A 461,373-nucleotide genomic window follows, 5' to 3' on the forward strand; every position below is an offset into this window, starting at 1 on the left:
AACGCCACACTTTAAAATAAGGATAAATATCAATGGGATTTTCAAGAAAATCCGATGATCTCGAAAAGTCTAATGGCCGACAGGAACAACCCTTCGCTCACCAGGAGGAGCCATCCCGTTGCGAGAACACCGAATACAAGGAACAGCATCCATTCTTGATGCTGTCCATCATTTTAGTCTTGGTATGTATTGCCGCCAACTTCATTCCCAGCGGAGTGTTTGAAAGAACAGTCGTAGATGGTAGAACGCTTATCGACCCAGAATCTTTCCAGATTGTCGACAAGGCTTATATCGGATTTACTGACTTTTTTCAGTCCTTCTTTGAGGGTTTCAAGCAAGCAAGCGGCTTGATGGCCATGGTGCTATTTGTAGGTGGGGCCTTCGGCGTTATCAAACATATCGGCTTGCTGGAAGCATCAATCAACTCACTCGCAGAAAAGCTGCAACATCTACACTTCCTGCCGATGACCCTGACCCTAATCCTTTCTTTCGGAACGCTAGTATCCTTGACCGGCATGTATGAGTTGAGCATTGTGCTAGTGCCTCTTATCGTTCCGCTGTACTTGCGTTTTGGTTATGATGTGATGGTAGGTACGGCTGTCGTATTGATTGGCGCATGTGCTGGGCTGGGCGCAGGGATGACCAACCCATTCTTTACAGCTATTGCTCAAAATATCGCTGAACTTCCGCTGTATTCCGGCATATTTTTTCGCATGTTCGTCTTTCTGACACTAGCCCTGTTTGGCCTTGTTTTTATTTACTTATATGCAAGAAAAATCAAATCCGATCCTACTAAATCTATTGTCCACGATTTACCCATCAAGTTCGGTAAAGTTGAAAACCTAAACTCCAACATGTCGCCAGCATTGAAGAGAGCGGCGGTAGTTTTTCTGGGCATGTTTGCTTTTCTAATCTATGGAAGCATCAATCTTGGGTTCTCCTTCTCGCAGATGTCAGCCACCTTCATTGCCATAGCCATCTTCGTCGGCTTAGCATACGGAGTTGGTCCCAACCGCATCTGCCATATGTTTGCTCGCGGCATGTCGGAGATGATGATTGCAGCAATGGTGATATTTTTCGCACGCTCCATCCTGTACGTAATGGAAGAGGCACAGGTGATTGATACCGTCATCAATTATCTTGCCGGACTCATTGGTGGCGTCAGCGGACAAGCTGGGGCGTCACTCATCCTACTTGTACAGACGACGATTAATTTTTTGATTCCATCTGGCAGTGGGCAAGCTGCAATCACCATGCCGATTATCATCCCACTGTCTGACATTATGGATGTCAATAGACAGGTAGCCATCCTAGCCTCACAACTCGGAGATGGGATGTCCAATTTTATATTTCCAACCAATGGCGCCTTGATCGCAATTCTTTCCGTCGCAGGAATTCCATACCTCAGGTGGCTGAGATTCTTCGGCCCTCTGTACCTCATCCTCTTAGCTGCATCCATTATGCTGGTGTCAATCGCCTCAATGATTGGCTATGGCCCATTCTAACCTTACAGGAAAAGGAGATTCTTCATGCGTACTGAACATGATGCGTTGGGCAGCAGACAAATTGAGGATAAGTACTACTATGGCATCCAGACTCAGCGTGCTCTCGAAAATTTTTCGATCTCGGGGACAACTATCGCTGACATCCCTAGCTATATAGATAGCTTACTGCAAATCAAGAAGGCAGCGGCCATAGCGAACCACCGTGTAGCGGCATTAGGTGATGAGCAACTCTCCGCTATTGTCCTGGCTGCTGATGAATTTATCCACTCGCACAAAGTAGTCCAGTTTCCATTAGACATCTACCAAGGTGGTGGTGGAACCTCCACAAATATGAATGTCAATGAGGTGCTTGCGAACCGTGCAAATGAGATTTTGACAGGAAAAAAAGGTTACGAATCGGTACATCCGAATACTCATATCAACATGTGCCAATCCACCAATGACGTCATTCCTTCAGCCATGAAGATAACGGCACATAGGATGCTAGGCGATCTTGAAAAAGCTCTTTTACGATTCGCCGCTGACCTTGGTCATAAGCAAGTAGAATTCGCTGATGTCGTAAAGCTGGGAAGAACCTGTCTGCAGGATGCATTGCCTCTGACCCTTGGCCAGCAGTTCAGCGGCTACCGCTCCGCCTTTGAAAGATCGGCACGCCACGTGGCTGAAGTACGTAGCCACTGTCTGGAGCTACCGATGGGCGGGACGGCCATCGGTACAGAATTTGGCACTTTCCCTGGATATAAAGAAGCGTTTTATCAAGCGCTATCGAAGAATACCGGAATCAACTTTCAGCCGGAGCCCAACTTCTTTGACGGCCTTCAGAACGCCGACTTCTGGATCTCTGTCTCGGCCGCTCTTAAGACAACAGCAAGTTTGCTAAATAAATTGGCCTCCGACTTGCGGTTAATGGGATCTGGCCCACGATCCGGCCTCGCTGAGGTCAAACTGCCAGCGGTCCAGCCGGGATCATCGATCATGCCCGGCAAAGTTAATCCCGTCATCCCGGAGATGGCTATTCAGGTCTATTTCCGTGTTCTAGGCAATGACCTTAGCATTACCCGTGCATGTGAGGGTGAGCTAGAACTCAACGTTTGGGAGTCACTGATTCTCAACTGCTTTTCTGAATCCAGCCGCCTCCTTATTGAGTGCTTACCGCTATTCAGTGAGAAGTGTCTTGGAAAACTCATCGCCAATCAGGAAAGCTGCGCTCAGAGTGCTGAGAGTTCACTCGCACTCTCCACCGTCATTGCGACACTCTTCGACTATAAGACCGCGTCCGACGTTGCAAAGAAAGCGGAACAAGATGGTAAGAGTATCCATCAGGTGGTCGTAGAGTCTGGCCTACTGTCACTTGAGCAGGCTTCTGAACTGCTAGATCCCAAAGTACTAACCAGTCCCGAGCTGTTTCATGGACTTTATCGAGGAAAACTTCATGTCTGATGTGTAATGTCATCGCCGGAGTTATACTGACCCACGAGCGCCAACTAAAAACTGACCCTCCTGAGGCAGAATGGCCGCCTATTACCATGATCAGGGCGGGGTCGATGTTGACTCAGGAGACTCTTGCGGAAATTCATGTATTACATCCTCAGAGTATTCGCGCCATCGCCCAGAAGTTTGGTATGTGAAGCAACACCGTGCGCCGCTATCTGCGAGATCTGGGCGCGGTGCCCTGCCATCCAGACCGTGCGCAGAAAGCGACTAAGCTAGATCCTGACAAAGGTTATCTGCTGCGGCAAAGCCGCACTGGATTCCCGCAACGGTTCTGTTAAGCGAGATTCAGGGCCGCAGGTATATCGGCGGGATTAGCTAAATCAAGGACTACATTGCCGACTTCAAAACCGTCGAATCTGATCCAGTGATCCGCTTTGAAACGCCGCCTAGCAAACAGATGCAGGTCGATTTTACGACCATGTCCCGTCACCGGTGCAAGATTAAAGCCTTCGTTGTCACGCTGGAGGGGCAGCCGCGTCACCTATGTCCGGTTCTCCGAGCAAAGAACGTCAGGATGACTGGCTACGTGGCATCGAAGAGGTGTGCAAGTACTTTGATAGCGTCCCTAGGGAGATCCTCTTCGACAACGCAAGACCATCATGGGCAAGCGCGACACCTACGATGAAGGCCGCCATCGCTGGAATGCGCAATTATTGGCCACATCTCAGGATTACGGCTTTATCGCTCGTGCCTGTCGACCTTACCGAGTCCGCACGAAGGACATATTTGAGCGCTTCAATGGCTACTTTAATAACGGCTTCATAACGTCTTTAGCCACTACTCTAAACCAGGCCGGACTGCGGCTGGACGTGAGACAGCCAACGCCCATATAGGCCCCAAGCTGGAGCGCGTGGCGCATCAGCGCATCCACGGCACCACCGGTATAAAGCCTCAGATACTGTTGGATCAAGAACACTTTGAATCCATGCCATTATCGTCACGGCCACAGCCAGTCGTTCAGCAAATGCCGGCCTCGACCCGTTCCGAGGGAGAGCTTCCAGCATCCTCTCAGCGCGTCAGACCGATTGCTGGGAGGATTACACGAGGTCGACAGCCTCGCGTTTTAATTCTGGAGAAAAGGTATGCCTTTGCTTGGTCATCTTACATCTCAATCTTATGGGGCATTCTCGCCTAAATGGGTATCCGGTTTCATTAGACCATTAGACTATGCGCTATGCATACGTCTCCTGACCACCTGACGGAAGCCGTCACATACGGGCCAAAATTTTAAGATGTAGACATTTTGTAGACACTGACGAAAAAGGTACAGCGAGGGAAGACGTTGAGGCGGGTAAGTCATTGAAAAATGGTGGGCCCAGTCCGACTTGAACGGACGACCAAGGGATTATGAGTCCCCTGCTCTAACCAACTGAGCTATAGGCCCGAAAAGCGTGCATATCATAGCGAATGTGACGGGTTGAGGCTAGCCCCATTGCGCTATCTTCATGCTGCTGTGGCACTTTATAAGGTTTGGAGGGTCTTTTGGGTAGTGTTTAATCATTTGAGCAGCTCTTCGTTTTGTGGGTAGCTCTTAGTATTTTGGACAATTTTTATGCGGAGGCGCGCTGTGAAAGCATTGATTGCTCTAGTTCCTTTATTGTTAGTCCTGCCGGTACACGCTGATTGGCAGCTTGACCCCGCTCAGTCTCAGGTGCAGGCGTCGATTACCCAGCTAAACGGCGCAGCGCCGCAAACGCATAACCATCAAGTACGCGACCTACAGGGCACTATATCCAGCGACGGCACGCTGCGCCTGCCATTAAAGCTGAGCCAAACCGATATACTTGAGCGCTTTAGCGAACTGCCGCCTTGGATTGGTTTGCTGGCGAACACCACGCTGGTCACGCTGGTGGCGCAAATGCCCCCTGAGCAGCTAGACAATTTGGACATTGGCGAATCGCTGGTTGAGACCCTGGAGTTTAGGGTTGAATCCGATATGGTTAATCAGCAGGAGTCGGTGCCGCTGCGCTTTACCCGCGAAGGCCTAAATGAAATACGCGTTACCCACGCTGAACCGATGGCCATCGATGGTAAGGTTCTAATGGAAAACAGCACGGTGCGTACCGTGCTGTCGATGCTGGGTTACCAAGAAATTGATGAGAACGTGCCGGTGACGCTTAATGCGATGTTAGTGAATCGATAACGATGACACTAAGCGTTTAAGACCTTAGGGTAATCCCCCCATTTTTAGAGGGCTTCAAAAGTAGAGTTCAGGCCGCCATGGCCAGTTTCTGTTGAGGGGTAATGCCTCCGAGGGCCATGTTGGGCCGTTCGTTATTGTAGGTCCATAGCCACTGCGTTGCATATTCCTGAACTTCCTCAATGGAGTGGAACAGGTAGTGGGCCAGCCAGTCGTAGCGCACAGTTCGGTTGTAGCGCTCGATATATGCATTCTGCTGCGGGTTGCCGGGCTGGATAAAGACCAAGGTGATGCTCTGCTTCTCAGCCCAGGCAGCTAGAGTGGCACTGATGTATTCCGGCCCGTTGTCACAGCGAATCTGGGTAGGTTTTCCACGCCACTCGATGATCTGATCCAGCGCTCGCATTACCCGCTCAGAGGGTAAAGACAGATCCACCTCAATGCCCAGGCCTTCCCGGTTGTAATCATCGATCACGTTGAATAGCCGGTAACGTCGTCCATCTTCTAGCTGGTCATGCATGAAATCCATGGACCAACTGGCGTTGATTACTGTGGGCACCACCAGAGGTTCGGGCTTTTCACGTACCAGCCGCTTGCGGGGCTTGATACGCATATTCATTCAGCTCCAGCTCCCGATAAATTCGGTAAACGCGTTTGCGGTTCCAGGGATAGCCTTTCACGTTGCGCAGATACAGAAAGCATAGGCCAAAGCCCCAGTTGCGCTGGTGCTGAGTCAACCGCACCAGCAGGTCGGCAATCTCGGTGTTTTCACTGCTGAGCTTGGCTTGGTAGCGATAGCAGGATTCGCTGACGCTGAAGGTAACGCAGGCCACGCGAATGCTACAACGAGCCTTCGCTACCGCTTTGTATGCCATCTCACGACGGAGAGATGGCTTTACCACTTTCCCTCCAGGGCTTCCTTACGCAGCTCGGACTTGAGACGCTCTTCGGCATACATTTTTTTAAGCCGCCGATTTTCATCTTCGAGCTCTTTCATGCGCTTGATCATGGAGGTATCCATGCCGCCGAATTTGGCTCGCCACTTGTAAAAGCTAGCACTGCTCATGCCGTGTTCACGGCAGAGCTCAGGAACGGGTAGGCCGCTCTCAGCTTGCTTCAGGATTGCCATGATTTGGCTGTCAGAAAAGCGTGATTTTTTCATGCAGAATCTCCTTACGTTTAGCTTACGGAAAATTCTACTTTTGAGCACCCTGGTTTTTCGGGGGGATTACCTTAGCACTTCTATATCTCCTGCCAGAGCCTCGCCGGTTTGTACGCGCCACTGGGCGGCATAGTGCCCGTTGGTGGCAAGCAAACTGGCGTGGCTGCCCCGCTCAGCGACGCGACCTTTCTCGATCACCACGATTTCATCAGCATGAACGATGGTAGAAAGCCGGTGGGCAATCATAATCACCGTACGCCCATGGGCAATGCGCTTTAGGGAACGCTGAATGGCCGCTTCGGTTTCGTTGTCCACCGCACTAGTGGCTTCGTCCAACACCAAGATCGGCGGGTCTTTAAGCAGTGCCCGCGCGAGTGAGAGCCGTTGGCGCTGGCCGCCAGAAAGCAGCACTCCGCGCTCTCCAACGGGGGTATCTAGTCCCTGAGGCAATGTTTCAATAAAACTCCAAGCCTCAGCGGTTTTGGCAGCGTCGATAATCTCGGCTTCATCGGCCTGCGGCTTGCCATAGGTGATGTTGTCTCGAATACTGCCTTCAAAGAGATACACGTCCTGGCTGACTAAGCCAATGGACTGGCGCAGCGAGTTCATACTCACGTCAATAATAGGCTGACCGTCGATCAGTACGCGCCCGGCTTCTGGATCGTAAAAGCGTAGCAGCAGCTTGATTAGCGTCGATTTACCCGACCCAGTGGCCCCCACCAGCGCCAGGGTATTGCCGGCAGGCACATGCAGATTAATTCCATCCACGCCCACTCGGCTAGTTGCGTAATGAAAACTCACGTTTTCAATCGTGACGTCGCCACGCACCGGCTGGGTGAGCGGAGTGGTGCTGGCATCTTTAACCGTGATCGGTACCTCGAGCAGGTCAAGAATCCGGCGTGTGCTGGCCATGGCGCGCTCAAACAGGTCGATCACCTGGGCCAAGCCGGTTAGCGGCCAGAGCAATCGCTGGGTCAGAAACACCAGCACGCCATAAGCACCGACGTTCAGCGAGCCGTTGAGCGCCATCATGCCACCCACGGTAAAGGTGGCCAGAAAGCCCGCCAAAATCGCCATGCGGATAACGGGAATAAACGCTGAGCTGACCTTAATCGCCCGGCGGTTGGCCTCGACATACGCTTCGCTGGCCTGGCGCAGGCGCTGCGCTTCGCGGTCTTCGCTGGTAAAGCTTTTGATCGTCGCAATACCGCTAAGATTGTTAGAAAGCCGGCTAGCTAGATCACCCACCTTCTCACGCACATCGCTATAAAGAGGCCCGGCTTTGCGCTGAAAGAAGAACGCGCCCCAGATAATTAGCGGAATAGGCGTAAAGGCTAGCAGCGCGATCAGCGGCGAAAGCACAAAGAACACCGCGCCCACCGCCACCACGGTGACGACTACCTGAATAAGCGCATTGGCACCGCCGTCTAGAAAACGCTCAAGCTGGTTAACGTCGTCGTTCATGGTGGCCACCAGCTGGCCTGAATTTTTCGATTCGAAGAAGGCCATATCGAGCCGCTGGGCATGCTCGTAGGTGTCTTGGCGCATATCCGCCTGCAGGCGCTGGGCTAAGTTGCGCCAGAGGATTTGAAACAGATACTCAAACAGCGACTCCCCTGCCCAAATAACAAAGGTCAGTATCGCCAGCATGGTGATCTGCTGGTGGGGCGTTTCAAAGCCCAGGCTCGCTACAAAGCTTTGCTCTTGGTTCACCACCACATCAATGGCGACACCAATCAAAATCTCTGGCGCAATATCAAACAGCTTGTTGATAACTGAACAGGTGGTCGCGGCAATAATGCGCCGCCGATAGCCTTTGGCATAGCGCAACAGCCGCATCAAAGCCTGAAAACTGTGTGCAGGAGAGGACACAAGTATTCCTTATTTGAGATTGTTAGCATCCGGCTAAGGCTAGCGAAACACTCGCCGGACTGACAGCAGATTAAGCCGTCGCGGGGGAGCGCCGCACATTGGCCAACAGAGGGCTTCCGGTCGCGGGGTCGGTTATTAGCGTGCACTCTACTTGATAAAGCGTGCGAACTAGCTCTGGCGTCACCACTGACGCGGGCGGCCCTTGCGCGATTATCTGCCCTTCCCGCATCGCCACTAGATGGTCAGCATAGCGGCACGCGCTGGCAAGATCATGCAGCACCATCACAACGGTGCGTCCGTGATGGGCGAGCTCTTTTACCAGTTCGAAGACTTCGATTTGATGGCCAAGATCCAATGCGGAAGTGGGCTCATCTAACAGCAATAGCGGCGTTTGCTGAGCGATGGTCATGGCAATCCAGGCACGCTGACGCTGGCCGCCGGAAAGCGCTTCAATCGGCCTGTCGGCAAGCTGCTCTAAGCCTGCCGCCGCTAAGGCGTGCTGCACAACACGCTGGTCTTCTGCCGACCACTGGCGCAGCCAACCTTGATGCGGCTGCCGGCCAAAGCGGATTAACTCCGTCACAGTTAAGCCTTCCGGAGCGATTGCCTCCTGCGGCAGCAGCGCCAGCTGAGTGGCCAACTGGCGAGAAGGCAATCGCTGAATATCCTCACCGTTCAACAATACGCAACCGCCATCGGGCTTATGCAAGCGAGCCAGCCCCGCCAGTAATGTTGACTTGCCACAGCCGTTCGGCCCAACAATGGCTGTTACCTTTGCGCTAGGCAGGTTGATATCCAGACCATCAATGACCCGCCGCGTGCCGTAGCCCATGCTCAACGCATCAGTAGCCAGCGTTGGCGGCGTTTGAAAATCGTTCATGCGTGACTCCGTTGCGGCCGCATCAAAATCCATAAAAGCCAGGGGCCACCAATAATGGCAGTGACAATACCCACCGGAAGCTCAATCGGCGTCAGCAGGGTGCGCCCCATTAAATCTGCCAGCACCATCACCAGGGCACCGGCAAGCGTTGCCGCGACCACCGGCACGTGGCGTGGAGTAGACAGCGCGCGCGCAATTTCAGGCCCGATCAACCCCACCATGCCCACCGGCCCGGCCACGGCAACGGCAAGCGCCGTCAATACCACCGATAGCAGCAGTATTTGGATACGTCTTACTTTGGCGTTCACCCCAAGCCCGTTAGCCGTCGCTTCGGAAAAACGCAGGATGGTCAGCGAGCGGGCTAACGCCAGTGACGCCACAAATCCCAGCGCGAGGCCGATGCCCAATAGTTGAACGGAGCCACCTGAGCGAGCATTAAGTGATCCTACCGTCCATGGATAAGCGGCGTTGGCGGTATCAATGGCTACTCGCGCCAGCATTAGCTGCGTGATCGCCCCAAATACGGCGCCAACACCGATACCGGCGACGATAAAGCGATAGCCTTGAGTGCCGCTCCCCGCCGCTAGCCCAAAGGTCAGCACTGCAGCGGTCACCGCGCCGGTCAAGGCCATTGCCGAAGGGGCTAGCGAGACGCTCACACCCACAACCGAGGCAACCGCAAACGCCGTAGCGCCGTTATCGATGCCAATAATGCCCGGCGTCGCCAAGCGATTACGGGCCAGTGTCTGCATAAGAATACCGGCCAGGGCGAATGCCCCGCCGGTCAAGCAGGCCGCGACTAAGCGTGGCAGGCGCAATTCCTGAACCATAAATCCAGTCATCATATCGCCCTGCCCCGCCAGCGCAATGATCACCTCGCCAGGCATAAGCGTCAGGCTGCCAAGGCACAGGTAGGCAATAGCGGCACATACTAGCGCGACCATCAGCGCACTGTTGACCCAAACGGCGCGGCGCTCAACCAGAACGCTCGCACCATTTATTTTACGCTCGCCCCACCGCCAGCAACCTGCAGGCGGCTGCACCGGCTCATCGTCAGCAGCGGTGCTGTTTTTTCTGTGTTCTCTGCGATTCCGGACGTCAGATTTCAACCCGCTTGGCCTCATAGAAATGCTCATAGCGTTGGTAGGCGACGGGCACGCACGGCGGCAATCAGCACCGGCGCGCCACAGAGTGCGGTAAGAACCCCCAGCGGCAGCTCAGAAGGCGCCACCACCACTCGCGAAATAATATCAGCCGCTAGAATAATCAAAGGGCCAATTGGCAAGCAAAACCACAGAGTGCGGCGAATATCAGGCCCGGCAAATGCGCGGGCAATAAAGGGCACCACCAGTCCAACGAAGATAATAGGCCCAGCAATCGCCGTTGCCGCCCCCACTAGCAGCGCCACGCAAAGTACCACTAAGGCGCGGATCAGCTGTGGATGATGCCCAAGCCCCGACGCCATACGCTCACCAAGCGCCAGCGCGGAAAGAGGTCGCGCAATTAAAGCAATTAATACGCTACACACCACTGCCGATGGCAACACGGCCAACAGGTCTTCCAAGCGGCGTCCTGCCAAGCTGCCAATCACCCAAAAGCGCACCTCATCGGACGAGCGCTGATCAAATAGCAGCATTAACGAGGTCATTGCCCCGAGCAATGCTGAAAAGGCCGCCCCTGCTAGTACTAGGCGAATGGGATCATTGCCGACCCCACGCCAGCGAGCGACGCCTAATACGCACAGGCAGCCGATCAGCGCCCCCAGCTGCGCCACTGAAATACGCAGCGTTGCCGCACTGGCTCCAAGCACTAACGCTAGCGCCACGGCAAAGGCTGCACCCGCGCTTACGCCCAATAAGCCAGGTTCAGCAAGCGGATTGCGGGCCACCGCTTGTAAAAGCGCCCCCGAAACGCCCAGCGCCATGCCTACCGCAATCCCCATTAAGGTACGCGGCGCACGCAGCTCCCAGACCACGAAATACGCCTCGCTGTCCTCACCGCCCAGCAGCATTGAGAGCGCCTGAGACGGCGAAACGTTACCCGCCCCTACCAGTAAACTAACGAGACTCACCGCCACAAGGGCGGTGAGTAGGCATAACAATAGCGTGCGCTGATTAAGACGTTGCGCACGCGCGAAGACTTTCATGGCCATTCCTTCACGAGCGTATCTATTTACCAAGGACGGTTATACCAAGGACGTTGATACCAAAGACGTTTATGCCACAGATTTTTATAACAAGAATCTTGGCACCTAAAAGCGCTTCAATAGCGAGAGCGCTGGTAGCAAGAGGGCCTACGGCAACAGCGCTTTTTCGATATCGTCCAAAATGGCTTGGGCGGCTAAGGGGCCAGAGGCGCTGCTCCAAACCTGACCATTAACAGGCACAACGTGACCTTGCTGGACAACGTTTAGACGCGTAAAGGCGCTGCTTTGCTCAGCGGCATCAAGTGCCTGCTGGCCTTCATCGTTAAGCGTGGCAAGAAACAACCAGTCGCCGTCGATCATAGACAGGTTTTCAAGGCTCAGAATATCGCTATGCGCGCTGCCTTCTTTAACCAGCCTTTCGTCTTCTACGCTGATACCGGTCGATGCCAGCACACCGGTTGCAAACAGCTCAGTCGACATCACCATGGGGCCTGCGGGCATCCAGCGAGCCAAGTAGGCAGTACCGCCCACCTGTGCTTCGCTTAGGCGCTGGTTAAGCTCAGCCGCGCGCTGTTCAACGCTTTCAAGCGCCTCATCTACCTCGGCCTCTTTACCCAGCGCCTGCCCATAAAGGCGTGACTCTGCCTTCCAACGTTCACGCGACATACCGTTTGATTCAGGTACAACGGTGGGCGCAATGCGCGAAAGCAGTCGGTATTGCTCTTCGGGAAGCTGTGGGGTGGCTAGAATGAGATCCGGCTGCAAGCGAAGCACTGCTTCAATATTGGTTTCGCGTGCAACGCCCACCATTTCCAGCTGGCGAGTATCGATATGCTCACTCATATAGGTCGCTACTTCATTGCCGCCCCGCGTGGCGACCGCACCAATCGGGGTGATTCCAGCCGCGACGGAGGCGTCCAAGGCACCTTCATAAAGCGTCACGACGCGCGCCGGTGAATCAGGCACCTCCACTTTACCAAAGGCGGTATCTAGCTCACGCGCTTGGGCATTGGCGATAAGGCTCGTTAAGAGCACACCTGTTAAACCATGACGCAGTACCGAACGCAGCATTGAGATCCCCTACTTTAAAATAAGTATCGATATAAGTTGATTGGCAAATAATAAACCAGATACCAAATAGTAACGATTATCAAAATCACTTGCACTACTATTTGCTTGAATGCCATGTTCCATATTTTGCAACAGCGCCAATCACGCCAAGGTTTCAATTTACGCAACGAATCGTTCCATAATTTTGCATCGCAAGTGGGAACTTTTCTTTTTAGAATCTCAACCCTATTTGATAATAAATATCATTAGCAAGCAAATCGTATTATCACGGGGTTCGTCATGCAACAATTTACTCGCCGTACATTAACCAGTGCCATCGCACTTGCCGCTATCTCCTCAGCTGCTTATGGCCAAGAAACCACTCCGTTAGACAATATAGTGGTATCTGCCAGTGGCTTTGAGCAAGCCATGGTGGACGCTCCGGCCAGCATCTCGGTGATCTCCCGTGAGGAGCTTGAGCGCACGCGCGTCACTAGCATTGCAGACGCACTGCGCGATATTGAAGGCGTCGATGTCGGTGGCCAAGTGGGTAAAACGGGCGGCAGTAATATCAGTATCCGCGGCATGCCTAGCGACTACACATTGATACTAATCGACGGTCGCCGTCAGAATACAGCGGGCAGCGTTACGCCTAACGGCTTTGGCGAAACCTCGACCAGCTTCTTCCCCCCCGTATCCAGCATTGAACGCATTGAGGTTATTCGTGGGCCGATGTCGACGCTTTATGGCTCCGATGCCATGGGCGGTGTCATCAACATTATTACCCGCCGCGTTGGCCGTGAATGGACAGGGTCGGTGGGCATTGAGAATACCTTTAACCAAGATCGTGACTTTGGCGACCGCAGGGAAATCAACCTCTATACCAGCGGCCCATTGATAGCAGACACACTGGGCATTCAGCTACGCGGACGCCTCTATGAGCGCGACGCATCCGGACTTGTCTACAGCGACGAGAACGGCGATCCGATTGAAGTAAGCCAGCGCGGCCCCAGCCCGGTCGAGGGCGATGTTTATAACCTGGGCGGCAAACTAACCTGGACACCGAACGACAACAATGACCTCTGGGTTGATGGTGAGGTCAATAGACAGCGCTATAACAACGATGAATGCCAGCTGGGCACGCTTGACGGACGCTCTCGTAGCTGCGACCCAGAACCAGGCGAAGCGTTTGGCTACTCTGACGAACTTCGCTTTGAGCGTGAACAAGTCGCAATTGGCCACACGGGCCGGTTTGCATCAGGCACGCTGGAAACCAGCCTAATGCGCAATACCACTGAAACCAAAGGGCGCACCATTCCAGGCGCAATAGGTGAGTCTTACGACGGTTTTCCAGGCATTGTCGGCGGTGAACCGCGCGAGCTTGAGACCACTAATACGGTGCTAGATAGCAAGTTCGTAATGCCGCTAGGCAATCATATGACCACGATAGGTATGCAGTGGTGGGATGCGGAACTTGATGACGGCCTTGCAGGGGAAACCTTCGAGCAAACCACTTGGTCGCTATTTGCTGAAGACGAGTGGCTGTTGCGAGAGGATTTAGCCCTAACCCTAGGCGGTCGCTATGACCATCATGATGCCTTTGGCAGCCAGTTTAGCCCACGCGGTTACTTGGTCTGGAATACCACCCCGGAGTGGACGCTAAAAGGCGGTGTTAGCCGCGGCTATAAGACCCCAACGCTTAATGCACTGCACGCTGGCATTAATGGCGTCACCGGACAGGGTACTGTGCTCACCATCGGTAACCCTAACTTGGAGCCGGAAACCAGCACCAGCAGCGAGATCGGCGCACACTACGATAACCAACAGGGCTTCACCGCCAGCGCGACGCTTTTCTATAACCAGTTTGACGATAAGATCGCCAGTGGCAACGATATCTTGATCGAAAACGATCCGCTGATTCCCGACGGTCTGTATGGCCAAGATATCAATATTGATGAAGCCGTCACCCAGGGCATAGAGCTAGCCGCCAGCTATCAGTTCAATTCCGATTGGCGTTTGAATGCCAATTACACCTATACCGATAGTGAACAGCAAAGCGGCGAAAATGAAGGCGATCCGCTTACCGATACTCCGGAGCACGCGGTCAATGCCACGCTGCGCTGGCAAACCACAGCGAAGCTAGATACATGGCTCTCAGCGGAGTACCGCAGCGAGCGCTACCGTAATCGTGAAGGCGTTCGGGGCGCTCCTTCCTATGATGATTTAGGTGACTTTAAAGCCTACTCGCTATTTCATCTGGGCGGTAATTACGCGGTGACCGACAGCCTTAACCTAAGTGCCACAATCTACAACCTGTTTGATAAGGACTTCGTGGACTACCGCGCCTATGGCGATGGCACTAGCTTTGGCAATGTGTACGCCAATAGTGAGGAAGGCCGCCGCCTGTGGCTGTCCGCCCGCTACGAGTTCTAATTCGTTCCTACTCGCTACTGCTTCAATACTGACTTGATGCCCCGGCCTTCGCTGGGGCTTTTTTATGCTGATAAACCCATCGCCAGAAGACGACGCACTCTACAAATTCATCACCACACCCAGTTGCCCAAAACACAACAGCATGTTCATTTTTTTTATCTCGAAAAGTGGAACTATTAGCAATAGAATAAATATCTCATATGATAAATAATCTCATATGCTAAAAAAAACCATGAGCATCTGTAAGCAATATCATCCCAAGGAACTTAAATGCCTCACTTCTCTCGTCGTGCATTAGCGAATGCCATCGGCCTATCCTCTATGGCCATAGCTGCTGCTGCTGTCGCACAAGAAAACGCCACTCTCGACCCGATGGTTGTTACCGCTTCTGGGTACGAGCAGTCCATTGCCGATGCTCCCGCCAGCATCTCGGTGATTAGCGGGGAGGAGCTGAATCGCCAGTCCTATAGTGATATTACGGATGCGGTCAGAAACATCCCAGGCGTTTATGTTACTGGTGGAGGGGGAGCTCAAGACATCAGTATCAGGGGTATGGATGATAGCTATACCTTGTATTTGATTGATGGCCGCCCCATTTCCGCCGGACGGTCCGTCAATACAAACGGCCAGGATAGCGGCAAACAAATCGGCCTGCCCCCCATTGCAATGATTGAGCGTGTTGAAGTCATCCGCGGCCCTATGTCCTCGCTATATGGTTCGCAAGCAATGGGCGGCGTTATCAACATTATTACCAAAAGCGTGCCAGAAGAATGGTCAGGCCAAGTTGTCACCGAGTACACCCATTCTCTCAATGATATCAACAACGACGCGCAGCAAGTTAGCTTCTATACAGGCGGCCCGCTAATAGAAGGACTGCTGGGTTTACGCGTGCATGGTAGCTGGCAAGGAACAGAAGAGAGTGATTACTTAGGCGGTAGCGATAACGCCGAAAGCACCCCAGACAGCGATACACGCCAGATCGGTGCTGAGTTAATACTCACACCAGACGAGCTGAACGAGTACAGTTTCGGATACACGTCATCGGTTAAAGAATTCACACATAATCCTGGCCGTAGCATTGCCATGATAGATAGCCGTGGCAACCCCGCCACTTCGATTACTTATCGCTACGATAAGGATGTATTCACCCTTGGTCATAAAGGCACTTATGGCGCCTTTATGACGGATACCTATCTGCAACATGATATTTCGGAGCGCGTCAGCCCATCACCTGATGAAAAGCGTGAAGAAGTCACAACCCTTAATAACCAATCAACTTACTTCTGGGGCGATCATATGCTGACCTTTGGTGGTCAGTACCGAGAAGAAGAGCTTGTTGATGATACCAATGGGCTTATTGGCAATAGCCCCAATGCTATGCGTAACGTAGAACGCTGGATTGCCGCGTTGTTCGTCGAAATGGAATGGAGCCTTACGGATGCCTTTAGCGTTACCACGGGTATGCGTTACGACGACGACGAACTATTCGGCGGCCATCTTTCGCCTCGCATTTATGCCAATTATCACCTAACGCCTGAATGGTCGTTAAAAGGCGGCGTATCTACCGGTTATTCCCAGCCTGGGCTTGCCGCCGCGACCGAAGGCTTCGGCCGCGGCACCGGCGGCGGCGGCTCTCCGGCTCCCCATGCGCGCGCACTCATTATTGGGAACGAAGATCTGGAGCCTGAAACCAGCACGAACTATGAAGCCGGCTTTATCTTTAATAGCTCAGACAGACGCCTCACTTCCAGCATAATGCTGTTCCATACGCAGTTTGACGATAAAATTGCAGAGGATCGCTACTGCAACACACCAAACGCAGATCGTAACGACCCTTCCACATGGGAATGCCCATACGCTGGCAATGATTATGTTTTTCTTAGCACTTATCGAAATATCGATGAAGCCGAGATGCAGGGCGTAGAGTTCACACTAGACTACGACTTTACCCAAGATGTGCGCCTAAGCTCTAGCTATACCTATACCGACTCAGAACAAAAATCCGGCGAATTTGCTGGCGAGCCACTGAATAAAATTCCTGAGCATATGTTCAACCTTGCCGTTAATTGGCAGGCAACTCCTGAGCTAAGCCTATGGACACAAGGCAATTATCGTGGATCCACGAGCGACTACCTAGCACGCACTAGCATGGGCGATGGCACACCAGGATATAGCTTCATTGATGCTGGTGTCGTATATGATTTGACTGACCGCGCACAGGTGAAAGCAGGCATCTATAATATCGCCAACAAAGAGGTGACAAATGATGATTATGGCGTCGTATTAGATGGCCGCCAGTACAATCTGGGCCTAACGTTCAACTTTTAGTACCTGCTTAATGAGCTATCCTGATTTGATCCTTTGCCCCGCCTCATGGTGGGGCTTTTTATGAGCGGCTATTGATTGCTTTATTTAAGAGTGATGATAAACAGCACCCTCATGCATTAACGAATGCTAATTATTTGCATTAAGATTTTTAAATGGCACAATAGACACCCTTTAATCGCTGCGGGCCTGACAATGTATGACTTTCACGAACTGTCTGCTTTTGCCGATGTGATGACGACAGGCAGCTTGACGCGCAGTGCTCAAAAACTTGGGTTAGCCAAATCGACCTTAAGTCGTAGAATCAGCCAGCTAGAAGCACGGCTCAATCAGCCGCTGTTGAGGCGCCAGGCAAACCGTCTGATTCCAACAGAGGCCGGGCTGCTGTTTCATACTTACTGCACCGAGCTCCTGGCCATGGCTGCCCATAGCCAGGAAGCGCTCTCGGAGCTGCGTGAGGAGATCAGTGGTGAAATCACGCTTGAAGTACATGGCGCGCTGGCGCGCAGCTGGTTAGCAAGCACAATTGATGCGTTTCTCAATCGTCACCCAAAGGTAGCGCTAACGCTGCACACGCGTGAAACGCCACCAACAAAAATGCACAGCAACAGCGTTCACGTATGGCTTGGCCCAACCCATGAGTGCGGCTTAAATCAGGAGCGTTTGGGGCACTTAAGCCGAGGCCTTTATGCCAGCCCTCAGTATTTAGCTAACGCTGGCATACCCCACCGCCCCGATGAACTTAACCAGCATGCATGGATAGATTTGCTAGGGTCGACCTCAGATGGGTTAATGCTTGCTCACCCTGAACATGGCGAATATACATTTCACCCGCCTCGCTCGCGACTAAAGGTAGACCTCACGAGTCTTCACATTGATGCCATCGCGCGCAGCCAGGGCATCGGTCTTTTATCTCACTGGCTAACCGAGAAGCGTGAACAGCATCACCCGGGCGAGTTGATTAACTGCCTGCCGGGCTGGGAGCCGATCGCGCTGCCGATCACGCTACTTTATGCCTACGGCCATCAAACGCGGCGTACTCATGCACTGCTAGAGTTTTTGCGTAGCCAGATACCGCTACAATGGAAAGCCTCCGCCGCCACGATTTAGTGTAATTGGCGTGTTTGCCTTGCCAGCTAGTCCACTGATTAACGACAATAGCTAGCTGACGACTGCCAAGGACCGTAAATGCTTGCCGAACTTTTTGCCGTTATGGCGCCCATACTAGCCGGTGCAGGACTTGGCTTTCTATGGATACGTTTAGGCCAGCCCTACCCGGTCGACTTTATCACCCGGCTAGTGTTTAACATCGGCACACCATCGCTAGTACTAGCCTCGCTGGCGGGTGCTGACATTGACGCTGCCACGTTTGGCCAAACAATGCTGGCCTCAGCGCTGGTGATCATCACCATGGGAGTGGCCACCTTTCTGGTGGCAAAACTGTTGCGCCGGAACTGGCGCGTATTGCTTTCTCCCATGATGTACCCCAATACCGGCAACATGGGTTTACCCGTAGTGCTTTACGCCTTCGGGAGCGCAGGGTTTGCTTACGGCATCACGGTCATGGTCACCGTATCACTATTTCAGTTCACCCTAGGCGCTGCGCTTAACAGCCAGGGCAATCCGCTCAAAACCCTTATCAAAACGCCCACGGTTTACGCCATTATCATTTCTATGGCGCTGCTACTGACCGGCACCTCACTGCCGCCGTGGCTGGCAAACACGGTGGACTTAATGTCAGGGTTCACGGTACCGCTTATGCTGATTACGCTGGGCGTGTCGCTGGCCAGCATTCAGGTTAAAAACCTAAGCTCAGGTTTGGGCTTTAGCCTTGTGCGCGTGCCGCTCGCCGCGACAGCCGCTTGGTTTATCGCCGACTGGGTCGGCCTACCACCGCTGGCACAAAGCATTTTAGTGGTGCAGATGTGCATGCCCGTGGCGGTGTTCAACTATCTGTTTGCTCAGCGTGCCCAGCGTGAACCCGCCTATGTGGCAAGCCTCGTGTTTTGCTCTACATTGCTTGCATTGATTTATCTGCCGGTGCTGCTTGCCTTGCTCATGTAAGCTGGTCCTTTAAGCGAGCTTAGCGGGAACCCCCGCACGGCAGAAGAGTCACTGCTAGACTACTGATTATGTTGATTTGCTTAGACACCATCACCAGAGGGCTACGCTATGCATGATGTGAACCAGACGAGTCTAACCTCCCGTTTACTAATTCCCGCCGTTGGTGGATTAGTGTTGGCGAGCATGATTAGCACAGCGCAGGCCGACATTGTTCAAGAAAGGCTTGAAACCGACCATATCAACCTTTCACTTGAACGTGTCGCCGATGGTTTTGAGCACCCATGGGCGGTGGCTTTTTTACCCGATGGCCGTTACCTGGTGAGTGAACGACGCGGGCAATTAAAGCTAGTCGACCCTGACAGTGGCGATATCAGAACGCTGGAAGGCATGCCCGAAGTGAGTAACCAAGGCCAGGGTGGTTTATTGGACGTGGTGCTACATCCCGGTTTTGCACAGAATAGTGGCGATGACAGCCACGACTGGATTTACTTTACCTGGAGCAAGGCCGATGGCAGCAACAGCCGAGCGGCACTTTCTCGCGTCAAATGGCAGGGCAATAAACTGGGTGAGGTTGAGCACTTATTTACACAAGATCGCGCCTCAGGGCCTGGGCGTCACTACGGCTCACGTCTCGCATGGCTGCCTGACGGCACGCTATTAATGAGCATCGGCGACCGCGGCAGTGATCCGTCTCGCGCTCAGGCAGGCGATGACCATGCAGGCTCCACCCTGCGCCTTACCGAAACAGGCGGCGTCCCTGATGACAATCCCTTTGTGGGTGATGATGCGACCCTAGATGAGATTTACTCTATGGGTAATCGTAATATTCAGGGCATGACGGTAATGCGTAACGGCGAGGCCTGGGTCTCAGAGCATGGCCCGAGCACTGGCGACGAGCTTAACCATATAAAAGCAGGCCTTAACTACGGCTGGCCAGAGGTCAGTCAAGGCAATGACTACGCCACGAATGAGCCTATTGGTGAAACCTCGCTGCCCGGCATGACCGACCCGGCCTACGTGTTTGAAGGTCGTTTTGCGCCAGCGGGGCTTGCTGAAGTGACCAGCGCTACGTTTGGCGAATGGGAAGGCAACTTACTTGCCGGCGGATTAGGCAGCGAAAAACTACTGCGCCTGCGCTTAGAGAACGGCAGCGTTGTCGAAGAGGAGTTGATCCTGGAAGGCCAGGTAGGGCGTATCCGAGATGTGCGCCAAGGCCCGGATGACGCTATCTATGTGCTAACGGATGACCCAAAGGGCGGCTTATATCGCCTGCGTCCAATCGATCAATAGCCGCCCCCCTTTACTCACGGGCAGAACCTCTAACGCTGCCCGTCACTACCATGCATTAAGGCCACCATGGATATCGCATGCGACTACGCAATTTAATTATTTTGACGGTGATTGTGCCGCTGTTTGTGATCCTGGTGGTATTTAGTTTAGTCGCCATTAAGTCGCTGGAAGACAACGTACGCTCCAAACTACAGACCGAAGTCGAAATTATTACCCGCGCGCTAAGCACCTCACTTAGCTACTCCATCACGCCGGGCAGCGATACATCGCTTGAAGAAGCCTTACAGTCGGCGTTCTCTTTTCACCGCATTTACGGTGCCTATGTGTTTGATACCGATGGGCGCGATATTTATGGACTGGGTCTAGGCAAAGACATTTTTAGCCGTGAAGAGATCCAGCAGGTGATTGAGCGCGACGATCTGTATAGCAACTACCGCGAACACGACGGCTGGAACTATTACTCCGCCTTAACGCCATTACGCGCCCAAAATGGTACCGTGTACGGCGTGCTACAGGTCAACCGGCTCAATACCGGTATTGAAACTTACACGGGCTTTATTAGCATAGTCGCGGTGCTAGTATTCGTGGTGGGTGCAGGGGGAATCGTGTTCAGTATTTGGTGGGGGTTCCGCCGCTATATAGAACGCCCTCTTAATCGATTGCTACACGTAATGCTACTGGTGGAAGACGGTGACCGAAGCCAGCGTGCGGCCGAAGATGGCCCCACCGAATATCGCCGCCTTGCATCGGGATTAAACGGCATGCTCGATGCGATGACGGAGAAGGATCACGATATCGAAGATCGTCAGCGGCGCGAAATTGAGCTTGAGAAACGTTTGCGAAAATCGAAAAAACTCGCTGAATTAGGCGTGCTGGCCGCGGGCGTTGCCCATGAGATAGGCGCTCCGCTGACGGTCATTAATGGCCAGGCACAGCGCCTAGCACGACGCGATGTGATTGGCGATGACGAACGCGCCCGGCTGGGCCGAATTCGCGGCGAGGTGGAGCGTATTGTTGAAATCGTGCGCCAGCTAATGGAATTAGGCCGCCAGCATAACGTCGAGAAAGGTAGCCAGGCGCTCGATAAACTGATCAAGAGTGCCAGCGATCTAGTGGAAGATGAACTGGAGCCACGCAATATTCGCCTGGTCATTGAATTACCGTCGCCGACACCCAACCTACTAGCGGACGGTCAACAAATTATTCAGGTACTTACCAATTTACTGCGCAATGCGGCACAAGCACCCGATGTCAGCTGCATTCGCCTACACGCCCAGCAGAACGCTCATGAGCTAATCATATGGGTAGAAGATGATGGCCCAGGCATCCCTACTCCCCATCATCTTCAAGTGTTCGATCCATTTTTTACCACCAAGCCCGTTGGCCAAGGCAGCGGCTTGGGGCTTTCCATGGTACACCGCATTATTAACGACCACGGCGGTACGATTGGCGTATTTGACAGTGCCCTTGGCGGCGCTGGATTTGAAATTACGCTCCCCCTTGGTGAAACCGCATCCGCGTGAGGACAACATTTGTGACCCATCAGGAACACCTTTTACCGTTGCTAGTGGTGGAAGACGACACCGCGATACGTGAGCTATTAGAAGAAGAGCTGCAGGATGCCGGCTACACAACGCTAGGTGTCCCTAGCGCAGAAGAGGCGGTTGCCTTACTGAGCCATACCACGGTTTCGCTAGTCATCACGGACGTGCGCCTGCCCGGCATGACCGGCATCCAGCTGCTGCAACAGCTACGCCAAGCAGGCAGTGAGCTGGGTATTATTGTTATTACGGCATTCGGTACCATTGACCAAGCCGTCGAAGCGTTAAAACTGGGCGCTGACGATTTTTTGACCAAGCCGCTGGACCTTGACGCCATTCGCGATGCGGTGTTCCGCGTATTGGAAAGGCAGCGTTTAGCCGTCTCCCACGATACCAACGTCAGTCACTTCCACGGCATTGTGGGCAAGAGCCCGGTGATGCAGGCGCTATTTCACGATGCGTCACGCCTCGCCAAAAGCGATGCTCCGATTCTAATTTTAGGCGAAAGCGGTACCGGTAAAGAGCTTTTGGCCCGCGCTATTCACCAGGAAAGCCCTCGCAATGACCAACCGTTTGTACCGGTCAACTGCGCAAGCATTCCAGCCGACTTGATGGAAAGTGAATTCTTTGGCCATGTTAAAGGCGCGTTTACCGGCGCTAACGAAGCACGCAGAGGCCTATTTCATAGCGCCCAAGGTGGCAGCTTATTTCTAGACGAAATTGGTGAAATGCCGATTAATCTTCAAGCCAAGCTACTGCGCGCACTGCAAGAAAAAACCGTGCGCCCGGTAGGCGGCGAGCGTGAAGAGCCGGTCGATGTGCGCATCATTGCCGCAACGCACCGCAACTTAAGCAAAGAAATAGAGCAAGAAAACTTCCGCAGTGACTTGTTCTACCGCCTAGAGACTTTCTCGCTAAGCATTCCGCCGCTGCGCGAACGCGGCACCGATATTGAGCATCTCGTCTTTGCACTGATCGACAAGCATGCTGAAGCTCAGGGTAAGCAGATAGAAAAATTTGAGCCGGAAGCACTCAACAGCCTGCTTAACTATCCCTATCCTGGCAACGTCCGCGAGCTAGAAAACGCCATTATGCGCGCGGTGACGTTGAGTGAAGACGGCTCACTCAGCCATAAAGATTTACCCGAGCGGCTGCGCGCGAAGTCAGCCTCAGACGCAGGGGCTCCGCTAGTAGCGACGCTAAGCGGCGAAGTGCTCGCCGCAAGCCAGGTATCAACGCCCACGTCTACCCGCTGGCCAAGCTTAGAAGAAGTCGAAAAGCGCTACATCAACAAAGTATTGGAAGCCACCGGCGGCAATAAACGTCGTACGGCCGAGGTGCTGGGCATTGCTCGCAGAACGCTCTATCGTCGCTTAGAAGACAACGAAGAATCGTAGGCATAGCGCCAGCCAACGCGTTAATCGCTATAAAAAGCCACAAACCACAAAATCAAAAAAGACACATAAAAAAAACCCCCGCGGGCGCGGGGGCGAAAAAGATGATAAATCGTGTGGAGCAGCCGCAGGGAACAGACAGCTGATTCGACTTATCATCGTAGGGACCGGTACTTTCTGTTCAAACGCTGGCCTTAGCCTTAAGGCTGCGCTAAAAACAGAACTTAGCTAAAAACAGAACTTACGAATTACTTGATGTTTCATCATCGTCATTGGCATTGCTGTCACCAGGCATTGGATCCGTGCCTTCACCGAAACCCGCCTCATCTTCATCTGGATTCATGGTGCCTTCAGCAGGCTCATCCATAGTACCTTCGGGCATTGTCTCGTCTGTGGACATAGGATCCTCAGAAGACATAGTATCTTCAGAAGACATAGAACCCTCAGCGCCAGCACCTATGCTTTGATTCATTGAGCCCTGAGAAGCAGGATCTTCATTTAGACCGGGATCCTGTTCCATGGCTGGCTCTTCGCTCATGCCGGCAGCGGGTTCAGCCGTAGTGTCTTGCTCTAATGGGGCAGACTCTTCAGCAGGCTGCGGTACCGCAGCGTCTTCACCGCTGTCTCCGCAACCCGCTAATACAATTACGCTGGCAGCGGTTGCCATCATACATAGGGTCAGCCAGTGAGGACGCTTGACTGACGGTTGATCTAAAGTGGTTTGATTATCGGTCATAGCCAGATCGTTATTAACGCGGTCACATTGCTTGTCCATAATTACCACCTCCAAACTTGAAACTATTTAGCTCGCTATCAGCCAGCCTTAACTTAAAACATTACTCATACGCCTTCCTTACACTTCGCGTGCCACTTATCTTTTTAAAATTAAATAATTATTAAAAAACAGCATCTTATAAAATAAAAATTATAATTTATCTTATTTATCGCTCACATTTAAGTGGGTAAAAAATGGCACATGTGGCGTTAGTTGCCGCGTTGAACGGGCCGTTGTGACACACAGCGCCCACCCATGTATAATAATTATTAATAAATTACTCAGCTGAATCTCTTATTTTTTTATGAATACCGTGTATCGCTGCCTCCATTGTCGTGATCCCTCTCATCCAGGTGGTCTAACCGGAGTGACGCTACACGGCTAATCTGCTCAACAAAAAGGCATCGTCGATGGATCAAACACGACCCGTCAAAATTCAAGTGCGCGGTTTAAGCAAAGTCTTTGGCAAGCATCCCCAAAAAGCCATTGAGCTTCGCAATCAAGGCATGAAGCGTCCAGAGATTCTGGAAAAAACAGGCCAGACACTCGGGCTTTCTAATATCTCCTTTGATGTCTATGAGGGAGAGCTGCTTGTCATCATGGGACTATCAGGCTCCGGCAAATCAACGCTGATCCGCTGCCTCAACCGTCTTATTGAAACCACTGAAGGTGAGATCATCATCGACGGTGAGAACATTCCAACCTTAAAAGAAAAGGCGCTGTTAGAATGCCGTCGCCGCCACTTTTCAATGGTATTTCAAAATTTTGCGCTTTTCCCTCACCGGACCGTTCAGCAGAATGCTGAATTTGGCCTAGAAATTCGCGGCGTTGAGAAGACAGAACGGCATAAAATTGCCCACCGTTCGCTCCAGCAGGTTGGTCTTGAAGGATGGGAGGATGCTTATCCCAACCAGCTTTCTGGCGGCATGCAGCAGCGCGTTGGCTTAGCGCGCGCGCTGGCCAACGATGCGACGGTGCTGTTAATGGACGAGGCCTTTTCGGCACTCGACCCGCTGATTCGCAAAGACATGCAGCAAGAGCTTTTGCAGCTACAGTCTAAAATGCAAAAGACCACGGTGTTCATCACTCACGATCTTGATGAGGCGCTCAACATTGGCGACCGGATCGTGCTGCTGAAAGATGGCGAAGTCGTGCAAATTGGCACGCCCGAAGAGATTCTCACCCAGCCGGCAGATGACTATGTGCGGCGCTTTATCCAAGGCGTTGACCGCGCGCGCATATTAACCGCTGAAAGTGCTATGCGCCCATTGCGCTCGACCGCTCGCGATAGCGATGGCCCGCGCACTGCGCTACACCGTATGCGTGACCATAGCATCGACTCTATTTATGTTATCGACCGTGACCGTCGCCTGCTCGGTTTATTAGAGGCCGATGCGGCTAGCCGCGCGATTGAGGAAGGCTCCAGCTCAATCATCCCCTACTTAACCCAAGATTTCCGCAAAGTCCCCATGGACGAACCGCTGCACAATCTGTTTGCCATGTTCAGTGAAAAAAGCTTCCCCATCGCCGTGACTGATCAGCAACAGCAGCTGCTTGGCGTGGTGGTAAAAGGCGCGGTACTTGATGAACTGGCACGAGCAGGAGAGCAATAATGGATATCCCTCGCATTCCGCTTGGCAGTTGGATCGAAACGGGCCTCACATGGCTAACCAGCGAATACTCATCGGTAACCCGGGGCATCTCGCGCTTCACTCAAACCGGCATTGATGTCTTAAACGACAGCTTAATGTGGCTACCTGAATGGGCGTTGCTGGCGCTGATCGCGCTCTTGTGCTGGAAACTGGCTGGCACTCGCTTAGCCATCGGCGCCATTGCGGGCCTAGCGCTGATTTGGAATCTGGGGCTTTGGAATCCCATGATTGAGACGCTCACGCTGGTCGTTTTTGCCACCTTCGTTGCCGTGATTATCGCGCTACCGGTAGGCATTACCGCGGCTTTATCGGACCGACTTTATCGGTTCATTATGCCGACGCTGGATTTCATGCAGACCATGCCGGCCTTCGTATATTTGATTCCCGCGATTCCCTTTTTCGGCATTGGCTCGGTATCGGCCATTTTCGCGACCGTTATTTTCTCCATGCCGCCAGCGATACGATTTACAACGCTAGGCATTCGCCAAGTACCGGTAGAGCTGATTGAAGCCGCCGACGCCTATGGCGCAACGCGGAGCCAGAAACTATTTAAAGTACAGCTGCCGCTCTCGTTACCGACGGTGATGGCTGGTATCAACCAAACCATTATGCTCGCCCTTTCCATGGTGGTGATTGCCGCAATGATTGGTGCAGATGGTTTAGGCAGCGAGGTGTGGCGCGCCATTCAACGCCTGCGCCCCGGTGATGGTTTTGAAGCAGGTATTGCGGTCGTCATTCTGGCGATGTTGCTTGATCGCTTAACGCAGTCGCTCAGAAAAACGCGTCAATAACGCAATTAGCAGTAGAACGACACATTAATAAATCTATACCCAAGGGAGAACGTGAATGAAACATCGCACATTGAACCTCCGTATCCGTATGGCCTCGCTGGCACTATTAGCCGGCACCGGTATCGCGGTTAGCAGCGCGGCGCAAGCCGAAGAAGACAAAGGCTCGATTAACCTGGCCTATGTGGAGTGGTCATCTGAAGTTGCTTCCACCAACGTTATTGCTGCCGTGCTTGAACAAGCGGGCTATGAGGTTGACCTTACTTCTCTCTCAGCAGCAGCCATGTTCCAAGCACTTTCTACGGGTGATGCAGACGCTATCGTTGCCGCTTGGCTGCCGACCACTCACGCCGAATACATGAACCGCTTAGGTGATAACATTGAAAATCTGGGCGCTAATTTAGACGGTACTAAACTTGGCCTCGTCGTACCCGAGTACGCCGATATCGACTCCATTGCTGATCTTAACGATAACGCCGACAGTTTTAATGGCGAGATCATCGGTATTGACCCCGGTGCAGGCTTAATGGCGCTGTCCGAAAAGGTTGTGGATACCTATGACCTCGATCTGGATCTGCGTAGTGGTAGTGGTGCCACCATGACAGCGGCACTCTCTAGCGCCATCAACAACGAAGAAAACATCGTTGTTACCGGTTGGACGCCTCACTGGATGTTCGCTCGTTTTGACCTTAAATACCTAGATGATCCGGAAAATGTCTACGGCGGTGCGGAGCAGATCCATACGGTCGTTCGTCAAGGTCTCGAAGATGACATGCCTGAAGCCTATGCAATTCTCGATGCCTTCGAGTGGACACCGGAGCAGATGGGCGAAGTCATGCTTCTCAACCAGGAAGATGGAAGCGATCCTTATGAAAATGCCAAACAGTGGGTTGAAGACAACCAAGACGTAGTTGAGCAGTGGCTGGACAGCTAAGGCTGGACAGCTAGAAAAGCTTGTCGATACGACGGCAGAGGGCTTTTGCCCTCTGCCGTCGTTGTAAATCTATTTATTATGCAAGGCGACGCATAATACGTTGAATGCTCTGCCAACAGATTTGCTATTGTGGCCGCCTAACCACGCATCATTCGATGTCGGTCGACGACCACATTTTGGTTTCTGTACGACCTATTTTTCTGCTCGCCATAGAGAGGCTCCTGTGGATAACCACGACGATAAACGCTCCCCTGAAGAGCCAAGCTCTGAGGGCATACGCGCCCCAGATGGCGCGGCTAACCTTATCGACACGGATTACGTGATCGGTCAGGACAACATTACCACCACTACCATGGGTTTCAATCTTGACCTACACGGTAAGGTGTTCAGCATTTCGGCGATAGTCGTCCTGCTGTTTGTGGTATTAACACTGGCGCTGCAAGACACTATCGCGCCTATTTATGACGCTATTTTCGGTTTTCTGACCGGTAATTTAGCGTGGTTTTTCATGTCAGCGGCGAATATATTCGTCATTCTCTGCATTGGCCTGATTTTCTCGCCATTAGGTAAAATTCGCATTGGTGGTGCCGATGCCAAGCCTGACTATACCTACATGGGCTGGTTTTCAATGCTGTTTGCCGCGGGCATGGGCATTGGCCTGATGTTCTTCGGCGTCAATGAGCCGCTAACGCATTTTGGCACGTCTCTAAATGGCGGAGACTGGGCGCCACTAGGCGGTGCCGAAGGTGATCCTGCCGGTGCTGCAACACTTGCCATGGCGGCGACTATCTATCACTGGGGTTTACACCCTTGGGCGATTTACGCGATTGTGGCGCTGTCGCTAGCGCTGTTCGCATTTAACAAAGGCCTGCCACTTTCCATGCGTTCCGTGTTTTACCCAATTTTGGGTGAGCGCGTTTGGGGCTGGCCAGGCCATGTGATTGATATTTTAGCGGTGTTTGCGTCGCTATTTGGCTTGGCGACGTCGTTGGGGTTGGGTGCCAGTCAAGCAGCCGCGGGTCTAACCTACCTGTTCGGCGCCCCTGAAAGCGATGTCACGATGATCCTGCTCATTGTCGGCATTACGGTTGTCGCCATTGGCTCAATTGTGGCGGGCGTCGACAAGGGCGTGCAGTTGCTCTCCAAGATCAACATCGCCATGGCGGCGCTGCTGCTTTTGTTTGTGATTGTAGTCGGCCCGACGATGCTGATTTTAACCGGCTTCTTTGAGAACCTCTGGAGCTATGCGGTTCACTTGCCGGCGCTATCAAACCCGTTTGGCCGTGAAGACGCGAGCTTCAGCCAAGGCTGGACGGCCTTCTACTGGGCGTGGTGGATTTCCTGGTCCCCTTACGTCGGCATGTTTATCGCGCGGGTATCACGCGGTCGTACGGTACGTGAGTTTTTGATTTCAGTGCTGCTAATACCTTCGGTGGTATCGGTACTGTGGATGACCACCTTTGGCGGCACTGCCATTGATCAATTTGTGAGCCAGGGTATTACGGCCGTTCGTGATGCAGGCGTCGATCTACAGCTCTTCATCATGCTGGAGCAGCTGCCGCTGTCGCAAATCACCTCTTTCATCGCTATTTTGCTGGTGATTATCTTCTTTGTGACGTCGTCTGACTCAGGCTCTCTTGTCATTGACTCAATCACGGCTGGCGGCAAAGTAGATGCGCCTACGCCACAGCGCGTGTTCTGGGCGATCATTGAGGGTGCCATTGCGATTGCTCTGCTACTAGGCGGTGGCCTAACCGCGCTGCAGACCATGGCGGTATCTACCGGCTTCCCGTTCACTATTATCCTGCTGGTGGCGTGTTATGCCATCGTCAAAGGATTAATGAGCGAGCCTAAAGCGGTTTAAGTACGGTCTTAAGTACAATCTTAAGGACTATCTTAAGGACTGTCTTAAGTACTATCGCTGCTATGCAAACGGGCAACCCTCTGGGTTGCCCGTTTTGCTTTCTAGCCTTTCAACCTTATGTTCAGCACCATAGATCTTTCAATGGCGTTTCCGGTCGATAGTGAGTGGCAATCTGTGCCTGCAGCAACTCCGCCGTCGCCAAGGCATCCACCAGCGCATGGTGCCCTTGATAAACAGGCAGCCCATAGCGCTCACGGCTAGCATTCAGGCGTATTGAAACCGGTGGGCGGCCCAGCCAACGACGAAAGCGGGCCCATAGCGTTTGACGATGTAGCCTAGCTTCCAGTGACATCGTATCAATCATTGGAAACAGCACCCCTTCCCCACGACGCGCATTAACGGCCGCATCTAAAAAGGGCCGCTCAATATTGCGAAAATGCACCACGACTAAGCGCCCGGCTAGCTGCATCAACAGCTCGTCTAGTATTGCTTCTAAGTCCGGTGCCTGCGCAATTTCGGAGTGCGTAATGTGATGATAGGCAATGGACGCTTCTGCCAACGGGCGCGAGGGGTTAACGACCCAATAGCGTCGTTCGGCAAGCTTTATACGGTCTAGCGTAAACGGCACAATGCCAACGCTTACGATCGCATGCCGCCTCTCATCGAGCCCGGTGGTTTCCATATCTAGCGCCACCATGGGCACCTGTGAAATGGGGGTATCAGGGTCTGGAAGTAACGTCCCAAAGAAATTTTGAATAGCCGGATTATGTGCTTTCTCTAACCGCTGAGCCATATAGCCTGCCCAGTCGGCCTGGGTTATTTTTTGCCGTGGGCGTATTCCATGCATCCTAACGCCCCTGCCGCTGAGCGGGCATTGGGTAGCGGAATTTTAAAAATTTCTGTGCGTTACTGAGCACTTGGAAAGCATCTTTCAGCGTGTGACGTTCGCTATCTTCAACATTTTCTGGCTCGATATTGTTATCCGGCAGTCGATCCTCCTGCAGATCAATCATCTGATGGCGCAGCCGCGACATACATAAAAACTCAAACGCGTAGCTCAACTTGTCGCTCATGCCGGTCGCCAATAGCTGCGTTTGGCTGATGTCGTTCAAACGCTGAAATGAGTTTTGGGCTTTAGAACCACATGCCAAGGCGTGTATTCGAACCAAATCTACCATCGGCGCGGTGCCTCTCCGCTTAAGATTGATAGAGTTATTGTGCTTACCGTCTTGCTCCATCACAAAGGTGCGAAAAAATCCCAACGGCGGCGTGCGGTTTAACGCATTACGCGCCATAGCGGCTAAAAATAGAGGCGACTGGGGCGCCGTCTGGGCAATCTGATCTTGCAGCGCTTCCACATAGTGATCCTCGCCATAGCAGCTATCCAAATCGAAGAAAATCGAGCTATGTAGCAGTCTTTCCGGCGTTGGATTGGCCATCCAATCTTGGAAGTAACGTTTCCAAACGCTCAGCGGCTGGCGCCATTGCGTATTGGTGGCCATCACGTCGCCTTTGCAATAGGTGTAGCCACAGGCATCTAGGCCATCGCTGACAATTTTTGCCATGGCGAGAAAATACTCATCGTGCTGCTCAGGGTTAAACTCATCAGAAAGGATCAACGCATTGTCCTGATCCGTGACAATGCTCTGTTCGTTGCGCGCCATAGAGCCATTAACCATAAAGCAATAAGGAACAGGCGGAGGCCCAAGCTCGGCTTCAGCCATTTCCAACAGTCTTCTTGTGAAACTACGCCCAATCGTTGAGAGTGCGCTGCCGACCATCTGAGAGTTAGCGCCCTCTTGCACCATACGCACAAACGCGGCTCTCACATCCGGCGCTAAGCGCGCAAGCCCCTGAGCGCTTGATTGGTTAAAGATATTGCTGACCAAATAGAGTCCGCTGTGTGTTTCATAGCGGATAATATCGGATAAATGTACGACGCCGACGGGGCGCTGGCGATACAGCACTGGCAAGTGGTGGACGTTATTACGCAGCATCGTCAGCATGGCTTCGTTGACGGAAGCATCGGATTGAACAGTGATGAGCCGTGAGGAAATCACCTCGCCTACCGGCGTTTGCGGCGATAGGCCATCAGCCACCACGCGGGTACGAAAATCGCTATCGGTAAGAATGCCGCACATTTGCCAGGTGCGGCCTTCGCTGTCTTGGAAGCTGAAGCGCGGGTTATCACTGCCTTCTTTGATGACCAGTAGCGCAGAGGCCTGTGCTTCACTCATCTGCTGTGCGGCAAGCTGAACGCTGGTCGAGGTTTCAACCATCACCGGATACCGGGTAAGCAGCTTGCGTATCCGCGTGACCATCATATCGTTAGACTTTTTTTGCTGCTCAGCGATCGTTTCTAATCTTGGCCGCTCAAGCTCGACAAAGTCGGCGAAATTATCGTCTTCTTCACATAGCCGCTGGAACACCGCATTAGGAATAAAGTAGATCAACGTATCTTCGATAGCCTCTGCGGGGAAGCGCACTTTATGATTACGCAGCAGGCTAAAGTGACCAAAAATATCGCCCTCACCCAAGCGGTTATATAGCTCTCCCTTGCTGCGATAGACCTCAACAGCGCCGCTACGGATATAGCACAAATCGTTGAGCGTCTCGTTAAGCACTAAAATCGTGCTGCCATTTTTGAAGTAGCTGACTTCTACCTGCTCGGCAATCGCATCAAGAAGATCATCCGACAGGCCGTCGAAAGGCGGGAACCGCCCCATATGCTGGCGTATTTCTAACAGCTCAACGTCCATGGAGTCTCCTAAAGCGTAACGTTCAAAAGTTAAGATGAATTGTGTAGTGGTGGCCCCTGGAGGTAAACCCTATGGGGATAATAAAAGCAGTCAACAGCAAAAAGCCCGGTGCTAATAGCACCGGGCTTTGAGTGGCGAAGGCCACACTGATATTAATTTTTGCGAATCAAATCAAAAATAATGCCAGCGGATATCGGTCATCGACCTTATGATTGACCGGCCATTTCTTGAACGCGCTGCATCATCTCTGGATCTTGCTGGATGGATTGACCAATAGCGTTGAAGGTATCAACATCTAGGCCGCTGTCTTCAACCACTTCGATCATTCGGTCGTTGGCTTCAGTGCGCACTTCCTGCTGCGCTGATTCATCTTCCGCTTCCTGCAGACGCTGAGTGTACTCTTGCGAAACTACCGCAATTTCTTGAGAAGCATCGGCAAACTGCTGGAGCTGATCGTCAGAAAAATCCTGAGCTGGCGCTGCTTGCTGTGTGGCCATCGGATCTTGTGCTGGGTCTTGCTCTTGCTGGGCTTGGGCAGTAGCCGTCATCAGACCAGTAGCAAGTAGGGCAGCAGAGAACAGAGCAGTTATACGTTGCATAATAAGAAACCTCATTCACACGTTATGGATGTGCCAACTGTGACGCGCCGTATCCAAGCAGGTTCAATTTATGATGTAAAAGTTAGTAACAAAAAGAACAATAAGTAACTTCAACGCGCTTATGCCCATCTTCCCAGGAAAATTAAAGCAATGAATTTCAATAGCTTGAAAAGAATAGACCGAACCTCGTTAGGACTGACGGCAATGCCCATTCTTTTTGTGCTGCTATGGAGTACCGGCTTCATTGGTGCGAAATTTGGCTTGCCCTATGCCGAACCTTTTACGTTTTTGTTTATTCGTTTTGTCCTAACGCTATTGCTGCTAGCTCCTCTCGTCGTGGCGATGCGTATTCCCTGGCCATCATCCCCGGCGCTGTGGGCGCATATCGCGATAGCGGGCTGCTTGGTTCACGGGGCCTACTTAGGCGGCGTTTTTTATGGCATCAGTTTAGGCATGCCCGCAGGCCTTGCGGCCCTTCTCGTCGGTCTTCAGCCGCTACTGACCGCGGCATTTGCGGGGCCGCTTTTAGGTGAACGGCTTACTCGCCGCCAGTGGCTGGGGTTAATGCTGGGATTAATCGGCATCGTCTTAGTGCTGGGCAGTAAGCTTGAGATTGGCGAATCGCTTTTCGATGGCTTCGGCATAAGCGCGCTGCTGTGTGTCACAGCTGCTTTAATAGGTATTTCAGTGGGCACGCTGTACCAAAAACGCTACTGCACCAGTATGCCGCTGCTTTCAGGGGCTGTTATTCAATATTTGGCAGCGGGCATTTTGCTGGGCGGTGGGGCACTGCTGTTTGAAACACGCGAGGTCGAATGGACCATTACCTTTGCGCTGACGCTTGGATGGCTGGTGCTGATTCTTTCAGTCGCCGCTATTTTGCTGCTCATGGCATTGATAAAAAAGGGCGAAGCCTCGCGGGTAGCAAGCCTTTTTTATCTGGTTCCACCGGTCACAGCGCTTCAAGCGTGGTGGCTATTTGACGAACGCCTCCCACTGTTAGGGCTGGGAGGCATGCTGATTGCCTTGCTCGGCGTGGTCATGGTAATTCGAAAACCCAGACACAAGGCAACATAGCGGCAAAACGTTTACAGGTTATTCAAATAGCCTGGGCCACCTAAATTGCGCATTTGCTGGCGTATCCACTGGCTGCGCCGTTCAACCTGGGCGTCTGGGCGGGCAGCGCTACGCGTACGTGGACTAGGCAAAATAGCGGCAAGCAGGCTTGCTTGCCGCTCAGTAAGACTGCTGCCAGAAACGCCAAAATAATGCTGAGAAGCCGCCTCTAAGCCAAACACACCGCTATCCCACTCGGCCACGTTAAGATACACCTCCAGAATACGCTGCTTGCTCCATAGCGCTTCAATCAGCAGCGTAAACCACGCCTCTAAGCCCTTTCGCGCCCAGCTTCGCCCAGTCCATAGAAAAACGTTCTTGGCCGTTTGTTGGCTAAGCGTACTAGCACCGCGCAGCCGCCCACCGTCTTGGCTAGCCTGCAATGCCCGCCGCAGCTCCACTAAATCAAATCCACCGTGATGAGGGAAACGCTGATCTTCTGCGGCAATAACCGCTAGCTTGGCATTCGCAGAAAGCGAATCCCAGCTGCGCCACTGCCGCTGTATGCGAATTGGCTCGCTGTTAATCCAACTCTGCACTTTGCGTTCGACCATGACCATTGATCCCGGCGGGGGAACCGCGCTAAAAAGCAGCACAATCGCCACTGAGAGGAGCGCAAACGCTAGAACGCCGCGCCATACAAAACGCCATAGCAGACGCATGAAACGACGCAGCGAGCGATTGAGCATCCCGTTATCCTATTTTTAATTAGATCTTAACGCTTCATGAGGTGGTCTGCATGATAGCGCAGATGGTCCTCAATAAACGAGGCAATGAAGAAGTAGCTGTGATCATAGCCAGGTTGACGGCGCAGCGTTAGAGGATGATCGTGCTCCTCGCAAACGGCCTCTAAACGCTCTGGCTGCAGCTGCTCTTCCAGGAATTGATCCGCTTCGCCTTGGTCGATAAACAGACGCTGGCGCGATGCGCCGTTAGCCACAAGTTCGCAAGCATCATACTGGCGCCAACGTGACTGATCCTCGCCCAGATAGGCAGTAAACGCTTGCTGGCCCCACGGGCAGTTCATCGGATTGACGATCGGAGAAAACGCCGAGACTGAACTGAAGCGCCCAGGATGACGCAACGCAAGAATTAGCGCCCCGTGCCCACCCATAGAGTGGCCGCTAATCGATTCGCGCCCGTTGACCGGAAAATGTTGGCGTACAACAGAAGGCAGCTCTTCCACTAAATAATCGTACATTCGATAGTGAGGCTTCCATGGCGCTTCGGTTGCATTCACATAAAAGCCCGCGCCTGAACCTAAATCGTAGCTTTCATGTTCGCCGGGCAAATCAGTGCCTCGTGGGCTGGTATCGGGGCAAACAATAGCAATACCTAGTTCGGCTGCCACGCGATGAGCGCCCGACTTCTGCATGAAATTTTCATCATTGCACGTCAGCCCAGAGAGCCACCAAAGCATAGGCACACGATCATTTTCGGCTTGAGGCGGTAGGTAAACCGAAAAAATCATGTCGCAGTCCAGCGCACGGGAGTAGTGGCGGTAGCGCTTATGCCAGCCACCGAAACTGCGATTGGCGGACATCAGTTCTAAAGTTTCACTCATGCTCATGGGCAGGTTCCTCTAAATGCAGCAAACGCGGTAGGTCTCCCCGCCGCGTTTTAAACATGCTAGCGATAGTCTCAGTAATGATACTCAGTAATGCAATACGGTACGAATGCTCTTACCCGCATGCAGTAACTCAAACGCTTCGTTGATTTTCTCGAACGGCATGTCGTGGGTAATAAAATCGTCGATATTAATTTCACCGTTCATATAGCGCTCAACGTAGCCGGGCAGCTCGCTGCGCCCTTTAACACCACCAAAGGCAGAACCCTTCCAGACACGCCCGGTCACCAGCTGGAACGGCCGTGTGGAGATCTCTTCACCGGCCCCAGCGACACCAATCACAATCGATTCGCCCCATCCCTTATGGCAGCATTCAAGCGCTGAGCGCATCACATTGACGTTGCCGATGCACTCAAAGGAGTAGTCGACCCCACCGTCGGTCAAATCGACAATCACCTGCTGAATAGAATCGGCGTAATCTTTAGGATTCACACAGTCGGTGGCGCCAAACTGCTTGGCCAGCTCAAACTTGTCAGCGTTAACGTCAATAGCAATGATACGCCCGGCTTTAGCCATCACCGCACCTTGAATAACGGCTAAACCGATAGCACCCAGGCCAAAGACCGCCACCGTAGCGCCCGGTTCTACCTTGGCGGTATTCAGTACCGCACCGATGCCAGTAGTCACACCACAGCCCAGCAGGCAGATTTTATCCATGGGGGCTTCTTTAGATACCACCGCCAGGGAGACTTCTGGCAAGACGGTATACTCGCTGAACGTAGATGTACCCATGTAGTGATGAAGCATCTTGCCACCTAGCGAAAAACGCGAGGTGCCGTCAGGCATTACGCCTTTACCTTGGGTGGCGCGTACGCTGCCGCACAGGTTAGTTTTACCCGACAAACAGAATTTACACTTGCCGCACTCGGCGGTGTAAAGCGGAATAACATGATCGCCCGGCTTAAGGCTCGTAACGCCCTCGCCAACTTCTTGAACAACGCCGGCACCTTCGTGACCAAGTACGGCGGGGAAATTACCTTCTGGATCAGCACCCGAAAGCGTGTAAGCATCGGTGTGGCAAACGCTTGTCGCAGCCATTTTCACCAGCACTTCGCCCGCTTTCGGGCCTTGTACATCAATTTCAACCAGCTCAAGCGGCTTGCCCGCTTCCAAGGCAACAGCTGCACGTGACTTCATTGACTAACTCCTAATGCATCGCCAACAGCAGGCAATGCCCGCCTGTTTGACGTAATTGGTGTGATTGCAGTGTAGATCAGCTGGGAGGCCTTGATAAACCGGGATATACTCACAAGATTATTGCCACACAGCAACAATCGTCGTTACGGCAAGGAAATAGCATGCAGCACTGGAATCGCATCGAAGCATTTGTGGAAGTAGTGCGATTGGGCACATTTTCTGCCGCTGCTCGGCATCTAAACGTATCGACTTCTCACATCAGCCGTTTAGTCAGCCAGCTAGAAAACCAGCTGGGCGTGCAGCTACTGTATCGCACCACGCGGCAAATTCGCTTGACCGATGCCGGGGCTATCTACGTTGAGCACTGTCGTCATCTGTTTGATGGGCTACGCGATGCCGAGCAAGCGATTAGCGAACTCCAGGCCACGCCCAACGGGCTACTTAAACTCACCTCAGCCACTACCTTTGGCGAGCGCTTTATCGCCCCGCTAGTTAACGACTTTCAGCGCCTACATCCACAGCTCGACATTCACATGCACTTTACTAATCGCCCGGTCGAGCTAATTGATGAGGGGTACGATATTGCGATTCGGATGGGGGTATTAAAGGACTCTAGCTTGATCGCTAGGCGCCTGTGCGACCGGCGCGAATATATCGTCGGCTCTAAAGAATATTTTCGCCAAGCACCCCGCCCTCACACGCTGGGAGAGCTAAGCCAGCACCGCTGCCTGATTGGCTCGCGGCCTAACTGGCTATTTGATATGAACGGCCAGCGCCGCGAAGTGCGTATCGAAGGCCGCTGGACAGGCAACTCCGGCCCCGCCCTACTTGATGCCGCCCGCAAGGGGCTGGGGCTTGCACAGTTACCCGACTATTATGTTGCACCTTACCTTGCCAGCGGCGAACTAATAGCGGTGCTTGAGCCTTTTCAACACCACGATACCGCGGTATGGGCGGTGTATCCCCGCCATCGTCACCTATCGCCGAAGATCCGCCAAATGGTTGATTATCTGGTGGCCAATATCGACACTACGCTGCAACGTCATGCTGCTATTTAGCACTCAATCGCGTTAACCGCGAGCCCGCCTTTCGACGTTTCTTTATATTTGTCCTGCATATCGCGGCCCGTATCGCGCATCGTACGGATCACTTTATCGAGCGATATAAAGTGCTCACCATCGCCGTGCATAGCCATACGCGCAGCGTTGATCGCCTTGACGGACGCTATCGCATTGCGCTCAATACAGGGTACTTGCACCAACCCACCCACCGGGTCGCAGGTTAAGCCAAGATTATGCTCCAAGCCGATCTCTGCGGCATTTTCCACCTGCCCAGGGGAGCCGCCCAGCACTTCAGCAAGCCCGGCAGCGGCCATTGCGCAGGCTGAGCCTACTTCGCCTTGACAGCCAACCTCAGCACCAGAAATAGAGGCGTTCTTTTTGCACAAAATACCTACGGCGCCGGCAGTGAGCAGGAAGTCCACTACGTCAGCCTCGCTGGCCTCAGGCTCAAATTTCAAATAGTACGCCAACACAGCGGGCACAATGCCTGCCGCACCGTTGGTGGGCGCGGTGACCATACGCCGCCCGGCGGCATTCTCTTCGTTCACCGCCAGCGCAAAGACGTTGACCCAATCCATCACCGTAAAGCTCGATACAATCAGGCGCTGGTTTTCAGGCGGATGAAGCAACTGCTGATGCAGTAGCTGCGCGCGCCGGCGCACATTTAGGCCACCCGGCAAATGTCCTGTCGCGCGTAAGCCATTCTCAATGCTGTCACTCATGGCGTGCCAAATACTGAGCAGCTCCTCACGAATAGCCGCTTCGCTACGCCAGGCTTTTTCGTTCGCTAGCATTAGCTGGCTAATGCGCAGCTGATGCTGCTGACACAGGCCAAGCAACTCGGCGGCCGTATTGAAAGGATAAGTCAACGCCGTACTGTCTTCACCGACATCCCCTTGATCGGCTTTCGCCTGGTCGACATAAAAACCGCCGCCTAGAGAATAAAACGTATTGGTCGCTACCAGCGCGTCATCGCAGTAAGCGCTTAAGACCATGGCGTTAGGATGAAATGGCAGGCAGGACTCATCCCATTCCATATCATCGGCGCGCGAAAAAGCGAGCTGCTGCCCGTTCGCAAGTACCAGAAGGGCGCCGTCATCGATAGCGTTTAGCCGCACGTCAATGCTGTCAGGATCAACGCTTTCAGGCACTTCGCCCATCAATCCCATAATGACGGCGCGATCGGTACCATGGCCTATTCCGGTAGCCGCAAGCGACCCCTGCAGCCTAATAACGAGCCGAGTCACGGCGGTTTGCTCATTCAGTGATAGGGCGAAATCTCGCGCTGCACGCATCGGGCCTACGGTATGTGAGCTTGAAGGACCAATACCAATTCGGAAAAGATCAAATACGCTGATAGCCATAGCCAATACGCCTCGCAAAGGTGTTATTGCTTACCTGTTAGACACTGTGCAGGGCAAACCACCAAACGTCGAGTGATTAACCGCAATACCGGCGTGCAAGCAAATTCGTGTGACGATATAATGAACATTCAACTATGCATGTTTGTTTTGCAAAGGCGCTTCTTCTAGATAAGGATGTCGTATGTCTTCCCTTCCCGCTTTGCCCATCGATTTTCGTGCGACCCTACTGCGTGCGACGCTTTATTTGCTGTTTATTGGCGCCATCGCTCAAGGCGCTTATCTAGAAGCGATCTACCTGCCCTCGGTGCGTTTTACCGAGCTTGGATTCACCGAGTTTACGCAAACGATCATTCTGGCGACCTGCTGCCTGATGTTGATTTACGTGCGCCAGGTGCTAAACGTATGGCCAACGGTGACGCTGCTTTTGTTCGCGTTTCTTGCGGCTTCGCTGGTGCGCGAGCAAGACTATTTCTTTGATGAATACGTGGGCAACGATACATGGAAGGTCGTGGTATCGCTCATCGTCATCCCTTCTATTGCGTGGGTAGTCATTCAACGCCGCCGCTTTATGGAAGAGTTCATTTACTACAGCAACACCTTTTCCTTCGGACTGTTTGCCGCCGGGTTACTCACTACTTATGTGTTTTCTCGCCTGTATGGGCGGCAAATTTTTTGGCGCGCCGTACTCGAAGACAACTACATTCGCGACTTCAAAGACATAGCAGAAGAAGTGGTGGAGCTGCTAGGTTACAGCTTAATTTTATTTGCCACGCTTGAGCTACTGCTACTTGCCCGCCGCATTTATAAAGCGCGCCAGATGCCAAACTAACGGTTTCCTTTCTCGATTTCTAAACGCCGCCTTGGGCTTTCCAAGGCGGCGTTTCATTTTTCAAATCTCGTCATGCAAAAAGCCATTTGCGGCCCGCGACGCTTCAACGTAATGTCGCTCGCTAGGCTATTTCGGCACGTCTTTACTAAAAAAATCCACATTGACGATATAAACCTTATGAATAAAACCGAAAATGATAGAAAAAACCTGCAGCGAAGCTTTTTTACGCGTTTTTTGGATAGCGTCGAGTGGCTAGGGAATCTGCTGCCCCACCCCGTTACGCTCTTTGCGATACTGTGTGTATTGGTCGTGGTAGCTAGCGGCATTGCCGCGGCGCTGGGCGTCTCTGTGGCCGACCCTAGGCCCGCCAATGAGGGTGAATGGATTGCCGTCAATTCATTGCTTAATGCCGAAGGTTTGCGGCGCCTAATCACCGAAATGGTCACTAACTTTACCGGATTTGCCCCACTGGGCACGGTACTCGTGGCCATGCTGGGCGTTGGGGTTGCCGAACACTCGGGGCTACTTTCCGCCAGCATGCGCGCCCTAGTGCTTAACCGCTCACCGCGCATCGTGACCTACGCCGTAGTCTTTGCAGGCATTATGTCCAACACCGCCGCAGAGCTTGGCTACGTGGTACTTATCCCACTAGCCGCCATGATCTTCCACTCGTTGGGACGCCACCCATTGGCTGGCTTAGCAGCGGCATTCTGCGGCGTGTCCGGAGGCTATAGTGCCAACCTGCTCATCGGCACGGTTGACCCGTTGCTATCTGGGATTACCCAAGAAGCCGCGCATCTGTTAGACCCAACTTATATGGTCGGCGCCGAGGCTAACTGGTTCTTTATGTTCGTCAGCACCTTCTTTGTCACCATCATTGGTGGGCTAGTGACCGAGTATATTGTGGAGCCCAAACTCGGCAAATTTGATCCTGCTTACGCTGAAGATGACATCGACCAGCAGCGCATGGAAGGACTATCCAGCATTGAAAAACGAGCCTTGAAAGGTACTGGCCTAGCAATGCTGGTGATTGTTGCGCTGCTTGTTGCCACTATAGCCCCTGAGAACGGGATTCTACGCGACCCGGAAACAGGTCTTGTCAGCGGCTCGCCTTTCTTACGCGGCATTGTGGTTATTGTGGCGGTTTTATTCACCGTCCTCGGCTTCGTTTACGGTCGACTTGCCGGCACTATGCATAATGATTGCGATATCGTAAACGCCATGGCTAAGAGCATGAGCAGCCTCGGGCTGTATATTGTCCTGGTATTTTTTGCCGCTCAGTTTGTGGCGCTATTCAACTGGAGTAATTTTGGCACCGTCACCGCCGTCGCGGGAGCAAGCCTATTAGAATCGCTTGGGTTAAGCGGACCAGGCTTATTTGCCTTGTTCATTGTGATGTGTGCGATTATCAACCTATCGCTTGGTAGCGCATCTGCTCAGTGGGCCGTAACGGCACCGATTTTTGTGCCCATGCTAATGCTGATGGGCTATGCGCCAGAAGTCATCCAAGCGGCCTACCGGATCGGCGATTCAGTGACCAACCTGATTACGCCCATGATGAGCTATTTCGGATTAATCATGGCGATTGCGGCGCGCTATCGTAAAGACTTAGGTATCGGAACACTGATCGCCATCATGCTGCCCTATACGCTCTTTATGCTGATTGGCTGGAGTCTGCTGTTCTTTGTCTGGGTCTTCTTATTAGGGCTGCCCGTTGGCCCCGGATCAGCCACCTATTACACGCTGTAAGCGCTTAGGCGATAGAACGCAAAAAGCCCGTCGTTCAATGAACGGCGGGCTTTTTTATCTTAACGGCTACTTAGCGCTTACTGACTACTTCACTCATCAAGGAATGAACGCAGCGGCTCAGAGCGGCTAGGATGACGCAGCTTACGCAGCGCTTTGGCCTCAATCTGACGAATTCGCTCACGCGTTACGTCAAACTGCTTGCCCACCTCTTCAAGCGTATGGTCGGTATTCATATCAATACCAAAACGCATGCGCAGCACTTTTGCTTCGCGGGCGGTCAAGCCGCCTAGCACGTTGCGGGTCGCTTCGATCAAGCCTTCACCGGTCGCCATATCAATAGGCAGCAGCATCGTGCCGTCTTCGATAAAGTCGCCCAAATGCGAGTCATCATCGTCACCAATCGGCGTCTCCATGGAGATCGGCTCTTTGGCGATTTTGAGTACCTTGCGCACCTTGTCTTCCGGCATTTCTAAGCGTTCGCCAAGCTCTTCCGGCGTCGGTTCGCGGCCCATTTCCTGCAGCATCTGACGCGACACGCGATTAAGCTTGTTAATCGTTTCAATCATATGCACCGGAATACGAATGGTGCGCGCCTGGTCGGCAATTGAACGAGTAATCGCCTGACGAATCCACCACGTGGCGTAGGTCGAGAACTTATAGCCGCGACGATATTCGAACTTATCGACCGCTTTCATCAAACCAATATTGCCTTCCTGGATCAAATCCAAGAACTGCAAACCACGGTTGGTGTACTTCTTAGCAATCGAGATCACCAAGCGCAGGTTAGCTTCAACCATCTCTTTCTTAGCGCGACGAGCTTTCGCTTCACCAATAGAGAGCTTGCGATTCACCTCTTTAAGGTCGGCAACGGAAAGTTGCACCATGTCCTCTTCAAAGGCGATCTTGCGCTGAGCACGTGCAATATCGGCGCGCAGCGGCTCAAGGCGATCAGCGTACTTGCTCTGCGCTGTCTGAAAGTCATCCAGCCACGTTTTACGCGACTCGTTACCAGGAAACGACTTGATAAACGTTTTACGCGGCACCTTGGCTTTTTTCACACACAGCTGCATCACCGCTTTTTCTTGGGCGCGCACTTGCTCAACGCTGATACGCACTTGGCCCACTAGGCGCTCAAAGTGTTTAGGTACCAGCTTGATCGGTGAAAACAGTACTGCCAGACGCGTCTGCTCTGACTTCAGCTCGGCGCTACCGCGGCCATGCTTAGCAAAAGCGGCTTCAACGAGGGCGTTCTGCTCACGGATCTGCTCAAAACGCGCACGCGCCTCTTCAGGATCCGGACCGCCTTCGCTGGCCGTAGAATCGTCGTCTTCGTCCCCATCCTCGCCTTCAGCGCCCTCTTCAACTTCGGGCTCCGGCTCAGGCTCGGGCACTTCGGCTTCGGCAACGCCTGGAATACCTTCATCAGGATCGATGAAACCAGAAAACAGATCCGACAGTCGCCCAGGCGCTTCTTCATCCTGAGTGGCATCGTAGGCATTCAAAATAGAGACGACGGCACCCGGCAAATACGCCAGGGACGACATCACTTCACGGGTACCCTCTTCGATCCGCTTAGCGATTGCAATTTCGCCTTCGCGGGTCAAAAGCTCGACCGTCCCCATTTCACGCATATACATGCGCACTGGGTCAGTGGTGCGGCCCACGTCGCTATCAACAGCGGCGAGCGCGGCTACGGCTTCTTCCGCAGCGGACTCGTCCGCGGAATGATCCGACATCATCAAAGTGTCTTCATCAGGCGCTTCTTCAGCGACACTTATACCCATGTCGTTGATCATGCCAATGATTTCTTCCACTTGATCCGGGTCGGCAATATCCTCGGGTAGATGGTCGTTGACCTCGGCATAGGTCAGGTAGCCCTGTTCCTTACCGCGTGCGATCAACTCCTTCAGACGTGTCTGCTGCTGCGCATTTCCAGCCATAGAAACCCTATCTCGACGAAGAAGAATGAAACACCTGGAGCGCTGAATCGATTAAACTCAACAAGCGACGTAGTATAGCGTAAATAGCCGGTTTTTTTCCAGCAAAACGTATTTGCGCAACCATTCAGGTGTGTTAGGTTGTTCGGTTAGGTCAGCGCTAAGTGGCTGACCTCATATCTGGTGCTGAAACGGTAAGAATTCAACCCCTATCGCTTAAAACACCGCCTTATTGGCGCTGCGCAAGCTCCATTATCAAGCTTGCCAAACGCTGGCGCTGCTCCTTATCTAACTTTTGCCCGGCGCGCTCCTGCGCCAGCAACGCCTCGTACTCCTCCTGCGGAGAACGCTGGCGATGAACGTACTGCAAGTGCTCGACCAAGCCATGCAGCTCGGCCTCCCGATCCGCTTTTGCGATCAACAAATCTCGCTTAGCGAAGGCCGCCAACGCCTGCCCCTGCTGGCTACCTTGAAAATGCGCCAATACCACTTGCGGGCTGCGATAACGCCCTGCTTTAAGCAGCGTAATCAGCTCTTGGCATAGAGGCGCATCATCATCGTCAGGCAGCCAATCCAAATGATCCGGCAACGCGCCGACCAAATTAGGCTCATGCAGCAACAGCTGCACCACACGCCCCACGGGCGAAAGCACCTGAGAGCGTGAGCGCGACGATCGATCAGGCGCCGCATGTGAAACGCTCGGCACCGCTGATGACACTGATTCGGATTCCAGCTGATCAACAGGCGGTGCTTTCTGCAACGCGTGCTGCTGGGCCGCTTGAACGCGCCTTTCGAGCAACACTTTCAGCTGCTCTTGGGCCAACCCGCTGCGTTGAGCCAACGACTCAAGCAATAGCGATTTGAGCATCCCTTCAGGCACTTTGTTCAATGCTTCCAGCACTTGACTGGCAAATCGCTCGCGCCCTTCGACCGTATTTAAGTCGCGCCCCTGAGCCGCCTGTTCGAACAAAAACTCCGACAGCGGCATGGCACAGGTCACGCGGTCTTGAAATGCCTGGGTGCCTTCACGGCGCACTAACGAGTCCGGATCATCACCTTCTGGCAAAAATAAAAAGCGCGCTTCACGGCCATCAAGCATTTGCGGCAGTGCCGTTTCCAGCGCTCGGCTAGCCGCCTGGCGACCGGCGCGATCACCATCGAAACAAAACACCACGCGGCTCACCAGCCGAAACAGGCGAGTCAAATGATCTTCGGTGGTAGCAGTGCCAAGCGTTGCCACGGCGTTATGGATGTCGTACTGCGCTAATGCCACCACGTCCATGTAGCCCTCGACAATCACCAACTGCTCAAGCTTGTTCGACGCCTGACGCGCCTCAAACAAGCCGTACAACTCGCGGCCTTTATGAAACACCGGTGTTTCAGGCGAGTTGAGGTACTTGGGCTGATCATCACCCATGACTCGGCCGCCGAAAGCAATGGTTCGCCCGCGCAGATCACGAATCGGGAACATCACCCGGTCGCGAAAGCGATCGTAGGTACGCCCAGACTCTTCACGATGAATCAGCAGGCCGTATTCCACCTGAACCGGCTCACCAATTCCACGCTCGCTGAGATGCTGCTTTAGCGCCTCCCATCCCGCCGGGGCATAGCCGATACCATAGGTCTTGATCACATCGTCCGAGAGCCCACGATCCAACAAGTAACCCTGGGCCGACTTACCTTCCTGCATTTTCAACCGCTCACGATAAAAGCTCGCGGCAAGCTCAAGCAGGTTAACGCCCTCTTTGCGTTTTTTTTCACGCTGCTGGGCACGCGGGTCATCAGCCCCCTCGCGGGGCACTTCAATACCCAAACGCCCGGCTAGCTGCTCTATGGCTTCGGGAAACGGTAGCTTGTCGTACTCCATCAAGAAGCGTAGTGCATTACCATTAGCTCCGCAGCCAAAGCAGTGATAGAACTGCTTATCAGCACTGACCGTGAACGATGGAGTTTTCTCTTGATGGAAGGGACAGAGCCCAGAATAGTTACGGCCGGCCTTTTTAAGCTGCACACGCTCACCAACCACCTCAACCACATCTACGCGGCCTAACAGGTCGTCAATGAAACGCTGTGGAATTTGGCCTGCCATTTACTACGGCACCCTTGCGCATAGCGCTGAATCGCTGAATTTCAAGACACTGCTTAGGGTCATCGGACCCACTGCCAGATCACCTTAAACAGCGTTGGACTTGAACGACATCAAATATGCCGAAAAACAAACGGCCACCTAGTGGCGGCCGCTTGGCATCCCTCTTGAGACGACCAGCTAACTGCGCAGGCCCCCTCGGGTACGGATCAATAGAGCCGTTCGAAACGCTTAGTTTCACGCTGGACTTTCTTAGCGTGACGCTTCACGGCAGCTGCCGCTTTACGTTTACGCTCAGCAGTCGGCTTCTCATATTGCTCGCGACGACGTACTTCAGAGAGGACGCCAGCTTTTTCGCAAGAACGCTTGAAGCGACGCAGGGCGACGTCAAACGGCTCGTTATCACGTACTTTTACAGAAGGCATTAAGCACTCACCTACCTTAAAATTTTGAGTTCGGATAGTACGTACACAGCGAAAATAGCGATTTACATCGCGATCAAGAACACAGTGCACGACCCAGTTTTATAGCGCACAGTAGTCTAGTCGCCGCTGGCTATCTTTGCAAATGCTTACGCCCGCCCGCAGCGACAATGCTAAACTACAGCTCTCATCATTTTTACCTTTATACCGACAAAGAGTCCCTTTTTATGCGCGTACTGGGCATTGAAACGTCCTGCGACGAAACTGGCGTCGCGTTATATGACACGTCGAAAACAGGTGGCCAGGGGCTCCTCGCGGATGCGCTGTATAGTCAAATAGCCATGCACGCCGAGTTTGGTGGCGTAGTGCCCGAACTCGCGTCGAGAGATCATACGCGCAAACTGCTGCCACTCATTGAGCAAGTGCTGAGCGATGCCCAACTGACGCGCCATGATTTGGACGGGATCACCTATACCGCAGGCCCCGGCCTTGTCGGCGCACTGATGGTTGGTGCCAGTACGGCTCATGGCATGGCGCGCGCCTTAAACATTCCAGTGCTTGGCGTGCACCATATGGAGGGCCACCTGCTGGCGCCGATGCTGGAAGAACATCCGCCCGAGTTTCCATTCGTCGCGCTATTGGTATCTGGCGGCCATACCCAGCTGGTCGAAGTGCAGGGGCTAGGTTGCTATCAACTGCTTGGCGAGTCGGTAGATGATGCAGCCGGCGAAGCCTTTGACAAAGCGGCCAAAATGCTCGGCCTGACCTACCCAGGCGGGCCCGAGGTAGCCAAGCTGGCGGAAAAGGGCAATCCTAAACGTTTTCGCTTTCCGCGCCCAATGACTGACCGCCCAGGGCTAGACTTCAGCTTTTCAGGCCTAAAAACGCATACTATGACGGCCATTCGCCAGTTAAACGACGCCGGAGAGCTCGACGATCAAGCGCGCGCCGACGTAGCCCGGGCCTTTGAAGAGGCCGTTGTTGATACGCTGGTCATTAAATGCCGCCGCGCGCTGGATCAAACGGGGCTTAAGCGCCTAGTGGTGGCAGGGGGAGTGAGTGCTAATCAACGGTTACGTGAACGGCTTCAGGCCGAGTGTGAAAAACGCCAGGCGCGCGCCTACTATCCACGTGGACGATTCTGTACTGACAATGGCGCCATGATTGCCTACGTCGGTGCTCAGCGGCTGGCGGCGGGCGAGCATGATACCCAAGGAATGATGCAGGCAACCCCCCGATGGCCGCTGGACCAGCTGACGCCACCGACGACTGTAAGCCAGCCATAGCGCTAGGAGCCGCGTAAAGGCGGCTCTTCGCCCCGCCGCAGGCGTCGAATATTAAGGCCATGACGGGCCAGCACCAGCAGGCTAAAACCGCTCACCACCATCACATAGTCAGGCGCCAGCCAGCCACAGGCGAGCGGCGCGATGAGCGCACTTATAAGCGATGCCAGCGCGGCTGCTCTTAGTCGCCATGCTAATATTGACCACAGCACGGCGCTCAATAACGCAACGCTGGGCACCAATACCAGCAGCACGCCAAACGTACTCGCCACGGCTTTGCCGCCGCGAAAACCATGCCATAGCGGAAAGCTGTGACCCAGTAGCACCGCCAGCCCAACTAACCCTTGCAGCCACACCGGGCAGCTCATCAGCTTAGCGCCCAGCACCGCAGGGATGCTTTTCAGGGCATCCAGCAACAATGTAGCGGTTGCTAAGCGGGGGCCGTACAGACGCAGTACGTTGGAGAATCCAGGGTTAAACGAGCCGTATCGGCGGGGATCGCCCACGCCCGCCAAGCGGCAAATGCTTAGCGCTGCCAGCCAACTGCCGCTTAAGTAGCCCACCAAAATCCACCCCATCGCTCTGTGCTCGCTTTATGGCCTGGCTCGCTGTCGTTAAACTCCATCCTAACGTACAATCGCTCGCTTGTTGCAGCAGGGGATCGTGAGATGGACCGCATTTTAATTGAAGCGTTAACGGTCGATACCGTCATTGGCGTCTACGACTGGGAGCGCTCTATTCAGCAGACGCTGAGCCTAGATCTAACGCTGGCGACCGATATTCGCGCGGCAGCCGCCACCGATGATCTGCACCTTACGCTAGATTACGCGGCTATCTGCCAGCGTATTCAGCAGTTTGCCGATGCGCATCAGTTTGCCCTGGTCGAAACGTTCGCCGAACGCTTGTCAGAGTGCCTGAGAACAGAGTTTCCGATCACCTGGCTGCGCTTAAGGGTACGTAAACCCGGCGCCGTTCCCAATGCTGCCAGCGTCGGCTTAGAAATTACTCGCGGCAGCCTGCCAGAGGTAACCCAGGAGCCACGCGCATGAATTTGGTGACCGTCAGTTTAGGCAGCAACATTAGCCCGACTCGGCATATTCGCTGCTGCCTTGATGCACTGACTGACACCTTCGGCTCGCTTCAAATTTCGCGTGTATTTGAAAGTGAGCCGGTCGGTTTTACCGACAGCCGCCATTTCTATAACGCGGTAGTGGCCTTTCACAGCGACTGGACACCTGGCAAGTTACAGGCGTGGGGCAAACAGCTTGAAACTAAGCATGGCCGCCTACCTAGCACCGCTAAGCTAAGCCCTCGCACGCTCGATATTGATCTGCTAACCGTTGGCGACACCTGCGGCATTATCGACAGCGTATCGCTTCCACGAAGCGAGATCACCAATAGCGCCTTTGTTTTGCAGCCGCTTGCTGAGCTACTGCCGAATGAACGCCACCCTCTCTGTGGCACCCCTTATGCAGCGCTATGGGAAGCCTTTGAGCTAGGTGAGCAGCGCCTGTGGCCGATCAAATTCACCTGGCGAGACCACGTAATCTCACGCAGTGATGGCTAGCTACACAACGCTTCAACATCGACACATAACACCACCGACTAATCCAACGCAGCCGCCACGGCCTGGCCGCGGTGCTCACGTAAGGCACTTCCAAGCGCCGCTCCCTGATACCCCTGAGCAATAAGCGACTGCGGGCTTACCTTGCCAGCGGCTTGCCATGCGCGCTCAAGCCGTGCCTGCTGCTCCGGCGCGAGCAATGCAACCAACGCCAACTGCTCTTCTACCTGTGCAGGCTTGCGCCAGCCGTCCAAGCGCTCCAGCCAGTGCAGCACGCCCGGGCCATCCAACTTATCGCCAAGCATCCCATGGGTAAGCGCCGCGTGGCGAGCAAGCTGGGCCACCGTGTTAGGCAGCTTTAGCCGTACGGCCAGCGCCTCACGCTCATTGACGCTAAGGGGCGACACCAGCTGGGCATAGCGCCAGTGGGCCACGGCTAACGCACTCCCTGCGGGAGTATGAGCCAGTGCCGCAAGGCCCTTCTCTAACGCTTGGCCGGACAGTTCTGACCACCAAATAGCGAGCGCCGCGCAGCGCTCAAGCGTCGTGAAATAAATCTCAGGACTTGGCTCACCCAGCGCTTTTTCGGTTTCCACCCATACACGCTCGGCTGCAAGGTGTCCAAGCTCACCACTTAGGCTCACTTGACGCATCAGCGCCAGCGTCTCGGGGGCAATAGTGAAGCCAAGCAAGGAATAGCGGGCCAAAAAGCGCGCCGTACGCAGCACTCGCAGCGGGTCTTCGCTAAACGCTGGCGAAACATGCCGCAGTAGCCGTTGCTCAATATCGCCCTGGCCATTAAACGGATCGGTCAATTCACCCTGTTGACTTTGCGCGATGGCATTAATCGTTAAATCGCGCCGCAATAGATCCTCTTCCAGCGTGACATCGGGGCTTGCATGCACCTCGAAGCCTGCATAGCCATGACCAGATTTACGCTCGGTGCGCGCCAGTGCATACTCTTCAGCGCTTTCCGGGTGCAAGAACACTGGAAAGTCTCGCCCCACCGGCTTAAAGCCGCGTTTGCGCATGGCATCGGGCGTCGCACCGACAACCACCCAGTCATTATCAACCACCGGCCAACCCAACAGCGCATCGCGCACTGCGCCACCGACTCGATATACATTTAGACCCGCCAAGCGCGGGTCAGCATGCTGCTCTTTCATCATCGCCTCGGCTTGCTCTGTGCACGGCCTGAGCATGCGGGGGCTTCGGCGTGCGCCACGCTAGTTCGCTCGCCGCTATCTAAATTGAGTGCGGTCAAACGACCTCCCCATACGCAGCCGGTATCAAGTGCCTCAACGGAAATCTTCGCCTGTGGTGTTTTACCTTCTAGCGCTGCCCAGTGGCCAAACAGCAGCTGCGTATCATCGTCTCGCGGGTACTGAAACCAGGGCAGAAATCCTGCTGGGGCGCTATCTAGCCCTTCTTTAGCGGCGAAGTCCAAGCGCCCCTGGGCATCGATAAAGCGCATTCTTGTTAACACATTAACAATTAAGCGAAGTCGATCGATGCCGTCGATGTCGTCTTGCCACGTATCCGGCTGATTGCCAAATAGCTCCGCCAAGAACTGTCCAGATGCCTCACTCGCCAGTGCGGCCTGCACTTCTCGCCCTCTCAACTCAGTTTGTGCCACGCTCCATTGGGGCAGCACGCCGGCGTGCGTCATCAGCGTATTGTTTTCGCAAACGCTAAGCGGCAGGCTTTGCAGCCAATCCAGCAGCGTCTCGCGATCAGGGGCGCCCAGCAATTGGCTAAAGGTGTCGTTTTTTTTAAGCTTGCCGCCACCGCGTGCTAACACTAGCAAATGAAAGTCGTGATTGCCCAATACGCTGCGCGCAGCATTGCCTAGCGCTCGCACTTCGCGCAGGCATTCTAATGATCCGGGGCCACGATTGATTAAATCGCCCACTAACCAGAGCGTATCGCGTGCGGGATTAAAACTGATGCGCTCTAGTAGCGTCACGAATTCAACGTGACAGCCGTGTAAATCGCCGATCGCATAGGTGCTCATGCGGGAGGCCTTTTATGAAATAAGTGGGCTAAATACTACCTTAAATACTACCATCTCACCTGCTGCTTGCACGCGCCGCTTACTCACTCTATTGGCTAAGCATTGATCAAATGAACTGGTGAAAACGCGGCACCTGCGCCACTATAGCCATAGTAAACTTATCGTCATTACACGCATCACGCTGACGTCTTTAGCGACGCCCAGCGCAGCAACTACCTTGCGACCGTTAAGGAAAACGATACCCACATGACAATGGACTATACCCGCCGCGGACTACTGCGCGCGGCGACCCTGGCTGGCATTGGCGCAGCGCTGCTACCTGGCACAACGCTACTGCCTGCCGCCAACGCCGCCGCTAAAGCGCCTGTGCACCCCAAGCCGGTGATAGTGAAAGGCTGGCTGCTTAATGACAGTGATCGCTAATGTATATTGATTTTGAGGACATTAGCGAGCACGGTGATGAAATCGACGTGTGCATCATTGGCGCTGGCGCGGCGGGCATTTCCATGGCGGTTACGCTGGCCGAACGCGGGCATCGAGTATTGCTCTGCGAGGGTGGCGATGCCGACTACAGCGAGCGCTCCCAGGACAGCTATCGAGGCGAAACGGTCGGCGATCCTTACATTCCCCTATATGGCGCACGCTTACGCTATTTAGGCGGGTCGACCAACCACTGGGGCGGCATTTGTCGCCCGCTTGATCGCTACGACTTTACCGCTAAGTCGGCATCCAGTGAGACTGACTGGCCAATTGCGCGCGACGCAATCTCGCCTTATTACAGCACCGCGGCCAGCATACTTGATTTAATGCCGACGCCTGCCGACCAGCCCATCGCTGGTTCAGGGTTTAAGCGCATCTATTTTTCACTCGGCAACCCAACGCGGCTAAAAGAAAAATATGCCGCCACGCTTAGCGAATCAGCCACGCTTCAGTGCTGCCTAACGGCCAACTTAGTAGCGCTGGAAACGCTTGACGGCGAAGTCACTAGCGCAACGTTTAAAAACTACGCCGGCGACTCTCGCCAGGTGCGGGCACGTTATTTTGTATTGGCCTGCGGCGGCATCGAAAATTCCCGCCTACTGCTGTGGTGCAATCAACAGGCAAATGGGCAGTTGATCCCCCAAGATGCCACGCTAGGCCGTTACTGGATGGAGCACCCGCATGCCACGGTGGGCAAGGCCCTCATGTTCGAGCCTGCGGCTCTGGGCTTGGAAGACGAGTACAATGTGTTTCTTTCCCCGGATGCACAGGCCATCGCCTCACGCCAGATACTTAACTGCGGGCTGCGCTTACACCGTATGAACGCTGAGGCCACCCAAGCATTAGTGGATGAGCTGGCTGAGCAAGCACCGACCCTAGCTGGGCGGCTGCACACTTGGCAAGCTCAAGGGCGCGTGATGCACGGCGCAGTGCTAAGAGCGGCCTGGGAACAAGAGCCTCGCTATGACAACCATATAGAGCTGAGCGATGACGTTGATAGCCTAGGCGTGCCGCGCAGCCGGTTGGTATGGCAGCAGTCGAATCTTGATCGCCATACGATTCGCGAAAGTATGCTGATGCTGGGGGAATATCTGCGAGAGAATGATCTCGGCCGGCTGCAATTGGCAGATTGGCTAGCAGAGACGCCGGTCCAGCTCCCTTCAGATGGAGAGCTTGCCGGGCGCCACCACATGGGCGGCACGCGCATGAGCCTAGATGCAGAGCAAGGCATCGTCAATCCCGACTGCCGTCTGTTTGCTCAGGATAACGTCTATGTCGCGGGGTCCAGCGTATTTGCCAGTGTCGGTCACGCCAACCCTACACTGACGCTAGTTCAACTGGCACTACGCCTTTGCGATCATCTAGACAGCCGATTGACGAGCGCCTAAAGCGCTCGCATCAGCGGGTCACGACTAATGAAGCTGGAGGGGAGCTGCCAGCCTAAAAGGCATAATAGGCACTTCAAAGACTCGCTGGGTGGAGGTGTCTAACAATGTGTAAGCACCTTCCATCACGCCTACCGGCGTTTGCAGAATAGCGCGACTGGTATAGCGAAAACTCTGCCCTGGGCCTATTAACGGCTGCTGACCAACAACCCCTTTGCCGCGCACTTCTTGGCAGTCTCCGCCGCCCTGGGTAATCTTCCAGTAACGCGCCATGAGCTGAACGCTGTGAGGGCTTTGGTTATGCACCGTTACGGTATAACTAAAGACGTAGCGCAGCTCCGCATCATTGGACTCATCGGCGCGATAGCTAGGGTCAACGCCCACCTCAATCGCTAGGCCACTCACCCTTCGCCGCCCTGATCGCCGCTCGCCTGCTCATCCGCAGCGACACGATTGGCAATGGCAACGTACTCGGCCACGGTTAAGGTCTGCGGCCGGCGCACTGGATCAATACCAAGATCTTCCAACGTCGTGGGGCTGACGCGCCCTTTGAAGTTATTGCGCAGCGTTTTGCGCCGCTGGCCGAAAGCAAGCTTAACCAGCTCAAACAATAGCGCCGGATCATCGGCGGTGTATGGAAGCGCCTCGTGAGGCGTTAAGCGCACAATCGCCGAATCAACTTTAGGCTGCGGAACGAATGCTTCGGGCGGAACAATAAACAGCTGCTCAACGTGGCAATAGTATTGCGCCATAACAGAAAGGCGCCCCCAGTCCGTGCCGCCTGGCTCTGCCGCTAAACGCTCAACTACTTCTTTTTGTAGCATAAAGTGCATATCGGCAATGGCATCGCCAGCCGCTAACAAGTGCACAATTAGCGGCGTGGAAATATTGTAAGGAAGATTACCCACTACCCGCAGCGCAGGCCCATCGCCTTTTAGCGCAGCAAAATCAAACTTGAGCGCATCGCCTTCATGGATAACAAAATCGGGATAGTTAAAAAACTGCACGCGCAAACCGGGAATTAGATCACGGTCAAGCTCAATGACCTCCAGGTGCCCGGCGGCTTCAAGCAGCGGCTCGGTCAGCGCGCCCTGCCCTGGGCCAATTTCAACTAAGCGGTCCGTTGAGCGAGGGCCAACGGCGCGTACAATCCGCGAAATAATGCCAAGATCACGTAAAAAATTTTGACCAAAGCGTTTACGAGCGCGGTGCTGGGGCACATGAGACATCAAGCGGTGTTCCTTGGAAAGCAGTTTCAATCAGGAGTATGGGTAGCTGTCGAGGCAAATATCTTAACTATCTGGCCCGCCGCGCTGCGCGGCTAAACGGCGCGCCAGCGTCATCGCTACCTTTAAGCTGCTGGGGTCTGCCAAGCCTTTGCCTGCCAACCCCAACGCAGTGCCATGATCCACAGAGGTACGCACTAGCGGCAAACCCAAAGTAATATTGGCAGCTTGGCCAAAGCCTGCATATTTGAGCACGGCCAGCCCTTGGTCATGATACATCGCCAGCACTGCGTCAACACCCGCCAAATGCCTGGGCGTAAATAGCGTATCAGCAGGCAGCGGGCCGTGAATATCCATTCCCTCTGCGCGCAGCGCATCAAGCGCCGGAATAATAATATCGAGCTCTTCGCGCCCTAAGTGCCCATCCTCACCGGCATGGGGATTTAAGCCACACACAGCGATACGCGGCTTAGCAATTTTAAACTGACGCTGCAAATCGGCCGCGAGCAAATGGCTGATGCGCGTAACTCGCTCATAGGTGATGGCATCGGCAACGTTGCGTAACGGCAAATGCGTGGTCACTAACGCAACACGTAGATCACCACTGCCCTGCCAGCTTGGCGAATTTGCATGCAGCGCTGCGTCCGTGGCCAGCATCATGACCACTTCATCAACGCCGCAGGCATCGCGCAGCCATTCGGTATGGCCGGTAAAACCAGCGTGGCCGCCTTCAATGATCACACCTTTGTGCAGCGGTGCCGTTACCATCGCCGCCGCCTGCCCTCGCTGGCAGGCATCGACCGCAAGCGCCAAGGTGGCTAACACGTAGTCAGCATTGGCCGGATTGAGCACGCCAGGTATTGCAGGCGCGCTAAGCGCCACCGGCCAAACGGGCAAGCGATGGTTGCCCGCCGGGCATTCGCCTGGCGCGCACTCAACAATCTGGATATCCAACCCCAGCAAGGCAGCGCGCTGGCGCAGCATTTCAGGATCGCCAATGGCCACGGTATTGGCGGGCAGCAGGCCCTGCGCCGCCAGCATGAGCGTCAGCTCAGGGCCAATGCCCGCCGGTTCGCCGGTAGTGATAATCACCGGCGCAGCGCTCGCGTCCATCAATGCGCTAGCAGGCATCAGAGGCGAATATCAACAAAGGCCTGCGAGCGAATTTCCTGCTGCCACGTTTCCAGCTCTTCATTAGCACGGCGTTGGAAAATCGCTTGGCGCACCTGCTCACGCTGGCTTTCTTGCGTAACGTCCTGACGGCGACGCTCCTCAACCTGGATCACGTGATAACCAAACTGCGAACGCACAGGCGCTGATACTTGATTAATATCAAGGCCGCGCATGGCTTCTTCAAACGCGGGTACAGTCTGACCGGGGCGTACCCAGCCAAGCTCGCCGCCATTGAGCGCGCTGCCGCTGTCGTCACTATATTCGCGCGCTAATGAAGCAAAATCAGCGCCGCGTGATAAACGCTCGCGAACGTCTTCAGCCCGTGCGCGCGCCTGATTTTCATCGCGGGTGGGGGTCAGCGCAACCAGCACGTGGCGCGCCCGGCTTTCCTCAATAAAATTCTGGCTGTCCGACTGGCCAGGCTGCTGGCTTAAGAAGCGGTCAACGTCGCGATCGCTTACCGTTACGCGATTGCTGATTTGACGCTGCTGCACTTGGCGCATCAGCATTTCGCGGCGCACCTCATCGCGCACGCTAGCCAGCGTAATGCCATCGGCCTCTACCGCATCGGCAAATTCATCTAGGGTCATGTTGTTAGATTCAGCAATAGAGCGTACCTGCGCATTCAGCTCGGTATCGTTAATGCTGAGATTGGCATCTTCCGCCATCTGCATCTGAATCTCTTCCATCACCATGCGCTCAAGCACCTGCCTCTCTAACTGAGAACGCGGGGGAAGATTGCCACCGCGTGTCTGGGCCTGCTGCTCAACTTGCGCCATCCGTCCGTTTAAATTGCTGCGCATAATGACGTCGTCATTTACCACCGCGACCACGCTATCTAACGCTTGGCGCTGAGTAGACTGGAAGTTTTGCGCATTCACTGTAAGCGGAGCGAGCGCAACGCCTGCACCCACACACAGCGCCAGCAGGCTGCCGGCAGAGAGCTGTTTCATACTGCCTAGCAGGGGCTTTTTCATTTTCATAACAAACGTCTCTTTCATTAGCCAATCGATGGATGTCGTTATAGTGCAGTCGGACGATAGCCAGGAATGGTCTGTTCAAAATAGCTATCTGCGTCCTGTCCAACGCCGCCTAAACCACGGAATACGAAGCGTAAAAACAAGCCGCGATCTTTAAAATCGTCGTCAATGCGGGCGGTGTCGTCGTCGTCTATCCATTCGCGCCAAACGACCTGAACGCCATAGCAGCAATTGTTCCACTGGACACCTGCCAGTTGCTCAAGCGGGCGATTATTGGTCTGATCGTGCAGGTAGCTGCCAATCAAATCAATGCTAGGACTAGCTTTCCAGGCAAACGACAAATCCCACTCTTCACGGCTGTAGTCGCGAAAGCCGTCATCATCAGGCAGAACGCCTGGGTCGAACCCTTCGATCTCCCAACGGTAGCCAAGGTTCACTACGTGCCCTTCAGGATGGCGATAACGCACGTCCACGCTTGAGCGTTCGGTACGTTCACGATGATCATCGTAGAGCCATTCATAGCCACTGCTCCAGCGATCACTGATTTGCCAATCTAACCGAGAGACCACCGGCGAGCGATCCCTTGTGGCCTGATAGCGGCTTTCAGGATTAATGTTGGGGTTATCTTCAGGCCGATCCGGCAGCGAATTGGGATCACCCTCGCTATCGATACGACGCTCATCAAAATAAGCGCTTTGCCCTATGCCAAACGATAGCCGGTCACGCCCGGAGGCATCTTCCAGCAGCCGCGACTGAACCCCGTACGACAGCCGATTCAGGTCGCCGACGCGGTCGGCGCCGGAAAAGCGCTTCGCTGACCATAGCTGATCCCAAGAGAATGCACGCTCACGGCTATCAAAGTCTGGCAGCTCGGTTTGGTCGGTACGCGGTACATAGGCATAGTTGAGCCGTGGCTCTAGCGTTTGCCGATACTCTCGCCCGCCGAGGGCAAGCTCACGTTCAAAAACCAGCCCGCTGTCGATAGACGTCAGCGCGATGCTGCGCGTAGGCGTTGTGCCACGATCCGTTTCGCGCTCGCCGTAGTCCAGCTCATAGGCAGTGTTCCAAAACTCTGTACGCGGCTCAACGTAGCCCCACGGCTGCTCAAACCGCCAGCCTACCGCCGGGGTCAGATGCAGTCGGCTACCAATGGCCGCTTCGCGCTCGGGCACGCGACGCTCGTCCACATCCCGCCAGAAATATGTCGCGTTCGAGCGCCATTCGGTATACAGCCCGCTGTTAAACTGCCAATCAGCGTTAGCGCTTAGGCTAGGTAACCGGTAGAACGGTTTATCGTTATCGCTAAGCGGGTCTTCCAAGCGCTGAAAGCCCTGTGCGCGAGCGTCTAACTGCCAGCGCTGGCCGCGATAATCCACCTGGGCTAATCGCTCCATGCTCACGCGGTCACTGTTGCCAAACTCACCGCCAAAGTCATCAAAATAGCGCCCGTCGCTGGCCGCACCGTAGCGTAACTGATAATTGCTACGTTCATTAACCCGCCCGGCATGACGCGCATCGATATACCAGCGGTCATCACCTTCAAAGCGGTTAGCGTCTCCGCCCGAGCCGCCGTCGTCACTGTTTAAATAGCCGCCTTCTACGGTGCCTGCGCTTTCAGAAAACAGGTAGCGATATTCACCGTTCATCAGCAGTCCGCGATCGGTCATCCAGCGCGGCGTGATGGTGGCATCATGGTTAGGTGCAATGTTCCAATAAAACGGCTGAGCGTAGTCAAATCCGTCCGCTGAAAAACCAATGGAGGGCGACAGCAGACCGGTATGACGGCGGTCATCGATAGGAAAGCGCAGCCAGGGCCAATAAAAGATAGGAATATCTTTAACTTCTAAACGCGCATTGCGCGCAGTGCCAAAGCCTTGAGCCTGATCAAGTACGATATTGCTACTTACCAGCTGCCAGCTATTTTCACCCGGGTCGCAGGTCGTAAAGCTTGCGTCTTGCAAGCGGTACAGCCCCTCGCCCGTCTGCTCCAGTTGCCTAGCTTCCCCACGCAGGTGCTGATCATAGAGCACATATTGACTGTTATTCAGCGTCGCTCGATCTTCATTTAGCCTTAGCATAGCCTTTTCGCCGCGTACCAGGGCTTGCCCGTCGCGCAGCGCAATATTGCCTTCGGCATCGACCTGTTGACGGTCGGCAGGCAAAAAGATTTGCTCGGCCTGTAGCTCTTCATTACCGCGCCGCAAAACCACGTCACCGCGCAGCAGCGATTCGCCGTTGGCGGCGTAATCGACATCACTGGCTTCAAGAGACAGTGCTTCGGGGTTATCGTCGGCTGGCAAGCGGTAATTTGGCATCACGTAACGCCCACGGCAAAGTTGGGTAGACGCTTCAGCTTCTCCCCAGGCTTGCCAATCCAGCGCTTCAGCGGGCATGGTTTGACCTTGAGCCACCGCCGTAAACGAGGCGCCAGCGAGCAAACTGCCCACTAACGTATGCGCAACCGGCAACGTGCGCGAAAATCGCTTGCCCATGTTCGTTATCCTTGGCATCCAGAATCGGTATTATACAGCCCGCATGATGCCCGACCAGCAAGGAGCTTGCATGTCCTCATATCGGATTAACGCCCTCACCACGTGGGCTGCCCAACAAAACGGCCTTTCTAAGGCCGATATTTCTCTTTCATCTGCCGTAGGGGATGCAAGTTTTAGGCGCTATTTTCGCCTAACGCTACCCAACGGTAGCACCCAAGTGCTTATGGATGCCCCTCCTGAGCAAGAAGACTCGCAGCCTTTTGTCAGCATTGCTAAGCGCTGGCATAGCGCTGGGCTGCCGGTGCCCCAAGTACACGCGGCTAATCTAGCCGAGGGTTTTCTGCTGCTCGACGACTTGGGCAACACGCCTCTACAAGACTTGTTTACCGACGATGCGACGACACAGGCTTATCATTCAAAGGCCCTGGCGCTCATCGCCGAGCTGCAAAATCGCGCTAACTCAGCGTCATTACCAGCCTATGATACGGCGCTACTCGCCCGCGAGCTCGATTTGTTTCCGCAATGGTGTCTCGGTGCCTGGCTAGCGATACCACCGCCAGAAAGCTGGCAGGCAGTTCGTGAGCAGCTTATACAGCATGCTCTGGCGCAGCCAGTGGTAAGCGTACACCGTGACTTTGACGCGATGAACCTGATGGTACACCAGCAGCGTCTTTATATGATCGATTTTCAGGACGCTGTGGCTGGCCCGCTCAGTTACGATCTTATTTCTCTTCTTAGAGGGCGCTACTGCCGCTTCACGGACGAGGAGTTTACAAGCTTCGTAGATGAATTTTATCACCAAGCGCGTCGCGACGGCAGGCTTTCAAGCAGCGTAGACCCGACCTTGTTTTTGACCCAATGCCACGCAATGGCAGCCCAGCGCTCCTTGAAGGTATTGGGTATTTTCTGCCGCTTAACGCTACGTGATCAAAAAAGTGGCTATCTTGAGCGCTTACCGCACTTTTTGGATCATCTTGAAGATAGCCTTTTAGCGCTGCCGGAGCAGGCGGTCTTTGCTCACTGGGTCAATGCCACCCTGCGCCCTGCGATTATTCAGCGGCTAGCAGAAGCTCATTAATAGCCATGGATACGAATACAGATGAAAATAGCCCCATGAAAGCGATGATTTTAGCCGCAGGACTCGGTAAGCGGATGCGCCCACTGACCGACCACTGCCCCAAGCCGCTGCTGCCGGTCGCAGGAAAACCGCTGATTGCCTATCATCTTGAGCGGCTTCGTGGTGCCGGCATTCAAGACGTTGTCATCAATGTGAGCTATCGTGCCGAGCAAATTATCGAAGCGCTGGGCGATGGCGAAGCCTATGGGCTGCGCATTCATTGGAGCCACGAAACGTCGCCGTTAGAAACCGGCGGCGGTATCCAGCAGGCACTGCCGCTGCTTGGCGAGGCGCCTTTTCTGCTGATCAATGGCGACGTTTGGTGCGAAGCACTGCCTGGCCCGCAAGCGCTGCAGGGCGAAGACCTGGCGCACTTAGTGCTAGTGGATAATCCCGCTCATCACGTTGATGGGGATTTTGGACTTTCGGCCGGGCGCGTCAATCAAACAAGCCACCAGCGCTTAACCTTCGCCGGCATTAGCGTGATTCATCCAGCGCTGCTGGCCGGCCACGTACCGGGCGCCTTTGCTTTGGCACCGCTGCTTAAAGCCGCTATCAATGACGGGCGCGTGAGCGGTGAACATTACACAGGCCACTGGGTCGATGTAGGCACACCGGAGCGACTTGCAGCGCTAGAAAATAAATTACACGCTGCTAGCCGCTAAATCCCAACGCCGTGACGCGACTGTCGTTAAACGATAGTCGCGAAGACAATGATTCAGAGAAACAGTGAAGAGAGGCGCGCGAGCCAAGAAATGTTATGCTGCGCGACTTACCTTTCGCGCCTAGATGAGGAGAGCCACGTGAAAGCACGGGTAAAATGGACCGACGGGCGACAATTTGTGGCGGAATCCGGCAGTGGCCATAGCGTTGTGATCGACGGCCCGCCGGATCACGGCGGCCGCGACACCGGCCCTCGCCCCATGGAAATGTTGCTGATGGGCATGGGCAGCTGCACTGCTTTTGATGTTCTTAATATTCTTGATAAGGCACGTGCTGATGTCACTGACTGCGTAGCGGAGCTTGACGCTGAGCGCGCGGATGACGTGCCCGCCGTATTTACCAAGATCCACGTACATTTTGTGGTGACCGGACGCGGCCTGAAAGAGAAACAAGTTGAGCGTGCTGTTGGGCTCTCCGCTGAAAAATACTGCAGCGCGTCGATCATGTTGGGCAATGGCGGCGTCGACATCACTCACTCTTTTGAGATTATTGAGGAGGTTCGGGCATGACAGACAGTCTCCGACTCCACGGGTTTAACAACCTGACCAGTTCGTTGAGCTTCAACATTTACGACATCTGCTATGCCAAAACTGAAGAGCAGCGAGAGGCATACATCGACTATATCGATGAGCTTTATAACGCTGAACGTTTGACGCAGATTCTCAAGGATGTCACCAATATTATCGGCGCTCACGTGCTGAATATTGCCCGTCAAGACTATGAGCCTCACGGCGCTAGCGTGACGATTCTGATTGCCGAGCATGAGCTAGACGACGCGGCTCCGGATCAGATCAAGCCCGGTCCTGGACCGCTGCCAGAAACAGTCGTTGGCCATCTGGATAAAAGCCACGTCACGGTTCACAGCTACCCGGAGTCGCATCCTGACAACGGCATCAGCACCTTTCGCTTAGATATCGATGTTTCCACCTGTGGCCACATCAGCCCGCTCAAGGCGCTTAACTACCTGATCCATAGCTTTGATTCAGACATTGTTACCATGGATTACCGTGTACGTGGCTTTACGCGCGACGTAGATGGCAAAAAATTGTTTATTGATCATGCGATTACCTCCATCCAAGACTACCTTGCTGAAGACACCAAGCATGCGTATCAGATGATGGACGTTAATGTTTATCAAGAAAATATGTTCCATACCAAAATGCTGCTCAAAGACTTTGAGCTGGACAACTACCTGTTCGGCACCTCGCGCCGAGATATCACGTTTGAGGAAGCGCGTGATATTGAGAGCCGCCTGCGTAAAGAAATGCTGGAAATCTTTTACTCCCGCAATCTGGATTAAACGCGGCGACCAAACACCAAAAGCCGGCTTTCGCCGGCTTTTTTTATCGCGCTACTTATTGATTAATAAAGGCTGGGCTCGCCCTCAGGGCGCGTCTTAAACCGCCGATGCAACCACAGGTACTGCTCCGGATGCTTGCGGATAGCAAGCTCGATAAACTGATTAACCCTTGCTGCGTCTGCTTGTTCATCGCCGCTTGGGAAACCATCAAAGGCGGGCAGGCACTCAATGGTGTAGGTCCGGTTATCCGGATTACGATGGAACATCAGCGGCACCACGGGCGCACCGGTCATGCGCGCAATTTTAGCCGTCAAACGAATCGTCGATGCCTGCTGCCCAAATAGTGGCGCAAACACGCTAACATCACGGCCAAAATCTTGGTCTGGCGAATACCATACAACGTGCCCTGCCCTAATACGCCTTACCACGCCTCGTAGATCATGACGATCAATCGCCTGACCAAAAATACGCGAGCGGGCACGCGTCATAAAGCGCTCAAAAAGCGGATTGTTATGCGGGCGATACACCACGTCGGCTGGGGAAAATAGCGAGTGCAGCGCACCGCCTAAATCCAGCGTCGAGAAATGAATACCGACAACCAGCACTCCTTTGCCTTGAGATTTAGCGCGCGCAAGATACTCTTGGCCGATATAAGCCACTCGGTGCCGCAAGCCTTCTGCATCGCGACACCAGCCGGTCGCGGTTTCAATCAGACCAACGCCATTCGCGATAAACGTGTCTTTAACCAACTGGCGCTGCTCATTAGCACTCTTTTCGGGAAAGCACAGCCTAATATTGGTGCGGGTAATATGCCTGCGCCGCTTAGCAACGCGCCACACGATAAGCCCAAGCGCTTTGCCAATCGCCATTTTCAGCCGCCATGGAAGCCAGGAGACAAAGTACATAGCGCCAATGGCCAGCCAGGTGGGCCAATAATAGGGGTGCGCGAAAGAGCGCGGATAACGTGTTTTGGACATAAAAATAACCGTTTAAACAGAACGCTCATTATAGCGTCGCGGTGCTCGGGGCAGCACGCCCGTTAGCAGCGTATAGCTAATCGTATCGCAGTAGCGGGCAATTTCATCAACCCGCAGCACTTCACCATTTTGGGCTCGGCCCCACAGCACCACGTCACTGCCAATCGCCGCATCCGATACGTCGGTGACATCAACGGTGAGCATATCCATAGATACTTTTCCGGCAATGGGGCAGCGCTGGCCGTTTACCAGCACCGGCGTACCGTCTACCGCGTGGCGGTCGTAGCCATCGCCATAGCCGCAGGCGACAACGGCAATTCGCGAGCGCCGCGGCGCTCGCCATCGCCCGCCATAGCCTACCGGCTCACCCTCTTCAAGCTCCCGCAGGGCAATGATTTTTGAACGCAGGGTCATGACCGGCTGCAGCTGTTGAGTGACCTCATTAGCGACTTCTAAGGGATCGCTGCCGTAAAGCATTACGCCGGGGCGGTTCCAATCACCATGCGCCACCGACCAGGCCAACGTGGCCGGTGAATTAGCTAAACACAGTGGCGCGTCCAGCGCACTGGCTAGCGCCTGTAGCTGCTCCATCTGCTGGTTGAAATAGCGATTGTCCTGGGCATCCGCGCTGGAGAAATGGCTCATCAAATGCAGGGTAGCAACACTAGGCGCGGCCTTAAGTTGACGCCAAATACCCTCAGCTTCATGCGGCGCAAAGCCCAAACGGTGCATGCCTGAGTCAACTTTCAACCACACAGGAATCGGCTGATCGGGGCTAGCCGCTAGCAGCGCATCAACCTGCCACTGACTGTGAACGGCAATCCAAAAGCCATGGGCGTCCACTAGCGGCAGCTCATCGGCCGTGAATATTCCTTCAAGCAGCACGATAGGCTGCGTAATGCCGCCTTCGCGCAGCGTTAGGGCTTCTTCAATGCAGGCGACCGCAAATGCAGGCGCAAGGCTCTCCAACGCACGGGCGCACGCTAATGCGCCGTGACCATAGGCATCGGCTTTAATAACCGCCACAGAGCGGCTCTGAGGCGCGCAGCGACATGCCAGCTGATAGTTATGGCGTAACGCATCCAGATCAATCTCAGCGACGAGTGGGCGCATGTGTTTTCTCACTGACGTGATTTCATTGTAAAAAATTAGCATTAAAAAGCCGAGCAAGCACCTAATGGCACTTGCCCGGCTTAGTGAAATAACGTGACTAGACTGTGGTTAGCCGGCTTAAGTCTCGAACAGCGCTTCCAGAGAAAGGCCCTGCTTTTCTAGCGAACGGCGCAGCTTCTTGAGCGCCTCCACTTGAATCTGACGAACGCGCTCGCGGGTTAGGCCAATTTCAGCACCCACTTCTTCAAGGGTTGCCGACTCATGACCACGCAGCCCAAAGCGACGCACCACCACTTCACGCTGTTTTTCGCTAAGCTCGTCCAGCCAAAGATCGACATGCTCTTTAACATCGCCGTCAACCAAGCAGGCTTCCGGGCCTTGCACCTCATCATCAGCCAACGTATCAATAAGAGGTTTATCGCTTTCCCCGCCCATTGGGTAGTCAACCGATGACACGCGCTCATTGAGGCCGAGCATTTTCTTCACTGCCTCAACCGGCTTATCCAGATGCTCGGCGATTTCTTCGGCGGTGGCCTCATGGTCAAATTTCTGCGTTAACTCACGCGCCGCCCGCAGGTAAATATTCAGTTCCTTGACGACATGAATCGGCAAGCGAATCGTGCGCGTCTGGTTCATCAGCGCACGCTCGATGGTTTGACGAATCCACCAGGTGGCATAGGTCGAAAACCGAAAGCCGCGTTCAGGGTCAAATTTCTCTACCGCGCGAATCAGGCCTAAGTTGCCCTCTTCAATCAGATCCAGCAGCGTTAGGCCGCGGTTGAGATAGCGACGCGCGATTTTGACCACCAGTCGAAGGTTGGACTCAATCATCCGCGAGCGCCCCATCGGGTCACCCTTACGCGCTAGGCGGCCATAATAAACTTCTTCTTCAGGCGTCAATAATGGCGAAAAACCGATTTCGTTGAGATAGATTTGCGTCGCATCCAAGCTTTGGGTCGATTGACGACCCTCACGCCCTAGCGCTTTTTCAAAAGCATCTTCTTCTACCGCAATTTCATCATCGGTATCGTCAAGCGCTTCCTCCGCAGCATCCAGGTCAACCTCCTGTAGATCTTTCTCCAACATACTCATGGCCCTACCCCCTGATGTCGCCTACCCGCCATTTAGAAGACCAAAGGTGAACGCACGAATGCGCTCACTATATTGTTATGTGACGATTGTTATATGACGCTCGAATACAGTCATTCGGGTAACTTTCAAGCAAAATACCTGTGTCTCACGTTGCCCACGAGAGGGTTAGCGGGAAGGTAAGAAGTCCATGGGATTTTGCGGCTGCCCGTCACGGCGCACTTCGAAATGCAGCCTGACATTTTCGGCGTCGCTATCTCCCATGGAGGCGATCACCTCACCGGCTTCCACGACGTCGTTTTCTTTGACGCGCAGGCTATCGTTATGTGCATAGGCGCTGAGGAACTGATCGTTATGCTTGAGAAGAATGAGGTTACCGTAGCCTCTGACGCCACTGCCCGCATAGACCACAATGCCGGGACCCGCTGCTTTGACAGGTTGCCCCTTTTCGCCACGGATATCAATCCCGGCGGTGATGCTATCACCCTGCCCAAATTCTCCTTCTACGTTGCCATTCGTAGGCCATTGCCATGCGATGTTTTCAGCAGGCGTATAGGTCCGTGAGGAACGATCGACACTCGCTGTTTGAGTGGCCGCCGCTGCTGCTGGCTTGGGCTCTGGCTTAGCCTCAGGTTGCGGTGCCGGCTGCTCAGCGGGCGCAGAGGTTGGCTCAGGCTCAGCAACAGCGGCGACGACTTCCGGCTCAGGAGTGGAGGCAACCGTTGGCGAGGTGCCTGTTGATCCCTCGGCCACTTGCTCTGCCGCATTGCGCTCAGCGGTCAGTCGCTGGTTGCGCTGAATCGCAGACTCATCGGGCAGCAGCCAATCTAGCTCCTGGTCATCGCGGGCGACAGAGGCAGTCTGAGGACTCAAGCCGGTCGCAACAGCACCGCCGCCACTTGAGGACGTCGCCGCGGGCTGATTGCTGGCCACGGATGCTGACTGAGCAGCCCCTTCACGCAGTGCAATCGTTTGCCCTGGACGGATTTGGTACGGAGCGGCGATATTATTCATCGCCGCCAGCTGGCGATAGTCTAAATTATGCTGCCATGCAATGCCGTACAGCGTATCGCCCGCTTTCACCGTGTATTGAGGCGAACTTTCTACTGCATCACTCGCGTCGCTCAAATCACGCACTTGAGGCGAACCGCCCTGCTGGCTAGCGCAACCGGCAATGGCCAGGGTCAGCGCCGATAGCATAAGCACTTTATGTATATAATCTTTACGCATGGAAATCTTACTCCTTTTCAGCGCCAGGCTTGTTATCGATTGGCTGGCGGTCTGCACGTCGATTGAGTAACACCACGATCAGTGCACCAAAAGCCATTAGCGCGACAACGCCAGCTACCTGTGCCGAGGCACCGGTCAATACGGCATAGTCAGCGGGTAATAAATAGCGGTGTTCAAGAGGTATCATTTGTCCTTCGGGACCTATTTGATAACGCAGCAGTTCGCGCCATGGCCAGAGCACCGGTAACGAGCCGACGATAAAACCCAATAGCAGCTGCATGGTTGAAGTGTGATGGCGCCGAAGAAGCCATGATAACAGCCGCGAAAAAAGCGCCAGCCCGACCACACACCCCATTCCAAACAGCACAATAATACCGAGATCCAGGCTACGTATCGCCCCCATGATGGTGCCGTAGAGCCCCATTGTCAGCAATAAAAAGCTACCTGACACGCCCGGCAACAGCATGGCGCTGATGGCGATACAGCCTGCGACCATCACCACCACTGCCTCATTGCCAATCAGCAAGACCAGCGGCATCATGCCTGGCAACGCCTGGGCCAACAATAGGCCAACCAATAGTGGCAATAAGTACCATAACTTCCAGCCACTGCTCGCCTGCCCCACCACTAGCGCCGAAGCCGCCACTAAGCCAAAAAAGAAGCCGTCTAATAGCAGCGGATGCGCTTCCATCAACCACAGCGCTAAATGTGCGACGCTAAACAGGCTGATCCCAACCCCGGCTAACAGTGGTACTAGAAAGGCCAGATTCAAATGCACACTTAGGGCTCGCCAGCCCCCTCGCCGCCATACGCCGATAGCGCTTGGGCTAAACCGCTTGATCGTTTCAATCAGCTCTTCATAAATTCCGCTAATAAAGGCAATCGTGCCTCCCGATACGCCGGGAACCGCATCGGCGGCGCCCATCCCAGCACCACGCAAAAATATCCCCCAGGGTCGCCGCTTCAATCCACTACTCCTTGCAGTAAAGGTACAAAACGAACGGGTTCAAGCCGACGTTTTTCAAAGGCACCACCAATTCGCTTTACCTGGGTAAGCCACTGGCTGCCATCGGGTTCTTCTAACGGCGCAATCAGTACGCCGTCGTGAGTCAACTGCTCTAATAATGAAGCGGGCAACGTTTGCGCGCAGGCGGTGAGCAAAATAACGTCAAAGGGAGCAACCTCGGGCCAGCCGTAACCCCCGTCGGCGACCGCCAATGTTGCCGGTGCTGCTAGCCGACGCAAACGCTCTACGGCACGTTCATGCAGTGCATTAATACGCTCAATGGAATACAGCTGCTCTACTAAGCGCGAGAGTATTAATGTTTGGTAGCCAGAGCCAGTGCCCAGTTCCAACACGCGACGCGGCGCTGCGCGCAGCACAAGCTCCGTCATGCGCGCCACAATCCATGGCTGCGACAACGTTTGCCCGTAGCCAATCGGCAGGGCAGTGTCTTCATAAGCGCGGTGAGCCAGCGCCTCATCAACAAACAGATGACGCGGCTCATTCGCCATCACATCCAGCACCCGGGCATCATCGATCCCTTGCTGCATAAGGCGCTCAACCATTCGGTCACGCGTACGCTGAGAGGTCATTCCACGACCGCGCAGCTCATCGGGTAATAAGTTAGGCAAAAACATTCAACCAATTTTGAACATCGTTTAGCGCGAGGTGACGCGTAAGATCGGTTTGCAGCGGCGTAATCGACACATAGCCCGCTTCTATCGCAGCAAAGTCGGTATCTTCACCGTCATCCGCATTCGCCGACACGGGGGCGATCCAGTAGCGCGTCCGCCCACGCGGATCCTTTACTTCTAACGGCTTATCTGCCGGTCCGCGATACCCTAAGCGCGTCACCTTCACACCCTTAATATCTTCCCAGGGTATGTCGGGCACATTAACGTTGAGCAGCGTACGGGGTGGCAGCGAAAGCTGCTCCGCCGCGCCTATCAGCGTGGCGGCGACTCTTGCGGCCGTAGCAAAATGGCGTTCGCCGCATAGCGATATCGCAACCGCCGTCATACCCAGGTTACGCCCTTCCATGGCGGCTGCGACCGTTCCTGAATAAAGCACGTCGTCGCCAAGATTACTACCGTGATTAATGCCTGCAATCACTAAATCAGGCTTTTGCTCCCATACGCCGTGCACACCTAAGTAAACACAGTCTGCGGGCGTACCATCGACGCTATAAAAGCCATTGTCCAACGCTGTCAAAGAGAGCGGCCGCGACAGCGTGAGCGAATTACTCGCGCCACTTCGGTCGCGATCAGGCGCCACGACGCGAATATTAGCGTGGGCCAGCAGCGCATCATGCAACGCACGCAGGCCGGGGGCATGGACACCGTCATCATTTGAAAGCAGCAGTCGCCGCATTGTAGCTCTCCTCGATATACCGGCAATGGCCGCCGTTCAATTCGCAACGCTTAATTTGTAATGCGTAAGTCACAACGTTCAGTTCATCGCCATCAGCTTGCCGCGATCAGTTCACTCAGCACCGCGGTAGCAAAACTTCCCCGCGGCAATGCAAAGGAAAGCCGAACGGCCTCGGCTTCCCACGTAAGCTGTGGCTCTAATAACCGCATCCGCAGCGCACGGCGGGCTTGCTTTACGCCACTTCGTTCCAACCCTTCACAAAGCGCCGGATATTGCTGCAACAGCCGTGACTCGTAGCCGGCGACCTCGCCCTGACTAGGCTCGCCAACGCCCCACAAAATTCCAGTGGGATGAACATCTAACGCGGCGGCACGCGCACTCAGCGTGTCATCGGTTTGGTCAATGCTAAACACGCTTTGCGTACCGTCCAGCATGAGGGTGTCGCCTGCAAGAGGCTGACGCCAAGTGCCATCCGCCAAGCGTTCGCTGAGCAGCTGGTTAAATAAGAAACTGCGTGCGGTAGAAAGCATCATACCCTGCCGATCGTCGCGCTTTCGCCAACCTCGGTTAAGTAACGCTTCGGCACGCTGAAGGTTGCGACCCTCAGGACCAAAGCGCTGGGGGCCGAAATAGTTAGGCACGCCATGCTGGCAAAGCGTTTCCCAGCGGCGGGTAAAATCTTCCTGATGAATCGCCTCACCGCTGATCCGCAGCACGAATCTATTGGTGCGATGAACTCCACGCTTGAGTTTACGCGGATGGCGCACCTGCTCGACGACCGTAACGCCCAGCGAATTAAGCGATTGTTCCAGATCCGCCGGCGCATCGCGACCCGGCAGGTGCACGCTTAGCCATTGGCGCGTCACGGCAATGCGGTCTTTCATACCGGAATAACCAATATCGCGGGGCGTAACGCCGCACAGCCGACTCAGCGTATTGACGACGTCTAACGTCGTTTGATTACGCTTTTCTACTCTCAGCCAAAGATGCTCGCCATGCGCTTCTGGAATAAAATCAAGCTGCTCATCTACCCAGAAATCTTCTGGCTGAGCGCGGTACTGACCTGGCTGCGGGGGGCCGAACTGAGCATCAAGATAGCGCTGCCATGTCGGCATATTAATCATTAAGCGTCTCTATTCGATTTAGCAGCACCACGGCTTCCGCAGCGATGCCTTCGCCGCGCCCGGTAAAACCCAGCCGTTCGGTGGTGGTGGCTTTAACGTTAACCTGGCCAAGCGCAATATTAAGGTCGCTTGCGATAACGGCGCGCATTGCCTCGATATGCGGCGCCATTTTGGGCGCCTGTGCCATCAGCGTGGCATCAAGGTTAACCACGCCATAGTCCTGCCCTCTCACAAGCCCGACCACATGGCGCAGCAGGTCACGACTATCAGCGCCTGCCCAGGCGGGGTCGGTATCCGGAAAGTGGCGACCAATATCACCCAGTGCGCACGCACCCAGGAGTGCATCGCTAATGGCGTGTAGCAACACATCGCCATCGGAGTGGGCAACAAAACCATGCTCAAACGGCAGTTTTACGCCGCCTATCATTAGGTGGTCGCCGGGGCCGAAGCGGTGTACATCAAATCCATGGCCAATACGCATTACAGGCACCTTTCTGACGTTTCATCGGTTTGGGAGGCAAGCGCCTGGGACGCAATGATCGCGGCAGCCAGCGCTAAATCATCCGGATGCGTGACTTTCAAATTATCGCGCCGGCCGCTGACCAATTGAGGGCTTGCACCCAGCGCTTCAACCGCCGAGGCTTCATCGGTCACGACCGTGTTGTGGCGGCGAGCCGTTTCCAAGGCACGCAGAAGCAAGGCATAGCGAAATCCTTGAGGCGTCAGCGCATGCCATAGGCCATCACGAGACTCGGTGCGAACGCTCAGGCCTTGCTGATTACCACGTTTCATGGTGTCGGCAACGGGCATCGCTAGCAGTGCACCGCCGGGATGATTGGCCGCGGCGCGATAAAGTGCCAGTAAGTCACCGTGCGTGATACAGGGGCGCGCCACGTCGTGCACCATCACGATATCGTCACCCTGAGCCTCGATGGCATGCAGCGCATTCAATACGCTGTCCATCCGCTCACTGCCGCCCGACACGCGCTGCCAATCGGCAAACGGCACCAAATCTGGGGCAAACCAGCGGTCGTCATCATCAAGGCACAGCACCAGCCGAGCGCTTGGAAATGCGCCATGCAGGCGCTTTAGCGTATGCGCCAGTATCGGTTGGCCGGACAGCGTTAAATACTGCTTGGGTTTACTGGCGCCCATCCGGCGACCCTGGCCCGCGGCAGGCACTATCAGCCACGTTTGACTCACGGAGGCGGCTCTTGCGGAGCGATTAAGCCGGCGTTAATGCCAATCAGCTCATTTTTGATCGCCACACCGGGCACCCAGAAAAACTGCTCGTCGGTACGCACCATCCCCATATCGCTGCGCGCCCGCTCTTCGATAGCATCCAGACCGGTTTTTAAATCCGTCACCTCAGCCGCAAGCCGCGCATTGCGCTCACGCATGGGCAGATTGGTCGCTTCCTGTACCGCTACTCGCTGCTCTACATTCTGCAAATCTCGCCAGCCGCCGTTGCCCAGCCATAGCTCATATTGAAGCAGTGCTACTACTGCGAGCAGCGCCATCACTAGCCATTTACGCATCGCTGCTCTCCTCTGTAAGTCCGCTAAATTTAAAACGCATTATGCCATTAAGGGGCAACACCAGCGAGCCGCCGTTTATTTAAATGGCAGCGCATCATGAGCCGCCTCGCGGTAGGCGCGCACCTGCTCACCCTCTTCGTGGCAAAACTGCCCAACGGCTGCGGCAAGCCCTGGGTGGCTGATGTAATGCAGTGAGCGCACTCGCTGCGGTGTAAAGCCGCGCACGAGCTTGTGCTCGCCCTGGGTACCAGGATCAAATAGCGTCAGGCCGTGCTGCAAGCAGTACTCGATGCCCTGGTAATAACAGGCTTCAAAATGCAGGCAGTCAGCAACGACCTCGCTTCCCCAGTAGCGCCCGTAGAGCGAATCGGTGCCACGAAAATAGAGCGCCGCCGCGACCGGGCGCCCTTCACTGTGCGCCTGAACTAATACCAGCGCGTCCGGCATGGTTTGGCGCAGGCGTTCAAAAAAATCATGATTGAGATACGGCGCGCGTCCACGCTCGTGGTAGGTCATCGTATAGCAGCGAAAGAAATGCGCCATCGCCGCTGGCGTAATGGCATCACCTTCTAGCCTTGTCACGCTTAAGCCCTGGTCTGCGACCAGGCGTCGCTCACGCTTGATCATCTTGCGCCGCTTGGAGGTGAGCGTCGCAAGAAAGCCATCAAAATCACCAAAGCCTCGATCGCGCCACTGAAACTGCACGCCTTCACGAGTGATGAGATCAGGACACTGCGCCTGCCAGGCAGTGACATCAGCCTCATTGGCAAATAATAAATGCCAGCTGGAAAGCGCCTCACTCACGCACTGCTCACGCCACGCCTGCGCCAAAAAAGCACGTATTGCACCGGCATCAACCTGCTTAGCGATCAGCGTACGAATCCCCGGCACTGGCGTGAACGGCACGGCACTGAGTGCTTTAGGATAGTAGCGGCCACCGGCGCGCTCTAAGGCTTCCGCCCAGCCCCAATCAAATACATACTCACCGTAAGAATGATGTTTACGGTACATCGGCATCGCTGCGACTAGCTGCTCATCCTGCCAGACGCTCAGGTGACAAGGCTCCCAACCCGTCGCCATGCTGACGGAGCCACTGGCCTCTAAAGCGTGTAAAAAAGCGTGGCGCAAAAATGGCTGATCGTTATCTACCAGTGAATCCCATTGGCTTGCCGTGACGGCCGCCATAGTGGGTAGAATGGTGAGCGAAAGCGGGCGTAACGACATAGCATCTCCGGTGAGTACAGGGCTTGCAGAGCGTGCAGGGCTAGCGCACTGTCCACTCTGCAAGCCCTGGCCTGCGCCACTTTACACTAACTGTTTAGATGGACGCTTTATATGAACAGTTTAATCACTCCACGCCGAAAGCGGCGCACAAGGATGGGCCATGACGCGCGATCTAACGGATTATTTTCAAACGCAGCGCCAAGCTGCGGACCAACTGCCCTACCCGACGCTAAAAATTCGGCGTGATCGGCTAGCACGCTTAGCCCGCATGACCAAGCACCATCAGCTAGACATTATACGTGCGATTCAAACGGATTTCGGCCAACGCAGTGACGTCGAAATACGCATGGCAGAAATTAGCGCGGTGCTGCATGCGATTCACTATGCCAGGCGACACCTATGGCGCTGGATGCGGCCAGGCATGGCAAGCATGTCGTGGCGGCTGCTACCCGCTCGCGCACGCATTGCGCCTCAACCGCTGGGCGTGATTGGCGTGATGTCGCCCTGGAACTACCCCTGGAGCTTGGCATTAATGCCCATTGTGGACGCCTTTGCCGCTGGCAACGTCGCCATGCTCAAGCCCAGCGAGCACACCGCCAACACCAGCGCTCTGCTTAAGCGCTTAGCCTCGCAATACTTCACGCCTGAAGAACTGTGCGTGGTAGAAGGCGGCGTAGAAATGGCGCGTCGCTTTAGCGAACTCCCGTTTGGCCATCTAGTGTTTACCGGCTCCACCGCCGTTGGGCGCCAGGTAGCCCAAGCCGCCGCGCGAAATCTAACCCCAACGACGCTGGAGCTAGGCGGTAAATCGCCGGCAATTGTGGCCGGCGATGCGGATCTTAATCAAGCCGCCGCTGCGATTATCTTCGGCAAAGGAATGAATGCCGGACAAACCTGTATCGCCCCTGATTACGTGCTGGTTGAAAGCCGTCATCTTAGCGCCTTAGTAACGGCGTTAAGCCATGCGATTGAGCAGCAGCGGCCTAATGATCACGCCGTCACGCATGCGATCAATACGGTTCACCAAGATCGCCACGAGCATATGCTGCAAGAAGCCCGCGACCACGGCTGCAGGATCATTGATCATGGTGCCCATGCACCGGCACTGATTATTGACCCTCACCAAGGGCTGCAGGTCATGCGTGAAGAAATTTTTGGCCGCTGCCTCCCCGTCATTGGCGTGAGCGATATGCCAGCGGCAGTCAGCTACGTCAATGCTCGACCACACCCGCTGGCGCTGTATGTGTTTACGCACGATAAGAGCTTGCAAGAGCAGCTATTGCGCACCACTCGCTCCGGTGCTCTGGTGTTTAACGCAACGCTCCTTCATCACGCGGTGCCTTCTCTGCCGTTTGGCGGCGTAGGCGAAAGCGGTATGGGTGCTTATCATGGCCGTCACGGTTTTGAGCGCTTCAGTCATTTACGCGGCGTGTTTTATCAAGCTAAACGCACACCTAGTCGCATGCTCTATCCGCCGTATCGGCGCTGGCTCATAAAGCTCATTGGGCTGGGCTAAAGCTTATGCGTTAATGACCGATAGTTAATATGGGTTAATGATCGATAGGTAATAGGCTATTGATATAGCGACCTTGTGGTATTTTTACTCATTCACTGCCGCGGAATCATCATGCAAGCCCCCAATACCCCTCATAATGAAACACAGCGTTTGGCGGCTTTGCATGCTCTTCAGGTACTCGACACACCTAAACAGCAAGCGTTTGAGCGTATGACGCAATTGGCCCGCGACCTGTTTGACGTTCCTATCGCGCTGGTCTCGTTAGTCGATAAAGAGCGCCAATGGTTTAAATCACATCAGGGGCTCGACGTCTGTGAAACCAGCCGCGAGCTGTCTTTCTGTGCGCACGCGATTGCCCATGATGCGCCGCTGGTGATTGAAGACACGCTTCAAGATGAGCGCTTTTTCGACAACCCCCTGGTCGGCGACCTCCCGCATATCCGCTTTTACGCAGGCTATCCGCTACGACCAACAAATGGTATGGCGATAGGCACGCTGTGCCTCATCGACAGCCAGCCTCGTCTCTTCAGCGAACGCGATGTAAAGCTACTAGGAAGCTTAGCAGGACAGGTGGAAGAACTGCTTCGCCAACACCAGCTTCAAGCAGAACTAACCCGTACAGCGAGCCACTTTGAAGCACTGTTTACTAAAAGCGCGACTGCCAAAATACGTATTGATCACACGGGTATTATTATTGGCATCAATCCTTTCGCGCTAGCGCTTCTCGGCTATGTAGAAGCCGAGCTAATTGGCCAAAATGTTGCCATGTTAACGCCACCCAACATCGCCGCTCAGCACGACAGTTTTATTTCTCGCTATATCCAAGGCGGCGAACCGACAGTGATTGGCCGCGGCCGGGAAGTCGAAGCGCTGCATAAAAGCGGCCACCATATTCCCGTGCATCTTGCTATCAACGCCATTCACGATGATCAGGGCGCAGTGGTAGAGTTTTTAGGCGTGCTGACCGATCTCACCGGGATTTATGACGCCAACCGCCGAATACGCAAAGAAGAAAATCTGCTTAAGGTGCTCCACCAAGGCATTACCGACTATCAAGCGCTAATGTCGGGTGAGCGCCTGTGGACGTTTCTCATGGAAGCGCTGCGCGAGCTTACCGATAGCGACTACGCATTGATTGGTGAAGTGATGCCCACTGACACCACCAATGCCCTCAAAATTCACGCGATTACCGACCTCTCATGGAGTGAAGAATCTAAACATTTAATGGAGCAGTTGCGCAGCGGCAATATGACGCTGACCAATCCTAACTCGCTGTTAGGTAGAGTATTCGCCTCGGGCGACGTGATTATGACCAATGACGTTTATCGTCATACAAAGCGAGGCGGCTTCCCTTCCGGACACCCGCGTATCGACAACTACTTGGGCGTGCCTATTTTTAACGGTGGCCAGTTAATTGGCATGTTCGCCATTGCCAATAGCAAGCAGCCACTCAATCAGGCGCTGCTCGACTGGCTTCAGCCGTTTACCGACACCTGCGCGCTACTGATCAATCTCTACCGGCAAATGGCCGAACGTGATCAGGTGATGAGCGATCTAGGCGCTGCCCGCGATCTCGCCGAAAAAGCCAACCAAGCCAAAAGCGAATTTCTTTCCTCGATGAGCCACGAGCTGCGCACCCCGCTCAATGCCATCATTGGCTTTTCCCAACTGCTGGGTAAGGCGCGGCGCGACCCGCTGAGTGACAAACAGCAGCGCCAAGTGGGTCAAATAGAAAAAAGCGGCCAGCATCTGCTAAGTTTAATCAATGAGGTGCTGGATTTAGCCCGAATTGAAGCCGGTCATGTGCCGCTCTCCATTGAGCCTATATTGATACAGAACGTGCTTGATGATGCGTGCAGTACGCTTGAAGCGACAATAGAAGCCGCGGGGATTACGCTCACCTGCCTGCCGTTCTCAGAACCATGGTACGTGGCTGCTGACTACACGCGCACGAAACAGGTGCTACTCAACCTGCTTTCTAATGCTATCAAGTACAACCGCCAGCATGGCACGATCAGCATTGCTGCCGAGGCGCTTGATACTGAGCTGCGTATCAGCATTATCGACTCGGGCACCGGCATTGCCATCGAGCGCCAACACGAGCTTTTTGAACCCTTCAATCGCTTGGATGCAGAACACGGCTCTATCGAGGGTACAGGCATCGGGCTCGCCATTACGCGAGAGCTGGTTGAGCGTATGCAAGGGCGCATTGGTGTGACCAGCCACCCAGACATCGGCTCAACGTTCTGGTTTACGCTACCGATTACCGAACGAGATACGTCAGAAGAGCCGGCCTCTGCGTTTAAGAGTGCGGGAGCCAACGCCAGCCTTCAGCATCAGTTTCAGCTGCTTTATATTGAAGACAACCCGGCCAACCAGCGGCTGATGGAAGACATCCTTGAAGAATTCAGCCATGTACGCCTTCAGACCGTTGCCAGCGCTGAGCTAGGGCTTGAGATAATGCGCCACTCTCCGCCCGATTTAGTGCTAATGGATATCCATTTGCCCGGCATGAACGGCTTTCAGGCGCTGGATATCATGCAGCAAGATCCGCAGCTTAAGCATATTAAGGTTATTGCCTTATCTGCTAACGCTATGGAGCGCGATCGTAGCTATGGCCTGGCCGCTGGCTTCAAAGACTACTTAACGAAACCGATTGATATCGACAAACTGACATTAACGCTTAACCATTTTCTTTATGCTGCTGCTATTACGTCTAGGAAGACACCATGACATTCGCTCATAAACATTTACTCATCGTAGATGACAACAGCGTTAACGTTGAGCTATTGCTTGACCTGCTGGATGAGCATGGTTTTGAAAATATTCACGGCGTCAGCGACCCTCGGCTAGTCCTTGCGCACTGCCAGCAACACCTTCCTGATCTCATTTTACTTGATATCCGCATGCCGCATCTGGATGGCTATGCAGTGATTAATCAACTGCACGAGCACTTTGCCCACCGCATGCCGCCCGTGATCGTGTTAACTGCTCAAGTCGACGATCAAACGCGTCATCGCGCCTTAAGCTTAGGGGTGCGGGATTTTATTACCAAGCCACTTAAGCACGACGAGGTACTGCAGCGGATCCGCAACACGCTCAGCCTTGAGCATCGCTACCAGGTACGCGACCATCAGGCGGAAACGCTTGAGCAGATGGTCGCCAAACGCACTAAAGAGCTTGATCGCCAATCGCTGACCGACCCCACGACTCAGCTTCCTAATCGACGTGCCCTGACTCAACGGCTTAAAGAAGCATCAATGGGCGGGGGCGATACGGGCCTATTATTTGTCGCCATTGACCAGTTAGACGACGTCGTGCGGCTGCATGGTTACAGTGTCGCTGACCAGCTGATGGTGCATATTAGCCGCCAGCTTGCCGAATGCCTCAATCAAGGCAGCGAGCTAGGTTTATGGGGTGGCAGCGAGCTTCTGGTGATCGTGAATAGCAGCGAACCGGCACTCCTTCAGCAGCTTGCAGAACAACTGCTGGGTTGCTTTGAACATGACCAGTCTTTTAGTCATTTATTAATACCGCTGAATGCGCGCATTGGCATTAGCTGTTCACAGGCTCGCTTTGAAACGGAACGACTTGTACACATGGCTGCGCTGGCGCTACCTCAGAAAGACTGCCCTCCTATCCAGCATTACTGCGAAGCGCTGGAAGCCCAGCAACGCCACCGCTTGTACCTACAGCAGGCGCTACGCGGCGCCCCCCAGCGCGGCGAGATGTCTCTAGTTTTTCAGCCAAAGCTTTCGTTAACCACCCAGCAAATTATTGGGGCTGAAGCCTTATTGCGCTGGCACCATCCTGAGCTAGGTCACATTTCACCGGCAGACTTTATTCCGCTCGCCGAAGCCAGCGGTGATATCCTCGCGATTGGCGAGTGGGTGCTTGAAGCAACCATGCAGTACATCGTGGCATGGCGCGCCAGCAACCTGTTAAGCGACGATTTTCATATTGCTGTCAATGTGGCGGCTAGACAGCTGGCGCGTAAAGATTTTACCGAGCGCCTGCTAGCGCAGCTGGCCAAACACAATATCCCCGAGCGCTTTATCGCACTGGAAGTGACCGAATCAGGCTTAATGAGTGATATACATAATGCCAAAGCACAGCTTTCGAAACTCTCGGAGGTTAATATTGCCGTTGCTATCGACGACTTTGGCACGGGCTATTCATCGCTGGCCTACATTAAGACCTTGCCCTTCTCTACGTTAAAAATTGATCGCGCCTTTGTGATGGATTTGGCCACCAGTGAGAAGGACCGCCAATTAGCGCGCACCATCACGCAGCTTGCCCACAGCGTGGGCTGCGACGTGGTAGCAGAAGGCATTGAAACAGCAGAGCAAGCGGCATATTTAAGTGCTATGGGCTGTGAAGCCGCACAAGGCTACTTTTACGCCCGCCCGCTGCCGGCTGAAGAATTTGTCACCTGGTGTTCCGCATGGAAGCCGATTTTTTCCACTACTAACACGGAGACCGTTAATGGCTCATGACTTGCTGGACCGCCTACGCGAACGACTGGAAGAGCTCAACCGTTCGGAGCGCAAAGTTGCGAATGTCATTCTTGAAGACCCTACGTTAGCGACCAGCCTTAGCATCGCAAGCTTAGCTCAGTCAGCCAGCGTCAGTGAGCCTACGGTTAATCGTTTTTGCCGCAACTTTGGTGCTAAAGGCTATCCCGATTTCAAAATCAAGCTCGCCCAAAGCCTTGCGGGCGGTACGCCTTATGTCACCCGTGCAGTAGAGCCCGGCGACTCTGCAACCCAATATACGCATAAGATTTTTGGCGCCACGATTGCAGCGCTCGATGAAGCTCAGCGCGAGATCGACATCACCGCCGTAGAGCGCATGGTTGACTATCTTACTCAGGCTAAGCAAATTCATTTTTTTGGTCTAGGTGCTTCTGGCGCAGTTGCCCAAGATGCACAGCACAAGTTCTTTCGCTTTAACCTGCCGGTGATGGCCTACATAGACGTGCTCATGCAGCGCATGGTGGCTGCTGCCTGCCACACCGGTGACGTGGTGGTGATTATTTCCTATACCGGACGCACTCGGGAGCTGGTCGATATTGCTCGTCTGGCACGCGAAGCAGGGGCGGTCGTTCTTGGCATTACTGCCCCCAAGTCGCCGCTGGCGCAAGAGTGTACGGCAACCCTGGACGTCGCTACCCCAGAGGACACCGACCACTACATGCCGATGACCTCACGCGTTATTCAATTAACGCTGATTGACGCGCTAGCCACCGGCGTAACCTTAAGGCGTGGGGAAGACTTTTTGCCGCATCTCAAGAAAATCAAAGACAGCCTGCGAGACACCCGCTTTCCAATCGAAAAAGCGGCAAAATAACTGTGAGCAGCGGTCGTTAGCCGCTAAACGTTATTAGCTCACAGCGGCGGTAACGGTAATTTCAACTTTGAGTTCATCGGCCGGCATCGGTGCGCACACGCAAGTGCGGGCCGGTGCGTAACTTTCTGGCACCCAGGCATCCCACACGTCGTTCATGGCGGCAAAGTCACTGCCCTCTTTTAGATAAATGGTGGCGCTCAGCAGCTGCTCACGACTGCTCCCAATCTCTTTCAACAGTGCATCTACCCGTGCCAGCATGCTTGCTGTTTGGGCCGTAATATCGCCATTACGAACGTCGGGGCCACATACTTGGCCACACAGATACGCAACTCCCTGATGAATAACGGCACGGCTCATGCGGGCTTTCGTATCGTGACGCTGAATAGTCATAGTTAGAACTCCTAACAAGTTGTAAAAAAGCAGTCGAATAAAGCAGTTTAAACTGACGAGCTTGTCATTGACTATGGCTTCTTACCCAAGGCAGTCCGTCGGCACCGGCCGATGCTCAAAGACACGCCTCAGCACAAAGCTGGTATGCGCGCCCATCACGCCCTCAATACGGTTAATCACGTGCAGCAGCAGGTGCTGATAATCGTCCATATCGCGCACTAATAACTTGAGCTGAAAGTCAGCGGCTTGACCGGTAATGATCAAGCACTCAATGACATTAGGAACCTCACGGATGTGGCGTTCGAAGTTATCAAAACGCTCAGGCGTGTGCTGGTCCATGGAAATATGCAAGAGCGCCATTAGCTGATAGCCAAGCTGACGCGCATCGACTTCTGCGCGATACTGGCGTATCAAACCGTTTTCTTCCAGCGCCCGCACCCGGCGTAAACAGGGCGAGGGCGAAAGTCCGATACGATCAGCTAATTCTTGATTACTGATACGCCCTTCCTGCTGAACAATATTTAAAATATGTCGGTCAAAACGATCCAGAGCAAGCGGCGTCACGGCCATAACCAGCATCTCCTGCCAAATATGTATTATTTAAAGATATAAGCTGCCAATTATCCTCTCTACACACACATCTTCGCAACAAACTATCGCCGCAAATCACTTACACTATGTATGCTGCCAAAAGCAGTCACGGCGTCAGCGCAGCGTTTCAGTACCCATGTAATGCCTAGCACCGATGAGCAACGGCTTACGCTACCAGCAGCCGAATATCCATTTAACCGTTACTTTCAGGAAGATCACTATGTCTGCTTTCGATCATCGCAAATATCGCCCTGCCCCCCGCGTTCCCGCCTTCAATCGCCAATGGCCGGATCGTGATCTTGATCATGCGCCGATTTGGGTGAGTGAGGATCTACGCGACGGCAATCAGGCGCTGCTTGAACCGATGACCGTTGAGCAGAAGCAGCGCTTCTGGCACCAGATTGTAAAAGTAGGCATCAAAGAAGTCATGGTAGGCTTTCCTTCGGCCAGCCAGCCCGACTACGACTTCGTGCGCTGGCTGATCGATGAAGATCAAATTCCTGAGGATGTCACCATTGCGGTGCTAGTTCAGTGCCGCGAACACTTAATTGAAAAAACGTTTGCTTCACTAGTGGGCGCAAAACGCGCCATTGTTCATCTGTACAACTCGACATCTACCATTCAACGCGAACGCGTATTTGAAATGGATCGCGCAGGCATTGTCGATATCGCCGTTCAGGGAGCGACGTGGGTTAAAACCTATGCCGATCGCTACCCTGATATTCAGTGGTGCTTTGAATACACCCCGGAAAGCTTTTCCAGCACTGAGATCGATTTCTCGCTGGAGATCTGCGAAGCGGTCATGGATGTATGGCAGCCCACGCCTGATAACAAGTGCATTCTCAATCTGCCCACTACGGTGGAAGTGGCGGGCCCTCATCACCATGCCGATCAGATTGAGTATTTCTGCCAGCACATCAGCCGTCGCGACAGCGTGATCATCTCGGTACATACCCACAATGACCGCGGCGGTGCAGCGGCCTCCGCCGAGCTTGCGCTGCTGGCCGGCGCTGAACGGGTGGAAGGCACGCTGCTGGGTAACGGCGAGCGCACGGGCAACATGGATATCGTCACGCTGGCGATGAACCTTTACAGCCAGGGCATTGATCCTGAACTTGACCTGTCTAATCCTGATGAAATTATTCAGGTGGTCAATGAGTGTACGGGCATTGCGATACATCCGCGCCACCCTTGGGTAGGCGAGATGGTTTACACCGCCTTCTCAGGCAGTCATCAAGATGCGATTCGCAAATCCCTAAAGCATCAAAAGCCCGACGAGCCGTGGCAAGTGGCCTATCTGCCCATCGACCCTCACGACATTGGCCGCGATTATCAGGCGGTCATTCGCGTCAACAGTCAGTCAGGCAAAGGCGGCATGGCGTTCCTGCTTGAGCGCGATTATGGCATTAACCTGCCACGCTGGATGATGCTGGCCCTGGCTCCTTACGTTCAGCAGGAAAGTGAGCAGCGCGCCAGCGAGCTATCAAGTGCCATGGTTCGCCAAGTGATGTTCGATCACTTCACTCAGGAAGCGCCGCTCTCGCTGGGCGATTACCGCCTTTCTAAGGGCCAGCAAGAAGGCATTGAAGTCACGCTGCGCGAGGGTGATAAGCCGCTACTCCTTTCTGGCAAAGGCAATGGCGCGATGTCTGCCTTCACCGATGCGTGGCAAACCCACTCGGGCAGCAGCGTGAGTATTCTCGATTACAGCGAGCACTCGCTGGGTGCCAGCAGCGAGGCTAACGCCATTGCCTTTGTACAGCTGAATATCGATGGTCAGCGACTCTGTGCCGTTGCCGAAGATAGCGATACGGTTAGCGCTTCGCTGAAAGCATTGATTTCAGGCATTAACCTTGCGGCTAACACGGCTGATACCGCGGCCTCTCATCAAACAAAGCGTGAATTGGCTTAGTGATTGTTTGCACTCAGGCGTTAACGTCACGCTCTGTATCAGCGTGTGCATATATCGTCGAACGCGCATGCTAAACTTAGCCGCCTAACCAACGTAGGTGGCTAAGGAGACGCTATGGGGCAGGCCATTGTAAACATGCTGCTAGTGGCACTGGGAGGTGCTGTTGGCGGCATGAGCCGTTTTGCTATTTCCAGCTTGCTCGCTAAGCATTTAGGCAGCGCTTTTCCATGGGGCACGCTGGCCGTCAATTTAAGTGGCTCCATCGCCGCCGGCTGGCTGCTCGGCACGCTTGGCTTGCCGAACGCTGCCGCCGACAACTCGCTCTGGCTGGTCTTAGTGGTAGGCGGGCTGGGCGGCTACACCACGGTATCCTCTTTTAGTCTGCAAACGCTTGAGCTTTGGCAACGCGGCGAGGCAGTGCAAGCCGCCGTTAATATTATGGCCACTGTGCTACTGGGGTTAGTCGGGGTGTACTTCGGCTGGCAGCTAACCGGGGGCAGCGCATGAATGCCATGCAAATGCGCTATCTGGCGGTTGGGTTAGGCTGTGGCATTGGCTGTGCGCTACGCTACGGTGTCTCGCTCAGCGCGTTAGCCACTCTGGGCAGCTACTTTCCGCTTGGTACGCTGGTGGTTAATGTGGCGGGCTCTTGGTTAATCGGCTGGCTGGCGGCGACCGCCACTCGGCGTTCGCATGGGCGTATTGCACGCTGGCAACCGTTTCTTATCGCGGGTTTTTGCGGCGGCTTCACGACTTTTTCGCTGTTCAGCTTGGAAACGCTTCATCTTATCCAAACACACCACGTCACGTTGGCACTACTCTATGTAGCGGTAAGCGTTCCTCTTTGGCTAGGGGCTGCGCTACTAGGCGAGCGAATGGCATCACAAGGGCGCCGCTCATAATGCGCGATCAGATGGAAAAGCATCAGTCCTGGCTATACCTGTTATTTATTGGGTTAGGACTAGCACTTGGCATCGCCGCGCCGAACATTGCCGGGCCCCTTGAGCCATTGCTGTGGCCCTTGCTAGGTGCACTACTTTACGCCACTTTCACGCAAATCCCGCTGCTACACATTGCCAGCAGTGTGAAAGATAAGCGCTTTATGGCAGCGCTGATGATCGGTAATTTTATTGCTATTCCGGCTTTTTTAGCCCTTGTCGTGATGTGGGTTCCGCTTTCTCCCGCCGTGATGGCCGGCGTGCTGCTAGTGCTACTGGTGCCCTGCACCGATTGGTTTATTACCTTCACGCATTTAGGCAGGGGCGATACCGTCCGAGCGGTTGCCGCTACGCCGCTGTTGCTGCTGATACAAATGATCGCGCTGCCTGCGTATCTGTGGCTCTTTTTAGGCCGTGAGTGGTTCCAGCTAGCACTTTCTAAACCGCTGCTCAGTGCCTTTTTCGGTCTTATCCTCCTACCGTTAGCGCTCGCCTGGTTAACCGAGCATATCGCCCAGCGTCAGCCCATCGCCAAACGTGCCGTTCAGCATCTGGGGTTGCTGCCGGTGCCGCTTCTGGCGCTGGTGGTGTTTATTATCGCGGCATCCCAGGTTAATACCGTGATTGGGCTAAGCTCAGTGCTATTACAGGTTGTGTTTATTTTTATAGGTTTTTTAGTCTTTGCGGCACTGCTGGGAAAAGGACTGGGCAGACTGTTTACACTACCGCTCACGAGCGCCAGAACGCTGGTCTTTAGCTTCGGTACGCGCAACTCTTTTGTCATGCTACCGATCGCGCTGTCGCTGCCCAACGCTTGGCAGGCCGCAGTCGTGGTAATCGTATTTCAATCGTTGGTAGAGCTGTTTGGCATGGTGGCCTATCTGCGCTGGGTACCTAGCAGACTGTTGCCAGATCCAAAATAGCGGGCATAAAAAAACCGACCCTCGTATACGCAGGCCGGCTTAAAAAGAACGTTTTAGCGCAGTATTAAAATGGGAATACGGCTGCCGCGTAGCATGGCCGTTGTGGTACTGCCTATTAACAAATGTCGAATACGCGAATGGCCGTAGGCGCCCATGACGAGCAGGTCAATATCGTGCTCTTTTTCATAGACCTGCAGGGTTTTATCCACTTCGCCTGCGCGGATCGCCCCTTGCGCGTCATGACCCGCTTCACGCAGCGTCGCCAGCGCCCAGGCTAACTGAGCGCGATTTTCTGCTGTGTCGGCGCCAACAATCAAAATGTGGCAGACAATGCCGTTAAATAACGGGCTTTTCGCCAGCATCTCGACGCCTTTACAGGCCGTTTTGCTGCCATCAAATGCCATCAGTATCTTTTCTGGCCGCTGATAGGTTTTCGGCACCATCAGAATCGGCCGATGCATTTCACGCACCACCTGCTCAAGATTAGCGCCTAAGTGCCCGCTCGCAGGATGGCTCGCCTCGCCGCGCTTACCTATTACTAGTAAGCGCATCTCTTGTTCCAGGCCGACGAGGGTTTCGACCAGCGTGCCGTTGAACTGCCGAGTAACGGGCGCCGCCACACCGCCGTCAACCGCACGCGCGTTGGCGCTCGCTAACATTTGTTGACCCCGCTCGCGATTCGCTTTAGCGCGCTGCTCATCAGCCGCCGAAAGCTCTTCCAGCAATCGCTCACGGTCGCCAAGATGTAAATTACCTGAGAAATCCTTGCTGTCTGTCACCGGTGAGTGATTGTCGACCACGTGCAGCAGGCTTAAAGGCGATGCCAGCGCTTGGCTTGCCCACACGGCATAGTCACAAACGCCTTCGGCAAACGGCGAGCCGTCAATGGCGGCCATTACTTGATCAGTCATTATGCTCTCCTTGTTGGCTTAGTGGCCGCCCATCAGCTTCTCAACGGCAACCGGATCGTTGTGAATAGCATAGCGGTCAACGACGGTTGCACTCGCTTCAGACAGCCCAACAAGCGCGACGTCTGTGCCCTCTCGGCGAAACTTAATGACAATTCGATCAAGCGCCTGTACAGCGGTCACGTCCCAAAAGTGCGCTCTAGAAAGATCAATTGTGACACTTTCAATGCTTTCCTTAAGATCAAACGCTTTCGTAAAGCGCTCTGAAGAGGCGAAGAACACCTGGCCCACGACCTGATATTCGCGCGACCTGCCTGCATCCGTTTGTTTGGAACCGATATACAGAATATTGCCGACTTTATTTGCAAAGAACAGCGCAGCGAGCAGTACACCCACAAACACGCCGATGGCTAAGTTATGCGTACTGACCGTCACGGCAACGGTCGCCAGCATAACGATATTGGTGCTTATCGGATTCTTTCTAAGATCGCGAATCGATTCCCAGCTAAAGGTCCCGATCGATACCATGATCATCACCGCGACTAGCGCCGCCATAGGAATCTGAGACACCCAGTCCGCCAGGAACACCACCATTAGCAGCAGCACAACGCCAGCAATCAGCGTAGACAGCCGTGTACGACCGCCGGACTTGATGTTGATGACTGACTGACCAATCATCGCGCAGCCCGCCATGCCGCCCATAAGGCCGGCACCAATATTGGCGAGCCCTTGGCCCTTACATTCGCGATTTTTGTTACTCGGCGTATCGGTCAAGTCATCGACAATCGTGGCGGTCATCATCGACTCCAATAGGCCCACCACGCTCAGCATTAGCGCGTAGGGTAAAATAATCCACAGCGTGTCTAGCGTAAGCGGCACGTCTGGCCACAGGAATATGGGCAAGGTATCCGGCAGTTCGCCCATATCACCGACGCTGCGGATGTCCATGCCACTTAGCATATACACAATGGTAAGCACGACGATGCACACTAGCGGAGACGGGATGGCTTTACCGATCATCGGCAAGTAAGGAAACAGGTAGATAATGCCCAAGCCTGCCGCAGTCATGACATAGACATGCCAGGTCACGTCCGTCAGTTCAGGCAGCTGCGCCATAAAAATGAGAATAGCCAGCGCATTGACGAACCCGGTCACCACCGAGCGCGACACAAAGCGCATTAGGTCCGCAAGCTTTAGATAGCCTGCCACAATTTGCAGCACGCCGGTGAGCAGCGTTGCCGCCAGCAGATATTCAAGCCCATGCTCTTTCACCAGCGTTACCATTAACAGCGCCATGGCGCCGGTAGCCGCTGAGATCATCCCCGGCCGGCCGCCGGCAAACGCAATCACCACCGCGATACAGAAAGAAGCGTAAAGGCCAACTTTAGGGTCAACGCCGGCAATAATGGAAAAAGCAATTGCCTCAGGAATAAGGGCAAGAGCAACCACTATGCCTGAGAGCGTGTCGCCCTTGATATTGGAAAACCACTCTTGCTTACGAAAAAGAGCCATGGGCGTCCACCGTTGAGATACTAGATAAGCCGATCCGCTGGCCGAATTGACGCCGCAACACGCGCACAACAAACGTCGCACGGGGGTATTACTAGCGTTATTAACTACGGAATCGAATGATAAAACCCGCCCATTAGGCGGAAAAAAGGCAATAGCGTGCCGCAACGCCTAACAGCAAGATGAGCCGGGGCGTATCGCATGGGGAGGGGAACCTAGGGCGGAGTCATCAGCCCTACAGTGAGTAGCGCCAATACTATCGTTAGGCGAGTCATGTTTGAGCGGGTCATTACCGTTATGCCTAGCTGTTAAGAAAACGCCTACCACTGTTATCTGTCGATAGGCGGCGAAATCTTATCAGTAATTCCCCCTCACTGCACCCGGCATTGCCTGACGCCAGGGTGTCTAAAGGCATAATTGGGCGTACCATGCGCGCTAACAATAACGTATAGAGCTTCAACGACCCATTGACCACTATTCTCGTTGACGCAGCACCGACGGTTATTTAATGGGTGCTGCTGATAAATCTGCCAATATAAAGAGGAACGTAACATGAGCCAATCTATTGCAGTCATCAAGGGCGACGGCATCGGCCCCGAAATTATGGACGCCACGCTGCGAGTACTCGACGCCTTAGATTGCGGCTTAACCTACCAACATATTGACGCTGGCCTAGGCGCGCTCGAAAAGCATGGCAGTTTGATTCCCCAGGCATCACTAGATGCTATCGAAACACACGGCATCGCGTTAAAAGGCCCGCTGACCACGCCGATTGGTAAGGGCTTTTCGTCGATCAACGTTCAACTGCGCCGCCACTTTGATCTGTATGCTAACGTGCGCCCGGCTATAAGCTTTCCAGGCACTCGCTCTCGCTACGACGGTATCGATATGATTACCGTGCGTGAAAACACCGAAGGTGCCTATCTCGCCGATGATCAAGAAATGATCGACGATGGCAATACCGGCATCGCAGTGATTAAAGTGACCCGCAAAGGCTCTGAGCGCATCGCACGCTATGCCTTTGAGCTGGCCAGGAAAAACGGCCGCAAAAAAGTCACCGCGGTTCATAAAGCCAATATCATCAAAACCAGCTCAGGGCTGTTTCTGGACGTAGCGCGCGCGGTTGCTAACGAGTACCCCGAGATCGAATTCCAGGAGATGATTGTCGATAACGCCTGCATGCAGCTGGTGATGAATCCGCATCAGTTTGATGTCATTGTCACCACGAATCTGTTTGGCGATATTCTTTCAGACCTGTGCGCCGGACTAGTGGGCGGTTTAGGCCTGGCACCCGGGGCCAACATTGGCGAGAAAGCGGCGATTTTTGAGGCTGTACACGGCTCAGCGCCGGACATTCAAGGTAAAAATATCGCCAATCCCTGTGCTCTACTGCTGGCTGCCGCTCAGATGCTTGATCATCTAGGTATGAATGAAAAAGGCGACGCGATCCGCCTGGGCATTCGTACCGTGCTGGAGACGCGTCGCGATATGGTCACTCCCGACCTGGGCGGAACCGGCACCACCGATTCGTTCGCCCAAGCGCTGGTGGAGTATGTTCAGCGCTAGCTGATGTCGTTAAAGCGATAGCGCAATAAGTACAGCGCATTGAGGGTAACCAGAACGGTTGCCCCGGTGTCAGCCATAACGGCAACCCACATGCCGGTAATACCCAGCGCGGTAGAAACTAGAAAAAATGCTTTAAAACCAAGTGCCAGCGCCACATTGGTTTTGACGTTGCGCATGGTCGCCCGTGAGAGTGAGATCATTTCAGCAATCCCAGTGACACGGTTTTTAAGCAGCGCGGCATCGGCGGTTTCAAGCGCTACGTCGGTGCCACTGCCCATGGCAATGCCCACCTCAGCCGCCGCGAGCGCCGGCGCATCGTTAATACCATCGCCTACTTTACCGACCGGCCCCAGCCCTTGGGCCTGCCACTGGCGCACTCGCTGAGCCTTATCTTCGGGCATCAGCTCGCCTTCAGCCTCAATTCCCAGCTGTTCACCGATGGCAGCCACCGTGCGGACATTGTCACCACTGAGCATAACGACATCCACGCCCAGGCGCTCTAGTGCTTGGAGGCCCTTACGCGCATCTTCGCGTGGCTCGTCGCGTAAGGCGATTAAACCTAAGGGCCGCTCATTCTGCACCAGCACGGCAAGACTTTTGCCCTGGGTTTCCAGCGCCTCGATACGCGCATCCCAACCGCTGGGGCGGGTAGCAAAGCGCTGCAGATAGCGGGGGCTCACCAGCATTAATTCTCGCCCTTCTACCTGTCCGGCTACGCCCTGCCCTGATAGGGCGTGTCCCGCCTGAACCGCGGGTATCAACACGCCCTGTTGCCGGGCATAGTCACCAATCGCGACGGCGAGCGGATGGCTCGACCCTTGCTCAAGCGCGGCGGCTAGGCGTAAAACATCGGCACCATTACTTTCAGCGTCAAGCCCTTCCACATCCGTGACGCTAGGCGTTCCCGCGGTAAGCGTGCCGGTTTTATCCAGCGCTACTCGCTTGAGCTTGCCTAGCTGTTCCAGCACCGCACCGCCTTTCATTAATAGGCCGTTTCTTGCGCCCACCGACAACCCCGCGGCAATCGCCGCAGGGGTTGAAATCACCAACGCGCACGGGCAGGCGATCAACAGCAGGGCTAGCGCACGATAAATAGACTCAGACCACAGCATAGACGAGACAAGCGGCGGCACAATCGCAACCAACAGCGCCACGGCGACGACGGCAGGCATATAGAAAAAGGCAAAGCGATCAATAAAGCGCGCAACCGGCGCTTTAGCCGCCTGAGCTTCTTCCACCAGCTTAATCACGCGGGCAATGGTGTTATTTTCAGCGCTGCGGGTTACCTCAACTTCTAGCACGCCATCAAGGTTCACAGTGCCGGCAAAAACTGACTCGCCCTCCTCCCGCTCCCGCGGCATCGACTCCCCGTTTACCGGCGACTCATCGATATGCGAACGGCCAGCGACAATGTTTCCATCGCAGGGTAGACGGTCGCCGGGGCGGACTTGCACCCGCTGGCCGGGCATAAGCGAGGCAGCGGAAACCTCACGCGCTTCACCTTGCTCTAATAGGCGCGCGGTAGAAGGGGTTAGCTTTGAGAGCGCTGAAATACTGCGCCGCGCTTGGGCCGCGGCAACGCCTTCCAGCATCTCGCCCACCGCAAACAGAAACACCACGACGGCGGCTTCGGCGGCGGCGTTGATCGCTAATGCCCCCAGCGCGGCAATGCTCATTAGCATTTCAATGGTGAAAGGATTGCCTAATCTGAGCGCTTGCCACGAACGCTGCACAATTGGCACAAGGCCGACAACGGTGGCCGCTATAAAGGGCCATGTGCCTAAATCAGGCCACATAAACTTCAGCACCCACGCCAGCGCCAGCAAGGCACCACTAACGATCACTAAACGCCCTTTGGGCGACTGCCACCAGGGAGTAGATTCACCAGCGTCATGAGCCGCACTCGTTTCGTCAATGATGCGGTAGCCCAAGGCCGTAATCGTTGACTCAATCTCGTGGTGTGAAAGAACGTCGCCGTCTTGAGCGGTCAACTGAACCGATCCCGCCACGGCGCTAGCCGAGACCGACTCAACGGAACCTAAGCGCTTTAACGCTGACTCCACCTTACGCTCACAGCCACCGCAGTCCATGCCTTGCACGCGCATGGTGATCGTTTGATTTTTAGCTAATGGGGTGTCACTCATCGCATGGTGCTCCAGATTCGTCTATCTTAGAAGCGTAATACCTATAGCGACTAGAGGGTCAAGCAATGCGAGAGCAAAACTCACCGCCAGCGAACACAGAGCAATATATTGGTATTGGTGAGCTGGCACGCCAGTCAGGCTGCAAGCCCGAAACGGTGCGCTATTACGAAGGTATCGGGCTACTGCCTTCAGCGCCGCGCAATGCAGGCAACCAGCGCCGCTATACAGCCGCTGCTATCCGCCGGCTGACGTTTATTCGTCATGCCCGCGACTTTGGTTTTTCAGTTGAGGCGGTACGCGAGCTGCTGCACATGGCAGATCACCCCACCATGCCCTGCGAAGAGGTGGATACACTGGCAAAGCGTCACCTAGCCGAGGTTGAAGCGCGGCTCGCACGGCTGACCGCCGTACGTGATGAGCTCACACGCATGATCCATCAGTGCGAAGGAGGCAATATTGGCCATTGCCATATTATTGATGTACTCAGCGATCACCAGCTTTGCCACCACGCGGGGCCGCATGGCGGCGCAGATGCATTACGCTAGCGCTTAACTAGCCCAGCCATACATCCAAAAACAGCATAATGACGAGGCCCATCGCCAAGCCAAAGGTCGCTTTTTTCTGATGGCCGCAGCGGTGCGTTTCAGGAATGATTTCATGGCTGATGACGTACAGCATGGCGCCAGCGGCAAACGCCAGGCCCCAGGGCAACAGAATTTGAGAAACGCTGATGATGCTCGCGCCGAAAAGCCCGCCAATGGGCTCGATCAGACCGGTCAGCGCGGCAATTGACCAAGAGCGCCACTTTGAGTAACCCTCGCCCATTAAGGCCACCGCAACGGCGAGGCCTTCCGGCATGTTTTGAAGCCCAATGCCGATGGCCAGCGGCATGCCACCTTCCAGCCCATTGGCACCAAAACCAACCCCCACCGCCATACCTTCTGGCAAGTTATGGATAGTAATAGCGAATACAAACAGCCATACCCGACGCAGCGATGCAGCTTCTGGCCCTTCGCGACCTTGGGCAAAATGCTCGTGAGGTAAATGCTCGTTAAGCAGCGCGATGGCGCCCATACCGAGCAAGATAGCGATACAGACAATTCCCGCTGGCACCGGGCCGCCGGAATAATAAATTTCCGCAGCATCTAGCGCTGGAATAATCAGCGAGAAGAATGACGCTGCCAGCATCACACCCGCTGCAAACCCTAGCGCCAGGTCACGAAAGCCTCGGCTAGGCGTTTTACCAAGCAGCACCGGCAGTGCCCCGACGGCGGTTAACAGGCCAGCGACTAAGCTACCTAAAAATCCTAATAACAGCGTATTTTCCATGTAGATAGTTAGCCTAATGCAAGCAAAAAAAGTGCTGAAGAACGAAACGATTAACTAGCGGAGCGCCAATTTAACATATTCCCAGCCAGCCAAAGGCGATATGGACACTTCTTTATAACGCTGAATATAGGCAATGCCCGGTAGCCGCTTCCGACAGCACGTTAATCCATTAAAGAGTTAGGCCTATACCGTAAAAGAGTCGCTAGCAGGAAGCTGGCAACGTCAGTCAACGCTCTAAGGGCCGACTGACGCTGTTTCAATACGCTTGCGGAGAATAAGAGGCGGGATTAACGCAGGGTAGTCTTACGCAGATACGGCAGCACGGCGTTAAATTCGCCAAATTTCTGCTTGGCATCTTCATCCGAAACGCTCGGCGGAATAATGACATCTTGGCCCACGGTCCAGTCGGCAGGCGTTGCAATGCCATGTTTGGCCGTCGTTTGCAGTGCATCTAGCGCGCGAAGAATTTCTGCAAAATTACGCCCTACGGACATTGGATAAGTCATTGACAGTTTTAACTGCTTATCCGGGCCGATGATAAAGACCGAGCGCACGGTAGCGCTATCTGCCGGCGTACGGCCATCTGGCAAATAGGCTTCTGCTGGCAGCATATCGAACAGTTTGGAAACGTTCAGGCTATCGTCGGCGATGATCGGAAAGCCGACTTTACTGCCGCTGTAGGTCTCAATATCTGTTGCCCAGCGTTTATGGTCTTCAACGCCATCCACCGAGACACCGATTACTTTCGTGCCACGCTTTTCCCACTCAGCGCTTAGCTGCGCGACGGCGCCAAATTCGGTGGTGCACACCGGCGTAAAATCTTTAGGGTGCGAAAACAAAATCGCCCAGCTGTCGCCAATCCACTCATGAAAGCTGATCGGGCCTTGGCTAGTGTCCGCTTTAAAATCGGGGACAACGGCATTGATACGTAATGACATGCGCTACTCCTTAGTAGATCTTAGCTTAGGGGGTATTTAGCACCTTAATTCTTTATAGATCTTTCAACACACCTAATATAGAACATTTAGCGCTAAGACAGTCAATATCTTTACAAGGTTCCTGATGTTGTCGACTAGCGCACATACCTAGGCTTTAAATCACCGTATCCAGCATAGAAAAACGGTGCTCTAAAGCACCGTCATTAAAAACACCACACACTTAAATATCTGTTTATTTAGCTATTTTTTACTTTTATCTTCAGTTTTAATGCGTTTTAGCCAGCGCTGCTTGGCGTACTGGCGCAGGTTATCGACGTGGTCGGTCTCATCCACAATGTCCCGGCCTAGGATCGTTTCAATAATATCCTCTAAGGTTATCAAGCCTACAAAAGTACCGTGCTCATCGTAGACCACGCGCATGTGCAGGTGATCTTTCAACATTGATGTAAATACTTGCTCTACGTTCTGCGATACATCCACGCTGCCAATCGGGTGCATCAGTTCACGCATGGTTTTAGCGTCATCGGCATGATACATGTCTGATTTATGCACATAGCCAAACGCCTGCTCGCCGTTATCCATCACCGGGAAACGTGTAAATGGCGCTTTACCATACTGCTCGTCAAACACTTCAACCGTCATGTTCGGCGGCACCGTTTGGCACACCGTGCGCGGGGTCATGGCCTTGTTTACAACAATATCGTGCAAGTTAAGCACATTAATAATGGTGCGCGACTCGTCCGCATCCAGTACCTTTTCTTCAAGACCCACCCGGGCCAGCACTTTAATTTCATCGCGCAAATCAACGTCGTGCTCAGACTTACCTAACCGTCGCGTGATCTGCTCTGACATCCAAATAAAAGGTAGCAGCCCCAAAATCATCGGCTTCAGTAAGCGTGGCAGAAACGGGGATAAACCGCGCCAGTACGTTGCACCGATAGTCTTGGGAATAATTTCCGAGAGAATCAAAATCAGCATCGTCATCACCGCCGAGACAATAGCGATAGACGATTCACCAAACACAATTGCCGCCTGAGCACCCACCGCCGTTGCACCCACGGTATGGGCAATCGTATTGAGCGTCAAAATAGCCGCCAGAGGCCGATCAATATTGGTTTTAAGCTTCGTCAGTGAGGCGTGTAACTTTGGCTTCTCTTCTTTTAGCTTTGCAATATAGCTTGGCGTAATAGAGAGCAGCGCTGCTTCGAGGATAGAACACAGAAAAGAGAGGGCAATCGAAAGCGTGGCAATCGAGATCAGGAGGAACATGGGGGCCTAAAGTGAGGGGTTGTCTGGCGTTTATAAGACCAACATATTAGGAAGTCAACGATTATTTAAACAGCAGGTACTCCGCCGTGCGTAAGCAAGAAAAACGCCTCCGCAAGGAAGGCGCTCGGTTTGCATGATCAGCCGCTGATCAAGCAAACACTTCGGTCCATTCGCTGCGCTTGGCCAGCAGGTTGCGCGCAAGCTCCTGGGCACCTTCTAAGCTATGGCTGGCGGCCCAGCCACACTGCATTTCGTTGCAGGCGGGGACGTCGGTAGCGACGAGCACATCGTTCAATGTTTGTTCGATGATGGCCAGCACGCCGTCGTAATCGTCATGATTAATCATCGCGATGTAAAAGCCGGTTTGGCAGCCCATGGGGCTGATATCGACCACTTTATCAGTGTGATTGCGTGATAACTCTGCCATTAAGTGCTCAAGAGAGTGCAGCGCGGGCATCTCCATATGCTCTTTATTAGGCTGGCAGATCCGTAAATCGTATTTGTGGATGCGGTCGCCGTTCTGGCCTTCTTTGATATCCGCTAGTCGCACATACGGGGCTTTCACCTTGGTGTGATCCAGGTTAAAGCTCTCGACGTTCATCTTTTTCTCAGTCATCTTGGCTCCTTTTCAGCGTTGCTGTTAGGCCTAATCTAAACGCTAGAATTACACTTTCGGTGCGTCAAAATTCAAGGGTTCATCGGTGTAGACACACACGTTAGCATCTTCAATATCGCCATCCGGCGATTCAACGTGCTTAGCAAAGAAATCTTGAACTTCTTTACGCTGGCAGTGGGCTTCAAACTCTTCACGGCTGGCCCAGATTTCATGAAAAACAATCGGGTAGCCAGTGCCTTGAGCGAAGGGATTATCGATCTGACGGGTCACCGTGTAGTGAATGCAGGCGTCTTCACGGTGCGCGTTCGGCTCTAGTGACTGAAGCGCTTTAAATACCGCTTCTTCTTTGCCCGGCTTAGGCCTGAAGCCAGCAACGCAGTAAATTTTCTCTGACATGTTCGTATCCTTAATAGTTAAGCGCGCATCATTATGCGCTGCCGTGTGCCTAGTTGACAGCCACATGGCAGCATACGGCGAGATTACTGTGCTGCGCTTTCCGCTATCTCCCGCAGCACATCGGCCACATTATCTAGCGGTAGATCGCACTCCTCTAAGCCATGCCGCTCAGCCAAATAGTGCGGATCGTTCCACTCTAAACGTATACCTTCTTCCGTTTCACGAACGACCATTTTTTGCGGCAGATCCAGCGCGACGCTGCCTTGGCACTGCATCATGGGAGTGCCCGCGTTTGGATTGCCAAATATAAACGTAGAGGTAGGTGCCAATTCTAAATCATTATTAGCCGCGTTTTTGGCATGATCCACCGTTGCCATTAGGCTCAAGCCTTTTTCATCCAGGGCGGCATTAAGCTGCTCAATCACCGTGTCGAAACTAGACTCACTCATCACGTGCTCTATACCATTTTCACTTGTAGCAAATACCGGCTGACTTAACAGACCACACACTGCTGCCATACCAAACATGATCGAAAAACGCATAACGTCTCCTTAACTATTTAATTAAACGATCAGCCAGTGCTTCTAAATCAGTGACCGTCATATCGGGCTCTATGCCCCATGGATCGAAAGGCGCATCAGAGCTGCGGCGGACCCAGGCACTGCGTAACCCCGCATGGGTGGCCCCAATCACGTCAAACGGATTGCTGGAAACCAGCCACGTTTGCTCGGGCCTCGTTTCTAAGCGGCTACGCAAATGCGAATACACGGCGGGGTCGGGCTTAAAGCGCTTCACCTCATCGGCACTAATGACATCATCCATATGGCTCTCAACGCCCGCGCGGGTCAGCAGTTTGGACACGGCGTCTGCGGTGCCGTTCGAAAACGCCACGCAGCGGATGCCCGCATCGCGAAGTTGATCCAGCGCTGGCACTACATCGTCGAAAGCGGGCAACTCTCCATAGACGGCCATGAGATGATCGTGGTCATTGTCAGAAAGGCCGGTATGCAGCGCACGATCAACGAACACTAGCGCTTCGCGCGTACATTCGGAGAACGGCACGTAGGCACCCATCAAGCCATGTCGAAAGCTGTATTCAAGCTGTTTATCGCGCCAGCGGCGAGCAAATTCCACTGCCTTCGTCGCATCCATCAGGCGCTCTTCTAGCTCAGCGACGACCCCTTGAGTATCGATCAGCGTTCCGTACACATCAAAAGCCAAAACTGGTTGCATGGTTCTATACTCCATTGACGGGGCATTGATCACTGTACATAAGCGTAGTGTGATGCGCAGAAACCTCAAATTAACGCGTCAATTATCCATTAGAAACGAGTGGGACACTTTCCAATGCAAAACAAAACGATTATTATTAACGTTTAAACACTGATCAATATCGCTTGATATGAACTCACCTATACCGCACATCTTGCTCATTGATGACGACCCCATCTTGGGCGAACAACTAAGCAGCCTTTTAAGACAGCAAGGTTACCGTACAACGCATCACTTAGACGGTGAAAGCGGCCTTGCTTTCATTCGCAGCGGCCACGCGGTGCATTTACTGTTACTGGATGTGCACTTACCGGGTATGGATGGCCTTTCAGTCCTCGCTGAACTGCGCCAACAAGCAGCATTACCGGTATTATATTAAGCGCGCGCGGTGCCGAGGAAGAGCGCATTAGTGGATTACAAAACGGCGCAGACGACTACTTAGCCAAACCCTTTAATTCGCTAGAATTATTGCTACGTATCGAAGCCTTACTTCGGCGCACAGCCTATCTGCTCTTTGCTCCTATTCACACCACGCAGCTAATACTTGATTCCCTTTCACTGAATAGTGTTACCGCGGAAATCACAGTGTCTGACCAACCCGTTGAACTAACGCCCTTACAATTTCGCCTGCTATGGATACTGGTTAGCCATCGCGGCCAAATATTAAGCAAATCATATCTTTACCATACGCTCTTTCAGCGTGAATACAGTCTGTATGACCGTAGCTTAGATATGCACGTCAGTCGCATTCGTCGCAAGCTAAGCGTCGTTGGTTTTGACGCCTTGCGCTTACGCACCCAGCACGGCAAGGGATACTGCTTGCAATGAAGCGCCAGCGATTAATGTGGCGACTTTGTGGTTTAGTCGTATTAGGAGGCATAGCCCTCGTGCTCAGCACGTCGCTGCTTGAGAAGTGGGCTGAGCGCCAGATGAGCGTCATAGCAGCCCAGCATCAGCGCACTCTTAGTGGATGGGGCACCCAGGCGGAAGCACTTTACTCTGCGGGCGATAGCCAAGCATTGGCCGATTGGCTGGAAGAATTACAGCAACAAGAAAATACGTGGGCAGCGGTAGTTACTTCCGATGTTACGCCGATTGCCGGCAGTACATTATCCACACAGTTTCAAGAAGGCTATCGCTTGGGGCGGATGATCGAGTGGCCTATACACCTGTATTTTCCCGCCAATCCGATTATGGATATCACCTTTGCTGGCGGTCACCGGCACTTTTTAATCACCCTTCCCCAGCGGATGCGACCCGGCAGTCATTTAAACAAGATAATCTGGCTGGTCAACGGCCTGATCCCCCTGCTCACGCTACTGGCTATCGGCTGGCTGCTTTATCGCCATATTATCGCCCCTCTGCATTACTTACGAGACGCCACCCAAGCATTGGCCGATGGCAGGCCGCACCTAACGCCGAGCGCAGCACGACGTGATGATGAGCTAGGTGATCTAGTGGCCAGTTTTGATGGCATGGCGCTGAAAACCAGGGATACGATTGCTAGCCAGAAACAGCTGCTTACTGACCTTTCCCATGAAATACGTGCCCCATTAACACGCTTGAGCCTCTCGATCAGTCAGATGAAAGCATCCCGCTCCCCACCTGATCAATTAGCGCGATTGGAACAAGAAAGCCTGCAGATGAGTCGTTTGGTCAACGACGCGCTTACCCTGGCTTGGCTAAGCCACACATCACCTACTCTCGACAGCGATGCCTTTGATCTCGTTGACCTAATTGATGCACTCATTGACGACGTTCGTTTTGAGTACCCCCACCATCAGTGGGAACTTGCTCTACCGGAGAATGCCAGCATTGCCCATTCCAGCCAGCGAGCACTCGGTCAAGCGCTGGAAAACCTACTGCGCAACGCATGTCATTACTCGGGCTCAGCAGGAACGCTTTATCTATCACTTAGCCAACAAGTAAAAACGTATACGCTCATACTGCGCGATAACGGCCCTGGCGTACCAGAAGAGCTGCTTGACCGCCTGTTTGTACCCTTTTATCGCTCGGCGGATGCTCGGCAGGTGCGCCCTGAAGGTACCGGATTAGGTCTAGCGCTTGCCCGCCGGCAAATTAGCGCAGTACGAGGCGAGATCATCACTGGCAACCATATGCACGGAGGGCTTCAGCACACTATTACGCTACCCACTGGCATAGGGGATCATCGCCATTTGTAACAATTGTAAAACTAGTAGTCAGAAACAAGTTTTCAAACGAGAATAATAATCAAATAGAAAAATATCTCATGGGAGCTTCCAATCTACTATGCAACATACCTTGCACCACGCCGCCCGTTTTTTACGCCAACCGCTGAGCATCAGCATTGCTACGCTAATGAGCACAACCGTCCTGGCCCAATCCAGTGCGCCGTTAGACACCCTTCAGGTAATAGCCGAGTCTCTCAATAACAGCGATAGCGTAGTCGAGGAGGAAACTCTTGAGCGTTACCAAGCCGATGATCTTGGTGATATTTTTGATCAAGATCCGCAGGTCAATGTCGGTGGGGCGCTAGGCATAGCCCAAAAACTTTATGTACGTGGCGTCGAAGACCCCTTACTGAATGTCACGATTGATGGTGCCTCGCAAAGCGGTAGCCTGTTTCACCACACTGGACGGCTAGGCGTTGATCCTGCCCTGCTAAAACGTGTAGAAGTAAGCTCAGGCGCGGGTCGCGCTACAGAAGGTCCCGGTGCATTAGGCGGCAGCGTACGCTTTGTTACGAAGGATCCAGATGACCTTCTTCGCGATGGAGAGCGTTTTGGTGGATTAATCTCAACGGGCACGGGCACCAACCCAGAAGGCTACCGAGTAAGCACCACGCTGTTCGGTCGTATCAATGATCAGTGGAGCGCCATGGGCACTCTGGTGAAACGCGATCAGCAACGTTTCGAAGACGGCAACGGCGTTGCCCAAGCAGGTACCGATGCCCAACAGCAGCTTGGCCAACTTAAGCTGCTGGGTGACTTTGATGCCCAGCGTTTTTCGCTAAGCCATGAAGTGCGCCAGGATGAAGGAACACGCGCCCAGCGCCCACAGTGGACGGTAAGCGATTTTAACCGCCTGTATACATTAGATGCCGAGCGCCAAACGACCACCTTGAACTACCGGCTACGCCCTCAGAATCAATCGTGGCTTGACCTTGAAGCCACGCTTTATCACACCACCGCAGAGGTGGAGCAAAACGTAGCCGACCGCTGGGGACGTTACTTTGGTGAGTCTGAAACCACTGGCGTTACGGTCGCTAATACTTCCCGTCTAGGCGCACATCAAATTACTTACGGCGTTGACTACCGCGACGACGAAGTGAACGCTGGCAACGAGGAAAACCCCGCGCAAGAACGCGAAAGTGGCGGTATTGCCGGTGTATTTGTGCAAGACAGCATTGACCTCACTGACGTCTTACGACTCAGCGCTGGCGCGCGCTATGATCGCTACAGGCTGACCGATAACAGCGGCCTTTCCTACCGAGAAGACGATGTAAGCCCTAACATTGACGTCGAGTGGGACGTCACCGATAGCATTATGCTAACGGCAGGTCACGCTAGAGCTTTCCGTGGTCCGAAAGCCCACGATGCCTTTAAGCTAGAAGGCGCAAGCAATGCACTCGATTTACGTGGCGAGCAGGCCCGCAATAGCGAAATTGGTGCACAGTTTGAGCAGGGCCCCTGGCTGCTGAGCGCGGAGCTCTACCATTCGACCATTGAAGACGTGATTGCCGACCCGTTGGGCCGCCCAACCGTATATCAAAACGTTGGCGATCTAAAATCTGAAGGCTTTTTGCTAAGCGCTCACTATCAATGGCAAGCACTGTCGGCAGGACTTAGCTTCCATCATAACGATATCGAGATAAACGGTCAGCCACTCACGGTTTACGAATACAACGGGCTAGGCAATACCATTGGCGATACCTGGACGGCGAACGTGGATTATCAAATTAACCCTGACTGGCAAGTAGGCTGGCGAGGCCAGTTCGTCGAAGGTATCGATGCACTAGAAACCTCCGTAGGCACTATCAGCAAACCAGGTTATGGGATCCATGACGCCTACGTCCGCTGGCTACCCACCAGCAATGAAGATCTTGCGATCACACTCACCGCCAACAACTTGTTTGATAAGCAGTATTTAGATCATGCCAGCAACGCTAGCTACGAACATATTGCCGGCTATGAAGGTATTGTGGGTCTATCCGACCCTGGTCGTGATGTACGTGTAGGCGTCAGCCTACGCTTCTAACGCTAGACGCTTAAGCAAGAGACAACAGTGCCCGCTTTATAAAGCGGGCACTGTTCGTATGTAAAACGCTATCAATCATTAAACTGTAAACGCAGCTTCTTGCTTGCCGGTTTTAAGATCACCCGAGCGCGTAAGCTCATCGGTAACGCGGTCGATGGCGCGCTTGGCACGACCAATCATCTCGTCTACTTCGCCACGGTTAATGGTGAGCGGCGGTGCAAAGCCGAGAATATCCCCTTGCGGCATCGCCCGCGCTATCAGGTTCTCTTCCATGGCTGCAGCGGCAACGCGAGGGCCAACTTTGAGCGCTGGCTCGAAATGCAGACGCTGGCCAGCATCCGGCGAGAACTCAAGCGCCGCCATTAGACCAACGCCACGCACGTCACCCAGCAAGGGGTGGCCTTCAAAGTTAGCTTTTAGCTGCTGCTGAAAATAAGCACCGGTTTCAGCGGCGTTACCCACCAAATTCTCACGCTCGATGATATCCAGGTTGGCAAGTGCCGCTGCACAGCCTAGCGCATGGCCCGAGTAGGTCCAGCCGTGGCCGATAGGGCCGTATTCGCCGGTGCCTTGCTCAAGCACTTGCCACACTTTTTCACCGACAATCACTCCGGAAAGCGGTTGATAGGCGCTGGTCAAGCCCTTAGCGATGGTGACGAGATCCGGCTTCATATTGTAGTGATGGCTGCCAAAGTCAGAGCCCGTGCGGCCAAAGCCACACACCACTTCATCGGCAATCAACAGCACGTCGTACTTATTCAGCACGGTTTGAATCGCATCCCAATAGCCTTCCGGCGGCGGCACAATGCCCCCAGTGCCCAGTACCGGCTCGCCGATAAAGGCGGCGACGGTATTCGGGCCTTCTTCCAGAATCATCGCTTCTAGCTTGTCAGCACAGTAGGCTGAAAACTCTAGCTCCGTCATGCCGTGCTGTTCGGCGGCGCGCAGGTAGTAATGCGGCGCTTCGGTGTGTCGAATTGTATCAATCGGCAGATCGAAGTGATCATGAAACGCCTTCAGGCCGGTCAACGAACCCGATGCGATACCCGAACCATGGTAGCCACGCATCCGCGAGATGACTTTTTTCTTCTGCGGGCGGCCCAATACGTTGTTGTAGTAACGGACAATTTTAAGCTGGGTTTCGTTGGCATCGCTTCCGGACATGCCGTAGTAAACCTTGGACATGTTCATGCCCGCGATTTTAATAATGCGCTCGGAAAGCTCGATCTGCGGCTCGTTAGAGTGGCCCACGTAGGTGTGATAGTAAGAGAGCTCTAAAGCCTGCTTATAGATCGCTTCGGCAACTTCGGTGCGCCCATAGCCAATGTTCACGCAGTAGAGGCCCGCAAAGCCGTCGATAAACTCGCGGCCATCTTTATCGACAATATTGATGCCTTTACCGCCGGTAATCACACGGCCCGGCAAATCACCGTGAGCGAAATCACGCAGGTGGGTAGAGGCGTGGAAGGTAACTTTACGATCGCGTTCGATTAAATCCTGATGCAAGCTCATAGCGTTCTCTCTATACGGTAGGCCTCCCCGCATGACGGGGAGGATGTTTTAAATTAGTTTCAACTTGGTGACTAGCTGCCAGACACTGAACCCAGCGCGCCCAGGCAGTAATATTTCGTTTCCAGATATTCATCGATACCCGTGGCGCCACCTTCGCGCCCTAGGCCTGACTGTTTTACGCCGCCAAAGGGCACCGGCGGGCCGGTCATTTTTACTGAATTAACGCTGACCATGCCGTACTCCAGCGCCCGCATCAGCTTCCATATACGGCGGATATCATGGGTGTAGACATAGGCGGCAAGCCCGTACTCAGTGTCGTTGGCCATCTCAATGACTTCATCGTCCGTGCTGTAGGCGGTAATGCCTGCCACGGGGGCAAAGTTTTCTTCCCGCCACACCTTCATCTTCGCCGTGACGCCGGTTAACAGTACCGGCATAAAGAAGTTTTCGCCGGGCGCTTTGCTTTGATCACCGCCGATCATGGTGGCGCCTTTAGACACAGCGTCGTCAACAATCGCAGCGGCTTTTTCCACCGCCTGGCGATGAATCAGCGGGCCAAGATCTATCTCGCCGTGCAGGCCATTGCCCACGGTGAGTGCCGCCATGCGCTGAGCGAACTGTTCGACGAACTCGTCATGGATCGACTCATGCACCAGAATGCGATTGGCCGCTAAACAGTCCTGGCCTGCCGTTTGGAACTTGGCATCAATCGCCGCGTAGGCAGCCTGCTTTGGGTCCATATCCGGACCCACGATAAACGGCGCGTTGCCACCCAGCTCCAAAGAAAGCCGCTTAACGGTGTGAGCACTCTGCTCGATCAACAGCCGCCCTACTCGAGTGGAACCGGTGAATGAGAGTGCCCGAATACGTGACTCGGCGCAGAGGATTTTCGAGACTTCCGCAGGATCACCCAGTACGACGTTAAAAATGCCGGCCGGAATCCCCGCGCGCTCAGCAAGCTCCGCCAACGCCAGGGCCGAGAACGGCGTTTCATTGGCAGGTTTGACGATCACAGGGCAGCCGGCCGCCAGCGCCGCCGCGGCTTTACGCGTAATCATCGCCAGCGGAAAATTCCAGGGAGTAATCATCGCCACGATGCCGACAGGCTCCTTAATAGTGCCCAACGATGCATTAGGAATATGGCTAGGAATGGTTTCACCGTAGGTGCGCTTGCCCTCTTCAGCGAACCAGCGCACAAAGCTTGCGCCGTACTCCACCTCACCGCGAGCATCGGGCAAAGGCTTGCCCTGCTCCAGCGTCATGATGGTGGCAAGGTCTTCACGATTGGCTTGAATCAGATCATACCAAGCTAGCAAACGCTCGCAGCGCTCATCGGCACGTAGCGCCCGCCACTGCACGAAAGCAGCGTCCGCAGCATCAACAGCGGCCGTAATCTGCTCGGCTTCAAGCAATGGGATATGGCCAATAATGTCATTGGTAGCAGGGTCATACACCGCTTCTTCCCGACCGCCTTCGCCGTGGGTCCATTTACCGTTCACATAGGCGTACTGCCGAAACAGCCGCGGATCTTCCAGACGCTTGGCAAGCGTGGTCGATAGTGTGGTCATGGAAACCTCTCCTCATGCAGCCTGGCTAACCGAGCGCTGCAATAGCTGTGTGGCATTTTTAGCAAGCGCTTATAAGCCTTGCCATCGAATGCATACAGATTAAAGGAGAGTAGCCGCGAAGTGTTTTTGAAAACCAGGGCTTATCACGTGACTTTTTTTGTCAGCGGGCGCTTAACAGTGGTTTTTTTTGGTGGCTCACAATACACATTAAGCGGTTTTATTAAATGACACCGTCAGTATCAATTCCAATAGGGGCGTGCTTAACGGTTTTGGTCACAATGTACGTAAAGTAGCGTTCGATACCGGCTTCGGAGACTAGCCACTTATCCATCAGCCGCTGGTAGCTATCGATGGTTCGGGCTTCAAACTTCACTAAGTAATCCACACCGCCCCCGACCGCCACGCATTCCGTGACGTCGGGCGTCTCCATTACCAGCGCTTCAAAGCGGGCAAAGCTCTCAGCGTTATGCTGTTTCAATTCGATCTGCACCCATACCGGGTTGCGAGGCCCCTGCACCTCGCTATTGATACGTGCGCTGTAGCCTTCAATAATGCCAGCCTTCTCAAGGCGCTTTACGCGTTCCCAGCAGGGGCTGATCGAGAGATTAATCGCCTCGGCCAGCTTCGACTTTGTGATTCGCCCGTCGCGGGAGAGAATATCGAGAATTTTTAGATCAAAACGGTCAAGTTTCATCATGCCGAGCGTTACGCCTCCAGGCGTTCAACAACATCGGCAATCACCGCCAGGGTGTCCCCCATATTGATTAACGAAGGCGCACGGCGTGCCATCAAGATACCGTCACGCTCCGCTTTGTAAGCAACCGGCTCAGTGCCGCTGCGAGTCATATCGTATACGTAAGCAATCGTTTGACCTTTCTTAACGTCATCCCCTAATGCGGCCAACAGCTCTAACACGCCGGAGTGCTGGCTCTGTACGTAGCAGCTAGCATCAGGCATATCCAGATAGATCTGCCCTTCTGCCGGCATCTCAACCTCGCCCTCTACCAAACCATAGTGGATTAAGAAATTACGCACGCCGCGCTCGGCAATCGCAATGCTTAGGGGCGTAGAGGTACCGCCGCCGCCTAGCTCCGTGGCCACAAACACTTTGCCTTGTCGCTCGCAGGCGGTGTCGAAAAGTTTTTCCGCATCCAGCTCAAACATCACCATGGCGTAGAGGGCGCCAAAGGCTTTTGCGCCTTCCAAAGCGGACTGCTGCTGCGCCTTATTATCCAGCACGTGAGAGGCGCCAAACGGCAGAATATCCAGTGTGCGGCCGCCGGAATGCAGGTCAAGCACGACGTCGGCCATCGGTACAAGCACGCGCGTGAAGTAGTCAGCAATTTGCGGCGTCACGCTGCCGTTAGGGTCGCCGGGAAAGCTGCGGTTAAGATTACCCTTATCCATCGGGGATGTGCGCTTACCCGCCATCACCGCGGGCGTGTTCATACACGGAACGATAATCACGCGCCCCGTTACGTCTTGCGCCTGTAACGATGAAGAGAGCTTCAGCAGCGAGGTAATGCCTTCGTACTCATCGCCGTGGTTGCCGCCGGTCAGCAGCGCCGTCGGACCTTCGCCATTTTTCACCACAGTGATGGGGATCATCACCGCACCCCAGGCCGACTCATCGGTAGAGATCGGCAGCTTTAAAAAACCGTGCTGCACGCCATCGGCATCAAAATCAACGGTGGCGGCAATAGGGCTGGGTCGCATCGTCATGAAACATTCCTTTATGTGGCGGGCTACGCTTTACTTAAACGCGACGCTCATTAATAACTACTTCACAAATAGCTGGCGCGGAAAATTGGCCAGCGTTTCACAACCATCGTCGGTAATTAAAATACTCTCGGTAATTTCTAGACCCCAGTCTTCTACCCAAAGCCCTGGCATAAAGTGAAACGTCATGCCGGGCTGCAGGATAGTGTCATCTGAAGGGCGCAGGCTCATGGTGCGCTCGCCCCAATCAGGCGGATACGAGATGCCGATGGGATAACCACAGCGGGCGCCGCCGCGGTCAAAGCCATATTTGTCCATCGCAGCCCCCAGCGCCATGGCGATATCCGCGGTGCGGTTACCCGGCTTGGCGACGGCAAGGCCTTTCTCAATGCCTTCCAGCAAAGCCGATTCAGCGCGGATAAAATCGGTGGGCGGCGTGCCCAGAAATACCGTCCGTGACATAGGCGCGTGGTAGCGTTTAAACACCCCAGCAATCTCGAAGAAGGTGCCTTCGCCTTTACGAAACGGCGTGTCATCCCAGGTTAAATGAGGAGCCGCGGCGTCTTTGCCGGTGGGCAGCATGGGAACAATGGCGGGATAATCACCGCCAAATACTTTGCCGTTTTCATCCACAAAGCCTTCAATGCCGACGCGATAAATCTCTGACACCAGCTTGCTCTTAGGCAGGCCGGGCTCGATGACTTCTAAAATACGTGAGTGCATGCCTTCCACAATCTTGGCGGCAATGCGCATGTAAGCCACTTCCTGGGGCGACTTTATCGCTCGGCACCAGTTCACCAGTGCGTTGGCATCCATAAAACGCGCGTGGGGCAGCTCCTTGAGCAGGCTTAAGTAGGCTTTGGCGGAGAAGTAGTAGTTATCCATCTCCATACCTACCACGCCCAGGTGCCATCCACGATCAGGCATGATCGACTGCGCCAAATACTCCATAGGATGCATATCCGGATTTTGTACATAGTAATCCGGGTAATAGGTAATATTGTCAGGATCGATCCAGCAGGTCCGCAGGGCGCCGTTGGCATCCATGCGACGCCCGAACCATACAGGCTCGCCCTCAAGGCCCACCAGTACACACTGATGCACATAAAACGACCAGCCGTCGTAGCCGGTCAGCCAAGCCATATTGGAAGGGTCACTGACGATTAATACGTCAATACCACGACTTGCCATTTCGGCGCGCACTTTCCACAGGCGACTAGCGTACTCTTCGCGCGTGAAAGGCAGGGAAACCTGAGTCATCGGGCAACTCGCCATTAAAGATCACCAAGAACCAGCGCTGAGCCTAAAAGGCATGCAACACTGAGCCACATGATCGACCTGACGACCGCCGCAGCAGCCCCGCCAATGTCGTCTTGACCCGATACTAGCACCGACCCTTGGTTGGCGGTCAAAGGCTTTATGACAAAAAGTGCATATGGCCGCACTATTCGCTCTATGCACACTCTTCGGACTAAGCGCACTCTTCAGACTCAGCAAGCTTGCAACGGTATTGATCGCTCACCATGATAGCCTGAGTCATCACAGTATTAGTTAACGGGAGACGAGATGAAAATTGTCGTACACATTGATGAGGCAGCGCAGTGGCAGGCAGCCCTTTCTGAAGCTTTACCCCACGCCACTGTGCTAACCAGCGCGGCACCAGAAAATGAACGCAAAAACGCTGACTATCTGGCCATTTGGAAAGCGCCCGCTCATTTACTGCAAGAGCAGACCCGACTCAAAGGCATCATTAATTTAGGCGCGGGAGTGGATCACCTGCTCAAAACGCCCGGGCTTCCCAGCAACGTACCGATTGTAAAACTTCGTGATGCCGGCATGGGCGATCTGATCGCGGACTATGCGCTGTATGGCGTGCTGCATTTCTATCGCAGCATGGACCGCTACGCAGTGCAGCAGCAAAGCGCCACGTGGCAACCTCAAGGTGTCGTAGAAAAATCCCAGTGGCCGGTGGGAGTATTAGGCCTCGGCGCGATTGGCAGCTTCGTGGCCAGCGCGCTGCAGCAGGCCGGATTCCCGGTATTAGGCTGGAGTCGCTCGCCCAAAAAAATCAGCGGCGTGCACTGTTTTCACGACGATGACGGGCTAACTGAACTGCTGGGTCAGGTGCAAACTCTGATCACTATTTTGCCTGACACCGCCGCCACGCAAAACATTCTCAACGCCGAACGACTGGCCCTGCTGCCCAAAGGGGCCAGCATTATTAACCCCGGCCGCGGCAGCTTGATTGATGAACAGGCGCTGCTCAAAGCGCTGGGGCACGCTGACCAGCCGGGCCATATTCGGGGTGCGCTCCTGGACGTTTTCCACGAAGAGCCGCTGCCCGCCAACAATCCGCTCTGGCAGCATCCTAAGGTTATCGTCACGCCCCATATGGCCGGCCCTACGCCGCTCAACGATGCCATCGACCAAGTGATCTCCTATTTAAATGCCTTTGAAGCGGGCGATCACCTTGCAACGGTTAATCCTGACGCGGGCTACTGACGCAAGCTCCCAGCCCCGATATACTGGTGCGCGATGAACCAAGTACTGGCGAAAGGCTCTTAAGGCGGTACGTTTTTTTGGAGGAAGGGTCTTTGGTCAATGTCTTAGCACGACCCGCTGCCAAACGATTGGCAGGCGCGGCACTCAGCCTTATTGGGCTTTTTTCAAGCACTGTGACACTAGCGGAAAGCGAGCCTACGTTTAAGGATCCGCAGCCCTTTGAAGCCCAGTACCGGCTTGAAGTTCGCGGTTGGCCTGGCGCCACCATTACGCATCGGCTATCTAACGAAGGTAGTCATTGGTTAAGCGATATGCGCTTTTCGATTACCGTTGTGCGCGGCCAAGAGCTCAGTCGCTTTTCACTTCGCGACGACACCGCTCACCCACTGCTTTACAGCAGCAGTTATTCCCTGCTGGGCGTGGGCGATAGCTACCAGCTAAGCGAAAGTGAGATACCCACTTTGGACCGTCAAACAGCGCTGTTTGATCTCTCACGACGGGCGGGTCACGAAAACTGCACCGAAAGCACGCTCTGCGAGATTGAGTTTGTTGATCACAAAGGGCGCGATGAGCATTTTCAGTACTATGTTGAGAAGCAGCTCATTACCGATCCTACTAGCATGGGATTGCCTGACGGTGAGTTTGAGGCACTTGAAGTTTCGCTGATTGATATTGAGAAGCCTGATCGCCTTCTAAAGCTGCGTTTTCATCCCGACTGGCCCGGGCTGATTCTCTCAGCCGTATATCAAAAAGAGGGTAGCCGCGAAACACAGCTAACGTTAACTAACTTCAATCCAAACGGGGGCACAGCACCCTAAATGCTTTCGGGTTTACTGATTGTTTTACTCCCGCTGGTGCTGGGCTACCTGGTGCCGGTGCGTTCTGCCCGCGTACAGAATCAGATAAACCGGGCCGTTAGCGGCTCGGTTTATCTGATTCTGCTGTTTATGGGCATTAGCCTGGCGGGCCTTGAAAACCTCACCAGCCAGCTTTCTCGCTTAGGTGGCAACGCGCTGCTGCTGTTTAGCATTACCACGCTATTTAACCTATCGGCGCTTTGGTGGCTATCGCAGCGCCTGCGTCTGCATACCGCTAATTCACCGGTGGTAAAAAATGCCCCCGCCAGCAAGCTGGCGGCTATGCAGGGCTCGCTATTGCTGGTCGCGGTGGTGGCAGGCGGCGTTATTGCTGGTCTATTAGCAGGCCCCTACGTTGGCGAAACGCTGTTCAACACCACCGATCTACTCGCCGAATGGGTGCTCTATTTACTGCTGGTATTGATTGGCTGCCAACTGCGCAATTCCGGCATGCCGCTAAAACAAATACTGCTTAACAAGATGGGGCTTGCGATTGCCGTCACGCTGGCACTCAGCTCATTGCTAGCCGGTTTAGTTGCCGCCCCGCTGCTGTCGCTGAGCTGGAATGAAGGCCTTGCCATGGCATCAGGTTTTGGCTGGTATTCGCTTTCCGCCATTCTTATCGGCGACCAGCTAGGCCCGCTGATGGGCGGCGTAGCGTTTTTCAACGACCTCACTCGCGAGCTTCTCGCCTTTATCTTGATTCCACTGGTGATTCATCGCCACACCGCACTTGCTATCGGCTACGGCGGCGCCACCTCGATGGATTTCACGCTGCCCGTGATCCAGCAGCACGGCGGCGTCGCCTGCGTGCCTATTGCCGTGGTCAGTGGCTTTATCCTCTCGCTGCTTTCACCACCGCTTATTCTGTTTTTTCTTTCGCTGTCGAGTTAGCTGTTCAAGCAGTAGAGCAGACGTGCGCGCTCCAGATGCTTACGCATTTCCTCAACGGCCGCATCCCCGTCTCTCTGCTCGATACAGTCAAGAATTCTGGCATGCTCTCGCAGGGTAATATCTTCATTACCCTCCCAGTGTAAAAAACTTGCGTGGAAACGCGCTAGCCAGCCCAACATGGCCTGACTGGTAGCCATGAAAATCGGGTTTTGGGTAATGCCTGCAATAGCGGTATGAAAGGCCATATCAGCCTCGATAAAGGCCTGCGCGTTTTGATTTAAATGGCCGCGTTGCTTCTCCAGCAGCTCACGTAAATGTGTAATGTCGGCGGCAGATGCTTGACGTGCGGCTTTCTCCACCATGCCAAGCTCAAAAAATGTACGCGCCTCTTTCAGTTGTTCAAGCGACTGTGACGAGCTAGCGAGCATGTGACGGGCGGTCAAATCGATCTGTGAAATCAATCCCATGGCGGTAGGCTGCAGCACTTTTGGCCGTTGGCCGTGATTAATTTCAACTAGCCCTATTCGCTCCAGCGTCTGCATCGCCTCACGAATTGCCGGCCTCCCCACGCCATAACTATCCATTAGTTCTCGCTCGGAAGGCAGCGTATCGCCAGCGGTATACTGCCCCGCTTCAATCATTTCATACAGTCGATCAAACACCTCATCTGACAGCTTGCGCCGAGTAATTTTAGGAGCTGGTTGCACGTTTATCTCTCCCTAGTAAGCCAAACGGTGGCTTGGTTATCCAATGAGCGCCTGCAGTCTAGCGCTGCCGTGCATTAAATATTGCCAAATAGACGCAAATACGACTAAAGCAGCGTTTGACATACTGCTATAGATATTATGTCATCATACCAGTTGACGAGCAATCAGCACCTTCCTTTTTAAACTCGTCCAACCACTTGGCTAACGCCATATCACCTCTTCATTGGAGTTTGCTATGACCAACATTGCCCTTATCGGCGCAGGCGGAAAAATGGGTTACCGCCTGTCGAGCAACTTAAAACAGTCAGATTACACCGTCAGCCATGTGGAATTGAGTGACGCTGGTCGCCAGCGCCTATCAGAAGGACTGGGGATCAGTTGCATCGATGCCAACCAAGCTGTGCCCGATGCTCAGGTAGTGATACTAGCAGTTCCAGACACCCTAGTGGGTCGCGTTGCTGAAGAGCTATCGCCACTGATGGCCAGCGGCACCATGGTCATTACACTAGATGCCGCCGCCCCTTTTGCTGGCCACCTGCCTAACCGTGACGATTTGGTCTATTTCGTGACGCACCCTTGCCACCCACCGATCTTCAATGATGAAACAGACCTAGATGCCAAGCGCGACTACTTTGGCGGAGCCAAGGCTAAGCAGCACATTGTCAATGCGCTAATGCAGGGACCTGAAGAGCTCTACCCACTGGGCGAAGCGATCGCTAAAACTATCTACGCACCGGTTGTTCGCTCACATCGTGTCACGGTCGAACAGATGGCACTGCTTGAGCCTGGCCTTTCGGAAACGGTATGCGCCACGTTGCTGGTGGTCATGCGGGAAGCAATGGACGAAGTCGTCGCCCGCGGCGTTGATCAGCAGTGCGCACGTGACTTTTTGCTGGGCCACATGAATATTCTCGCTGCCGTTATTTTCGATGAGCAGCCCGGCGTTTTCTCTGATGCCTGCAACAAGGCCATTGAAAATGGTAAACCGCAATTGATGCGCGATGATTGGAAACGCGTATTTGAACCTGAAGAAATTGCCGAAAGCATTCGCCGTATCACCTAATCCAGTTTGCCTAACGCCGCTCAAGCATCAGCACACCAACACTAATTACAAAAATTTGGAGTATAAGATGACGACCTTTCGCCTCCACAAAATATCCACGGCCATCACCGCGGCCCTTGCTCTAGCCGCTAGCGCGTCGGCGTATGCGGTACAAGAGATGAACCTTGCGTTCACTCCGCCGCTCAACTCACATTATGGCGAAGCCGGTCAAGCGTTTGCTGATGAGATCGACCGGCTTAGCGATGGAGAGTTTAAAATCAACCTGCGTCCCGCCAGCGCCCTGGGCGGTGAACGAGACGTTCTGGAAGGGCTGCAAATCGGCTCTGTCGAGCTGACACTGACCTCAACGGGCCCTATCGGCAATTTCGTACCTTCTGTTTACGCTCTCGATTTTCCGTTTCTGTTTCGCGATTACGATCACGCCCACAAAGTACTTGATGGCGAGATTGGCCAGTCGTTGTTGGAGGAGTTTGAAGACGAAGGCTTGATTGGTCTGGCGTGGGCCGAAAACGGCTTTCGGCACCTGACCAATAGCGTGCGACCGGTTGAAAAACCTGAAGATATGGAAGGCATGAAGATCCGCACTATGGAAAATCAGGTGCATCTTGAAACCTTCAAGGCGCTAGGCGCTGCACCAACGCCTATCTCCTGGACAGAAGTCATCACCGCTCTTCAGCAGGGCACCATCGACGGCCAGGAAAACCCGATTCCCATTCTAACGGTTAACAGCATGTGGGAGATTCAGGACTACCTGACGCTCACAGGTCATGTTTACTCCCCCACAGCATTGGTGATGTCGAAAATATATTGGGACGACCTCAATGAAGAGCAGCAGGGCTGGTTTCGTCAAGCCGCACAGGTAGCTGCCCAAACCTCTCGGGATGCCGTCCAGCGCATTGAAGCGGAAGGTGTGGAGCTACTGCGTAGTAATGGCATGGAAGTCGTCACCGAGATTGATTACGAGCAGTTCCGAGAAGCTGTTGAGCCTGCCTACGAGCGCTATGCCGAGCAGTATGGTAGTGAGCTTCTGGAGCGTATTCGCGCAACTGAATGAGTAGCCCTCTGCTGCGTGCCTTCTCACGGGGAGGCACTTTTTCTCCGACGATGAGGTTGTCGCTTATGTTGTCGTTTCTGAACACCCTAACTCAGGGCCTCATTAAGCTCGCCCATAATCTTGCCGCGCTCCTTCTCGCACTGGCAGTCGCACTAGTTGCGTACCAGGTGTTTACTCGCTTTATTCTCGGCGACCCGGCCGCCTGGTCAGAAATCCTGGCACGCGGTTTCATCATCTGGAGCGTTTTTCTGGTCAGCGCAGCTGCATTTTGGTACGGCGCCATGATCTCTATTGATCTTTTCCTGGATCGCCTCCCGCCGCGCTTACGTATTTTTGGCCAGCGTCTGGTATGTACTGCGGTACTAACACTGCTGACGATTCTGGTCTGGCAAGGCTATCTGATTACGCTGCGTGTTTCTGGTCAGCAAATAGCCATGCTTGCAATTCCCATGTCATGGTTTTATGCCGCGATACCCACTGGCTGTGCCGTCGCCATCGTCGCAGTGGTCGCACGCCAGCTCTGCGCCGAATATCAGCATCATCACCAACACCGCGCACAGCCTATCCGCACTGATGCAGGAGAAACGCTATGAATCTGGCGATCGGCTCAGCGTTGATCGCGCTGTTTGCCCTGTCGATACCTATTGCGGTTGCCATCGCCTTAACCGCAGTAATTGGTCTTTACTTCTTCAGCGGCGTGCCGCTTCTGGTCGTTCCCCAGCGTATGTTCGTGGGTCTGGATAGCTTTCCACTAATGGCGGTACCGTTCTTCATTTTAGCTGGCCACATTATGAGCAATGGCGGTATTGCCACCCGCATGGTTGAGTTTGCCCGCTCACTAGTGGGCGGAATTCAGGGTGGCTTAGCCTGTACCTGCGTGGTGACCTGCATGATGTTTGCAGCCATCTCAGGCTCCAGCGTGGCAACTACTTTTGCGATTGGTGCCATTTTGATTCCTGCGATGGTAGCGAGGGGCTATCCGGCGCCTATGGCCGCCTCTATACAGGCATCATCGGCTGAGCTGGGCATTATCATCCCTCCGTCCGTGCCATTGATTCTCTACGGTGTCAGCACAGAAACCTCTATTACTCAGTTATTTCTTGCTGGTTTCGGGCCAGGCCTGTTAATCGGTCTCGCGCTGATACTGATGGTCATCATTTGGTGTCGCATCAAAGGCTACGGCACTCAGGATGGCGATTTACGCTCGCCCGCCTGGCCCGCCTTCAAGAGAGCCTTTCTTGCTCTATTGATGCCGGTGATTATTATCGGCGGCATCTACGGTGGCATCTTTACTCCGACAGAGGCCTCGGCGATTGCCGTTTTGTACGGGCTATTTCTAGGAATGGTGGTGTACCGAACCATAAAGCCTGGCGACCTGCCGCGTATTTTTCGCGAGAGTGCTCTTTCTGCAGGATCGATCATGCTAATTATCGCCGCGGCCTCCATTCTCAGCTTTGTGATTGGACGTTCAGGAATAGCCAGTGATATTGGTGCCTGGGCACAGAGCACATTTGATAATCGCTACACCTTCCTTTTGGCGATCAACATGTTGCTATTACTGGTTGGCATGTTTATCGAGACTTCTGCGGCTATTTTAATTCTTGCTCCCATCTTGGCTCCGATCGCTATTGGTTTCGGCATCGACCCCGTGCACTTTGGGATCGTGATCGTGGTGAATTTGGCCTTGGGTATGTTCACTCCGCCATTGGGAGTCAATTTATTTGCAGCAGCCCAGGTCGCTAAACTGCCCGTTGAGCAACTGTTTCGCTTTTTGCTTCCTCCGGTATTTACCATGATCACCTGCCTGATGCTGATTACCTACGTACCGATGATTTCGCTCTTTTTACGCGACCTTCTGTTTTGATCTGCCGGAGCTTTACTAATGAGCACACGCATTTACGCCCACTACATGATTGAAACGCCTTACAACGTTGAACATGCCGCAAACGTGATGGCAGGAGAGCAGTCGTCAGGAACTTTCACCCGCCTTGCCAACGAAACCGATGCCTTACGTGAAGCTCATGGTGCAATCGTCGAGAGTATCGAGATGTTGGACGCGGTCGATACCCCCTCGCTACCCATGCGCAACGATCTAGCCCCTCAAGGTCATACCCTTTTTCAACGCGCTCGGGTAAAGCTCTCATGGCCGCTGAAAAATATGGGGCCTTCACTGCCGAACCTGGTTTCGACCGTGGCTGGCAACCTATTTGAGCTGAAAGAATTTTCTGCGTTGAAGTTACTCGATATCGAGTTGCCCGATTCCTTCGCGAATGCCTACTCCGGCCCCCAGTTCGGAATAACCGGTACACGGCAACTCTCCGGCATTTCCAGCGGCCCTATGATCGGGACTATTATTAAACCCAGCGTGGGCCTCTCCGCCGCTGAAACTGCCGATATGGTGGAGCAACTGGTGATGGGAGGCATTGATTTCATCAAGGACGATGAGCTACAGGCCAACGGGCCCCATAACCCGCTGCGGGCACGTGTCGATGCCGTCATGCCAATCATCAACGCCCATGCAGAACGTACCGGCAAAAAGGTTATGTACGCCTTCAATATCAGTGGCGATATCGACGAAATGCGCGCCCAGCACGACTATGTGGTGGCTGCAGGTGGCACCTGTGTCATGGTGGCAGTTAACAGCGTAGGTTTAGCAGGTGTGGCATACCTCCGCCGTCATTGCGAAGTGGCCCTGCATGGCCATCGTGCAGGCTGGGGCATGTTCAGCCGATCTCCACATGTAGGAATGGCGTTCACGGCCTACCATAAATTATGGCGGTTAGCGGGGATCGATCATATCCATGTGAATGGCTTGCGCAATAAGTTTAGTGAAGAGGACGATAGTGTCATTACGAGTGCTCGCGCCTGCCAAACGCCCATGTTCGAGAGCCCGACAGCTGGCTATCAGATCATGCCGGTGTTCTCTTCAGGACAAAGCGCTGCCCAAGTCGGGGATACTTATCAAGCGCTCGGAAATAGCGACCTTATTTACTGCTGCGGTGGCGGCATTATGGCGCATCCTGGTGGAATTGCAGGCGGAGTAGCCAGCCTGCGCCAAGCATGGCAAGCAGCCATTGCGGACATTCCCATGGCGGCCTATGCCCGTGAACATCGCGAACTTGCCCAAGCCATTGAGACTTTTGGCTTATGAGCACATCTCTACTTCTCTCCTACTATGGCGATGACCTCACAGGCTCTACAGATGTGATGGAAGCATTGAGCCTGCACGGCGTAAAAACAGTGCTTTTTCTGGCTCCCCCCACGGCGCTACAGCTGGCTCCTTTCGCCGACTATACTGCCGTAGGTTTGGCGGGCACTAGCCGCAGTGAATCTCCCGAATGGATGGAGACTCATCTGCATAGTGCGCTCACATGGTTGAAATCTCTAGGTGCCACGATTTGCCACTATAAGGTGTGTTCAACGTTCGACAGCGCCCCCACAATTGGCAGCATCGGCAAAGCGCTGGAAATAGGAAAATCGCTATTCGAGCAGCGCTCGGTGCCTCTGGCAGTTGGAGCACCACAGCTCAAACGCTACACCGTATTTGGACAACATTTCGCTGCCTTCGATGGCGAAGTACATCGAATCGATCGCCATCCTGTGATGTGCAGGCATCCGGTAACACCTATGGCAGAAGCAGACTTGAGGCATCATCTAGCGCAACAGACTCTGCTCTCCATCGGTTTAGTCGATGTTCTTTGTCTCGACTCAGCCGATACCGATATTCGCGTCGATCAGCTCATGCACGAAAATGACGTAATGTTATTTGATACGCTGACCCACGAGCAACAGGCTGAGGTTGGTACACAGCTTTGGCGAACGAGCTCCCCTAAAGGAAGCTTCGTGGTGGGCTCTTCTGCCGTGGAGTACTCTCTTGTAAGCACGTGGCGTCGACAGATGTTGATCCCCGAAAACCCGCCGCGTTTCTCTTCACCTGGGGCGGTTGAGCAGTTAGCAGTAGTATCCGGTAGTTGCTCAGAAGTGACGGCTCGGCAAATTCGCAGCGCAGAAGCCAATGGCTTTCACGTAATTGCCATCGATGTCGTCCAACTGATTGATGAACTTACACATGCGCAGACCATGTGCCTTGCCCAGGAATCCGCTAATGAGGCGCTCAGTCAAGGCAAAAGCGTCATTGTATATACCGCAATGGGCCCCAGCAGCGATGCAGAGGCCGTGCATCAGGCAGGCGAAAAGGCGCGCCACCTTATTGGCCGTTCGCTGGGCCAACTATTACGCCAGATGGTGGACGCGCACGGGCTTCAGCGCGTAGTGATCGCAGGTGGTGATACATCAAGTCATGCTCTCAACCAGCTTGCGGTACATGCTTTGACCACACGCCTGCCTCTACCGGAAACGCCGGGATCTCCACTCTGCACTGCCCATAGCGACCTCCCAGCGTTCGACGGATTGGAGGTTGCCTTGAAAGGCGGTCAGATAGGCAGCGAAAACTATTTCATGTCAATTCGTGATGGAGTCGCCTAGATCTTTGATCACAATAGTGTTGCCGCGCCCTGAATTCGGTAGGATTAGCATCATCTTTCTTACCATCATCCAGGAAGCCCACCCGTCATGCTCAATGGAATTTGGTTAAGCTTCTTTATCGCTGCGTTTGTGGCGTCAATGTGGCAGTGGTTAGTGGGTGGTGACGGCGAAGTGTTCGCCCGCATAGTGCAGTCGCTTTTCGATATGGCCCGGGTGAGTGTCGATATCATTCTGGTGCTGCTCGGCACTATGACGCTATGGTTAGGATTTCTTTCGATTGCCGAAAAAGCAGGCTTGATTCGTTTGCTGGGGCGAGTACTTGATCCGCTGTTCTGTCGCTTAATGCCTGAAGTGCCTCGCGGACATCCCGCCATGGGGCTGATCAGTATGAACTTTGCAGCTAACATTTTAGGCCTGGATAACGCGGCTACGCCTATCGGCATTAAAGCCATGCACTCGCTGCAAAGCCTAAACCCCAGCTCGGAAACCGCCAGCAACGCGCAAATTCTATTTTTAGTACTTAACACCTCATCGCTAACGCTGCTGCCGGTCACCATTTTCATGTACCGCGCCCAGCAAGGCGCTGCTGATCCCACGCTGGTGTTTCTTCCTATCCTGCTCGCGACGACGGCCTCTAGTCTGGCGGGGCTTTTAGCCGTGGCCATTGTTCAACGCATAAAGCTTTGGCAGCCGGTGTTGTTGGGCTATCTTGCCGTGGCAGCGCTCTGTTTAGGCTTATTACTCACAACACTTGCGGGGATGTCAGCTCAGGCGCTGGCGGCAGCTTCCACGTTAGTGGGCAACCTTACGCTCTTTAGTATTGTGATCATGTTCCTAGTGGTAGGGGCGCTACGCGGAGTAAAGGTTTACGACGCCTTTATTGAAGGGGCTAAAGAGGGCCTAAGCTTCACTGTTACGCTGCTGCCCTACCTGATTGCCATGCTGGTCGCCGTGGGCGTACTGCGTGCCAGCGGCGTCTTGGACGCCGGGCTAAGCGGCATACGCTGGATCGTCGAAGGGTTTGGCTGGGATACTCGCTTTGTCGACGCCCTGCCCACCGCCTTTGTGAAGCCGCTTTCAGGGGGCGGCGCACGCGCCATGATGATTGAAACCATGGACACCTTTGGCGTAGACAGTTTTGCAGGGCTGTTAGCGGCTACCCTGCAAGGCAGTACCGAAACAACTTTCTACGTGCTGGCAGTGTACTTCGGCGCGGTAGGCATTACCCGTATTCGCCACGGCTTAGGCTGTGCGTTAGCGGCCGATGCGGCAGGCATTATCACGGCGATTGCGGTGTGCTACTGGTTTTTTGGGTAGGGTTATCGGCAGCCATTGTATTGAGTAGATTAAACGCGCCATCACATCTTCTCAGCTATGCGGTGAGCGACTTTATGCAGAAAGGGCCCACAGATAAAGGCGATGATGCCAGCGGCCGGCCATGCTAATAACCACGCATGCATCCAAATACCCACAAAGTCAGTATGGGCACCGATATTCACGTAGGTGACCCAGGCTGACATGATCAGCGATAGCGTGAACGACATAAGAATAGCGAAGATAATTCGGTGTTTCATGGGCGGCCCTTATTACAAATGTTTGAGTGCCTATAGATTAACAAACATCTATAAATGTAATATATGGCAATATTTGAGAATCAATTTTACATAAACGCAAAATGAAAACGCCTTCGCTTGATGACCTTAAAATCTTTGTCGTTGCTGCCAACCAGCACAGCCTGACGGCGGCTGCGGCTCAGCTTAATATGACAATTGCCACCGCTTCACGGCGCATCAGCGCGTTAGAGGCAACGCTCGGCGTAGAGCTACTGTATCGCTCAACTAAAGGCTTAACATTAACACCGCATGGTGAGTCTTATTATCGCGAGTGCGAAGAGTTAGTGTTAGCGCTCGATCAACGCATTTTAAATCTGGATCAGGCACTGCATAGCCTGAGCGGTCCGTTAAAAATCATGGCCCCGGTCAACTTGGGCAGTGGGCCGCTGGATCCGTTTTGGCAGAATTTTACGGACCGCTATCCGGACATTTCGCTGACCATCGAATTAGACAACAACACCGTCGACATTCGCGATCAGCAAGCCGATATTGCGCTGCGCTCAGGCCCTCAGAAAGACACCACTCTGATCCAAAAACACCTGGGCTATATAGAGCCCATTTTGGTGGCATCGCCAGCGATGAAGCACTCTCTACCGCGCACGATTAGCGAGCTTTCGGCCTGCCCTAGCGTTGCGGCCAACATGTTTAGCGATTGGCAACTGGTTGACAGCGAAGGCAATCAATACGCTTGCCACAAGCATCATTTCCATATCAGTAATGATATGAATGTTGTCCTAAATCTCACTCAATCAGGCGCGGGCATCGCGTTGATGCCCGCCAGTATGGTGGCTAACAGCCTGCAAACGGGTGCGTTAATACGTGTGCTGCCTAGCTGGCAGGGCCAGCATAGAGAAATCTGCTTGGTATGGCCCCACCGCCGCAGCCTTTCTGCGCGCGCCATGCTTTTCCGAGCAGAGCTAATAGAATTCCTCAGCCATCAAAGCTGGTTTCATGCGGCACAATAAAATGGCTAGCGGTATAACGCTAGCCAAGCAATCGCGATACTCGAATCCCGGTAATGTTTACATAGCAACGCTTGCCGCCCGAGCAGCGTGAAGCTTTTTATAGCTTTCAATCAAGCGCAGGTGGCGATCTAAGCCGTCTAGCTGCATGTTGGTCGGCGTTAAACCGTAAAACCGCACATCGCCATTGACTGAACCCACCACGGCCGCCATCGTCTCTTCACCAAACATCCGCGTGAAATTCGCCAGGTAGTCGTCAAGCGCCAGCTCATCATCCAGCACAATTTCCAATACCGCGTTAATTGCACGATAGAAAAGCCCGCGCTCGACGGTGTTATCGTTGTACTGCAAAAACATTTCAACGCGCTCTAAGGCGTCGTCATATTGCTTAAGTGCCAGGTTCGTCAACAGTTTCAATTCCAGAATAGTGAGCTGCCCCCACACGGTGTTTTCATCAAACTCCACGCCAATCAGCGTAATGATATCCGTATGATCATCTATCTGACTTTCTTCTAGCCGTTCCACTAAACCATTGAGCTGGCTATCATCAAGACGGTGCAGATTAAGAATGTCTTTCCGATAATCCAGCGCTTTATTGGTGTTATCCCAAATCAAATCTTCGATGGGATACACCTCTGAGTAGCCCGGCACTAGAATGCGGCAAACAGGAGCGCCCAAGTCTTCGTGCACTGCCATGTAAACTTCAGCACCCAGCTCTTCGAAAATCCCAAATAGCGTTTCGGCTTCTTCCTCATTGCTGCCGGAGAAATCCCACTCGCAGAACTCGAAATCGGGTTTAGCGCTAAAGAAACGCCAGGAAACCACGCCCACAGAGTCGATAAAGTGCTCTACAAAGTTGTTGGGCTCGGACACGGTCTGGGAGTTGAAGGTGGGGAGAGGAAGGTCATTCAACCCCTCGAAGCTGCGGCCCTGCAGCAGCTCGGTTAGGCTGCGCTCAAGCGCCACTTCAAAACTTGGATGCGCTCCGAAAGAGGCAAACACACCACCGGTACGCGGGTTCATCAGCGTGACGCACATCACGGGGAACTGCCCACCCATAGAGGCATCTTTAACGAGCACAGGAAAGCCTTGAGCCTCCAGCGCGCTAATGCCTTCCACAATGCTCGGATATTTCGCCAGCACGACTTGCGGTACATCCGGCAGGCTTAATTCCTGTTCGAGGATCTCACGTTTTACCGCTCGCTCGAAAATTTCGGAAAGACACTGCACCTGCGCTTCTACCAGCGTATTACCGGCGCTCATGCCGTTGCTCAGGAACAGGTTTTCGATCAGGTTCGAGGGGAAGTAGATTGTCTCACCGTCCGAGCGGCGGACAAAGGGCAGCGAAACAACGCCCCGCGCCTCGTTACCGGAGTTGGTATCAATCAGATTGGAACCGCACAGCTCGCGTTCGGGGTTGTAGATAGCGAGGCAGTGATCATCGAGAATCTCGGCGGGCAGTTCGTCACCCGGCCCAGGCAGAAACCACTTTTCATTGGGGTAGTGAACAAAGTCACTGTTGGCAATCTCGTCGCCAAAAAACTGATCGTTGTAGAAGAAGTTACAGCTTAAGCGCTCGATAAACTCACCCAGCGCCGAGCACAGTGCGCTCTCTTTGGTCGCCCCTTTACCGTTGGTAAAGCACATGGGAGACGCGGCGTCGCGAATATGCAGCGACCAAACATGAGGCACGATATTGCGCCAAGAGGCGATTTCAATTTTCATGCCCAGTTCCGCCAGCATCGCGCTCATATTGGCGATGGTTTGCTCTAGCGGTAAGTCTTTTCCTTCAATGTAAGTACTGCCACCTTCCGGCGCGCCCATCAGCAGCGCCTGGGCATCTTCATCAATGTTTTCGACCGTTTCAATTTGAAACTCAGGGCCGGTTTGCACCACTTTTTTAACCGTGCAGCGGTCGATAGAGCGCAGAATGCCCTGGCGATCCTTTTCAGAAATATCTTCCGGAAGTTCGACTTGGATTTTAAAGATCTGCTTATAGCGATCTTCTGGATCAACGATATTGTTCTGCGAGAGGCGAATGTTCTCGGTAGGAATATCACGCGCGTTGCAGTACACCTTCACAAAATAGGCCGCGCACATGGCGGATGACGCCAGGAAATAGTCGAAAGGACCCGGCGCCGAGCCATCCCCTTTATAGCGGATAGGCTGGTCAGAAATGACCGTAAAGTCGTCGAACTTAGCCTCTAGCCGGAGGTTATCGAGATAGTTAACTTTGATTTCCATGTGCGGGCATCCGGGGGTAATGAGTGTGCCTGGGCGGTTGAAAACCGAGCCCTAAGCGAATTGCCGCCCATTATCCAGTTTTTACCCCGTTGCGTCTTGTATGCGTTAACCCCCGCTTAACTTGCCCACCAAAATATTAATAGGCTTGTAAAAAAATCATGTGCGAGGTGGGTGATTATCCATGCAGCATATTTTCTGCTTCGTTTTCACTAACGCCCATCATTAGTAAAATTTGACGCTGCGTTGCCGTCAGCACCTGTTTGCTCTCGGCTTCTCCAGGCAAACTTTTGGCAATGGCCACAGCACCTATCAACGATGCCAATATGACCCGAGCCTTATCGGCAATCACATTACGGTCATTGGCGAAGGGCAGTTTCTTTAACTTCCCTAGCGCCATAAGACGGGTTTCGAGCATCTTTTTCATACGTGAATAAGAGGCTTCAAACAGGGTACGGATTTCTTCTTTTTCACTGCCAATCTCGTTGAAAAGTACCGCTTCCGGGCCCGGTTCATGCTTACTGACCAGTTCTTGAAGATTGCAGTAATTGGCGACCAGATCAGTCAAGTGCTGCACCGACAGCGGTCCTTTTACCAACCTTGCCGCCCGGCTTTTATCCAGCGTAAGACGTACTGACTCGTTGTAGAGCGCTTCTTTTGAAGCAAAATGCGTATAAAAGGCGCCATGGGTCATCTTTGCGAGCGTCATAATCTGGCCAATCGAGACCTTCTGAAAGCCTTTACGGGTGAATAACTCCGCAGCAGAGGCCAAAATACGCGCTTTCGTTTTCGATTTATGGCTTTGGGGATAAGGCATAGTTACCTCGTCGTATACCAATGAAATATGATCTTGATCATATCTTGTCTGGTGCTAGGGTGGCGACATCAATAACTCTGGAATCGCTATGCAATCACCTATTGTTATTACCGGCATGGGCATGGTCAGCCCGCTAGGAAACAGCGTTAACACAAGCTGGGAACGATTGTTGAAAGGCAAGTCCGGCATCCGCACGATCAGCCGCTTCGATACCAGCGACATTCCCATTAAAATTGCTGGGATAGTGCCTGAACGCAGTCATGACGCCACCGGTGGCATTGATCTGGATAGTATTGCCGACCCGAAAGAACGCCGCAAAATGGATCTGTTTAGCCTTTACGCGCTAGCAGCCGCTCATGAAGCGTTGGAACAGGCTCAGTGGCAGCCAGTCGACCTAGCCCAAAAACGTAGAACGGCCACTATTATTGGCTCGGGCATTGGCGGCTTCCCTACCATCACCCAGGCACAAAAAGCGCTTACCGAACGCGGCTATCGTAAAATATCGCCGTTTACCGTACCGGCTTTTTTAGCCAATCTGGCAGCCGGCAATCTGTCGATTCGCTATGGCTTTCAAGGCCCGCTTGGCTGCCCGGTAACGGCTTGCGCCGCGGGCCTACAGGCGATTGGCGACGGTATGCGCATTATCCGCAGCGGCGAAGCGGATGTAGCACTGGTCGGCGGGGCCGAAGCGTGTATCGATCCGCTTTCGCTGGCTAGTTTCAACGCTTTAAAAGCGGTCTCAACAGAATCAGCCACGCCGGAGCGCGCCTCTAGGCCGTTCGATAAAGCCCGTAACGGTTTTGTGATGGGCGAAGGTTCAGGCGTGATGGTGATCGAAACGCTTAATCATGCCCTTGCTCGTGGCGCGACCCCGCTGGCGGTCATCAGCGGCTATGGCACCAGCGCGGATGCACACCACATTACCGCCGGGCCAGAAGATGGTGCAGGTGCAGCCCTAGCGATTCAAGCAGCTATTGGCATGGCAGGTCTTTCCAAAGATGCCATTAGTCATATCAATGCCCACGCGACGTCCACGCCGGTTGGCGACCGCGCTGAAATCGCCTCGTTACGCAACGTCTTTGGCCCCCTGCTGCCCAACATACCGATTTCAGCCACTAAGTCGTCTACAGGCCACCTGTTAGGGGCCGCCGGAGGTATAGAAAGCATTTTTTCTGTCATGGCCGCGATGACCGACCAGCTGCCGCCAACCATTAACCTTGAGCACTGCGACGATGAGATGCAGGACTTGAATTTTGTAACCGATAGCCCGCGTAATCACGCTACCCAGCATGTACTGTGCAATGGATTTGGCTTTGGCGGCGTTAACGCAGCGCTGATTATCAGCAAGATCAAGAGCTAAGACTTGAAGAACTAGGTTTTGCAGAGCTAGGCCTTAAGCAAAAACGGCAGAGCTTCTTCAAGCAGCATCTCAGGAATCTCTTCAGCAATATAATGGCCGCAGGGAAGCGGCTTGCCTTCAACGTGAGTGGCCACTTTGCGCCATTCGCCCAGGGCATCAAAACAGGCCTCGATAGCCCCTTCAGCTGCCCACATCACTTTCAGTGGGCAGCTCAGCTTAACGCCCAAATCAATGTCCGCCTGGTCGTGGACTAAATCGATCGTGGCACTAGCGCGGTAGTCGCCGCAAATGCCGGTGGCGGCACCGGGCAGTGATAAACAGCGTTCGTATTCAGCCAACGCTTCGGCTGAAAAAGGCGCCATACCGGCGCTGCGCGCGCCCATAACGCTTTTAAGGTATTGGGCGGGGTCGCTGCTAATCAGCATTTCTGGCAGCGGCTGAGGGCGAATAAGAAAGAACCAGTGCCAGTAAGAGCGCGCAAAGGCCTCTGACGTGCCGCGATACATAGCAAGCGTGGGCGCAATATCCAGCAGCACCATCCGCGTTACTCGCAAGGTATGGTCAACGCCTAGCCGATGAGCAACGCGGGCCCCACGGTCATGTGCCAGCACGCTAAAGCGCTCAAAGCCCAATGCCGTCATGAGCTCCGCCATGTCGTTCGCCATTGTCCGCTTGGCGTAATTGACGTGTTCAGCATCGTCATCCGGCTTACTGCTATCGCCGTAACCACGCAGATCGGCCGCTACCACCGTAAAATGCTGGGCAAGCGACGCCGCTATTTTATGCCAAATCATATGGGTTTGCGGATGACCGTGAAGCAACAGCAGCGCAGGGCCACTGCCGCCCATGCGAAAGGTAATGTCTACGCCGTTAACGTGGCGATGATGTTTTTCAAAACCTTGAAACATAGCGGGCTCCCCTGTTTGACGGCTAACGAGGCTTACAAAGACGATAACGCAGCGTTATGGTGCTGGGCGGATCAGCACCTGTTGAAATAAAATCTTTTCAAACAGATCCATAGGTTCGACGGACTTCAGCGTCTTGGCGCGTAAAATAGCGCCTTCCCAGCCGGTTAAGATAAAGCTTGCTAACGCTTCAGGCGCCGTATGGACTGCAATGTCTCCGCTCGCCTGGGCATCTTGTAAGCAACGTGCAAACCGCTGTTCCCAGCGCTGAAATACAAGGTTTAGCGCATCACGGAAGGTATCGCTTTGGCCTGAAAGCTCTTGACCAAGATTACCAATCAAACAGCCCGTGGCGTAATCGCACTCATGCATATAGTCGCGACCTGATGCAAAATAGCGCCTAAGCCGCTCTAAAGGCGGCGTGTTGCTATCTTCCAGGAGCGTCACTAGCGAGGCGTCATACGTCGAAGCAAAGCGCTCAATCACCGCCAGCCCAAACTCTTCTTTACTTGAGAAGTAGTGATAAAAAGAGCCCTTAGGCACGCCGCACGTTTTTAAAACGGCATTAATGCCCGTTGCGTTGTAGCCTTGCTGGCTGATCAGTTGGGCGCCACTATCAATCAACTTGTCGCGCGTTGCGGTATTTTTCATACGTTTAAAGTAGACCAGTGAGTCTATTGATACCAAATGAATGTGAATTAGCTATCAATTGCATGGTATTTGCACATTGCTTGACTAATCGCTGCTTAACAATGCGTGATGCTAGCATCATACGCTCATTTTTCTGGAATTTTCGCTCTTAGCACATGGATAACGCGCGGTAATGACCTCAACACGCTCCTTCTCGTCGTCTCATTCTTCTTATCAGCAAGGCCGTATTCGCCTGGGTGCCGTGGTTGCGTTACTGATTCTTGTCGGCACCTGCGTGCTCGCCTGGTGGATTATGACTCAGCCACCGCGCATTGAGCGTACCGTGCCACCGGAACCATTGCCCAGCATGGTAGATGTGATTAGCGTTTCTGCGAGTACCCAGGCGCCCCATCTATATGGGTTTGGTCGCGTCGAAGCAGAGCAAGAAACCATGCTGGCCAGCCGCGTGGCCGGCCAGCTTGAGCGCTTTGCACCCGACGTTGTGCCTGGCCAAGTCGTCGAGCAGCAGGCGCCGGTCGCCTATATTGATCAAGCCGATCTCGCGCTTACGCTGGAGGATGCGCAGGCGCAGCTAACCAATGCCCAGGCTCTGCTGTCACTAGAACAGGCAGAGCAACAGCGCGCTCGCAGCGAATACGAATCTTTTGGCCGCCAGCTTTCTGCCGAGCGCCGTGCGCTGGTTCTGCGAGAACCGCAGTTGCGCCAAGCCCAGGCGCAAGTGATCCAGGCGCGTGTGGTCCGAGACCAGGCAGCGTTAAACGTTGAGCGCGCCACGCTGGTGGCCCCTTGGCGCGCCATGGTACAAGCGCGCTTAGTGGGTGCCGGCAGCCTGCTTAGCCAGGGGACGGAGGTAGTGCACTTAGTGGGCGTTGAGCAATTTTGGGTACGCGCTTCCCTGCCCGGTGAGTGGACTGAGTGGTTGGAAACAGGCAGCCAGATTACCTTAACCAGCCGCGGCTGGTCTGAAGACGCGACGCGTGAAGGCACCTTAGTATCGGTGCTCCCCAGCCTGGAAGAAAACGGTTTACAGGCACAGCTATTAATCGCCGTTAACGACCCGCTCGCACTAGAAAGCGATGGCCCTGCCCTGCGCCTGGGTGATGTTCTGCGGGTTTCATTTCAGCCAACGATTCAACGCCAGCTCATTTCAGTGCCCTCTGCCGCGCTGCGCCCAGGCGATATCGTCTGGCAGGTAGATGAGGAGAATCGTCTTCGCCGCACACCGGTGACCCTGGCTTATCGCGGAGAAGATGATGCCTTGATCCGCAGCGGCCTGAGCGCCGGTCAGCGGGTAGTTACCGCAGGCTTAGCCCAGCCCCGCGAAGGCCAGCTAGTGCGCATCCGTCGCCCCAGCGACACGCCGGATCAAGAGGGAGACGGGTCATGAAAACACCGCGTGGCCCACTGGCATGGATGGTCGATCACGGGGTAGCGCCTAACCTGCTCATGGTGCTGTTCATTGTCGGCGGCTTAATGGCCTCGCTGGCGATTAAGAAAGAAGTCTTCCCTGAGTTTGATATTGAAGTCGTGCAAGTGTCTATCAGCTACCCAGGTGCGACGCCTGAAGACGTTGAGCAGAGCCTGCTGCTGCCGATGGAAGCCGCGATTGCCAATGTAGAAGGCATTGACGAGCTGACCGCGACAGCCAGCGAAGGCAGCGCCAACGTCAGCGCCTCGCTAATTGATGGTGTTGACGTGATGCGCGCCTATCAAGAGATTCAGCAGGCGGTGAATGCCATCACCACCTTGCCCAGTGCCGCCGATCCACCGCGATTTACCCTCGCGGGGGGCTCGCGTAGCGTATTGAGCCTGCAGGTCTATGGCCGAGTGGGCCTAGAGGCGCTGCACGACGCCGCTGAAGACATACGCGGCGAACTACAGGCGACCGAGGGTATCTCTCGCGCAGAGCTATCGGGTAATCGCGAGCGAGAGATTCAAGTTCATCTGGATGAAGAAGCTATCGAGCGCTATGGCCTGGATCATCAGCAGCTAGCCACTCGCATTGGTGAAGAGGCACTTGACCTTGCCAGCGGCCAGCTGACGACGGCCGAAGGCGAATGGCTTATTCGCTATCAGGGCCGGCGTAACAGCGCCGAGGCCTTCGCCGAGCTGCCCATTCTGACCAGCGCACAAGGATCGCCCATTACGCTGGGCGACATTGCGAACGTCAGTGACGGCTTCGCCGAGACCGACCGCGAAGAGTTTTATAACGGTCAACCCGGGCTATCCGTGGATGTTTACCAAATTGGCGATCAAACCCCGACCAGTATCTCAGAAGCGGTTAACGGTGAGCTTGAGCGTTTACGCTTAGACCTGCCGGAGGGCGTCAGCCTTGAGATTTCTCGCGACAACTCAGAGGTTTACGAAGCCCGCCTTAGCCTGCTGTTAAAAAACGCCTGGATGGGGCTTGCGCTGGTACTCGTGCTCATGGCGCTTTTTTTGGAAGCCCGCCTGGCATTCTGGGTCACGCTGGGTATTCCAACGGCGTTTCTAGGTGCCATGCTGTTTCTGCCCTGGATCGGCGTGTCGCTGAATATGATGTCGATGTTCGCCTTTATCATCGCCCTGGGCATTGTGGTGGATGACGCCATCATCGTCGGCGAGAATATCTATAGCTACCGTGAAGAAGGCTATTCACTGCGCGATGCGGCGGTTAAAGGGGCTAGCGAAATTGCCACGCCGCTGACGTTCGCCATTCTTTCTAATATCGTCGCGTTTCTGCCACTGCTGTTTTTACCCGGCTTTCTGGGGCTTATTTTTGCGACGGTACCGGTCGTTGTCGTCACGGTGTTTTTAATTTCCTGGCTGGAAGCGCTGGTGATTCTTCCCGCGCACCTCGCGCATAGCCGCAAGCCGCGCAATACGCCTGCGTGGCAGCGCCCATTAGAAGCACTTCGCCAACGCCTTCAAGGCGGTTTGCACCATTTCACCTATCATCAGTTTGAGCCATTTCTCCAGCGTGCCCTTAACCAGCGTTTGCTCAGCATTGCGCTGGGCATTGCGGTACTGTTGGTCGCCCTTTCCTGGGCAATGAGCGGGCGTTTAGGGTTTTCCCTCATGCCCCGCGTCGAGTCAGATCAGGTGCAGGCGACGGTCACACTGCCGATTGGTAGCAATATCAGCATCAGTCGTGAACTCAGCCAGCAGCTTCTCGACGCCGCAGAGCAGCTTAGCGAACGCGAAGAAACGCTCAGTTTTGGCAGCTCGCGCAGCCGCCTGGATGGTGAAAGCCTAGAGGTTCGTCTCGACATTGCCAGTGAAAGCCTTGAGGCATGGCCGCCATCGCGAATCGCCCGCGAGTGGCGCGACCTAACCGGCGATTTATTAGGCGCTCAATCGGTGCGCTTTGAAGCCGATGTAGGCGGCCCCGGCAGTGGGGCGGCACTCAGCCTGCGACTTTCACACCCCAATACACAGGTGCTTGAAGCCGCCGCAGAACGGTTAGCCGAAACGCTGAGCGGCTATGGGCTGACCGACATCGATAGCGGCCTGGGCGACGGTAAACCCCAGTTAGAAATACGCCTTTCATCAGAGGGGCGCTCGCTGGGCCTCACCGGCAACAACTTAGCCCAGGCGCTGCGCGGCCCCTTGCAGGGCGCGACCGCCCTAGAGCAATACGTAGGGCGTAGCGAAATTAGCGTTGAGGTACGCCTACCGAACACTAATCGCGACAGCTTGAACGCGCTCTACCGCATGCCGGTACGCACCCCTGACGGGTTGAGCGTGCCCCTGTCTCGCGTTGCAGATATCACCATTAGCCAAGCCTCCAGCAGTCTTGAGCGCATTAACGGGCGGCGTATTATTACCGTCACTGCGGACTCTGAAAACGACCTTGCCATTAACCAGGTGCTCGCCACGTTACAAGAAGAGGTGTTCCCCACGTTGGAAGCTACCTGGCCGGGACTAGAGGTCAGCATGGGCGGTCGCCAGCAGGACACCGCCGACAACTTAGCCACGCTAAAAACCTCCATGTGGTTAATGATTGCCGCGCTCTATGCGCTGCTGGCTATCCCGTTTAGAAGTTATTCGCAGCCGCTTCTAGTACTGGCAGCGATTCCCTTTGGCATCGTCGGGGCGGTGGCCGGCCATATGATCATGGGCTTTGGGCTTTCCATTATTAGCCTGCTGGGAATGCTCGCACTTTCCGGCGTTGTCATCAACGATGCGCTGGTGCTGATCGACTACGCCAACCGCAAGCGCCGCGAGGGAATGGCGGCCAGAGAAGCCATTGTGGCCGCGGCCACGCGGCGACTCCGCCCCATTATGATGACCACGTTGACGACATTTCTGGGGCTGGCACCGATGATTCTAGAAACGTCACGACAGGCGCGCTTCATGATCCCGATGGCGATCTCGCTAGGCTTTGGCATGCTGTTTGCCACCGCTATTTTGCTAATTCTGGTGCCCTGCCTCTACCTAGGCATGGAAAATGTCCGAGAACGGCTGAGTGCGCCACGTCAGCCTAGCCAAGCAGGAGGCACTCAGTGATGGCACTGCATGGGCCTCTTCGTCAATGGCGCCCTTCCCGGCTGGGGCTAAAACTATTTGCGATTATTCTGAGCGTCAATGTGGCCATCTCAGCAAGTATGTTTATGGCGGTTTCCTACAGCATTGACCGCGGCTTTTACGATTATCTCAACCAAGCGCAAGAGCGGAGGGCAACGCTCCTGGCAGACGGCCTCGTCACTCGCTGGGAGACCCAAGAGAGCTGGGAATGGTTGGAGCAATCCCCGGAACGCTGGGCATCTATTGTGCGTTTTGAGCTGGGCCAAGAGCATCAAGACCGCCCCTCTCCGCTTGGTGAAGCGCGGGATTTTGCGCTACGTAATGCTGATGGCCGTTTTTTAGTGCCTGCCAATGGCGGTCGCGCAGGCTCGGGCAACTGGCATTGGCTGAACCTGAGCAGCGGCGAGGAAGCGATTGGCGCGCTGGGCTTTCGCCCCCCTCGCGAGATGATGGAGCGTATGGAAAGCCGCTTCCTTGAGCGCCAACAGCGCAATCTTATCCTGATCGTAATATCGCTATGTATGGCTTCTCTACTGCTCGCGGGCGGCTTGTCCTGGTGGTTAGGGCGACGTACGCGGGCACTGGCGGGTGCCACGCTGCGTCTGACCGAAGGTGATTATACGACTCGGCTACCTGAGCGTGGCCGCGATGAGCTGTCACGCCTGGCGCGAGATTTCAACGTGCTTGCCGCGACGCTGGAAGCCAGCCGCGATGCCCGGGCGCGCTGGGTGTCCGACACGGCGCACGAACTGCGCACGCCGTTGGCCGTCCTGCGCGGGGAAATTGAGGCTATGCAGGACGGCATCCGCCCTCTCAACCAGGAGAACCTCAGCTCGCTGGCTCAAGAGGTTAGTCAGTTGGAACGCCTAGTCACGGACTTGCGCCTACTGTCGCAAAGCGATGCAGGCGCGCTGGATATCCAGCTTGCGCCGATGGACCTGAGTGACTGCCTTGCCAGCCGCCTCGCCGACGCCGACCGCTGGTTAATGGACAGTGGCTTAACGCTGACGGAGCAGATCGCGCCTGGCATAATGGTTCGTGGCGATGCCCAGCGCTTGCATCAGCTCTGGAACAACTTGTTGGATAACAGCTGCGCCTACACCCAACCACCGGGAGAGCTGCGCGTTACGCTCACCGCGCAGCAGGGGTTCGCAATCGTTACCTGGGAAGACAGTTCGCCCGGCGTACCCGAAGGCGAACTGGCGCGCTTAACCGAGCGGCTGTACCGTGTAGAGGGGTCGCGTAACCGGTCCAGCGGCGGCAGCGGTTTAGGCCTGTCAATTGCCAGTGCGCTAATCAACGCCCACGGGGCAACGCTGACGCCCTCCGCTTCTACGCTGGGCGGGCTGCGCTGGACACTGCGCTTTCCTCTGCTGACCTCTCATTAACAGGCTTTCACCCTCACTGCTAAGCGAGTTCCCTATGTCTCACGATGCGTCTCACGCGGCCTCTTTGCTGATTGTTGAGGATGAACCCAAAATTGCTCGCCTGATGGCGGACTACTTAACCACGCATGGCTTTTCGGTCACGACCTTAGCCCACGGCGATGAAGTTATGCCATGGCTAGCACAGCATTCCCCGGCGCTTGTGCTGCTCGACATTATGCTGCCAGGCAAAGACGGCCTGACGCTTAGCCGAGAGATTCGCCAGCACTGGCCGACCATTGCGATCATTATGGTGACCGCTAAGGTAGAAGAGGTCGACCGCTTGCTGGGCTTAGAGTTAGGCGCTGACGACTATATCTGCAAACCGTTCAGCCCCCGTGAAGTGGTCGCCCGTGTCAAAGCCGTGCTTCGCCGTAGCCAAGCAGCGGCAAACGCCCCTGCCGACGTTCAGCATGCACCGGTCGTGTTAAATGAAGATGGCTGGCAAGCGCTCGCTTACGGGCAAGATTTAGGGCTCACCGCGGTGGAGTTTCAATTACTGCGCGTGATGATGCAGGCGCCGGGACGTATTTTCAGCCGCGAGCAGCTAATGGATCACATGTACCGTGATAACCGCATCGTCTCAGAGCGCACCGTGGACAGCCACATCAAGAAACTGCGTAAGAAAATCCACGAAGCGCTGCCCGAACTGGAAATCATCCGCTCAGTCTATGGCGTCGGCTATAAGTATCAGCCAGAAGGTTAAGGATTTACCTGCCGATTAAGAAATTTGATGCCGGCATCAATAGCGCCGCCGCGTAGTAAGAAGCTTGCTATGTGGCCTCTAAAGCTTTGCAGATAAAGCTCGCTCTCGACGTTGTTGTCCTGCAGCGCTTGATAGAAGTCTGTGCCGTGGTCTACCGGCACGAGGCGATCCCACTTGCCGTGGAATATAAAAAACGGCGGAGCCTGCGGGGTAATATGGTAAATGGGCGACGCTAGGCGATATGCCTCGGGTTCTTCGGCTCGCGTGCCGCCGATAAAGTCCACCACTAAAGGCCCGTCATCGAATTTAAGCAGATCGCTTGGCAACCCTCCCGCCAACACCGCGGCTAACCGACTCTGCTCGCCGCCGTAAGGCTCGGCCAGCGGCCCTTCAACGCCAGCCAGCGCCAGCAGGCTCACCAAATGCGCTCCCGATGAGTATCCAACCCCTACGATGCGGTCAGTATCCACCTGCCATTCTTCGGCGTTGGCATGGATCCACGCCATTGCCTGCTGCAAATCGTACAGCTGGGTAGGAAAGCGATACTCCGGCACAAAGCGATACTCAATGTTAACCGCCACATAGCCTTGCCCTGCCAACTGTTCGGCAATGCCTTGCATATCTTCCGGCGTACGATTTCGCCAGCCACCACCGTGAACCAATAAGGCGGCTGGGCGTAGGTCGCTAGTCGATTCATCGGGCAAATAGACATCCGCCTTTAGCGCCTGCGGCCAATCAACCGGCGTGTAGGTCCGTGGCGTCAAACGCGTAAAGGGCTGGGGTTCATGCAGCGTACCACTCTCAACGGCGGACTCATTTTGACCCACATGCTGAGAAGTGCTGCAGCCACTCAGCAGCAAAGCAAGCGCACCCAGACCGGTTACTCGACATAGCGCGGTGAACGCGCAGCGCGGCTGCCACACGCGAGATAGCTTGATTCTCGACATTATGCTTCTCCTTAATGAATGTTGTCCCTGTCTACTCTTGACGATCGACTACTGGCTATGACCTGTCGCAAGCCAATAAGATCATGATTGTTGCACACTAACTGCAAACAGTTTGCACTACACCTAGTGATACTGACATCGTCAACTTACCAGGAGAGATGCTATGAACATTTCAGGTACTAAGAAAGTGTCAATTCGTCAACTATTTGCCCCCGCACTACTTGCCGCTGCGTTAGCATCGATCACATTAACGGCCCACGCAGATAGTCACGGTGATCATGAAGATCGCGGCGCTGATCGCCAGCGTATGGAAGAACGCATGGAAGAGCGTCGCCAAGAGGTGTATCAGCGCGCAGAGATCTCAGCTGATAAACAGGCTGAGCTCAATGCAGCGCACGCTGAACATCGTGAGGCAATCCATGCGCTGCGTGAAGAACATAAAGAGCGAGTCGCTGACATTCTCACGGAAGAAGAGCAAGAGGCGCTTCACAACGCCATGCGCGAAGCGCATGAAGAACATCGGGGCAAGCGCGGCCAACACGATAATAGCGACGAGCGTGTCGATAGCGAATAAATATTCGCCGCATCGGTATATCCTTGACAACGCCCGGTTTTCCGGGCGTTTTTAGCTCTAAACATCCGTCAATCCGCACTAAGTCAAACAATTTCAGGCGCTCGTAAACTTGAAGGGTAGCAGTTATTCACGTATTTTATTTGAACGTTCATTCAAAATAAAATTTTGTCTCCACCTTTCAACCACAGGAGTCCGCCTGCATGGCGAAAGACAATCCTATCCTTCCCTCCCGAGACCGCCTTAATCCCGTGGTTTTTCACGGCAGTGTAGCTGGCATTCTTATCTTTCTGGTGCTAACCATGCTGTTTACCGAGCAGGCTGGCGCCTTTTTTGATGCCGGACTCGCCTGGGTAAGCAAAACCTTTGGCTGGTACTACATGCTCGCTATTGTGGCGTACCTGGTATTTGTGATTGCCATTGGCATGTCACGCTTTGGCAGTATTCGCCTTGGGCCCGATCACTCACGACCTGAGTTTTCGCTACTCTCCTGGTCGGCGATGCTGTTTGCTGCGGGTATCGGTATCGACCTGCTGTTCTTCAGCGTTGCCGAGCCGGTTGCCCACTATTTGGCACCGCCGGATCTTACGCCAGAAAGCCAGGCCGCTATGCGTAACGCCGTCGTTCAAACCTATCTGCACTGGGGGCTCTCCGGTTGGGGGCTGTACGTGCTGATGGGTATGGCGCTGGCTTACTTTAGTTATCGCCATCGCCTGCCGCTGGCGATTCGTAGCGCGCTTTACCCCATTCTAGGCAAACGTATCCATGGCCCGATTGGCAACGCGGTGGACATTACCGCGGTGATATCCACCGTGTTCGGCATTGCCACGAGTCTCGGTATCGGGGTGATACAGCTTAACTACGGCCTCACCTATATGTTCGGTGTACCGGAAAACCTCACCGTGCAGGTGATTTTAATTGTCTTGGTAGTGATCTTAGCAACCATTTCCGTGGTGACCGGGGTTGAGAAAGGCATTCGCCGGTTGTCAGAGTTCAACATGCTACTGGCATTAGCACTGATGCTGTTTGTACTCTTCTCAGGCGACACGCTGGTGTTGCTGGATAAGGTGGTCAACAACGCCGGCGATTATCTATCGGGTTTTGTGGGCGCCAGCTTTGACACTTACGCCTTCGCCGACGAGGGGGCTCAAGAGTGGAAAATGTGGTGGACGATTTTCTTCTGGGGCTGGTGGATTGCCTGGACCCCGTTCGTAGGCCTATTCCTGGCACGTATTTCCCGTGGCCGTACTATTCGTGAATTCGTCGCCGGTGCGCTGTTTATCCCCCTCGCCTTTATGATGGTTTGGATGTCGATATTCGGGAATAGCGGTATTGAACTGGTCGCTAATCAAGGCGTTGTCGAGCTAGGTGAGCAGGCGCTCAACACCCCGCAAACCACGATCTACACGCTGCTTGAGTACTTCCCTTACGTGGGCATTACCGCGGCAGTCGTCACCGTTTTGGGTATTGTGTTCTTTATTACCTCAGCGGACTCTGGAGCGCTAGTGTTGGCCAACTTCACGTCTATTCTGAGCGACGTGAACCACGATGCGCCGGTGAAGCTGCGTATTTTCTGGTCAGCCATGATCGGTTTGATCACCATTGCACTGCTGATGGCCGGTGGTTTGGACGCGCTGCAGAGTGCTGTGGTGATTACCGCGCTGCCCTTCTCACTGGTTATTTTTGCGGTGATGGTGGGCATGTATAAAGCCTTGAAATTGGAAGGTAGCAAGGCAGATGCACGTCGCATGATTGCCGGTAGCGCGCCTGGCGGCGATTGGAAAGAACGCTTAGACCGCGCCCTTGACACCTCTAATCGCGCCGGTGCAGCCGCCACCATTGAACATGCGATTCGCCCGGCGATGACACAGTTTGCACAGGAGCTTGAACGCCGAGGCCAAGCCGCGAACGTGACAGAAGAAGCGGTTGAGGGTGAGTCACTCCCCAATCTAATGCTGCAGGTCGAATTTGGCGATGCTACCAGCTTTGTCTATCAAATTTGCCCGCACCGCATGCGCACGCCGAGCTTTATCCCAGCCGATGATGACTTCTATGTACGTCTAGACGTCTACTTGGCGGAGGGTGGTCAGGATAAGGATCTTAACGGCTATACGCGTGGTCAGGTGATTGGTGATTTAATGGCCGAGTATGAGCGCCACCTGCACTTTCTTACGCTTGCGGGCCAGCAGATGAGCCATGTGCAGGCAATGCCCGGCACGATCGGCGAGCCGCCTGAAGACTCTCAGATGTAAGTCAGCCAAAACAAAAATCCCGACCACACATGGTCGGGATTTTTTTGCACGCATACGTGCGTTGCTAGCGTCTAAGCGTTAGAAAAAGCCTAGCGGATTTATATCGTAGCTAATCAGCAGGTTTTTGGTTTGCTGATAGTGCTCAAGCGCCACCTTATGCGTTTCGCGGCCAACGCCGGATTTCTTGTAGCCACCGAAAGCCGCGTGAGCGGGATACTGGTGGTAACAGTTGGTCCATACGCGACCGGCTTGGATACCACGGCCCATGCGGAAGGCAACGTTAATATCACGGCTCCATACACCTGCACCCAGACCAAACTCGGTATCGTTGGCGATCGCTAACGCCTCTGCTTCATCTTTAAACGTGGTGACCGCCACCACCGGCCCAAAAATCTCTTCTTGGAAGACGCGCATCTGGTTATTGCCCTTCAACAGCGTGGGCTGAATGTAGTAACCGCTGTTGAGGCTGTCATCCAGGGTTTCTTTGTCGCCGCCGGTGAGGAACTCCGCGCCTTCATCGCGGGCAACATCCATGTAAGACATGATCTTGTCGAACTGCTCTTGAGAAGCCTGCGCGCCCACCTGGACATCGGTATCAAGCGGATTGCCTCGCTTAATAAGCTTGGTGCGTTCCAGCACCTTGGCCATGAACTCGTCGTACATGCTTTCTTGGATAAGCGCACGCGACGGACAGGTGCACACTTCACCCTGGTTGAAGAACGCCAGCACCAAACCTTCTACCGCCTTATCAATGAACGTCGGTTCGGCATTCATGATATCGGCAAAATAAATATTCGGTGACTTGCCGCCCAGCTCTACGGTAGAGGGAATAATATTTTCTGCCGCGCATTTAAGAATATGCGAGCCCACGGGCGTAGAGCCGGTAAAGGCAATTTTCGCGATGCGCTTGCTGCTCGCCAGCGCCTGCCCTGCCTCTGCACCAAAGCCGTTAACAATGTTCAGCACGCCTGCGGGCAGCAGATCGCCAATCAGCTCCGCCACTTTCAAAATCGACGCCGGCGTTTGCTCAGCGGGTTTCAATACCACGCAGTTGCCTGCGGCTAGTGCGGGCGCCAGTTTCCAGACAGCCATCAGAATCGGGAAATTCCAGGGGATAATTTGTCCTACAACCCCCAGTGGCTCGTGAAAATGATAGGAAACGGTATTGGCATCGATATCTGCCGCGGAGCCTTCCTGGGCGCGAATACAGCCGGCAAAGTAACGGAAGTGATCAACGGCCAGAGGAAGATCGGCATTGAGCGTTTCGCGCACGGCTTTACCGTTGTCCCAGGTTTCGGCCACCGCCAGCATTTCAAGATTTTGCTCAATGCGGTCGGCGATTTTCAGCAGAATATTGCTGCGCTCCTGGGCGGAGGTTTTCCCCCATGCCGGCGCCGCTTTATGGGCAGCATCCAGCGCTTTATCAATATCTTCCGCCGTGGAGCGGGGAATTTCGCAAAATACCTTGCCATTGACGGGACTAATATTATCGAAGTACTGGCCTTTCACCGGGGCGACAAACTCACCGCCGATATAGTTGCCGTAGCGTTTTTCAAATGACACCACTGAACCAGTGTCACTAGGGTTGGCGTAGATCATTGAAAGGCTCCTGAGCATTATGATTATTCAAAATACGCTTACAGTGTTGTTCAGTATGGCCCGCAGCGATATACAACAATGGCAGTATGCACAGTTAGCTTCCGAGCTCAGCCTGACAGATGCTCGCGGCACCATTTCTCCATCGCTGCATGAGTGTGCGACGCCGTTAAGCGTAACGCGCTAAATGCGTTGTTTCGTTTGCTTTGCGCGAACTGTTCCGTTGTGATTAATGTTTCCAGCTGCTGCGCCTGGTCGGCCAGCTTGTCGGCGCCCATACTGACTGACTCACCGCGCAGCTGGTGCGCCAAACGCACGACCTGCTGTTGCTGCTCAGCGCCCAGTGGTGACGGCGCGAGGCAAGCCCTTAGCTGCGTGCAGTAATCACTTACTTGCTGATGATAAAGCGTGATCAGCTGAGTCAAGCTCACATCGCCTAGAGTCGCTTTTAGCATGTTCAGCGTGTCGATATTGAGTAATGACTGCGCGCCGGGCTGCGTTTGCAAGACCGGCAGCGCTGGCAACGAAGCCGCGTTAGGCGTGGCAAAAAGCTGTGCTGTCAGCAGGCGACTGAGCGCAGATAGCGACAGCGGTTTGGTAAGATAATCGTTCATGCCTGCTGCAAGGCAGCGTTGACGATCATCCTCGGCGCCACCCGCCGTCATAGCGACGATAGGCACATTGGCAAGCCAGCCACCCTGCTCGCGCAAACGCTGGGCGACCGTAAGGCCATCCATATCGGGCAGCTGGATATCCATAAAAATCAAATGCACCTGCTGAGACTGAGCCATGGCAAGGGCATCCCGGCCATTTTCAGCCCACGTCACATCGCACCCTAAGCGTGACAATAAACCAATCGCCACTTTGCGATTCACCGCGTTATCTTCGACTAGCAGCAGCGTTGTGCCGGTAAAGTCCTGCTGAGGTACGCTGGGTAATGACGCTGATACCGGATTCGCCACCACCAACGGCAGCTCACATCGAAAGGTGCTGCCTTGACCAAGATGGCTCGATACAACTATTCGCCCTTGCATCGCCTCGCTTAGGCGTTTGCAAATCGCCAGGCCTAGTCCGGTTCCACCAAAACGCCGAGCCACGGACTCATCGGCCTGCTGAAAAGGCTCAAAAAGGCGGGCCTGCTGATGCTCACTCAGCCCACATCCCGTGTCGCTAATTTCAAATAATAGCTGTTCGGCATTAGTGGAGACTTGAACGCTGACACCACCGTGATCGGTGAATTTAATCGCATTGGCGATAAGATTAAGCAATATTTGCCTGAGCCGCCCGGCGTCGACCATTACCCAAGCGGGCACCCGCGAGTCCACGTCAACGGTGAAGGTTAATCCCTTCATTTTTATTCGCGGCGCAAATAGCTCTATCACGCTGTCGACCAGTGGCCGAATAGCCGTGGGCGATGTTTGAAGCACTAAATGCCCGGCTTCAATTTTCGAGAAGTCGAGAATTTCATTGATCATTGATAGCAGCTGGTTAGCGCTATCATGGATCGTATAAGCGTAGTCTTCTACCTGCGCGGGGCTGACCGCTTCGCGTAACAATTCGCTCATACCAATCACACCGTTCAGGGGCGTGCGAATTTCATGGCTAACGATAGCTAAAAAATCCGATTTTGCTTGGTTCGCCGCCTGCGCCTGTTTAGCCGTCTCTTCAAGCTCTAGAGCGAGCTGCACTTGTTTGCGCCTAATCGCTGCACTTTCGCGTGTTTCACGCACTAAAAAAGCGATCACCAGAAAGGCCGCTAAACTCATTCCTACGATCAGCGTCATAAGAAGTTTGTAGAGCAGGCTGAGCTGTATTCGCTCTGCCGTCGCCGACTCAGCCAAATAGCCGTTAATAGCAATAACGAGACGCTCCGTTACTCGCGTCAGCGCCTGCAGCTCATCTCCCAACGCCTCCAGCGGGAGTGGCGGTGTCACGCCACGGTGGTCAGGCACCCCAAACGCTTTGAACATCATATCCAGCACATCAATCTGCGCTTGGATCTGGCTAAACAGCTCGCGTCCGATCGTGATATTTTTCAATAATGCGCTGACATCGCCCTCTTCGAGCAGCGTTATCCGGCTATACAGCAGCTCAAAGCGCAGGGTCAGCGCATAGCGCGCCGCTGGCGTGAGCGGCTGATTCTGCTGCTCCAACGTCAGCACATGATTGACCAGCTGTACCGCATCACGGTCCAGTTTATAAACAATCCAAGCAGTATCTTCACGCAGACTTTGGGTAAGATTATCCTGTCGCCAGGCTGCCAGCGTGGCCACCACTAGCGCACCGGCGAATAACAGTAAGGCAATGATCGCTGCAAACTTAAGGCGCCGCGGGTAGCGCAGTAGGCTTGATGCCTGCATGGTTAAACGGCTAACGGACATTGATGTGTAAAACCTGCCATACCGATCTAAAGCGCATTTTTTCGCTTAGCAGCGTCTCATCCTGGTCGAAAGGATAAAGTATCCACAGCGGGCCGAGCTCGCGAACCGGAATGGCGGCGCCATCTTTTGTTAATGCCAAAATAACGTCATGTTCCTCAAAATCACTGACCGGGATATCGGCTTCATAGCCATCCATTGCAGCGATGTGCACCGATTCGGCATCCGCATTTAAATGAGATAGCAGGTCACGCATTAACGGCCCGCGATAATAATTAACCCCAGCAGTCCAGGGCGTATTCGTCGCAAACTCATACTGCGGTAATGCCTCTAAGGTGGCGAAATCAAGCTGCACTTCATGCCCCGCATTCTCAGGCGCAATATTGCCGCTGACTGTCAGTATCACGGGGGCACTACTTGGCAAACCCCGCGCCTCTGGCGCGTCCGCCCACCCGGCAAGAGGCATGCTAAGCATCAGTATTGCCCATCCCATTAACGATGCTTTCACCGCCATCACCTCCATCTGATTACTGTGTATATAAGCCTTCAGCACGTAAAACAAGCCAGCGCATAGGGCGACGCCCTTCGCCTACATTATCTAAGCAAAATCTCGCTACGAGATGAGCAGCAAAACGAATCCGTCAGTAGTTCATGGCATCGTAAAAACGTCTTAGTTTGCGACAAAAAAACTCCGGGCTATTCACCCGGAGTTTACAAGATGTACCACTTTATCTGTGTCTTCAAGATCTATGCTTTCAAGATCTATGCCTTCAAGATCTGTGCCTTCAAGATCTTGGCTTCAAGGCGCGCAGCTTATCTGCGTCTTTTTAGCGCACAATCATGACCGACACTTTGGAGTGATGGACAACATGTTCGGCGTTAGGGCCCAGCACATAGTCCACAAACTTTCGCTTGGTGTGAGACGCCATCACAATCAGATCAACGTTGAGTTTTTTACCCACCTTGATGATGGCCTCCCAGGGGGAGCCATCCACGATGATGCTCTGCGTTTTAATACCCTCAGGAACATTGGCCTGAATGAACGCATGCTGGGTTTCTTTCATGGCTTCGTGTGCTTTCTTCGAAAAGTCTTTGGGGAAATAAGCGCCGACCATCGGCAGCTTAAATTCCGGCAGCACCGTTATTACATGCAGCGATGCGCCAAAGGTTTCACACAACGTAATCGCCGTGGGCAAGGCTTTCTTCCATGAAGCCTCTTCGTTGAGATCCACAGGCAGTAGAATTTTCTGATACATAATGACCTCCCCTAGACCGTTGCTGCTGGTTTGCTGTCAGGCTCGTCGGTTTGTTTTACTCGCCGACGGCGCTGCATTAATACCACCAGGCCAAAGACGATGAGCGCCGGAATCCATAGCCACTCTTTGGTCCAACGATTCACGGGCGCCAGCACTTCAATAATCTCTTGATCAAAATCAAAGCCTAACTCAGCAGCCTGGCCGCCAAATTCAATGAAGTCGACCATGGCTTTGTCGCCATCCGCTACAAGCTCCATGCCCAGCGCTTCCATACGCTCTTCACCCGAATCACCGCTAGGAACAGGAACCAGAACATAGGTCGTCATTGGATCACCGTAATCATTGACGCCGGCGATTTGCACGCGCAGGTTACTGCCGTCCTCGACATTGCCTAGCGCTTCGGCAAACTGGGTCGGCGGAATTGACTCGTAAGGGTTGTGAATTCTGTCCATCCAAAAGCCTGGGCGGAACAGCGTAAAGGCCACTAACAGCAGCAACAGCGATTCATACCAGCGGCTACGAACAAGCATGTAGCCTTGCGTGCCCGCCGCAAATATCAGCATGGCACTGGTGGCGACAATAAACACTACAATGCCCTGTATCACCGTGACATCGATCAGCAGCAGATCGGTATTGAAGATGAACAGGAACGGCAGTGCCGCTGTGCGTAGGCTGTAGTAAAAAGCCTGGAAGCCGGTGCGTAAGGGGTCACCTCCTGACACCGCAGCTGCAGCGAATGAGGCTAACCCCACCGGGGGCGTTACGTCCGCCATGATGCCGAAGTAGAACACGAACAGATGCACGGCAATCAGCGGTACGATCAGCCCATTCTGCTGACCCAGCAGCACAATCACCGGCGCCATGAGCGCGGAAACCACAATGTAGTTGGCCGTGGTAGGTAAGCCCATGCCCAAAATCAGACTTAACAGCGCGGTAAGCAGCAAAATCATCATCAGATTGCCGCCGGAAAGAATCTCCACGACGTCTGCCAGTACTAGGCCAACGCCGGTCTGAGACACGGCGCCCACCACGATACCGGCGGTAGCGGTGGCAATACCAATACCGATCATGTTACGCGCACCGGCTACAAGACCGTCCCAAAGATCTTTAAAGCCCTCTTTGACGTCCGCCGCGAACTTGCTGTGGCCACGGAAAAAGGCGATAACGGGGCGCTGAGTGACCATAATAAAGATCATAAACATGGTTGCCCAAAATGCTGACAGCCCTGGCGACATGCGCTCAACCATCAAACACCACACCAGAACGACAACCGGTAGGATGTAATGCAGCCCAACCATTACCGTCGGCCGCGTTTGTGGAAGCGTTAACACCGCCGTATTCGGATCATCCATCTCGAGTTCTGGATAGTTCGAGCTAACTTTCAATAGCCCGACATAAATAACCGCCAAGCCCACAGACACGACCCAAGGGGTCGACTCACCTAATACCGGCTTGAGCCAGCCAAGGCCGTAATAAACGACAAACGATAGCCCCATCAACAAAATCAGGCCGGTCATAAAACCAAGAATCTTGTTCAGCAAGGGGCGTTTAGGATTACTTGAAGGCAACCCCTTCATATCCGCTTTCAAGGCTTCAAGGTGAACAATATAGATAAGGGCAATATAGGAAATGATCGCAGGCAAAAAGGCATGCTTAATAACTTCGACGTAAGAAATACCCACGTACTCCACCATCAAGAACGCAGCGGCGCCCATGACCGGCGGCATGATTTGGCCATTCACCGAGGAGGCAACTTCAACAGCCCCCGCTTTTTCTGCACTGAAGCCAACGCGCTTCATCATCGGGATCGTAAACGTACCCGTAGTTACCGTATTGGCAATCGACGATCCTGAGATCAAGCCAGTCAACCCTGACGCCACGACGGCGGCTTTGGCTGGCCCGCCTTTCAAGTGACCCAGCATAGAAAAAGCGACTTTAATGAAATAGTTACCCGCACCGGCTTTCTCAAGCAGTGCGCCAAACAGAACAAATAGGAAAACAAAACTGGTAGAAACGCCCAGCGCAATACCAAATACCCCTTGGGTACCCAGCCACTGGTGATTAATCAAACCGCCTAAACTCACACCGCGGTGGGCCAAAATGCCCGGCATGTAAGGGCCAAACACCGAGTAGACAATAAACAATCCCGCCACGATCATTAGCGGCGGCCCGAGCGCCCGCCGGGTGGCTTCTAGCAACATAATAATGCCAAGCACACCAATCACGATGTCTTGAGTGATAGGACGCCCTGGGCGCTGTGCTAGGTCGGCATAAAAGATAAATAAGTATGCACCGCAGAAAGCAGCAACCGCGGCCAACGCCCAGTCTTGAAGCGGAATACGGTCACGCGGTGAGCGCTTAAATGCGGGGTAGGCCATAAAGGCAAGAAACAGCGCGAAGGCCAAATGAATCGAGCGTGATTCAGTGGCACTAAATACACCGAACCCCACCATATACGGCAGCGGTGAAGCTATCCAAAGCTGAAACAGCGACCATATCGCTGCAATGCTTACCAACAGTTGCCCCGGCACGCCTGCGGGCTTTCTTGCTCCCGAGTCGCTGGAAGCAACCATATCATCTAGGTCACTTTCAGCGACCGCCGAAGGTTGTTTGTCATCACGCATACGCTTGCCCTGCCTATGGTCAGCGCTGACAATCAGCGCTTTCAACAAGAAGCGCGGACACCCAGGGTGCCCGCGCTTTACTACTCGTGGTGAAGACTACTCACCGACCTATCTTTACGCTGGTGCTTAGACTTACTCGATCCAGCCACGCTCACGGTAATAACGCGCGGCGCCGTCATGTAACGGAGCGGTTAAACCGTCAGAGATCATGTCTTCTTCATTAAGATTTTCAAACGCTGGGTGCAGACGCTTGAAGCGGTCAAAGTTTTCAAATACTGCTTTCACCGTTTCATAGACAATGTCTTCATCAACATCGGCAGAAGAAACGAAGGTAGCGGCGACGCCAAAGGTTTCAACGTCTTCGTCGTTACCACGGTACAGGCCACCCGGAATCACAGAGCGAGTGTAGTACGGGTACTCTTCAATCAGCGCGTCGATTTTATCGCCGGTCACCGGCACTAAGCGCGCATCGATGGTAGTCGTGGCTTCTTGGATAGAACCGTTCGGGTGACCAACAACATATACCATCGCATCGATGTTGTTATCGGACAGGGCTGCAGACTGCTCGGCGGCATCTAACTGAGATGCTAGTGCAAAGGTGTCTTCGTCCCAGCCAAACGCCTCCATGACCACATCCATGGTGTTACGCTGACCAGAACCTGGGTTACCAATGTTGACACGCTTACCAGGGAAATCGCTGATGGTCTCAATGCCAGAATCAGCACGAGCAACCACGGTTAGCGGCTCACCGTGCATGGTGAATACCGAGCGCATTTCTTCCCAAGGGCCTTCTTCTTCGAAGTTGGCTTCGCCATTGTAAGCGCGGTATTGAACATCAGACTGAACAACGCCCATGTCCAGTTCGCCGCTCTTCATGCCGTTCACGTTAGCAACCGAACCACCGGTAGACGGCGCGTTACAGCGGATGTTGTGCTCGTCGCTGCCGCGGTTAACCATACGGCAAACCGACTGGCCGACGACGTAATAAACACCGGTTTGGCCGCCGGTACCGATGGTGATGTAGCGTTCTTGTGCCACTGCAGGAGACGCGAAGGTCGCTGCAGCAATTAGCGCACCAGAGAAGGCGGCAGTGGAAAATACATGGCGTTTCATGAACACACCTCTTTATCTTGATGTTATGAGCGTAGTTTATGTTATGAACATCGTTGATGTTATGAGCATCGCGCGTTTTGGTTTCACCCTGTGAACCGCTCCCTAAAGGTGGTCGTGCCCCAAAACGATTTCAAGACAATCTGTTACAGGCACCAGCCTGGCTACCTGCTATTACTACTTTAGCGAAAAACAAAACGTTTGGCGAAAAACAAAGCGCTTTGATAAAAATAAACCGCTTAGCGAAAAAGCGCGCTTGGCGATGAGTCGCCTCATCGTCCATTTAAAGCGCATCTCACCGCGGAAGATAGTAGTTTAATGACCGATAACGTTTAGTAAGCGTTAAACCCCATACCGTTTTCGCATAGGGGATAATGATGTTCGCAGCTTGCTCGACGCCCACGGCTCTTATGTGCAGCTAGCGAAGCGCTTATCAAACGTTATAGCCCAGCACGCTGGGTAGCCACAGCGCGATCGCTGGGAACAGTGCCACCAGCGCCAGCGCACAGCCCATTGCGACCACAAACAGCAGCGCCCAGCCAATGGTTTGTTCCAATCGAATTTTTGCCACTTCGGTGGTCACCATTAAATTGACCGCCACCGGCGGGGTAAACTGCCCGATCGCAATATTCATCGCTAAGAGAATACCAAACCACACCGGATTCCACTCAAAGTGCTGCATCACAGGAATCAGAATGGGCATCATGATTAAATAAATCGAGATGGCATCCAATAACATGCCCGCCACCAGCACCGCCAGCATCACCAAAACAAGCAGCAATACGCCGTTGTCGGTCAGGCCAATCACCCATTCCGCTAAATGGCGGAAAGTGCCCAGCATTGTTCCCGCCCAGGCAAAAATACCCGCCAGGGCGATAATTAACATCACCACACCGGAAATAATCGCCGCCTCGCCGAGCAGCTCCCACAAATCGCGAAGCGATAGCTCGCGGGTGAAAAAAAGCCCAACTAGTGCCCCATACGCAACCGCGACAACGGCGGCTTCTGTCGGTGTAAATAGGCCCGAGCGCAAACCACCTAGAATCAGCACCGGCGCAAACAGCGCCGGTATCGCCTGCTTAAACGTGGTGCGCACGCTGAGTTGCTCGGCGCCTTCCACCGGTGTTCCGCCTTCCCAACCATAGCGTTTGGAAACAATCATCGCAGGGACTAACAGCGCGATGCCCGCCAAAATCCCCGGAAACAAACCCGCCGCAAAAAGAGCACGCAGATCAACGCCGGGTACTACAATCGAGTAAAGAATCAGCGCCACTGAGGGTGGAATAAGAATCGCGGTAGAAGCAGACGCCGCGATCAGCGTGGCTGAGAAAGGTTTGGGATAGCCGGCTTTGGTCATACTGGGTAGCATCACCATCGCGACAGCCGCCGCATCGGCGGGGCCTGAACCGCTCATGCCGCCCATAATCATGCACACCAGCACCGCGACTAACGCTAAACCGCCATGGCGAGGACCAATCAGCGCCTGAGCAAAGCGCACAAGCCGCAGTGCCACCCCTGAGCGTTCAAAAATAAGCCCAGTTAAAATGAACAGCGGAATCGCAATCAGCGGGTATTTAGCGATGCTGTTGTAGGTATTAGTGCCTAACGTGGCCAGCATATCTGGCGACAGCCCAACCACGATGCCCACCGCGCCGGAAAGCGCTAATGAAAATGCTACCGGCACGCCCGCAATCAATAACCCGGCAAAGGCCAGAATCATCCATACATCAGGGCTCATCAGAAAGTCTCCCCGTCAAACGATCATGCGTCTGCTGTATCAGCCGCCAGAACATGGCAGCTGTCAGTACAGGTAGCCACACCAAATACCACCACTGGGGCAAGCCAAGCCCAGGCGAAAGCGACTCCCACTGATGCTCTTGCCAGGCTAATTTACCGCCATACCAAGTAATCAAACCCAGCACAAGGGCAACACACAGCGCTTGAAATACGATCAGTGCACGGCGGTACTTCGGCGGTAATACGCGCTCTAAAAAGCTGATGCGAATGTGCCGGTTACGGCGCAGCGCAACCGAGGCGCCGGCAAAGGTCAGCACCACTAGCAAGAAAACGGAAAACTCTTCGGTAAACGAAAAAGAGCCGCCGGTTAAGTAGCGAGTAATGACATTTCCAAGACTAATCAAAGAGATAATACTTAATGCCAGCGCGCCCAACCAGCGTTCAAGGCGGGCATCAGGAAAGCCTTTCATGGCAGCCTCACAGCAACAAAGCTACCGGCCATTGAGGGCCGGTAGTCAACGGTCATAGGAATTACTTAGCGGGCATCAATGGCTGCTTGAGCGGCGTTGACGACGTCTTCACCAATACGCGGCGCCCATTTTTCATAGACTGACTGCGTGGCCTCAACAAAGGCCTGATACTGCTCATCGGTAAGCTCCGTTACCGTCACACCGCGCTCCTCGATGGCGGCCAAGCGCTCGCTCTCTTCTTCACGGGTCATGGCGATTTCCCACTCACCGGCTTCCAAGGCTGTTTCACGCAGCATAGTTTGTTGCTCTTCGCTCAGCGACGCCCATACCTGCTGATTCACCGCAAAAATCAGCGGATCATTCATATAGTTCCAAAGCGTCAAATGCGCCTGGCCTACTTGGTCGATACGCGCCACGTCAAACACGGAAAGCGGATTTTCCTGACCGTCGACAGCTCCCGTGGTTAGCGCAGGCTGCGCGTCGGTCCAGCTCATTTGCGTAGGGTCCGCGCCGAGTGCAGAGAACGTATCCTGGAACAAAGGCGAACCCACCACGCGAATCTTCAAGCCGTCCAGATCATCGGGCTGAGTGATCGCCCCGCGTGAGTTGGACACCTGGCGGAAGCCGTTCTCGCCCCATGCCAATGGAATAACGCCGCGCGATTCGATCGCTGCAAAGACCATGTCACCCGCTTCACCCCCGGTCACCGCATCTACCGCGGCTTCATCAGGAATAAAAAACGGCAAAGAAAAGAGGTTAAGTTCTGGCACCTGTGGCGACCAGTTAATCGTCGAGCCCACCGCAGCGTCGATTAACCCCGAGCGCATGGCAGAAAATTCGCGTGTCTGATCGCCCGAAACCAGCTGGGAGTTGGGATACACACGTAGCGTCAGCTCACCGTCGCTGCGCTCTTCTACTAATTCGGCCCACTTCTCGGCCGCCTGCCCCCAGGGAAACGCGTCAGACAATACGGTAGAAACCGAAAGTTCGCGGGCTTGAGCAGAAAGGGAGGCAGAAAGCAGTGCCGCACCGGCCAAGCCGGCAGTCAAACGAGCCATTGAGCGTGTCAGCGTCATGGTGATTCCTTTTTTATCTATTTTTTTGGGGTGTATATTTAGAATGCCTGAGCGTAGCCATGGCGAGGCTTTTCGTTTAAGCCACACTTATTGTATTCGCTTAGCGCGCGAAAGAAAGGCGCCTATGGTCGGCATGGCAAAGATAGTCTCCGTCGCTGTATTATTTTGGCACTCTCTCAAGCTGTTACAATGGCTATCTGTTTCCTTCCTGCCATGGACATCAACGTGCCCCTACGCGACCTGCTGCTCGGCCTCTTCGTTATCGCTATTTGGGCGTTAAACATCATTGTTATTAAAGTGGGCGTGGCAGAGCTGCCGCCGCTATTGATAACCACCATTCGCTTTATGCTGGTCGCAGCGCTTCTAGTCCCCTTTTATCCCGTCGCGCGTGCGCAGCTGCCGTTTTTACTGCTGCTATCAGTGACGTTCGGAAGCCTGCACTTTGCGCTGCTATTCATTGGTTTAGAGCACGCGGAAGCGGGCACCGGCGCGCTGCTCGTGCAGATGGGTACGCCGTTTGCCACGTTATTGGCAGTGGTGTTTCTTAAAGAGCGGCTGGGGCCTAAGCGTATCGTCGGACTGCTGCTCTCCTTTGCAGGCATCGCCGTGATTGCGGGTGGGCCAACGCTGCCGTCGCCTTTGCCATTAACTATCTTGCTGCTGAGCGCACTAGGCTGGGCAGTCTCGCAGCTGTTAATTAAGCGCGGCCCACCGATTGCCCCGTTGGCACTTGCTGGATGGGTGGCGCTGTTTGCAGTGCCTCAGGTAGCGCTGGGGTCGTGGCTATTTGAAAGTGGTCAATGGCAGGCAGTTAAGCAGGCAAGCTGGGTGGGCTGGGGCGCAATTATATACACCGCCGTCATGTCATCGATTGTCGCTTACGGGATTTGGTACGCACTGTTGCGTCGCCATCCTATCAATCGCGTCATTCCCATGACGCTGCTAACGCCGGTGTTTGCGGTGGGCCTAGGCGCGCTGCTGATGGGCGACAGCCTAGGCATGCACAAGCTGATAGGGGGAGGATTGGTGGTCTCAGGTATCGCGCTGATTGTGATTAAATTTCGCCGCGCACCCCGTCTCGCTTAGGGTGCGGGCTGGCAGAAACCGGCATCGTCAGGGATCGACACACAGTCACCCACTTTAATACCCCGCTCGGCAAAGTATCCGCCGTTAACCTCTAGCGCCGAGTAATAAGCAGCACCGGCCGGATAGGAAGGGCAACGGCTTGGCTCAGAGGACTCGCAGGGCGGCATGGTATTGATGGCGACAATCTGGCCATTGGCATCGATAAAGGCAATATCGAGGGGAATGAGCGTGCGATACATCCAGAAGGCATTGTTAGCCGACTGTTCGCTCTGAAACCGAAACAACATGCCATTGCTTTCGGGCATGCTCTCACGCTCCATCAAACCACGCTGACGCTGAGCAATCGTTTCCGCCACCTCAGCGTCGACACGATGCGGGCCACCCTCGCTGTGAATGGCCAGCGCCAGCGTTTGCAGGCCGGCTGGCTTCGCCTGCCCCCACGCCACTGCACTAAGTAACGACATCGGCAGCAGTGCCGCCAGCGGTAACAATAACGACGCCTTAAGCAGCGTGCGACGCGTAGAGTCCATGCGTACTTCCTTTTATGATGCGCGTAACTCCCCAGTTTATGGGGAACCTATCAGCAGCAGGCCAGCCTCCAGCCATGCTGTCTATTAGCCGTTATGCTCAGCGTGCTGGTCGGTAATCTCCATCACCTTCATCGTATTCGTGCCGCCATGAGCGTTCATGTGATCGCCGCGAGTAAGAATCACATGATCACCGGTTTTTGAGATACCGGTTTTCACCAGCAGTTCAAGCGCTCGGTCGTTTAGCTCGGTGGGTGACATTTCAGACGTATCAAAAGGGAGCGACACGACCCCGCGATACAGTGCCATACGGCGCTGTGCGATAGGGTTATGCGCTAAGCCCACAATCGGCAACCCGGAACGAATACGCGAGGCAATCAGTGGCGTATAGCCAGAAGACGTCATGCAGGCAATTGCGCTAACGCCGGTCATATGGTTCGCGGCATACATCGCTGAAAGCGCGATAGTTTCATCAGGGCGAGTAAACCCTTCATGAATGCGGTGGCCGGATTCTTGGGCGGATTTTTCACGCTCAGCGCCTAAACAAACCCGCGCCATGGCTTCTACAGTTTCAAGCGGATAGTCGCCTGCGGCGGTTTCCGCGGAAAGCATTACCGCATCGCTACCGTCCAGCACGGCGTTAGCCACATCGAACACTTCTGCCCGTGTGGGCAGCGGCGCCGAAATCATGCTTTCCATCATCTGTGTCGCGGTGATCACTGCGCGATTGAGCGAGCGAGCCCGCTTAATCATGCGTTTTTGCACGCCGACCAGCTTGGCATCGCCAATTTCTACGCCGAGATCACCCCGCGCCACCATCACCGCTTCGGAGGCTTCAATAATACCGTCGAGGGTGGCGTCATCCGCCACGGCCTCAGCGCGTTCAACCTTAGCTACTAAGCCAATATCTTTGCCCGCCTCGCCCAATAAGCGGCGTGCTTCGCGCATATCTTCAGCATGGCGGGGGAAAGAAATAGCCAAGTAATCGACGCCAATCTCGACGGCGGTCTTCAGGTCTTCTTTATCTTTTTCAGTCAACGCCGGCGCTGAGAGCCCGCCACCCTGTTTATTGATGCCTTTATGGTTGGAAAGCTTGCCGCCTACCACCACAACGGTATGCACCTGCTGGCCGCTTACGCGAGCAACGTCTAGAACGACGCGACCGTCGTCTAGCAGCAGGCGATCGCCCTCGGCGACGTCTTGCGACAGCGTTGTGTAGTCGCAGCCCACTTGGTGGATATCACCAGCGTCGCCGTCTAGCGCCATATCGAGAATAAACGGCTGGCCTTCTTTGAGCACCACCGCGCCATCCCGAAAACGGGCAATACGAATTTTGGGGCCTTGCAGGTCGCCCAACGCAGCAACGCTGCGGCCTAGCTTCGCGGCGATTTCACGCACCTGAGTTAAGCGTCGGCGGTGATCGTCGGCGGTACCATGAGAGAAATTCAAACGCACCACGTCCACGCCGGCAGCAAGCATGGCCTCCAATACGCCTTCACGATCACTGGCTGGGCCAAGTGTGGCGACAATTTTGGTACGACGGATCGAAGAAAAGTGCAGTGCGCTCATAATATTCCCACCATGCGAATTAGCCTGTAGTGACGCTATTGGATAACGAGACTCTATTGAATAACACTAGCTTATCAGTTTAACGCGCTCTATATGTCAGCGGTACTGCTCACAGGCACGGATTATTCCAAGGTTACGGTTATCGCCAGGGGAAACTCTTCGCAGTTATTGCCGTCACCGCCTCGGTCTACCACCAAAAATTGGCCTTCGCGTTCTAGCACCGATTGAACAGCATGCCAGGTGCCTGCGCGGTAGTTCACGCCTTGGTGGCCATCGGCCACAAAGGCGCGCACTTCATCCGGATTAATATGCTCGCCGGGAGCGGCCACTACTACGATAAAGCGCTCTTCATGCAGGGGCATAAATGCCTGACTGCCGAAGGAGTGGCGCTCTAAAAACGTTAATTCAAGCGGCAGTGTGATCGGCTGGCTGACAAAAATATTGATCAGCGTGCGGGCATTTTCACCCAAGGTTTCAACCTTGGCGAGATCATGATAGCGCTGGGTGCGCCCAGCGTTTATAGGGAACGACGCGGCGTTGCGCGCATCAATCACATCGCCAAAGGGAGCAAACGCCTCTGCCGTTAGCGGTGTAGCAGTGAGTTTAAGCATTGAATTGGTCCTTACACGTTATTTCAGACGAAGAGCGGGATGACGGTTAACGTCTTTGTATAGCAGGTAGCGAAACGGCCCTGGCCCACCGGCGTAACAGGCTTGAGGACAGAACGCGCGCAGCCACATAAAGTCGCCGGCCTCTACCTCAACCCACTGCTGATTGAGGTGATACACCGCCTTACCTTCCAGCACGTAAAGGCCATGTTCCATCACGTGGGTTTCATCGAAGGGAATAACGCCGCCCGGCTGGAACGTCACAATGGTCACATGCATATCGTGACGCACGTCATTAGGATCAACGAAGCGCGTCGTCGCCCAGCTTCCGTTGGTGCCCGGCATTTCAACAGGGGCAAGGTCTTGCTCATTGGTAACAAACGCTTTAGGCACGTCGAGCCCTTCGACAAACTCAAAGGACTTACGAATCCAGTGAAAGCGCACCACTGCTGATGATTCGTTACGTACCTGCCAATCACTGCCAGGCGGCATAAACGCGTAGCCACCGGGCACCATGGTATGGCGCTCGCCGGCTAATGTAAGCGTTAACTCACCTTCCACCACAAACAGCACGCCTTCAGCCTGAGGGTCAAGCTCAGGCTTATCACTACCGCCTTTGGGCTGCAACTCCATAATGTACTGTGAGAATGTTTCCGCAAAGCCTGACAGCGGCCGCGCGAGCACCCACAAGCGCGTGCCTTCCCAGAACGGTAGATTGCTTGTGACGATGTCGCGCATCACGCCTTTAGGAATCAGCGCATAGGCTTCGGTGAAAACAGCGCGGTCAGCGGTTAACTGCGTTTGCGGCGGATGACCGCCCGTGGGGGCGTAGTAAGTAGCTGGCATGATTGGCCCTATCTGATTCTATTAAAATTAAGAAGACATCTTGTATACAAGATCCGTCACACACATTAAAGCGATCTTTTGCAGTGCTCTTTAGCAAAGCCCTTGTGAAACACTCCTCCCAATAGCAACTTCTTTAGAAACTTTCGTTTCATAATTCTAAAACCATACGAACCATGCTTCAAATGGCAGCGTTTCAAATGGCAGCGTTTCAAATGGCAGCGTTTCAAACGGCAGTGTTTCAAACGGCTGTGTTTCATCGTTTGGAACCCGTGGGTCGTTAGCCGCTAGATGCTGTCATTGCTCGGCTCACGCTAGGCATTTATAACCAAGCATCTATAACTAAGCATTTATAACAACAGCTGCCCTCAAGGGCGGCTTTAATAACGCGAGGCAACGCATGTCCCAACAAATCCCCCCTTCGCCCTCCCCTGAGCGCCCTGCGCCTAAGAAAAGCTGGTGTAGAATCCCCGACATATACGCCGTTCTGTTCATATTTATTGCGCTAGCGGCGATCGCCACGCACTTTGTCCCTGCAGGGCAGTTCGAGCGCGTTCCAGGCCCGGCTGGTCGCATCACCATCGACCCGACCTCTTATGAGCAAATCGCTTCCTCCCCGGTGGGCATTGTCGATTTCATGCTGGCGATCCCCAACGGATTGATGAGCGCCGGCGAAGTGGTCTTTTTTACCTTTATGATTGGCGGCATGTTCATGGTGTTGCGGCATACCGGCATTATCGAAATTGGTGTCGATAAGCTAACTAGGCGCTTTGCCCGACAAAGCCTGCTGACCATTCCGGTGCTAATGACCGTATTTGCCCTCATCGCGACCGTTATTGGCACCCAGGAGTTGGCGCTGGTTTACGTCCCGGTGATCCTGCCGCTGATGATTGCTTTACGCTTTGACTCGGTGACGGCGGCGGCGGTGGCTTTATGTGCCACTACTGTCGGCTTCACTACCGGCGTACTCAACCCCATCAATACCGGCTTAGGCCAGCAGCTATCGGCGCTCCCGCTTTATTCTGGCTACGGGCTACGTATCTTCGCGTTTATTGTCATGCTGGCGGCGGCCATTTTCTTTGTCATGCGCTACGCCCGCAAAGTACATAGCGAACCGTCCTTTAGTCTGCTCAGCAGTGACCCTGGCGAGTCTGAAAAGCGTTCGCTCTATCAGCATGCCGATAATGGCCGCGCACTGTTGGCTAGCGGCCGTCAAAAGCTTGCGTCAGTCGCGGCCTTTGCCTTCTTTGGCATGCTAATTTACGGCGTGTTACAGCAAGGCTGGTTCATGATGGAGATGGCCGGGCTTTTCATCATTATGGGGATTGTGGTGGGGCTGATCGCGGGCCTTAACACCGACGAGATATGCGCAGGCTTCAACCAAGGCTTTCGCGACGTGCTCGTAGGCGCGATGATCGCCGGGGTTGCTCGGGGCGTCGCCGTGATGCTGGAAGATGGACAGATCATGGATACGCTGGTGTTTGGGCTGGGCAATCTGGTTGGCGGCCTGCCAACATTGCTGTCGGCCATTGGCATGTTCTTTGCCCAGCTAGGCTTCAATTTCATTGTGCCTTCCGGTAGCGGCCAGGCACTGGTCACTATGCCGCTGATGGCACCGCTTTCCGACATTATTGGCGTCACACGACAAACCGCGGTACTGGCCTTCCAGCTCGGCGACGGCATTGGCAATATTCTTTACCCAACGTCAGGCTACTTTATGGCCACGCTGGCACTGGCTGGGGTGACGTGGCAAAAATGGGTCAAGTTCTTCTTCCCGCTCTTTTGCATATGGGTGCTGATTGCGCTGGCGTTTCTTGTGTTCGCTCAGGCTACTCAGTGGAACGGTTAAATACTGAACAAAAACATTGGCCACAATAGTAAAAGCGGACAGAACTTAAAATATCTGCTTTCTGTCATTCAACTATCACCGTTGTTGAAGAAGATAGATGTAGCTGAGCCTGCTCTGCTACATCTTATCTCCTTTGCAAAGGTTAAATAGTGATGATGAAACCAATACTCGCCACGGCCTTATTGGTCTTTGTATTTACGGATTCAGCTTATTCTCAGCAGGCATTTCCCGCCGTCCTATCCAGTCATGCTCAGCTGCCCGGAAGCACCTTTGTGGCGGCCCCATCCGGTGCCGCTGAACACTACAACACCTCAGGCCGCTTTACTGGCAAAGAGCGACGCATTGAGCAGCTATATTCTAACGTGCAAGACACAGGTTTAGCGCTCCCTTTCCCCAGCCAGCCGCTGCAAGGATTTTCAGGTATCCGCTCGCTTGGCGACGACCGTTTTTTAGTCTTAACCGATAATGGCTTTGGCGCTAAGGCGAACTCTTCCGACATCATCTTGATGTTTAACATCATAAAGCCCGACTGGGACACCGGACGCGTCAGTATTGAGGAGACCGTTCAACTCTCGGACCCAAACCGTAAGGTACCCTTCCCTATTATGAATGAAGCCACCCCCGGACGATTTTTGACCGGTGCTGATTTCGACATTGAATCGATCCAGCCGGTGGGCGATACCTACTGGATTGGTGATGAATTCGGCCCATGGATTATCCAGGTCAATAATGAGGGTGAAGTGTTGCAGGTAATAGCCACAAACCCAGGCGGCACGATGATGCGCTCGCCCGATAATGCCTTTGCCCTACCCCCAAACCCGGGCGCACCGACTTCAGAGGATGTCGTCGTTTTTCGCTCCGGCGGCTATGAGGGTATGGCGCTCTCCGAAGACCACACAACTCTCTATCCATTGTTGGAAAAGCCTGTGTGGGACAGTAATGCTAATGCCCCGGAAACCATTGACGGCACCCCCGTATTAAGAATGTTTGAACTCAGCACTGACACGGGAAAATGGGGCGACACTACTCGCTATTACCCACTCGCGTCAGCGGATCATGCCATTGGCGACTTCAATCTTATTGGCGGCACTCGCGGCCTGATTATCGAGCGTGATAGCCGCCAAGGAGACCCTCGAGAAGAATGGGCAGACGAACCCGCCGAGTTTAAACGTATCTACCTTGTCGACCTCAATCGCACGAACGCTCAGGGTGTGCTTGAGAAAATCGCCTATATAGACCTCATGGACATTCAAGACCCCAATGGCATCGCACCGCGCGGCACGATCGACGGCACGTTTAATTTTCCCTTTGTGACCATTGAGAATGTGGATAGAGTCGATGAAAGAACTATTGTGGTCGCCAACGACAATAACTATCCGTTCTCAATTGGCCGCGAGCAAGGACAGGCTGATGATAATGAGATGATACTGCTTGATGTAGAAAACTTTCTGAACGCTGAATAACAAGAATAAGCGTGAGGTTAGGATGCTAGCTGACATCTTCGCCTCACGCTGAAACGTCAACGATCCCTAGCGTATGGGCTAATCGATACTCATGATCGGTGTTTCAAGTTCACTAAGCTCCGTATAAATATCGCTAATCGCGCCAATCCGGCCCCTGCCTTCCGGCAAACGTTGGTGTAAAACGCCGTTAACCAGCAAGCAAATCAGACTATTAGCCACAGCGTAGCTATCAAACGCCGAGAGGCTTTCCAGCGGCGTCTCAAAGAACCAAGTGACTTGAGAGGCAAAATTAACCGCGGTGGGGTCAGCGATTAACGCGATGTTGGCCGGCGAGCGCTCAAGCGCATCCACCAGCGCGGCAAACGCTGCGGGGCGGCGGCGAAATCCAAACAGCACCACAACATCCTGCGCGTTTAGATCAACAATTTCTTCAGCCAGCGACTGATTAGGATGGGGAACCACACGCACCTGGGTGCGCGCCTGAATCAACTGCTGGCGAAAATGTAGCGCTAATGGGTAGCTGTTACGAAAGCCGATCACGACCACATGCCGCGCGCTATCCAAGCGCTCTACCAGCGCGGCAAACTGATCCGGCGCTATCCCGTTTAAGCACCGCTGTAAGTTATCTTGCTCCCGCTGCAAATGACGCAGGAACGGCGCGCCGGCTTCGTCTTGCATGGCATTTTCGTCGATCACTAGCGGCACGCCTAGGTTACGCAGCTGGCGAGCATGGTCTTTAACGGTGCGATAGCTCTCAAATCCCAGCCGCTTGAATAGGCGGCTGACTGTCGATTTAGACACACCGGTTAAGCGCGCCAAATCAGCCGCGCTATACACCGCCAGATCGTCAAAGTGGTCGAGAATAAAGCTCGCAACACGCTGCTCCTGGGCACTTAGCTCGTCAAACTGAGCGGTAATACGTTGTCCGATATGCGGCGTCATAACATCCTAATAAACTAGTTTACTGTCACGTTGACGCGGGATGATGCTCGGCCCAATGGCGGGCGATATCAACTCGCCGTGCAACCCAAACGCGATCATGGCTTTCGATATAATCTAAAAAGCGCTGCAACGCCCGAAAACGCCCCGGCCGCCCAAGTAAACGACAATGCATTCCGATGGAAAGCATTTTTGGCGCCTCTTCACCCTCTGCGTAAAGCACATCGAAGGCATCGCGTAGATAAGTAAAGAAATGCTCAGCAGTATTAAAGCCTTGCGGAGCGGCAAAGCGCATGTCGTTAGTATCGAGCGTGTAAGGCACGATGAGATGATTATGCTCACTGCCCTGGCTATCGGTGACGCGAGTCCAAAAGGGTAAATCATCGCCGTAATAGTCGCTATCGTAAAGGAAGCCGCCCTCGTCCAGCACTAGTCGACGCGTATTCGGGCTATCGCGACCGGTGTACCAGCCTTGGGGCTTTTCACCATAAAGGCGCTGAAAAATCTCCATCGCCTGCTGAAGATGCGCCCGCTCAACGTGCTCCGAGACTTCTTGATAATGAATCCAGCGATAGCCATGACAGGCTATTTCGTGGCCTAAATCTTTAAACGCCTGAGCAACGTCAGGATTACGCTCCAGCGCCATCGCCACGCCAAATACCGTGAGCGGTAAATCGCGCTTTTCAAATTCACGCAAAATGCGCCAAACCCCGGCCCGCGAACCGTATTCGTAAATCGACTCCATACTCAGGTGACGATCAGGGTAGGCCGGCGCACCGATAATTTCAGATAAAAACTGCTCTGAGCCTGTATCACCATGCAGTACGGAATTTTCGCCGCCCTCTTCGTAGTTGAGCACAAACTGGACAGCAATCTTTGCCTTTCCAGGCCAGTTAGCGTGGGGCGGATTTCGCCCGTAACCGATTAAGTCACGAGCGTAGAGGTTAGACGACGATGACGGCATGCATAGCTCCTTGATTCCAATTCTTGGCCTATCGCTGGGTAAAGCATAGCCGAGATAGCGAACGCTTAAATAACCCACAAACTGTTTGTATACAAAATAGCGGCATTAACGATCAACCGCAACGCGCCCACAAATGAGTAAGCGGGGAGCCATGCGTTTTTTTCACGCAAATAATGACTCTAACAGCCGCATTCTTAGCCACTAGCCGCTGCCGATGATTGCCTTTTTTATGGCCAGCTCAATTTAGTTACTTGCGCTACGCTGAAAATCGCCCTATTTTTGTATACAAGAAAAGAAATATTGTTTACATGCGGATTACTTATCATGCATATACGAATTATCAATCCCAACACCACGGCCTCCATGACCGCTGCTATTTATCATGCAGCGCTGCACCAGGCAGGCGTCGGCACTCAGGTTAGCGCCTCGCAGCCGGACGCGGGGCCGGTTTCTATTGAAAGCCACTTTGACGAGGTTATTAGCGCGGTCGGCGTGGCGGAAGAGGTTCTCAAAGGCGAGCGCGAAGGCGGTATTGATGCCTACGTAGTGGCCTGTTTTGGCGACCCAGGTTTACTCGCTGCGCGCGAGCTTACCCGTGCCCCAGTCATTGGTATTGCCGAAGCGGCCTTTCATCTTGCCACGCTGATCAGCACTCGCTTTTCGATTGTCACCACGCTGGGGCGTACCGGCATTATCGCCGAGCACTTGCTTCAGCAGTATGGTTTCAGCCATCACTGCCGTCGCATTCGCGCCGCTGAAATTCCGGTGTTGGACCTTGAGCATCATCCTGAGGCTGCATTTGCCCGCATCGTCGAAGAGTGCTGCCGTGCGCGGGATGAAGATAATATCGGCGCCATCGTTTTAGGCTGCGGCGGTATGGCTAATTTGACCCAACAGATTAGTCTCGAAGTAGGTCTGCCGGTGATTGAAGGCGTCAGTGCAGCGCTGAAACTGGCAGAATCACTGGTTAGCTTAGGGCTGTACACCAGTAAGCATGGCGACCTTGCCTACCCACGACCCAAAGCATTCACGGGTAAGTTTGCGGCGCTTTCTGATCTTTCACTGCCGCTTAACTCATAATCTTCCGATAAGACGAACAGCGCCTTAACTGATAGACAACACTAACTAACAACGCTCGCAACACTGCTAATAATAATTAATATTATATAAAATAAGCAACACGTCCATTAGCACGCCACGCCGCAAGCGTTGCTTGGGTATGAAGATACTCGAGCTACCAATAAAACCGATAATCTTGCGAGGACGACATCATGAGCGCTTCAACTTCGGCTCTTGCGTCAAACAATCAATCTACTGCAAACGACGCAGTGGGAACAAAAAGCATAGGGGCTGAAAGCCTGGCCCCTCAAGACACCCGAATAATGGGGCGCGGCTCCTACTTTCTGGCGTGGTTCGGCGGCTGCGTTTCCATTGGCACCTTTGCCATGGGTTCAAGCGTGGTCGGCACCTTAAACCTGCTACAAGCTACGCTAGCCATTGCCATTGGCTGCTTTGTGATCGGCATTGCCCTGGCCATTAACGGGGCCGCAGGCTACAAGTACGGCATACCGTTCATGGTTCAAGCACGCAGTGCGTTTGGCTTTACCGGCACGCGGTTACCTGGGTTAGTGCGCGCGGTGCCTGCGGTAGTGTGGTACGGCTTTCAAAGCTGGATTGGCGCAGGGGCACTGAATATGGTGTCGGCTACGCTGTTCGGCTTCGACAACCTTATCTTCTACTTCATTACCTTTCAGTTTTTGCAAATCGGCCTATCGGTTATGGGGTTCCAGGGCATCAAATGGCTAGAAAACATCGGCAGCGTTTTTATCCTAGCCTCACTGATGTACATGTTCTACGCCACGGTGCAGCGCTATGGCGATGAGCTTTCAGCCAGCCTGCTAACCATGGAAGGTTCCTGGGGCATGCCCTTCTGGGGTGCAACGATGCTGTTTTTAGGCATCTACAGCACCATGATGCTCAACGTCAGCGACTACTCTCGTGAGCATAAAAAAGGCACGGCCCAGAGTCTGCTGACCACCATCTACGCCATGTCCATTTTGCCCTGCACGCTGTTCATGGGCTTGATCGGCTATATGGTTTCACAAGCCACCGGCACTGCCGACCCTATCCAGGTATTTGCTAACGCCGTCGACAACACGCCGCTGTTGATGACCACCCTACTCTTCATCGCCTTCGCGCAGGTCACGACTAACGTACTCAATAACGTAGTGCCGCCCACCTACGTATTGATGGATGTGTTTAAGATCAAGTTTCCCGTCGCCACGGTGATCGTTGGGCTGCTGGCGTTTGCCACGTTCCCCTGGAAACTGGTCCAGCCCGGCTCTGCTGCGGGCCTGCAGATGTTTGTGCAGACCTATTCGGCATTTCTCGGCCCCATCTTTGCCATCTTAGTGGTCGATTACTACATCATTCGCCGCCGTACTTTGGATATCAGCAAGCTGTACGACCCGGAAGGGCCTTACAAAGGCGTTAACGCGGCGGCACTGATTGCCACGGCGATTGGCATTGTGGCGGCACTCTCTTTCTCGGCGATTTCATGGTACGCCAGCCTTATCCCTGCAGGCGTTAGCTATTACCTGCTGATGAAGTACTGGGCACCTTGCCAGCGCTTTAGCCAGTAACCCCCTTCGCCAACCTTGGGCCAATACAATGAAAGAGAGCAATGACGTGAGTGATTTAGACATTAAGCACATCGACCCGACGCTGTATAACGAGGATCTTGCGCCACTTAAACCCCAAGATCGTAACTGGGGCGCGTTTGAGATCTTTAACGTGTGGTCGAACGACATCCAAAGCCTGTTTGGCTATACCCTGGCCGCTTCGTTATTTTTGAGTTACGGGCTGAACGGCTGGGCGGTGATGGCCGCCATTATACTCGCGGGCGTGATCGTGATGTTTTTGGTCAACCTTACCGGCAAGCCCAGCGTTAAATACGGCATTCCGTTTCCAGTGATGGTACGCGCCAGCATGGGCGTTCGCGGCGCTAATTTGCCCGCGATACTGCGCGCGATCGTAGGCATTTTCTGGTACGGCGTGCAGACCTACTTTGCATCAACCGCCGTCACTCTGCTTATTACCGCCTTTATTGGCGCGGGCAGCGGCAGCACTTTCCTCGGCCTTTCCGCCGTGGCGTGGGTGTCGTTTGTGATTGTTTGGCTGTTCCAAATCGCGATTTTCTGGCAAGGCATTGAGCGCATCAAACACTTTCTAAACTTGGCAGGCCCGCTGGTCTATGTGGTAATGCTCGTGCTAATGGCGGTTGTTTGGTATCAGGCGGGTAGCGAACTGATCCCGGCGATTGGGACTATTTTTAGCAGTGGTAGTGAAATTAGCGGTAGTTCGACCGCCGCCTTTATGGCGATTGTAGGTACCATGGTGGCGTATTTTGCAGCGGTGGTGATCAACTTCGGTGACTTCACCCGCTTTGTGAAAACTGAGCGCCAGATGAAGCTAGGCAATCTTCTGGGCTTGCCGCTCAACGTGGCGTTTTTCTCGTTTATCGCGCTGATTATTACTGCCGGTACGCTGGTGCTATTTGGCGAGGCGCTGACCAACCCGGCAGATATCGTTGAGCGGGTTGATTCGCTGCCGCTAACGATTGTCGCTGCCCTCACCTTCTTCGCCGCTACGGTGGGCATTAACCTAGTGGCCAACTTTATTCCGCCCGCCTACGACCTAGCTAACCTGTTTCCCAGCAAAATAAGCTTTAAAACGGGCGGTCTGATCACCGCCATTATTGCTTTCTTTGTCGGCGCGCTTTGGATCTCAGTAATCAGTCAGATAGGCATACCCGGATTCGTAAATGCCCTGGGCGCTATCGTCGCACCGTTCTACGGTATCATCGTGGTCGATTACTATCTGATTAAGCGCCAACACTTGAACATGCAGGAGCTGTTCTCATCAGCGCCGGGCGGCGCCTACTATTATGTAAGCGGCTGGAATACCCGCGCCCTTATCGCCTTTGGAGCCGCCGCGATGTTCTCACTTTCTACCGTTTTAGTTCCCGCGCTATCAAGCCTTGGCGGCTACGGCTGGCTAATCGGTGCAGGCTTGGGTGGACTTTTCTACTACGGCTTGATGCGCCAGTTTAAAGCAGCGCCTGCGTTTGCTGAGCAGTAGATAAGTTAAGGCGATTAGCCTTAGTTGACGCTTAGATACTTAAAAAAGCGCCATCGGCACACAGCCGGTGGTGCTGGTGTTGATTTTATGAACCCTTCTTTCCTGAATTCAGATTTGATTATTAGCCAGCGCATGTTGGTGAACTGGTTTTACGCCGCGCTCCAAAATAGCCACAATAAAATCATGTGGCATGCTAATGCCGCTTAATATCGCGATAAAAGTTTTCGTGTGACCCCAGGGTCAACAGCTCGAGAACGAGAGCGCCATCATCAAAGCTGTATCCAAGCAACGTTAGTTGCTTGTTCATTTTAAATTTATATACCCGTAATAATGATAGATCACCCTTCTTCTGCTCCCCCAAAGCAGGCTCGTCCATCAGCTTTTTGACGGCTACGTCGAGATCTTTCTTCTGATTGGCTTGAAGCTTCTTTACTGCTTTTTTAAAGCTCGGGGACTGTAGGACACTAGCCGCTTTAACCAAAATCGTAGGGCTCCAGCTTCCCGGCCTCACGCTCTGCTTTTGCAATAATAGCTTGCTTCACAAATTCATAAGGCAAATCAGGATTGTCCTCCATCATTTCGCCGATTTTTGCCCAATGCTCGATTTGTTTAGGCGTTGTTCGATCAAGCGCCTTGGCCATAATCGTAGCTTTTTCAATTAGTTGCTGATCCAGTCGTATGCTATTAGTGGCCATTTTAATGCCCTCATAAAAACTAGACTAATTGTAGCAAGGTGCCACAAATGAGGCAATTCGCATTCAAACTGGCTTTACGTTAACGCTACAAGCCAGCGCCCTTACCTTAACCCCCAAATATCTGCTGCAAATCCGGGGCGCTGTCTTGCTTTTCCACCATGGAAAGCGAGGCTTCAATGGCTTTGAGATGACGGCTCATAAAGGCTTTTGCACGCTCGCCGTTGCCTGATTCTAAATGGCCGATCAAGTCATCGTGGTCATGGGATTCGCAGCCTAGGTGGCCTCGATGGCCGTAGACGGCGAGAATCAGCGATGAGCGCGAGCACAGGCGCTCAACAAACTCCGCCAGAGTAGCATTGCCCGATAACTGCGCTAGACGAACATGGAAATCTGCCGAAAGCCGAATCGCCACGCTTTGCTGACCGCTGCGCAGCGCTTGGCGTTCCTGGCGGGCCATGTCGCGCAGCTCGGAGGCTTCTTTTTCGCCCATGCGCCTTGCCACATCGGGCATTAATCCGCACTCGATTAACTGGCGGGCATCGAAAACGTCTTTGGCTTCATCGGCGGTGGGCCGAGTAACGCTGGCACCACGGCGTGGGGTTAGCGTTACTAGTTGCTCCAACGCCAGTCGCTGCAGGATTTTACGAATACCGGTACGGCTAATGCCAAACACGTCCGACAGCGCATCTTCACGCAGCCGGGCACCGGGCTTTAAACGTTGCTCCACAATCGCATCGCTGATAGCCCGGTAAATCACTTCGTGGCGCTCATCGCCCTCTTTGCTATTGTTATTAACGGAAGCGCGCCGCTTTATCGGCGCCTGCGCATCACTCATAGCTAGCCTCTCTGATCATTCCTTCCAAGCCGCCATGATATCGTGCTCTTCATCGCTCATGTTGGTGATAGCACCGCAGTTAACCAAGGAGTTTTAGCTCCCGCGGTAAGTTGAATAACCATAGGGCGATAGCAGCAGCGGCACATGATAGTGCTGGCTGACATCAGCAACACCAAAGCGCAGTGGAATCACGTCTAAAAAACGGGGCTCATTAGCCTCTACGCCCTGAGCCCTCAGGTAGTCACCGGCATGAAAAACCAGCTCATACTCAGCTGCAGTCAACGCATCGCCCTCTAAAAGAGGTGCATCACAACGCCCGTCACTGTTAGTGATGACGGTGCTTAGATGCTGACGGTCACTGCGGATCAAGCGAAACACCTCAATAGTAATCCCCTGCCCGGGCTGCCCTTTGGCGGTATCCAGTACGTGGGTGGTTAAACGCCCCATAGCCGCTCCTATTTTATAAGGTTATTGGCGGTACTTGATCGATATCATTGCCGTTGTACCGTTGAGCATATCGATCAAGAAGTACCGCTACCGTTCTTTATTGTATACATTAAGTCTATCGCTTTACGCTTTGAAAAACTGCATGCCTAGGAGAATTTCAGTGTCGACACACCGCCCATTAGTACTTTCACCAGCGCCTAGCCGATGCAGCCTTGAAATGCTGACGCTTCACTATGGAGACGTGTATGAGCACTCACCTTGGGTAGCAGAGGCCGCTTGGCATCATGGGCTGAGTGAAGAGCATGACGCCCCCAGCGAATTGGCAAAGCTTATGGGCCTGATGTTGCAGCAGGCCAGTAGCGAGCAGCAAATCAATGTCATCCGGGCCCATCCTGATTTGGCTGGCAAAGCCGCTATGGCAGGTGAATTAACGCAGGACTCCACCAGTGAACAGGCCGGGGCAGGCCTAAACCAATGCAGTGCTGCTGAGTTCGCGCAATTTGAATTTCTAAATGACGCCTACAAAAAGAAATTTGGCTTTCCTTTTGTGATTGCCGTGAAGGGATTAGATCGTGGCGCAATTTTAGCCGCCTTTGCAGAACGCCTGAACAACGATGCGGCAGCCGAACGGCAAACGGCGATTGAGCAGATTATGCGTATTGCCTGCCTGCGCTTAATTGATCTTGCCAGCAAGGCGTAAGCTGTCTGATGAGGGTATAAAAAAAGCGCCGAACCCATAGGCACGGCGCTTTGAGCAGGACCGGCTAACTTACTGCTTAGCCGTTTCTACCGCTTTCTTGGTGGTTTCTTCAGCCTGCTTTTTGCTATCTTCAGCAAAGCTTTGGCTAATGGACGTCACTTTTTCAGTGTCACCCTTAACGCGCTCCATAAAATCGCTGGCTGTTTTCTGCTGGCTTTCGAGCGCTTTTTTGAAGCTGTCAGTGTCTTTAACATCGAGCCAGGTCCGCGCCTGTGAAATAGCCATGTCAGAGTAGGCACGGGCAGCGTCCGCCTGCGCACTGAATAGCTGTTCATAGTAATCAAGTGCGGTCAGCGTATACGAACGCATTGGCGATACAAACACAGACTCAAGCTGCTGCGCGGCTTGATCAGTACTCGATTTATTAGCGCTACTGTTCATCGTCATATCTCCATGAGTGAGCTAGCACATCGACACGCCTTGATTAGGCAGTTCTAAGCCAGGCGTTTGCCTCTGCTGTCTATAAAACTAGCAGTGCTTTTTGTGCAGCGCAACATGATTTTATCTCATGCTGCGACTGCTCACTTACAGAGTGTTAGTAATATCGCCGATAAGGCGCGACTAACGGTTATTGAACAAGTGCTTACGCGCCAGCTCATCCATTTCAACGCCCGCCTGCGGATTTACATCTTCTATCAACGCATACGCGCGGCGCACGGCTGGACGCGCTTTAACCATATCAAACCAGCGCTCCAAATCAGGAAACTCTTCTAGCGTTTGGCGCTGTTTTTCCCAAGGAACAATCCAAGGATAGATCGCCATATCCGCAATCGAGTAGTCATCGCCACCGACGAACGTGTGGTGCGCTAGGCGCTGATCCAACACGCTATAAAGCCGATTTGTTTCAAGCACGTAGCGCTCAATAGCGTACTCAATTTTTTGCGGTGCATAGTGGCAAAAGTGATGATTTTGACCGGCCATCGGGCCTAAACCGCCCATTTGCCAGTGCAGCCACTGCAAGACGATATAGCGCTCGCGACCAGCCGAGGGCAGAAATTGCCCACTTTTCTCGGCGAGGTATTCTAGGATAGCGCCAGACTCAAACATTGATAGCGGCTGGCCGCCGTCCTGCGGGGAGTGATCAACAATAGCAGGGATGCGATTATTGGGCGCGATCGCGAGAAATTCAGGATCAAACTGATCGCCCCGCCCAATGTTGATCGGCTTCACTCGATACGCAAGCTTTGCTTCTTCGAGCATGATGGAGATTTTGTGGCCGTTTGGTGTTGTCCAGTAATACAGATCAATCATTGCCATCTCCTTAGTGAAAGCGTTGGCTCACTCACTGAGCAAATCAAGGCTTTCTTAATGCATCAGGCGGCCTTGGCTGCACCGCCTCGTTGCGTTATATGTCGCGTACGGTCAAGGCTTTACCTGCCACCCCATCGTGAACGCTAAGCATACGCTGGAACCATTCGTCGACCGGATCGCCAGTCTCTACAATCGCCTGTGTTGATACCACGTAAGCCCACATCATGCTGCCAAACAGCAGATAGTCTGAGCCGCTTGGGGAGTCACCGTCGAGAAATGCGCTTTCACGCAGTAGATCTCGCACCGGTGCCAGCACTTGCTTAAGCTGCTGTTTGCCCTGCTCTGGCTGACTGAATTCTTCTAGCGTGCAGCCGAACCGTGCTTCACGCGTTTCGCGAAAGTAAGCGCGGTCATCCGGGTGTACCGCCGCAAGCAAATCCAGACCAACAATACGAAATAGCGCGGGTGTCACACTGCGCTCAACAAAGTATTTGAACATCAGCACGCGCTGGTAGCTGACGCCTTCACCCAACACGGGCGCTTCGGGATACGCTTGATCCAAATACCGCATGATTTCGAAGCTATCGGTGACGACTTTATCGCCGTCGCAAAGCACAGGAACTTTGTCGTAATCGGCAAATTCCAGCGCCTTTTTATCGAGGAAGCGCCACGCCACGGTGGCAAATTCCAGGCCTTTATGGGCGAGCGCCATGCGTACGCGCCAGCAGTAAGGTGAGAAACGCAGCCGTTCGTCTCGACCACATAAATCATAGAATTTTAGTGCCATCAGTACTGCTCCATGGTGATTTAAACGAGTGATTATCAATCGTGCAAATGCGCTTGGCGTGGTTCAACAATGAGCTTAAGAAACTATGCGTGCAATAGGCACCGCTAAACTGTGTCTATTAGTCTAACGAGAGCGCCTTAACCCCCACTCCTTCGGTTATTAAAAAACACATTAAAAACATTAAATTAGGCACAAAAAGCCAGTGCTTCACTGGCCCTTAAACAGGTCTTTTACTGGTAAGACCAATTTTCCAATGTAGTCATCTTGTTAACCTAACCGTATCTTTCACTTACACCCGGCTGGTGAAGCATTGTCCAGACGGTTATCACGGAGCGTACCAAATCAATAACAAGGGGCAGTTCCTCTCATGAATGAAACGACACTTGCACTTCTGGCCTTCTTGCCGCTGCTGCTGGCCGGCATTCTACTCGTAGGTTTTAAAATACCCGCTAAGATAGCAATGCCTCTCGTTTTCCTAACGGCTGCCATTATTGGCTTAACCGTTTGGGATATGTCCTTTACGCGCGTCGTGGCATCGACTATTCAAGGCTTGATTCAAACCGCAGGCCTGCTGTGGATCATCTTTGGCGCTATTCTGCTGCTTAATACCCTTAAGCATTCAGGGGGCATTACCGCGATTCGCAACGGATTTTCAGGCATTAGCCCTGACCGGCGCGTGCAGGCGTTGATTGTCGCTTGGCTGTTCGGCTGCTTCATCGAAGGCGCTTCTGGCTTCGGCACGCCAGCCGCCGTTGCGGCGCCGCTGATGGTCGCTCTCGGTTTCCCGGCGCTTGCAGCGGTTGTTGTGGGCATGATGATTCAGTCAACGCCCGTGTCCTTTGGTGCGGTAGGTACGCCTATCGTGGTCGGTGTGGGCAGCGGCGTGGATCGCGCGGGCATTACCGCTCAGCTCGATTCGGTCGGCTCTAGCTGGGACGTGTTTTTTCAGCAAATCACAAGTTCGGTCGCCATTACTCACGGCATCGTGGGCATCTTAATGCCGCTGATCCTGGTACTGGTAATGGTGCGTTTCTTCGGTGCCAACCGCTCCTGGAAAGAGGGGCTTTCGATTACCCCTTTCGCTATTTTCACCGGCATCTGTTTCGTCGTGCCTTATATGCTGGTCGGCGTGCTGCTAGGGCCTGAGTTCCCTTCTATGATCGGCGCTATGGTGGGCTTAGCAATTGTTGTGCCCGCCGCCAAACGTGGCTTCCTACTGCCTAAAGATACCTGGGACTTTCCTGAATCTTCTTCTTGGCCCGATGAGTGGATTGGTAATCTACAAATCAAGCTGGAAGACGTTGCGGGCAAAGCGCCTATGTCGACCTTTAAAGGCTGGGTGCCCTACGTACTACTGGCGCTATTCTTAGTAGCTTCTCGTACGATCGAGCCTCTACGCGTCGCGCTAACGTCAATCAGCCTAGACTGGAGCAACATTCTTGGCGAAGCGGGCGTTAGCGGCGGCGTGCAGCCGCTGTATCTGCCCGGTGGCATTATTGTGGCGGTGGTGATCATTACCTACTTCCTACACCGCATGAATCCACAAAAAATTAGCGCCGCCGTCTCGGAATCCACCAAAACGATTTTTGGCGCGGGCTTCGTGCTGATCTTCACCGTGCCGATGGTGCGTATACTGATCAACTCTGGCGTTAATGGCGCAGACCTTGTGTCTATGCCGGTGATGATGGCGCAAGCGGTGGCCGACGGCGTAGGCGGTATTTACCCCTTCTTTGCACCCGCGGTCGGGGCGATGGGCGCCTTCATTGCAGGCTCTAATACCGTATCGAACCTGATGCTGGCAGAGTTCCAGTTCAGCGTCGCGCAATCCCTTGGCCTTTCGACGGCGATGATGATTGCAATGCAAGCGGTTGGTGCGGCGGCGGGTAATATGATCGCTATCCACAACGTGGTCGCAGCGTCGGCAACGGTCGGGCTATTGGGCCGTGAAGGCACGACGATCCGCAAGACGATCCTACCCACCATTTACTACCTTATTTTTACCGGCATCATCGCACTGGTTGCGTTCTACGTGATTGGCGTGACCGACCCGTTAATGTAAAAGTGGCGTGTTCGTTGTAGTAGAAACGCAAAACCCCCAGGCCTTGGCCTGGGGGTTTTGCGTTTAACGAGACAAGTGCAGTCAATCTATTCGCTTGAGTTCTTGGCGATGGCGCTTGCTACGCTCTACATAGCCTTGAGCATTTTTCTTAAGACCCGCCACCACTTCTTCAGAAAGGGTTCGCACCACTCGGGCAGGTGAACCAACAATTAAGGAGTTCGCTGGAAACACCGCGCCTTCTTTAATAAAGGCGCCAGCACCTACTAAGCTATTTTCACCAATCACTGCGCCATTGAGCACCACTGCCTGGATACCGATTAGGCAGCCATCGCCAACCGTGCAGCCGTGCAGCATGGCCTGGTGCCCGACCGTCACGCCTTTACCTACTTTGAGCGGAAAGCCTGGGTCTGCATGAAGCACTGCGCCATCCTGAATATTGCTCTCTTCGCCGACCTCAAGGTGATCCGAATCGCCGCGCAATACTGCCTGATACCACACGCTTGAATGTGCTTTTAAGGTCACTTGGCCGATAACATCCGCTGTTTCGGCAACGTATACGTCGTCGTGAATATCCGGGCGGTGCTCGCCGTATTGATAAATGGCCACGTTGACCTCCTAGGTTGTTATTGATGTACAGCCTTCAGGCTAGCGCTTGTTCCAGCAACCGAGCAACGTGTATTGCTTCGCGACCGCTGCCGTCATGAATTTGATGGCGACAGCTTGTGCCGTCAGCAATGAGCACGGCATCTTTATCAGCGCTGCGAATAGCGGGCAACAGCGAGAGCTCGGCCATTTTTAGCGATGCCTCATAGTGCTCCGCTTCATAGCCAAAGCTGCCCGCCATGCCACAGCACGAGGACTCAATTGTTTTGACCTCAAGGCCGGGAATCCAGCCTAGTACTTGCTCGACGGGGCGCAGTGCGTCAAACGCCTTTTGATGGCAGTGGCCATGCAGCATAGCGTGCCCGTATGGCAGCGCTTTAAGGTCAAGCGGAAGCTGATCAGCCGCACGCGCGTTGACCAAAAACTCTTCAAACAAGTACGCCGATGACGACAGTGCCTTCGCTTCTTCACCAAAGCCGTACTGCAAAAATTCATCGCGCATGCTGAGTAAGCAAGAAGGCTCTAGCCCCACTACTGCCACACCACGTTCCACAAAAGGCATCAAGTGCTCAAGGGTACGTTTGGCTTCTGCTTTGGCTTTATCAAACTGCCCCGATGACAGATAGGTTCGCCCGCAGCACAGGGGCCGCTGCCCTTTCGTGACATTCAGATGAACGCGATAACCCGCCGCTTCCAGCACCCGCTTGGCCGCCTTGGCGTTATCGCCCTCCATGTAGTTATTGAAGGTATCAACGAACAGCAGCACTTCGCGCTCAGATTGCGAAGGGTGCCGGGACGCCTCGGCACTGGCAAGAAAATTGCCGTTAAAGATGGGCAGCGAACGCTGGGGCGCAAGCTTAAGCGCCTGTTTGATTTGCTTGGCCAAAAAAGGCACTCGCTCAACGCCGTTGACCAGTGCGGAAAACTTGCTGGCCCACGGGGCATAGCGCGGCATTTCGCCTACCATACGGTCACGTAAAGAGATCCCTTTAAGATGCGCGCGGGCGGTACGTGCCTCTATTTTGAATTTGGCCATATCCACGCCCGTGGGGCAGTCGCGTTTGCAACCCTTACACGAAACGCATAAGTCCAGCGCCTCTTTGACATCATCGCTGGCGAGCCCTTCATCACCCAGTTGGCCGGAAAGCACCAGGCGCAGCGTATTAGCGCGGCCCCGGGTCAAATGCTGTTCGTCCTTGGTAATGCGAAAACTTGGGCACATGGTTCCCGCGTCAAACTTACGGCAGTGGCCGTTGTTGTTGCACATTTCCACGGCCATAGCCAAGCCATGGGTGGCATCGCCGCCGCTGCCTGGCGACGTTTGCTCACCGGTCAAAGGGTCACGCTTTACATTCCAAGCGGACCAGTCAAACACCGGGGTTAGCGGAATGGTTTTATAGGTTTTAGGAAAACGAAAATAGCGTTCGTCGTCCATCTTCGGAGTATCGACAATCTTGCCCGGATTGAACAGATTGTTAGGATCAAACAGCTGCTTTATTTCACGAAAGGCGTCGTTGATTGTCTCGCCAAACTGCCACGCCACCCATTCACCACGGCAAATACCGTCGCCATGTTCCCCGGAGTAGGCGCCTTTATATTCGCGCACTAGCGCGGAGGCCTGCTCGGCTATTTCGCGCATTTTCTCTGCGCCATCCCGACGCATGTCGAGAATCGGTCGCACGTGCAGCGTACCAACGCCTGCGTGGGCATACCAGGTGCCCTCCGTGCCATAGCGGTTAAACACGTCGGTCAGCTTTTCGGTGTACTCCGCCAAATGCTCTAGCGGCACCGCGCAGTCTTCAATAAAAGAAACCGGCTTACCGTCGCCCTTCATACTCATCATGATGTTGAGCCCGGCTTTGCGCACGTTCCACAATGCTTTCTGCTCAGCGGCTCCGGGCATGTCGACCACGCTGCCAGGCAGGCCTAAATCTGCCATCAGCTCGCTAAGGCCGTGCAGAGCTTCCAACTGCGCCGCGTAGTCTTGGCCAGCGAACTCTACGAGCAAAATCGCTTCAGGCTTACCAATCAACGCCTTTTCAATCACGGGTCGAAACGCAGGGTTTTCCAGCGATAGCTCAATCATCGTGCGATCAACCAGCTCAACCGCCGTAGGGCCGAGCTTGACGATATGCTGCGTGAAGTCCATCGCCTGATAAAACGTCGGGAAGTTCACCACGCCGAGTACTTTTTGCTCGGGCAACGGTGACAGCCTAAGCTTAATACGCTGGCTAACACCTAGCGTTCCTTCAGAGCCCACCAATAAGTGGGCTAAGTTCACACGTCCGTCAAGGTCATAGGGAATAGGGTTTTGGCAATCGAACAGATCCAGATTATAGCCACCGACCCGCCGCAGTACCTTGGGAAAATGGTCACGTATTTCAGGCGCGACACGCTGCGCAATGGCCTTTATCTGCTCAGCAAAACGCTGCTCTTGAGAGCCTTGTGCGACACTGTCCACGAAACCAAAGTTGGCCGCGCTACCGTCGGCTAAAAGCGCCTCGACGCCTAGCACGTTATGCACCATATTGCCGTAGTAAATAGAGCGAGAACCACATGAGTTATTGCCCGTCATACCACCAATCGTGCACTGCGCGCTGGTAGAAACATCCACCGGATACCATAGCCCAAGCGGCTTAAGCCACGCGTTCAGGTGGTCAAGCACAATGCCTGGCTCGACCACCACGGTGCGCGCCTCGGCGTCGAAATCGACGATCTGGTTGAGCCAGCGCGTGGTATCAATCACCAGCGCCTCACCAACGGTTTGGCCACACTGACTAGTCCCCGCCCCCCGCGCCAATATCGGCACTTTGGCATCTCGGGCGATATCCAGCGCTATTTTCAGATCCTGCTGGTGGCGCGGTATGACCACGCCTACCGGCGTCACCTGATAAATAGAGGCATCGGTTGAATAGCGCCCCCGCGTTGCACGATCAAACAGTACTTCGCCTTCCATTTCGCGTGATAGCCGCTCGGCAAACTCACCGAGCGGTCGAATCTTGGCATCACCGGGCAGGCGATGATTGGTCAGAGACGTCATGTGGCTCTCCCCCGTCATTTAGCGCTCTGTAGCGCCTGCATTGAGCGGATTAGCTGCAAAGTAATCCAGCGCGGCAAGCACACCGCTTCCCTTCAGCTTCACGCCTGCAAGCTTCATGCCCGCCTCACAGCCGCCCAGGGTGGCAATCAGGGTTAGATCGTTGCAGTCGCCTAAATGGCCAATCCGGAACATCTTGCCCTTGGCCTTACCCAACCCCATGCCGAGTGAAAGATCAAACCGCTCATAGATGATCTTGCGCACGGCATCCGCATCAACGCCTTCGGGCATCACCACACCCGTCAGTACGGGCGAATACACCGCTGGGTCCTGACATTGGATTTCCAGCCCCCACGCTTCTATCGCCGCACGTACGCCGGCTCCCCAGCGCTGATGGCGAGCCAGCACATTGTCGATGCCTTCATCCAGCAGCATATCCAGCGCTTCATTTAGCCCGTAAAGCAAGTTAGTGCTTGGCGTGTAGGGCCAGTAGCCGTTCTTATTGGCCTCCAGAATTTCATCCCAGGCCCAGAAACTTTTTGGCAATGTCGACCGTTTACTCGCTTCGATTGCTTTGGGTGAGAGCGCGTTAAAACTGATGCCTGGCGGCAGCATCAGGCCCTTTTGAGAACCGGAAACGGTGACATCGACGCCCCACTCATCGTGGCGGAAGTCGGCGCTGGCCAAGCCTGAAATCGTATCGACAATCAGCAATGCAGGGTGGCCTGCCGCATCAATAGCCTTACGTACAGCCGCAATGTCGCTGGTCACGCCTGTGGAGGTTTCGTTATGTACAACGCACACCGCTTTCAGCTCGTGACCGGTATCTTCTTTTAAGCGCGCTTCGATCATGTCGGCCTGCACACCCTGGCGCCAGCCTTCATAGCCAGGCAGGCTCAGAAATTCAGGCTGGATGTCCAAACGCAGGGCCATTTTGTGCCATAGCGTGGCGAAATGGCCGGTTTCAAACATCAGCACACGGTCGCCAGATGACATGGTATTGGCTAAGGCGGCTTCCCAGGCACCGGTACCTGACGCCGGGTAGATAATCACCGGGTTCTCGGTTTTGAAGATCTTTTGAATTTTGCTCAGCAGTTCAAGACCTAGCGCGCCGAACTCCGGCCCACGGTGGTCAATGGTGGGCAGGCTCATCGCTCGTAAAATGCGGTCTGGCACCGGTGATGGGCCAGGAATTTGCAAAAAATGACGACCGGATGGGTGAAAATTAAGTTTTAACATGATGACGCTCCTATTTGTTGTTGTACGGCTCGCGGCTAGATCTGCCGGTTAGCGTTATTCAAAATGGATAATGAATGCAATTTACCGCATCAAAAAAGCGCTATTTGATACATCCTTCAGCGCGTAAACCATCAAGCTCTTCACCAGAGATACCCAGGCTATCAAGCACTTCATCAGTATGCTGAGCAAACAACGGCGCAGGGCTACGAATTTGCGAGGGCGTTTCCGAAAACTTACTGGGAAAGCCGATGGTTTTCATTTTGCCTATGACGGGGTGGTCCATCTCCTGCACCATGCCTCGGGCTAGATAGTGTTTATCCTGCATGGCTTGAGCGAAGTCGTTAATGGGCCCAGCCGGTACACCCGCGCTGTCACAAAGCGTTAGCCACTCATTGACACTTTGGCCGGCCATCAGCTCTTCAAGCAGCGCTTCCAGCTCTTCAACGTGCTGACCGCGCGCCTGGTTGGTGATAAAGCGCGGGTCTGCCATTAGCTCATCGCGTTTTAAGACATCCTGACAAAAGCGTTCCCAGGTGCGCTGATTGGCACAGCCAAGCATCAAATAGCCATCGCTGGCTTTAACTGCCTGATAAGGCGCAGACACCCGATGGCGCCACCCCGTTGGCTCAGGCACGGTACCTTCAGAAAAATACGCTGCCGCTTCCCAGGTAAACCAGGGCAATCCACACTCGGTAATGGCGATATCAATATACTGACCGGCACCCGTCTTCATCTTATGAATACAGGCCGCCAGGATTGAATAAATCGCGGTGAGTCCGGCACCAATGTCGTAAACCGCAATGCCGGTTTTCAGCGGGCGTTTGCCCTGCTCACCGGTCATCGACATTAATCCCGTCATGCCCTGAGCCACCAAATCGAACCCCCCTTTATGGCTATAAGGGCCGGTTTGCCCGTAGCCTGAAATGGAGCAGTACACGATGCCAGGGTTGATGGCCTTAATCGTGTCGTAATCAATGGCCAGCGACTTGGTGACGCCTGGCCGGTAGTTTTCGACAATCACGTCGGCATCAGCGGCTAAGCGATAGAAAATCTTGCGGGCGCGCTCGTCTTTTAGGTTGAGCGATATGCTCTTTTTATTACGGTTAATTTGCGAAAAGCAGGTCGACTCGCCATTCACGTAAGGTCCCATTTGACGGCTGTCATCACCGCCATTGAGCTTCTCGACCTTAATCACCTCAGCGCCCATGTCAGCCAACACCATGGTGCAGTAAGGACCGGCCATAATTTGCGATACATCCAGCACTTTTATGTCTTGTAGGGGAAGCACAGGCTTTCCTCCTAGTTAGTCGATGTAAGCTCCGGCCGACAACTAATGACCAGACCACTTAAACGGCGTTTTATTGACGAATTTATCCACCGCCGAGGAAAAATCTTGGCTCATATAGCAGGTGGTTACCCAGTCATCACTCGCGTCGGCGGGAAGACGGCGCTGCTCCAGCGCACGTCCAATCAGCGCTTTACTGGCTTTAAGCGTTAGCGGCGCGCGCTGAGCAAAGGCTTCTGCTAGCGTCGCCACGTCGGCATAAATGGTGCTGGCGTCAAACTGCTGATTGATCAATCCCGCCGTGAGGGCTTCATCGGCGCCAAACAGGCGTGCCATCATCAGCGCCTCTTTTGTCCGCGCAACGCCGAGCATATCGACCATGCGCGAGACGTTGTTAATCGACAAAGTGTTGCCCAGCGTTTTGGCAATCGGCACGCCAAACTTGAGTGTTGAGGTGGCGTAGCGAAAATCGCACACTAGCGCCAGTGCCGCCCCGCCACCCACGCAGGCGCCCTCTATCAGTGCCAGCGTGGGCTTGGGAAAGGCCTCAAGCTTACCCACGACACGGTCAATACGCCGCTCGTAGTCAATGGCGTCACTCGCCTCGGTAAAAGTTGAAAACTGACTGATATCGGTCCCGGCTACAAAGGCTTCACCGCCCACGCCGTGTAAGACAACCGCATGAATGTCGTCGTTGTCGACCAGCTGATCGCAGTGCTTTTCCAAGGCGTCGTACATCTCCCAGGTCATGGCATTGCGGCTCTGCGGGCGATTAAAACCAATCCAAGCCACCCCGTTACGCTGCTCAAAGCGAACGCTCTCGACGTGACTGGGTTCGTTTACATTGCTCATCTGCTACTCCTGTTAGGCGTGTCGTGTCCGAGTGCTACCTTTCAGCCATCGATCAACGGCCACGTTATCCGTAGACAAAATTCACTAATGCCAGCGCAAACGCAGGGATATAGGTATTTATCATCAGGATCGTAAACAGCACGGCAATGAACCACAGATTGGTTTTCGAGGTTGCCCATATATCCGATTTAGCAATGGAGCACGCCGCAATGAGCACGCTGGCCACCGGAGGCGTTTGCTGGCCAATCGCTAAGTTCAAGGTAACAATCAGACCGAAGTGCAGCGGATCGATACCCACTTCAAGTACTAGCGGCAACACAATGGGCACGACCAAAATGATCGCCGCAGCGGAGTGCAGGAAAATACCTAAAATCAAGAAGATGATATTGAGCAGCGCCAAAATCATGTACTTGTTGCTGGTAAGTTCACTGATTTGCATCGCAATCTGCTGGGGAATGCGCGTTTCAGTCAGATACCCACCGACGACCGCTGACGCTGCCACCAGCAGCATCACGACCGCGGTTTGCACGCCGGCACTCTTACAAGAGTCGATGAAGTTTCTGACGGTGAATTCGCGATAGATCACCGCACTGATAAAGATCGCGACACATACTGCCAGTGCCGCGCCTTCGGTCGCGGTGACAAAGCCACCAAAGATACCGCCTAGAATGATGATCGGAATCAACAGTGCCCAGATCGCTTCTTTGAAGGCGATCCATAGCTGCGAAACTCGAAAGCGCCCTTCAGAAGGAAAGTTATATTTGCGTGCCAGGTAGTAGCACATCGCCGCCAAGCCCATTGCCCCCAGAAGCCCAGGGAAGATACCGGCAACAAACATTTGTACTACCGACTCACCCGACATGACCGCATACAGAATCATTGGAATAGAAGGCGGCAGGATGATAGCAAGGCTGGCAGCCGAGGAGGAAATTGAAGCGGCAAATTCTTTGGTGTAGCCCCGCTTTCGCATCGCGGGAATCAAAATACTGCCGATGGCCGACACGCCGGCGACGGAAGATCCTGAAATTTCAGCGAAAAATACCGAAGCGCCGATGGTAACCATCGCTAAACCGCCTTTAATAAACCCTACCATCGCCATGGCTAGGTCAATCAAGCGCCGCGAGATACTCGAGGCGTTCATAATGGCACCGGCGAGAATAAACAGCGGAATAGCAATCAGCGGGAAATTGGTGGCACCCTCAAACATAGTCATGCCGACGGTAGGCATTGCCAAGCTGCCATACGACATAAACGTTGCAACGGTTCCCACCAATGCTAATGCCACCGCAACGGGCACATTGATCAGGATCAGCAGAATTAATGCGATAAAGATATACAGTATGACCATGGTGTCTGCTTACCCTCGCTGCTGTGTGCTAACGGCTTCGACGGCGTCTGCGTCAAGGCCAGCTTCTTCAAGTTCATGATCAATAAACCCTTTACCACGAGCACTTTTGATCACGTCGGGGAGCCGCAGCAGTTCAGCAATAATGAACAGTACGGAAGCAACGGGAATAGCCGACTGGGTTATCTGCATTGAGACAGCGGGGAGGCTGACCATGTTGACGCCATCGAGAATCAACATCACCTGATAGCTTGCTAAGCCAAGGAAGATAAAGAAACCGATGGTGATAGCTTCAGCCAGCAGCGCAACCGGCACACGAATGACCGGCGGGCACATATTCAGCACGCTGGGGCAGGTAATATGAGCACCTTTAGCGGCGGCCAACGCCGCGCCGTAATAGGTCACCCAGGCCAGCAACACAGCCGCCAGCTCGTCATACCAGCTTAAGGGAAAACCCAGATAGCGGGTTATGAAGCCAACGGTGACGACGCCCGCAAGCGCAATCACCAAAACGACAACGATACCTTCAAGAAACGAAAAATAGGCGTTCTTGAACTTTGTAAAAGCACTCATGGAGACCTCCGAGAGACGAGGTGCCGCGCACCGTGCGATGCACCTCTTATAGGTTGGCGCGGGACTTACTCGCGTAGCGCAGCCACTGAGTCAATCAAGTCCTGACCACCGTCTACTTCATCGGCAAACTTACTGTAGATAGTTTGTGAGGCCTCAACGAAAGCATCGAAATCGACGTCGTTGACTTCCATTCCCTCTTCTTCCATTTTCACCAGGGTTTCATCATCAAGACGTTGACCCTCTTCTAGCACGAAGTCTTCCATTTCAACGGCGACTTCTTCGAGCACTTGCTGTACTTCTTCCGGCAGGCGGTTCCAGCTAACGCCAGCGGTTAGGTAGGCGGGGGTATAGACGTGATTGGAGATAGAAAGATAATCCTGCACTTCCTGGAAGCGCGAGGAGTAGGTTTGAATCAACGGGTTTTCCTGGCCATCCATTGCCCCGGTTTGTAGCGCCACGAACACTTCAGAAAGCGACATCGGGGAAGGCGCCGCACCGTAGCTACGGAACATTTCAATACGCCATACGCCGCTGGGCGTACGCAGTTTTATGCCTTCAAGATCGCTAGGCACAACAATCGGTCGAACGTTGTTAGTGATTTGACGAAAACCGTTCTCCCATACCCCGATAATTTTAAAACCACGGGCCTCAGCAGCATCATATAGCGGCCCGCGTACGATCTCATCGCGCACGCGCTTCATGTGCTCACGGTCGGCAATTAAGTAGGGCATTTCAAACAGTGCAAACTGATCTGACTCAGAGCTCATTACCGTGGAGGGTAGCGAGAGATCCAGCGAGCCCAGGCGCAAACGACGCATCATTGATTCATCGCTGCCCAGTTGGCTGTTGCCATAAACATTTACTTCGGCAACGCCTTCCAGGCGTTCGTTGGCGAGTTCAGCAAAACGATTGGCGCTAATTTCAAATAATGAGCCAGGGCCACCCACATGGCCAAGGCGCACTTCAATAGCGGCGTTAGCGGCGGCGGCCTGTAAGCCAAGCGATACAATGGCCGTTGCCAGCGCTGTTTTGAGCAGTTTCATAGTGAACTCCAGGTGAAGCATTTGTTGTTGTTGGCTATGTCGCCACCGCGGCGTTAGCTCACGATGGAACCTGCATGGGAAGCTTTTTGAATAGGCCAACGCGTTGTTGATAGGCATCTACAGCAAAGGCTTTCCCCACCTCAATTTGAATTCAAAATTCAAAATTAGGTATTAAACTTTCGTCTTGTCGCAGAAATTAGGCTGCAACGCCTTGTTTTTTAAGCCACCACTAACGACCTTCATACATAAAAAAACGGGCGGTGGCTCGAATAAGCCACACAGCCCGCTCTTGAATCTCAATTATCCCGCTATATTGCTAGCTAGGCTCAAGCCCCCAACGTAAACCTGCTAGCTCAATGCCCGCTATAGCGGCCTGCTGATCTTCATCGGACGAGGCGCCGCTTACGCCCACCGCGCCAATCACACATTGCTGATCATTCAAAATGGGGACTCCGCCTGCCACGGCCACAAAATGCCCCTGGGAAGCCGCCGAAACGCTGGCAACAAACGCCGTGCGTTCAGCGTTGCGAACGCCTAACACGCCGCTGGCTACCCCAATGCCAAGTGACGCATAGGCTTTCCCCTGTGCCACTGGAAAACGCAGCGGTGCACAGCCATCTTCACGCTCTGCTGCCACTAGATTACCGCCGCCATCTAATACCACGATGGTTAGCGGCGGAAGATTGGCTTCGCGGGCCAGCGCTATAGCGCCTTCGATTACTTTTCTACTTTGTTCCCTAGGAAGCTGCACGCTGCAGTGAAATACTTGTCCGGCCATCGGTTTTACCTTTGTGATTGTTAAGATGACAAAATCATCAGCAGAATGCTGACACCGTGAATATTGAATTCATAATTACTTTTGCAGATCATGCAAATAATAGCCACTATGCAAAGACGGTTTTAAGCAAATGGTATCGTGCTCAAACGATCCAGGTGGTCTGGGTAGCTTGGCAGCAGGCCAAGTGCGCCACTGACAGGGAACTGAAGAATGACAAAGATATTGCAGCGCAATTTATATCGCGAAGTGGCCGATAGAATTGGCGAACTCATTGAGCACGGCGAACTATCCCCCGGTGAACGAATATCTGAAAAGCAGCTGTGTGATAGCTTCGGCGTATCGCGCACGCCATTGCGTGAAGCGCTGAAGGTACTCGCCACCGAAGGCCTTATCGAGCTGCTGCCCAACCGAGGCGCGCGGGTGGTACAGCTGACCTTCAAAAATGTGAAAGACACTTACGATTTAATGGCGGCCCTGGAAGGGCTCTCCGGCGAGCTTGCCTGCCAGCACATCAGTGACGCTGAGATTAGCGCCATTCGAAAGCTCCACGATACGATGCTAGAGCACTACCGTAATCGCGATCTATTGCCCTATTTCAAGGTCAATCGCCAGATTCACGAAAGCATTCTGGCCGCGGCAAATAATGACGTTTTACAAGAGACCTATAGCAACTTAAACCAACGTGTTAAGCGCGTGCGTTACTCCAAGAAAATGACCGAGCGTTACTGGAGCCAGGCGGTAAAGGATCATGAAAACATGATGGCGGCGCTCGAAAAGCGCGATGGGGCGCTGCTGGGCCAAATCTTGCGTGACCACTTATGCAATAAAATCGAGGTAGCCACGCTAGCAGGCGTTATTAACACTGATTATGACAAGAGTATCGCTAACGGCTGAGCGGACCTAGCGTCACTCAGCAGCTCAGGACGCGTTGTGTCGACTAATTAATGGTAAGACCAATGCACCACGGTCTAGACAGACGCGCAAAAAAAGCCCAAATTGAAACCATGTAGCGCAGCCGCGCTGTACGTGAGATATGCACGTGCGTGAAATGTGTGCGTGAAAATAGCCAGCGTTATCCTTTAATGACAATAAGCATGGGATGTCATCATGAATATCCTCTTTGATGAGCGCCTAGATGGCCCGCTCGTCGGCCGTGATAAAACAGAGGTTTTAAGCGACCTGCAGCAATCCATTCCTGAGATGACACTTCTGCATCGCGAGGAAGACCTGCGACCTTTTGAGTGCGACGGGCTAGCGGCCTATCGCGTATTGCCCATGCTGGTGGCGATGCCTGACTCGCTTGATCAGGTGGAAAAGCTGCTTAAACGCTGCCATGCATTAAGCGTCCCCGTTGTCACCCGCGGCGCAGGAACCGGGCTTTCTGGCGGCGCGCTGCCGCTAGAGAAAGGTGTACTGCTGGTAATGTCGCGCTTTAACAAAATTTTAAAAGTCGACCCTGACGCGCGTCTAGCGCGTGTTCAACCCGGCGTGCGCAACCTGGCTATTTCTGAAGCCGCCGCGCCCTACTCGCTCTACTATGCGCCCGACCCTTCATCGCAAATTGCCTGCTCTATTGGCGGCAATGTGGCTGAAAACGCCGGTGGCGTGCACTGTTTAAAATATGGCCTTACGGTCAATAACGTTATGCGCGTTGATGTGCTCACCATTGAGGGCGAGCACATGACGCTGGGAGCCGAGTCGCTAGATGCGCCCGGTTTTGATCTGCTAGCCCTTATGAACGGCTCTGAAGGCATGCTGGGGGTGATCACTGAAATCACCGTCAAGCTACTGCCCAAACCGGAAACGGCGAAAGTGCTGATGGCAAGCTTTGATGACGTCGAAAAAGCCGGCCGGGCCGTCGGCGACATCATTGCCGCAGGCATTATCCCCGGCGGCCTAGAAATGATGGACAAACTCGCCATTCAAGCCGCTGAGGATTTTGTCAGAGCCGGCTACCCTCTCGACGCTGAGGCGATTCTACTCTGCGAGCTAGACGGCGTTGAGGCTGATGTCGACGACGACTGCGCGACCGTACGCCGAGTGTTGGAAGACGCCGGGGCCACTAACATCCAGCAGGCTCGCGATGAGGCCGAGCGCGCCAAGTTCTGGGCCGGGCGTAAAAATGCCTTTCCCGCAGTGGGCCGTATGTCGCCAGATTACTACTGCATGGATGGCACCATTCCCCGCCGCGAACTTCCACGCGTGCTTAAAGGTATTGCCGCGCTTTCCGAAGAGAGCGGGCTACGGGTAGCCAACGTGTTTCACGCCGGTGACGGCAATATGCACCCACTGATTCTGTTTGATGCCAACAAAGAGGGCGAGCTAGCGCTTGCCGAAGAAGTGGGCGGCAAGATCCTCGAACTCTGCGTGGCAGCGGGCGGCTCAATTACCGGTGAGCATGGCGTTGGCCGCGAAAAGATCAATCAAATGTGCAGTCAGTTCCAGCCGGACGAAATTAGCGTTTTCCACGCGCTAAAGGCGGCTTTTGATCCGCAGCGGCTGCTGAATCCAGGCAAGAACATTCCAACGCTGGCGCGCTGCGCTGAATTTGGGGCGATGCACGTCCATAACAACGAGCTACCACACCCGGAGCTGCCGCGTTTTTAATAGTTAACCTAGCCACGATAATAACTAGGCAAGACCAAAACTAGGAAAGACCATGACCGAACGAGCGATGTACGCCGCCGACCGCGATATCGCTGACGCCCTGTGTGAACAGGTGCGCAGCGCGTATGCCGAACGCACCCCGCTACGTATTGTAGGCGGAGACACCCGCGCTTTTTATGGCCGCCCCGTGGAAGGCCAACCACTGCAAATGGCCGAACACAGCGGCATTGTGAGCTACGACCCGGTGGAGTTAGTGGTAACCGTGCGCGCTGGCACACGCATTCGTGACTTAGAGGCCGTGCTAGCAGAGCAGAATCAAATGCTGGCGTTCGAGCCACCGCTATTTACTGAAAGCAGCACCATTGGTGGCGCAGTCGCCACCGGGCTTTCCGGGCCGCGCCGCCCCTGGGCGGGTGCGGCGCGCGACTTCGTACTGGGCACGCGGGTGATTACTCAAGAAGGCAAACTGCTCCGCTTTGGCGGTGAAGTGATGAAGAATGTCGCCGGTTACGATCTTTCGCGCTTAATGGCTGGCGCACAGGGCACTCTGGGCGTACTGACCGACATTTCCTTTAAAGTGCTGCCGATTCCCACGGCCACTCACAGCCTGCGGCTAACGTACAGCCTTGACGATGCGCTCAAAAAACTCGCTGAACTGGGTCGTCAGCCGCTGCCAATCACGGCAGCGGCCTGGCATCAAGGTGAGCTGTTTCTACGCTTAGAAGGCGGCAAAAGCTCGGTTAACGCCACCCAGGAACGCTTGGGCGGTGAGCCGCTTGATGCCCGTTTCTGGCGTGAGCTGCGCGACCATACTCACAGGTTCTTTCAGCCCGACGATGATCAGGCGCTGTGGCGTTTATCGCTACCGCCGCATACGCCGCCTCTGGCCTTGGATATTCCCGAAACGAATATTTTCTACGACTGGGCGGGTAGCCAGCGCTGGGTAAAGACAACGCTGGATGCAGACACGCTGCGCGCTACGTGCAACGCCGCGGGCGGTCATGCGACCTGCTACACGCCTCATTCCCAGGGCGGCGCCGTAGATCCCTTCACACCGCTCAACGCGGTAGTGGAAAAATATCATCGTAACCTGAAGGCGGAACTGGATGCTCATGGCATATTTAACCCCGGTCGTCTTTATGCGGCGTTTTAATCAGGAGAGCTGACATATGCAGACGCACTTTACCGATGCCGATCGTCAAAAGCCGCATATTCAGGAAGCAGAGCGTATTTTACGCACCTGCGTTCACTGCGGTTTCTGCAACGCTACCTGCCCTACTTATCAGCTGCTAGGCGATGAGCGCGATGGTCCCCGCGGGCGCATCTATCTAATGAAAGAGCTGCTTGAGAGCCAAGACGATGACGACCAGGTCACCGATGAGACTCGCCTGCACCTTGACCGCTGTCTGACGTGCCTTAGCTGTGAAACCACCTGCCCTTCGGGCGTGGAGTACCATAAGCTGCTTAATATTGGGCGTGCTGAAATTGAGCGCCGCGTACCGCGCCCGGCCGCTGAGCGGGCCCAGCGCTATGCACTGCGCAAGATGATGGTTGATCCTAAGCGCTTTCAAGCGCTGCTGAAGCTTGGGCAAACCTTTAAGCCGCTGGTGCCTGCCAAGCTGCGCAGTAAAATGCCTACGGCCCCCGTGGATGCCGGCACTCGCCCCGATGCCCACCGCCATGCTCGGCAAGTATTAATGTTAGAAGGCTGCGTACAACCGGGGCTATCACCGAATACCAATGCCGCTACCGCGCGCATACTTGATCGTTTAGGGATTAGCGTAACGCCTGTTTCTGAAGCAGGCTGCTGTGGCGCCGTGGATTTTCACCTCAACGCCCAAGACGACGGGCGCGCTCGCATGCGCGCCAATATCGACGCCTGGTGGCCGTATATTGAGCAAGGCACCGAAGCGATTGTGCAAACCGCCAGTGGCTGCGGCGCCTTTATTAAAGAGTATGGACACATGCTCAAGGATGACCCCACCTACGCAGTGAAAGCGGAAAAGGTTAGCACCCTGGCTAAAGATATTGTCGAAATCTTGCGCGATGAGCCGCTAGAGGCGTTGAACGTTAACGACTCAAAGCGGCTGGCCTTTCACTGCCCCTGCACGCTACAGCACGCTCAGAAGCTCAATGGCGCGGTTGAAGGCGTGCTCACTAAGCTAGGCTTTTCTTTGACGCCGGTTCAGGATGGGCACCTTTGCTGTGGATCGGCGGGGACGTACTCTATTACCCAGCCTGAGCTTGCCACGCAGCTGCGTGACAATAAGCTCAATGCACTTGAGGCAGGCAAGCCGGATGTTATTGTCACGGCCAATATCGGCTGCCAGACGCACCTTGCCGGCGCCAACCGCACCCCGGTGCGCCACTGGGTGGAAATCGTCGATGCCGCTCTGCCTTAATTGATTCTTCCCTGTGCCGCGCTGCTTATTAATGGCGCGGCCACTTTTCTCTCTACCCTAAAAAGGATGTAAGCATGCAAACAAAAGCTATTCTCGCCCAAGCCGATGTCATTAACGTATTAGACGCAGCGCAGAAAGAAGCTGAGAGTAACGGCTGGTCGGTGACGATTGCAGTGACCGACGATGGCGGTCATTTATTAGGCCTACGCCGTTTAGACGGAGCTGCACCCTTCAGTGCTGACGTCGCTACGCACAAAGCGCGTAGCGCCGCGATGGGCCGCAAAGAAACACAAGTGTTTGAAGAAATGATCAACGGCGGGCGCACCGCGTTTATTTCTGCGCCGCTGCAAGGCCTTCTCTCAGGCGGCGTGCCGATTATTGTCGATGGCCATGTGATAGGCGCTGTCGGCATTTCAGGCGTCAAGCCTGATCAAGACGTGCTAGTGGCCAAAGCAGCCGTGAGCATTATTGCTTAAATAGTTGCGCGCAGCTTAGGCTGCGCGCAATAAAAAAAGCCCGGATCATTGATCCGGGCTTTTCAGAATTTGTTCGGCTAATGCCGATGAGTGCTTTAATGGCGGACCGGACGAGACTCGAACTCGCGACCTCCGGCGTGACAGGCCGGCATTCTAACCGACTGAACTACCGGTCCACTTTAAGGCACTTACTATAAAAACGCTTGATCTATAAAAATTAGATAAACGCTCCTATACAACCATCACAACACTAATATTTTAAAGCGGTTCAGAGGCGCTTTAAACTCTTAGGCGATGGTGGGTGGTACTGGGTTCGAACCAGTGACCCCCAGCTTGTAAGGCTGGTGCTCTCCCAACTGAGCTAACCACCCAATCTATTAGCAGTTATCGTGGCGGACCGGACGAGACTCGAACTCGCGACCTCCGGCGTGACAGGCCGGCATTCTAACCGACTGAACTACCGGTCCGAAGTGCGATAACATGCTTTTTACTGCAACATCTTTTCTAAAACATTTCTTAGAACTAATGCCTTACAACAGTATCAGTGAAACAGTATTCAAGCTAAATAGCGATGTGATGTTGGCGGACCGGACGAGACTCGAACTCGCGACCTCCGGCGTGACAGGCCGGCATTCTAACCGACTGAACTACCGGTCCGTTATGCACATCAGTACTTAATTATACTTGCCTTACTATTACGCTACCACTGCTTTTCTACAACGTATCTTTACCATCTAAGATGGTGGGTGGTACTGGGTTCGAACCAGTGACCCCCAGCTTGTAAGGCTGGTGCTCTCCCAACTGAGCTAACCACCCGCTGGACACGTGGCGCTGCATTCTACAGAAGACTTGTTGAATGTCAACATGCTACGTTTAAAACGGTTATTAAAACGATGTTTTAAACTAGCGTGCTGCTCTCTGCTAAGCCTTAGCCGTAAGCGCGGACGAAGGATGCCGCAATTTGGGTAGCTTCGTCAATCAAAACCTTGTGCGTTTGGCCAGAAGAGCGACGCGGCTTGAAATCATGGTCGCCATCTTCTAGCCATGCAAGATGGGCATTGGCTGGTAAATCGTAATTTGCGACCTCACTGCGGGTGCCGAAAGGATCTCTCTCGCCCTGTAAAACAAGCAAAGGGCACTCAATAGCTGGCCAGTGGTCCAGACGAAGCTTGTCAGGCGCTTTAGGTGGATGAAACGGGTAACCAGCCACTACGACCCCAGGACACGTCTGCTGGCTCGCTAGCAGCGTCGCTACACGCCCACCCATTGACTTGCCCCCGACCCACAGAGGAATCGCCGACAGCGGACTCAGTAACGCATACCACTCTGCCAACTGGGCAAGCGTTTGAGCAATTGGCGGAGGAGGCCTGCGCCTGCCGGCTTCTTGCATCTGCTGCATATAGGGAAAGTCGATGCACAGTACTTGCACGCCCTGCTGGGCTAAAGAGGTGACAAATTGCTGCATGAACGCTGACTGCTGGCCGGCTCCCGCCCCGTGGGCAAACAGTAGCCGCCCTACACTAGCCTCGCCATGCACTGAGAGCGGCCCCCTGCCTTGTACCAAAAAACGCCCCGCTGGCTGGCGGCGAAGCGTCTCTCCCAACGCCTCAGGGCGGACAGGGCTATATCCAGACAACGCATAGTGTGACACGCACGGCTCCTAACGATTAAGGGATCGCTATTCAGCGCTAACGATTGCGCTAGCCGACGTTAAACGCCTGGATACGCCCCGCCATTAGCTCCGCCTGTTTGGCCTCTAAGCCTTCGAAGTTGAAAAGACTGCGGTCTGCCAACTGTGAAGGCGCAATATTGGTAACGGCTTTGAACATGCTTTCCAGGCGGCCGGGGTAGTTCTTATCCCACTCGGCGAGCATTTCTTTGACTACTTGGCGCTGCATATTGGGCTGAGAGCCGCATAGGTTGCAGGGGATAATCGGGAATTCCATCAGCCGCGAGAATTCAGCGATATCGGCTTCTTTGCAGTAGGCCAGCGGCCGAATGACCATGTTTTTACCGTCATCGGACAGTAGTTTTGGGGGCATTGCCTTTAAGCTGCCGCCGAAAAACATATTCAGAAACAGCGTCTCAAGAATATCTTCGCGGTGATGCCCCAAGGCAATCTTGTTGGCCCCAATCTCTTCAGCAAAGCCGTACAGCGAGCCGCGACGAAGGCGTGAACACAGAGCACAGGTAGTTTTACCTTCAGGCGTTTTTTCCTTCACCACCGAATAGGTATCACGCTCAACAATGTGATATTCAACGCCCTGCTTATCCAGATAGGCAGGCAGCACGTGCTCAGGAAAGCCCGGCTGCTTTTGATCCAGATTGACCGCTATCAGCGAAAAATTGATCGGCGCGTTGCGCTGTAAATTGCGCAAAATCTCCAGCATCGTGTAACTGTCTTTACCGCCGGACAGGCACACCATTATGCGGTCACCCTCATTGATCATTTGATAATCAATAATCGCATTGCCCACTTCTCGGCGTAGACGCTTTTGCAGTTTGTTAAAATCGCGCTTTTGCTTGGCGCCAGCAAAATCCTCTGAGCCGCCCTGCGCAGGATTAACGTGGGCCGAGGAAGGATGGGGATCAAAATGATTAAGAGATTGCATGGTATAGGCACTACCGAGGGTGAAAGATGCTGGAAATGAAAAGCAGCCACCATTCTAGCAACACTCGCTGCTTTGACCCAACATTCAGCCTCGCCGTTCGGCGCCAGCCGCTTCCTAAACGGCCTCTGCCATCACGCGCTGCAGGCGCATGTACAGCAGCGCGCTCGCCGTGGCTTCGCCTAATACGCTGTGGGTAGCTCCCATAGCAGGCACCTGCCAGCAGGCCAACGCCTGGGCAAAGCTGCTAGGCGCGTCAACTTCTGGGTGCACGCGCCTTAACTGGCGCTGGTGTAATTTCGCCACATCGACCTGGGCGTTGGGCAGTTCAAAATTTAGGCGCGCGCTTAGCAGCGCATTGAGCGCTCCAATTCGCTGATCCAGCTGCCAGCCCACAACGGGGCGATTGCCGATGAACTCCACTAACGCACTTAGGTTACCGCTGCTTGGCGGCGTTATTTCACCTGCCTGGCACAGTAAGCGATGGCGGCGCAGCGACGCATTATCAGCCTGGCCCGCCGCGCCCAAGCTCAGCACAAAGGCCTGACTGGTCAGTATGCGCTGCTGATTAAACACAATAGCCGCCAGGCTAATGACCGGTGATGACACCGTTGGCGTTACGTGACAGGTGAGCGCCACCAGCTCTTCCCCCATGTAGGGCTGAAATAACCAGGCGTAGGGGGAATCAGCACAGCGCCGCCGATCGCTTTCACGACGCAGCAACGTGCGTAGCGAGCCGCTAAACAGCGCCACGTGTCGATCTAGCAGCCATATTCCACTCACGAATACTCCAAATGATAACGATGCGAAAGACGCTGTTTAAAGTCTTTAACGATGTGCAGCGCCTCACGCAACAGGTCACGTTCTAGTGACGAAAGCGTTTGCACCACGACTCGATTTGCCCGGCTAGCCGCTTGAGCTTGCTGATCCACACCTTGGCCACTCTCCACCTCCAATGCATCAAGCTGTTGCTTAAGACGCAGCTCGGCAAACAGCGATAGCGCCTCACCGAGATCATCAGCAAAACGGCGATCTAAGCGGCCGTCTGAAGCCAAGGCGTCAAGCCGGTCCAGCGTAGAAGTCGCTTTGATGCGCCGTTCAAGCGCCATGGTGCGAACACCGTGAACAATAGGAAAAATACCGCCCTTTTTAATATCGATACCGTGCTGAGGCTTTTTCAACGAGCCAAACAGGGTCAATGGCGTTGAGAAGCGCAGCGCCGTCCGGGCAAAATAGGAAAGTAACAGCTCGTCATCGGAACAGCGTGCAAACAGCTCTTCGCGCACGCTTTCAAGCAGGCTTGGATTGCCCGCGACGGCATGGGCATCAAGCATAATCGCCAGCTTCATCAGGCTATCGCCATCGCGCTCACGGGCCCACTTTGCAATACTGGCTTTCCACTGCGACACGGTGCCTACCCACTCAGCATTAGACACCATAATATTGCCGGGACATGGCGGATAACCGAGTTGCACCAAGGTGTTAGTTAGCTTTTTCATATCGGCGGAAAGATCAGGCCACTGGACGTCATCGGCAAGAATTAGCCCATTATCTTGATCCGTTTTCAGAATTTGCTCGCCGCGCCCTTCGCTTCCCATCACCATCATGCAGCTATGCTGACGGTACCCCTCGCCAACGGTAAACTCCCAGGCTTTACTCATGATGCGGCCGTTCAACGCAGCGAGCAGATCCATCGCGAAACGCAGCTTAACGCCCTGAGTCATGAGCGCTTTAACAAGCTCGGGCGTACGCTGGCTAGCTGCCGCCAGCGCCTCCAGGCTTGTCGCCTGCTCAACCTGTAGAGTCACAACAAAACTGCGGCTTGAAAAGTAGCTAAGCACGTCGGTAAGTTCGACAACGCCGCTTAAAACGCTGTTTTCCATCACGACGACCCGGGCCACTTTATGCCGCGTCATAAGCACCAATACTTCAAACAAGTACTGATCCGGCTCAACAGTCACTAAATTGAAGTGGGCAATTTCATCAAGCGGCGATGTCACATCACAACTGCCCAGTACCAAACCGTTAAGCAAGTCGGTTTTGGTCACCATTCCCAGCGTACCCTGGGTGTCCACCAGCAGGCTGTCGGCATGGCTATCGTTAAGCTGCTTCACGGCGCTAGCAATATCGGTAGATGCGGCTACTAGCAGCGGCTCGCGCATACACTCGCTGACCTTAGCCAGCATGAAACCCGCCATAGCGACACCCCCTTCGGCGCGCTTTTCAGTCAGCAGGCGCGCCTTATGGGTTAACGATTGGCGAAAGAAGTCACTAAAGGTTGGATAGCGACTGCAAAGCTGCTGAAACAGCGCCTTAGGCAATAAATAGCACAGGCACTCCTGCTCTGCCTTAAAGCGGTAGCGGCTTTTACCGTTCAAAATGCTGATCGCGCCAAATATATCGCCCGGCGTGTAGTGTCCGATGCGCGAGGTGGACGATGGCAAGCTGGCATCTATTTCAGCCACTTCTCCTTTATGAATTAAGAAAACAAACTCACCCACCTGGCCGGTCTCTAAAATAATTTCGTCGCGATCAAAATAAGCGAGATCAATGCCGCGGCGAATGTGGTCACGCCCTTCATCATCAAGAAGCGTAAACGGCAGCTGGGATAAATCCACATCAACCATTGTGCATGACCCTCATTTAACTAAAAGGCGGGCTAAAAAACGTGACATAACGTTCAAAGCTGACGTGGAGTAATCAATTATTGTGCCTGCGCGAAAAAACCCGCTGCTATTATTTGCAACTCACTCTACGGGTATAAAGGATTCACTTCCCAACAGGCAAGCAGAACATTGTTATACCTTTAGCTATCACGCTAAAGTCGAAGCGACTTTAGCGACACGACCAAAGTATTGATACATCTCTATCAGCATTAGACTAAAACAAAGTATTTATTTAAAGCAGCCAATAACGCAGCATTTATTCATCTACTAGACTATCGTCCCATAACGCTTGAAATACTGACAAACTTCGTTCAAATAGCGGTTAAAAATTCGTATTTTCAATCATATGCAAAGCACTAGCCGACATCTGCTCGTATATTGATACCAAAGTCTGGGATTTATTTTTTTGCATTTATTAGCCACTATTAGCACTGAGCCATGCAGGGTAATCGCACGTTACTAACTCACTCGAGATTGTTTTGTGGATAACAAGCTGACGCACTAAAAACGGCCAGCTTGTTAGCCCTAAAATGGAGTAGTTCTCGACGTACGATTACCTTGATGGGTTACACGCTATTCCTGGTGAACTTTCCCAACCTTAAAAATCACAAGTGGAGAGAAACACAATGGCAGACGACAAAAGCAATGCTGCTGAATACTGGAAAGCTAACGTCCGTTTAATTTATGGATGCCTAGCCGTTTGGGCCTTCGTTTCTTACGGATGCGCTATTCTATTTCGCCCTCTCCTAGCCGGCATTCCGGTTGGCGGAACTGACTTAGGCTTCTGGTTTGCACAACAGGGCTCAATTCTGACTTTTATCGTACTGATCTTCTTCTATGCCTGGAAGATGAATAAGCTCGATCAAAAATATGGCCTTGAGGAGTAAGCCGGTATGAGCCAGTTTGCAATTAACTTACTGTTCGTCGGCTCTTCCTTTGCCCTTTATATCGGCATCGCGATTTGGGCACGAGCAGGCTCGACGAAAGACTTCTATGTGGCAGGCGGCGGCGTTCATCCTATCACCAACGGGATGGCTACCGCGGCGGACTGGATGTCAGCGGCATCGTTTATCTCGATGGCGGGCTTGCTCGCCTCCGGTGGCTATGCGAACTCCACCTTTTTGATGGGCTGGACCGGTGGCTATGTGATCCTGGCGATGCTGCTAGCGCCTTACCTACGTAAATTTGGCAAGTTCACCGTACCAGACTTCATCGGTGACCGCTTCTACAGCAATACCGCGCGCCTTGTCGCGATTGTGTGCTTGATTATCGCCTCCGTTACTTACGTTATCGGTCAAATGACCGGTGCAGGCGTTGCCTTCTCTCGCTTTTTGGAAGTTAGCAACACTTGGGGTATTTGGCTTGCCGCGCTAATCGTTTTCCTCTACGCCGTATTTGGCGGCATGAAAGGCATCACCTACACCCAGGTTGCTCAATACGTGGTGTTGATTGTTGCCTACACCATCCCTGCGGTATTTATTGCCATGCAGCTAACCGGCAATCCCATTCCGATGTTCGGCATGTTCAGTACGCATACCGAATCCGGCGTGCCGCTGCTTGAGAAACTGGACAGCGTGGTAAGCGCACTTGGCTTCCAAGACTACACCGCTGACGTAGATAACAAGCTCAACATGGTGCTGTTCACCCTGTCGCTAATGGTCGGTACTGCCGGTCTTCCTCACGTTATTATTCGCTTTTTCACCGTGCCTAAAGTGGCCGACGCGCGCTGGTCTGCGGGCTGGGCATTAGTCTTCATTGCGCTGCTTTATCTCACCGCGCCAGCGGTAGGCTCCATGGCCCGCTTGAACCTGATGACCACGGTTTATCCAGAAATGGCGGGGCAGGTTGAGAACTACGAAGAAGCGGCACAAACGCCGATCCTGTACGAAGACCGCCCTGAGTGGTTCCGTACCTGGGAAGACACGGGGCTGATTATCTACAACGACGTCAACAGCGATGGCCGCATCCAGTTTTACAATGATGCCACTGACTACACCGATCGTGGTTGGGAAGGTAACGAGCTCAACGTCAATAACGATATCCTGGTACTCGCTAACCCTGAAATCGCCAACTTACCCGGCTGGGTCATTGGTTTGATTGCAGCAGGCGGCATCGCAGCGGCGCTCTCTACCGCGGCGGGCTTGCTACTGGCAATCTCTTCAGCCATTAGCCACGATTTGATCAAAACGATGATCAATCCAAAAATCAGCGAAAAAAGCGAGATGCTGGCGGCCAGGATTTCAATGGGTGGGGCGATATTATTAGCCACCTTCCTAGGGCTTAACCCGCCGGGGTTTGCGGCACAAACGGTCGCCCTGGCCTTTGGTATTGCCGGTGCATCGCTGTTCCCTGCGCTGATGATGGGTATTTTCTCTAAGCGGATGAACAACTCAGGCGCGATTGCTGGCATGCTGGCGGGCTTAATCAGCACCCTGCTGTATATCTTCACCTACCTGGGCTGGTTCTTTGTTGCAGGCACCAACATGTTGGCAAATACGCCTGACAACTGGTTCCTGGGCATCTCTCCGCTGTCCTTCGGTGCCGTGGGTGCAATGATTAACTTTGCGGTTGCCTTTGCGGTCTCTAGCGTGACAAAAGCTCCGCCGCAAGAAATTCAGGACCTGGTGGAAAGCGTTCGCTATCCGAAAGGTGCTGGCATGGCGATAGATCACTAAGTCATAATCATTCCTGGCGTGTTAGCGAAATGCAGTGATCACGCCTTGGAGTCGACCCACCATCGGGCTTCCTCAGGGAGGCCCGATGGCTTTTAATAAGGATAATTTATGATATGGCATTTGATCGCCGCCGTTTTTGCGGGCCTGGCGGCCGCAGGGATTGGGCTAATACTGCGCACGCTGAGCGGCAAACGACTGCCAAAGTGGATAGTGCCCGTCTTTGGTGGGCTCGGCATGTTGGGCTATCAGGTTCAGGTGGAATACAGCTGGTTTGAGCATAAGCAGACCCAGCTTCCCGATACGGCCACGGTAATTTCCAGCGACACCACCACGGCAGTATGGCGGCCATGGACGTTTGCGATCCCGATGACCACGAAGTTTAGCGTGATCGACAGCGAAAACATTCGTATCAGCGAGCAAGATGGCGCCCGCTTAGCAGAATTTATCCTTTATCAGTTTGAACGCCATTACACGGACATCCTCATCACTCAGCCTTATCTGCTTAACTGCGAAAATCGCGAACTCGTCCCGCTTGAGAAAGAGACACGCGATCCCATCCTTGAGCAGATACGTACGTTACGCGACACCTCCCCCTTGCTTCTCAACGTCTGTGCCTCATAGGCTTAAACTGTCGCCAGCAAACCTGCGTATCAATGATCGTACAACGCGCTATATTTCGCCTAGAATAAGGCCTTTTATCAGCAGCGCACGTTAAGCGGATCGCACACTCTGGCGGGAGAAAGGCATGTTTCACGGCGGGCTACTGGTCGCGGTATCGTTACTCTATATTGCCGTTTTGTTCTGCATAGCATGGTACGGTGACCGCCGAGCGCGCACGCATGGCGCCACCCGGCGGCGTCCGATCATCTATAGCTTAGCGCTGGCGATTTACTGCACCTCCTGGACGTTTTACGGCGCCGTAGGACAAGCCGCTACAGCCGGCTGGTCGTTCGCCAGCATCTTCGTCGGGCCCATATTAACGTTTTTACTTTTCTGGCCCGTGCTGGCCAAAATGATCCGTGTTGCGAAGCATCAAAACGTTACGTCTATTGCCGACTTTATTGCCTCCCGCTACGGCAAAACGCAATCGTTGGCCGCCTTTGCCAGTCTCGTCGCACTCGTCGGCACCCTTCCCTACATTGCTTTACAGCTTAAAGCGGTTTCCACCACGTTTAGCGTACTCACCGACGCCACGGACGTAACCCATACGCCGCTGTTTGGCGATACGGCGTTCTACGTCGCCATTGTCATGGCTATTTTTGCGATCTTATTCGGCACCCGGCACACCGATGCCACCGAACATCACGAAGGCTTAATTCATGCGGTCGCGTTTGAATCGCTGGTCAAGTTACTGGCCTTCGTGGTACTCGGCGCCTTTGTCACCTGGGGTATGTTCGGCGGTCTGGGGGAGTTAATGAGCCATGCCGAGAGCCAGCTTCAGCTCCAGCGCCAGCTCGCCAACCAGGATTTTGGCCAAAGCTTCTGGGCACAAACGCTGCTCGCCATGCTGGCGATTCTTTGCTTACCGCGCCAATTTCACGTGGCGGTGGTGGAAAACATCCACCCTGACGACGCTTCCAAAGCCCGCTGGCTGTTTCCGCTTTATTTGCTAGCCATTGCGTTTTTTGTAGTGCCCTTAGCCGCCGCCGGGCTGCTGTTATTTTCCGAAACTGGTATAGAACCTGACACCTACGTACTGGCACTGTCGGTGGCGTCAGGGCACCAGTGGCTGACGCTACTCACCTTTATTGGCGGGTTTTCTGCTGCAACGGGCATGGTGATTGTCGCCGCGGTGGCGGTATCTATCATGATCTCCAACGAGATTGTCATTCCAGCGCTGTTCCGCCTGCGCTGGTTTGATACCAAAGCACGCGATTACGGCCGCCTAGTGCTGCGTACTCGCCGCCTGACGATTGTCGCTGTACTGGCCATGGCCTACGGTTTTTACCAACTGCTGGCTGAATTCACCTCCCTGGCCTCTATTGGCATGCTGTCGTTTGCGGCCGCCGCGCAGTTTGCACCGGCAGTGATTGGCGGGCTTTACTGGAAGCGCGGCAATCGGTTCGGGGTTATCGTCGGTATGAACGCAGGCTTCGCGATCTGGGTATATAGCCTGCTAATGCCCGCCATGATCAATGCTGGCGTGCTGCCAACCCAGTGGCTTGAAGGTGGCCCGTTAGGGCTTAACTGGCTATCGCCAACGGCACTGTTTGGGCTTAATTTGGGCGATAGCTTTACCCACGGCGTGATGCTGTCACTCGGGATTAACCTGTTTTGCTACATTTTTGTCTCCCAGGTCACCTCTCAGCGAGTAGTTGAGCGTATTCAGGCGTCACTGTTTGTCGATAGCGTGGAAACACGCCAGACCTCGGTCAACCGCCCCTGGACCGGGGCAACCACCGTAGGCGATTTAAAAGTGCTCTGTGAGCGTTTTCTAGGCGCCAGCCAAGTGGGCCGCGCCTTTGAAGACTACGCCCGCCGCACGGGCAAACCGTTGGACGACGGCACCCGCGCATCGATTGATATTATTCAGTTTACTGAACGCTTTCTGGCCTCGGTTCTCGGCGCGTCATCGGCACGCATAGTGGTTAACTCGGCGCTTCAGGGGCGCGGCATCGGCATTTCGGACGTGATTTCAATTGTCGATGAAGCCTCGCAGGTGTTGGAGTTCAACCGAGCGCTGCTGCAGGCCACTATTGAAAATATTAATCAGGGCATCAGCGTAGTCGATCAAAACCTGCGTCTGGTGGTGTGGAACCAGCGCTATCTGGAGCTATTCCGCTTCCCTGACCACCTCATTCGCGTCGGTGCGCCGATTGATCGCATCTTCCGCTACAACGCCCATAACAGCGAATATGGCCCCGGAGATCCGGAAGAACACGTCCAGCTACTGCTCGACAACATTCGCGAAGGCCAGCCCCATCGCTATGTGCGCTATCGCCAGGATGGCAGCGTGCTAGAAGTTCAGGGCAACCCGATGCCGGGGGGCGGTTTTGTTTATACCTATCAGGACATTACCCAGCAAAAGCGTATAGAAGAGGCGCTGATCCGCTCGGAAAACAATATCCGAATTTATACCGACAACGTGCCCGCGCTGATCGCCTACTTCGACAAAGAGTGTCGCTACCTATTTACCAACCGCGCCTACGAGCAGGCCTTTAATATTGATCGCAACGCGGTCATTGGTCGTCGTTTTGAGGACGTGCTTCAGGTCAAACAGGCCGAGGAGCGCACGCCCTGGGTTACCCGTGCACTAAGCGGGGAGCGCGTGAGTTTTGAAGTCTCGCTGCGCGTTAACGAGGCTATGCGCTATATGCTCGTGACCTACACTCCTCACTTTGGCGACAGCCAAACTATTTTGGGTTTCTTTGCCCTTTACCAAGATATTACCGAGCGCCGCCAAGCTGAAATTGCCCTAGAGGAGACCAACGAAACGCTTGAAGAGCGCGTACGTGAGCGTACTCAGGCGCTTTCGGAGGCCAACGCAGCGCTACGCCAAGAGAACCGCGTACGCGCGGAGGCAGAGCTCGCCCTGCGCCAAGCTAAACAGCTGGCGGAAGATGCCAACGCTTCTAAAACACGTTTTCTCGCTGCCGCCAGCCATGATTTACTGCAGCCTTTGAACGCTGCTCGGCTGTTTACCTCGGCACTCATGCAAAATGTCACTAAGCCAGATACACAGCGTATCGTTGGCCATATTGATAACTCGCTTCAGGCGGCCGAGGAGCTGCTCAGCACCCTACTGGATATCTCTAAACTGGATGCCGGCGCCTTAACACCACGTCGCAACCACTTCCCGCTGGCGGATATCTTCCGCCCACTGCGCGCCGAATTTGAGGTAATGGCTGACGACAGAGGGCTGGATTTAGACGTGGTGCCGACTCAGCTATGGGTCGACTCAGATCCTCAGATGCTGCGGCGTATCGTGCAAAATTTCTTATCTAATGCTATTCGCTACACCCAAGAGGGCCGGGTACTGCTGGGCTGTCGCCGCCAAAACGGCTGGCTCTCTATTGAAGTGTGGGACAGCGGTCCTGGCATTCCTGAATCTAAACTGACCGAGATTTTTCAAGAGTTCCGTCGTTTAGATCAAGTTTCGCGGCACAAAGAAAGCGAAAAGGGATTGGGGCTGGGTCTCTCGATTGCCGACCGCATGAGCCGGGTGCTTGATCACCCTATCAAAGTACGCTCAACGGTAGGCAAAGGCGCGGTTTTCTCGGTCAGCGTGCCGACAGTCGCCGCCCGGGAAGCCAACGCATCCGATCTAGAGCCTCAAATGCGCCGTGGTGGTCATAAATTGAACGGTACGCGTATCGTGTGTATCGACAATGAAACGCTGATTCTAGAAGGCATGACGGCCATGCTAAGCGGGTGGGGCTGCGAAGTGTTTACGGCCACTAGCATTGGGGGAGCAAAATCCATTCTGCGTAATATGGACGGTGAGCCCGATGCTATTCTGGCTGACTATCACCTGGATAATGAAGTCACTGGTTTGATGGCGCTGGAGGCGCTCAGCGAGCGCTTTGAAGGGGCAGTGCCAGGCATTGTGATCACCGCAGATCGTACAGAAGTCGTTGCTGAAGAAATCAAACGGGCGGGTTACCAGCTGCTGCTAAAGCCGGTTAAACCGGCGGCGCTGCGGGCTCTATTGACGCGTACGTTACAGGCCAATCGCGCGGCGCGCTAAGCGCCGCGTAACGTGCTAGTAAGCGTTTACGATGCAACCTTCGGTGGTTCAACTTCTAACTTCTGGGCAGCAATCACGGCCTGGGTACGCGAGTGCACGCCCAGCTTACGCAAAATCGCGGTCACGTGTGCTTTGATCGTCGCTTCCGAAACGCTCAGCTCGTAGGCGATCTGTTTGTTCAGCAGCCCTTCCGTCAGCATATTCAGTACGCGAAATTGCTGCGGGGTTAGCGAAGCAATCGCTTCAGCAAAGCGCGACTCCTCTTCACTGGTTTCTTCCAGCACGTTGGCCAATGCTTCGGGCAACCATACTTCACCCTTAAGAATTTCACCGACGGCCTCAGCAATTAGTTGTAGAGACGAAGATTTAGGGATAAAACCCGACGCGCCGTAGTCAATAGCACGACGAACGACATAAGGCTCGTCGCTTCCAGAGACGACGGCAACGGGAATATCGGGCATTTGACCACGCAATTGAATCAAGCCAGAGAAGCCATGAGCGCCCGGCATATGCAGATCCAAGAGAATCAAATCAGCATCAGGGTGGCGATTCACCACTTCATTAGTGGCTTCCATGGTATCCGCTTCGACAATTTCCGCCTGGGGGGCAAGCTGGCGTAACGCTTGTGTCAGCGCTGCGCGAAAAAGCGGGTGATCGTCAGCGACGATAAACTTATGGGCTACTGCCATGGATATTCCTCCGGTTCCTTGAGCAGCGGGGCTGTCTGCCACCCCGACGCTAGGCTCTTGCGGTTGTGAAGCATGGTACCCCATGGGCCTCATCATGCCCAAGCATCACATGCACAATTTGTAATGGGTCGATCGTACCATTGAAAACTCATACAAAGAAAAATTCATATCAACAAACACAGCAGTGCCGACCTAATCAGGTCGGCACTGTTCACTTCAACAACGTGCTATAGCGAGCGTTATTGATTCGCGCGATGTTCAATCAGCTCGTCGACCACTGACGGATCAGCCAGGGTGCTGGTATCACCTAGCCCATCGCACTCGTTGGCGGCAATCTTGCGCAGTATGCGCCGCATGATTTTCCCTGAGCGCGTTTTTGGTAGCCCTGGCGCCCACTGAATGACATCCGGCGATGCAATCGGCCCGATATCTTTACGAACCCACTGGGTCAGCTCTTTTTTGAGCTCGTCAGTCTCCTCGATACCGTCATTCAAGGTGACATAGATATAGATCCCCTGCCCCTTAATATCATGCGGAAAGCCTACCACGGCCGCTTCAGCAACGGCGCTATGCGCTACCAATGATGACTCAATCTCGGCGGTGCCCATACGGTGACCCGACACGTTGAGCACGTCATCAACGCGCCCGGTGATCCAATAGTAGTCATCCTCATCACGTCGGCAGCCGTCACCCGTGAAATACATGCCGTCATAGGTCGAAAAGTAGGTCTGAATAAAACGCTCGTGATCATTCCAGATAGAGCGCGCCTGCCCCGGCCAAGAATCGAGAATCACCAAATTACCTTCGGTGGCACCCTCAAGAATCTTGCCTTCATTGTCGACTAGTGCTGGCTTCACGCCAAAAAACGCCGTCGTGGCCGAGCCAGGCTTCAGCGGCGTGGCGCCCGGCAGCGGGGCAATCATGATGCCGCCAGTTTCGGTTTGCCACCAGGTATCGACAACCGGGCATTGCTCATTGCCAATTATCCGATAGAACCATTCCCAGGCTTCCGGATTGATCGGCTCACCCACAGAGCCAAGCAGGCGCAGGCTGTCACGCTTGCTCGAATCCATAACGCTGTCGCCGTGCGCCATTAATGCACGCACCGCCGTGGGCGCAGTATAAAGAATATTAACGTTGTGCTTATCAACGATCTCGCCCATCCGACCGTGGGTCGGATAGCTCGGCACGCCTTCAAACATAAGGGTCGTCGCGCCGTTCGCTAACGGGCCATATACGATATAGCTGTGCCCGGTTACCCAGCCCACATCCGCCGTGCACCAGTAAACTTCACCGTCCTGGTAGTCAAACACATACTGGTGGGTCATCGCGGCGTAGGTCAGGTAGCCACCGGTGGTGTGCTTGAGTCCTTTCGGCGCGCCGGTGGAGCCTGAGGTATACAGAATAAACAGCGGGTCTTCCGCGCCCATGGCTTCGGGTTCGCACTCGCTTGACTGTTTGTCGACAAGCACATCAAACCAAATATCACGATCATCGTTCCAATCAATGTCACCGCCGGTACGCTTCACTACCAGCACGTTTTTGCATACGTCAGTGCCTTCGCGAGTCAGTGCAGAATCCACGTTTTCTTTAAGCGGCACGTGCTTGCCGCCACGCACCGACTCATCGGCGGTGATCACAAGTTTGGAATCCGAGCCGATAACGCGCTGGGCAACCGCATCTGGAGAGAAGCCGCCAAATACCACCGAGTGCACCGCACCGATGCGCGCACAGGCAAGCATCGCCATCGCGGCCTCAGGAATCATCGGCATATACAGCGTGACGGTATCGCCCTTGCCAATCCCCAGCTCTTTTAGCGCGTTGGCTAGCTGGTTCGTACGCGCGTACAGCTCACGATAGCTAATGTGCTTGGATTCATTGGGGTTATCGCCCTCCCAAATAATCGCGGCTTGATCACCACGCGTCTCTAAGTGGCGGTCCAAACAGTTGGCGCTGACGTTAAGCAACCCATCTTCAAACCAACGGATATCAACGTTGTCACGCGCAAAGGAAGTGTTTTTGATCTTAGTAGGCGCCTTAATCCAGTCAAGGCGCTGGGCCTGCTCAGCCCAGAAGGCTTCCGGATCGTCCAGCGACTGCTGATACATGGCCTCATACTTGGCTTTGTCGGCCCATGCTTTGGCGGCGAATTCGTCGCGCACCGGATAGACTTTCTGTTGATTGCTCATGACATTGCCTCTGTCCGTGAAAATGCACTTTCTAAATAAATGATCTTGCTAAAGAAACTGTCGTCGACGCGCGTCTTTATGAACTGCTTTATGACGTGGACTGATGATTATCAGGCCTATCGACTACTAATAAGGTTCCCCTAGCATAAACCTCCGCGAGCAAGCTTCCCTTTAGACATTGGTATTAACAAATTTTTCTTAAAAAACGGATACTTACATTCCAATCACAGCGTATCTTCTGGCGTGTAGACCAAGGTCTTAACACAGTGTCGGCAGCGATACCCACGTCCACTTGCCGCTAGCGCGTGGCGCCTGGGTGTAAAACGATGAATTCGACAGCCGCACTGATAGCGATACGGCGCAGACTGCGCCTGCTGAATATCGAACTGATGCGTCACGCTGGGCGCCAAACCGAACAGATCCCGCATCACCGTTTTCCACTCACGCCCGTGAGGCTTCAAGCGTGGACCATTATCTAAATGAAATACCAGCCAGTGGGCCATTTCATGGGGAATAACGTCATCAAAAAAAGCCGTGCGGTTTTCACTCAGCAGCACCGGGTTTAAGCGTAAGCCGCCCCGGCTGAGATGCGCCTGCCCAGCACAGGCACCACGCAAGTCAAACCAAACCTTTGGGGCGGGTAGCGGCGGGCACACCTCGCAGCAGCGTTGCCACGCCTGCTCTACGCGCACGCGCGCGGCATGGTGCAAATCGGTTGTCGTCATGGCGGCCAGTTCGGCAGCAGGCCATGGAGGCAGAGGTATAGTACTCATTAGTGATAAACTAGCCGTAATAGGTACACGTTGATAGGGATACAGAGTATCCGATGATGACCGATTCGCATTAATGAGGCTTTACTCATGGCAGAGCGTAGCGACACCCAAGAACCAAACACGCCACCGCAGCCACTGCTCGACGATGAGCAGCTGGATAGATTGGACGACTTCCTTGCTTCAGATCAAGTGGATGAAGACGCCCTGGATCTCATCTCCGCCCATGGTTTCTTAGTCGCGCTTGCCGTCGCGCCTAGTGAACTGCCGCCCGACCAGTGGCTGGCCGAGCTGTTTCAAGGTGAGCCGCGTTACGCCGACGACGCCGAGCGCGATGAGATTATTACGCTGCTTACCCTGCTGCGTGACAATGCGGTGGCGGTACTGGAACAAGGCGGATTACCGGAACTGCCTTTCGAGCTGACGCTCGGCGGCGAACCCGCAGAAGAGACTCCAATTGGCGACTGGTGTGCGGGCTTCATGGAAGGCGTCTTCAGCGATGAGAGCGCCTGGTTCCAGGACGATGAAGAGGCTGCGGCCACCCTACTACTGCCGTTCATGCTGCTATCGGGCCTGTTCGACGACGAGCCAGACATGGTCGAGCTGGCCAAGGACCAGCAGCGCCAAGAGTCGCTAGTGGTACAGTTGCCGGAGCTGGTGCTGGATCTTTATCTGCACTACCGCGTACCGCCGGAAACGCCCAAGCCTAAACCGCGCAAGAAAACTCCCGCTAAAGGTAAAAAACGCTAGGCGCTCTTGAACATCTCCAACCGCTGATCTTAAGAGCTGGTTTTAAGAGCTGGCTTCAAGAGCTACTCTCAAGCGCTATTTGATACGCGTCACCGCCGCATCTAGAATTCCATAGATCCACTCTTTGGCGCGCTGCCCCCAGGGCCGCGCTGCCCACGTGGCCGCATCCACTTCTTGGCTGGTGGCAAAGTTGCGCTCAAACAGCTGGCGTACTTCCGTTGCCAGCCGTGGGTCCATTACCTCTTGATTGGCCTCTAGGTTCCAGTGCAAGTTCCAGTGATCAAAATTACACGAACCGATACTTATCCACTCGTCGGCGAGTACAAACTTGGCATGAATAAACGTCGGCTGGAATTCAAAAATACGCACTCCGGCCTTAAGCATCGTCTGATAAAAACGCTGGCCGGCAAAACGAACGCCAGGGTGATCATGCTTGGCACCGGGCAGCAGCAAGCGCACATCAACACCGCGCCGCGCCGCTCGAACTAAGCGGCGGCGCAGGGCAAACGTTGGCACAAAATACGGTGTGCATAGCCACAGCTGCGTTTTGGCGTTATTCACACGCCCGTGCAATGAATGACGAATGGCTTGATAACGATAGCCCCGTGCCGACATCGCACGCCCTGGCATGCCGTTAGGCTGTTCCTGCGGCTCGCGCCTTTCAGGCAGGCCGACCGCACGTTCATCACCCTTTTCGGCGCGCGTTAGCCGCGAATGCCACAGCCGCCGAAACAGCAGCTCCCAGTCAGCCACTACCGGCCCCTCAATACGCAGCGCAATCTCGTACCAGGCATTGAGAAACTCATCGACCGCGCCAAAACCACCGGTAAACGCTATCTCACCGTCTATCACGACAATTTTACGGTGGTCGCGGCTTAAGTTCAGCGCTAAAGAGTGAAAGCCCAGCGGATTAAAAAAGCGCAGCTGCACGCCGCCCTGCTTCAACCGCTGCCGGTCATCGTTGGACAGCCCCATCGAACCGTAGCCATCAAGCAGTAGGCAGACGCAGACCCCGCGCCCTGCTGCGTCAATGAGCGTATCAATAGCCTGACTAGCCAGCTCACCCGACTCCATCAGATAAAGCTCTACCAGCACATAGTGCTGCGCGGCATTAACCGCTTCAAGCATGGCTGGCAGAAAGCGCGTGGCTTCTGGCAGTAGCGTAAATTGATTCCCTTCTCGCCACGCATTCTGCATGGGTACTCCTTACTTTACCGATGAGCTAGCGTACTAACGAACGATGGACGTATAAATCATAGCGACTGGTTTTGCCTTCTAGCGTGTGCTGAGGCGCAGGCCCAGCAATAGGCGGCGCCTTGCGTGGACGCTTCACAACCACGCGATGAGTCGCCACATCAAGCGCGGCTTCAAGCAGCCGCGGGGCATCGTTATCATCACCGGCGAGCTCGCGAAACAGGCGCATCTCTTTTTTCACCAGCGCAGACTTCTCACGGTGGGGAAACATAGGGTCAAGATGTATCACCTGCGGCGTAAAACAGGCGCTGGTAACCAGCGCCGCCAGCGATTGAGCAGCATCGCCGTGTGCGAGCCTCATGCGTGCGGCAATATCTGCCGTTTCGCTATGCTTCAACGCCCGCTCCAGACCATCTTTCAACAGCGCGGCAATCGCCGCTACCCGCTCAATTAACAGCACCTGCGCACCGAGACTTGCGAGCACAAAAGCATCGCGGCCCAGCCCTGCAGTCGCATCAACAATGCTGGGTGATACGCCCTTACTCAGCCCGCAGGCTTTGGCGACTAGCTGACCACGCCCACCGCCAAAGCGGCGTCGATGGGCAGCCTTGCCCGCCGTAAAATCAACGCTTAGCGGCTTCCCGTAACGCGCTTCATCACCCACCAGCGCCAGCCCTGCATCGCCGTGTATCAAGCGCAGTCCCGCTGGCAAAGCGATATGTTTAACATCCAGCTCTACATTGCCCTCAACATCACTCTCAACGTCATCCTCAACACCGTTCATGCGGGCTTTTTCCAAGCGACGTCGTTACGCAGATAAACCGGCTGAACCAGATGCGCCGCTTGGCCAAGCCCGGCAGCAAAATCACGCGCCGCTAGCCATGCCATTTCTTCAGCGCGAGGCTCAAGGTCGCACAGGTGCTGAGGCATACTAAGCTGAACATCGGTCGTGAAGCGCTTCCATAACGTAAAGCCGCTGCCAACGCCGACCCAGTCGGTTTCTCCGCTCGGCAGGCGCATCGCCTCCGGAGCTAACACGGCCTCTGCGCTCATCGCCGTCACGGTGTCTTTCAAGCAATGCCACGTCGCGGCGTATACCTCGCCCATACGGGCATCGATAGCCGTCACAACATGGCGCAAGTGATAGCGTCGGTGTGCCTGAAGGGCGAGCGCTTCCAGCGTAGAAATACCCAGAAGCGGACGATCCAGACCAAAGGCAAGCCCCTGGGCAGCCCCCGCCGCAATGCGTAAGCCAGTAAATGATCCTGGGCCGCGGCCAAACGCGACGGCATCAAGCTGAGCAGGAGTTACCTGCGCCTCGGCAAGCACTTCATCCACCATCGGCAATAGTCGACGCGTATGGGCGCGAGGCGTCATCTCAAAACGTGCCAGGCATTCGGTCTTCGGATTCTCTGGCGTTAGGTGTTCTGGCGCTAGATGCTCAGCGGCAGAGGCGTCTTCTTGGCGCAGCAGAGCGACGGAGCAAGCGCTCGATGAGGCGTCAAGGGCAAGCAGATATAACGGCATAGCAAAGGGCCACTCGAAAGAAACGTTGCGACATTATACCCCCACCACGCTAACACGACGATGGCCCGCTTAAAGCGAGCCATCGTCAAGGTGCTGTGTATAGCCGATGCGTTGCGTTTTGCTACTTAGCCCAGCGCGTCTTTCACTTGGCGGGTAATATCGGTCACGCTACCTACGCCTTCAATGCGGTGGTATTTCGGCGCGCTTTCAGCGTCTTCCGCTGCCCACTGCTGATAGTAGTCGACCAGCGGGGCCGTTTGATCGTGATAAACCGACAGACGATTACGCACCGTGGACTCTTGATCATCCTCACGCTGAATAAGCGCTTCGCCGGTGACATTATCTTTGCCCAGCTCTTTGGGCGGATTATGCTCAACGTGGTAGACACGACCAGAGGCTGGATGAACACGACGCCCGGCCAAACGGCTGACGATTTCTTCATCGGGCACGGCAATCTCGACCACGTGGTCTAGCTTAACGCCGCCTTCTTTCATTGCGTCAGCCTGGGGGATCGTGCGTGGAAAGCCATCAAATAGAAAGCCGTTTTCACAGTCCGGCTGGCTGATGCGCTCTTTGACCAGGTCGATGATGATGTCGTCTGACACCAAGCCGCCGCTGTTCATGATCTCTTTTACTTTCAGGCCCAGTTCAGTGCCATCTTTAATGGCAGTGCGCAGCATATCCCCGGTGGAAATCTGAGGAATCTTAAATTGCTCGCAAATAAACTGAGCTTGAGTCCCCTTCCCGGCGCCGGGGGCACCCAACAGGATTAAACGCATGACACTGCTCCTTAAAGTTTAAAAAATATGAAAAAAACTATTACCCGACAATAACCGTGCCCACCAGACGACACAACTCCCCAAAAGCCTGAGAGACGCGTTTTTATTTCATTTTTTTAAATTAAAACAGCTAGGTGAGCACAAATAGCTGTTTGAAACTCTACTTTGGTCGCCTTTAGAACTAAAAATGCCATTATCCTGCGCGCCGCATTCACACTAAACACAAGCGGCGCCCCGAGGGGCGCCGCTTGTGAAACTTTAATTCTATCGATTACAGAAGTAAACGACGAATATCAGTTAGTACGTCTGCCAAGAAGGCGGTGAAGCGTGCTGCATCGGCTCCGTTGATCGCCCGGTGGTCATAAGAGAGCGAAAGCGGCATCATCAAACGCGGCTGGAAGGCATTGCCATCCCATACCGGCTTCATCTGCGCTTTCGACACACCCAAAATAGCGACTTCCGGCGCGTTGACGATCGGTGTAAATGCCGTACCACCAATCGAACCGAGGCTTGAAATAGTGAAGCAGCCACCGGTCATTTCTTCACGCTTGAGCTTTTTGCTTTGTGCTTTTTTGCCCAGATCAGCCATGTCCTTCGCAATCTCAATCAAGGACTTTTTATCGGCATCACGCAGGACAGGCACCATCAGACCATCGGGGGTATCAACCGCGATACCAATATGGACATAGTTCTTCCATACCAGCGTTTCGCCATCGCCCTTCAGGCTGACATTGAACTGCGGGAATTTACGCAGTGCAAAAGCACAGGCTTTGACCATAAACGGTAACGGCGTGAGCTTAGCCCCCTGCGCTTCGGCTTCAGCCTTCATGGCTTTGCGGAAGGCTTCAAGCTCGGTAATGTCCGCTTCGTCAAACTGCGTGACGTGAGGCACATTAAGCCAGCTGCGATGCAGGTTGGTAGCGCCCATTTTGAGCAGGCGTCCCATCGGCTTCTCTTCCACTTCACCGAACTGGCTGAAGTCGACGGCGGGGATTGGCGGAATACCCGCGCCGCCAGTGGCCGCTGCTGCGCCTTGCGGAGCAGCCCCCTGATTGGCGATTGCCTGCTTGACGTAAGACTGCACGTCTTCTTTCAGCACGCGATCTTTCGGGCCGCTAGGCTTCACTAGACCGATATCGACACCCAGCTCACGGGCCAGCATACGTACCGCAGGTCCGGCATGAACGAGCTTGCCATCACGGGGCTTGTGTGCCGCCATCTGTGCTTCAGGGCTTGGCGTACCCGCCGGTGAGGCTGAGGCCTTAGCGCTGGCTTGACTAGCACTGCCTTTATCCTTTTCAGGCGCAGCTTTCTTAGGCTCAGCTTTCTCAGATGCAAGCTTTTTCGGCGCGGCTTTTTTACCGCTAGCAGCCACTTCCATATAGCCAATCACATCGCCTTCAGAAACGGTGTCACCCTCTTTAACGGTTAGCTCAATGAGCTTACCTTTATAGGGGCTGGGCACGTCCATAGAGGCTTTGTCAGATTCCAGCGTGATCAGCGCATCTTCCACGTTGATCTCATCGCCTGCGGCCACGCCAATTTCAATAATCGGCACGTCAGAGGCACCTGACATCTCCGGCACGCGAATTTCTTTACGCTCCGGCTCGCCGCTTGTAGCCTCTTCTTGATCATCATCTTCTTCAGACGACTCTTCCGGCTCGCTGCTGGCTTGGCTAGCAGCTTCCTCGTCAGATGCTTCCTCAGTCTCTTCTTCGCCGCCTTCACCCGCGACTTCCATCTGGCCGATAACATCGCCTTCGGAAACGGTATCGCCCTCTTTCACAGTGAAGGTAACGATTTTGCCGCTATAGGGACTGGGCACATCCATGGAGGCCTTATCAGACTCCAAAGTAATCAGCGTGTCTTCAGCCTCTACTTCATCGCCTTCGCTCACGGCGACTTCAATAATTTCGACGCTATCAGAGCCGCCCAAGTCAGGCACTATGATATCAACCGTTTGCTTACCACCGGCCGACTTTTTAGCAGCAGGCTTCTGCTCTTGAGAGGGCTCTTTAGCGTTGTCTTCTTGTTTGTCTTCTTCTTTATCTTCTTTCGCCGGTGCGGCATCTGGCTGCGCATCGTCGCTCTCGTCACTACTTTCGTCGCCGCCTTCAACTTCTAGCTCAACGATATCGTCCCCTTCAGAAACGGTATCGCCTTCTTTGACCAGCACCTTAATGACCTTGCCGCCTTTTGGGGCAGGTACATCCATGCTGGCTTTGTCAGATTCCAGAGTGATCAGGGTGTCTTCCGCTTCAATGACGTCGCCTTCTGACACCGCAATCTCGATGATTTCGACATCGGCATCACCACCGATATCGGGAACTTTGATGATTTCGCTACTCAAGGTCGCGCTCCTTCCAAATCGGATCGAGCCGGTGGGCACTTGCCCACCGGGCAGCGGTTTAGCTAGTCAGCGGATTAGGCTTACTGGCATCAATGCCATACTTCTTCAGCGCTTCCCCGACAAGCTTGCGATCAATCTCGCCACGATCTGCCAACGCGCGCAGCGCGGCAACGGTGACGAAGTAACGGTCAACTTCGAAGAAGTAACGCAGCTTCTCACGGGTATCCGAACGGCCGTAGCCATCGGTACCTAGTACAGTGTAGTCGCCCGGTACCCAAGCACGCACTTGATCAGCGTAGAGCTTCATGTAATCGGTAGAGGCAATTACCGGCCCTTCACGACCTTCCAAGCATTTCGTGACGTGCGGCTTGAGCGCTTCAGCATCTGGGCTTAGGAAGGCTTCACGATCTAGCAGCAGCGCTTCACGACGCAGCTCGTTAAAGCTGGTCACGCTCCAGATGTCGGCGCCAATGCCCCACTCGTTTTCAAGCAGCTCGGCAGCCGCTTCCACTTCACGCAGAATGGTGCCAGAACCAAGCAGCTGAACGCGGCCTTTATCACCCTTGGTTTCGCGCAGCAGGTACATACCTTTGACGATATCGTCGGCCGGTACGTCTTCTAGCACAGGGTGCTCGTAGTTCTCGTTCATCACGGTCAAGTAGTAGAAGCAGTTCTCCTTATCGGTGAACATGCGCTTCAAACCGTCCTGAACAATCACCGCCACTTCATGCGCATAGGTCGGGTCGTAGCTACGGCAGTTAGGGATGAGCGACGCCTGAAGCAGACTATGGCCATCTTGGTGCTGTAACCCTTCGCCGTTAAGCGTAGTACGCCCCGCCGTGCCGCCAACCATAAAGCCACGCGCCTGCAGATCACCCGCCGCCCACGCCAGGTCACCGATACGCTGGAAACCAAACATTGAGTAATAGATGTAGAACGGCAATAGCGTCACATGGTTATTACTGTAGGACGTTGCCGCGGCGATCCAGGCAGACATGGCGCCCGGCTCGGTAATACCTTCCTCAAGGATCTGACCTTTCTGATCCTCGCGGTAGAACATGATCTGGCCTTTATCGACCGGCTCATACTTCTGACCTTCAGCGGTATAGATACCTAGCTGACGGAACATGCCTTCCATACCAAAGGTACGCGCTTCATCAGGGATAATCGGCACAACATACTTGCCCAGCTTTTTATCCTTGACCAAACCATTGAGTATCCGCACAAAAGACATTGTGGTGGAGACTTCACGGCCTTTCGAACCAACCATTTGCGAGGCAAAGGTCTTATCTTCCAGCGAAGGGATTTCTAAGGCTTCGAAATCACTGCGACGGCTGGGCAGATAGCCATTCAAGCGTTCACGCTGAAGATGCATGTACTTAAGCTCAGGAGATTCATCATCCGGCTTGTAATAAGGCACGTCTTTCAGCTGCTCGTCGGTCAACGGAATGCCAAAGCGGTCACGGAAGGTCTTGAGCGCTTCGTATTCCATGCTCTTGACCTGGTGCGCGCCGTTCTCAGCTTCACCATCGCCGCTACCCATGCCGTAGCCTTTTACGGTATGCGCTAAAATGACCGTCGGCTTGCCGTTAGAGGTATTGACCGCTTCGTTATACGCCGCATAGACCTTGAACGGGTCATGGCCGCCACGGTTAAGCTTCCAGATATCGTCGTCAGAGAGATCTTTAACCATCTCTTCGGTTTCTGGATACTTACCAAAGAAGTGCTCACGGGTGTAGGCACCGCCGTTGGCTTTGTAGTTCTGGTACTCGCCATCGACCGCTTCGTCCATGCGATTTTGAAGGATGCCTTTTTTATCCTTCTCGAACAGCGGATCCCAGTGGCGGCCCCAAACGACTTTAATAACGTTCCAGCCAGCGCCACGGAATACGCCTTCGAACTCATCCATGACGCGCGAGTTACCGCGAACAGGACCGTCAAGACGCTGCAGGTTGCAGTTGATCACGAAGATTAGGTTGTCGAGGTTTTCACGACCCGCCAGCGAAATAGCGCCCAGAGATTCCGGCTCGTCACACTCGCCGTCACCCATGAAGCACCAGATCTTACGGTCGTGCATATCTTTCAGCTCGCGATGATGCAGATACTTCATCACGTGAGCCTGGTAAATCGCCTGGATCGGCCCTAGCCCCATCGATACCGTGGGGAACTGCCAGTAGTCCGGCATCAGCCACGGGTGCGGGTAAGAGGACAGGCCATCGCCATCAACTTCCTGGCGGAACTTGTCCATCTGCGCTTCGCTCAGGCGCCCTTCTAAGAAAGAGCGGGCGTAGATACCTGGCGCCACATGACCCTGGATATAAATCAAGTCACCGGCGAAGTCGTCTTTAGGAGCGCGGAAAAAGTGGTTAAAGCCTACGTCATACAGGGTTGCCGATGACATAAAGCTGGCAATATGGCCGCCCAGGCCCGGGTTAGCGCGGTTATTGCGAATGACCTGCGCAATAGCGTTGTAACGAATCAAGGAGCGGATACGGCGCTCCATGAACAAATCGCCAGGCATCGGCGCTTCGCGATGAACCGGGATCGTATTACGGTGCGGGGTTGTCACCGAGAAGGGTACCTTCATCCCGTCCCGGCGCAGACGATCCGCCAGGCGGGTCATTAGGTAGCGGGCACGATCTTCGCCCTCACGATCCAACACCGATTCTAAGGAGTCTATCCATTCCGTAGTTTCGATCGGATCGAGATCTTCTCTTGTCTTCAGACTCATAGAGGTCTCTCCGAATGACGATAAATGACAATAATCCCCGCTACCCGGTAGGGCCTGGGGCGGTGGTGTGGCATACCACTACGCACCAATATTTAGCCGGCAAATGACTGCCGGATAGGGTTTTCGCTCTACATTCAATAAGCTACGTACGCCTTGATGTAGTAAAGCTACACAAATGTCGTAAAAGTTAGCCTTTTGTATAGGTGAAGATACCGCAAAGTCGCCACGCTGCCAATTCTAGATCAACGTAAAAGCCTATCGAAAACAAACTATTGCACTGCAACATAAGCGATTTATAGAACATCAGTCAGTATGACTAAATGCCTTCACCCTGTAATTAAACTACCGTTTTATTATTTAGCTATTGAAGCACTTATAGGAGTACGTTGATGAGCATTAGCATTCACCGCTATTCTTTTAGCAGCCTATAAAAATACGCCCAGTCAAAGGCGGGCCCAGGGTCTGTTTTGCGCAGTGGCGCGACATGCGCATGACCGGTGATACGCCCACTATCGAGCTGTGGGTAGCGGCTGAACAACCACCTGGTCGCCAGTGCCAGCGCCAGATACTGCGCTTTAGTAAACGGTGTTACATCATCCCCTTCAAGCTCAATACCCACTGAGAAATCGTTAAGCGTCCTACGCCACATAGCTTGCCGCGCATCCCACCAGCAAGAACGTCCTGCATGCCAGGCACGCTGGTCGGTATCAACAAACTGAACGCACTCGCCATCGCGGCGTATCAGCAGGTGAGCAGACACTCTTAAATGGGCAATGCTCGCAAAAAAAGGATGCTCATCGATCGCCAGCTGATTGGTAAACAGCGCTTCAATCGCCGTACCGCTAAACTCACCCGGCGGAAGGCTTATCGCATGAATCACTAGCAGTGACACTTCGCCGTCAGGCCGACTATCAACGTTAGGCGAGACGACTTTTCGTGCACTTTGCCACCAGCCGCTAGGGGATTGTTGATTTTCCACGCGCAAGGCCTCCTCTTCGTTAGCGCTCTCATTCACCGCTTTCTTTCATTATACTGGCCGAACACACTTGAAGACGCTCAGAGAATCCAACGCTATGCATTATCAATCTGCTCTTGCCGAAGAAATCCGCGCCAGCGCTGCTCGCCTGATAGCAGAAGACGTTGGCCCGGGCGACATTACCGCGCAATTGATTCCAGAGCATCAGTGGGCCACGGCAGATATTATTACTCGCGAAGCCGCCGTACTATGCGGCGCAGCCTGGGTGGACGAGATATTTCGCCGCTTAGATAGCCGCGTAAGCTTAAGCTGGCACGCCGTCGACGGTGATAGGCTTGAGGCCGGCCAGTGCTTCTTGACCCTGGAAGGCCCCGCCCGGACGCTGCTCACCGGTGAACGCGCGGCCCTCAATGTGCTGCAAACGCTGTCTGCCACGGCCACCACCACACGCACCTATGTAGACCTGATTGAAGGCACCAGCGCACGCCTGCTCGATACTCGCAAAACGCTGCCAGGCATGCGCCTAGCGCAGAAATATGCGGTTACCTGCGGTGGCGGCCACAATCATCGGCTCGGCCTTTGGGATGCCTTTTTGATCAAGGAAAACCACATCACCGCCTGCGGCGGCATTCAAGCGGCTGTCGCCCAGGCACGTAAGCTTGCCGGCGACCTGTCGGTAGAAGTTGAGGTCGAAACCTTTGAGGAATTGGACCAGGTGCTGGCCGCCGGTGCCGATATCGTGATGCTCGACAACTTCGCCATTGAAGATCTTTACGTTGCGGTCGAAATTAACGGTGGCCGCGCCACTCTGGAAGCCTCAGGCAACGTGGATACCAGTACCCTGCGCGCAATCGCTGACACCGGCGTCGACTGCATCTCTAGCGGCGCGCTCACCAAGGATGTTGCCTCGATTGATCTTTCGATGCGCATTACACGCAGCTACAGCGTCTAAGGGCTCTTACGGATCGACCTACGTTTCAACGGCGCTAAGAGACTTTGACAGCCGGTAACGCTGGAGTCGTTCTCCGCTGCGCTCTACCCACTGTTCACCGTGGCTCTCCCAGCCGCGGCGCAGCAGGCGTTCATACAGCACCAGGCTGGCCTCTATCTCCACCCGCCCCTTGCCTTCTTCAAGCAACATGCGCTCTGCGTGGACAAGCAGCGTCGTACCAATGCCGCGGCCTGCCAATGAAGGCCATACATAAAGCGTCTCAACTCGCCCTGTGGATAAGTCCAATTCCAGAAACCCGATACACCGGCCATCGCAAGTAGCTACTAGCGTGGTATACAGCGCTTGGCGAACGGCCCACGCGCTGCCCTCACGCGGCAAGGCCTGAGCCCACGCACGTCTCTCGGAGAGCGTGTAGTGGGTCGCCGCGCCCTGCATTACAGCGTGATAAAACACTTCCGCCTGATCAGCCGCGTCGCGGGCCAGCGCCGCGCGATAAATCACTCGCGCACTGGTGGGCACTGCTGTTTGGTGCTCCTCGGTATTGGTCATATGTCACCTCTGAGCTATTCGGCGTTCATTTGATAAAGGTTCATTCAATAAAGAATCATTCGATCACACTTAACCTTCCGGCCTGCTTTATACTACGCGGCCCGTTTCCAGTAAAAGGCAGTGTGATGGACGACGCCCTGCACAGCGAGCATTTTACGCTCTCTCCCATTGGCCATGTGGTGAGCGATTACCCGGACAAGTTCGGGATTCCGCGCCAGCCTGGGCTCGCACCGGCCGCACGGGCCACGCTGGTACTCACGCCCCCTTATAACGACCCGTTAGCAGTGCGCGGCCTGGAAGATTTCAGCCATCTGTGGCTAACCTTTGTTTTTCATCAAAGCCCTGAGCGCTGGTCGCCGCTAATACGGCCACCGCGCCTGGGAGGCAACAAAAAGGTAGGCGTTTTTGCCAGCCGCAGCACGCATCGCCCGAATCGCTTAGGGCTTTCACTGGTCGCTTTAACGGACATTAATACTCAAGACGGCGTGACGCTGACGCTGTCGGGCTGCGACTTGGTCAGCGGTACACCGGTGCTGGATATAAAACCCTACCTGCCCTGGGTGGAGGCGCTGCCTGATGCGCGCGCTGGGTTTGCGCCAGAGACGCCGTCACTGATTGCAGTCACTTTTCATCCATCGGCGCTGGCTACGCTTGCGCAACGGCAGGATGGCGGCATATTGTACGCGCTAATAGAACAAGTGTTGAGACAAGACCCGAGACCGGCTTACCAGCAAAAAGACACGGCCTCTGGCCGCCTATACGGAGTACGCCTTCGTGATGTGGACGTTAAGTTTCAGCAATGCCAAAAAAGCGAAGCCACCACGCTAGAGGTGGTGGCTATCGAATCTTACGAGCAGCAATAAAACACGCCGACGCTTTAGGCGGGGAACGTAATACCCAGGCGACGGCCAACTTCTTCGTAGGCCTCAATCACACCGCCTAGCCCCTGACGGAAGCGATCTTTATCGAGCTTTTCACGGGTGTTAGCGTCCCATAGACGGCAGCCATCCGGGGAGAACTCATCGCCCAGCACTATCTCGCCTTTGAATACGCCAAATTCCAGCTTGTAATCCACTAGCAGCATATCGCCCTCAGCGAACAGCGCTTTGAGGACATGATTAACCTTAAAGGTTAACACCTTCATTTGCGCTAACTGCTCGGGCGTTGCCCAGCCAAACGTCTCCGCTAACGACTCGTTTATCATCGGGTCGCCCTTCTCGTCATTCTTCAAGAACAGCTCGAAGGTTGGCGGGGTAAGCGCTATCCCCTCTTCAATGCCTAACCGTTTAACGAGGCCCCCAGCGGCGATATTGCGCACCACGCACTCGACGGGAATCATCTGCATCTTTTTAACTAAGCTCTCCGTGTCAGAAAGCTGCTTTTCAAAATGGGTCGGGATACCGGCTTCCTGTAACCGCTCCATAATGAAAGCGTTAAAGATGTTATTGACCATTCCCTTACGGGCCAGCGACTCCACTTTTTTGCCATCAAAGGCGCTGGTGTCATCCCGAAAATTGAGCACCAACAAATCCGGATCGTCGGTGGTATACACAGATTTCGCCTTACCGGCGTAGAGTTCTTGGCGCTTTTCCATGGGGGCTCCGAAAGGGATCAAGGGTAGTCAAATTAACGTAAATAGCCGGAAACACGCTCTAGCAGCTCGCGCTGATCATCGGCGCTGAATGCACGCTCGCCAGCATTAATGGCTCGCAGAACGGTCTGGTCGCCATTGGACTGCAGAGCCAGGCGAATTTCTTGAGACATCTTGCGAACATCGCGGCTGAAGATAATTTGTAACGGGTTGCGCTCACTCTCGGCTTTGGTCATATATTCGACCAGGAATGAGTGCCCGTCGGGGTCAGCGGCGAGCAAATCACGCTGACCTTCCTGGGCAAAATCCAATTCAAGATAGTGGTTCAGCTCAGCCCAAACGCGGTCTATCGACTGTGGAATAACGACTTCCCACTCATCGCCCTGCTGGCGGATTTGTAACGTTTGCTCATCGGTAAGGCGCTGAGCAGTCCACGAAGAAGACAAGCTTGCGGATGCGCTGCGCGAGCTCAAATGGCTTTCCAATGCATCCAAGCAGCTCGCCATGGTTTGCCCGCCACGCTCACAGCGCACTTCACTGCTACCGGAGCGCAGTGCGCTTTGTAGCCGTATATCCGCCTGTGATGTAACGATAATGCCCTGCGAGGCGCTGCTGTCCTGCACGGACAGTTGACGGCTACGCACAAACTCTTCGAGCTGCGGCCACACGGTACCGGTATCAGCCGCGACCACTAGCCAGACTTGATCACCCACTTCGCGGCGCTCAACATACTCAGGCTCTAGCCCACTGCCAATCGTCAGTGACTGCGGAGGGCGAATATCGGCTGCCTCGTCAAGCCGTGTACCTTGAGATGCCGCTTGAGGGACCGGCAGCGCATCGCGGTAGCGCTCGGTATTACGGGTCTCTGGCAATATCAACGGCGGTGCCGAAGTGGCTTCGGTATAGTCCAGGTTGCGGTCATCGTAAAAACCATCCCGCGCGCAGCCTGTTAGTGTGACGGCCGTTGCAAGAGCCAGCGGTATCCATTTAAGCGCACGTTTTTCAAGCACAGAGCTCATCAAGCCACCTTAAGTCAACAAATCAGGTATCCAGCGCAGCATGAGCGCGCTGGATAAAAAGGTATCGCGTCAGATTACTCCTCCACCACACCCGCGAGCTGAAGCGCTTCACTAACCGTGGCGTGATATTTTTCTGACAACCAAGTCATCGGCAAACGAATGCCCGCATCGGCATAGCCCATGCGATTCAATGCCCATTTCACCGGAATAGGGTTGGACTCTATCCCGAGATTGGTATGCAGCGGCATCAGCAGCGTATTAATTTGATGCGCTTTATCGGCATCACCCGCCACCGCCGCGGCACATAGATCATGCATCGCTTGCGGGGCTACGTTAGCCGTCACTGAAATATCGCCGTGACCACCCATCAACATAAAGTCACAGGCGGTCGCATCGTCACCAGAGTAGAGCATAAAGCCAGTGCCCTTGAGGCGAGTGATTAGATCTTCCGCACGCTCGAGGTTCCCCGTCGCGTCCTTTAAACCAATAATATTATCTACTTCGGCCAGGCGTAAGACCGTTTCATTGTACAGATCGGAGCAGGTACGGCTCGGCACGTTATAGAGGATCACCGGCAGCTTGCTGCCCTCGGCGACCGCTTTAAAATGCTGATAAAGGCCTTCTTGGGTAGGCTTGTTGTAGTAAGGGCAGACGGACAGACAGTAGTCAGCGCCTACTTCACCGGCGTAGCGCGCAAGCTCAACGGCTTCAGACGTTGCGTTGGCCCCCGTTCCTGCAATCACAGGAATACGGCCATTCACTTCTTCCACGACGCTGCGAATCACATCAAAGTGCTCCGCAAACGACATGGTGGTCGGCTCGCCTGTAGTGCCAGCAGCAACAATGGCATCGGTGCCATTCTCGAGATGGAAATTCACTAGACGACGAAGCGCCTCCCAGTCGATGTCGCCATTGACTTTCATTGGCGTCGCCAGGGCGACGATGCTGCCTGTGATCATCCGTTTATTCCTCACCAGCCAAATTGTAATATCAACTATCGGCGTATTTACCGAACTATTTTACCGAAAACAAGCGCTACTGGGACACCCTCAACTAAGCGACCGCACCGTACCGAGATGCAAATGGTACTCAGGCGACTCAAGCCTGTACAGCGCAAAACTGCGTGATTTTTTCCGCGCGCCTGGTTTAGCTTTGACAACGGCTCTCGGCTTACGTGTAATCACACTCAATAATCGATCTTAACACCCACACTAAAAAAGGACGCATTATGCCTATTGAAGTCGGCCAGCCCGTTGCAGATTTCTCCGCCACCGCTACTGGCGACATCACCGTGACGCTGTCGGCACTGCGCGGCAAAAACGTCGTCGTTTACTTCTACCCGAAAGCCAGCACGCCCGGCTGCACCACCGAGGGCGGTGACTTCCGTGACCGCAAGCCGGCATTCGATGCCGCCAACACGGTTATTCTAGGAGTTTCTCGCGATAGCCTGCGTGCTCAGGAAAACTTTAAGGCCAAGCAGGATTTCAATTTTGAGCTTATCTCTGACCAGGATGAAAGCGTTTGTACGCTTTTTGACGTTATCAAGCTAAAGAAAATGTACGGCAAAGAGCATCTGGGGATTGAACGCAGCACCTTCTTAATCGACAAAGACGGCAAGCTAGCCAACGAGTGGCGCGGCGTTAAAGTAGCGGGTCACGCCGACGAGGTGCTTGCTGCAACCGAAGCGCTCAACGCGGCCAGCTAATTCGTGAAGTCTGCTTGCGCCCGCGCGTTGGTTACTTGAGCCACCAGCGCGGACGCAACAGGCAGTGCTACTTACCCTTTTGGACCAGGGGCTTGCAGAACATCGCCCTGTGGCCCGTGGCCTTGTAAAACAATAGACTGATCACGCCCCTGTATGCTGCGCGGCCAGGCGTAAACCAGCGCTTTAAGCAGTGTCGCCAATGGGATCGCAAAGAACACGCCCCAGAAGCCCCAAATGCCGCCAAAAAACAGCACCGCTACGATGATCGAAACGGGGTGAATATTATTCGTTTCAGAGAACAGGATCGGAGCCAGCACGTTGCCATCCAGCGCTTGAATAACGCCATAAGCCACCATCACATACATGAACTCTTCACTAAAACCGAAGTTAAAGCCTGCGACTGCCGCAACGGGCAGCGTAGCCACTGCCGCGCCGATGTAGGGCACCAACACTGAAAACCCTACCAGCACAGCGAGCAGCGCCGTATACGGCACGCCCAGGAGGGTGAAGACAAAGAACGTCACCGTGCCCACAATAATTATTTCGATGAACTTGCCGCGAATGTAGTTGGCAATTTGATTATCCATCTCACGCCATATCCGCGACAGCAGCGTGCGCTTCTGCGGCAGTAGCGAAAGCATAAAGCCGACTAGTACGTTGCTGTCCTTCAGCATAAAGAAAACCAAAATCGGCACCAGTACCAGGTAAATAATCAGCGACATGATATTACCCAGCGAGGCCAGCGACAGCGTTAAGGCACGCTGGCCCAGCTGGCTAATCTCGCGACTGGCCACGCCAATCCAGTTCTGCATAAGATCCGGGGTAATAATATTCGGGTAGCGCGCCTGCAGCTCATCCAGCCAGCCCTGGCCACTAGCAAACATTCGCGGCGTCTCTTGCACCAGCCCCACCAACTGATTCCAAATCAGCGGCATCAAAATAAACGCCAGCGTCAGTAATACGCTGATAAAAGCTAAAAAAATCATGATGACCGCGAGCAGGTGCGGGACGCCTCTGCGAGTAAGCGCGCTCACCACACCTTGCAGTAAAAACGCGACGACCAGGGCGGTAAAAAACGGCGCCAGCATGCGTCCGAACCAGATAATCGCAGCAAAACCTGCCACTAATACCACCAGCAGGATAAGCGCCTCCTCATCAGAGAAGTAGCGCTCAACCCAGCTTTTTAGAATCGTGCGCAGAGTCATCGGTGCGCGTCTCCCGCTTTACGTATCCAGTAAACATAAACATCGTCGCGCTGCTCGCGCCCTTCCAGCGTGTGCGCGCTTTGCTCGGCGAATGACGCCATATCGCGCCACGAGCCGGCGTCGGTTGAACGCACCTCAAGCAGCTCCCCTGCTGACAGGCCGGCCAAGGCCTGCTTGGCCTTTAGCAAAGGCAGCGGGCAGTGTAGACCGCTAGCGTCTAGCACCGTGTCGGGCTGAAAGCCACCCGTTGGCTCAGGCCGTTCTTGCTTAGACATAGCCCCTCCTTCAAAAGACCCTGCATATTCACAGCATTGTTGCATAGACTGTTGTGTAGACTGATGCATAAACTGTTTATTTAACGGCTGTTCTCATTAGACTAGCGATTTAACGGCACTTCCCCGCCTTTATCAATGTCACAGCCCTATTCACTGTCGCCACTGCGTCTAACCACTACCGATGAGGATGCCATGCTGCCCCTTCGTACTGCTTACCCAGGTTGGATATGTGCGTTCGCTTGCGCCTGCGGCAGCTTACTGTTTAGCCCGCCAAGCGCGGCTATCAACGACTACGGCTTGCCGAGCCTAGGCGCAGCGTCTACATCGGTGAGTAATGAAGAGTATCGTTTGGGACGCGCCTGGCTGCGTCAGTTTCGTGCCCAAGCCCCCCAGTGGCAAGACCCTATTACCAATGATTATTTACAAAGCCTCATTGCCCGCCTAGCGCCGCATAGCCAAATTAGCGGGCTGCGCACGATCACCGTCATGGTGGATAACGGCTCACTTAACGCCTTTGCCGTCCCCGGCGGCGTGGTGGGCATTAATTCGGGGCTCTTCGCATTCGCGGAGGATGAAGGCGCCTTTGCCTCGGTGTTAGCCCATGAGCTAGGCCACCTTTCGCAACGCCACTATGCCCGAGGCAGCGCCCGCGCGTCGCAGACTCAACTGCCCGCCATGGCCGCCATGCTGGCCGGCATGCTCATCGCCGCGAGTGGCGCCGGCGATGTCGGCATGGCGGCCGCCATGGGCTCTCAAGCAGCGCTCATTCAAGACCAGCTCAGCTACTCGCGACTGTTTGAACAAGAGGCCGACAACATAGGCTTACAGGCGATGGCTAGCGCTGGCTACGACCCAGAAGCCATGGTGCGCATGTTTAGAGCAATGCAGCGCATGTCTCGCCTGCAGGGTGACACGCCGCCCGAGTTTTTACTGACTCACCCCATCTCAGACAGCCGGTTAAGCGCCGCGCAAGCCCGTGCCGCGCAGCTTAATATTGCCGATGCCTATACCAGCGACACGCTCTACGACATGATACGCGCCCGTGCGCTGCTGAGCCTTTATGCCAACACGCCCCAGCGTGCAGCCACACGCCTTGCCCAGGAAGGCGGTGAACAAGCCGCTCAGGACTATTTAGCCGCGCTAATCGCCGCCCGCAACGGTCAGAACGATAGCGCCTTAGAACAGCTGGATAAGCTTGCCAACGAGCACCCCGACTTTGCCATGCTGCCCGCCTCCGCCGCGAGCGTCGCGCTAGAAGCAGGCCGCTACGATGATGCCATTCAGCGCAGTCAGCGACTGCTACGTTTTATGCCCAGCTACTTGCCGGCTCAACTGATATTGGCTGAAGCGCAGCTGCAGCGTGACCCTCAGGCGGCTTATCAACTGCTCAACGACATTACGGCTCAGAACCCCGAAGACCCACAGGGCTTTAATCTGCTCGCCGAAGCTGCCGGCCGCAGCGGGCATAACGGCTGGGGGCATTTAGCCCGCGCAGAGTATCTCCAACTAACCGGCAGCGTGGACCGTGGCATTCGACAGCTTTCCATCGCCAAAGATGCCGCTGAACGTGAGTACGATGATCGAGCACTGGCGCGCATTGAACAGCGCCGTGAAGACTTCATTGAATATCGTGAAGCACTGGAGGATTTTAATTAAGGCTTCTCGACATGAACGAAAAACGCCCGTGCTGCTATCAGCATGGGCGTTTTTCGTTAGTGCGCGCAACGCGCACTAAAACTAAATATTAAAGTTCAGCATTCGCTCAAGCGGCTTTAGCGCTTTTAACCGCAGCGGCTCATCCACCCGAATCTCGCCGCTTCCTTCTCGCAATGCCCCTGCCAGATTGTCTAAAGCGTTCATTGCCATCCAGGGGCAGTGCGCGCAGCTGCGACAGGTTGCGCCACTACCGGCCGTCGGTGCTTCAAACAGCGTTTTATGCGGCACCGCCTGCTGCATCTTGAAAAAGATGCCTCTATCAGTTGCCACAATCAGCCTATCGTTAGGCAGCTCTTTTGCCGCTTTGATTAGCTGAGACGTGGAGCCTGCCACGTCAGCAAGCCTCACCACTGGCTCTGGCGACTCGGGATGCACCAGCACCGCTGCATCTGGATAGATGCGCTTAAGATCCTCAATGCCCTTGGCCTTAAACTCCTCATGAACGATACAGGCACCGCCCCACATCAGCATATCCGCGCCGGTCTTGTTTTGAATGTAGCCACCCAGATGCTTATCGGGCGCCCAGAGGGTTTTCTCGCCCCGAGCCTGCAGATGCTCAATGACCTCAACCGCAATCGAAGACGTCACCACCCAATCGGCGCGCGCTTTAACCGCCGCCGACGTGTTGGCATAGACCACTATCGTACGATCAGGGTGCGCATCACAGAAAGCGCTGAACTCATCAGCCGGGCAGCCAATATCCAGTGAACAGGTCGCCTCTAAGGTGGGCATTAAAACGCGCTTTTCAGGCGAAAGTATCTTGGCGGTTTCACCCATAAAGCGAACACCGGCCACAACCAGCGTTGTAGCCGCATGGCGGGCACCAAAGCGAGCCATCTCCAACGAATCAGCGACACAGCCGCCGGTCTCTTCTGCAAGCTGCTGTATCGCATCATCGGTGTAATAGTGAGCAACCAACACGGCATTATGGATTTTCAGTAGCCGCTTAATATCCTCAACCCGAGCCTGATCTTTTGCAGCAATACGGGTCGGGCAATAGGCAATGGGCAACGGAACGTCACGCTCTGCCTGCAAAGTCATTATAGTCATTGTGTCTACCGCTGTGACGAATAGAGCTTTGGAAAAATTAATCCGTGTTTAAAAAACTATCTTAGGTCATTTTGGGAGAAAAATATTGCAAGCTGAAAACAGAAGCCCTTCATCAATGTTTTCTGCTGACATAGCAAAACGCCCCTGGCAATAGCTGCCAGGGGCGTTGAATTTGGTGGGTCGTGTAGGATTCGAACCTACGACCAATTGATTAAAAGTCAACTGCTCTACCAACTGAGCTAACGACCCAAATTTGCTTTCTACCGTTACCGCCTGTTCAGCCACTAATTCAAACGATCTGTTGCTTGAATGGTGGGTCGTGTAGGATTCGAACCTACGACCAATTGATTAAAAGTCAACTGCTCTACCAACTGAGCTAACGACCCGCCTGAACGGATGCATATACTACGCAAACAGCCTTCTCATAGCAAGCGCTTTTTACCTTTGCACTACATAAATGAAGGCCTTGCACGCATCGCATACGCACTATTTCTTACTCAGCGGCTCTTAGGCTTACGCATTGTCTGTACTGGCTTGCGCTTATGTTTATCGCGATTCCAGCGGTTCTTCTCGTCCGGCGTTAACACGGGTACTTTACGGGTTTCCAAGCCGGCCAAGGTAGACAAGTCATCTACCTCACCCTGCGTAAGCTCAATCCATTCACCGGCTTTGGCGCGCTTATCGATAAAGATGTTGCCATAGCGCACGCGTTTCAGACGGCTAACCGTCAGCGCCTGAGACTCCCACAGGCGACGCACTTCGCGGTTACGCCCCTCTAGAATGACGACGTGGAACCAGGTGTTGATCCCCTCACCGCCAAACTCTTGTATATCGGTAAAGCGAGCCGGACCATCATCCAACATGACGCCATCAGCCATCGCTAGGATGTGCTCGCGTTTCACTTCCCCCATCACGCGGACCGCGTATTCGCGCTCTACTTGGGTCGAGGGATGCATCAGCCGGTTGGCTAATTCGCCATCCGTCGTGAATAGCAGTAAACCACTGGTGTTGATATCCAGGCGTCCAACCGCTATCCAACGCTCGCCTTTTAAGCGCGGCAAGCGGTCAAATACGGTACGTCGACCTTCAGGGTCTTTACGAGTGCACAGCTCGCCTTCCGGCTTGTTGTACATGATCACACGACGCGGCACTTCCTCTTCCGAGCGCAGCGTTACCGGTCGATCATCAAAGCTGACGTTATTCCGCGCTTCAACGCGATCACCCAGCTTAGCCACCTTGCCATTCACTTTAACGCGGCCATCGGAAATCGCCGTTTCCATTTCACGCCGCGAGCCAAGGCCTGCGCGGGCTAAAACTTTTTGCAGCTTTTCGCCAGCTGGGGGCGTCGTCGTATCATTCTGACTCATGGTCATCTGACCTCACATCGTTAGTCTGCGTGCGCGCGCTATCATCGTCGTCAACGCGCTGCGCACGTGCCGCTAGCCGGGCTTCAAGATCGGCAAAGCTCAGCGGCTGGGTTAACGCCGTCTCGGCGTGCGTATCGGCTATCTCAGCCGTGGTAATCTCAGCAGTGGCTATCTCATCCACTTTGGGTGGCGCATCCTGCACCGTTTTTAGCGTTTCGTCTAGCCCTTCAGAAGCGACGTCAGGCGACTTTTCAGGCAGCTCGCCATCATCCCAATTCGCCAGGGTGTGCATCGGCGGCAGCGCATCGAGTGTTTTCAAACCAAAATCATCTAAAAAGCTGCGTGTGGTGGCGTAGACAGCCGGTCGCCCGGGCACGTCTCTATGGCCAACAACTCGAATCCAACCGCGCTCCATCAAGGTCCGCATGATAGAGCTGCTTACGCTGACGCCGCGAACCTCTTCAATATCGCCTCGGGTGACCGGCTGGCGATAGGCAATCAACGCTAGCGTTTCCAGCAGGGCCCGCGAATAGCGCTGAGGACGCTCATCCCACAGCCGCGACACCCACTGCGATAGACGCGGACGAATACGCAGCTGATAGCCAGAGACCGTTTCTAACAACTCCAGTGCACCTTCAGAATGGCGCTGCTGAAGCCGCTCAAGCACTTGACGAAACTCGCGCGGGGATGGGCATTCGCCGCTAACAAAAAGTGTTTGTAAACGCTCTAGCGGTAACGGCTCGCCAGCGGCTAACAGCGCCGCTTCTACAATTTCGTCTAGCCCGGTGGGCGCGCTAGTCATGGTGCCTCCTCGTCCGATTCAAAGGCAGACTCTGAATAGGCGCTGTCTTCTATGCCCATATCGCCCTCGTCAAAAGCACTTTCCTCGGCATCAGTAAGAGCGGCGAGCCGGGCACGCACATGTATCGGCGAAAGCGGCGCATTCTGAACAATTTCAATCATGGCTTCTTTTGCTAGCTCCAAAATCGCCATAAAGGTCACCACCACGCCAGGGCGCCCTTCTTCCAGGGTAAATAGCGCGTCAAAGGGGGTATAGCGCTGGCTGGCAGCATCTTGGCTTAGCTGCGCCATAATCTTCAGCATTCGCTCGCGCGTAGACAATACCTCACGGCTAATCTGATGCGCCTGAACCAGCTCGGCACGCTTGAGAATATCGGACAGTGCGCTGAGCAGCTCGTCCAACTCGACCTCAGGATGAATCACGCGGGCTTCAAGCGGCGGGAGGCCAGCCTGCACGCTGAACCAGTCGCGGCCCATACGCGGCAGCGTATCCAGCGTTTCTGCTGCCTCTTTGAGGCGCTCATACTCCTGCAGGCGACGGATGAGCTCCGCGCGCGGATCTTCTTCGTCGTCACCTTCTGCCTTGGGCGGGCGCGGCAGCAGCGTGCGCGATTTAATCTCGGCCAGCATGGCGGCCATCAGCAGATATTCACCGGCCAGTTCGATCTCCATGGCCTTCATCAGCTCCACGTACTCAATGTACTGATGGGTGATCGTCGCCACATTGATGGTCAGAATATCGAGATTTTGACGTCGAATGAGATAGAGCAGTAAATCTAACGGGCCTTCAAAGGTCTCTAAAAAGACCCGCAGCGCCTCAGGGGGAATATACAGATCTTCCGGCAGCTGGGTAATCTGTTCATCAAACAGGCGCCCAAGCGAAGGCTCCGCTGGCGTAATAGGCGGTGTATCAAGATTGTCTACGTCGTCAGGTGCACTTGGCGTCTCGCTCACGCGGGTCGGGTCTCTTGAAAAAGGGGGATTGGTATCAACACACAGTTTAGCAAAGTTGGCAGCATCCGCGTCGCTCTAATAGCAGTAAAGGCAGGCGTATTACCCCGCGTCGCTCGCCTTTCGATAGCGGCCGGCGTAATCAAACAGCTTGTCACGAATCTGAAAATGGCGCCCCATCTTGCGGCCGACAACAAAATCGGGGTGGCGCAAACGGCGCTGTTCGGCGACGACCTCTTCGGCGCTTAGCGGCTGCCATTTTCCCCCTGGTGCGCGCAGATGATAGCGCAGAAAGGCGGCGTAGAAAGCGCGCCGCTGGGCGGGGGTTTCCAGCGCAAACCACTCGGACAGATGGCTGCCATCTTCATCGTGATAGGTAGCTTTTAAGCGCGGCAGGCCGCGACCGTTGGTGGTCGCTTCCAACTGCATACCGCTTACTCGCAGCACCTTGGCATCTTTTAATTTCAGGGCATCTTTGAGCTTATCATCGGCATCCACAAGCAGCTTCGCACACCCGTGGCAGCGCCGGGCGGCAATGTCGTTCTCAGCGCCACATTCCTCGCAAACCTTAAAGCGGAAACGAAACTCGCATTGATGGCGCTTTCCCTCTTCATCGTCAATAAGCCCCTGGCAGCGACGGCCAAAGTGCTCAATGACTATCTCGCCATCGCGCTTACCCCAATACAGATTGGCATGGCCACAGGCGGGGCACTCTACCTGAACAGGCTCGCTATCGCTGTCTGGTTTCGCCTCCCCCACCTCAGGTGCGAAAACATCCCAGGGATTGCCGGCATAATCCAGAATCAGACAGTCATCTTTGCCCGGCGACAAGCGCAAGCCTCTGCCCACCATCTGCTGATAAAGGCTAACTGATTCGGTCGGCCGCAAAATGGCGATCAGATCGACATGCGGCGCATCGAAACCCGTGGTGAGTACGGCCACGTTAACCAGATATTTCAGCTCACGCGCTTTGAACGCATTGATCCGCGCAGTCCGCTCTTGAGAAAGCGTGGCGCCAGTGATCAGCGCAGCCTCTGAGCGAGGCAGATAGCCCATAATTTCTTCAGCGTGTGCCACTGTCGCCGCGAATATCATTACGCCTTGGCGATCATGGGCGCGCTGAATCACTTCGTTAATAATACCGGGCGTGGCACGGCTACCGGCAACGACTCTATTAAGGGCTTCTTCCGGAAAAAGCCCGCTGGCTGACGGGCTAAGCGCTGCAAAATCGTACCCTTCCACCGCCATATCCAGGCGTTTAGGCGCAGCAAGGTAGCCCTGTTTTACCATCAGGCGCAGCGGCTGCTCAAAGACGCAGTCGCGAAAAAAGCTGTCCTCACTGCCGCGCACCATGCCGTGATGATGGCGATAGTAGATAAATCCCTGCCCCAACCGATACGGCGTGGCGGTTAGCCCAAGAATTTTAAGCTCGGCGTTATGCTGACGTAGATGCTCAATGACCTGGCGGTAGCTTGCGTCCTCGTTGAGCGATACGCGATGGCTTTCGTCAATGACCAGCAGCGTAAAATTAGCGTCGCTAAAACGCTCCAGGTTGCGCACCACCGACTGCACCGACCCAAACACCACCTGCCGATCAGCCTCTTTGCGCTTTAGGCCGGCGCTAAAAATAGCCGCGTTTAGGCCATAGGCCTGATACTTGGCGTGATTCTGCTCGACCAGTTCGCGAACGTGGGCTAATACCAGCACACGCCCTCGCGCCAGGCGAGCAAGCTCCGCAATCACCAGCGATTTGCCGCTGCCGGTAGGCAGCACTATTAAGGCAGGATCGCTAGAACTGCGAAAGTGCACGACCACACGCTTGACGGCCTCTTGTTGGTAAGGACGCAGCTGGGGGATTGTTGAAGAATAAGAGTTCGACAAATTAATTAGTCCGCTAGTGAACTATTCCCGCTTTTTTCTCATCTTATCATTGACGATGTTTAATTCATGCTGGGCTTTGCCCTTCACTAAACGAGCCCCTGAAAAGAAGAGATTTCCCCATGACAGCCAACCATTTCAGCCCGGAATGCCCAGAATGTAATAGCCGACTAAAGCGCCTGCCCGCGACACGACGTGACCAAACCCACGTCTATTGCATGGATTGTGGGCATGATTTTGGCCGCTATGAATACATGGTAGAGCGCTATCGTAACGAGCTTGAAACGCTTGAGGCCAAGCTTGGCCTGCCACCGACGACAGCTGATGAAGCGCCGATTGCCGCTAACGAGCAGCTCTCTTAGCACGTGGTTACGAACAGCTATTTCTTTAAAACAGTCTGTTGATTAACGTGGCGCTTAACGCATAACGGCGGCTTAAGGCCGCCGTTATGTTTGATGCCAGAGGCCAATTAAGCGCTAGCCAAGCCATACCCGGGCATTGCGGAACAAGCGCAGCCACGCGCCGTCTTCTACCCATTCAGCCGGGCGCCAAGAGTTGGTGACCGCACGCGCAACGCGCTCAGGGTGCGGCATCATAATAGTCACCCGTCCATCAGGCGTCGTCAGGCCGGTAATCCCCGAGGGCGAGCCGTTAGGGTTAGCCGGATAACGCGTCGTCGACTGGCCGTAGTTATCGATATAGCGCAGCGCGATTTGGCTGCTCGACTGCATGCTGCGAAGGTGGGCGCTGTCACGGAACTCCGCACGCCCTTCCCCATGGGCGACGGCGATCGGAAGCTGTGAGCCTTCCATACCGGCCAGCAGAATCGAAGGGCTTTTCTCAATCCGTACCATTGAGACACGCGCTTCAAACTGCTCAGACTCATTGCGCACAAAGGTTGGCCAATTTTCGGCACCAGGGATTAACGCTTTCAACTGCGAGAGCATCTGGCAGCCGTTACACACGCCGAGCGAGAAGCTGTCGTCACGCGCAAAGAACGCCGCAAACTGCTCACGGGCACGCTCATTAAACAGCACTGATTTGGCCCAGCCGCCCCCAGCACCAAGAACATCGCCGTAAGAGAAGCCGCCACAGGCGACAAGTCCTTTGAACTCATCCAACGAGACGCGTCCTTCAAGGATGTCGCTCATATGCACATCCACCGCATCAAACCCGGCTTTATCAAAGGCCCAGGCCATCTCGACCTGACCATTAACACCCTGCTCACGCAGCACGGCCATGGCCGGTTTGGCGGTATTCACATACGGCGCGCTAATGTCATCATTAATATCAAAGGTGGGCGTAGCGGAAAGCCCTGGATCGCGGCTATCGAGCAGGTTATCGAATTCGTTTTTGGCGCATTCAGGATTATCGCGCAATGCCTGCATGCGGTAGCTGGTTTCCGCCCACGTACGCTGGGTAAGCAAGCGGGTAGTTTCCAGCAATGGCTCTTCAAACAGCGTCACACGCACCTGATCATCGTAACGAGGCCGCGCAATAACGCCGCAGGTTTCGATACCGGCGACGGCAAACTGCGCCAGCACTTCTTCTGTGTGCTTGCGATTGACCTGAATCACCGCGCCCAGCTCTTCCGAGAACAGCGCGTTCAGCGCTTCCACCGGCTCATCGATCATCCAGTCGAGCTTTATCTCCAGACCGGCACGGGCGGCAAAAGCCATTTCCAGCAGCGTGACCAGCAGGCCGCCGTCGCTGCGGTCGTGATAAGCCAGCAGCTTGCCGTCGCGATTTAACCCCTGAATAACTTCAAAAAACGCCTTAATATCCTCCGGATCGTCGACATCGGGGCAGTCGTTGCCTACCTGGCCGTAAACCTGCGCCAAGGCAGAGCCACCTAAGCGGTTCTGGCCACCTCCCAAATCGATCAAGATTAGATCTGACTCATCCTGATCCAGATTGATCTGCGGCGTGAGCGTCGCCAGCGCGTCCGTTACCGGCGCAAAGCCCGTCACGACCAGCGCAAGCGGCGAGGTTACGCTTCGATCTTCGGCTTCACCCTGCTCGTTCTCATGCTGCCAGGAAGTGCGCATGGACATAGAGTCCTTGCCCACCGGAATGGCAATGCCCAGCGCCGGGCACATTTCCATGCCGACCGCGTAAACGGCATCATAAAGCGCCTGATTTTCACCAGGATGGTCCGCAGCGCTCATCCAATTAGCAGACAGCTTGATATCGCTGAGCTTGGCAATCGGCGCGGCCGCAAGATTCGTGATTGCTTCAGCGACGGCCAAGCGGGCGCTAGCAGCGGGATTGATCAGCGCCACCGGCGGGCGTTCGCCCATCGCCATGGCCTCACCCACGTGGCTATCAAAACTTGCCGTGGTGACAGCCACATCGGCCACCGGCACCTGCCATGGGCCAACCATTTGATCACGCGCCACTTGGCCGGTAATTGAGCGATCGCCAATGGTAATCAGGAAGTTTTTCGAGGCCACCGTGGGCAGGCGAAGCACCCGGTCTAACGCCTCACGCAGATCAAGATTATCGAGCATCATGCCCGAGAGCGCGGGATTATGGCGCTCAAATTCGCGCTGCATTTTAGGCGCTTTACCGAACAGCACGCTCATCGGCAAATCAACCGGTTTGCTGTCGAAGTGGCCATCGCGCACTTCAAGGTGGTGCGCTTCCAATGCCTCACCGACCACCGCGTAGGGGCAGCGTTCGCGCTGGCAAAGAGCATCAAAGGTCTCGATGTCCTCAGGTGCAACCGCAAGCACGTAGCGCTCCTGCGCTTCGTTACACCAGATTTCCAGCGGGCTCATACCCGGCTCGGCATTGGGCACCGCACGTAAATCAAAGCGGCCACCGCGATTGCCGTCTTTTACCAGTTCAGGCAGCGCATTAGAAAGCCCGCCGGCGCCAACGTCATGAATAAAGCGAATCGGGTTGTGGTCGCCTAGCGCCCAGCAGCGGTCGATAACTTCCTGTGCACGGCGTTCAATCTCAGGGTTTTCGCGCTGCACGGAGGCAAAGTCCAGGTCGGCGCTGGAAACGCCCGAGGCCATGCTAGACGCAGCGCCCCCGCCCAAGCCAATCAGCATCGCAGGGCCGCCCATGACAATCAGCTTACCGCCAACGGGAATATCGCCTTTCTGCACGTGATGCGCGCGAATGTTGCCGTAGCCACCGGCCAGCATAATCGGCTTATGGAAGCCGCGCCGCTCAATGCCGCCGTCGTTCAGCGACTCTTGCTCGTAGGTACGGAAATAACCGGTCAAGTTTGGCCGGCCAAACTCATTGTTAAACGCCGCCCCGCCAATGGGGCCTTCTAGCATGATATTCAGCGCCGACTGCATCCGTTCGGGCTTGCCGTAATCAAACGCCTCCCAGGGCTGCACGAACTCTGGAATCCGCAGATTGGAAACGGTAAAGCCCGACAGACCGGCTTTAGGTTTCCCGCCGATACCGGTGGCGCCTTCGTCACGAATCTCACCGCCAGAACCTGTCGCCGCACCGGGAAAAGGCGCAATTGCCGTTGGGTGATTGTGCGTTTCCACTTTCATCAGGATATGAATCGGTTCCTGATGCGTGGCGTACAGCGCACGCTCTTGATCAGCCCCCGTCAGCGGCGTTGCAAAGAAGCGCCCCGCCTGGCTGCCTTTAATAACGGCGGCGTTGTCGCTATATGCTGAAAGGACGTTGTCTGGCGATGACGCAAAGGTGTTCTTAATCATTTTGAACAGCGAGTGACTCTGCGGCTCGCCGTCGATGACCCAGTCTGCGTTAAAAATTTTGTGACGGCAGTGCTCTGAGTTGGCTTGCGCAAACATCATCAGCTCAACGTCGCTGGGATTACGCCCCAGCTCATTGAAAGCATCCACCAGGTAATCGATTTCATCGTCAGCCAGCGCCAGCCCTAACGCTTGGTTAGCCGTCGCCAGCGCTTCGCGGCCGCCGTCTAAAATATCCACACTGCCTAGCGGCGCCGGGTCGTGCTGGGCAAAAAGCTGGGTCGCCGCCGACGCATCGGCCAGCACGGTTTCCGTCATGCGGTCATGCAAAAGTGCCGCAATGGCCGCTATGCTGTCGTGGTCGGGCGAAGCGGTGAAATTTACGCGATAATCAATGCCGCGCTCGATGCGGTTGATTTGGCGCAGCCCACAGTTGTGAGCAATATCGGTCGCTTTCGACGACCAGGGCGACTGAGTGCCTAGCCGCGGCACCACTAAAAAGCGCTGAGCGGATTCGGGAACTTCTACGCTCGAGTGAGTGCCATAGTCCAGCAGCTGCGTTAAGCGCTCAAGGGTAGCGTCATCCAGTTCGTCATGGCGATCATTTGAATGAACATTGATAAAATGAACATAGTGGGCAGACAGCGCTTCCACCTCGGGAACACGTTCACGCAGCACCGTTAACAGCCGAGCATGACGGAAGGCAGAAAGGGCGGGCGCGCCTCGCAGTTCGAGCATATCCTGAAGCCTCTAGAGCAGGGAAATTCGAGCAGGGAAATCACCGGGCCGCCATGGCGACCGTACTAATATGGTGCCGGACAGTCACAGCAGGAGCATTGGAAAACCTAGATAGTGGTATCAAAACCCTCTATCGCGGCATCGAAAAACCCACGTTGTGTCACCGGAAAACGCCTATGATACTGGAAACCAGCCGCCACACGAAATCAACAAGGTGACAGCATGAGCCTGGCTGGGTATCGTGACCGCTTGTTCCATGCCGACAAGACGCCATGCTGACGTTGATTTGCCGACATTTCGTAGCCCGTGCCAGCGCTTATTTTGCGTTAATCGCCATTATATTCTTGGTCATGGTTCCCACCCTGCCCCGGGTTCCTCCTGGCGAGCATTTGACGCAAATCACTGCCAAAGAGTTTATTACCGCTCATACCCGCAACACCCCTACGACGTACTACGAAGGCCGCCAAGGGCCGACCGGCTTTGAGTATGAGCTGATGCACCGCTTCGCCGACTACTTAGGGGTAAGCCTTAATCTGAATGCAAGCCACCATCCGGAAAGCGTGCTTCCTGCCGTGCGTAAAAACGGCGATTTAGGCGCAGCGGCACTGCCGCTACTCCCCAACACACCGGGCATTTATTACACCCGCCCGATTATTCAAATGCAGCCGCTGGTGGTTTATCGACGTGGCCTTAATGGCATTAGAGAACCCGGCGACCTGGTTGGCTTGGAACTAGGCACGCTCAGTGAGGCGGGCACTAGCGACGCGCTGCGCGACCTGCAGCGCCGCTACCCAACCCTGAGTTGGAAAGAGTCCCATGAGCTGGAGGTCGCGGAACTGCTGGCACGCGTAGAGAACGGCACCTTAGATGCCGCGGTGATTTTTGAGCACCAGTTTCGTTTAAACCGGCTGTTTTTCCCCAACGTTGAGCGCGGCTTTACGCTGGGTGACCCGCTTTCTATGGCCTGGGCCGTGCCGAGCGGGCGCGGGCTAGGTTTACTTGAAGCCGCTAATAGCTTCCTACAGGGCCTGCAAGAAGACGGCACGCTAGACCGGCTGATTAGCCGCTACTTTGGCCATGACGACTATTTAGAGTATGTCGGTACGCGCACGTTTCTTGACCATTTAGATTCTCGCTTACCGCAGTACACCGCACTCTTTCAACAGGCTGCCCAGGAGACGGAGTTTGACTGGAAGCTGCTGGCCGCCGTTGGCTATCAGGAATCTCACTGGGACCGAGAAGCCGTCTCGCCGACGGGCGTCAAAGGCTTAATGATGCTCACCAACCCTACCGCCAGCGAGATGGGCGTTAGTGACCGTACTGACCCTGCACAAAGCATTGATGGCGGCGCCCGCTATCTGCGCAGCATTAAAGACCGCCTGCCGGAAAGCATTACCGGTGATGACCGCCTATTTATGGCCATGGCCGCCTATAACGTGGGCCTGGGCCATCTGTATGACGCCCGAAAAATTGTCGAAATACGCGGTGGCGACCCTGATCACTGGGACGATGTACGCGCCGCACTGCCGCTTTTACAGCAGCGCGAATGGCATAGCCAAACGCGGCACGGCTACGCCCGCGGCGGCGAACCGGTTATCTACGTGCGCAACATTCGGCGTTACTACGAAATGATCCAATATGTAGAGCGCAGCCGACAGCAGTTTTTTCAACTAGATCAAACGGCGGCAAACGATGATCCGCTGCTGCTGTTTGAGCTCGTTCCACCGCTTGATTAACCGCCGCTCACTCGCTGGGCTCTTCTCTTCGCGCGGCAAAAAAATGCTTCAACAGCTTTTGCGAGGCTGGCGCTAACACGCCGCCTGATACCGCAATAGAGTGGTTGAACCAAGGCTGCGCCAATAGGTTGGCCTTAGACTCCACCATGCCTGCTCGGGGCTCAGCGGCGCCATAAACCAGGCGGCTCAGGCGCGCATGAATCATGGCACCCGCGCACATCATGCAGGGCTCTAAAGTAACAAACAGCGTGCACCCTTCAAGGCGATAGTTACCCAGCTGCTTGGCGGCCTCGCGCAGCGCGCGAACCTCAGCATGGCCGCTAGGGTCGCAGCTAGCGATAGGCGCATTGCAGCCGACACCGATAATCTCGCCCTGCGTATCAACTACCACTGCCCCTACCGGCACTTCCCCCGCTGCGGCGGCGAGGTGTGCCTGGTCAAGCGCTCGGTGCATGTAAAATTCATCGCTGCGCATAAAGCTAAACTCCGCTAAGGTAGCAAAATATTCGTATGGAAGGCTTACCCACCGCAGCGGTAGCTCGCCACTATCGACAGCATCATAGTCAGTTAGCACCACATTGAAATAGCATCAAGGATACCGAGAATGACAGACGCGCTAAACAAACTGGTGGAGTTACTACAGCTTGAACCTCTTGAAGAAACGCTATTTCGCGGCCAGAGCCAAGACTTAGGCTTTCCCCAGCTATATGGCGGCCAAGTGCTAGGGCAAGCGCTAGCTGCAGCGGCGCGCACGGTGCCAGACGAGCGCCGCCCGCACTCTCAACACGGCTATTTTTTGCGCCCCGGCGACCCTCATCGGCCGGTTGTTTACCAGGTCGACACTATTCGCGACGGCGGCAGCTTTACGACGCGGCGAGTCACCGCCATACAGAAAGGGCGGCCGATTTTTTTCTGTAGCGCATCATTTCAAAGCGAAGAAGCTAGCTTCAGCCATCAGCGCAACATGCCAAATGTGCCGTCGCCCGAAACGCTGATTGCCAACGGCGATGCCAAGCACGACCGCTTTCCTGGTCACCCGATTGAATTTTTGCACCTACCCGGCAATCCCGACAACGCCACGCCAACAGGACAATGCCTTTGGTTTCGCCTAGCCGGCACGCTGCCAGACGACCCAGCGCTGCATCGCCATCTGCTGTCTTATGCCTCGGACTTTAACCTGCTGACCACGAGCCTGACGCCTCATGACATCGAATACAAAGACCCCAAGCTGCGTATCGCCAGCCTCGACCACGCCCTGTGGCTCCACCAGGACACCCGCTTAGACGACTGGCTGCTTTACGTCATCGACTCGCCCTGGGCGGACGGAGCTCGCGCGCTGGCCCGGGGGCATATTTATAGCCGCGATGGCCGCCTGATCGCCTCCACGGCTCAAGAAGGCTTAACGCGCTACTCGCAAGGCTAAATTGATACTGTTCAGAAACATTTACGCCCGCTGTGAAGCGGGCGTAAATGAGCAAACCAGAGCTTAGTCGCCGGGCTTAATCACCGGGCTTAGTCACCGGGAATAGAGCCGCTGGACTTAGACACAGACCTTAGCCGCCATAGACATCATTGATTGACGTTAGCGGATAATGCGCAGGAAACGGCTTACGCGCCACGCCAGAATCAACCGCGGCTTGAGCGACCGCCGATGTCACGCGCGCCAGCAGGCGAATATCTACAGGCGTGGGGATAATGTACTCACGACCAAAACTCATCTCAGTGAGTTCATAAGCACTCAGCACTTCTGCTGGCACAGGCTCGCGAGCCAAGTCCTTCAATGCATGCACTGCAGCCAGCTTCATTTCTTCATTAATTCGGGTGGCACGTACATCCAGCGCCCCGCGGAAGATAAACGGAAAGCCGAGTACGTTATTGACCTGATTGGGGAAATCCGAGCGGCCGGTGGCCATAATCACATCTGGGCGCGCCGCACGGGCAACGTCAGGATGAATCTCGGGGTCTGGGTTGGTGCAGGCAAACACCACCGGATCAGGCGCCATTTTCTTGACCTGCTCGGCAGAGAGCAGGCCTGGGCCGGAAAGACCGATAAATACGTCAGCATTGTCGATCGCATCATCCAGAGTGCGCATCTCAGTATCGCGGGCGAACTCGGCTTTATATTCGTTAATGCCTTCGCGATCGGTGTGGATAACGCCACGACGGTCCAGCATCACCAAGTTTTCTTTCTTAGCGCCACAGGAGATAAGCAAACGCATGCAGGCAATAGCGGCAGCGCCGGCGCCCATGCACACAATTTTCACGTCCTCGATGCGCTTGCCAGCGATATCCAGCGCGTTCAGCATGCCCGCCGCGGTCACAATAGCCGTACCGTGCTGGTCATCGTGAAAAACCGGAATGCTGCAGCGCTCAATGAGCGCTTTTTCAATTTCAAAACACTCCGGCGCTTTTATATCTTCAAGGTTAATGCCACCCCAGGTATCGGCAATGCGCGCAACGGTATCAATAAACGCCTGCGGGCTTTCCGCATCAACTTCGATGTCGACCGAGTTGATCCCAGCGAAGCACTTGAACAGCACGCCCTTGCCTTCCATCACCGGCTTACTCGCCAGCGGTCCAAGATTACCCAGACCAAGAATAGCGCTGCCGTCGGTAATGACGGCGACCAGATTCCCCTTGCCGGTATAGCGGTAAGCATTTTCCGCATCCCTAGCAATTTCAAGTACTGGCTCAGCCACGCCGGGGCTATACGCCAGCGCCAAATCTCGCGCAGTCGCGGTGGGTTTGGTCAACTCCACTGACAGCTTACCGGGAATCGGTTTCGCGTGATAATCCAAAGCAGCCTGCTTAAGTGAATCCGTCATGGTCAGCGTCCAGTTAACATAAAGTAGATAAGTCATTTGAGAATATAGAAAAAACCTATGCGTCTCAAGCGCGTCGTCAACTCAAATAAAAACGCTCGTTTAACTGAATTTTACCTTCACTTTCGTCGCTTTTCGTCGACATTTAATGACACTTATCAAAAAATGATGCGCATACAGTACGTTGCTTCAATGCTGTGGCGCAGCATTTTTGAAAATACTTTCCATAAAAACAAAACAAAAAACCCACGCCGAGGCGTGGGTTTTTGCGAGCAAACGCTGATGTTCAAAATGTACCTAATAACGGTACTTGACAGCGAGTGCCTGCCATATGGCTATCCAATATGGATTAGCCGCGCTTAACAGCAGCGCCGAAACGCTTGTTGAAGCGCTCTACGCGGCCACCAGTGGTCGCTTGCTTCTGCTTACCAGTGTAGAACGGGTGGCAGTTGGAGCACACGTCCAGAGAAAAGTCCTGACCAGAGGTAGAACCAACCTGGAAGGTAGCGCCGCAAGAACAGCTGGCGGTGACCGTGTTGTAATTCGGGTGAATACCTTGTCTCATCTCGAGCCTCACTAAGCTATATGCCGCCACCTGATCTTTTGCCAGGCACCGCATACGGGTTTGGAAAAATGACTAACCGGTTATTCGCTCTATCGGTACGATATACCTTCAAAGCAAGCTTCAAGATAACTCGTTAAGATTGAGAGCGGTCGCATATTCTAGCAAAACTAATGCCGGAGGCCAATTGCCTGATCCTGTTTCTTTACAGGCACCGTCTCGCGTGCTTGCCCAAGAGCCTTCTCAAGTGCCCGCTCACATGCCGATTCAAGTGCTCAAAGTGGCGCTGCCCTCGCCGCTGCGCCGCCTGTTTGACTACTTGCCTGCTCGCACTGCTCCCGCCTGCGGCTGGCAGCCAGGGCTCCGAGTGCAGGTGCCTTTTGGGCGACGCGACGTCGTCGGCGTCATCGTAGAGCTGGCTGACCATAGCGATCTGCCGCTCAGTCAACTTCGCACCGTTAGCGAAACGTTAGACGAAAGCCCGCTGCCAAAAGACTGGCTGTGGCTATGTCGGTTTGCCGCCCGCTACTATCAGCACAGCCTGGGCGACACGCTGCACCATGCCATGCCCGCTCGGCTGCGCCAGGGCCACACCATGGCTGGGCGCACGCAAACGCTTTGGTCAGCTAAAGGCGAAGGCACAGAAGACACGCTCAGCCGTGCGCCCAAGCAAGCAGAACTCTACGCACTACTGCGTCAACACCCCCATGGCCTGCCCAGCCGAGCGATCAGCGCCCACGGCTTCGGCCGCGACCAGCTGTTAGCGTTAGAAAAAAAAGCGCTGGCTATTAGCCGGGAAGTCATTCTCACCGCCCCAAGCACGCCAACGGGCAGCCTACTGGCAACGCCCAGCCTGCCGCTTAATCGTGAACAAGCCACTGCGCTGGCGGCGCTACATGAAAAACTCGACGGCTATCATCCTTGCCTACTGGAAGGCGTCACGGGCAGCGGTAAAACGGAAGTCTATCTACAGCTTATTGAAGCCGTTGCCGGTAAAGGCAAACAGTCGCTCGTGCTGGTACCGGAAATTGGCTTAACGCCTCAGACGCTTGCCCGCTTTAGAAGCCGCTTTCGTGTTCCTGTGGTGGCGCTGCATTCAGGGCTTACCGACCCCGAGCGCCTGGACGTGTGGGAAGCCGCTGCCAGCGGGCGGGCGCTAATTATCATTGGCACCCGCTCAGCCATTTTCACCCCGCTGGCTAACCCCGGCGCAATCATCGTTGATGAAGAACACGACGGCTCCTACAAACAGCACGACGGCTTGCGCTACCACGCCCGTGATCTTGCGGTGGCGCGCGCCCACTATCATAAAATCCCGCTGCTAATGGGCAGCGCGACGCCGTCGCTAGAGAGCCTGCATCAAGCGCTTTCCGGCAACTACCGCCATCTGCGCCTAACCCAGCGCCCGAGCCGCCACCCGCCGGCCAAGTTAGAGCTGATCGACCTACGCCACCAGCGTCGCCAGGGCGGCCTGCTGCCCGATGCCATCAAGGCAATTAAAAGCACCTTAAGTGCGGGCAAACAGGTACTGATTTTTATCAACCGGCGCGGCTTCGCACCCACGCTAGCCTGTCATGCCTGCGGCTGGATGGCCGAGTGCGGTCAGTGTGACGCCCGTATGACGCTACATCGCCAGCCCGCCCTGCTCGCCTGCCATCATTGCGACAGCCGCCGAGCGCTGCCGGACGCCTGCCCGGAATGCAGTAGCGGCGACCTGCGCGCCCTCGGCAGTGGTACGGAGCGCACCGAAGAGACGCTGCAAACGCTGCTCCCCAAAGCAACGATTCATCGCATAGATCGAGACAGCACCCGGCGCAAAGATAGCTTTGAGCAGGTGCTGAAAGAAATTCAGCGCGGCGAGCCCTGTGTGTTAGTCGGCACCCAAATGCTCGCTAAAGGGCATCATCTGCCCCACGTCACGCTAGTGGTGGTGGTGAATGCTGACGGCGGCCTTTACGCCGCTGATTTTCGCGCCCTCGAACACAGCGCTCAGCTGCTTGAACAGGTCGCGGGGCGTGCGGGGCGGGCCGCTCATCCAGGCCGTGTATTGGTGCAGACGCTGCATCCTGACGATCCTCACTTAGGCCAGCTTTCTGAGCACGGCTATGGGGCACTGGCTCGCAACATGCTGGAAGAACGGCGCATCGCGAAGCTTCCGCCGTTTTGTTTTATGGCACTGCTGCGCATCGAAAGCCCCAATGAACAAGCCGCCTTAGCCATGGCGCAGCAGGCGGCCCAGGCACTGCGTCAGTGGTTAAAAGAGTCTCAGGTGGCAACACGCTGCTTAGGGCCCGTGCCCGCCCCCATGGAGCGACGCCAAAATCGCTATCATTTACATGTCATGCTGGCAGCCGATAAACGCAGCCAGCTGCATCCTGCCGTCAGTTGGCTGGTGCAATGGCTGGAAGCTAATCGAGACGCGCGCAAGGTCCGCTGGTCGATTGATATCGACCCCCAAACACTCGCTTAATGAGCACTCTCAGCGTTAACAATGAGACCTTCACCGTGACACGGCTTTGAAACTGAGGCGCAATTGCTGATAATGGCCGTTTTAACGACGCACCTATCGATCTCAAGTAGCTATCGATCTCAAGTACCTATTGATCTCAAGTACCTATCGATTTCAAATGATCTCAAGTACCTAGCGATCTCAAGTAACTAGCGATTTCAAAAATCTAATCAGGTGCGCATTAGCACACGCCGCCATCGACGTAACTGGATACCGAAATGAAAGACACTATAGTTTCTTTGCTCGAAGGCGCCGTTACCGCGCTCAAGCACCAAGGCGTGCTGCCGAACGATCTTCAGCCCAGCATCAAAGTGGACCCCACGAAAGATAAGGCGCACGGCGATTACGCCACTAATCTAGCGCTGATGCTGGCCAAACCCGCTGGCAAAAACCCGCGTGAACTGGCCAACATGCTGGTGTCGGCGCTGCCTGAAAGCGACGCTGTTCAAAAAACTGAGATTGCTGGCCCCGGTTTTATCAACTTTTTTGCAGCGGCCGATGCGGCGGCACAAATTGTTGCTCAGGTCCTCGACTGCGGCGATACCTTTGGCCGCAGCTTGATCGGTAAAGGCGAAAAAGTGCAGGTGGAGTTCGTTTCCGCTAACCCCACCGGGCCGCTGCACGTCGGGCACGGCCGTGGTGCTGCGATTGGCGACTGCCTAAGCCGCCTGCTCGAAGCAACCGGCTATGACGTCACCCGCGAGTTCTACTATAACGACGCAGGCGCGCAAATCGCCAACCTTGCACGCTCTGTTCAGGCACGCGTTAAAGGCTTAGGCCCAGACGATCCCAGCTGGCCGGAAGACGGCTATCGCGGTGAATATATTGCCGATGTTGCCAAGGACTACTTGGCAGGCGAAACGGTTAGCGCGGATGATCGCGAAGTGACCGCGAAAGCTGACCCAGAAGATCTGGATGCGATTAAAGAGTTCGCCATTGCCTGGCTGCGCCGCGAACAGGATTTAGATTTAAAAGCCTTCGGCGTTGAGTTTGACGTTTATTTTCTTGAGTCTTCGCTCTATGAAGACGGCAAGGTAGCCGCCACGGTTGAAAAGCTGGTAGCGGCGGGCCACACCTATGAAGATGATGGCGCGATGTGGCTGCGCACCACAGATTTTGGTGATGACAAAGACCGCGTGATGCGTAAGCGTGACGGCGGCTACACCTACTTCCTGCCCGATGTGGCCTACCACTTAGACAAGTGGCAGCGCGGCTTTAAAACCGTGATTAATGAGCAGGGTGCCGACCACCACTCCACCGTGACGCGCGTGCGCGCTGGCTTACAGGCGTTAGAAGTCGGTATTCCCAAAGGCTGGCCCGACTACGTGCTTCACCAAATGGTGATGGTGACCCGCTCTGGCGTCGAGGTAAAACTCTCCAAGCGCGCCGGCAGCTACGTCACCGTGCGCGACTTGATCGACGAAGTTGGCCGTGACGCCACGCGCTTTTTCCTCGCGGCTCGCCGCGCTGATTCGCAGCTCACGTTTGATATCGACCTGGCCCGTTCACAGTCTAACGACAACCCGGTGTATTACATTCAGTACGCTCACGCCCGGGTATGCAGCATGTTGCGCAAAGCGCAGGACGCCGATCAGCCGTTCGATCATCCGCTAGCGATTGCCAATTTAGCGCTACTGGATAGCGATCAGGAGAAAGCCGTTCTGAACCGTTTGGCACGCTTCCCTGAAGTCGTTGAAACCGCGGCTAAGAACCGCGAGCCGCAGCAGGTTGCGCAGTATCTGCTCGACCTATCCGGCGATTTCCACACCTGTTATAACGCTGTCAAAGTAATGGTAGACGACGACACCTTACGCAACACGCGCCTGGCGCTGGGTCTTGCGACCCGCCAAGTGCTGCGTAACGGTCTCGATTTAATGGGGGTTAGCGCCCCAGAGGAGATGTAACGCATGGCCACCCCGCGTAAAAAGCCCACTAGCCGAGGCGCCACGTCACAGCGCAAATCCGGCGGCAAATCCGGCGGCGGCTTCCGACTACCCGGCTGGCTGTGGGGACTTGCTGGCATGGCGGCAGGTTTCTTCCTCGCCCAGCACCAGCACGGCACTGCTCCCTGGCAAGAGCAAAGTGATGCCCCTCAGGCAACAGTGCTGTCCAAGCCCGCCGGTAGCGAGGAGCGCGACGCCGCACGGGCAACTGAAGGCCCAGCCGAGCCCTCAATGCCCACCTTTGAATTTTATACGCTGCTGCCTGAAACCGAAGTTATTGCGCCTGGCGTTACCCTACCGTCAAGCGTTGTCCGTCCTGAAGTCACGGAGCCGACAGCCGAGAGCAGCACCGCATCCGATGCAGCTTCGGGCGATGACCCCATTGCGCAGGTAATTGCCGCTAATACACGCCCTGATGATCAGGTATCGGCTGCTCAGGAGAGCGCTGCCACCAGCAGCACGCCCAGCCGCTACATGCTTCAAGCAGCCTCTTTTCGCCAGCTAAGCGATGCCGAACAGCTGCGCGGTCGACTGCGCAACCTCAGCCTGCTGGCACAAATTAGTGAAGTACAGGCCGATGGCAACACCTGGCATCGCGTCCAGGTTGGCCCCTATGAAGACACCCGGGAGCTAAACCGCGCGCAGGATTTGATGGCCACGCAAGGCATTGAGCCGCTGCTTATTCAGCTACAAAACTGACAAACCCACCTTCCGATGTCGTGCGGGTGGTTGATTTTTTATCAGCCGCCCGCATTTTGTTGTGAACGCCTACACAACGGTCGCTTGCTGAGCGACCTGCCAGTCATCGGGAGCGTGTCTCCCTCAAGGAGTTATCTCCATGACCACAATTGTCTCCGTTCGTCGTGGTAATCAGGTCGCCCTCGCTGGCGATGGTCAAGTATCGCTGGGCAATACCGTAATGAAGGGTAACGCCAGTAAAGTGCGTCGCCTCTACCGTGGCAAAGTACTGGCCGGGTTCGCGGGCGGCACTGCAGACGCGTTTACGCTGTTTGAGCGCTTTGAAGCGCAGCTAGAAAAATATCAAGGCAATCTCACCAAAGCAGCGGTTGAACTCGCTAAAGATTGGCGCACCGATCGAGCGCTGCGCCGTTTAGAAGCATTGCTGGCCGTCGCCGACCACAGCGCCTCGCTAATCATTACCGGCAACGGTGACGTGGTTGAGCCTGAGCGCGGCATTATCGCCATTGGTTCTGGCGGCAACTTTGCCCAGGCAAGCGCCCGCGCGCTATTAGAAAATACCGAGCTTTCGGCACGTGAAATCACCGAGAAATCGCTGGCGATCGCTGGTGATATCTGTGTGTTCACCAACCACCACGTGACGCTCGAAGAGCTGTCGATCGATGGGCGCTCATAGCCCCATACGCCCTCTTCACGCTGCTCAATGAACATAAAGGTTACCGTTATGACTCAGATGACACCCCGCGAAATCGTTCACGCCCTCGATCAGTACATTATTGGCCAGCAGGACGCTAAGCGTGCTGTTGCCATTGCCCTGCGCAACCGCTGGCGCCGCATGCAGCTGGATGACGATTTGCGCCCGGAAGTCACGCCCAAGAACATTTTGATGATCGGCCCCACGGGCGTGGGTAAAACCGAGATTGCACGCCGCCTTGCTAAGCTGGCCAAAGCGCCGTTTATTAAAGTCGAAGCCACTAAATTTACCGAAGTTGGCTACGTTGGCCGCGACGTCGAGTCAATCATTCGCGACTTGATGGAAAACGCCATCAAAATGGTGCGCGAGCAGGCCAAAGAAGACGTAGGCCACCGTGCCGCCGATGCTGCCGAAGACCGGGTGCTCGATGCCCTGCTACCGCCGCCGCGTGGTCAGGAAGACAAGCCCCGTGAAGATAACGGCACTCGCCAAACCTTCCGCAAAAAACTTCGCGAAGGGCAGTTAGACGAAAAAGAGATCGATATCGAAGTGTCGGCGCAAAGCCAAGGTGTCGACATCATGACCCCGCCGGGCATGGAAGAGATGACCAACCAGCTGCAAAGCATGTTCTCCAACATGGGCCAGCAAAAGCGCGAAAACCGTCGCGTGACGGTAAAGGAAGCACTCGTACTGCTGCGCGACGAAGAAGCCGGCAAGCTGGTCAATGAAGAAGAGATCAAGGCGCGTGCGGTGTATTCCGTTGAGCAGCACGGCATCGTATTTTTAGATGAGATCGACAAAGTTGCCAAAGGCAGCGGCCAGTCGAGCGGTGGCGAAGTGTCTCGCGAAGGCGTGCAGCGTGATCTGCTGCCGCTCATTGAGGGCTCAACCGTTTCAACTAAATACGGCATGGTTAAAACCGACCACATTCTGTTTATCGCCTCAGGGGCTTTCCATCTGGCGCGTCCGTCGGACCTGATTCCAGAGCTTCAAGGTCGTCTGCCGATCCGCGTTGAGCTCGATGCACTGACGCCCAACGATTTCAAACGCATTCTGACCGAGCCTTCCGCCTCGCTGACTAAGCAATATAAAGCGCTGCTGGCGACTGAGGGTCTCGACATTGAGTTTACGCCAGACGGTATCGAGCGCATCGCGCAGATCTCCTGGCAGGTCAACGAAGGCACCGAAAACATCGGCGCTCGCCGTTTGCACACTGTGATGGAGCGGCTTCTGGAAGAGGCCTCCTTCAAAGGGGGCGACATGGAAGGCCCGCTGGTGATTGACGGCGACTACGTCAATGCACAGCTTGGCGAATTGGCAGTTGACGAAGATTTATCGCGCTATATCTTATAAGCGTCCGCATCTTTACATAACCGACGCGGGGCGTAGGTGGCGATGAGCTGCCTGCGCCCCGCCTGCTTAGAGGTTTGTTATGACTGCTCCTACGCCGACCCGCGTTCACTACCATAAGCAGACCCGCGAGCTAGAGCTTGGCTACGCCACTGGCGAAACCTTCCGCCTGCCGGTGGAACTGCTGCGCGTCTACTCTCCCTCGGCAGAAGTACGCGGCCATGGCGGCGACAGCGCCGTACTTCAGGTAGGTAAAAAAGACGTCGGCCTGCAAAATATTAGCCAAGCCGGCAACTACGCGCTAAAGCTGCATTTTGACGATGGCCACGACAGCGGTTTGTTTAGCTGGAACTATCTGCATGATCTCGCCATCCATCAAGAGGCCTACTGGAACAACTACTTGCAGCGCCTGCAGGACGCCGGTGCCTCTCGTGAGCCTGCGGGTATTCAATTCAAGCAGCTGTGACCATGACGCAACCCAAGGCGGCGATAAGCCTGGGCAGACAAGTCAGGGTGGACAAGGCTACAATGGCGCTAACTTTTTAATCGCACCGGCCTCTCAGTCAAAAGACTCAGGGTCGATTTGCCACCGCCTCGAATTCGGGAGCTACCTACGCCATGAGCCCCACAGAAAAACGCACGACTCACTTTGGTTTCCAGGAAGTCTCGGTTGACGAGAAAGCCTCGCGAGTGGCCGATGTATTCCACTCCGTTGCGGCCCGCTACGACGTGATGAATGACCTCATGTCGATGGGCATCCACAGAGTATGGAAGCGCATGACGATTGAGCGCGCGGGCGTGCGCCCAGGCCATCATGTGCTAGATATTGCCGGCGGCACGGGTGATTTAACGCTGAAGTTTTCCCGTCTGGTGGGGCCACGTGGCAAAGTAGTGCTGGCCGACATCAATGCCTCGATGCTGAAAGTAGGCCGCGATAAGCTGATGGATAACGGCGTGGGCGGCAACGTTGAATATGTTCAGGCCAACGCCGAATGTCTGCCGTTTCCCGACAACAGTTTTGACTGCATTACGATTGCCTTTGGCCTGCGCAACGTTACCGACAAAGACGCCGCGCTGCGCTCCATGGCACGCGTACTCAAGCCCGGCGGCCGTCTCTTAGTGCTGGAGTTTTCCAAGCCGAATAATCCACTGCTTTCCAAAGCTTACGACGAATACTCTTTCCGCCTACTGCCCAAAATGGGCGAACTGGTAGCCGGCGATGGCGAAAGCTACCGCTATTTGGCAGAGTCCATTCGTATGCACCCGGATCAGGAAACGCTCAAAGCCATGATGGAGTCCGCAGGCCTTGAGCGCGTTGAGTACACCAATTTGACCGGCGGCATTGTTGCACTGCACCGCGGCATTAAATTATGACGCTCTCTCCCGTAGCGCGTTCCATCAAGAGGTCAGCATGCTGGTAACCCCAACCTTGCTGCTGGCCGGTTGTGAACGCACGCTCAATGCTCTTCTTGCCCGTGACCCGGCAGCCCCTGGCCGCTTGGCGAAGCTTGCGGGCAGCCGCCTGCTGGTACGCTTCGAGCAGCCGCATCTGGCCGTGGTTATCCACTATCATCATGCCGGGGTAGATCTACTGCGGGGCGATGACACTGAAGAAGCCGACGTTAATGCGGTGGTCGAACTCACCCCCGAAACGTTGTCCGAGTGGATTGGCGGCGCCTCAATCGAGCGGCTAATGTTTGACGGCAAGCTCGCCGTGCGGGGTCATATTCATCTGCTAGAAGCTACCCGCGAGCTGCTTTTCGATCTGGATATTGATTGGGAAAATGAGCTTGCTAATTGGCTGGGCGATATGCCCGCACACTCCCTAGCGGAGGGCTTGCGGCGCATGGCTCGCTGGGGGCTGCGCGCCAAAGATGAGCTGATCCAGGACGTGTCAGAGTACGTCTTTGAAGAGGCGCGCCTGCTGCCAGGGCGACAGCAGCGTAACGTTTTACGCGAGCATCTCACCGAGCTAGAAGTAGCGACCGATCGCCTGGAGGCACGCTTTAAGCGCTTAGAACGGCTACTGATACAGCGCCAAATGCTGACGCAGGAGCCACGCCCATGAGCCTGCGTTTGCTGCGCATTAGCTGGGTGATTAGCCGTCACCGGCTGGATACATTACTCCCGTTAGAGCGTCTTCCCTGGTGGCTGCGGGCGCTGCTTTGGTTTTCACCGCTGCGCTTAATACCCATCGGTAAGCGCTCACGCGGCGAACGTTTACGCCTCGCCCTAGAGGCCCTAGGGCCAATTTTCATCAAATTTGGGCAGATGCTCTCGACACGCCGCGATTTGCTGCCGGCGGATATCGCAGATGAGCTGAAGCGCCTTCAAGATCAGGTGCCACCCTTCCCAGGCGAGCAGGCCATTGCTCGGGTCGAGAAAGAGCTGGAGATGTCGCTGGCGGAAGCGTTTGCTGAATTTGACCATGTGCCGCTGGCCTCAGCGTCGATTGCTCAAGTGCATGCCGCCCGGCTTCACAGCGGCGAAGACGTGGTGGTTAAAATCATTCGGCCGAGTATAGACCGCGTGATGCGCCAGGACATGGCGCTTATGTACCAAGTCGCCAAACTGCTGTCCAAGGTGCCTGATGCACGCCGTTTGCGCCCGGTAGAAGTCATTCGTGACTATGAAGCTACGCTGTTTGATGAGCTGGATCTTTATAAAGAAGCAGCCAACACCTCACAGCTAAAGCGTAACTTTAAAGACTCACCGCTACTGTTTGTACCGACCATTTATTGGTCCTTCACGCGCCGGCACGTCATGGTGCAAGAACGTATTCGCGGCATTCCGGTTGCCGACCTGGATAGCCTGATCGCCCACGGCACCAACTTGAAAAAGCTGGCCGAGCGCGGCGTTGAGCTCTTCTTTACCCAGGTATTTCGCGATAACTTCTTTCATGCCGACATGCATCCGGGCAATATTTTTGTTAACTGCGACAATCCCGAAGACCCTCAGTACATCGCCATCGACTGCGGCATCGTCGGCAGCCTAACGCGCGAAGATCAGGACTATTTGGCGCGCAACCTGCTGGCGTTTTTTCATCAGGATTATTACGAAGTCGCCGCCCTGCACATTGAGTCTGGCTGGGTGGGCGAAAACACGCGTGCGAATGAGTTTGCCGCCGCGATTCGTACGGTGTGTGAGCCTATTTTAGAGAAACCGCTAAAAGACATTTCTTTCGGCCAGGTGCTGTTAGGGCTGTTTCAAACCGCGCGGCGCTTTAATATGGAAGTGCAGCCGCAGCTCGTCCTACTGCAGAAAACGTTGCTGAACATTGAAGGACTAGGTCGCCAGCTTTATCCCGACTTAGATCTATGGAGCACCGCTAAGCCTTATTTAGAGCAGTGGATGAAAGAGCGTGCGGGCGTCGGCGGCCTGTGGGAGTCATTAAAGCGTCAGGCGCCGGAGCTTTCGCGCCAGCTACCTGAATTACCCGTACTCGCCCATCAGGCGCTCAGCCGCATGGAGCATGAGCATCGCCAGCGCCACCAGCAGGTCGATGCCATCAGCGCCATGCGCCAGCAGATGGCCCGCCAAGGTAAGCGCCTGTATCGTCTACGATTAGGGTTAATAGTGCTGGCCCTGGCGCTCGCCTGGCAGCCGTTAAGCGGTTGGATTGAGCTCCAGGAGTGGCCGGTCTTGGCCGCCGCCGGTATCGGCCTATTGCTGTTAGTCTGGCAATAAAGCGGCGTGACTTAACGATTATAAGGATTCTCATGGACACCGACCCATCATCGACTAGCAATGCGTATGTGCTGGATACTCTCAATGAGGTACTCAAGCAGCGGCGTCATGCAGTGGCAGAAGAATCTTATGTTGCATCCTTGCATCACAAGGGTTTGAACAAGATACTCGAAAAAGTGGGTGAAGAAGCCACTGAAACATTGCTTGCAGCCAAAGATGCGGAGCACGGCGGTGAGGCTGAGCGCCAAGCGCTGATTTCTGAAACGGCCGACCTGTGGTTTCATAGCCTGGTGATGCTGTCTCATTTGGAGCTTGATCATCAAGCCGTTTTAGACGAGCTGGCACGACGCTTTGGCATTTCCGGCCATGATGAAAAAGCCTCCCGTTAGCAGTACGCTTGGCGTAGGATTAGCTTACCGGCATCAGTATCCACTAAGCGTGTAGTTATTAAGAAAGTTAACCTGTACCCATGAGGAAACGCATATGTTAGGTGGTATCAGTATTTGGCAGTTGCTGATTGTTCTGGGCATCATCATCCTAGTTTTCGGCACCAAAAAACTGCGCAACGTAGGCACCGACCTCGGCGGGGCGGTCAAAGGCTTCAAGAAAGCCATGCACGACGAAGAGAAAAACAAAGAGGCTGATAGCGAAGACCCCCATCAGCCGAATGCCAAAGTCAGCCATGAAGAGCCCGGCAATACGTACGATGTTCAGGCCGAAGAGAAGCGTGCCGCTGAACGCAACGAAGAGCGCAAGTAACTCATGCTGGATATCGGCTTTCTTGAGCTCATGCTTATTGGCATTGTTGCGCTGCTGGTGCTTGGACCAGAGCGCCTGCCCCGCGCTGCCCGCACGACGGGCCTATGGATCGGCAGAATCAAGCGCACGGTATCTGGTATGCAGCGCGAAATCAGCGCCCAGCTGGAAGCCGAAGAGCTGCGTCAAAAGCTTAACGACCAGCAGAAGAAGCTCAACGATAGCCTGCAGCAAGCGAAGCTGGACGTAGAAAGCATTGTCGATACACCCGCGACAACGCGGGCTAAATCAACTAGCGCAGCAGCGCCAAGCGAAACACCGCATGCAGCACAGCAGAGCGAGATGCAACAGCGCGCTGCTCAGGCCAGCTCTCACCTAGATGACGCGCTGGAAACGGTGCGTGAAGAAACGCCTACACCCTCCCCAGCGCCTCCCGCGGCAGCATCCTCTGGCAAAACAGACGCGACTGAATCTGAGCAGGCTGCATTTAATAAGGATAGCAATCACCAATGAGTATGTTTGGCGATTCAAAGGAGCCTCAGCAAGATCAACCCCAAACCCCGCTTATTGAGCACCTAATCGAACTGCGTTCACGCCTAATGCGCGCCGTAGTTCTTATTTTGGTGATCTTTTTGGGCCTCTATGCCTTTGCCAACGACATTTATAGCTTTGTCGCTGAGCCATTGATGGCGCTGTTGCCTGAAGGCTCACAGATGATCGCCACGGAAGTAACATCGCCCTTCTTAGCACCGTTTAAGCTGACCCTAGTAGTGGCCGTGTTTATCGCCATTCCTTTTGTATTGCATCAGGCGTGGGCGTTTATTGCGCCGGGCCTTTACGATAACGAAAAAGCCTTAGCCATTCCTATTCTGGTTTCAAGCATTGCGCTGTTTTACGGCGGTGCAGCGTTTGCTTATTACGTGGTGTTTCCGCTGCTGTTTGAGTTTTTTACCCAGACCGGGCCAGAAAACGTCGCCGTAATGACCGATATCAATCAGTATTTGAACTTCGTTCTTAAGCTGTTTTTTGCCTTCGGCGTGGCGTTTGAAATTCCTATTGCCACGTTCTTGCTCATTCTTTCGGGGGCTACCTCAGTTGAAAGCCTGTCCAAGAAGCGCCCCTATATTCTGCTGGGCTGCTTCGTGGTGGGCATGCTGCTCACGCCACCGGATGTCATTTCACAAAGCCTGCTGGCGATTCCGATGTACCTACTTTACGAGGTTGGCCTGCTGTTTGGTCGCCTAGTACGCAAGCGTAAAGCGGAAAAAGAAGCGGCGGAAGAGCAGGAAGACATGCTATAGCAGGCACTAAAGACGTAGATAGTGAAAAGCCGCCGCCATTAATCATGGCGGCGGCTTTTTATCTCAACCGTTAACGATCTCGCAATAGCCCTTAATCTATCATTTCTGCGTTAGTCCATCATTTCCGCGAGACGATCAACGAGCTTAAAGATACCGGTAGCTGCTTCGCTGATACGCGTTGCCAGCATGTAAGCGGGTGTCGTCACTACGCTGTGCTCAAAATCAACCACGATATCCTCTACGCTACAGGTGCGGTGCAGCCCACCCATTGCACTAATGGCACCGGATACCGCCGGGTCATTGCCCACCGTGACAGCAATGCCATCTCCCAGCAGACGTGGCACCAGTGCCGGAGCAATACACATCAGGCCGATAGGCTTGGCTTCTTGACGAAAGCCCACCAGCGCCTCTTTCAGCGCCTCTAGCACCTGCATATTATCGCTGGCACTGGCAAAGTCTGAAAGATTTTTGGCGACCCCAAAACCACCGGGCACAATCACCGCATCAAAGTTATCCGCGTTTAACGCCTCTAGCGCGCTTATGTCCCCTCGCGCTAGGCGGGCAGACTCCAACAACACGTTGCGCTGCTCGCCTTCAACAACCTCTTGCGTAAGATGGTTCACAACATGCTGCTGTTCTATATCGGGTGCAAAGCAGCGATACTCAATACCCAGCTGATCCAAGCGCAGCAGCGTCAGCGTGGTCTCATAAATTTCAGAACCATCGTAAACGCCGCATCCGGCTAAAATGACTGCCACCTGTTTGGCCATGCCTATCTCCTTATTTTAGGGTCTGCCGAACGCATTACCGCAAAGCTGTCGCCCACTTTAGTCAGTGTGGTGGTTTGTCACAAGGCGTCTTTCGCCGCAGGTTATGGCTGATATACTGGCTACAGGCCTTCGGGCATCCTCATTTAAGAACCTCATTTGCGATCCTTGATGGAGACAACCTTTGAGTGCATCTATGATTCCCCGTCACTTCCCCGCCACGCGCATGCGCCGCATGCGCCGCGATGATTTTTCACGTCGCTTAATGCAAGAAAAAACGCTGACGCCCGCGGATCTCATCCTGCCAGTCTTTGTTCTTGAAGGTGAAAATCAGCGTGAACCCATAGCCTCAATGCCGGGCGTGGAACGGCTTTCGATCGACCTGCTGATTGAGCAGGCTCGCGAAGCGTTTGCATTAGGCATTCCCGCTCTGGCGCTATTTCCGGTCGTCGGCCCTGAGCAAAAAAGTGAGCTCGCCGAAGAAGCCTATAGCGCCAGCGGACTGGTTCAGCGTAGCGTGCGCGCGCTAAAAGAAGCGCTGCCTGAACTCGGCATCATTACTGACGTGGCGCTTGACCCGTATACCATTCATGGCCAAGACGGCATTTTAGATGGGCAGGGCTACGTGCAAAACGACCGCACCGTAGAAACGTTGCTGAAGCAGGCGCTTTCCCATGCCGAAGCGGGTGCCGACGTGGTGGCACCCTCTGACATGATGGACGGGCGCATTGGTTCGATTCGCCAAGTGCTGGAGCAAGAAAACTTACACAACGTGCGGATAATGGCCTACAGCGCGAAGTACGCATCGCACTACTACGGGCCATTTCGGGATGCGGTCGGGTCGGCCACTAACCTGGGCAAAGCGGACAAACGCACCTATCAAATGAACCCCGCCAACAGCGATGAAGCACTGCATGAAGTGGCCATGGACATCAGCGAAGGCGCCGACATGGTCATGGTCAAACCTGGCATGCCCTATTTAGACGTGGTGCGCCGGGTAAAGGATGAACTCAAGGTTCCCACCTTTGCTTATCAAGTCAGCGGCGAGTACGCCATGCATCGCGCAGCCTTCGATAACGGCTGGCTGGAAGCAGAACCCGTCATACTAGAGTCACTGATGTGCTTTAAGCGCGCCGGGGCAGACGGCATTTTGACCTATTTCGCACTTGATGCGGCCCGGCTATTGCAGCAAGGCTAATGAAGTACAGCGTCGCTAAGCCGCTTATTGGCATGATGTTGCCCAAGATGACAATCCAGTGACACGTATTTGTCATCTTCTCCCCGCATACTGCGCTGATCTATCAGTATCAGGCTATGATACGTTCGAGCCATCGACGCGGGGAGATCCACCATGGACGAGCACGTTTCCAGTCCACCATTATCGCCTACCGATCAAACCAGCAGCGACGGCGATATGCCGCTACGTATAAATCGTACGCCCACCGGGGTTCAGGCGCGTGAAGCGTTGCCCGAAACCGATCTTGACGATACCCAGCTCTACTTCAACCGCGAGCTGTCGCATTTACAGTTTAATATCCGCGTATTGGAACAGGCGCTAGATGATGCACATCCGTTACTCAATCGGCTGATGTTCCTGCTTATTTTTTCTTCTAATATGGATGAGTTCTTCGAGATTCGCGTCGCAGGTCTCAAGCATCAAATTGCCTTGGGTGATACCACCACGGCCGCCGACGGCCGATTGCCCAAAGCGGTACTGGCGGAAATATCCCAGCTCGCCCATGCGCAAATTTTCCGCCAATATCAAATTCTCAACGAAACGCTGCTGCCCGCACTGGAAGCGCAGGGGCTGCGTTTTCGACGACGCGATCAGTGGACCAGCGCGCAAAAAGCCTGGGGCAGAGCCTTTTTTGATAACGAGATTATGCCGGTCATCAGCCCGATTGGCCTTGACCCGTCGCACCCTTTTCCACGGCTGGTGAATAAAAGCCTCAACTTCATTGTTGAACTGGAAGGCAAGGATGCTTTTGGCCGTGTAGGCGGCATGGCGATTTTGCCGGCTCCGCGCTCGCTGCCACGGCTGATGGCACTGCCTAAGGAGCTATGCGAAGAAGGCTTTTCAGAGTATGTGTTTTTATCATCGATGATTCATGCCCATGCCGACGAGCTATTTCCCGGTATGCGCGTGCGCGGCTGCTATCAATTCCGCCTGACCCGCAATGCTGACATGAGCGTCGATCCCGAAGAAGTGTCTGACTTAGCCTCAGCGCTGCGCGGCGAGCTGCTGGCGCGGCGCTATGGCAGCGGCGTACGGCTGGAAGTGGCCGACAACTGCCCGGATGGCTTAAGCAATTTTCTGCTGCGCCAGTTTGAGCTTGAAAACGGTGATTTGTACCGCGTCAAAGGCCCGGTTAATTTAACGCGCATGATGTCAGCGCTGGGTGACGTTGACCGCCCTGAGCTGCTTTATCGCCCGTTCATTCCCAGCATTCCCAAAGTACTTAAGGCAGGCAGCCTGTTTGATGCCATCGCTAAGAACGACATTCTGCTGCACCATCCCTTTCAGTCATTCTCACCGATTGAAGACCTGCTGCGCGAAGCTGCTCGCGACCCCCATGTATTGGCGGTAAAGCAGACTCTTTATCGCACCGGGGCAGACTCGCCTATTGTGAGTGCGCTGGTGGAGGCTGCCAGCCAAGGCAAAGAGGTGACCGTGGTGATTGAGCTGCGCGCACGCTTTGATGAAGCCGACAACCTACAGCTTGCTTCACGCCTTCAAGAAGCCGGTGCCATCGTTGTTTACGGCATTATGGCCTATAAAACCCATGCCAAAATGCTGCATATTGTGCGTCGTGAGAAAGGCGAACTGTGCTACTACGCTCACCTTGGCACCGGCAACTATCACTCCAAAACCGCTAAACTGTACACCGACTACAGCCTGCTGACCGCAAACAAACTGCTTTGCGCTGACGTACATAAAGTGTTCCAGCAGCTTTCCGGAATGGGCCGAGCGCGAAAAATTGATACGCTGCTTCACGCCCCCTTCACGCTGCACGAGCGGTTAGTCGAAATGATTGACCGTGAGGCGCACATTGCGCGTAAAGGAAAGCGCGGGCACATCATTATTAAATGCAATTCGTTAACCGAGCCTAAATTAATTAAAGCGCTCTATCGCGCGTCTCAAGCGGGCGTAGAGTGCGACCTTATTATTCGCGGCATGTGTTGCCTGAAACCCGGCGTACCCGGCGTTTCAGACAATATTCGCGTGCGTTCAATCATTGGCCGCCTGCTGGAACATACCCGCGTATTTCATTTTCACAATGACGGCAAATCAGAGACATGGTGTTCAAGCGCCGACTTTATGTCGCGCAACATGTTTCACCGAGTGGAAACCTGCTTCCCGCTGCTTGATAAAAAACTCGCTACCCGCGTACGCAAAGACCTTGAAACCTACTTGGTCGACAACTGCCAGAGCTGGCTACTGCAAACCGATGGCAGCTACCAGCTCCAAGACCCTGGCGAGAGTGATCCTATCAGCGCTCAGGAAACCCTGCTTTACGCCTATGCATCAAAGAGCTAGATAATCCAAAACGAATAAGGCCCCTACGCTAAACTGAGCGTTAGGGACCTTTATTGCTATGTAAATAGCTATGTAAATAGCCCGGTTAAGGCCCAGGCTAAGCGCTAGGCAGAGTGAATGCCAAGGGCTAAGAGTAGCGCTGGCGCAGCACTTTAGCGGCTTCTACCATGTTAGCTAGCGCTGGCTCTACTTCTGCCCACCCGCGGGTTTTTAGTCCGCAGTCCGGGTTGACCCACAGGCGCTCAGCGGGAATTTTTTCCAAGGCTTTTTCCATCAGCTCAACCATCCAACTCACCTCGGGAATGTTCGGGGTGTGGATATCATAAACCCCAGGCCCAATTTCGTTGGGGTACGCGAAGTTCTGAAAAGCGTCTAGCAAGTGCATATCCGAACGCGACGTTTCGATGGTAATAACATCCGCATCCAGCGCGGCAATCGCTCCAATAATGTCATTGAACTCCGAATAACACATATGCGTGTGCACCTGGGTGGTGTTGGCCACGCCCGCAGCACTGAGTTGGAAGCTCTCCACCGCCCAGTCAAGATACGACTGCCATTCCTGCTGACGTAGCGGCAGGCCTTCACGCAGCGCCGGCTCATCAATTTGAATAACGTTGATGCCCGCTTGTTCCAGGCCCAGCACTTCATCACGCAGCGCTAACGCAATCTGGCGGCAGGTGGTTTGCCGTGGCTGGTCATCGCGCACAAACGACCATTGGAGAATAGTCACCGGCCCGGTCAGCATGCCCTTCATCGGCTTGCTCGTCAGGGTTTGGGCATATTCGCTCCAGCGTACTGTCATCGGCGCCGGACGTGACACATCGCCAAAGATAATCGGCGGTTTTACGCACCGTGACCCATAGCTTTGAACCCAGCCAAAGCGGGTAAACGCAAACCCTTCCAGCTGCTCACCAAAGTATTCGACCATGTCGTTACGTTCGGCTTCGCCGTGCACCGGCACGTCGATATCTAGCGCTTCCTGGCGCTCAACCGCATAGGCAATTTCCGCCTGCATACGCGCTTCATAATCAGCTAACTCAAGCTCGCCTGCTTTAAACGCGCGCCGAGCGGCACGAATCTCATCCGTTTGCGGAAAAGAGCCAATGGTCGTGGTCGGAAATAGCGGTAGCTTGAGCGCTCTGCGCTGGGCCTCTGCGCGCTGAACATAAGGCGCTTGACGCTGGCTATCGGCAGGCGTGATGCTCGCTAAGCGGTCACTGACCGCGGGCTGGTGGATACGCGAGGATTCACGCCGAGCGTCCAGGGCACGCGTTGCCTCATCTAAGCGCTGCTCATCCGCGGGGGTCGCGCGGTTATCAATCAATCGCGTAAGCGTCACCACTTCGGCGAGCTTCTGGCGGGCGAAGGCTAACCAGCTGATGAGCTCCTCGCCTAGCGCCGTTTCCTGCGCCAGATCTACCGGCACGTGCAGCAGCGAACAGCTCGGTGCTAACCATAGCCGCTGACCCAGGCGGACTTTTAAAGGCAGTAAGCGTTCGCGCAGAGCCGCTAAGTCGGCCCGCCAGATATTACGGCCATCAACAAAGCCGACAGACAGCACCTTATGGGGCCCCAGACGATCGATCACGCCGTCTAACTGCTGCGGTGCCCGCACAGCGTCAACGTGCAGGCCCGCCACGGGTAGCCGAGTAGCCAGCGAAAGGTTATCACCCAGGCCACCAAAGTAAGTGGCAATCAGCAGCTTTAGCGGCGCGGATTGTAAGTGGTGATAAGCACGCTCATAGGCCTGCTGCCATGCTAACGGTAGATCCTGCACCAGCGCGGGCTCGTCCAGCTGAACCCATTCAACGCCTTGGGCCGCAAGCCGCGTTAAGATCTCGCTGTATACGTTTAGGACACCGTCTAATAACGTTAAGCGATCAAACTCACTGCCTTTAGTTTTCCCTAACCACAGCCAGGTTAGCGGCCCGGTGAGCGTCACTTTAGGCGTAAAGCCTGCGCTCAGCGCCTCGTCTACCTCAGCAAAGAGCCGAGTTGATGCCAAGGTAAAGGCTTGTCCTTCGTGCAGCTCAGGGACAAGGTAGTGATAGTTGGTATCGAAGTATTTCGTCATTTCGCAAGCCGCAGCGGGTTCGCCGCTAGGCGCTCGACCGCGGGCCATGCGAAAAGCAGTGTCGAGGTCAATATCGCCGCTGGCGACGTCTGTCTGTGCATTGAAGCGTGCAGGCACGGCGCCTAGGGCCACTGAAACGTTGAGCACTTGATCGTAAAAAGCGAAATCCCCGACGCTGATAAAATCCAAGCCAGCGTCCTGCTGCTCTTGCCAGTGACGCAAGCGCAGTTCGCGGCCGGCGCTTTCAAGTTCGCTACGCGTGCATTCACCTTTCCAATACGCTTCAGTGGCTTTCTTCAACTCGCGCTGAGCGCCAATGCGGGGATAGCCGAGAACATGAGAAACTGTCATGATGATACCTACCAACGTGAATAATTTCACACAGTCTGGTCATCAGGCACAAATGAATCAAACTAAAGTTTTTAATGACAAGGATGAAAAATATTCACACCAACAGGCTACGCCATGATTGAACTGCGCCACCTCCGCACGCTGCTCGCCCTGCGCGAAACTGGCTCGCTGGTCGATGCCGCCGAACGCGTCCATCTGACCCAATCAGCGCTGTCTCATCAGCTCAAAGATCTAGAAGGCCGCGTCGACAGCGCGTTATTTGTACGTAAAACGCGCCCAGTGGAATTTACGCGCGCGGGGCTGCGCCTGCTTGCCCTGGCTGATCAGATATTGCCCGAGGTACGTAAAGCAGAGCGGGACTTGGCGCGCTTAGCAGGCACCGAGCAGGGCCGGCTGCATATGGCGATCGAGTGCCACAGCTGCTTTCAATGGCTAATGCCGACGGTGGATTACTTTCGTGACCATTGGCCAGAAGTTGAAATCGACATTCCCAGCGGCCACCATTTCGACCCGCTGCCGGCGCTCGCCCGTGAGCAGCTAGATCTTGTCATCACCGCCGATCCTCAGCCGCTTGAAGGCATTCACTATGCTCCGCTGTTCCGCTATGAAGGATTACTGGCTGTCGCTCGGCAGCATTCATTTGCAGGCCAAGGGTTTATTGAACCCCAGGCGCTCGCGGATGAAACCCTGATCACGTATCCCGTTGAGCAGTCGCGCCTGGATGTTTTCAGCCAATTTTTAAATCCAGCCAACGTCCGCCCTCGTGAGATCCGTACGGCAGAATTAACCATTATGATGATGCAGCTGGTAGCGAGCGGGCGCGGCGTATGCGCACTGCCTAGCTGGGCGCTAACCGAGTACCTGGAGCGTGATTATGTAAGCGCGGTGAAGCTGGGCGAACACGGGGTATGGAGCACGCTGTATGCGGCGATTCGCGAAGAAACGCGGGAAGCGCCCTGGATGCAGGATTTCTTACGCACTGCTCGCGAGACGTCTTTTGCAGTGCTCTCAGGGATTAAGCCGGCGGATCTCGACGCGGAATCAGCAGCGTAAAGCGCGCGCCGCCCAGGTGGGGGCTAGTATCAACGGTAACGCTACCGCCGTGGCTAGCCATAATTTTCTGCACAATCGAAAGCCCCAACCCGTAGCCGCCGGAGCTGCGGGCCCTGCTGTCATCCAAGCGAGCAAACGGCTTGAAAATATCGGCACGCGCTTCAGGTGGAATACCCAGACCATCATCCTCTACATCAATGCGGACGAGTCGGGGCTCATCCCATAGCCGGATGACCACGCGAGCCTTCGCATGACGGCAGGCATTACCCACTAAGTTTTGCAGCGCACGCTGTAGATAGCGCGGCTCCGCCAGAAGCTCGACCTCATCACCCTGTGTCAGTGCGAGCGTTAGGCCTTCGTGCAATGGCGAGAGTGTATCAATAACGCGCTCTGCCATAGCCCGGCAGTCGACCAGCCCGGTTTCAAGCTCGGCGCCGTTAATAGTTTCGCCGCCTAATCGTGCATAGGTCAGGATTTCATCGACCAGCTCATCAAGCTCTGCAATATCAGCATCAATACCCTGTAGCTGGCGTCGGATGGCGGGCTGGTCAGTCATATCTTCGACCATTTGAACGGCAAAACGGATGCGCGCCACCGGGGTGCGCAGCTCGTGAGAAACCGCGCGAATCATTTCTTGCTGCCCCCGCAGCAGGCTCTGTACCTGATTAGCCATCCCGTTAAAAGCCATTCCCAACCGACCTAGGAAATCACCGCTTTCAACTTTTACTCGGGTTTCTAAACGTCCGCTAGCGATCCGTGTAGCGGCCAGTTCAAGCCTTGCCATACGCTCTTCAATGCTGCGCATAATTAAATAGATAATCAGGCTAAGTACGATCATCAGCCCAACTAATAGGGGAAGGTGTAAATTCAGCGGTAAGGTATCGCCACGGGAAATGGGGCCCGCCTGTAGCCACGCCGATTCACCGGGCAGTTGATAAAGCAGCGTAATCGATAGCTTGTCGGACACTAATTGGGTCACGACACCACCGCTAACCAACAGCGTTTGCTGCTCTGCGGTTAGCCGGTCTGGCACGGTGGCCAGTAACTGCAGCGGCCAGCTTCCTGAACGCAGCTCGTCGATGAGGCTTTCACGCTCATCCAAAGGGGTTCTCGCAAGCCAGTCGCCGAGCAATGAAATGCTGCCGTGCCACTGGTGCTCACTCCAGTCATCCGCCAGCAAAGCCTGTAACAGCTGGGTACTTTCCGGCAAACGCTGTTGCAACAGCCAGGGATCCTCAGCAACCAGTATTTTGCCCTGCTCTAAGCGCGAGCGTTCAAAGTAGCCGAGATCAGCGTCAGCGATGGGCAACAGCGTAAGCTTTAAATCCAGCCGCTCTGAAAAGCGATCTAACAGATCACTGCGTTGCTCTACAGGCGTATCGGCTAGCCGGCGGGTCATCAGTGACATCGGCAGCGCGGCGAGCTGCTCGCGATAGTCTTCACGGCGCACCTGTTCGATAAACGAGCGCCCGGCCAAGGCCATTGCAAACATCACCAGCAGCGCTAGGCCCAGCAGCACATAGAAGCGCAAAAACGAACCGCTGCTGAACACCCGCTGCATGGCACCGCCTCGCAAATTAACTGTCTTTAACGAACAGATAGCCTTTACTACGAACCGTTTTGATACGATGTGGGTGATTAGGATCATCACCAATTTTGGGTCGAATTCGTGATACACGCACATCGATCGACCGATCTTGACCGTCGTACTTAATGCCCCGTAAGTCGCTGAAGATTTCTTCGCGGGTAAGAACACGCCCGGCGTTGCGACCGAGCAGCCAAAGTAGATCAAACTCGGCGCTGGTTAAATCAATGCGCTCACCGGAGAGCCAGGCTTCACGCGTCGCATTGTCTATTTCCAGGTTTTCGAAACGTAGCCGCATTTCGCCATTGGGCGCAGGGCCATCAGCGCGGCGCAGTAATGCGCGCATGCGGGCAAGCAGCACCCTTGGCTGAACGGGCTTGGGTACATAATCGTCGGCCCCCATCTCAAGCCCCAAGACTTGATCCATGTCATCAGTGCGTGCCGTCAGCATCATGATAGGGCCAGCAAAATTGGGTCTAACGCGGCGACAAATCGCTAAGCCATCTTCGCCTGGCAGCATTAAATCTAAAATAACTAAGTCTGGCTGCAAGGTTAAAATACGATCAACCGCTTTCGCACCGTCGGCTTCCCACGAGACTTGGAAGCCGTTCGCTTCCAGATATTCTCGGGTTAACTCGGCAAGGCGCTTATCATCTTCAATGATCAGAACATGATCTTGATCGGGATAATCAGGCATGACAGGCGCTTGGGACTCAAGCGCCTGGAACTGCTGTTCCAAGTGATCCACCATCCTCTTTACTCACTCTACTTAGGCTGTTTGTTTTCACCGGGTCACCCAGCATCAACGCAGATGATCTATTGTTAGCTCTAGGATAACTCAAAACCATGAAAATACCCCCTAATGTCATAATCATTACGCTTATTGGCGATTGTGTGTGGCCGGGCACTTGATTCCCCTAACCACGGGGGCTACTGTATAGGCGCTAACTGTCGACAATCTGACAGGAGAAACCTGCCATGAAAAGTAATAATACGAAAAGTGTCATTAAGCGTGTGTACGTGCCTACCCAGGTACGCGATCTACCCAACGGGGAAAAATTAAAAATTCCCGGGCATTACAGATCACCACCCGGCGAAGCAAGCGACGCCACTGAGTAACGAATACTCATAATATTAAAAAGGCAGGCCATCACTGGCCTGCCTTTTTACTTATTCACGCGATTAAGCTGACCAGCAGGAAAAAGGGTAACACTATAATGCATATTAACGTCACCTAATTAAGTGAAATTCACTGCTCGGGAAGTCTCAAAATCATCTCACCCGCATGCATTTCAATCGAGAAAAGGTTCAAAAAACTCATCCCAAGCAATACGGTACCTCGCTCCAGCCCCGGGCTAATAGAGCCTTGAACATTTTGTACGCTGAGCCCTCCCAGCGACACCTCGCCCAGCTCCGTTAACGCTCCTTCAACTCTGCCATTGGCGGTATTAAACCAGGCGCTGCGCCCTGGTTCCAAGCCTAACTCTGCCGCTAAGTCGGCGGGTACCGCTACATAGGTGGCGCCAGTATCAAGTAAAAAAGTGACGGGCGAGCCGTTAATGCGCCCTGGAGACTCGAAGTGCCCTGCACGGTTTCGCTTTAACGTGACAGGCTCGCCCGCTGGCAGCGTGTGCACAATGTTGGCATTGGGGCGCATCATGGCATCCAGGCCACCCTGTATCCACCAGGTGCCAACCGCCATTAGCAGTATCCAAAAGAACAGCATCATACCAATGCCGCCGCGCTGTAATGACTGCGTGGCCATAGGTCACCTCACTGCAGTAACGGTGTCTTATATAGACTTTCTCGTTATAGCCATTAGCGCTGGCTCTCCCAAGCAAGCGCAGCTTCACGGCCGCGTCGCTCGTTGACTCTGGCACAAATCAGCATCGCGATAACGAACAGGCCAACGCATAATAAAATAGATGCCTGTAGGCCAATCAGCGTTTGCAGCACGCCCAGCATTACGATGCCCAGCACGCCCGCTAATTTATTGGCCAGCCCCCAAAAGCCAAAGAATTCCGCTGACTTTTCCAGCGGTGAAAATAAGCCAACCAGCGCCCGACTTGCCGATTGGCTAGAGCCCAAACTCATGCCCGCTAAGCAGCCGACCACCAGAAAGACGTATTGAGCCTGCCACTGTACCTCAAAGCGCCCGTTCACCCATTGCGTCACCTCTGGCGTTGCCCATATAGCAATAATGGCTAATACCCACAGCGCCAGCGTGATTTGATAGGTGCGCTTGGCGCCGAGTCGATCCTGCAGCCAGCCAAACCCCAATGCCCCCGCGGCGGCGGTAATCTGGACAATAATGAACATGATGTTGCGCACACTTTCGTCCCAGCCAATCACTTGAGCGCCATAGATGAAAGCAAACGCAATGATGATGTACACACCGGCCATTGAGAAAAGCAGTGAAATCAAAAAGGTGGTCAGGTCTTTAAAATGGCGTAGTTCGTGAAACGTCACCATCACGCGATTCAGGGCAATGTGGCGATAAGAGACACCGCGTGGCTGGGGCGTGCCGCGCTCTTTCAGCCAGAGGAAGGTAGGAATCGCGGTAATCAGAAAAAACCCGGCGGCAAAGGGGCCCACCCAACGAATGCGCTCGAAGTTCTCCGCACTGGCCTCACCTAGCACCACCAGCGTGAATCCCGCGGCAAATAGCCCGCCAATGTACCCTAACGACCAGCCAAATCCGGAAATTTTACCCAGCGCCTCCGGTGGCCCCAGCTCGGGCAAAAACGCGGCAATAAATGATTCACCCATCGAATAGGCGTAGTTAGACAGCACAATTAATAGCAGCCCCATGATGACGTAGCTCGGCTCAACGAAGTAAAGCATCGCCGTGGTCACCACGGTGGCTAGATAGCTCACCAGCAGAAAACGCTTTTTCTCAGCCCGATAGTCCATAATCGCGCCGCACAGTGGCGCCGTCACCACGACCATCAAATAGCTGATCGCCAGGCCAAGGCTCCATAAAAAATTAGCGAGCCGGAAGTTGTCGCCCCGATCCCCGACAATCACGGTGGTAAAAAGCTCGCCAAATACCACCGTAATAATCAGCAGCGTGTAGGCTTGGTTCGCAAAATCAAACATCGCCCAGCCGAAGATTTCTCGGCGCGACGCGTAGGCACCGGTCACCTTAGCAGTGTTAGCTGGCAGCATTGGGTCTCTCTCGCAGGGGGAATCGTAAGCCTAGCAGGTGTTTGGCCAACATTCTTCAGCGCTACGCAAACGCCCAGCATCGCTGGGCGTCACGAAAAGCATGGCAAATCAAAACAAGCACTATCACTATCACTAACGGTAGAGCAACCAGTGCGCAATAACCGCGGCAAAACCAATGACCATCGCCGTCACCACCGCAACAGTCACTATCCGGTCAAGCCAGCGATCAAAGGCTATTCCTCTAGACAAGGCAGGCCGTTTAGCCTGCCTTCTCGTCGCCCCGTGGCGTCCTTGCCGAGCCATTAGCATATTTGCTGCATGTGGGTTTGCTCCTGAATAGCTCGCGCTTTAAACGCTAGCTCCCGCAATAGAAAGCTTTCTTATCTCTATTGATGCTGACTATTTAATGCGTCGATTAATCACGTTGGGCGCGCGACGCAGTCGCTCTTCTTCACCCAGTAGCTCCGCTTCAAAGGCATCGGCACCTACTGGCGTATCACCATGGCGACGGTATAGCTGCGTTAGCATGGCTTTACGATCTGCGCGCAGCTCTTTCACCAATACGAAGATCATCATATACAAAATAAAGGTGAACGGCAGCGCTGACAGCACCGCGGCCGATTGAAGCCCGGCTAACCCTCCCGACGCTATCAAGGTGAAACAGATAGCGGCAATCAGCACACCCCAAACAACGCGTTTGTACAACGGCGGATTAATGGAACCATTATCCGTCATTTGCGCCACAATATACGAGGCCGAATCAGCCGACGTGACCAAGAAAATAAAGATTAGCATCATCGCAACAACGGAAAGCACACCGGAAAATGGCATTAAATCAAACATTTCGAACAGTGCGGCGGTGATATTGTTCTGCGTCGCTGCGGCTAGGCCGATATTGGTACCATTAAGCTCCATATGCAGCGCCGCACCGCCAAATACGCCAATCCATAAACAGGCCAGCAGCGGCGGCACTAGCAGCACCCCAAACACATACTCTTTGATAGTACGACCACGGGATACACGAGCAACAAAGGTTCCCACAAAGGGCGACCAGGCAATAACCCATGCCCAGTAGAAAATTGTCCAAGTGCTGGCCCACTCATTATCGCTATAGGGGGAAATTCGCAGGCTCATGCCGATAAAATTCTGCAGGTAATCACCGATACCCACGGTAATCGTTTCCAATATCGCAAGCGTAGGGCCAGTAATGAGCACATACAGCATCAACCCGATGCACAAGATCATATTGAGGTTAGAGAGGCGCTTAATGCCCTTATCCAAACCCGACCAAGTGGATGCCATATAGGCGCAGAACATAACGAAGAGAATAATAAACTGCCATAAGCCGTTTTCAGGCAGGCCAAAGACGGCGTTTAAGCCACCGTTCATCTGCAGCACGCCTAGCCCCAGCGAAGTAGCAACGCCCATTACCGTAGCAACCACCGCAAACACGTCTAGCCATGAGGCATAGGGGCGTATCTTAGGATTTTTAGCGGTGACCGACGAAAGCACAGAAGAGACAAGGCCGGCCTGCCCTTTACGAAACTGAAAGTAGGCGATGATCAAACCCACGATCGAGAACGCCGCCCACTGATGGATCCCCCAGTTAAAATAGCTGTACTGGATGGCGTAACGCGCCGCGGCTTCGGTCTCAGCGGGGACATCGCCATAGGGCGGTTCAATATAGTGAGACATTGGCTCGGCCATACCATAAAAAACCAGACCTACGCCAAACCCCGCAGCCAGCAGCATGCTAATCCATGAGAAAAAGCTATAGCTGGGTCGACTGTCCTGCGGCCCTAAGCGAACCTTGCCATATTTACTCAGCGCCAAGCCGAATAAAAAAATCACAAAACCGAAGACAGAAAATAAGTAAAACCAGCCAAAAACCTCGGTAACCGTAGATAACGCCCCTTCTGCGAGGCTTGCAAAACCTTCAGGAAACGACGCTCCCACAATTACCAAGCCTAAGATAATCACCACCGATGCGATGAAAACCGACTTGCCTCCATGATTGGCCATATAACCTTCCTGTTAGATGAGCATTGTGCACCAAGTGAGTGCGTGTACAGCTTAATGCTAACATTTTAGGATTGCAGGCGCATTTCAAGGCAAGGCAAGCGAAAATCATCCCCATAACAAGATAATCAGCAATTTTCTTAGAAAAACGATACGCCTCGTGTCAAAGAGCGTTCGCACGCCGTGCATTCATACGGCGGATCTTTTGACTCACAATGCCGTAACGCGGGCCGCCGATAAACGCCAGCACAAAGAAAGCACCGGTCATTACCGCCATCATGCCGCCAATCGAGACGTTCCAGCGCACTGCGAGATAGTAGCCGGTAACGCTTGAGGCAACCGAGATAAAGGCACCGATTAGAAACATTAGCCACAGGCGATCAGTTAACAGATACGCGGCAGAAGGTGGAACGATGGCAAAGGCAATGAAAAGCACGGCACCTACCGCATCAAAAGCAGCGACGGCGGTGGTACTGGTCAGCATCAGAAGCGCATAAAAAAGGATACTCGGGGCAAAGCCCAGCGTTTTAGCCAGCGCAGGATCAAACGTCGCCAGCTTTAGCTCTTTATAAAACAATATAATAAACAGGTAATTAACCGCAGTCACGATACCCATCGACACCAGGGCTTGCGGCACGTTGTATCCAGCTATGGTGGTGATATCCAGCCATATAAAGCCAATCTCACCGAGTAACACCGTGTGGGTATCGATATGAACATCGTTGGCATACAGATTTAATAGCAGCACGCCGATCGAAAATAGCGCAGGAAAGACAAGGCCAATGGCCGCATCTTGTTTAACGCGTTTAGTATTGGCCAAAAGCTCCGTTAAAAACACCGTGAGCAGGCCTGTCAGCGCTGCTCCCACCAGCTGAAACCAACCACTTTGCTGATGCGTTAGCAGCCACACAATGACAATCCCAAAGACAATGGAATGGCTGATCGCATCGGTTAGCATGCTATTCCCGCGGAGCACTAGAAAAGTCCCAACGGCGGATGACGCAATGCCCACTAGCGCGCCAACGGCCATTATCTGTAGCTCGATGCTACTGAAAAACACGTCCAGCATCAGGTGATCTTCCCATTCAATTCAGCCATCACGCTTTGTGCTTCGCGAACGCCCAATGACGTTAACGACCAGCGACGCCCCGCTAACATTGGCAGGCGATTCGTCTTCTGGCTGACTAACAACCCTCGTTGGCGCAGCTGCCAAAGCGCTACCGCGGCGGAAAAATTCAGCCTAAACGGCAGGCCGTGAGACTCTTGGTCCCGCGTTGACTGGGTTTTATAGAGGGTATAAAGAATTTGCCGACGGCGCAGCTGAGACTGCTGGCTAAGATGCTGAAGCAGCCCCCACAAAAGTCCTCGCTGGGGCGCTATCGCTAGTGAAAGCAGCACAATAATAGACGCCGATAGAATAATCAGAGGCCCCGTTGCTAACCCGCGTGACAGCGCGCTAATCGATGCTCCAGAGACACCGCTTACCACGCCGACACCGGCGGCAATAAACACCATGGCGCCTAAATGACGGCTCCATTGGCGGGCAGCAACGGCGGGCGCCACAATCATGGCGGCCATTAACACCACACCTACCATTTGTAGGCCAACCACCACTGCCAGCGTCACCATGGTGGTCAGCAGCACTTCTATCAACGACACCGGCAGCCCCAGGGTATGCGCAAACTCCGGGTCAAACGTCACCAGCTTAGCTTGTTTCCACAAAACGCTAAGTAGCGTCAATGAAAACAACGTAATGCCCCCCATCAGCCATAAATCTGAGCGCAGCGTCGCGGCGGCTTGGCCAAAAAGAAAGGACTCTAATCCAGCTTGCGATGCGTTATTGCTGCCTTGAATATAGGTGAGCAGCACTACGCCTATGGCAAAAAAGATGCTCAAACAGATACCGATACTGGCATCCGTTTTAAGCCTACTCATGCGCGTTAACGCAAGCATCAAGAGCGCGGCTAAGGCGCCCGTCACCATAGCACCGACAATAATGCTGCCCATCTGGCGGCTGCCCGCGATAATAAACCCCAGGCAAACGCCCGGCAGCGCCGCATGAGAAATAGCATCGCCTAGCAGGCTTTGGCGTCGCAGCACTGCAAAACTGCCCAGCGGACCGCTAATCAGGCCTAACAACGCGGCCCCAATCACTACGTTTTGAAACGTATAGTCGTGAAAAATGCTTAGCCACTGCACCGTCAGTTATTCCTTTTCGAGGCAGCAAACATCAGTGCATTGCTGTCATCTAACAGAGCAATCTGGCCACCATAGGCTTTGCGTAGGTTATCGGCGGTAAAGACGTCATCAACATTACCCATCGCCACAACGCTAACATTCAACAGCAGCAGCCAGTCAAAATAACGGCGCACTGTTTGCAGGTCGTGATGAACCACAATCAAGGTCTTACCTTCATCACGTAAACGCCGCAAGATATCGATAATGGCACGCTCGGTGGTCGCATCAACGCCGGCCATTGGCTCATCAAGAAAATAGACATCCGCCTTCTGAACCAGGGCGCGCGCGAGAAAAACCCGCTGCTGTTGGCCACCCGACAGCTGACTGATTTGGCGATCCGCCAGCGCGCGCATCCCCACCATATCGAGCGCCTCAAGTGACTCTTGGCGCTCCTTGCGTCCAGGCCGCTTAAACCACCCCAGCCGGCCATATAGGCCCATTGTCACCACATCGAGAGCGGTAGTCGGAAAATCCCAGTCGACGCTTGAACGCTGGGGCACATAGCCCACGCGCTTGCGTTGCGACTTATACGATTTCCCGTCTATAAAGGCTTCACCGGAAAGTGAAGGTACCAGGCCCAGTAGGCTCTTAATCAGCGTGCTTTTGCCAGCGCCGTTGGGCCCGACAATACCGGCCATAACACCTGAGGGAATATCGATATTGATATCCCACAGCACGGGCTGGCTGTGATAGCTGACCGTCAAATCGTTAACACTTAACGCGATACGCTCATCACGCACCATAAACGCTCTCCGCGGCTAAACTGTTGCGTGCATTCACTCGGCTATCTCCCAGCGCCCCGCCCATTCAGAAAGCGCGTCTGGCATAGGCGCTAAGCTGCCTCCCAACGCCTCTACGATATGCCGAGTATTGGCGTAGATCATGCCGATATAAGTACCGTCTGCGCTATTGGCATCGCCCATTGCATCGGAATACAGCTCGCCGCCGATAGCAACCTCATGCCCACGCTGGCGGGCTGCCTCAATGACCGCCTGAATGGTGCGGGGATTAATCGTGCTTTCTACAAAAATCGCGGGAACTTCACGCTCAACCACCACATCGGTCATGCTACGAATATCAGCGATGCCGGTTTCAGTTTGAGTGCTAATCCCTTGAATGCCTTCGACCTCAATACCGTAGGCGCGTCCATAATAGCCAAAGGCATCATGGGCGGTTACTAAGATACGCCGACGCTCTGGAATACTTTCAATGCTTTCAGCCACCCACGCATGCAGCGCGTTCAGCTGCTCTTCGTATTTCGCGGCATTGGTTTCAATGGATGCCTGGCACTCAGGTCTTGCTGCCGTGAAAGCGTCGCTGATTGCAGGTATCGTTTGCGCCCAAAGCGAAACGTCCATCCATAAATGAGGGTCAATGCCATACACATCTTGAGACGTCATCAGCTCAGCAGGATCAATACCTGAAGGCCCTACCGCTAACGTCGGTTTATTGTGCGAAAAATTTTCCAGCACAGCGCCTAGCTGGCCTTCCAAAGAATAACCGGCATAGAGAATTTGCTCTGCCTGTCTCAGCATGGCGACATCGCTGGCATTTGCTTGATACAGGTGCGGATCAACGCCAGGGCCCATCATCGCCTCTACTTCAACGCATTGGCCACCGATTTCCTGGGCGACGTCGGCAATCATGCCAATCGTCGTCGCCACGTTTAATGGTGATTCATTGGCTGAAATTAAGGGTGCAAAGGACATCATCCCCAGTAAAGCCACTGCTCGCTTCATCGCTCTCTTCCCCCAAGAATGTCAAAACCTGTTTTCAAAGCATGTCGCTTAAAACTTAGCTCTCTAAACCCATCTATAGGGGTATCGATGCTGAAACCAGAACGTCGAGGCTAGTCGACAGCCTGCAACAAGATAAGCTTATGCAATTTATATTCACACATGGAAACAAACATAGCAATGGCTAACTTTACGATAAAACGATGCCCTTAAGAAAGCGAAACGTCTCTCTGTAAACGACCGACATATCGAGGTGAACTTATTAGCCAAGCTGGCCTCCAAAGCGTACTGTGCACTCAATGGTGCAAGTCAATGATGGAGGCTCTAATGCCACAGATGAATCGCGACCAACGTAACGCTGCATGGCAAGCGGCTAATCAATGGCGCGCCCGTGCAGCGCAAACTCAGCCCACCGGTTTAGCAGGCAGTTTAAAGCTGCTTTTCACATGGCTGGCGTTTGGCGCGCTGATGATAGTCGGCGTGGTGCTTGGTCTGTTTTTCTTATTGATTGGCTGGGCAATGATGCCGTTTATGCGCCATAAGATGAAAAAGCGCATGGAGCAAATGCGCGCTGAACAAGCGCAAGACATCGGTGGCGGCTACGCTAATCCACATACGTCATCACAGCGCCCAGGCCATCAGGACGCGTTAGACGGTAGTTATGAAGTCAAAGATGATCGCTAGTTATTTTGTCACTTTAAGCGCCAGGCATTTCAGCGCAAGACATCGCTATTAGCCACCGTGCGTGGCGCTTTTTTATGACACGGGTGCATATATCCAGGTAAATGCCGCGGCTAACGTTAGCGGCATTACGACCAAACTCCCCAAATTACCAATCAGTACCAGCGAGGCTACCTTGTGCGGTGCCAGCTGGTATTGTTCTGCAACCAAGTAATTCAACACCGCAGGCGGCATTGCTGCGAACACTAGTAGCACGGCCATCTGCAGTGCATTCAGTGGCAGCAGCCACATTAACGGTAACGCAATCACTAATCCGGAAAGTGGACACAGCACGGCCCCTAGCATACCCGTGCGCCAATCGCTAAAGTCGATTTCCAGCAGCCGAACCCCTAATGCAAACAGCATAAGCGGAATACATACTCCGCCCAGCATATGCATGGCCTCTAGCAGCCAGCTCGGCAGCGGGAAGTTACCAAGATTCACGGCTAAACCCGCCAAACTCGCCAATACAATCGGCATGCGCAGTATTCGCCACAGCGACGTACGTGGATTGAGCATATAAATCCCTACCGAAAAATGCAGCAGCATTTCGACAATAAACACCACGACCGCCGCAGGCAGCGCCTCAGGGCCAAAGGCCAGCACTAGTAGCGGCACGCCCATATTGCCTGCATTGTTAAACATCATCGGGGGTAGGAAGATTTTGATGTCTAGCGATAGCCATTTAGCCAGTGGCCACAGCACCAGCCCTGACCCCAGCACCACCGCAACCGCCGCCGTGGCGAGCCAAGCGTAATCGGCTAGCGGCGCTTGGCGGTCGGCCAGCACGGCAAACACTAGCAGGGGAACGAACAGCTCCATGTTCAGCGTATTGAGGCTACGAATATCCGGCGTGCGATAGCGCCCGTAAACAACGCCACAGCCGGCGATCAAAAATACCGGAAGCAGAGTGCCCAAAATATGCCCAATCATGTGGCTCGCCCTGCCTTACGCCTTGGCATCATTTATTCTTCCAAATTATGTTGATAGCGACGGTTGATTAGAGATTGTCAGCCATGGACGGCTCAAGAAAACGCTGCCAAAGGGCCGTCACTATTTCACGCTGATGGCGAAATTCCTCACCATCGCTGAGCGCTTTTTCACCGGTCAGCGCCGCACGATGAGTAGCGCTACGGTAAGCAAGATAGGCTTCTCGAAGACGCTCCGCCTCATCGGAAGGTAAGTACCCACTCTCGGTCAGGCTCTCTAAAATCCGAATATTATCACTGTAGGTCAGCAGCGCAGGGGTTTGGTTAGCAAGCGCTAACACCGCGTACTGGCACAGAAACTCGATGTCGACCATCCCGCCCGCATCGTGCTTAACATTGAACGTATCGCTGGTGGCTTTACTGCCCAGATGATCGCGCATTTTTTGACGCATTTTGACAACTTCGTCTCGCAGCGCGGCGTTATCACGCTGACGAGATAAGATATCGCCCCGAAGCTTGCCAAATTTTTCGGCGAGTAAATCGCTTCCAGCCACGACCCGTGCGCGCACTAATGCCTGATGCTCCCAGGTCCAGGCATTTTGATGCTGGTAATCAGCAAAGGCTTTCAATGATGTGACCAATAGCCCTGAGTTGCCCGAGGGTCGCAGGCGCATATCAACCTCATAAAGACTGCCCGCTGGCGTTACGGCCGTCAGCAGGTGAATAATGCGCTGACCCAGGCGGGTAAAAAACATCGCCGTATCAATGGGCCTTGGGCCGTCAGTCGCGCCTTTGCCGTCGCTATCATGCAAAAACACCAGGTCTAAATCGGAGCTGTAGCCCAGCTCAATGCCGCCCAGCTTGCCGTAGCCAATAATTAGAAACTCGGCTTCACTGGCATTGAGCCCCTCAGGCACGCCGTGCTTACGCGTAATGTGCTTCCACGCCATCGCTAGCACCGCATCAAGAATCACCTCGGCAATAAAGGTTAAGTAATCACTCACTTTCATCAAATGCCGAGTACCGGCAATATCGGAGGCGGCAACGTGCAGCTTTTTGGCATGCTTAAAGACACGCAGCGCCTCTAGCTGCGCCTCTTCATCATCTTCGGGCAAGCGGTTCAGCGTTTGGCGCAGCTCGTCCGCCAGGCGCGCCTTATCGGCGGGCGTATATAGCGTCTCCGGGGTTAACAGCTCGTCGAGCAAAATGGGATAGCGCGACAGCTGTTCGGCGATCCAGGGGCTGGCGGCACACAGGTGCATAAGGTGCTCAAGCGCATGCGGGTTTTCGCGCAAGAGTGCAAGGTAAGCGGTACGCCGCAAGACGGCTTCAATCAGCGGCTGCACGCGTACCAGGGCCGTATCCGGCGCATCGTTACTCGCCACGGCATCTAATAACAGCGGCATTAATGCGTCCAGCCGCTCAAAGCCAATTCGCTGCATGCTTTGTACTTGGCGCGAGTGATAAAGGCTCTGCAGCCGTCTCAGGGCTTTTTCTGGCTCATGAAAACCTGCCTCGGTCAGATGCGTAATGGCTTCGTCTGCCTCTAACTCACCGCGCCACATTAGCCGCCACTGAGCCAAACCCAGCTGGCTGGCGTCATTGGCATCGTCAACATCGTCTTCAGGATCCGCGATCACCGCATCAAAGTGTTGGCGCACCCGTTCACGCACTTCATCAAGCTGCGCCATCAAGCCAGACCAATCTTCGTGGCCCATGGCAAAGGCCACTCGCTCACGATCGCTATCATCGCTAGGCAAGGTTTGTGTCTGGCGATCTTCCAGCGCTTGAAGTGCGTGCTCAATATCGCGTAAAAAAGCGTAATCGGGCAGTAGCTCATCAACCACCGTTTGAGGCAGCAGGCCTAGCTCAGGCAGCCGGTTGAGCGCGGTTTTCAGCGACGTCACCTGCAGCTCCGTATCGCGGCCGCCGCGAATCAGCTGAAAGGCCTGCACCACGAACTCAACCTCGCGAATACCGCCGGGGCCAAGCTTAATGTTGCTCTGCATACCTTTGCGCTTTACTTCGCGGTTAATCATCGCCTTTAGCTCGCGCAGTGACTCAATCGCGCCGAAATCAAGGTAGCGGCGATACACAAAGGGGCGCAGGCCCGCTAGCAGTTCACGCCCTGCCTCTACATCGCCTGCCACCGGGCGCGCCTTCAGCATCGCGTAGCGTTCCCACTCGCGGCCCTGATCTTGGTAGTAGCTGGAAAGCATCGCAAAGCTGCCTACTAGCGGGCCGCCATCGCCGAGTGGCCGCAGGCGCATATCAACGCGGAAGGCAAAACCATCCGCGGTCATAGCATCCAGCGCGGCAATCAGCTTTTGGCCCAGCTTAGTAAAATATTCCTGATGCTCCAGCGGCTTGCGCCCGCCCTGGGTTTCGCCTTTTTCAGGGAAAGCAAAGATAAGGTCGATATCAGAGGAAAGGTTAAGCTCCCCGGCCCCCAGCTTGCCCATCCCCAAAATGACCAGCCGCTGGGGCGTTCCGTCTTTGCGTGGAGCGGGCGTGCCCCAGCGCGTGGCGTAAAACTGCTCAAGCCAGGTTAACGCAGCTTCAAGGCATAGTTCGGCAAGCTCAGACACCGCCGTGGCGGTATCCCACATGGTGTGGTTGGGCACTCGGTTAAGATCACGCCAGATAATGCCCAGCATGCGTTGACGGCGAAAACGGCGTATTACTCGCTGCATACCTTCTTCGTCATCGATCCGCTCAAGCGACTCGTTCAGCCAGTTTTCCAGCGCTTCGCGCCCTGGGTTTGCGTCTAGCTCGCCGGCGATATCAAGCTCAGTCAGCCAGTGCGGGTATCGGGCGAGGCTATCCACAAGGAACGTTGAGATCGACAGCACTCTGGACAAGGCCTCGCGGCGGGCCTCAGAAAGCCCCTGCCAGCTACTTGAGGGCAGCTCCTGCTGGGTCATCTCGGCGACATTATCAGCCTGGGCGAGCGCCTCAACCAAGCGCTGCCAAGCAGATTTGGCCACTGTTTGTAACGACGCTGGCAGCGTCGACAACGGTAAGAAATCGTTGTTCACTTGCATAATCACCTCGCTGCCAAGCACGTTTATCGGCGTTGAAAAAGTTCGTCTAGTTAGCTAGTTATTAAACTTGGCCTTCCAACCCCGACTTAGCTATAGAATTTTTCCCAACCTAACAGCCCCCAGGTAAGTCCGGCCATAATCAGCGACAGCATAACCGCCGCAGAGCCAATGTCCTTAGCCCGCCCAGAAAGCTCGTGGTGCTCGGTGCCAATGCGATCGACCACGTTTTCAATCGCACTGTTGAGCAGCTCTACTATCAGCACCAAAAACAGGCTTCCCACTAGCAGCAACCAGCTAACGGGGCCTTCACCAATCCACCAGGCAAACGGCAGCATAACCGCCGTGATGCCCACTTCCTGACGAAAAGCCGATTCGTTTCTAAACGCGGCTTTAAGGCCTTTCCATGAATAACGCGTGGAGTGAACCAAATGTGTTAAGCCGGTATGCCCTGGTTTCATACACGTTGCCTCACCTTGTGAGCGTAAAGTTGAATCAGTTCGCTAAAATCATTGCATCTAGGTCAAGAGACAGCGGATCCAGCACCTCGGACCAGCTTAGATAAGGCGTACTGCCGTTACCGTTGACCAGAACACTAAACACTCCCCAGCGCCCTTGTGCCGTACGAAAGTAACCCGCAGCAGCGCGAACCGCGAACGGCTGGTTTAGCGTACCTGTTTTTAACATGACATTGTTTTGAAACGTCGCTGAACCACGCCGAATAAAACGCATCACCCCATTAGCCGGCGATTGAAACGCCGCGACAAAGCTTGGAAACAGAGCGCTCTGACGAAACATGTCCTCTAGCATCACGTTCACACCCTGCGCAGACGTCCGATTTTCCGTCGTTAGCCCACTGCCGCTGTATAGCGTTAACGGCCCGTGCCCAGGCAGACCCTGAGCGTATGCTGCGACCGCTTGGCCCGCTTGGCGCAGCTGCGCTTGTGGCGTCTCGACTAGATCCAGCGCCAGCACATCAGCCATATAATTATTGGAGTAATTCATGATGCGCAGCAGTATTTCTTGCAGCGGCTGACCGTCAATCGCCGCCAATCGCTGGGCCGTGCTGGGCGGCTGGGTGGAGCTAACCCGCCACGGTTCACGCACTTGAATACCCGCCTGATTAAGCATACTCAGCAATACTTGTGCGGTTTTTTCAGCCGCATCGCCCGCACCACGATAGATATCCTGGGCGCTGGCATTGGTTGAAATCTGCCCGGTGAGACGCATGACATCGCCGCGTTCATCCGTCACCCTTTCAGCACTTATCTCTGTGCCGCTGTTCGCCGGGCGAGTCGTCACCTGATTATCAATGGTGATCAGCGGTGCCTGGCTGTCGCATAGGCCAACGCGTGCAGGTTCACCGGCAACGGCGGCAGGGGCAACATTAACGCACCAGGTGCCGAAATCAACGCCTGCCGAAGAAAGCGGTGCGCTATAGGCGTTAGTGACCTGGGTCAGGGCATTGCAGCGGTCAGTGGTAATGCAATCGACAGGCCCAAAGCGCCACTGGCTAACCACCAATGCACCGTCAACGTCGCGAACCCCCGCTAAGTGCAAACGTTGCACCAAGCGCCATAAATTTTCAGTGGTCAGGCCCGGATCTCCCCCACCCTCAAATACTAAATCACCGCGCAGCACACCATTATCCACCCGGCCAGAACTCACTAATTGACTAGTAAAGCGATGCTGGGGGCCAAAACGATTCAGCGCCGCCGCGGCCAGATACGTCTTGGTCACCGACGCCGGCGACATCTGACGTTCAGGGTTCAAGCTGCCTAGCAGCGCATTGACGTTTGAATCAGCGTCTAGCAGGCGCGCTTCAGCGCTGATCGAAAAGCCTTTATCTGCTAATTGCCCTAAGCGATTAAAGTCGGCAAGCAGCGGGGAACTGGCCAGCAGTGCCGCGGTGGTGATGCTAACAACAGAAATACCACGCTGCAGACGCGCAGCTAGGTTAAAAAAATGCGTCATGTTCGCTCCAAATCAACGCGTAAACGCCACAGCGCCTGGCCGCTTTGCGCATACTTAGCTTCAAACGGGGTTAAATAATCAACGGTGGGGGAAATTTCGGCAACGCTCGACTGCCTACCGGTCACCTGAGCAACCGCTAAAGCAAACTCTTCAACGTATATTGGCCAGTTAGAGCGCAACTCAAGGCATCCCCCAAGGGCCAACAGTGTGGGTAAAATAGGATGACCATGCCAGCGCATTTTAAGGTGGCCAGACTTAGGGTAAGGATTAGGGTAAAGCAGATAGTGCCGCTCGGGTGCCCAGCCAGCCTGGTGGGCAAGGCGCCAGAAATCGACAAGGTCTGCTCGCACCAGCAGAGCGTTCGCAGGCAGATCGCCGTGATCACGCCCTAACCGACTTTCACTACGATCAACGCCTATCACCGCTCGGGTTGGGAACTGGAGTGCCAGTTGACGTGTCGATAGTCCTACACCGCAGCCCGAATCAAGTATCAGCGGCGCTTGGCGGGCCTGAAACCACTCGGCCGCCTGCGCAAAACTGTGCTTGGTATGCTCGGCAATCGGCTTGCGCAGCGGGTACGCTAACGCTCGGCTGACTTGGCGCGCCAGGTCGTGATGAGGGCCAGGTTGATTAGAGGTCACTGATCGAGAATTATGCTGCATGCCATCTCTCGGCTGAAAAGCCGTGATTCTATCAGTCTAGAACGCTTGCGGCATGACGCCATTGCGCGCCCGGTGCTATCATCACGCCTTAATTGCATATGAAGCGCATGACTCTGGTCATTATACGGTCCGAGTATTGCCAAAAACCGTTATTACCACCATCGCACCACGAGGAACCCGGCTTGTCACACTTACCGGTGATTGTCGGCATGGGTGGCATCAATCCCGCAGGCAGAACATCAGGCCATCAGGCCTTCCGCCGCACCGTGCTTGATGCTCTTCCTGCTGACCAGCAACGCCAGACACTGGAAGGCTTGGCGGCGCTTATGCGTCTTGTTCAGCACTCCGACCAAGGTTGGCTTGATCAGTCTGGCCAGCCTGTAGATGCCCCTGCTGAGTCGCTGCGTGAACAGGTGCTTAACCATACCCTGATCCGCCGCAATGAAGACCCGCGTTTTCTCGACCCGGGGATGCCGTCTAATCGGCAGGCCAGCATGCATCTTGCTGAGCCGATGCGCTTTACGCTGCGTCGACGCCAGCTGCCCGACCACCTGCCGGCAGACTGGCAGGTGCGCGATATTGATGCCCGCGAGGTAGAGGTTAGCGTGCCCGCCGGCGTGCTAGAAGTGCTACTGCCCGATGCACAGGTTCCTAAAGTGCGTGCAGCGGCTCAGCTACCCAGCGGCTTTGACCCTGCCAGCCTCTACCGCAGCGTGCACCACCCTCGCGGATTATCGCTGGCGGTGTTTGGTGCCAGCGACTGCCTAGGTGCCAGCGGCCTTTCCTGGGAAACGCTGCGACAGCAGCTTAGCCCGGATCATATTGCCGTGTACGCCGGGAACTCTATCGGCCAATTAGACGATCAGGGCTGGGGTGGCTTGCTGAAGAGCCTGGTGAGCGGCCAGCGTGCTACGTCTAAGCAGATGCCGCTGGGCTATGGCCAAATGCCTGCCGACTTTTTAAATGCCTACGTGCTTGGCAGCGTAGGCGGCACCGGCGCCGCATTAGGCGCCTGCGCAAGCTTCCTTTATAACCTGCGCCTCGGCATTGACGACATTCGCTCCGGGCGACGGCGGATAGTGATGGTGGGCACCGCCGACGCCCCTATTACGCCAGAAATTATTGAAGGCTTTAGGGCCATGGGTGCGTTGGCTGACGATGCAGGCTTGAAAGCGCTAGATGCTCTGGAGCTGCTCACTGATGCTGACTATCAGCGCGCCTGTCGGCCGTTTGCACGCAACTGCGGCTTTACAATGGCAGAAGCCAGCCAGTTCGTAATGCTAATGGATGATACCTTAGCAATGGACGTTGGCGCCGACATTCTGGGCGCCGTGCCCGATGTGTTCGTCAATGCCGATGGCTATAAGCGCTCAATCTCCGCACCGGGCATTGGCAACTACATCACCCTGGGTAAAGCGGCGGCGCTAGTGCGCGATATGCTCGGTGAAAAAGCGCTGAAAGAACGCAGTTTTGTGCACGCCCATGGCACCAGCACGCCTAAGAATCGCACCACTGAATCTCATGTCCTGGATGAAATTGCTCGCGCCAACGGGATCACCGATTGGCCCGTGGTCGCCATTAAAGCGTTTATCGGCCACTCGCAAGGTTCAGCTGCGGGCGACCAGCTAGCGAGCGCCTTAGGCAGCTTTGCCCACGGCCTGCTGCCGGGCATCCCCACGCTTGACGCGGTGGCAGACGATGTCCATGCCGAGCGGCTGCGCTTTTCGCAAACGACACAGGCATTTCATGCCGATGCCGCTTTTATCAATGCCAAAGGCTTCGGGGGCAACAATGCCACCGGGGTGGTGCTTTCCCCAGCGGTGACCGAGCGCCTGCTAACTCAGCGCCATGGCGCAGCGGCGGTGAGCGCCTGGAAAGAGCGTCGCGAGACGACTCGCCTAACGGCGGCGGCCTATCTTGCCCAGGCAGATTCTGGCCACTACGCACCCCGCTATCAATTTGGCGAGGCGGTGCTTGAAGGGCCAGAGCTGGATATACATGCTGACCGAATTCACATTCCCGGCTACGATCACGCTATCTCGTTAACCAGTGACAATCCGTTTGGCCGGCTAGACGAGGAAACGTCGTCATGAGCACCGGCAATGCCAATATCGCCGTTTATCCAGGCACCTTCGACCCGATCACCAACGGTCATTTCGACCTGATTGAGCGCGGTGCGCGACTGTTCGACAAGGTGGTGATTGCGGTCGCCGAAAGCCCAGGCAAACGCCCCAATCTCACCTTGGAAACACGCATAGCCCTAGCAAAAACGGTTTGTGCGGCGTTGCCCAATGTTGAGGTGATTGGCTTTTCAAACCTGCTCACCGCCATGATGCACGAACAGGGCGCATCGATCATACTGCGCGGCCTGCGCGCGATATCCGATTTTGAGTACGAGCTGCAGCTTGCCAATATGAACCGCGCACGAAATCCGGAGCTCGAAAGCGTGTTCCTCACGCCTGCGGTAGAAAATTCGTATATTTCTTCGACCATTGTGCGTGAAATTGCCAAGCTCGGCGGCGACATTTCCCCATTAGTTCATCCGCAGGTCGCCGAGGCGCTGCGTAAGCATTACACTAACTAGCCAACGCCATTGTTGAGTAAAACACTCAGGTATTGATCCCCTGAGTGCGCCAGCCATCCGCGAGGTATGCCCATGGCCCTGATGATTACCGACGAGTGCATTAACTGCGACGTCTGCGAGCCCGAATGTCCCAATGACGCTATTTCCCCAGGCGAGGAGATTTACGTCATCAATCCTAGCCTGTGCACTGAGTGCGTTGGTCATTTTGATGAGCCACAGTGTCAGCAAGTGTGCCCGGTAGACTGTATTCCACTCGATCCTGAGCGTCACGAGAGCCAAGAACAGCTGATGACGAAGTACCGCATCATCACTGCCGCTTAAGCGGCTCAGCCCTTAACGTGCGTATTTGGGCCCTCGCCTGGCCAATCATTTTATCTAATATTACTGTCCCACTGCTGGGTCTGGTGGATACCGCCGTGGTTGGGCACCTGCCCGACTCTCGCTATTTAGCGGGCGTCACCCTAGGCGCGATGCTCTTTAGCTTCCTCTACTGGGGATTTGGCTTTTTACGCATGGGCACCACAGGGCTGGTCGCTCAAGCTATGGGGCGCGAGAACGACACTGACGTGCGCAACCTGCTGGGCCAGTCGTTGATCATGGCACTGGTGATCGGCGTTCTGCTTATTCTATTTGCGTCACCGCTAATCTCACTAGGGCTATGGCTATTAGACGGTAGCGAAGTGGCCACCCACCTAGCCCGTGAATATGCCCACATACGCCTCTGGTCGGCGCCAGCCGTTCTCGCTAACTATGCGATTTTAGGATGGTTTCTCGGCCAGCAAAATTCGCGCGTTACCCTAATGATTTTGCTACTCACCAACAGTGTCAATATCGCACTGGATATCTGGTTTGTGGTGGGGCTAGGCATGACCAGCAACGGCGTCGCTTGGGCCAGCGTAATTGCTGACTACACGGCTTTTGCGTTCGGCGGCTATTTAGTGCTGCGCCAGCTAGCCACGTTGAAAGGTACTTTTTTGCGCGAACGTTTGCTCGCGCTAGCGGCCTACACGGCGCTTTTTCACGTCAATGCCAATTTGTTCGTGCGCACGCTGGGGCTATTATTTGTCATGGCCTTTTTTACCGCTCAGGGGGCGCGCCAAGGCGACACCATACTGGCGGCCAATGCGGTGCTCCTGCAATTTATTATGCTGACCAGCTACGCCCTGGATGGCTTTGCCCACGCGGCAGAATCGCTTGTGGGGCGCGCTTACGGGCGCAAAGACTGGCGCGAGTTTGCGCTTACCGTGCGCGCCGCCGCACGTTTTTCCTTTTGGACCGCGGGCGCCGCTGCCTGCCTATTCGCCGTCGGGGGTAACGGGCTGGTGGCCCTGCTTACCGGCCTTGAAGAAGTGCGCATAGTCGCGGCGCAGTATCTGCCGTGGATGGTCGTTATGCCGCTGATTGCAGTATGGAGCTATTTACTCGACGGCATTTTTATCGGCACCACCGGCGTGCGCGAAATGCGCAACAGTATTTTTATCGGCCTCGCCGCTTACCTGCCCGCCTGGTGGCTAACCCAAGGGCTCGGCAATCATGGGCTCTGGCTATCGTTTATGCTGTTCACCCTGGTTCGCTCGGCGGTATTGATCCATTACTATCGCCGTCACTACCATCGCCGCTACCAGCTAAACCGCTGGCGCTAAAACGGGGCAATTAGCGTCAACTAAGCTAACGTGAGATGAAGCGTGCAGCTTCAAGGTGAAAAATACCGCCCTCCCCAGTATATTAGCCACGGATCAGCACGCACTTCCTAATAATGAGAAAAGAGAGCATCCCATGCTTAAAATGATATCAAAACCGGCGGTCAAGCTGGTGGAGCGCTATCTGCCTGACCCGTACATTTTCGTTCTGCTGCTGACGCTCATCGCGTCAGTCGCCGCGATTGCTATTGAGCGCCAGTCACCGCTGGCCGTCTTAAGGTTTTGGGGTGACGGTTTCTGGGGGCTGCTGACCTTCTCCATGCAGATGCTACTGGTGCTGGTGACAGGCTTTATGCTGGCAAGCTCTCCACCGGTAAAGCGCATTCTGCAAAAAATTGCCGGCACCGCAAAAACGCCCGGTGGTGCTATCATTTTAGTCACGCTGGTCTCATTGGCAGCGAGCTGGATCAACTGGGGATTTGGCCTGGTTGTCGGCGCGCTATTTGCTAAAGAGCTGGCCCGCCTGATTCGCGTTGACTACCGGCTATTGGTTGCCAGCGCCTATTCAGGCTTCGTCGTTTGGCACGCCGGCTTAGCGGGCTCGATACCGCTGACGATTGCGACCGAGGGCCACTTCGCCGCCGATCAAATTGGCGTGATTAGCACCGGCTCAACGATTTTTGCCTTCTTCAATATCGCGATTGTGATCTGTCTGTTTATTGCTATTCCTCTCGTCAACCGCATGATGCTGCCAGATGAAAAGGATAGCGTTTACGTAGACCCTAAAGTGCTCGAAGATGAGCCAGAGCAGATGGGGCGTATTACACGGCCGGCTGAAAAGCTCGAAAATAGTATGGCTCTCGCGCTACTGGTCGGGGTGCCTGGGCTGCTGTTTTTGCTTGATCACTTTTTACTGCGCGGAGGCAGCCTGAACCTAAACGTGGTTAACTTCCTGTTTTTATTCCTGGCTATTGTGCTGCACCGCACGCCACGTAATTTATTGAACAGCCTAAACGAGGCGATTAAAGGCGGCGCGGGTATCGTTATTCAGTTCCCGTTTTACGCGGGCATTATGGCGATCATGGTGCAATCCGGGTTAGCAGAGAGCATGTCCGAATGGCTTGTGTCCTTTGCCACGGCGACAACGCTACCGTTCTGGTCATTTATTAGTGCGGGTATCGTTAACCTGTTTGTACCTTCCGGTGGCGGCCAGTGGGCAGTGCAAGCGCCGGTCATGCTACCTGCGGCTCAAGCCCTAGGTGCCGATATTTCACGCGTTGCCATGGCCGTTGCCTGGGGCGACGCCTGGACTAACCTGCTGCAGCCCTTCTGGGCATTGCCCGTGCTCGCCATTGCCGGACTGAAGGCGAAAGATATTATGGGCTTCTGCCTGATTCAGCTATTTATCACCGGTATTATTATCTCCATCGGACTGGTGTGGTTCTAACCCGACACCTCGTTTGCACTTCTCCGTTGCTCGCCGCGAACTCACCATTGAGATGCGGCGGGCAATAATTAACGCTTTAAAATAAACGCAGGAACACCGCATGACCGACGCCGAAATAAGTGCGAACAGCGCCCTGCCTGGGCAGCACGAACTATCGATGACCGTACTGATGACGCCGGATATGGCGAATTTCAGTGGTAAAGTTCACGGCGGCGCCATTCTTAAAAAGCTCGATGAAGTCGCGTTTGCCTGCGCCAGCCGCTATTCGGGCCACTATGTTGTAACGCTGTCAGTGGATCAGGTGCTGTTTAAACAGCCGATTCACGTTGGCGAGCTAGTGACTTTTTTAGCCAGCGTCAATCACGTTGGGCGCTCATCAATGGAAATTGGCATCAAGGTCGTGGCTGAGGATATTCGCAATAAGCTGATTCGCCACACCAACAGCTGCTACCTGACGATGGTCGCTGTCGACGCTGATGGCAAGCCCGCCAGCGTACCGCCGCTTAATTTGGCAACTCCGCTGCAAAAGCTGCGATTTGAAAAGGCAGCGCTGCGTAAGAAGTTACGCAAACAGGCGGAGCGTGAAGAACTGTTGACACAACAGCAGTACCAATCACGGGCTCAGTAAAAAACGGCATCATCCCACCACAAGGAGTTCGAATGCCTGCCAGGGAACGCTACCTGCACCGGCCTAAAGCGGTCGAATATGCCCATATTGGTTGGGATTTTTTCATTTTGACGCTCGTGATCATTAACCTCGCCCTGCTGCTGTTTGATTCGCTGTTTCTGCTCGGCCCTATCAACCAAGGTATCGCCAGCCTCGCACCAGGGTTTCATACCTTTTACGATGACACGATCCACAGCCGCTTTATCACTATCGACTTAGTGTTTGTCAGCTTCTTTGTAGCCGATGTTTTACTAGGCTGGTCAATCGCTATTGCCGAACGGCGCTATCATCGTTGGTTCTTTTACCCCTTTGTGCACTGGTATGACGTGCTGGGCTGTATTCCGCTAGAAGGCTTCCGCCTGCTGCGTATTCTACGCGTCGTATCTTTAATCAACCGCCTGCATCGCCTGCGTATTATTGATGTAACCCGTTGGGATATTTACCTATTTTTTGCCAAATATTACAACATATTGCTTGAGGAGCTTTCCGACCGTATCGCTTTGCGTTTGTTAGGCAACGTGCAGCAGCAAATTCGCTCTACTGATTCATTGACCGAGCGTGTGATTGAACGTGTGATCATGCCGCGCAAAGCTCAGTTGATTCAGGAGATTGCTCAGAGGCTAGAGAGTACTATCGGCAAAGCCTACCAGCATAACCGCCAGTCGATCATGGCGGCGATTAGCGATTTAGTCAGCCGTACGCTACGGGAAAGCCCTGAGATTCAGCGCTTTAATCGCTTGCCAATGGGGCAGCAGGCAACCAGCGCAATGGAAGCCTCGTTAAGCGGCGTTGCCCAGCGTTTAGTCGATGAGCTGTTGCTCGGCATTCATTCTGACGAATTCAGGCAGCTAGTAGAGCGCACCGCCGACAGCGGTTTTGACACTTGGTTAACGGTCGATGAAGGCAGCAGCCGCGTGACAGAGCAGGTGCTATACGATGTTCTCGAAATGCTAAAAGACCAAGTGCGCCATCAAGAGTGGAAAGACCGCTATGAATAATTTACAACGTAGCGGGCGCCAGCGGGCGTTCAGTTAAACAGGCAGCAACAACGCTCAATGCATGGATGAGCTTGCTGCGGTCTGACGCGGCGCCAATACATAAACGAATCGCTTGTGGCGCTGGCGTGCTCCCGACACAAAATGGCTCTGCGCTGCTGACCTTCACGCCCCGCTGCAGTAATCGTTCACATAACTCCACCGCGCGACGACCCTCCGGCAGCGTGAGCCAGACGTTGCTGCTATGTGAACGCCCACTCAGGGTAAAACCTTGTAACCATTCGGCCGTTAACCGCTGACGTTCAGCTAACTCTTGGGTTTGCCAAGTAAGCAGCTCCTTAGCTGCCTCCTGACTGACCCAGTGACAGGCCACATCAACCATCAATGGGGGGACCATCCAACTCTGCGAGCGGAGCCCCGTAGCAAGTCGCTCATGCAAACATGTCGGCGCTCGTAGCACACCAATACGCAGTCCGCCCGCGAGTACTTTAGCGGTGCTGAAAACGAACAGCGTGCGCTCCGGTGCAAGCTGATAAAGCGGCGTGCCGCGCTGCTCCACCGGCAAATATTGCACGCCATCTTCAATCAGCCAAATATCATAACGCCTTGCTAACGCCACCAGCTGTTCGCGACGCGGCTCGCTTAAACAGGCGCCGGTGGGATTGTTCTGATCCGGTGTCAGGTAGATAGCTCGGGGAGGCTGTCGGGCACACTGAGCCTCAAGAAGATCCATCCGCATTCCTTCATGGTCTTGACCGATTCCAACCAGTTTAAGGTGCGCCTGTTGCGCGGCGCTAATAGCGCCAGGGTAAGTTAACGCATCAGCAGCCAGCAGCTCGCCCGGCCGCAGTAACGTACTGAGCGCTAGGCTAATACCGTGCTGGCCACCTTGAGTAATAAATAGCTCATCGGCACTAAACGGCATTCCCAAGCTATTCAACCAGCTCGCTAGCGCATCACGCTGCTCACGGCGGCCTTGGGCCTCTTGATAGGTAACCCCCCGAGCTAATGCGGCCCCTGACTGGCTTAAGGCAACCAGTGCTTCACTCAGCAGCAACTGACGCAAAGGATGTGGTGGCGGTACGCTAAGGCTTAAATCGATCACGCCAGGCGCTTCGTCATTGTGAAATGTCGGACTAAAAGCGCTGGCTTGGGATTCGCGTTTCACATAGGTGCCACTGCCTACCCTGGCCGACACCCACCCATTGCGCTCAGCCTCAGCATAACCGCGCGTCACCGTACCAACGGTCACCCCTAGCGCATCTGCCAACCGTCGCTGAGGCGGCAAACGCTCCCCAGGTAGCAGTGTCCCGGCCTGAATAGAGGATTCGATGGCGCTGGCAATAGCACGATAACGTGGTCCAGAAAACTCACTTAATGAAGGCACCCAAATTGTCATGGTAACAATAAAACCTTTGACGTCATATTAATCCCCATTATGCTAGCAAAAGCAGCCTTAACACAATCTTAAAACGCAAATTGTATGGATACAAAAAATGAATAGTGAATGGTTAATTCTGGGCCCTGCCGCACTTTATATGATGTCGATGACGCTAACGCCTGGCCCAAACAACATCATGCTCACGGCGTCTGGGGCTAACTTCGGTTTTCGGCGTACGCTGCCACACATGTGGGGAATTTTGGGCGGCTGCTTTGTACTGTTCGCGGGCATTGCGATGGGCTTAGGTGTGATTTTTGAGCGCTATCCATCGCTCCAGCTCGCCTTGCGCTGGCTCGGCAGCCTGTATTTGCTCTATTTGGCGTGGAAGATTGCCACCGCACCGCCACCCAATCTTAAGGCCCAGGAGCATAGCGTGCCGTTTACATTTTGGCAGGCAGCGACGTTTCAGTTTGCTAACCCTAAAGCGTGGGTGATGGGACTTGCACTGATGGCGGGCTTTCTACCGGAAAGCGGCCCTCCGATTCTCAATGCGCTGATACTCGCCGGCTTTGCGGAATTAGTGGGGTTGCCGTGTATAGCGCTATGGGCCGCTTTTGGCAGTGCGATTGGGCAATGGATCAAAAGCGACCGCGCATGGCGTGCGTTCAATATAACCATGGGTGCGCTGACCGCCGCCTGCGTTGTATTGATTTTACGCTAACGCTGCATGGGTCAAAGCGCCGTGCGTCTTAGCCGCAGCGCACATCGGCAATAACATCTTGATCATCAAGATGAATGTTCAAGCGATCAGGACGATGGTCCATGGTCGCCATGTCATTTGGACGTAAGACACGTACTTGGCTGGCGCCACTTTCGCTTTGCAGCTGGGACACCCCGGCTTCATCGAACGGCTCACCTATCGCATAGTTGATAGCCTCTAAATCACAGGTTGAGGCCTGCTCTTGAGCGGCATTGCTGGAAGTGACCGTTGGCGGGGGCGGCGCGGCATCTACATCATCGTTAGCCGGTGAAATCGGCATTTGAGAACTAACGCACGCCGTTAGCAGCATAGTGAAGGCGCCGATGGCCACCACTTTAGACAGGGTAAAGCGAGGCTTCATCCTTGAATCTCCAAAACGTAATCAAAAAATGAGACGATGAACCCAAACGGGCTAGGCGTTAGCCTAGCCCGTGGGAATACTAGCGTTATCTCTGATCCAGCCTTAACTAATTATTCAGCTGCATCTTGGACGGCTTTGCCGCCTTCTTGCACATCCTGGCCAGCGCCAGAAATAGTGTTACAACCGGACAGAACACCTGCCGTCATCAGCAGCATAAAGCTCATGGCCAATAATTTTTTCATTTACGTTCTCCTTAACGAGTCATTCAACATCGGGGGAAACTCCACTGGCAATGCGACTTGCCGCCGGGGAGTTTTTTTAGGGTAACAGCGTTTTCGCAATTGCGCTTGTTTTCCCTACGTCATGCCGCGACTGCTATGCTAATAAACACCTATTAAGTAGACGGGAGCCTATTACTTGAACGACTTCACGCTTGATGAACGCCTTGCCAACGACACATTCCCCGTGGCAGATCTGCCTCTTTGTCGCGTACTGCTGATGAATGACGCGCGCTACCCATGGGTCATTCTAGTGCCGCGACATGCAGCGGTCAGCGAAATATTTGAACTGTCCGCCACGGATCAACAGCAGCTATGGCGCGAGGCAACGCAGCTAGGCGAAGCAATGAAGGTAGCGTTTGGTGGCGACAAGCTCAATATTGCCTCGCTGGGCAACGTCGTGAGCCAGCTGCATGTGCATGTCGTCATACGTCAGCATGGCGATGCTACCTGGCCGGCGCCCGTATGGGGCAACGGCACGCCTGAACCTTATGACTTGGAAGGCCAGGCTCACATACGTGACCAGCTGATCGCACACACTCAAACGCTAGATGTTTAGTCAGCGCTTATCCCCTTAGCGCTTATCCGCTTAAAGGGTGCCCCACTCGGGCGGGCGGTTCGTTAAGCAGCGGCCCGCCGGCAGGCTCGGTGATTCCCGCAACGCTGAGTGAAACTCCTAGCGAGATGATGAATGCTCCACCGGTTAACGCCAGCCAGCCGACGGCCTTCTGCACACGACGCTCGCTATGCTGCTGTGTAGCCAAGCGCCGCTGCGCCCATCCACGTGCCAAAATGCTGGCGACAGCAAGCGCTGAAACGGTGAGGCCTGTGCCAATCGACATCGCCACTACTGACGCAACGCCCACGTAAAATTGGCCTAGCAAACTAGCTGCTCCAACCATCAGCACTGCGCCGCTACAGGGACGCATACCAATGGCGCCCACCGTCATCAGCGCCGTACGCCAGTCCAACACTTGCTGGGGCTCAATGTGATGAGCTCCGCCGCAGCAGTGGCTGTCATGGCTAAAATCGTGCTCGTGGCTGTTAACGTGCTCATGACCGTGCTCATGGCTGTGGCTGTGCGCTGCGACGTCAGGCTGGTAGGCACGCCGAAGCTGCTTGATGGCTCGCCAACATAGCCATATACCCAGGGCGGCTACGAGTAGAAAGCTTGCCTGTTCAACCCACACCACGCTGCCCATCGCTTGGCGCGTTACCCAGCCCAAGCCGTACACCAGTACCACCACCAGCATAATGGCGGTGAGCCCCTGGAGTAAGGAGGCTGCAAAAGAGAGCCCTAGCGCACGCTTCACCGCGCCGCCATGAGTCGCTAAATAGGTCGCCAGTACGGCTTTACCATGCCCTGGCCCAGCGGCATGGAACACCCCATAAACAAAGCTAATGCTCAGCAGGCTCACCCATGTGGTCAGCGTGGGAGCGCCTGACAGTTCGGTAATCGCCATCGTGAGCGACCGATGCAAACTTCGCTGCCAGGCCAGCAATTGATAGCTCACGCCCTGTAGCGCACCAGTCCAAACGATAACGGCCAGCGCTGCGCCCACCAGAAGCAAGCAAAGTATTAAGCCAGAATGGCGTGTGAAGGATCGTGTTAAAGGCCGTGCTAAGGGCATCGTTACGTCTCGCCGCTAAAAGTTATAAAATAACATATAAAGACCAATTATCAGCCGATATTTTGTGAAAAATAACACTCTTAGCGACCCGTACAATCAACGCTGCCCGTTTCCGCGAAATAGCGTCCCAACCCTGACTCACCGCTTTCACCTTTATCCAGCAATGCGGCTTGCATCACCAGTTCAGGATCAGGATTAGCGGGCAGAATGCTCAGCTCACAGGAAAGTTCTCCCTCTAGTATTAGTGCCTCATCGGTGGGCTGATTATCGTCCGCCTCATGCACTACTTCGATGTAGTAGGTGGGGTCAAACACTTGGTACGTAAGGGTTGAGTCGGTCAGGGATTGAGGCGTTTCCAGCGGCAGAATAAACATGAAAACTAGCCGGCCATCGCGTTCCATAGCGGTATATTCGCTCACCTCGCCCAGCGCCTGTTGCTCACCGTTAATGCTTACCTCGGTGAGATAGTGCTCGCTGGAGAGATTGTCGCGAATTTCTTTTCCCAACTGATCAAGCCCCTGTTCAAGGCTTGCGCCTTCTACCTGCTGCAGTTCTTCAAAGACAACCAGGCTGTAAAACGGGTCCATTCGCCACGTTTGATATAAACCGCTAGCGACGCCCTGATCATCTGTCATGACTCGGGCGCTAAGATCAATCCAGCCATGCGGGTGCGCGAGGACATCCGCGCTGACGGCCAAGCCGCTCACTCCCATCCCCAATGCCATAGCAGCGTGCGCTAGCCTCATGGCGCAACGCCTAGTTTGCTCTGTAAGGACACAAGCCATGGATCTAATACGTAGGGAGGCAGTGGCTGATTACCCCGCAGCGCGGAAACACTCACCCGACTACCGCTGCGCTCCTCGCTGACCTGCAGCTGTAAACGATATTCTGGCCACCGAGCAAGCGATGCCTCTGCTCGTCCTAGTGAAATGTCCGCATGACGAACCACGTAGCCCTGCTCCACCATGAGCTCTACCGCTTCGCGAAAGGTCTCTTCAGGCGCAGTGGTATAATAAAGCTCGCGAGTCTCAAGCGGTGCCGTCGTTGCGCAGCCTGCCAGCCCGCCCAGCAGGCTTATCAGCAGCCACTGGCGAATCATCATAGCGGTGTCCTCGTTGCCGGCACGCGTTGTTCAAAACTGGTTTGAAAGCGTCGGCAGAAATCGTCGTTACTGGCGCTATAGGATTCACGTAAATCACCTACGTGATCAAAGCGGCGAATATCTCGGGAGATGCGTATATGGGCATCGCTCACCAGCAACGAGACACGCTCCACTTCAACTGGCTGCTGGCCTATCCCGCCGCCAAAACCGATTCCGCCGAGCCCGATACCCACCCCTGATCCGCCCCGCCCAAACCCCAATCCGCCAAATACCCGCATTCCTCGCCCATAGCCGTAGGCGTTGTCGTAAGGATCATAATACCCCTGCAGCGCACGCTCACGACTGGCGCTAATCAGACCTAATGTGGTATCGGTAGAGCTTAGGGTAAACCCTTCTTCGATGAGCACATCCACGCTGGTTTTAAGCGCACCCTCTGCTGAGGTGGGAAAATAACAAGCCGCGGCGGGGGCAGGCTCGGCTTGTGGCAAACGATCAGGTACCGCCTGGCAGCCAGCCAGTGTCAGCAGACAAGTTAAGCTTATCGGTATCGACTTCATGTTAGATCCTCTAACGGACGAGGCCGCTGGTTTACCGCTGATTAGCGCGCTGAGCTCGCCAACAATGGCCGTATTATGATGACAATATTTTGATAAGAACGTTTTGCGGAGTCCGTACCAATGAATATATTGCTTTGCCCTGACAGTTTCAAAGATGCGCTGAGCGCCCAGGCGGCCGCAGAAGCCATGGCGCGGGGTGTAAAACGCGCGGTGCCTGATGCACACGTTCAGACCTGCCCCTTGGCTGACGGCGGCGAAGGCAGCTTAGATGCACTGATCGATGCCACCGGCGCAGAACGGCGCCAGCTGAGCGTTCAAGATGCTCTGGGGCGTCCGCGCCAAGCAACGTGGGGCTGGCTAAGCGACCAGCGTACCGCGTTTATCGAACTGGCAGAAGCCAGCGGCTTACAACACCTCACCGCAGAGGAGCGTAACGCCTTAACGACCTCGACGTTTGGCGTCGGTGAGCTGCTACTCGCAGCGCTTGACCAAGGCGCTGAAAAGGCACTCTTGCTGCTCGGCGGCAGCGCCACTAACGACGGCGGTGCCGGCATGCTGCAGGCGCTGGGCGCGCAGTTTCTCGATCAACAGGGTAAACCGCTGCCCTCCGGCGGGGCGGCACTTAGCCAGTTAAATAGTTTAGAACTTGAGGGGCTGGATCATCGCCTAGCCAGCCTCACACTAGAAGCCGCGGTTGATGTGGATAACCCGCTGCTAGGCAAACGCGGGGCTAGTGCGGTGTTCGGCCCGCAAAAAGGCGCTTCACCACAGCAAGTCGAGCAGCTCGATCAAGCCCTTAGCCACTTTGCGGATATCAGTGCGCAAACGCTGGGCTGCGACCATCGAGCGCTGCCCGGTGCGGGGGCAGCTGGCGGCATGGGGTTTGCCGCAAAGGCGTTTTTGAACGCCACCCTAAAACCCGGTATTGAAATGATTATGCAGCAGGCCGGCATGGCCAAGCTGCTAGCCCATGCAGACTTGGTGATTACCGGTGAAGGCCGCCTGGATGGCCAAAGCCTAGCGGGCAAAACACCTATCGGCGTTTCCCGCGCGGCCCAGCGTGCCAATAAACCGGTGATTGTGCTCGCAGGCAGCCTCGGCGATGGCTGGGAAGCCTGCTTGGATGAAGGCGTGACCGCGGCATTTGCATTAGCCGATGGCCCGATGACATTAAAAGATGCTCTGCCACGCACCGCCGAGCTGCTTGAGGCACGCTGCGAAAGCCTGCTACGGCTATGGGCAGCCTCCCAGCGATAGTGAATGTTTCTCCTCAGGCCTTGAAAAAACCAATGGCTGCCAGCATTTAGTAATCAGTCACAGGCAGCCGACACAGACCTAATGTCGTGGCGCTATGGTAGCGATACATAAAACCTGTTTTGCATCGCGTCCAATACGCCCTATGCTGCATATCACGCATTAACCGCCGCGCCAGCGGCACCGATAGGGAGCAGGATATGACAGACACCAATAGCATTGGCCTACACGAAGGCAGCGCTAGCCAGCTCGCCGAAAAGCTTAATCATCTGCTGGCCAACTATCAGATTTTTTACATGAACGTACGTGGCTATCACTGGAACGTCAGGGGCAGTGACTTCTTCGAACTCCACGTCAAATTTGAAGAGTATTACACCGATCTACTGACCAAGGTCGATGAAGTCGCCGAGCGGATTTTGACGCTAGGCCACAAGCCAGTGCACGCCTACAGCGACTACATAAAGCTTTCGAACATTCAGGAAGAAAAGGATGTTCACGACGGCAAAACCTGCGTCAAAGGCGTTCTGAAAGGCTACCAAACGCTCATTGAACTGCAGCGTGAGCTACTGGCCCTAGCGTCGGACGCCGACGATGAAGGCACGGCCTCTCAAGCCGGTGATTACATCCGTGAGCAGGAAAAAACCATTTGGATGCTGAACGCTTACTTGAGTAAATAAGTGGTTAAATAACCGCCTAGCAATAGGTACGTCAAACGGCACCCACTAAGGGTGCCGTTTTTATGTTTCTAAGGAACCTCTGATTAACTATTGCGCTTGCCTATTCGGCGTTAAAAATCGCCTCAAAATGCTCATTTACAGCTCGTAAACTCCGCTTTTTCGTTGATTTTTGCCTTGTATAGCCTGCGCTCATTACGTTAATCAGAAGCTCCCTAAGCAAGCAATATTGAGTCAGCTTTTTAGCTACTCACTTTTAATGCCCGTGACACAGCAGGAAATTTTCATGCCCCTCGTTGTTTATATTCTTGGACTAACTATCTTCTCACTGACCACATCGGAATTCATGGTCGCGGGTATGATGCCATCGCTGGCAGCAGCGTTTGATATTTCGCTAGAGCAGGTCGGCTCTCTCATCTCAATGTATGCCTTTGGCATGGTGGTTGGCGGCCCACTGCTAACCGCTGGCCTGCTCAAACTTCGCGTACCCAACAAATCGGCGCTACTTTGGCTGCTAGCGCTTTACGCCGCCGCGCAGTCTATTGCCGCATCGACCGACAGCTATACGATTATGACATTAGCGCGCATCGTGACAGGCGTGGCGGCGTCAGCCTGTATCGGCACGTCGTTATCCATCTGTGCAGAGGTCGTCGCTGTCGAGGCACGCGGACGCGCTGCTTCAATCGTGTTGGGCGGGTTAATGCTAGCGGCAGCGCTCGGCGTTCCGATCGCCACGCTGATCGACCAGAATGTAGGCTGGCGCGCCAGTTTCTGGCTCGTGGTGGCGCTTACGGCGCTATGCGCCGTTGCCATTAGCATTCGAGTGCCGCTATCGAAATCGTCAGCTCCCATTGGCCTGCGCAGGGAATTGGCCGAGTTTAAGAATGGCCACTTGTGGGCTGCCTATGCCACCAGCGCCTTCATTATCGGCGCGACATTCGCAGCCTTCAGCTACTTCACACCGATCCTGACAGAAGTAACCGGGTTTTCCATAACGGCAATTCCTTGGCTGCTTGGCATGTATGGCGTCGCTAATATCGTCGGCAATGCGGTGGTGGGACGCTACGCGGATAAGCACACGTATTCGGTAATGGTTTGCGGGCTATTGCTGCTAATCGCGGCACTGGTGGCGTTTTCGCTGCTAGCGCAAAGCGCCACGGCCAGTATTATGATGGTCATTTTGATCGGGCTGGTGGGTGTCACAATGAACCCCGCGATGGTGGCACGGGTGATGAGAACGGCCCGGCCGGGCACGCTGGTCAACACGGTGCATGCATCGGTGATCAATATTGGCTTGGGAATGGGCGTTTGGCTAGGTGGTCTCGGTATCAGCGCAGGCTATGGCCTGCTTTCACCGCTTTGGGTCGGCACGCTGCTGGCCGTTCTTGGGCTACTTAGCCTGCTGCCCTATTTGGCACGGCGCGGTAGCGACAGCCAGACATCTCAATCAGCGCTTGGTAAGCAGGCATAGCGTCCTTTAACGATAGCGACATTGGCCCCTAACGTTTCAAGCCCTTGGGATAAACAACACCAAGGGCTTGAAATAGGCCATCTTTATACACGTATCTTTATACGCTTAAGCGCGTTATTTAGCTTCGGCAAGATCCTCAATTAACGCTCGCAGCATCAGCCAGAACTCCTCTACCGACGCAAGCTCTACCCGCTCATCCGGTGAGTGAGCACCGCGAATCAGCGGCCCAAACGAGATCATATCTAGATGCGGGTACTTGCTGCCTAGAATGCCGCATTCGAGCCCTGCGTGAACTACCTTTACCTCTGGCTCACGGCCTAGCAGCGCCAAATGGCGGGCGTTGAACGTCGCCAACAGCTTGCCATCTGGATTGGGCGCCCAGCCGGGATAGCCGTTTTCCACTTTCACCCGCGCGCCAATGAGGCCAAACAGCGCGTGAAAACGGTCGCTCATAGCAATTACCGCACTATCGTGCAGTGAGCGCACCAATGCACAAAGGTGTAGGCGGCCGTTTTCCAGGCTTAACACGCCCAGGTTATTGGAGGTTTCTACCACGCCAGGCACGTCGGCGCTCATCCGCTCAACGCCACAGGGAGCGGCATGCAGCGCGGCCAACAGCATTAAGCTAGCATCCAAGGTTAACGGCTCAGCAGCGGGTGTTTCCGTTACGCGCTGGGCGCTGATTTTAAGCCCACTGTCACCACTGCCCAGCTCTCTCAGCAAAATAGTCTCTAGCCCGGCGATGGCGACCATGGCCGCATCAACCTCATCGGCTGGCAGCGCCACTTGGGCAAACGCTTCGCGGGGGATCGCATTACGCAAGGTGCCGCCGTGATAGCTTATTAGCCGTGCATCAAACGATTCCAGAGAACGTAACACTCTGATTAGCAGGCGATTAGCGTTGCCCAGCGGTTTATGGATATCAATGCCGGAATGGCCACCTTTTAGACCGGTGAGCGCAATACTAATCACTTGCTCATGATCATTCACGGCAGCGCTGGGTAGCTGAGCATCCACTTCAACGTCAGCCCCGCCGGCGCAGCCAATATAGACCTGGCCGCGATCTTCGCTGTCCAGATTGAGCAGCAGCGAACCCTCTAACCAATTCTCGGCTAGATTCAACGCCCCACCCATGGAGGTTTCTTCTTCCAAGGTGAACAGGGCTTCCAGCGGCCCGTGGCGTAAATCGGGGTCTTCTAGCACGGCAAGAATAGCCGCTACGCCCATACCGTTATCAGCACCTAAGGTAGTGCCATCGGCGTGCAGCCAGCCGTCGGCGACATAGGTGCTGATTGGATCGCGGGTAAAGTCATGCGCATGATCGCTATTCGCTTGCGCCACCATATCCAGGTGGCCCTGAAGCACTACGCCGGGCGCCTGCTCGCAGCCTGGGGAAGCGGATTTACGTAGGCGTAAATTCCCAAAGGTGTCACGGTCATGGGCAAAGCCTTGCGCATCGGCCCAGGCCTCAAGAATGGCGACAAGCGCCGCTTCATGGCCAGACGGGCGTGGCGTATTACAGAGCGTTCGAAAGTGGCGCCAAACGATTGTGGGCGCTAGCGCTTCAAGATGTGCGTTCATGGTGACTCTTCATTATAGGCAACCGGCCTACTTTACCGGTTCAATGAGTGTATGCACAGCGAAGCGTAAGGCTTGAACTGCCTCGCCATGAGCCTTCGCTAGCGGTCGGTTTTGAAATGCCCACGCGGCCAATTGTTGGTGTGCGAGCTGTTGCGACTCCGTTAAAACGCAGCGGCTGGCTTCACGGGCCAGAGCCTGCAGCGCCGCTCTCGCCAGCGCCGGATCGCGATTCGCCAAAGCCACATCGTCAATATCTTGACGTTCACGCCCACTCAACGCCGCGCCAGGCAATGTAGCGAGCAGCAGCGCAACCATTGACGCGGGCAGCGTGTTAAGTTCAAACGCCAACAGGCCTAAAAGCGCTGCCTGGAAGCGCTCGCTAAGATCAGCCAGCACATCCGTTCCCTGTCCATTCAGCGCTTTTGCGACCATCACGGCAAACTCACCGGTCGAGGTCTCGCGGCTAATGCCTAAGCGTATCGGGATGAAACCTTGCGCCAGCCAAAATTGCAGCAGCGATGCCTCAGCGCCAAAGGTGGCCCCATACAGCGCCACGCCCTGCTGCGTCGCGGCGTTCATGTCCGCCTGTAGCAGCGCATGCCCCAATCCTTGGCGGCGCCGCTCAGGATGAGTGGCGATACGCACTACCCGGCGCCAGCGAGCGGTCAGCGCGGCGCGGCTACCCGTGTGAGTGGCGAGCGACTGAGCCAATAAATGCCCCTGCGGACGACGCTGACCGCGGGCAACCTGGTCAGCAAGGCCCGCCTCAAAACCACCCTCCTCGCGAGTGACCAATACGGCCTGAGGCTCATTGGCCTGTTCGATAGTGCGCAGCTCAACACCCGGGCCGTCAATCAGCTGGCGCAGGTCGTTGGGCGAGGTGCGATAGTGCGACTGCACCAGCAGCCCAAACAGTTTCTCCAGCCTAGTGTCTTGCTGAGCGAGCGCGGCGCGATCAACGACAGTGGTTATTTCAGCGCTTTCTTGCGCCTGCGCGTTAGGCAGCGGCGCTTTTAACAGCAGCAGTCGATTGACTAAATCTTCCAGCGGGTCATTGATACGCCAGCGAATCGGAGTTTTAAGCGTGAGCGCTTTCCACTGCGGCGCCAGCCGGTCTAACGTGGCCCGAAAGCGCAGCGCGAAGCCGCGTCCAGAACCCTCGTAGCCATGCACCGTGGTCGCAAACGCAACGCGTGGAAAAGCGCCAAGCCACTGGCCCAGCAAAGCAGCAGGAATGGCCGCCGCCTCATCCACCAGCAAATAGCTGCCATCGCCGCCCTGCTGCTGCGCGTTGATCTGCTCGGTTAAAACATCCGGCGCTAGATAAAGCAGCTCGCTGCCCTGAGGCAAGACAAAGTGACCCGGGGCAACGCGGCTGCCGCTTGGGCAAAGAGCCACTACGCGTTCAAACACGCTCTCGACCGAGCTAAGGCGCGGCGCGGTGAGCACGATCGTACGGGACTGATCAGCAAGCAGCCTAGCGCAGGCAATCCCCAGCGACGCGCTTTTTCCACGCCCGCGGTCAGCGGTTATCACCAGCGGCCGGCGGCGCTTCAGGCCCACTAACGCTCTAACAGCCTGCGCCTGATCGGCCGTCAAGCAGTCGCTATCGCCACTCAGGCAGCCATTATTAGCGTCATTGTGGCTATGCTCATTGCCATGAACGCTACGTGGAAGTAAACGGGGCAAATGCAGCGCGCCGCCCGCACGCCAGCACACGATCTGATCAGAGGCCTGCAGCTGGCGTGCTAATCGCGCAAGATAATGACAGCTGAGCTCTTCCCAGCGCAGCGGATGGTCCGCAAAGCGGGCGTAGTCTGGGTCGGGTGCCTGCCCCCATGGCTGTGGCGTGATAAGTACCAGCAAACCACCGCCGGTTAGGGTTCCTGACAGCGCGCCCAGCGCCTCAGGATCAAAGCCGGTGTCATGAGTATCGAGCACTACCAACTGATGCTCAGCCCCCAGTCGCGTGCGCGCTTTACGGGGCGTGAGTACCGGCGAACACGCAGACGACTCACATTGGTTCGTCTCTTTGTCGCTGCCTATCCACACCGGCGCCTGCCAAGGATGTGCTTGCCACAGCGCCTGGGCGAGGCGCCGAGACTGCTGGGCACCGCCGCTTAGCCATACCAACTGACGCCAATGGCGGCGTGCCAAACGCTGGGCGTGATGAACTAACGCCGCCACTCTGCGTAGCTGCTGGCTATCTAGCGCATGACTCTCTGCCTGTGTTTCTGCATCCACCGTGATTCCCTTTTCTATTTGCCGCCACCGCTTACCATAGCGTCACCCCATCAAATCAGTCGCCGAGCCTCTCATAGCGGGGCTTTGACTTACAACTTTGGTTGCATAATTCGGCTCATTTCAACGCTGACTCACTACTTAACCCTTGTCAGGACAACTTCAAAAAAAAGTTAATTCATTATTTAACAGATGCTTAGCTATTCTTTCAGCACAAGACTCAACCGAAACCTCTTCATTAGCTGATATTGCGTCGCAGCGGGGTGAGTGTGCTAGTTTAGCGTTGCAGCGCTAAAATCTCCTTGTTTACGTAAACGTAACCTTTGCTACGCTGCACTTTCCTGCATCCCGGTAACAAACACTAATAACGCCATACGCCAAACCAGGAAATACATCATGAAAAAAACCACAAAATTTGCCCTCAGCGGTCTTGCCGCTGGTATCGCTTTTGCTGCTTTCACCACTACCGCCCAAGCACAAGAAGAGTGGACGATGACCTCTACCTGGCCGGAAAACCTTGATTTGATCAAGATTGACCAGCACTGGGCTGAGCTGGTCAATCAGCTGGCGGGTGACGAACTGCAAATCAACTTCCGCGCGGGCGGTACCTTAATGCCCGGCACCGAAGTATTTGATGCCACAGAAACGGGCAGTATTGAAGCGGCTGGCGATTGGCCGGGCTACTGGGCGGGACTAAACCCCGCCTTCTCACCGCTGGCGACGACCACCAGCCTATTTAATGGCGTTGATTACCTTAACTGGATTCAGCAGTGGGGCGGCCGCGAGTTGTACGAAGAGATCTACGGCCAGTTCAATATGATCTATCTGCCCTACGGCATTACTAACAACGAATCCGGCTTTATGGGCCGCACGCCAATCGAAAGCATCGCTGACCTTGAAGGCAAGCGCCTGCGCCTATCGGGTCGTGATCAGGGCCGCGTACTAGAAGAGCTGGGGGGTTCACAAGTCACTCTTGCCGGTGGCGAAGTGTATCAAGCCATCGAGCGTGGCGTTATTGATGCTGGCGAGTTCTCAACCCCGGGCGTTGATTTTAAGGCTGGCTTCGCAGAAGTCGCTGACTACTGGGCAACGCCAGGCTGGCACCAGTCCGCTAGCGTGTTTGGCGTAATGATCAATAAAGATGCCTGGGATGCACTCTCAGAAGACACGCAAGAAAAACTGCGCATTGCTGCAGATGCCACCATGGCATGGTCACTTGCTTGGTCTGAGCGACAGTCAACTGAAGCCACGCAAAAGTTTATTGATGCCGGCATCACGATTAACCAGTTCTCTGAAGAAGATTTGGCACGCATTCAAGAAATCACCAACGACGTTATTCTACGCGGCGCTTGTGAGAATGCTGACCATGCCAAAGTGTATCAATCAATGATTGCTTATCTTGAGCACTATGCTACTTGGCGCGACGTATCGGCGCCCTTCAACATGAGCCGAGTGATGGATAACCTCCCCTCATTGGAAGAAATCGAAGCCTGCCTATAAGGCGCTTATGCACCGCCTCGGTTTTGCTGAGGCGGTTTTTTTGTGCTGACTGCGGAGATCTTCCATGAATGCGATTGCCAAGGCGATCGATGCCATCAACGAGGCGTTTGGGCGCATCATCGCACCGCTGATTGCCATCATTACCCTGATCGTTCTTTACGATATTGCCTCACGCTTTTTCTTTGGCCGGCCCAGCGACTGGGCGTTTGACGTTACCAAGATGCTGTTTGGCGCCCACTTTATGCTGATGGCAGCCTATGGGTTACGCCATCATGCGCATGTTGAAGTTGATGTTTTAAAGCGCCTGCTGTCGCGTAAGAAGCAGGCGGCACTTGAAGTACTGGGCTATCTGATTTTCTTTGTGCCTTTTATCTGGATGCTGATCACCCTGGGCTGGAGCTTCTTTGAGCGTGCCTGGAGCCGCGGTGAAACCACCTATGGCATGGTCTCAATTCCGGTTTACCCGATTAAAGGGGTGATTGTAGTGGCCGCCGTGTTAATTCTGCTGCAGGCGATTGCTATTGTGCTGCGTGCCATCATGCAGCTTCGCGAGGAGACATCAGCATGAACTTAAGCCCTGAATTACTCACGCTGGTGATGTTCGGCGGCCTGCTGATCGGGCTATTCATGGGTCATCCACTCGCTTTTGTGCTCGGTGGCGTGGCCGTTATTGGCGCGTTTTTGGGTCCTGGTGAGCGCATACTCGGCACCTTAGTCAATAATATCTTCGGTAACGCCATGGACAACTACGTGCTGGTGGCGATACCGCTGTTCATTTTGATGGCGAGGTTCTTAAACGATTCGGGCGTCACCGAGAAAATGTTTGATGCCATGCGCCTGCTGCTCGCAAACCTACGCGGCGGCTTAGCGCTAACCGTGGTCATTGTGTCGGTTCTGCTCGCGGCAACCACCGGGATTGTTGGCGCCTCCATTGCGGTAATGGGCATGATCGCCTTGGTACCCATGCTTAAGTATGGCTACAACAAAGAACTTAGCGCGGGCGTCATTATGGCCAGCGGCTGCTTAGGCATATTGATTCCGCCGAGCATCATGCTGATTTTAATGGCGAGCTACTCACCGGTCTCTGTGGGCGCACTGTTTGCAGGCGCGCTAATTCCCGGCCTATTGCTGGGCGTGATGTATGCACTTTACGTGCTGATCATCTGCTATCTCAAGCCCAGCTATGGCCCTAAAGTACCGGCAGAAGAACGCGCAGAAGTCAGTACAAAGCAGCTGCTTATCATGCTGGCAAAGTACGTGGTGCCGCCGATGTCATTAATTCTCGGGGTGCTAGGCGCTCTATTTACCGGTATTGCCACGGCCACTGAGGCGTCGGCAATCGGTGTGCTTATCGCCTTCATTCTGTTTTTGATCTTCGGTGATCGCAAAATATCCACCTGCTTTTGGACCATGGTGGAAGCCGGCAAAACCACTACCATGGTGATGCTGGTGCTAGTGGGCGCCACGGCCTTTACGGGCGTGTTCTCCCGCGGTGGCGGCATGACAGTAATCAGCGATTTAGTCATGGCGATGCCTGGCGGTACCGTTGGCGCGCTCATTCTTATGCTGTTCCTGGTATTTATTTTGGGCATGTTCTTGGACTGGACCGGCATTGTGCTGCTGAGCTTCCCGATCATGCTACCCATTGTCGACGCTATGGGCGTAGATATGCTGTGGTTCGTGGTAATGGTGGCGGTCGTACTTCAGACATCGTTTCTCACCCCACCGTTTGGCTATGCGCTGTTCTATTTAAAAGGCGTCGCACCGCCGGGGGTCGAAATCGTTGATCTATACAAAGCCGTTGTACCCTTTGTAGCGCTGATCCTATTCGCCTGCTTACTCATGTCATTCTTCCCTTGGCTGATTACCGGGCTGCCTAGCATGATGTTGGGATACTAATCTTTCTATTCACAAACGCGTATTTAAGGGCCCGCTTCGGCGGGCTTTTTGCGTCAAGGGCCGCTGGTAACGCTGCAGCCGCGAACGGCTAATGCTACTATTCACAGCCGTCAGTGATTCGCATTAGGCGTTTGCTGCACTAATACTGCTGATGTAAGGAGTGTGCGCTTGTTCAGATCCGGCTATCGCGGGCTATTCGCTTTTTCCTCTTCGCTTAGCCATCGCGCCACCCCCTGGTCGATAGCGCTAATCGCAGTGGCGTTCATCGTTGCGCTGCCGGTACTGGTAGTGTTTGCTCATATCGTGATGCCCACCGATGGCGTTTGGCAGCACTTAGCCAGTACCGTACTAGGCCGCTATCTAAACAACACTTTTTGGCTGGTATTGTCGGTAGGCTTGGGCACATTAATCATCGGCACAGGCACTGCATGGCTGGTGGTTATGTGCCGCTTTCCCGGTAAACGATGGTTTGAGTGGGCGCTGCTCTTGCCCCTTGCCGTTCCCACCTACGTAATTGCCTACGCCTACACCGATTTTTTGCAGTTTGCGGGCCCCTTGCAAAGCATGCTGCGCGATATGTTTGGCTGGGAATATGGCGACTATTACTTTCCCAACGTGCGTTCGCTAGGCGGTGCTGCGACGGTGATTACGCTGGTGCTTTATCCTTACGTCTACCTGTTGGCCCGCGCCTCTTTCTTAGAGCAATCGGTATGCGTACTGGATGTGGGCCGCACGCTAGGACGCGGCCCGTGGAAGCTGTTTGCGACCGTTGCGGTACCGTTAGCACGCCCGGCGCTAGTGGGCGGAGTATCACTGGTGCTAATGGAAACGCTGAATGAATTCGGGGCGGTCCAATTCTTTGGTGTCGATACCTTTACCACCGGCATTTACCGCACATGGTTTGGCATGGGCGAGCAGGTCGCCGCGGCTCAATTAGCGGCCTGTTTGCTGACGTTTGTGATTGTTCTGGTGCTGCTGGAGCGCTGGTCGCGGGGCAAGCGGCGCTATTTTCATACCACGAATCGCTACCAGCAGCTGCCCGAATACGCGCTGCGCGGCTGGGGAGCCCTGGGAGCGACGCTGGCATGCCTGCTGCCCGTACTGGTTGGCTTTTTACTGCCCAGCGGTATTTTGCTGAATTTAGCGTTAAACGGAGGTGATTCTCAGTGGGGCTCACGTTTTATCGGCTACGCCTGGAATAGCCTAGGTCTGGCAACAGTGGCCGCGCTGATCGCCGTAGGCTTAGCCGTTGTGTTGAGCTATGGCGTGCGCATGCACGACACGGCGTTTGCACGCGTGGCATCCAGAGTGGCCTCCATGGGCTACGCGATTCCTGGCTCCGTCATTGCCGTGGGTATTTTGATTCCCTTTACCTGGTTAGATAACGCGCTTAATACTTGGCTCCACAGTCACTACGGCTACATCATCGGCCTAGTGTTTAGCGGGTCGGCGTTTATTTTGATTTATGCCTACGTGGTGCGCTTTTTAGCCGTTTCCTTCAATGCGGTTGAGGCAAGCCTGGGCAAGGTGACGCCGAGCATGGATGCGGCCTCACGCACTCTGGGCCAAACGGCAGGCGGCACGCTGCGGCATATTCATACGCCGATGATGCGCAGCAGCCTGCTGGCGGCAGGTATTTTAGTTTTCGTGGATGTAATGAAGGAGCTGCCCGCGACGATTATTCTGCGCCCATTCAACTTTGATACGCTGGCAGTCAGGGCACATAATCTAGCGTCAGACGAGCGACTTGCCGAAGCCTCGACGTCGTCGCTGGCGATTGTAGTGGTGGGTATTCTGCCGGTTATCCTGCTCAGTATGGCCATGCGCCGCTCACGCCCTGGCGCTAAGCACTGATTGATATACTTTAAGCCCTGAGCGGGAAAACAAATACTTGAGAAAGATCGAGTTGAATGTCCACCGGCTGCCCCTCTGTGGGTAGAAAAACCCCAGGCACTCTGGCGTGCAGGTGAGCTTCAAGGCCGCTGTCATCATGCGCGCAAAGGTGTAGGAGGCTCGAACGCCCCAGCAGTTTCGACATCACAACATGGCTATGGCGGTGGGCTTCAATAGGCAGATTCCGCTCAATAATGTGCAGCGCTTCGGGGCGTATCATGACCTGCACATCGGTGCCCTCTGCTAACTCATTGGCAGGTATCCGCCCTACTGGCGTGCTCACGAAGCCATTGTGTACGCTGCCCTGAAGCTCATTCACATCACCAAAAAAGGTCACTACAAACGGATCTTGTGGTGCGCAGTAAAGCTCTTGCGGTGTTCCCGTCTGCACAATCTGACCATCGCGCATTAAGGCGATGCGGTCGGCCATAAACATGGCCTCTTCGGGATCATGGGTCACCAGCAACGTGGCCGCCCCCACTTTTTTCAACACATGCAGCGTATCGTCGCGAATACGGTCTCTTAGCCGCGCATCTAAACTTGAAAATGGCTCATCCAATAGCATTAGGCGAGGCGATGGTGCCAGCGCCCTTGCCAGCGCTACCCGCTGCTGCTGCCCGCCGGAAAGCATGTGCGGATAGACATCAACATACTTCGCCATACCCAGCTGTTCGAGTAGCTGCGTGGCGCGCTCACGGCGCTGTCGAGACGCCAAATGTTTCAGCCCAAAGGTCACGTTTTCCAGCACGCTGAGGTGTGGAAACAGCGCCGAGTCCTGAAACGCCAAGCCTACATTGCGCTTTTCCGGGGGCAGATGACGCTGGCCAGGCATAGCAGTATAGGTATCGTCTAAAGTGACGCTGCCCTCTTGCAATACTTCAAGCCCCGCAGCAATACGTAACAGCGTGGTTTTTCCGCACCCGGAAGGACCTAAAAGGCATACCACTTCACCCGGCGCTACGCTCAGATTCACGCCTTTCACGACCGCGTTTCCATCATAAGCATGGCGGACATTGTGAAGAGCCAACGCTGTTGCGCTAGGCGCTGCCTGGGTTACCTTCAGTGTTGCGGTCATAAATCATCACTTTACAGGTGAGCACGTCGCGCCGATAAATACCTAAACGCGGATTCAATACATTTGAAAGTTATTTGCATTCTATTTTTAATTACGACCAGATGCACGCTCACGTCTCAATGTAAGGTATTGCTAGCATTTCTCTTGACGGCGTTCGTAAGAAGCGCTTCAATGCAGATCGACGCTAATGAAACGTATTATCATAAACATTTGGGATTCTTGGTGATGAAAAAAGTACGCCTAACTGCTTCCGTAGCCGCCATCATGGCTGGCTCTGCCTTTGCGAGCAGCGCTCTTGCTGACGCGGTCAACATTTACTCTGCTCGCCATTATGATTCTGATGAAATTCTTTACAAAGCGTTCACTGATGAGACCGGCATTGATGTAAACGTGCTGGAAGGCGACTCAGATCAACTGATGGAGCGTATGCAGCGCGAAGGTATCGCCAGCCCTGCTGACGTAATGCTGACGGTAGATGCCGGCCGCCTATGGCGCGCAGAGGAAGACGGACTTTTCCAAAGCGTTGATTCTGAAGTGCTTAATGATCGTATCCCAGCGTCAATGCGTGATCCTGAAGGCTTATGGTTTGGTTTTAGCCAGCGTGCACGGGTAATTTTATACAACCGTGAAAACTTCGACCCCAGCCAGCTGGAAAGCTACGAAGACCTTGCTGACCCGCAGTTTGAAGGCCAAGTGTGCATCCGCTCTTCAAACAATATTTACAATCAGTCGCTGCTTGCCTCGATGATTGAGCACCACGGCGAAGAAGGCGCGCAAGAGTGGGCACAGGGCGTTGTGAATAATATGGCGCGCACGCCTGAAGGCGGCGACAGCGACCAAATTCTGGGCGTGGCCAGCGGCGAATGTAACCTAGCCGTGGCTAACCACTATTACTATGTGCGTATGCTTCACTCCGATGACCAAGCAGAGCGCGATGCAGCACGTAAAGTAGGGATTATTTTCCCTAATCAAAACGATCGTGGAACGCACATTAACGTGGGCGGTGCGGGTCTAGTCGCCAATGCTCAGAACCCTGAAAATGGTATTCGGTTCTTAGAATTCCTCGCCTCTGATGCTGCTCAGGAAGTGCTTGCCGAGCGTAACTACGAGTTCCCGGTAGTGGCAGGCGTTAAAAAAGACCCGGTACTTGAATCATGGGGCGACTTCAAAAAAGACGACCTGAACATGAGCGTGCTGGGTGAAAACAACCCTGAAGCCATCCGCATCTTTGATCGCGTCGGCTGGCGTTAAACGCTAAACATTACGTTTATACCTAACACCCCCGCAGCCTAGGCTGCGGGGGTGTTGCGTTTAAGATCACATGCGCATCAACTTAATGAGCCTCATCCCAGTTAGCGCCGCTTGCTGCTTCCACAATCAGCGCCACTTTTAGCTTGGCGGCGCCCTGCATACACGCTTGAACCTGCTCGATAAACGTATCGACCTGCTTCTCGGCCACTTCAAACACCAGCTCATCGTGTACCTGCATCACCATCAGCGCATCAAACTCGCCTTGGGCTAACCACGCATCCACATCAATCATAGCCTGCTTGATAATATCGGCGGCCGTGCCCTGCATCGGCGCATTAATCGCGGTACGCTCAGCACCTTGGCGACGATTACGGTTCTGCGAATGAATCTCCGGCAGATACAGCCGTCGACCCAGCACGGTTTCAACAAAGCCATCTTCAGCCGCCTGAACGCGAATACGCTCCATGTAACGGGCAACGCCCGGGTAGCGGTCGAAGTAGCGATCAATATAGGTCTGAGCCTGGTTGCGATCAATGTGCAGTTGGCGCGAAAGCCCCCAGGCGCTCATCCCATAGATCAGCCCGAAGTTGATTGCCTTGGCGCTGCGGCGCTGGTCACCGGACACTTTCTCAAGCGAGGTACCGAACACTTCCGCCGCCGTGGCGGTGTGGATATCGCGCCCTTCAGCAAACGCTTCCAGCAGTCCTTTATCTTCTGAAAGGTGCGCCATAATACGCAGCTCAATTTGCGAATAGTCGGCGGCCACAATGCGATAGCCGGGCCGGGCAATGAACGCCTGACGGATTTTGCGGCCTTCTTCGGTACGAATAGGGATATTCTGTAAGTTGGGGTCCGACGATGACAGCCTTCCTGTGGCGGTCACCGCTTGGTGATAGCTAGTATGCACTCGCCCAGTGGCTTTATTGAGCAGTCGTGGCAGTTTATCCGTGTAGGTGGATTTCAGCTTAGCAAGGCCACGATGCTGCATGATGACTTTGGGCAGCGGAAAATCCAGCGCCAGCTCTTCTAGCACGCCTTCCGCCGTTGAAGGTGCACCTTTAGGCGTTTTCTTGAGCACCGGGATTTTCTGCTCTTCAAATAAAATCTGGCCCAGCTGCTTGGGCGAGCCCAGATTAAATTCACGCCCGGCAAGCTCAAATGCCTCGCGCTCTAGCTCGCGAATACGCTGATCAAGCTGCTGGCTCTGCTCGTGAAGGCGCTCGGCATCTACCGCCACGCCGTTGCGTTCGATGCGTGAGAGCACTTTAATCAGCGGTAGCTCGATATGATCAAGTACGTCTGCCAGGCGCCCTTCGCTCTCAACCTGAGGCCGCAATGCTTCCTGCAGCCGCAGAGTGATATCCACATCTTCGCAGGCGTAAGGAGCCGCCTGTTCCAAGGCAATCTGGTTAAAGGTCAGCTGCTTGGCACCTTTACCGGCAATCTCCTCAAAAGAAATGGTCTTTTCGCCTAAATACTTCAGCGCCAGCGAATCCATATCATGCCGCGTGGCGGTGGAGTTAAGCACATAGGACGCCAGCATGGTGTCGGCAAACGGACCCGCGACGGAAATAGCATAGTTGGCCAGTACGGAAATATCGTACTTAAGATTTTGGCCAATCTTGGTCTTACTCGAGTCTTCTAACAGCGGTTTTAACGCGGCCAGCACCGCTTTGCGGTCAAGCTGTGCTGGAGCATCTAGATAGTCATGCGCAAGCGGAATATAGGCCGCCTCACCCGCCTCAAGAGCCAGGCCAACGCCGACAATTTCTGCATCCATGTAGTTGAGGCTGGTAGTTTCCAGATCAAAACAGAAGCGCTCAGCTTTGTTTAGCCGCTCAAGCCAGCGTTCGAAATCCGCCTGTTCGAGAATGACCTGATCGTCACGCGGGGCACTGGCACTTTGTACCTCGCTCACGGCCTCCTCAACGCTTGAGGGCGCTGGCTCACCGCCCTTAACGTCATCGACGCCTGCGTCTTTGCCTTCCAGCAATTCGCTCAGCCACTGGCGAAACTCCATCTCTTTATACAGCGTCACCAGCGCTTCGCGGTCGGGGTGCGCTATATCCAAATCATCCAAACCCACCGGTAGCTCGCAGTCGACTTTAATGGTCGCCAGCTGATAGGAGAGAAACGCCTGCTCGCGGTGCTCTTCAAGCTTTTTAGGCAGCGTCTTCGCGCCCCTGAAAGTAAGCGTGGCTACGCGCTCTAAATCAGCGTAAATAGTGTCCAAACCGCCGCCCATGCCTTGCAGTAAGCCAATAGCGGTTTTTTCACCCACGCCAGGCACACCGGGAATGTTATCGACTTTGTCTCCCATCAGGGCGAGAAAATCGATAATCAGCGCCGGCGGTAGGCCGAACTTTCCTTCCACGCCGGCCTCGTCTAGCGTTTCATCCTTCATGGTATTGACCAGCGTGATATGGGCATTGACCAGCTGCGCCATATCTTTATCGCCGGTCGAAATCACCGCATCGCGACCGGCCTGAGTGGCGTGATGGGCCAGCGTACCAATCACGTCATCGGCTTCGACGCCCTCAATGCAGAGCAACGGCAGGCCCAATGCTTGCACGCAGGCGTGCAGCGGCGCGATTTGGCTGCGTAAATCGTCGGGCATGGGCGGACGATGGGCTTTATAGTCGCTGTACATATCATCGCGGAAGGTTTTTCCCGGCGCGTCGAACACCACCGCCATAGGGCTTTGCGGGTAATCTTTGATCAGCCGTTTGAGCATATTCAGCACGCCTTTTACCGCGCCGGTGGGCTGGCCCGTAGCGGTTGTGAGCGGCGGTAGCGCATGAAACGCACGGTAAAGGTAAGAAGAGCCATCAACGAGAACGATTGGAGCGCGAGCCATAACCAAGTTCCATGTTTAAAAATGAAGTGTAAAAAAGCCGTGCTAAAAAGAGTTACCACATGATACGCGTTGCGCCAGCTACCGGTAGAGGCAATCCGACTATCTAATAACAACAAGGCTGCCAACTAAGCTTTCAAGCCGCTACAATAACGGGCTTAGCAATCTGGGCGAGATTCTGATGGCTGTATTCACCCCGCTGAGCGACGCACAGGTCGCCGCGTTTTTAGACAAGTTTGATGTGGGCAGCTTCGTTTCCCTTCAGGGAGTCGCAGGCGGCACCGAAAACTCGACTTTTTTTGTGACCACCGACCGGCGCGAGCTCGTGTTAACTCTGTTCGAGCAGGGTGAGCACGAAGAGCTGCCGTTCTTTGTAGAACTGCTGGACTATTTAGATGAACACCGTTTACCGGTCCCGGGTACGATTCATGACCGCGACGGCATTGCGCTGCATAGCCTGGAAGGCAAACCGGCTCTGTTATTTCCACGGCTGCCTGGCCGCCATCCCGAAGCGCCTAACCTAGCCCAATGCCACGCCTTGGGCGATACATTGGGTCGCCTGCACGTGGTGTCAAAGCACTTTCACGGTCACCGTCCTAATCCGCGTGACCTGACCTGGCTACAGGTGATGCACCACAAGGTGCTGAGCTATTTAAGCCCTGCGGATCAAACGTTGATGAAAAATGAAGTCGACGATTTTGAGAGCGCTTTTATCCAGTACGGTGAGCTGCCTCAAGGTGCCCTGCACGGTGATCTATTTCGCGACAATACGCTCTTTGAGGGTGACCAACTTGGCGGTATTATCGACTTTTACAACGGCTGCACCGGCGACCTGCTGTTTGACCTAGCGATAGTCGTCAACGACTGGGCATCGAACGATGATGGCTCGCTGAATGCCGAGCGCTACGACGCACTGTTGAATGCCTACCAGGCACGTCGCCCGTTAACGTTTGACGAGCGTGCTCTGTGGCCAACGATGCTGCGTGTGACGGCGCTGCGCTACTGGCTATCTCGGCTGCTGGTGGTTTACGTTGACCCGCCAGCCCACGATTTGACGCCTCATGATCCCGAGCGTTTCCGAACCATTTTAAATGCGCGCATTGCCCACGGTGCGCTGCCGCTGCCTGAGGTTTCTGCATGAGTGTAATGGCCACTACTAGCCCTGCGCTGCGCGCTCGACGCACCTGGAATATCGATCAATGGGGCAGCGGCTATTTTGATGTCGACGACGCAGGCCAAGCCCTAGTACGCCCGCTGGGTAGCGATGCCGAAGGCCCCGCCCTGCCATTGAGCGGACTGGTTCGCCAACTGCAAAGTGCCGGGCTGCGTCTGCCGGTGCTGGTGCGCTTTAGCGATATTCTTCACGACCGCGTTGAGCAGCTTTGCGGCGCGTTTGATTCTGCCATGAGCGATTGCGAGTACCAGGGCGGCTATACCGCGGTTTACCCTATTAAAGTGAACCAGCAGCGCCGTGTGGTCGAAGAGATTTTAGCCACCGCCGAGCGCGGCAACGGCCGCGTGGGGCTGGAAGCAGGCAGTAAGCCAGAGCTTTTGGCGGTACTGGCGCTTTCCGACGGCGGTTCCTCGTTGATTGTTTGCAACGGCTATAAAGACCGCGAATACGTACGCTTAGCGCTGCTGGGAGAAAAGCTTGGCCATAAGGTTTATCTCGTGGTCGAAAAGCTTTCTGAGCTGCAGATGATCTTAGAAGAGGCCCGCGAGCTTGACGTTATTCCCCGCATTGGCCTGCGCGCCCGCCTGGCCTCCGTTGGTAAAGGCAAATGGCAGAACACCGGCGGCGAAAAGTCTAAGTTCGGGCTGACCGCTAGCCAAATTCTCGAGGTCGTAGACACCCTTCGTCATCAGGATGCGCTGGAAAGCCTGCAGTTAGTGCACTTTCATCTGGGTTCTCAGATCGCCAACATTCGTGATATTCAACGCGGATTACGCGAGTGCGCGCGCTTCTACCAAAACTTGATGGAACTAGGTGCGCCCATCGACACCGTGGACGTCGGTGGCGGCCTAGGCATCGACTACGAAGGCACGCGCTCGCGCAGCTTTTGCTCGGCCAACTACTCGATGCGTGAATACGCACGCAACGTGGTGAGCGCCTTTGCTCAGCTTTGCCAAGAGTCGGGGCTGCCACAGCCTCATCTGATCAGTGAGTCCGGCCGTGCGCTAACCGCCCACCACGCGGTGCTTATCACCAATGTCATTGGTGAAGAGCGCATCGACGACACGCCGCCCGAGCGACCTGTATCAGCAGAAAACCAAGAAGATCCTCAAGTGGAGCTACTGTGGCGGGTGTTTGAGCAGTTAGCGACCACCCAAGAGCCGCGCATGCTGGTAGAAGCATGGCATGACCTGCTGCAAGCCGTAAGTGAGCTGCAGGATCGTTTTGTGATGGGGTTAAGCGATATAACCGCTCGCGCTGAAGGCGAACGGGTTTACATGGCGGCCTGCGCGCGACTGCGTACCCAGCTTGATACCCGCAACCGCGCCCATCGCGAAATCATGGATGAGCTGGCGGAAAAGCTCGCCGACAAGCTGTTCGTTAACTTTTCACTTTTTCAGTCGGTACCTGATGTTTGGGGCATTGAGCAGATTTTCCCAGTGCTTCCCCTCAGCGGGCTTGATCAAGCGCCCACTCGCCGAGCCGTCATTCAAGATATCACCTGCGATTCCGACGGCCGCATCGACAGCTACGTTGATGGCCAAGGGGTAGAAAGCACGCTGCCTCTGCCAGAATGGACGTCGGATGACGAGCGCTGGCTGGGGTTCTTCTTGGTGGGTGCCTACCAGGAAATTCTCGGCGACCTGCACAACCTGTTTGGCGACACCGACTCTGTTGATGCCGCGCTCAATGCAGACGGCGAATGGACGCTTTCGAACCCGCAGGCAGGTGACTCGGTCGCAGACGTGCTGGCGTACGTTAACTTCAATGCCAACGTGCTCAAGCAAAAGCTGACCGACCAACTGGCGGCCAGCGGTTTTTCTGCCGATGAGCAGGCGGGCTTTGCGGCAAGTTTGAGCGAAGGCCTTGAGGGATACACCTATCTTGAATAGCGTGGTGTAAATACGCGGGTTACAACGTTCCAAACTAGAAACGCCACTCTGATGCAGAGTGGCGTTTCTATTGGGCTTGGCGGTAGGTTGAGCTTAGCGACAAATGGGTTTAGCAATAGCGCTTATTCAACCACTGATTACTCAACGACGCTGGTTTCGATTTCTAAACCACCGGTCAACGTAAAGCGCAGCGATGAGCCACGCACCAGCTCACCAACGCCTGACGGCGTGCCGGTCAAAATGACATCGCCTGGCTCTAGGGTAAAGTGGCGGCTCATTTCTGCTACCAGCGTGGGAACGGCGAAAATCATATCGGCGCCTTCACCGTGCTGACGTTCTTCCCCGTCAATTTCAAGCGTAAATTGCAGCGCGTTCCAGTTGGGAACACGGCTTAGCGGTAAAAAAGGCGAAAGAGGGCAAGCGCCATCGAAGGCCTTGGCAATTTCCCAAGGGTGCCCTTTCTCTTTAAGCTTTGCCTGAACATCACGCAGCGTCAGGTCCATCGCTAAACCAATCCCAACGATGGCGCGCTCGGCTTCATCTTGAGTAGCATGGGTTAACGTCTCGCCTACCAGCAGCGCAAGCTCTGCTTCATAATGGACGTCGCCACGAGAAAAAGGCGGATCTAGCGGCTTGGTTAAATCCACCACGCTGGTCGACGGCTTAATAAACAGCAGCGGCTCAGTGGGAATAGGATTATCTAATTCTTTCGCGTGTTCGGCATAATTGCGGCCAATGCAGATGACTTTGCCCAGCGCGTGGGGAAATTCCTGACCATCTGTAAACTGTAGAACAAAACTCATGGCGGGTATTCTCCTTCTCATTATGCGTGTCGCTTTCGCAACGACAGGCGCAACAGTCTACCCCACCTATGCACAGGTTCCACCGATTTTAGCCCTGAATCTTCACATGATAAGGAATAACACGTTGAAACGACTGCTCGCTTTTTCTATTTGTATCAGCGCTTTATTGATCACCGCTGGCTGCACCGCTGCCTCAACGGATAATGCAAAGTCCAACGAGCGCCCTGATAAATCGCTCATCAACACCTACTGGAAACTCGTGACGCTTGATGACAAACAGATCATCACTCAAGAGAATTCTCGTGAAGCCCACTTTGTTCTTCATCAAGAAGCCTCGCGCCTAGCCGGCGCTACCGGCTGCAACTCACTGATGGGAAGCTACCTTGCGCAGAATGAGCGCATCGAATTCAACCAAGTGGCCACCACTAGAATGGCCTGCCCACCGCCCCAGATGGAAACCGAGCAAGGCTTTTTAGCGACGCTTGAACAAACCGCACAATGGCGTGTAGACGGCGATACGCTGGTGCTTTCTGATGACCAAGGCGAGCCGCTGGCTCACTTTCAGGCGGTGCATCTTTATTAGCGTTTGAGCCAAAGCGCATAATTAAGCCAAACCCCTGCCCAATGCTTTGCATGAGGCAGTGGCATTTGTGCGCGAACTTAAGGAATGATTTTTTCTTCCTTAAGCCGGGTAAACAGATCAAAGAACGCGGCACGCGTTTCACGGAAATGATCAAATCCATAGTCGCGTGATTTCGTCGTATCGTTGACGCATTCTTGGTCGCGACCAAGATCCGCATCTGTATGCCACCAGGATGCCAATTTGCTGACATCCGGCTCCACGAGCGCGTTTTTCTGAGCAATATCGCGCCAGATAGAGTCAGCATCTTTCATTTGCTCGTCAAGTGGCTGCGGTGTTTCAGGGCAGTCAGCCACTTCAAGGCCGAAGTACTCACCAATCTCACGCCACATCCGGCGCCAGCGGAAGACATCGCCATTGACCGTATTGAAGGCCTGGTTGGCAGCCCCTGGCGTCGTGGCAGCCCATTCCATTTGGCGTGCTAACACAAGCGCATCGGTCATATCGGTCAGTGCATTCCACTGAATTTGAGAGCCGGGAAACACGAACGGCTTGCCTGTCGCCTTGCAGATAGAAGCGTACACAGCAATGGTGGTGCCCATGTTCATAGCGTTGCCGCGCGCATTGCCAATCACGGTATGCGGACGGTGCACGTTCCAGGAAAAACCATGGCGCTCAGCCGTTTCAAACATCACATCTTCTAGCGCGTAGTAGAAGTTGTCGCCTGGCACACGGGGCTCAGATTCTCTGAAGGGGGTTTCAATACGCCCACTTCCGTAGGCCTCGAACGAACCCAAATACTGCTTCGTCCCAGTCACCAGTGAAGCGTGTTGCAGCTGATCGCTGTCGAGCGCCTCAAACAAATGACGCATCATGGTGCTGTTAGCCTCGACGTTGGCTTTTTCGTTGTCACGCCGAATCCAGGTGCAGTAAAAAACATGAGTGATGGGCAGGCCGTTGAGCGCCTTGTCGGTCGCCTGCTTATCCATTAGGTCAGCGGCGACGGGGATGATACCGCTCTGCTCAGGGGCACTGCGCGAGAGGCCGTAGACGGCCCAACCGCTGGCCACTAAATAAGCGGCAAGATTACCGCCGGTAATGCCGGTGGCGCCGACAACAAGTGCTGTGCCTTTACGCATAATGGGTACTCTCTTTGAATGTCTATGCAGACCAGGCATGTCCTGCCAAGCCGTTAGCACTATTCTGGTAGCGAACAACTATTGCTACAATCGAAAGTATCGCAAATCTTTATTGCATAGAGCGCAACTAGATGAACATCAATACAATGGATCTTAATGCTTTGCGTGTCTTTGAACGCGTTGCCGCGACGGGCAGCTTCACCGCGGCTGCTCACCATTTTCATCGCGCGGTATCATCGGTTTCGCGTCAGATCCGCGGTCTGGAAGAGTCGGTGGGGCAGGTATTACTTTACCGGCATACTCGTGCCGTCACGCTGACGGAAGCAGGAGCACGTTACTATGAGGAGATTCGAGAGATTTTAGAGCGCCTCGACCAAGCCACAGAGGCGCTGGCTTTTCCTAATACTGAACCCAGTGGCACGCTAAGGCTGAATGCGCCCGTGGCGTTTGGTCAACGCCAAATCGTGCCGCTACTGCATCAGTTTCAATGCCAGCACCCAGGCATTACCGCTGAGCTACAGTTGAGCGATCAGGTGGTTGACCCCGTCCGCGAAGGGCACGACATCACCTTTCGCGTCGGCGATCTTGCCGACTCAACGCTGATTGCCCGCCGCCTGGCACCGATGAATTACGTGGTAGCCGCAGCACCAAGCTATCTCGCCACCTGCGGTGAACCCGCCACGCCCGACGAGCTGCTCAACCACAACTGCCTGCTCTATCACGGCGAACTAGGGCGTCAGCGCTGGTATTTCCAGGCGCCGGGACAGAGCCGATCAACCGCCTACGAAGTTAACGGCAATCTCTACAGCAACGATGCCATTACCCTGTTGCAGGCGGCCTTGTTGGGTCAAGGACTCGTGATGTTCCCTACTTGGCTCGTCGCCGATGAGCTGCGAAACAAGTCCCTGATAGCCGTCTTGAAGCTTTGGGAGGGAGAAGTCATGCCGGGGCGGCGCGATATTCACGTGCTGACAACCGAACGCCGCCTGAAAACACCTAAGGTGAGCGCCTTTCTTGACTATCTTTTTGCGTCGATCAGCCCTAAACCGCCTTGGGATTAAAGCGCTGGGCATCATCACACAGTCTTTGAAAAGCAGTCCTTTTCTGTAAGCGCTCGACCCAACCCGACAATGCCGGCCAACGAGCAGCATCAAGCTCGAGACTTGATAGTAAAAAGCTGCTCATATGTGCCCCAAGAGCAATGTCGGCATAGCTAAACGTCGGGCCCATCAGCCACTCACCACCCAGCGTTTGCAAACGCTCTTCCAAATGATCAAACACCGGGGGAATCTGTTCGCGCATCGCCTTTTGCACGACCGCCTCATCCGCCGGCGTACCAAAACGCACGGGCTTGACCAAGCGCTCAATCAGCGGAGCAAGCAGCACCGGCGCGACGTCCTCATCGGCGTATTTATCCCACTGCACGGCGCGCGCCACGCTCTCAGGGTTAGCGGTATCCAACAGCTCAGAAGGATAGCGACTCAAGAGATAGTGACAAATGGCTGATGAGTCTGAGATACCAAACTCACCATCTTGAAACGCCGGAATACGACCCAGCGGGCTCAGCGCTCTAAAATCAGCAGAAGTGTCACCAGGCACTAGGAATCGCTGTTCAAATTCAAGTTCCAGCTCATATAGGGTAAACAGCACCTTGCGGACAAACGGCGAGAGCGGCACTCCGTAGAGGATCATGGTGTTTCTCCAGCGTGATGAAAAAGCCTGTAGCGTAACCAAATATTTAATCGACGCATACGAAAAAGCCGCCCTTTCGGACGGCTTAATCTAATTCTCTGACGCTTTACTTTTAACCATCTTTAGATGGTGCCGACACCAGGAGTCGAACCCGGGACCTACTGATTACAAGTCAGTTGCTCTACCAACTGAGCTATGTCGGCGCTTCACGTTTTCTTGAGAATATGATTGCTTCGCTGCTAAGCTCTGCAATCAACAAGAAATTTTGTTGGCAATGGCTGGGGTACCAGGATTCGAACCTGGGAATGCCGCTACCAAAAAGCGGTGCCTTACCACTTGGCGATACCCCAACTGCGTGGTGGCCAGAGACGGAATCGAACCGCCGACACGGGGATTTTCAATCCCCTGCTCTACCGACTGAGCTATCTGGCCGCTGCCAACGGTGCGTATTAAACTAAAAACGCCGCTTTTCGTCAACACCTTTGTGAAACTTTCTTTCGATACCGATGCTTATGGGTATTTTGCGCCACTGCCTTTACTAGAATGGCGGCAAAGCCTATGCCTGCGTCGGCGGCACATACCCTTCAGCTTTATCTGTTTCCTGATTATCCAGGAAGCGCTGCATCTGATCCATAAGATAGGCCCGCGACTCCGGATCGAGCATATTTAGATGCTTCTCGTTGATCAAGCGAGTTTGCAGCGCCTGCCAAGCTTCCCAGGCGGGCTTGGAGACCGTTGCCTGAATCTCCTGGCCTTGCTTGCCCGGCAAGGGCGGGAATGGCAACGCTTCTAACTCTGTTTGGTACTTACGGCAAAAAACGGTATTGCTCATAGCATGCTCCTGGTTGTGCGATTTCATTCAATGGCCCCTCCCACACGGCTAAGACGCCTATGCGTGACCTATAACGGGGTGAGGGTAAAAGGCGTTAGCTGACTCAGCAGCGCTTTGACCGGCGCCGCCAGCCCCAGCGCCGGCGGATCGTTGATGTCGTACCATACGCCGCTTTCACGAATACCGCCCAGCCTATCGCAGGTCACCGGCTGCGGGGTAATCTCTAAGCGAAAATGGCTAAACGTATGATAAAAGCTCGGCGCTGTACTGCCGCGCTCAGGATTGACGACGTGATCCTCTAGCCAGTCGTTGAGTTCGCCATGCTTATCAAACTGCGGCAAGCTCCATAGCCCGCCCCATAGGCCACTCGGAGGACGTTTTTCTAACCATACGCGCCCTTTTGCATCGCTCAGCATTAGCATAATGGTCTGCCGTGTGGGCAACGCTTTTTTCGGTTTAGATTCAGGATAGCGCTGTGGCTCGCCCTGAGCATAGGCCAAACATACGTCATCAAACGGGCAGCTTAAACAGTTAGGCTTGCTGCGCTTACATAGCGTCGCACCAAAATCCATGATCGCCTGGGTGTAATCGGCTAAGCGCGCGCTGGGCGTGTAATACTCGGCCAGGGCCCATAGCTTTTGCTCCACCGCCGGCTTGCCCGGCCAGCCGGAAAGCGCATGCAGGCGAGTAAGCGAGCGTTTGACATTACCATCTAAGATGGCGGCCCGCCGCCCCGTGCTTTGCGCAACGATGGCACCTGCGGTGGAGCGGCCAATGCCGGGCAGCGCTCTGAGGGCATCGACACTTTCGCTGGGTAGTTCAGCGCCGTGCTGCGCTACCGTGATTTGAGCGGCCTTGTGCAAATTCCGCGCACGGGCGTAATAACCTAGCCCTGTCCATAGATGCAGCACCTCATCTTGCGGCGCGCTCGCAAGCGTCTCCAAGGTCGGAAAGCGCGTCATGAAGCGTTCAAAATATGGAATGACAGTCGCAACCTGTGTTTGCTGCAGCATAATTTCAGACACCCATACGCGGTAGGCGCTGCGCGGTGACTGCCAGGGCAAGTCGTGGCGCCCATACTGGTCGAACCAGGCTAATAGTCGACGTTGGAATTCAGCGGCCGTCAGCCGCGGTGCGGGCATATCTGCCATGCACGTTCCTCATACAGAAGCATGTAAACGATCCACGATGCTCATAAAAAAGCGCCGGCACTGAGGCCGGCGCAGAATAGGCATGCATCGTTACTTAGTTAAATAAGTTACGCAGACCCTCGCGAAGTTTCTGGCCCGCTCCTTCGCCGAGACTCTCGTCGAGCTGATCCAAAGAATCACCCAGGCGCTCTTCCAGCTCTTCGTCAACACGATCACCGGCTTCGTTACGCAGCAGGTCGACAACGGCCGTCTGGAATGCCGCCCGGTCAAAGCGGCACCACTCGCTGCGCTCATCGCTCAGGCTGCCTTCACAGCGTACGGGGAGCGGCAATTGCGCCAGTCGCGGGTTAACGTTGCAGGCCGCGTCAGCCGTATCGACTAAGCGTGCGTTGGCGTGGGTGTCGAAAGCCATGCTGCTGAGATTAAGCTCGCCGTCGCCCTGAACATTGATACCCGGCAGAGTGATGAGTAGATCATCGCTTTCCACCAGCCCGTTGCTAATTTGGAAGGTGCCATCGAACTGCTCGAAGCGAGTATCATCATGCCATTCGCGAACGGTGCCCTCACCTTCTAGCTGAGCGACCAGCTCACACATTTGCTGTGAAATATTGGTCTCTAAGATCGCCCCGTCCTTTAGGTGAGCCGTGAGCTCGCCATTCAGGTTGCTCGTCAGCGCTTCCCGAGTATTGCCAAGGCTGGTGAGGTCGCCAGACAAATCAAAACGACCGCGCAGCGGTGACGTTTCTTCACTCATCGCTTCAATTAACGGGGCTACTTGCACGTTGCTAATCGTTGGCGAGAATGCCCATTCAAGCACGGAATCAGAGGCGTCCACCTGGCCAGTAGCGTTGAGCTTACCTTCATAGAAACCGGACTCAAACGCCGTTAAGCGATGGACGCCATCATCCCCGCGCAGCTGCAAACTAGGCTTATTGAACGTCAGTCCAGCAAAAACGAGGGTATCAATACTCAGATCACCTTCTAGCGCTAACCCTGCAAGCACGGATTGTGGGAGTAGCGAATCACTGCTTTGGGCAAAAGCGCTGCGTAGCAAGCCGCGGTTTGCTTGCTCCGCCGTGGCCTCACCGGGCAAGTAACGGTCAAGTGACAGCTGATCACCGGCCAAATCAAACGCTAACCGTGAGCCGTCTAGCGCCGCCGATAGCTCTCCGGTAAAGGTGCTGTCGTCGATGACTAACGACAGCCTGGGCAGTGAGAACTGTTCGGCGTCGCCTTCAATAGGGCTGGTCATTGCCACATCACTGAGCGCGGCTTCGCCCGCGGTGGTGAGGGTAATACCCGCGCGTGCTAGCCAGGGGCGCAGCGTGAAAGGCGCTGCGGTTAGCTGCCCACGATAGTTCGGCGCATCAAGCATCTGCTCAATATTAAGGTGGCCGCTCACTCGTAGCCCATCAGGGCCCGTGAGCTGGAGATCTTTAAGCTGGGCGGTCTGTGCTTGCCAGTCGCCTTCTAAGCCAAAGGCAAGCGCCAGTGCTAGGCTGCCCTGCCAGCTGTCTGCATTGCGCAGGCCCGCTTCCAGCAACCCTTCTTTAATCGATAGCTGCTGCTCGCCCATTCGCGCGACTATTTCGGCGGCTTTCAAACTAAGCTGCTGCGGCTCGCTGTCAGCTTTGGTGCTGGTACGCGTCGTTAATGACATGTTTTCGAGTACAAAAAGCTCTTCTTCTAAACCAAGCCGCATGCGCGTTTCAAGATTGATGTCACTGGTAATATCCGGAGCGCGCTCCAATACCTCGGCATCCAGGCGGTTATGCTTGGTTAAAGTGAACATGGCTTTAAGTGGGAAAGCACGCACCGGATTAACGTTACTACCCGATATGTTCAACTGCTGCAGCCGCCACAGCGCTTGGGTTTGCTCATCACGAAAGCGTATATCGGCATTTTTTACTTCCACGCTCGCGATATTCAGCACTACCGCCAAACTCCCGGCGTCGGCATTAGGGCCTGCGCTGGCAGGCGCCAACACCGTTTCAGCGGCGCCGTTTGTCTGTTCAGACAAGCGCTCGACCAACGGCTCCCAGTTGCCTTCGCCTTCAGCATCGCGCTCTAAGTTGAGGCGCATGCCATCCAATGTCAGCCCATCAACGGCAATCTCGCCGCGCAGCAGCGGTGCAAAGGCAACGCTCACTTCAGCGCGGTTAATCGCCGCAAAAGCGGCACTGTCTTGATCTTGCTCAGGCAGCCACGCGCGTGCCTGCTCCACGCTGACCCCAATACGCGGATAGAACGACCAGTTAATCGGGCCATCCAACACCAAATTCAGCCCCGTTTGCTCTTCTACTACGGCGGTTAAGCGCGGCTTGAAGTCTTCTGGATCTAAAAAGGTAGTCACGTAGACCACCGCAGCGACCGCCACGATGGCAAGAATGCCGACGGCCGCTAGCAAAATACGTAATAACTGTTTCATTACCCTTTCCCTTGTGGGTCTAACTCAACAAAATCGCTGGTGGCAGGCATCCCCGCCGGTGTCATTGGATTGGCCATGGGCCGATAGCCTAACTTGGAAAGCAACACACGGTCAGCCAGTGGCAGTGAAGAGGTTTCAATACGCAATACGCGACCTTCTTGTTTGGCCTGCTCACCCAGCAGGGCCATTAAGCGCGAACCAACGCCACGGCGGCGTGTGGTTATGCGTACGCAGAGCTCAGAAAGCCACCATGCGCGATCTGCACCTTCTTGTACCGCGACGGCTCCCAGCAGTCGATCATTGAAAAGCGCGCAGGCAAAAAAGTGCCGGCCGTTAAAATGTGCATCGATAAACGGCTCAACCGTGGGAGTGGGCATACGCTCTTGAGGCGCGTCCTTATAAATGCGCACTAGATCAAGGCGCACCTGTTCATCGGCTTCCCAACGGGCCTGGTCGACGTGGTGCAGTGTCACCGGCATGGTGAAATCCTCTTCGCCAAAGCAGCCTTGCTGCTATTTTGCCATCATTGATAACGGCTACATTTCGCGCATTGTAGCGGATGAGGGCGTCGATTCACTATAATGGTCGCTTCGCCAGAGGTCATGCCCTGATCAAACGGTGGTAAGTTGATGCAAAACCACCGACCATTCCTTAGGATCATCCCTTAGGATCGTTCCTCAGGGCTCCCCTCAGAGTGCGCTTCAGCCTAGGAGATGCAACATGTCAGCGCGTATTGCCACGGTTAGCCGTGACACCAACGAAACGCAGATCAAGGTCAGCGTAAACCTCGACGGTGAAGGCCGTCTTAGCTGCCAAACCGGCGTTCCGTTTCTGGATCATATGCTTGATCAAGTTGCCCGCCACGGGATGATCGATCTCGACATCAATGCCACCGGCGACCTATATATTGACGACCACCATACCGTAGAAGACCTGGGTATTACGCTAGGCCAAGCTTTTTTTGAAGCCATTGGCGATAAGCGCGGCATCTACCGGTACGGACATGCCTATGTGCCTCTGGACGAAGCGCTTTCGCGCGTGGTGATCGATTTTTCCGGACGCCCCGGTCTCTTTATGAACGTTGATTTTACGCGCGACACGATCGGCAGCATGGACACCCAGCTTTTCTGGGAGTTTTTTCAAGGCTTCGCCAACCATGCCCGCGTGACGCTGCATATCGACAACATTAAAGGCTTTAATGCTCACCATCAGGCTGAAACGATTTTCAAAGCCTTTGGACGTGCACTACGCATGGCGGTAGCAGAAGACCCTCGCATGGCCGGACAAATGCCCTCAACCAAAGGGAGCCTGTAATGCTTTGCAGTACCACTAGCGACTATCCCTTTACTTTCACAAGGAGCGCTTCATGACCATTGCGGTGATCGACTATGGAATGGGCAACCTGCATTCCGTGGCCAAAGCGCTGGAACACGTGACGCATGAAAATGTGGTTATTACCCGCGACCCGCGGCGTATTCTTGGTGCGACTCGCCTAGTACTACCGGGCCAAGGGGCCATCCGCGACTGCGTTGGCGAACTTGAGCGCACCGATTTACGCGGGCTGGTGGATGAGATTTTAACGCGCCAAGATAAACCGCTGCTAGGTATTTGCGTGGGTCAGCAAATGCTGCTGGAGCGTAGCGAAGAAAACGGCGGCGTGGCGTGCCTAGGGTTCTTCAAAGGTAGCGTAGATCGTTTTCCTAACGATATGCGCGATGCTCACGAGCAGCGTTTAAAAGTCCCTCACATGGGCTGGAATGTCGTTGAGCAGCATCACGACCATCCGCTGTGGGCGGGCATTGATAACCGCGAACACTTCTACTTCGTGCATAGCTATTATGTCAATGCCGCAGACGATGCTCAGGTGTTTGGCACGACTCAATATGGCAAGGTAAACGCCCATGTCGCCATTGGCCGCGATGCGACCTTCGCGGTGCAGTTTCACCCCGAAAAAAGCTCCCGCGCCGGTCTTCGCCTACTCGAAAACTTCGTCACCTGGACGCCCTGAGAGGATTGTTTATGTTAGTCATTCCCGCTATTGATCTCAAAGACGGCCAGTGTGTGCGGCTAAAACAAGGCCGCATGGAAGACGCCACCTCTTACGGCGATGACCCGGTAGCCATGGCGGCACGCTGGGTGGAAGCCGGTGCACGCAGGCTGCATCTTGTAGATTTAAACGGCGCCTTTGAAGGCAAGCCGGTGAATGGCGATGCCGTGACCGCTATCGCCCGCGCCTATCCCAACCTGCCGATTCAGATTGGCGGCGGCATCCGTAGTGCAGAAACGATTGAGCACTACCTAAGCGCTGGCGTCGCCTACGTCATTATCGGCACCAAAGCGGTAAAAGAGCCTGCCTTTGTAGGCGAAATGTGCCGCGCATTCCCAGGTCATGTGATTGTTGGGCTCGACGCTAAAGACGGCTATGTCGCCACCGACGGCTGGGCAGAAGTGTCGACGATTAAAGCCACAGAACTGGCCAAGCGCTTCGCCAACGATGGCGTATCCAGCATCGTTTACACCGATATTGCCCGCGATGGCATGATGCAGGGTGTCAACGTAGAAGCCACCGCGGCGCTTGCTCGCGAAGGCGGCTTACCGGTGATTGCCTCCGGCGGCGTGACCAATCTAGACGACATCAGAGCGCTGTGCGATGTCGCTGACAGCGGTATTTTAGGCGCTATCACCGGCCGCGCTATTTACGAAGGCAGCCTGGATGTCGATGAAGCACAGCGCCTGAGCGACCAGCTAACAGGAGACCGCTCATGAGCCTTACTAAACGTATTATCCCCTGCCTGGATGTAGACGCCGGGCGGGTGGTTAAAGGCGTTAATTTTGTCGGCATTCGTGATGCCGGCGACCCGGTGGAGATCGCTCAGCGCTACAATCAGCAAGGTGCTGACGAAATCACCTTTCTGGATATTACCGCCAGTCACGAAGATCGCGACACTACAGTTGAAATGGTCGAGCGCATTGCGGGTGAAGTGTTTATTCCATTAACCGTGGGCGGCGGCATTCGCACCTGTGATGACATTCGCACCATGCTTAACGCCGGGGCGGACAAAGTCTCGATCAATACCGCAGCGGTCACCAACCCCGACTTCGTGCGCGAAGCCGCGGAACGTTTTGGCAGCCAGTGCATTGTCGTCGCAATCGATGCCAAGCGAGTGTCTGCCGAGGGCGAAACGCCGCGTTGGGAAATTTTCACCCACGGTGGCCGTCGCGCAACGGGGCTCGACGCCGTTGAATGGGCAAAGAAAATGGTGGAATTCGGCGCAGGCGAACTGCTGCTTACCAGCATGGATCGCGATGGCACCAAGATTGGCTTTGACTTAGGCGTCACCCACGCGATTTCCGAAGCGGTGAGCGTTCCTGTGATTGCCTCGGGCGGTGTGGGCAACCTGGATCACTTCGTGGACGGCGTGTTAAAAGGCGGTGCCGATGCGGTGCTGGCCGCCAGCATTTTCCACTTCGGCGAGTACACGATTCCTGAAGCAAAACGCTACATGGCAGAGCGTGGCATTGAAATGCGCCTTTAAGATGCCTTTCTTCAATCAGGAGCGGCGAATGCGCCGAGCATACCCATGGCTGGGGTGGCTAGCGGGCATGGCGCTGAGCACGCCCGCCGCGGCGTTTTCGATGCCCGACTGGCCGCCTGCGCTGGAGTGGGATCACACGCTGGTACAAACCAGCCTTTATACCCGGCACTTCAACCCAGACCCCGATCATAACAATCATCAGGATCTGATTAGCATTGAACTACACAACCCAGACCGCTGGTTGGCGGGTGCGGCGTGGTTTAAGAACTCTTATGAGCAGCCGACGTGGTATTTCTATGCAGGCCGCGAGTTTCCTGTTTGGCAGTTTAGCCAGGGCTTGAACGTGCGCGCCAAAATAACGGGCGGGCTTTTGCGCGGCTACAAAGACGAGTATCGCGACAAAATCCCGCTCAACCATCTGGAAGTGGCACCGGCCATCTTGCCCAGTATCGGCGTGCAGTGGGGTCGATTTGAGTCCGATCTCATCATATTCGGAACCGCCGGCATGATGGTAACCGCAGGCGTGCGCTTTTAGCCGCTATTCATCACCCTCATCAAGCGTTAAACCCAAGTTACTGATGCCGCCATTGCGGCCCAGCTGACGCACCTCTTTCAGCGCCGCTTTATCTAGCGGCTCGCAGACCGCTTCCAGCACGGCATCCTGGAAGTCATTTTCATCGTCCATCAGCGGATGGTCTCGAATAATCAGCGCCAACGCCTGGGCATCGTCTTCACCTTCAGTGAGCTCAATAAAGGCGCGCACGCCCGCACGCGAGGTGCGACTCACATCTAGCACGGCCTCTGGAGCGTCGCCCTGCAGCGTATCAAGCAGTGCCGAAAGGGACACTACCGCGTCCAGCGCGCGGCGGGCGCCAAAGCTGTCGTCGCCTTCAGGCGGCTCACATTCGGCTAGCTTTTCCGCCTGACGGGCAAAATCGATACTGGCGCTAGGCACGCTCAGCCGCTCCCAAACCAGACTCAGCACCGCACTAAGCGTGTGACCGTCGCCCTGTCCGGTGGTTTGCTCATAGAGCGCGTAGTTGGGCAACAAGCGTTCGCAAAGCGCCGCCATAAAGGCCTGCTGGGCGGGTAACGAAAGCTCTTGTAGTCGTTGATAAAATCCTATGGGTTTAGGCGCCATGCGGAGTTCCTGAAGCTTCTTATACGAAGTATTGGTGAAAAGTAGCGGGTGCGTTATGGTCATCAGATGATGGAACGGCCGGCGAGGAGATTACCATGCATATTCATCTGCTACAGCACGGCCCTGACCATGGCCCCGCCCGTTTGACGGATTGGTTAGCCAGTATGGGCCATAGTTACAGCATTTATCATCTCTATGCGGATGAATTAACCCCGCGCCCCAATGAAGCTGACGCGCTCATAGTGCTTGATGGACCGGAGGAGCTGCTCAGCGAACCTCCCCGCTGGTTCAAAGCCGAAGAAAAACTGATTAATCGCTACCTAGATGGCCAAAAACCGCTGCTGGGCATTGGCTTGGGCGCCCATTGGATAGCGCGTGCGCTGGGTGCAGTGGTCGCGCCTGGGACCTATGCCGAAGCCGGCTGGCACACCGTGACACTGGCGCCAGAAAGCACGTTCGATTTACCAGAAACGTTTAGCGCTTTCATGTGGCATCGCTTGATTTTCAGCCTGCCTGATGAGGCCATTGCGCTCGGCGGTAGCGAAGCAGCACCGCTGCAGGGGTTTGCTTGGGACAGAGGTCGCGTCATGGGTCTGCTGTGCCATTTAGAAGCCACTCCCGCCAGCGTCAACTGGCTACTGAGCAATACTCAGCCATACGCAACGTCTAAAGCCGGCACGCGCTATGTGCAGGATAATGCAAAAATCACTGAAAACGCTGACCGTTTTATTCAGCTAGCGCCGCTACTAGACCGGTTAATGACGCAGTGGCTGAAAGCAACATAGCCGCACAAGCACGTCGCTAGCAGTTCCACTGCCTGGCAGCGGTCAAGCAGCTGTCCCAATCGCCAACATGAATTTCTGGCGGTGCCACGGCTCGCTGCTTCTCTAAATGGTAGCGATAGAGCGGGTCATAGTATTCGGTAAGCAGCGGAGCAAGCCATGCCTCATGGGCCTGTGGATTGCCATGGGCATGCTCCTTAAATGCCAGCGCCTGCAGGCGTTGTAACCGCTGCAGCCGAGCATTGCCTAAGCGTTTTCCTAAGCGCAACAGCGCGTTGCTTAACTGCTGCTGCATCAGTGGCCAGCCTTTATAAACCCCGTGGCGGACCGCATAGGCCTGCTCAAGATCGATAATATAGTCCTGCTGAATCTGCGAGAGCCGCCAGTCTAGCGGCATTTCGATACGCACTCGCGGGGCTTGCTGTAATGCTTTCCAGAAGCTTAGCGGAATATTGGCGTTACCAATGTGACGAGACTCATCTTCAATGACGAGCCCTGCGGGCAGTGCTAATAGCCGTTTAGCTAACGCATGTTCAAAATTTATTTGGGTAGCAGGCTCCTCTGGCCTACGCCCAAAGGCAGAGCCCTTATGATGCGCAAAGGCTTCCAAATCGACGCCGTTGTCGAGCTGATTAATCAGCGTAGTTTTCGCACACCCGGTTAGCCCTGCAATAACGAGCATCGGCTGCAGCGCCGCGGTGTCAATGTGCTCACACAGCGCTTGGCGCATGGCTTTCCAGCCACCGTCTAGGCGCGGTCTTGAAACACCGATCTCTGCTAGCCATTGCTGAGCAATTTGCGAACGCAGCCCGCCACGAAAGCAATATATTAACGCGTCAGGATGCTCGGCTAGGTACGCCTGCCATGCCTGAACGCGAGCTTGCTTGACCTCACCGCTCACCAATCGCTCGCCTAGCGCAATCGCCGCGGCCTGCCCTTGCTGCTTATAGGCGATACCGACCTGATGACGCTCATCGTCTATCATCAGAGGTAGATTAACCGCGCCTGGCAGCGCCCCCTGAGCAAACTCTACCGGGGCGCGCACATCGATGAGCGGCCGCCCCTGTTCAATTAAGCGCAATGCCGCAGGCGTCGTGGCCAATGTCACCCAATCACCTCGATGCTCGCCTTAGCGCTGCGCGCGGCCATCACGCCAAATGACTGTAAGTCCAAGCCGTGCTCTCGGCCAATGCGCTTCACATCATCTTCCCAGGCGGGGTCAACGCTAATCAGCAGCCCACCAGAGGTCTGTGGGTCGCATAGCCACTGCCAGTGTGCTTCATCCATGGCGGGCAAACTCTCTCCCAGCGCTTCGCGATTGCGCAGCGTACCGCCCGGCACGGCGCCTTTACGCCGGTATGCCTCAGCTTCGGCTAGGCGCGGCAGGCGACGAAAATCAATGCGAGCCATCACGCTGCTTGCTTGACACATTTCAGTGAGATGGCCCGCTAAGCCAAAGCCGGTGACGTCCGTCATGGCGTTCACCCCTTGAACCTCGGCAAGCTTCACGCCAATACTGTTCGCTTTCAGCATGGTTTCACGGGCTAGGCCGTGATGACCGACTTCCAACCAGCCGCGCTTTTCAGCCGTGGTTAACATACCCACGCCAAGCGGCTTGGTTAAAAACAGTAAGTCGCCGGGCTTGGCGGTGCTGTTCAACTTGAGCTTGTTGAGATCAACCAGGCCGTTTACAGCGAGCCCGAAAATGGGCTCAGGTGCGTCAATCGAGTGACCGCCAGCCAGCGCAACGCCAAGCTCGCGGCAAACTGCCTGCGCCCCTGCCATAACGTCGCCAGCGACCTCTGCACTCAGTTTATCCAGCGGCCAGCCCAAGATGCCCAATGCCATCACCGGCGTGCCGCCCATCGCATAAACGTCGCTGATCGCATTGGTGGCAGCGATGCGGCCAAAGTCAAAGGGGTCATCAACAATCGGCATAAAGAAGTCCGTGGTCGCAATCATTCCGCGTCCATCGCCTAGGTCATACACGGCGGCATCTTCGCGCCCTTGATTACCGACGATAAGCTGCTTATGCCCCGCCGCTGGCCCGGCCTTGGCTAAAATGCTGTCCAGGACGTCGGGAGCAATTTTGCAGCCGCACCCGGCGCCATGGCTATACTGGGTTAAACGAATGGAACTCATCGTGTCTCTCCCTGGCACATTTGTGTTGTCAGACGCTTTAAGGATAGCTCATGCTACAGCGCGTCTAGGGCGTCGCTTAATTTATCCACGGCAATAACCTCCATGCCTTTTGGCGCCTGCTTGGGGGCATTTGCGCGGGGTACAATGGCGCGCAAGAATCCGTGCTTGGCAGCCTCGGCAATGCGCTCTTGGCCGCTGGGCACCGGGCGTATCTCGCCTGACAGCCCCACTTCGCCAAACACCACTAGCTCTTTGGGCAGCGCCCGATTTTGCAAGCTCGACACCACCGCTAAAAGAACGGCTAAATCGGCACTGGTTTCCAGCACCTTCACTCCGCCGACAACGTTTAAGAAGACGTCTTGATCGCCGGTAAACAAGCCGCCGTGTCGATTGAGCACCGCCAGCAGCATAGCCAGACGGTTTTGATCTACGCCCACCGCCACACGCCGTGGATTGCCCAGCGCGGATTCGTCAACGAGCGCCTGCACCTCGACTAAAATGGGCCGCGTTCCTTCCCATACCACCATGACCAAACTACCCGGCGCCTGCTCTTCCTGGCGGGAAAGAAAAATTGCGCTGGGGTTTTTAACCTCTTTAAGACCCTGCTCCAGCATCGCGAAGACGCCTAACTCATTGACGGCGCCAAAGCGGTTTTTCTGGCCACGCAGGGTACGAAAGCGTGAGTCTGCGCCGCCCTCTAACAGTAGCGAGGCATCAATCATATGCTCGAGTACTTTAGGCCCCGCCAGGGTGCCATCTTTTGTGACATGCCCAACCAGCAGCAGGACGGTATTGGTTTTTTTGGCAAAGCGCGTCAGCGCGGCAGCAGATTCGCGCACCTGCGCAACGCCGCCAGGCGCCGAGCTGATATCTTCCAGGTGCATCGTTTGAATGGAATCAATCACTAGGATTTCGGGCTTTTCGCGCTCAGATACCGCCAGAATGGTTTCTACGCTGGTCTCGGCCAGCATTTTCAGTCCGTTGGTAGGCAGCTGCAGGCGATGCGCACGCATCGCTACCTGAGAAAGCGACTCTTCCCCGGTAACATACAAAATGCGTCGTTGCTGCGCTAATTTACAGGCCGTTTGAAGCAGCAGCGTCGACTTTCCTGCCCCAGGATTACCGCCCAACAGCACCGCCGACCCAGGCACAAGCCCGCCGCCCAATACGCGATCAAACTCTGCGAAAGTAGAGCTCATACGAGGCACTTCACTGAGATCAACATTGCCAAGGTCGATCACTTCACGCGAAAGATCTCCCGCGTAGCCTGACCGGCCGGATGCGGCTCCGCCGCCCGGACGAGCACTCGCCAAGTGCACTTCGCTTAGCGTGTTCCACTCTTGGCAACTGCTGCACTGCCCCTGCCATTTGCGATATTCAGCACCGCATTCGGTACATACAAAGGCGCTTTTGGCTTTGGCCACTGAGATTACGCTCCCATGGTTGCTATGTCTGAGACGCTGCTGGGCCATCACATCCGGCCCATTCTCTTCAAACTAGTGTTTATTTAACAGAGTTTGATTGAGCCAACAGATATATATACAAAAGGCGGCCATCGGCCGCCTTTTGCATTACTGATTAACGCGCTACTGACGCGTTAGCTGTAGCATCTCACCATTTTCAAAACGGCGACGCTCAGGGTCGATCAACTCCAACGTGCGCTCATCAATGCGCATGAAGTAGTAAATCTGGCCTTCGCCATTTGGCGTTAGCTCGTAAACCGTAGCATCTGGATCAGACGGCGTGCCTGTCAGCACTTCCCAGTTGCCGGCGTAGTTTTCATCCGGCGGTGTTTGGGGATGGTTACGGTAAGTCGCGTTCAGTGTGAACGTGCGCTCTTCAGCTGCGCTCATTTCTTCACCGATCATCGTGACATCCAGGTCAATACCGTCGCAGTTACGGCAAGGCAGTGAGCCCTTGTAGTTAGCCTGCGCGGCAGCAGCCTCTTCCTGCTGCTGTTCCATTTGGCCGCCCGCACAGCCAGCCAGCAGTGCCAACATAGCCGAACCGGCTAGCAAACTCCTGAGTTGCATAGAGTGTCTCCTTAATCTCGTGTTGGATATCACATTTATTTACGCGCACTTGTGACAGCATAACTGCTACAAGGTGCGACGCACACCCCTAGCGATGCGAATGCTTGCGCTTGGTTAGCCTTCAAGCGACCATGGCATACCTTCGCTAGGATAATCAGGTTACCGTCATGAGCCAATACTGGAGTCCGGCCGTTCGCGAACTTACGCCTTACGTGCCCGGCGAGCAGCCACGCGAGCAGCTGGTGAAGCTCAATACCAATGAAAACCCTTACCCGCCGGCACCCGGCGTCGGTGAAGCACTGCGTCATTACGCTACCGATCATCTCCGGCTCTACCCTGACCCAACCTCTGCCGATCTGCGCGAAGCGCTGGCGGAGAATTTTCAGGTGGCTAGTAGCCAAGTGTTTGTTGGCAATGGCTCCGATGAGGTGCTCGCGTTTGCTTTTCAGGCTTTCTTTTGCCATCCGGCGCCACTTGACGTGCCGGACATTACATACAGCTTCTATCCTGTGTATGCCAACCTTTACCGCATAGAGCTGCGCAAGCATCCACTTACGGCGAACTGGGAAGTCGATACGGACGCGCTTGCGGCAGATACAGAGCGCAGCGGCGTTATTTTCGCCAACCCGAATGCACCTACTGGCCATGCCCACTCTCTTGAGACGATTGAGGCACTGCTTAAGCGCGTGACAGACCGGGTGGTACTCATTGATGAAGCATACGTCGATTTCGGCGCTGAGAGCGCCGTGACGCTGGTTAACCGCTATCCTAATCTGCTAGTCACAGGGACATTTTCAAAATCCCGCAGCTTGGCGGGCTTACGTTTAGGCTATGCGGTGGGCTCAGAGGCGTTGATCGACGGCCTTCAACGAGTCAAAGACTCCTTCAATTCGTACCCGGTGGACAGCTTAGCTAGCGTTGTCGGCATCGCAGCACTTAAAGATGCTGAGCACTTTGAGGCATGCCGCGAATATGTCATCACCACGCGAGAACGTACTCGCCAGCGCCTTGAGGCATTAGGGTTTGAAGTGTTGCCATCTAAAGCTAACTTTGTGCTTGCCCAGCATGCTAGTTTTGCAGGTGCTCAACTATATGCTGGACTACGCGAGCGCGGCATTTTGGTGCGTCACTTTAATACCCCAGAGCTCAATAACTTCTTACGGATTACCATCGGCACCGATGATGAAATGGATAATCTGATTGAAACGCTAGAGGCAATCTGCGCTTAACGCTCTAATTTTTAAGTCTTTATCTGGGCGGCGCAAGCCGCCTTTTTTATCGGCCGCTTTTCTTGCGCAAAAAAAATCCCCCGGGGCATGTGCCCTGGGGGATTTTTCATATAAGTGCCTGACGATGACCTACTCTCGCATGGGGAGACCCCACACTACCATCGGCGCTAAGCGGTTTCACTTCTGAGTTCGGCAAGGGATCAGGTGGTTCACGCGTGCTATGGTCGTCAGGCGTAACTGGTGGTATATCATGCTGATGTGACTGTTTTATCTTTTTACGTGCCACCTGCCTGTCTCACTTTTGTGAGTTAGCTTAGCCACACGCTGCGTATCCGGCTTTTTTGATGCGTTAACATCATCACGTTATCATTTTGAGCCAGACCCCTTGGGTGTTATAGGGTCAAGCCTCACGGGCCATTAGTACACGTTAGCTCAACGCCTTGCAGCGCTTCCACACCGTGCCTATCAACCAGCTGGTCTCGCTGGGCCCTTCAGGAGGCTCTAGGCCTCAGGGATGTCTCATCTTGAAGGGGGCTTCCCGCTTAGATGCTTTCAGCGGTTATCCCGTCCGACCATAGCTACCCGGCAATGCCACTGGCGTGACAACCGGAACACCAGAGGGTCGTCCACTCCGGTCCTCTCGTACTAGGAGCAGCCCTTCTCAAACATCCAACGCCCACGGCAGATAGGGACCGAACTGTCTCACGACGTTCTAAACCCAGCTCGCGTACCACTTTAAATGGCGAACAGCCATACCCTTGGGACCGACTTCAGCCCCAGGATGTGATGAGCCGACATCGAGGTGCCAAACACCGCCGTCGATGTGAACTCTTGGGCGGTATCAGCCTGTTATCCCCGGAGTACCTTTTATCCGTTGAGCGATGGCCCTTCCATACAGAACCACCGGATCACTAGAACCTGCTTTCGCACCTGCTCGACGTGTCTGTCTCGCAGTCAAGCACCCTTATGCTCTTGCACTCAATGCACGATGTCCGACCGTGCTGAGGGTACCTTCGTGCTCCTCCGTTACTCTTTAGGAGGAGACCGCCCCAGTCAAACTACCCACCACACACTGTCCTCGATCCGGATAACGGATCTGAGTGAGAACGCCAATGATGCCAGGCTGGTATTTCAAGGTTGGCTCCCTTCGAACTGGCGTCCGAAGTTCAAAGCCTCCCAGCTATCCTACACAGGCAACATCAGCGTCCAGTGTGAAGCTATAGTAAAGGTTCACGGGGTCTTTCCGTCTAGCCGCGGGTACACCGCATCTTCACGGCGATTTCAATTTCACTGAGTCTCGGGTGGAGACAGCGTGGCCATCATTACGCCATTCGTGCAGGTCGGAACTTACCCGACAAGGAATTTCGCTACCTTAGGACCGTTATAGTTACGGCCGCCGTTTACCGGGGCTTCAATCAAGAGCTTCGCCTTGCGGCTAACACCATCATTTAACCTTCCGGCACCGGGCAGGCGTCACACCCTATACGTCCTCTTACGAGTTAGCAGAGTGCTGTGTTTTTAATAAACAGTTGCAGCCACCTGGTATCTTCGACCGGTTCGGGCTAGGAGAGCAAGTCTCTTCACCCTACGCCGGCGTGCCTTCTCCCGAAGTTACGGCACCATTTTGCCTAGTTCCTTCACCCGAGTTCTCTCAAGCGCCTTGGGATTCTCACCCTGACCACCTGTGTCGGTTTGGGGTACGGTCGCACATGATCTGAAGCTTAGAGGCTTTTCCTGGAAGCGTGGCATCAGTGACTTCCTGACCGTGGTCAGTTCATCTCGTGTCTCGGCTTTAAGATCCCGGATTTTCCTAAGATCTCGGCCTACTCACTTTCACCAGGACTACCAACGCCTGGCTCACCTAGCCTTCTTCGTCCCCCCATCGCAACCATGTCCGGTACGGGAATATTAGCCCGTTTTCCATCGACTACGCCTTTCGGCCTCGCCTTAGGGGCCGACTCACTCTGCTCTGATTAGCATCGAACAGAAAACCTTGGTCTTCCGGCGAGGGAGTTTTTCACTCCCTTTATCGTTACTCATGTCAGCATTCGCACTCGTGATACCTCCAGCAGACTTCTCAATCCACCTTCATTGGCTTACACGACGCTCCTCTACCGCTCATTCCGAAGAATGAACCCGTAGCTTCGGTACCTGGTTTAGCCCCGTTACATCTTCCGCGCAGGCCGACTCGACTAGTGAGCTATTACGCTTTCTTTAAAGGATGGCTGCTTCTAAGCCAACCTCCTAGCTGTCTAAGCCTTCCCACATCGTTTCCCACTTAACCAGGATTTCGGGACCTTAGCTGACGGTCTGGGTTGTTTCCCTTTTCACGACGGACGTTAGCACCCGCCGTGTGTCTCCCACGCTGTACTCACCGGTATTCGGAGTTTGCCTCGGGTTGGTAAGTCGGGATGACCCCCTAGCCGAAACAGTGCTCTACCCCCGGCGGTAATACGTGAGGCGCTACCTAAATAGCTTTCGAGGAGAACCAGCTATCTCCGAGCTTGATTAGCCTTTCACTCCGATCCACAAGTCATCCAAATCTTTTTCAACAGATCCTGGTTCGGGCCTCCAGTTGATGTTACTCAACCTTCACCCTGCTCATGGATAGATCGCTCGGTTTCGGGTCTATATCCAGCGACTGTGTCGCCCAGTTAAGACTCGGTTTCCCTACGGCTCCCCTATACGGTTAACCTCGCCACTGAATATAAGTCGCTGACCCATTATACAAAAGGTACGCAGTCACAGAACAAGTCTGCTCCTACTGCTTGTACGCACACGGTTTCAGGATCTATTTCACTCCCCTATCCGGGGTTCTTTTCGCCTTTCCCTCACGGTACTGGTTCACTATCGGTCAGTCAGGAGTATTTAGCCTTGGAGGATGGTCCCCCCGTCTTCAGTCAAGGTTTCTCGTGCCCCGACCTACTCGATTTCACATGATCAGATTTTCGACTACAGGGCTATCACCTGCTACGGCCAGACTTCCCAATCTGTTCGTCTAATCAGTCACATGCTTAAGGGCTGGTCCCCGTTCGCTCGCCGCTACTAGGGGAATCTCGGTTGATTTCTTTTCCTCAGGGTACTTAGATGTTTCAGTTCCCCTGGTTCGCCTCTTACACCTATGTATTCAGTGTAAGATACTGACCTTATGGTCAGTGGGTTTCCCCATTCAGAAATGTCCGGGTCACAGGTTGTTGCCACCTCACCGAACCTTATCGCAGGCTACCACGTCTTTCATCGCCTCTGACTGCCTAGGCATCCACCGTGTGCGCTTCATTGCTTGACCCTATAACCCGAAGGAGTCTGGTATCTCGCAATGATAACGTTCATTTGCCGGATACGTATAAAACGTATCACAATTTAAGAACTCACCTTGCGGTGTGTTCTTGTCAGCATGATATACATTGTTAAAGAGCGACTGCTATAAGCAGTGATAAGTGTTCTTTCACATTAAAAGAAGAAGAAAAGAAGAGACCTTTAAAACGTCAAAGGCTATTTTTTCTTTTTAATGTAAAAAAGACAGAGACACTTATCACTGCGTATCAACAGCATTTTGATCAGGTAATTCATTGTGGACGCTTACTGACTGTGACGCATCGTTTAAGGAGGTGATCCAGCCGCAGGTTCCCCTACGGCTACCTTGTTACGACTTCACCCCAGTCATGAACCACACCGTGGTGATCGCCCTCTTGCGTTAGGCTAACCACTTCTGGTGCAGTCCACTCCCATGGTGTGACGGGCGGTGTGTACAAGGCCCGGGAACGTATTCACCGTGACATTCTGATTCACGATTACTAGCGATTCCGACTTCACGGAGTCGAGTTGCAGACTCCGATCCGGACTGAGACCGGCTTTAAGGGATTCGCTGACTCTCGCGAGCTCGCAGCCCTTTGTACCGGCCATTGTAGCACGTGTGTAGCCCTACCCGTAAGGGCCATGATGACTTGACGTCGTCCCCACCTTCCTCCGGTTTGTCACCGGCAGTCTCCTTAGAGTTCCCGACATTACTCGCTGGCAAATAAGGACAAGGGTTGCGCTCGTTACGGGACTTAACCCAACATTTCACAACACGAGCTGACGACAGCCATGCAGCACCTGTCTTATAGTTCCCGAAGGCACAATCGCATCTCTGCAATCTTCTATAGATGTCAAGGGTAGGTAAGGTTCTTCGCGTTGCATCGAATTAAACCACATGCTCCACCGCTTGTGCGGGCCCCCGTCAATTCATTTGAGTTTTAACCTTGCGGCCGTACTCCCCAGGCGGTCGACTTATCGCGTTAACTTCGCCACAAAGTGCTCTAGGCACCCAACGGCTGGTCGACATCGTTTACGGCGTGGACTACCAGGGTATCTAATCCTGTTTGCTACCCACGCTTTCGCACCTCAGTGTCAGTATCAGTCCAGAAGGCCGCCTTCGCCACTGGTATTCCTCCCGATCTCTACGCATTTCACCGCTACACCGGGAATTCTACCTTCCTCTCCTGTACTCTAGCCTCACAGTTCCGGATGCCGTTCCCAGGTTGAGCCCGGGGCTTTCACAACCGGCTTATAAAGCCACCTACGCGCGCTTTACGCCCAGTAATTCCGATTAACGCTTGCACCCTCCGTATTACCGCGGCTGCTGGCACGGAGTTAGCCGGTGCTTCTTCTGCGAGTGATGTCTTTCCTAATGGGTATTAACCACTAGGCGTTCTTCCTCGCTGAAAGTGCTTTACAACCCTAAGGCCTTCTTCACACACGCGGCATGGCTGGATCAGGGTTGCCCCCATTGTCCAATATTCCCCACTGCTGCCTCCCGTAGGAGTTCGGGCCGTGTCTCAGTCCCGATGTGGCTGATCATCCTCTCAGACCAGCTACGGATCGTTGCCTTGGTAGGCCTTTACCCTACCAACTAGCTAATCCGACATAGGCTCATCCAATAGCGGGAGCCAAAGCCCCCTTTCTCCCGTAGGACGTATGCGGTATTAGCCTGGGTTTCCCCAGGTTATCCCCCACTATCGGGCAGATTCCTATGCATTACTCACCCGTCCGCCGCTCGTCACCCAAGAAGCAAGCTTCTCTGTGCTACCGCTCGACTTGCATGTGTTAGGCCTGCCGCCAGCGTTCAATCTGAGCCATGATCAAACTCTTCAGTTTACAATCATTGTGATCCTTACTTGTCATCCGAGGACAACAAAAGCGGAATCAAACTTGGCTCAAGGTTCAAACGAATTCATTCAAAACGGATTAAAAAGGCAATGCCTTTAAAATCTTATTGCTTGAGTCGCTTGCCTTGATATTGGGTGATTTGTCACCAACATCAGCAAGCGCCCACATGAATTACCTGATCAAATTGTTAAAGAGCGTTTCGCTGTGGCTATCGTGTTGTGATAGCGGGCCAACCGTTGAACTGTTTGGCCTCAGCGAGAAAGGCGTATTCTACGCACTTCCGAGCGTTTGTCAATCTGCAATTTTCGCGGCCAATTTGACGACCCAACAAAAACGCTAACCTACTGACAAACCGAAGTTTTTCAACTTCATTCACCGCTGGTAACGCTTGGCGTCCCCGGCAGCGGATGCGGACTTTACGGACTCGCTGACGAGTTGGCAAGGGCTCTGATGAAAATAAGTATAAAAATAGACTGAAAGGTTTAGTTCTTGGATTTTGCTTTGCGCATAACGGCTAAAACAGGGCCTGAAGCCACGTAGGTACCAAATAGCAATAGCAACATCACTGACGGCTCGACCGAGATCAGCACAAAGGCTAGTACGATGGCTAACAGCACTACAAAAGGCACCGGCTTACGTACATCAAACTCTTTAAAGCTGTAATAGCGAATATTACTCACCATTAATACGCCTGCGGCGGCTACAACGACCAGCATCAGCAGCTTGAAGCCAAACGCATCGGCATCAAAACTGTGGAAGGTCCAAACGCTAGCGGCGACTAACGCTGCGGCAGACGGGCTTGGCAAACCGATAAACCATTTTTTATCGACACTGCCAATTTGGACATTAAAGCGCGCAAGGCGCAGCGCAGCGCAGGCAACGTAAAGGAAAGCGACTACCCAGCCGGTTTTGCCAATGTCTTGCAGAATCCAGGTAAACGCGACCAATGCCGGCGCCATACCGAACGAAATCATATCGGCCAGACTGTCGTACTCAGCCCCGAACTCGCTCTGCGTGTTGGTCATACGTGCGACACGGCCATCCAAGCCATCTAGCACCATCGCAATAAAAATCGCCACGGCTGCCGAGGTAAATTCACCATTAATGCCCGCAACCACGGCAAAGAAGCCAGCAAACAGTGCCGACGTGGTAAATAGGTTGGGCAGTAAATAGATACCTTTGCGGCGAATCTTCTTGCCGTCTTCTACCGCATCTTCGACCACTTCGGTTTCACGCAGAAAAGCGGCCGCCAGATCTTCATTGCCGCCGACATCTGAGTGCTCGGCTGGGTCATGATCTGGTTCAATCGAGCCTGGGTGCTGTTGATCGCGAGCGTCCTGTGTCATAGGTTTCATCCATTAAAAGTGAAGTCACGGGAACAGTATTGGCTTTCATTCTACACGGTGAATGACACTCAGCCAGCCAATTGCAGCTAGCCATCGGCAAACAGAGGCGCAAAGCCATCCATAAAAAACGCCGCCCCATGTAAATTGTGGAAGCGGCGTTCTTGGCTTGCTTATCGTGTTACTGACGCTTAGAGCGACAAAACCTTATCACCCCGAGCAATACCCGAAACGCCGGTACGCGCAACTTCGAGAATACCCACGGGCGCCATTGCCTGCAGAAACGCATCCAGCTTGCCCGCATCGCCTGTAATCTGCACGGTATACAGGCTGGGCGTAACGTCGACGATCTGCGCGCGGAAGATGTCCACCGTGCGCTTCACCTCATCGCGGGCTGCACCCAATGCCTTCACTTTCACCAGCATCAGCTCGCGCTCAATGTGGTTCCCTTCGGTGAGATCCACCAGCTTGACCACATCAATCAGCTTATTAAGATGCTTTGTGATCTGCTCAATCACCCGATCATCACCTACGGTCGTGACCGTTAGGCGCGAAAGTGAGGGATCCTCTGTTGGCGCGACGTTAAGCGTTTCAATGTTGAAATTACGCTGAGAGAAAAGCCCGACTACACGTGATAGCGCCCCCGGCTCGTTCTCCATCAGAATCGAGATGATATGACGCATCAGGTACGCTCCGTTTTAGACAGCAGCATGTCACGCATCGCGCCTAACGGCACATGCATCGGATAGACGTGCTCAAAAGGGTCAACCTTCACGTCAAGGAACACCAGCTCGTGCTTATCAGCAAACGCACGCTCTAGCGCGGGCTCGAGCTCTTCAATGGTGGTCACCGTAATCGCCGTAAACCCATACGCTTCAATCAGCATATGAAAGTCGGGGAGCGATTCCATATAGGAATGTGCGTGGCGAGATTTATAGTTCAAATCCTGCCATTGGCGCACCATGCCAAGCGACGCATTGTTCAGATTGACGATCTTAACGCCCACGCCATACTGCTTACAGGTTGAGAGCTCCTGCATCATCATCTGAAAACTGCCCTCACCCGTCACGCAGACGACGTCGCTTTCCGGATAATTCTGCTTGATCCCCATGGCGGCAGGGAAACCAAAGCCCATAGTGCCTAGTCCGCCCGAAGTAATGAGCCGGTTAGGTTTATCAAACTTGTAGTACTGGGCTGCAAACATCTGATGCTGACCAACGTCGGTCGTCACATACGCCTCGCCCCGCGTAACGCGGCAGAGTGCCTCGACGACTTCCTGAGGCTTAAGCGCCTCGCCGGGCTTTGAAGGCTCATAAAGCTTGCCGACACGATCGGCACGCCAGCCATCAATTTTCTGCCACCACTCGGTGAGCGCCTCCGGATGAGCAATTTTCTGCCCTTGCACCAGGCTAATCATCTCATTGATGACACTTAGCGCAGGCCCAACGATGGGCACATCGGCACGCACCGTTTTAGAGATAGAGCTTGGATCAACGTCAACGTGAATAATTTTGGCTGTCGGGCAGAACTTTGATGTGCTGTTAGTCACGCGGTCATCAAAACGCGCCCCGATGGCAATGATCAGATCGGCATGGTGCATGGCCATGTTGGACTCATACGAGCCGTGCATGCCCAACCACCCCAAACACTGCTGATCACTCTGGGGGTACGAACCAATGCCCATCAGCGTCGTAGTAATCGGATAACCCAGCTGCTTAACCAGATCGGTTAGGCCTTCGCTAGCTTTGCCGGTTACCACACCACCGCCGGTATAAAACACCGGCCGCTTGGCCTTGAGCATTAGCTCCACGGCTTTTTTGATCTGCCCGGTATGGCCACGCGTGACGGGGTTATACGAGCGCATCTTGACCTTCTTAGGGTAGATGTACTCGTAGCGCTCGGTCGGCGCGGTCATATCTTTGGGGATATCGACCACGACAGGACCAGGACGGCCCGTGGCAGCTAAATAAAACGCTTTTTTGAGCACTTCCGGGATTTGAGAAGGATGACGAATCGAGAAACTATGCTTCACGATAGGGCGAGTGACCCCGACGATATCCGTTTCCTGAAAAGCATCTTCACCAATCAGGTGGCTGGCGACTTGACCGCACAGCACCACCATGGGAATTGAATCCATATAGGCGGTGGCAATGCCGGTCACGGCGTTGGTCGCCCCTGGGCCTGACGTGACCAGCACGCAGCCGGGCTTACCCGAGGCACGAGCATAGCCATCGGCGGCGTGAGTGGCCGCTTGTTCGTGACGCACTAAAATGTGCTTCACCTTGTCCTGACGGAAGAGCGCATCATAAATATGCAGCGCTGCACCGCCGGGGTAACCATAAATGTGTTCGATGCCCTCATCTTGCAAGAAGCGGGCGATCATATCTGCGCCGGAAAGCAGTTCCACTGTATTTCTCCCCTGAAGGTCTCGAGTGCGATCCGTATCCAAATGGGCACGGTGTCGAGTGCGGCGGTATGCCGCTGCCGGCCAATGCCGGCACCTGATGCCAAACCCTGGCATATGGCCCGGTTAGGGCCTGCACTCTCATCGGAAACGCTGCTTTATGGCAACATAAATCAGCTGTTCCCTTGCACGGCGGTTTGCCGCGTCGGGGCGTTGGCCAGGCTGGGCGGTTAGCCCAAGCCCGGAATTCCTTCGGCGGGTAAAGGCCTTAGCCTACCCTTCGCACGGGGATGAGGGGTTGCCCGTTAAGTCCGTGCCCGCAAATCAGGAACCGATAAGATTCCATTAGCACCCTCAGCGTGTCAACCTCCGATCAGGTCAAACGCAACAAACGTCGCCGTAAGCCATTAAAAAAGCTCCGTCAGCAACGCTGAAGGAGCTTTTTGCTTATTCAATTGCGCAAAAATAGCGACATTTATCGTTAAACAAACACCAGCTTGCCGTCTTCCGCCGTGATATGAATGGTATCGCCCGGCGCAAACTTACCGGCCAGCAGATCCTGCGCCAGCGGATTTTCAATACGCCGCTGAATTGCCCGCTTAAGCGGTCGCGCGCCATACACAGGGTCAAAACCCACCACCGCTAGCTGAGCCATGGCATCGTCACTGACCTCAAGCTTCAACTCATGTTCGGCAAGGCGCAGCTTCAAGCGCTCCAGCTGAATACCGGCAATGGCCTGAATCTGCTCTTGCCCCAGCGCATGAAACACAACCACTTCGTCGATACGGTTGATAAGCTCTGGCCGGAAGTGATTACCCACCATCTCCATCACCATGTTTTTCATCAACTCATAGCGACTATCTTTATCAGAACTTTCTTTATCGGCGCCAGTATCACCACCCATGCGCTGAATAATGTCCGAACCCATATTGGACGTCATGACGATCACGGTATTGCGAAAGTCCACGGTGCGGCCCTGGCCATCGGTTAAACGGCCATCTTCTAATACCTGCAGCAAAATATTGAAGACATCGGGATGCGCTTTTTCCACCTCATCCAGCAGCAGCACGGAATAAGGCTTACGCCGCACGGCTTCGGTTAAGTAGCCGCCCTCTTCGTAGCCCACATAGCCCGGAGGCGCACCGATTAGACGAGCCACGGAGTGCTTCTCCATAAACTCCGACATATCGATACGCACCATGGCGTCTTCAGTATCGAACAAAAAATTCGCCAGCGACTTACACAGCTCGGTTTTACCCACCCCGGTTGGGCCGAGGAATAAAAACGATCCGTTGGGCCGATTGGGGTCCGAAAGCCCGGCCCTAGAGCGGCGCACGGCGTTAGCCACGGCCTCTACGGCCTCGTCCTGGCCAATGACGCGCTCGTGCAAGGCGTCTTCCATACGCAGCAGCTTGTCGCGCTCACCTTCCAGCATTTTCGAGACTGGAATACCCGTCCAACGCGACACGACTTCCGCAATTTCTTCTTCGGTCACATTAGAGCGCAGCAGCTGGTGGCTTGAGGTATCGGCCTCGCCTTCACTGCTTTCAGCAATTTTTTTCTCAAGCTCAGGAATTTTGCCGTACTGAATTTCCGACATGCGGCCAAGGTCGCCCTGGCGGCGCGCCTGTTCAAGGTCCAGGCGCACTTGCTCAAGCTCAGCCTTGAACTGAGCGGCACCTTGAATACTAGCCTTTTCCGCTTTCCAGATTTCATCCAGGTCAGCGTACTCACGCTCTAGCTCATGAATCTGATTATTGAGGGCCTCGAGGCGCTTTTTAGAGGCGTCATCGGTTTCCTTCTTCAGCGCCTCACGCTCCATTTTGAACTGAATCAGGCGGCGATCCAGGCGATCCATCGCTTCTGGCTTGGAATCCAGCTCCATGCGGATACGCGAGGCGGCCTCGTCGATCAAGTCGATTGCTTTATCGGGCAGCTGACGATCGGTGATATAGCGCGTCGAGAGCTTGGCCGCCGCAATGATGGCGGAGTCGGTAATATCCACACCGTGGTGCACTTCGTAGCGCTCTTTTAGGCCACGCAAAATCGCCACGGTATCTTCTTCAGAAGGCTCATCGACCACGACTTTTTGGAAGCGACGTTCCAGCGCAGCATCTTTTTCAATGTACTTACGGTATTCATCAAGCGTGGTAGCGCCGACGCAGTGCAGCTCGCCACGCGCCAGTGCAGGCTTAAGCATGTTGCCCGCATCCATCGCGCCCTCTGCTTTGCCAGCGCCGACCATGGTGTGCAGCTCATCGATAAACAGAATGACGCGCCCCTCTTCCTGAGAGAGCTCTTTTAGTACGGACTTCAGGCGCTCTTCGAATTCACCGCGGAACTTGGCTCCGGCTAACAGTGAGCCCATATCCAACGACAGCACGCGCTTATCTTTTAAGCCCTCAGGCACCTCACCGTTGACGATACGCTGCGCCAACCCTTCGACAATGGCGGTTTTACCCACGCCCGGCTCGCCGATTAAAACAGGGTTGTTTTTAGTCCGCCGCTGCAATACTTGAATAGTGCGGCGAATCTCATCGTCACGACCAATCACAGGGTCGAGCTTGCCATCCAGCGCCCGCTGGGTGAGATCCATCGTGTACTTATTGAGCGCTTCACGCTGATCTTCAGCGTTCGGGTCATCAACAGTAGCACCGCCACGCAGGCTGTTAATCGCCGCTTCCAGGGTTTTACGATTAATCCCGATTTCTTTAAGTAGCTTAGTGAGGGGCGAATTCATTTCTAGCGCCGCAAGCAGCACAAGCTCGCTGGCAATAAACTGGTCGCCGCGCTTTTGCGCTTCGCGATCCGTTAAGTTGAAAAGCTTGATGAAATCGCGCGATGGCTGCACTTCGCCGTCGAACTGACCCACCTTCGGCAAATTATCCAGCTGCTGGACTAAACCATCGCGCAGACGCGCGCTATTGCCTTCGGCTTTGTCAATCAGCGCTTTAATACCGGTGTCTTTAGTGTCGAGCAGGGCAAGCAGCAAATGCGCAGGGTCTAGCTGATTATGTCCGCGGCCAACGGCAAGCGACTGCGCTTGGGCAATAGCGCTTTGGAGCTTGGCGGTAAATTTATCAAAACGCATGGAATTCCTCCTGGGGTAGCCATGCGTTTGGACGCATCGCGTAACCCGTTAACGTGTCGTTAGACGTGCTAATAATTTTTAGCTTGACAAGTTAAATGGCGTCATTTCTGCGCTTTTCAAGAGGTAGAGCAACAAACCGCTGACTTATTGAGTCTTTAACGATCGCTAGTCGAGCCAAATCACACTGGCCATGCGCCCAGTTTTGCCGCCATCGCGACGATAAGAGTAAAAACGTGATTCGCAGGCGGTACAGAAATGACCACCGCTGATGTGGGTAATGCCCAATGCTTCTAACCGAAAACGCGCCAGCCGATACAGGTCAGCCATGTAATGACCCAGCCGATAAGGGCTGTGATCAAAGGCTTCAGCCGTATCCGGATGAACCGCTACAAAGGCGCCGTAAACCTCAGGCCCCACTTCAAACTGGGCATTTGAAATAGCGGGACCCAGCCACACCAAAATATCATCGGGGTCGGTATTCATCGCCGCGATGGTTGCTTCTAAAACGCCCCCGGCTAAACCACGCCATCCTGCGTGAGCGACCGCCACCTGAGTGCCGGCACGATTACAAAACATCACAGGCAAGCAGTCGGCCGTCAACACGACACAGGCGTACTCATTGGTGATCGCGAGCGCCGCGTCCGCATCGGGCGCTTCCACGCCCGGCACTTCCGCTTGATAACCCTGCTGAACCCGCGCGCCATGGGTTTGATTGAGCCATAGCAGCGGCCGCTCATCGCCTATCTCTTTTTGCAACAGCCGGCGGCACAGCGCCACGTGGTCGGGGTTGTCGCCAACGTGAGCGGCAGGGTTAAAAGCGGCAAAGTCACCTTGACTAGGCCCGGCCTCACGCGTGGTGACAAAAGCACGTACGTTGGCCGGTGCGGGCCAGTCTGGGATTAGCAGCGTGGGCCGTAAATCAATGGCATCGCTCATCTCATGGTCTCGTTATCTTCACGCAGGTAGTCCAGCAGCATCAGCAAATCATCGGGAAGATCCACCTGAAACGTTAAGCTTTCGCCACTTGCCGGGTGCTTGAAAATTAATTTGCGCGCATGCAAAGCCTGGCGGGGAAACTCGCGCAGGATTTCCTTCAAAGGCTCAGCGGCCCCAGGCGGCAGCTTGGCGCGGCCGCCGTACATTGGGTCTCCCACCAACGGATAGCGGGCATGCGCCATATGAACACGGATTTGGTGAGTACGCCCCGTTTCTAACTTGCAGCGAACGTGCGTGTGGGCGCGAAAACGCTCAACCACCCGAAAATGCGTGATGGCCTGCTTGCCCGCCGTCGTCACCGCCTGGCGCTTGCGATCTTTCGGATGACGGCCAATCGGCGCATCGATGGTACTGCCTGAGACCGGCTTACCAATCACCACCGCATCGTACTGGCGTGACACGCTGCGCGCCTGCATCTGATCAACCAGTGCAGTTTGCGCAGGCAGCGTCTTGGCCACCATCATCAACCCCGTGGTGTCTTTGTCTAGGCGGTGTACGATGCCTGCACGGGGCACTTGAGCAATGGCCGGGTGATGATAAAGCAGCGCATTGAGCAGCGTGCCATCAGGATTACCCGCGGCCGGATGCACCACCATGCCGGCGGCTTTATTAATCACCATCATGATGTCGTCTTCATAGACGATATCCAGAGGGATATTCTGCGCTTCAAAGCGCGTATCTTCTTCAATGGTCGCCTGCAGCGCCAGCACTTCATAGCCATGCAGCTTGGCTTTCGGCTTGAACTGAGCGCCATCTACCGTTAATTCTCCGCTATTAATCCACGCTTTTAAGCGCTCGCGGGAATAATCGCTGAACAACTCAGCCGCCGCTTGGTCTAAACGCGCACCGGCTAAAGAGGCGGGCACACGCTGCGTGTCTTCAACTATTCGAGACATGAAAAACCTCTTTAAAACGCAAAAAACCTAGCCAGACGCAAAAAACTTAGCTAAAGCATGGCACTATTTCCAACAACGACACTCGGCGAAACGTCGCTAAGCCTGCGTTTTAGGCCGAGGTGTTTTATAGTGGGTGGACTGCGACCTATACTATCACGGCCATCGCCGCTTTTTTGGTGATTGAGGCTTGTTTGCAACGAGGATGATGATGCGCGTTTTTTCAGCTGCCAACCGCTTTGGTGCTCTAGCCCTAAGCCTTGCCCTGCTAGCGGGCTGTGCAAATAATGACACCAGCGATGAAGAGCCAGATGAATTTGCTGGGGTACAAGAACGCGAGCTGTATGAGCTTGCTCGTACGGCCCTAGACAGTAATCGCTACCCGATTGCGATAGAGCGTTTAGAAGCACTGGATACTCGCTATCCGTTTGGTGCGCATGCCGAGCAGGCACAGCTTGAGTTGATCTATGCCTACTACGAAAACAGCAACTGGGAAGAAGCGCGTGCAGCGGCTAGCCGCTTTATTCGCCTCCACCCCGACCACCCACAGGTAGATTACGCCTACTATCTGCGCGGTCTTTCCGCGTGGCAAGCAGGGCGCTTCAGCTTAGAGCGTCTGCGTTTAATTGATATCTCAAAGCGTGACCTGGGCGCTTCACGGGATGCCTATAATGATTTCCGTGAACTGATTCAGCGCCACCCGCAAAGTGAATACGCGCCCGATGCTCAGCAGCGTATTGTTTACCTGCGTGAACTGATGGCACGGCACGAGCTACACGTCGCAGATTACTATCTACGCCGCGGGGCTTATTTAGCCGCCGTTGAGCGTGGCCGCTGGGTAATCGAAAACTACCCCGAATCCAGCGCCACTCGCGATGCCCTAGCCACCATGGTAGAAGGCTATCAAGGGCTGGATATGGATGATCGCGCCAGTGAAGTGCTCGCGGTGCTGCGTGAGAACGCGCCCGATCACGAACAGCTGCAGGGCAATCGTTTCGTGCCCAAGCACGTCAAAAAGAATGACTAACGAACCGTAACGGCTTCGTGAACGACGTTCCTTAAGAACTAAAAAACCACGCCGAGGCGTGGTTTTTGGGGTTTTCCTACTCGCCGGGCTGCCATCCATTCACAATCGGATAGCGACGGTCGCGGCCAAAGCCTCGCGGAGTGACGCGAACGCCAATAGGTGCCTGACGGCGCTTATACTCACAGCGATCGACGAGCTTAACGACTTTATACACATCTTCATGATCGAACCCGGCGGCGATGATCGCTTCCGCGCTCATATCGCCTTCGATGTAGTTGACCAAAATAGCGTCAAGGACGTCGTAGTCCGGCAACGAGTCGCTGTCCTGCTGATCGGGCGCCAGCTCTGCGCTGGGTGGGCGCTCAATCACACGCTCAGGAATCGCCGGCGACTGGGTATTGCGCCAGCGAGCCAGACGATACACCCAGGTTTTATACACGTCTTTAATCGCGTTATAGCCACCCACCATATCACCGTAGAGCGTCGCGTAGCCCACCGCCATTTCGCTCTTGTTTCCGGTGGTCAGCACCATCAGGCCTTTCTTATTCGAAAGTGCCATTAGCAGCACGCCACGACAGCGCGACTGAAGATTTTCTTCCGTCGTATCCCGTTCGGTGCCTGCAAAGCTCTCCGCCAGCGTCCCCATAAACGCCTCGACCATGGGTTCAATCGGCAGAACTTCGTAGTGCACACCTAGTAAATTGGCCTGCTCGGCAGCGTCCTGCTTGGAGATGTCTGCCGTGTAGTGATAAGGCATCATCACCGCCTGTACCCGCTGAGGCCCTAGGGCATCGACCGCAATGGCCAGCGAGAGCGCGGAATCAATGCCACCAGAAAGCCCCAGCACGACCCCGTCAAAACCACTCTTGTTGACATAATCGCGCAGTCCGGTGACCAGCGCGCAGTAAAGGCTCTCTTCGGGTGCAGCTTCAGGGTCAATCTCACCCGGCTGAGGCTCCCATACCGTGGCACTGGTTTGTAAAAACTGAATCGGCATCAAGCCAGCCTGCCAATACGGCGCTAACACCTGCAGTTCGCCGCTGGCGTTAACGCAGCAGGAGCCGCCATCAAAGACGAGCTCGTCCTGGCCGCCAATGGTATTCACATACACAATCGGGCGTTTAACGTCTTGGGCGTGCTGCTCCAATAAGCGCAGCCGTTCGGCGGGCTTGTCCTGGTGGTAAGGCGAGGCATTCAGCGTAATCAGCACTTCAGCACCCGCCTGGGTCGTGGCCTTGACCGGCGCACCATCCCACAAGTCTTCGCAGATCAAGATGCCTAATCGGGCGCCCTTATGCTGATATACCAGCGGCTGTGTGCCGGGCGTGAAATAGCGCTGCTCGTCAAACACCTGATAGTTAGGCAACGCCTGTTTGGCGTACTCGGCTTCCCACTGCCCGTTGTAAAGCAACCCAGCCAGGTTATAACACTGCCCTTCGCGTACGCCTGGGTAGCCGATAATCACCAGCACATCGCGGGAGATTTTCGACGCCATCAAAGCGCGGGCTTCGCGCAGGCGTGTTTCCATTGAGGGGCGCAGCAGCAAATCTTCCGGCGGATAGCCCGACAAAAAAAGCTCCGGAAAGACCACAATATCCGCCCCATGTTCAATTCGCGCTTCGCGCACGGCTTCAATTGCACGCGCGGCGTTGCCGGGAATATCCCCGACCAGAGGATCGAGTTGGGCCATTACCAGCGTTAAGTCTTGCATGGGCATCAAAATCTCTTGAGAATCTTAAGAATAGGGTTGCACCGTCATACGGCATTGTCCCGCAAGGGCCGCCAGCTAGCAAAGGCCGCGCGACACACTCACCACTTCTATCCCTGCTTCGGGAGACACAAAAGGATGAACCTCTTGATCATTCGGCTGATTATCTTCGCCGTACTATTCTATGTCGGTTTAAAGCTTTACGGCCTCTACCGCCAACGCAAACTCGACCATCAGACGCAGAACAACAAAATCAACCGCCATGAAGGTGGCGAAATGGTGCGCTGCCGCTGGTGCGAAGTCCACGTTCCCGAACAAGAAGCGCTACGAGACCAAGAGCAGTGGTTCTGTTCCAGCGCCCATCGCGACCGTTTTTTGCAAGAGCAGCAAAATAAAGACGGCACGCCTTAAATCGCGGCCAGCCGTGCGGGCGTAAGCTGATAAGGCGCCGGGTCTACCAGCGGCGTGCGGCCTAGCAGCTGGTCAACGAGTAAATGGGTCGAGGCCGGCGCTAACACTAACCCATTGCGATAGTGCCCGGCATTGACGAACACGTTAGGCCGCTCAGGCAGTGCGCCAATAAAAGGGACGCCATCAGGGGAGCCCGGACGTAACCCGGCCCACTGATTCGCCACTGGGCAATTTGCCAAGGCGGGCACGATGGCCTCTGCGCTCTGCTTTAATGAGGCGAGCGCCGCCTCGTCGGTGGTCTTATCAAAACCTGCCTCTTCCAGGGTCGAGCCCACTAGCAGCAGGCCGTCTGCGCGCGGAATGATGTAGCGGCCGTCTTTTAATACCACGCGCTGCACCAAGCCTTTCGGGGCTTGATAAGCGATCATCTGCCCTTTCACCGGCCTTACCGGTAGCCGAACCTCTAGCTGCGCTAACAGCTGAGCGGCCCAGGCACCGCCGCACACCACAATGCGCTCAGCCTTCAGCGGCCCCTGAGAAGAGACAATGCCATCTACCTTGCCATTGCTATCACTAAACCCACTGACATCACACTGCTCGCGCAGCGTGACATTAGGTATCGCTGCCAGCCGGGCTTTCAGCGCTTTAGCTAGGCGTGGGTTGCGCACGCTGCCCAGCGTCGGCATCCATAGGGCGCTGTCAGCTGCCATCGCCACGTCTGGTTCTTTATCGCGGACAAAGTCTTTTTCCACTCGCTCAAGAGGCTTGCCCAGCTGGCGCGACCAGCGCAGCGCGTCCTCAGCATCGTCCACGTTCAGATACAGCAGCCCTTTTTGGCGATACTCAGGATCAATACCGGTTTCTTCCAACAGCCGCAGCGCTAAAGAGGGATAAACGCCTTCAGACCAGCGTGACAGCTGCGACACCGCCGCGGCGTAGCGCCATGGATAAAGCGGCGACACAATGCCACCACCGGCCCATGAAGCCTCTTTCCCGCACTCGCCGCGTTCAACCAGCGTTACTTGCTGGCCAGCGTCGGCTAATTGCAACGCCGTCATCATACCGATGACGCCGCCACCAATAATTAAGAAATCGCTCACAAAAATGTCCGTTTTAGCTTACATAAAAAATGCTCAGCGACGTCTAGTGTGACCTATGAGCTTAAGAGATTCGCTGCTGGCAACGGACAATGAGCATAGCGCGGGCATTAACAGGGTCAAGTGGGGAGGTGGCGATGAGCGACAGCAAGATCAAAAAAAACACCTCGTTTGAAGGTGGATTTACGCTGCTAGAGCTTCTCGTCACACTACTGTTGGTGGGTATTATTAGCGTCTGGGGAGTGCCGCGCTTTCAAGCACTGGGCGAACGGTCCGCACAAGCAAGCGAGGTTAATCGTCTGCAGAGTGCGTTTTCGTTAGCGCGTAATACCGCGATTAACCAACGCAGCCATATCACCGTTTGCCCGACGGCTGGCGACCGCAGCGCCTGTAATAACGATTGGGCCGGTGAGCTAATAATCGTGCGTGGGAGTGACACCGATGGCATACAAGCTCAAGATATCCTGCGCATTATTCCTCTTCAGCAGAACACACAGGTTGCTTACAGCCGCGGCTGGTCGCGTATACGCTACGACCCGATGGGCTCTACCAGCGGCTTCAACGGCAGCTTTACCGTATGTGCCGGCCATCGCGCCGAAGGTACTCAGGGTCAAAAGCTGGTGCTCAGCCAACTGGGGCGGCTGAGAGTTGATGAAGCGCCTATCGATTGCTAGACGCTTCATCATGTAGGCAAAGATTAACCGGCAATACCGTCTAGATAACGCTCGGCATCCAGTGCGGCCATGCAGCCACTGCCCGCAGAGGTAATCGCTTGGCGGTAAATGTGGTCCATCACGTCGCCGCAGGCAAATACGCCCGGTATATTGGTGGCGGTCGCATTACCTTCCAATCCAGAATTCACTTTAATATAGCCGCCATTCATCGTTAGCTGGCCCGCAAAAATGCCGGTATTAGGGCTATGGCCAATCGCAATGAACAAACCCGGCGCATGAATTTCTTTGCTTGAACCATCTTTGGTGGATTTAACGCGAATACCGGTGACGCCCGAGTTATCGCCCAGCACTTCCTCGATCTCCTGGAACCACTCAAGCGCGATTTTGCCCGCTGCGGCTTTCTCGAACAGCTTGTCTTGCAAGATTTTTTCCGCGCGCAGAGTGTCGCGACGATGCACCAGCGTCACCTTGGAAGCGATATTGGAAAGATACAGCGCCTCTTCCACGGCAGTGTTACCGCCGCCCACCACAATGACTTCTTGGTTACGATAGAAAAAACCATCACAGGTAGCGCAGGCAGAAACGCCCTGACCCATAAACTGCTGCTCAGTGGGCAGCCCCAGATAACGCGCGCTGGCACCGGTGGCCACAATCAGCGCATCACAGGTATAAAGGCCGCTATCGCCTTTCAACGTAAACGGTTTTTCGCCTAAACTGACCTCATTGATATGGTCGAACAGTACTTCCGTATTGAAGCGTTCAGCATGCTGCTGCATGCGCTCCATCAATTCTGGGCCTTGAACACCCTGAGCGTCACCCGGCCAATTATCCACGTCGGTCGTCGTCGTTAGCTGCCCGCCGGCCTGAATACCGGTGATCAATAACGGTTTCAAGTTTGCCCGCGCGGCGTAAACGGCGGCCGTGTAGCCAGCCGGGCCGGACCCAAGAATAATCAAACGCTCATGACGAGTTTCCATGACACCACCTTCTAGAGACTTAACTGATAGCGTTATCGATAGCTGTGTAAACAATAGCTACCCAAACAATTTGGCAGAGAGTCTGCCTGAAATGGCGTCAAGTACAAGCTATTGCAAGGTTTGTCCTAGGCTATTGGCGAATAAACCTTGAAAGCCACTGTGCAAACACCCATGTATTATTACTACGGTAAGCCATACTATAAAGAAAGACCGTGACCGTCACGTTGAGCTAAACGCTCAGCAACAAGAGGAGAATGGCATGAGCAAGATACCTGATACGCTAAGTACCTTAGAGGTTGGCAACACCACGTATCACTACTACAGCCTCCCCCAAGCGGCCGGAGCGCTCGGCAATATTGACCGGCTGCCCAAAACGCTCAAAATTCTACTCGAAAACCAGCTGCGCTTCGCCGACGACGAGAGCGTAGCCGAAGAAGACATGCAGGCCTTGGTCGACTGGCAGACCGAAGGCAGATCTAGCCGCGAAATAGGTTACCGCCCCGCGCGCGTATTAATGCAGGACTTTACCGGCGTGCCCGGCGTGGTGGATTTAGCCTCCATGCGCGCCGCCGTAGAAAGCCTTAACGAAGACCCTTCGAAGATCAATCCGCTGACCCCTGTCGACCTGGTCATTGATCACTCAGTGATGGTCGATAATTTCGGCAACGCTGCCGCATTTCAAGAAAACGTCGATATTGAAATGCAGCGTAACCGCGAACGCTATGAGTTTTTGCGCTGGGGCCAGCAGGCCTTTGACAACTTCCGCGTTGTGCCACCCGGCACTGGCATTTGCCATCAGGTGAACCTGGAGTACTTGGGCAAAACCGTATGGACCAAAGAAGAGGACGGTAAGTCCTTTGCTTACCCTGACACGCTGGTGGGCACTGACTCACACACCACGATGATTAACGGCCTGGGCGTGCTTGGCTGGGGCGTGGGCGGCATTGAAGCCGAAGCAGCCATGCTCGGCCAGCCGGTGTCGATGCTGATACCCGAAGTGATTGGCTTCAAGCTGACCGGCAAGATGCGCGAAGGCATTACCGCCACCGATTTGGTGCTGACGGTCACTGAAATGCTGCGTAAAAAAGGCGTAGTGGGTAAATTTGTTGAGTTCTACGGCGACGGCTTGAAAGACCTGCCGCTGGCCGATCGTGCCACTATCGCCAATATGGCACCTGAGTACGGCGCTACCTGCGGGTTCTTCCCGGTCGATGATGAAACGCTGAACTATTTGCGCCTAACCGGACGCGAAGATGACCAGGTTGCGCTCGTCGAGGCTTACAGCAAAGCCCAGGGCCTATGGCGCGAGCCTAACGATGAGCCGATCTTCACCGATGCCCTGCAGTTAGATATGACAGAGGTAGTCGCTAGCCTTGCCGGCCCCAAACGCCCTCAGGATCGCGTGGCGCTACAAGACATGGCGTCGGCCTTTGGTAAGTTCATGCAGGAAGATACGAAGGCAAACGCTACAGAGAAGGGCAAGTTCTCTTCTGAAGGTGGCCAAACCGCCGTGGGCGTAGAGCGCAGCTTCAAAGATGACACCAGCCAAGCCGTTAAGCTGAATGATCGCGACTTCAGCCTTGACCCTGGCGCGGTGGTCATTGCAGCCATTACGTCGTGCACGAACACTTCAAACCCCAGCGTTATGATGGCGGCGGGGCTGCTGGCACGTAAGGCTCGCGAAAAAGGATTAACCACCCAGCCATGGGTGAAAACCTCACTGGCACCGGGCTCTAAAGTAGTCACCGACTACCTAGCAGCCGCGGGCTTAAATGAGGACTTGGACGCTCTGGGCTTTAACCTGGTTGGCTACGGATGCACGACCTGTATCGGCAACTCTGGCCCTCTTGCCGATGAGATTGAGCAGGCGATTAACACCGGCGACCTTGCTGTCGCGTCGGTGCTTTCCGGCAACCGTAACTTCGAAGGCCGCGTTCACCCGCTGGTCAAAACTAACTGGCTCGCATCGCCCCCCCTGGTGGTGGCCTATGCGCTGGCCGGTAACGTACAGCGCGACCTGACCAAGGAACCGCTAGGCCAAGATAGCAATGGTGAGCCCGTCTATCTCAAAGACATTTGGCCGACGCAGGCTGAGATTGCCACTGCCGTCGAGAAGGTCAACACCGATATGTTCCGTAAAGAATACGGTGCGGTGTTTGAGGGCGATGATGTCTGGAAAGCGATCAGCGTTTCGAAAAGCAAGGTCTATCAGTGGCCTGAATCCACCTACATTCAGCACCCGCCGTTCTTTGAAGGCATGGGTCGCGAACCCGATGCCATTGACGATGTGCACAGTGCCCGCGTGCTGGCGATGCTGGGTGACTCGGTGACCACCGACCATATTTCCCCCGCAGGCGCCATCAAGCCCGACAGCCCTGCAGGCCGCTACTTGCAAGAAAACGGCGTTAAGCCGGTCGACTTCAACTCTTACGGCTCACGCCGTGGTAACCATGAAGTCATGATGCGCGGCACTTTCGCTAACGTGCGTATCAAAAACGAGATGCTTGATGGCGTCGTTGGTGGTGAAACCCGCCACGTGCCTAGCGGCGAGCAGATGGCTATTTACGATGCGGCCATGAAGTACAAAGAGGAAGGTAAACCGCTGGTCGTGATTGCCGGTAAAGAGTACGGCACCGGCTCCTCGCGAGACTGGGCAGCCAAGGGTACGCGTCTGCTGGGCGTGCGCGCCGTGATTGCTGAATCCTTCGAGCGTATTCACCGCTCCAACCTAATCGGCATGGGCGTTGTGCCGCTGCAGTTTGCGGAAGGCGAAAGCCGTCAAACGCTAAAATTGACCGGCGACGAAGAGATTTCGATTGCGGGTTTAAGCGATCTAACGCCGGGCGGCACGGTGAAGGTAGTCATCAAAACTGCCGATGGGGAACGCACCGTTGATGCCAAGTGCCGAATTGATACGGTCAACGAGCTGGCTTACTACCGCCACGGTGGTATCCTTCACTACGTGCTGCGCAAGATGATCGGCGCAGCCTAAAGGTAAAACCTACCAATGCTTGCATGCCCCCACCTCGGTGGGGGCTTTTTTTTGCCTTAAACCTGCGTTTAGAAAGCCCGGCGGCGGTAAGTGCGATAATCCGGCGACCAGGATGCCTTATCAATCAGTTCCCGCAGGGTTGTGCCGCTAGTTTTTAACGCCACACCATCATGCTGCGCCTGAGCAGCCACCTCAAAGGCAATCGACTTACTGATCTCACGAATGCGCGACAGCGGCGGTAACAGCGCACCCTTGCCATCTTTCACCAGCGGCGCTTCGCGAGCCAGTGCCCGCGAAGCGCTCATCAGCATTTCATCCGTGATGCGAGTGGCACTCGCCGCAATAACGCCCAGCCCAATGCCAGGGAAGATATAGGCATTGTTGCACTGGGCAATCGCATAGGTACGGCCGTTATAAACAACCGGTGCAAAAGGGCTGCCGGTAGCGACTAGCGCCTGCCCATCAGTCCAGCGGATGACATCTTCCGGTACGGCTTCAGCCTGCGAGGTGGGGTTCGAAAGTGGCATGATCACCGGGTGCTCGCAGCCCGCGTGCATCGTGCGTACAACCTGCTCGGTGAAAATACCGCGCTGACCGCATACGCCAATCAATACGGTTGGTTTGATTTGCGCAATGGTCTCTTCCAGACCTTGGCCATTCCAATGCGCCACTAGCGTGGCGTCATGGGCTAAGCGGCGCTGAAAATCCCGCTGCCAAGCTTGGTCGTTGGTCATCAGGCCATCGCGATCAACAATATAAATACGCGCCCGCGCTTCGCTTTCGGTCAAGCCTTCGGCTTCCATCGCGACAACGACCTGTTCAGCAATACCGCAACCCGCTGAACCACCGCCAACAAATACCACTCGCTGCTGAGCAATGGTTTCTTCACGGGCCTGGCAGGCGGCCATTAAGGTGCCGACCACAACCGAAGCCGTGCCTTGAACGTCATCATTGAAGCAGCACAGCTCATCGCGATAGCGCTCTAAAAGCGGCACTGCATTGGCCTGAGCAAAATCTTCAAACTGTAACAAGACGTTAGGCCAACGGCGCTTCACGGCGGCAATAAACTCTGCCATAAAGGCGTCATATTCTTCTTGCCCTACCCGCTCGTGGCGCCACCCCATGTACATAGGGTCATCCAACAGTGCTTTGTTGTTGGTGCCCACATCAATCATGATCGGCAGCGTATAGGCGGGGCTGATGCCGCCACAGGCGGTATACAGCGCCAGTTTACCAATCGGGATGCCCATCCCACCGATTCCCTGATCGCCCAGGCCTAGAATCCGCTCGCCGTCCGTGACCACGATGACTTTAACGTTATCTTTGGTCGCGCTGCGTAGGATGTCATCCATATGCTCGCGGTCAGGGTAGCTAATAAACAGGCCCCGGTGATTACGATAAATATTAGAGAATTCCTGACACGCCTGCCCCACCGTCGGGGTATAGATAATCGGCAGCATCTCTTCAAGGTGCTGGGAAACCATACGGAAATAGAGCGTCTCGTTATCGTCTTGAATAGCGCGCAGATGAATGTGCTTCTCAAGATCGCTATGGCACTGCTGGTACTGGCGATAGACGCGCGCTAGCTGATCCTCAATGGTTTCTACTTTCTGAGGCAGCAAACCAATCAGGTTAAACGCCAAGCGCTCCTGCTGAGTAAACGCACTGCCTTTGTTCAATAGCGGCATTTCGAGCAAAGAAGGACCGGCGTAAGGAAGGTATAAGGGGCGTTTACTCTGGGTAGTCATAAGCACTCTCTTTTAATGTCTATCACTGCTGCAATGCAGCAACATCGGGCGTTTGCGGCGTTTGGGCTTAATGTAACATGCTCCTGAGACAAAGGTAGAAGAGACCCGTATTAAGCGTAAAAAAATGCCCCGACCAACGGCCGAGGCATCGAACACAATGACACGTTAAAGCAGACCGTGATTAGCAGCTTTTGGCCGCGGCTTGGCGCCCTTCTATACCTGCAAAAAAGAACGGACGCAGCTTAACGCCCACCATATTTCCCGCAAATGCCGCCACCAGCCACACCCAGCCGTGTAGGCTGCCCGAGGCAATACCGCTGAAGTACGCGCCAATATTGCAGCCATACGCCAAGCGCGCGCCATAGCCCAGCATAAGACCGCCGATAATCGCTGCCAAAACGGATCTCAACGGAATGTTGAAATTAGGCGCAAAGCGGCCAGCCAAGCTCGAGGCTGCCAGCGCGCCAAGCATAATACCGACGTTCATTACCGTGGTAATGTCGTTCCACACACTGGTTTCCAAGGCCGCTGCATTACCCGGTGCCTGCCAATATCCCCACTGGCTGACATCACCGCCTACCAGCCCATAGGCCTTGGCACCCCACAGCGCGAACGCAGAGGTAATGCCCCAAGGCCTGCCAGCCAGTGCCAAAGTGGCAAAATTTAACAGCGCCAGCGCCACCGCGCCCGCTACCAGCGGCCACGGGCCAGTTAACCAGCGCGAATAGCCATGTTTATTGACGACAGGCGCTTGCTCAAGCTGGCCATGGCGACGCTTCTCCATTACCCAGGTAAAGGCAGCGATAGCAGCAAATAGTGTCAGGCTAACCGCTATTCCGCCGCTTACTCCGGCAACGTTAACCAGCGACACTGGCTGAAAGGCGGGTAAGCTCTGCCACCAGGCAAAATGCGCCGTGCCAATCACCGAACCAACAATGAAGAAAACCAGGGTGATCAGCATGCGCGCATTACCGCCGCCCGCTGTAAACAGTGTGCCAGAGGCACAGCCGCCGCCCAACTGCATGCCAACGCCGAAAATAAATGCTCCAACCAGTACCGAAATACCAATCGGCGAGACAAACCCAGTCACCGGTGTACCAAACAACGTGCCCGCGCCAAGAGCCGGGAAAAACAGCACCACGGCAATCGCCAGCATCACCATCTGCGCGCGCAGGCCACGCCCTCGTCGCTCGGTAATAAACACACGCCATGCGGACGTAAAGCCAAACGCCGCATGGTAAAGCACCATCCCCAGCAGGCCGCCGACAATCATCAGCAGCCCCGTATTGGCTTCAAACACCATCCCCACCAGCAACGCGCCTAAAACAATCGCCGCCGTGGCGATCAGCGGCACACGATAACTTGCGGGCTCAACAATAGAGGTTGTAGACATAGGTCACCTTTAGCAACACCAAAAGCGCCTGTTAGAAAACAGGCGCTTTTGATAGACATAGACAATAGTTATAAGCCTAACGATAGCTGTAGAGCGCGGGAAATTCTTTATTTAGCAGTTCTTATAGCTTTATAGAATATGCAGTTGTAACCTGCATAAAAAAGCATTCATTCAGGTTTTGAAACTCATATTTCACGAAACCAATGATCGCGTTTCGCCAAACCGCTTTTTTAATGTCCGTTCTTCTTACTAGTAGGTTTGGTCTATAAAGTGCAGCACTACTCAATCAGGGGGGCGTCTCCCCATACCGACACTTATGCGCTTAACATCTTTATGCTCAATCATATCAACAACTTGAGAGACTGACTCATATTCACCAATCTCTGATAGCTTAAGCGCTAAAGTAAAAATCATTGAGTCTCTCTGGAACGATGAAACCTCTTTATTAAATACACTCAACAAATATTCCAATAAAGTATCTGCATACTCTTCAAAACCAGACTCATAAAGTCTAACAACTAAATCAGTAAGCAGTATTTTACGGCGAACATCATTTTTAACATTTTTTACTAAAAATATCGCGCCATCAACATTACCATTTAGCAAAAAAATATTTATTTCTTTTTGAACTTCATCCGTCCTTCCACGAAAACGACTAGCAAAAAACATACTAAAGGCTATAAAAAAAGTAATACCACCACCTAACAAACCGCCTGTAAATAAAAATCCAATATCGTTTTCTTCGCCTACTAACCTAGCACGCACAGAATCTCCAGGCAGATACTCTACTAAAACACTGTTAGGCAATATATATAATCCAGCTGCATAACTCGCCCTTCCAGCAGCACTAAAGTCAATTTCCTTTCCATCATCTGTGGCAAAACGAATACGATAGCAATATTTATGCCCAAAACGAGAACCATCACGACATGTGCTTTGCCCTACAATCTCTCCAGAGACCTGGACCGCTTCCTTTTCGAATCTTTTATCTTCAGCAACTTCCGCTATATACAAAGAAACGAAAATCGCGGTAATAACCCCCGGAACAAAAACCACAGTAGTCAGCATTAAATTTTCAAAACTCAACCATTTTTTCATCTTTATTAATTTTTCCCATAAAATATAACAAATACAATTTTATCAATAAGCTCCAAATATTTAAAACACCTCTATCTTCCCTTCTTCATACTTTGCATTCGGCAAATGTTCTTTAAAAAACTGAATGCGCTCATCCAATTCCTCTGGAAGACAGTAAATAAGATGTGTACGCGGCCTATAGCTTGAATTCCGCTTGAAGGGTTTCCATTGATAGGTCAACGAAATAATGCTTCTTTTCCGCCACACCTTTATTTGCTCTGTCTTTGTCCAGTCAATCTCTTCATATTGGCTTCCTCGCGCCATTTCCTGGTAGCCTTTTGATGATCCCATCATCCAGGCCGCGAAACCCATTGTTAAAGGACCCAGGCTGGTAATGAGCAGCGACGGATCCATGAGAATCAGCACCAGAACAATCGGCATCAAAATAATGGCGGACCATTTTAAAAATGGTTTTACCGAATCCATCTGAGGTTTCCAGGAGCACACTTCAGCGTTTTGCTCTGTAAATCTGTAAACAAGGATGGAGGTCTGATGAGTCATACTCATGGCGATTAACATAAAGAGGGTGAACATTCCCCCCCCGATCAAAAAAGAAACTAACGGCGACTCATCAACGAGCGCCATAAAATACCCACCTCCCAAACTGATAAGAAAAAATACAGAAAACAAAGCATTCGCCGCAGACGTATTATAGTTACGTGCCCGGATTTGCCAGTTCACGACTGCAGACTCATCCACATGCTTCCACGGCATCTGAGAGACATAGTCCTGTTTGGGTTGTACAAACCACATATAAATATCCTTACTCTTCTAAATTCATGGGTACCGTGATGTCAAAGCGAGCTGGCAGGCTGATGCCTTGGCCTTCTTCGCTATTAGGCTCGATCTCTTTTTTGCCACGGGCAGCATTCGGCTTGTAAAAGGTAAAGCCCAAACTGTTTTCTGATGATGCGAGCAGCGTCTCTGCATAATTCGCTGCCAGTACAAACGGCTCGCGCTCGGCTTGTTCACTGGCGGGAATCCAGGCTTGCCATACTCGTACATCGTCAGTGTCATAGCCAGCGTCAGCGGGTAGCACAGCCCCCCGTTCACCTTGTTGAGTGGGACTCTGCTCATAACTGTTAGCAGGTGCCCAGAACCCGCCTCGCGCATTATCGGACAGTTTGATGGTTTCACCCGCAAGCAAAGCGGGAAAAGCAACTTGTACCCAACAACCTTGGTACACGCGGCTCATTTTACCCGTCCCATAATAGCTCATGCTGGATGAGTCAAATTCCAGTTCAGTGACACTGGTGAGCTTCACAGAGGGCTGAAGCAGAATTTCCATTAGTGCCTGCCACTCGCGCTGATGCCCCTCATCACTGGCTTCCCATGCTATTTCGCCTTGTCCCCACGTGCTGGTATATAGCCACCCCCGCACCCCCTCACGGTTATATCGTGCGGCAAAGTGGGAGGCGATTAGATGGATAACACCGGCAGCAAATAGTATTCCTGAGACCCACGGCCCTAATATCCAAGCGAAGGCAAAAGTTCGGCCCAGAAGTGCGACACGTCCTCCAGTAGCTCCAGCTAACTGAAACCCTGTAGCCACAGTTATCGCCGCGCCAGCAGCTCGTTTTGTATGCAGAGCGGCACGCTCGCCACCAGAGGTTGCCTTTTCCAACTCTGTGCCCGTTTGCCACATATCAAGCCCAGCTGCAATTGCCCCAATAGCCGACAAACCTGCCATACGAGTCGCTAACTTGGCGGCGATACGTGATGCCGCATTTCTACTATTGCTTTTCCATTCACCTATAGAGGCATCCGTAAGTCGGATCATATTACCATTAAGCCGGAAGGACTTTTTCGCTGCGCGGTTCCAAAACGGCATGACCCATAAGCTCATGACCGCTACTGTAGTAGCCCCCGTGGTCGCCGCCAGTTTGCGCATATCCTCGTCATCAGCGCCTTCTTTTTGGGCGATATGTGCAGCATCTATAAAGTTGTAAAGATTTAACCCTGCGATTAACAGTGCCAGGCCACCGCCCAGTTGCTCTACTCGATTTGACACGTGTCGGCGAACGGCACTGGCCCCGTCCATCAATTTTAGCTGGTGCTGATAACGAAGCTCGTGATAACCCGCGCTGGTAAGATTATTGGACCGCGTTTGATTACCTGATGCGCTCTGATCCAGCGAGCCGTCGGAGGCGGTAACACGCTTGGGTTCATTGAAGGCATGCTCGTAGCGTTGCTCTTCAAGTCGTTCCAATTTCCTGGTGCTTGCCGCGCGTTCCTGAGCGCTATTGCCGGCGTTTTGGCCACGCAATTCTTCGGTCTGAATTTCTCCCGAGATTCGCCATGCTTGTTCCCGCCATTCACGATGTTTGGCCTCATATTCGAGGTCGATGACAATTTCCGTTGAGGCAACATCGGGATGTACGAGCGCCACCATTGAAGGATGCATCAGCGCCCTGGTGGCTTTCGCCATCGACGCCTGGCTCTTGGCGCTTAACGAAGGGAGAAATTGATAGCCAATGGTTTCCCATAGCTTTGTGGATGAGCCGCCCACCTCTTTGCGAAGCGTCTCGAAAGCCTCTCTGACATGCGGCGCCAGAGCCTGATAAATGGGATGACTCTGCACTTCCTCAAGCTTTAGAACGCCGATAGCAGCGTTGACTTGCGTCACCGCGCTTGTCGCCGTTACACCACTGTCTGCGGGCTCTCCATCTTCGGTACCTTGTTCAATGAAATGTTGCGCAATGGTCTCGAGGGCATCGGATAAGGCGGGGTCAAAGTTACTCATCGCAAAACCAATCAGCGAGTCGCGTGCTTGGTAGGTGCTATCCAGCCATGCTCGACCTGTCTGCGTAGCGCCAAGTGCTTCCATGGCCATACAGCCACATTCATGAATGGCCTTGTTTTGCTCGGCATCACAGGTATCAAAACAGAGATCCTGGGCGGATGTTGGCAGCCGCTCTAACCAGATAATCAAGTCCGCGATACTGTTTTCCACATGAGCTTGCAGACGCTCAAGCTGTGGGCCTTTTTCAGTCAAGAAGGCAATCGCGTCATCCAGTCGGACATCAAGGCGAGGCAGCTCTTTTCCGCGCCACTCTTCGTATTGCGGGCTATTGCGGCCAGGAGGGTTCGACATGCCGAGCTCAATCAGCTCTTCGCGACGCTGGCTGATACGCTGTTGCCTCTGAAGCAGGGTATGATCTGAACCATTAGTTACATTTTTTAAGGCATCGAACAGCTCACCGGTTTTGACGGTCAACTCGCGATAACGCTCCGGGTCTTGGCGGACGTCATTACTGATCAGGTCATCAATATCGATCAGACACAGCGCTTTAACGACTTGTGCCGTCTCGAGCTTGTGTCCATATTCGTCCAGGAAAACTTCTAGTTCCATTTCGCGCCCAACCAAGGCCATGGTCAGGTCGTTAACGATTCCTAAATCATCATCAAGGGCTACAAAGATCGCTTCATCGTGTTTTTCAACGTCGGCGAGTACGCTGTCTTGCGTAATTTCAGGTTTTACGGCGAGTAGATGATAAATGCTCTCCTCTTCGTCTCCGCCTTCACTACCCTCCGTCTCTTCTCTTTCGACCGTCGCTACCGTCGTGCTGGTAAAGTTGTCAACGGCGCCATTGGGTGCAATATCCGCTACGTACTCGGCGAGCTGTGTTAAAGGGCCTGCGTGGGCAGACAATGACGCTTCATCTCCAGTGCCATTCATCACTGCCATTAGATCCACCGAGCGCATAATGCGTTGGCGTGCTTCGGTGTTTTCAAGAATATGCGCGCGAATACGGTCGGTCCATTTTACCGAAGAGTAGGCAAGTGCGATGGGTGTGCACGTCGAGTAGGTAAGGTGCGGTTCACCATTGAACGTCGCACCTTCCACGCGATACTCGTCGATTCGCTGTTCGCCCTCTTCGTCTACCCACACATAGAGCCAGCCATCACGCAGCTGTCTCAGCGTATAGCCGCGGGTTTCAATGGAAGGGTAACCAGGCCCTTGCCACTGCTCTGCAATAGGATGAGGCGCGGGCGCACCCGCCTGATCAGGCGCTTCATCAATGGCATAGCGCACAGGAAAAAGGGTGACATCAAGCATTAAAGGACAAACACCACCGCCAATGTGGGTTTCATCAAAGGCGGCATCACGTGCCTGGGACTGAGCATCCGGATTATCCATAAGAGTTCTCGTCTTTTAATAGTGATGCTTGGGCGATGTCATCTGGCGTAGTCATTAGGCATAGTCTCTTGAGTTCGACTCCAAGCATCTAATGCATAAAGTTGCTCTTGCCTTGAAAGCGGTTTTTTCTCGGCCGTTTGCACCACCCAACGGGCATATAAACCGTCGCTAGCGGTCATAAAGTGCTCGCCCCAGCGCAGGCTCAGGCTAGCCCAAATAGCAAGCTGGCGTTCCGTATTGGCACCCCACGCGATGGCATCATCTAAGCGCTCTTCAAGCCATATACCGCGCCCCTCAACAGGAAGCCGCTGCCATGCTTCGGCCATGTGCTCGCTAAAGTAATCCGTTAGGCGCTCCTTGAGCTGCCAGCGGTCTACTGCATCAAGAGCCGCTAACTGAACGCTACCCATCGGCGGAAAAGAATTTGCCGGTTCCGCCGTTGTTGATGCTTGACTGAGATGAGAGCGGAATATTTGCCACGCCAACGGTCGAGGTTCTGCCCAGTTAGGCGCCCAATCGGCCACCCACCACGTGTCGATGGGCCCCATCATCTCTGCCGGTAGAGCACTTCCGTAGCTGGTCAGCCAATGCCTGGTGACAAGGGGGTCAGCAAAACGCAATAGCTGCTCTTGCTCCCCTTCCCCCTTAAAAGTCACAAACTGCCCAAGGCACCTACTCAATTCGCTTGTGCTTACAGGACTACTCATTAGGGAAATCGAGCGATGCAATTGACTGTCGGCGTTAGCGCAAGCTTCATCCGCTAAACGGCTGCTTTTCAGGCGCACCAGTATCGGCCCCTGTTCCGCTAATGATGCCCAGCGGGTCATTAGATAGAGTGGCTCGATATCCTCAATATCATCGCGGCTATACAAGCGTTTGAGGGCATTGGGATAACGCACACCATCCAACAATGCATGCGTTATTCCTTGCGGTTGTTTCATCTAGCGTTTTCCCTGGCTCAAATCTTCACAAATCTCACAACGTGCAGGCGCTTTGAGCAGTGTTTTAAGCTGAGCTGGGCGATGAACAGGTGCAACCGCTTGATGACTTTCAGCCTCAACATCCACCGGCAACTGCGGCCCCTGCGCCGCCTGCCCGCTACCTGAACCCGGGCTTCCCCCCGAGTTGATCTTGACCTGCGGACCAACAATGGTGACGCCGCTAGGGTCGATTTTCAGGAAGCTGCCGCCGGCTTTTAGGGTAATTTCAGCACCGGCTTCAATCACTACCTTCATGCCCGCTTTGTGATGAATCTCCTGCCCGGCTTCCAGCAGCTGGGCCTGGCCGATTTTTTCATGGTGCGTGCCGTCGATCATCAGGTGGTCGTCGCCGTCGACCTGGATGTGGCGGTTGTTATGCACCGTGTGGTGGTCATCATTGTCGACTTCGCTGATGCGGTTGTTGTGTACCTTGAGTTGGCTGTCGTTTTGAATTTCTTCAGTGCGGTCGTTAAGCGTTAGCAGTTCCAGGTCTTTCTGGGCATGCAGCCAAATCTGCTCTTCACCCGCCTCGTCTTCAAAGCGCAGCTCGTTGAAGCCTTCAGCTTTGTGGCTCTGGGTACGGATGACCGTGCGGGTTTTGTGCTCTGGCAGCGGGTACGGCGCGGTATTCACCGCGTGATAGGTACGCCCGGTGACCAGCGGCTGATCGGGGTCGCCCTCTAAGAACGAGATAATCACTTCGTGGCCAATACGCGGAATGGCGATACTGCCGTAGCCGCCGCCCGCCCAGCCTTGGGCAACGCGCACCCAGCAGCTCGCAGTATCATTGGGTTCCGCGTAGCGGTCCCAGGGGAACTGCACTTTGACTCGGCCGTGTTCGTCGCAGTGAATCTCTTCGCCTTCGGGGCCGACCACAAAGGCTACTTGAGGGCCATCCACGCGGGGCTTGGGCTTGGGATTGGGAGTGGCCCGCCAGGGAGAGTCGCCTGGTGTCAACGTGACGTAGTTAAAGTAGCGGGTCATACCTCCTGATTCGCTACTGCTGATGCTATCTTCTTCCAGCGCCTGAGGCTGCTCGCCGTGGTGAATAACGCTGATTGCCTGCCAATCGCGGTTGAGGCTGTCAGTATCGTGGTCGATAAGCGTAAAGCGCAGGCCGGGGGCGAGTTCGGGCAGGTCGCTTTCGGCATTGGCGGTGATGGCCTCGCGGCGCAACTGCTCCAGGCGAATACGGGTAAACGGTTCGCCGGAGGCGTCCTGCTTATAGCGGCCGGGGTAATCAAAATGTTCGTAGTCAGACTGCTGACCGTGAGCCTCGACATCGCGGCCCATATGTTCGTGCAACTGGGCGTAGGCCGGGTTCTTGAAGCTGTAGTCTTTCAGCGTGGCGGAGGCTGCAGCGACGCGGGCCTTTTGACTCAGCTTACGTACATGGCGGCTGGGAGCCGTGCCCCCCGCCCGGCTGTGATAAGTGCACTCGCCGAGGCTCGTTAGCACCTGCGGATCGTCGGCGAAGATCAGCCGGTGGGCGCCGCCATCGGTGTCTTCAAATTCATGAAAGTAGAATAGGCCTTCTTCAGCGGCGAGGCGCTCGATAAAGGCGAGGTCCGTTTCGCGGTATTGAACGCAGTACTCGCGCTCAGGAAGATCGCGGTTAACCGCAAAGGCCACATCGGTGATACCGCGCTCATCGCACAGAGTATTGATGATAGTGAGCGGGTCGGTCTTCTGGAAAATCCGCGAGTTCTGGCGTAGCGAAAGCCGCCAAAGGGCGGGGCGCAGTACTAGCGAATAAAAGGTGCGGCGGTGGCCGCGGTCGCCTCGACCAAATTCAGCGATAATGCCGTGCACGCGGCGCAGCGGTTCGCCATCCTGCCAAATAGTCAGGGTAGCTTCGCTATCAAGGAGATCGGCGGCATCTAGGCTGCCATCGCGGCTAGCCAGATTCAGCGCCAGTTCAAAGGGTTGGGAAAGCGTTTCGCGGTGGGTGAAGTCGATCACCGCCACCTCGTCAACGCCAGGAAGTGTTAACGTAAATTGCAGTCCTGTGCTTGTCATCTCAACTTCCCTCTCCTGAACCAGACCCGATGACCACACCACCGCAGTCCACGCCGTGGCCCGTTAACGCAGCGGGTTTGCCGTCGATTAAAATAGTGCCCGAGCCCTGTGCAATGGCGCGCGGATGCGTGGAGTGGCTGGGCTTGTCGTGTGGCGCGAGCGGGTCGCCTACGCGAGCGACGGGCTTACCGTCCATTAGCACCGTGCCGCTACCGGCGGTGACCGGCGTAGCAGGAAAACCGTCGTGGTCGGTTCCCATATCGCCCACTAGTACAAATTGCTGGCCCATTGCGGGTACTCCTTATTACATGACTGCATTACATGACTGCTTATTCGTGCGGCTTATTCATCGAGCTTATTCGTCCCACTTTGCGGGCGCTTCGTAGCTGGCGACCTCAAAGGCATCAACGTATTGGCGAGTAAAGCCGGCGGCTTCCAGGCTATCGATGGCCGAGTGGCACACCAGCGGCAGGCGTGTCTGCAGCGGTACACCACTGAGGCTGCGGCGCACGGCCATGAGTAAGCGGGTGCCATGGCCGCTGCCTTTCCACTCTTGGCTGATGTAGAAAAAGCGCAGCTGCCAGGCAGCCTCATCGTCAGGGCGACAGGCCAGCACCATGCCCAGCGGCGGCCCGTCACCATGGCGTAGTGCCAGCAGTCGGCCCTGCCAATGCGCGACCTTACCTTCGTCGCGCTGTAACCAAAGGCCGCGGTGAACGGTAAATTCCAGCGCCCGACGCAGCGTTTCCAGCACGCTTTTATCTTTTAGCACCCATGGTGAGTGCCCCTTGGCATCCGCGTGATAGACCGCTTCGATAAAACTGTCGATGTCCTCGCTGCGCGCCTCCTCTAGCGGGCGGGCGCGCTTCACGCTGCTCTGACGCTTATGGCGCGTCGTAGGCTGAGACGTGCCGGCGCTAAACAGTTGCTTAAGTTTGGTCAGCATTGCTGCCTCGCTCGGCGTAGAGCGCCGCTGGCAACTGGAAGCCCGCCGCTAGCGGGCGCGTAAAGGGGTTGGCTGAGCCGTTAGCAAACAGGCGATAACGCATCGAGCCGCCATCGACGTTGAAGCGCAGTTCCAGCTCCCGCTCGCTGACACTGGTGATATCGGCTTGTTCTAACAGCCGGAACCAGGCCCAGGCGCCGTCTTGAGTCACGCTGCGCGGAGAGCGGTTGATTTCACTAGGCACCATAGTGACGCGACTTTCATTGCCACCGCGTAAAGTATTGGGCCAAATCATCGAAACACGCTGGCTGGCGCTGTGGGCGTATTCGATCAGCTGGCCGTCCACGCTGATCACACTGCGACGCTTGTCAGGGCTTAAGCTCACCGGCTCTAGGGCGAACTCCACATCCAGCGCGCCGTCGCGGCTAAAGTAGGCGCGACGAATTTGCTCGGCCTGTTGAACGGCGGTGTGCAGGCTATCGCGCAGTAGCGAGTTACCGTCAGCATCAACTAAGTACTCGGGCGCGCCCTCAATAAAGGGCTTTAAGCTTTCTTCATAGAAGGCATCTAGGGTGCCGCTGGGGGCAAAGAAGTCTTCAAAGTCGCTAAGCGCTACTTCACTGGTGGCGCCGGGGGCAAGCGGGTAGCGGCCGGCTAGGCGCTCTTGATAAGGCGCGACCACTTCATCCAGCCAAAGGTGTTCTAAATGACGCGTGGCACTCACCATCATTAGCTGCCAGCTCTGATCAGCCAAATCATGCAGCATGCGGCCTACCGGCTGCGGCGTGTTTTCGGCAATGCGCTGTAGATTGTAAATGGGGTCGTTACCACGCAGCGAAAGCCGATCACGCACATTCATAAAGGCGGCACGCTCTGCATCGCTCGACTCTTCAATTTCCTGCAAGTAGTTGCGCAGCTCAGTGACCGCTACCTTAATTTCCTCAAGCGACGAGGGGTTGTCATTACGCGCCTGGCTGAGCTGGTTAATCGGCGTAAAGGGCTGCTCAATGGCCAGCGCTAGCTGGTATCGCTGAGATTCGCGCAGCGCTGCGCGGGCCTGTTCGTCATCCTCGGGCAGCTCAGGATAGAGGCTGGTATTACGTTCAACGGCGTTCAACAATCGGTCTAATGGCCGCTGTGAACCCACCAGCGCATCCGCCACCACGATGGCCTGATGAATGTCCGGCAAAGGCACCAGCTGCGTATTGCGCAAGGCATCGCGCCAGCTAACGTGATAGTCACTCACGTAGTAGTCGCGCAGCGCCGTTTGCAGCTGCTGTTTATCGGCTTCGCTAAAGTTGATGTTATCGCGTTGCCCCAACACCCACACGTCGATCAGCGCAAGCTCTGTGGCCCGATCAAGCTCTTGTAGAAAGTAATTCTCGAAGCCGTCGCGGGTCACCAAGTGAGGCAGTTGCACGTACTCGGCCTGATCATTGCGCGCCATAAATACCGTATTGAACAGCGTGCCGACGCTACGGCGCAGGTCAAGCGGTTCACCTTGGCGGCTACCGGCGACTTTCAAGGACGTATACACCCGCTCATCAATCGGCTGACGAGAAAGCTCTTGCTGTGCCGCGTCGATGCTGCCTTGAAGCGGCGCCATGGCTTGTTCGGCACGCTGCTGGCCATCAGCAATATGCCCTTGTAAATCGCTATGTATCAACGCGTAGTCAAGGTGTGTCAACAGGCGTTCTTGAACATCGCCCCGCTGAGGAAAGTAGCCCTGCCAGCGCTGCGCCATAAAGCGCTCTACCCGCTCAGGCTGGCGGCCACTGGCGTCTGACATCATGCGCAGCACGCGCAGTAACGCTAATTTCGCGTTACTGCCTTCCTCGGAGCGATTCATGTCATCCACGATGCCGATCATTAATGCCGGCAGGAACTGATTTTCCAGCATCGCCAGGTAGGCACGCTCAACCTGGGCGCCAATGATATGCCCTTGATAAAGCCCCATATCGGCGAGATAAGGCGTGTGCGTGCGGTATTCGGAGAAGGTTTCCAGCGCATAGCGCAGCCTGTCCAGCGGTTCTAGAAACTCATAGCCGCTGGGATCGTCGCTTTGGAAAGCCTCAGGCTGAGTGGCTAAGAACGTTGCCGCCCGCTCTTCTACTGCAGCGAGAGAGACACTGTTCTTTTGATAGAAATGCGCCCAGCCACCGACTAAACCAACTCCCATGATCAAGCAGGCAACCAGACTAATATTGCGCGCCCGACGGCGGCGCTGAGTCACACGGGCGTTATCGCCTGCTAAGCCTGCCTCGGGATAAATAACTTTATCAAACAACTCTTCGGTGAAATAAAGCGCGCTGCGGGTGGCCCTGTGCGCAGGCTGCACGGTATCGCCCATGCCGTAGCGGCGTGCGGCGGCATCAACAAACGGATCTTCCGGCACGCCCTGCTGATAAACCGAGGTAAAATACGTGCCGCGCACCATCGCCGCCGTTGAGAAGCGATCGCTCGACAGCGCCTCGGCCAGAAAGCCGAACAGCACATCGCGCAGCCCCGCTAACTGACGCACAAACCGGAATACCGACTCACGCTCATCGCGGTCGCGACACTCGGACAGCATGGTCGGCATATGCTGGTTCAAGCGTGCCAGCAAGGCGTCATAATCAGCTTCGAACTCAGACTCCCATTTCCCGGGCGTGTCCATCGAAGCGGCTGAAAAGGTAAAGCCAAGCGGCGCACGGCGGGCTGCGCGGGAATAGTGGCGGAAAAAGTCGTCAAAGCCGTGCAGCAAGTCCATTTTGCTAAACGTGACGTAAACCGGTAGCCGGGTGCCGTGACGTTCCATTAATTCACGTAAGCGGCTTCGCAACAGCGCGGCATAGGCTTTGCGCACCGCCACTTGGGCGTGGCTTAATCGGGCTAGATCCAGCACCAGTACAACGCCATCTAACGGCCGCTGGGCACGATTGCGCTCAAGCCAATCGACAAAATGGTCCCACAGCCTGCGCTGTAGCTCTTGAGGCTCACCGCCCTCCATAGCGCCCTGCGTTAGCAGCTCACCATCAGGGTCAATCAGCACTGCTTTATCGCCAATCCACCAGTCAAAGCCTAGCTGGCCCTGCTTGCTGCTCTGCCCAGATGCTTTCATCACGTGGGTCAGCGCAAAGGTTTGGCCGGAGCGATTGATCAGGCTGGTTTTGCCCGCATTTTCGACCCCCATCACCAGGTACCAAGGCAGGCGATAACGGCTGTTATGGCCACCGCCTAGGCTCGACGTAATCTCAGTCAACACGCTGTCGAGCGAGGCTTCTTGTCTCTCCACCTGGGACATAATCGGGTCTTGCTGGCGAGCGTCTTCGTGCTCACGCTCTTCATCCAAGGTTCGCAGCCGGCGCGCTAAGCGGACTCCCCAGATCACAGCAATAAGCGTGACGACGGCCAGCGTTGCCAACAAGCGGTTCGTCAACGGGGCAAGCGGCATGACGTCGCGTATTTCCCAACCCGGCCCCAGCCACCAAATAGCGACCAGTAATACGATGAGCAACACCGCCCATAGCAGTGTTGAGATCCGCAATAGCCCTTTCGCTTTATTACCATGCGCATTGGCACGGTTTTTCGCTGTTTGTGCCCGCGACAAGCCAGGCACCCAGCGGCTCAGCTTTGATGTTAATGTTGACCACATTAGCCTTTATCCCTCGTCCCTGTTACTGATGAATATTGTTTAGTGCGTTTCTTTAACCGCCGCTTTAAGGCGCGATACGAGCGATGGTTCCCACTGTTCCATCGCAAGTTCGGTGATAGTTTGGTGCAATGTGCGGTAGTGCTGCTGCGCAAGGCTCTCCAGCCCGGCTTCATGCAAAAGGTCTGCACTCGCTAAACGCCAATAGGCATTTTCACGAGGCGATCGGGCGGCGCTAAGGCCTTGATCAAGCACTTTTAATGCCGCGCCCACATCGCCACCTTCCATTTCCTCGCGAGCCTCTTCTAAGCCCGCCTGCCAAGCATCATTACCGCCACTGCTGGCCCCACCGCTACCCGGCATTCCGCTGCTATGCAGCCAGCGCTGAGTCTCATCATCGACAAACGCCGCACCGTTATTAAAGGTCAGCGCTTCAATGCCGGGCAGACGTTGCACAAAGCGCTGCGCTTCATCACGGATCGCCTCAGCGCAGCGCGGATGCCCCAGCTGTTTGGCAATACCAGCGCTCAGCCGGTGGCCTTCTAGCCAATAGGGGCTGACCGCTAGGCTATTTTCAATGCGCTGCCATAAGTCGCTGTCGCCGCCGCGCGCAAAGGCTTCTCGGTAGCCGGCAATGCGGTCGGCGGAAACGGGCGCAAGCTCTGTCCGCCCGCCTTCTTTAGAAGAAGGCAGCGCTTGTATGGCACTCCAAACGGCGTAGCGGCGAAGGCGGTAAGCAAGCGGTTCCCCCGAGGCCTGCTCGGTCAAAAAATCCGCCATCTTGAGCAGCGCCTGACGATTCGAGCGCTCGTTACCTGCCTCTAAGCGCAGCTCCGGCACTTTCGCGGGCGCCTCAACGGTTGGCGCCGCTTGCTGCCCTGTTTGGCTGCTCGCGGTCTCGCTTCGCTCACTCGTTGGCGTAGCGCTATCGCTATTGGCTGAAGACGGTGTTTGAGTAGGACGCTGCGCGGTGAGCTGGCGGCTCAACTCATTCAGCGCCTGCCCGGGGAGTGAGTATTGCTCTACGCATGCCTGCAGCTCCATTAGCGCGGTATCGCAAGCATCGAACTCATCGTCTGCATTATGAAAGTCCAGCCCGGCGGCGAGCTTTACGCTGCGCTGGGTAAACTGCTGAAACAATCGCGGCCGCAGCTTTGCGCCCCGCGGACCATTAAAGGGATAGGCATGCGCCCACCAGGGCTGCTCCAGAGCACGCGTTAACAGGCGTAGTGACAGCGCAAAGCGCACGCCATTGCCATCGTGCTGTAGGCAGTGCAGCAAATGGCCTAGCACTTTTAAGTCTTTGCCGCGCTCGCTCAGCATGCGAATCGCCAGCGCTTCAGCGCTTTCCCACGCGACACTTGCATGTTGCAGCGAGCCGACTTTCATCATTTCAGCGTCAAGGGCTAGATAATCGCTGGTTTCCTCAAGCGACTCCCCCACAGGCTGCCCGTCTGCATTGTTAGCCAGCGGGGCCAGCAGAGGATCAAGATGAGCGGCGGCGGTAATACGCATAGTTGGCTCCCTTACCAGCGGCACGCTTCGCGCATGGGCTGAATGGCTTGACGCAAGCCCGTGATGTCAAAACGCAAACCATTCAACACGGCGACATCACTCGTCAGCGTGACCTCATTGGCGTTAAGCAGCTGTCGCAATGTCTCAATCGCGGGCAACCCTCGGCCGCCGTTAAGTACATGGCCATCGTCGCGTGCACGCCACTGCTGCTGGATACTGCCCGTATTAGTCGAAAGCTGAAGATCAACGCGAGCCGCGTTGACCGGTTCAGGCATGTGCAGTTGGAAGCGAGTGATCGCTTTCTCACAGGCCATCACCATCACCGGGCGCGGCGGCGTGGTTCCCAACGCAGGCACGCTCATCAACACATCGTCGCCGACTTGTTCCACCATCAGCCCTAGCGCCTGTGTATCTCGCTCGGCCTCTTGGCGCTCAATGGCGTACCACAGGTCGGATAGCTCTGAATCGTTTGTCGTGGCCAGCGTTGGTTTAAACACGTCGTCGTAGCAGCTGAGCCGATCTAAACGCGAGGGCTCTTCCGCACAGGCCTGCGCGTTATCCAATACACTCTCTAGCCCTGCTTGATGCGAGTCGGCATACAGCCCGGGGCTACTGCCAGCGCCTATAATGAGCAGCGCCCTGCATGACCATTGGCGCGTCAGTAAGGTCATTTTCATTTGGTATCCAGTTCTAGCAGTTGGCACTTGTGCGCCAGCGTTCGCTTAGGTAAGCCAAGGCTTTCAGCGGTTTGTGCTCGGTTGCCGCCAAAGTGCAGCAACCGCTGACGAATAATGTCGGACTCAACGTCCCGCAGCGCCTGGCGCAAGTCGTCAATACTGTCCGGCAACGCGTACGCGCCACCGCTGGTCGGCAGAGTCGTATTTATGGGCGCGTCATTATCAAGCTCTCCTGGCAGCACGTAGGCATCAATATCAGTGCCTTGCGCGGTCATAGCGCAGGCGTAGTCGATAAGGTTTTTTAACTCGCGCACGTTGCCAGGGTAATCGCGACCGTGCAGTAAGCGCAGCGCCGCGGGCGTAATACCCATTTCGACGCGCCCTTCACGCTGGCAGAAATCGGTGATGAACGATTGCGCCAGTTGAGCGATGTCATCGCGCCGTTCGGCAAGCGGGGGCAGGGTCAACGGGAACTGACCGAGCCGGTAGTAAAGATCGGCGCGAAACTGCTGCTCGCGGATATGCTCGCGAAGCGGCTGATGGGTCGCAGACACTATGCGTAAATCGGCGCAGCGTTCTTCGCTCGCCCCCAAAGGGCGATAACGGCCGCTTTCCAGCACGCGCAGCAGCTTGGCCTGCAGCGCTAGCGGCATATCACCCACCTCATCCAGAAAAAGCGTGCCGCCGTCGGCTTGGCTAATCAGTCCTTCCTGGGCCTGGTCCGCGCCTGAAAATGCACCTTTGGAATGACCGAACAGCTCAGACTCCAGCAGCGCCTCGGGAATGGCAGCGCAGTTAATCGCCATAAACGGGCCTTTTGAGCGCGCCGAAAGCTGGTGCAGGGCACGCGCTACACGATCTTTACCCGTCCCGGTTTCGCCTTGCAGCAACACGGCCAGATTAGTTTCTGCTGCTCTCACCACTTGGCGGCGCAGCGTGTGCATAGCCATCGACTGCCCCAGCAGGTCTTCTGCTAACTGGTCTGCCAGCGTCTGGCGCCGGGCGCCGTCGTTGAGTTTGGCGAGGGAATCACGCAGCGCGCGCGTACGATGCCGCTCGCCCTGCTCTCTCGAAAGCCGTGCCCACAGCCTGCATAGCAAGGCTTCAAAAGCTGCCATGCCGGGGTCGTCATTAAGCGCGTTGAGAGCGTCTCGCTCGCCCACCATTAACAGCACACCCAGCCACTCTTGATCACCGTCCATTGCCCGCAGTGGCCGTACTTGGAGGCATTTATTCGCCGCTAAGCGCGCCACTTGTGTTTGAAACGCGCGGTGGTCCAAACGCGTGCGTGCATCACCCACACTTAACGTTAGCGCTTTACCGCTACGAATAACGTGGGCGTAGGGATGGCTAAAATCACTGCAATCGAACTGCGCGGCATCGCCGTCACGCCCCAGCCAGCGGCCGCTGCCTTCCACATAGAGGCACTCTGCGCCATCCAGGCCCAGGCCATCACGCACCAGCGTTGCTGCTCGCGCGCGCAACGCCTCTGCGTTAGCACTCTCTACTAGGGTTAATGCAATCGGCATTGCGGCTAGCAGCGTCATGAAGTTACGCAACCTCCGCGGTAAAGGTGCCCAGTTCAGCATCGACACCCAGCGCAACGCGGGTCACCTGTTCACGACGCGCCATGCGTTCGAGCAAGGCACGCGACAGCGGCGGGAGCAGCTCACCGTCAATCACCGATTCCAGCATGCGCGCGCCGTTTTCACTGCGGGTGGCACGCTGGCAAATCGCATCCACCAGGGTGTCATCCAGCGCTACATCCGCATGCCTGTGGCGTTCGCGAATACGCGTTGCCAGCGTGTGCAGCTTGGCTTTGGCGATATCGCGCAGCGTATCGCCGTCTAGCGGCAGATAAGGCACCACTTCCATACGGGCGAGCAGTGCGGGCTTGAAGAACTCAGCCAGTACGGGATAAAGCGCTGCATCAAGCTGGGCAGCGTTATCGCCGTGGCGGACAATGGCCTCATAGCCAAGGTTAGAGGTCATGAAAAAGAGCACGTTTTTACAGTCGATTAATCGCCCTTCCCCATCGGCCAGCTCACCTTTATCGAACGCTTGATAGAAGAGGTTCAACACGTCGGGGTGCGCTTTTTCAACTTCATCCAGCAGCACCACCGAGTAAGGCCGCTGACGAATCGCTTCGGTCAATAGGCCGCCCTCGCCAAAGCCCACATAGCCAGGCGGTGAGCCAATTAGCCGAGAAACGGTATGCTTCTCTTGGTATTCGGACATATTGATAGTGGTCAGAAACTGGCGACCGCCATACAGCTGGTCAGCAATCTGCACCACGGTTTCAGTCTTACCGACCCCGCTGGGGCCCACCAAAAGGAAGGCGCCCAAGGGCCGCCCTGGCCGGCGTAGATCCGCACGGGCAGTCAGCAGATGGCGGTGAATGCGCTCTACCGCGCTGCTTTGGCCCTGGATTAATTCCCCTAGATAAGTAGGCAGCTCGGTAAGCCGCGTTAGCTCATCACTGGTCATGCGCTCTACCGGGACGCCTGTCCAGTCGCCGATCACCTGGGCAATCTGTGCTTCTTCAACACTAGGATTAACCAATGCAAAGGTTTCTTGCAGCTGCGTCAGCTGCTGTTCACGCTCGGCCAGCGCCTGATGAATATCTTCAGGCAGTTGATCCAGCGCATCGCTATTGGTGGCGTCTAGCAACTGGCGATGCATCGCGACAATCGCATCAACACACCCACGCTGCGCCTGCCAGGCGGCTTCTAAGCTTGCTAGCTCCTGCTCAAGCTTGGCTAGGCGCTCCGTTAAGATGTGGTGATTTTCGCTATCGGGCTCACGCCCTAGCAGTCGCTCACGCTCGAGCTGGTCGCGCTCACGCAATGCGGCGATGTGCTCGCTTTGCAGATGGCTGAGCCTGCGCGGCGGCGTGTCTAACGCCTGTGCTAATCGCGTGCAGGCGGTATCCAGCACGTCGATCGCTTTGTCCGGCAGCTGCCGCCCGGCCAAGTAGCGTGCCGACAGTGCCGCGGCGGCGCGCAAACCGCTGTCGCCAATCAGCACCCCATGGGCACGCTCGTAAACATCGCGCAGGCCGCGCAGAATCACCAGCGCCTGCTCCACGCTCGGTTCAGAGAGCGCTATAGGCTGGAAGCGCCTTGAAAGCGCGGGGTCTTTTTCGAAGTACTTTTTGTATTCGCGCCACGTGGTCGCGGCAATGGTGCGCAGCTCGCCGCGCGCCAGCGCAGGCTTGAGTAAGTTGGCCGCATCACCGCCCCCTTCTTGATTACCGGCGCCAATCAGCGTGTGCGCTTCATCAATAAACAACAGCGTAGGGCGCGGTGCGTTTTTCACCTCATCAATCACTGCTTTCAGGCGTTTTTCAAACTCGCCTTTAACGGCAGCGCCTGCCTGCAGGGCGCCTAAATCAAGAGTCAGTAGCTCAACATCTTTTAGCGCTGCAGGAACTTGCCCTGCCACAATGCGTGCTGCCAACCCCTCCACAACGGCGCTTTTACCCACCCCGGCATCCCCGATCACAATCGGATTGTTCTTGCGTCGACGCCCCAGAATATCGAGCATCTGGTCGATTTCCGGATCGCGCCCCAGCACGGGGTCGAGCTCGCCTTGGCGTGCCTGTTCGGTTAAAGAGGTGGCAAACCGCGCCAGCGCACTATCGTTTTCAGGCTTCTCGCTTCCAGGCCCCATGCTTCCAGACCCCATGCCAGACTGGCGCCCTGCGTTTGAGGATGGATCACTGGGAGCCTCAGCCGATTCAGCGGCAAGGTGCTCTAAATGGCGGCGCAGCGTTTCGCGATTGATATCCGCCAGCAGGCGCACCGAACCCGCGCCAAGATAGCGCTCAGCGTTATGCAATAAAGCCGTTAGCACGGCGCCACTGCGTAATGCACGGTGCTGATATTCGGTAGCGGCGAGCAGCCAGGCGTCTTGTAATAGCTCCACCAGCAGCGGTGAAAAGCTGGGCGTGATGATCTCAAGATCGCGCGGCGGGCGCGTTTCTTCGGCAAGTTTTGCTCGCAGCGCCGCAGTATCGATCTCAAAATGCTCGCACAAACAGCGTACATCGCACAGCGGCTGGTCCAGCAGCGCTTGCAGCAAATGCGCGGCCGCGACTTCTGGCGCCTGTTGCTGTGCGCACAGCACCGCGGCTTGTTCGAGGCCTTGGCGGGTGATCGGGTTCAGGCGATCAATAAGCGCCGGTAGCTCTACCCTGAGCATGGTATCTCCTAACGATAGATTTGGTTAAGAAGCGAGGTGATCTGCTCAGCCTGCTGGTCAAGTGACCATGACAAGCCCATATACACCGCCACCATGGCAACCCCAAATAGCCCAAAGATGCCCCAAATAGGAAAGCCCGTTCGCCGCCCTTGGCGAGCGTTAACAACGTTACGCAATGGATGCGTAAGCGTTTCTTCAGAGGGCTGATCCAGAGTAGAAAGCTGGTCGCCGAGCGCGCGAACGATTTGTTCGTACTCATCACGGCCGTGGGTCATCACTCGATAGCGACCTTCAAAACCCAGGCATAGGCATAGGTAAATAAACGCCAGCATGTCGCGGTAGCGCTTGGGCTCTTGCTGCAGTCGCGCCAGGATAGAAAAGACTTTTTCGCCACCCCAGGTTTCATTATGAAAGCGCGTTAATAAGGAGTGTTCCGCCCACTTACTTTGCCGCCCCCAGGACATTCCCATCACCGCTTCATCGATGAAGGAGCACAGCACGTAGCGGTAAGCGAGCAGCGTTGCCCGGTCGTAGCCTTGTTCGGTCAGCTCGATTTCAATCGCGGCGATTTCGTCGACGACTTGACGATAAAGCCGCTCGACATCGCCTGCGCTGTCGAGCTGGCGCACACGTACCACCATTCCAAGCAGGCTGCTGGCGGCGTCCACTAAAGGATTTAAATTGTGACCGCGCAGGCGAAACCAGTAGTCCTCATCGGCATCCAACTGCTCGGCGTGGCTGTGGATTAAATGCTCTAGGCCACGCTCATTGATCAGGTCTTCATGACGCGCTTTGCTGCGCTCAGCGCGTGGGCGCACCAAATTGCGCTCATCGGTTGTGAGATGTTGCATGGCTTAACTCCTGATGGCCCAGAACTGCATTTCCAGGCCGGGGAACTCCCCTGCGACGTGGAAGGCAAACCCGCTGGCACCGTTGAGCATTCCCCAGGCTTCGCTCTGACGGTCCAATTGGAAGTAGGTATAACCGGCGTGATAAGGCAGCTCGCGAGGAGCAACCGGCAACGGTTCAAGCGGCACACCGGGTAACTGAAGACTGATAAGGTCGCGAATACGCTCGACGCTGGCCACTTTGGTTTGCTGTAAGAAAAGCTTGCGCAGCCGCTCGTTGGGCATATCCGCACGTACCGCCAGAATAAACTCCGCCGACTCGATCAGGCTGACATCGGAAAGTGGCGCCACCAGCAAGCCAAAACGGCGCGTTTGTAGCTGAATCGCCACCGCACGAGGCTCAAGCACGGTTGAAAGCGCCTGGCGCATCATCTTCATCAGCGGCCGGAACGAGCGATCAGGGTGATCGTGGTCATAGGCAGGGCACTCTGGCGGCAGCCGCGACTCATCGGTAAAGGTCACTAGCTCACAGGCCACTTCGTGCATGGTGTCGTAAAGCCGCTCGGGATGGAGCTGGCCTAGCCGTGCTAAATGCTGAAAACGCGGCTGAGCACGGTTAAGCAGCTGAAGCAGCATGAAGTCAGTCACATCGGCTACGCCGGCCTGGTGGGGCGTTGAGAGGCGCTGGGCAATATTGCGCGCTCGTTCGCGCATTAGCCCGGCCATTTCACCCACGAAGCGCTGAAGCCCAGAGGCCGCCTGCACGTTAAGCAACGTGGGCAGGAACTGCTCATCCAACACTAAGCTGCCATCCGGGCGACGCTCAACAATACGCGCAACCGCCAAACAGGCGTAGCCGCTGCGATCATCACGTTCTAAAAGCAGCCGGGGTGAGACGCGTGCAACGTCTAAATCTGCCGAGTCACCATCGCGGGAATGTAGGTCACGCACGCTGCGTGACAACAGACGATAGCGGGCCGGCAAATCATCGCCCGGCCAGCGCACTTCGCCGACGCCATCGGTTGCCAGCGGCAGGCCTAAATAGACCACTTGATTGGTAATGCTCGCATCGCTGATTTCTAGTGGGCTAGGCTCCATATCATCAGCGGGCAGATGGAAAGCCACGCCATCCGGCATAACGCCACTAGCGCGACTGATCGCTATGCGCCCAAAGCTTAAAAACTCGCTGTTCAGTTCCAGCGATAGGAAGCCATATAAATAGTGGCTAACCCCTTTTAGACGCGTATCGATTAAGCCTTCTAGGCTGCGCTGCTGCTGCTGGAAATGCTGGGGCTTGATGAATAAGCCTTCGCTCCACACCACACGATTTCGGCTGGCCATTATTCCTCCTTCCTTAGCTCTACTTCGTTGTCACGGAGGTGAACCAGCAGGTGGTAATGCTCGCCACTCGCCTTTACCTTGACGACCTTTTTCCACTCGGCTTCGTTGGGCGTTGCATAGAACGCAATCAGCCCGATGTAACGCGTGTCTTCATCGACTTCGAACGGTTCGTAAAACTTCCACTGCCCGGGCAATAAAGTGAAGTCGTCATGGGTCAGGTAATTCGTGCCTAGCGCTTCTTCTAAATCACGGCTTAACTGACCCAAGTCGGCAGCCATTAGCATGGAATCGTCTTTTAGCTGAAGCACCTGAAAGCGCAGCGGCGTTCCTTCACCTTCCACATTGGGATTAACGTTCGGCTCGGCAATCATGCTCATGTCGACCGTGGTGGGCCGATCTTCGGGATAGCCAACGGGGATCGAGGGATCACGTAGGACCTGCCACGTTTTCCCGGTGGCTTCACGGGTTGAGGCACAGCCTGCTAACAGCAGAATGACGCCCATCAGCCAAGCAAGCCGTACCATTGTTGACACGCTCATGCTTGATCGGATCATGCCTCCTCCCGCTGCTGGCGACGCACCGATTGGTCATACGCCTGCTCGAAAACTTCCCAAAACAGCTTTTGAAAACCTTGCTGGCGCCCTGAGTTGAGCTCGCGGTAATAGTGGTGATACATCTCCCACGCCCAGCCGCCTTCGTCTTCAATACGATTGCCCGCACCGCGGTAGGCGTGAAAACGCTTTAACAGCGCTTCGGGTGAAAACGCATCAAGAATAGTGCCGAGCGCATGGCCAATGGCCTCCTCCACAGCGGCTTGATGTTGACCTTGATGGCGCAAGCACTCGGCGACGGCCTCAGGGGCGGACAGATGCACCGGGCTACGCTGGGCCGAAAACAGGGTTTCAGCGGTCTCTTCGTAGGACTGCCCCAGCCGTAGAGGATTATCTTCAATCGGCTGTAAACGACGGTCGCGCAGCGGATATTTACTATTATCCTGGGCCTGCTGCAGTATCCGCAGGCCATCGATAGTGGCACGCAGCGTTTGGCCTGCTTCTTCTAGAAACGCCTGCTGTTCTTCGCTGTCGCGAAAGCTTAGATCCAAACCTAGGCCTTTAAGCAACGGGTCTGCACCAACATGGCCAAGCGCCTGTGTTGTGGGTGCTTGCCAGCGATCTTCCAATTGCTCACCAACCGAGCGCTCTAAGTCGTTTAGCTGCCGCTCATCCATGCCACTGCTCCTCTGCGTCGTTGTGCTAGTTGTGCTAGTTGTGCTAAAAGACGGTTTGTTAAATTTCTGTTCTTGATAGGCCGACTGTTGATAGCCTGATCCTTGATAGGTTTGACGCTGTGAAAACGCCACGCTCTCCAACGGCTCAATGACGTCTGAAACGGCGTCATCACGGTCTAAGGCCACCATCGGGTCATGCTGAATAGAGCCTGGCAGGGCACCGCCCAACGCCTCGATGGGGTCGCCCTTTTCAGCCTCATGGCTAAACGTTTCGCCGGCACCCGCTGGCCATAGCGTGGCATCAGCCGTCACGTCGTCATGCTCTTCGTCGATGAGCCGAGAAAGCGAATGAACGCCGGGCTGCCAGGCGTGCCGATCGCCTAGGTGCACCTTTAAGCAGTACTCACCGACGAGCAGCTCATCACCATCGCGCAACGCCACTTTTCGGTTGCGCCCCACCGGCAGCGTGGTGCGGTTGATATAGGTGTGGCCGCTTAGATCTACTAAGCAATACTTGCCGTCAATCTTGATGATTTCGGCATGGCTGGGCCTAATTTGCCCACCATGATCCTGGAGCAGCCAGTCGTCATGAGGGCTGCTCCCCAGCGTGCCGCCGTCCTGTTTAAAAACAAAGCTGCTGACTGAGCGGCCTTCAAGCTGCTCGCTGTTAGTTACCACTAACGTTATGGCTTCAAGCTGATTAGCGTGCATGGCTTAACTCGTCATCTGAATGCGTACACAGCGGCGCGCTGTGCTGTCGTCGCTTTCTGGGTCGACAAACGTGGTCCACCCAAGCTGGCATGAGCCGGCGTCGCCTAAGCGCATCGGCTTGACCTCGCTCTCCAATAATTCAAGTTCAAGGTCGTAGGCCAGCGGCTCGCGCAGTACAAAGCTCACTAGCGTTCGTAGCGGTTTGTGTTCTTCACCGTCGGGCAGAAAATCTCTGAAACGCGCCAAGCTCAGCCCGCGCAAACAAAGTGCAAATTTGCCTTTAACATCGGCGACACGATCCCCGGCGACCATATCTTCTCCTAGGGTCATTCCCGCCATGCCCGTGCGGCTTCGCTGATCCGCTGGAATTTCTACCCAGCGCATCACCCACTCGTCTATCTCGACACTGGCTAAATCAAAGCAGTGGCCCACAATGCCGCACACCACATCAGGCGAGCGCGACCGCCCCGCTAACAGGCCCGCGTAGGCGAGCATTTTGCTCCAGTTGATCGGCGTTTCGCCGCGCAGATCGCTGTCTGCTAGCCCAACCAACGCAAAGATGGCGGCGGAAAAACCATCGGTAGCGTCATCTTGATAGCGCACGTAATGGCGATATTTACGCCAATTACGATGGGCGAGCGTCAGCAGCCGATGGTTGAAAAAGTCTAGAAAATCACCCGCGGCACCTTCCTGATGGGCGGCGCTATGCGCCAATGCTTCCAAGTAGTAACCGGGTAGCGGGGACTGCGAGCCCTGCAAACCAAGAAAACTGACTTCCATCTCATACTGACCTTCCTGGCTTTCTCGCAGGGCGAGCACATCACTGCTGGGAAAACCTAGCGACGCCGATGCGTTGTAGCGCACTCGCTGAAAGGAGGGCACGCTACCGCCATGCCGCTGCTCTAAGTCATCGCCATGATGCCGGTGCAGAAGCTCGACGAGTTGATAAAACTCATAGCGTCGCGCCCCCTGAATCACGGGGGCAAGCGCTACATTAGGGGCTGCTGCCCCGCCTGTAAGGTCCATGTGTAGCGCTCTTGGTTATGGCGATTAATGACATGCAACTCGTGAAAAGAGTTGATGCTTGCGTAAAGCGAAAAGAAACGCGCCAGCACGCTACCAAACAAATAGAGGCTGCCTTCATCGCCAAAGGCTTCCTGATCAAGCGTCATCACCGAACGTAAGCCGCGCACGGGCAGCCCTTTACGCAGCCGATCCACCGACTGGGTGTCGATATCAATAATCCCGGCTAAGCGTTTTTGCGCCACCCGTTCAGCCTGGCGGTCCACCAGCGCACGAAAGTCATACGCTCGTAGTACCGAACACAGCGCATCACGCTCAAGCAGCGAGAGATAGTTAAGCGACAGATTAGAAATCAGTATCCACAGCAGCCCATCGTCAAGCGCAGGCCGCAGCACCGGCGTTGGCCGGGTGATATTGCGAAAAGCAGCGTAAGCGGGACTCTCTTCGGTTGGCACGCACAGGTCGCCAATGGTCAATTGCTCGGGCAGCTCACGGTTGCTGCAGGTCAACTGTAAAGAGATCGTTTCACGACGCCCCACGCGGGCCCGCTCATCACCGCGAACAAACGCAATGTCATGATCAAAGCCATCGCTGCGCAGGCTGTCGCGCACGCGAACGCGGTAATACAGCGCTTCACGCCCCCGGTCTTGCTCTATTTGGTGTTGAAAGCTTTCAAACGGGACGTAGTTTCTTGGATTACCTTGGGCATCCGCATGCTCACCCGCCAACCCGCCCTGCACCTGATCAACGCTGAATACCTCGTAGTGAGAAGGCGATCGGCTGCTAGGTCGAATACGGTATTCGCTGCGCTCACCGCTTAAATCGATGGGTTCAGCATCATGCTCAAAGAGATTAATCGCCGGCGTGCAGTACAGCGCCAAGTGCTCATCTTGCACCCGCGCATCGGTCGGCAATATGCGTGAAAACACACAGCGCAACGTCACGCTGCGCGCCGTTTCCGCAGGCAAATACTGGTTTAGATTCAGCACATCGAAAAAATGGAACGCCTCAGGAAAGCAAAGGTACTCCTGCAGGATGCGGTAACCTTGATGAACGTTCTGCGGGTACGGCAGCAGTGCCTGATCGCGCTCAAACCCAACGGCTTTTAAAGCTCTAGCGGGTAATGTCTGTACCTTACCGTCGATCTCTAACTCAAGGCGGGCCAGGTAATGGCTCATCCATAGGTACAGCGTACGAGCGGTATAGCCATCGCCGCCCAAATGCAGGCGCAGAGCGTTAATTCCCATGGCATTCATCGGCTGATCGCTGCGTACGTCCATGGTCAGCTCAACGATAGACGATTCGCGCGTATGGCGGGCATCTACACCGGCATGCGCTAACGGATAAAGCACCACGTCATGGCAGGTACGAAACTGGCACGCTGTACCGTCTACCGGCTCGCTGGCAAGTTCAGTGCCACGCGGCACTTGCTGCTGCTGGCTTAGCGCGTGCCACGTCGGCGTGAACTGCACCACGGTCATGCTGGGCACGGGGCGAAGGTAGTTCGGCCACAGCATGCTGATTAAGGAGTGAGTGAGTTCCGGGAACTCATCATCCACCTTCTCGCGCATTCGGCCAGTGAGGAAAGCGAACCCCTCTAACAAACGCTCTACGTCAGGGTCCGTGCTACGCTCAGAAAGAAAGCGGCTCAGGCCGGGGTTTGCATCCGCAAACTCCCGCCCCTGACGCTTCAAGAAGTTGAGTTCATCTCGATAGTAGCGATTAAGCATGCGTGCCTCTTGGGCCTATCAGTTAAGGCACTGATAACGCTTGTTGTTAAGCAACAAATCGATCGTGGCGTGGGTGTTATCTTTGCCCAGCGCAACCGTTGCATGCACCTGAAAACGTAGCTGCAGCGGGTCACCGTGATTGGGCAACGACTCAACGTCCACGCGCTTGACTCGCGGCTCAAAGCGTTCAATACACTGGCGGATGGCTTGCTGAATATTGAGCTCTAGATCCAACACGCCGATCGTGGCGTCGTTGAAATCAAGCAGCCCCAGCTCAGGAGCGCACGCACTATTGCCTGGGTGGCTATTGAGCAAATCAACCAAGTGGCGCTTGACCGACGCCACCACCGCCATTAGCTCGTCGCCTTCGTCCCGCAGCACGGGCTGGTGAGGCGCCGCAAGGCGTTCGAATAAGCGGCTCCCCAACGACTCTCTTCCCTGCGATTCATTTATCAACGACTTGCTTCTCAACGACCCACTTCTCAGCAATCCACCGCTGTCAGTTGCCATGACGGCGTCCCTTTATTCTTTGTCGAGGCGTCCAACAAGTGAGAGTTCAAAGTTAGCACCCATGTATTTAAAGTGCGGACGCACGGACATGGAAACTTGGTACCAGCCTGGCTCACCCTCAACATCAGAAACCTGAATAGAGGCGGCACGCAGCGGGCGGCGGCTACGCACATCTGCAGGGGGATTTTCCTGATCAGCCACGTACTGGCGGATCCAAGCATTCAACTCACGCTCAAGATCCTGACGCTCCTTCCAGGAACCGATCTGCTCACGCTGAAGCACTTTTACGTAGTGCGCCAAGCGGTTGATGATGAACATGTAGGGAAGCTGTGTGCCCAGCTTAAAATTAGTCTCTGCCGCTTTACCCTCAGGGGTGTTGGGGAAGACCTTGGGCTTTTGAACGGAGTTGGCTGAAAAGAACGCAGCGTTATCGCTACCCTTACGCATGGTTAGTGAAATGAAGCCCTCTTCGGCCATTTCAAACTCGCGTCGGTCGGTGATTAACACCTCGGTAGGAATTTTTGCCTGAAGCTGGCCCAGCGCTTCGTAGGTGTGCACGGGTAAATTCTCAACCGACCCGCCGCTTTGTGGCCCAATGATATTGGGGCACCAGCGATACTTGGCAAAGCTATCGGTTAGCCGCTCGGCTAAAAGGTAAGCGGTATTGCCCCACAGATAGTCTTCGTGGCCGTCACTCACATTTTCACGGTAGTTAAAGGTCTTGATGGGGTTTTCTACCGGATCATAGGGCGTTCGCAGCAAAAAGCGTGGTGCGGTTAAGCCCAGGTAGCGGGCGTCTTCTGACTCACGCAGGCTGCGCCAGCGAGCATATTTTGGCCCTTCAAAAATCGCCTTGAAGTCTTTGATATTCGGCAGCTCCTCAAAGCTATCGATACCAAAAAACGAAGGGGCAACAGATGACATAAACGGCGCGTGCGCCATGGCGCCTACGGCTGACGCATACTGCAGTAGCTTCATATCCGGCGTGGAAGGTGAAAAGTCATAATGGCCAATGATACCGGCAACGGGCTCACCGCCGAACTGGCCGTAGCCAGCATTATAAACGTGCTGATATAAGCCGCTCTGACTGATTTCAGAGGCGAATTCAAAGTCTTCTAGCAGCTCTTCTTTGGTCGCATGCAGCACATCAAGCTTAATATTTTCACGAAAATCGGTGCGATCAACCAACAGTTTCAAGCCGCGCCACGCTGACTCTAGCTGCTGAAAGTTGGTTTCGTGTAAGACTTCATCAACTTGATGACTAATTTTGCGATCAAGCTCAACAATCATGTTATCAACAAGTGATTTATTGACCTTAGGGGCCGCCTCGCCGCCATTCAGCAGCTCAGCAATAAACGCTGCCACGCCCTGCTTAGCAACGTCGTACCCTTCATCGGCAGGCGCCATGCGCGTTTGCGCCATAACCTGATCAAGTAGCGATACCTCTGCTTCTGTCTCTACCGATGCCGCTGTGCCCTGCTGCTTTGCTGACTTACTCATCACTGTGCCTCGAATACGCTATATCGCATTGAAAAAACGCTGCTAATACCTAGGATTTATTTATCCTTATCGGCATCCAGCAAATGCAGCTCGTTTAACAGCTGCTGGCGTGCTTCGTCGTTTTCCAGCAGCTTCTGCAGCCGGTCACGAAAAGCAGGCACGTTCCCCAGCGGCCCTTTCAAGGCCACCAGCGCTTCGCGCAATTCAACGAGCTTGCGTAATTCAGGCACCTGCTTTGCGACTGCGTCAGGCGAAAAATCTTCGAGTGATTTGAAATCTAGATTGACAGCGATATCGCCCGCTTCATCACCTTCATCCAGCCGGTTAGGCACCGCGGTCTGCAAGTTCAGCCCCGCTTCACGCATGACCGACTGGAAGTTGTTTTTATCAACAGAGACGGCCTGGCGCTCTTCAATAGGGGTTTCTTCTTCCCCCCCCTTAAAGTCACCCACCACCATTAGCTTGAGCGGCAGTTCCGTTTCGGACTGCTGATCACCGGTAGCTGGCACATACTTGATATTGATGCGCTCTTTCGGCGCAACGGTTCCTTGCTTAGCCATGGAATTTAGCCCTGGAGAGAAATGTATCAATGTAACTGTTAATAGTTCTCAATCTAGGGACGGTAACGAATTGCTTGGACGGGCACCAATCACGGCTTCTCTACCTACAACGCTTCAGCTGCCTAAGCATCATTAATCATTCAGCCAGCAAAATAGAATTTACGCCATGTTAGCGTCACGTTTTAAGAAGTTGGGCTGAAAACGATCAAAATAATAATTAAAACTAATTATCTAATCATAATTTGTAAGATATCTCTTACAAACTCTGTCGGCAATCTCTTAAGGTTATTGACTGAAATCACGCACAAATGAGACAGCTGAAATGGATAGCGCCTTAACGATTCAGCTGATTAGAGGTTGAATAAAAGAAAATATACACCGTGCTTTTAATACTTACGTTACTTAATGAAACCAAAAGCAGTCACAAATTACTATAAAAAATAGTCTAAATTTATAATCAAAAATGAATGAGCAATTCGTTGCCATGCAAGCAAAGAGTTGCTTAAAGTAGGCAATATTTTGCCTAATAATAATTAACAATCAACATTATTATAAATAAATTATTGAAATTATTGATTAAATTATAAGTGGCATAGCCCTTGCCTTATATATTGAGTCCGCATGACATTTCTTTCAATATTTAAGTCAAGGAGCAGACCATGCCAACACCATGTTATATCAGCATCGAAGGCCAAACTCAGGGTAACATTACCGCTGGCGCCTTTACGCCGGACTCTGTCGGCAACATTTATGTTGAAGGCCACGAAGACGAGATGCTAGTTCAAGAGTTCAAGCATGTGGTTACCGTACCGACTGACCCGCAGTCTGGTCAGCCTTCCGGCCAGCGCGCTCATAAACCTTTTATCTTTACCGTTGCTCTCAACAAATCAGTACCGTTGATGTACAACGCTCTTGCGTCTGGGGAAATGCTGCCTAACGTAGCACTCAACTGGTACCGCACGTCTGTTGAAGGTAAGCAGGAACACTTCTTTACCACCACATTGACTGATGCCACGATCGTTGATATCAACCTGCGCATGCCACATGCCCAGGACATCAACAAATCTGAGTTTACTCAGTTGATGGATGTGTCACTGGCTTACCGCAAAATCGATTGGGAACACACCGTTGCCGGCACTTCCGGTTCTGACGACTGGCGCGCTCCGATTGAAGGCTAAGCAGAACCGTTAAAACGAGCCTGCAAAGCCGCGCGTCAAAGCGCAGAGTATGTTGCAAAAAAAAGCCCCTTTGGAAGGGGCTTTTTCGTCAGATGCTAAGACAGCTAAAAGGTCATAAGACCAGGCGCCTAAACAAACCGCCCAAGGCCTACGGCGGCACGCAAACGGTCCATGGTCTGCGTGGCTTCTTCGCGGGCGCGCTCGGCGCCTTTTTGCAGCACTGTCTCAATGTGAGCAGGGTCTGCCATTAGCTCGTTATAGCGCTCACGCGGGGCGCTTAGCTGAGCGTTCAAGTAATCAAACAACTGATTTTTTGCATCGCCCCAGCCAATACCTTCCGCGTACTGATCACGCAGGCTAGCGGACTCTGCTGACGTGGCGAACGCCGAGTAGATTTGGAATAGCGTGCAGCTATCGGGGTCTTTTGGCTCACCCGGCTCTAGCGAATTGGTCTTAATCTTACGCACCAGCTTTTGCAGCTTTTTCTCAGCGACAAACAGCGGAATCGTATTATCGTAGCTTTTGGACATTTTACGACCATCTAAGCCATTCAGCAGCGGCACCTTATCGTCGACGACAGCGTCAGGCAGGGCAAAATGCTGACCTTTATAGAGGTGGTTAAAGCGCCCAGCGATATCACGCGCCATTTCGATATGCTGAATTTGGTCACGCCCGACCGGCACCTTGTTGGCATTGAACATTAAAATATCCGCGGCCATCAGCACAGGGTAGCCAAACAGCCCCATAGTGATGCCTTTATCAGCGTCTTGATTTTCCGCTTCTTCATTTTCTGCTACCGCTGCTTTATAAGCATGGGCACGGTTCATCAGCCCCTTGGCGCATACGCAGGAAAGCATCCACATCAGCTCGGGGATTTCGTGAATGTCCGACTGACGATAGAAAATGGCATTGTCAGTATCTAACCCCAGCGCCAGCCAGGTCGCGGCAATCTCCAGCCGTGATTCTTGAACACGCTTCGGGTCTGGGCACTTGATCAACGCATGGTAATCAGCCAGAAAGTAAAACGATTGAACGTTAGGATCCTGGCTTGCCTCAATGGCAGGCTTGATCGCTCCAACATAGTTGCCTAAATGGGGCGTGCCGGTGGTAGTAATACCGGTAAGAACGCGGGTTTTAGCAGACTGACTCATGGTTTTTGGCTCATCGTTGAACGTACATGGCAATATGATACGTGCATCGACATTGCGATGCGACAACTGCGGTTAGTCTCTAAATTCAGGCATTTACTCAAGAAATAAAAAGTAAGGATGACCCACCACCACAGGCCCTTCTTGATTTGCATATAGCGCGCCAAACGCAACGAGGCTCTTTTTATCATCAATGATTAACGGCAAATAGAAACACACGGCCGTTTCGGCTGCGCATTGGTCATTAACCTGCCCGAGATGAGCAATATCATCCCACGTCATTTCTTCAATCGCACTGCGTGAGTACGTTTCCGCCCCCCAATCTAGTGCATCCATATCTTGTTTGAACGCTACCTCTAGCGCTTTCGAATAGGCAGACTCAGCGTTCATCGTGGCCTGCACTACTGCGCGGTAGTTACCCGCTAAGCGCTCGTCAATCAATGCGCTCTGCATACCCGACATACCTAACATCAACGCGGCAGAAAGCAGTGCCATGACAACCACTAACGCCGCGCCCCGCTGCTGCCTCATGAGCGAGCCTCCAGAAGGGCTGCCACCTTGTCACGCTCACTCACCATCAGCGTAAACTGGTCGCACGTTTCATTAGCGCTTTCCCTGCAGTCACCGACAAGTAGCGTTACGCTAGTCGACACACCATCAGCATTGGCTTCGTAAAGCGCCGGGCAGTCGACCGCGCTATCGACCTGGGCGAGATCAACCAAGGGCTGACTTTGACGCTCATCTTGAAGCACACAGTAGTGGCGCGTACCGCCATCGGTTTGCCGCTCATCAGGCGTTATGGCGTAATTCGCTATATTGCCTTGGCGCGCCGCTTGGGTAAGTGTATTCACCGCAAAGACTAACGCCTCTTGCTTGCGGCTAACGGCATCCACGGCCCTAAACGTTTGGAAGGTGGTTAGAAACAGTTGGCCAGCTCCCAAAATAATGACCGTGCCAATCGCCATGGCCACCATCACTTCAACCAGCGTAAAGCCCCTTTGACCGCTCGTCATCGCCCGCTTCCCGCTAAATCAGGCAGGATAAGCGTATAGCTCATCGTATCGTTTAGCGTATTTGATGCAGCGTCATCTTCACGACTCGCCAGCGCAATCACAATGGTAAATTCACACCCAGAGCGCCGTATGCTAGTTGCTGACTCATCCGTGCCGCGCAGCGGGTTCGATGCAGTGTCGCCAAAACCCCGCTCTCCAAAACCATTATCACCAAACCAATGAGCCTTCCAGTCTGCTTCGACATCAATACTGGCGCAGCTATCAACATCGGTGCTTGCCAGCTCAGCCCAGAGGCGCTCCTGTGCATCCACGGCGGCTAGATTGGCTATCGAATGCTGATAGCCGTTCGTGGCGCTGTGTAACGCCTTTAGCTGCATGGCCGCCACGCCGAGCAAACCAACGGACAGAATCACCAGCGCAATCAATGCCTCGATTAAACTAAAGCCCCGCTGCGGGCTCGGCTCACCAACACGCATTAGGCAACCTTTCACCACGTGCTGTTAAGCGCAAGTCTTCAGCGCAGCCGTCTTCTTTAGGCGAGCTGGCGGTTAACATATAGCCGCTATCGTGGGATGTTAACGCGATGGCATAGTGCTGATCGGGAGACAGCTCACCAATGGCACAGTCATGATAGGAATAGGTACGCGAGTAGCAGCGCTCAAGCTCAGAGGCTGCCTGCATTAGGCCTGCATGAGCATCCGTGCGCATGGATTGCTGCACGTAGCGGGTATAACTGGGGTAGGCAATGGACGCAATCACGCCAATGATAGCGACCACGATCATTAGTTCAATCAAGGTAAAACCCAGCTGGCCGCTCAACGGAAAACGGCCAGTGGAGGAATGAGGAGCATAGGACATGCGACTTTTCTCCTGGGTCAATCCGCTCATACGGCTTAGCGAGCAGATATAGCACTTAGAGATTAGGCTTTGCACGAAAAATGCTTCCGCTCGACCATGCGGCGTTAAAAATCAGCTCAAAATACTCATTTACACACGTAAACTCCGTTTTTTCGCTGCTTTTTGCCTTGCCTGACCTTCGCTCAGCGACTTTTCGTACAAACCCAAGTACCTAACAATAGCTCTTAAAAACAGTGCTTAAAAAGCATACTAAAGTTAGCATGTCACAGATGAATACACGATGCCTAGCCGCTCACGATGACCTTTTCACGTAGCTCTTTAGGCATAGAGAAAGTAATGGTCTCTTCGCGCCCCTGCAGCTCTTCCGGCACGGCAGCACCGAGGCTTTGCAGCTTAGCAATAACGCCTTTGACCAATACTTCAGGAGCACTAGCACCGGCGGTAACGCCAACATGGGCTACATTTTCAAGCCACTGAGGGTCAATCTGCTCGGCATTGTCGATCAGATAGGCCGGGGTACCCATGCGCTCTGAGAGCTCACGCAAGCGGTTTGAGTTAGAGCTATTCGGGCTACCCACCACTAGCAACAAATCACTCTGATCGGCTAGCTCGCGCACGGCGTCCTGACGGTTTTGCGTGGCGTAGCAGATATCGTCATTACGCGGCCCCTGGATCGCAGGGAACTTGCCGCGCAGCGCAGCAATGACCTTGGCAGTGTCGTCCATCGAAAGCGTGGTTTGTGTCACGAAAGCCAGCTGCGAAGGATCGCGCACGTCAAGCTTCGCCACGTCTTCTTCATCTTCTACCAAGTAGATATGTCCACCGAGCGAGGTGTCGTAACGCCCCATGGTGCCTTCCACTTCAGGATGGCCCTCGTGGCCGATAAGCACACACTCTTGACCGCGCTTGGCATAGCGCAACACTTCCAGGTGTACTTTGGTCACCAGCGGGCAGGTGGCATCAAAGACCTTCAAGCCACGCCTTTCGGCGTCTGCTTGAACCGCGCGAGACACGCCGTGGGCAGAGAAAATCACGATGACATCGTCCGGCACTTCATCCAGCTCTTCTACAAACACAGCCCCACGGGCGCGCAGCGTTTCAACCACAAACCGGTTATGCACGACTTCGTGACGCACATAAATAGGCGGGCCAAAGACATCCAGGGCACGGTTAACGATATCGATAGCGCGATCCACGCCGGCGCAAAAGCCACGTGGATTGGCCAATTTGATCTGTATGGGCTGTGCTTGCGTCGGTTGCATAGGTTGCATCGATTGCATAGTAGCGCCTTGATGCGTAAGCGCATCGCTTAGTGAATAAGAACGTCGCTAGTGCTTGTCCTAGTAATAGTAAGCCTAGTGCGTGGTGGCGGGCTTAACGTCCAGCACTTCCACTTCAAACGTGAGCGTACGGCCCGCTAGCGGATGATTAAAATCGACCTCAATGCGATCGCCGTCGATCGTTTTGACCACACCAGGCAATTCCGTTCCCGCTTTATCGGCAAACGACATGACCATGCCTATTTCCGGCGCTTCATCACCAAAGTCGGCCCGCTTCAGCGTTTGGATATTCTGCGGATTGTGCTGGCCAAACGCATGTTCGGGGGTAATTTGAAAACTCCCGTTCTGCCCGGCGCCTAAGCCTTTAATCGGGTGCTCAAAGCCTGGTGGCAGGTTGCCATCGCCAAACTCAAAGGTTGCCGGCGCTTTGTCTTTGGTTGAATCCACCAGCGTGCCATCTTCTAGCTTCAAGGTGAAGTGTAGCGTCACTTCCATGCCATCATCGATACGGTAGTCGCTCATTACAGCTCTCAATAGTCGATTAATGAGAAGCCGCGTGCGCTTTCTTGCGCCGCCGCTCCCCCATGATAGATTCCCAGATCAGCGCGACAGCGCCCAGGGTGATGCCAATATCCGCCACGTTAAAGGCCGGGTAGTACCATCCCGCCACATGGAAAGAAAGAAAATCAACCACATAGCCATGTACGAGGCGATCATACAGATTGCCTAAAGCGCCACCAATAATCAGGGGTAACGCAATCGCCAGCAGCTTTTCATCGTTTTTGACACGCGACAGCCATATCGTCAAGGCGATGCTGGCGCCCACCGCAATAATGGCAAAAAACCAGCGCTGCCAGCCCGGATGCGTGGCTAAGAAGCTAAACGCCGCGCCTGGGTTATGCAGTAAAGTGAGATTGAAAAAGGGCAGCACTTCCACCGGCTGTGCGTAGCCAAGCTGGCTGCTGGCCACGTACTTGGTGAGCAAATCGAGCACGATCACCGCCGCGGCGATCCATAGCCAGCTCAAGGGCCGCTTCATAGGCGGCCGCTCACTAACGTTGCTAGCGTTTGGTGTATTGGAATCACCGGGCGTATTGGCAGCATTAGGCATAGTAACGAATCTCGCCGTTGCCTTCGGGAAGGTTGCTAATGCAGCGACCGCACAAATCAGGGTGATCAGCATGAGTGCCGACATCCGGACGGTGGTGCCAGCAGCGCTCGCACTTGGTGTTTTCGCTAGTGCTAACCGCGACTTTCAAGCTATCAAGCTCGGTTGTTTCCGCTGAATCACTCGCGTCTGCTAAAGGCTTGAGCGTGACATCGCTGGTCAGCATCACAAAACGCAGCTCATCGCCTAGCTTGGCCAGCGTCGCCTGCAGCTCATCGCTGACATACAGCGTGACCTCGGCGGCAAGGCTACCCTTAATCACTTTGGCATTACGCGCGTCTTCCAGGCACTTATTCACCGAGTGCTTAACTTCCAATACCTGCTCCCAGAAGGCGCGCCCCAGGTCAGCGCTTTCATCTAGCGTGGCAAGGCCGGTGTAGTATGTTTCAAGCAGCACGCTATCGCCGCGTTTACCGGGGATATTCTCGTGGATCTCTTCAGCAGTGAACGAGAGAATCGGTGCAATCCAACGGCTCAGTGCTTCAACCACATGATACAGCGCGGTTTGCGCACTGCGGCGCGCCAGTGAATCCGTTTGCGTGGTGTACTGGCGATCTTTAATAACGTCGAGATAGAAGCCGCCTAGCTCACGCGCACAGAAGCCATGCACCTGCTGGTAAACATCTAAAAAGCGATATTCTTCATAGGCTTTTTCAATGCGCACCTGCAGCTGGGCGGCGCGATCGACTACCCACTGGTCTAGCGCCAGCATGTCGCCAAAGGCCACTTGGTTATGCTCAGGATCAAACCCGTTAAGGTTTGAAAGCAGGAAGCGGGCAGTGTTACGAATGCGACGGTAGACGTCAGACGTGCGCTTCAAGATTTCGTCCGATACGGCCATTTCACCGGAATAATCGGTAGAGGCGACCCACAGACGCAGAATATCGCCGCCCAGCTTATCCATCACTTCCTGAGGGGCGACCACGTTGCCCAGTGACTTGGACTGCTTACGGCCCTGGGAATCCACGGTAAAACCATGGGTCAGCAGTTGGCGATACGGCGGATGGCCGTCAATCGCCGAGCCGGTGAGCAGCGAAGAATGGAACCAACCGCGGTGCTGATCAGAGCCTTCCAGATACAGGTCGGCACGCGGGCCGCTTTCATGGCCGTGCGGGTGCGAGCCGCGCAATACGTGGCGGTGGGTGGTACCGGAGTCGAACCACACATCGAGAGTGTCGGTGACTTTATCGTACTCAGCGGCCTCAGCACCCAGCAATTCAGCGGGATCAAGGCGGAACCAGGCGTTGATTCCTTCTTGCTCAACGCGCTTGGCAGCCTCTTCCATCAGCTCAACGGTACGCGGATGCAGCTCGCCCGTTTGCTTGTGAAGGAAAAACGGAATGGGCACGCCCCAGTTGCGCTGGCGGGAGATACACCAGTCTGGGCGGTTCGCAATCATGCTGTGCAAGCGCGCTTGACCCCAGGCGGGCGTAAACGACGTGGCGGCAATGCCCTCCAACGCGCTCTCGCGCAGGGTTTTGCCGCCTTTGCCTTGAATATCCATGCCCACAAACCACTGCGCCGTAGCGCGGTAGATCACCGGCGTTTTATGGCGCCAGCAGTGCATATAGCTATGTTTGATTGGGGTATGCGCCATCAGCGCATTAACGTCGCGCAGCTTCTCGATGATATGCGGGTTGGCTTTCCAAATCATCTGGCCGCCGAAGAACGGCAGGTCGTCAGCGTACACACCGTTACCCTGCACCGGGTTCAACATGTCGTCGAACTCCATGCCATGCTCGCGGCAGGTGACAAAGTCATCCATACCGTAAGACGGCGCAGAGTGGACAATACCGGTACTGCCGACCTCTGACTCCACGTAGTCGGCTAGATAAATCGGCGACAGGCGATCATAGAACGGGTGACGGAAATTGATCAGATCGAGCTTGGCACCTTGCGTGGTGGCAATCACCTCACCCTCCAGGCCAAAGCGCTCTAGGCAGCTTGCCACCAGCTCTTCTGCTAGCAGCAGCAAACGCTCGCCGGTATCAACCAATGCATAGGTGAACTCAGGGTGAACGTTCAGCGCCTGGTTAGCGGGAATAGTCCACGGCGTGGTGGTCCAGATGACCACGGCAGCAGGCTTGGGCAACTCGCTTAGGCCAAAGGCCGCGGCAAGCTTGTCGGCATCTTCCACCGGAAAAGCCACGTCGATGGCGTCTGATTTCTTATCCGCATACTCCACTTCGGCTTCCGCCAGCGCCGAGCCACAGTCAAAGCACCAGTTAACCGGCTTCAGGCCTTTAAACACGTAGCCCGCTTCCACCATATCGGCTAGCGCACGGATCTCGCCGGCTTCATTGGCGTAATCCATGGTGCGGTAGGGATGATCCCAATCGCCGATAATGCCCAAGCGCACAAAGTCGGCCAGCTGCGTTTCAACTTGGGCACCCGCGTATTCACGGCAAAGCTCACGAGCTCTGCTCGGCTCAAGGTGCTTGCCGTGGGTCGTTTCTACCTTGTGCTCAATGGGCAGGCCGTGGCAGTCCCAACCCGGCACATAGGGGGCGTCGAAACCGGCTAAGTTTTTCGACTTAACGATAATGTCTTTAAGAATCTTATTAACGGCGTGACCAATATGGATACTGCCATTGGCGTAGGGAGGGCCATCGTGAAGCACAAACAGCGGCGCGCCTGCACGTGCTTCCCGCAGGCGCTGGTAAATATTCATATCCTGCCACTGGGAAACTCGCCCCGGCTCCTGCTTAGGCAGCATGCCGCGCATAGGGAAGTCAGTTTCAGGCAAATTCAGCGTGTGCTTATAATCCATGGTCTGGTCAGCCGTTGTTAGCATCGGCGTCATCCGCCGAAGAAGAATCAGAAGAAATTGTCTTGGAAACAGTCGTCTTAGCAACAGTCGTCATCGAAACGGCAGCCTCACGCTCAAGCGGAGCCGAGGCCAGCGGAAGAGAGCTGTCTTGTTCAGAACGATCTGGGGCAGAGCTGTCTTGATCACCCGGAGTCGCCGCAAAGTACTGGCGAGCGCGGGCCTGGTCGCGTTCAATTTGCGCTTTTAACGCATCAAGGCCGTCAAACTTCACCTCGCCGCGCAGGCGCGTACAGGGAAAAACCGTCATGTGCTGGCCGTAAAGGTCGCTGCTAAAATCCAGCAGGTGCACCTCTAGCGTCGGCCGTTTTGACCCCACCGTGGGCCGAAACCCTACGTTGGCGACTGCCGGGTAGCGCCGGCCATTTTCAAGCTCAACGATGACTGCAAACACACCGCGTAGCGTTAGCGGCTGGGGTAGAAGCGGCAGGTTTGCAGTCGGTACGCCAATCGTGCGACCTAACTGCTGGTCGCGTACCACGCGCCCATCTAACGAATAGGGCCGACCAAGCAGGCGCGCAGCGGCGGAAAAATTGCCACTGGCCAGCAAGGTACGTACTCGCGTACTGGAAACGCGCTCGTCGTCCACGGTAAAGGTGCGCGTGTGCTCTACGCCAAAGCCCTGGGTGCTCCCGACGTCTGCCAGCAGCGCGAAGTCACCAAGACGGTCACAGCCAAAGCGGAAGTCATCGCCCACCACAAGATGCTTAACGCCCAAGCCATCAATCAGCACCTGATCGATAAACTCACGCCCGGTCAGGCTGCGCAGTGCCTCGTTAAATGGCAGGACCAGCACCTGCTCGGCGCCAAAATCACGCAGCAAGCGGACCTTTTCACGCAACCGCGTTAAACGTGGCGGCGCTTGATCACCGGCAAAAAACTCGCGTGGCTGGGGTTCAAACACCACCACGGTAAGCGGCACATTCCAGCGCGCCGCATGCTCGCGGCACTGCTGAAGAATGGCTTGATGGCCACGATGCACCCCATCGAAGTTTCCGATCGTTGCAACGCAGCCACGATGAGCCGCTTTTAAGTTGTGCAGACCTCGAATGACGCGCATGGCACCTCAGCCGTTAGAGGACATAAAGCCTCTGATTATAACGAACCCGCCGTGTAACAAATACACCCGCTAGCGCGCAGTCTTACGATTGCATTTTAAAATGCCGAAAGCGCAGGCCAAATGCCGCCAGCCACGCAGCGTAAAGCGAGCCACCCAACATTACTAAACCGCTCACCCAGGCTATCCGCTGCCAAAGGCTAAAGGTCAGCCACGCCTGCCAGTCAGGGGCAACAAAATAAAGCGCCCCGCACATCAGCGTACTGCCGCCCACCAGCTGTACAGCGTAGCGTTTCCAACCAGGCTGAAAGACCAACACACCCTGTTTATGCAGCAAATAGCCCAGCAAGCCCGCGTTTAGAAACGCAGAAAGCGCCGTCGCTAGTGCCAGCCCGGCATGGGCCAAAGGCCATATCAGCACCAGGTTCAGGGCCATATTAGCAACCATGGCAATAATACCCACCTTCACCGGGGTACGCGTATCCTGACGGGCGAAAAACCCTGGCGCCAGCACTTTAATTAGCATAAACGCAACTAGGCCGAAGGCGTACGCCCTTAGGCTCATGGCCGCCATTTGAATGTCGTTGTCGGTCATTGCGCCGTAATGAAATAGCGTAATCAACAGCGGCTCCGCCAACACCGCCAGCGCCAACGCCGCCGGCAAGCCTAACAACAATACAATGCGAATAGCCCAATCGAGCATCGCTGCAAAGTGCTCTTTGGACTGGTCGGCATGGCGTTTCGACAGCGCGGGCAAGATCACCGTACCAATCGCCACCCCGAAAACGCCCAGCGGCAGCTCGACGAGACGGTCTGAATAGTAAAGCCACGACACGCTGCCCGCGGCCAGCAATGAGGCCAGCACGGTATCCAGCAATAAATTAATTTGCGATACCGATACCCCAAACAGCGCCGGGCCCATCAGCTTTAGAATTCGCCGCACGCCTTCATGGGCAAAATTGGGCCACGGCGTCGGCATCAGCCCTAAGCGCAGTAAAAACGGTACTTGAAAAGCCAACTGCGCAACCCCGGCGATCAGCACGCCCCAGGCCAGCGCCATGGCCGGCTCTTCCATCATCGGCATTAAGAACAGCGCTGCGCCGATTAGCGAAAGGTTAAGCAGCACCGGCGTAAACGCGGGGACCGCAAAGCGATTCCAGGTATTCATGACGCTGCCGGAAAACGCAGTGAGCGAAATCAGCAGCAAATAGGGGAACGTTAGCCGCAGCATGTCCGCAGTGAGCGCGAGCTTCTCAGGATCACGCCCAAAGCCAGGGGCAAACACCCAAATGAGCCACGGCGCGCAGAGCATTGCCACGGCGGTAATCAGCGCCAATATCGCGGTTAAGCTGCCGGCGGTGGCGTTCAGTAGTTCACGAATTTCTTCGCGATTACGCTGGGTGGAATACTCTGAAAGCACGGGCACAAAGGCTTGGTTGAAGGCCCCTTCCGCAAACAGCCTGCGCAGGAAATTAGGGATTTTAAACGCGACGAAAAACGCATCGGCGCCGCCGCCTGCCCCTAAAAGCGTAGCGACCACCACATCACGCGCAAGCCCCATGACCCTCGACAGCATGGTCATCGCACTCACCACGAGGCCAGAGCGCATTAGCCCACGGCGGGCTGACGAGACATCGGGGGAAGTATTGGGTGTTTTTGTCGCCGTCATAAGCTATCCAGAAAACCCGCCCAAAAAACGTATCTAGAGATCGTATTTAGAAACTGCATCTAGAGAAACCATTCAGACACAAAAAAACCGGCCGCAGCCGGTTTTTTATGGCGCCTGTCGGCTTACGCCGCCAGTGCTTTAATACGCTTGTTCAAACGGCTCTTCAGGCGAGCTGCTTTCTTCTTAGACAGCACGTCTTTGTCAGCAATACGGTCAACGACCGGCTGCATGGCCTTGAACTCTTCCATTGCCTTAGCGTGGTCGCCGGTGCTGATCGCTTTCACTACACGCTTAATGTAGGTGCGGACCATGCTGCGCTGGCTGGATTTCAGGACGCGACGTGTCTCGGCCTGGCGGGCGCGCTTGCGTGCTTGCTTGCTGTTCGCCACAGGGTATCTCCTTGGAGAATAAAGGTTGCCGATAAGCGGCAACGAAATTAAATATGTATTCGTCGACTGCGCTACCACCACAGCACAACGTTTCACCCTACAAAAAAGCATAAAAGACAGTTGCTTAGCACTGCCTTTTCAAAATTCTTGCTTAACAGGATGGCGTAGTCTATCACGCGCTAGGCGTGCTTGCTAGCAGTTGTCAATATGCGGGCGAGGGTAAAACGGAGCCTCCCCACACTACAAAATCCGGGTTAAGCAATTGCGCCGGAGTGGAATAGTCTAGGGGTTTTCCTTCACATGTCACTATTCGCCCGCCCGCTTGCTCAACAATCGCCTGGGCGGCGGCCGTATCCCACAGGCTGGTTGGCCCAAAGCGTGGGTAAACATCGGCGCGGCCTTCCGCAATCAAACATGATTTCAACGAGCTGCCCATTGGCTGAACGCTGTGCTTCCCAAGCGCCGCTAACCAATCCGCCATCCGCGGATCAGGGTGCGAGCGGCTTCCCAGCACGCGCCAAGGCTGCCCTTCTAGCGGCGCTGGGTCGGTATGAATCGCCACATATTTCCCGTCTACGGCAATTTTAAATGCGCCTAGGCCGCTGGCAGCCACATAGGTAAGCGATAAAGCCGGCGCCACCACAACGCCCAGCACCGGCTGTCCGCGCTCAATTAGCGCGATATTGACGGTGAACTCATCGTTGCGCTTAATGAATTCTTTGGTGCCATCCAGCGGGTCCACCAGCCAATAAAACCCATCGGCGTTAGCGCCTTCAAAACGCTGAGTATCTTCTTCAGAGAGCACCGGCACGTCAGGCGTCAGCGCTTGCAAGCCCCGCACAATAATCACATGCGCGGCTTTATCCGCCTCGGTTAGCGGGCTATGGTCGGCCTTAAGCTCAACGGCAAACTCACGGCAATATACCTGCATAATCGCCTCGCCAGCTTCAACAGCCAGCTGCTCCACTTTTTCCAGCAATATGCTCTTCAACAATTTCGTGGTGATATTTAGCACGCCGGGAGCGTCTCCACATCAAATCCAACGATTTGGCGCTGCTCACGGGAAAACTCTACGCCGACTAAGTGAATAGGCTTTCCCTGGGCACGATATTTATCGGCGTAGCCTTTGGCTTTAATCTGCGCCAATGCGCTGCCTTCTGGCAGTTGCTCGACCACCTTAAATTCAAAGACGTAAAGGTGCCCGGCAAAGTCCACCGTCATATCAACTTTGCCAAAGTGGCTAGCGTCTTCCACCGTCACGTTGATGCCCAAGGCAGCGAAGTGGCTATAAAAGACACTCGCATAATGGCCTTCGTATTGAGCAATCGGATTATTGCGGTACCAGTCATGCGGCAGCCCTGCATAAAGCGCCTTGAGATGCACCTCAAGACCCGCCAGATCATGGTCACGCAGGCGAGTAAACAACGTTTTACGCTCGCGAGCAGCGTTCTCGACGCCCAGCATCGGCAGCAGCGCTTGGTTTAGGCTGGTCTCAACTTCCTGATTCGGAAAGCCCAGGGTATACAGCCGATACCCCAGCATGGGCTCTTCCACCTGCTTAATGGTCAGGTAACCCGTTTGGAACAGCAGCGCCTCAGTGGCAATATAATCGACATCGAAACGGCCGAGCAGCTCTGCCTCGGTCTCAAGCTGATCCAATGACGGCGTAAACACGCCACGCTGCCTTAAAATCTCTACCAAAAACGTGGGCGTCGCGCTCTCAAACCAATAAGGGCCAAACTGGCGTTTTTGAAAAAGCAGCAGCACGTCAAAGGGATTATAAACGGCGGTGACGTCCTGCCCTCCCCAACGATATCCGTTATACCAACGCTTGATTTGAGCACGGTCTAACCCCGGCAATTCAGGGGCGAACACGCTGTCAACATCCTCATCGGTATAGCCACAAATAGAGACGTAAGGCGCATCCAGCGTAATATCGTTTAGATTATTCAGCCCAGAGAACAGGCTGACCTTACTGAACTTCGAGACCCCGGTGAGCAGCACAAAGCGCAAATGTGGATCAGCATCCTTCAGCACGCTATAGAGATTTTTGAGCCCTTCGCGAAGCTCACGCGCCCGCTCATGGGCCAAAATATTATCTAAAATGGGCTTATCGTATTCGTCGATCAGCACCACCGTGCGCTGGCCAAATTTTTGATGGGCACGCCGAATCAAATCAGAAAAATCGTTGGCAATTAATTCTGGGCGCTCGCTCTCAATACCCAGGCGCTCGCGATGCTGAGTAAGCTGATAGCGGATATGGATATCCAGCTCTTCACGGCTAGCCATCACCCCATCCGCAAAGCTTAAGCGAATCACCGGGTGCTGCGTTTTCCAATCCCATTTATCATGGATATACAGGCCTTCAAAAAGCGCTTTACGCCCCTCAAACAGGCAGCGCAAGGTATCTAACAGCAGGCTTTTACCAAAACGACGCGGTCGAGAAAGGAAAAAGTATTTTCCTTCTTCATTTAAACGATGGAGATGCGCCGTTTTATCAACATAATAGTAATCGCCCTCACGAATATCTGCGAAGGTCTGCACGCCAATGGGTAGTTTGAGCTGATGGTCAGTGGGCATTGTCACCTCGAAAAGCTAATGGGCACTTTCGTACGACGACGGTCATTTTGAGAGCGTCTCCACATCAAACCCAACAATCTGGCGCTGCTCCCGGGAAAACTCTACGCCCACTAAGTGAATAGGCTTTCCTTGGGCACGGTATTTATCGGCGTAGCCTTTGGCTTTAATCTGCGCCAATGCGCTGTCTTCTGGCAGCTGCTCGACCACCTTAAATTCAAATACGTAAAGGTGCCCGGCAAAGTCCACCGTCATATCAACTTTGCCGAAATGGCTAGCGTCTTCCACCGTCACGTTGATGCCCAAGGCAGCGAAGTGGCTATAAAAGACACTCGCATAATGGCCTTCGTATTGAGCAATCGGATTATTGCGGTACCAGTCATGCGGCAGCCCCGCGTAAAGCGCCTTGAGATGCACCTCAAGACCCGCCAGATCATGGTCACGCAGGCGAGTAAACAACGTTTTACGCTCGCGAGCAGCGTGCTCGACGCCCAGCATCGGCAGCAGCGCTTGGTTTAGGCTGGTTTCAACTTCCTGATTGGGAAAGCCCAGGGTATACAGCCGATACCCCAGCATGGGCTCTTCCACCTGCTTAATGGTCAGGTAACCTGTTTGGAACAGCAGCGCCTCAGTGGCAATATAATCGACATCGAAACGGCCGAGCAGCTCTGCTTCGGTCTCAAGTTGATCCAATGACGGCGTAAACACGCCACGCTGCCTTAAAATCTCTACCAAAAACGTGGGCGTCGCGCTCTCAAACCAATAAGGGCCAAACTGGCGTTTTTGAAAAAGCAGCAGCACGTCAGAGGGATTATAAACGGCGGTGACGTCCTGCCCTCCCCAACGATACCCGTTATACCAACGCTTGATTTGAGCACGGTCTAACCCAGGTAACTCTGGGGCGAACACGCTATCAACGTCCTCATCGGTATAGCCACAAATAGAGGCGTACGGTGCATCCAGCGTAATATCGTTTAGGTTATTCAGCCCAGAGAACAGGCTGACCTTACTGAACTTCGAGACCCCGGTGAGCAGCACAAAGCGCAAATGCGGGTCGGCATCTTTGAGCACGCTGTAAAGGTTCTTGAGCCCTTCGCGCAACTCACGCGCCCGCTCATGGGCCAAAATATTATCCAAAATGGGTTTATCGTATTCGTCGATCAGCACCACCACGCGTTCACCACGCTGTTCACGTACAGCATGAATCAGCTCACGAAAACACCCAGAGATGGACGTGTTCTTAAAAACAACCCCAAAGCGATCCGCCTCAGCGCGTAGCAGTTCATGGATATGAATATCCAGCTCTTCACGGCTAGCCATCACTCCATCCGCAAAGCTTAAGCGAATCACCGGGTACTGCGTTTGCCAATCCCACTTATCATAAATATAAAGCCCTTCAAAAAGCGCTTTACGACCTTCAAACAGGCAGCGCAGGGTATCTATCAGCAGGCTTTTACCAAAACGGCGCGGGCGAGAAAGGAAAAAGTAACCACCCTCTTCGACAAGCCTGTGAAGAAAGGCCGTTTTATCGACGTAGTAATAATCTCCCGAACGGAGCTTATCGAAGTTCTGTACGCCAATGGGGAGTTTGAGCTGATTGATAGTCGACATAGCCATCTCAAGAAGCAGGTGAGCTTAAAAGCAGCATAGCATGCACAGGGCCTTTCTCAGCCATAGCGACGCTTAAGGCACGGCCTGCCCTGAGGGGCCTAAAATTTTGCGTAAAAAGTGCCGCGTGCGCTCATCTTTGGGCGCGGTGAATAGCGTTTCAGGCGGGCCTTGCTCAACGATACCGCCGTCATCCATAAACACCACGCGATCAGCGACTTCTCTAGCGAACTGCATTTCGTGGGTCACGACGATCATCGTTTGGCGCTCAACCGCCAGCTGCTTCATCAGGCTCAACACTTCCTCTACCCACTGCGGGTCAAGGGACGAAGTAGGCTCATCAAATAAAATCACATCGGCGTTGGCCGCCATGGCACGGCCAATGCCTACCCGCTGTTGCTGGCCGCCGGAAAGCGAGGCTGGGTAGGCATCCGCTTTATCAGCCAGCCCGATTCGCTCTAAAATTTCCCTGGCCCGCGCATACGCCTTCGCTTTGGGCAGCTTATCCACCACGATCATGCCTTCGCTGATGTTCTCAAGCGCGGTTTTATTAGCGAACAGGCCGTAGCTCTGAAACACGAACGCCGTACGACGGCGCAGAGCAAGAATATCTGCCCGGCTGGCGCGCTGGGTATCGATACTCAAGTCGCCCACCTGCAGGCGGCCTGAATCCGGTCGTTCAAGGAAGTTAATACAGCGCAGCAGCGTTGACTTACCGGTGCCTGAAGGACCGATGATCACAATGATCTCGCCTTGCGACAGGTTTAAATCGACATCGTGAAACACCGTATGGGCGCCAAAGCGCTTGGTAATGCCTTGCAGCGAAATCATCGTTGGTAGGCCTTATTCAGATACGTTTCTAACCGGCGCTGCCCCCAGGAAAGCACTTCCACCACCGCCCAATAGATAAGCGCCACTAGCAAGAACGCCTCTAAATACAAAAAGCTGCCCGCCGCCTCTTTTTGAGTCGCGCCCATCAGCTCAGTGACCCCCAGCGTGAACGCCAGTGAGGTCGCTTTAATCATATCGATGAAGTAGTTCATCAGCGTGGGGGTCGCTACACGGGTGGCCTGCGGCAAAATAATCCGTCGCATCAGCTGCGACTGGGTCATACCAATGGAAAGCGCAGCTTCGGTCTGGCTGCGGTCTATTCCCACAATCGCGGCACGAATGGACTCGGCCATGTACGCTGAAAAGTGCAGCGTGATTCCCAATACCGCCGCCGTAACGCCATTAATCGAGACCAACGCCTCCACCAGCTGCGGCAAACCGTAGTAGAACAAAAACAGCTGAACAAGCAGCGGCGTACCACGGAAAAACGAGATAAACAGCATTGAAAACCCGTTTAACACCGGCACTTTTGATACGCGCACGACCGCCAGCAAACATGCCAGGATCAGCGCAAAGAACATGGCAGTAGTCGCCATTTGAAGGGTAAGCGGCAAATAGCGCAGCAGAACCGGCAGCAGCCCCCACATATATTCAAGGTTAAGCATGATAGTTAAACGTATCAGTCAACATATAAGTAAACCTATAAGTAAAAATAGCTACTTCGCTTATAAGCAAACGGCCGTGGCAATGCCACGGCCGCGTTCAACAGGTTAGGCCAAGCGTTACGGCTGAGTGATATCCGTATTAAACCACTTCTCAGATAGCTCGCGCAGCGCCCCGCTTTCACGCAGCTCTGTCAGCGCTGCATCAACACGATCACGCTGCTCACGACCCGCTTCGTCATCGCGGAACGGCAGCGCGTTTTCGATAGTGGTAAACGGCTGGCCCGCTAATATCAGCGGCAAACCGCGCTCGCTAATGACCTGCGATGCACTCACACGATCCATCACGAAGGCATCAACACGGCCCAAGGCCACATCCTGCTCAACGTTAGACTCGTAGGTGCGAATGTCGATTTCATCGGCATTGGGCTGTTCGCGCAACAGCTGCTCGTAGTTAGAACCTAGGTTCACTGCGACACTTTTGCCGGATAAATCTGCAACGCCTTCAATGGCGTCATTGCCCGCCCTCACAACCACCTGAGCCCCGTCATACACATAGGGTGCAGTAAACACGTACTTGGCTTCACGTTCAGGGGTGATGGTGATCTGGTTGGCAATCGTATCGATACGCCCAGACTCCAGCATGCCCGCCAGGCCAGAGAAACTAGCGGTAACGAACTCGATATCGTCGCCGGAAAGCTCACCCACCGCGTTCATGACATCAACCTCAAAGCCTTTAAGCTCGTCTTGCTCAACGTAGGTGAACGGGAAATAGCCCCCGGACATGCCCACGCGTAATGTATCGGCCTGGGCTGAGGCGGCAAACAACCCGCCGGCAACGCTGAGTGAGAGTGCCGCAAGGGTAAGATTAAACTGGCGTGTTAATCGCATCGTTTTGCTTCCTTCTTAAGTGGCAAAAAGGCTAATGAAGATTATCATAGACCTTCAAGCATAAACGCACAAAGGAATATTAAATCTTCTTTTTATTCTTTTTATGAATATAACATTCAATGTGATCTTATGAAGCGGCTTATCTCACTTTACATTCGAAAAGATGGCCCTGCTGGTTGTTCGGACATCAGCGCAGCCTGTACCGTTGCCAGTAGGTCAGTCAGGGTAGTAACCAAGTAAGACTGGAATTTATCTTGCCCGAGCGTCCGCACATAGATATCCGCCGGAAGAAATCTCCCCATTTCATCCTGAAAGTTTTTCCCAGCAATAATGTCCGATAATCGTGAAATCATGCTATTCAGCCTATCCGGATAATCATCCAGCCGGTAATCCACCATTTTCTGCTTTACCAGTTCGCTGTCCACTTGGGCTCCACGCTGAGCCAGCCAAGCAAGATCCCAGATGTCACGGTTACGAACGTACTTTTGGGTGGCTGGGAGCGAGAGCAGCTTGTCCGCCATGATTTCATCACGAGTTTCCACCATGACCAGAAGGTCTTCATAGCCATCAGGCAGGAATTCGTAGTTTCTGACAAGCGGTCGCGCTGTTTTGGTGTGTGCAGGAATATTAGCGATTTCCAGTTTGACCTTCTGCTTAGGCAGGTCCCTGCGCCCCGGTGAGGTAGTAATGCCAATTTGCCATTTATCGATTTTCAACTCGGCATACTTGAGATTTTTTTTCAAAGACGCCGGTTCTTTCACGGTCACTTCCAGCCCATACCTCGAAGACAGATAGTCTTTGATGCCGGTTTTCATATCGGTCAGCTTTCGGGAAGAAAAATCCACACCGCCAGCAAAATCCAAATCTTCGCTGAACCGACTGCCTCCATAGCACAGCCTCAACGACGTGCCTCCCTGAAATACCAAGCCGTCAAGCATGCCTTCTTTGTCTAGCGCATATAGCAAGTCGTAATGCAGCAACTCTTTTTCAATAACCGGTCGCATATGCCCTAACGCCGGATCTTTCATTGCTTGATCTACCAAGTTTTTGAAATCAACCGACTCAATCATCATGCACGGCCTCCTCATCAATCAGGTGAGTGTTTCGACCCACGCGCTTAAGATCCCGCAGAGCCGCAAACTTCGCTGCAACCTTAAGAGGACGCCCGCGATCCTTGATAGTAGACAAAATATCAGATACCCGACGCTTGGTGTGGGTGAACTCAATCACACCATAAGGGGTTTTATATTCGCCTTTACGCCCAGTGGTCATCACGGTGAGCCGGCCTACCGGAATCTGAGAAATGACACCATACTCTGATAGAGCGGATTCAAGGCTAATGTAACTGTATTCGCCCCTGCGCAATGTCTTGGCAATCAGCTCCAAGGTATCCAGACCTTTGTTCTTCGACAGAGCATACAGATACACACCCTTGGATGGACGCTCCAAGATACCCGCCTTAACCAAACGTTTCAGCGTTGCTTCCCGGCCGCGGGCCGTATCTTCCAGAAACACTTTCGACATGTCTTGTGTTGAAAAGACATAGCGCCCGCGTTGATCGAACTCCGCAAGGCGCTTAATGGCTTCACTTTGCTTCATCCCCCACCCTCAAGAATACAAAAACCACGTTAAAAAGCGTCATTAGCGTCCACATAAATATATCATGCAAACAAAAATCGCGCGTAAAAGTGTGATAATTGTTTACATAAAAAGAAGAGCGATAGGATGAAAAGGCAAAACACAAAAAACACAAATCGCAGGTATAAAAAAAGCTGCTGCTTAGGTAATTGGCAGATAGCCATCTTACGTAAGCAGCAGCCCTATGAATTAAACGCAATTTTTAACGCGACTCTCAGGTATGCCTTTCAATTATATGAGCCCATTTACGGACTAGGTTCCGCTATATCGCCACATTCTGTGCAGGCTGGACGCCGAGGTCATTCTTTGCATCAATTTCAACGTCTTGTTTATCAACACTAAGCGATACAGGCGCAGTGGTTTCAGCATTAGGCACCGCCTTACCGCTTTTGGGAGATAGCCACAGATGGTCTATTAGGCGGTCATTAGGGGCGTAGCCCAAGGGCGCATCACACAGTAGCTTTTGCAGCTGCTGGTGGTCGCCCGCTTGGCAAGCGACGGTCAATTGATCAAGAAGGCTGTTAATGACATCAACCGGCAGCGATACCTCTTGAGCCGTCATAATACGAGGGTGGCTCGTTTTCTCTACTCGCTCGCCGATCAGCAGCTCTTCATACAATTTCTCGCCTGGCCGCAGTCCGGTAAAACGAATTTCAATATCGCCGGTAGGAATCGGCTCGCTTTCATCGCGCGGAAGGTAGAACGGCTCAAGGCCAGACAAACGCACCATCTTACTGGCCAAGTTAGCAATCTTAACCGGCTCGCCCATATCCAATACAAAGACATCGCCGCCTTTCGCCATGGCGCCGGCCTGCATCACTAAAAGAGCCGCCTCAGGTATCGTCATAAAGTAGCGCGTAATATCAGGATGAGTAACCGTAATGGGGCCACCCGCGGCAATTTGACGCCTAAAAAGAGGTACCACTGAACCGCTAGAACCCAGCACATTGCCAAAACGCACCATACAAAAACGCGTTGTGCTTTGAGACGTCGTTTTAGCTTGGCAAACCAGCTCGGCTAAACGCTTGCTGGCGCCCATTACGTTGGTGGGCCGCACGGCTTTATCTGTAGAAACCAATACGAAATCGGTGACACCACTGGCCACCGCGGCCTGCGCGCAGTGTAAGGTACCCAGCGCATTATTAAACAAGCCTTCTGCTACGTTGTGCTCCACCATAGGCACATGTTTGTAGGCCGCTGCATGGTAAATAGTTTGCACCTGAAAGTGCATCATGACGCCCCTAAGACGCTCAGGATGCTGTACCGACCCTAAAAGAGCATGCACCGGCACATCCGCAAAGCCTTCTGCTTCAGCAATGCGCAGCAAATCTTGCTCAATGGCGTAAAGGTTATATTCAGAAATCTCTAGCAGTAATAACCGCGCCGGGCGCTGCCGCAAAATTTGCCGACAAAGCTCGCTGCCAATAGAGCCCCCCGCACCGGTGACCAAGACCACTTTATGAGTGATATTGGCGCCAATCAGCGCTGCATCCGGCGGCACAGGGTCACGGCCCAGCAAGTCTTCCACGGCTACATCGCGAATATCATTTATACTTGCCCGCCCTTCAACCACATCGGCAATACCCGGCACCGTTTGCACCGGGATGGTTAACCCATCTAAAGAATCAAGGATCTCACGGCGCCGTGCACGTGATGCACTAGGCAAAGCCAGCAGCAGCTTTTCAACACCATGGCTAGTAATTAAGCGCTGAATAGCGGTATGCGAATAAATTTTCAGCCCCAGTATTGAAGATCTCTGCAGCGCTGCCCGGTCATCAATAAACGCTACGGGCTCGTACTCATTACCATTACGTAGCGACACTACTAACTGCCGCCCCGCGCTGCCTGCCCCATAAACCAGCACGCGCGTTTTGTAGCGTAGCTGGCCACGATGGTGCAACCCACGTAGCAGCATGCGTATACCGCCAACGGTTAACATAGCCATCATCGCGTAGATAAATGGCACAGAACGAGGCACCGGTAGTAGCAGAATATAATTCACCACAATCATCACTAGCATTGACACGAGAACGCCAGTACCAATAACAACCGCTGCCTGCATGCTCATATAGCGAATAAACGCACGGTAAAAGCCCAAACGCATAAAAACGAACAGGCTAACCGGTAGAACAACAGGAATCACCCACCATACCTTAGGGTTTGAAAGAAACGACCAGCTATCCAGCCGTAAGAACATAGCTATGAAGAAACTAGCGGCGATCAAAAACGTATCAACCGCAAGCTGGATGAACCGCTTTTGCGTCCGTGATAAGCGAAACAGATGGTTTAAGGCTTTGGACAGCATGATACGAGGTTGCTCCGTGAAAATTCTTTTAGTGGAGTGGAATGACGATGCACCTGCTGAATCGAAGCAGCACCGATAATTAATATTAGCCAACACCACATTAGATTTATCTAAAATAAACCATATTAATCAACTAGTTATTACTTATGGCTAAGTTTAGTAAAAAAAACGTAACAGCACTATGTTTTATACACCCAAAAGATGACACGAATAATACTCCTCCTGGTTAAGAGCAGTATTTATCGGCGTAGTTATCGGCATAGTTATTCGGAATGTAAACTCACACGCTGCCCAGAGGGCTCTAGCGATAAGTAGGTACATACCAACAGCATTAGCCATAGCCAGTAAGTACCCAGTACGACCGGGTAGGCAAAAAAGGCGTAGGTTAAGCCAAAATCAAAAAACAGCACGGGCAGCAACATGCCCGCCAGCACTATCGGCCGCTGGCTAGCACTGGCTCGTAAAAGCCGGCTGGAAAAATACGCAAAAGGCCACCCATAAAGCAGTAACGTCGCCAATGCGCCCAATAGGCCGTAACGCACCCAGGCATTCAATACGTCGTTATGCGCATGCCAGTGCCGCGCAACCGACTTGGTTATGTCCCCTTCGGCCAGCTTAACCTGCAACGCCTGGCGATATTCATCAAGGCTATAGCCGCGCAAAGGCTGTTCAGCAATCAGCGCCAAGCTGGTGCGGTAAAGCTCTAAACGAACGCCTACTGAGCCGTATGCCTCACCCTCTAAATAGTCTTGGCCTTCTTCTAGGGCTTGGCCAACCCGCTGCTCTACCCCCGTTTGCGGCAAGGCATACAGGCTTAACGCCAACATAGCGATACTGGCCAGCACTAGCACATGCCAGCCGCGTGACCACGAGCGCAAGTACACGCGGTAAAACAACAACCCCGCAAGCGGCAAGGCCACCCAGCCACCACGCGTGCCGGAAAGCACTGAGGCCGCAAGCCCGCCCAGCGCCCCAAGCCCACACACAAGCAGCCACCGATAACGCCGAGGGCACTGCCACGCCCAGGCCAACCCCGCCAAGCAGATAAGCCCCACGGTTAATGACAGATTGCCGTAAAGAATGGCGTGTAGCGGCTCAAACCCCGAAGCGCGCCTAGCCCCCTGGGCTATGTGCTGCCAAGCCGCCCAGCTACCGGTAGCCAAGCCTGTTAAAGCAAAAGCACCAAACGCCACCGCAGCGGTGATTTTAATATGCCCCAGCGCGGCACTGGCAATCGCTAGCAAACCCGCCACGATCAAAAGTAACAGGCTACTTTGCAGCGCACCGCCCCCTTGCCAAACAGCCGCCAATAATGCCGTTATAGCTAATACGAGCGGAATAACCCGAACACCCAACAGATAGGAATTACCTAAGTTAAGCGGCTTACCACGTAGTAAGTAAATGCCTCCCGTGGTGGCGGCAACGGCCAGCGCAAACCAACCGCCTTTCGGCATTAACAGCGGAGTAGCGCATAACACCAAAACGCCCACTAACGCTGACAACTTAGTGCAATAGATATAACGCAAATGGGTTACTCGACCGTTACGCTTTTGGCTAAATTACGGGGCTGATCAACGTCCGTACCTTTGAGCACCGCCACGTGATAAGAAAGCAGCTGCAACGGCAGCGTATAAAGAATAGGCGCCAGCTGCGGGCAGCAAATCGGCAGCGTCATCACATGCACACCATCACCTTGGGTAAAGCGTGCTTCCGGGTCGGCAAAGATGAATAGCTCACCGCCACGGGCACGCACTTCCTGAAGGTTCGATTTCAGCTTCTCGATCAGCTCGCAGTTAGGCGCCACCGCCACAATGGGCATGTCTTCATCAATCAGCGCAAGCGGCCCATGCTTTAACTCGCCGGCTGCATAGGCCTCCGCGTGGATATAGGAGATCTCTTTAAGCTTCAGCGCCCCTTCCATAGCAATGGGATATTGCTTCCCTCGGCCCAAAAATAGCGTGTGATGGCGATCAACAAACTTTGTGGCAAGTTCAGCGATGTCATCACTAAGGTGAAGCGCCTGGCTGAGTATCTCGGGTAAGGCTTTCAGGCCTGCTACGATACGAGCTTCTTCATCACTTGCGCCCTGCCCTAGCTGACGAAGCGCCAATACAACCACCATCAGCGCCGCCAGCTGTGTGGTGAACGCCTTGGTAGAGGCCACACCGATTTCCGGGCCTGCCTTTGTTAGCACGCATAGGTCGGATTCACGCACCAGCGAGCTGCCCGGCACGTTACAAATGGCGAGCGTACCGAGATATGCAGACTGGCTTTGCCCATCCTGACGCGCTTGGGCAAAGCGCAGCGCGGCCAGAGTATCTGCCGTTTCACCGGACTGAGAAAGCGTTAAAAACAGCGTGCCGGGTTGAACCACTACCTGGCGATAGCGGTACTCCGAGGCAACTTCTACTTGGCAAGGGATGCCCGCCAACTCTTCCAACCAGTATCGCGCTACTTGGCCCGCATGGTAGCTAGTGCCGCAGGCCACTATGTGCACCTGCTTAACGCCATCCAAAAGCGCCGCAGCACCGGGGCCTAGTGCGTCTACTCGCACCCGGTCATCGCCCAGCAAGCTGCTTAAGGTATCGGCCACCGCTTTGGGCTGCTCAAAAATCTCCTTCAGCATAAAGTGGCGATAGCCCGCTTTACCGGTAGCGCTATCTTCGTGAGCAAAATGGTGTACCTCACGGGTCACCACTTGGCCTTGCTCATCACGAATAACAACGCCTGTAGGCGTAAGCGAGACAACATCGCCCTCTTGCAAATAATGGAACTGACGCGTTACCGGCAGAAGTGCCAGCGGGTCTGACCCTAGGTAATACCCTTCTTCGCTTAATCCCACCACCAGCGGGCTACCCTTACGCGCGCCAACCAGAGTATCGGGCTGTTTAGCATGCATGACCGCCAGCGCATAAGCACCTTCCAACTGACTCAGTGTGGCCTGTACCGCGGCGGTTAGCTCACCGGTACGATCAAACTCACGGGCAACCAAGTGAGCAACCACTTCTGTGTCGGTTTCAGAGGTAAACGTATAGCCTTCATTGCGTAGCTGCTGGCGTAGCGGCTCATGGTTTTCAATAATGCCGTTATGCACCACGGCCAAATGCTCGCCCGATACATGGGGGTGAGCATTGCTCTGACTTGGGCGCCCGTGGGTAGCCCAGCGGGTATGGGCAATGCCCACTTTGCCGGAAGCCGGCTGAAGGGCCAGGGCGGCTTCCAAGGCGGCTACCTTGCCCACTTCCCGCACGCGAGTAAGCTGGCCATCACTATTGAGTAGCGCGACGCCCGCCGAATCATATCCGCGGTATTCCAAGCGCTGTAAGCCTTCAATCAACGTCGTTAGTACATCGTGGCTAGCAATGGCCGCAACAATCCCGCACATAAGCTCTCTCGAATAAAGTAGGTTTAATTATCTAACGACTATTTAGCCTTAACTGACCGTTACCTACACCGCGCTACTCTTTCAGCGGCTGGAATAAACAATACGTTAATGCTCAATGTTGACCATCAGGTTACCCAGGGCCTCATAAACGGCACGCTCGGTTTTATGCAGATGGCTAGCCGAAGGCACCCAATAGCGAACGCTGTTAGGCGAATTGAACTGGGTTAAATAGTGGGTAGGCGCGGCAATGGGCGAAAGGCCCGCAGCCTGAAAGTGGCGCATAGCGCGGGGCATATGGGAAGCAGAGGTAACCAATATAATTGAGGCGCCCTTGCCCAGTAGCTGGCTTACCGCCTGGGCTTCCTGGCCGGTATCCGTTGGCCAATCTAAAACCTGCAGCTGCGCCTCGGGCACCCCGAGTGACTGAGCCGCCTGGGCATAGCCTTGCGCAACCGGTGCTATCGCAGCATTTCGGCTAGCGCCAGATACGATAAGCGGCAACTCCGCTACTTGTCGCCATAAGCGAATCCCCTCCATCAAGCGAATGGCTGAGCTTTCGCTTAATTTAGACACACTGGAAACAGGCGCGTCCGGCTGCCAGCCGCCGCCTAATACCACGACAGCCACAAACGGCATTCTCTGAGGTACGTGTAATAGCGCCGGGTAGCGGGTTTCAAAAGGTGTCAACAAGCGTTCGGCTACCGGTGCCCAGCTGGCAAGGAATAAAACAGCCAGCCCAAGTCCCGCCAACCTGACCCCCAAACGTTGGTGCTTTCGCCAAACTACCCACAAGCCCACAAACAACAAGCCTATACTCACAGGCAATGGCATGAGTAGCTGTGCTAACAAGCTTTTTATCAGGCCGTACAACGCTACTTCCGTCATTGAGTGTTACCTATGCAGCCAGTAACTATATCAATCACTGCCAAAAAGATCGCGTGTGTACACCTTGCTGATCACATCCTGCAGTTCTGCAGCCATTCGGTTACTTAAAATCACATCGGCCTGGGCTTTGAATGCCGCTAAATCATCCACAACCTTTGAGCCATAGAAAGTAGTTTCTTCTAGCACCGGTTCGTAAACGATTACCTCTACGCCTTTGGCCTTAATGCGCTTCATAACACCCTGCATGGCACTGGCACGGAAGTTATCAGAGCCAGACTTCATAATCAGTCGATAAACGCCCACAACACGCGGCTTACGTGCTAACACCTGCTCCGCAATAAAGTCTTTTCGAGTGCGGTTAGCATCCACAATGGCCTGAATCATGTTGCTCGGCACATCTTGGTAATTAGCGAGCAGCTGCTTGGTGTCTTTCGGCAAGCAGTAACCGCCGTAGCCAAAAGAAGGGTTGTTGTAATGGCTGCCAATACGGGGGTCTAGCCCAACGCCTTCAATAATTTGCTGAGTATCCAGGTCGTGGCTTTCAGCATAAGTATCCAGCTCGTTGAAGTACGCTACTCTCATGGCCAAATAGGTGTTAGCAAATAGCTTAATGGCCTCTGCTTCAGTGCTGTTAGTCAGCAGTACCGGCATATCCTGCTTGATAGCGCCTTGCTTCAGCAGGCCTGCGAATATCTCCGCGCGCTCAGAACGCTCGCCCACGATGATACGAGTAGGATAAAGGTTGTCATAGAGGGCCTTACCCTCACGCAGGAATTCCGGCGAGAAAATCAAATTATCAGTAGCGAAGCGCTGGCAGGCTTCAGCGGTATAGCCCACAGGCACTGTTGATTTAATTACCATAACCGCTTTAGGGTTGATGGTCATTACATCTTGAATAACCGCCTCAACGCTTGAGGTATCAAAGGTATTCGTAACCGGGTCATAATCCGTTGGCGTAGCTATTACTACATAATCAACCTGTCGGTAGGCAAGGTCGCGATCTAAAGTAGCGGTAAACTTCAGCTCACGACTAACAAGAAATTCTTGAATTTCAGCATCTTCGATAGGCGACTGACCAGCGTTCAACATAGCCACACGCTCAGGAACAATATCCAACGCCACTACCTCATTATGCTGGGCGAGCAGCATGGCATTAGAAAGCCCAACATAGCCGGTACCGGCAATGGCAATCTTCATTTAAGCATCCTTGATAACTGTATAAAAAAGAGTTACTGAACAACTTCAGCCATTACTTTTTTAACTATTTGGCACGTTTTATCAATTTCCGCTTCAGTCAAAGTGGGGTGACAAAGAAACATAAGGCTGGTTTCACCTAACTCACGTGCAACCGTTAAAGGCTTTTCAGGCCGCCAGCAAGTATCATCAAACGCTTTTTCCAGGTACACCTCTGAACAAGAACCAGAAAAGCACGGTACGCCACGCGCGATTATTTCATTCATAATGCGGTCACGATTCCAGCCTTCTTTAAGCTGTTCAGACTCCACGAACACATAACATTTGTACGCTGCGTGCTCGATGTGCTCTGGCATTTCAGGCACACGCAAACCATTGCACTCACTGGCTGTTTGCCAGATACGCCGGGCGTTAGCTTGGCGAGCGGCTTTCCACTGCGGCATACGCGCTAACTGGATACGCCCAATAGCAGATTGCATTTCAGTAAGCCGCCAGTTGGTGCCAAAACTCTCGTGCAGCCAGCGAAAACCCGGCTCATGTTCGCGCTCGTAAACGGCTTCCCAACTTTTACCATGATCCTTATAGGCCCACATGGCTCGCCATAAAGCTTCATCATTCGTGGTGACCATCCCACCTTCACCACCGGTGGTCATAATTTTATCCTGACAGAATGACCAACAGCCTATATGGCCAATGCTACCTACGCTTTGGCCTTTATAAGTCGCACCATGAGCTTGGGCGCAATCTTCAATTACACAAAGGTTATGTTTCTCAGCCAGCGCTATTAGCGCTTCCATTTCACATGGCCACCCCGCCAAATGGACAGCAATAATGGCTCGCGTGTTAGGCGTAATTCGTTCAGCAACGGAGGCAGCAGTAATATTTTGTGAGTCACGATCTACATCAGCAAACACCGGTACTGCACCTGCGGTAACAACGCTAGAGGCAGTCGCTAAAAAGGTACGCGAAGTAACAATAACTTCATCTTTTCCACTTCCGGCGCCATCACCAATACCAAGACCTTTTAATGCTAAATCAAGCGCGGTGGTACCGTTAGAAACGGCAATAGCGTATTTAGCTTTTGCAAACGTAGCAAACTCACGCTCAAATTGACGACCTTCCTGGCCTGTCCAGTAATTAACCTTATTGGAAAGAAGAACATTATGAACTGCATTGGCTTCGTCCTCAGAGAAGGAGGGCCAGGGGGAGAAGGGACCGTTAAGCATGCGACCACCAGATGTGTCGAAGTATTGAAATTAATTAGCCGAAAATAACTTACTAGTAAAGAGAACGTGCTGGTACGCCAATAACAGTTTGACCGCAAGGCACATCACGGATAACCGCGGCACCTCCCCCGATGGTGGCGTTACTACCGATGTTTACTAACTGTTTAATACAAGCGCCTATACCTACCCAACTAGCTTCAGCCACTGTAACGCCACCTGCTAACGTAGCACCGGGGCAAATATGCACGCCATCGCTTAACGAGCAGTCATGATCAACACTAGCTCGTGTATTTACAATACACGCCTCACCCAACTGGCTATCGATTTGTATAACGGCTCCAGCAAACACAACACTACCTGCGCCAAGCAAAACCGTATTACTCACAACAGCGGCAGGATGTACAAGAGTTGCTAAAGGGGCATTGAGGGTCTTGAGCTGACGTACCTTTTCAAGGCGTACGTGGTTGTTGCCAATCCCCACCAGCACACCATCAAACTCGCTTAACTGCTGTATTAACGCCTGAGTATTGCCTACAATAGCCCAGCTGCCATTAATCTGTACTTCAGGCCAAGCATCATCAAAAAAAACAATACTTTCCCAACCACATTGCAAGGCCGTTTCTGCAACCACTTTACCGTGGCCGCTGGCACCAAGAACGGCAAGACGCCTCATTTATCACTGCCGGTAAATTTAGTCATAGTTGCCTCGCCCTCTGCACTAATACCATCGCGGTCCAAGACCTTCTTAACAGTAAGAAATAGAATCTTCACATCCAGCCAAAGTGAGCGATTATCTATATACCATACGTCTAGCTTAAACTTGTCTTCCCATGAAATAGCATTGCGGCCGTTGATCTGTGCCCAACCAGTAACACCAGGGCGTACCTGATGTCGGCGATACTGCTCAGGTGAGTATAAGGGCAGGTATTCGATCAACAGTGGGCGCGGACCTACCAAACTCATATCACCTTTCAGCACATTCCATAACTCCGGTATCTCATCTAGGCTGGAAGAGCGCAGAAAATATCCAAAAGATGTAAGCCGTTCAGAGTCAGGAAGAGTGTTACCTGAAGAATCAACAACATCCTTCATAGTGCGAAATTTCACCATCTGAAAAGGAACGCCATTTAAGCCTGGACGGAGTTGGCGAAAAAGCACCGGGGTACTCATTTTACGACTGATTTTCCACGCGATGATAACAATAACAGGAGACAATAGGATCAAAGCTATTAAAGATGCAATAATGTCAAAAAATCTTTTAATCATGAAACACCCATCTCCATTAGCATCAAAGCATTTACTTTATGCACATCATATTTTTCGACAGCTATTTCACGGGATCGATGTCCCATGCAAACAGCCAAATCCTTGTCTAAAATAAATTTCTCCATAGCAGCCACAAGTTCACTAACAGACTTTACCGGCACAAGAAAACCATTATCACCATCTACTACTGTTTCTTTACATCCAGGGGCATCGGTAGTAATGATTGCTCGTCCCATTGCCATGGCTTCTAAAACAGTACGTGGTGTACCTTCTCTATAAGAAGGCAGTACATAAACGCTACAATTTTCGATGGCAGGACGAACATCTTCAAGCTTACCTAAGTAATCAATAATGCCTGAAACTCTCCAAGAATCGAGCTCTTGCTGGGCAATTGCATCAGGGTTCTTATCAATCCAACCAACCAGCAGAAAGACTGTGGCTGGGTAGCGTGCTTTAATAATTTTTGCAGCTTCAAAATACTCACGAACACCCTTATCACCCAGGAGCCTAGCAATTAGCAAAAAACGTGACTCTCTAGGCAATGGTGTCACAGTGAACTGATCCACAGAAACTCCTGAACCATTCACTACAACAGATCGCGTATTGGTAGGTAAAAGAAATAATTTACGAAACAAAATCTCATCATCAGGATTTTGAAAAAAAACAACTTTTGTTTTTTTTAATACAAACTTATATAACTTCTGAACAATTTTGTGAAGAAATGCTCGCCTGAAATCACCTTCAGAATTTTGAAATGTGTATCCTAGCCCTGTTATTAAGGCAACTCGATTAGGAACAGAGGCAAGCCACGCTGCTAAGACACCATAAATAACAGGTTTTATTGTATAACATAAAACATAATCTGGCTTGACATTGCGCATTAAACTCCAGAGAGAAAAAAATGAAATTAAGTCTGCAAAAGGATTCAAACCAGTTCTATTTAAATTTATGTCATGTACTTTTATTCCCAAAACTTCAAGCTCATCACAAAGACCACGTTCATCAAGGATTCCTGGACAAGCTACATGAACTTCATATCCTGCATGTTGAATAGCCTCTAATAAGACGCCGCGAAATTTAATAAGCGAGTTAGGAAAGCTTGCCACCAATAAAAACTTCAAATAAACCTCCTAATAATTAAAACAAAAAAACAAAGCCATATTCAAAACTTTTACAAAATTTCAAAAATATACTAAAAAAGTCATACATAAAATTCAATAAAGAAACATGAAGACACTCAGCCCACATAACAAAAAAATATAAAAAGACATACGCTAACCAAAATTAAAAACTGTTATCTTCGCCCATTATGCGAGGATAACCGCACGCCAAAAAAATTTTATTAATAAATTGTGTTACAGACCTATCTGCCTCAACATACTCTCTATACAAAGAAGATTTATCATTATAATTATTTAAGACTGAATTAATAGAATGGAAAATTGAATCCTCATCAACTCCCCCGGCCACCTCAATATTTGGCAGTGAATAAACACCATCTGTACAAGGTGTAGTTACGAGTGAACCAACACCACTAGCCATCATTTCTATCAGAACATTGGGGAAGCCTTCTTTAATGGAGCTAACTATTCCCATAGTAGCACCCTGATAATAAAAAAAAGGATTTTCCACTCTACCATGGAATATAACTCGACCTTCTAAATTTAAATCACAAACTAAGGTTTCAAGTTTTTGCCGTTCTGGGCCATCGCCAACTATTTCCAAAACCGACTCTGGATGATATTTTAGAACCTCTGAAAATGCTTTTATCAAAGTTCCAAAACCTTTAATAGGAATTAAACGACCACATGCCACTAATCGATTACTTTTCTTTGGAGATAACATGATGGACTCTAGAGAGGAGTCAATAAAACTTAAAGAAACAGGGTTTTCTAACACTAGTGAATTCTTTACTGGCTCGCAATTCAACGCAGACTCTAAAGAATTCTTCATGTTCTTTGTCTGATAAATTAGCAAGTCTTGTGCCCCATAAAAGAAGCGATAAAGAAAATGAAAAAGAAACCTTTTTAAGCCGAAAAATCTTTCAAAAATGAAAGTAGACTCTCTAGAAACAAGAAAGTCGCACTTTAAAATCCGAATATATCTTAAAAAGCTTAGTGCAGCATTTATATGAGTATGAGTTGAAAAAACAAAAGTAGGATTAAAATCAGCTGAAATTTTTCTCATATAATAAAAAAAAGAAAGCAAGGAAGATTTTTCAGAAGAAAACTCTCTGACAATTAGGACACAGTTTGGATGGGACTCCAAAACATCCCAGTTAGGCTGCCGCCCTCTAGACATAATATAAATCGTAACATAGTGGCCCTGTGCTAAAAACTCATGAGCAACATTAAACAACACTCTTTCAGCTCCACCCATAATAGCAGTGGGTAATACTATAAGAGCGCGTGCCATTAGCGGCCCCTACTTATATCAATTGCTAAAAATACCTTTTCTTCATATGGCAAACAATGTTCTAACTCAGAATCATTTACAAATGAATTTATAACTTTATTCTCATAATCAATAAAACTACCGATAAATCGAGCCGGATTACCTGCTACTATAGTACCACTGGGAACATCTTTAGTAACTACTGAACCTGAGCCTATAATCACCTTATCTCCAATATTAACACCAGGTAGAAGAATTGCATTAACACCAATAAACACATCACTTCCTATAGTTACAGGACTATAGTGCTGATACCTTTTTCCCATTTCATTGTGTATAAGCCATGTACTGCCATCATGGGTAAGGATCTTAACACCACTGGTTATAGTAACCCTATCACCAATAGAAATCAGAAAGGGCTCTGATCCCCAAGCAGTACTATAAATACGACATCCAGTGCCAGTTTGAACGCCGCAATGATGAGCATAAGCGACTCCTCCGCGAAAATGCAAAATATATAGCCCAATTACTTTCTTAAAGAGTTTAAATAATAACATTCATACACCTTCATTTGTTTATAGCATCTTTCAATTATGGCTTATTAACACGCATAATTGCAGGGCTTAACGAAAGAATCACAATTACAATATAGAATAACCTATTATCTAAAAGGCCATTTGCAAAAACACCCCAAGCAGCTACCAAACACCATGGTAGAACATACCCCCAGCCTGATCTTATGCAATTCCCGAACATAAAACATAACAATGAAATTATAAAAAAAGAAAGCCCAATAACACCATTTTCCACTAATATCTTTAAATATAAATTATGTGTAGCTCCCTTTATATCAAATTCACCACTATAAGTTGAAGCAGTACCAAATCCTAAAATTGGTCTTTCCAACCATAAATCAAAATATTTTTTTGCTAATTGAACCCTTGGGTCATCAAGATCAACAAATCCTCCATCTGAAAACATATACTCCAATCTATTAAGGACTGTAAGATTTACAACCATATTAAAGTAGACGAAAGCTGAACCAACTAAGAACAAAGAAATTACTGCAACTGAAACCAAAAACTTATAATTAAAACTAAAACCAATTTCTTTGCGCAAATAAAAGCCTGATAGTATACAAAGAAATAACAATAAAAAACCACTTCGAGACAAAGTAACCAAAACAGAGACAGCAACAAAGCCCATTATAATAAGCAGTGATCGAGTTGATCTTAATAACACAAAAGCTAGAAGCAGCAACATAGTTGCAGCTTGTGCCCCCGCATTAGGATTAATCATAATGCCAGCCGGACGTGCTCCTTCAGAAAAATATTTTTTAGGGCTTATTACATCGACCCAGATAGTGCCACAGATTAATAATATCGCCACAATCACGCCAGCTGTCACATACTTTTTATACGACGGCATTAATACAATTATTCCAATAAATATAGCCACCAACATGTATAAACAGTACCTAAAAAAAGCTAATCCTGCCGAGACAATATCAGGAGCAAAAAATACAGAACAAAGTACCCAAATCAAAAAAGAAAAAAAAGCCCATAATGAAATTAGCGGCCATATAGAAGCATTATTTATTTTTATATGCCCATTACTTTTCATGGCCAAAATAAAAAACATACCTAACACAAATAATACACCAATTAAGCTACCTCCTACCAAATAACCAGATCTTGATAAATATATATCCAGGCCGGAAACACACAAAAAAACTGAAATTACTATCAAAAACTCTAAAAACATTTTCTTTATATTCATGAGACACTCACGACACTATGACCGGATTTTTCTAACAACACCTTCCAACAAAAATTTAATAGTATGCTTAAAGAGATCTTTTTTATCATAAATTGAGGGAGCTGCAATAAGAGCGCTATATAATTCCCTATACTTATCGCTAGCAGATACTAAAGAAAAATTCTCTTGTGACAGTAGAGCAATATCAGCTTTATGCTTTTTAAGCTTATTAATATCATTTAACAACGTCTTAATCTCATCATTAGAGCTAGATACATCGCGGCATGAATATCGATCGGAAAAATTACAATGCAAAGCATCAAAGAAGATTTTCCTTGTTAAAAGAATTGGAAAATCATTCCCTTTTGAGGAAATCATTACTAATTTTCCAGCTAGTGCGCCCTCCATAACTCCTCGACCTGCTGCTACAACTATATCTGATTCTATAATATGACGGCTAGCTCTAGTAGTTATCTCATCAGATTTATATAGCCTGCCTAAACCTTTAATACTAGCTTCCAACTCTAAGGTTAATTCTTTATTTTCAGGCGACCCTACTATTGCCAAGAAAACATCAAATCCTGAGGATTTTAAATCCTGTGCCAAAGCTATTGTTTGATACAAGCTTTCTTTATATTTATCACACAATCGAGCAATGCGGAGTATGTTTAATTTTCCTTGTGGATATAAGCTAAGATCTTGCGGCTTTGGTTTATCACAAAAGCTAGTAGCTACTCTATTAGGTATCATTTCTAAGTAGCGATGATTAAGTGGCCCACCAATCTCTTTATAGAATTTCAGATCTTCTCCATGAAAAACAACGTCTGGATGCAATGCAGGAGTATAACCACTTCTTACTGCACCACCACATTTCGTGAAGAAAAGAGGCACTTTTTTTTCTATTCCTGCCAGTCTAGCAAACAAAAAAGCATTCGAGTCGAAAGCATTAACTACACAATTATTCTTATTAAAAATAGTTTTCATCAAAGCTACTGTAGCAGAAATATCTAATAAATTTTTATAAGGAATAAAACGAACTTTATTAGAAATGTTTTCAAATGCAATAGGAACTTCATGCCCTATACAAACAACTTCCACATGAAACTGTTTTGAAAAAAAGGAATAATGATCTAAAACGGTATAGTAATGTCCTCCCCTTCCGGTGTTTAAACCTTTAATATTGCTAACAAAAAGATAAACTTTATTTTTCAAAATTTAGCCTTATTTTTATCTATTTGATCAGCGGCACAAATACACCCATGCTCATCGACATACTTGACTTCAGCATTTAATTGGCACCCGAGCTCTGAAAAAGCTCTTTCCTTAATTAGTTCTATTAAAAAAATAACATCTGAAGACGTAGCACCTTCTATATTAGTAATAAAATTAGCATGCTCTTCAGATATTTTTGCCCCTCCCCGTGCATACCCCTTTAAACCAAGATCTTCTATAATTTTTCCAGGTGGTCCATATAAGCTATATGCTGAAGGATCGCTTTTGAATACAGAACCACAATTAGGAATTTTTCGTGGGAATTTTTTTTTGCGTGAAGAAAGTATACTTAACATTTCTTTACGTACCAATGACGAAGAATCAGCATCTTCAAAATTCAGCACAACCTCAGATATAATTTCGTCTCGACATTGATATATCGAACTTCTGTAAGCAAATAAACAGTCGACTCTGTTACGAGTAACATAACCTCCTTTAGAATCGATACTAACTACTTTTGAGACTGAGCTGCCAATGCCTTTGCGCTGACTGCCTCCATTCATGTACACCAAGCCTCCAAGAGTGCCTGGTACCCCACATATATGCTCAGCTCCGACAAGCTTTGCTTTCTGTACTTCTCTTGCTAACTTAGGCACCCAAGCTCCCGCCTGAGCGGTGACTATATTACTATCTATATTAATTTTATTCATTTCGTATCCAAGTTGAATACATGGAACAAGTAAACCTTTATCCGAGAACAAAAGGTTACTTGTCATTCCAATCACTACATGAGCAATGTTATTTTTATAAAAATATTCTCTAAGCTTTCTAATTTGTTCAGGTGATTGAGGCCGCACGATTACATCAGCCAGGCCCCCTATGTTCCAACGACTTATTTTTGCCAAAGATAAATTAACAAAAACTCCACTGGGAACTATTTTTTTCAAATCATAAATTAAAGCTTTAGTTACAACCGATTGCATATTATGGCTGCCAGTCACAGTAAACACCTAATTCAGCTAGTTTTTCAGGCAAATTATTATAACCTCGTAAGGCCAACTCAACTCCACTGATATGACTTTCTCCTTCAGCACATAACGCAGCCATGATTAGCGCCATACTCCCGCGCAAGTCTGTAGACGTGACATTCGCCCCTTTAAGCAAATGATTGCCTCGAACAGTTATCCGTCCATGCTCAACATCAATACTACCTTTCGAGAATTTCTCAAGTTGCTTAGCATAGGCTACGCGCTCAGGATAGCGATAATCAAAAATAACCGAACGACCATTTGCAAACATTGCTAGAAAAGTATAAAAAGGTTGCATATCCGAAATAACTCCTGGATGTGTTCCACAGGCTAACTCAAACGGTTGGATCCCATGTGCCCCAAGACAATCCGGCGACACCATAATGTTATTATTATTGTGGAAAAGATCCAGACCAGCTTCTCGTAAATGAATGAGTGGTACTTCCATAGTTTCGAATGGAACGTTTTGGATTAATAGATTACTCCCAGTAACTGCCCCCATTATGACCCATGTAAGCGCTTCTATTCTGTCTGCCATAATTGAGAATGAGGCGCCGCGAAGCAGGTCTCCAGCTCCCTGTACGCGAATAAGGCTACTACCTTCTAGTTCTATTTGAGCGCCCATCTCACGTAAAAAATCAATTAGATCTGTAACTTCAGGGGTAACATAAGCATTTCGAATTAAAGTTTCCCCTTGTGCTACAGATGCACACATTAATGCATTTTCTGTACCCCCAACTGTTGACATTGGGAAGTCAATGATGCCGCCAACAAGTTTACCACTTAACTCAATATAATCCGCTTTCTCTATAACTTGGCAGCCTAATTTTTGCCAAACAAGAATATGTAGGTCATAACCTCTAGTACCAATCTTACACCCGCCTGGATATGGTATTCTTGCATAGGAGTTTCTAGCTAAAACACCCGCAGCTAAAAGATAAGTAGTTCGAATCGGCAAATCATAATTTGATATTTCATCATATGAAAGTGAAGGGGTATAAATTTCTATCTCTGAAGTCGTATGGTTTTCATTACATATAGCTCCTAAATTTCTTATAAAATCTATTTTTGCTTTTGCATCCTCTAAAGCTAAAGGGAAATTACGCAAATTCACTTTACCTGCAGAAAGCAATGCCGCGGCAAGAACACGAGTTGCACTGTTTTTGGCACCACTTACTAATACGGTGCCGTTCAACTGTTGTGGGCCTTTAACTATTAGATCCATGACTCATCTCCTGTTCTGGTATAAATTTTAAAGTATAAAAAATACTAAGAACGTATTGCGCGCTTAGCATAATTGAATATAAAAAAATAACACTAGTTACTGTCATTTGATTGTAATACGCTGCAGCGAAACAACCTGTGACAATCACGGCACGCTGTACATTTAATATCAGCAACAATATATGTCCTTCGAATACAAAGAGAATACGAGACACAGGAACTTGTAAAAACTGAAAGACGAGATATATAGCAAGTAGCTCAGCAAGCTGACCTGCTAATTGCCATTCTTTTCCGAAGATAATAGAAAAAATAAATTCGCCAAATATAGCAAGCACCAACGCCGGCAACAAAGATATTACAAATAGCTTCTTCAACATGCTAAGTGTAATTTCTCGAATTTTTCCTGGTTGACTTTTACCAATATGACTTATTTCTGCATAATAAGCCCTACTCATACTACTGCTTAGCAAGCCAATAGGCAGGCTTAATGCCATTAATGCTAATCCTAGCTGGCCAGTAGTTTGAGCATCGTAAATCAAAGCAGTAAACAATAATGGTGCTTGAGCACAAAATACTAATAAAAACTGCGAAGGTAGCCGATAAATTGGAAAATTACGGTAACGTAAAGCCACCAATTTTATTCGACTTAATCTTATATGTTTTTGGTTTCTAATAAAATCTTCTTTAAAGCGAATGCTTAATGAAACTATACCGCCGCTAGTAGCAACCACTTGGCCTATTAGCAAACCAAAAGGTTTAATAGCAAGAAAACCAAGAACTAGTTTTATAAGATTACCAGTAAGGCTTTGAATAGCTGTCGTATGAGCTATAGGCTTGTATGCACGCTTACGTGTAGCCCAAATTGATAATATCTCATAACCACTTCCACCAACTAAGCCAAGAAAAATTAACCACCAATATGGCTCTAACATTTGCATAGAAAAATAGCTGAACAACCTTTCCCCAAATAAAAATAATAAAAACGCAACTATTAGGCTCATAAAAAACATTAAAAAGACTGATAGCAACATCAAATTAATAGCTATACCATCGTTTCTAGGCAATGGTACGGCTAGCACATAACGCAATGTAACAATGGGTGCTAACATCGACACTACAGAGATAAAAAATGCAAGCATCCCAAAATCTTCAGGGCTATATAAACGCGTAAGAATAGGAATAGATGCAAATCCTATTATACGTGCAACTATACTTCCCATAGCAAGCGTCAGCATACCATTAAGAACCACACTAGCTGGACCAGAAAATGCTTTGTTTTTCCATAGCTTCAATTTAAAGAATTTTTTTTGATTAGAAGTTGTCATTAGTTGCCATTCTGTATGCCATAAAACTTAAAAGAGACATCTAAATATAGCACTCACTATTAATTTAAAAGCTATGCCAACAATCGTAAAAAATACAATCGTAATAAAAAATCAGAAACCCTTAATTTATAATAAAATTATTGCTTTTTAATCAGCTCAATAAAATATATTGATTAATAATATTTAATCGTGCTGACTAAACGCTTAGTTTCTTGATCACTATGTGTACTTAATCTTCGCTGCATTTACTGCAATCTATTCATGTTTAATATGTACCATGGCATTGCTAGATCTATACCTTTTTCTATTTTAAATTCCGGACGGTATCCTAAATACTTTGTCGCTCTTCCGATATCCGCTTGTGAATGGCGTACATCGCCTGATCTAAAGGCTCTGTGCTGCTGGGTTTTGGGGTAATATATACCATTAACTTTCAATGCTTTTTGTATAGCAGCAAACAGTTCGTTCAGAGTTGTTCGGTCACCCAAGGCAACGTTGTATACTAAATTTTTGGCATCTACATTCTCAGTAGTTGCTGCTAATAAATTCATCTGTATAGTGTTATCGATGAAACAGAAATCACGACTAGTTTCGCCATCACCGTTGATAAATACATCTTCACCTTTAATCATTGCAGCAGTCCACTTCGGAATCACTGCTGCATATGCTCCATTTGGATCTTGACGTTTACCAAACACGTTAAAGTAACGCAAGCCAATCGTTTGGAAATCATAAGTTTTGGCAAATACGTCAGCGTATAGCTCGTTCACATACTTGGTAACAGCATAAGGCGACAAAGGCTTACCAATTATGTCTTCCACCTTCGGTAAGCCCGGATGATCTCCATAAGTTGAACTACTAGCAGCGTAAGTGAAGCTATCAACCTGAGCGTCACGGGCAGCTACCAACATATTGAGAAAACCATTAATATTTGTGCCATTAGTAGTGATAGGGTCATTTATCGAGCGAGGGACGGAACCTAATGCTGCTTGATGCAATACGTAGTCGACACCTTCGCAAGCTTTTTGACAATCATCCAAATTACGAATGTCGCCTTTTATAAAGTTGAAACGTGCCCATTGATCTATAGAGACTAAGCTTTTGACCTCATCAAGATTACGTTGATGACCTGTAGCATAATTATCGAGGCCGACTACCTCCTGATCAAGTTTTAGCAGTGTTTCTAGAAGATTAGAACCAATAAATCCAGCGACACCAGTAATAAGCCAGGTTTTAGAATTCTTTGGCAATTCCTGAAGAAGTTGTTCGTAACGAGTCATATGCACTTCTTAAATTTGAATAGATTTTTTTGACCAAGATTAAACTCGGCCTCCATTAATTCAGATCTAGATACCTTTAGAGGCGCAGATCGGACTCTTCAGCTGGCAGTAAATATTTCAGATCATACAACACATGTTCTGACTTGCCGAGTTTGCGGATATTCTCTACGCCTAATGCCTTGAACTGGCTATGGCCTACAGCGACAACGATACCGTCATAGCTGTTAATTGATGGCTCTATAACTGGGGTAATACCATATTCATGTTCGGCTTCAGCTATCGATACCCACGGATCGTATACCTCAACCTCTATGTTGTATTCACCTAGTTCTTTTACGATATCTACAACACGGGTATTACGTAGGTCAGGGCAGTTTTCTTTAAACGCTAGTCCCATAATTAGTACTTTTGCACCATCAACATGAATGCGTTTTTTCATCATGCATTTAACTAGCTGTGACACTACATAAGCGCCCATACTGTCATTCAAACGACGACCTGCGAGAATAATTTCTGGATGGTAGCCAATGGATTGCGCCTTGTGGGTCAAATAGTAGGGGTCTACTCCTATGCAGTGACCGCCAACCAGGCCAGGGCGGAAAGGCAAGAAATTCCATTTAGTACCAGCTGCTTGCAAGACGGCTTCTGTATCAATATCCATTTTATTGAAAATCACTGCTAGCTCGTTAATTAGAGCAATATTCAAATCACGCTGAGTATTTTCGATAACCTTGGCGGCTTCAGCTACCTTGATGCTGCTTGCCTTATGGGTGCCTGCTGTAATAACTTCATTGTATAATGCATCTATCAGCTCAGCTGCTTCGGGAGTAGAGCCGGAGGTTACTTTTTTAATATTAGTGACTCGGTGCTCTTTATCACCTGGATTAATACGCTCAGGGCTATAACCTGCGAAAAAATCAATGTTGTATTTTAAGCCCGAATTCTTTTCCAGTACCGGTATGCACTCTTCTTCTGTAGCGCCGGGATAAACCGTAGATTCATAAATGACAATATCGCCATGTTTCAGCGTTTTACCAATCGTTTCTGAAGCTTTGTATAGTGGTGTTAGATCAGGTTGTTTATGTTCATCAATCGGTGTAGGGACGGTCACAATATAAACATTAGCTGACTCTAGCTCAGTTATTGTTGCCGTAAATATCAGCTGATCAGCCTCTTTCATTTCATCGCTTTCAACTTCAAGCGTGCTGTCGTGGCCTTTACGGAGTGCGTCAATTCGCGACTGGTTAATATCAAAGCCGATGACAGATCGCTTTTTACCAAACTCTACGGCGAGAGGTAGGCCAACGTAACCGAGACCGATGATGGCGAGCTTGATGTCTTCGAGTTTGTGCATTTGAGGATAATCCTAAGCGACTAGAATGGGATAATATTAAGATCTGACGATACTATTTAATAAACCTGAGTAAGCTTAGCGTTCGCAAACTATTGGCCTAATGTTAATCTATTATTTTAACTCTTAGCATTGTAGCTAAGCTTAAAAGTACATTTTAGACACGCTACCGCCCTAAGATTATCGGGCGTATTCTCAATGCCCTCCTCATTAATATTCAAAACGACTGAAATAATCCAGCTTTATACATTTTCGTTCTTAATCCCAAGGCAGTTTTTGGCTGTTTAGGACATTAACCAATTACTCTGATATAGTTTTATAACTGTATTGATAGTAACCATATCCATAGCTATTGACGGCTTTACGCTCCATTGCGTTTAGAATGGCACCTTTAACAACTACACCACCGTTTTCTAAACGGCGTGTGGTTAGCTTTATTTCTTGTAAAGTATTGAGTTCAAAACGCACCAACAGTAGCGTTGTGCCACAGTGATGACCCACAATGACGGGATCAGTTACCGCTAGCACTGGAGGGGTATCTACAATTACTAAGTCGTACTGCTGCTCAACTTCTGCCAGCATTTGTGCAAAACGCTCGCCCATTAACAACTCAGAGGGGTTGGGTGGAGCAATGCCACGGCTCATATAGCTTAAGCCCTCTACATTATTACTGCCGCGGACTTGGGTCTGCCAAGTACTACGGCCTGAAAGCACATCGGAAAGCCCGTTGGTACTCCCCCCCCCAAAGGCGTGATGAATATGGCCTTTGCGCATATCAGCATCAATCACCAGTACTCGCTGCCCCGCTTGAGCACATACGGCGGCTAGATTTACCGAAATAAAGCTTTTACCAATGCCAGGGCTTGAGCCGGTAATCATCAGGCAATTATTTTTGGCTTCCAGCATCGCGAAATGCAGGCTGGTACGCAGGCCACGCAACGCTTCAATGGAAAGGTCCGCAGGGTCGCGCTCGGCCAAAATAGCCGTAGTGATTTCGTGGCTACGCTTATCACCTTTATTTTTTACTTTACGCACAAGCTTCTGCTGGGCATCAGAGCGCGGCACTGTGGCGTACACCGGCAACCCGGCCTGTTCAATCTGTTCTGGAGTTTCAATACCACGACGAAGCAACCCCATCACGAGCACAACACCCACCGCTAGCATGCCGCCCAGTAAAGTAGCTAACACCACAATCAGTGATTTTTTGGGCGCAATGGCGTTAGAGCTGACTAGTGCACTATCAATAATGCGCACATTGCCCACAGTACCCGCGCGGGTCATTTGTAACTCTTGGGTTTTATTCAGTACATTGACGTAAATGGCTTGCGTTACCTCAACATCGCGGGTGCGGCGCACCACTTCTTGTTGTGTTTCAGGTAGCTGGCTGACCCGCTCGTTTAAATCATTTAAATCGTTTTGAATAACGCTTTTCTGGCGCAGCAGCGCTTGATAACTAGGGTGGCTGGGCGTAAAACGCTGGGCTAATTCCGCCTCTTGGAACTTCACCTCATTCAGCCGTTCTTCAAGCTCTATATAGCGCGCAATCGCTGCTTGGGATTCGGTGTTTAAATCCACGCTATCCGCTTCTACTCGGTATTCGTTCAAGCGATTTTCTGCTTCAGAAAGCTGCGCCTTCAATTCAGGTGATTGCTCTTCTAAAAAGGCCAGGCTTTGTTCTGCTTGGGCTGACTGGCGCTCAACGTTTTGCGTTAGAAACGTTTCAGTCACCGCATCCAACGAGCGTTTAATTTCTTGCTTGTCGCCACCGGTTAGAGTTAGCCGTAACATGCCGGTACTGCTGCTACGAGTACCACCTACTTCACTGACGCTCAAACGTCCTTGCAGACGCCTAGTCGCTCCAGAATTTTGTAGCTTTGTCAGGGTGAACTCCGCCCCTGGGGCGGCGGTTAGTTCAACCACGCTTACCTTAACGCCATCATTCAAAAAGCTGCTTAATGCGCCCACTTGGCCAGCGCCTATACGCTCATCTTCCCACCAGAGCGAGTACTCACCTTCTTCACTCTCTACCTTTAAAGTAAATAGCTCACTTCTGTAGGCATCATCTACCTCTAAACGGCCGACTTGGATATGTTCATTGCCCCAAACGGCAGCATTGCCTTGCATAAAATTTGGGCGTTCAATGGCATAGCGCTGGATAAACCCGCCGATAATGGGCAGCCTGTTTGGCTCTACGACCGTGTCTAGCCCTACGCGATCCACCACTTGCCCTAACACCATGCGCGACTGCAGGATCTGTACTTCTGCTGACGTCATTGATTCGGTTTCTTGACCTAACATGTCACCTAGGTTGGCCAACGGATTTAAAGACGCCTTCTGCTCTACCTGGACTAACGCATCACCTTGATAGACAGGCGTCGATAACAAGGCGAACACCACCCCTAGCGCGGCAAACAGCACAGTGACGCCCGCAATCCACCATTTGTGGTCTAGCAGAAGGCCTATCAGGCGCCCTAGATCTATTTCATTATCACTGTTGGCAGGAGGCTGCGGGGTCGTTACATCACTCATTCTTTATTTACATCCACGTTTGCTAATTAGGGCTCGTTCTTTACAACCATTTAGAACAGTTTTCACGCTAGCTTTTTGATCCACAGCTCAGTGGCTTGGGCCACTAGCTGGTGAACATGCTCAAAGGCTTCCAAGCTTTTTTGGTAGGGATCGGGAATATCACGCCCCTGGCCTTCTTCCAACCAATGGCCTAAGCGCATTGTTTTACCCATCACGGCCGGTGCAAGCTCAGCTACTGCCCGGCGTTGGCCGTCGCTCATGACTAATATCAAATCAGCCGCCTGAAGCATCTCAGGCGTTAGCTGCCGTGCTTTGTGGCTGCTAACGTTTAGGCCTGCCTGTTCCGCTAGCTGCCGGGCCGTGGGGTCAACGCCCTCATCCACTCTTGCGCCCAACCCCGCCGATGAAAACTCTTTGCCCGGAAGGCGCGCACGCAGCATGGCCTCTGCTACTGGGCTGCGGCATATATTGCCAATGCATACCACTAAAATACGCTGAAACATTATTTAACACTTCCTGCTGCGTGCGCGTTACTCACTGCTAATCATGGCTTTATCTAAGCGTAATGATTATCCGCTGAGCGCTGCTTAAAGCCTGTACGGCAATGCCCAAGCCTCAAGCTATCGCCTTTATACCAGTGCTTTGTTACAAATCGCGTGAATCACTAACACTTTCCCCGGCAAAACCAGGTAAGCGTATAGACGGCAACAGTTGACTAATCACACGGTTCCAACGGGCAATGGGTGCGGTGGTCACATAGACCACGTCGTTTGGCTGCATTGAAAAGCCGCTGCCTAGCACCAGCGCTGCCGCATTGCCAATATCTAATTGGTAAACCGTAGCCAGGCGCTCGCTGCCTTGCTCATTACCGCGAATTACAAAAATGCCGGATGGCTCAGCGGTGGCTTCATCCACCCCGCCCGCACGCGAAAGCACATCGGTCAGCGACAACCGCTCGTTACCTAGGCGCACGTTACCTGGCTTAAGAACTTGCCCCATTACCGCCACGGCCTGGTTTTCTGAACTAGGCACGTGCAGCACATCACCGTCTTGTAATAAACGGTTCTGGCTTTGATCGCCCTCACGCATCAGGCGAAATAGCGAAAGGCGTTCTTCGACTCCGTTACGAGTTAGATATATTTCATGCCAGTTGGCTTCTTCCCCAGCGCCGCCCGCTTGGCTAATCGCATCGGCCACGGTGAGAGGCACCGTGGTAACAGGCACGCTACCCGGCTGCCCAACCGCCCCACTGACTAAGACTTTTTGTGAGCGAAAGGCTGCGATATTCACATCTACCTGAGGCTCTTGAATTACACCTGCTAAGCGCTGTGACAATAAACGGCGAACTTCTTCAAGGCTCAAACCGGCTACTTGGAGGTGGCCGGCAAACGGATAAAAAATGGTGCCGTCGTTGCGCACCTGATTACCGGCATCTTCTGCGCGGCGCTCGCTGCCCGCAGGAATAGTTAGCTCTGGGTGGTCATAAACAATAATGGTAAGCACGTCACCGGGGCCGATTAGGTATTCCCAGGTGTCAATTGCTTGGCTTAACTCTGCTGACATTGGCGTAGCGCGGTTGCCTATACGGGGCATAGAGGCAATTAAGCCTGGGGTAATCGGCTGTACATCAACGAGGTCGTCAATAGGGGCGGCTTGGGTGTTGTAATCCATATGCCCGCCGGGCGCCAGCGCGCAGCCAGAAAGTGCAAGCACGCCGATTAAGGCGGCAGCAAAAGGTAGCCGCCGCAGAGGGCGTGCGGCAATACGACACTGATACATCCGCTTTACTCAAGTGGTGGGTTATCACGACACCTGTAACACTTTTGCTAGCAGGCTTACTTGTTTGAATCGTTAACTTTTATGAGCCTGGCATCCTACCTAACTCGGCATCAATACGCTAGAAGAAATCTAACAATCATGGCTGTATGTAGCTGACTATTTTCCTGCCCATTTTTAGTACTTTTCACAGCCTAAACTATCGAGTAATTATCATCACTTAGACACTTAACTTGATACCTTTATTAAGTAGCACTATTTAATATTATCGTGTCATAAAAAAGCACCAAATGAGTCACTAATATGTCTAAATCCTAATCTATCCTATAGGCCACAGCCTGGCCGCCAGCCCTATGGTTGATGCTTTTTGTCCGCCAGCCTCGCTCTTGCGATGCAGGTGGCAGCATTTGCCACCCATTATGACTAGCTAATTGAAACGATGGTGCGGCGCGTTGATAAAAACAGATCAAAATTTTAGTTTGGGACTATGCTTGGGATGAGTTGCGCGCTACTATTTAGGCAATATTTTGTCTTAGATTTTTACGCGCAGATTACTTTTTTGCGCTAAACATTAAGCCAATATTGTTTTGCACTTAATTCTTGCTGATAGGAGATAGCGTTATGATGAAGAAATCACTGGCTTTTCTAGCCATTGCCGGCATGTTAGCTTCGCCTTTGGCGCTGGCTCAAACGCCACCTACCGCTACTGGCGGCAGTACCTCTACAAGCACGCCTACCAATGCAAGCACACCCACCGCTAGCGGTGGTGTAGCGGGTGGCGGTGCAGCTACGGGTGGTTTGGCAGGCGCACTAGGTGTTAGCACAACGGTACTCGTTGTTGGTGCTGCGAGCCTTGTGGTTCTGGGTGTTGCCGTTGCCTCTGCAGATTCAGCCGGTTCTAGTGGCACTACCGGCACGAACTGAGGTTGCGCTTGAAATCTTCTATTCGGCACTTGCCTCTTTGTTGTTCTGCGTTACCCAAAAGCCGCCTAACAGCGGCTTTTGTGCGTCATGCATTGGCCCTCGCCATCGGCGGTGGCCTGTTTACCCTGAGCGGCTGTAGCGTTATTGAGAACTCACCTGCCGGCAGGGCCGTGGCACTTTTAAGCCCTAGCAGTGGCCAGGCCACCGCCGAACAGGCGGAAAGCATTGCGTTTGCTTCTCTTTCGATTACTACCTCTACTCAACGGGGCTTAGTTGTATTAGGCGCCCAGGGCGGGGAGCAGACGCATTGGCCCATGGCAGAAAGTGGCTTTTTAAGCCTTTACCAGGGCGGGCTCTATGCGGCCGCGACCGCACAGGGGGATTTGTTAGCTACTCGCTATTCGCTCGCTAACGAAGTTAGCGCTCGCATGCCTTGGCAGCTTAATTCCCCTGCGGTCTTTAGCATAGAACGCCATTGGGTTGATCAGGCAGGCCTTAGCCATGCCCAGCGTGCAAAGGGTCGTATGCTGTGTGGCCCTGCTGAGCAGCGCTCGCTGTTACTCACCGCGCTTTCTCTTCAGCCTTGCCAGGCCACTTATGCTTGGGATAACGGGCAAATCACACAGGTGTTGTGGTGGAGAGACCCTGCTACGCTGCGGCTGTGGGAAGTTGAAGAGCAGGCTTGGCCCCAGGGCCCTGAGATTAGCTGGCAAGTTGCTCGGCCATGGTGGGATAGCGAATAACAACGCTTACGTTAGCCCCCCTAAATAATCGTATTACGTTACTCGATGCCGCTAAAGCGAGAGATATGAGAATTACAACTTACCGCTCTAACTGCTGGGCGTACGTATCGTTAACTAAACGCTTGTTCACTACGGCATTACTGGCAGGCTCAGTGCTGTTAACCACAGCAGCGATTAGTCGTGCCGATACTGTTGCACCTGCGGCGCCTACGCTTGCCGATGCCTGGCTTGAAACATTGCCGCAGCTAACGGAACCCGTTAGCTGGAGCCATGCGTATGCATTATTGGCCGCTGATCAAGAGCGCTTTCAGCAAGAGCGGCGCTACCTAGTTGAAGAGCTTAATACGCTTATTATTAGTGCACAGGCAGCTGGCAATACACTCTATCGACAAACCATCGCCGCGTGGCGAGACACGTTGCGCAGCTTAGAAGGCCAGCCGCTGCGCAGCCCTGAGCGCTTAGATTTACTGAAGCTGGGCACTAACCTGCGTGAAGCCCCGCTGCTTGACCGCGTTATTCATTGGGGCGCTTGCGAAATACCTACCTGGGTAGAAGTTTGGGGGCTACAAGGCGTTACTCGCACCGCTTGGCAACCTGGCATGACGCTCGATACGCTCGCCCACGGCCTCAACGCCCGCGCCTTTACGTCTATCGATTATGTGCACCTTGTTACTCCTCAGGCCGAGGTGATCCGGCGCGGCATTGCTGCCTGGAACCATGAAGATACCCCGCTTGCCCCCGGTAGCCGCATCGCGATTGAACTGCCCACTCGGCAAGGATTGATGGGGGCGCTACCGTTTCCAGGCACGACCCATGAGCTTGATATTATTAATCAGCGGCTGCCTGGCGTGCTAGCTGCGCAACTTCCTGGCGACCAGTGCACTCAATGGCAAGCTCAATAATGTATCCCTTGGCTTTTTACGGTTTTAATCGCGTTGGCTCTAAACGTTTGTCAGTGTGTGCGCTGTTAGCAACGACCAGTTTCTTGTCGTGCTCGGCAGCGGCTGATGGTATTGCTGGGCAGCTGGGCACGGGGCAAAGTGACTTTGGCGGCGTGGGCATTATGCAAACGCCCTCCGCGCGGATGAATCCGCTAGGCGAAATGTCGGTGAGCTTTAGCCGGACGGCCCCCTACCGGCGCTATAACGTTTTCTTCCAGCCAACCGAGTGGTTTGAAGGCGGCTTTCGCTATGTAGAGGTTGAGAACCGTCAATCGGCGCTTTTTGATCGTAACCTTGATAAAGGCTTTGATGCCAAGCTTCGCTTGTTGGATGAAACCCGCTATTGGCCTCAACTGGCCGTGGGCGCACGGGATATCGGAGGCACCACGCTATTTGGGGCTGAGTATTTAGTCGCCAGTAAGCGTTGGTATGACCTGGATTTCACGGCAGGCTTTGGTTGGGGCTACTTAGGCAACGCGAGTGATATCGACTCGCCGCTAGGCTGGCTGGCTGACCGCTTTGATGACCGCTCAGAAAGCAGCGGCGCAGGTGGCGGCGAGCTTAATACAGGCCAGTTTTTTGCTGGCCCTGCCGCTTTTTTCGGCGGCATCGAGTACCAAACCCCTTGGAACCCGCTAATACTGCAGTTGGAATATGAAGGGAATAACTATTCCGATGAGCCACAGGGTAACAATCAGGCGCAAGACAGCCGCTTTAACGCCGGGGCGCGCTTAGCCATTAGTGATAATGCTGAGCTGCACGCCGGCTGGCAGCGCGGTAATACGGCCATGGCCGGTATAACGTTTAACCTGAACTTGGCAGGGCTTAGCCAAGTCAAAAATGACCCGCGCCCGCTGCCGTTAGGGGCTGAGCCTCAGGCGGATTGGGCGACGGTCAGCCAAGTGCTAAACGACAATGCGGGCATGCAGGTAGAACGCATTTCTCGGCGTGGCGATAGCATTACGGTGACAGCGCAGCCGGAGCAGTTTCGATCATTGGCCCAAAGCGAGGGCCGCGCTAACCGTATTTTGCATGCCCAGGCCGACAACAGCATCGATTCTTTCCGGTTTGATTGGCAAGAGCGAGGGCTACCGCTGCGCGAAAGCGTGCATAACCGTGAGCAGTTTGCTCAGGCGGCCACCTCTGCTGACCTGGAATACGCCTACCGCTACGGCATTTATGCCCAGGCAAGTCTGGGCAATAGTGCAGGTGAAACTCTTTACGAAGCCCCCGCTCAACGCTTTAGCTGGCAGCTAGGCCCACAGATCGACCAAAACTTTGGCGGCCCTGACGGCTATCTTTATCGCCTAAAGGCAGTGCTCAGCGGGGAATATCAAACGGACCCCAACGGTTGGTTTTCAGGTAGCTTAGCGTGGACGCTGCTAGACAACTTAGATAACTACGAATACATCGCGGATTCTAACCTGCCGCGGGTGCGCACCTTTATTGGCGACTACCTGACGGAATCCTCGCTGGGTATTGAGCATTTGCAGTACACCCGCACTGCGAAGCTAAGCGACAATGTATATGCCATGGGCTATGGCGGCTTGTTGGAAATGATGTACGCCGGCGTGGGCTCGGAGGTTCTCTATCGGCCGTTTGATGCGCCCTGGGCGTTCGGTGCCGACGTTAACTGGGTTCGCCAGCGCGAGTTTGAGCAACGCTTTGAATTACGTGATTACAGCACCTGGACCGGCCATTTTAATGCGTATTTAGAAACCGGTATTGAAGATGTGCTGGCCAAGGTGAGCGTGGGCCGCTATTTAGCCGGTGATTTTGGGGCAACGTTAGACTTTTCCCGCGAGTTTGACTCAGGCGTGCGCATTGGCGCCTGGGGAACTTGGACCGATGCAGGCGATGACTTTGGTGAGGGTAACTTCGACAAGGGCTTATACCTAGCCATGCCGCTAGATGCCTTTTTCACCTTCTCAAGCAGAGAACGCGCAACAATACGCTGGCAGCCGCTTACACGCGATGGCGGCGCACGCTTGAACCGACAGTACGAGCTTTACGATTTAACCCAAGAGCGGGATATGGGTAATTATTGGAAAGACTACGATCGCATGTGGCGCTAACAAGCGTGTCGGCAGCATCGATCACATTATAGACATTGATCCAATCTAGACCTAGGCCAGACCTAGACCTTAGTCTATAATGCGCTGCACAAGCCCACCTTGGGCTGATTGCAGGAGAACATACGATGTCTACATTACTTATGCCTGCCGAGCTAATAAAAGCGCCTGCGCGCCTTGCGCATGTACAGCGCAGCCTTCGCCAGTGTTTATCGATTGCCGCCGAGCTGCTTTATGACCATGGCCATGTGCTAGAAACCATTACCCTGCCCCAGCGCGGTTTAACCCGCCGCGAGCTGCTAGCACTAAGCGCCACAGCCCCTAGCTGGGCAACCTGCCAAGAGGTGATGGAAACCAGCGAAGCCGCCACGTTTAACGAGCATGGCCGCTTTGTACTGACCCACCTAGGCCGTGAGCTGATGTTTGATATGTTTGGACAAGGCGCCGCTGACTGCGCCTAGCAGCTCGCGGATAGAAATCCCTAAACACAGTCACAGAAATACTTAAACGCAGCGCATAAAAAAGCCCGCCGTATAAAACCGGCGGGCTTTTTTGTCATGGTGTTAACGCAGACCAAGCATCGAAAGAATGAACAGAACTACCACGATAAGACCGATGATGTAGATAATATTACGCATAGGGCGCTCCTTGCTTAGTGCGTTTCAGGGAAAATCAAAGGGTTGCTCACCCTTGAACTAGCACCCACATCCTAGCAGGCTTTTGAACCTTTTGCGTAGTGTTGACGCGTTTCGGGGCTCAAAATGTGTCTTTAAGTGAGGCTCTGCCTTGATGGGCCATTACAGTCTCTGCCAACAGCACTTCAACCGTGTCGATACGCTTCATTTGCGACCCCGTGTGCGCCCTTGCCGTTTAATCTCCTCAATCGACACGGGTTGCTCTAATTTAAAAAGCTCTGCAAATTGGCGTGTGGAGCCCAGCGCAGTGGCGATAAGCACTAAACCCTCAAGGGTGATCTGCCCATTAGACTCAAACCGCTTAATGGTTGACTCGGAAACGCCGGCCATCTGTGCCAGCGTTTTGCGCGAAAGATTCTGTGCCAGCCGCGCCTCCTGCGCATTGGCACCGATCCGTTGCGCCAGTTCTCCAGGAGAGAACAAAGCGTGAGCGGCTCTTAATATGAGCGGGCACAGGCATGACGGAACCTCCACCCCGCCAGTAAGCTCAAAGCTTTTTCTTTGTACCGAATACTTTATACCCAGTTTTAAACCCAGTCCTTTAAACCCAGGATATTGCAATGCGCGCTCATGTTTTTCCGATTTCGCTCGCCATTATGTGGTTATTTCCTATCGTTAGTGCCGCCGCCAACGAACCTTCCTCTAATGCGCTCAAGGCGCTTGATCAGCAGGCCGCTGCGCTCAGTCGCGTGCATAATGTCGTGGTGGCTTACGAAGGCGAGATTATCCATGAGCTTCACCAAGGTGGGCCGGGCGTGGCCTCGCCTGCCAACATTAAATCGCTGTCTAAAACGGTGCTTGCGGCCATTACCGGTGCGGCGATTGAGGCGGGCGTTATCGAATCCGTTGAGCAGCCGATGGTTGAGCTGTTTGGCGAACACCTTCCTAGCGGCACTGACCCGCGGGTTAACGAGATCACCGTGGCGCATTTACTGGCCCAGCAGGCGGGATTGGAGAGCACATCGGGAAGCAACTACAGCGCCTGGGTTGCTAGCCCCAACTGGGTGAACGATGCGATCACACGCCCTTTTGTTGATGAACCCGGTGGGCAAATGCTCTATTCAACCGGCACCAGCCACTTACTTTCCGCCGCGCTCACCCATGCCAGCGGCGAGACCACTCATGCCCTTGCTCAGCACTTGCTGGGTGATCCGCTCAATATCAATATTCGCCCCTGGCTACGTGACCCGCAGGGTATCTATTTTGGCGGCAACGATATGCAGCTTTCACCGCGGGCGCTGATTGAGATAGGTGAGCTTTATCGCACCGACGGCATCGTATTAGATGAAAGCGGCAATGAGCAGCGCATACTGCCTGAAGGCTGGGTTGCTACTTCGTGGCTGCCGCGCGGTTCGTCCCCTTGGACCGGTGACGGCTATGGCTTTGGTTGGTTTATAACCCAGCTGGCAGGAGAAGACGTGTACTACGGGCGCGGCTACGGCGGCCAAGCGCTGTACGTTATTCCCGAACGGGAGATGACCGTGGTAATTACCTCAGACCCCAACCCACCCTCGCCGGGCGGGCAGTTTCAGCAGCAGTTAAATAGGCTGGTAGTTGGTTTGCTGAGTAGTAGGGCCGAGTCGGAACGCTAGATTCGCGTTTTTTAGAACAGGCTCATGGCGATAAAAACGCAGGTAGCGCCGAATAGCGCAAATCCAAGCAGCAGCGCAAGGCCGTCGCGAGCGACTAAACCTAAGCCCAGCAGCGTTAACGCTAACCCGGCACCGTTGGCTGAAAAGGGAATAAACTCCATCGGTGGCATGGCCAGTGCGATCAGCAAGCACACAACCGCCGTTACGCGAATACCGATATACCCCGTGAGCCATGGCAAGCGCACCCGCAGCAATCCATCAATCCAGCGGGCGGGCTTTTTCATCCATTTAATGGCCTTATCGAACTTTTCTCGTGAAAGAGAGCGCTTCAGCAGCCAGTTGGGCAACCAAAATGCTTCACGCCCCGCCAACAGTTGCCCAGAAACTAACAGCACCAACACGGCCATTAACGTTGGCATGCCGGGAATATCGCCAATAATCGGTGCCAACGTAATCAACCCAGCCACTAGCAATAGCGGCCCAAACGAGCGCCGCCCCACGGCGTAGACCACATCATTAACGCTAACCCGTGAAGCGTCCTGCTCCATCTCTTCTATTGAGTCAATTAAATCCATTAACTTCGAGTCTTCGTTGCGGTTATACATCGGGGTTATGGCGCTCCTCTACTTGGAGTTTGGTGCGGATAAAATCGCTGTGGCTAACGTACAGTAAGTCTGCCAGACGGCGAATGCGGTGCTCTTCGAGCGGGTCGACACTACCGTCGGCCCAGGCCAGCTGCCACATTTGTGATACCAGCTCGCGGCGCTGGTCGTAGCTGTAATGGTCTTTAATCAGGCTAACAAACTGATAGTGGTCAACGGCGTCTTCTACCTGCGCTTCGGCCATCGCCATCAGCTCTTCTGCGGCGCTTTCGCTTAACCGATAGCGAGTCAGCAGCATCGTGCGCAGGGTGGCCAACTCTTCATCGGTGGTGTTGTAGTCCGCCCGCACGATTTCACATAGCAACGCCGCCGTGGCTAGCTCCAACGTTAGGGTGTGGTTTTCGCGCTGTTCTGGCTGCGCTAGTGTGCGCTGGAAAAAATCACTAATGGCGTTCAGCATGGGTGTTTTCCTAGATAGTTGTCGGCCTGGATAGTTATCGACTTCTGACCGCGCCTAACGATTGAAGTGCATCGATTTATACATCTTGCACCTAAATACGCGGATCTAACGAGGATTGCTTGAAAACGACCTTTGGATATAACATTGCCCCCTAGCTGAATAAGGTCGTATGGGTGAAATTCATCGGCACTCACAATCAATACGATGAAGTAGATGCGGAGACCGTCAATGCCTATTAAACCCATTCGCAATGATCACGATTTACAGACTGCTTTTCAGCGTCTTGAGACTATATTTCAAGCTGAGGAAGGCACGCCCGAGAGTGATGAAATGGAGGTGCTTGTCACTCTTATTGAGGCTTACGAGAGCCAACACTACCCTATTGCTCCGCCTGATCCGATTGAGGCTATCACGTTTCGTATGGAGCAAAATGGGCTTACCCGCCAAGACCTAGAGCCTCTTTTAGGATCCAGCGGGCGTGTCTCTGAGATATTAAACCGTAAACGCAAGCTGTCTCTCAAAATGATGAAGAACCTGCATGATACGTTAAATATTTCTTATGAAAGCTTGATGAGCCAGGCATGAAAAACCTCTCAGCTTTCACAATCAGGCCGCTCAATCTTGCTTGGTAAGTTGCTCTCTTAACTGCTTGGGCACTTGCTTGATGATCAAGCGGTCTTGAGCGGCATCGTATTCAATGCTTGAACCCAGCAGATGCGAGTCAAAGCTGATTGAAACGCCCCCCGCGCGGCCGGTAAAGCGCCGGAACTGGCTTAAGGTGCGCTTATCGGGCGGAATCTCTGGCGAGAGCCCGTAATCGGCGTTGCGGATATGCTCGTAAAACGCTTTAGGCTGCTGCTCATTGACGAGCCCTGAGAGTTCTTCAAGCGTCATCGGTTCCCCGCGGCGCAGCTGCTCGTTGGCGTAGTCCACCAGCGTATCGGTTTTGTCGCGGCTGACTTCTTCATCGAAATCTTCTTTTTCGACGTAGTCGCTAAACGCCTTAAGCAGCGTGCGCGTTTCAGCCGGCGAGTCGATGCCCTCCTCCATGCCTAGCAATGCGATCAAGCCTTCAGCCAGTTTTTTACCGCCACGGTCTTTCAAGAACGAGACGTACTGCGCGTTAGGCGCATCGCTTTGCCACTGGGTGAGGTTGATGCGCGCAGCTAACGTGAGCTGACTGGTGTTGAGCTGGGCGGCGGGCACGGCGTGATGCTCAGGATTAATGCCAATGCCTTCGCGCTGGTGCACTAACGCGACCAGCAGGGTTTCCGTATCGCCCTGACGCTGATGGCTGATCACTAAATAGCCACTGACTGACAGCTGCTCTTGTAGCTGCTTGGCCAGCCGCTCAGCTAATGAAACGGAAAGCTCAGCAAAGCTTTGCTCACCGGCTAAGTAGTCGCGCAGCCACATGGCCAGGGGCCCCGCCTGTTCGCCCTCTTCCACGAAGCGCCCCCAGCCCTTGGGCTTGGTGTTGTAGGTGTCATTGAGCGCACCTACTAGGCTCGTCATCACCGGGTCGTCACTCGGTTCTGAAAAACCGGCTTCTGAAGTGCCCGGCGCGGCGGTCAAGGTTAAGCGCTCACCGTCTAGCGTCGGGTCAAGGCGGTGCACAATACTTTGCAGTAGCGGCATAGGGGGTTATCAGTATCCAAGGGTTAGAAGTTTTGACTCAAGGCTTGAGGCGATAGCCGGTGCGGAACATCCAGCTAATAGTGGCCAGGCAAACCGTTAGAAATAGCGCAATCATACCTACGCTCGCCGCTAGGCTTACGTCGCTAATGCCGTAAAAACTCCAGCGAAAGCCGCTCACCAAGTACACCACGGGGTTCGCTAAGGTGACGGTTTGCCAAAACGGCGGCAGCATATCGATGGAGTAAAAGCTGCCCCCAAGAAATGTCAGCGGCGTGATGACTAGTAGCGGCACAAGCTGCAGCCGGTCAAACCCATCGGCCCAAATACCGATAATAAAACCGAGCAGACTAAAGGTGACGGCTGTAAGCACTAAAAAGCTCAGCATCCAAAACGGATGGGCGATTTCTAGCGGCACAAAAAAGTTTGAGGTGGCTAAAATAATCAGCCCCAGCAGAATCGATTTCGAGGCCGCCGCCCCTACGTAGCCAATCACAATTTCAAGGTGCGAAATAGGCGCTGAAAGCAGCTCGTAAATACTGCCGGAAAACTTGGGAAAAAAGATCCCAAACGACGCGTTGGAAACACTTTGCGTCAGTAGCATCAGCATAATCAGCCCTGGCACAATAAACGCCCCGTAGCTTACCCCGTTGATCTCACTGATGCGCGAGCCAATCGCGGCGCCAAACACCACAAAATATAGCGAGGTGGAGATGACGGGCGAAACGATACTTTGCAGCAAGGTGCGGCGCGTGCGGGCCATTTCCGCCATATAAATGGCGCGAACGGGATGAAGGTTCATGCGCGCTCCTTAACTAAATCGACGAAAATATCTTCAAGCGAGCTTTGCCGGGTGTTGAGGTCTTTAAAGGCCACCCCTTCACGTTCTAAAGCGCTCAGCAGTTCTGACATGCCGCGCCCGTCTTCTTCTTGGCGACCGTCGTAGGTATAAATAAGCTCATGGCCTTCTGCTGCCAGGCTTAGCTCGAAGCGCTGTAGAGCTGCGGGCACTTCGGTCAGCGGCGTTTGTAGATTAAGCGTTAGCTGCTTGCTGCCTAGCTTACTCATCAATACCGCTTTCTCTTCAACCAGCACAATCTCGCCATGATTGATGACCCCGATACGATCGGCCATCTCTTCGGCTTCTTCGATATAGTGCGTGGTTAAAATAATGGTGACGCCGTTGTCACGCAGTTGGCGCACGACTTCCCACATCTCGCGGCGCAGCTCAACATCAACGCCGGCGGTGGGCTCATCTAGAAACAGAATGCGCGGCTCATGCGAAAGCGCTTTAGCAATCAGCACCCGGCGCTTCATGCCACCTGACAGCGTCATTAGCCGGTTGTGGCGTTTACCCCACAGCGCTAGCGATTTCAGCACTTTTTCGATATGCGCAGGGTTGGGTGGCTTGCCAAACAGGCCACGGCTGAAACTGACCGTGTTCCACACCGTTTCAAACGCTTCGTTGGTGAGCTCTTGCGGCACCAGCCCGATGCGTTCGCGGGCTTGGCGGTACTGGCTGACGTTATCAAAACCGTCGATGACGACGTGGCCAGCGGTCGGATTGACCAAACCACAGACCACGCTAATCAGGGTTGTTTTGCCCGCCCCGTTGGGGCCAAGCAGGGCAAATATTTCACCGCGCTGAATCGTTAAATCGACACGGGTTAACGCCTGAAAGCCACCTTCATAGGTTTTGTTCAGGCCGTTAATGGTAATAATTGGGTCGTTCAAGGCGTACTCCTCACGCCGCGCCCCTCAAAGGGTCGCGGCGCTTGACGGCCTTCAGGCAAACGTTGCGGACATTAGCTGCGGCTGGTGATTTCTAACAGGTGGTAACCGAACTGTGTTTTGACCGGGCCGTGTACCTGGCCTACTTCGTCGTTGAAGACGACTTTGTCGAACTCAGGCACCATTTGACCGGGGCCGAAAGTGCCCAGATCACCGCCTTGGCGGCTAGAAGGGCAGCTAGAATGCTGCTTAGCGACGTCAGCAAAATCGCTGCCGCTCTCAATTTCTTTTTTAAGTGCTAGGCACTGTTCTTCACTGCTGACCAAAATGTGGCGGGCGCTGGCGCGTGACATAAATTGCTCCTAAAGTGGTTTTTTTCGTCGCCGTTTTGATACCAACGGAAACGAGGACGGACTAGTTTATCATGGCCTGCCAAGAGCACCACTGCGGCGTAACGCTTCACCCACACTGGCCATCGCCCGCTCATGAGCGCTTAAGGCCGCAGGGCCGCGCATACAGCTAACAATCACCCAGGGGCCATCGGCGTTAATATCGGCCTGTTCGCGCTGGGCCTGTTCGCGCAGGGCAATGCCCGCATCGCAGCTGCGCCGCTGCTGAGTGCCGGTTTTATGCGCGAAGGTAATGCCTTCACCCAAGCCCGCTTTGAGGCGCTGCTTGCCGGAGCTCGTTCGCCGCATCACCTCTAATAGCGCTTGGCGCTGCTCGGCATCTAGATTGTCCGGGCCGTCCTGCTCTTGTGAAAGCCCTTGCTGCGCGCCGTATAGGCTCGCCAGTAAATCACCGTAAGCACTCAGCGTGCCTACATTCTCGCCCGTGGCTTCGTAGGCATCAAAGGCGTGGTCGTAATCCGGCTGCGCGAAGGTGTCGGCGCTCACCTCCAGCACGCGGGCGAGTGCCTGAGCACGCTGGCTCACCGCGTGTTGGCGCAGCGCCATGAAGTCCATGCCGCCCAGCGCACGAGCATCGGGGTGCAGCTGGCCATAAATACCTTGGCGCACGCCGACTAGCTTGGTAATAGGGCCGATTTCAGAGGGATCACCACCGCTTGCCGCGATCATTCTGCGCGCACGCGCATTAACCGCCGCCAGCCCTACTCGATCAATCAACATATCGGTGGCGGTGTTATCGCTGACAGTAATCATTTGCTCCATCAAGTAGCGAATGGAAATAGGCGTGCCGGGGTCGTGCCAATTAGTGGGGCCCGCGCCATCGACAAAGTCGCTGCGCGCAAGCGTTAAGCGCTCATCTAGGGTGAGCGTGCCCGCCTGGCGCTCAGCCAGCACCTGGGCCGCGACCGGCACTTTAATCAACGAGGCCAAATACCAAGGGTCATCAGCACGCCAAGAGTAGGCTTCGCCAGTGGCCAGGTTCTGTACATAAACGCCTAGCTGGCCGCCAAACACACCTTCGATGGCCTGCAGTCGAGCAGTTAAATCGCCCTGCCAAGCGCTGCGCTTATCTACCTCGTAGTACCAGCTAGTCTCGTACCCATTAGTATCGTACTCATTGGTCTCGTCAGCCTGTGCAGAGGCAGGCAGTACGTTGAAAAGAGCTACGATGGGAAAAGCTACGATGAGAAGCGCCAGCGCCATCAGCCCACGCCGTATCCAATGTCGCAAATGCGTTACCTCTTTTATGCTGTATATAAAAATCAGCGATGAGCGGCCATCCAGCGGGTCACCCAAATCCATGCGGCGGCACCAATTATCAACAGCCCGCCAATGCCGAGCGCCTGTGGATAGCTGTAAAGGCCGTCGCCTTGCAATAGAAAGCGCAGCACCAAGAAAATCATCACAATGTGGAAAATAAACGCCTTCAGCGCGTCTGTGCCAATCATGGTCAGTGGCATTAATACCTTGGCCGCACGGGCGCCCCCGGCCAGTGCAAGGGCTAACAGCACCAGCGCACCGCCTAAGCTAAACAGCATAAACTCAAGCCCCGGCGGATGCTTGCCAACGTTATTCGCCACCGCCAGCATAGCCGCGTGCACATCGCCGCTGGCAAATGCTAAGGCGTAAAACCCGGCGACCATGAGCGCTCCAAGCCCCAATAGCGTAAGCACTAAGCGACGCCGCGCTACGGGCTCAAAGTAGCAGCGTAGCAGCGCCTCACCAATAAGCAGCCCGACTAAAATCAGCGGTGCACGGCTAATCTGACCCCATGCGTAGTGGTCTTCGTGGTCGACCAGCAGCGCTTTCAGAATATCGTTACCGCCGAAGCTAAGGCTTTGCAGCCACACCGTTAGCGCGACGAAAACACCAATCGTGGCGAGGCGGCTCCACAGCGGCGCCCGCGCCCATAGTGGCAATATCAGCGGCACCCACAGCAGCGCGATAGCGTAGAAGCCTAAGATTTCCGTCCATATCGCAAAGCGCCCGTAGAGCAAGGCATCTACAATATCGCCGGGGGGGTAGAACGGCAGCATTTCAATCACGAGCAGCGCTTTGTACCAGAACCAGACTTCCACGGCGCGCAGCCAAAGCTTGAGCCTACGCTTGGGCCAGTCATCGCTTTGAGTATGCGACAAAAATGCCACGGCCAAGGCAATACCGAAGACTAAAATAAACAGCGAGGAAGAAAACTTTGTCAAAAAATGAATCGGCACCATACCCCAGTCCGGCACATTGCGTATGCCAACTAGCCCACTGACCGCGTGACTCATAATCATCAAGCCAATCGCCAGGCCACGCGCCAAATCAATGGCCTGTATACGGCCCTCGGCCTTGGGTAATTGGGGTATTTGCGACCATGTCAGCTGCATCGAGACATCCTTGTAGAGGAGCAATGCACCATTATATCTTGCGCCTTAGTTGATGGCCTTAACGGTCAGGCATAAAAATGCCCCGCAATGAACGGGGCATTTTGTGGCTCATCCTTGAGCCCGAGAAAAGTTATTCCTTAAAGATCGCAATTACCACCCGGAATCGCCCTGCTGATCGTCAGTGGTGGGTGCTTCTTGCTCCTCTTCCTCTTCTTCGAAAGTGAATTCTTCCTCTTCCTCTTCATACTCCGTTCCTACGTCCTGGCCTTGCTCTTGCTCAGTGTCGTAAGAGTTGTAGGTACCTTGATCGTCTTGCATGGTTTCTTCTTGCGGTGTCGGTTCTTGCTCTGTGCCACTACCTTCCATTTGTGCAAATGCGAGAGGGCTAGCCATCAGGCCAAACGATACACCTAGGATGCCAAGCTTCTTGAGAGAATCCTTCTTCATCATGATACTGCCTCCTAATAACGTTACTTCTTAAACCGCAATACGAGGATCATAAAGTGGTTTAAAGGTTAAGAACGTCAGGCCTCTTGCCTGCTCCGTTCTTACCTAAATCATTGCAGCCCGCGTGCCACCTACTGGCAATCATTAATAAAAATCATTACCAAACAGCATCTTATAGCTTACTAGACCATGCCAAGTATTTGTTTTTATTAACAAAAATTAATATTTTATTGGCTATAACTGACACATGCTCCTTAACGGTACAGCCAAACGGGGCAATGTAAGCCTGCTATATTTAATTGCCCCGCCTGAATTTACCGTTTACTCATAGGTCATTTCTTCAAGCTCTTTACCGCGTGTTTCTTTGACAAAGAGAACAACGAAGAAAACCGAGGCCACGGCACTGATCGCATAAAAACCGTAAGCACCGAACAGCCCGACGGAAGCCAACATGATAGGAAATGTCATGGTAATACCGAAGTTGGCTAACCATTGGAAAAGGCCTGCAATCGCCAGCCCCGACCCTCGCATCTGATTGGGGAACATCTCGCCCAGCATTACCCACATCACTGGCCCCCAGGAAGCATTGAAAAACAGCACGTAAAGGTTGGCTGCAACGAGCGCAAACACACCCATATCGTCTGATAAGCGCAGACTACCATCGACCATTGTTGCGGTAGAGAAAGCATAGGAGAGGCAAGCCAGTGTTATGGCCATTCCCACGGAGCCGCCCCATAGCAGAGGCTTTCTGCCGATTTTGTCGATCAGCGCAATCGCCAAGAGGCAGGCGGCAATACTGACGGCCCCCGAAATCACATTAATCAGCAGCGCATCGCTTTCTGAAAAGCCGACTGACTGCCACAGCACGGCACCGTAATAGAACACCACGTTTATACCGACTAACTGCTGGAAAACGGCTAACCCAATGCCCACCCACACGATGCCATGCACCTTGCCCGTGGTGCGATTAAGCACATCGCTTAAACGCGGTTTATGATCACGATTCAGTGTGGCATTAACCTCTTTTATTTTGGGCTCAATTTCTTCCTCAGGCATCACCAAGCCAAGTACGCGGCGTGCCTCAGTGTCTTTACCCGTACTGATTAAATAACGTGGGCTTTCGGGAATAAACAATAACGCCACTAGGAAGATGGATGCAGGGATTAGTTCAATCCAGAACATCCAGCGCCACGTCGAAAAACCAAACCACAGCTCAGTCATTGCTGAACCAGAAACATACGCCAGCACATAATTACTCAGAAACGCCACAAAAAGGCCGGAAATAATCGCCACTTGCTGGATAGTGGCTAACCGACCGCGATAAGCGGAAGGTGCCACTTCACTAATGTAGGCTGGCGTCATGACACTGGCGGAACCTACCGCAATACCACCAAGAATACGGTACAGCACAAACTCCATAGAGCTGCCGGAAATACCCGACCCCCAGGCGCTGACCAGAAAAAACACTGCGGCCACAATAAGCAATGTGCGCCGCCCAAAGCGGTCCGCCAAACGACCGGCAAAGAAAGCCCCTATGGCACACCCCAACAGCATAGAAGCAACATTAAAGCCCGTGCCCGCGCTATCAGAGTTAAAAGAAGCCTGCAGGCCATCAACCGTACCGTTGATGACGCCACTGTCGAAACCGAACAAAAAACCACCGATGGCGGCAATGCAACATATCACCAGAATATAAGATGAGCGGCTTAGCGTTCGCTGTTGAGTCATACCGTAAGCTCCTTGTATTTATTATTGAACGTTTGTCATTAGCATCGCTTATGTCTATTAATACGCGTTCTTCCTAAGCCCAACCGGCGTCTACCGCCAGCTCTTGCCCGGTGATGGCCTGGCTTTCGGCGCTGGCCAAGAACAGCGCTACGGGCGCGATATGTACAGGTTCAAGCCGTAGTTTGAGACACTGGCGTTCTTGAATGACGGCTTCGTCATTGGGACCAATCCACTTTTCCAGCTGGCGTTCGGTCATCACCGAGCCGGGCACCAATGTATTAACGCGGATATTGTGCACGCCCAACTCCCGCGCCAGGCTGCGCGTTAAGCCATGTACCGCCGCTTTAGCGGTGACGTAGGCGGGCAAACCGCCCAGCGCCATTTGTACACTCACCGAGCCGAAATTAATGATCGAACCACCACCGTTTTTTATCATCTGTTCGGCCACCGCCTGGGCGGTAAAGAACATCGGCCGTAAGTTAAGCGACATCCGCTCATCCCAGTAGGCAACATCGATATCCCGCCAGGAGTGACGATCATCGCTGGCGGCGTTATTCACCAACGTATGGATAGGCCCGACGTTTTCGCCAGTCTCGGCGACGACCTGCTGTAGGCTCGCCACATCACGAATATCACAGTGGTGGTAAATCGGTGCTTGTCCGGTCTCGGTTTTAAGCGCCGCGACCAATGCGTGGCTGGCATCATCATTGATATCGACGAACACTACCCGCGCGCCCTGATGATGAAAGGCACGGGTAAGCTCGGCACCAATACCGCTGCCGCCGCCGGTAATAAAGACCACACGCTGGTCAAGGCTCGTATAGCGCACTGAGTGCTGGTTCATATCGATTCTCATATCCATTTGGTAGTGTCTTACTGATGCTTTTTAGAAATCGACCCACTGCCCACCCGCCTTAGACGACGCCAGTGCGCGAGTGATAAACGTCAAACCATCGACGCCATCGGTCACGTCCGGCGTTTTTGCTTCCAGCGCATTGGTAGTATCGCCACGTTGGCGCGCGTGGATTTGCAAGGCGAAATCGCGATAGAGCTGGGCGAAAGCCTCCAGATAACCTTCGGGATGACCAGCAGGGATACGCGCAGCGGCCATGGCAGCATCGCCAAGACCTGGGCCATTGCGCGTCAGTATTCGCGTGGGCTCTCCCAGCGGTGAATGCATTAGCTGATTAGGATTTTCCTGTCGCCACTCAAGGCCACCGCGGCTACCGTAAACACGCAGCTGCAGGCCATTTTCGTTACCGGGCGCCACTTGGCTCGACCACAGCATGCCTCGCGCGCCGCCCTTAAAGCGCAGCAGCATATGCACGTTGTCATCCAGCGCTCGGCCCTCGACAAAAGTATGCATATCGGCGGCGAGTGATTCGAGCTCCAACCCCGTCACATAGCGTGCCAGGTGATAAGCGTGCGTGCCGATATCGCCCAAACAGCCCGCCGGGCCGCTGCGTTTGGGGTCGGTACGCCATTCGGCTTGCTTGATACCGCTTTCTTCCAGGCGCGTGGAAAGCCAATCCTGTGGGTATTCCACCTGCACCACGCGCAGATCACCCAATTCTCCATTAGCGACCATCTCGCGAGCTTGGCGTACCAGCGAGTACCCGGAGTAGTTATGGGTTAAGCCGAAGAACAGCCCGCTGCGTTCGACCAGTTCCGCCAGCGTTTGGGCTTCTTCCAACGTAATCGTCATCGGCTTGTCGCAGATCACATGAAAGCCCGCTTCTAGAAAGGTGCGCGCTACGTCGAAGTGCACATGGTTTGGCGTTACGATCGCAACCACGTCAATGCCATCCGCGCGCTTTTTCTCTTCCTCGGCCATGGTGCGGTAATCGGGATAGGCTCGATCAGCGGCTACATGTAGCTCTGCCGCCGACGCTTGGCTGCGTTCGGCGTCAGACGCAAAAGCCCCGGCCACCAGCTCATAGTGGTCATCAAGCCGTGCGGCAATGCGATGCACGCCACCGATAAATGCGCCCTGCCCGCCGCCGACCATTCCCAAACGTAGCCGCCGCGGCGTCTCGTGTTGATTGCTCATGTCGTCACCCATGTCGTAATTCTCTCCCTGCTATTTGAGTCCCAGAATGCGACGGTTGGCAGCTTCATCGGCCCCGCCAGCGGCAAAGTCGTCAAAGGCTCGTTCGGTCACTTCAATAATATGATCACGAATAAACACCGCGCCTTCGCGTGCGCCTACTTCCGGATGTTTCAGGCAACACTCCCATTCCAGTACCGCCCAGCCGTGATAGTCGTTGGCCGCCATCCACGAGAAGATCGACTTGAAATCGATTTGGCCATCGCCCAATGAACGAAAACGACCCGCACGGTCCGTCCATGACTGATAGCCCGAATAAACGCCCTGTTTAGGGCTGGGATTAAACTCGGCGTCTTTAACGTGAAACATCTGAATGTGCTCACGGTACACATCGAGAAAGCCGCGGTAGTCGAGCTGCTGAAGAATTAAGTGACTAGGGTCGTAAAGGATGTGACAGCGAGGATGGTTACCGACCCGCTCAAGGAACATCTCAAAAGTGATGCCGTCATGCAGATCTTCACCGGGATGAATCTCATAGCAGAGGTTCACTCCTGCCTCGTCAAAGGCATCTAGAATCGGCCGCCAGCGTTTCGCCAGCTCATCAAAGGCAGTTTCAATCAACCCAGCCGGGCGCTGGGGCCAAGGATAGATATACGGCCACGCCAGTGACCCGGAAAAAGTGCCGTGATCCGTTAGGCCAAGATTTTGCGAGGCTTGGGCAGCCATCTTAAGCTGGTTAACGGCCCACTCTTGGCGCGCTTTAGGATTACCCCGCACTTCGGGCACCGCAAAACCATCGAACATCTCATCATAAGCCGGGTGTACCGCGACCAGCTGACCCTGCAAATGAGTGGAGAGTTCAGTCAGCGATAGGCCGTGCTCGGCTAGCGTGCCTTTCACCTCATCGCAGTAGGTGCGGCTTTCAGCAGCACGCTTTAGATCGAACAGGCGGGCATCCCAGCTTGGGATCTGTACGCCTTTATAGCCAAGCCCTGCCGCCCAGGCGGCGATGCTATCAAGGCTATTAAAAGGAGCGTCGTCACCGGCGAACTGGGCGAGAAAGAGCGCTGGCCCTTTGATTGTTTTCATAGGACTCTCTTAATATCGTATCGATAAAGTGCGTGGGTAAGCGCGGGTGGGAGCGTTGCTTTTCACCCGCGCCTATCTAGTACTAAGCAATCAGTAGGCAATCAGTGCGTAATCAGACCGGGCTCAGAACGGCGAGTCGGGGAAGTAGTACTGCTCGGCGTTTTCCTGGGTGATCAGCGGGGAACCTAAAATGTACTCCCCCGTCACCGGGCCGTTCGAAACAAAGTGCTGCACGGTAAGATCCATGGCAGTGGCGATCATGCCGGGCGGATACAGTACATCCACCGGTACCAGCTCATCGCCGTCCATCACGCGTTTGATGATGTCCTTCATGCCAGCACCGCCAACAATAAACAGCTCGTCTTCACGATCTGCCTGGCGCACTGCTTCAATGACGCCTAGCGCGATGTCATCATCCTGTGCCCAAACGGCATCGATTTTGTCGAAACGGGCGAGGAAGTCCTGCATGACTTCAAAACCATCGTCACGATTCCAGTTGGCGTGCTGCATATCGAGCACATTGACCTCGGAGCCTTCAATGGCCTCCTGAAAACCTTGTACGCGCTCATCGTCAATGACCGTGGGAATACCGCGCAGCACGACAATGTCACCAGCGCCATCGAGCCGCTCACGAATATACTCACCGGACACGCGCCCCAGTTCATGGTTGTTACCCGCGACGTAAAGATCTTCAATGCCTTCTTCCGTCAGGCCACGGTCGACTACCGTTACGAAAACGCCGGAGTCCTTCACTCGACGCACCGGGTCAGTCAGTGGGCCTGACTCAAACGGCAGCACCACGAGGGCATCAATATTGCGTAATGATACCAAGTCTTCTAAATCGTTGGCCTGCTCGCCGGCCGTGCCCGCGGTCGAAATGGTGATTTCGATATCCGGGTACAGCGCTTCCAGCCGTTTTTTAGCCTCTTCGGCGTGATAGTTAACGCCGCCGGTCCAGCCGTGCGTGGCCGCCGGAATTGAAACGCCAATGGTGTACTCCTGGGCAACGACAGCGCCGGAAAGCCCTAGAGCTGTCGTGGTGGCGAGTGCGGCCACGGCGGTTTTAATACTTGGCATGTTGATACTCCTCTGCGGTTTGTACTTATTGTGTTGCGCTATCTTGTGTTGATTGCTTGGTTACCTGGCAGTGCCTTTACGTCCCTGTCTTCCTCCACGATGCACGTTGCAGATACACCGCCACAATGATGATAATCCCTTGCACCGTGCCGTTGAGATAGTTGGAGATGGCGTCCGTCAAATTGAGAATATTGCCAATCATGGTGAGCATGATGGCGCCCACCACCGTGCCCCAAATCCGCCCATGCCCGCCTTTCAGCATAGTGCCACCGATAATGACGGCGGCAATGGCCTCTAGCTCCCACAGCACCCCGGTCGCGCCGGATGCAGAGCCTAGCCTTGGCACATAAATGATGGTCGCCAGTGCCACGCATACGCCTTGCAGCATGTACGTCAGCGTTTTGACACGGTCGACATGAATCGCACTGTACTCAGCGACTTTTTCATTAGAGCCAATGGCAAAACAGTAGCGACCAAAGCGAGTGTAGTTGAGCAAGATATAGCCGATAACGGCGACGAAAAAGAACACCCAAACGGGAATGGTGATACCTAAAAAGCTGCCGTAGTAAACCGGGCGATAGATATCGCGCACCGCCCAGTCCAGCGTTAAGGTGCCGCCATCGGCAAGATAAGTAACCAGCGAACGATAGATTCCCATGGTGCCAAGAGTGACGATAAACGCCTCTATTTTGCCTTTGGTGGTGACGATGCCGTTGATAAACCCCGCGCATAGCCCGAGCAGTAACGAGGCGCCCACACCCAGCAAAATAGTGGTGATTCCTGCGCCGAACTGCTCAACCAGGCTATTCATCAGAATAATCATCACCCCGGCAATAAAGGCCGCCATCGCCCCTACCGAAAGATCCAGCCCACCGGCGGTAATCACGAACGTCGCGCCGATGGCAATAATGCCGATAAAGGCACTGCGCGTGAGCATATTGGAGAGATTATCTAGCCCCAGAAACGCCGGATTAATCAGCACCCCCAATAGCGCCAGGGCTACCAGCGCCACAAATGGCCCCCAGGTTTTCAGATCGATGGAGAAGCCTTTAGGCCTTGCTGCGGCGTTCTGGGCTGCGTTGTTCTGAGTTGTTTTATGATTAGGCATGGCGCTGCTCATCGACCCCTACTCCTTTAATGCCGGATGCGTACTGCATAATTTCTTGTTCATTTATTTGCTCACCTTCAAGTACACCGGTAAGCACGCCTGCACACATCACGGCGACGCGATGCGAAAGCCCTATCAATTCCCCCATCTCTGAAGAAATCAAAATGACCGAACGCCCCGCCTCGGTAAGCTCATGGATGAAGTGATAGATTTGGTGCTTGGTGCCCACATCGATACCCCGAGTAGGCTCGTTGATAATCACGATTTCGGGATCAATGGACATGACTTTTGCGAGCAGCAGCTTCTGCTGATTGCCACCGGAAAGCTCAGAAGCGGTGCGCGCAGCCGTCCGCAGTCGAATATCAAAGCGCTGGACGGCCTCTTGAAAGGCTTTTTCTTCGCGGCGGCGGTCTAGCAGCGGATGGCAGTGAGCGCGTAAATTCAGCAGGGTTACGTTTGAGCGCAGGTCCATATTCAGCACCAGCCCTTTGCCTTTGCGGTCTTCCGTCAAATAGGCAATACGCTGATGCACCGCATCGCGCAGGTGGCGCAACACAACCGGCTGACCGTTACGCAGCACCTGCCCTGCACTTTTCGCGCGCAGGCCAAGCACCGCTTCAATCAGCGCGGTGCGTCCCGCGCCGACTACGCCCCCAAAGCCCAGCACTTCACCGCGGCGCAACGTAAAACTGGCCTGTTTAACCGCGCCAGGCACGACGAATGCTCGCGCTTCTAATACCACCGGCGCATCGCTTGAAAGCACGGTCCGCGGTGGATACATCTCGGTAATTTCACGACCTACCATCAGACGCGCCAGCTCTTCTTTACTGCGCCCAGCCATCGGCCCGCTATCGATCAAGTGACCGTCGCGCAGCACGGTCACTTGATCAGCAATTTGCTCAATTTCACGCAGCTTGTGGGAGATATACAAAATGGCCACGCCGCGCTGGCGCAAGCGATCAATGAGGGCAAACAGCACCTTAACTTCGTTTTCGGTCAGGGTCGCCGTGGGTTCATCCATGATCAACACGCGCACATCACGGGTAATCGCTTTGGCGATTTCGACCATTTGTTGGTCGGACGTGCTCAGGTCTTTCACTCTAGAGCGGGGGTCAACGTGCGTTTCAAGCTCTGCGAGCGCCGCTTGGCTGCGCTCGCGCATTGCTCGACGATCCAGAAACGGCCCACGGCGCAGTTCGCGACCCAGAAAAATGTTTTCTTCCACGCTAAGCTGTTCCGCTAGCGCCAGCTCCTGATGAATCATCACCACGCCGTTAGCCTCGGCTTCGCCGCTTGAGCGGTAATGCTGCGGGCTGCCGTCGCAAAGCACCTCGCCCGAGGTTGGGCGAAGGTAGCCTGCGAGGATTTTCACCAACGTCGATTTGCCAGCGCCGTTCTCACCTAGCAGCGCGTGAACCTCGCCTGCCTGCAGGTCGAGATCAACATCGAAGAGCACCTGATTGTCGCCAAAAAAACGGCAGATATTGCGCGCCGACACGAGCATGAGGCCACCTATGATTACTATTATTATTGTCTGTAAGGCTTACTAGGATCGCTTTATTTAGAATGATGCTTGATTTACTTTAGGTGCTGAAATAAATATCTGCAAATACAACTTAGGTCGTATTTTGGTAATCGCGCTAACGTCTCACGATGATGTCGTTAGACGATTTTGTTAATCCGCTACCTTTCATCACGATGTATAACGGCAACCCTATGTCCATTCCGTCGACAGATACTAGCCGCCACGACAATATCCTGGCGGTGCTTCGCACGTTGCGTGAACAGGGCCCAGTCGCGCGCGTTGACCTAGGCGCTTTGAACGGCATCAGCTCCGCCACCGTGACCTCCATCAGCGCAGAATTACTCCAGCAAGGTTTGATTACCGAACATCCCCATGCAACGCCTCGCCCCGCCGGGCGAGGGCGACCTAAAACGCTGATTGCGCTCGACCCACAGGCGGCCTACGTGGTCTGCATTAAGCTATCGATTAATGAGATTCAGCTGGTAGTGGGCAATTTTGCGGGCCAGGTGTGCCACAGCGAATATCATAAACTCCCCACATTGAGGCTGACAGCCGACGATTTAGTCACGCTGCTGCAAGAGAAAGTGAGCGCCGTATGCGCACAACATCAGGGGAAATTTCAGCGCTTAGCGGGAATCTGTTTAGCGGTGCAGGGAGTGGTTTCATCAGCTTATGGCACGATCATCTGGTCGCCCGCGCTGAGCTTTCGCAACGCGCCCATCTCCGATCAATTAGCCGAGCACTTTAACTGCAGCGTGCTGCTGGAAAACGATGCCAACTGTATCGCCAGCGTTCTGGCAGCACAGCCTGCCTATGCTAACAGCCCCAACTTAGTGGTGGTTATGCTGGGCTACGGTATCGGCATGTCGGTGCTGATTAACGGCGTGCCGTTTGTTGGCGCTAACGGCTCAGCGGCAGAGTTTGGGCATAGTAAATATCAGCCGGGCGGCGCGCTATGTGCCTGCGGACGACGCGGCTGCATCGAGGCCTATGTCAGCGATTACGCACTTTACCGAGAGGCCGTTCGCCATTTAGTTCTGCTTAATGACGAGACGACTCATCCCTCAGAATCACAGATGTGCTCGCTAACGCAAATGGCAGCACAGGGCGACCCGCAGGCTATGCGTATTTATGCCGAAGCGGGCCGCGCACTGGGCTACGGTATCGCCAATGTACTGGCGCTGTTCAATCCTGATCTAGTGCTGATCACCGGCGCAGGCGTACGCGGATTTGACGCGATGCAGGCCGCGATGCACCACGCTATTAACGAAGCATTAGTGGCTGAGCTGATTGGCTCAACCCGTATAGAGAGCTGTGCTTGGGATCAAGACATGACCTGCATCGGCGGCATCGCTATGACGCTGCATGCCACCGATGCTCAGACGCTGTTATCTACCAATGAGCGGGCTTAACAGTCGTCAGTCGTGATAGACCGCGCTGCGCCCTCCATCAATGGTCAGGCAGCTTGCGTTGATAAAGGGCGCCTCATCTGAGGCCAGGAAGACGACCGTCATCGCCACTTCCTCGGGCTCCCCAAGCCGCCCAGGCGGCAGCAAGGCTTCAATATGCGCTCGCGCCGCGCCAGGATCATCGAATGTCTGCCAATGTGCCTCCACCGCCGGGGTGGCGATATAGCCCGGCGCAATCGCATTGACTCGCACGCCTCGAGCGGCGTACTCAATACCGAGTGCCCGCGTCAAACCAATCAAACCATGCTTAGCCACCGGATAGGGAAAGCAGCCGGGGATAATCGAGAAGCTATGCGTGGAGGCAATGTTGATAATGGCGCCACCGCCCTGCTCAATTAGATCTGGCAACACCGCCCGGCTACAGTACCAGGCACCTTCCAGATCGACAGCGAGGCACTGCCGCCAGGCCTCATCTGGCATGGCGAGTGGCTCATGGAAGACATTCATTCCGGCGTTATTGACCAGACTAGTCAAGGGCCCGTTACTCTCACGCGCCTTCGCCACAGCGGCCTCTACCGCAGCACTGTCGGCAATATCGGCGACTAACGCCAAAGCCTTGTAGCCTTCGCTACGCAACTGAGCGGCCAAGCGTTCGGCGCCAGCGCCATCCCGATCCAGCAAGGCGACTGTAGCTCCTTCTCGCACGCAGGCCTCGGCGATGGCGCGACCGATGCCGGTGGCTGCCCCGGTTACCAGGATATGCTTAGCGGCCAATCTAGCGGTCATTACCCCTCCTCAGGTCTTCTTTTCAGCTAGGCAATTAGTCGTTAAGTCAGGCCCGTTGACGGCGGGTCTGCTTCCAGCGATCAAACATTACCGCCAGCAGTAGAATCCCACCGCGTACTAAGTACTGGTAAAACGTCGGCACGTTGAGCAAGCCCATGGCATTCTGCACACAGCCCATAATCAGCACCCCGACCACCACGCCGGTGATCGTCGCCACACCGCCCGACAGCGCAACCCCGCCCAGTACGCAGGCGGAAATTACCGCCAGTTCCAAGCCCATGGAGGTATTGGGATCGCCCAGCCCCATGCGCGAGGCCAGCAGCACCCCGACGACGCCAGCCACCACGCCCTGGAGACCGAAAACAATAATCTTGAGGCGGCGAACGTTCACCCCCGCCAGCGCGGCGGCCTCTGAGTTACCGCCGGTAGCCAGTACATTGCGCCCGAAGGCTGTCATGTTGAGGATCACGCCAAAGATCACAAAGCAGGCCAGCATGGTCCATACCGGCAGCGTTAAACCGAGAAAGGAGGCGCTGCCCAGGTCAAAGAAACCCGGCACGGTAATCATCACGGCGTCACCGCCAGAGGTGATGTAAGCCAACCCGCGCACAAACTCCATCGCCGCCAGGGTCGCGATCAGCGAGTTAATGCCGAACTTGGCAATCACTAGGCCGTTAAAGGCACCTACCGCGCCCCCAGCCACAATGCCCCCCATCACGCCGATGAACACGCTACCGGTGCTGGTCGTTACCGTTGCGGCGACCACTCCTGCAAAGGCCACCGTGGAGGCTACCGAAAGGTCCACCTCGCCCAGCGCCAATACCAGCATCATGGTGGCGGCTAAACTGCCGATCAGGGTCACCGACAGCAGCAACCCGACCATATTGCGGCCGGTTAAGAAGTCGGGGATGAGCACCGCCAGGGCGATAAACAGCAGCAAAAAAATCGCAATCATGCCCGAGGTATCAAGCAGTGCACGTAGTGGCTTGATAAGCCCTTGGCGCCCCGCCGGACGAGCGGGAGCTTTATGGCCATCGCTTTGGGTTACATCGTTTGTTGTCATGGTAGTCGTCCTGAGCGTGTTCTTTTAAGAGCGAGCGTGCTGAAAAAAAGCCGACTTAGGCGGGTAACGCCAACCCTAGCAGCCGTTCGGGGGTGGCCGACTCCCGCGGCACCACGTCCACCAGTTCCCCGTCGCGCATCACCGCAATGCGGTCGCAAATAGAGCTAACTTCCGCTAGGTCACTGGAAATCACTACGACGCTTTTGCCCTGCTCGGCCAGGTCGTAAAGCAGCGAGTAAATGTCTCGCCGCGCGCCCACGTCGATGCCTCGGGTCGGCTCGTCCATGACGAACAGATCAATCTCTTCAGCCAGCCAGCGGGCCAGAATCACCTTCTGCTGATTGCCGCCCGAGAGCTTACCAATGGGCGTTCGCGGCCCCGGCGTTTTAACACTGAGCTGCTGGATATACGACTCGGCATTACGTCGCTCACGGCCGGGGTGGCGGAACATTCCCCAGCGTTTGAAAAAGCGTCGGCAGCTGATATTGAGGTTGTCGGCGACGCTTGCCACCGGGAAGATCCCCTGGGACTTACGGTCCTCCGGGCACATGGCAATCCCCGCGCGAATGGCATCCTGGGGGCTTTTAAACCGTCGCACCTCGCCATTGAACTGCACGCTGCCCGCTTTGGGAGATTCGACTCCGCAGACCAGCCGCAGCAACTCGCTGCGCCCGGCACCGACGAGACCAAACAGCCCAAACACTTCACCGCGCTTAACGGAGAAACTTACCGGCGCCTTAAGACCGCGCCCCTGAATGCCTTCAACGTTCAAGATCACGTCGCCATGTTCGCGAGGGCGATAGCCGTAAACGTCGTTGATATCCCGCCCCACCATCTCACTCACCAGCAGGTCGTGATTTAGCGCCGACATATCCTCGTGGGTGCGAATATGCTGGCCATCGCGGAAGATCGTGACCGCATCGCACATCTCAAAGACCTCTTCCATGCGATGTGTCACGTAGAGCACTACCCGACCCTCGTCGCGCAGCCGTTTGACGATGCGCTTTAGCTGACGGGTCTCTTGAATGGAGAGGCTGCTAGTGGGTTCATCAAAGGCGATTATCTTGGCGTCGCGCAGCAGCGCGCGGCCAATCTCAATCATCTGCTGTTGGCCGATGGATAGATCGCGCACCTTGGTCGAGGGGTGGATATTTCCCTCGCCGAGGTCGGCCAGAATCGCCAGCGCCTTTTCACGCAGCTGGCGGCGGTTGACGAAGCCCCGCCGCGTGGGCAGCTGGCCCAGGAGCAGGTTCTCAGCCACCGACATATTGGGCGAGAGCGTCAGTTCCTGATAAATGATGGAGACCCCTTCCCGCAGCGCTTCTCGGGCGTTACCGAACACGTGGCGCTGCCCATTGATCCACAGTGCCCCCTCCGCCACGCGATTAACGCCGCTCAATACCTTGAGCAGCGTGGATTTACCCGCGCCGTTCTCACCCATCAGCGCATGTACTTGACCGGTTTGAGCACCAAAGCTCACCCCATCCAGCGCGCGCACCCCAGGAAAGACGACGCTAATCGCGTCGAAACGTAGATAAGCATCAGACATGCTTCAAGCCTCCCGCGGCCACTGACCGTTACAGGTCGTGCTCACAAACCCAGCTCTGCGCGTACTTCCTGCCAGTTGTCACGTGTCATCAAGACGCCTGAGGTTTCGGTATTGGCCGGCGGCTGTGTGTCCTCGCTAATCCAGCGATAGAGATCTTCGGCGGTTTGACGGCCGTGCATAGTGGAACTGACCGCGACTGTGCCGTGAAAGCCAGTAGGGTTATCGCGTGAGAACTCGGCAAAGGCCGCACCGGAACCATTGATACCCACACCGATCACATCCTCTGGGGCCAGGCCGTATTGCTCCGTGGCCCGGACGCCACCTAGAACGCTCTCCTCGTTCAGTGCATAGATCACCCAGTGTTCATAATCGCCACGCTGAGAGAGCACGGGGGATGCGGCGGAAAAGGCGCTGGTGGTATCGCTGTTCTGCTGGGGTGCATCGAAGATGTTGCTTTCTGGGAAGCCTGCGCCAAGGAGCGCGGCGGTCGCACCATCGGTGCGCTCGACGGCGGTGGGTAGCTCGTTATTGGTAATGCGTAGCGCGGCGACCTTTTCGAGATCCCAGCCGCGCGCTTGAATTTCGGCGGCAATCGCATCGCCTGCCTGCTGGCCAATCTTATAACCGGACATGCCCAGGTGCGGCACGCCTTCCATCGGTTCACCGCTCGAGTTAACGAACTGGTCATCTACGGTGACCACTTTCATATTGTACTGGTTGGCACGGTTCATTATCGCAGGCCCCAGACGCACGTCCGGCGGGCAGATCACAAAACCGTCTGCCCCCTGGGCGTAAAGGTTATCAATGGCGGTTAGCACTTCCTGGCCATCTTCGCCGCTAAGGCGCACCACGTCGAAACCGAGCTCTTCACCTGCCGCTGTAGCGGCCTGTTGTTCGTTAATGAACCATGCCTGCTCAGGCTTTTTAACGATAAAACCAATCTTCACCTCGTCTTCCTGTGCCTGCACTGATCCCAGCGAGGCAAGCATAACAGCGCTCCCAAGTGCTAAACGGGCAAATGTCTTAGTCAATATCATCGTTATACTCCTGCGAGTTTTTAGCGTTGTTTTATTGATATTTCAATTTTTATTACCAACCCATTGGGGTGGTTATTCTTCAAAATTCTGCTGTGCCGAAAAGCGGTATACCGTACGCGAGCGATACGTCTCACCCGGCTCTAGAATCGTGCTGGGAAACGCCGCCTGATTGGGTGAATCGGGATAGTGCTGGGTCTCCAACGCAAAGCCAGAGCGTTGCCCATAAGGCTTACCCTGTTTACCGATCAGGTCGCCGTTAAGAAAATTACCGGAATAGAACTGGATCGCGGGTTCGGTGGTATTGACTTCCACCATGCGTCCACTCTGTGGCTCCCACACTTTGGCAGCCACAACGAGTTCATCCGATGCTGCGTTATCACGGGCCAGCACAAAATTGTGGTCATAACCGCCGCCAAAGGCGAGCTGTTCGTTGTCCTGCTCAATCCGCTCGCCGATAGGCGTCGCCTGGGTAAAGTCGAATGGCGTGCCTTCAACTTCGCGAATCTCGCCGGTAGGGATCAGCGTGTCGTTGACCGGGGTAAACTCAGGAGCGTTAATCATTAGCTGATGATCGAGAATGGTGTCGCTACCTTCGCCCTTAAGGTTGAAGTAGCTGTGCTGGGTGAGATTAATCGGCGTGGCTTTGTCAGTCACCGCGCGATAATCCACCATCAGTTCGTCATTATCGGTCAGGGTGTAGGTAACTTCGGTCTCCAACCTGCCGGGATAGCCCTCTTCGCCATCCTCACTGGTATAGCGCAGCACAAGCCCCGTACCCGCATTATTCTCGAACGGTTCAGCCTGCCATAGCACCCTGTTGAACCCTTGCTGGCCGCCGTGCAGATGATTGCTGCCATCGTTGGTGGCCAATGAATAGCTTTCCCCATCAAGGGAGAACTGACCACCCGCGATACGATTGCCGTAGCGGCCAATGATGGCACCGAAGTAAGGATTAGCCTGCCGGTACTCATCGGAGAGATACGCATCCAAGGCATCGAAGCCCAGCGCTATATCATCAAACTCGCCCGCCAAATCAGGGGTTTTCAGCGACAGAATGATCCCGCCATAGTTGATAACCCGCAGCTCAATTCCATTGGCGTTAGTGAACTGGTAGACATCGACCTGGCGACCATCGGGCAAGTGACCAAACACAGATGTCTGGACGCTGTTTTCGGCTCCACTGGCCGTGTCGGTTTCAGCGTTGCCCTGGGCTTGCGCGGCGCTTATCAGTAGCGCAACGGCGATACCGCTGAGCAGTAAAGGAGAACCGTTTTTTAATCGTTGGCTGCACATGAGAGGCATGAATTTCCTCCTGGAAACTTTTGTTATTAGCTTCTTGTTGTTAGCTTTTTGTTGTTAGGTCGGTACTGTTAATACCGATTCAATCATTACAGTAGCCATGTCTTTCATAACCAACCAATATACAAATGCATTACTATCGATATACGTCTACGTATCAATAACAATGCAAGGCTTATCCCATGGGCCTTCTCGGTGAGAACAGGTTTCTAGATACGCGACTAAAGTTGCGCCACTGCTCACTCTTTTGCATAGAATAAGCACTCTCACGATGGAGCCACCGGCTCCATCAGACTGGCGATAGTACTGGCGGCCTCTCACATGACAAGAAATTCAGAGTGAGCGCACCTTAATGATCTCTTCCTCATCACTGCTAAAGCGCAGCGTGTTGCGCAGCGGGCGTCCAAACTCGGGCAGGTCGATCTCGAAGCGGTCGCCTTGCTGGGTTTGCACGCTGTCGGCAAAGCTAAGCGTCGCGGTGCCAAAGTAATGCACGTGCACATCGCCCGCTCTGCGGAAGTTAACGTACTTGAAGTGGTGATGCTCAAGGTTGGCCAGTGAATGCGCCATGTTGGCTTCGCCGGTCAGAAACGGCTTTTCCCACAGCGTTTTACCATCGCGCACAATGCGGCTGGTGCCTTCAAGATGCGCGGTCAGTTCGCCAACCAGCAGCTCAGGGCCAAAGCTACAGACGCGCAGCTTCGAGTGCGCGAGCCACAGATAATTAAAGCGCTCGGTGACGTGATCCGAAAACTCATTGCCAATCGCGTAGCCAACGCGGCGGGGCTGCCCATCACCATCAATTAAGTACAGCCCGGCCAGCTCTGGCTCTTCGCCCGCGTCTTGCGCAAACGCTGGCACCGGAAACTCACCTTCTGGATTCACAATGATGCTGCCATCGCCTTTATAGAACCACTCTGGCTGCGCCCCGCACGCACCGCTCTCGGGCTTGCCGCCTTCCACGCCGAGCTTGAACATGCGCATCGAGTCGGTCAGCTCACTTTCTTTAGCCTGCGCTTTAGCAT

General features: G+C 54.0%; 399 protein-coding genes, 11 tRNA genes, 3 rRNA genes and 2 pseudogenes (1 of these 415 cut by a window edge). 144 read left to right on the forward strand and 271 right to left on the reverse strand.

Annotation, left to right across the window (positions count from 1 at the left end; genetic code table 11):
* Window positions 1–32: 32 nt before the first annotated feature.
* From KUO20_RS11850 to istA, 3 genes and pseudogenes are all read left to right on the forward strand, one after another.
* Window positions 33–1,505 carry a YfcC family protein gene (locus tag KUO20_RS11850; RefSeq protein ID WP_235040062.1) on the forward strand — a complete coding sequence of 491 codons (1,473 nt, stop codon included), beginning with the start codon at window positions 33–35 and terminating at the stop codon, window positions 1,503–1,505.
* Window positions 1,506–1,529: 24 nt separating this feature from the next.
* Window positions 1,530–2,945: an aspartate ammonia-lyase gene (locus KUO20_RS11855; RefSeq protein WP_235040063.1), complete on the forward strand. Its 1,416-nt coding sequence runs from the start codon at window positions 1,530–1,532 to the stop codon at window positions 2,943–2,945.
* A 104-nt stretch (window positions 2,946–3,049) separates the two neighbouring features.
* Window positions 3,050–4,066: pseudogene (istA, locus tag KUO20_RS11860) on the forward strand (IS21 family transposase).
* A 240-nt stretch (window positions 4,067–4,306) separates the two neighbouring features.
* On the opposite strand, the gene KUO20_RS11865 reads toward istA, so the two are convergent.
* Window positions 4,307–4,383 (reverse strand) — tRNA-Ile (locus KUO20_RS11865).
* 183 nt (window positions 4,384–4,566) lie between these two features.
* Between KUO20_RS11865 and KUO20_RS11870 the strand changes: the two genes are divergently transcribed.
* Window positions 4,567–5,142 (forward strand): hypothetical protein, encoded by a 576-nt coding sequence (locus KUO20_RS11870; protein ID WP_235040064.1) that lies wholly within the window; start codon window positions 4,567–4,569, stop codon window positions 5,140–5,142.
* Between the two features lie 67 nt (window positions 5,143–5,209).
* On the opposite strand, the pseudogene KUO20_RS11875 reads toward KUO20_RS11870, so the two are convergent.
* The 6 genes and pseudogenes from KUO20_RS11875 to KUO20_RS11900 form a co-directional block, all read right to left on the reverse strand.
* Window positions 5,210–6,301: pseudogene (locus tag KUO20_RS11875) on the reverse strand (IS3 family transposase).
* Window positions 6,302–6,367: 66 nt separating this feature from the next.
* A complete protein-coding gene (locus KUO20_RS11880) occupies window positions 6,368–8,140 on the reverse strand; it encodes an ABC transporter ATP-binding protein (protein WP_235042474.1) in 1,773 nt (590 codons plus the stop codon).
* A 103-nt stretch (window positions 8,141–8,243) separates the two neighbouring features.
* Window positions 8,244–9,053: an ABC transporter ATP-binding protein gene (locus KUO20_RS11885; RefSeq protein WP_235040065.1), complete on the reverse strand. Its 810-nt coding sequence runs from the start codon at window positions 9,051–9,053 to the stop codon at window positions 8,244–8,246.
* On the reverse strand, window positions 9,050–10,177 hold the full coding sequence (locus KUO20_RS11890) for a FecCD family ABC transporter permease (RefSeq protein WP_237673373.1): 1,128 nt from the start codon (window positions 10,175–10,177) through the stop codon (window positions 9,050–9,052). The genes KUO20_RS11885 and KUO20_RS11890 overlap by 4 nt, the downstream gene beginning before the upstream one ends.
* Window positions 10,178–10,185: 8 nt before the next feature.
* Window positions 10,186–11,199: a FecCD family ABC transporter permease gene (locus tag KUO20_RS11895; RefSeq protein WP_235040067.1), complete on the reverse strand. Its 1,014-nt coding sequence runs from the start codon at window positions 11,197–11,199 to the stop codon at window positions 10,186–10,188.
* 147 nt (window positions 11,200–11,346) lie between these two features.
* A complete protein-coding gene (locus tag KUO20_RS11900) occupies window positions 11,347–12,270 on the reverse strand; it encodes an ABC transporter substrate-binding protein (RefSeq protein WP_235040068.1) in 924 nt (307 codons plus the stop codon).
* 279 nt (window positions 12,271–12,549) lie between these two features.
* On the opposite strand from KUO20_RS11900, the gene KUO20_RS11905 reads away from it, so the two are divergent.
* The 7 genes from KUO20_RS11905 (at window position 12,550) to KUO20_RS11935 (ending at window position 23,299) form a co-directional block, all read left to right on the forward strand.
* Window positions 12,550–14,682, forward strand: coding sequence for a TonB-dependent receptor domain-containing protein (locus tag KUO20_RS11905; protein WP_235040069.1), 2,133 nt, complete (start codon window positions 12,550–12,552; stop codon window positions 14,680–14,682).
* A gap of 321 nt (window positions 14,683–15,003) precedes the next feature.
* Window positions 15,004–17,010, forward strand: a complete 2,007-nt coding sequence (locus KUO20_RS11910; protein ID WP_235040070.1) for a TonB-dependent receptor domain-containing protein — start codon at window positions 15,004–15,006, stop codon at window positions 17,008–17,010.
* Between the two features lie 192 nt (window positions 17,011–17,202).
* Window positions 17,203–18,117 carry a LysR family transcriptional regulator gene (locus KUO20_RS11915; RefSeq protein WP_235040071.1) on the forward strand — a complete coding sequence of 305 codons (915 nt, stop codon included), beginning with the start codon at window positions 17,203–17,205 and terminating at the stop codon, window positions 18,115–18,117.
* Between the two features lie 78 nt (window positions 18,118–18,195).
* A complete protein-coding gene (locus tag KUO20_RS11920) occupies window positions 18,196–19,071 on the forward strand; it encodes an AEC family transporter (protein WP_235040072.1) in 876 nt (291 codons plus the stop codon).
* 108 nt (window positions 19,072–19,179) lie between these two features.
* Window positions 19,180–20,361, forward strand: a complete 1,182-nt coding sequence (locus tag KUO20_RS11925; RefSeq protein ID WP_235040073.1) for a PQQ-dependent sugar dehydrogenase — start codon at window positions 19,180–19,182, stop codon at window positions 20,359–20,361.
* 77 nt (window positions 20,362–20,438) lie between these two features.
* Entirely contained in the window at window positions 20,439–21,884 is a 1,446-nt protein-coding gene (locus KUO20_RS11930) for a sensor histidine kinase (RefSeq protein WP_235040074.1), read from the forward strand.
* 11 nt (window positions 21,885–21,895) lie between these two features.
* Window positions 21,896–23,299 (forward strand): sigma-54-dependent transcriptional regulator, encoded by a 1,404-nt coding sequence (locus KUO20_RS11935; protein WP_235040075.1) that lies wholly within the window; start codon window positions 21,896–21,898, stop codon window positions 23,297–23,299.
* Window positions 23,300–23,537: 238 nt separating this feature from the next.
* Here KUO20_RS11935 and KUO20_RS11940 read toward each other — a convergent pair whose 3' ends face one another.
* Window positions 23,538–24,071: a hypothetical protein gene (locus tag KUO20_RS11940; protein ID WP_235040076.1), complete on the reverse strand. Its 534-nt coding sequence runs from the start codon at window positions 24,069–24,071 to the stop codon at window positions 23,538–23,540.
* 410 nt (window positions 24,072–24,481) lie between these two features.
* Between KUO20_RS11940 and KUO20_RS11945 the strand changes: the two genes are divergently transcribed.
* The 4 genes from KUO20_RS11945 (at window position 24,482) to KUO20_RS11960 (ending at window position 29,309) form a co-directional block, all read left to right on the forward strand.
* The gene (locus KUO20_RS11945) at window positions 24,482–25,684 is read left to right on the forward strand and encodes a quaternary amine ABC transporter ATP-binding protein (RefSeq protein ID WP_235040077.1); all 1,203 of its coding nucleotides are present in this window, start codon (window positions 24,482–24,484) and stop codon (window positions 25,682–25,684) included.
* Window positions 25,684–26,514: an ABC transporter permease gene (locus KUO20_RS11950; RefSeq protein ID WP_235040078.1), complete on the forward strand. Its 831-nt coding sequence runs from the start codon at window positions 25,684–25,686 to the stop codon at window positions 26,512–26,514. Before KUO20_RS11945 ends, KUO20_RS11950 begins: the two co-directional genes overlap by 1 nt.
* 55 nt (window positions 26,515–26,569) lie before the next feature.
* Window positions 26,570–27,445: a glycine betaine ABC transporter substrate-binding protein gene (locus KUO20_RS11955; RefSeq protein ID WP_235040079.1), complete on the forward strand. Its 876-nt coding sequence runs from the start codon at window positions 26,570–26,572 to the stop codon at window positions 27,443–27,445.
* 223 nt (window positions 27,446–27,668) lie between these two features.
* A complete protein-coding gene (locus tag KUO20_RS11960) occupies window positions 27,669–29,309 on the forward strand; it encodes a BCCT family transporter (protein ID WP_235040080.1) in 1,641 nt (546 codons plus the stop codon).
* 121 nt (window positions 29,310–29,430) lie between these two features.
* Here the strand turns inward: KUO20_RS11960 and KUO20_RS11965 are convergent, their stop codons facing one another.
* From KUO20_RS11965 to KUO20_RS11975, 3 genes are all read right to left on the reverse strand, one after another.
* Window positions 29,431–30,156, reverse strand: coding sequence for a 3'-5' exonuclease (locus KUO20_RS11965; RefSeq protein ID WP_235040081.1), 726 nt, complete (start codon window positions 30,154–30,156; stop codon window positions 29,431–29,433).
* Between the two features lies 1 nt (window position 30,157).
* Window positions 30,158–32,068, reverse strand: coding sequence for a DUF294 nucleotidyltransferase-like domain-containing protein (locus KUO20_RS11970; protein ID WP_235040082.1), 1,911 nt, complete (start codon window positions 32,066–32,068; stop codon window positions 30,158–30,160).
* A gap of 206 nt (window positions 32,069–32,274) precedes the next feature.
* A complete protein-coding gene (locus tag KUO20_RS11975) occupies window positions 32,275–32,667 on the reverse strand; it encodes a DUF4168 domain-containing protein (protein ID WP_235040083.1) in 393 nt (130 codons plus the stop codon).
* A 204-nt stretch (window positions 32,668–32,871) separates the two neighbouring features.
* On the opposite strand from KUO20_RS11975, the gene KUO20_RS11980 reads away from it, so the two are divergent.
* On the forward strand, window positions 32,872–33,744 hold the full coding sequence (locus tag KUO20_RS11980) for a DMT family transporter (RefSeq protein ID WP_235040084.1): 873 nt from the start codon (window positions 32,872–32,874) through the stop codon (window positions 33,742–33,744).
* An 11-nt stretch (window positions 33,745–33,755) separates the two neighbouring features.
* Here the strand turns inward: KUO20_RS11980 and mtgA are convergent, their stop codons facing one another.
* The 3 genes from mtgA to KUO20_RS11995 form a co-directional block, all read right to left on the reverse strand.
* Complete coding sequence (mtgA, locus tag KUO20_RS11985) at window positions 33,756–34,472, reverse strand: monofunctional biosynthetic peptidoglycan transglycosylase (RefSeq protein WP_235040085.1); 717 nt, start codon at window positions 34,470–34,472, stop codon at window positions 33,756–33,758.
* Window positions 34,473–34,498: 26 nt separating this feature from the next.
* Complete coding sequence (gene fghA, locus KUO20_RS11990) at window positions 34,499–35,353, reverse strand: S-formylglutathione hydrolase (RefSeq protein ID WP_235040086.1); 855 nt, start codon at window positions 35,351–35,353, stop codon at window positions 34,499–34,501.
* Window positions 35,354–35,437: 84 nt separating this feature from the next.
* Entirely contained in the window at window positions 35,438–36,547 is a 1,110-nt protein-coding gene (locus KUO20_RS11995) for an S-(hydroxymethyl)glutathione dehydrogenase/class III alcohol dehydrogenase (protein ID WP_235040087.1), read from the reverse strand.
* Window positions 36,548–36,708: 161 nt separating this feature from the next.
* On the opposite strand from KUO20_RS11995, the gene KUO20_RS12000 reads away from it, so the two are divergent.
* Entirely contained in the window at window positions 36,709–37,605 is an 897-nt protein-coding gene (locus KUO20_RS12000; RefSeq protein WP_235040088.1) for a LysR family transcriptional regulator, read from the forward strand.
* Here the strand turns inward: KUO20_RS12000 and KUO20_RS12005 are convergent.
* Window positions 37,602–38,972: an L-serine ammonia-lyase gene (locus KUO20_RS12005; RefSeq protein ID WP_235040089.1), complete on the reverse strand. Its 1,371-nt coding sequence runs from the start codon at window positions 38,970–38,972 to the stop codon at window positions 37,602–37,604. The two genes, KUO20_RS12000 and KUO20_RS12005, sit on opposite strands and share 4 nt — an antisense overlap.
* Before the next feature lie 181 nt (window positions 38,973–39,153).
* Between KUO20_RS12005 and KUO20_RS12010 the strand changes: the two genes are divergently transcribed.
* On the forward strand, window positions 39,154–39,801 hold the full coding sequence (locus KUO20_RS12010) for a hypothetical protein (protein ID WP_235040090.1): 648 nt from the start codon (window positions 39,154–39,156) through the stop codon (window positions 39,799–39,801).
* 177 nt (window positions 39,802–39,978) lie between these two features.
* The gene (locus KUO20_RS12015) at window positions 39,979–41,550 is read left to right on the forward strand and encodes an AbgT family transporter (RefSeq protein WP_235040091.1); all 1,572 of its coding nucleotides are present in this window, start codon (window positions 39,979–39,981) and stop codon (window positions 41,548–41,550) included.
* Between the two features lie 89 nt (window positions 41,551–41,639).
* Here KUO20_RS12015 and rpoD read toward each other — a convergent pair whose 3' ends face one another.
* The 3 genes from rpoD to rpsU form a co-directional block, all read right to left on the reverse strand.
* On the reverse strand, window positions 41,640–43,490 hold the full coding sequence (gene rpoD / locus KUO20_RS12020) for an RNA polymerase sigma factor RpoD (RefSeq protein WP_235040092.1): 1,851 nt from the start codon (window positions 43,488–43,490) through the stop codon (window positions 41,640–41,642).
* Between the two features lie 226 nt (window positions 43,491–43,716).
* Entirely contained in the window at window positions 43,717–45,576 is a 1,860-nt protein-coding gene (dnaG, locus tag KUO20_RS12025; RefSeq protein WP_235040093.1) for a DNA primase, read from the reverse strand.
* A 206-nt stretch (window positions 45,577–45,782) separates the two neighbouring features.
* Window positions 45,783–45,998: a 30S ribosomal protein S21 gene (rpsU, locus tag KUO20_RS12030; protein ID WP_096278527.1), complete on the reverse strand. Its 216-nt coding sequence runs from the start codon at window positions 45,996–45,998 to the stop codon at window positions 45,783–45,785.
* A gap of 224 nt (window positions 45,999–46,222) precedes the next feature.
* On the opposite strand from rpsU, the gene tsaD reads away from it, so the two are divergent.
* Complete coding sequence (tsaD, locus tag KUO20_RS12035; RefSeq protein ID WP_235040094.1) at window positions 46,223–47,281, forward strand: tRNA (adenosine(37)-N6)-threonylcarbamoyltransferase complex transferase subunit TsaD; 1,059 nt, start codon at window positions 46,223–46,225, stop codon at window positions 47,279–47,281.
* Between the two features lie 2 nt (window positions 47,282–47,283).
* Here the strand turns inward: tsaD and plsY are convergent, their stop codons facing one another.
* Complete coding sequence (gene plsY, locus KUO20_RS12040; RefSeq protein WP_235040095.1) at window positions 47,284–47,856, reverse strand: glycerol-3-phosphate 1-O-acyltransferase PlsY; 573 nt, start codon at window positions 47,854–47,856, stop codon at window positions 47,284–47,286.
* A gap of 90 nt (window positions 47,857–47,946) precedes the next feature.
* On the opposite strand from plsY, the gene folB reads away from it, so the two are divergent.
* Together folB and folK are read left to right on the forward strand one after the other, a co-directional pair.
* Window positions 47,947–48,327, forward strand: a complete 381-nt coding sequence (gene folB / locus KUO20_RS12045; protein ID WP_235040096.1) for a dihydroneopterin aldolase — start codon at window positions 47,947–47,949, stop codon at window positions 48,325–48,327.
* Complete coding sequence (gene folK, locus KUO20_RS12050; RefSeq protein WP_235040097.1) at window positions 48,324–48,845, forward strand: 2-amino-4-hydroxy-6-hydroxymethyldihydropteridine diphosphokinase; 522 nt, start codon at window positions 48,324–48,326, stop codon at window positions 48,843–48,845. The genes folB and folK overlap by 4 nt, the downstream gene beginning before the upstream one ends.
* Before the next feature lie 38 nt (window positions 48,846–48,883).
* On the opposite strand, the gene KUO20_RS12055 is transcribed toward folK, so the two are convergent.
* Both KUO20_RS12055 and KUO20_RS12060 read right to left on the reverse strand, forming a co-directional pair.
* Window positions 48,884–50,044, reverse strand: a complete 1,161-nt coding sequence (locus KUO20_RS12055) for a tRNA nucleotidyltransferase/poly(A) polymerase-related protein (protein ID WP_422823078.1) — start codon at window positions 50,042–50,044, stop codon at window positions 48,884–48,886.
* Window positions 50,008–50,856 (reverse strand): symmetrical bis(5'-nucleosyl)-tetraphosphatase, encoded by an 849-nt coding sequence (locus KUO20_RS12060; RefSeq protein WP_235040098.1) that lies wholly within the window; start codon window positions 50,854–50,856, stop codon window positions 50,008–50,010. The genes KUO20_RS12055 and KUO20_RS12060 overlap by 37 nt, the downstream gene beginning before the upstream one ends.
* 246 nt (window positions 50,857–51,102) lie before the next feature.
* Here KUO20_RS12060 and KUO20_RS12065 point away from each other — a divergent pair, with 246 nt between their 5' ends.
* Together KUO20_RS12065 and KUO20_RS12070 are read left to right on the forward strand one after the other, a co-directional pair.
* Window positions 51,103–51,279: a hypothetical protein gene (locus KUO20_RS12065; protein ID WP_235040099.1), complete on the forward strand. Its 177-nt coding sequence runs from the start codon at window positions 51,103–51,105 to the stop codon at window positions 51,277–51,279.
* The gene (locus KUO20_RS12070; RefSeq protein WP_235040100.1) at window positions 51,279–52,724 is read left to right on the forward strand and encodes an FAD-dependent oxidoreductase; all 1,446 of its coding nucleotides are present in this window, start codon (window positions 51,279–51,281) and stop codon (window positions 52,722–52,724) included. The genes KUO20_RS12065 and KUO20_RS12070 overlap by 1 nt, the downstream gene beginning before the upstream one ends.
* A gap of 24 nt (window positions 52,725–52,748) precedes the next feature.
* Here the strand turns inward: KUO20_RS12070 and apaG are convergent, their stop codons facing one another.
* The 5 genes from apaG to KUO20_RS12095 all read right to left on the reverse strand — a co-directional run bounded on the left by apaG (window position 52,749) and on the right by KUO20_RS12095 (window position 58,592).
* The gene (gene apaG, locus KUO20_RS12075) at window positions 52,749–53,126 is read right to left on the reverse strand and encodes a Co2+/Mg2+ efflux protein ApaG (RefSeq protein WP_235040101.1); all 378 of its coding nucleotides are present in this window, start codon (window positions 53,124–53,126) and stop codon (window positions 52,749–52,751) included.
* On the reverse strand, window positions 53,123–53,950 hold the full coding sequence (gene rsmA, locus KUO20_RS12080) for a 16S rRNA (adenine(1518)-N(6)/adenine(1519)-N(6))-dimethyltransferase RsmA (RefSeq protein WP_235040102.1): 828 nt from the start codon (window positions 53,948–53,950) through the stop codon (window positions 53,123–53,125). The genes apaG and rsmA overlap by 4 nt, the downstream gene beginning before the upstream one ends.
* Before the next feature lie 63 nt (window positions 53,951–54,013).
* A complete protein-coding gene (pdxA, locus tag KUO20_RS12085; protein WP_235040103.1) occupies window positions 54,014–55,078 on the reverse strand; it encodes a 4-hydroxythreonine-4-phosphate dehydrogenase PdxA in 1,065 nt (354 codons plus the stop codon).
* Window positions 55,078–56,103 carry a peptidylprolyl isomerase gene (locus tag KUO20_RS12090; RefSeq protein WP_235040104.1) on the reverse strand — a complete coding sequence of 342 codons (1,026 nt, stop codon included), beginning with the start codon at window positions 56,101–56,103 and terminating at the stop codon, window positions 55,078–55,080. Before KUO20_RS12090 ends, pdxA begins: the two co-directional genes overlap by 1 nt.
* Window positions 56,104–56,141: 38 nt before the next feature.
* Window positions 56,142–58,592, reverse strand: a complete 2,451-nt coding sequence (locus KUO20_RS12095) for an LPS-assembly protein LptD (protein ID WP_235040105.1) — start codon at window positions 58,590–58,592, stop codon at window positions 56,142–56,144.
* Between the two features lie 70 nt (window positions 58,593–58,662).
* Here KUO20_RS12095 and KUO20_RS12100 point away from each other — a divergent pair, with 70 nt between their 5' ends.
* From KUO20_RS12100 to speD, 4 genes are all read left to right on the forward strand, one after another.
* Window positions 58,663–59,670, forward strand: coding sequence for an aminoglycoside phosphotransferase family protein (locus KUO20_RS12100; protein WP_235040106.1), 1,008 nt, complete (start codon window positions 58,663–58,665; stop codon window positions 59,668–59,670).
* 35 nt (window positions 59,671–59,705) lie between these two features.
* On the forward strand, window positions 59,706–60,374 hold the full coding sequence (gene murU, locus KUO20_RS12105) for an N-acetylmuramate alpha-1-phosphate uridylyltransferase MurU (protein ID WP_235040107.1): 669 nt from the start codon (window positions 59,706–59,708) through the stop codon (window positions 60,372–60,374).
* A gap of 138 nt (window positions 60,375–60,512) precedes the next feature.
* Complete coding sequence (locus KUO20_RS12110; protein ID WP_235040108.1) at window positions 60,513–60,941, forward strand: OsmC family protein; 429 nt, start codon at window positions 60,513–60,515, stop codon at window positions 60,939–60,941.
* Window positions 60,938–61,732, forward strand: coding sequence for an adenosylmethionine decarboxylase (speD, locus tag KUO20_RS12115; RefSeq protein WP_235040109.1), 795 nt, complete (start codon window positions 60,938–60,940; stop codon window positions 61,730–61,732). Before KUO20_RS12110 ends, speD begins: the two co-directional genes overlap by 4 nt.
* 62 nt (window positions 61,733–61,794) lie before the next feature.
* Here the strand turns inward: speD and lpxL are convergent, their stop codons facing one another.
* The 12 genes from lpxL to KUO20_RS12175 all read right to left on the reverse strand — a co-directional run bounded on the left by lpxL (window position 61,795) and on the right by KUO20_RS12175 (window position 72,401).
* A complete protein-coding gene (gene lpxL / locus KUO20_RS12120) occupies window positions 61,795–62,709 on the reverse strand; it encodes an LpxL/LpxP family Kdo(2)-lipid IV(A) lauroyl/palmitoleoyl acyltransferase (protein ID WP_235040110.1) in 915 nt (304 codons plus the stop codon).
* 12 nt (window positions 62,710–62,721) lie between these two features.
* Window positions 62,722–63,822, reverse strand: coding sequence for an alanine racemase (alr, locus tag KUO20_RS12125; RefSeq protein WP_235040111.1), 1,101 nt, complete (start codon window positions 63,820–63,822; stop codon window positions 62,722–62,724).
* A 117-nt stretch (window positions 63,823–63,939) separates the two neighbouring features.
* The gene (gene rpoS / locus KUO20_RS12130) at window positions 63,940–64,914 is read right to left on the reverse strand and encodes an RNA polymerase sigma factor RpoS (RefSeq protein WP_235040112.1); all 975 of its coding nucleotides are present in this window, start codon (window positions 64,912–64,914) and stop codon (window positions 63,940–63,942) included.
* A 165-nt stretch (window positions 64,915–65,079) separates the two neighbouring features.
* On the reverse strand, window positions 65,080–66,141 hold the full coding sequence (locus tag KUO20_RS12135; RefSeq protein ID WP_235040113.1) for a peptidoglycan DD-metalloendopeptidase family protein: 1,062 nt from the start codon (window positions 66,139–66,141) through the stop codon (window positions 65,080–65,082).
* Between the two features lie 7 nt (window positions 66,142–66,148).
* On the reverse strand, window positions 66,149–67,108 hold the full coding sequence (locus KUO20_RS12140) for a DUF368 domain-containing protein (protein ID WP_235040114.1): 960 nt from the start codon (window positions 67,106–67,108) through the stop codon (window positions 66,149–66,151).
* Window positions 67,105–67,782 carry a protein-L-isoaspartate(D-aspartate) O-methyltransferase gene (locus KUO20_RS12145; protein ID WP_235040115.1) on the reverse strand — a complete coding sequence of 226 codons (678 nt, stop codon included), beginning with the start codon at window positions 67,780–67,782 and terminating at the stop codon, window positions 67,105–67,107. The genes KUO20_RS12140 and KUO20_RS12145 overlap by 4 nt, the downstream gene beginning before the upstream one ends.
* Window positions 67,769–68,515, reverse strand: coding sequence for a 5'/3'-nucleotidase SurE (gene surE / locus KUO20_RS12150; RefSeq protein WP_235040116.1), 747 nt, complete (start codon window positions 68,513–68,515; stop codon window positions 67,769–67,771). The genes KUO20_RS12145 and surE overlap by 14 nt, the downstream gene beginning before the upstream one ends.
* Window positions 68,516–68,607: 92 nt before the next feature.
* Window positions 68,608–69,639: a tRNA pseudouridine(13) synthase TruD gene (gene truD / locus KUO20_RS12155; protein WP_235040117.1), complete on the reverse strand. Its 1,032-nt coding sequence runs from the start codon at window positions 69,637–69,639 to the stop codon at window positions 68,608–68,610.
* On the reverse strand, window positions 69,632–70,120 hold the full coding sequence (ispF, locus tag KUO20_RS12160; RefSeq protein WP_235040118.1) for a 2-C-methyl-D-erythritol 2,4-cyclodiphosphate synthase: 489 nt from the start codon (window positions 70,118–70,120) through the stop codon (window positions 69,632–69,634). The genes truD and ispF overlap by 8 nt, the downstream gene beginning before the upstream one ends.
* On the reverse strand, window positions 70,120–70,842 hold the full coding sequence (gene ispD, locus KUO20_RS12165; protein ID WP_235040119.1) for a 2-C-methyl-D-erythritol 4-phosphate cytidylyltransferase: 723 nt from the start codon (window positions 70,840–70,842) through the stop codon (window positions 70,120–70,122). The genes ispF and ispD overlap by 1 nt, the downstream gene beginning before the upstream one ends.
* Window positions 70,839–71,177 carry a cell division protein FtsB gene (gene ftsB / locus KUO20_RS12170; RefSeq protein WP_235040120.1) on the reverse strand — a complete coding sequence of 113 codons (339 nt, stop codon included), beginning with the start codon at window positions 71,175–71,177 and terminating at the stop codon, window positions 70,839–70,841. Before ftsB ends, ispD begins: the two co-directional genes overlap by 4 nt.
* Window positions 71,178–71,252: 75 nt before the next feature.
* On the reverse strand, window positions 71,253–72,401 hold the full coding sequence (locus tag KUO20_RS12175; protein ID WP_235040121.1) for a GNAT family N-acetyltransferase: 1,149 nt from the start codon (window positions 72,399–72,401) through the stop codon (window positions 71,253–71,255).
* Window positions 72,402–72,561: 160 nt separating this feature from the next.
* Here KUO20_RS12175 and KUO20_RS12180 point away from each other — a divergent pair, with 160 nt between their 5' ends.
* From KUO20_RS12180 to KUO20_RS12195, 4 genes are all read left to right on the forward strand, one after another.
* A complete protein-coding gene (locus KUO20_RS12180) occupies window positions 72,562–73,917 on the forward strand; it encodes an aldehyde dehydrogenase family protein (protein ID WP_235040122.1) in 1,356 nt (451 codons plus the stop codon).
* A gap of 111 nt (window positions 73,918–74,028) precedes the next feature.
* Window positions 74,029–76,650, forward strand: a complete 2,622-nt coding sequence (locus KUO20_RS12185) for a GAF domain-containing protein (protein ID WP_235040123.1) — start codon at window positions 74,029–74,031, stop codon at window positions 76,648–76,650.
* A complete protein-coding gene (locus KUO20_RS12190; RefSeq protein WP_235040124.1) occupies window positions 76,647–78,413 on the forward strand; it encodes an EAL domain-containing response regulator in 1,767 nt (588 codons plus the stop codon). Before KUO20_RS12185 ends, KUO20_RS12190 begins: the two co-directional genes overlap by 4 nt.
* Window positions 78,403–79,266 (forward strand): MurR/RpiR family transcriptional regulator, encoded by an 864-nt coding sequence (locus KUO20_RS12195; RefSeq protein WP_096278465.1) that lies wholly within the window; start codon window positions 78,403–78,405, stop codon window positions 79,264–79,266. The genes KUO20_RS12190 and KUO20_RS12195 overlap by 11 nt, the downstream gene beginning before the upstream one ends.
* A 33-nt stretch (window positions 79,267–79,299) precedes the next feature.
* On the opposite strand, the gene KUO20_RS12200 is transcribed toward KUO20_RS12195, so the two are convergent.
* On the reverse strand, window positions 79,300–79,656 hold the full coding sequence (locus KUO20_RS12200; protein WP_235040125.1) for a RidA family protein: 357 nt from the start codon (window positions 79,654–79,656) through the stop codon (window positions 79,300–79,302).
* A gap of 81 nt (window positions 79,657–79,737) precedes the next feature.
* On the reverse strand, window positions 79,738–80,226 hold the full coding sequence (locus tag KUO20_RS12205; RefSeq protein ID WP_235040126.1) for an Lrp/AsnC family transcriptional regulator: 489 nt from the start codon (window positions 80,224–80,226) through the stop codon (window positions 79,738–79,740).
* 241 nt (window positions 80,227–80,467) lie between these two features.
* On the opposite strand from KUO20_RS12205, the gene KUO20_RS12210 reads away from it, so the two are divergent.
* The 4 genes from KUO20_RS12210 to KUO20_RS12225 all read left to right on the forward strand — a co-directional run bounded on the left by KUO20_RS12210 (window position 80,468) and on the right by KUO20_RS12225 (window position 84,020).
* Window positions 80,468–82,159 carry a 2-isopropylmalate synthase gene (locus KUO20_RS12210; RefSeq protein ID WP_235040127.1) on the forward strand — a complete coding sequence of 564 codons (1,692 nt, stop codon included), beginning with the start codon at window positions 80,468–80,470 and terminating at the stop codon, window positions 82,157–82,159.
* A 114-nt stretch (window positions 82,160–82,273) separates the two neighbouring features.
* The gene (crcB, locus tag KUO20_RS12215) at window positions 82,274–82,666 is read left to right on the forward strand and encodes a fluoride efflux transporter CrcB (protein WP_235040128.1); all 393 of its coding nucleotides are present in this window, start codon (window positions 82,274–82,276) and stop codon (window positions 82,664–82,666) included.
* On the forward strand, window positions 82,663–83,061 hold the full coding sequence (locus KUO20_RS12220) for a fluoride efflux transporter FluC (RefSeq protein ID WP_235040129.1): 399 nt from the start codon (window positions 82,663–82,665) through the stop codon (window positions 83,059–83,061). Before crcB ends, KUO20_RS12220 begins: the two co-directional genes overlap by 4 nt.
* Window positions 83,061–84,020: an arsenic resistance protein gene (locus KUO20_RS12225; RefSeq protein WP_235040130.1), complete on the forward strand. Its 960-nt coding sequence runs from the start codon at window positions 83,061–83,063 to the stop codon at window positions 84,018–84,020. The genes KUO20_RS12220 and KUO20_RS12225 overlap by 1 nt, the downstream gene beginning before the upstream one ends.
* 53 nt (window positions 84,021–84,073) lie before the next feature.
* Here KUO20_RS12225 and KUO20_RS12230 read toward each other — a convergent pair whose 3' ends face one another.
* Together KUO20_RS12230 and KUO20_RS12235 are read right to left on the reverse strand one after the other, a co-directional pair.
* Window positions 84,074–84,931 (reverse strand): universal stress protein, encoded by an 858-nt coding sequence (locus tag KUO20_RS12230; protein ID WP_235040131.1) that lies wholly within the window; start codon window positions 84,929–84,931, stop codon window positions 84,074–84,076.
* Window positions 84,932–84,949: 18 nt separating this feature from the next.
* Window positions 84,950–86,440 carry a SulP family inorganic anion transporter gene (locus KUO20_RS12235; RefSeq protein WP_235040132.1) on the reverse strand — a complete coding sequence of 497 codons (1,491 nt, stop codon included), beginning with the start codon at window positions 86,438–86,440 and terminating at the stop codon, window positions 84,950–84,952.
* Between the two features lie 549 nt (window positions 86,441–86,989).
* Between KUO20_RS12235 and KUO20_RS12240 the strand changes: the two genes are divergently transcribed.
* A complete protein-coding gene (locus KUO20_RS12240) occupies window positions 86,990–88,003 on the forward strand; it encodes an isocitrate dehydrogenase (protein ID WP_235040133.1) in 1,014 nt (337 codons plus the stop codon).
* Here KUO20_RS12240 and KUO20_RS12245 read toward each other — a convergent pair.
* Window positions 88,000–90,147, reverse strand: coding sequence for a heavy metal translocating P-type ATPase (locus tag KUO20_RS12245; RefSeq protein WP_235040134.1), 2,148 nt, complete (start codon window positions 90,145–90,147; stop codon window positions 88,000–88,002). The two genes, KUO20_RS12240 and KUO20_RS12245, sit on opposite strands and share 4 nt — an antisense overlap.
* 65 nt (window positions 90,148–90,212) lie before the next feature.
* Here KUO20_RS12245 and KUO20_RS12250 point away from each other — a divergent pair, with 65 nt between their 5' ends.
* Window positions 90,213–90,692: a MerR family transcriptional regulator gene (locus tag KUO20_RS12250; RefSeq protein ID WP_235040135.1), complete on the forward strand. Its 480-nt coding sequence runs from the start codon at window positions 90,213–90,215 to the stop codon at window positions 90,690–90,692.
* A 7-nt stretch (window positions 90,693–90,699) separates the two neighbouring features.
* On the opposite strand, the gene KUO20_RS12255 is transcribed toward KUO20_RS12250, so the two are convergent.
* The 7 genes from KUO20_RS12255 to KUO20_RS12285 all read right to left on the reverse strand — a co-directional run bounded on the left by KUO20_RS12255 (window position 90,700) and on the right by KUO20_RS12285 (window position 95,928).
* Window positions 90,700–91,476 (reverse strand): ZIP family metal transporter, encoded by a 777-nt coding sequence (locus KUO20_RS12255; RefSeq protein ID WP_235040136.1) that lies wholly within the window; start codon window positions 91,474–91,476, stop codon window positions 90,700–90,702.
* A gap of 287 nt (window positions 91,477–91,763) precedes the next feature.
* Complete coding sequence (locus tag KUO20_RS12260) at window positions 91,764–92,414, reverse strand: peroxiredoxin (RefSeq protein ID WP_235040137.1); 651 nt, start codon at window positions 92,412–92,414, stop codon at window positions 91,764–91,766.
* 240 nt (window positions 92,415–92,654) lie between these two features.
* Window positions 92,655–93,683 carry a CNNM domain-containing protein gene (locus tag KUO20_RS12265; RefSeq protein WP_235040138.1) on the reverse strand — a complete coding sequence of 343 codons (1,029 nt, stop codon included), beginning with the start codon at window positions 93,681–93,683 and terminating at the stop codon, window positions 92,655–92,657.
* Between the two features lie 148 nt (window positions 93,684–93,831).
* Window positions 93,832–94,299, reverse strand: coding sequence for an S-ribosylhomocysteine lyase (locus tag KUO20_RS12270; RefSeq protein WP_096278431.1), 468 nt, complete (start codon window positions 94,297–94,299; stop codon window positions 93,832–93,834).
* Window positions 94,300–94,347: 48 nt separating this feature from the next.
* Entirely contained in the window at window positions 94,348–94,695 is a 348-nt protein-coding gene (locus tag KUO20_RS12275; RefSeq protein ID WP_235040139.1) for a putative quinol monooxygenase, read from the reverse strand.
* An 83-nt stretch (window positions 94,696–94,778) separates the two neighbouring features.
* Window positions 94,779–95,237: a DUF302 domain-containing protein gene (locus KUO20_RS12280; RefSeq protein WP_235040140.1), complete on the reverse strand. Its 459-nt coding sequence runs from the start codon at window positions 95,235–95,237 to the stop codon at window positions 94,779–94,781.
* A gap of 13 nt (window positions 95,238–95,250) precedes the next feature.
* Complete coding sequence (locus KUO20_RS12285; protein WP_235040141.1) at window positions 95,251–95,928, reverse strand: haloacid dehalogenase type II; 678 nt, start codon at window positions 95,926–95,928, stop codon at window positions 95,251–95,253.
* Window positions 95,929–96,097: 169 nt separating this feature from the next.
* Here KUO20_RS12285 and KUO20_RS12290 point away from each other — a divergent pair, with 169 nt between their 5' ends.
* The 4 genes from KUO20_RS12290 (at window position 96,098) to KUO20_RS12305 (ending at window position 100,206) form a co-directional block, all read left to right on the forward strand.
* Window positions 96,098–96,346: a response regulator gene (locus tag KUO20_RS12290; RefSeq protein WP_235040142.1), complete on the forward strand. Its 249-nt coding sequence runs from the start codon at window positions 96,098–96,100 to the stop codon at window positions 96,344–96,346.
* 206 nt (window positions 96,347–96,552) lie between these two features.
* Window positions 96,553–96,795, forward strand: a complete 243-nt coding sequence (locus KUO20_RS12295) for a winged helix-turn-helix domain-containing protein (protein ID WP_235040143.1) — start codon at window positions 96,553–96,555, stop codon at window positions 96,793–96,795.
* Window positions 96,796–96,854: 59 nt separating this feature from the next.
* Window positions 96,855–98,150 carry a sensor histidine kinase gene (locus KUO20_RS12300; protein WP_235040144.1) on the forward strand — a complete coding sequence of 432 codons (1,296 nt, stop codon included), beginning with the start codon at window positions 96,855–96,857 and terminating at the stop codon, window positions 98,148–98,150.
* Between the two features lie 88 nt (window positions 98,151–98,238).
* The gene (locus KUO20_RS12305) at window positions 98,239–100,206 is read left to right on the forward strand and encodes a TonB-dependent receptor domain-containing protein (protein ID WP_235040145.1); all 1,968 of its coding nucleotides are present in this window, start codon (window positions 98,239–98,241) and stop codon (window positions 100,204–100,206) included.
* A 78-nt stretch (window positions 100,207–100,284) separates the two neighbouring features.
* On the opposite strand, the gene KUO20_RS12310 is transcribed toward KUO20_RS12305, so the two are convergent.
* The 5 genes from KUO20_RS12310 to doeA all read right to left on the reverse strand — a co-directional run bounded on the left by KUO20_RS12310 (window position 100,285) and on the right by doeA (window position 106,265).
* Window positions 100,285–101,718 carry an aspartate aminotransferase family protein gene (locus KUO20_RS12310; protein ID WP_235040146.1) on the reverse strand — a complete coding sequence of 478 codons (1,434 nt, stop codon included), beginning with the start codon at window positions 101,716–101,718 and terminating at the stop codon, window positions 100,285–100,287.
* A gap of 71 nt (window positions 101,719–101,789) precedes the next feature.
* Complete coding sequence (locus KUO20_RS12315; RefSeq protein ID WP_235040147.1) at window positions 101,790–103,286, reverse strand: NAD-dependent succinate-semialdehyde dehydrogenase; 1,497 nt, start codon at window positions 103,284–103,286, stop codon at window positions 101,790–101,792.
* A 220-nt stretch (window positions 103,287–103,506) separates the two neighbouring features.
* Window positions 103,507–103,983, reverse strand: coding sequence for an Lrp/AsnC family transcriptional regulator (locus tag KUO20_RS12320; RefSeq protein WP_235040148.1), 477 nt, complete (start codon window positions 103,981–103,983; stop codon window positions 103,507–103,509).
* 8 nt (window positions 103,984–103,991) lie between these two features.
* Window positions 103,992–105,008: a N(2)-acetyl-L-2,4-diaminobutanoate deacetylase DoeB gene (gene doeB / locus KUO20_RS12325; RefSeq protein ID WP_235040149.1), complete on the reverse strand. Its 1,017-nt coding sequence runs from the start codon at window positions 105,006–105,008 to the stop codon at window positions 103,992–103,994.
* Between the two features lie 57 nt (window positions 105,009–105,065).
* A complete protein-coding gene (gene doeA, locus KUO20_RS12330) occupies window positions 105,066–106,265 on the reverse strand; it encodes an ectoine hydrolase DoeA (RefSeq protein ID WP_235040150.1) in 1,200 nt (399 codons plus the stop codon).
* Window positions 106,266–106,571: 306 nt separating this feature from the next.
* On the opposite strand from doeA, the gene KUO20_RS12335 reads away from it, so the two are divergent.
* From KUO20_RS12335 to KUO20_RS12345, 3 genes are all read left to right on the forward strand, one after another.
* On the forward strand, window positions 106,572–107,507 hold the full coding sequence (locus KUO20_RS12335; RefSeq protein ID WP_235040151.1) for a 2-hydroxyacid dehydrogenase: 936 nt from the start codon (window positions 106,572–106,574) through the stop codon (window positions 107,505–107,507).
* A 92-nt stretch (window positions 107,508–107,599) separates the two neighbouring features.
* Window positions 107,600–108,325, forward strand: a complete 726-nt coding sequence (locus KUO20_RS12340) for a hypothetical protein (RefSeq protein ID WP_235040152.1) — start codon at window positions 107,600–107,602, stop codon at window positions 108,323–108,325.
* Window positions 108,326–109,258, forward strand: coding sequence for a LysO family transporter (locus KUO20_RS12345; protein WP_235040153.1), 933 nt, complete (start codon window positions 108,326–108,328; stop codon window positions 109,256–109,258).
* Here the strand turns inward: KUO20_RS12345 and KUO20_RS12350 are convergent.
* On the reverse strand, window positions 109,255–109,965 hold the full coding sequence (locus KUO20_RS12350; protein WP_235040154.1) for a transcriptional regulator NanR: 711 nt from the start codon (window positions 109,963–109,965) through the stop codon (window positions 109,255–109,257). The genes KUO20_RS12345 and KUO20_RS12350 overlap by 4 nt on opposite strands.
* A 235-nt stretch (window positions 109,966–110,200) precedes the next feature.
* Between KUO20_RS12350 and KUO20_RS12355 the strand changes: the two genes are divergently transcribed.
* From KUO20_RS12355 to KUO20_RS12385, 7 genes are all read left to right on the forward strand, one after another.
* Entirely contained in the window at window positions 110,201–111,028 is an 828-nt protein-coding gene (locus KUO20_RS12355) for a phosphogluconate dehydrogenase C-terminal domain-containing protein (RefSeq protein WP_235040155.1), read from the forward strand.
* Window positions 111,029–111,095: 67 nt separating this feature from the next.
* Entirely contained in the window at window positions 111,096–112,082 is a 987-nt protein-coding gene (locus KUO20_RS12360) for a TRAP transporter substrate-binding protein (protein ID WP_235040156.1), read from the forward strand.
* A gap of 65 nt (window positions 112,083–112,147) precedes the next feature.
* A complete protein-coding gene (locus tag KUO20_RS12365; protein ID WP_235040157.1) occupies window positions 112,148–112,675 on the forward strand; it encodes a TRAP transporter small permease in 528 nt (175 codons plus the stop codon).
* Entirely contained in the window at window positions 112,672–113,946 is a 1,275-nt protein-coding gene (locus KUO20_RS12370) for a TRAP transporter large permease (protein ID WP_235040158.1), read from the forward strand. The genes KUO20_RS12365 and KUO20_RS12370 overlap by 4 nt, the downstream gene beginning before the upstream one ends.
* An 18-nt stretch (window positions 113,947–113,964) precedes the next feature.
* A complete protein-coding gene (locus KUO20_RS12375; RefSeq protein WP_235040159.1) occupies window positions 113,965–115,233 on the forward strand; it encodes a ribulose-bisphosphate carboxylase large subunit family protein in 1,269 nt (422 codons plus the stop codon).
* Window positions 115,230–116,567 carry a four-carbon acid sugar kinase family protein gene (locus KUO20_RS12380; protein ID WP_235040160.1) on the forward strand — a complete coding sequence of 446 codons (1,338 nt, stop codon included), beginning with the start codon at window positions 115,230–115,232 and terminating at the stop codon, window positions 116,565–116,567. Before KUO20_RS12375 ends, KUO20_RS12380 begins: the two co-directional genes overlap by 4 nt.
* 87 nt (window positions 116,568–116,654) lie before the next feature.
* A complete protein-coding gene (locus tag KUO20_RS12385; RefSeq protein ID WP_235040161.1) occupies window positions 116,655–117,884 on the forward strand; it encodes a nucleoside recognition domain-containing protein in 1,230 nt (409 codons plus the stop codon).
* Between the two features lie 41 nt (window positions 117,885–117,925).
* Here the strand turns inward: KUO20_RS12385 and KUO20_RS12390 are convergent, their stop codons facing one another.
* Window positions 117,926–118,141 carry a DUF2798 domain-containing protein gene (locus KUO20_RS12390; RefSeq protein WP_235040162.1) on the reverse strand — a complete coding sequence of 72 codons (216 nt, stop codon included), beginning with the start codon at window positions 118,139–118,141 and terminating at the stop codon, window positions 117,926–117,928.
* Between the two features lie 101 nt (window positions 118,142–118,242).
* Between KUO20_RS12390 and KUO20_RS12395 the strand changes: the two genes are divergently transcribed.
* Window positions 118,243–119,145, forward strand: a complete 903-nt coding sequence (locus KUO20_RS12395) for a LysR family transcriptional regulator (protein WP_235040163.1) — start codon at window positions 118,243–118,245, stop codon at window positions 119,143–119,145.
* A 57-nt stretch (window positions 119,146–119,202) separates the two neighbouring features.
* On the opposite strand, the gene KUO20_RS12400 is transcribed toward KUO20_RS12395, so the two are convergent.
* Both KUO20_RS12400 and KUO20_RS12405 read right to left on the reverse strand, forming a co-directional pair.
* The gene (locus KUO20_RS12400) at window positions 119,203–121,386 is read right to left on the reverse strand and encodes an OsmC domain/YcaO domain-containing protein (RefSeq protein WP_235040164.1); all 2,184 of its coding nucleotides are present in this window, start codon (window positions 121,384–121,386) and stop codon (window positions 119,203–119,205) included.
* Between the two features lie 175 nt (window positions 121,387–121,561).
* Window positions 121,562–122,200: a TetR/AcrR family transcriptional regulator gene (locus KUO20_RS12405; protein WP_235040165.1), complete on the reverse strand. Its 639-nt coding sequence runs from the start codon at window positions 122,198–122,200 to the stop codon at window positions 121,562–121,564.
* A gap of 88 nt (window positions 122,201–122,288) precedes the next feature.
* Between KUO20_RS12405 and fabF the strand changes: the two genes are divergently transcribed.
* Window positions 122,289–123,560, forward strand: a complete 1,272-nt coding sequence (gene fabF, locus KUO20_RS12410) for a beta-ketoacyl-ACP synthase II (RefSeq protein WP_235040166.1) — start codon at window positions 122,289–122,291, stop codon at window positions 123,558–123,560.
* 26 nt (window positions 123,561–123,586) lie between these two features.
* Here the strand turns inward: fabF and KUO20_RS12415 are convergent, their stop codons facing one another.
* Both KUO20_RS12415 and KUO20_RS12420 read right to left on the reverse strand, forming a co-directional pair.
* On the reverse strand, window positions 123,587–124,468 hold the full coding sequence (locus KUO20_RS12415) for an alpha/beta fold hydrolase (RefSeq protein ID WP_235040167.1): 882 nt from the start codon (window positions 124,466–124,468) through the stop codon (window positions 123,587–123,589).
* A 54-nt stretch (window positions 124,469–124,522) separates the two neighbouring features.
* Entirely contained in the window at window positions 124,523–125,116 is a 594-nt protein-coding gene (locus KUO20_RS12420; protein ID WP_235040168.1) for a TetR/AcrR family transcriptional regulator, read from the reverse strand.
* A gap of 172 nt (window positions 125,117–125,288) precedes the next feature.
* On the opposite strand from KUO20_RS12420, the gene KUO20_RS12425 reads away from it, so the two are divergent.
* The 4 genes from KUO20_RS12425 to KUO20_RS12440 are packed head-to-tail and all read left to right on the forward strand — an operon-like array spanning window position 125,289 to window position 131,752.
* Window positions 125,289–126,503, forward strand: a complete 1,215-nt coding sequence (locus KUO20_RS12425; protein ID WP_235040169.1) for an efflux RND transporter periplasmic adaptor subunit — start codon at window positions 125,289–125,291, stop codon at window positions 126,501–126,503.
* The gene (locus KUO20_RS12430; RefSeq protein WP_235040170.1) at window positions 126,500–129,604 is read left to right on the forward strand and encodes an efflux RND transporter permease subunit; all 3,105 of its coding nucleotides are present in this window, start codon (window positions 126,500–126,502) and stop codon (window positions 129,602–129,604) included. The genes KUO20_RS12425 and KUO20_RS12430 overlap by 4 nt, the downstream gene beginning before the upstream one ends.
* A complete protein-coding gene (locus KUO20_RS12435) occupies window positions 129,604–131,010 on the forward strand; it encodes an ATP-binding protein (protein WP_235042476.1) in 1,407 nt (468 codons plus the stop codon). The genes KUO20_RS12430 and KUO20_RS12435 overlap by 1 nt, the downstream gene beginning before the upstream one ends.
* A gap of 34 nt (window positions 131,011–131,044) precedes the next feature.
* Window positions 131,045–131,752: a response regulator gene (locus KUO20_RS12440; protein ID WP_235040171.1), complete on the forward strand. Its 708-nt coding sequence runs from the start codon at window positions 131,045–131,047 to the stop codon at window positions 131,750–131,752.
* On the opposite strand, the gene KUO20_RS12445 is transcribed toward KUO20_RS12440, so the two are convergent.
* Window positions 131,749–132,699: an alpha/beta hydrolase gene (locus KUO20_RS12445; RefSeq protein WP_235040172.1), complete on the reverse strand. Its 951-nt coding sequence runs from the start codon at window positions 132,697–132,699 to the stop codon at window positions 131,749–131,751. The two genes, KUO20_RS12440 and KUO20_RS12445, sit on opposite strands and share 4 nt — an antisense overlap.
* Window positions 132,700–132,862: 163 nt before the next feature.
* On the opposite strand from KUO20_RS12445, the gene KUO20_RS12450 reads away from it, so the two are divergent.
* Window positions 132,863–133,273: a hypothetical protein gene (locus KUO20_RS12450; RefSeq protein WP_235040173.1), complete on the forward strand. Its 411-nt coding sequence runs from the start codon at window positions 132,863–132,865 to the stop codon at window positions 133,271–133,273.
* A gap of 200 nt (window positions 133,274–133,473) precedes the next feature.
* The gene (gene betT, locus KUO20_RS12455) at window positions 133,474–135,522 is read left to right on the forward strand and encodes a choline BCCT transporter BetT (RefSeq protein WP_235040174.1); all 2,049 of its coding nucleotides are present in this window, start codon (window positions 133,474–133,476) and stop codon (window positions 135,520–135,522) included.
* A 78-nt stretch (window positions 135,523–135,600) separates the two neighbouring features.
* Here betT and exaC read toward each other — a convergent pair whose 3' ends face one another.
* From exaC to KUO20_RS12500, 9 genes are all read right to left on the reverse strand, one after another.
* Window positions 135,601–137,121: an acetaldehyde dehydrogenase ExaC gene (exaC, locus tag KUO20_RS12460; RefSeq protein WP_235040175.1), complete on the reverse strand. Its 1,521-nt coding sequence runs from the start codon at window positions 137,119–137,121 to the stop codon at window positions 135,601–135,603.
* 107 nt (window positions 137,122–137,228) lie between these two features.
* Window positions 137,229–139,499, reverse strand: a complete 2,271-nt coding sequence (locus KUO20_RS12465; protein ID WP_235040176.1) for a hybrid sensor histidine kinase/response regulator — start codon at window positions 139,497–139,499, stop codon at window positions 137,229–137,231.
* Window positions 139,489–140,010, reverse strand: coding sequence for a putative pterin-binding protein (locus KUO20_RS12470; protein WP_235040177.1), 522 nt, complete (start codon window positions 140,008–140,010; stop codon window positions 139,489–139,491). The genes KUO20_RS12465 and KUO20_RS12470 overlap by 11 nt, the downstream gene beginning before the upstream one ends.
* A gap of 313 nt (window positions 140,011–140,323) precedes the next feature.
* Window positions 140,324–140,752, reverse strand: coding sequence for a universal stress protein (locus KUO20_RS12475; protein ID WP_235040178.1), 429 nt, complete (start codon window positions 140,750–140,752; stop codon window positions 140,324–140,326).
* Between the two features lie 11 nt (window positions 140,753–140,763).
* Window positions 140,764–143,376: a TRAP transporter permease gene (locus tag KUO20_RS12480; RefSeq protein WP_235040179.1), complete on the reverse strand. Its 2,613-nt coding sequence runs from the start codon at window positions 143,374–143,376 to the stop codon at window positions 140,764–140,766.
* A gap of 132 nt (window positions 143,377–143,508) precedes the next feature.
* The gene (locus KUO20_RS12485; protein ID WP_235040180.1) at window positions 143,509–144,489 is read right to left on the reverse strand and encodes a TAXI family TRAP transporter solute-binding subunit; all 981 of its coding nucleotides are present in this window, start codon (window positions 144,487–144,489) and stop codon (window positions 143,509–143,511) included.
* A gap of 430 nt (window positions 144,490–144,919) precedes the next feature.
* The gene (locus tag KUO20_RS12490) at window positions 144,920–146,224 is read right to left on the reverse strand and encodes a TRAP transporter large permease (protein ID WP_235040181.1); all 1,305 of its coding nucleotides are present in this window, start codon (window positions 146,222–146,224) and stop codon (window positions 144,920–144,922) included.
* Window positions 146,214–146,693 (reverse strand): TRAP transporter small permease, encoded by a 480-nt coding sequence (locus tag KUO20_RS12495; RefSeq protein WP_235040182.1) that lies wholly within the window; start codon window positions 146,691–146,693, stop codon window positions 146,214–146,216. The genes KUO20_RS12490 and KUO20_RS12495 overlap by 11 nt, the downstream gene beginning before the upstream one ends.
* A 65-nt stretch (window positions 146,694–146,758) precedes the next feature.
* Window positions 146,759–147,769 carry a DctP family TRAP transporter solute-binding subunit gene (locus KUO20_RS12500; RefSeq protein ID WP_235040183.1) on the reverse strand — a complete coding sequence of 337 codons (1,011 nt, stop codon included), beginning with the start codon at window positions 147,767–147,769 and terminating at the stop codon, window positions 146,759–146,761.
* 225 nt (window positions 147,770–147,994) lie between these two features.
* Here KUO20_RS12500 and KUO20_RS12505 point away from each other — a divergent pair, with 225 nt between their 5' ends.
* The gene (locus tag KUO20_RS12505) at window positions 147,995–148,855 is read left to right on the forward strand and encodes a DMT family transporter (protein WP_235042477.1); all 861 of its coding nucleotides are present in this window, start codon (window positions 147,995–147,997) and stop codon (window positions 148,853–148,855) included.
* Here KUO20_RS12505 and KUO20_RS12510 read toward each other — a convergent pair.
* From KUO20_RS12510 to KUO20_RS12525, 4 genes are all read right to left on the reverse strand, one after another.
* Window positions 148,852–149,385, reverse strand: coding sequence for a DUF192 domain-containing protein (locus KUO20_RS12510; RefSeq protein ID WP_235040184.1), 534 nt, complete (start codon window positions 149,383–149,385; stop codon window positions 148,852–148,854). The genes KUO20_RS12505 and KUO20_RS12510 overlap by 4 nt on opposite strands.
* A gap of 84 nt (window positions 149,386–149,469) precedes the next feature.
* Entirely contained in the window at window positions 149,470–150,951 is a 1,482-nt protein-coding gene (pyk, locus tag KUO20_RS12515) for a pyruvate kinase (RefSeq protein ID WP_235040185.1), read from the reverse strand.
* Window positions 150,952–151,073: 122 nt separating this feature from the next.
* Window positions 151,074–151,562: an ureidoglycolate lyase gene (locus KUO20_RS12520; protein WP_235040186.1), complete on the reverse strand. Its 489-nt coding sequence runs from the start codon at window positions 151,560–151,562 to the stop codon at window positions 151,074–151,076.
* Between the two features lie 18 nt (window positions 151,563–151,580).
* Entirely contained in the window at window positions 151,581–152,405 is an 825-nt protein-coding gene (locus KUO20_RS12525; RefSeq protein ID WP_235040187.1) for a bifunctional allantoicase/(S)-ureidoglycine aminohydrolase, read from the reverse strand.
* Window positions 152,406–152,802: 397 nt separating this feature from the next.
* Between KUO20_RS12525 and KUO20_RS12530 the strand changes: the two genes are divergently transcribed.
* Together KUO20_RS12530 and KUO20_RS12535 are read left to right on the forward strand one after the other, a co-directional pair.
* Window positions 152,803–154,251 carry a YfcC family protein gene (locus tag KUO20_RS12530; protein ID WP_235040188.1) on the forward strand — a complete coding sequence of 483 codons (1,449 nt, stop codon included), beginning with the start codon at window positions 152,803–152,805 and terminating at the stop codon, window positions 154,249–154,251.
* A 152-nt stretch (window positions 154,252–154,403) separates the two neighbouring features.
* Complete coding sequence (locus tag KUO20_RS12535) at window positions 154,404–155,714, forward strand: esterase-like activity of phytase family protein (protein ID WP_235040189.1); 1,311 nt, start codon at window positions 154,404–154,406, stop codon at window positions 155,712–155,714.
* A 78-nt stretch (window positions 155,715–155,792) separates the two neighbouring features.
* On the opposite strand, the gene KUO20_RS12540 is transcribed toward KUO20_RS12535, so the two are convergent.
* Both KUO20_RS12540 and puuE read right to left on the reverse strand, forming a co-directional pair.
* A complete protein-coding gene (locus tag KUO20_RS12540) occupies window positions 155,793–156,656 on the reverse strand; it encodes a MurR/RpiR family transcriptional regulator (protein WP_235040190.1) in 864 nt (287 codons plus the stop codon).
* 25 nt (window positions 156,657–156,681) lie between these two features.
* Window positions 156,682–157,617 (reverse strand): allantoinase PuuE, encoded by a 936-nt coding sequence (gene puuE / locus KUO20_RS12545; protein ID WP_235040191.1) that lies wholly within the window; start codon window positions 157,615–157,617, stop codon window positions 156,682–156,684.
* 324 nt (window positions 157,618–157,941) lie between these two features.
* Here puuE and KUO20_RS12550 point away from each other — a divergent pair, with 324 nt between their 5' ends.
* The 3 genes from KUO20_RS12550 to KUO20_RS12560 all read left to right on the forward strand — a co-directional run bounded on the left by KUO20_RS12550 (window position 157,942) and on the right by KUO20_RS12560 (window position 161,757).
* Window positions 157,942–158,697: an aspartate/glutamate racemase family protein gene (locus KUO20_RS12550; RefSeq protein WP_235040192.1), complete on the forward strand. Its 756-nt coding sequence runs from the start codon at window positions 157,942–157,944 to the stop codon at window positions 158,695–158,697.
* A 191-nt stretch (window positions 158,698–158,888) separates the two neighbouring features.
* Window positions 158,889–160,259 (forward strand): NCS1 family transporter, encoded by a 1,371-nt coding sequence (locus tag KUO20_RS12555; RefSeq protein WP_235040193.1) that lies wholly within the window; start codon window positions 158,889–158,891, stop codon window positions 160,257–160,259.
* A 28-nt stretch (window positions 160,260–160,287) separates the two neighbouring features.
* Entirely contained in the window at window positions 160,288–161,757 is a 1,470-nt protein-coding gene (locus KUO20_RS12560) for an NCS1 family nucleobase:cation symporter-1 (protein WP_235040194.1), read from the forward strand.
* A 193-nt stretch (window positions 161,758–161,950) separates the two neighbouring features.
* Here the strand turns inward: KUO20_RS12560 and KUO20_RS12565 are convergent, their stop codons facing one another.
* From KUO20_RS12565 to uraH, 4 genes are all read right to left on the reverse strand, one after another.
* The gene (locus tag KUO20_RS12565; RefSeq protein ID WP_235040195.1) at window positions 161,951–162,238 is read right to left on the reverse strand and encodes a type II toxin-antitoxin system RelE/ParE family toxin; all 288 of its coding nucleotides are present in this window, start codon (window positions 162,236–162,238) and stop codon (window positions 161,951–161,953) included.
* Complete coding sequence (locus KUO20_RS12570) at window positions 162,231–162,452, reverse strand: ParD-like family protein (RefSeq protein ID WP_235040196.1); 222 nt, start codon at window positions 162,450–162,452, stop codon at window positions 162,231–162,233. Before KUO20_RS12570 ends, KUO20_RS12565 begins: the two co-directional genes overlap by 8 nt.
* A gap of 106 nt (window positions 162,453–162,558) precedes the next feature.
* Complete coding sequence (locus KUO20_RS12575) at window positions 162,559–163,287, reverse strand: GntR family transcriptional regulator (protein WP_235040197.1); 729 nt, start codon at window positions 163,285–163,287, stop codon at window positions 162,559–162,561.
* 93 nt (window positions 163,288–163,380) lie between these two features.
* Window positions 163,381–163,734, reverse strand: coding sequence for a hydroxyisourate hydrolase (gene uraH, locus KUO20_RS12580; protein WP_235040198.1), 354 nt, complete (start codon window positions 163,732–163,734; stop codon window positions 163,381–163,383).
* Between the two features lie 160 nt (window positions 163,735–163,894).
* Between uraH and uraD the strand changes: the two genes are divergently transcribed.
* Window positions 163,895–164,434, forward strand: coding sequence for a 2-oxo-4-hydroxy-4-carboxy-5-ureidoimidazoline decarboxylase (gene uraD, locus KUO20_RS12585; protein WP_235040199.1), 540 nt, complete (start codon window positions 163,895–163,897; stop codon window positions 164,432–164,434).
* Between the two features lie 69 nt (window positions 164,435–164,503).
* Here uraD and KUO20_RS12590 read toward each other — a convergent pair whose 3' ends face one another.
* From KUO20_RS12590 to KUO20_RS12600, 3 genes are all read right to left on the reverse strand, one after another.
* Window positions 164,504–164,875, reverse strand: coding sequence for a phasin family protein (locus tag KUO20_RS12590; RefSeq protein WP_235040200.1), 372 nt, complete (start codon window positions 164,873–164,875; stop codon window positions 164,504–164,506).
* Window positions 164,876–165,055: 180 nt separating this feature from the next.
* On the reverse strand, window positions 165,056–165,745 hold the full coding sequence (locus tag KUO20_RS12595) for a glutathione S-transferase N-terminal domain-containing protein (protein WP_235040201.1): 690 nt from the start codon (window positions 165,743–165,745) through the stop codon (window positions 165,056–165,058).
* Between the two features lie 94 nt (window positions 165,746–165,839).
* Window positions 165,840–166,532: a glutathione S-transferase family protein gene (locus KUO20_RS12600; protein ID WP_235040202.1), complete on the reverse strand. Its 693-nt coding sequence runs from the start codon at window positions 166,530–166,532 to the stop codon at window positions 165,840–165,842.
* A 367-nt stretch (window positions 166,533–166,899) separates the two neighbouring features.
* Between KUO20_RS12600 and KUO20_RS12605 the strand changes: the two genes are divergently transcribed.
* Window positions 166,900–168,591 carry an L-lactate permease gene (locus KUO20_RS12605; RefSeq protein WP_235040203.1) on the forward strand — a complete coding sequence of 564 codons (1,692 nt, stop codon included), beginning with the start codon at window positions 166,900–166,902 and terminating at the stop codon, window positions 168,589–168,591.
* Window positions 168,592–168,672: 81 nt separating this feature from the next.
* Here the strand turns inward: KUO20_RS12605 and KUO20_RS12610 are convergent, their stop codons facing one another.
* From KUO20_RS12610 to KUO20_RS12650, 9 genes are all read right to left on the reverse strand, one after another.
* Entirely contained in the window at window positions 168,673–169,197 is a 525-nt protein-coding gene (locus KUO20_RS12610; RefSeq protein WP_235040204.1) for a gamma carbonic anhydrase family protein, read from the reverse strand.
* Between the two features lie 34 nt (window positions 169,198–169,231).
* Window positions 169,232–172,234, reverse strand: coding sequence for an FAD-binding and (Fe-S)-binding domain-containing protein (locus KUO20_RS12615; RefSeq protein ID WP_235040205.1), 3,003 nt, complete (start codon window positions 172,232–172,234; stop codon window positions 169,232–169,234).
* Window positions 172,235–172,252: 18 nt separating this feature from the next.
* Entirely contained in the window at window positions 172,253–173,470 is a 1,218-nt protein-coding gene (locus tag KUO20_RS12620) for a pyridoxal-phosphate-dependent aminotransferase family protein (protein ID WP_235040206.1), read from the reverse strand.
* A gap of 100 nt (window positions 173,471–173,570) precedes the next feature.
* Window positions 173,571–174,758, reverse strand: coding sequence for a CaiB/BaiF CoA transferase family protein (locus KUO20_RS12625; protein ID WP_235040207.1), 1,188 nt, complete (start codon window positions 174,756–174,758; stop codon window positions 173,571–173,573).
* A 42-nt stretch (window positions 174,759–174,800) separates the two neighbouring features.
* On the reverse strand, window positions 174,801–175,607 hold the full coding sequence (locus KUO20_RS12630; RefSeq protein ID WP_235040208.1) for an enoyl-CoA hydratase/isomerase family protein: 807 nt from the start codon (window positions 175,605–175,607) through the stop codon (window positions 174,801–174,803).
* 64 nt (window positions 175,608–175,671) lie between these two features.
* Complete coding sequence (locus tag KUO20_RS12635) at window positions 175,672–176,955, reverse strand: TRAP transporter large permease (RefSeq protein WP_235040209.1); 1,284 nt, start codon at window positions 176,953–176,955, stop codon at window positions 175,672–175,674.
* A gap of 9 nt (window positions 176,956–176,964) precedes the next feature.
* Window positions 176,965–177,525, reverse strand: coding sequence for a TRAP transporter small permease (locus KUO20_RS12640; RefSeq protein ID WP_235040210.1), 561 nt, complete (start codon window positions 177,523–177,525; stop codon window positions 176,965–176,967).
* A gap of 65 nt (window positions 177,526–177,590) precedes the next feature.
* Window positions 177,591–178,568, reverse strand: a complete 978-nt coding sequence (locus tag KUO20_RS12645; RefSeq protein WP_235040211.1) for a TRAP transporter substrate-binding protein — start codon at window positions 178,566–178,568, stop codon at window positions 177,591–177,593.
* Window positions 178,569–178,884: 316 nt separating this feature from the next.
* Window positions 178,885–179,346: a GlcG/HbpS family heme-binding protein gene (locus tag KUO20_RS12650; protein ID WP_235040212.1), complete on the reverse strand. Its 462-nt coding sequence runs from the start codon at window positions 179,344–179,346 to the stop codon at window positions 178,885–178,887.
* A gap of 210 nt (window positions 179,347–179,556) precedes the next feature.
* Here KUO20_RS12650 and KUO20_RS12655 point away from each other — a divergent pair, with 210 nt between their 5' ends.
* From KUO20_RS12655 to KUO20_RS12675, 5 genes are all read left to right on the forward strand, one after another.
* A complete protein-coding gene (locus KUO20_RS12655; RefSeq protein ID WP_235040213.1) occupies window positions 179,557–180,240 on the forward strand; it encodes a GntR family transcriptional regulator in 684 nt (227 codons plus the stop codon).
* Window positions 180,241–180,453: 213 nt separating this feature from the next.
* Window positions 180,454–181,953 carry a glycolate oxidase subunit GlcD gene (gene glcD, locus KUO20_RS12660; protein WP_235040214.1) on the forward strand — a complete coding sequence of 500 codons (1,500 nt, stop codon included), beginning with the start codon at window positions 180,454–180,456 and terminating at the stop codon, window positions 181,951–181,953.
* Between the two features lie 52 nt (window positions 181,954–182,005).
* Window positions 182,006–183,106: a glycolate oxidase subunit GlcE gene (gene glcE, locus KUO20_RS12665; RefSeq protein WP_235040215.1), complete on the forward strand. Its 1,101-nt coding sequence runs from the start codon at window positions 182,006–182,008 to the stop codon at window positions 183,104–183,106.
* Between the two features lie 16 nt (window positions 183,107–183,122).
* A complete protein-coding gene (gene glcF / locus KUO20_RS12670) occupies window positions 183,123–184,355 on the forward strand; it encodes a glycolate oxidase subunit GlcF (protein ID WP_235040216.1) in 1,233 nt (410 codons plus the stop codon).
* Window positions 184,356–184,429: 74 nt separating this feature from the next.
* Window positions 184,430–184,831 (forward strand): heme-binding protein, encoded by a 402-nt coding sequence (locus KUO20_RS12675; protein WP_235040217.1) that lies wholly within the window; start codon window positions 184,430–184,432, stop codon window positions 184,829–184,831.
* A 99-nt stretch (window positions 184,832–184,930) separates the two neighbouring features.
* Here the strand turns inward: KUO20_RS12675 and KUO20_RS12680 are convergent.
* The 9 genes from KUO20_RS12680 to KUO20_RS12720 form a co-directional block, all read right to left on the reverse strand.
* Window positions 184,931–185,007 (reverse strand) — tRNA-Asp (locus KUO20_RS12680).
* 119 nt (window positions 185,008–185,126) lie between these two features.
* A tRNA-Val gene (locus KUO20_RS12685) sits at window positions 185,127–185,202 on the reverse strand.
* Window positions 185,203–185,221: 19 nt separating this feature from the next.
* Window positions 185,222–185,298, reverse strand: a tRNA-Asp gene (locus tag KUO20_RS12690).
* 113 nt (window positions 185,299–185,411) lie between these two features.
* A tRNA-Asp gene (locus tag KUO20_RS12695) sits at window positions 185,412–185,488 on the reverse strand.
* An 83-nt stretch (window positions 185,489–185,571) separates the two neighbouring features.
* Window positions 185,572–185,647 (reverse strand) — tRNA-Val (locus KUO20_RS12700).
* 112 nt (window positions 185,648–185,759) lie between these two features.
* Window positions 185,760–186,482 (reverse strand): alpha/beta fold hydrolase, encoded by a 723-nt coding sequence (locus tag KUO20_RS12705; protein WP_235040218.1) that lies wholly within the window; start codon window positions 186,480–186,482, stop codon window positions 185,760–185,762.
* A gap of 49 nt (window positions 186,483–186,531) precedes the next feature.
* On the reverse strand, window positions 186,532–187,443 hold the full coding sequence (ttcA, locus tag KUO20_RS12710; RefSeq protein ID WP_235040219.1) for a tRNA 2-thiocytidine(32) synthetase TtcA: 912 nt from the start codon (window positions 187,441–187,443) through the stop codon (window positions 186,532–186,534).
* A 114-nt stretch (window positions 187,444–187,557) separates the two neighbouring features.
* Window positions 187,558–188,223 carry a 3'-5' exonuclease family protein gene (locus KUO20_RS12715; protein ID WP_235040220.1) on the reverse strand — a complete coding sequence of 222 codons (666 nt, stop codon included), beginning with the start codon at window positions 188,221–188,223 and terminating at the stop codon, window positions 187,558–187,560.
* Window positions 188,220–190,067 (reverse strand): DUF294 nucleotidyltransferase-like domain-containing protein, encoded by a 1,848-nt coding sequence (locus KUO20_RS12720; protein ID WP_235040221.1) that lies wholly within the window; start codon window positions 190,065–190,067, stop codon window positions 188,220–188,222. Before KUO20_RS12720 ends, KUO20_RS12715 begins: the two co-directional genes overlap by 4 nt.
* A gap of 665 nt (window positions 190,068–190,732) precedes the next feature.
* On the opposite strand from KUO20_RS12720, the gene KUO20_RS12725 reads away from it, so the two are divergent.
* The 4 genes from KUO20_RS12725 to KUO20_RS12740 all read left to right on the forward strand — a co-directional run bounded on the left by KUO20_RS12725 (window position 190,733) and on the right by KUO20_RS12740 (window position 197,468).
* Window positions 190,733–190,993 (forward strand): DUF4212 domain-containing protein, encoded by a 261-nt coding sequence (locus tag KUO20_RS12725; protein ID WP_235040222.1) that lies wholly within the window; start codon window positions 190,733–190,735, stop codon window positions 190,991–190,993.
* A 6-nt stretch (window positions 190,994–190,999) separates the two neighbouring features.
* Window positions 191,000–192,781 carry a sodium:solute symporter family protein gene (locus KUO20_RS12730; RefSeq protein ID WP_235040223.1) on the forward strand — a complete coding sequence of 594 codons (1,782 nt, stop codon included), beginning with the start codon at window positions 191,000–191,002 and terminating at the stop codon, window positions 192,779–192,781.
* A gap of 108 nt (window positions 192,782–192,889) precedes the next feature.
* A complete protein-coding gene (locus KUO20_RS12735) occupies window positions 192,890–193,402 on the forward strand; it encodes a hypothetical protein (RefSeq protein ID WP_235040224.1) in 513 nt (170 codons plus the stop codon).
* 124 nt (window positions 193,403–193,526) lie between these two features.
* Entirely contained in the window at window positions 193,527–197,468 is a 3,942-nt protein-coding gene (locus KUO20_RS12740; protein WP_235040225.1) for a hybrid sensor histidine kinase/response regulator, read from the forward strand.
* Between the two features lie 26 nt (window positions 197,469–197,494).
* Here the strand turns inward: KUO20_RS12740 and KUO20_RS12745 are convergent, their stop codons facing one another.
* The 3 genes from KUO20_RS12745 to KUO20_RS12755 form a co-directional block, all read right to left on the reverse strand.
* On the reverse strand, window positions 197,495–198,157 hold the full coding sequence (locus tag KUO20_RS12745; RefSeq protein ID WP_096278245.1) for a response regulator: 663 nt from the start codon (window positions 198,155–198,157) through the stop codon (window positions 197,495–197,497).
* 239 nt (window positions 198,158–198,396) lie between these two features.
* Window positions 198,397–200,346 (reverse strand): acetate--CoA ligase, encoded by a 1,950-nt coding sequence (gene acs / locus KUO20_RS12750; protein ID WP_235040226.1) that lies wholly within the window; start codon window positions 200,344–200,346, stop codon window positions 198,397–198,399.
* 224 nt (window positions 200,347–200,570) lie between these two features.
* Window positions 200,571–201,119, reverse strand: coding sequence for a SprT family zinc-dependent metalloprotease (locus KUO20_RS12755; protein ID WP_235040227.1), 549 nt, complete (start codon window positions 201,117–201,119; stop codon window positions 200,571–200,573).
* Window positions 201,120–201,206: 87 nt separating this feature from the next.
* Here KUO20_RS12755 and KUO20_RS12760 point away from each other — a divergent pair, with 87 nt between their 5' ends.
* Window positions 201,207–201,866: a YecA/YgfB family protein gene (locus tag KUO20_RS12760; RefSeq protein WP_235040228.1), complete on the forward strand. Its 660-nt coding sequence runs from the start codon at window positions 201,207–201,209 to the stop codon at window positions 201,864–201,866.
* A gap of 75 nt (window positions 201,867–201,941) precedes the next feature.
* Here the strand turns inward: KUO20_RS12760 and KUO20_RS12765 are convergent, their stop codons facing one another.
* The 7 genes from KUO20_RS12765 to ampD all read right to left on the reverse strand — a co-directional run bounded on the left by KUO20_RS12765 (window position 201,942) and on the right by ampD (window position 211,426).
* The gene (locus tag KUO20_RS12765) at window positions 201,942–203,063 is read right to left on the reverse strand and encodes a phospholipase D-like domain-containing protein (RefSeq protein ID WP_235040229.1); all 1,122 of its coding nucleotides are present in this window, start codon (window positions 203,061–203,063) and stop codon (window positions 201,942–201,944) included.
* Window positions 203,064–203,088: 25 nt separating this feature from the next.
* Complete coding sequence (locus KUO20_RS12770; RefSeq protein ID WP_235040230.1) at window positions 203,089–203,844, reverse strand: class I SAM-dependent methyltransferase; 756 nt, start codon at window positions 203,842–203,844, stop codon at window positions 203,089–203,091.
* Window positions 203,841–204,587 (reverse strand): tRNA (adenosine(37)-N6)-threonylcarbamoyltransferase complex dimerization subunit type 1 TsaB, encoded by a 747-nt coding sequence (gene tsaB, locus KUO20_RS12775; RefSeq protein WP_235040231.1) that lies wholly within the window; start codon window positions 204,585–204,587, stop codon window positions 203,841–203,843. Before tsaB ends, KUO20_RS12770 begins: the two co-directional genes overlap by 4 nt.
* A gap of 125 nt (window positions 204,588–204,712) precedes the next feature.
* A complete protein-coding gene (gene adk, locus KUO20_RS12780; RefSeq protein WP_235040232.1) occupies window positions 204,713–205,366 on the reverse strand; it encodes an adenylate kinase in 654 nt (217 codons plus the stop codon).
* 271 nt (window positions 205,367–205,637) lie between these two features.
* Window positions 205,638–207,716, reverse strand: coding sequence for a pyruvate dehydrogenase complex dihydrolipoyllysine-residue acetyltransferase (gene aceF / locus KUO20_RS12785; RefSeq protein ID WP_235040233.1), 2,079 nt, complete (start codon window positions 207,714–207,716; stop codon window positions 205,638–205,640).
* Window positions 207,717–207,774: 58 nt separating this feature from the next.
* Entirely contained in the window at window positions 207,775–210,447 is a 2,673-nt protein-coding gene (aceE, locus tag KUO20_RS12790) for a pyruvate dehydrogenase (acetyl-transferring), homodimeric type (RefSeq protein ID WP_235040234.1), read from the reverse strand.
* Window positions 210,448–210,856: 409 nt separating this feature from the next.
* The gene (ampD, locus tag KUO20_RS12795) at window positions 210,857–211,426 is read right to left on the reverse strand and encodes a 1,6-anhydro-N-acetylmuramyl-L-alanine amidase AmpD (protein ID WP_235040235.1); all 570 of its coding nucleotides are present in this window, start codon (window positions 211,424–211,426) and stop codon (window positions 210,857–210,859) included.
* 94 nt (window positions 211,427–211,520) lie between these two features.
* Here ampD and nadC point away from each other — a divergent pair, with 94 nt between their 5' ends.
* The gene (gene nadC, locus KUO20_RS12800) at window positions 211,521–212,375 is read left to right on the forward strand and encodes a carboxylating nicotinate-nucleotide diphosphorylase (RefSeq protein WP_235040236.1); all 855 of its coding nucleotides are present in this window, start codon (window positions 211,521–211,523) and stop codon (window positions 212,373–212,375) included.
* Between the two features lie 18 nt (window positions 212,376–212,393).
* Here the strand turns inward: nadC and KUO20_RS12805 are convergent, their stop codons facing one another.
* Window positions 212,394–212,924 (reverse strand): GNAT family N-acetyltransferase, encoded by a 531-nt coding sequence (locus tag KUO20_RS12805; protein WP_235040237.1) that lies wholly within the window; start codon window positions 212,922–212,924, stop codon window positions 212,394–212,396.
* Between the two features lie 125 nt (window positions 212,925–213,049).
* Between KUO20_RS12805 and tsaA the strand changes: the two genes are divergently transcribed.
* Window positions 213,050–213,787, forward strand: a complete 738-nt coding sequence (gene tsaA, locus KUO20_RS12810; protein ID WP_235040238.1) for a tRNA (N6-threonylcarbamoyladenosine(37)-N6)-methyltransferase TrmO — start codon at window positions 213,050–213,052, stop codon at window positions 213,785–213,787.
* Window positions 213,788–213,801: 14 nt separating this feature from the next.
* On the opposite strand, the gene purC is transcribed toward tsaA, so the two are convergent.
* The 3 genes from purC to dapA all read right to left on the reverse strand — a co-directional run bounded on the left by purC (window position 213,802) and on the right by dapA (window position 216,493).
* Window positions 213,802–214,518, reverse strand: coding sequence for a phosphoribosylaminoimidazolesuccinocarboxamide synthase (purC, locus tag KUO20_RS12815; RefSeq protein ID WP_235040239.1), 717 nt, complete (start codon window positions 214,516–214,518; stop codon window positions 213,802–213,804).
* A 32-nt stretch (window positions 214,519–214,550) separates the two neighbouring features.
* Complete coding sequence (bamC, locus tag KUO20_RS12820) at window positions 214,551–215,534, reverse strand: outer membrane protein assembly factor BamC (RefSeq protein ID WP_235040240.1); 984 nt, start codon at window positions 215,532–215,534, stop codon at window positions 214,551–214,553.
* 74 nt (window positions 215,535–215,608) lie between these two features.
* On the reverse strand, window positions 215,609–216,493 hold the full coding sequence (gene dapA / locus KUO20_RS12825; protein ID WP_235040241.1) for a 4-hydroxy-tetrahydrodipicolinate synthase: 885 nt from the start codon (window positions 216,491–216,493) through the stop codon (window positions 215,609–215,611).
* 269 nt (window positions 216,494–216,762) lie between these two features.
* Here dapA and KUO20_RS12830 point away from each other — a divergent pair, with 269 nt between their 5' ends.
* Complete coding sequence (locus KUO20_RS12830; RefSeq protein WP_235040242.1) at window positions 216,763–217,239, forward strand: peroxiredoxin; 477 nt, start codon at window positions 216,763–216,765, stop codon at window positions 217,237–217,239.
* Between the two features lie 71 nt (window positions 217,240–217,310).
* Here the strand turns inward: KUO20_RS12830 and KUO20_RS12835 are convergent, their stop codons facing one another.
* The gene (locus tag KUO20_RS12835; protein WP_235040243.1) at window positions 217,311–218,444 is read right to left on the reverse strand and encodes an AI-2E family transporter; all 1,134 of its coding nucleotides are present in this window, start codon (window positions 218,442–218,444) and stop codon (window positions 217,311–217,313) included.
* Window positions 218,441–218,719 (reverse strand): sulfurtransferase TusA family protein, encoded by a 279-nt coding sequence (locus KUO20_RS12840; RefSeq protein ID WP_235040244.1) that lies wholly within the window; start codon window positions 218,717–218,719, stop codon window positions 218,441–218,443. The genes KUO20_RS12835 and KUO20_RS12840 overlap by 4 nt, the downstream gene beginning before the upstream one ends.
* A 192-nt stretch (window positions 218,720–218,911) precedes the next feature.
* Between KUO20_RS12840 and KUO20_RS12845 the strand changes: the two genes are divergently transcribed.
* On the forward strand, window positions 218,912–220,375 hold the full coding sequence (locus tag KUO20_RS12845; RefSeq protein ID WP_235040245.1) for a M48 family metalloprotease: 1,464 nt from the start codon (window positions 218,912–218,914) through the stop codon (window positions 220,373–220,375).
* 81 nt (window positions 220,376–220,456) lie between these two features.
* On the opposite strand, the gene nadA is transcribed toward KUO20_RS12845, so the two are convergent.
* The 7 genes from nadA to radD form a co-directional block, all read right to left on the reverse strand.
* Entirely contained in the window at window positions 220,457–221,485 is a 1,029-nt protein-coding gene (gene nadA, locus KUO20_RS12850; RefSeq protein WP_235040246.1) for a quinolinate synthase NadA, read from the reverse strand.
* A gap of 173 nt (window positions 221,486–221,658) precedes the next feature.
* Window positions 221,659–221,734, reverse strand: a tRNA-Lys gene (locus tag KUO20_RS12855).
* A 61-nt stretch (window positions 221,735–221,795) separates the two neighbouring features.
* Window positions 221,796–221,871: transfer RNA gene (locus KUO20_RS12860), tRNA-Lys, on the reverse strand.
* Between the two features lie 111 nt (window positions 221,872–221,982).
* Entirely contained in the window at window positions 221,983–222,852 is an 870-nt protein-coding gene (gene rluB / locus KUO20_RS12865; protein WP_235040247.1) for a 23S rRNA pseudouridine(2605) synthase RluB, read from the reverse strand.
* The gene (gene scpB, locus KUO20_RS12870; RefSeq protein WP_235040248.1) at window positions 222,839–223,654 is read right to left on the reverse strand and encodes an SMC-Scp complex subunit ScpB; all 816 of its coding nucleotides are present in this window, start codon (window positions 223,652–223,654) and stop codon (window positions 222,839–222,841) included. The genes rluB and scpB overlap by 14 nt, the downstream gene beginning before the upstream one ends.
* Window positions 223,651–224,607 (reverse strand): segregation and condensation protein A, encoded by a 957-nt coding sequence (locus KUO20_RS12875; RefSeq protein WP_235040249.1) that lies wholly within the window; start codon window positions 224,605–224,607, stop codon window positions 223,651–223,653. Before KUO20_RS12875 ends, scpB begins: the two co-directional genes overlap by 4 nt.
* 99 nt (window positions 224,608–224,706) lie before the next feature.
* Window positions 224,707–226,485, reverse strand: coding sequence for a DNA repair helicase RadD (radD, locus tag KUO20_RS12880; protein ID WP_273543181.1), 1,779 nt, complete (start codon window positions 226,483–226,485; stop codon window positions 224,707–224,709).
* A 119-nt stretch (window positions 226,486–226,604) separates the two neighbouring features.
* On the opposite strand from radD, the gene KUO20_RS12885 reads away from it, so the two are divergent.
* Window positions 226,605–226,844 carry a hypothetical protein gene (locus KUO20_RS12885; RefSeq protein ID WP_235040250.1) on the forward strand — a complete coding sequence of 80 codons (240 nt, stop codon included), beginning with the start codon at window positions 226,605–226,607 and terminating at the stop codon, window positions 226,842–226,844.
* A gap of 114 nt (window positions 226,845–226,958) precedes the next feature.
* Here KUO20_RS12885 and purL read toward each other — a convergent pair whose 3' ends face one another.
* Complete coding sequence (purL, locus tag KUO20_RS12890; protein ID WP_235040251.1) at window positions 226,959–230,909, reverse strand: phosphoribosylformylglycinamidine synthase; 3,951 nt, start codon at window positions 230,907–230,909, stop codon at window positions 226,959–226,961.
* Between the two features lie 272 nt (window positions 230,910–231,181).
* Between purL and mltF the strand changes: the two genes are divergently transcribed.
* Entirely contained in the window at window positions 231,182–232,645 is a 1,464-nt protein-coding gene (gene mltF / locus KUO20_RS12895; protein ID WP_235040252.1) for a membrane-bound lytic murein transglycosylase MltF, read from the forward strand.
* Between the two features lie 7 nt (window positions 232,646–232,652).
* Here the strand turns inward: mltF and tadA are convergent, their stop codons facing one another.
* Window positions 232,653–233,120, reverse strand: coding sequence for a tRNA adenosine(34) deaminase TadA (gene tadA, locus KUO20_RS12900; RefSeq protein WP_235040253.1), 468 nt, complete (start codon window positions 233,118–233,120; stop codon window positions 232,653–232,655).
* Between the two features lie 129 nt (window positions 233,121–233,249).
* Between tadA and KUO20_RS12905 the strand changes: the two genes are divergently transcribed.
* A complete protein-coding gene (locus tag KUO20_RS12905) occupies window positions 233,250–234,068 on the forward strand; it encodes an acyl-CoA thioesterase (protein WP_235040254.1) in 819 nt (272 codons plus the stop codon).
* Between the two features lie 130 nt (window positions 234,069–234,198).
* On the opposite strand, the gene KUO20_RS12910 is transcribed toward KUO20_RS12905, so the two are convergent.
* On the reverse strand, window positions 234,199–235,470 hold the full coding sequence (locus KUO20_RS12910; RefSeq protein WP_235040255.1) for a malic enzyme-like NAD(P)-binding protein: 1,272 nt from the start codon (window positions 235,468–235,470) through the stop codon (window positions 234,199–234,201).
* A gap of 346 nt (window positions 235,471–235,816) precedes the next feature.
* Window positions 235,817–236,032 carry a 50S ribosomal protein L31 gene (rpmE, locus tag KUO20_RS12915; protein ID WP_235040256.1) on the reverse strand — a complete coding sequence of 72 codons (216 nt, stop codon included), beginning with the start codon at window positions 236,030–236,032 and terminating at the stop codon, window positions 235,817–235,819.
* 256 nt (window positions 236,033–236,288) lie between these two features.
* On the opposite strand from rpmE, the gene KUO20_RS12920 reads away from it, so the two are divergent.
* From KUO20_RS12920 to tatC, 13 genes are all read left to right on the forward strand, one after another.
* Window positions 236,289–238,499, forward strand: a complete 2,211-nt coding sequence (locus KUO20_RS12920) for a primosomal protein N' (RefSeq protein ID WP_235042479.1) — start codon at window positions 236,289–236,291, stop codon at window positions 238,497–238,499.
* Window positions 238,500–238,756: 257 nt separating this feature from the next.
* Window positions 238,757–240,442 carry an arginine--tRNA ligase gene (gene argS, locus KUO20_RS12925; RefSeq protein WP_235040257.1) on the forward strand — a complete coding sequence of 562 codons (1,686 nt, stop codon included), beginning with the start codon at window positions 238,757–238,759 and terminating at the stop codon, window positions 240,440–240,442.
* 3 nt (window positions 240,443–240,445) lie between these two features.
* Window positions 240,446–241,180, forward strand: a complete 735-nt coding sequence (locus KUO20_RS12930) for an SPOR domain-containing protein (RefSeq protein WP_235040258.1) — start codon at window positions 240,446–240,448, stop codon at window positions 241,178–241,180.
* A 139-nt stretch (window positions 241,181–241,319) separates the two neighbouring features.
* Window positions 241,320–241,856, forward strand: coding sequence for an ATP-dependent protease subunit HslV (gene hslV, locus KUO20_RS12935; protein ID WP_235040259.1), 537 nt, complete (start codon window positions 241,320–241,322; stop codon window positions 241,854–241,856).
* Between the two features lie 48 nt (window positions 241,857–241,904).
* Window positions 241,905–243,227 carry an ATP-dependent protease ATPase subunit HslU gene (gene hslU / locus KUO20_RS12940; protein ID WP_235040260.1) on the forward strand — a complete coding sequence of 441 codons (1,323 nt, stop codon included), beginning with the start codon at window positions 241,905–241,907 and terminating at the stop codon, window positions 243,225–243,227.
* Window positions 243,228–243,306: 79 nt separating this feature from the next.
* On the forward strand, window positions 243,307–243,690 hold the full coding sequence (locus tag KUO20_RS12945) for a gamma-butyrobetaine hydroxylase family protein (RefSeq protein WP_235040261.1): 384 nt from the start codon (window positions 243,307–243,309) through the stop codon (window positions 243,688–243,690).
* Window positions 243,691–243,842: 152 nt separating this feature from the next.
* Window positions 243,843–244,598 carry a bifunctional demethylmenaquinone methyltransferase/2-methoxy-6-polyprenyl-1,4-benzoquinol methylase UbiE gene (gene ubiE / locus KUO20_RS12950; RefSeq protein ID WP_235040262.1) on the forward strand — a complete coding sequence of 252 codons (756 nt, stop codon included), beginning with the start codon at window positions 243,843–243,845 and terminating at the stop codon, window positions 244,596–244,598.
* A gap of 37 nt (window positions 244,599–244,635) precedes the next feature.
* Window positions 244,636–245,292 (forward strand): ubiquinone biosynthesis accessory factor UbiJ, encoded by a 657-nt coding sequence (locus KUO20_RS12955; RefSeq protein WP_235040263.1) that lies wholly within the window; start codon window positions 244,636–244,638, stop codon window positions 245,290–245,292.
* Window positions 245,289–246,911 carry a ubiquinone biosynthesis regulatory protein kinase UbiB gene (gene ubiB, locus KUO20_RS12960; RefSeq protein WP_235040264.1) on the forward strand — a complete coding sequence of 541 codons (1,623 nt, stop codon included), beginning with the start codon at window positions 245,289–245,291 and terminating at the stop codon, window positions 246,909–246,911. Before KUO20_RS12955 ends, ubiB begins: the two co-directional genes overlap by 4 nt.
* A 32-nt stretch (window positions 246,912–246,943) precedes the next feature.
* Window positions 246,944–247,300 (forward strand): phosphoribosyl-ATP diphosphatase, encoded by a 357-nt coding sequence (locus tag KUO20_RS12965; RefSeq protein WP_235040265.1) that lies wholly within the window; start codon window positions 246,944–246,946, stop codon window positions 247,298–247,300.
* Between the two features lie 94 nt (window positions 247,301–247,394).
* A complete protein-coding gene (gene tatA, locus KUO20_RS12970) occupies window positions 247,395–247,670 on the forward strand; it encodes a Sec-independent protein translocase subunit TatA (protein ID WP_235040266.1) in 276 nt (91 codons plus the stop codon).
* Window positions 247,671–247,673: 3 nt separating this feature from the next.
* A complete protein-coding gene (tatB, locus tag KUO20_RS12975) occupies window positions 247,674–248,180 on the forward strand; it encodes a Sec-independent protein translocase protein TatB (RefSeq protein WP_235040267.1) in 507 nt (168 codons plus the stop codon).
* Window positions 248,177–248,968: a twin-arginine translocase subunit TatC gene (gene tatC / locus KUO20_RS12980; RefSeq protein WP_235040268.1), complete on the forward strand. Its 792-nt coding sequence runs from the start codon at window positions 248,177–248,179 to the stop codon at window positions 248,966–248,968. The genes tatB and tatC overlap by 4 nt, the downstream gene beginning before the upstream one ends.
* A 110-nt stretch (window positions 248,969–249,078) precedes the next feature.
* Here the strand turns inward: tatC and elbB are convergent, their stop codons facing one another.
* A complete protein-coding gene (elbB, locus tag KUO20_RS12985) occupies window positions 249,079–249,738 on the reverse strand; it encodes an isoprenoid biosynthesis glyoxalase ElbB (RefSeq protein ID WP_235040269.1) in 660 nt (219 codons plus the stop codon).
* 193 nt (window positions 249,739–249,931) lie between these two features.
* On the opposite strand from elbB, the gene hemB reads away from it, so the two are divergent.
* The gene (gene hemB, locus KUO20_RS12990) at window positions 249,932–250,933 is read left to right on the forward strand and encodes a porphobilinogen synthase (RefSeq protein ID WP_235042480.1); all 1,002 of its coding nucleotides are present in this window, start codon (window positions 249,932–249,934) and stop codon (window positions 250,931–250,933) included.
* Window positions 250,934–251,086: 153 nt separating this feature from the next.
* Window positions 251,087–253,273 carry a polyphosphate kinase 1 gene (gene ppk1 / locus KUO20_RS12995; protein ID WP_235040270.1) on the forward strand — a complete coding sequence of 729 codons (2,187 nt, stop codon included), beginning with the start codon at window positions 251,087–251,089 and terminating at the stop codon, window positions 253,271–253,273.
* A 127-nt stretch (window positions 253,274–253,400) separates the two neighbouring features.
* Here ppk1 and metE read toward each other — a convergent pair whose 3' ends face one another.
* Complete coding sequence (metE, locus tag KUO20_RS13000; protein WP_235040271.1) at window positions 253,401–255,698, reverse strand: 5-methyltetrahydropteroyltriglutamate--homocysteine S-methyltransferase; 2,298 nt, start codon at window positions 255,696–255,698, stop codon at window positions 253,401–253,403.
* Between the two features lie 114 nt (window positions 255,699–255,812).
* Between metE and KUO20_RS13005 the strand changes: the two genes are divergently transcribed.
* On the forward strand, window positions 255,813–256,751 hold the full coding sequence (locus tag KUO20_RS13005) for a LysR family transcriptional regulator (RefSeq protein ID WP_235040272.1): 939 nt from the start codon (window positions 255,813–255,815) through the stop codon (window positions 256,749–256,751).
* Here the strand turns inward: KUO20_RS13005 and KUO20_RS13010 are convergent.
* Together KUO20_RS13010 and KUO20_RS13015 are read right to left on the reverse strand one after the other, a co-directional pair.
* Entirely contained in the window at window positions 256,714–258,312 is a 1,599-nt protein-coding gene (locus KUO20_RS13010; protein WP_235040273.1) for an ATP-binding protein, read from the reverse strand. The genes KUO20_RS13005 and KUO20_RS13010 overlap by 38 nt on opposite strands.
* A gap of 16 nt (window positions 258,313–258,328) precedes the next feature.
* Complete coding sequence (locus KUO20_RS13015) at window positions 258,329–259,087, reverse strand: response regulator (protein WP_273543180.1); 759 nt, start codon at window positions 259,085–259,087, stop codon at window positions 258,329–258,331.
* Window positions 259,088–259,314: 227 nt separating this feature from the next.
* On the opposite strand from KUO20_RS13015, the gene KUO20_RS13020 reads away from it, so the two are divergent.
* Window positions 259,315–259,455: a hypothetical protein gene (locus tag KUO20_RS13020; protein WP_235040274.1), complete on the forward strand. Its 141-nt coding sequence runs from the start codon at window positions 259,315–259,317 to the stop codon at window positions 259,453–259,455.
* 130 nt (window positions 259,456–259,585) lie between these two features.
* Here KUO20_RS13020 and KUO20_RS13025 read toward each other — a convergent pair whose 3' ends face one another.
* The 8 genes from KUO20_RS13025 to KUO20_RS13060 all read right to left on the reverse strand — a co-directional run bounded on the left by KUO20_RS13025 (window position 259,586) and on the right by KUO20_RS13060 (window position 267,500).
* Complete coding sequence (locus tag KUO20_RS13025) at window positions 259,586–260,101, reverse strand: retropepsin-like aspartic protease family protein (RefSeq protein WP_235040275.1); 516 nt, start codon at window positions 260,099–260,101, stop codon at window positions 259,586–259,588.
* Between the two features lie 53 nt (window positions 260,102–260,154).
* Complete coding sequence (locus tag KUO20_RS13030) at window positions 260,155–261,504, reverse strand: MFS transporter (protein WP_235040276.1); 1,350 nt, start codon at window positions 261,502–261,504, stop codon at window positions 260,155–260,157.
* Between the two features lie 132 nt (window positions 261,505–261,636).
* The gene (locus KUO20_RS13035) at window positions 261,637–261,807 is read right to left on the reverse strand and encodes a hypothetical protein (protein ID WP_235040277.1); all 171 of its coding nucleotides are present in this window, start codon (window positions 261,805–261,807) and stop codon (window positions 261,637–261,639) included.
* Window positions 261,808–261,903: 96 nt separating this feature from the next.
* On the reverse strand, window positions 261,904–263,526 hold the full coding sequence (locus KUO20_RS13040; RefSeq protein WP_235040278.1) for a BCCT family transporter: 1,623 nt from the start codon (window positions 263,524–263,526) through the stop codon (window positions 261,904–261,906).
* A 160-nt stretch (window positions 263,527–263,686) separates the two neighbouring features.
* Window positions 263,687–264,592: a metal ABC transporter permease gene (locus KUO20_RS13045; protein ID WP_235040279.1), complete on the reverse strand. Its 906-nt coding sequence runs from the start codon at window positions 264,590–264,592 to the stop codon at window positions 263,687–263,689.
* Window positions 264,592–265,722, reverse strand: coding sequence for a metal ABC transporter permease (locus KUO20_RS13050; protein ID WP_235040280.1), 1,131 nt, complete (start codon window positions 265,720–265,722; stop codon window positions 264,592–264,594). The genes KUO20_RS13045 and KUO20_RS13050 overlap by 1 nt, the downstream gene beginning before the upstream one ends.
* Before the next feature lie 2 nt (window positions 265,723–265,724).
* Complete coding sequence (locus KUO20_RS13055) at window positions 265,725–266,504, reverse strand: metal ABC transporter ATP-binding protein (RefSeq protein WP_235040281.1); 780 nt, start codon at window positions 266,502–266,504, stop codon at window positions 265,725–265,727.
* Window positions 266,505–266,537: 33 nt separating this feature from the next.
* Window positions 266,538–267,500 carry a metal ABC transporter solute-binding protein, Zn/Mn family gene (locus KUO20_RS13060; RefSeq protein WP_235040282.1) on the reverse strand — a complete coding sequence of 321 codons (963 nt, stop codon included), beginning with the start codon at window positions 267,498–267,500 and terminating at the stop codon, window positions 266,538–266,540.
* 324 nt (window positions 267,501–267,824) lie between these two features.
* On the opposite strand from KUO20_RS13060, the gene KUO20_RS13065 reads away from it, so the two are divergent.
* Window positions 267,825–268,181, forward strand: coding sequence for a hypothetical protein (locus tag KUO20_RS13065; RefSeq protein WP_235040283.1), 357 nt, complete (start codon window positions 267,825–267,827; stop codon window positions 268,179–268,181).
* Window positions 268,182–268,253: 72 nt separating this feature from the next.
* Here the strand turns inward: KUO20_RS13065 and KUO20_RS13070 are convergent, their stop codons facing one another.
* From KUO20_RS13070 to trmB, 5 genes are all read right to left on the reverse strand, one after another.
* Window positions 268,254–269,150, reverse strand: coding sequence for an AEC family transporter (locus KUO20_RS13070; RefSeq protein ID WP_235040284.1), 897 nt, complete (start codon window positions 269,148–269,150; stop codon window positions 268,254–268,256).
* A gap of 67 nt (window positions 269,151–269,217) precedes the next feature.
* Entirely contained in the window at window positions 269,218–272,190 is a 2,973-nt protein-coding gene (gene glnE, locus KUO20_RS13075; protein WP_235040285.1) for a bifunctional [glutamate--ammonia ligase]-adenylyl-L-tyrosine phosphorylase/[glutamate--ammonia-ligase] adenylyltransferase, read from the reverse strand.
* Between the two features lie 86 nt (window positions 272,191–272,276).
* Window positions 272,277–272,648, reverse strand: a complete 372-nt coding sequence (locus tag KUO20_RS13080) for a diacylglycerol kinase (RefSeq protein WP_096278136.1) — start codon at window positions 272,646–272,648, stop codon at window positions 272,277–272,279.
* Between the two features lie 34 nt (window positions 272,649–272,682).
* The gene (dacB, locus tag KUO20_RS13085) at window positions 272,683–274,161 is read right to left on the reverse strand and encodes a D-alanyl-D-alanine carboxypeptidase/D-alanyl-D-alanine endopeptidase (protein ID WP_235040286.1); all 1,479 of its coding nucleotides are present in this window, start codon (window positions 274,159–274,161) and stop codon (window positions 272,683–272,685) included.
* The gene (trmB, locus tag KUO20_RS13090) at window positions 274,158–274,823 is read right to left on the reverse strand and encodes a tRNA (guanine(46)-N(7))-methyltransferase TrmB (protein ID WP_235040287.1); all 666 of its coding nucleotides are present in this window, start codon (window positions 274,821–274,823) and stop codon (window positions 274,158–274,160) included. Before trmB ends, dacB begins: the two co-directional genes overlap by 4 nt.
* A gap of 209 nt (window positions 274,824–275,032) precedes the next feature.
* On the opposite strand from trmB, the gene KUO20_RS13095 reads away from it, so the two are divergent.
* From KUO20_RS13095 to KUO20_RS13125, 7 genes are all read left to right on the forward strand, one after another.
* Window positions 275,033–276,916, forward strand: coding sequence for a beta-ketoacyl synthase (locus tag KUO20_RS13095; protein ID WP_235042482.1), 1,884 nt, complete (start codon window positions 275,033–275,035; stop codon window positions 276,914–276,916).
* Between the two features lie 71 nt (window positions 276,917–276,987).
* Complete coding sequence (gene coaD / locus KUO20_RS13100; RefSeq protein WP_422823145.1) at window positions 276,988–277,407, forward strand: pantetheine-phosphate adenylyltransferase; 420 nt, start codon at window positions 276,988–276,990, stop codon at window positions 277,405–277,407.
* Window positions 277,408–277,479: 72 nt separating this feature from the next.
* Window positions 277,480–277,728 carry a YfhL family 4Fe-4S dicluster ferredoxin gene (locus tag KUO20_RS13105; RefSeq protein WP_235040289.1) on the forward strand — a complete coding sequence of 83 codons (249 nt, stop codon included), beginning with the start codon at window positions 277,480–277,482 and terminating at the stop codon, window positions 277,726–277,728.
* A 17-nt stretch (window positions 277,729–277,745) separates the two neighbouring features.
* A complete protein-coding gene (locus KUO20_RS13110; protein ID WP_235040290.1) occupies window positions 277,746–279,050 on the forward strand; it encodes an MATE family efflux transporter in 1,305 nt (434 codons plus the stop codon).
* Window positions 279,051–279,183: 133 nt separating this feature from the next.
* Entirely contained in the window at window positions 279,184–280,494 is a 1,311-nt protein-coding gene (locus KUO20_RS13115; protein WP_235040291.1) for a short-chain fatty acid transporter, read from the forward strand.
* A gap of 100 nt (window positions 280,495–280,594) precedes the next feature.
* Window positions 280,595–281,122, forward strand: a complete 528-nt coding sequence (locus tag KUO20_RS13120) for an acyl-CoA thioesterase (RefSeq protein WP_235040292.1) — start codon at window positions 280,595–280,597, stop codon at window positions 281,120–281,122.
* Between the two features lie 32 nt (window positions 281,123–281,154).
* Window positions 281,155–282,159 carry an ion transporter gene (locus KUO20_RS13125; RefSeq protein WP_235040293.1) on the forward strand — a complete coding sequence of 335 codons (1,005 nt, stop codon included), beginning with the start codon at window positions 281,155–281,157 and terminating at the stop codon, window positions 282,157–282,159.
* Between the two features lies 1 nt (window position 282,160).
* Here the strand turns inward: KUO20_RS13125 and KUO20_RS13130 are convergent, their stop codons facing one another.
* A complete protein-coding gene (locus KUO20_RS13130; protein ID WP_235040294.1) occupies window positions 282,161–283,555 on the reverse strand; it encodes an aminotransferase-like domain-containing protein in 1,395 nt (464 codons plus the stop codon).
* Window positions 283,556–283,652: 97 nt separating this feature from the next.
* On the opposite strand from KUO20_RS13130, the gene KUO20_RS13135 reads away from it, so the two are divergent.
* Window positions 283,653–284,258: a LysE family translocator gene (locus tag KUO20_RS13135; RefSeq protein ID WP_235040295.1), complete on the forward strand. Its 606-nt coding sequence runs from the start codon at window positions 283,653–283,655 to the stop codon at window positions 284,256–284,258.
* Between the two features lie 28 nt (window positions 284,259–284,286).
* Here KUO20_RS13135 and KUO20_RS13140 read toward each other — a convergent pair whose 3' ends face one another.
* Window positions 284,287–284,658 (reverse strand): I78 family peptidase inhibitor, encoded by a 372-nt coding sequence (locus KUO20_RS13140; RefSeq protein WP_235040296.1) that lies wholly within the window; start codon window positions 284,656–284,658, stop codon window positions 284,287–284,289.
* Window positions 284,659–284,768: 110 nt separating this feature from the next.
* The gene (locus KUO20_RS13145) at window positions 284,769–284,900 is read right to left on the reverse strand and encodes an entericidin A/B family lipoprotein (protein WP_096278113.1); all 132 of its coding nucleotides are present in this window, start codon (window positions 284,898–284,900) and stop codon (window positions 284,769–284,771) included.
* Window positions 284,901–285,075: 175 nt separating this feature from the next.
* On the opposite strand from KUO20_RS13145, the gene KUO20_RS13150 reads away from it, so the two are divergent.
* Window positions 285,076–285,495 carry an HIT domain-containing protein gene (locus tag KUO20_RS13150; RefSeq protein ID WP_235040297.1) on the forward strand — a complete coding sequence of 140 codons (420 nt, stop codon included), beginning with the start codon at window positions 285,076–285,078 and terminating at the stop codon, window positions 285,493–285,495.
* A 22-nt stretch (window positions 285,496–285,517) separates the two neighbouring features.
* Here the strand turns inward: KUO20_RS13150 and KUO20_RS13155 are convergent, their stop codons facing one another.
* The 4 genes from KUO20_RS13155 to KUO20_RS13170 form a co-directional block, all read right to left on the reverse strand.
* Window positions 285,518–286,567: a nickel/cobalt transporter gene (locus KUO20_RS13155; RefSeq protein WP_235040298.1), complete on the reverse strand. Its 1,050-nt coding sequence runs from the start codon at window positions 286,565–286,567 to the stop codon at window positions 285,518–285,520.
* A gap of 80 nt (window positions 286,568–286,647) precedes the next feature.
* Complete coding sequence (locus KUO20_RS13160) at window positions 286,648–287,313, reverse strand: DUF1007 family protein (protein WP_235040299.1); 666 nt, start codon at window positions 287,311–287,313, stop codon at window positions 286,648–286,650.
* Window positions 287,310–287,669 carry a hypothetical protein gene (locus KUO20_RS13165; protein WP_235040300.1) on the reverse strand — a complete coding sequence of 120 codons (360 nt, stop codon included), beginning with the start codon at window positions 287,667–287,669 and terminating at the stop codon, window positions 287,310–287,312. The genes KUO20_RS13160 and KUO20_RS13165 overlap by 4 nt, the downstream gene beginning before the upstream one ends.
* Entirely contained in the window at window positions 287,666–288,226 is a 561-nt protein-coding gene (locus tag KUO20_RS13170) for a hypothetical protein (RefSeq protein ID WP_235040301.1), read from the reverse strand. The genes KUO20_RS13165 and KUO20_RS13170 overlap by 4 nt, the downstream gene beginning before the upstream one ends.
* A 120-nt stretch (window positions 288,227–288,346) precedes the next feature.
* Here KUO20_RS13170 and KUO20_RS13175 point away from each other — a divergent pair, with 120 nt between their 5' ends.
* From KUO20_RS13175 to KUO20_RS13185, 3 genes are all read left to right on the forward strand, one after another.
* Window positions 288,347–289,483, forward strand: coding sequence for a glycerate kinase (locus KUO20_RS13175; RefSeq protein ID WP_235040302.1), 1,137 nt, complete (start codon window positions 288,347–288,349; stop codon window positions 289,481–289,483).
* 197 nt (window positions 289,484–289,680) lie between these two features.
* Complete coding sequence (locus tag KUO20_RS13180) at window positions 289,681–290,157, forward strand: Dps family protein (RefSeq protein WP_192536089.1); 477 nt, start codon at window positions 289,681–289,683, stop codon at window positions 290,155–290,157.
* Window positions 290,158–290,440: 283 nt separating this feature from the next.
* Window positions 290,441–291,625, forward strand: a complete 1,185-nt coding sequence (locus KUO20_RS13185) for an MFS transporter (RefSeq protein WP_235040303.1) — start codon at window positions 290,441–290,443, stop codon at window positions 291,623–291,625.
* Window positions 291,626–291,739: 114 nt separating this feature from the next.
* Here KUO20_RS13185 and KUO20_RS13190 read toward each other — a convergent pair whose 3' ends face one another.
* Window positions 291,740–293,206 carry an aminoacyl-histidine dipeptidase gene (locus tag KUO20_RS13190; protein ID WP_235040304.1) on the reverse strand — a complete coding sequence of 489 codons (1,467 nt, stop codon included), beginning with the start codon at window positions 293,204–293,206 and terminating at the stop codon, window positions 291,740–291,742.
* Window positions 293,207–293,233: 27 nt separating this feature from the next.
* Window positions 293,234–295,450 carry a tRNA(Met) cytidine acetyltransferase TmcA gene (locus KUO20_RS13195; protein WP_235040305.1) on the reverse strand — a complete coding sequence of 739 codons (2,217 nt, stop codon included), beginning with the start codon at window positions 295,448–295,450 and terminating at the stop codon, window positions 293,234–293,236.
* Between the two features lie 393 nt (window positions 295,451–295,843).
* Here KUO20_RS13195 and dctP point away from each other — a divergent pair, with 393 nt between their 5' ends.
* From dctP to KUO20_RS13215, 4 genes are all read left to right on the forward strand, one after another.
* Entirely contained in the window at window positions 295,844–296,947 is a 1,104-nt protein-coding gene (dctP, locus tag KUO20_RS13200) for a TRAP transporter substrate-binding protein DctP (protein WP_235040306.1), read from the forward strand.
* A gap of 64 nt (window positions 296,948–297,011) precedes the next feature.
* On the forward strand, window positions 297,012–297,515 hold the full coding sequence (locus tag KUO20_RS13205) for a TRAP transporter small permease subunit (protein ID WP_235040307.1): 504 nt from the start codon (window positions 297,012–297,014) through the stop codon (window positions 297,513–297,515).
* Window positions 297,512–298,846 (forward strand): TRAP transporter large permease, encoded by a 1,335-nt coding sequence (locus tag KUO20_RS13210; RefSeq protein ID WP_235040308.1) that lies wholly within the window; start codon window positions 297,512–297,514, stop codon window positions 298,844–298,846. The genes KUO20_RS13205 and KUO20_RS13210 overlap by 4 nt, the downstream gene beginning before the upstream one ends.
* 168 nt (window positions 298,847–299,014) lie before the next feature.
* A complete protein-coding gene (locus KUO20_RS13215; RefSeq protein WP_235040309.1) occupies window positions 299,015–300,700 on the forward strand; it encodes an ABC transporter permease in 1,686 nt (561 codons plus the stop codon).
* Window positions 300,701–300,710: 10 nt separating this feature from the next.
* Here KUO20_RS13215 and KUO20_RS13220 read toward each other — a convergent pair whose 3' ends face one another.
* Window positions 300,711–301,814 (reverse strand): ABC transporter ATP-binding protein, encoded by a 1,104-nt coding sequence (locus KUO20_RS13220; protein ID WP_235040310.1) that lies wholly within the window; start codon window positions 301,812–301,814, stop codon window positions 300,711–300,713.
* Window positions 301,815–302,039: 225 nt separating this feature from the next.
* On the opposite strand from KUO20_RS13220, the gene KUO20_RS13225 reads away from it, so the two are divergent.
* Window positions 302,040–303,065 (forward strand): Fe(3+) ABC transporter substrate-binding protein, encoded by a 1,026-nt coding sequence (locus KUO20_RS13225; RefSeq protein WP_235040311.1) that lies wholly within the window; start codon window positions 302,040–302,042, stop codon window positions 303,063–303,065.
* A gap of 82 nt (window positions 303,066–303,147) precedes the next feature.
* Here KUO20_RS13225 and polA read toward each other — a convergent pair whose 3' ends face one another.
* Window positions 303,148–305,922: a DNA polymerase I gene (gene polA / locus KUO20_RS13230; RefSeq protein WP_235040312.1), complete on the reverse strand. Its 2,775-nt coding sequence runs from the start codon at window positions 305,920–305,922 to the stop codon at window positions 303,148–303,150.
* A 178-nt stretch (window positions 305,923–306,100) separates the two neighbouring features.
* Here polA and KUO20_RS13235 point away from each other — a divergent pair, with 178 nt between their 5' ends.
* A complete protein-coding gene (locus KUO20_RS13235; RefSeq protein ID WP_235040313.1) occupies window positions 306,101–307,060 on the forward strand; it encodes a homoserine kinase in 960 nt (319 codons plus the stop codon).
* The gene (speA, locus tag KUO20_RS13240) at window positions 307,057–308,985 is read left to right on the forward strand and encodes a biosynthetic arginine decarboxylase (protein WP_235040314.1); all 1,929 of its coding nucleotides are present in this window, start codon (window positions 307,057–307,059) and stop codon (window positions 308,983–308,985) included. Before KUO20_RS13235 ends, speA begins: the two co-directional genes overlap by 4 nt.
* 137 nt (window positions 308,986–309,122) lie before the next feature.
* Here speA and KUO20_RS13245 read toward each other — a convergent pair whose 3' ends face one another.
* Window positions 309,123–309,788: a fumarylacetoacetate hydrolase family protein gene (locus KUO20_RS13245; protein WP_235040315.1), complete on the reverse strand. Its 666-nt coding sequence runs from the start codon at window positions 309,786–309,788 to the stop codon at window positions 309,123–309,125.
* A gap of 124 nt (window positions 309,789–309,912) precedes the next feature.
* On the opposite strand from KUO20_RS13245, the gene KUO20_RS13250 reads away from it, so the two are divergent.
* Window positions 309,913–310,371 (forward strand): META domain-containing protein, encoded by a 459-nt coding sequence (locus KUO20_RS13250; RefSeq protein ID WP_235040316.1) that lies wholly within the window; start codon window positions 309,913–309,915, stop codon window positions 310,369–310,371.
* A gap of 77 nt (window positions 310,372–310,448) precedes the next feature.
* Here KUO20_RS13250 and KUO20_RS13255 read toward each other — a convergent pair whose 3' ends face one another.
* A complete protein-coding gene (locus tag KUO20_RS13255) occupies window positions 310,449–311,507 on the reverse strand; it encodes an SDR family oxidoreductase (RefSeq protein ID WP_235040317.1) in 1,059 nt (352 codons plus the stop codon).
* 146 nt (window positions 311,508–311,653) lie between these two features.
* Here KUO20_RS13255 and KUO20_RS13260 point away from each other — a divergent pair, with 146 nt between their 5' ends.
* Window positions 311,654–312,568 (forward strand): LysR family transcriptional regulator, encoded by a 915-nt coding sequence (locus KUO20_RS13260; protein ID WP_235042483.1) that lies wholly within the window; start codon window positions 311,654–311,656, stop codon window positions 312,566–312,568.
* Here KUO20_RS13260 and KUO20_RS13265 read toward each other — a convergent pair.
* The 8 genes from KUO20_RS13265 to KUO20_RS13300 form a co-directional block, all read right to left on the reverse strand.
* The gene (locus tag KUO20_RS13265; protein ID WP_235040318.1) at window positions 312,549–313,199 is read right to left on the reverse strand and encodes a glutathione S-transferase family protein; all 651 of its coding nucleotides are present in this window, start codon (window positions 313,197–313,199) and stop codon (window positions 312,549–312,551) included. The genes KUO20_RS13260 and KUO20_RS13265 overlap by 20 nt on opposite strands.
* Window positions 313,200–313,326: 127 nt before the next feature.
* Window positions 313,327–313,402 (reverse strand) — tRNA-Thr (locus KUO20_RS13270).
* 72 nt (window positions 313,403–313,474) lie between these two features.
* A tRNA-Gln gene (locus tag KUO20_RS13275) sits at window positions 313,475–313,549 on the reverse strand.
* 6 nt (window positions 313,550–313,555) lie between these two features.
* Window positions 313,556–313,631, reverse strand: a tRNA-Phe gene (locus KUO20_RS13280).
* A 124-nt stretch (window positions 313,632–313,755) separates the two neighbouring features.
* Window positions 313,756–314,031, reverse strand: a complete 276-nt coding sequence (locus tag KUO20_RS13285; protein ID WP_235040319.1) for an oxidative damage protection protein — start codon at window positions 314,029–314,031, stop codon at window positions 313,756–313,758.
* Between the two features lie 68 nt (window positions 314,032–314,099).
* On the reverse strand, window positions 314,100–315,182 hold the full coding sequence (gene mutY, locus KUO20_RS13290; RefSeq protein WP_235040320.1) for an A/G-specific adenine glycosylase: 1,083 nt from the start codon (window positions 315,180–315,182) through the stop codon (window positions 314,100–314,102).
* A 94-nt stretch (window positions 315,183–315,276) separates the two neighbouring features.
* Window positions 315,277–317,610, reverse strand: coding sequence for an AsmA family protein (locus tag KUO20_RS13295; protein WP_235040321.1), 2,334 nt, complete (start codon window positions 317,608–317,610; stop codon window positions 315,277–315,279).
* The gene (locus KUO20_RS13300; protein ID WP_235040322.1) at window positions 317,610–318,089 is read right to left on the reverse strand and encodes an acetyl-CoA sensor PanZ family protein; all 480 of its coding nucleotides are present in this window, start codon (window positions 318,087–318,089) and stop codon (window positions 317,610–317,612) included. The genes KUO20_RS13295 and KUO20_RS13300 overlap by 1 nt, the downstream gene beginning before the upstream one ends.
* 241 nt (window positions 318,090–318,330) lie before the next feature.
* Between KUO20_RS13300 and hisB the strand changes: the two genes are divergently transcribed.
* From hisB to KUO20_RS13325, 5 genes are read left to right on the forward strand one after another with little or no spacing between them, the layout of a single operon-like run.
* A complete protein-coding gene (gene hisB, locus KUO20_RS13305; RefSeq protein WP_235040323.1) occupies window positions 318,331–318,924 on the forward strand; it encodes an imidazoleglycerol-phosphate dehydratase HisB in 594 nt (197 codons plus the stop codon).
* A 52-nt stretch (window positions 318,925–318,976) separates the two neighbouring features.
* Window positions 318,977–319,618 (forward strand): imidazole glycerol phosphate synthase subunit HisH, encoded by a 642-nt coding sequence (gene hisH / locus KUO20_RS13310; RefSeq protein ID WP_235040324.1) that lies wholly within the window; start codon window positions 318,977–318,979, stop codon window positions 319,616–319,618.
* 11 nt (window positions 319,619–319,629) lie between these two features.
* Window positions 319,630–320,376 (forward strand): 1-(5-phosphoribosyl)-5-[(5-phosphoribosylamino)methylideneamino]imidazole-4-carboxamide isomerase, encoded by a 747-nt coding sequence (gene hisA / locus KUO20_RS13315; protein ID WP_235040325.1) that lies wholly within the window; start codon window positions 319,630–319,632, stop codon window positions 320,374–320,376.
* Complete coding sequence (gene hisF, locus KUO20_RS13320; protein WP_235040326.1) at window positions 320,373–321,146, forward strand: imidazole glycerol phosphate synthase subunit HisF; 774 nt, start codon at window positions 320,373–320,375, stop codon at window positions 321,144–321,146. Before hisA ends, hisF begins: the two co-directional genes overlap by 4 nt.
* A 28-nt stretch (window positions 321,147–321,174) precedes the next feature.
* On the forward strand, window positions 321,175–321,681 hold the full coding sequence (locus KUO20_RS13325) for a hypothetical protein (RefSeq protein WP_235040327.1): 507 nt from the start codon (window positions 321,175–321,177) through the stop codon (window positions 321,679–321,681).
* Between the two features lie 3 nt (window positions 321,682–321,684).
* On the opposite strand, the gene KUO20_RS13330 is transcribed toward KUO20_RS13325, so the two are convergent.
* On the reverse strand, window positions 321,685–322,287 hold the full coding sequence (locus KUO20_RS13330) for a YjaG family protein (RefSeq protein WP_235040328.1): 603 nt from the start codon (window positions 322,285–322,287) through the stop codon (window positions 321,685–321,687).
* Window positions 322,288–322,382: 95 nt separating this feature from the next.
* Between KUO20_RS13330 and KUO20_RS13335 the strand changes: the two genes are divergently transcribed.
* Window positions 322,383–323,072 (forward strand): type 1 glutamine amidotransferase, encoded by a 690-nt coding sequence (locus KUO20_RS13335; protein ID WP_235040329.1) that lies wholly within the window; start codon window positions 322,383–322,385, stop codon window positions 323,070–323,072.
* Between the two features lie 16 nt (window positions 323,073–323,088).
* On the opposite strand, the gene mnmH is transcribed toward KUO20_RS13335, so the two are convergent.
* From mnmH to KUO20_RS13355, 4 genes are all read right to left on the reverse strand, one after another.
* The gene (gene mnmH / locus KUO20_RS13340; RefSeq protein ID WP_235040330.1) at window positions 323,089–324,177 is read right to left on the reverse strand and encodes a tRNA 2-selenouridine(34) synthase MnmH; all 1,089 of its coding nucleotides are present in this window, start codon (window positions 324,175–324,177) and stop codon (window positions 323,089–323,091) included.
* A complete protein-coding gene (gene selD, locus KUO20_RS13345; protein WP_235040331.1) occupies window positions 324,174–325,211 on the reverse strand; it encodes a selenide, water dikinase SelD in 1,038 nt (345 codons plus the stop codon). The genes mnmH and selD overlap by 4 nt, the downstream gene beginning before the upstream one ends.
* A 53-nt stretch (window positions 325,212–325,264) precedes the next feature.
* On the reverse strand, window positions 325,265–326,635 hold the full coding sequence (gene radA, locus KUO20_RS13350) for a DNA repair protein RadA (protein ID WP_096278001.1): 1,371 nt from the start codon (window positions 326,633–326,635) through the stop codon (window positions 325,265–325,267).
* A 162-nt stretch (window positions 326,636–326,797) separates the two neighbouring features.
* Window positions 326,798–327,244: a copper resistance protein NlpE N-terminal domain-containing protein gene (locus KUO20_RS13355; protein WP_235040332.1), complete on the reverse strand. Its 447-nt coding sequence runs from the start codon at window positions 327,242–327,244 to the stop codon at window positions 326,798–326,800.
* A 167-nt stretch (window positions 327,245–327,411) separates the two neighbouring features.
* On the opposite strand from KUO20_RS13355, the gene hisC reads away from it, so the two are divergent.
* Complete coding sequence (gene hisC / locus KUO20_RS13360) at window positions 327,412–328,473, forward strand: histidinol-phosphate transaminase (RefSeq protein WP_235040333.1); 1,062 nt, start codon at window positions 327,412–327,414, stop codon at window positions 328,471–328,473.
* A gap of 116 nt (window positions 328,474–328,589) precedes the next feature.
* Here the strand turns inward: hisC and rrf are convergent.
* The 9 genes from rrf to rluD form a co-directional block, all read right to left on the reverse strand.
* Window positions 328,590–328,705 (reverse strand): 5S ribosomal RNA (rrf, locus tag KUO20_RS13365).
* Between the two features lie 164 nt (window positions 328,706–328,869).
* A 23S ribosomal RNA gene (locus KUO20_RS13370) occupies window positions 328,870–331,759 on the reverse strand.
* Between the two features lie 315 nt (window positions 331,760–332,074).
* Window positions 332,075–333,609: ribosomal RNA gene (locus KUO20_RS13375) — 16S ribosomal RNA — on the reverse strand.
* The 16S, 23S and 5S rRNA genes sit together here, the layout of an rRNA operon.
* Window positions 333,610–334,103: 494 nt before the next feature.
* Window positions 334,104–334,976 (reverse strand): CDP-diacylglycerol--serine O-phosphatidyltransferase, encoded by an 873-nt coding sequence (gene pssA, locus KUO20_RS13380; RefSeq protein ID WP_422823080.1) that lies wholly within the window; start codon window positions 334,974–334,976, stop codon window positions 334,104–334,106.
* A gap of 179 nt (window positions 334,977–335,155) precedes the next feature.
* Window positions 335,156–335,647, reverse strand: a complete 492-nt coding sequence (gene ilvN, locus KUO20_RS13385; RefSeq protein ID WP_040183026.1) for an acetolactate synthase small subunit — start codon at window positions 335,645–335,647, stop codon at window positions 335,156–335,158.
* A complete protein-coding gene (locus KUO20_RS13390; protein ID WP_235040335.1) occupies window positions 335,647–337,371 on the reverse strand; it encodes an acetolactate synthase 3 large subunit in 1,725 nt (574 codons plus the stop codon). Before KUO20_RS13390 ends, ilvN begins: the two co-directional genes overlap by 1 nt.
* Before the next feature lie 478 nt (window positions 337,372–337,849).
* The gene (clpB, locus tag KUO20_RS13395) at window positions 337,850–340,459 is read right to left on the reverse strand and encodes an ATP-dependent chaperone ClpB (RefSeq protein ID WP_235040336.1); all 2,610 of its coding nucleotides are present in this window, start codon (window positions 340,457–340,459) and stop codon (window positions 337,850–337,852) included.
* 165 nt (window positions 340,460–340,624) lie between these two features.
* Window positions 340,625–341,395: a peptidoglycan editing factor PgeF gene (gene pgeF, locus KUO20_RS13400; protein WP_235040337.1), complete on the reverse strand. Its 771-nt coding sequence runs from the start codon at window positions 341,393–341,395 to the stop codon at window positions 340,625–340,627.
* Window positions 341,392–342,351, reverse strand: a complete 960-nt coding sequence (rluD, locus tag KUO20_RS13405; RefSeq protein WP_235040338.1) for a 23S rRNA pseudouridine(1911/1915/1917) synthase RluD — start codon at window positions 342,349–342,351, stop codon at window positions 341,392–341,394. The genes pgeF and rluD overlap by 4 nt, the downstream gene beginning before the upstream one ends.
* Before the next feature lie 208 nt (window positions 342,352–342,559).
* Between rluD and KUO20_RS13410 the strand changes: the two genes are divergently transcribed.
* Complete coding sequence (locus KUO20_RS13410) at window positions 342,560–343,375, forward strand: outer membrane protein assembly factor BamD (RefSeq protein WP_235040339.1); 816 nt, start codon at window positions 342,560–342,562, stop codon at window positions 343,373–343,375.
* Between the two features lie 76 nt (window positions 343,376–343,451).
* Here the strand turns inward: KUO20_RS13410 and KUO20_RS13415 are convergent, their stop codons facing one another.
* Window positions 343,452–345,086 (reverse strand): NAD+ synthase, encoded by a 1,635-nt coding sequence (locus KUO20_RS13415; RefSeq protein WP_235042484.1) that lies wholly within the window; start codon window positions 345,084–345,086, stop codon window positions 343,452–343,454.
* A gap of 135 nt (window positions 345,087–345,221) precedes the next feature.
* Here KUO20_RS13415 and KUO20_RS13420 point away from each other — a divergent pair, with 135 nt between their 5' ends.
* The gene (locus tag KUO20_RS13420) at window positions 345,222–345,494 is read left to right on the forward strand and encodes a PP0621 family protein (protein ID WP_235040340.1); all 273 of its coding nucleotides are present in this window, start codon (window positions 345,222–345,224) and stop codon (window positions 345,492–345,494) included.
* Here the strand turns inward: KUO20_RS13420 and thiO are convergent.
* Window positions 345,491–346,594: a glycine oxidase ThiO gene (thiO, locus tag KUO20_RS13425; RefSeq protein ID WP_235040341.1), complete on the reverse strand. Its 1,104-nt coding sequence runs from the start codon at window positions 346,592–346,594 to the stop codon at window positions 345,491–345,493. The two genes, KUO20_RS13420 and thiO, sit on opposite strands and share 4 nt — an antisense overlap.
* A gap of 134 nt (window positions 346,595–346,728) precedes the next feature.
* On the opposite strand from thiO, the gene KUO20_RS13430 reads away from it, so the two are divergent.
* The gene (locus tag KUO20_RS13430) at window positions 346,729–347,265 is read left to right on the forward strand and encodes a GspH/FimT family pseudopilin (RefSeq protein ID WP_235040342.1); all 537 of its coding nucleotides are present in this window, start codon (window positions 346,729–346,731) and stop codon (window positions 347,263–347,265) included.
* 23 nt (window positions 347,266–347,288) lie between these two features.
* Here the strand turns inward: KUO20_RS13430 and trxB are convergent, their stop codons facing one another.
* Window positions 347,289–348,242 carry a thioredoxin-disulfide reductase gene (gene trxB / locus KUO20_RS13435; protein ID WP_235040343.1) on the reverse strand — a complete coding sequence of 318 codons (954 nt, stop codon included), beginning with the start codon at window positions 348,240–348,242 and terminating at the stop codon, window positions 347,289–347,291.
* Between the two features lie 259 nt (window positions 348,243–348,501).
* Here trxB and acnA point away from each other — a divergent pair, with 259 nt between their 5' ends.
* The gene (gene acnA / locus KUO20_RS13440) at window positions 348,502–351,234 is read left to right on the forward strand and encodes an aconitate hydratase AcnA (protein WP_235040344.1); all 2,733 of its coding nucleotides are present in this window, start codon (window positions 348,502–348,504) and stop codon (window positions 351,232–351,234) included.
* 68 nt (window positions 351,235–351,302) lie between these two features.
* On the opposite strand, the gene KUO20_RS13445 is transcribed toward acnA, so the two are convergent.
* The 23 genes from KUO20_RS13445 to tssB form a co-directional block, all read right to left on the reverse strand.
* Entirely contained in the window at window positions 351,303–352,982 is a 1,680-nt protein-coding gene (locus KUO20_RS13445) for an NAD-dependent malic enzyme (RefSeq protein WP_273543287.1), read from the reverse strand.
* Window positions 352,983–353,163: 181 nt separating this feature from the next.
* Complete coding sequence (locus tag KUO20_RS13450) at window positions 353,164–354,375, reverse strand: YeeE/YedE family protein (protein WP_235040346.1); 1,212 nt, start codon at window positions 354,373–354,375, stop codon at window positions 353,164–353,166.
* A gap of 282 nt (window positions 354,376–354,657) precedes the next feature.
* A complete protein-coding gene (locus KUO20_RS13455) occupies window positions 354,658–355,473 on the reverse strand; it encodes a DUF3592 domain-containing protein (RefSeq protein ID WP_235040347.1) in 816 nt (271 codons plus the stop codon).
* Between the two features lie 60 nt (window positions 355,474–355,533).
* On the reverse strand, window positions 355,534–356,265 hold the full coding sequence (locus tag KUO20_RS13460; protein ID WP_235040348.1) for a hypothetical protein: 732 nt from the start codon (window positions 356,263–356,265) through the stop codon (window positions 355,534–355,536).
* Window positions 356,266–356,275: 10 nt separating this feature from the next.
* Complete coding sequence (locus KUO20_RS13465) at window positions 356,276–359,653, reverse strand: T6SS effector BTH_I2691 family protein (protein ID WP_235040349.1); 3,378 nt, start codon at window positions 359,651–359,653, stop codon at window positions 356,276–356,278.
* Between the two features lie 38 nt (window positions 359,654–359,691).
* On the reverse strand, window positions 359,692–360,594 hold the full coding sequence (locus tag KUO20_RS13470) for a DUF4123 domain-containing protein (RefSeq protein ID WP_235040350.1): 903 nt from the start codon (window positions 360,592–360,594) through the stop codon (window positions 359,692–359,694).
* Window positions 360,595–362,652, reverse strand: a complete 2,058-nt coding sequence (locus tag KUO20_RS13475) for a type VI secretion system Vgr family protein (protein WP_235040351.1) — start codon at window positions 362,650–362,652, stop codon at window positions 360,595–360,597.
* A gap of 1 nt (window position 362,653) precedes the next feature.
* Window positions 362,654–362,941, reverse strand: coding sequence for a type VI secretion system PAAR protein (locus KUO20_RS13480; RefSeq protein ID WP_235040352.1), 288 nt, complete (start codon window positions 362,939–362,941; stop codon window positions 362,654–362,656).
* A 66-nt stretch (window positions 362,942–363,007) separates the two neighbouring features.
* The gene (locus KUO20_RS13485) at window positions 363,008–363,598 is read right to left on the reverse strand and encodes a GNAT family N-acetyltransferase (RefSeq protein WP_235040353.1); all 591 of its coding nucleotides are present in this window, start codon (window positions 363,596–363,598) and stop codon (window positions 363,008–363,010) included.
* Window positions 363,582–367,232 (reverse strand): type VI secretion system membrane subunit TssM, encoded by a 3,651-nt coding sequence (tssM, locus tag KUO20_RS13490; RefSeq protein WP_235040354.1) that lies wholly within the window; start codon window positions 367,230–367,232, stop codon window positions 363,582–363,584. The genes KUO20_RS13485 and tssM overlap by 17 nt, the downstream gene beginning before the upstream one ends.
* 39 nt (window positions 367,233–367,271) lie before the next feature.
* A complete protein-coding gene (tssA, locus tag KUO20_RS13495) occupies window positions 367,272–368,744 on the reverse strand; it encodes a type VI secretion system protein TssA (protein ID WP_235040355.1) in 1,473 nt (490 codons plus the stop codon).
* A gap of 11 nt (window positions 368,745–368,755) precedes the next feature.
* Complete coding sequence (vasI, locus tag KUO20_RS13500) at window positions 368,756–369,421, reverse strand: type VI secretion system-associated protein VasI (protein ID WP_235040356.1); 666 nt, start codon at window positions 369,419–369,421, stop codon at window positions 368,756–368,758.
* A complete protein-coding gene (locus KUO20_RS13505; protein WP_235040357.1) occupies window positions 369,418–370,968 on the reverse strand; it encodes a sigma-54 interaction domain-containing protein in 1,551 nt (516 codons plus the stop codon). Before KUO20_RS13505 ends, vasI begins: the two co-directional genes overlap by 4 nt.
* Before the next feature lie 4 nt (window positions 370,969–370,972).
* On the reverse strand, window positions 370,973–373,624 hold the full coding sequence (tssH, locus tag KUO20_RS13510; RefSeq protein ID WP_235040358.1) for a type VI secretion system ATPase TssH: 2,652 nt from the start codon (window positions 373,622–373,624) through the stop codon (window positions 370,973–370,975).
* 8 nt (window positions 373,625–373,632) lie between these two features.
* Complete coding sequence (icmH, locus tag KUO20_RS13515; RefSeq protein ID WP_235040359.1) at window positions 373,633–374,475, reverse strand: type IVB secretion system protein IcmH/DotU; 843 nt, start codon at window positions 374,473–374,475, stop codon at window positions 373,633–373,635.
* Window positions 374,476–374,478: 3 nt separating this feature from the next.
* Entirely contained in the window at window positions 374,479–375,813 is a 1,335-nt protein-coding gene (gene tssK / locus KUO20_RS13520; protein ID WP_235040360.1) for a type VI secretion system baseplate subunit TssK, read from the reverse strand.
* A complete protein-coding gene (tssJ, locus tag KUO20_RS13525) occupies window positions 375,813–376,367 on the reverse strand; it encodes a type VI secretion system lipoprotein TssJ (RefSeq protein WP_235040361.1) in 555 nt (184 codons plus the stop codon). Before tssJ ends, tssK begins: the two co-directional genes overlap by 1 nt.
* On the reverse strand, window positions 376,364–377,752 hold the full coding sequence (gene tagH, locus KUO20_RS13530; protein ID WP_235040362.1) for a type VI secretion system-associated FHA domain protein TagH: 1,389 nt from the start codon (window positions 377,750–377,752) through the stop codon (window positions 376,364–376,366). Before tagH ends, tssJ begins: the two co-directional genes overlap by 4 nt.
* A gap of 3 nt (window positions 377,753–377,755) precedes the next feature.
* The gene (gene tssG / locus KUO20_RS13535; RefSeq protein WP_235040363.1) at window positions 377,756–378,778 is read right to left on the reverse strand and encodes a type VI secretion system baseplate subunit TssG; all 1,023 of its coding nucleotides are present in this window, start codon (window positions 378,776–378,778) and stop codon (window positions 377,756–377,758) included.
* Window positions 378,742–380,505 (reverse strand): type VI secretion system baseplate subunit TssF, encoded by a 1,764-nt coding sequence (gene tssF / locus KUO20_RS13540; RefSeq protein ID WP_235040364.1) that lies wholly within the window; start codon window positions 380,503–380,505, stop codon window positions 378,742–378,744. The genes tssG and tssF overlap by 37 nt, the downstream gene beginning before the upstream one ends.
* 18 nt (window positions 380,506–380,523) lie before the next feature.
* Entirely contained in the window at window positions 380,524–381,015 is a 492-nt protein-coding gene (tssE, locus tag KUO20_RS13545) for a type VI secretion system baseplate subunit TssE (RefSeq protein WP_235040365.1), read from the reverse strand.
* A gap of 12 nt (window positions 381,016–381,027) precedes the next feature.
* On the reverse strand, window positions 381,028–382,515 hold the full coding sequence (tssC, locus tag KUO20_RS13550; protein ID WP_235040366.1) for a type VI secretion system contractile sheath large subunit: 1,488 nt from the start codon (window positions 382,513–382,515) through the stop codon (window positions 381,028–381,030).
* A gap of 56 nt (window positions 382,516–382,571) precedes the next feature.
* Window positions 382,572–383,075, reverse strand: coding sequence for a type VI secretion system contractile sheath small subunit (gene tssB, locus KUO20_RS13555; protein WP_235040367.1), 504 nt, complete (start codon window positions 383,073–383,075; stop codon window positions 382,572–382,574).
* Between the two features lie 659 nt (window positions 383,076–383,734).
* Here tssB and KUO20_RS13560 point away from each other — a divergent pair.
* Complete coding sequence (locus KUO20_RS13560) at window positions 383,735–384,253, forward strand: Hcp family type VI secretion system effector (protein ID WP_096277924.1); 519 nt, start codon at window positions 383,735–383,737, stop codon at window positions 384,251–384,253.
* A gap of 128 nt (window positions 384,254–384,381) precedes the next feature.
* Here the strand turns inward: KUO20_RS13560 and KUO20_RS13565 are convergent, their stop codons facing one another.
* The 41 genes from KUO20_RS13565 to KUO20_RS13765 all read right to left on the reverse strand — a co-directional run bounded on the left by KUO20_RS13565 (window position 384,382) and on the right by KUO20_RS13765 (window position 430,010).
* On the reverse strand, window positions 384,382–385,404 hold the full coding sequence (locus KUO20_RS13565) for a tryptophan--tRNA ligase (RefSeq protein ID WP_235040368.1): 1,023 nt from the start codon (window positions 385,402–385,404) through the stop codon (window positions 384,382–384,384).
* Between the two features lie 93 nt (window positions 385,405–385,497).
* Complete coding sequence (locus KUO20_RS13570) at window positions 385,498–385,932, reverse strand: pilus assembly PilX family protein (RefSeq protein ID WP_235040369.1); 435 nt, start codon at window positions 385,930–385,932, stop codon at window positions 385,498–385,500.
* Window positions 385,929–386,414, reverse strand: coding sequence for a PilW family protein (locus KUO20_RS13575; RefSeq protein ID WP_235040370.1), 486 nt, complete (start codon window positions 386,412–386,414; stop codon window positions 385,929–385,931). The genes KUO20_RS13570 and KUO20_RS13575 overlap by 4 nt, the downstream gene beginning before the upstream one ends.
* Window positions 386,411–386,890, reverse strand: coding sequence for a type IV pilus modification protein PilV (gene pilV / locus KUO20_RS13580; RefSeq protein ID WP_235040371.1), 480 nt, complete (start codon window positions 386,888–386,890; stop codon window positions 386,411–386,413). Before pilV ends, KUO20_RS13575 begins: the two co-directional genes overlap by 4 nt.
* On the reverse strand, window positions 386,877–387,272 hold the full coding sequence (locus KUO20_RS13585) for a type IV pilin protein (protein ID WP_273543288.1): 396 nt from the start codon (window positions 387,270–387,272) through the stop codon (window positions 386,877–386,879). The genes pilV and KUO20_RS13585 overlap by 14 nt, the downstream gene beginning before the upstream one ends.
* Window positions 387,273–387,556: 284 nt before the next feature.
* Window positions 387,557–388,552 (reverse strand): 4-hydroxy-3-methylbut-2-enyl diphosphate reductase, encoded by a 996-nt coding sequence (ispH, locus tag KUO20_RS13590; protein WP_422823081.1) that lies wholly within the window; start codon window positions 388,550–388,552, stop codon window positions 387,557–387,559.
* Window positions 388,553–388,627: 75 nt separating this feature from the next.
* The gene (gene fkpB / locus KUO20_RS13595; RefSeq protein WP_235040372.1) at window positions 388,628–389,074 is read right to left on the reverse strand and encodes an FKBP-type peptidyl-prolyl cis-trans isomerase; all 447 of its coding nucleotides are present in this window, start codon (window positions 389,072–389,074) and stop codon (window positions 388,628–388,630) included.
* A gap of 19 nt (window positions 389,075–389,093) precedes the next feature.
* A complete protein-coding gene (lspA, locus tag KUO20_RS13600; RefSeq protein ID WP_235040373.1) occupies window positions 389,094–389,591 on the reverse strand; it encodes a signal peptidase II in 498 nt (165 codons plus the stop codon).
* A gap of 64 nt (window positions 389,592–389,655) precedes the next feature.
* On the reverse strand, window positions 389,656–392,514 hold the full coding sequence (gene ileS, locus KUO20_RS13605; RefSeq protein WP_235040374.1) for an isoleucine--tRNA ligase: 2,859 nt from the start codon (window positions 392,512–392,514) through the stop codon (window positions 389,656–389,658).
* A complete protein-coding gene (ribF, locus tag KUO20_RS13610; protein ID WP_235040375.1) occupies window positions 392,498–393,607 on the reverse strand; it encodes a bifunctional riboflavin kinase/FAD synthetase in 1,110 nt (369 codons plus the stop codon). Before ribF ends, ileS begins: the two co-directional genes overlap by 17 nt.
* An 82-nt stretch (window positions 393,608–393,689) precedes the next feature.
* Entirely contained in the window at window positions 393,690–395,273 is a 1,584-nt protein-coding gene (gene murJ / locus KUO20_RS13615; RefSeq protein WP_235040376.1) for a murein biosynthesis integral membrane protein MurJ, read from the reverse strand.
* Window positions 395,274–395,395: 122 nt separating this feature from the next.
* Window positions 395,396–395,662 (reverse strand): 30S ribosomal protein S20, encoded by a 267-nt coding sequence (gene rpsT / locus KUO20_RS13620; protein ID WP_235040377.1) that lies wholly within the window; start codon window positions 395,660–395,662, stop codon window positions 395,396–395,398.
* 202 nt (window positions 395,663–395,864) lie between these two features.
* Complete coding sequence (gene cysQ, locus KUO20_RS13625; protein ID WP_422823082.1) at window positions 395,865–396,677, reverse strand: 3'(2'),5'-bisphosphate nucleotidase CysQ; 813 nt, start codon at window positions 396,675–396,677, stop codon at window positions 395,865–395,867.
* A complete protein-coding gene (locus KUO20_RS13630) occupies window positions 396,671–398,242 on the reverse strand; it encodes an ATP-binding protein (protein ID WP_235040378.1) in 1,572 nt (523 codons plus the stop codon). Before KUO20_RS13630 ends, cysQ begins: the two co-directional genes overlap by 7 nt.
* 42 nt (window positions 398,243–398,284) lie before the next feature.
* Window positions 398,285–399,850 (reverse strand): ATP-binding protein, encoded by a 1,566-nt coding sequence (locus tag KUO20_RS13635; RefSeq protein WP_235040379.1) that lies wholly within the window; start codon window positions 399,848–399,850, stop codon window positions 398,285–398,287.
* Window positions 399,851–399,922: 72 nt separating this feature from the next.
* Window positions 399,923–400,678: an amino acid ABC transporter ATP-binding protein gene (locus KUO20_RS13640; protein ID WP_235040380.1), complete on the reverse strand. Its 756-nt coding sequence runs from the start codon at window positions 400,676–400,678 to the stop codon at window positions 399,923–399,925.
* Complete coding sequence (locus tag KUO20_RS13645; protein ID WP_235040381.1) at window positions 400,675–401,343, reverse strand: amino acid ABC transporter permease; 669 nt, start codon at window positions 401,341–401,343, stop codon at window positions 400,675–400,677. Before KUO20_RS13645 ends, KUO20_RS13640 begins: the two co-directional genes overlap by 4 nt.
* 117 nt (window positions 401,344–401,460) lie before the next feature.
* Window positions 401,461–402,231, reverse strand: a complete 771-nt coding sequence (locus KUO20_RS13650; RefSeq protein ID WP_235040382.1) for an amino acid ABC transporter substrate-binding protein — start codon at window positions 402,229–402,231, stop codon at window positions 401,461–401,463.
* Window positions 402,232–402,380: 149 nt separating this feature from the next.
* On the reverse strand, window positions 402,381–403,304 hold the full coding sequence (locus KUO20_RS13655) for a nucleotidyl transferase AbiEii/AbiGii toxin family protein (protein WP_235040383.1): 924 nt from the start codon (window positions 403,302–403,304) through the stop codon (window positions 402,381–402,383).
* A complete protein-coding gene (abiEi, locus tag KUO20_RS13660; protein WP_235040384.1) occupies window positions 403,294–403,830 on the reverse strand; it encodes a type IV toxin-antitoxin system AbiEi family antitoxin in 537 nt (178 codons plus the stop codon). The genes KUO20_RS13655 and abiEi overlap by 11 nt, the downstream gene beginning before the upstream one ends.
* Before the next feature lie 301 nt (window positions 403,831–404,131).
* On the reverse strand, window positions 404,132–406,174 hold the full coding sequence (locus KUO20_RS13665; RefSeq protein WP_235040385.1) for a polysaccharide biosynthesis protein: 2,043 nt from the start codon (window positions 406,172–406,174) through the stop codon (window positions 404,132–404,134).
* A gap of 263 nt (window positions 406,175–406,437) precedes the next feature.
* Entirely contained in the window at window positions 406,438–407,652 is a 1,215-nt protein-coding gene (locus KUO20_RS13670) for an O-antigen ligase family protein (RefSeq protein ID WP_235040386.1), read from the reverse strand.
* Window positions 407,653–407,705: 53 nt separating this feature from the next.
* A complete protein-coding gene (gene glmS / locus KUO20_RS13675; RefSeq protein WP_235040387.1) occupies window positions 407,706–409,559 on the reverse strand; it encodes a glutamine--fructose-6-phosphate transaminase (isomerizing) in 1,854 nt (617 codons plus the stop codon).
* A gap of 105 nt (window positions 409,560–409,664) precedes the next feature.
* Window positions 409,665–410,444 carry an ElyC/SanA/YdcF family protein gene (locus KUO20_RS13680; protein ID WP_235040388.1) on the reverse strand — a complete coding sequence of 260 codons (780 nt, stop codon included), beginning with the start codon at window positions 410,442–410,444 and terminating at the stop codon, window positions 409,665–409,667.
* A 30-nt stretch (window positions 410,445–410,474) separates the two neighbouring features.
* Window positions 410,475–411,641 (reverse strand): nucleotide sugar dehydrogenase, encoded by a 1,167-nt coding sequence (locus KUO20_RS13685; RefSeq protein ID WP_235040389.1) that lies wholly within the window; start codon window positions 411,639–411,641, stop codon window positions 410,475–410,477.
* Window positions 411,642–411,673: 32 nt separating this feature from the next.
* Window positions 411,674–412,864 carry a DegT/DnrJ/EryC1/StrS family aminotransferase gene (locus KUO20_RS13690; RefSeq protein ID WP_235040390.1) on the reverse strand — a complete coding sequence of 397 codons (1,191 nt, stop codon included), beginning with the start codon at window positions 412,862–412,864 and terminating at the stop codon, window positions 411,674–411,676.
* A gap of 52 nt (window positions 412,865–412,916) precedes the next feature.
* Entirely contained in the window at window positions 412,917–413,537 is a 621-nt protein-coding gene (locus KUO20_RS13695; protein ID WP_235040391.1) for an acetyltransferase, read from the reverse strand.
* On the reverse strand, window positions 413,534–414,130 hold the full coding sequence (locus tag KUO20_RS13700; protein WP_235040392.1) for a sugar transferase: 597 nt from the start codon (window positions 414,128–414,130) through the stop codon (window positions 413,534–413,536). The genes KUO20_RS13695 and KUO20_RS13700 overlap by 4 nt, the downstream gene beginning before the upstream one ends.
* The gene (locus tag KUO20_RS13705) at window positions 414,127–415,251 is read right to left on the reverse strand and encodes a glycosyltransferase family 4 protein (protein ID WP_235040393.1); all 1,125 of its coding nucleotides are present in this window, start codon (window positions 415,249–415,251) and stop codon (window positions 414,127–414,129) included. Before KUO20_RS13705 ends, KUO20_RS13700 begins: the two co-directional genes overlap by 4 nt.
* Window positions 415,252–415,414: 163 nt before the next feature.
* Window positions 415,415–416,545 (reverse strand): glycosyltransferase, encoded by a 1,131-nt coding sequence (locus KUO20_RS13710; RefSeq protein WP_235040394.1) that lies wholly within the window; start codon window positions 416,543–416,545, stop codon window positions 415,415–415,417.
* Window positions 416,545–417,081, reverse strand: coding sequence for an acyltransferase (locus KUO20_RS16785; RefSeq protein ID WP_273543289.1), 537 nt, complete (start codon window positions 417,079–417,081; stop codon window positions 416,545–416,547). The genes KUO20_RS13710 and KUO20_RS16785 overlap by 1 nt, the downstream gene beginning before the upstream one ends.
* Before the next feature lie 34 nt (window positions 417,082–417,115).
* Window positions 417,116–418,303 carry an O-antigen ligase family protein gene (locus tag KUO20_RS13720; RefSeq protein ID WP_235040395.1) on the reverse strand — a complete coding sequence of 396 codons (1,188 nt, stop codon included), beginning with the start codon at window positions 418,301–418,303 and terminating at the stop codon, window positions 417,116–417,118.
* A gap of 15 nt (window positions 418,304–418,318) precedes the next feature.
* Complete coding sequence (locus tag KUO20_RS13725; RefSeq protein WP_235040396.1) at window positions 418,319–419,494, reverse strand: glycosyltransferase family protein; 1,176 nt, start codon at window positions 419,492–419,494, stop codon at window positions 418,319–418,321.
* The gene (murB, locus tag KUO20_RS13730; protein WP_235040397.1) at window positions 419,491–420,495 is read right to left on the reverse strand and encodes a UDP-N-acetylmuramate dehydrogenase; all 1,005 of its coding nucleotides are present in this window, start codon (window positions 420,493–420,495) and stop codon (window positions 419,491–419,493) included. Before murB ends, KUO20_RS13725 begins: the two co-directional genes overlap by 4 nt.
* Window positions 420,479–421,747 (reverse strand): UDP-N-acetylglucosamine 1-carboxyvinyltransferase, encoded by a 1,269-nt coding sequence (locus KUO20_RS13735; RefSeq protein WP_235040398.1) that lies wholly within the window; start codon window positions 421,745–421,747, stop codon window positions 420,479–420,481. Before KUO20_RS13735 ends, murB begins: the two co-directional genes overlap by 17 nt.
* On the reverse strand, window positions 421,731–423,071 hold the full coding sequence (locus KUO20_RS13740; RefSeq protein ID WP_235040399.1) for a lipopolysaccharide biosynthesis protein: 1,341 nt from the start codon (window positions 423,069–423,071) through the stop codon (window positions 421,731–421,733). Before KUO20_RS13740 ends, KUO20_RS13735 begins: the two co-directional genes overlap by 17 nt.
* Window positions 423,072–423,316: 245 nt before the next feature.
* Window positions 423,317–424,351: an NAD-dependent epimerase/dehydratase family protein gene (locus tag KUO20_RS13745; protein ID WP_235040400.1), complete on the reverse strand. Its 1,035-nt coding sequence runs from the start codon at window positions 424,349–424,351 to the stop codon at window positions 423,317–423,319.
* Window positions 424,352–424,427: 76 nt separating this feature from the next.
* Complete coding sequence (gene tviB, locus KUO20_RS13750; protein ID WP_235040401.1) at window positions 424,428–425,705, reverse strand: Vi polysaccharide biosynthesis UDP-N-acetylglucosamine C-6 dehydrogenase TviB; 1,278 nt, start codon at window positions 425,703–425,705, stop codon at window positions 424,428–424,430.
* A gap of 297 nt (window positions 425,706–426,002) precedes the next feature.
* Window positions 426,003–428,231 (reverse strand): polysaccharide biosynthesis tyrosine autokinase, encoded by a 2,229-nt coding sequence (locus tag KUO20_RS13755; protein WP_235040402.1) that lies wholly within the window; start codon window positions 428,229–428,231, stop codon window positions 426,003–426,005.
* 62 nt (window positions 428,232–428,293) lie between these two features.
* Window positions 428,294–428,734, reverse strand: coding sequence for a low molecular weight protein-tyrosine-phosphatase (locus tag KUO20_RS13760; protein ID WP_235040403.1), 441 nt, complete (start codon window positions 428,732–428,734; stop codon window positions 428,294–428,296).
* A 142-nt stretch (window positions 428,735–428,876) separates the two neighbouring features.
* Window positions 428,877–430,010 carry a polysaccharide export protein gene (locus tag KUO20_RS13765; protein ID WP_235040404.1) on the reverse strand — a complete coding sequence of 378 codons (1,134 nt, stop codon included), beginning with the start codon at window positions 430,008–430,010 and terminating at the stop codon, window positions 428,877–428,879.
* A gap of 618 nt (window positions 430,011–430,628) precedes the next feature.
* Here KUO20_RS13765 and KUO20_RS13770 point away from each other — a divergent pair.
* From KUO20_RS13770 to KUO20_RS13790, 5 genes are all read left to right on the forward strand, one after another.
* The gene (locus KUO20_RS13770) at window positions 430,629–430,931 is read left to right on the forward strand and encodes a hypothetical protein (RefSeq protein ID WP_235040405.1); all 303 of its coding nucleotides are present in this window, start codon (window positions 430,629–430,631) and stop codon (window positions 430,929–430,931) included.
* Window positions 430,932–431,011: 80 nt separating this feature from the next.
* Window positions 431,012–431,674, forward strand: coding sequence for a hypothetical protein (locus tag KUO20_RS13775; protein ID WP_235040406.1), 663 nt, complete (start codon window positions 431,012–431,014; stop codon window positions 431,672–431,674).
* 65 nt (window positions 431,675–431,739) lie between these two features.
* Window positions 431,740–432,576, forward strand: a complete 837-nt coding sequence (locus KUO20_RS13780) for a hypothetical protein (RefSeq protein WP_235040407.1) — start codon at window positions 431,740–431,742, stop codon at window positions 432,574–432,576.
* Complete coding sequence (locus KUO20_RS13785) at window positions 432,576–434,690, forward strand: YjbH domain-containing protein (protein WP_235040408.1); 2,115 nt, start codon at window positions 432,576–432,578, stop codon at window positions 434,688–434,690. Before KUO20_RS13780 ends, KUO20_RS13785 begins: the two co-directional genes overlap by 1 nt.
* Window positions 434,691–434,830: 140 nt before the next feature.
* Window positions 434,831–435,148 carry a hypothetical protein gene (locus KUO20_RS13790; RefSeq protein ID WP_422823146.1) on the forward strand — a complete coding sequence of 106 codons (318 nt, stop codon included), beginning with the start codon at window positions 434,831–434,833 and terminating at the stop codon, window positions 435,146–435,148.
* Between the two features lie 378 nt (window positions 435,149–435,526).
* Here the strand turns inward: KUO20_RS13790 and KUO20_RS13795 are convergent, their stop codons facing one another.
* Window positions 435,527–435,805, reverse strand: a complete 279-nt coding sequence (locus KUO20_RS13795; RefSeq protein WP_235040410.1) for a helix-turn-helix domain-containing protein — start codon at window positions 435,803–435,805, stop codon at window positions 435,527–435,529.
* 137 nt (window positions 435,806–435,942) lie between these two features.
* On the opposite strand from KUO20_RS13795, the gene KUO20_RS13800 reads away from it, so the two are divergent.
* A complete protein-coding gene (locus tag KUO20_RS13800; RefSeq protein WP_235040411.1) occupies window positions 435,943–436,974 on the forward strand; it encodes a serine hydrolase domain-containing protein in 1,032 nt (343 codons plus the stop codon).
* A gap of 11 nt (window positions 436,975–436,985) precedes the next feature.
* Here the strand turns inward: KUO20_RS13800 and KUO20_RS13805 are convergent, their stop codons facing one another.
* Window positions 436,986–437,579, reverse strand: coding sequence for an exopolysaccharide biosynthesis protein (locus KUO20_RS13805; RefSeq protein ID WP_235040412.1), 594 nt, complete (start codon window positions 437,577–437,579; stop codon window positions 436,986–436,988).
* On the reverse strand, window positions 437,572–438,036 hold the full coding sequence (locus tag KUO20_RS13810; RefSeq protein WP_235040413.1) for a tellurite resistance TerB family protein: 465 nt from the start codon (window positions 438,034–438,036) through the stop codon (window positions 437,572–437,574). Before KUO20_RS13810 ends, KUO20_RS13805 begins: the two co-directional genes overlap by 8 nt.
* 228 nt (window positions 438,037–438,264) lie before the next feature.
* Here KUO20_RS13810 and KUO20_RS13815 point away from each other — a divergent pair, with 228 nt between their 5' ends.
* Window positions 438,265–438,621: a helix-turn-helix domain-containing protein gene (locus KUO20_RS13815; RefSeq protein WP_235040414.1), complete on the forward strand. Its 357-nt coding sequence runs from the start codon at window positions 438,265–438,267 to the stop codon at window positions 438,619–438,621.
* Window positions 438,622–438,651: 30 nt separating this feature from the next.
* Here the strand turns inward: KUO20_RS13815 and KUO20_RS13820 are convergent, their stop codons facing one another.
* The 14 genes from KUO20_RS13820 to KUO20_RS13885 form a co-directional block, all read right to left on the reverse strand.
* The gene (locus KUO20_RS13820) at window positions 438,652–439,674 is read right to left on the reverse strand and encodes a nucleoid-associated protein (RefSeq protein ID WP_235040415.1); all 1,023 of its coding nucleotides are present in this window, start codon (window positions 439,672–439,674) and stop codon (window positions 438,652–438,654) included.
* A gap of 37 nt (window positions 439,675–439,711) precedes the next feature.
* Window positions 439,712–440,473, reverse strand: coding sequence for an ABC transporter permease (locus tag KUO20_RS13825; protein ID WP_096277875.1), 762 nt, complete (start codon window positions 440,471–440,473; stop codon window positions 439,712–439,714).
* Window positions 440,470–441,405: an ABC transporter ATP-binding protein gene (locus KUO20_RS13830; RefSeq protein WP_235040416.1), complete on the reverse strand. Its 936-nt coding sequence runs from the start codon at window positions 441,403–441,405 to the stop codon at window positions 440,470–440,472. Before KUO20_RS13830 ends, KUO20_RS13825 begins: the two co-directional genes overlap by 4 nt.
* A gap of 71 nt (window positions 441,406–441,476) precedes the next feature.
* Complete coding sequence (locus KUO20_RS13835; RefSeq protein ID WP_096277871.1) at window positions 441,477–441,755, reverse strand: peptidylprolyl isomerase; 279 nt, start codon at window positions 441,753–441,755, stop codon at window positions 441,477–441,479.
* A 69-nt stretch (window positions 441,756–441,824) separates the two neighbouring features.
* Window positions 441,825–443,015 (reverse strand): serine hydrolase, encoded by a 1,191-nt coding sequence (locus KUO20_RS13840; protein WP_235042488.1) that lies wholly within the window; start codon window positions 443,013–443,015, stop codon window positions 441,825–441,827.
* Window positions 443,016–443,074: 59 nt separating this feature from the next.
* Window positions 443,075–444,184, reverse strand: a complete 1,110-nt coding sequence (locus tag KUO20_RS13845; protein WP_235040417.1) for a heparan-alpha-glucosaminide N-acetyltransferase domain-containing protein — start codon at window positions 444,182–444,184, stop codon at window positions 443,075–443,077.
* A 150-nt stretch (window positions 444,185–444,334) separates the two neighbouring features.
* Window positions 444,335–444,634, reverse strand: coding sequence for a hypothetical protein (locus tag KUO20_RS13850; RefSeq protein ID WP_096277867.1), 300 nt, complete (start codon window positions 444,632–444,634; stop codon window positions 444,335–444,337).
* A 318-nt stretch (window positions 444,635–444,952) separates the two neighbouring features.
* Entirely contained in the window at window positions 444,953–446,359 is a 1,407-nt protein-coding gene (locus KUO20_RS13855) for a sugar porter family MFS transporter (protein WP_235040418.1), read from the reverse strand.
* Window positions 446,360–446,432: 73 nt separating this feature from the next.
* Window positions 446,433–447,203, reverse strand: a complete 771-nt coding sequence (locus KUO20_RS13860) for an SDR family NAD(P)-dependent oxidoreductase (RefSeq protein WP_235040419.1) — start codon at window positions 447,201–447,203, stop codon at window positions 446,433–446,435.
* A 42-nt stretch (window positions 447,204–447,245) separates the two neighbouring features.
* Complete coding sequence (locus KUO20_RS13865) at window positions 447,246–448,409, reverse strand: Gfo/Idh/MocA family protein (RefSeq protein WP_235040420.1); 1,164 nt, start codon at window positions 448,407–448,409, stop codon at window positions 447,246–447,248.
* 30 nt (window positions 448,410–448,439) lie between these two features.
* Window positions 448,440–449,495 carry a sugar phosphate isomerase/epimerase family protein gene (locus KUO20_RS13870; RefSeq protein WP_235040421.1) on the reverse strand — a complete coding sequence of 352 codons (1,056 nt, stop codon included), beginning with the start codon at window positions 449,493–449,495 and terminating at the stop codon, window positions 448,440–448,442.
* A gap of 123 nt (window positions 449,496–449,618) precedes the next feature.
* Window positions 449,619–450,572, reverse strand: a complete 954-nt coding sequence (locus KUO20_RS13875) for an ABC transporter substrate-binding protein (RefSeq protein WP_235040422.1) — start codon at window positions 450,570–450,572, stop codon at window positions 449,619–449,621.
* 76 nt (window positions 450,573–450,648) lie between these two features.
* On the reverse strand, window positions 450,649–451,692 hold the full coding sequence (locus tag KUO20_RS13880) for an ABC transporter permease (RefSeq protein ID WP_235040423.1): 1,044 nt from the start codon (window positions 451,690–451,692) through the stop codon (window positions 450,649–450,651).
* Window positions 451,673–453,184, reverse strand: a complete 1,512-nt coding sequence (locus KUO20_RS13885) for a sugar ABC transporter ATP-binding protein (RefSeq protein WP_235040424.1) — start codon at window positions 453,182–453,184, stop codon at window positions 451,673–451,675. Before KUO20_RS13885 ends, KUO20_RS13880 begins: the two co-directional genes overlap by 20 nt.
* A gap of 149 nt (window positions 453,185–453,333) precedes the next feature.
* On the opposite strand from KUO20_RS13885, the gene KUO20_RS13890 reads away from it, so the two are divergent.
* Window positions 453,334–454,617 (forward strand): ROK family transcriptional regulator, encoded by a 1,284-nt coding sequence (locus KUO20_RS13890; RefSeq protein ID WP_235040425.1) that lies wholly within the window; start codon window positions 453,334–453,336, stop codon window positions 454,615–454,617.
* Between the two features lie 6 nt (window positions 454,618–454,623).
* Here KUO20_RS13890 and KUO20_RS13895 read toward each other — a convergent pair whose 3' ends face one another.
* The 6 genes from KUO20_RS13895 to araD1 form a co-directional block, all read right to left on the reverse strand.
* Window positions 454,624–455,400 carry an SDR family oxidoreductase gene (locus KUO20_RS13895; RefSeq protein ID WP_235040426.1) on the reverse strand — a complete coding sequence of 259 codons (777 nt, stop codon included), beginning with the start codon at window positions 455,398–455,400 and terminating at the stop codon, window positions 454,624–454,626.
* A gap of 46 nt (window positions 455,401–455,446) precedes the next feature.
* A complete protein-coding gene (araH, locus tag KUO20_RS13900) occupies window positions 455,447–456,463 on the reverse strand; it encodes an L-arabinose ABC transporter permease AraH (RefSeq protein ID WP_235040427.1) in 1,017 nt (338 codons plus the stop codon).
* 55 nt (window positions 456,464–456,518) lie between these two features.
* Window positions 456,519–458,012, reverse strand: coding sequence for an L-arabinose ABC transporter ATP-binding protein AraG (gene araG, locus KUO20_RS13905; protein ID WP_235040428.1), 1,494 nt, complete (start codon window positions 458,010–458,012; stop codon window positions 456,519–456,521).
* 41 nt (window positions 458,013–458,053) lie between these two features.
* Complete coding sequence (locus KUO20_RS13910; protein WP_235040429.1) at window positions 458,054–459,049, reverse strand: arabinose ABC transporter substrate-binding protein; 996 nt, start codon at window positions 459,047–459,049, stop codon at window positions 458,054–458,056.
* 72 nt (window positions 459,050–459,121) lie between these two features.
* Entirely contained in the window at window positions 459,122–460,351 is a 1,230-nt protein-coding gene (locus KUO20_RS13915) for an aldose epimerase family protein (protein WP_235040430.1), read from the reverse strand.
* Window positions 460,352–460,681: 330 nt separating this feature from the next.
* Window positions 460,682–461,373 carry the 3' portion of an AraD1 family protein gene (gene araD1, locus KUO20_RS13920; protein WP_235040431.1) on the reverse strand. Its footprint extends 304 nt past the window's final position, so the window shows 692 of its 996 coding nt (coding positions 305–996); its start codon lies beyond the right edge, outside the window — the gene reads right to left on this strand; the stop codon is at window positions 460,682–460,684.

Origin of the sequence: Vreelandella profundi, from assembly GCF_019722725.1 — a bacterium.
Classification (GTDB): domain Bacteria; phylum Pseudomonadota; class Gammaproteobacteria; order Pseudomonadales; family Halomonadaceae; genus Vreelandella; species Vreelandella profundi.

Excerpts from the sequence above, each read along its gene's own strand:
- KUO20_RS11850 (WP_235040062.1), top strand. The coding sequence starts at position 33 with ATGGGATTTTCAAGAAAATCCGATGATCTCGAAAAGTCTAATGGCCGA.
- KUO20_RS11855 (WP_235040063.1), top strand. The coding sequence starts at position 1,530 with ATGCGTACTGAACATGATGCGTTGGGCAGCAGACAAATTGAGGATAAG.
- KUO20_RS11880 (WP_235042474.1), bottom strand. The coding sequence starts at position 8,140 with ATGCGGCTGTTGCGCTATGCCAAAGGCTATCGGCGGCGCATTATTGCC.
- KUO20_RS11885 (WP_235040065.1), bottom strand. The coding sequence starts at position 9,053 with ATGAACGATTTTCAAACGCCGCCAACGCTGGCTACTGATGCGTTGAGC.
- KUO20_RS11890 (WP_237673373.1), bottom strand. The coding sequence starts at position 10,177 with ATGAGGCCAAGCGGGTTGAAATCTGACGTCCGGAATCGCAGAGAACAC.
- KUO20_RS11895 (WP_235040067.1), bottom strand. The coding sequence starts at position 11,199 with ATGAAAGTCTTCGCGCGTGCGCAACGTCTTAATCAGCGCACGCTATTG.
- KUO20_RS11900 (WP_235040068.1), bottom strand. The coding sequence starts at position 12,270 with ATGCTGCGTTCGGTACTGCGTCATGGTTTAACAGGTGTGCTCTTAACG.
- KUO20_RS11905 (WP_235040069.1), top strand. The coding sequence starts at position 12,550 with ATGCAACAATTTACTCGCCGTACATTAACCAGTGCCATCGCACTTGCC.
- KUO20_RS11910 (WP_235040070.1), top strand. The coding sequence starts at position 15,004 with ATGGCCATAGCTGCTGCTGCTGTCGCACAAGAAAACGCCACTCTCGAC.
- KUO20_RS11915 (WP_235040071.1), top strand. The coding sequence starts at position 17,203 with ATGTATGACTTTCACGAACTGTCTGCTTTTGCCGATGTGATGACGACA.
- KUO20_RS11920 (WP_235040072.1), top strand. The coding sequence starts at position 18,196 with ATGCTTGCCGAACTTTTTGCCGTTATGGCGCCCATACTAGCCGGTGCA.
- KUO20_RS11925 (WP_235040073.1), top strand. The coding sequence starts at position 19,180 with ATGCATGATGTGAACCAGACGAGTCTAACCTCCCGTTTACTAATTCCC.
- KUO20_RS11930 (WP_235040074.1), top strand. The coding sequence starts at position 20,439 with ATGCGACTACGCAATTTAATTATTTTGACGGTGATTGTGCCGCTGTTT.
- KUO20_RS11940 (WP_235040076.1), bottom strand. The coding sequence starts at position 24,071 with ATGGACAAGCAATGTGACCGCGTTAATAACGATCTGGCTATGACCGAT.
- KUO20_RS11945 (WP_235040077.1), top strand. The coding sequence starts at position 24,482 with ATGGATCAAACACGACCCGTCAAAATTCAAGTGCGCGGTTTAAGCAAA.
- KUO20_RS11950 (WP_235040078.1), top strand. The coding sequence starts at position 25,684 with ATGGATATCCCTCGCATTCCGCTTGGCAGTTGGATCGAAACGGGCCTC.
- KUO20_RS11955 (WP_235040079.1), top strand. The coding sequence starts at position 26,570 with ATGAAACATCGCACATTGAACCTCCGTATCCGTATGGCCTCGCTGGCA.
- KUO20_RS11965 (WP_235040081.1), bottom strand. The coding sequence starts at position 30,156 with ATGCATGGAATACGCCCACGGCAAAAAATAACCCAGGCCGACTGGGCA.
- KUO20_RS11970 (WP_235040082.1), bottom strand. The coding sequence starts at position 32,068 with ATGGACGTTGAGCTGTTAGAAATACGCCAGCATATGGGGCGGTTCCCG.
- KUO20_RS11975 (WP_235040083.1), bottom strand. The coding sequence starts at position 32,667 with ATGCAACGTATAACTGCTCTGTTCTCTGCTGCCCTACTTGCTACTGGT.
- KUO20_RS11980 (WP_235040084.1), top strand. The coding sequence starts at position 32,872 with ATGCCCATTCTTTTTGTGCTGCTATGGAGTACCGGCTTCATTGGTGCG.
- mtgA (WP_235040085.1), bottom strand. The coding sequence starts at position 34,472 with ATGCTCAATCGCTCGCTGCGTCGTTTCATGCGTCTGCTATGGCGTTTT.
- fghA (WP_235040086.1), bottom strand. The coding sequence starts at position 35,353 with ATGAGCATGAGTGAAACTTTAGAACTGATGTCCGCCAATCGCAGTTTC.
- KUO20_RS11995 (WP_235040087.1), bottom strand. The coding sequence starts at position 36,547 with ATGAAGTCACGTGCAGCTGTTGCCTTGGAAGCGGGCAAGCCGCTTGAG.
- KUO20_RS12000 (WP_235040088.1), top strand. The coding sequence starts at position 36,709 with ATGCAGCACTGGAATCGCATCGAAGCATTTGTGGAAGTAGTGCGATTG.
- KUO20_RS12005 (WP_235040089.1), bottom strand. The coding sequence starts at position 38,972 with ATGGCTATCAGCGTATTTGATCTTTTCCGAATTGGTATTGGTCCTTCA.
- KUO20_RS12010 (WP_235040090.1), top strand. The coding sequence starts at position 39,154 with ATGTCTTCCCTTCCCGCTTTGCCCATCGATTTTCGTGCGACCCTACTG.
- KUO20_RS12015 (WP_235040091.1), top strand. The coding sequence starts at position 39,979 with ATGAATAAAACCGAAAATGATAGAAAAAACCTGCAGCGAAGCTTTTTT.
- rpoD (WP_235040092.1), bottom strand. The coding sequence starts at position 43,490 with ATGGCTGGAAATGCGCAGCAGCAGACACGTCTGAAGGAGTTGATCGCA.
- dnaG (WP_235040093.1), bottom strand. The coding sequence starts at position 45,576 with ATGGCAGGCCAAATTCCACAGCGTTTCATTGACGACCTGTTAGGCCGC.
- rpsU (WP_096278527.1), bottom strand. The coding sequence starts at position 45,998 with ATGCCTTCTGTAAAAGTACGTGATAACGAGCCGTTTGACGTCGCCCTG.
- tsaD (WP_235040094.1), top strand. The coding sequence starts at position 46,223 with ATGCGCGTACTGGGCATTGAAACGTCCTGCGACGAAACTGGCGTCGCG.
- plsY (WP_235040095.1), bottom strand. The coding sequence starts at position 47,856 with ATGGGGTGGATTTTGGTGGGCTACTTAAGCGGCAGTTGGCTGGCAGCG.
- folB (WP_235040096.1), top strand. The coding sequence starts at position 47,947 with ATGGACCGCATTTTAATTGAAGCGTTAACGGTCGATACCGTCATTGGC.
- folK (WP_235040097.1), top strand. The coding sequence starts at position 48,324 with ATGAATTTGGTGACCGTCAGTTTAGGCAGCAACATTAGCCCGACTCGG.
- KUO20_RS12055 (WP_422823078.1), bottom strand. The coding sequence starts at position 50,044 with ATGCTCAGGCCGTGCACAGAGCAAGCCGAGGCGATGATGAAAGAGCAG.
- KUO20_RS12060 (WP_235040098.1), bottom strand. The coding sequence starts at position 50,856 with ATGAGCACCTATGCGATCGGCGATTTACACGGCTGTCACGTTGAATTC.
- KUO20_RS12065 (WP_235040099.1), top strand. The coding sequence starts at position 51,103 with ATGACAATGGACTATACCCGCCGCGGACTACTGCGCGCGGCGACCCTG.
- KUO20_RS12070 (WP_235040100.1), top strand. The coding sequence starts at position 51,279 with ATGTATATTGATTTTGAGGACATTAGCGAGCACGGTGATGAAATCGAC.
- rsmA (WP_235040102.1), bottom strand. The coding sequence starts at position 53,950 with ATGTCTCATGTGCCCCAGCACCGCGCTCGTAAACGCTTTGGTCAAAAT.
- pdxA (WP_235040103.1), bottom strand. The coding sequence starts at position 55,078 with ATGCCTGCTAGCGCATTGATGGACGCGAGCGCTGCGCCGGTGATTATC.
- KUO20_RS12090 (WP_235040104.1), bottom strand. The coding sequence starts at position 56,103 with ATGAAAATGAAAAAGCCCCTGCTAGGCAGTATGAAACAGCTCTCTGCC.
- KUO20_RS12095 (WP_235040105.1), bottom strand. The coding sequence starts at position 58,592 with ATGGGCAAGCGATTTTCGCGCACGTTGCCGGTTGCGCATACGTTAGTG.
- KUO20_RS12100 (WP_235040106.1), top strand. The coding sequence starts at position 58,663 with ATGTCCTCATATCGGATTAACGCCCTCACCACGTGGGCTGCCCAACAA.
- murU (WP_235040107.1), top strand. The coding sequence starts at position 59,706 with ATGAAAGCGATGATTTTAGCCGCAGGACTCGGTAAGCGGATGCGCCCA.
- speD (WP_235040109.1), top strand. The coding sequence starts at position 60,938 with ATGACAGACAGTCTCCGACTCCACGGGTTTAACAACCTGACCAGTTCG.
- lpxL (WP_235040110.1), bottom strand. The coding sequence starts at position 62,709 with ATGTCCAAAACACGTTATCCGCGCTCTTTCGCGCACCCCTATTATTGG.
- alr (WP_235040111.1), bottom strand. The coding sequence starts at position 63,822 with ATGCGCCCACTCGTCGCTGAGATTGATCTGGATGCGTTACGCCATAAC.
- rpoS (WP_235040112.1), bottom strand. The coding sequence starts at position 64,914 with ATGAGTATGTTGGAGAAAGATCTACAGGAGGTTGACCTGGATGCTGCG.
- KUO20_RS12135 (WP_235040113.1), bottom strand. The coding sequence starts at position 66,141 with ATGCGTAAAGATTATATACATAAAGTGCTTATGCTATCGGCGCTGACC.
- KUO20_RS12145 (WP_235040115.1), bottom strand. The coding sequence starts at position 67,782 with ATGTTTTTGCCTAACTTATTACCCGATGAGCTGCGCGGTCGTGGAATG.
- surE (WP_235040116.1), bottom strand. The coding sequence starts at position 68,515 with ATGCGGCGACTGCTGCTTTCAAATGATGACGGTGTCCATGCCCCCGGC.
- truD (WP_235040117.1), bottom strand. The coding sequence starts at position 69,639 with ATGATTAATATGCCGACATGGCAGCGCTATCTTGATGCTCAGTTCGGC.
- ispF (WP_235040118.1), bottom strand. The coding sequence starts at position 70,120 with ATGCGTATTGGCCATGGATTTGATGTACACCGCTTCGGCCCCGGCGAC.
- ftsB (WP_235040120.1), bottom strand. The coding sequence starts at position 71,177 with ATGCGTAAATGGCTAGTGATGGCGCTGCTCGCAGTAGTAGCACTGCTT.
- KUO20_RS12175 (WP_235040121.1), bottom strand. The coding sequence starts at position 72,401 with ATGTCGTTACGCCCGCTTTCGCTCACCATTCTACCCACTATGGCGGCC.
- KUO20_RS12180 (WP_235040122.1), top strand. The coding sequence starts at position 72,562 with ATGACGCGCGATCTAACGGATTATTTTCAAACGCAGCGCCAAGCTGCG.
- KUO20_RS12185 (WP_235040123.1), top strand. The coding sequence starts at position 74,029 with ATGCAAGCCCCCAATACCCCTCATAATGAAACACAGCGTTTGGCGGCT.
- KUO20_RS12190 (WP_235040124.1), top strand. The coding sequence starts at position 76,647 with ATGACATTCGCTCATAAACATTTACTCATCGTAGATGACAACAGCGTT.
- KUO20_RS12195 (WP_096278465.1), top strand. The coding sequence starts at position 78,403 with ATGGCTCATGACTTGCTGGACCGCCTACGCGAACGACTGGAAGAGCTC.
- KUO20_RS12200 (WP_235040125.1), bottom strand. The coding sequence starts at position 79,656 with ATGACTATTCAGCGTCACGATACGAAAGCCCGCATGAGCCGTGCCGTT.
- KUO20_RS12205 (WP_235040126.1), bottom strand. The coding sequence starts at position 80,226 with ATGGCCGTGACGCCGCTTGCTCTGGATCGTTTTGACCGACATATTTTA.
- KUO20_RS12210 (WP_235040127.1), top strand. The coding sequence starts at position 80,468 with ATGTCTGCTTTCGATCATCGCAAATATCGCCCTGCCCCCCGCGTTCCC.
- crcB (WP_235040128.1), top strand. The coding sequence starts at position 82,274 with ATGGGGCAGGCCATTGTAAACATGCTGCTAGTGGCACTGGGAGGTGCT.
- KUO20_RS12220 (WP_235040129.1), top strand. The coding sequence starts at position 82,663 with ATGAATGCCATGCAAATGCGCTATCTGGCGGTTGGGTTAGGCTGTGGC.
- KUO20_RS12225 (WP_235040130.1), top strand. The coding sequence starts at position 83,061 with ATGCGCGATCAGATGGAAAAGCATCAGTCCTGGCTATACCTGTTATTT.
- KUO20_RS12230 (WP_235040131.1), bottom strand. The coding sequence starts at position 84,931 with ATGACTGATCAAGTAATGGCCGCCATTGACGGCTCGCCGTTTGCCGAA.
- KUO20_RS12235 (WP_235040132.1), bottom strand. The coding sequence starts at position 86,440 with ATGGCTCTTTTTCGTAAGCAAGAGTGGTTTTCCAATATCAAGGGCGAC.
- KUO20_RS12240 (WP_235040133.1), top strand. The coding sequence starts at position 86,990 with ATGAGCCAATCTATTGCAGTCATCAAGGGCGACGGCATCGGCCCCGAA.
- KUO20_RS12245 (WP_235040134.1), bottom strand. The coding sequence starts at position 90,147 with ATGAGTGACACCCCATTAGCTAAAAATCAAACGATCACCATGCGCGTG.
- KUO20_RS12250 (WP_235040135.1), top strand. The coding sequence starts at position 90,213 with ATGCGAGAGCAAAACTCACCGCCAGCGAACACAGAGCAATATATTGGT.
- KUO20_RS12255 (WP_235040136.1), bottom strand. The coding sequence starts at position 91,476 with ATGGAAAATACGCTGTTATTAGGATTTTTAGGTAGCTTAGTCGCTGGC.
- KUO20_RS12260 (WP_235040137.1), bottom strand. The coding sequence starts at position 92,414 with ATGTCATTACGTATCAATGCCGTTGTCCCCGATTTTAAAGCGGACACT.
- KUO20_RS12265 (WP_235040138.1), bottom strand. The coding sequence starts at position 93,683 with ATGTTCCTCCTGATCTCGATTGCCACGCTTTCGATTGCCCTCTCTTTT.
- KUO20_RS12270 (WP_096278431.1), bottom strand. The coding sequence starts at position 94,299 with ATGACTGAGAAAAAGATGAACGTCGAGAGCTTTAACCTGGATCACACC.
- KUO20_RS12275 (WP_235040139.1), bottom strand. The coding sequence starts at position 94,695 with ATGTCAGAGAAAATTTACTGCGTTGCTGGCTTCAGGCCTAAGCCGGGC.
- KUO20_RS12280 (WP_235040140.1), bottom strand. The coding sequence starts at position 95,237 with ATGCGTTTTTCGATCATGTTTGGTATGGCAGCAGTGTGTGGTCTGTTA.
- KUO20_RS12285 (WP_235040141.1), bottom strand. The coding sequence starts at position 95,928 with ATGCAACCAGTTTTGGCTTTTGATGTGTACGGAACGCTGATCGATACT.
- KUO20_RS12290 (WP_235040142.1), top strand. The coding sequence starts at position 96,098 with ATGAACTCACCTATACCGCACATCTTGCTCATTGATGACGACCCCATC.
- KUO20_RS12305 (WP_235040145.1), top strand. The coding sequence starts at position 98,239 with ATGCAACATACCTTGCACCACGCCGCCCGTTTTTTACGCCAACCGCTG.
- KUO20_RS12310 (WP_235040146.1), bottom strand. The coding sequence starts at position 101,718 with ATGAGCTTGCATCAGGATTTAATCGAACGCGATCGTAAAGTTACCTTC.
- KUO20_RS12315 (WP_235040147.1), bottom strand. The coding sequence starts at position 103,286 with ATGACCACACTATCGACCACGCTTGCCAAGCGTCTGGAAGATCCGCGG.
- KUO20_RS12320 (WP_235040148.1), bottom strand. The coding sequence starts at position 103,983 with ATGATGAAACTTGACCGTTTTGATCTAAAAATTCTCGATATTCTCTCC.
- doeB (WP_235040149.1), bottom strand. The coding sequence starts at position 105,008 with ATGACGATGCGACCCAGCCCTATTGCCGCCACCGTTGATTTTGATGCC.
- doeA (WP_235040150.1), bottom strand. The coding sequence starts at position 106,265 with ATGACTCAGGTTTCCCTGCCTTTCACGCGCGAAGAGTACGCTAGTCGC.
- KUO20_RS12335 (WP_235040151.1), top strand. The coding sequence starts at position 106,572 with ATGAAAATTGTCGTACACATTGATGAGGCAGCGCAGTGGCAGGCAGCC.
- KUO20_RS12345 (WP_235040153.1), top strand. The coding sequence starts at position 108,326 with ATGCTTTCGGGTTTACTGATTGTTTTACTCCCGCTGGTGCTGGGCTAC.
- KUO20_RS12355 (WP_235040155.1), top strand. The coding sequence starts at position 110,201 with ATGACCAACATTGCCCTTATCGGCGCAGGCGGAAAAATGGGTTACCGC.
- KUO20_RS12360 (WP_235040156.1), top strand. The coding sequence starts at position 111,096 with ATGACGACCTTTCGCCTCCACAAAATATCCACGGCCATCACCGCGGCC.
- KUO20_RS12365 (WP_235040157.1), top strand. The coding sequence starts at position 112,148 with ATGTTGTCGTTTCTGAACACCCTAACTCAGGGCCTCATTAAGCTCGCC.
- KUO20_RS12370 (WP_235040158.1), top strand. The coding sequence starts at position 112,672 with ATGAATCTGGCGATCGGCTCAGCGTTGATCGCGCTGTTTGCCCTGTCG.
- KUO20_RS12375 (WP_235040159.1), top strand. The coding sequence starts at position 113,965 with ATGAGCACACGCATTTACGCCCACTACATGATTGAAACGCCTTACAAC.
- KUO20_RS12380 (WP_235040160.1), top strand. The coding sequence starts at position 115,230 with ATGAGCACATCTCTACTTCTCTCCTACTATGGCGATGACCTCACAGGC.
- KUO20_RS12385 (WP_235040161.1), top strand. The coding sequence starts at position 116,655 with ATGCTCAATGGAATTTGGTTAAGCTTCTTTATCGCTGCGTTTGTGGCG.
- KUO20_RS12390 (WP_235040162.1), bottom strand. The coding sequence starts at position 118,141 with ATGAAACACCGAATTATCTTCGCTATTCTTATGTCGTTCACGCTATCG.
- KUO20_RS12395 (WP_235040163.1), top strand. The coding sequence starts at position 118,243 with ATGAAAACGCCTTCGCTTGATGACCTTAAAATCTTTGTCGTTGCTGCC.
- KUO20_RS12400 (WP_235040164.1), bottom strand. The coding sequence starts at position 121,386 with ATGGAAATCAAAGTTAACTATCTCGATAACCTCCGGCTAGAGGCTAAG.
- KUO20_RS12405 (WP_235040165.1), bottom strand. The coding sequence starts at position 122,200 with ATGCCTTATCCCCAAAGCCATAAATCGAAAACGAAAGCGCGTATTTTG.
- fabF (WP_235040166.1), top strand. The coding sequence starts at position 122,289 with ATGCAATCACCTATTGTTATTACCGGCATGGGCATGGTCAGCCCGCTA.
- KUO20_RS12415 (WP_235040167.1), bottom strand. The coding sequence starts at position 124,468 with ATGTTTCAAGGTTTTGAAAAACATCATCGCCACGTTAACGGCGTAGAC.
- KUO20_RS12420 (WP_235040168.1), bottom strand. The coding sequence starts at position 125,116 with ATGAAAAATACCGCAACGCGCGACAAGTTGATTGATAGTGGCGCCCAA.
- KUO20_RS12425 (WP_235040169.1), top strand. The coding sequence starts at position 125,289 with ATGACCTCAACACGCTCCTTCTCGTCGTCTCATTCTTCTTATCAGCAA.
- KUO20_RS12430 (WP_235040170.1), top strand. The coding sequence starts at position 126,500 with ATGAAAACACCGCGTGGCCCACTGGCATGGATGGTCGATCACGGGGTA.
- KUO20_RS12435 (WP_235042476.1), top strand. The coding sequence starts at position 129,604 with ATGGCACTGCATGGGCCTCTTCGTCAATGGCGCCCTTCCCGGCTGGGG.
- KUO20_RS12440 (WP_235040171.1), top strand. The coding sequence starts at position 131,045 with ATGTCTCACGATGCGTCTCACGCGGCCTCTTTGCTGATTGTTGAGGAT.
- KUO20_RS12445 (WP_235040172.1), bottom strand. The coding sequence starts at position 132,699 with ATGTCGAGAATCAAGCTATCTCGCGTGTGGCAGCCGCGCTGCGCGTTC.
- KUO20_RS12450 (WP_235040173.1), top strand. The coding sequence starts at position 132,863 with ATGAACATTTCAGGTACTAAGAAAGTGTCAATTCGTCAACTATTTGCC.
- betT (WP_235040174.1), top strand. The coding sequence starts at position 133,474 with ATGGCGAAAGACAATCCTATCCTTCCCTCCCGAGACCGCCTTAATCCC.
- exaC (WP_235040175.1), bottom strand. The coding sequence starts at position 137,121 with ATGATCTACGCCAACCCTAGTGACACTGGTTCAGTGGTGTCATTTGAA.
- KUO20_RS12465 (WP_235040176.1), bottom strand. The coding sequence starts at position 139,499 with ATGTCCGTTAGCCGTTTAACCATGCAGGCATCAAGCCTACTGCGCTAC.
- KUO20_RS12470 (WP_235040177.1), bottom strand. The coding sequence starts at position 140,010 with ATGGCGGTGAAAGCATCGTTAATGGGATGGGCAATACTGATGCTTAGC.
- KUO20_RS12475 (WP_235040178.1), bottom strand. The coding sequence starts at position 140,752 with ATGTATCAGAAAATTCTACTGCCTGTGGATCTCAACGAAGAGGCTTCA.
- KUO20_RS12480 (WP_235040179.1), bottom strand. The coding sequence starts at position 143,376 with ATGCGTGATGACAAACAACCTTCGGCGGTCGCTGAAAGTGACCTAGAT.
- KUO20_RS12485 (WP_235040180.1), bottom strand. The coding sequence starts at position 144,489 with ATGAAACGCCATGTATTTTCCACTGCCGCCTTCTCTGGTGCGCTAATT.
- KUO20_RS12490 (WP_235040181.1), bottom strand. The coding sequence starts at position 146,224 with ATGAGCCCTGATGTATGGATGATTCTGGCCTTTGCCGGGTTATTGATT.
- KUO20_RS12495 (WP_235040182.1), bottom strand. The coding sequence starts at position 146,693 with ATGAAAGGCTTTCCTGATGCCCGCCTTGAACGCTGGTTGGGCGCGCTG.
- KUO20_RS12500 (WP_235040183.1), bottom strand. The coding sequence starts at position 147,769 with ATGACGCTGACACGCTCAATGGCTCGTTTGACTGCCGGCTTGGCCGGT.
- KUO20_RS12510 (WP_235040184.1), bottom strand. The coding sequence starts at position 149,385 with ATGGACTCTACGCGTCGCACGCTGCTTAAGGCGTCGTTATTGTTACCG.
- pyk (WP_235040185.1), bottom strand. The coding sequence starts at position 150,951 with ATGAGCGCACTGCACTTTTCTTCGATCCGTCGTACCAAAATTGTCGCC.
- KUO20_RS12520 (WP_235040186.1), bottom strand. The coding sequence starts at position 151,562 with ATGCTTAAACTCACTGCTACACCGCTAACGGCAGAGGCGTTTGCTCCC.
- KUO20_RS12525 (WP_235040187.1), bottom strand. The coding sequence starts at position 152,405 with ATGCCAGCTACTTACTACGCCCCCACGGGCGGTCATCCGCCGCAAACG.
- KUO20_RS12530 (WP_235040188.1), top strand. The coding sequence starts at position 152,803 with ATGTCCCAACAAATCCCCCCTTCGCCCTCCCCTGAGCGCCCTGCGCCT.
- KUO20_RS12535 (WP_235040189.1), top strand. The coding sequence starts at position 154,404 with ATGATGAAACCAATACTCGCCACGGCCTTATTGGTCTTTGTATTTACG.
- KUO20_RS12540 (WP_235040190.1), bottom strand. The coding sequence starts at position 156,656 with ATGACGCCGCATATCGGACAACGTATTACCGCTCAGTTTGACGAGCTA.
- puuE (WP_235040191.1), bottom strand. The coding sequence starts at position 157,617 with ATGCCGTCATCGTCGTCTAACCTCTACGCTCGTGACTTAATCGGTTAC.
- KUO20_RS12550 (WP_235040192.1), top strand. The coding sequence starts at position 157,942 with ATGCATATACGAATTATCAATCCCAACACCACGGCCTCCATGACCGCT.
- KUO20_RS12555 (WP_235040193.1), top strand. The coding sequence starts at position 158,889 with ATGAGCGCTTCAACTTCGGCTCTTGCGTCAAACAATCAATCTACTGCA.
- KUO20_RS12560 (WP_235040194.1), top strand. The coding sequence starts at position 160,288 with ATGAAAGAGAGCAATGACGTGAGTGATTTAGACATTAAGCACATCGAC.
- KUO20_RS12570 (WP_235040196.1), bottom strand. The coding sequence starts at position 162,452 with ATGGCCACTAATAGCATACGACTGGATCAGCAACTAATTGAAAAAGCT.
- KUO20_RS12575 (WP_235040197.1), bottom strand. The coding sequence starts at position 163,287 with ATGAGTGATGCGCAGGCGCCGATAAAGCGGCGCGCTTCCGTTAATAAC.
- uraH (WP_235040198.1), bottom strand. The coding sequence starts at position 163,734 with ATGGGGCGTTTAACCACCCACGTACTGGATACCGCCAAAGGGCAGCCC.
- KUO20_RS12590 (WP_235040200.1), bottom strand. The coding sequence starts at position 164,875 with ATGAACAGTAGCGCTAATAAATCGAGTACTGATCAAGCCGCGCAGCAG.
- KUO20_RS12595 (WP_235040201.1), bottom strand. The coding sequence starts at position 165,745 with ATGATTGATCTGTATTACTGGACAACACCAAACGGCCACAAAATCTCC.
- KUO20_RS12600 (WP_235040202.1), bottom strand. The coding sequence starts at position 166,532 with ATGGCACTAAAATTCTATGATTTATGTGGTCGAGACGAACGGCTGCGT.
- KUO20_RS12605 (WP_235040203.1), top strand. The coding sequence starts at position 166,900 with ATGAATGAAACGACACTTGCACTTCTGGCCTTCTTGCCGCTGCTGCTG.
- KUO20_RS12615 (WP_235040205.1), bottom strand. The coding sequence starts at position 172,234 with ATGACGTCTCTGACCAATCATCGCCTGCCCGGTGATGCCAAGATTCGA.
- KUO20_RS12620 (WP_235040206.1), bottom strand. The coding sequence starts at position 173,470 with ATGTTAAAACTTAATTTTCACCCATCCGGTCGTCATTTTTTGCAAATT.
- KUO20_RS12630 (WP_235040208.1), bottom strand. The coding sequence starts at position 175,607 with ATGAGCAATGTAAACGAACCCAGTCACGTCGAGAGCGTTCGCTTTGAG.
- KUO20_RS12635 (WP_235040209.1), bottom strand. The coding sequence starts at position 176,955 with ATGGTCATACTGTATATCTTTATCGCATTAATTCTGCTGATCCTGATC.
- KUO20_RS12640 (WP_235040210.1), bottom strand. The coding sequence starts at position 177,525 with ATGAGTGCTTTTACAAAGTTCAAGAACGCCTATTTTTCGTTTCTTGAA.
- KUO20_RS12645 (WP_235040211.1), bottom strand. The coding sequence starts at position 178,568 with ATGAAACTGCTCAAAACAGCGCTGGCAACGGCCATTGTATCGCTTGGC.
- KUO20_RS12650 (WP_235040212.1), bottom strand. The coding sequence starts at position 179,346 with ATGGCCGGACAAGTATTTCACTGCAGCGTGCAGCTTCCTAGGGAACAA.
- KUO20_RS12655 (WP_235040213.1), top strand. The coding sequence starts at position 179,557 with ATGACAAAGATATTGCAGCGCAATTTATATCGCGAAGTGGCCGATAGA.
- glcD (WP_235040214.1), top strand. The coding sequence starts at position 180,454 with ATGAATATCCTCTTTGATGAGCGCCTAGATGGCCCGCTCGTCGGCCGT.
- glcE (WP_235040215.1), top strand. The coding sequence starts at position 182,006 with ATGACCGAACGAGCGATGTACGCCGCCGACCGCGATATCGCTGACGCC.
- glcF (WP_235040216.1), top strand. The coding sequence starts at position 183,123 with ATGCAGACGCACTTTACCGATGCCGATCGTCAAAAGCCGCATATTCAG.
- KUO20_RS12675 (WP_235040217.1), top strand. The coding sequence starts at position 184,430 with ATGCAAACAAAAGCTATTCTCGCCCAAGCCGATGTCATTAACGTATTA.
- ttcA (WP_235040219.1), bottom strand. The coding sequence starts at position 187,443 with ATGCAATCTCTTAATCATTTTGATCCCCATCCTTCCTCGGCCCACGTT.
- KUO20_RS12720 (WP_235040221.1), bottom strand. The coding sequence starts at position 190,067 with ATGGTTGATGTGGATTTATCCCAGCTGCCGTTTACGCTTCTTGATGAT.
- KUO20_RS12725 (WP_235040222.1), top strand. The coding sequence starts at position 190,733 with ATGGCAGACGACAAAAGCAATGCTGCTGAATACTGGAAAGCTAACGTC.
- KUO20_RS12730 (WP_235040223.1), top strand. The coding sequence starts at position 191,000 with ATGAGCCAGTTTGCAATTAACTTACTGTTCGTCGGCTCTTCCTTTGCC.
- KUO20_RS12735 (WP_235040224.1), top strand. The coding sequence starts at position 192,890 with ATGATATGGCATTTGATCGCCGCCGTTTTTGCGGGCCTGGCGGCCGCA.
- KUO20_RS12740 (WP_235040225.1), top strand. The coding sequence starts at position 193,527 with ATGTTTCACGGCGGGCTACTGGTCGCGGTATCGTTACTCTATATTGCC.
- KUO20_RS12745 (WP_096278245.1), bottom strand. The coding sequence starts at position 198,157 with ATGGCAGTAGCCCATAAGTTTATCGTCGCTGACGATCACCCGCTTTTT.
- acs (WP_235040226.1), bottom strand. The coding sequence starts at position 200,346 with ATGAGCAATCAACAGAAAGTCTATCCGGTGCGCGACGAATTCGCCGCC.
- KUO20_RS12755 (WP_235040227.1), bottom strand. The coding sequence starts at position 201,119 with ATGAGTACTATACCTCTGCCTCCATGGCCTGCTGCCGAACTGGCCGCC.
- KUO20_RS12760 (WP_235040228.1), top strand. The coding sequence starts at position 201,207 with ATGGCAGAGCGTAGCGACACCCAAGAACCAAACACGCCACCGCAGCCA.
- KUO20_RS12765 (WP_235040229.1), bottom strand. The coding sequence starts at position 203,063 with ATGCAGAATGCGTGGCGAGAAGGGAATCAATTTACGCTACTGCCAGAA.
- KUO20_RS12770 (WP_235040230.1), bottom strand. The coding sequence starts at position 203,844 with ATGAACGGTGTTGAGGATGACGTTGAGAGTGATGTTGAGGGCAATGTA.
- tsaB (WP_235040231.1), bottom strand. The coding sequence starts at position 204,587 with ATGCCGTTATATCTGCTTGCCCTTGACGCCTCATCGAGCGCTTGCTCC.
- adk (WP_235040232.1), bottom strand. The coding sequence starts at position 205,366 with ATGCGTTTAATCCTGTTGGGTGCCCCCGGCGCCGGGAAGGGGACTCAA.
- aceE (WP_235040234.1), bottom strand. The coding sequence starts at position 210,447 with ATGAGTCTGAAGACAAGAGAAGATCTCGATCCGATCGAAACTACGGAA.
- nadC (WP_235040236.1), top strand. The coding sequence starts at position 211,521 with ATGCATTATCAATCTGCTCTTGCCGAAGAAATCCGCGCCAGCGCTGCT.
- KUO20_RS12805 (WP_235040237.1), bottom strand. The coding sequence starts at position 212,924 with ATGACCAATACCGAGGAGCACCAAACAGCAGTGCCCACCAGTGCGCGA.
- tsaA (WP_235040238.1), top strand. The coding sequence starts at position 213,050 with ATGGACGACGCCCTGCACAGCGAGCATTTTACGCTCTCTCCCATTGGC.
- purC (WP_235040239.1), bottom strand. The coding sequence starts at position 214,518 with ATGGAAAAGCGCCAAGAACTCTACGCCGGTAAGGCGAAATCTGTGTAT.
- bamC (WP_235040240.1), bottom strand. The coding sequence starts at position 215,534 with ATGAGCTCTGTGCTTGAAAAACGTGCGCTTAAATGGATACCGCTGGCT.
- dapA (WP_235040241.1), bottom strand. The coding sequence starts at position 216,493 with ATGATCACAGGCAGCATCGTCGCCCTGGCGACGCCAATGAAAGTCAAT.
- KUO20_RS12830 (WP_235040242.1), top strand. The coding sequence starts at position 216,763 with ATGCCTATTGAAGTCGGCCAGCCCGTTGCAGATTTCTCCGCCACCGCT.
- KUO20_RS12835 (WP_235040243.1), bottom strand. The coding sequence starts at position 218,444 with ATGACTCTGCGCACGATTCTAAAAAGCTGGGTTGAGCGCTACTTCTCT.
- KUO20_RS12840 (WP_235040244.1), bottom strand. The coding sequence starts at position 218,719 with ATGTCTAAGCAAGAACGGCCTGAGCCAACGGGTGGCTTTCAGCCCGAC.
- KUO20_RS12845 (WP_235040245.1), top strand. The coding sequence starts at position 218,912 with ATGCTGCCCCTTCGTACTGCTTACCCAGGTTGGATATGTGCGTTCGCT.
- nadA (WP_235040246.1), bottom strand. The coding sequence starts at position 221,485 with ATGACTATAATGACTTTGCAGGCAGAGCGTGACGTTCCGTTGCCCATT.
- rluB (WP_235040247.1), bottom strand. The coding sequence starts at position 222,852 with ATGAGTCAGAATGATACGACGACGCCCCCAGCTGGCGAAAAGCTGCAA.
- scpB (WP_235040248.1), bottom strand. The coding sequence starts at position 223,654 with ATGACTAGCGCGCCCACCGGGCTAGACGAAATTGTAGAAGCGGCGCTG.
- KUO20_RS12885 (WP_235040250.1), top strand. The coding sequence starts at position 226,605 with ATGACAGCCAACCATTTCAGCCCGGAATGCCCAGAATGTAATAGCCGA.
- purL (WP_235040251.1), bottom strand. The coding sequence starts at position 230,909 with ATGCTCGAACTGCGAGGCGCGCCCGCCCTTTCTGCCTTCCGTCATGCT.
- mltF (WP_235040252.1), top strand. The coding sequence starts at position 231,182 with ATGCTGACGTTGATTTGCCGACATTTCGTAGCCCGTGCCAGCGCTTAT.
- tadA (WP_235040253.1), bottom strand. The coding sequence starts at position 233,120 with ATGCGCAGCGATGAATTTTACATGCACCGAGCGCTTGACCAGGCACAC.
- KUO20_RS12905 (WP_235040254.1), top strand. The coding sequence starts at position 233,250 with ATGACAGACGCGCTAAACAAACTGGTGGAGTTACTACAGCTTGAACCT.
- KUO20_RS12910 (WP_235040255.1), bottom strand. The coding sequence starts at position 235,470 with ATGACGGATTCACTTAAGCAGGCTGCTTTGGATTATCACGCGAAACCG.
- rpmE (WP_235040256.1), bottom strand. The coding sequence starts at position 236,032 with ATGAGACAAGGTATTCACCCGAATTACAACACGGTCACCGCCAGCTGT.
- KUO20_RS12920 (WP_235042479.1), top strand. The coding sequence starts at position 236,289 with ATGCCGATTCAAGTGCTCAAAGTGGCGCTGCCCTCGCCGCTGCGCCGC.
- argS (WP_235040257.1), top strand. The coding sequence starts at position 238,757 with ATGAAAGACACTATAGTTTCTTTGCTCGAAGGCGCCGTTACCGCGCTC.
- KUO20_RS12930 (WP_235040258.1), top strand. The coding sequence starts at position 240,446 with ATGGCCACCCCGCGTAAAAAGCCCACTAGCCGAGGCGCCACGTCACAG.
- hslV (WP_235040259.1), top strand. The coding sequence starts at position 241,320 with ATGACCACAATTGTCTCCGTTCGTCGTGGTAATCAGGTCGCCCTCGCT.
- hslU (WP_235040260.1), top strand. The coding sequence starts at position 241,905 with ATGACTCAGATGACACCCCGCGAAATCGTTCACGCCCTCGATCAGTAC.
- KUO20_RS12945 (WP_235040261.1), top strand. The coding sequence starts at position 243,307 with ATGACTGCTCCTACGCCGACCCGCGTTCACTACCATAAGCAGACCCGC.
- ubiE (WP_235040262.1), top strand. The coding sequence starts at position 243,843 with ATGAGCCCCACAGAAAAACGCACGACTCACTTTGGTTTCCAGGAAGTC.
- KUO20_RS12955 (WP_235040263.1), top strand. The coding sequence starts at position 244,636 with ATGCTGGTAACCCCAACCTTGCTGCTGGCCGGTTGTGAACGCACGCTC.
- ubiB (WP_235040264.1), top strand. The coding sequence starts at position 245,289 with ATGAGCCTGCGTTTGCTGCGCATTAGCTGGGTGATTAGCCGTCACCGG.
- KUO20_RS12965 (WP_235040265.1), top strand. The coding sequence starts at position 246,944 with ATGGACACCGACCCATCATCGACTAGCAATGCGTATGTGCTGGATACT.
- tatA (WP_235040266.1), top strand. The coding sequence starts at position 247,395 with ATGTTAGGTGGTATCAGTATTTGGCAGTTGCTGATTGTTCTGGGCATC.
- tatB (WP_235040267.1), top strand. The coding sequence starts at position 247,674 with ATGCTGGATATCGGCTTTCTTGAGCTCATGCTTATTGGCATTGTTGCG.
- tatC (WP_235040268.1), top strand. The coding sequence starts at position 248,177 with ATGAGTATGTTTGGCGATTCAAAGGAGCCTCAGCAAGATCAACCCCAA.
- elbB (WP_235040269.1), bottom strand. The coding sequence starts at position 249,738 with ATGGCCAAACAGGTGGCAGTCATTTTAGCCGGATGCGGCGTTTACGAT.
- hemB (WP_235042480.1), top strand. The coding sequence starts at position 249,932 with ATGATTCCCCGTCACTTCCCCGCCACGCGCATGCGCCGCATGCGCCGC.
- ppk1 (WP_235040270.1), top strand. The coding sequence starts at position 251,087 with ATGGACGAGCACGTTTCCAGTCCACCATTATCGCCTACCGATCAAACC.
- metE (WP_235040271.1), bottom strand. The coding sequence starts at position 255,698 with ATGACAGTTTCTCATGTTCTCGGCTATCCCCGCATTGGCGCTCAGCGC.
- KUO20_RS13005 (WP_235040272.1), top strand. The coding sequence starts at position 255,813 with ATGATTGAACTGCGCCACCTCCGCACGCTGCTCGCCCTGCGCGAAACT.
- KUO20_RS13010 (WP_235040273.1), bottom strand. The coding sequence starts at position 258,312 with ATGCAGCGGGTGTTCAGCAGCGGTTCGTTTTTGCGCTTCTATGTGCTG.
- KUO20_RS13015 (WP_273543180.1), bottom strand. The coding sequence starts at position 259,087 with ATGGTGGATCACTTGGAACAGCAGTTCCAGGCGCTTGAGTCCCAAGCG.
- KUO20_RS13020 (WP_235040274.1), top strand. The coding sequence starts at position 259,315 with ATGAAAAGTAATAATACGAAAAGTGTCATTAAGCGTGTGTACGTGCCT.
- KUO20_RS13025 (WP_235040275.1), bottom strand. The coding sequence starts at position 260,101 with ATGGCCACGCAGTCATTACAGCGCGGCGGCATTGGTATGATGCTGTTC.
- KUO20_RS13030 (WP_235040276.1), bottom strand. The coding sequence starts at position 261,504 with ATGCTGCCAGCTAACACTGCTAAGGTGACCGGTGCCTACGCGTCGCGC.
- KUO20_RS13035 (WP_235040277.1), bottom strand. The coding sequence starts at position 261,807 with ATGGCTCGGCAAGGACGCCACGGGGCGACGAGAAGGCAGGCTAAACGG.
- KUO20_RS13040 (WP_235040278.1), bottom strand. The coding sequence starts at position 263,526 with ATGGCCAATCATGGAGGCAAGTCGGTTTTCATCGCATCGGTGGTGATT.
- KUO20_RS13045 (WP_235040279.1), bottom strand. The coding sequence starts at position 264,592 with ATGCTGGACGTGTTTTTCAGTAGCATCGAGCTACAGATAATGGCCGTT.
- KUO20_RS13055 (WP_235040281.1), bottom strand. The coding sequence starts at position 266,504 with ATGGTGCGTGATGAGCGTATCGCGTTAAGTGTTAACGATTTGACGGTC.
- KUO20_RS13060 (WP_235040282.1), bottom strand. The coding sequence starts at position 267,500 with ATGAAGCGAGCAGTGGCTTTACTGGGGATGATGTCCTTTGCACCCTTA.
- KUO20_RS13065 (WP_235040283.1), top strand. The coding sequence starts at position 267,825 with ATGCCACAGATGAATCGCGACCAACGTAACGCTGCATGGCAAGCGGCT.
- KUO20_RS13070 (WP_235040284.1), bottom strand. The coding sequence starts at position 269,150 with ATGATTGGGCATATTTTGGGCACTCTGCTTCCGGTATTTTTGATCGCC.
- glnE (WP_235040285.1), bottom strand. The coding sequence starts at position 272,190 with ATGCAAGTGAACAACGATTTCTTACCGTTGTCGACGCTGCCAGCGTCG.
- KUO20_RS13080 (WP_096278136.1), bottom strand. The coding sequence starts at position 272,648 with ATGAAACCAGGGCATACCGGCTTAACACATTTGGTTCACTCCACGCGT.
- dacB (WP_235040286.1), bottom strand. The coding sequence starts at position 274,161 with ATGACGCATTTTTTTAACCTAGCTGCGCGTCTGCAGCGTGGTATTTCT.
- trmB (WP_235040287.1), bottom strand. The coding sequence starts at position 274,823 with ATGCAGCATAATTCTCGATCAGTGACCTCTAATCAACCTGGCCCTCAT.
- KUO20_RS13095 (WP_235042482.1), top strand. The coding sequence starts at position 275,033 with ATGGGTGGCATCAATCCCGCAGGCAGAACATCAGGCCATCAGGCCTTC.
- KUO20_RS13105 (WP_235040289.1), top strand. The coding sequence starts at position 277,480 with ATGGCCCTGATGATTACCGACGAGTGCATTAACTGCGACGTCTGCGAG.
- KUO20_RS13115 (WP_235040291.1), top strand. The coding sequence starts at position 279,184 with ATGCTTAAAATGATATCAAAACCGGCGGTCAAGCTGGTGGAGCGCTAT.
- KUO20_RS13120 (WP_235040292.1), top strand. The coding sequence starts at position 280,595 with ATGACCGACGCCGAAATAAGTGCGAACAGCGCCCTGCCTGGGCAGCAC.
- KUO20_RS13125 (WP_235040293.1), top strand. The coding sequence starts at position 281,155 with ATGCCTGCCAGGGAACGCTACCTGCACCGGCCTAAAGCGGTCGAATAT.
- KUO20_RS13130 (WP_235040294.1), bottom strand. The coding sequence starts at position 283,555 with ATGACAATTTGGGTGCCTTCATTAAGTGAGTTTTCTGGACCACGTTAT.
- KUO20_RS13135 (WP_235040295.1), top strand. The coding sequence starts at position 283,653 with ATGAATAGTGAATGGTTAATTCTGGGCCCTGCCGCACTTTATATGATG.
- KUO20_RS13140 (WP_235040296.1), bottom strand. The coding sequence starts at position 284,658 with ATGAAGCCTCGCTTTACCCTGTCTAAAGTGGTGGCCATCGGCGCCTTC.
- KUO20_RS13145 (WP_096278113.1), bottom strand. The coding sequence starts at position 284,900 with ATGAAAAAATTATTGGCCATGAGCTTTATGCTGCTGATGACGGCAGGT.
- KUO20_RS13155 (WP_235040298.1), bottom strand. The coding sequence starts at position 286,567 with ATGCCCTTAGCACGGCCTTTAACACGATCCTTCACACGCCATTCTGGC.
- KUO20_RS13160 (WP_235040299.1), bottom strand. The coding sequence starts at position 287,313 with ATGAGGCTAGCGCACGCTGCTATGGCATTGGGGATGGGAGTGAGCGGC.
- KUO20_RS13165 (WP_235040300.1), bottom strand. The coding sequence starts at position 287,669 with ATGATGATTCGCCAGTGGCTGCTGATAAGCCTGCTGGGCGGGCTGGCA.
- KUO20_RS13170 (WP_235040301.1), bottom strand. The coding sequence starts at position 288,226 with ATGAAGTCGATACCGATAAGCTTAACTTGTCTGCTGACACTGGCTGGC.
- KUO20_RS13175 (WP_235040302.1), top strand. The coding sequence starts at position 288,347 with ATGAATATATTGCTTTGCCCTGACAGTTTCAAAGATGCGCTGAGCGCC.
- KUO20_RS13180 (WP_192536089.1), top strand. The coding sequence starts at position 289,681 with ATGACAGACACCAATAGCATTGGCCTACACGAAGGCAGCGCTAGCCAG.
- KUO20_RS13185 (WP_235040303.1), top strand. The coding sequence starts at position 290,441 with ATGCCCCTCGTTGTTTATATTCTTGGACTAACTATCTTCTCACTGACC.
- KUO20_RS13190 (WP_235040304.1), bottom strand. The coding sequence starts at position 293,206 with ATGAACGCACATCTTGAAGCGCTAGCGCCCACAATCGTTTGGCGCCAC.
- dctP (WP_235040306.1), top strand. The coding sequence starts at position 295,844 with ATGAAAAAAACCACAAAATTTGCCCTCAGCGGTCTTGCCGCTGGTATC.
- KUO20_RS13205 (WP_235040307.1), top strand. The coding sequence starts at position 297,012 with ATGAATGCGATTGCCAAGGCGATCGATGCCATCAACGAGGCGTTTGGG.
- KUO20_RS13210 (WP_235040308.1), top strand. The coding sequence starts at position 297,512 with ATGAACTTAAGCCCTGAATTACTCACGCTGGTGATGTTCGGCGGCCTG.
- KUO20_RS13220 (WP_235040310.1), bottom strand. The coding sequence starts at position 301,814 with ATGACCGCAACACTGAAGGTAACCCAGGCAGCGCCTAGCGCAACAGCG.
- KUO20_RS13225 (WP_235040311.1), top strand. The coding sequence starts at position 302,040 with ATGAAAAAAGTACGCCTAACTGCTTCCGTAGCCGCCATCATGGCTGGC.
- polA (WP_235040312.1), bottom strand. The coding sequence starts at position 305,922 with ATGGCTCGCGCTCCAATCGTTCTCGTTGATGGCTCTTCTTACCTTTAC.
- KUO20_RS13235 (WP_235040313.1), top strand. The coding sequence starts at position 306,101 with ATGGCTGTATTCACCCCGCTGAGCGACGCACAGGTCGCCGCGTTTTTA.
- speA (WP_235040314.1), top strand. The coding sequence starts at position 307,057 with ATGAGTGTAATGGCCACTACTAGCCCTGCGCTGCGCGCTCGACGCACC.
- KUO20_RS13245 (WP_235040315.1), bottom strand. The coding sequence starts at position 309,788 with ATGAGTTTTGTTCTACAGTTTACAGATGGTCAGGAATTTCCCCACGCG.
- KUO20_RS13255 (WP_235040317.1), bottom strand. The coding sequence starts at position 311,507 with ATGCGTAAAGGCACAGCACTTGTTGTCGGCGCCACCGGCATTACCGGC.
- KUO20_RS13260 (WP_235042483.1), top strand. The coding sequence starts at position 311,654 with ATGGATCTTAATGCTTTGCGTGTCTTTGAACGCGTTGCCGCGACGGGC.
- KUO20_RS13265 (WP_235040318.1), bottom strand. The coding sequence starts at position 313,199 with ATGATCCTCTACGGAGTGCCGCTCTCGCCGTTTGTCCGCAAGGTGCTG.
- KUO20_RS13285 (WP_235040319.1), bottom strand. The coding sequence starts at position 314,031 with ATGAGCAATACCGTTTTTTGCCGTAAGTACCAAACAGAGTTAGAAGCG.
- mutY (WP_235040320.1), bottom strand. The coding sequence starts at position 315,182 with ATGGCAGATATGCCCGCACCGCGGCTGACGGCCGCTGAATTCCAACGT.
- KUO20_RS13295 (WP_235040321.1), bottom strand. The coding sequence starts at position 317,610 with ATGAAACAGTTATTACGTATTTTGCTAGCGGCCGTCGGCATTCTTGCC.
- KUO20_RS13300 (WP_235040322.1), bottom strand. The coding sequence starts at position 318,089 with ATGCCGGTGACACTGCACCACGTCGACCAGGCCCGTTGGGAAGCCGAT.
- hisB (WP_235040323.1), top strand. The coding sequence starts at position 318,331 with ATGTCAGCGCGTATTGCCACGGTTAGCCGTGACACCAACGAAACGCAG.
- hisH (WP_235040324.1), top strand. The coding sequence starts at position 318,977 with ATGACCATTGCGGTGATCGACTATGGAATGGGCAACCTGCATTCCGTG.
- hisA (WP_235040325.1), top strand. The coding sequence starts at position 319,630 with ATGTTAGTCATTCCCGCTATTGATCTCAAAGACGGCCAGTGTGTGCGG.
- hisF (WP_235040326.1), top strand. The coding sequence starts at position 320,373 with ATGAGCCTTACTAAACGTATTATCCCCTGCCTGGATGTAGACGCCGGG.
- KUO20_RS13325 (WP_235040327.1), top strand. The coding sequence starts at position 321,175 with ATGCGCCGAGCATACCCATGGCTGGGGTGGCTAGCGGGCATGGCGCTG.
- KUO20_RS13330 (WP_235040328.1), bottom strand. The coding sequence starts at position 322,287 with ATGGCGCCTAAACCCATAGGATTTTATCAACGACTACAAGAGCTTTCG.
- KUO20_RS13335 (WP_235040329.1), top strand. The coding sequence starts at position 322,383 with ATGCATATTCATCTGCTACAGCACGGCCCTGACCATGGCCCCGCCCGT.
- selD (WP_235040331.1), bottom strand. The coding sequence starts at position 325,211 with ATGAGTTCCATTCGTTTAACCCAGTATAGCCATGGCGCCGGGTGCGGC.
- KUO20_RS13355 (WP_235040332.1), bottom strand. The coding sequence starts at position 327,244 with ATGCAACTCAGGAGTTTGCTAGCCGGTTCGGCTATGTTGGCACTGCTG.
- hisC (WP_235040333.1), top strand. The coding sequence starts at position 327,412 with ATGAGCCAATACTGGAGTCCGGCCGTTCGCGAACTTACGCCTTACGTG.
- pssA (WP_422823080.1), bottom strand. The coding sequence starts at position 334,976 with ATGAAACCTATGACACAGGACGCTCGCGATCAACAGCACCCAGGCTCG.
- ilvN (WP_040183026.1), bottom strand. The coding sequence starts at position 335,647 with ATGCGTCATATCATCTCGATTCTGATGGAGAACGAGCCGGGGGCGCTA.
- clpB (WP_235040336.1), bottom strand. The coding sequence starts at position 340,459 with ATGCGTTTTGATAAATTTACCGCCAAGCTCCAAAGCGCTATTGCCCAA.
- pgeF (WP_235040337.1), bottom strand. The coding sequence starts at position 341,395 with ATGAGCGATGCCATTGATTTACGGCCCACGCTGCTAATCCCAGACTGG.
- rluD (WP_235040338.1), bottom strand. The coding sequence starts at position 342,351 with ATGTCTCGAATAGTTGAAGACACGCAGCGTGTGCCCGCCTCTTTAGCC.
- KUO20_RS13410 (WP_235040339.1), top strand. The coding sequence starts at position 342,560 with ATGCGCGTTTTTTCAGCTGCCAACCGCTTTGGTGCTCTAGCCCTAAGC.
- KUO20_RS13415 (WP_235042484.1), bottom strand. The coding sequence starts at position 345,086 with ATGCAAGACTTAACGCTGGTAATGGCCCAACTCGATCCTCTGGTCGGG.
- KUO20_RS13420 (WP_235040340.1), top strand. The coding sequence starts at position 345,222 with ATGAACCTCTTGATCATTCGGCTGATTATCTTCGCCGTACTATTCTAT.
- KUO20_RS13430 (WP_235040342.1), top strand. The coding sequence starts at position 346,729 with ATGAGCGACAGCAAGATCAAAAAAAACACCTCGTTTGAAGGTGGATTT.
- trxB (WP_235040343.1), bottom strand. The coding sequence starts at position 348,242 with ATGGAAACTCGTCATGAGCGTTTGATTATTCTTGGGTCCGGCCCGGCT.
- acnA (WP_235040344.1), top strand. The coding sequence starts at position 348,502 with ATGAGCAAGATACCTGATACGCTAAGTACCTTAGAGGTTGGCAACACC.
- KUO20_RS13445 (WP_273543287.1), bottom strand. The coding sequence starts at position 352,982 with ATGACTACCCAGAGTAAACGCCCCTTATACCTTCCTTACGCCGGTCCT.
- KUO20_RS13450 (WP_235040346.1), bottom strand. The coding sequence starts at position 354,375 with ATGTCTACAACCTCTATTGTTGAGCCCGCAAGTTATCGTGTGCCGCTG.
- KUO20_RS13455 (WP_235040347.1), bottom strand. The coding sequence starts at position 355,473 with ATGAAAAAATGGTTGAGTTTTGAAAATTTAATGCTGACTACTGTGGTT.
- KUO20_RS13460 (WP_235040348.1), bottom strand. The coding sequence starts at position 356,265 with ATGTGGTTTGTACAACCCAAACAGGACTATGTCTCTCAGATGCCGTGG.
- KUO20_RS13465 (WP_235040349.1), bottom strand. The coding sequence starts at position 359,653 with ATGGATAATCCGGATGCTCAGTCCCAGGCACGTGATGCCGCCTTTGAT.
- KUO20_RS13470 (WP_235040350.1), bottom strand. The coding sequence starts at position 360,594 with ATGAAACAACCGCAAGGAATAACGCATGCATTGTTGGATGGTGTGCGT.
- KUO20_RS13475 (WP_235040351.1), bottom strand. The coding sequence starts at position 362,652 with ATGACAAGCACAGGACTGCAATTTACGTTAACACTTCCTGGCGTTGAC.
- KUO20_RS13480 (WP_235040352.1), bottom strand. The coding sequence starts at position 362,941 with ATGGGCCAGCAATTTGTACTAGTGGGCGATATGGGAACCGACCACGAC.
- KUO20_RS13485 (WP_235040353.1), bottom strand. The coding sequence starts at position 363,598 with ATGCTGACCAAACTTAAGCAACTGTTTAGCGCCGGCACGTCTCAGCCT.
- tssM (WP_235040354.1), bottom strand. The coding sequence starts at position 367,232 with ATGTGGTCAACATTAACATCAAAGCTGAGCCGCTGGGTGCCTGGCTTG.
- tssA (WP_235040355.1), bottom strand. The coding sequence starts at position 368,744 with ATGCGTATTACCGCCGCCGCTCATCTTGATCCTCTGCTGGCCCCGCTG.
- vasI (WP_235040356.1), bottom strand. The coding sequence starts at position 369,421 with ATGAAAATGACCTTACTGACGCGCCAATGGTCATGCAGGGCGCTGCTC.
- KUO20_RS13505 (WP_235040357.1), bottom strand. The coding sequence starts at position 370,968 with ATGACGCTGCTAGCCGCAATGCCGATTGCATTAACCCTAGTAGAGAGT.
- tssH (WP_235040358.1), bottom strand. The coding sequence starts at position 373,624 with ATGCTCAGGGTAGAGCTACCGGCGCTTATTGATCGCCTGAACCCGATC.
- icmH (WP_235040359.1), bottom strand. The coding sequence starts at position 374,475 with ATGCAACATCTCACAACCGATGAGCGCAATTTGGTGCGCCCACGCGCT.
- tssK (WP_235040360.1), bottom strand. The coding sequence starts at position 375,813 with ATGGCCAGCCGAAATCGTGTGGTGTGGAGCGAAGGCTTATTCATCAAG.
- tssJ (WP_235040361.1), bottom strand. The coding sequence starts at position 376,367 with ATGATCCGATCAAGCATGAGCGTGTCAACAATGGTACGGCTTGCTTGG.
- tagH (WP_235040362.1), bottom strand. The coding sequence starts at position 377,752 with ATGCACGCTAATCAGCTTGAAGCCATAACGTTAGTGGTAACTAACAGC.
- tssG (WP_235040363.1), bottom strand. The coding sequence starts at position 378,778 with ATGGACCTTACAGGCGGGGCAGCAGCCCCTAATGTAGCGCTTGCCCCC.
- tssF (WP_235040364.1), bottom strand. The coding sequence starts at position 380,505 with ATGCTTAATCGCTACTATCGAGATGAACTCAACTTCTTGAAGCGTCAG.
- tssE (WP_235040365.1), bottom strand. The coding sequence starts at position 381,015 with ATGGCAACTGACAGCGGTGGATTGCTGAGAAGTGGGTCGTTGAGAAGC.
- tssC (WP_235040366.1), bottom strand. The coding sequence starts at position 382,515 with ATGAGTAAGTCAGCAAAGCAGCAGGGCACAGCGGCATCGGTAGAGACA.
- tssB (WP_235040367.1), bottom strand. The coding sequence starts at position 383,075 with ATGGCTAAGCAAGGAACCGTTGCGCCGAAAGAGCGCATCAATATCAAG.
- KUO20_RS13560 (WP_096277924.1), top strand. The coding sequence starts at position 383,735 with ATGCCAACACCATGTTATATCAGCATCGAAGGCCAAACTCAGGGTAAC.
- KUO20_RS13565 (WP_235040368.1), bottom strand. The coding sequence starts at position 385,404 with ATGAGTCAGTCTGCTAAAACCCGCGTTCTTACCGGTATTACTACCACC.
- KUO20_RS13570 (WP_235040369.1), bottom strand. The coding sequence starts at position 385,932 with ATGAGGCAGCAGCGGGGCGCGGCGTTAGTGGTTGTCATGGCACTGCTT.
- KUO20_RS13575 (WP_235040370.1), bottom strand. The coding sequence starts at position 386,414 with ATGACGAGCGGTCAAAGGGGCTTTACGCTGGTTGAAGTGATGGTGGCC.
- pilV (WP_235040371.1), bottom strand. The coding sequence starts at position 386,890 with ATGCGTGTTGGTGAGCCGAGCCCGCAGCGGGGCTTTAGTTTAATCGAG.
- KUO20_RS13585 (WP_273543288.1), bottom strand. The coding sequence starts at position 387,272 with ATGTCCTATGCTCCTCATTCCTCCACTGGCCGTTTTCCGTTGAGCGGC.
- ispH (WP_422823081.1), bottom strand. The coding sequence starts at position 388,552 with ATGCAATCGATGCAACCTATGCAACCGACGCAAGCACAGCCCATACAG.
- fkpB (WP_235040372.1), bottom strand. The coding sequence starts at position 389,074 with ATGAGCGACTACCGTATCGATGATGGCATGGAAGTGACGCTACACTTC.
- lspA (WP_235040373.1), bottom strand. The coding sequence starts at position 389,591 with ATGAAGCGGCCCTTGAGCTGGCTATGGATCGCCGCGGCGGTGATCGTG.
- ileS (WP_235040374.1), bottom strand. The coding sequence starts at position 392,514 with ATGCTAACAACGGCTGACCAGACCATGGATTATAAGCACACGCTGAAT.
- ribF (WP_235040375.1), bottom strand. The coding sequence starts at position 393,607 with ATGCGCGTCATTCGAGGTCTGCACAACTTAAAAGCGGCTCATCGTGGC.
- murJ (WP_235040376.1), bottom strand. The coding sequence starts at position 395,273 with ATGACGGCGACAAAAACACCCAATACTTCCCCCGATGTCTCGTCAGCC.
- KUO20_RS13630 (WP_235040378.1), bottom strand. The coding sequence starts at position 398,242 with ATGCCCACTGACCATCAGCTCAAACTACCCATTGGCGTGCAGACCTTC.
- KUO20_RS13635 (WP_235040379.1), bottom strand. The coding sequence starts at position 399,850 with ATGTCGACTATCAATCAGCTCAAACTCCCCATTGGCGTACAGAACTTC.
- KUO20_RS13640 (WP_235040380.1), bottom strand. The coding sequence starts at position 400,678 with ATGATTTCGCTGCAAGGCATTACCAAGCGCTTTGGCGCCCATACGGTG.
- KUO20_RS13645 (WP_235040381.1), bottom strand. The coding sequence starts at position 401,343 with ATGCTTAACCTTGAATATATGTGGGGGCTGCTGCCGGTTCTGCTGCGC.
- KUO20_RS13650 (WP_235040382.1), bottom strand. The coding sequence starts at position 402,231 with ATGCGATTAACACGCCAGTTTAATCTTACCCTTGCGGCACTCTCACTC.
- KUO20_RS13655 (WP_235040383.1), bottom strand. The coding sequence starts at position 403,304 with ATGATGATTGAGTCGGTTGATTTCAAAAACTTGGTAGATCAAGCAATG.
- abiEi (WP_235040384.1), bottom strand. The coding sequence starts at position 403,830 with ATGAAGCAAAGTGAAGCCATTAAGCGCCTTGCGGAGTTCGATCAACGC.
- KUO20_RS13665 (WP_235040385.1), bottom strand. The coding sequence starts at position 406,174 with ATGCTGTCCAAAGCCTTAAACCATCTGTTTCGCTTATCACGGACGCAA.
- glmS (WP_235040387.1), bottom strand. The coding sequence starts at position 409,559 with ATGTGCGGGATTGTTGCGGCCATTGCTAGCCACGATGTACTAACGACG.
- KUO20_RS13680 (WP_235040388.1), bottom strand. The coding sequence starts at position 410,444 with ATGACGGAAGTAGCGTTGTACGGCCTGATAAAAAGCTTGTTAGCACAG.
- KUO20_RS13685 (WP_235040389.1), bottom strand. The coding sequence starts at position 411,641 with ATGAAGATTGCCATTGCCGGTACCGGCTATGTTGGGCTTTCTAATGCC.
- KUO20_RS13690 (WP_235040390.1), bottom strand. The coding sequence starts at position 412,864 with ATGCTTAACGGTCCCTTCTCCCCCTGGCCCTCCTTCTCTGAGGACGAA.
- KUO20_RS13695 (WP_235040391.1), bottom strand. The coding sequence starts at position 413,537 with ATGAGGCGTCTTGCCGTTCTTGGTGCCAGCGGCCACGGTAAAGTGGTT.
- KUO20_RS13700 (WP_235040392.1), bottom strand. The coding sequence starts at position 414,130 with ATGATTAAAAGATTTTTTGACATTATTGCATCTTTAATAGCTTTGATC.
- KUO20_RS13710 (WP_235040394.1), bottom strand. The coding sequence starts at position 416,545 with ATGGCACGCGCTCTTATAGTATTACCCACTGCTATTATGGGTGGAGCT.
- KUO20_RS16785 (WP_273543289.1), bottom strand. The coding sequence starts at position 417,081 with ATGTTATTATTTAAACTCTTTAAGAAAGTAATTGGGCTATATATTTTG.
- KUO20_RS13720 (WP_235040395.1), bottom strand. The coding sequence starts at position 418,303 with ATGAATATAAAGAAAATGTTTTTAGAGTTTTTGATAGTAATTTCAGTT.
- KUO20_RS13735 (WP_235040398.1), bottom strand. The coding sequence starts at position 421,747 with ATGGATCTAATAGTTAAAGGCCCACAACAGTTGAACGGCACCGTATTA.
- KUO20_RS13740 (WP_235040399.1), bottom strand. The coding sequence starts at position 423,071 with ATGACAACTTCTAATCAAAAAAAATTCTTTAAATTGAAGCTATGGAAA.
- KUO20_RS13745 (WP_235040400.1), bottom strand. The coding sequence starts at position 424,351 with ATGACTCGTTACGAACAACTTCTTCAGGAATTGCCAAAGAATTCTAAA.
- tviB (WP_235040401.1), bottom strand. The coding sequence starts at position 425,705 with ATGCACAAACTCGAAGACATCAAGCTCGCCATCATCGGTCTCGGTTAC.
- KUO20_RS13755 (WP_235040402.1), bottom strand. The coding sequence starts at position 428,231 with ATGAGTGATGTAACGACCCCGCAGCCTCCTGCCAACAGTGATAATGAA.
- KUO20_RS13760 (WP_235040403.1), bottom strand. The coding sequence starts at position 428,734 with ATGTTTCAGCGTATTTTAGTGGTATGCATTGGCAATATATGCCGCAGC.
- KUO20_RS13765 (WP_235040404.1), bottom strand. The coding sequence starts at position 430,010 with ATGTATCAGTGTCGTATTGCCGCACGCCCTCTGCGGCGGCTACCTTTT.
- KUO20_RS13770 (WP_235040405.1), top strand. The coding sequence starts at position 430,629 with ATGATGAAGAAATCACTGGCTTTTCTAGCCATTGCCGGCATGTTAGCT.
- KUO20_RS13780 (WP_235040407.1), top strand. The coding sequence starts at position 431,740 with ATGAGAATTACAACTTACCGCTCTAACTGCTGGGCGTACGTATCGTTA.
- KUO20_RS13785 (WP_235040408.1), top strand. The coding sequence starts at position 432,576 with ATGTATCCCTTGGCTTTTTACGGTTTTAATCGCGTTGGCTCTAAACGT.
- KUO20_RS13790 (WP_422823146.1), top strand. The coding sequence starts at position 434,831 with ATGCCTGCCGAGCTAATAAAAGCGCCTGCGCGCCTTGCGCATGTACAG.
- KUO20_RS13800 (WP_235040411.1), top strand. The coding sequence starts at position 435,943 with ATGCGCGCTCATGTTTTTCCGATTTCGCTCGCCATTATGTGGTTATTT.
- KUO20_RS13805 (WP_235040412.1), bottom strand. The coding sequence starts at position 437,579 with ATGTATAACCGCAACGAAGACTCGAAGTTAATGGATTTAATTGACTCA.
- KUO20_RS13810 (WP_235040413.1), bottom strand. The coding sequence starts at position 438,036 with ATGCTGAACGCCATTAGTGATTTTTTCCAGCGCACACTAGCGCAGCCA.
- KUO20_RS13815 (WP_235040414.1), top strand. The coding sequence starts at position 438,265 with ATGCCTATTAAACCCATTCGCAATGATCACGATTTACAGACTGCTTTT.
- KUO20_RS13820 (WP_235040415.1), bottom strand. The coding sequence starts at position 439,674 with ATGCCGCTACTGCAAAGTATTGTGCACCGCCTTGACCCGACGCTAGAC.
- KUO20_RS13825 (WP_096277875.1), bottom strand. The coding sequence starts at position 440,473 with ATGAACCTTCATCCCGTTCGCGCCATTTATATGGCGGAAATGGCCCGC.
- KUO20_RS13835 (WP_096277871.1), bottom strand. The coding sequence starts at position 441,755 with ATGTCACGCGCCAGCGCCCGCCACATTTTGGTCAGCAGTGAAGAACAG.
- KUO20_RS13840 (WP_235042488.1), bottom strand. The coding sequence starts at position 443,015 with ATGGCGCTGGCGCTTCTCATCGTAGCTTTTCCCATCGTAGCTCTTTTC.
- KUO20_RS13845 (WP_235040417.1), bottom strand. The coding sequence starts at position 444,184 with ATGCAGCTGACATGGTCGCAAATACCCCAATTACCCAAGGCCGAGGGC.
- KUO20_RS13850 (WP_096277867.1), bottom strand. The coding sequence starts at position 444,634 with ATGATGAAGAAGGATTCTCTCAAGAAGCTTGGCATCCTAGGTGTATCG.
- KUO20_RS13855 (WP_235040418.1), bottom strand. The coding sequence starts at position 446,359 with ATGACTCAACAGCGAACGCTAAGCCGCTCATCTTATATTCTGGTGATA.
- KUO20_RS13860 (WP_235040419.1), bottom strand. The coding sequence starts at position 447,203 with ATGAACCAGCACTCAGTGCGCTATACGAGCCTTGACCAGCGTGTGGTC.
- KUO20_RS13865 (WP_235040420.1), bottom strand. The coding sequence starts at position 448,409 with ATGAGCAATCAACACGAGACGCCGCGGCGGCTACGTTTGGGAATGGTC.
- KUO20_RS13870 (WP_235040421.1), bottom strand. The coding sequence starts at position 449,495 with ATGAAAACAATCAAAGGGCCAGCGCTCTTTCTCGCCCAGTTCGCCGGT.
- KUO20_RS13875 (WP_235040422.1), bottom strand. The coding sequence starts at position 450,572 with ATGCCAAGTATTAAAACCGCCGTGGCCGCACTCGCCACCACGACAGCT.
- KUO20_RS13880 (WP_235040423.1), bottom strand. The coding sequence starts at position 451,692 with ATGAGCAGCGCCATGCCTAATCATAAAACAACTCAGAACAACGCAGCC.
- KUO20_RS13885 (WP_235040424.1), bottom strand. The coding sequence starts at position 453,184 with ATGCTCGTGTCGGCGCGCAATATCTGCCGTTTTTTTGGCGACAATCAG.
- KUO20_RS13890 (WP_235040425.1), top strand. The coding sequence starts at position 453,334 with ATGATGTCGTTAGACGATTTTGTTAATCCGCTACCTTTCATCACGATG.
- KUO20_RS13895 (WP_235040426.1), bottom strand. The coding sequence starts at position 455,400 with ATGACCGCTAGATTGGCCGCTAAGCATATCCTGGTAACCGGGGCAGCC.
- araH (WP_235040427.1), bottom strand. The coding sequence starts at position 456,463 with ATGACAACAAACGATGTAACCCAAAGCGATGGCCATAAAGCTCCCGCT.
- araG (WP_235040428.1), bottom strand. The coding sequence starts at position 458,012 with ATGTCTGATGCTTATCTACGTTTCGACGCGATTAGCGTCGTCTTTCCT.
- KUO20_RS13910 (WP_235040429.1), bottom strand. The coding sequence starts at position 459,049 with ATGATATTGACTAAGACATTTGCCCGTTTAGCACTTGGGAGCGCTGTT.
- KUO20_RS13915 (WP_235040430.1), bottom strand. The coding sequence starts at position 460,351 with ATGCCTCTCATGTGCAGCCAACGATTAAAAAACGGTTCTCCTTTACTG.